The sequence below is a fragment of the Marinobacter psychrophilus genome (assembly GCF_001043175.1).
Lineage (GTDB): Bacteria > Pseudomonadota > Gammaproteobacteria > Pseudomonadales > Oleiphilaceae > Marinobacter > Marinobacter psychrophilus.
Window position 1 is genome coordinate 1,497,642 of record NZ_CP011494.1, and the last position, 461,373, is coordinate 1,959,014.

The 461,373-nt window shown below is 53.1% G+C and carries 416 protein-coding genes, 11 tRNA genes, 9 pseudogenes and 2 riboswitches (2 of these 438 running past the window's edge); of the genes and pseudogenes, 234 read left to right on the forward strand and 202 right to left on the reverse strand.

The window, feature by feature from the left end; all coding sequences use genetic code 11:
* A protein-coding gene (locus ABA45_RS06625) for a DUF3080 domain-containing protein (RefSeq protein ID WP_227506154.1) crosses the window boundary here: on the forward strand, positions 1 to 171 show its 3' portion. The gene continues 957 nt to the left of window position 1, outside the view; only the last 171 of its 1,128 coding nucleotides appear in the window; the start codon falls outside the window, past its left edge; the stop codon is at positions 169 to 171.
* 96 nt (positions 172 to 267) lie between these two features.
* Here ABA45_RS06625 and ABA45_RS06630 read toward each other — a convergent pair.
* The 4 genes and pseudogenes from ABA45_RS06630 to arsC all read right to left on the reverse strand — a co-directional run.
* A pseudogene (locus ABA45_RS06630) lies at positions 268 to 1,397 on the reverse strand (GspE/PulE family protein); the annotation flags it as partial.
* Positions 1,398 to 1,528: 131 nt separating this feature from the next.
* Positions 1,529 to 1,888 carry a DUF2069 domain-containing protein gene (locus ABA45_RS06635; protein ID WP_048384829.1) on the reverse strand — a complete coding sequence of 120 codons (360 nt, stop codon included), beginning with the start codon at positions 1,886 to 1,888 and terminating at the stop codon, positions 1,529 to 1,531.
* A gap of 43 nt (positions 1,889 to 1,931) precedes the next feature.
* A complete protein-coding gene (gene wrbA / locus ABA45_RS06640; RefSeq protein WP_048384830.1) occupies positions 1,932 to 2,537 on the reverse strand; it encodes an NAD(P)H:quinone oxidoreductase in 606 nt (201 codons plus the stop codon).
* Between the two features lie 38 nt (positions 2,538 to 2,575).
* Entirely contained in the window at positions 2,576 to 2,929 is a 354-nt protein-coding gene (gene arsC, locus ABA45_RS06645) for an arsenate reductase (glutaredoxin) (protein ID WP_048384831.1), read from the reverse strand.
* A gap of 102 nt (positions 2,930 to 3,031) precedes the next feature.
* Between arsC and ABA45_RS06650 the strand changes: the two genes are divergently transcribed.
* The 16 genes from ABA45_RS06650 to rpoS all read left to right on the forward strand — a co-directional run bounded on the left by ABA45_RS06650 (position 3,032) and on the right by rpoS (position 20,994).
* The gene (locus tag ABA45_RS06650) at positions 3,032 to 3,508 is read left to right on the forward strand and encodes a TlpA family protein disulfide reductase (RefSeq protein WP_048384832.1); all 477 of its coding nucleotides are present in this window, start codon (positions 3,032 to 3,034) and stop codon (positions 3,506 to 3,508) included.
* Positions 3,509 to 3,576: 68 nt separating this feature from the next.
* Positions 3,577 to 7,062 (forward strand): DNA polymerase III subunit alpha, encoded by a 3,486-nt coding sequence (gene dnaE / locus ABA45_RS06655; RefSeq protein WP_048384833.1) that lies wholly within the window; start codon positions 3,577 to 3,579, stop codon positions 7,060 to 7,062.
* Between the two features lie 181 nt (positions 7,063 to 7,243).
* Positions 7,244 to 8,197 carry an acetyl-CoA carboxylase carboxyl transferase subunit alpha gene (gene accA / locus ABA45_RS06660; RefSeq protein WP_048384834.1) on the forward strand — a complete coding sequence of 318 codons (954 nt, stop codon included), beginning with the start codon at positions 7,244 to 7,246 and terminating at the stop codon, positions 8,195 to 8,197.
* A complete protein-coding gene (tilS, locus tag ABA45_RS06665) occupies positions 8,181 to 9,563 on the forward strand; it encodes a tRNA lysidine(34) synthetase TilS (RefSeq protein WP_048384835.1) in 1,383 nt (460 codons plus the stop codon). The genes accA and tilS overlap by 17 nt, the downstream gene beginning before the upstream one ends.
* 87 nt (positions 9,564 to 9,650) lie before the next feature.
* Positions 9,651 to 11,279, forward strand: a complete 1,629-nt coding sequence (locus tag ABA45_RS06670; RefSeq protein WP_048384836.1) for a CTP synthase — start codon at positions 9,651 to 9,653, stop codon at positions 11,277 to 11,279.
* A 3-nt stretch (positions 11,280 to 11,282) separates the two neighbouring features.
* A complete protein-coding gene (gene kdsA, locus ABA45_RS06675) occupies positions 11,283 to 12,128 on the forward strand; it encodes a 3-deoxy-8-phosphooctulonate synthase (protein WP_048384837.1) in 846 nt (281 codons plus the stop codon).
* A gap of 118 nt (positions 12,129 to 12,246) precedes the next feature.
* Positions 12,247 to 13,542 (forward strand): phosphopyruvate hydratase, encoded by a 1,296-nt coding sequence (gene eno, locus ABA45_RS06680; protein ID WP_048384838.1) that lies wholly within the window; start codon positions 12,247 to 12,249, stop codon positions 13,540 to 13,542.
* 207 nt (positions 13,543 to 13,749) lie between these two features.
* Positions 13,750 to 14,058, forward strand: a complete 309-nt coding sequence (locus ABA45_RS06685; RefSeq protein ID WP_048384839.1) for a septum formation initiator family protein — start codon at positions 13,750 to 13,752, stop codon at positions 14,056 to 14,058.
* A 38-nt stretch (positions 14,059 to 14,096) separates the two neighbouring features.
* The gene (gene ispD / locus ABA45_RS06690; protein ID WP_048384840.1) at positions 14,097 to 14,798 is read left to right on the forward strand and encodes a 2-C-methyl-D-erythritol 4-phosphate cytidylyltransferase; all 702 of its coding nucleotides are present in this window, start codon (positions 14,097 to 14,099) and stop codon (positions 14,796 to 14,798) included.
* Positions 14,799 to 14,822: 24 nt separating this feature from the next.
* Positions 14,823 to 15,302 carry a 2-C-methyl-D-erythritol 2,4-cyclodiphosphate synthase gene (ispF, locus tag ABA45_RS06695; RefSeq protein ID WP_048384841.1) on the forward strand — a complete coding sequence of 160 codons (480 nt, stop codon included), beginning with the start codon at positions 14,823 to 14,825 and terminating at the stop codon, positions 15,300 to 15,302.
* Positions 15,299 to 16,390, forward strand: a complete 1,092-nt coding sequence (truD, locus tag ABA45_RS06700; protein WP_048384842.1) for a tRNA pseudouridine(13) synthase TruD — start codon at positions 15,299 to 15,301, stop codon at positions 16,388 to 16,390. The genes ispF and truD overlap by 4 nt, the downstream gene beginning before the upstream one ends.
* Positions 16,391 to 16,410: 20 nt before the next feature.
* Positions 16,411 to 17,181, forward strand: coding sequence for a 5'/3'-nucleotidase SurE (gene surE / locus ABA45_RS06705; protein WP_048384843.1), 771 nt, complete (start codon positions 16,411 to 16,413; stop codon positions 17,179 to 17,181).
* Positions 17,178 to 17,834 (forward strand): protein-L-isoaspartate(D-aspartate) O-methyltransferase, encoded by a 657-nt coding sequence (locus ABA45_RS06710; RefSeq protein ID WP_048384844.1) that lies wholly within the window; start codon positions 17,178 to 17,180, stop codon positions 17,832 to 17,834. Before surE ends, ABA45_RS06710 begins: the two co-directional genes overlap by 4 nt.
* On the forward strand, positions 17,834 to 18,823 hold the full coding sequence (locus ABA45_RS06715; RefSeq protein WP_048384845.1) for a DUF368 domain-containing protein: 990 nt from the start codon (positions 17,834 to 17,836) through the stop codon (positions 18,821 to 18,823). The genes ABA45_RS06710 and ABA45_RS06715 overlap by 1 nt, the downstream gene beginning before the upstream one ends.
* A gap of 187 nt (positions 18,824 to 19,010) precedes the next feature.
* Complete coding sequence (locus ABA45_RS06720; protein WP_048384846.1) at positions 19,011 to 19,817, forward strand: peptidoglycan DD-metalloendopeptidase family protein; 807 nt, start codon at positions 19,011 to 19,013, stop codon at positions 19,815 to 19,817.
* A gap of 175 nt (positions 19,818 to 19,992) precedes the next feature.
* Positions 19,993 to 20,994, forward strand: a complete 1,002-nt coding sequence (gene rpoS / locus ABA45_RS06725) for an RNA polymerase sigma factor RpoS (protein ID WP_048384847.1) — start codon at positions 19,993 to 19,995, stop codon at positions 20,992 to 20,994.
* Between the two features lie 60 nt (positions 20,995 to 21,054).
* Here rpoS and nth read toward each other — a convergent pair whose 3' ends face one another.
* The 8 genes from nth to metG form a co-directional block, all read right to left on the reverse strand.
* The gene (gene nth, locus ABA45_RS06730; RefSeq protein WP_048384848.1) at positions 21,055 to 21,693 is read right to left on the reverse strand and encodes an endonuclease III; all 639 of its coding nucleotides are present in this window, start codon (positions 21,691 to 21,693) and stop codon (positions 21,055 to 21,057) included.
* Positions 21,694 to 21,774: 81 nt separating this feature from the next.
* Positions 21,775 to 22,491: an electron transport complex subunit E gene (locus ABA45_RS06735; RefSeq protein WP_048384849.1), complete on the reverse strand. Its 717-nt coding sequence runs from the start codon at positions 22,489 to 22,491 to the stop codon at positions 21,775 to 21,777.
* 5 nt (positions 22,492 to 22,496) lie between these two features.
* Positions 22,497 to 23,192, reverse strand: a complete 696-nt coding sequence (gene rsxG / locus ABA45_RS06740; protein WP_048384850.1) for an electron transport complex subunit RsxG — start codon at positions 23,190 to 23,192, stop codon at positions 22,497 to 22,499.
* Positions 23,193 to 23,196: 4 nt separating this feature from the next.
* Positions 23,197 to 24,249: an electron transport complex subunit RsxD gene (gene rsxD, locus ABA45_RS06745; RefSeq protein WP_048384851.1), complete on the reverse strand. Its 1,053-nt coding sequence runs from the start codon at positions 24,247 to 24,249 to the stop codon at positions 23,197 to 23,199.
* Positions 24,250 to 24,335: 86 nt separating this feature from the next.
* On the reverse strand, positions 24,336 to 26,186 hold the full coding sequence (gene rsxC / locus ABA45_RS06750) for an electron transport complex subunit RsxC (RefSeq protein WP_048384852.1): 1,851 nt from the start codon (positions 26,184 to 26,186) through the stop codon (positions 24,336 to 24,338).
* On the reverse strand, positions 26,183 to 26,818 hold the full coding sequence (gene rsxB, locus ABA45_RS06755) for an electron transport complex subunit RsxB (RefSeq protein WP_048384853.1): 636 nt from the start codon (positions 26,816 to 26,818) through the stop codon (positions 26,183 to 26,185). Before rsxB ends, rsxC begins: the two co-directional genes overlap by 4 nt.
* 15 nt (positions 26,819 to 26,833) lie before the next feature.
* Complete coding sequence (gene rsxA / locus ABA45_RS06760) at positions 26,834 to 27,415, reverse strand: electron transport complex subunit RsxA (RefSeq protein WP_048384854.1); 582 nt, start codon at positions 27,413 to 27,415, stop codon at positions 26,834 to 26,836.
* Positions 27,416 to 27,454: 39 nt separating this feature from the next.
* Positions 27,455 to 29,494, reverse strand: coding sequence for a methionine--tRNA ligase (gene metG / locus ABA45_RS06765; protein ID WP_048384855.1), 2,040 nt, complete (start codon positions 29,492 to 29,494; stop codon positions 27,455 to 27,457).
* A gap of 230 nt (positions 29,495 to 29,724) precedes the next feature.
* Here metG and apbC point away from each other — a divergent pair, with 230 nt between their 5' ends.
* The 4 genes from apbC to ABA45_RS06790 are packed head-to-tail and all read left to right on the forward strand — an operon-like array spanning position 29,725 to position 33,389.
* The gene (gene apbC / locus ABA45_RS06775; RefSeq protein WP_048384857.1) at positions 29,725 to 30,837 is read left to right on the forward strand and encodes an iron-sulfur cluster carrier protein ApbC; all 1,113 of its coding nucleotides are present in this window, start codon (positions 29,725 to 29,727) and stop codon (positions 30,835 to 30,837) included.
* 56 nt (positions 30,838 to 30,893) lie between these two features.
* Positions 30,894 to 31,460: a dCTP deaminase gene (dcd, locus tag ABA45_RS06780; RefSeq protein ID WP_048384858.1), complete on the forward strand. Its 567-nt coding sequence runs from the start codon at positions 30,894 to 30,896 to the stop codon at positions 31,458 to 31,460.
* Positions 31,457 to 32,056 (forward strand): YjaG family protein, encoded by a 600-nt coding sequence (locus ABA45_RS06785; protein ID WP_048384859.1) that lies wholly within the window; start codon positions 31,457 to 31,459, stop codon positions 32,054 to 32,056. The genes dcd and ABA45_RS06785 overlap by 4 nt, the downstream gene beginning before the upstream one ends.
* Before the next feature lie 55 nt (positions 32,057 to 32,111).
* The gene (locus ABA45_RS06790) at positions 32,112 to 33,389 is read left to right on the forward strand and encodes a valine--pyruvate transaminase (protein WP_048384860.1); all 1,278 of its coding nucleotides are present in this window, start codon (positions 32,112 to 32,114) and stop codon (positions 33,387 to 33,389) included.
* A gap of 23 nt (positions 33,390 to 33,412) precedes the next feature.
* Here ABA45_RS06790 and ABA45_RS06795 read toward each other — a convergent pair whose 3' ends face one another.
* From ABA45_RS06795 to purM, 3 genes are read right to left on the reverse strand one after another with little or no spacing between them, the layout of a single operon-like run.
* Positions 33,413 to 34,183 (reverse strand): DUF3108 domain-containing protein, encoded by a 771-nt coding sequence (locus ABA45_RS06795; protein ID WP_048384861.1) that lies wholly within the window; start codon positions 34,181 to 34,183, stop codon positions 33,413 to 33,415.
* A 31-nt stretch (positions 34,184 to 34,214) separates the two neighbouring features.
* On the reverse strand, positions 34,215 to 34,877 hold the full coding sequence (gene purN, locus ABA45_RS06800; protein WP_048384862.1) for a phosphoribosylglycinamide formyltransferase: 663 nt from the start codon (positions 34,875 to 34,877) through the stop codon (positions 34,215 to 34,217).
* The gene (purM, locus tag ABA45_RS06805; protein ID WP_048384863.1) at positions 34,874 to 35,938 is read right to left on the reverse strand and encodes a phosphoribosylformylglycinamidine cyclo-ligase; all 1,065 of its coding nucleotides are present in this window, start codon (positions 35,936 to 35,938) and stop codon (positions 34,874 to 34,876) included. Before purM ends, purN begins: the two co-directional genes overlap by 4 nt.
* Before the next feature lie 316 nt (positions 35,939 to 36,254).
* Here purM and ABA45_RS06810 point away from each other — a divergent pair, with 316 nt between their 5' ends.
* The 5 genes from ABA45_RS06810 to ABA45_RS06830 are packed head-to-tail and all read left to right on the forward strand — an operon-like array spanning position 36,255 to position 39,831.
* On the forward strand, positions 36,255 to 37,349 hold the full coding sequence (locus ABA45_RS06810; protein WP_227506157.1) for a DUF2066 domain-containing protein: 1,095 nt from the start codon (positions 36,255 to 36,257) through the stop codon (positions 37,347 to 37,349).
* 21 nt (positions 37,350 to 37,370) lie between these two features.
* Positions 37,371 to 37,931: a CDP-alcohol phosphatidyltransferase family protein gene (locus tag ABA45_RS06815; protein ID WP_048384865.1), complete on the forward strand. Its 561-nt coding sequence runs from the start codon at positions 37,371 to 37,373 to the stop codon at positions 37,929 to 37,931.
* Positions 37,910 to 38,626 carry a DnaA regulatory inactivator Hda gene (gene hda, locus ABA45_RS06820; RefSeq protein WP_048384866.1) on the forward strand — a complete coding sequence of 239 codons (717 nt, stop codon included), beginning with the start codon at positions 37,910 to 37,912 and terminating at the stop codon, positions 38,624 to 38,626. The genes ABA45_RS06815 and hda overlap by 22 nt, the downstream gene beginning before the upstream one ends.
* 48 nt (positions 38,627 to 38,674) lie before the next feature.
* Positions 38,675 to 39,484, forward strand: a complete 810-nt coding sequence (locus tag ABA45_RS06825) for a ParA family protein (protein ID WP_048384867.1) — start codon at positions 38,675 to 38,677, stop codon at positions 39,482 to 39,484.
* Complete coding sequence (locus tag ABA45_RS06830) at positions 39,481 to 39,831, forward strand: YqcC family protein (RefSeq protein ID WP_048384868.1); 351 nt, start codon at positions 39,481 to 39,483, stop codon at positions 39,829 to 39,831. The genes ABA45_RS06825 and ABA45_RS06830 overlap by 4 nt, the downstream gene beginning before the upstream one ends.
* Before the next feature lie 34 nt (positions 39,832 to 39,865).
* Here the strand turns inward: ABA45_RS06830 and nadC are convergent, their stop codons facing one another.
* Complete coding sequence (gene nadC / locus ABA45_RS06835; protein ID WP_048384869.1) at positions 39,866 to 40,708, reverse strand: carboxylating nicotinate-nucleotide diphosphorylase; 843 nt, start codon at positions 40,706 to 40,708, stop codon at positions 39,866 to 39,868.
* Positions 40,709 to 40,966: 258 nt separating this feature from the next.
* Between nadC and ABA45_RS06840 the strand changes: the two genes are divergently transcribed.
* The 4 genes from ABA45_RS06840 (at position 40,967) to ABA45_RS06855 (ending at position 47,010) form a co-directional block, all read left to right on the forward strand.
* Complete coding sequence (locus ABA45_RS06840) at positions 40,967 to 43,279, forward strand: DUF1631 domain-containing protein (protein ID WP_227506159.1); 2,313 nt, start codon at positions 40,967 to 40,969, stop codon at positions 43,277 to 43,279.
* Between the two features lie 80 nt (positions 43,280 to 43,359).
* The gene (gene ampD, locus ABA45_RS06845) at positions 43,360 to 43,974 is read left to right on the forward strand and encodes a 1,6-anhydro-N-acetylmuramyl-L-alanine amidase AmpD (protein ID WP_048384871.1); all 615 of its coding nucleotides are present in this window, start codon (positions 43,360 to 43,362) and stop codon (positions 43,972 to 43,974) included.
* Positions 43,971 to 44,867 carry a regulatory signaling modulator protein AmpE gene (gene ampE / locus ABA45_RS06850; protein ID WP_048384872.1) on the forward strand — a complete coding sequence of 299 codons (897 nt, stop codon included), beginning with the start codon at positions 43,971 to 43,973 and terminating at the stop codon, positions 44,865 to 44,867. The genes ampD and ampE overlap by 4 nt, the downstream gene beginning before the upstream one ends.
* Positions 44,868 to 44,982: 115 nt before the next feature.
* Complete coding sequence (locus ABA45_RS06855; protein ID WP_048388770.1) at positions 44,983 to 47,010, forward strand: methyl-accepting chemotaxis protein; 2,028 nt, start codon at positions 44,983 to 44,985, stop codon at positions 47,008 to 47,010.
* Between the two features lie 7 nt (positions 47,011 to 47,017).
* Here the strand turns inward: ABA45_RS06855 and cysG are convergent, their stop codons facing one another.
* The 4 genes from cysG to ABA45_RS06875 all read right to left on the reverse strand — a co-directional run bounded on the left by cysG (position 47,018) and on the right by ABA45_RS06875 (position 51,350).
* Positions 47,018 to 48,478 carry a siroheme synthase CysG gene (gene cysG, locus ABA45_RS06860; protein ID WP_048384873.1) on the reverse strand — a complete coding sequence of 487 codons (1,461 nt, stop codon included), beginning with the start codon at positions 48,476 to 48,478 and terminating at the stop codon, positions 47,018 to 47,020.
* Between the two features lie 24 nt (positions 48,479 to 48,502).
* On the reverse strand, positions 48,503 to 49,126 hold the full coding sequence (locus ABA45_RS06865; protein WP_048384874.1) for a phosphoadenosine phosphosulfate reductase domain-containing protein: 624 nt from the start codon (positions 49,124 to 49,126) through the stop codon (positions 48,503 to 48,505).
* A gap of 78 nt (positions 49,127 to 49,204) precedes the next feature.
* A complete protein-coding gene (locus ABA45_RS06870; protein WP_048384875.1) occupies positions 49,205 to 49,699 on the reverse strand; it encodes a DUF934 domain-containing protein in 495 nt (164 codons plus the stop codon).
* Positions 49,683 to 51,350 (reverse strand): nitrite/sulfite reductase, encoded by a 1,668-nt coding sequence (locus ABA45_RS06875; RefSeq protein WP_048384876.1) that lies wholly within the window; start codon positions 51,348 to 51,350, stop codon positions 49,683 to 49,685. Before ABA45_RS06875 ends, ABA45_RS06870 begins: the two co-directional genes overlap by 17 nt.
* Positions 51,351 to 51,612: 262 nt before the next feature.
* On the opposite strand from ABA45_RS06875, the gene cysD reads away from it, so the two are divergent.
* Positions 51,613 to 52,530 (forward strand): sulfate adenylyltransferase subunit CysD, encoded by a 918-nt coding sequence (gene cysD / locus ABA45_RS06880; RefSeq protein ID WP_014870767.1) that lies wholly within the window; start codon positions 51,613 to 51,615, stop codon positions 52,528 to 52,530.
* Positions 52,531 to 52,617: 87 nt separating this feature from the next.
* Positions 52,618 to 54,117: pseudogene (gene cysN / locus ABA45_RS06885) on the forward strand (sulfate adenylyltransferase subunit CysN); the annotation flags it as partial.
* 196 nt (positions 54,118 to 54,313) lie between these two features.
* Here cysN and ABA45_RS06890 read toward each other — a convergent pair.
* The 5 genes from ABA45_RS06890 to ABA45_RS06910 all read right to left on the reverse strand — a co-directional run bounded on the left by ABA45_RS06890 (position 54,314) and on the right by ABA45_RS06910 (position 60,945).
* Positions 54,314 to 54,892: a cob(I)yrinic acid a,c-diamide adenosyltransferase gene (locus ABA45_RS06890; protein WP_048384878.1), complete on the reverse strand. Its 579-nt coding sequence runs from the start codon at positions 54,890 to 54,892 to the stop codon at positions 54,314 to 54,316.
* 46 nt (positions 54,893 to 54,938) lie between these two features.
* Entirely contained in the window at positions 54,939 to 55,955 is a 1,017-nt protein-coding gene (locus ABA45_RS06895; protein ID WP_048384879.1) for a ketopantoate reductase family protein, read from the reverse strand.
* A gap of 2 nt (positions 55,956 to 55,957) precedes the next feature.
* Positions 55,958 to 58,810, reverse strand: coding sequence for a valine--tRNA ligase (locus ABA45_RS06900; protein ID WP_048384880.1), 2,853 nt, complete (start codon positions 58,808 to 58,810; stop codon positions 55,958 to 55,960).
* A gap of 130 nt (positions 58,811 to 58,940) precedes the next feature.
* Complete coding sequence (locus ABA45_RS06905; protein WP_048384881.1) at positions 58,941 to 59,465, reverse strand: DNA polymerase III subunit chi; 525 nt, start codon at positions 59,463 to 59,465, stop codon at positions 58,941 to 58,943.
* On the reverse strand, positions 59,452 to 60,945 hold the full coding sequence (locus ABA45_RS06910) for a leucyl aminopeptidase (RefSeq protein WP_048384882.1): 1,494 nt from the start codon (positions 60,943 to 60,945) through the stop codon (positions 59,452 to 59,454). The genes ABA45_RS06905 and ABA45_RS06910 overlap by 14 nt, the downstream gene beginning before the upstream one ends.
* 190 nt (positions 60,946 to 61,135) lie before the next feature.
* On the opposite strand from ABA45_RS06910, the gene lptF reads away from it, so the two are divergent.
* Both lptF and lptG read left to right on the forward strand, forming a co-directional pair.
* Positions 61,136 to 62,284 carry an LPS export ABC transporter permease LptF gene (gene lptF / locus ABA45_RS06915; protein ID WP_048384883.1) on the forward strand — a complete coding sequence of 383 codons (1,149 nt, stop codon included), beginning with the start codon at positions 61,136 to 61,138 and terminating at the stop codon, positions 62,282 to 62,284.
* Positions 62,277 to 63,338, forward strand: coding sequence for an LPS export ABC transporter permease LptG (lptG, locus tag ABA45_RS06920; RefSeq protein WP_048384884.1), 1,062 nt, complete (start codon positions 62,277 to 62,279; stop codon positions 63,336 to 63,338). The genes lptF and lptG overlap by 8 nt, the downstream gene beginning before the upstream one ends.
* Positions 63,339 to 63,405: 67 nt before the next feature.
* On the opposite strand, the gene ABA45_RS06925 is transcribed toward lptG, so the two are convergent.
* Positions 63,406 to 63,939, reverse strand: coding sequence for an RDD family protein (locus ABA45_RS06925; protein ID WP_048384885.1), 534 nt, complete (start codon positions 63,937 to 63,939; stop codon positions 63,406 to 63,408).
* A gap of 141 nt (positions 63,940 to 64,080) precedes the next feature.
* On the opposite strand from ABA45_RS06925, the gene alaS reads away from it, so the two are divergent.
* The 10 genes from alaS to ABA45_RS06975 all read left to right on the forward strand — a co-directional run bounded on the left by alaS (position 64,081) and on the right by ABA45_RS06975 (position 75,709).
* Positions 64,081 to 66,711 (forward strand): alanine--tRNA ligase, encoded by a 2,631-nt coding sequence (alaS, locus tag ABA45_RS06930; RefSeq protein ID WP_048384886.1) that lies wholly within the window; start codon positions 64,081 to 64,083, stop codon positions 66,709 to 66,711.
* 101 nt (positions 66,712 to 66,812) lie between these two features.
* Positions 66,813 to 68,084: an aspartate kinase gene (locus ABA45_RS06935; protein ID WP_048384887.1), complete on the forward strand. Its 1,272-nt coding sequence runs from the start codon at positions 66,813 to 66,815 to the stop codon at positions 68,082 to 68,084.
* A gap of 145 nt (positions 68,085 to 68,229) precedes the next feature.
* Positions 68,230 to 68,427, forward strand: a complete 198-nt coding sequence (csrA, locus tag ABA45_RS06940) for a carbon storage regulator CsrA (RefSeq protein WP_014870780.1) — start codon at positions 68,230 to 68,232, stop codon at positions 68,425 to 68,427.
* Positions 68,428 to 68,554: 127 nt separating this feature from the next.
* Positions 68,555 to 68,644, forward strand: a tRNA-Ser gene (locus ABA45_RS06945).
* 67 nt (positions 68,645 to 68,711) lie between these two features.
* Positions 68,712 to 68,788: transfer RNA gene (locus ABA45_RS06950), tRNA-Arg, on the forward strand.
* Positions 68,789 to 68,824: 36 nt separating this feature from the next.
* A tRNA-Arg gene (locus tag ABA45_RS06955) sits at positions 68,825 to 68,901 on the forward strand.
* 289 nt (positions 68,902 to 69,190) lie between these two features.
* Positions 69,191 to 70,168, forward strand: coding sequence for a TAXI family TRAP transporter solute-binding subunit (locus ABA45_RS06960; RefSeq protein ID WP_048384888.1), 978 nt, complete (start codon positions 69,191 to 69,193; stop codon positions 70,166 to 70,168).
* 82 nt (positions 70,169 to 70,250) lie between these two features.
* On the forward strand, positions 70,251 to 72,431 hold the full coding sequence (locus tag ABA45_RS06965; protein WP_048384889.1) for a TRAP transporter permease: 2,181 nt from the start codon (positions 70,251 to 70,253) through the stop codon (positions 72,429 to 72,431).
* A gap of 114 nt (positions 72,432 to 72,545) precedes the next feature.
* Positions 72,546 to 74,360 (forward strand): sensor histidine kinase, encoded by a 1,815-nt coding sequence (locus tag ABA45_RS06970; RefSeq protein WP_048384890.1) that lies wholly within the window; start codon positions 72,546 to 72,548, stop codon positions 74,358 to 74,360.
* On the forward strand, positions 74,357 to 75,709 hold the full coding sequence (locus ABA45_RS06975) for a sigma-54-dependent transcriptional regulator (RefSeq protein ID WP_048384891.1): 1,353 nt from the start codon (positions 74,357 to 74,359) through the stop codon (positions 75,707 to 75,709). Before ABA45_RS06970 ends, ABA45_RS06975 begins: the two co-directional genes overlap by 4 nt.
* Before the next feature lie 29 nt (positions 75,710 to 75,738).
* Here ABA45_RS06975 and ABA45_RS06980 read toward each other — a convergent pair whose 3' ends face one another.
* The 4 genes from ABA45_RS06980 to ABA45_RS06995 form a co-directional block, all read right to left on the reverse strand.
* Positions 75,739 to 76,296, reverse strand: a complete 558-nt coding sequence (locus ABA45_RS06980; RefSeq protein WP_048384892.1) for a winged helix DNA-binding protein — start codon at positions 76,294 to 76,296, stop codon at positions 75,739 to 75,741.
* Positions 76,297 to 76,347: 51 nt separating this feature from the next.
* Complete coding sequence (locus ABA45_RS06985) at positions 76,348 to 77,652, reverse strand: TRAP transporter large permease (protein ID WP_048384893.1); 1,305 nt, start codon at positions 77,650 to 77,652, stop codon at positions 76,348 to 76,350.
* A gap of 4 nt (positions 77,653 to 77,656) precedes the next feature.
* The gene (locus tag ABA45_RS06990; protein WP_048384894.1) at positions 77,657 to 78,196 is read right to left on the reverse strand and encodes a TRAP transporter small permease; all 540 of its coding nucleotides are present in this window, start codon (positions 78,194 to 78,196) and stop codon (positions 77,657 to 77,659) included.
* 99 nt (positions 78,197 to 78,295) lie between these two features.
* Positions 78,296 to 79,321, reverse strand: a complete 1,026-nt coding sequence (locus ABA45_RS06995; protein WP_048384895.1) for a TRAP transporter substrate-binding protein — start codon at positions 79,319 to 79,321, stop codon at positions 78,296 to 78,298.
* A gap of 310 nt (positions 79,322 to 79,631) precedes the next feature.
* Between ABA45_RS06995 and ABA45_RS07000 the strand changes: the two genes are divergently transcribed.
* The 3 genes from ABA45_RS07000 to ABA45_RS07010 are packed head-to-tail and all read left to right on the forward strand — an operon-like array spanning position 79,632 to position 82,086.
* The gene (locus tag ABA45_RS07000) at positions 79,632 to 80,369 is read left to right on the forward strand and encodes a 5-oxoprolinase subunit PxpA (RefSeq protein WP_048384896.1); all 738 of its coding nucleotides are present in this window, start codon (positions 79,632 to 79,634) and stop codon (positions 80,367 to 80,369) included.
* Positions 80,369 to 81,139, forward strand: a complete 771-nt coding sequence (gene pxpB, locus ABA45_RS07005) for a 5-oxoprolinase subunit PxpB (protein WP_048384897.1) — start codon at positions 80,369 to 80,371, stop codon at positions 81,137 to 81,139. Before ABA45_RS07000 ends, pxpB begins: the two co-directional genes overlap by 1 nt.
* Complete coding sequence (locus tag ABA45_RS07010) at positions 81,136 to 82,086, forward strand: 5-oxoprolinase subunit C family protein (protein WP_048384898.1); 951 nt, start codon at positions 81,136 to 81,138, stop codon at positions 82,084 to 82,086. Before pxpB ends, ABA45_RS07010 begins: the two co-directional genes overlap by 4 nt.
* A 46-nt stretch (positions 82,087 to 82,132) precedes the next feature.
* On the opposite strand, the gene ABA45_RS07015 is transcribed toward ABA45_RS07010, so the two are convergent.
* Entirely contained in the window at positions 82,133 to 82,669 is a 537-nt protein-coding gene (locus ABA45_RS07015) for a DUF2058 domain-containing protein (RefSeq protein ID WP_014870792.1), read from the reverse strand.
* A 111-nt stretch (positions 82,670 to 82,780) separates the two neighbouring features.
* Between ABA45_RS07015 and dbpA the strand changes: the two genes are divergently transcribed.
* The 4 genes from dbpA to ABA45_RS07035 all read left to right on the forward strand — a co-directional run bounded on the left by dbpA (position 82,781) and on the right by ABA45_RS07035 (position 87,792).
* Positions 82,781 to 84,154, forward strand: a complete 1,374-nt coding sequence (gene dbpA / locus ABA45_RS07020; RefSeq protein ID WP_048384899.1) for an ATP-dependent RNA helicase DbpA — start codon at positions 82,781 to 82,783, stop codon at positions 84,152 to 84,154.
* Positions 84,155 to 84,380: 226 nt separating this feature from the next.
* Positions 84,381 to 84,632: an OadG family protein gene (locus tag ABA45_RS07025; protein WP_048384900.1), complete on the forward strand. Its 252-nt coding sequence runs from the start codon at positions 84,381 to 84,383 to the stop codon at positions 84,630 to 84,632.
* Positions 84,633 to 84,674: 42 nt separating this feature from the next.
* Positions 84,675 to 86,456 (forward strand): sodium-extruding oxaloacetate decarboxylase subunit alpha, encoded by a 1,782-nt coding sequence (gene oadA, locus ABA45_RS07030; protein WP_048384901.1) that lies wholly within the window; start codon positions 84,675 to 84,677, stop codon positions 86,454 to 86,456.
* A gap of 13 nt (positions 86,457 to 86,469) precedes the next feature.
* Positions 86,470 to 87,792, forward strand: coding sequence for a sodium ion-translocating decarboxylase subunit beta (locus ABA45_RS07035; protein WP_048384902.1), 1,323 nt, complete (start codon positions 86,470 to 86,472; stop codon positions 87,790 to 87,792).
* 153 nt (positions 87,793 to 87,945) lie between these two features.
* On the opposite strand, the gene hydA is transcribed toward ABA45_RS07035, so the two are convergent.
* The 11 genes from hydA to ABA45_RS07095 form a co-directional block, all read right to left on the reverse strand.
* Positions 87,946 to 89,388, reverse strand: coding sequence for a dihydropyrimidinase (gene hydA / locus ABA45_RS07040; RefSeq protein WP_048384903.1), 1,443 nt, complete (start codon positions 89,386 to 89,388; stop codon positions 87,946 to 87,948).
* A 203-nt stretch (positions 89,389 to 89,591) separates the two neighbouring features.
* Positions 89,592 to 90,488: an allantoinase PuuE gene (locus ABA45_RS07045; RefSeq protein WP_014871180.1), complete on the reverse strand. Its 897-nt coding sequence runs from the start codon at positions 90,486 to 90,488 to the stop codon at positions 89,592 to 89,594.
* A 48-nt stretch (positions 90,489 to 90,536) separates the two neighbouring features.
* Positions 90,537 to 91,409 carry a MurR/RpiR family transcriptional regulator gene (locus tag ABA45_RS07050; RefSeq protein ID WP_048384904.1) on the reverse strand — a complete coding sequence of 291 codons (873 nt, stop codon included), beginning with the start codon at positions 91,407 to 91,409 and terminating at the stop codon, positions 90,537 to 90,539.
* A gap of 16 nt (positions 91,410 to 91,425) precedes the next feature.
* Positions 91,426 to 92,673: a cysteine desulfurase-like protein gene (locus ABA45_RS07055; protein ID WP_048384906.1), complete on the reverse strand. Its 1,248-nt coding sequence runs from the start codon at positions 92,671 to 92,673 to the stop codon at positions 91,426 to 91,428.
* Between the two features lie 21 nt (positions 92,674 to 92,694).
* On the reverse strand, positions 92,695 to 93,429 hold the full coding sequence (locus ABA45_RS07060) for an amino acid ABC transporter ATP-binding protein (protein ID WP_048384908.1): 735 nt from the start codon (positions 93,427 to 93,429) through the stop codon (positions 92,695 to 92,697).
* Positions 93,426 to 94,103 (reverse strand): amino acid ABC transporter permease, encoded by a 678-nt coding sequence (locus ABA45_RS07065; RefSeq protein WP_048384910.1) that lies wholly within the window; start codon positions 94,101 to 94,103, stop codon positions 93,426 to 93,428. Before ABA45_RS07065 ends, ABA45_RS07060 begins: the two co-directional genes overlap by 4 nt.
* A gap of 48 nt (positions 94,104 to 94,151) precedes the next feature.
* Positions 94,152 to 94,928 (reverse strand): transporter substrate-binding domain-containing protein, encoded by a 777-nt coding sequence (locus ABA45_RS07070; protein WP_048384912.1) that lies wholly within the window; start codon positions 94,926 to 94,928, stop codon positions 94,152 to 94,154.
* Positions 94,929 to 95,540: 612 nt separating this feature from the next.
* Complete coding sequence (locus tag ABA45_RS07080; RefSeq protein ID WP_048384914.1) at positions 95,541 to 96,401, reverse strand: pirin family protein; 861 nt, start codon at positions 96,399 to 96,401, stop codon at positions 95,541 to 95,543.
* The gene (locus ABA45_RS07085) at positions 96,398 to 97,366 is read right to left on the reverse strand and encodes a glutathione S-transferase family protein (RefSeq protein WP_048384916.1); all 969 of its coding nucleotides are present in this window, start codon (positions 97,364 to 97,366) and stop codon (positions 96,398 to 96,400) included. The genes ABA45_RS07080 and ABA45_RS07085 overlap by 4 nt, the downstream gene beginning before the upstream one ends.
* A complete protein-coding gene (locus ABA45_RS07090; RefSeq protein WP_048384918.1) occupies positions 97,366 to 97,974 on the reverse strand; it encodes an FMN-dependent NADH-azoreductase in 609 nt (202 codons plus the stop codon). The genes ABA45_RS07085 and ABA45_RS07090 overlap by 1 nt, the downstream gene beginning before the upstream one ends.
* 38 nt (positions 97,975 to 98,012) lie before the next feature.
* Positions 98,013 to 98,459: a DoxX family protein gene (locus tag ABA45_RS07095; RefSeq protein ID WP_048384920.1), complete on the reverse strand. Its 447-nt coding sequence runs from the start codon at positions 98,457 to 98,459 to the stop codon at positions 98,013 to 98,015.
* A 132-nt stretch (positions 98,460 to 98,591) separates the two neighbouring features.
* Here ABA45_RS07095 and ABA45_RS07100 point away from each other — a divergent pair, with 132 nt between their 5' ends.
* A complete protein-coding gene (locus ABA45_RS07100) occupies positions 98,592 to 99,494 on the forward strand; it encodes a LysR family transcriptional regulator (protein WP_048384921.1) in 903 nt (300 codons plus the stop codon).
* A gap of 31 nt (positions 99,495 to 99,525) precedes the next feature.
* Here ABA45_RS07100 and ABA45_RS07105 read toward each other — a convergent pair whose 3' ends face one another.
* The 3 genes from ABA45_RS07105 to imuA are packed head-to-tail and all read right to left on the reverse strand — an operon-like array spanning position 99,526 to position 104,831.
* The gene (locus ABA45_RS07105; RefSeq protein ID WP_048388772.1) at positions 99,526 to 102,717 is read right to left on the reverse strand and encodes an error-prone DNA polymerase; all 3,192 of its coding nucleotides are present in this window, start codon (positions 102,715 to 102,717) and stop codon (positions 99,526 to 99,528) included.
* Entirely contained in the window at positions 102,717 to 104,135 is a 1,419-nt protein-coding gene (locus tag ABA45_RS07110; RefSeq protein ID WP_048384923.1) for a Y-family DNA polymerase, read from the reverse strand. The genes ABA45_RS07105 and ABA45_RS07110 overlap by 1 nt, the downstream gene beginning before the upstream one ends.
* 6 nt (positions 104,136 to 104,141) lie before the next feature.
* Positions 104,142 to 104,831, reverse strand: coding sequence for a translesion DNA synthesis-associated protein ImuA (imuA, locus tag ABA45_RS07115; protein WP_048384925.1), 690 nt, complete (start codon positions 104,829 to 104,831; stop codon positions 104,142 to 104,144).
* 142 nt (positions 104,832 to 104,973) lie between these two features.
* Between imuA and ABA45_RS07120 the strand changes: the two genes are divergently transcribed.
* The 6 genes from ABA45_RS07120 to ABA45_RS07145 all read left to right on the forward strand — a co-directional run bounded on the left by ABA45_RS07120 (position 104,974) and on the right by ABA45_RS07145 (position 109,568).
* Positions 104,974 to 105,705 (forward strand): DUF429 domain-containing protein, encoded by a 732-nt coding sequence (locus tag ABA45_RS07120; RefSeq protein ID WP_048384926.1) that lies wholly within the window; start codon positions 104,974 to 104,976, stop codon positions 105,703 to 105,705.
* 13 nt (positions 105,706 to 105,718) lie between these two features.
* Entirely contained in the window at positions 105,719 to 105,916 is a 198-nt protein-coding gene (locus ABA45_RS07125) for a CPXCG motif-containing cysteine-rich protein (protein WP_048384928.1), read from the forward strand.
* A 113-nt stretch (positions 105,917 to 106,029) separates the two neighbouring features.
* Complete coding sequence (locus ABA45_RS07130) at positions 106,030 to 106,242, forward strand: hypothetical protein (RefSeq protein WP_048384930.1); 213 nt, start codon at positions 106,030 to 106,032, stop codon at positions 106,240 to 106,242.
* Positions 106,243 to 106,438: 196 nt separating this feature from the next.
* Positions 106,439 to 106,639 (forward strand): DUF1656 domain-containing protein, encoded by a 201-nt coding sequence (locus ABA45_RS07135; RefSeq protein ID WP_048384932.1) that lies wholly within the window; start codon positions 106,439 to 106,441, stop codon positions 106,637 to 106,639.
* 9 nt (positions 106,640 to 106,648) lie between these two features.
* Entirely contained in the window at positions 106,649 to 107,509 is an 861-nt protein-coding gene (locus ABA45_RS07140; RefSeq protein ID WP_048384934.1) for an efflux RND transporter periplasmic adaptor subunit, read from the forward strand.
* Between the two features lies 1 nt (position 107,510).
* Positions 107,511 to 109,568, forward strand: coding sequence for an FUSC family protein (locus tag ABA45_RS07145; RefSeq protein ID WP_048384936.1), 2,058 nt, complete (start codon positions 107,511 to 107,513; stop codon positions 109,566 to 109,568).
* Positions 109,569 to 109,582: 14 nt separating this feature from the next.
* Here the strand turns inward: ABA45_RS07145 and ggt are convergent, their stop codons facing one another.
* Entirely contained in the window at positions 109,583 to 111,403 is a 1,821-nt protein-coding gene (ggt, locus tag ABA45_RS07150; protein ID WP_048384938.1) for a gamma-glutamyltransferase, read from the reverse strand.
* A gap of 144 nt (positions 111,404 to 111,547) precedes the next feature.
* Here ggt and purU point away from each other — a divergent pair, with 144 nt between their 5' ends.
* From purU to pyrF, 12 genes are all read left to right on the forward strand, one after another.
* On the forward strand, positions 111,548 to 112,402 hold the full coding sequence (purU, locus tag ABA45_RS07155; RefSeq protein WP_048384940.1) for a formyltetrahydrofolate deformylase: 855 nt from the start codon (positions 111,548 to 111,550) through the stop codon (positions 112,400 to 112,402).
* A gap of 127 nt (positions 112,403 to 112,529) precedes the next feature.
* Positions 112,530 to 115,217, forward strand: a complete 2,688-nt coding sequence (gene gyrA / locus ABA45_RS07160; RefSeq protein WP_048384942.1) for a DNA gyrase subunit A — start codon at positions 112,530 to 112,532, stop codon at positions 115,215 to 115,217.
* Positions 115,218 to 115,268: 51 nt separating this feature from the next.
* Positions 115,269 to 116,351 carry a 3-phosphoserine/phosphohydroxythreonine transaminase gene (serC, locus tag ABA45_RS07165; RefSeq protein ID WP_048384944.1) on the forward strand — a complete coding sequence of 361 codons (1,083 nt, stop codon included), beginning with the start codon at positions 115,269 to 115,271 and terminating at the stop codon, positions 116,349 to 116,351.
* A gap of 2 nt (positions 116,352 to 116,353) precedes the next feature.
* Entirely contained in the window at positions 116,354 to 117,451 is a 1,098-nt protein-coding gene (pheA, locus tag ABA45_RS07170; RefSeq protein ID WP_048384946.1) for a prephenate dehydratase, read from the forward strand.
* Between the two features lie 19 nt (positions 117,452 to 117,470).
* Positions 117,471 to 118,595 carry a histidinol-phosphate transaminase gene (gene hisC, locus ABA45_RS07175; RefSeq protein ID WP_048384948.1) on the forward strand — a complete coding sequence of 375 codons (1,125 nt, stop codon included), beginning with the start codon at positions 117,471 to 117,473 and terminating at the stop codon, positions 118,593 to 118,595.
* Position 118,596: 1 nt separating this feature from the next.
* The gene (locus tag ABA45_RS07180; RefSeq protein WP_048384951.1) at positions 118,597 to 120,825 is read left to right on the forward strand and encodes a bifunctional prephenate dehydrogenase/3-phosphoshikimate 1-carboxyvinyltransferase; all 2,229 of its coding nucleotides are present in this window, start codon (positions 118,597 to 118,599) and stop codon (positions 120,823 to 120,825) included.
* Positions 120,825 to 121,505, forward strand: a complete 681-nt coding sequence (gene cmk, locus ABA45_RS07185) for a (d)CMP kinase (RefSeq protein WP_048384953.1) — start codon at positions 120,825 to 120,827, stop codon at positions 121,503 to 121,505. The genes ABA45_RS07180 and cmk overlap by 1 nt, the downstream gene beginning before the upstream one ends.
* Positions 121,506 to 121,633: 128 nt before the next feature.
* Positions 121,634 to 123,328, forward strand: coding sequence for a 30S ribosomal protein S1 (rpsA, locus tag ABA45_RS07190; RefSeq protein WP_048384955.1), 1,695 nt, complete (start codon positions 121,634 to 121,636; stop codon positions 123,326 to 123,328).
* Positions 123,329 to 123,458: 130 nt separating this feature from the next.
* Complete coding sequence (locus ABA45_RS07195; protein ID WP_014870821.1) at positions 123,459 to 123,755, forward strand: integration host factor subunit beta; 297 nt, start codon at positions 123,459 to 123,461, stop codon at positions 123,753 to 123,755.
* 59 nt (positions 123,756 to 123,814) lie between these two features.
* Positions 123,815 to 124,117 carry a LapA family protein gene (locus ABA45_RS07200; protein WP_048384957.1) on the forward strand — a complete coding sequence of 101 codons (303 nt, stop codon included), beginning with the start codon at positions 123,815 to 123,817 and terminating at the stop codon, positions 124,115 to 124,117.
* Positions 124,117 to 125,283, forward strand: a complete 1,167-nt coding sequence (gene lapB / locus ABA45_RS07205; RefSeq protein WP_048384959.1) for a lipopolysaccharide assembly protein LapB — start codon at positions 124,117 to 124,119, stop codon at positions 125,281 to 125,283. Before ABA45_RS07200 ends, lapB begins: the two co-directional genes overlap by 1 nt.
* A 53-nt stretch (positions 125,284 to 125,336) precedes the next feature.
* Positions 125,337 to 126,047: an orotidine-5'-phosphate decarboxylase gene (pyrF, locus tag ABA45_RS07210; RefSeq protein WP_048384961.1), complete on the forward strand. Its 711-nt coding sequence runs from the start codon at positions 125,337 to 125,339 to the stop codon at positions 126,045 to 126,047.
* An 85-nt stretch (positions 126,048 to 126,132) separates the two neighbouring features.
* On the opposite strand, the gene ABA45_RS07215 is transcribed toward pyrF, so the two are convergent.
* Together ABA45_RS07215 and ABA45_RS07220 are read right to left on the reverse strand one after the other, a co-directional pair.
* Positions 126,133 to 126,208, reverse strand: a tRNA-Asn gene (locus tag ABA45_RS07215).
* Between the two features lie 68 nt (positions 126,209 to 126,276).
* Positions 126,277 to 127,461, reverse strand: a complete 1,185-nt coding sequence (locus tag ABA45_RS07220; protein WP_048384962.1) for a pyridoxal phosphate-dependent aminotransferase — start codon at positions 127,459 to 127,461, stop codon at positions 126,277 to 126,279.
* Between the two features lie 208 nt (positions 127,462 to 127,669).
* On the opposite strand from ABA45_RS07220, the gene uvrB reads away from it, so the two are divergent.
* Positions 127,670 to 129,739 carry an excinuclease ABC subunit UvrB gene (gene uvrB / locus ABA45_RS07225; RefSeq protein WP_048384963.1) on the forward strand — a complete coding sequence of 690 codons (2,070 nt, stop codon included), beginning with the start codon at positions 127,670 to 127,672 and terminating at the stop codon, positions 129,737 to 129,739.
* A gap of 41 nt (positions 129,740 to 129,780) precedes the next feature.
* Here the strand turns inward: uvrB and rimI are convergent, their stop codons facing one another.
* Entirely contained in the window at positions 129,781 to 130,899 is a 1,119-nt protein-coding gene (gene rimI / locus ABA45_RS07230) for a ribosomal protein S18-alanine N-acetyltransferase (protein WP_048384964.1), read from the reverse strand.
* A gap of 214 nt (positions 130,900 to 131,113) precedes the next feature.
* On the opposite strand from rimI, the gene ABA45_RS07235 reads away from it, so the two are divergent.
* Positions 131,114 to 132,604 carry a RimK family protein gene (locus ABA45_RS07235; protein WP_048384965.1) on the forward strand — a complete coding sequence of 497 codons (1,491 nt, stop codon included), beginning with the start codon at positions 131,114 to 131,116 and terminating at the stop codon, positions 132,602 to 132,604.
* 29 nt (positions 132,605 to 132,633) lie between these two features.
* Here ABA45_RS07235 and ABA45_RS07240 read toward each other — a convergent pair whose 3' ends face one another.
* Complete coding sequence (locus ABA45_RS07240; RefSeq protein ID WP_048384966.1) at positions 132,634 to 133,788, reverse strand: cation diffusion facilitator family transporter; 1,155 nt, start codon at positions 133,786 to 133,788, stop codon at positions 132,634 to 132,636.
* A 539-nt stretch (positions 133,789 to 134,327) separates the two neighbouring features.
* Here ABA45_RS07240 and ABA45_RS07245 point away from each other — a divergent pair.
* Complete coding sequence (locus tag ABA45_RS07245; protein WP_048388774.1) at positions 134,328 to 135,347, forward strand: quinone-dependent dihydroorotate dehydrogenase; 1,020 nt, start codon at positions 134,328 to 134,330, stop codon at positions 135,345 to 135,347.
* 222 nt (positions 135,348 to 135,569) lie between these two features.
* Here the strand turns inward: ABA45_RS07245 and rmf are convergent, their stop codons facing one another.
* Positions 135,570 to 135,782 carry a ribosome modulation factor gene (rmf, locus tag ABA45_RS18455; protein ID WP_014870831.1) on the reverse strand — a complete coding sequence of 71 codons (213 nt, stop codon included), beginning with the start codon at positions 135,780 to 135,782 and terminating at the stop codon, positions 135,570 to 135,572.
* 321 nt (positions 135,783 to 136,103) lie between these two features.
* Between rmf and rlmKL the strand changes: the two genes are divergently transcribed.
* Positions 136,104 to 138,311, forward strand: coding sequence for a bifunctional 23S rRNA (guanine(2069)-N(7))-methyltransferase RlmK/23S rRNA (guanine(2445)-N(2))-methyltransferase RlmL (rlmKL, locus tag ABA45_RS07250; protein ID WP_048384967.1), 2,208 nt, complete (start codon positions 136,104 to 136,106; stop codon positions 138,309 to 138,311).
* Between the two features lie 92 nt (positions 138,312 to 138,403).
* On the opposite strand, the gene ABA45_RS07255 is transcribed toward rlmKL, so the two are convergent.
* Positions 138,404 to 138,928 (reverse strand): hypothetical protein, encoded by a 525-nt coding sequence (locus ABA45_RS07255; protein ID WP_014870833.1) that lies wholly within the window; start codon positions 138,926 to 138,928, stop codon positions 138,404 to 138,406.
* A gap of 79 nt (positions 138,929 to 139,007) precedes the next feature.
* Here ABA45_RS07255 and ABA45_RS07260 point away from each other — a divergent pair, with 79 nt between their 5' ends.
* Positions 139,008 to 140,297 (forward strand): M18 family aminopeptidase, encoded by a 1,290-nt coding sequence (locus ABA45_RS07260; protein WP_048384971.1) that lies wholly within the window; start codon positions 139,008 to 139,010, stop codon positions 140,295 to 140,297.
* Positions 140,298 to 140,353: 56 nt separating this feature from the next.
* Here the strand turns inward: ABA45_RS07260 and ABA45_RS07265 are convergent.
* Positions 140,354 to 140,429: transfer RNA gene (locus ABA45_RS07265), tRNA-Asn, on the reverse strand.
* 81 nt (positions 140,430 to 140,510) lie between these two features.
* Positions 140,511 to 141,140, reverse strand: coding sequence for an arylesterase (locus ABA45_RS07270; RefSeq protein ID WP_014870835.1), 630 nt, complete (start codon positions 141,138 to 141,140; stop codon positions 140,511 to 140,513).
* A 48-nt stretch (positions 141,141 to 141,188) separates the two neighbouring features.
* Between ABA45_RS07270 and ABA45_RS07275 the strand changes: the two genes are divergently transcribed.
* Both ABA45_RS07275 and ABA45_RS07280 read left to right on the forward strand, forming a co-directional pair.
* The gene (locus ABA45_RS07275) at positions 141,189 to 141,917 is read left to right on the forward strand and encodes an ABC transporter ATP-binding protein (RefSeq protein ID WP_048384973.1); all 729 of its coding nucleotides are present in this window, start codon (positions 141,189 to 141,191) and stop codon (positions 141,915 to 141,917) included.
* A complete protein-coding gene (locus tag ABA45_RS07280) occupies positions 141,917 to 144,403 on the forward strand; it encodes an ABC transporter permease (protein ID WP_048384975.1) in 2,487 nt (828 codons plus the stop codon). The genes ABA45_RS07275 and ABA45_RS07280 overlap by 1 nt, the downstream gene beginning before the upstream one ends.
* A 57-nt stretch (positions 144,404 to 144,460) precedes the next feature.
* Here the strand turns inward: ABA45_RS07280 and ABA45_RS07285 are convergent, their stop codons facing one another.
* From ABA45_RS07285 to ABA45_RS07295, 3 genes are all read right to left on the reverse strand, one after another.
* The gene (locus ABA45_RS07285) at positions 144,461 to 145,651 is read right to left on the reverse strand and encodes an iron-containing alcohol dehydrogenase (RefSeq protein ID WP_048384977.1); all 1,191 of its coding nucleotides are present in this window, start codon (positions 145,649 to 145,651) and stop codon (positions 144,461 to 144,463) included.
* Positions 145,648 to 146,196: a hypothetical protein gene (locus ABA45_RS07290; protein WP_048384979.1), complete on the reverse strand. Its 549-nt coding sequence runs from the start codon at positions 146,194 to 146,196 to the stop codon at positions 145,648 to 145,650. The genes ABA45_RS07285 and ABA45_RS07290 overlap by 4 nt, the downstream gene beginning before the upstream one ends.
* 167 nt (positions 146,197 to 146,363) lie before the next feature.
* On the reverse strand, positions 146,364 to 147,629 hold the full coding sequence (locus ABA45_RS07295; RefSeq protein WP_048388776.1) for a M48 family metalloprotease: 1,266 nt from the start codon (positions 147,627 to 147,629) through the stop codon (positions 146,364 to 146,366).
* A 224-nt stretch (positions 147,630 to 147,853) separates the two neighbouring features.
* Here ABA45_RS07295 and htpG point away from each other — a divergent pair, with 224 nt between their 5' ends.
* From htpG to ABA45_RS07325, 7 genes are all read left to right on the forward strand, one after another.
* Positions 147,854 to 149,746, forward strand: coding sequence for a molecular chaperone HtpG (htpG, locus tag ABA45_RS07300; protein ID WP_048384981.1), 1,893 nt, complete (start codon positions 147,854 to 147,856; stop codon positions 149,744 to 149,746).
* A 19-nt stretch (positions 149,747 to 149,765) separates the two neighbouring features.
* Complete coding sequence (locus ABA45_RS07305) at positions 149,766 to 149,984, forward strand: DUF2835 domain-containing protein (RefSeq protein WP_014870842.1); 219 nt, start codon at positions 149,766 to 149,768, stop codon at positions 149,982 to 149,984.
* 93 nt (positions 149,985 to 150,077) lie between these two features.
* Entirely contained in the window at positions 150,078 to 151,085 is a 1,008-nt protein-coding gene (locus ABA45_RS07310) for a tRNA dihydrouridine synthase (RefSeq protein WP_048384984.1), read from the forward strand.
* A 54-nt stretch (positions 151,086 to 151,139) separates the two neighbouring features.
* Positions 151,140 to 151,292 carry a hypothetical protein gene (locus tag ABA45_RS18875; RefSeq protein ID WP_157035530.1) on the forward strand — a complete coding sequence of 51 codons (153 nt, stop codon included), beginning with the start codon at positions 151,140 to 151,142 and terminating at the stop codon, positions 151,290 to 151,292.
* Positions 151,293 to 151,545: 253 nt separating this feature from the next.
* Positions 151,546 to 153,714 (forward strand): catalase/peroxidase HPI, encoded by a 2,169-nt coding sequence (gene katG / locus ABA45_RS07315; protein WP_048384986.1) that lies wholly within the window; start codon positions 151,546 to 151,548, stop codon positions 153,712 to 153,714.
* 293 nt (positions 153,715 to 154,007) lie between these two features.
* Positions 154,008 to 155,075, forward strand: coding sequence for an NAD(P)H-dependent flavin oxidoreductase (locus ABA45_RS07320; RefSeq protein WP_048384989.1), 1,068 nt, complete (start codon positions 154,008 to 154,010; stop codon positions 155,073 to 155,075).
* A 140-nt stretch (positions 155,076 to 155,215) separates the two neighbouring features.
* Positions 155,216 to 155,803 carry a LysE family translocator gene (locus ABA45_RS07325; RefSeq protein ID WP_048388778.1) on the forward strand — a complete coding sequence of 196 codons (588 nt, stop codon included), beginning with the start codon at positions 155,216 to 155,218 and terminating at the stop codon, positions 155,801 to 155,803.
* Here ABA45_RS07325 and ABA45_RS07330 read toward each other — a convergent pair.
* The 3 genes from ABA45_RS07330 to ABA45_RS07340 form a co-directional block, all read right to left on the reverse strand.
* Positions 155,765 to 156,625 carry an AraC family transcriptional regulator gene (locus ABA45_RS07330; protein WP_048384992.1) on the reverse strand — a complete coding sequence of 287 codons (861 nt, stop codon included), beginning with the start codon at positions 156,623 to 156,625 and terminating at the stop codon, positions 155,765 to 155,767. The two genes, ABA45_RS07325 and ABA45_RS07330, sit on opposite strands and share 39 nt — an antisense overlap.
* Positions 156,626 to 156,758: 133 nt before the next feature.
* On the reverse strand, positions 156,759 to 157,073 hold the full coding sequence (locus ABA45_RS07335) for a high-potential iron-sulfur protein (RefSeq protein WP_048384994.1): 315 nt from the start codon (positions 157,071 to 157,073) through the stop codon (positions 156,759 to 156,761).
* A gap of 472 nt (positions 157,074 to 157,545) precedes the next feature.
* Positions 157,546 to 158,631 carry an ice-binding family protein gene (locus tag ABA45_RS07340; protein WP_053076133.1) on the reverse strand — a complete coding sequence of 362 codons (1,086 nt, stop codon included), beginning with the start codon at positions 158,629 to 158,631 and terminating at the stop codon, positions 157,546 to 157,548.
* A gap of 734 nt (positions 158,632 to 159,365) precedes the next feature.
* Between ABA45_RS07340 and ABA45_RS07345 the strand changes: the two genes are divergently transcribed.
* Both ABA45_RS07345 and ABA45_RS07350 read left to right on the forward strand, forming a co-directional pair.
* Positions 159,366 to 159,821: a CopD family protein gene (locus tag ABA45_RS07345; protein WP_048384995.1), complete on the forward strand. Its 456-nt coding sequence runs from the start codon at positions 159,366 to 159,368 to the stop codon at positions 159,819 to 159,821.
* A gap of 36 nt (positions 159,822 to 159,857) precedes the next feature.
* On the forward strand, positions 159,858 to 160,061 hold the full coding sequence (locus tag ABA45_RS07350) for a hypothetical protein (protein WP_048384997.1): 204 nt from the start codon (positions 159,858 to 159,860) through the stop codon (positions 160,059 to 160,061).
* A gap of 24 nt (positions 160,062 to 160,085) precedes the next feature.
* Here the strand turns inward: ABA45_RS07350 and ABA45_RS07355 are convergent, their stop codons facing one another.
* From ABA45_RS07355 to ABA45_RS07365, 3 genes are all read right to left on the reverse strand, one after another.
* Positions 160,086 to 160,418, reverse strand: a complete 333-nt coding sequence (locus ABA45_RS07355; RefSeq protein ID WP_048384999.1) for an SMR family transporter — start codon at positions 160,416 to 160,418, stop codon at positions 160,086 to 160,088.
* Between the two features lie 410 nt (positions 160,419 to 160,828).
* Complete coding sequence (locus tag ABA45_RS07360; protein WP_048385001.1) at positions 160,829 to 161,200, reverse strand: YajD family HNH nuclease; 372 nt, start codon at positions 161,198 to 161,200, stop codon at positions 160,829 to 160,831.
* A 59-nt stretch (positions 161,201 to 161,259) separates the two neighbouring features.
* Positions 161,260 to 163,440, reverse strand: coding sequence for an OsmC domain/YcaO domain-containing protein (locus ABA45_RS07365; RefSeq protein ID WP_048385003.1), 2,181 nt, complete (start codon positions 163,438 to 163,440; stop codon positions 161,260 to 161,262).
* 152 nt (positions 163,441 to 163,592) lie between these two features.
* On the opposite strand from ABA45_RS07365, the gene ABA45_RS07370 reads away from it, so the two are divergent.
* Complete coding sequence (locus ABA45_RS07370; protein WP_198147076.1) at positions 163,593 to 164,222, forward strand: DNA-3-methyladenine glycosylase I; 630 nt, start codon at positions 163,593 to 163,595, stop codon at positions 164,220 to 164,222.
* Here ABA45_RS07370 and ABA45_RS07375 read toward each other — a convergent pair.
* From ABA45_RS07375 to phnD (ABA45_RS07400), 6 genes are all read right to left on the reverse strand, one after another.
* On the reverse strand, positions 164,200 to 164,961 hold the full coding sequence (locus ABA45_RS07375) for a DeoR/GlpR family DNA-binding transcription regulator (RefSeq protein WP_048385005.1): 762 nt from the start codon (positions 164,959 to 164,961) through the stop codon (positions 164,200 to 164,202). The genes ABA45_RS07370 and ABA45_RS07375 overlap by 23 nt on opposite strands.
* Before the next feature lie 36 nt (positions 164,962 to 164,997).
* A complete protein-coding gene (locus tag ABA45_RS07380) occupies positions 164,998 to 165,807 on the reverse strand; it encodes an HAD-IIB family hydrolase (RefSeq protein ID WP_048385007.1) in 810 nt (269 codons plus the stop codon).
* Between the two features lie 104 nt (positions 165,808 to 165,911).
* Positions 165,912 to 166,721 carry a phosphonate ABC transporter, permease protein PhnE gene (phnE, locus tag ABA45_RS07385; RefSeq protein WP_014870861.1) on the reverse strand — a complete coding sequence of 270 codons (810 nt, stop codon included), beginning with the start codon at positions 166,719 to 166,721 and terminating at the stop codon, positions 165,912 to 165,914.
* Positions 166,715 to 167,533 carry a phosphonate ABC transporter, permease protein PhnE gene (gene phnE, locus ABA45_RS07390; RefSeq protein ID WP_048385009.1) on the reverse strand — a complete coding sequence of 273 codons (819 nt, stop codon included), beginning with the start codon at positions 167,531 to 167,533 and terminating at the stop codon, positions 166,715 to 166,717. Before phnE (ABA45_RS07390) ends, phnE (ABA45_RS07385) begins: the two co-directional genes overlap by 7 nt.
* Positions 167,530 to 168,333: a phosphonate ABC transporter ATP-binding protein gene (gene phnC / locus ABA45_RS07395; protein ID WP_048385011.1), complete on the reverse strand. Its 804-nt coding sequence runs from the start codon at positions 168,331 to 168,333 to the stop codon at positions 167,530 to 167,532. The genes phnE (ABA45_RS07390) and phnC (ABA45_RS07395) overlap by 4 nt, the downstream gene beginning before the upstream one ends.
* A 53-nt stretch (positions 168,334 to 168,386) precedes the next feature.
* A complete protein-coding gene (gene phnD, locus ABA45_RS07400) occupies positions 168,387 to 169,409 on the reverse strand; it encodes a phosphate/phosphite/phosphonate ABC transporter substrate-binding protein (protein WP_227506162.1) in 1,023 nt (340 codons plus the stop codon).
* A 297-nt stretch (positions 169,410 to 169,706) separates the two neighbouring features.
* On the opposite strand from phnD (ABA45_RS07400), the gene ABA45_RS07405 reads away from it, so the two are divergent.
* Complete coding sequence (locus ABA45_RS07405) at positions 169,707 to 170,414, forward strand: hypothetical protein (RefSeq protein ID WP_048385013.1); 708 nt, start codon at positions 169,707 to 169,709, stop codon at positions 170,412 to 170,414.
* Positions 170,415 to 170,460: 46 nt separating this feature from the next.
* A complete protein-coding gene (locus ABA45_RS07410) occupies positions 170,461 to 171,204 on the forward strand; it encodes a J domain-containing protein (protein ID WP_048385014.1) in 744 nt (247 codons plus the stop codon).
* 274 nt (positions 171,205 to 171,478) lie between these two features.
* Here the strand turns inward: ABA45_RS07410 and ABA45_RS07415 are convergent, their stop codons facing one another.
* Positions 171,479 to 172,405 carry a LysR family transcriptional regulator gene (locus ABA45_RS07415; RefSeq protein ID WP_048385016.1) on the reverse strand — a complete coding sequence of 309 codons (927 nt, stop codon included), beginning with the start codon at positions 172,403 to 172,405 and terminating at the stop codon, positions 171,479 to 171,481.
* A gap of 152 nt (positions 172,406 to 172,557) precedes the next feature.
* Between ABA45_RS07415 and ABA45_RS07420 the strand changes: the two genes are divergently transcribed.
* From ABA45_RS07420 to ABA45_RS07455, 8 genes are all read left to right on the forward strand, one after another.
* Complete coding sequence (locus ABA45_RS07420) at positions 172,558 to 173,898, forward strand: aminotransferase family protein (RefSeq protein WP_048385018.1); 1,341 nt, start codon at positions 172,558 to 172,560, stop codon at positions 173,896 to 173,898.
* Positions 173,895 to 174,590 (forward strand): CoA transferase subunit A, encoded by a 696-nt coding sequence (locus tag ABA45_RS07425; protein WP_048385020.1) that lies wholly within the window; start codon positions 173,895 to 173,897, stop codon positions 174,588 to 174,590. Before ABA45_RS07420 ends, ABA45_RS07425 begins: the two co-directional genes overlap by 4 nt.
* Positions 174,577 to 175,224 (forward strand): 3-oxoacid CoA-transferase subunit B, encoded by a 648-nt coding sequence (locus ABA45_RS07430; protein ID WP_157035531.1) that lies wholly within the window; start codon positions 174,577 to 174,579, stop codon positions 175,222 to 175,224. The genes ABA45_RS07425 and ABA45_RS07430 overlap by 14 nt, the downstream gene beginning before the upstream one ends.
* A complete protein-coding gene (locus tag ABA45_RS07435; protein ID WP_048385022.1) occupies positions 175,221 to 175,640 on the forward strand; it encodes a hypothetical protein in 420 nt (139 codons plus the stop codon). The genes ABA45_RS07430 and ABA45_RS07435 overlap by 4 nt, the downstream gene beginning before the upstream one ends.
* A 197-nt stretch (positions 175,641 to 175,837) precedes the next feature.
* Positions 175,838 to 176,641 (forward strand): transporter substrate-binding domain-containing protein, encoded by an 804-nt coding sequence (locus ABA45_RS07440; protein WP_048385024.1) that lies wholly within the window; start codon positions 175,838 to 175,840, stop codon positions 176,639 to 176,641.
* A 118-nt stretch (positions 176,642 to 176,759) separates the two neighbouring features.
* Positions 176,760 to 177,416 carry an amino acid ABC transporter permease gene (locus ABA45_RS07445; RefSeq protein WP_048385026.1) on the forward strand — a complete coding sequence of 219 codons (657 nt, stop codon included), beginning with the start codon at positions 176,760 to 176,762 and terminating at the stop codon, positions 177,414 to 177,416.
* Between the two features lie 12 nt (positions 177,417 to 177,428).
* A complete protein-coding gene (locus ABA45_RS07450; RefSeq protein WP_048385029.1) occupies positions 177,429 to 178,082 on the forward strand; it encodes an amino acid ABC transporter permease in 654 nt (217 codons plus the stop codon).
* A 67-nt stretch (positions 178,083 to 178,149) separates the two neighbouring features.
* Positions 178,150 to 178,905, forward strand: coding sequence for an amino acid ABC transporter ATP-binding protein (locus ABA45_RS07455; RefSeq protein ID WP_048388788.1), 756 nt, complete (start codon positions 178,150 to 178,152; stop codon positions 178,903 to 178,905).
* Positions 178,906 to 179,058: 153 nt separating this feature from the next.
* On the opposite strand, the gene ABA45_RS07460 is transcribed toward ABA45_RS07455, so the two are convergent.
* Complete coding sequence (locus tag ABA45_RS07460; RefSeq protein WP_048385030.1) at positions 179,059 to 180,189, reverse strand: class II histone deacetylase; 1,131 nt, start codon at positions 180,187 to 180,189, stop codon at positions 179,059 to 179,061.
* 250 nt (positions 180,190 to 180,439) lie between these two features.
* Between ABA45_RS07460 and ABA45_RS07465 the strand changes: the two genes are divergently transcribed.
* From ABA45_RS07465 to corA, 3 genes are all read left to right on the forward strand, one after another.
* The gene (locus tag ABA45_RS07465) at positions 180,440 to 180,793 is read left to right on the forward strand and encodes a RidA family protein (protein ID WP_048385032.1); all 354 of its coding nucleotides are present in this window, start codon (positions 180,440 to 180,442) and stop codon (positions 180,791 to 180,793) included.
* Positions 180,794 to 180,797: 4 nt separating this feature from the next.
* Positions 180,798 to 181,751 carry an ornithine cyclodeaminase family protein gene (locus ABA45_RS07470; RefSeq protein WP_048385034.1) on the forward strand — a complete coding sequence of 318 codons (954 nt, stop codon included), beginning with the start codon at positions 180,798 to 180,800 and terminating at the stop codon, positions 181,749 to 181,751.
* A 304-nt stretch (positions 181,752 to 182,055) separates the two neighbouring features.
* Positions 182,056 to 183,129, forward strand: a complete 1,074-nt coding sequence (corA, locus tag ABA45_RS07475) for a magnesium/cobalt transporter CorA (protein ID WP_048385036.1) — start codon at positions 182,056 to 182,058, stop codon at positions 183,127 to 183,129.
* A gap of 23 nt (positions 183,130 to 183,152) precedes the next feature.
* Here corA and phnN read toward each other — a convergent pair whose 3' ends face one another.
* The 21 genes from phnN to ABA45_RS07575 form a co-directional block, all read right to left on the reverse strand.
* Positions 183,153 to 183,791, reverse strand: a complete 639-nt coding sequence (gene phnN / locus ABA45_RS07480; protein WP_053076134.1) for a ribose 1,5-bisphosphokinase — start codon at positions 183,789 to 183,791, stop codon at positions 183,153 to 183,155.
* A gap of 21 nt (positions 183,792 to 183,812) precedes the next feature.
* Positions 183,813 to 185,000: an alpha-D-ribose 1-methylphosphonate 5-triphosphate diphosphatase gene (locus ABA45_RS07485; protein ID WP_048385038.1), complete on the reverse strand. Its 1,188-nt coding sequence runs from the start codon at positions 184,998 to 185,000 to the stop codon at positions 183,813 to 183,815.
* Positions 184,997 to 185,701 carry a phosphonate C-P lyase system protein PhnL gene (gene phnL, locus ABA45_RS07490; protein WP_048385040.1) on the reverse strand — a complete coding sequence of 235 codons (705 nt, stop codon included), beginning with the start codon at positions 185,699 to 185,701 and terminating at the stop codon, positions 184,997 to 184,999. Before phnL ends, ABA45_RS07485 begins: the two co-directional genes overlap by 4 nt.
* A gap of 31 nt (positions 185,702 to 185,732) precedes the next feature.
* Entirely contained in the window at positions 185,733 to 186,542 is an 810-nt protein-coding gene (gene phnK, locus ABA45_RS07495) for a phosphonate C-P lyase system protein PhnK (RefSeq protein ID WP_157035532.1), read from the reverse strand.
* Positions 186,539 to 187,432: an alpha-D-ribose 1-methylphosphonate 5-phosphate C-P-lyase PhnJ gene (locus ABA45_RS07500; RefSeq protein WP_048385042.1), complete on the reverse strand. Its 894-nt coding sequence runs from the start codon at positions 187,430 to 187,432 to the stop codon at positions 186,539 to 186,541. Before ABA45_RS07500 ends, phnK begins: the two co-directional genes overlap by 4 nt.
* Positions 187,429 to 188,652 carry a carbon-phosphorus lyase complex subunit PhnI gene (locus tag ABA45_RS07505; RefSeq protein WP_048385043.1) on the reverse strand — a complete coding sequence of 408 codons (1,224 nt, stop codon included), beginning with the start codon at positions 188,650 to 188,652 and terminating at the stop codon, positions 187,429 to 187,431. The genes ABA45_RS07500 and ABA45_RS07505 overlap by 4 nt, the downstream gene beginning before the upstream one ends.
* A gap of 1 nt (position 188,653) precedes the next feature.
* A complete protein-coding gene (gene phnH / locus ABA45_RS07510; protein ID WP_053076135.1) occupies positions 188,654 to 189,331 on the reverse strand; it encodes a phosphonate C-P lyase system protein PhnH in 678 nt (225 codons plus the stop codon).
* 3 nt (positions 189,332 to 189,334) lie between these two features.
* On the reverse strand, positions 189,335 to 189,823 hold the full coding sequence (gene phnG / locus ABA45_RS07515; protein WP_048385044.1) for a phosphonate C-P lyase system protein PhnG: 489 nt from the start codon (positions 189,821 to 189,823) through the stop codon (positions 189,335 to 189,337).
* Between the two features lie 32 nt (positions 189,824 to 189,855).
* Entirely contained in the window at positions 189,856 to 190,662 is an 807-nt protein-coding gene (gene phnE, locus ABA45_RS07520) for a phosphonate ABC transporter, permease protein PhnE (protein WP_048385045.1), read from the reverse strand.
* Between the two features lie 98 nt (positions 190,663 to 190,760).
* Entirely contained in the window at positions 190,761 to 191,762 is a 1,002-nt protein-coding gene (phnD, locus tag ABA45_RS07525; RefSeq protein WP_048385046.1) for a phosphonate ABC transporter substrate-binding protein, read from the reverse strand.
* 52 nt (positions 191,763 to 191,814) lie between these two features.
* Complete coding sequence (gene phnC / locus ABA45_RS07530; RefSeq protein ID WP_048385047.1) at positions 191,815 to 192,663, reverse strand: phosphonate ABC transporter ATP-binding protein; 849 nt, start codon at positions 192,661 to 192,663, stop codon at positions 191,815 to 191,817.
* A gap of 96 nt (positions 192,664 to 192,759) precedes the next feature.
* Positions 192,760 to 193,524 carry a phosphonate metabolism protein PhnP gene (gene phnP / locus ABA45_RS07535; protein WP_048385048.1) on the reverse strand — a complete coding sequence of 255 codons (765 nt, stop codon included), beginning with the start codon at positions 193,522 to 193,524 and terminating at the stop codon, positions 192,760 to 192,762.
* 119 nt (positions 193,525 to 193,643) lie between these two features.
* Entirely contained in the window at positions 193,644 to 195,266 is a 1,623-nt protein-coding gene (locus ABA45_RS07540) for a hypothetical protein (RefSeq protein ID WP_048385052.1), read from the reverse strand.
* Between the two features lie 147 nt (positions 195,267 to 195,413).
* Entirely contained in the window at positions 195,414 to 195,623 is a 210-nt protein-coding gene (locus ABA45_RS07545) for a hypothetical protein (RefSeq protein ID WP_048385053.1), read from the reverse strand.
* A gap of 14 nt (positions 195,624 to 195,637) precedes the next feature.
* Positions 195,638 to 196,516 carry a DMT family transporter gene (locus tag ABA45_RS07550; protein WP_048385054.1) on the reverse strand — a complete coding sequence of 293 codons (879 nt, stop codon included), beginning with the start codon at positions 196,514 to 196,516 and terminating at the stop codon, positions 195,638 to 195,640.
* Between the two features lie 145 nt (positions 196,517 to 196,661).
* Entirely contained in the window at positions 196,662 to 196,901 is a 240-nt protein-coding gene (locus tag ABA45_RS18470) for a CDGSH iron-sulfur domain-containing protein (RefSeq protein WP_084708289.1), read from the reverse strand.
* 43 nt (positions 196,902 to 196,944) lie between these two features.
* Positions 196,945 to 197,298 carry a YkgJ family cysteine cluster protein gene (locus ABA45_RS07555; protein WP_048385056.1) on the reverse strand — a complete coding sequence of 118 codons (354 nt, stop codon included), beginning with the start codon at positions 197,296 to 197,298 and terminating at the stop codon, positions 196,945 to 196,947.
* A 48-nt stretch (positions 197,299 to 197,346) separates the two neighbouring features.
* Positions 197,347 to 197,715 carry a VOC family protein gene (locus ABA45_RS07560; protein ID WP_048385059.1) on the reverse strand — a complete coding sequence of 123 codons (369 nt, stop codon included), beginning with the start codon at positions 197,713 to 197,715 and terminating at the stop codon, positions 197,347 to 197,349.
* Between the two features lie 75 nt (positions 197,716 to 197,790).
* Positions 197,791 to 198,147 carry a hypothetical protein gene (locus ABA45_RS07565; RefSeq protein ID WP_227506164.1) on the reverse strand — a complete coding sequence of 119 codons (357 nt, stop codon included), beginning with the start codon at positions 198,145 to 198,147 and terminating at the stop codon, positions 197,791 to 197,793.
* A 19-nt stretch (positions 198,148 to 198,166) separates the two neighbouring features.
* Positions 198,167 to 199,021: a mechanosensitive ion channel domain-containing protein gene (locus tag ABA45_RS07570; protein WP_048385062.1), complete on the reverse strand. Its 855-nt coding sequence runs from the start codon at positions 199,019 to 199,021 to the stop codon at positions 198,167 to 198,169.
* A gap of 305 nt (positions 199,022 to 199,326) precedes the next feature.
* Positions 199,327 to 199,839, reverse strand: coding sequence for a CAP domain-containing protein (locus ABA45_RS07575; RefSeq protein WP_227506205.1), 513 nt, complete (start codon positions 199,837 to 199,839; stop codon positions 199,327 to 199,329).
* A 237-nt stretch (positions 199,840 to 200,076) separates the two neighbouring features.
* Between ABA45_RS07575 and ABA45_RS07580 the strand changes: the two genes are divergently transcribed.
* Positions 200,077 to 200,946, forward strand: coding sequence for a CHAD domain-containing protein (locus ABA45_RS07580; protein ID WP_048385064.1), 870 nt, complete (start codon positions 200,077 to 200,079; stop codon positions 200,944 to 200,946).
* Between the two features lie 113 nt (positions 200,947 to 201,059).
* A complete protein-coding gene (locus ABA45_RS07585) occupies positions 201,060 to 201,245 on the forward strand; it encodes a hypothetical protein (RefSeq protein ID WP_014870894.1) in 186 nt (61 codons plus the stop codon).
* A gap of 110 nt (positions 201,246 to 201,355) precedes the next feature.
* Here the strand turns inward: ABA45_RS07585 and ABA45_RS19675 are convergent, their stop codons facing one another.
* The 5 genes from ABA45_RS19675 to ABA45_RS07610 all read right to left on the reverse strand — a co-directional run bounded on the left by ABA45_RS19675 (position 201,356) and on the right by ABA45_RS07610 (position 206,454).
* Positions 201,356 to 201,724 carry an alkaline phosphatase gene (locus ABA45_RS19675; RefSeq protein ID WP_048385066.1) on the reverse strand — a complete coding sequence of 123 codons (369 nt, stop codon included), beginning with the start codon at positions 201,722 to 201,724 and terminating at the stop codon, positions 201,356 to 201,358.
* 18 nt (positions 201,725 to 201,742) lie between these two features.
* Positions 201,743 to 202,924 carry a choline ABC transporter ATP-binding protein gene (gene choV / locus ABA45_RS07595; RefSeq protein WP_014870895.1) on the reverse strand — a complete coding sequence of 394 codons (1,182 nt, stop codon included), beginning with the start codon at positions 202,922 to 202,924 and terminating at the stop codon, positions 201,743 to 201,745.
* On the reverse strand, positions 202,921 to 203,769 hold the full coding sequence (gene choW / locus ABA45_RS07600; RefSeq protein WP_048385068.1) for a choline ABC transporter permease subunit: 849 nt from the start codon (positions 203,767 to 203,769) through the stop codon (positions 202,921 to 202,923). Before choW ends, choV begins: the two co-directional genes overlap by 4 nt.
* A 167-nt stretch (positions 203,770 to 203,936) precedes the next feature.
* Positions 203,937 to 204,866: a choline ABC transporter substrate-binding protein gene (locus ABA45_RS07605; RefSeq protein ID WP_048385069.1), complete on the reverse strand. Its 930-nt coding sequence runs from the start codon at positions 204,864 to 204,866 to the stop codon at positions 203,937 to 203,939.
* 418 nt (positions 204,867 to 205,284) lie between these two features.
* Entirely contained in the window at positions 205,285 to 206,454 is a 1,170-nt protein-coding gene (locus ABA45_RS07610) for an alkane 1-monooxygenase (RefSeq protein WP_048385071.1), read from the reverse strand.
* Positions 206,455 to 206,591: 137 nt separating this feature from the next.
* Here ABA45_RS07610 and ABA45_RS07615 point away from each other — a divergent pair, with 137 nt between their 5' ends.
* Positions 206,592 to 207,617 carry an AraC family transcriptional regulator gene (locus ABA45_RS07615; RefSeq protein WP_048385073.1) on the forward strand — a complete coding sequence of 342 codons (1,026 nt, stop codon included), beginning with the start codon at positions 206,592 to 206,594 and terminating at the stop codon, positions 207,615 to 207,617.
* Positions 207,618 to 207,627: 10 nt separating this feature from the next.
* On the opposite strand, the gene ABA45_RS07620 is transcribed toward ABA45_RS07615, so the two are convergent.
* The 10 genes from ABA45_RS07620 to ABA45_RS07665 all read right to left on the reverse strand — a co-directional run bounded on the left by ABA45_RS07620 (position 207,628) and on the right by ABA45_RS07665 (position 218,732).
* Positions 207,628 to 208,005 carry a hypothetical protein gene (locus ABA45_RS07620; RefSeq protein ID WP_048385076.1) on the reverse strand — a complete coding sequence of 126 codons (378 nt, stop codon included), beginning with the start codon at positions 208,003 to 208,005 and terminating at the stop codon, positions 207,628 to 207,630.
* Positions 208,006 to 208,195: 190 nt separating this feature from the next.
* The gene (locus ABA45_RS07625; protein WP_048385078.1) at positions 208,196 to 208,639 is read right to left on the reverse strand and encodes a hypothetical protein; all 444 of its coding nucleotides are present in this window, start codon (positions 208,637 to 208,639) and stop codon (positions 208,196 to 208,198) included.
* A gap of 52 nt (positions 208,640 to 208,691) precedes the next feature.
* Positions 208,692 to 209,348: a peroxiredoxin gene (locus tag ABA45_RS07630; RefSeq protein WP_048385080.1), complete on the reverse strand. Its 657-nt coding sequence runs from the start codon at positions 209,346 to 209,348 to the stop codon at positions 208,692 to 208,694.
* A 160-nt stretch (positions 209,349 to 209,508) separates the two neighbouring features.
* Positions 209,509 to 210,135: a hypothetical protein gene (locus tag ABA45_RS07635; RefSeq protein ID WP_048385082.1), complete on the reverse strand. Its 627-nt coding sequence runs from the start codon at positions 210,133 to 210,135 to the stop codon at positions 209,509 to 209,511.
* Positions 210,136 to 210,145: 10 nt separating this feature from the next.
* Complete coding sequence (gene asd, locus ABA45_RS07640; RefSeq protein WP_048385083.1) at positions 210,146 to 211,084, reverse strand: archaetidylserine decarboxylase; 939 nt, start codon at positions 211,082 to 211,084, stop codon at positions 210,146 to 210,148.
* Positions 211,084 to 213,792, reverse strand: coding sequence for a glycosyltransferase (locus ABA45_RS07645; RefSeq protein WP_048385086.1), 2,709 nt, complete (start codon positions 213,790 to 213,792; stop codon positions 211,084 to 211,086). The genes asd and ABA45_RS07645 overlap by 1 nt, the downstream gene beginning before the upstream one ends.
* A 37-nt stretch (positions 213,793 to 213,829) precedes the next feature.
* Positions 213,830 to 215,569 carry an aminotransferase class III-fold pyridoxal phosphate-dependent enzyme gene (locus ABA45_RS07650; protein WP_048385089.1) on the reverse strand — a complete coding sequence of 580 codons (1,740 nt, stop codon included), beginning with the start codon at positions 215,567 to 215,569 and terminating at the stop codon, positions 213,830 to 213,832.
* 153 nt (positions 215,570 to 215,722) lie between these two features.
* Complete coding sequence (locus tag ABA45_RS07655) at positions 215,723 to 217,189, reverse strand: PhnE/PtxC family ABC transporter permease (RefSeq protein ID WP_048385091.1); 1,467 nt, start codon at positions 217,187 to 217,189, stop codon at positions 215,723 to 215,725.
* Positions 217,190 to 217,206: 17 nt separating this feature from the next.
* Positions 217,207 to 217,857 (reverse strand): ATP-binding cassette domain-containing protein, encoded by a 651-nt coding sequence (locus ABA45_RS07660; protein ID WP_048385093.1) that lies wholly within the window; start codon positions 217,855 to 217,857, stop codon positions 217,207 to 217,209.
* The gene (locus tag ABA45_RS07665; RefSeq protein WP_198147078.1) at positions 217,857 to 218,732 is read right to left on the reverse strand and encodes a putative selenate ABC transporter substrate-binding protein; all 876 of its coding nucleotides are present in this window, start codon (positions 218,730 to 218,732) and stop codon (positions 217,857 to 217,859) included. The genes ABA45_RS07660 and ABA45_RS07665 overlap by 1 nt, the downstream gene beginning before the upstream one ends.
* A 288-nt stretch (positions 218,733 to 219,020) precedes the next feature.
* Between ABA45_RS07665 and ABA45_RS07670 the strand changes: the two genes are divergently transcribed.
* The 3 genes from ABA45_RS07670 (at position 219,021) to ABA45_RS07680 (ending at position 221,782) form a co-directional block, all read left to right on the forward strand.
* Positions 219,021 to 219,242 (forward strand): hypothetical protein, encoded by a 222-nt coding sequence (locus tag ABA45_RS07670; protein ID WP_048385097.1) that lies wholly within the window; start codon positions 219,021 to 219,023, stop codon positions 219,240 to 219,242.
* Positions 219,239 to 220,708: a patatin-like phospholipase family protein gene (locus ABA45_RS07675; RefSeq protein WP_048385099.1), complete on the forward strand. Its 1,470-nt coding sequence runs from the start codon at positions 219,239 to 219,241 to the stop codon at positions 220,706 to 220,708. Before ABA45_RS07670 ends, ABA45_RS07675 begins: the two co-directional genes overlap by 4 nt.
* Before the next feature lie 264 nt (positions 220,709 to 220,972).
* The gene (locus ABA45_RS07680; protein ID WP_014870912.1) at positions 220,973 to 221,782 is read left to right on the forward strand and encodes an SDR family oxidoreductase; all 810 of its coding nucleotides are present in this window, start codon (positions 220,973 to 220,975) and stop codon (positions 221,780 to 221,782) included.
* 197 nt (positions 221,783 to 221,979) lie between these two features.
* On the opposite strand, the gene ABA45_RS19300 is transcribed toward ABA45_RS07680, so the two are convergent.
* Positions 221,980 to 222,177 carry a hypothetical protein gene (locus tag ABA45_RS19300; RefSeq protein ID WP_227506165.1) on the reverse strand — a complete coding sequence of 66 codons (198 nt, stop codon included), beginning with the start codon at positions 222,175 to 222,177 and terminating at the stop codon, positions 221,980 to 221,982.
* A 375-nt stretch (positions 222,178 to 222,552) separates the two neighbouring features.
* Here ABA45_RS19300 and ABA45_RS07690 point away from each other — a divergent pair, with 375 nt between their 5' ends.
* Entirely contained in the window at positions 222,553 to 223,503 is a 951-nt protein-coding gene (locus tag ABA45_RS07690) for a pentapeptide repeat-containing protein (RefSeq protein ID WP_053076136.1), read from the forward strand.
* A gap of 156 nt (positions 223,504 to 223,659) precedes the next feature.
* On the opposite strand, the gene ABA45_RS07695 is transcribed toward ABA45_RS07690, so the two are convergent.
* The 17 genes and pseudogenes from ABA45_RS07695 to ABA45_RS07780 all read right to left on the reverse strand — a co-directional run bounded on the left by ABA45_RS07695 (position 223,660) and on the right by ABA45_RS07780 (position 241,059).
* Positions 223,660 to 224,307: a glutathione S-transferase gene (locus ABA45_RS07695; protein ID WP_048385101.1), complete on the reverse strand. Its 648-nt coding sequence runs from the start codon at positions 224,305 to 224,307 to the stop codon at positions 223,660 to 223,662.
* Between the two features lie 334 nt (positions 224,308 to 224,641).
* Positions 224,642 to 225,565, reverse strand: coding sequence for a M14 family metallopeptidase (locus ABA45_RS07705; RefSeq protein WP_048385105.1), 924 nt, complete (start codon positions 225,563 to 225,565; stop codon positions 224,642 to 224,644).
* A gap of 32 nt (positions 225,566 to 225,597) precedes the next feature.
* A pseudogene (locus ABA45_RS19680) lies at positions 225,598 to 226,001 on the reverse strand (transposase); the annotation flags it as partial.
* Positions 226,002 to 226,333: 332 nt separating this feature from the next.
* Entirely contained in the window at positions 226,334 to 226,666 is a 333-nt protein-coding gene (locus ABA45_RS18880) for a hypothetical protein (protein WP_157035533.1), read from the reverse strand.
* A 94-nt stretch (positions 226,667 to 226,760) separates the two neighbouring features.
* A pseudogene (locus ABA45_RS18480) lies at positions 226,761 to 227,471 on the reverse strand (IS3 family transposase).
* Positions 227,472 to 227,548: 77 nt separating this feature from the next.
* On the reverse strand, positions 227,549 to 228,463 hold the full coding sequence (locus ABA45_RS07725; RefSeq protein ID WP_084708290.1) for an FRG domain-containing protein: 915 nt from the start codon (positions 228,461 to 228,463) through the stop codon (positions 227,549 to 227,551).
* A gap of 59 nt (positions 228,464 to 228,522) precedes the next feature.
* Positions 228,523 to 229,071, reverse strand: coding sequence for a hypothetical protein (locus tag ABA45_RS07730; protein ID WP_048385109.1), 549 nt, complete (start codon positions 229,069 to 229,071; stop codon positions 228,523 to 228,525).
* A gap of 121 nt (positions 229,072 to 229,192) precedes the next feature.
* A complete protein-coding gene (locus ABA45_RS07735) occupies positions 229,193 to 229,756 on the reverse strand; it encodes a hypothetical protein (RefSeq protein ID WP_053076138.1) in 564 nt (187 codons plus the stop codon).
* Between the two features lie 132 nt (positions 229,757 to 229,888).
* On the reverse strand, positions 229,889 to 230,755 hold the full coding sequence (locus tag ABA45_RS07740; RefSeq protein WP_048385111.1) for an SIR2 family NAD-dependent protein deacylase: 867 nt from the start codon (positions 230,753 to 230,755) through the stop codon (positions 229,889 to 229,891).
* The gene (locus ABA45_RS07745) at positions 230,752 to 231,744 is read right to left on the reverse strand and encodes a ParA family protein (protein WP_048385113.1); all 993 of its coding nucleotides are present in this window, start codon (positions 231,742 to 231,744) and stop codon (positions 230,752 to 230,754) included. Before ABA45_RS07745 ends, ABA45_RS07740 begins: the two co-directional genes overlap by 4 nt.
* 104 nt (positions 231,745 to 231,848) lie before the next feature.
* A complete protein-coding gene (locus ABA45_RS07750; RefSeq protein WP_048385115.1) occupies positions 231,849 to 233,282 on the reverse strand; it encodes a restriction endonuclease in 1,434 nt (477 codons plus the stop codon).
* A gap of 87 nt (positions 233,283 to 233,369) precedes the next feature.
* Complete coding sequence (locus tag ABA45_RS07755; protein WP_048385117.1) at positions 233,370 to 234,806, reverse strand: SEFIR domain-containing protein; 1,437 nt, start codon at positions 234,804 to 234,806, stop codon at positions 233,370 to 233,372.
* Between the two features lie 287 nt (positions 234,807 to 235,093).
* Positions 235,094 to 235,780 (reverse strand): TSCPD domain-containing protein, encoded by a 687-nt coding sequence (locus ABA45_RS07760; protein WP_048385119.1) that lies wholly within the window; start codon positions 235,778 to 235,780, stop codon positions 235,094 to 235,096.
* Positions 235,781 to 235,807: 27 nt separating this feature from the next.
* A complete protein-coding gene (locus tag ABA45_RS07765; protein WP_048388807.1) occupies positions 235,808 to 237,946 on the reverse strand; it encodes an adenosylcobalamin-dependent ribonucleoside-diphosphate reductase in 2,139 nt (712 codons plus the stop codon).
* Positions 237,947 to 238,308: 362 nt separating this feature from the next.
* A complete protein-coding gene (locus ABA45_RS07770) occupies positions 238,309 to 239,103 on the reverse strand; it encodes an ABC transporter ATP-binding protein (RefSeq protein WP_048385121.1) in 795 nt (264 codons plus the stop codon).
* Positions 239,104 to 239,112: 9 nt separating this feature from the next.
* Positions 239,113 to 240,015, reverse strand: coding sequence for an ABC transporter permease (locus ABA45_RS07775; protein ID WP_048385122.1), 903 nt, complete (start codon positions 240,013 to 240,015; stop codon positions 239,113 to 239,115).
* 69 nt (positions 240,016 to 240,084) lie between these two features.
* Complete coding sequence (locus ABA45_RS07780) at positions 240,085 to 241,059, reverse strand: ABC transporter substrate-binding protein (RefSeq protein ID WP_048385124.1); 975 nt, start codon at positions 241,057 to 241,059, stop codon at positions 240,085 to 240,087.
* A gap of 315 nt (positions 241,060 to 241,374) precedes the next feature.
* On the opposite strand from ABA45_RS07780, the gene ABA45_RS07785 reads away from it, so the two are divergent.
* Positions 241,375 to 243,042, forward strand: a complete 1,668-nt coding sequence (locus ABA45_RS07785) for an AMP-binding protein (RefSeq protein WP_048385126.1) — start codon at positions 241,375 to 241,377, stop codon at positions 243,040 to 243,042.
* Positions 243,043 to 243,172: 130 nt separating this feature from the next.
* Entirely contained in the window at positions 243,173 to 243,655 is a 483-nt protein-coding gene (locus tag ABA45_RS07790) for a thioesterase domain-containing protein (protein WP_048385128.1), read from the forward strand.
* 32 nt (positions 243,656 to 243,687) lie between these two features.
* Here ABA45_RS07790 and ABA45_RS07795 read toward each other — a convergent pair whose 3' ends face one another.
* Both ABA45_RS07795 and ABA45_RS07800 read right to left on the reverse strand, forming a co-directional pair.
* Positions 243,688 to 245,376, reverse strand: coding sequence for an ABC transporter permease (locus tag ABA45_RS07795; protein WP_048385131.1), 1,689 nt, complete (start codon positions 245,374 to 245,376; stop codon positions 243,688 to 243,690).
* A gap of 173 nt (positions 245,377 to 245,549) precedes the next feature.
* A complete protein-coding gene (locus tag ABA45_RS07800) occupies positions 245,550 to 246,569 on the reverse strand; it encodes a Fe(3+) ABC transporter substrate-binding protein (RefSeq protein WP_048385133.1) in 1,020 nt (339 codons plus the stop codon).
* A gap of 174 nt (positions 246,570 to 246,743) precedes the next feature.
* On the opposite strand from ABA45_RS07800, the gene ABA45_RS07805 reads away from it, so the two are divergent.
* From ABA45_RS07805 to queF, 4 genes are all read left to right on the forward strand, one after another.
* Complete coding sequence (locus ABA45_RS07805) at positions 246,744 to 247,022, forward strand: PilZ domain-containing protein (protein WP_048385135.1); 279 nt, start codon at positions 246,744 to 246,746, stop codon at positions 247,020 to 247,022.
* 135 nt (positions 247,023 to 247,157) lie between these two features.
* Positions 247,158 to 248,108, forward strand: coding sequence for an ABC transporter ATP-binding protein (locus ABA45_RS07810; protein ID WP_048385136.1), 951 nt, complete (start codon positions 247,158 to 247,160; stop codon positions 248,106 to 248,108).
* Positions 248,105 to 248,878: an ABC transporter permease gene (locus ABA45_RS07815; RefSeq protein WP_014870940.1), complete on the forward strand. Its 774-nt coding sequence runs from the start codon at positions 248,105 to 248,107 to the stop codon at positions 248,876 to 248,878. The genes ABA45_RS07810 and ABA45_RS07815 overlap by 4 nt, the downstream gene beginning before the upstream one ends.
* A gap of 13 nt (positions 248,879 to 248,891) precedes the next feature.
* Entirely contained in the window at positions 248,892 to 249,710 is an 819-nt protein-coding gene (queF, locus tag ABA45_RS07820) for an NADPH-dependent 7-cyano-7-deazaguanine reductase QueF (protein ID WP_048385138.1), read from the forward strand.
* A gap of 26 nt (positions 249,711 to 249,736) precedes the next feature.
* Here the strand turns inward: queF and ABA45_RS07825 are convergent, their stop codons facing one another.
* Positions 249,737 to 251,170, reverse strand: a complete 1,434-nt coding sequence (locus ABA45_RS07825; protein ID WP_048385143.1) for an adenylate/guanylate cyclase domain-containing protein — start codon at positions 251,168 to 251,170, stop codon at positions 249,737 to 249,739.
* A 1-nt stretch (position 251,171) separates the two neighbouring features.
* Positions 251,172 to 251,495, reverse strand: coding sequence for an Mpo1-like protein (locus tag ABA45_RS07830; RefSeq protein WP_198147082.1), 324 nt, complete (start codon positions 251,493 to 251,495; stop codon positions 251,172 to 251,174).
* 110 nt (positions 251,496 to 251,605) lie between these two features.
* Here ABA45_RS07830 and ABA45_RS07835 point away from each other — a divergent pair, with 110 nt between their 5' ends.
* The gene (locus ABA45_RS07835) at positions 251,606 to 252,160 is read left to right on the forward strand and encodes a nitroreductase family protein (RefSeq protein WP_048385149.1); all 555 of its coding nucleotides are present in this window, start codon (positions 251,606 to 251,608) and stop codon (positions 252,158 to 252,160) included.
* 69 nt (positions 252,161 to 252,229) lie between these two features.
* Here the strand turns inward: ABA45_RS07835 and ABA45_RS07840 are convergent, their stop codons facing one another.
* Complete coding sequence (locus ABA45_RS07840; RefSeq protein ID WP_048385152.1) at positions 252,230 to 252,880, reverse strand: LON peptidase substrate-binding domain-containing protein; 651 nt, start codon at positions 252,878 to 252,880, stop codon at positions 252,230 to 252,232.
* A gap of 376 nt (positions 252,881 to 253,256) precedes the next feature.
* On the opposite strand from ABA45_RS07840, the gene flgB reads away from it, so the two are divergent.
* The 19 genes from flgB to ABA45_RS07950 all read left to right on the forward strand — a co-directional run bounded on the left by flgB (position 253,257) and on the right by ABA45_RS07950 (position 271,836).
* Positions 253,257 to 253,667, forward strand: coding sequence for a flagellar basal body rod protein FlgB (gene flgB / locus ABA45_RS07845; RefSeq protein WP_014870947.1), 411 nt, complete (start codon positions 253,257 to 253,259; stop codon positions 253,665 to 253,667).
* A 34-nt stretch (positions 253,668 to 253,701) separates the two neighbouring features.
* Positions 253,702 to 254,145 (forward strand): flagellar basal body rod protein FlgC, encoded by a 444-nt coding sequence (gene flgC, locus ABA45_RS07850; RefSeq protein WP_007352191.1) that lies wholly within the window; start codon positions 253,702 to 253,704, stop codon positions 254,143 to 254,145.
* A gap of 16 nt (positions 254,146 to 254,161) precedes the next feature.
* The gene (locus ABA45_RS07855) at positions 254,162 to 254,836 is read left to right on the forward strand and encodes a flagellar hook assembly protein FlgD (RefSeq protein WP_048385154.1); all 675 of its coding nucleotides are present in this window, start codon (positions 254,162 to 254,164) and stop codon (positions 254,834 to 254,836) included.
* A 24-nt stretch (positions 254,837 to 254,860) separates the two neighbouring features.
* A complete protein-coding gene (gene flgE / locus ABA45_RS07860; protein WP_048385155.1) occupies positions 254,861 to 256,168 on the forward strand; it encodes a flagellar hook protein FlgE in 1,308 nt (435 codons plus the stop codon).
* A 157-nt stretch (positions 256,169 to 256,325) separates the two neighbouring features.
* On the forward strand, positions 256,326 to 257,078 hold the full coding sequence (locus tag ABA45_RS07865) for a flagellar basal body rod protein FlgF (RefSeq protein ID WP_048385156.1): 753 nt from the start codon (positions 256,326 to 256,328) through the stop codon (positions 257,076 to 257,078).
* Positions 257,079 to 257,177: 99 nt separating this feature from the next.
* Positions 257,178 to 257,966, forward strand: coding sequence for a flagellar basal-body rod protein FlgG (gene flgG, locus ABA45_RS07870; protein ID WP_048385157.1), 789 nt, complete (start codon positions 257,178 to 257,180; stop codon positions 257,964 to 257,966).
* Between the two features lie 30 nt (positions 257,967 to 257,996).
* Positions 257,997 to 258,698: a flagellar basal body L-ring protein FlgH gene (gene flgH, locus ABA45_RS07875; RefSeq protein ID WP_048385158.1), complete on the forward strand. Its 702-nt coding sequence runs from the start codon at positions 257,997 to 257,999 to the stop codon at positions 258,696 to 258,698.
* Complete coding sequence (locus tag ABA45_RS07880) at positions 258,683 to 259,822, forward strand: flagellar basal body P-ring protein FlgI (RefSeq protein ID WP_048385160.1); 1,140 nt, start codon at positions 258,683 to 258,685, stop codon at positions 259,820 to 259,822. Before flgH ends, ABA45_RS07880 begins: the two co-directional genes overlap by 16 nt.
* Positions 259,823 to 259,840: 18 nt before the next feature.
* On the forward strand, positions 259,841 to 260,833 hold the full coding sequence (flgJ, locus tag ABA45_RS07885; RefSeq protein ID WP_048385162.1) for a flagellar assembly peptidoglycan hydrolase FlgJ: 993 nt from the start codon (positions 259,841 to 259,843) through the stop codon (positions 260,831 to 260,833).
* A 5-nt stretch (positions 260,834 to 260,838) separates the two neighbouring features.
* Positions 260,839 to 262,857, forward strand: coding sequence for a flagellar hook-associated protein FlgK (gene flgK / locus ABA45_RS07890; protein WP_048385163.1), 2,019 nt, complete (start codon positions 260,839 to 260,841; stop codon positions 262,855 to 262,857).
* Between the two features lie 30 nt (positions 262,858 to 262,887).
* Entirely contained in the window at positions 262,888 to 264,117 is a 1,230-nt protein-coding gene (gene flgL / locus ABA45_RS07895) for a flagellar hook-associated protein FlgL (protein WP_048385164.1), read from the forward strand.
* Positions 264,118 to 264,198: 81 nt separating this feature from the next.
* Positions 264,199 to 264,285: transfer RNA gene (locus tag ABA45_RS07900), tRNA-Leu, on the forward strand.
* A gap of 163 nt (positions 264,286 to 264,448) precedes the next feature.
* Positions 264,449 to 265,678: a tyrosine-type recombinase/integrase gene (locus tag ABA45_RS07905; RefSeq protein ID WP_048385165.1), complete on the forward strand. Its 1,230-nt coding sequence runs from the start codon at positions 264,449 to 264,451 to the stop codon at positions 265,676 to 265,678.
* A gap of 2,058 nt (positions 265,679 to 267,736) precedes the next feature.
* On the forward strand, positions 267,737 to 268,360 hold the full coding sequence (locus ABA45_RS07925; protein WP_053076139.1) for a HupE/UreJ family protein: 624 nt from the start codon (positions 267,737 to 267,739) through the stop codon (positions 268,358 to 268,360).
* A gap of 59 nt (positions 268,361 to 268,419) precedes the next feature.
* The gene (locus tag ABA45_RS07930) at positions 268,420 to 269,421 is read left to right on the forward strand and encodes a CobW family GTP-binding protein (RefSeq protein ID WP_198147084.1); all 1,002 of its coding nucleotides are present in this window, start codon (positions 268,420 to 268,422) and stop codon (positions 269,419 to 269,421) included.
* Between the two features lie 48 nt (positions 269,422 to 269,469).
* A complete protein-coding gene (locus tag ABA45_RS07935) occupies positions 269,470 to 269,976 on the forward strand; it encodes a DUF1097 domain-containing protein (RefSeq protein ID WP_048385171.1) in 507 nt (168 codons plus the stop codon).
* Positions 269,977 to 270,027: 51 nt separating this feature from the next.
* Positions 270,028 to 270,747, forward strand: a complete 720-nt coding sequence (nthB, locus tag ABA45_RS07940) for a nitrile hydratase subunit beta (protein WP_048385172.1) — start codon at positions 270,028 to 270,030, stop codon at positions 270,745 to 270,747.
* 15 nt (positions 270,748 to 270,762) lie between these two features.
* Positions 270,763 to 271,380 carry a nitrile hydratase subunit alpha gene (gene nthA / locus ABA45_RS07945; protein WP_048385173.1) on the forward strand — a complete coding sequence of 206 codons (618 nt, stop codon included), beginning with the start codon at positions 270,763 to 270,765 and terminating at the stop codon, positions 271,378 to 271,380.
* Between the two features lie 105 nt (positions 271,381 to 271,485).
* Positions 271,486 to 271,836 carry a nitrile hydratase accessory protein gene (locus ABA45_RS07950; RefSeq protein WP_048385174.1) on the forward strand — a complete coding sequence of 117 codons (351 nt, stop codon included), beginning with the start codon at positions 271,486 to 271,488 and terminating at the stop codon, positions 271,834 to 271,836.
* Here the strand turns inward: ABA45_RS07950 and ABA45_RS19575 are convergent.
* Positions 271,831 to 272,043, reverse strand: a pseudogene (locus ABA45_RS19575) (IS5/IS1182 family transposase); the annotation flags it as partial. The gene ABA45_RS07950 and the pseudogene ABA45_RS19575 overlap by 6 nt on opposite strands.
* Before the next feature lie 128 nt (positions 272,044 to 272,171).
* Between ABA45_RS19575 and tnpA the strand changes: the two are divergent.
* The 6 genes from tnpA (at position 272,172) to secF (ending at position 278,333) form a co-directional block, all read left to right on the forward strand.
* Complete coding sequence (gene tnpA / locus ABA45_RS19305; RefSeq protein WP_227506167.1) at positions 272,172 to 272,519, forward strand: IS66 family insertion sequence element accessory protein TnpA; 348 nt, start codon at positions 272,172 to 272,174, stop codon at positions 272,517 to 272,519.
* Positions 272,520 to 272,752: 233 nt separating this feature from the next.
* Positions 272,753 to 273,862 carry a tRNA preQ1(34) S-adenosylmethionine ribosyltransferase-isomerase QueA gene (queA, locus tag ABA45_RS07960; protein WP_048385175.1) on the forward strand — a complete coding sequence of 370 codons (1,110 nt, stop codon included), beginning with the start codon at positions 272,753 to 272,755 and terminating at the stop codon, positions 273,860 to 273,862.
* Positions 273,863 to 273,876: 14 nt separating this feature from the next.
* On the forward strand, positions 273,877 to 274,998 hold the full coding sequence (gene tgt / locus ABA45_RS07965; RefSeq protein ID WP_048388813.1) for a tRNA guanosine(34) transglycosylase Tgt: 1,122 nt from the start codon (positions 273,877 to 273,879) through the stop codon (positions 274,996 to 274,998).
* Between the two features lie 43 nt (positions 274,999 to 275,041).
* Positions 275,042 to 275,404, forward strand: coding sequence for a preprotein translocase subunit YajC (yajC, locus tag ABA45_RS07970; RefSeq protein ID WP_048385177.1), 363 nt, complete (start codon positions 275,042 to 275,044; stop codon positions 275,402 to 275,404).
* A 96-nt stretch (positions 275,405 to 275,500) separates the two neighbouring features.
* Positions 275,501 to 277,387 (forward strand): protein translocase subunit SecD, encoded by a 1,887-nt coding sequence (secD, locus tag ABA45_RS07975; RefSeq protein WP_048385180.1) that lies wholly within the window; start codon positions 275,501 to 275,503, stop codon positions 277,385 to 277,387.
* Positions 277,380 to 278,333, forward strand: a complete 954-nt coding sequence (secF, locus tag ABA45_RS07980; RefSeq protein ID WP_048385182.1) for a protein translocase subunit SecF — start codon at positions 277,380 to 277,382, stop codon at positions 278,331 to 278,333. The genes secD and secF overlap by 8 nt, the downstream gene beginning before the upstream one ends.
* A 138-nt stretch (positions 278,334 to 278,471) precedes the next feature.
* On the opposite strand, the gene ABA45_RS07985 is transcribed toward secF, so the two are convergent.
* Positions 278,472 to 279,272, reverse strand: a complete 801-nt coding sequence (locus tag ABA45_RS07985; protein ID WP_048388815.1) for an inositol monophosphatase family protein — start codon at positions 279,270 to 279,272, stop codon at positions 278,472 to 278,474.
* Between the two features lie 178 nt (positions 279,273 to 279,450).
* Here ABA45_RS07985 and trmJ point away from each other — a divergent pair, with 178 nt between their 5' ends.
* The 13 genes and pseudogenes from trmJ (at position 279,451) to der (ending at position 292,559) form a co-directional block, all read left to right on the forward strand.
* Positions 279,451 to 280,323, forward strand: coding sequence for a tRNA (cytosine(32)/uridine(32)-2'-O)-methyltransferase TrmJ (gene trmJ / locus ABA45_RS07990; RefSeq protein ID WP_048385184.1), 873 nt, complete (start codon positions 279,451 to 279,453; stop codon positions 280,321 to 280,323).
* Positions 280,316 to 281,074: pseudogene (gene cysE / locus ABA45_RS07995) on the forward strand (serine O-acetyltransferase); the annotation flags it as partial. The gene trmJ and the pseudogene cysE, both read left to right, overlap by 8 nt.
* A gap of 284 nt (positions 281,075 to 281,358) precedes the next feature.
* Positions 281,359 to 281,856, forward strand: coding sequence for a Fe-S cluster assembly transcriptional regulator IscR (iscR, locus tag ABA45_RS08000; RefSeq protein WP_048385188.1), 498 nt, complete (start codon positions 281,359 to 281,361; stop codon positions 281,854 to 281,856).
* 16 nt (positions 281,857 to 281,872) lie between these two features.
* The gene (locus ABA45_RS08005) at positions 281,873 to 283,060 is read left to right on the forward strand and encodes an aminotransferase class V-fold PLP-dependent enzyme (RefSeq protein WP_048385191.1); all 1,188 of its coding nucleotides are present in this window, start codon (positions 281,873 to 281,875) and stop codon (positions 283,058 to 283,060) included.
* A 68-nt stretch (positions 283,061 to 283,128) separates the two neighbouring features.
* On the forward strand, positions 283,129 to 283,557 hold the full coding sequence (gene ndk / locus ABA45_RS08010) for a nucleoside-diphosphate kinase (RefSeq protein WP_014870969.1): 429 nt from the start codon (positions 283,129 to 283,131) through the stop codon (positions 283,555 to 283,557).
* Positions 283,558 to 283,617: 60 nt separating this feature from the next.
* Positions 283,618 to 284,730, forward strand: a complete 1,113-nt coding sequence (gene rlmN, locus ABA45_RS08015) for a 23S rRNA (adenine(2503)-C(2))-methyltransferase RlmN (protein ID WP_048385193.1) — start codon at positions 283,618 to 283,620, stop codon at positions 284,728 to 284,730.
* A gap of 61 nt (positions 284,731 to 284,791) precedes the next feature.
* Positions 284,792 to 285,595, forward strand: coding sequence for a type IV pilus biogenesis/stability protein PilW (gene pilW, locus ABA45_RS08020; RefSeq protein ID WP_048385195.1), 804 nt, complete (start codon positions 284,792 to 284,794; stop codon positions 285,593 to 285,595).
* Positions 285,585 to 286,616 (forward strand): RodZ domain-containing protein, encoded by a 1,032-nt coding sequence (locus ABA45_RS08025; protein WP_048385197.1) that lies wholly within the window; start codon positions 285,585 to 285,587, stop codon positions 286,614 to 286,616. Before pilW ends, ABA45_RS08025 begins: the two co-directional genes overlap by 11 nt.
* Positions 286,617 to 286,668: 52 nt before the next feature.
* On the forward strand, positions 286,669 to 287,787 hold the full coding sequence (ispG, locus tag ABA45_RS08030) for a flavodoxin-dependent (E)-4-hydroxy-3-methylbut-2-enyl-diphosphate synthase (RefSeq protein ID WP_048385201.1): 1,119 nt from the start codon (positions 286,669 to 286,671) through the stop codon (positions 287,785 to 287,787).
* Positions 287,788 to 287,907: 120 nt separating this feature from the next.
* Positions 287,908 to 289,188 (forward strand): histidine--tRNA ligase, encoded by a 1,281-nt coding sequence (gene hisS, locus ABA45_RS08035; RefSeq protein ID WP_084708291.1) that lies wholly within the window; start codon positions 287,908 to 287,910, stop codon positions 289,186 to 289,188.
* A gap of 41 nt (positions 289,189 to 289,229) precedes the next feature.
* Positions 289,230 to 289,883, forward strand: coding sequence for a YfgM family protein (locus tag ABA45_RS08040; RefSeq protein WP_048385204.1), 654 nt, complete (start codon positions 289,230 to 289,232; stop codon positions 289,881 to 289,883).
* 47 nt (positions 289,884 to 289,930) lie between these two features.
* Complete coding sequence (bamB, locus tag ABA45_RS08045) at positions 289,931 to 291,052, forward strand: outer membrane protein assembly factor BamB (RefSeq protein WP_048388817.1); 1,122 nt, start codon at positions 289,931 to 289,933, stop codon at positions 291,050 to 291,052.
* A gap of 82 nt (positions 291,053 to 291,134) precedes the next feature.
* Positions 291,135 to 292,559: a ribosome biogenesis GTPase Der gene (der, locus tag ABA45_RS08050; RefSeq protein ID WP_048385208.1), complete on the forward strand. Its 1,425-nt coding sequence runs from the start codon at positions 291,135 to 291,137 to the stop codon at positions 292,557 to 292,559.
* 90 nt (positions 292,560 to 292,649) lie between these two features.
* On the opposite strand, the gene pta is transcribed toward der, so the two are convergent.
* Genes pta through ABA45_RS08065 form a run of 3 tightly spaced genes read right to left on the reverse strand, consistent with a single transcriptional unit; the run spans position 292,650 to position 298,464 of the window.
* A complete protein-coding gene (pta, locus tag ABA45_RS08055) occupies positions 292,650 to 294,800 on the reverse strand; it encodes a phosphate acetyltransferase (protein ID WP_048385210.1) in 2,151 nt (716 codons plus the stop codon).
* Positions 294,801 to 294,835: 35 nt separating this feature from the next.
* Positions 294,836 to 296,023, reverse strand: coding sequence for an acetate/propionate family kinase (locus ABA45_RS08060; RefSeq protein ID WP_048385212.1), 1,188 nt, complete (start codon positions 296,021 to 296,023; stop codon positions 294,836 to 294,838).
* 29 nt (positions 296,024 to 296,052) lie between these two features.
* Positions 296,053 to 298,464: a bifunctional diguanylate cyclase/phosphodiesterase gene (locus ABA45_RS08065; RefSeq protein WP_048385214.1), complete on the reverse strand. Its 2,412-nt coding sequence runs from the start codon at positions 298,462 to 298,464 to the stop codon at positions 296,053 to 296,055.
* Positions 298,465 to 298,706: 242 nt separating this feature from the next.
* Here ABA45_RS08065 and ccoM point away from each other — a divergent pair, with 242 nt between their 5' ends.
* The gene (gene ccoM, locus ABA45_RS19765; protein WP_014870981.1) at positions 298,707 to 298,862 is read left to right on the forward strand and encodes a cytochrome c oxidase subunit CcoM; all 156 of its coding nucleotides are present in this window, start codon (positions 298,707 to 298,709) and stop codon (positions 298,860 to 298,862) included.
* A gap of 120 nt (positions 298,863 to 298,982) precedes the next feature.
* Here the strand turns inward: ccoM and ABA45_RS08070 are convergent.
* Together ABA45_RS08070 and ABA45_RS08075 are read right to left on the reverse strand one after the other, a co-directional pair.
* A tRNA-Glu gene (locus ABA45_RS08070) sits at positions 298,983 to 299,058 on the reverse strand.
* Positions 299,059 to 299,145: 87 nt separating this feature from the next.
* Positions 299,146 to 300,051, reverse strand: coding sequence for a TIGR01777 family oxidoreductase (locus ABA45_RS08075; RefSeq protein WP_048385216.1), 906 nt, complete (start codon positions 300,049 to 300,051; stop codon positions 299,146 to 299,148).
* Positions 300,052 to 300,172: 121 nt separating this feature from the next.
* On the opposite strand from ABA45_RS08075, the gene ABA45_RS08080 reads away from it, so the two are divergent.
* Positions 300,173 to 300,775 carry a DUF924 family protein gene (locus ABA45_RS08080; protein WP_048385217.1) on the forward strand — a complete coding sequence of 201 codons (603 nt, stop codon included), beginning with the start codon at positions 300,173 to 300,175 and terminating at the stop codon, positions 300,773 to 300,775.
* Positions 300,776 to 300,834: 59 nt separating this feature from the next.
* Positions 300,835 to 303,381, forward strand: coding sequence for an EAL domain-containing protein (locus ABA45_RS08085; protein ID WP_048385219.1), 2,547 nt, complete (start codon positions 300,835 to 300,837; stop codon positions 303,379 to 303,381).
* 15 nt (positions 303,382 to 303,396) lie between these two features.
* Here ABA45_RS08085 and ABA45_RS08090 read toward each other — a convergent pair whose 3' ends face one another.
* Positions 303,397 to 303,681: a YebG family protein gene (locus ABA45_RS08090; RefSeq protein WP_048385221.1), complete on the reverse strand. Its 285-nt coding sequence runs from the start codon at positions 303,679 to 303,681 to the stop codon at positions 303,397 to 303,399.
* 195 nt (positions 303,682 to 303,876) lie between these two features.
* On the opposite strand from ABA45_RS08090, the gene ABA45_RS08095 reads away from it, so the two are divergent.
* The 5 genes from ABA45_RS08095 to ABA45_RS08115 all read left to right on the forward strand — a co-directional run bounded on the left by ABA45_RS08095 (position 303,877) and on the right by ABA45_RS08115 (position 310,708).
* Positions 303,877 to 304,998 carry a metallophosphoesterase family protein gene (locus tag ABA45_RS08095; RefSeq protein WP_048385223.1) on the forward strand — a complete coding sequence of 374 codons (1,122 nt, stop codon included), beginning with the start codon at positions 303,877 to 303,879 and terminating at the stop codon, positions 304,996 to 304,998.
* Positions 304,995 to 307,640: an AAA family ATPase gene (locus ABA45_RS08100; protein WP_048385225.1), complete on the forward strand. Its 2,646-nt coding sequence runs from the start codon at positions 304,995 to 304,997 to the stop codon at positions 307,638 to 307,640. The genes ABA45_RS08095 and ABA45_RS08100 overlap by 4 nt, the downstream gene beginning before the upstream one ends.
* Before the next feature lie 120 nt (positions 307,641 to 307,760).
* Positions 307,761 to 307,836: transfer RNA gene (locus ABA45_RS08105), tRNA-Gly, on the forward strand.
* Between the two features lie 137 nt (positions 307,837 to 307,973).
* Entirely contained in the window at positions 307,974 to 308,771 is a 798-nt protein-coding gene (locus tag ABA45_RS08110; protein ID WP_048385226.1) for an MOSC domain-containing protein, read from the forward strand.
* Between the two features lie 8 nt (positions 308,772 to 308,779).
* On the forward strand, positions 308,780 to 310,708 hold the full coding sequence (locus ABA45_RS08115) for an ATP-binding cassette domain-containing protein (protein WP_048385228.1): 1,929 nt from the start codon (positions 308,780 to 308,782) through the stop codon (positions 310,706 to 310,708).
* A gap of 70 nt (positions 310,709 to 310,778) precedes the next feature.
* Here ABA45_RS08115 and ABA45_RS08120 read toward each other — a convergent pair whose 3' ends face one another.
* Positions 310,779 to 311,210: a universal stress protein gene (locus ABA45_RS08120; RefSeq protein WP_048385230.1), complete on the reverse strand. Its 432-nt coding sequence runs from the start codon at positions 311,208 to 311,210 to the stop codon at positions 310,779 to 310,781.
* 393 nt (positions 311,211 to 311,603) lie between these two features.
* Between ABA45_RS08120 and fadB the strand changes: the two genes are divergently transcribed.
* The 3 genes from fadB (at position 311,604) to topA (ending at position 317,848) form a co-directional block, all read left to right on the forward strand.
* Positions 311,604 to 313,751 carry a fatty acid oxidation complex subunit alpha FadB gene (gene fadB, locus ABA45_RS08125; RefSeq protein WP_014870993.1) on the forward strand — a complete coding sequence of 716 codons (2,148 nt, stop codon included), beginning with the start codon at positions 311,604 to 311,606 and terminating at the stop codon, positions 313,749 to 313,751.
* A gap of 33 nt (positions 313,752 to 313,784) precedes the next feature.
* Positions 313,785 to 314,960: an acetyl-CoA C-acyltransferase FadA gene (gene fadA, locus ABA45_RS08130; protein WP_048385232.1), complete on the forward strand. Its 1,176-nt coding sequence runs from the start codon at positions 313,785 to 313,787 to the stop codon at positions 314,958 to 314,960.
* A 248-nt stretch (positions 314,961 to 315,208) separates the two neighbouring features.
* Positions 315,209 to 317,848, forward strand: coding sequence for a type I DNA topoisomerase (gene topA, locus ABA45_RS08135; RefSeq protein WP_048385234.1), 2,640 nt, complete (start codon positions 315,209 to 315,211; stop codon positions 317,846 to 317,848).
* A gap of 94 nt (positions 317,849 to 317,942) precedes the next feature.
* Here topA and ABA45_RS08140 read toward each other — a convergent pair whose 3' ends face one another.
* Both ABA45_RS08140 and gltA read right to left on the reverse strand, forming a co-directional pair.
* On the reverse strand, positions 317,943 to 318,815 hold the full coding sequence (locus ABA45_RS08140; RefSeq protein WP_198147086.1) for an NAD(P)-dependent oxidoreductase: 873 nt from the start codon (positions 318,813 to 318,815) through the stop codon (positions 317,943 to 317,945).
* A gap of 89 nt (positions 318,816 to 318,904) precedes the next feature.
* Positions 318,905 to 320,179, reverse strand: coding sequence for a citrate synthase (gene gltA, locus ABA45_RS08145; protein WP_048385237.1), 1,275 nt, complete (start codon positions 320,177 to 320,179; stop codon positions 318,905 to 318,907).
* A 491-nt stretch (positions 320,180 to 320,670) separates the two neighbouring features.
* Between gltA and sdhC the strand changes: the two genes are divergently transcribed.
* The 13 genes and pseudogenes from sdhC to rluB all read left to right on the forward strand — a co-directional run bounded on the left by sdhC (position 320,671) and on the right by rluB (position 335,963).
* Positions 320,671 to 321,051, forward strand: coding sequence for a succinate dehydrogenase, cytochrome b556 subunit (gene sdhC / locus ABA45_RS08150; protein WP_048385238.1), 381 nt, complete (start codon positions 320,671 to 320,673; stop codon positions 321,049 to 321,051).
* Positions 321,039 to 321,392 (forward strand): succinate dehydrogenase, hydrophobic membrane anchor protein, encoded by a 354-nt coding sequence (sdhD, locus tag ABA45_RS08155; RefSeq protein WP_048385240.1) that lies wholly within the window; start codon positions 321,039 to 321,041, stop codon positions 321,390 to 321,392. Before sdhC ends, sdhD begins: the two co-directional genes overlap by 13 nt.
* Before the next feature lie 3 nt (positions 321,393 to 321,395).
* Complete coding sequence (sdhA, locus tag ABA45_RS08160) at positions 321,396 to 323,168, forward strand: succinate dehydrogenase flavoprotein subunit (protein WP_048385244.1); 1,773 nt, start codon at positions 321,396 to 321,398, stop codon at positions 323,166 to 323,168.
* A gap of 13 nt (positions 323,169 to 323,181) precedes the next feature.
* The gene (locus tag ABA45_RS08165; RefSeq protein ID WP_048385245.1) at positions 323,182 to 323,886 is read left to right on the forward strand and encodes a succinate dehydrogenase iron-sulfur subunit; all 705 of its coding nucleotides are present in this window, start codon (positions 323,182 to 323,184) and stop codon (positions 323,884 to 323,886) included.
* A 312-nt stretch (positions 323,887 to 324,198) separates the two neighbouring features.
* On the forward strand, positions 324,199 to 327,036 hold the full coding sequence (locus ABA45_RS08170) for a 2-oxoglutarate dehydrogenase E1 component (RefSeq protein WP_048385246.1): 2,838 nt from the start codon (positions 324,199 to 324,201) through the stop codon (positions 327,034 to 327,036).
* Positions 327,037 to 327,085: 49 nt separating this feature from the next.
* Entirely contained in the window at positions 327,086 to 328,318 is a 1,233-nt protein-coding gene (gene odhB / locus ABA45_RS08175; RefSeq protein ID WP_048385247.1) for a 2-oxoglutarate dehydrogenase complex dihydrolipoyllysine-residue succinyltransferase, read from the forward strand.
* 36 nt (positions 328,319 to 328,354) lie between these two features.
* Positions 328,355 to 329,794, forward strand: a complete 1,440-nt coding sequence (lpdA, locus tag ABA45_RS08180; protein WP_048385248.1) for a dihydrolipoyl dehydrogenase — start codon at positions 328,355 to 328,357, stop codon at positions 329,792 to 329,794.
* Between the two features lie 200 nt (positions 329,795 to 329,994).
* A pseudogene (gene sucC / locus ABA45_RS08185) lies at positions 329,995 to 331,160 on the forward strand (ADP-forming succinate--CoA ligase subunit beta).
* A complete protein-coding gene (gene sucD / locus ABA45_RS08190; RefSeq protein WP_014871006.1) occupies positions 331,160 to 332,032 on the forward strand; it encodes a succinate--CoA ligase subunit alpha in 873 nt (290 codons plus the stop codon). The pseudogene sucC and the gene sucD overlap by 1 nt, the downstream one beginning before the upstream one ends.
* Positions 332,033 to 332,155: 123 nt before the next feature.
* Positions 332,156 to 333,370: a tryptophan--tRNA ligase gene (locus ABA45_RS08195; protein WP_084708292.1), complete on the forward strand. Its 1,215-nt coding sequence runs from the start codon at positions 332,156 to 332,158 to the stop codon at positions 333,368 to 333,370.
* Position 333,371: 1 nt separating this feature from the next.
* Entirely contained in the window at positions 333,372 to 334,205 is an 834-nt protein-coding gene (locus ABA45_RS08200; RefSeq protein WP_084708293.1) for a segregation and condensation protein A, read from the forward strand.
* A 27-nt stretch (positions 334,206 to 334,232) separates the two neighbouring features.
* Positions 334,233 to 334,820 (forward strand): SMC-Scp complex subunit ScpB, encoded by a 588-nt coding sequence (gene scpB / locus ABA45_RS08205; RefSeq protein ID WP_048385253.1) that lies wholly within the window; start codon positions 334,233 to 334,235, stop codon positions 334,818 to 334,820.
* Between the two features lie 39 nt (positions 334,821 to 334,859).
* A complete protein-coding gene (gene rluB / locus ABA45_RS08210; protein ID WP_048385254.1) occupies positions 334,860 to 335,963 on the forward strand; it encodes a 23S rRNA pseudouridine(2605) synthase RluB in 1,104 nt (367 codons plus the stop codon).
* A 39-nt stretch (positions 335,964 to 336,002) separates the two neighbouring features.
* On the opposite strand, the gene ABA45_RS08215 is transcribed toward rluB, so the two are convergent.
* Positions 336,003 to 336,929 (reverse strand): GGDEF domain-containing protein, encoded by a 927-nt coding sequence (locus ABA45_RS08215; protein WP_048385255.1) that lies wholly within the window; start codon positions 336,927 to 336,929, stop codon positions 336,003 to 336,005.
* A 254-nt stretch (positions 336,930 to 337,183) separates the two neighbouring features.
* On the opposite strand from ABA45_RS08215, the gene smc reads away from it, so the two are divergent.
* From smc to ligA, 3 genes are all read left to right on the forward strand, one after another.
* Positions 337,184 to 340,687: a chromosome segregation protein SMC gene (gene smc, locus ABA45_RS08220; protein WP_048385256.1), complete on the forward strand. Its 3,504-nt coding sequence runs from the start codon at positions 337,184 to 337,186 to the stop codon at positions 340,685 to 340,687.
* Between the two features lie 187 nt (positions 340,688 to 340,874).
* Complete coding sequence (gene zipA, locus ABA45_RS08225) at positions 340,875 to 341,930, forward strand: cell division protein ZipA (protein WP_048385257.1); 1,056 nt, start codon at positions 340,875 to 340,877, stop codon at positions 341,928 to 341,930.
* Position 341,931: 1 nt separating this feature from the next.
* Positions 341,932 to 344,043: an NAD-dependent DNA ligase LigA gene (ligA, locus tag ABA45_RS08230; RefSeq protein ID WP_048385258.1), complete on the forward strand. Its 2,112-nt coding sequence runs from the start codon at positions 341,932 to 341,934 to the stop codon at positions 344,041 to 344,043.
* A 44-nt stretch (positions 344,044 to 344,087) separates the two neighbouring features.
* Here ligA and ABA45_RS08235 read toward each other — a convergent pair whose 3' ends face one another.
* The 6 genes from ABA45_RS08235 to flgA form a co-directional block, all read right to left on the reverse strand.
* Complete coding sequence (locus ABA45_RS08235) at positions 344,088 to 344,720, reverse strand: CBS domain-containing protein (RefSeq protein ID WP_048385260.1); 633 nt, start codon at positions 344,718 to 344,720, stop codon at positions 344,088 to 344,090.
* 11 nt (positions 344,721 to 344,731) lie between these two features.
* Complete coding sequence (gene mnmC / locus ABA45_RS08240; protein WP_048385262.1) at positions 344,732 to 346,402, reverse strand: FAD-dependent 5-carboxymethylaminomethyl-2-thiouridine(34) oxidoreductase MnmC; 1,671 nt, start codon at positions 346,400 to 346,402, stop codon at positions 344,732 to 344,734.
* The gene (locus ABA45_RS08245) at positions 346,399 to 346,941 is read right to left on the reverse strand and encodes a peptidylprolyl isomerase (protein WP_264753025.1); all 543 of its coding nucleotides are present in this window, start codon (positions 346,939 to 346,941) and stop codon (positions 346,399 to 346,401) included. The genes mnmC and ABA45_RS08245 overlap by 4 nt, the downstream gene beginning before the upstream one ends.
* A 143-nt stretch (positions 346,942 to 347,084) precedes the next feature.
* Entirely contained in the window at positions 347,085 to 347,555 is a 471-nt protein-coding gene (locus ABA45_RS08250) for a flagella synthesis protein FlgN (protein ID WP_048385264.1), read from the reverse strand.
* 7 nt (positions 347,556 to 347,562) lie between these two features.
* Positions 347,563 to 347,883 carry a flagellar biosynthesis anti-sigma factor FlgM gene (flgM, locus tag ABA45_RS08255; protein ID WP_007351977.1) on the reverse strand — a complete coding sequence of 107 codons (321 nt, stop codon included), beginning with the start codon at positions 347,881 to 347,883 and terminating at the stop codon, positions 347,563 to 347,565.
* Positions 347,884 to 348,089: 206 nt separating this feature from the next.
* Complete coding sequence (gene flgA / locus ABA45_RS08260; protein WP_048388823.1) at positions 348,090 to 348,791, reverse strand: flagellar basal body P-ring formation chaperone FlgA; 702 nt, start codon at positions 348,789 to 348,791, stop codon at positions 348,090 to 348,092.
* A gap of 210 nt (positions 348,792 to 349,001) precedes the next feature.
* Here flgA and ABA45_RS08265 point away from each other — a divergent pair, with 210 nt between their 5' ends.
* Genes ABA45_RS08265 through ABA45_RS08280 form a run of 4 tightly spaced genes read left to right on the forward strand, consistent with a single transcriptional unit; the run spans position 349,002 to position 352,563 of the window.
* On the forward strand, positions 349,002 to 349,931 hold the full coding sequence (locus ABA45_RS08265) for a chemotaxis protein CheV (protein ID WP_048385268.1): 930 nt from the start codon (positions 349,002 to 349,004) through the stop codon (positions 349,929 to 349,931).
* A gap of 36 nt (positions 349,932 to 349,967) precedes the next feature.
* Positions 349,968 to 350,795 (forward strand): CheR family methyltransferase, encoded by an 828-nt coding sequence (locus ABA45_RS08270; RefSeq protein ID WP_048385270.1) that lies wholly within the window; start codon positions 349,968 to 349,970, stop codon positions 350,793 to 350,795.
* Positions 350,796 to 350,798: 3 nt separating this feature from the next.
* Positions 350,799 to 351,983 (forward strand): MFS transporter, encoded by a 1,185-nt coding sequence (locus tag ABA45_RS08275; RefSeq protein ID WP_048385273.1) that lies wholly within the window; start codon positions 350,799 to 350,801, stop codon positions 351,981 to 351,983.
* A gap of 49 nt (positions 351,984 to 352,032) precedes the next feature.
* Positions 352,033 to 352,563, forward strand: a complete 531-nt coding sequence (locus ABA45_RS08280) for a lipocalin family protein (protein ID WP_227506169.1) — start codon at positions 352,033 to 352,035, stop codon at positions 352,561 to 352,563.
* On the opposite strand, the gene ABA45_RS08285 is transcribed toward ABA45_RS08280, so the two are convergent.
* Both ABA45_RS08285 and ABA45_RS08290 read right to left on the reverse strand, forming a co-directional pair.
* Positions 352,560 to 353,222, reverse strand: a complete 663-nt coding sequence (locus ABA45_RS08285; RefSeq protein WP_048385274.1) for a cupin domain-containing protein — start codon at positions 353,220 to 353,222, stop codon at positions 352,560 to 352,562. The genes ABA45_RS08280 and ABA45_RS08285 overlap by 4 nt on opposite strands.
* 75 nt (positions 353,223 to 353,297) lie before the next feature.
* Positions 353,298 to 353,828, reverse strand: coding sequence for an isochorismatase family protein (locus ABA45_RS08290; protein ID WP_048385275.1), 531 nt, complete (start codon positions 353,826 to 353,828; stop codon positions 353,298 to 353,300).
* A gap of 211 nt (positions 353,829 to 354,039) precedes the next feature.
* Here ABA45_RS08290 and ABA45_RS08295 point away from each other — a divergent pair.
* From ABA45_RS08295 to ABA45_RS08315, 5 genes are all read left to right on the forward strand, one after another.
* Positions 354,040 to 354,130: transfer RNA gene (locus ABA45_RS08295), tRNA-Ser, on the forward strand.
* Positions 354,131 to 354,273: 143 nt separating this feature from the next.
* A complete protein-coding gene (locus tag ABA45_RS19310; RefSeq protein ID WP_053076142.1) occupies positions 354,274 to 354,516 on the forward strand; it encodes a hypothetical protein in 243 nt (80 codons plus the stop codon).
* 379 nt (positions 354,517 to 354,895) lie between these two features.
* Positions 354,896 to 356,782: a choice-of-anchor I family protein gene (locus tag ABA45_RS08305; RefSeq protein ID WP_048385276.1), complete on the forward strand. Its 1,887-nt coding sequence runs from the start codon at positions 354,896 to 354,898 to the stop codon at positions 356,780 to 356,782.
* A gap of 210 nt (positions 356,783 to 356,992) precedes the next feature.
* A complete protein-coding gene (locus ABA45_RS08310; protein WP_048385277.1) occupies positions 356,993 to 357,757 on the forward strand; it encodes a DUF2057 domain-containing protein in 765 nt (254 codons plus the stop codon).
* 37 nt (positions 357,758 to 357,794) lie between these two features.
* Complete coding sequence (locus tag ABA45_RS08315) at positions 357,795 to 358,760, forward strand: porin (RefSeq protein WP_048385280.1); 966 nt, start codon at positions 357,795 to 357,797, stop codon at positions 358,758 to 358,760.
* 214 nt (positions 358,761 to 358,974) lie between these two features.
* Here the strand turns inward: ABA45_RS08315 and ABA45_RS08320 are convergent, their stop codons facing one another.
* Positions 358,975 to 360,309, reverse strand: coding sequence for an ATP-binding protein (locus ABA45_RS08320; RefSeq protein ID WP_048385281.1), 1,335 nt, complete (start codon positions 360,307 to 360,309; stop codon positions 358,975 to 358,977).
* Positions 360,296 to 360,961 carry a response regulator transcription factor gene (locus tag ABA45_RS08325; RefSeq protein ID WP_048385285.1) on the reverse strand — a complete coding sequence of 222 codons (666 nt, stop codon included), beginning with the start codon at positions 360,959 to 360,961 and terminating at the stop codon, positions 360,296 to 360,298. The genes ABA45_RS08320 and ABA45_RS08325 overlap by 14 nt, the downstream gene beginning before the upstream one ends.
* A gap of 229 nt (positions 360,962 to 361,190) precedes the next feature.
* On the opposite strand from ABA45_RS08325, the gene ABA45_RS08330 reads away from it, so the two are divergent.
* The 7 genes and pseudogenes from ABA45_RS08330 (at position 361,191) to ABA45_RS08360 (ending at position 369,746) form a co-directional block, all read left to right on the forward strand.
* Entirely contained in the window at positions 361,191 to 361,790 is a 600-nt protein-coding gene (locus ABA45_RS08330) for a cupredoxin domain-containing protein (protein WP_048385286.1), read from the forward strand.
* Between the two features lie 17 nt (positions 361,791 to 361,807).
* Positions 361,808 to 362,416, forward strand: a pseudogene (locus tag ABA45_RS08335) (multicopper oxidase domain-containing protein); the annotation flags it as partial.
* A gap of 10 nt (positions 362,417 to 362,426) precedes the next feature.
* Positions 362,427 to 363,734: a TolC family protein gene (locus tag ABA45_RS08340; protein ID WP_053076145.1), complete on the forward strand. Its 1,308-nt coding sequence runs from the start codon at positions 362,427 to 362,429 to the stop codon at positions 363,732 to 363,734.
* Entirely contained in the window at positions 363,734 to 365,269 is a 1,536-nt protein-coding gene (locus ABA45_RS08345) for an efflux RND transporter periplasmic adaptor subunit (protein WP_053076146.1), read from the forward strand. Before ABA45_RS08340 ends, ABA45_RS08345 begins: the two co-directional genes overlap by 1 nt.
* A 5-nt stretch (positions 365,270 to 365,274) precedes the next feature.
* Positions 365,275 to 368,433, forward strand: coding sequence for an efflux RND transporter permease subunit (locus ABA45_RS08350; RefSeq protein WP_048385287.1), 3,159 nt, complete (start codon positions 365,275 to 365,277; stop codon positions 368,431 to 368,433).
* A 23-nt stretch (positions 368,434 to 368,456) separates the two neighbouring features.
* Positions 368,457 to 368,804 carry a copper resistance CopC family protein gene (locus ABA45_RS08355; RefSeq protein WP_048385288.1) on the forward strand — a complete coding sequence of 116 codons (348 nt, stop codon included), beginning with the start codon at positions 368,457 to 368,459 and terminating at the stop codon, positions 368,802 to 368,804.
* A 39-nt stretch (positions 368,805 to 368,843) separates the two neighbouring features.
* Positions 368,844 to 369,746 carry a copper resistance D family protein gene (locus ABA45_RS08360; RefSeq protein ID WP_048385290.1) on the forward strand — a complete coding sequence of 301 codons (903 nt, stop codon included), beginning with the start codon at positions 368,844 to 368,846 and terminating at the stop codon, positions 369,744 to 369,746.
* A 100-nt stretch (positions 369,747 to 369,846) separates the two neighbouring features.
* Here ABA45_RS08360 and ABA45_RS08365 read toward each other — a convergent pair whose 3' ends face one another.
* Genes ABA45_RS08365 through ABA45_RS08375 form a run of 3 tightly spaced genes read right to left on the reverse strand, consistent with a single transcriptional unit; the run spans position 369,847 to position 371,698 of the window.
* Positions 369,847 to 370,539: a hypothetical protein gene (locus ABA45_RS08365; RefSeq protein ID WP_048385292.1), complete on the reverse strand. Its 693-nt coding sequence runs from the start codon at positions 370,537 to 370,539 to the stop codon at positions 369,847 to 369,849.
* A gap of 15 nt (positions 370,540 to 370,554) precedes the next feature.
* On the reverse strand, positions 370,555 to 371,289 hold the full coding sequence (locus tag ABA45_RS08370) for a HupE/UreJ family protein (protein ID WP_198147087.1): 735 nt from the start codon (positions 371,287 to 371,289) through the stop codon (positions 370,555 to 370,557).
* A 46-nt stretch (positions 371,290 to 371,335) separates the two neighbouring features.
* Positions 371,336 to 371,698 (reverse strand): hypothetical protein, encoded by a 363-nt coding sequence (locus ABA45_RS08375; RefSeq protein ID WP_048385294.1) that lies wholly within the window; start codon positions 371,696 to 371,698, stop codon positions 371,336 to 371,338.
* An 81-nt stretch (positions 371,699 to 371,779) separates the two neighbouring features.
* On the opposite strand from ABA45_RS08375, the gene ABA45_RS08380 reads away from it, so the two are divergent.
* From ABA45_RS08380 to ABA45_RS08390, 3 genes are all read left to right on the forward strand, one after another.
* Positions 371,780 to 372,058 (forward strand): metal-sensing transcriptional repressor, encoded by a 279-nt coding sequence (locus ABA45_RS08380; RefSeq protein WP_048385296.1) that lies wholly within the window; start codon positions 371,780 to 371,782, stop codon positions 372,056 to 372,058.
* Positions 372,059 to 372,178: 120 nt separating this feature from the next.
* The gene (locus tag ABA45_RS08385) at positions 372,179 to 372,529 is read left to right on the forward strand and encodes a DUF3147 family protein (protein WP_048388837.1); all 351 of its coding nucleotides are present in this window, start codon (positions 372,179 to 372,181) and stop codon (positions 372,527 to 372,529) included.
* An 82-nt stretch (positions 372,530 to 372,611) separates the two neighbouring features.
* Positions 372,612 to 372,774, forward strand: a riboswitch (yybP-ykoY riboswitch).
* Positions 372,775 to 372,787: 13 nt separating this feature from the next.
* Positions 372,788 to 373,345 carry a manganese efflux pump MntP gene (locus ABA45_RS08390; protein WP_048385298.1) on the forward strand — a complete coding sequence of 186 codons (558 nt, stop codon included), beginning with the start codon at positions 372,788 to 372,790 and terminating at the stop codon, positions 373,343 to 373,345.
* Between the two features lie 166 nt (positions 373,346 to 373,511).
* Here the strand turns inward: ABA45_RS08390 and ABA45_RS08395 are convergent, their stop codons facing one another.
* The gene (locus tag ABA45_RS08395) at positions 373,512 to 374,513 is read right to left on the reverse strand and encodes an AraC family transcriptional regulator (protein ID WP_048385300.1); all 1,002 of its coding nucleotides are present in this window, start codon (positions 374,511 to 374,513) and stop codon (positions 373,512 to 373,514) included.
* A 1,606-nt stretch (positions 374,514 to 376,119) separates the two neighbouring features.
* On the opposite strand from ABA45_RS08395, the gene ABA45_RS08400 reads away from it, so the two are divergent.
* Together ABA45_RS08400 and ABA45_RS08405 are read left to right on the forward strand one after the other, a co-directional pair.
* Positions 376,120 to 377,523, forward strand: coding sequence for an aldehyde dehydrogenase family protein (locus ABA45_RS08400; RefSeq protein WP_048385302.1), 1,404 nt, complete (start codon positions 376,120 to 376,122; stop codon positions 377,521 to 377,523).
* A 36-nt stretch (positions 377,524 to 377,559) separates the two neighbouring features.
* Complete coding sequence (locus ABA45_RS08405) at positions 377,560 to 378,663, forward strand: NAD(P)-dependent alcohol dehydrogenase (protein ID WP_048385305.1); 1,104 nt, start codon at positions 377,560 to 377,562, stop codon at positions 378,661 to 378,663.
* Between the two features lie 683 nt (positions 378,664 to 379,346).
* On the opposite strand, the gene ABA45_RS08410 is transcribed toward ABA45_RS08405, so the two are convergent.
* The 8 genes and pseudogenes from ABA45_RS08410 to ABA45_RS08440 all read right to left on the reverse strand — a co-directional run bounded on the left by ABA45_RS08410 (position 379,347) and on the right by ABA45_RS08440 (position 389,691).
* On the reverse strand, positions 379,347 to 381,008 hold the full coding sequence (locus tag ABA45_RS08410; RefSeq protein WP_048385307.1) for a long-chain-fatty-acid--CoA ligase: 1,662 nt from the start codon (positions 381,006 to 381,008) through the stop codon (positions 379,347 to 379,349).
* 10 nt (positions 381,009 to 381,018) lie between these two features.
* Positions 381,019 to 382,470, reverse strand: coding sequence for an OmpP1/FadL family transporter (locus ABA45_RS08415; protein ID WP_048385308.1), 1,452 nt, complete (start codon positions 382,468 to 382,470; stop codon positions 381,019 to 381,021).
* A gap of 25 nt (positions 382,471 to 382,495) precedes the next feature.
* On the reverse strand, positions 382,496 to 384,364 hold the full coding sequence (locus ABA45_RS08420) for a fatty acid desaturase (RefSeq protein ID WP_084708294.1): 1,869 nt from the start codon (positions 384,362 to 384,364) through the stop codon (positions 382,496 to 382,498).
* A gap of 712 nt (positions 384,365 to 385,076) precedes the next feature.
* A pseudogene (locus tag ABA45_RS19770) lies at positions 385,077 to 385,403 on the reverse strand (FAD-dependent oxidoreductase).
* A 105-nt stretch (positions 385,404 to 385,508) separates the two neighbouring features.
* A complete protein-coding gene (locus ABA45_RS08425) occupies positions 385,509 to 386,831 on the reverse strand; it encodes a TRAP transporter large permease (RefSeq protein ID WP_014871066.1) in 1,323 nt (440 codons plus the stop codon).
* Positions 386,832 to 386,834: 3 nt separating this feature from the next.
* Positions 386,835 to 387,392 carry a TRAP transporter small permease subunit gene (locus tag ABA45_RS08430; protein ID WP_014871067.1) on the reverse strand — a complete coding sequence of 186 codons (558 nt, stop codon included), beginning with the start codon at positions 387,390 to 387,392 and terminating at the stop codon, positions 386,835 to 386,837.
* A 64-nt stretch (positions 387,393 to 387,456) separates the two neighbouring features.
* Positions 387,457 to 388,527, reverse strand: a complete 1,071-nt coding sequence (dctP, locus tag ABA45_RS08435) for a TRAP transporter substrate-binding protein DctP (protein ID WP_048385312.1) — start codon at positions 388,525 to 388,527, stop codon at positions 387,457 to 387,459.
* A gap of 411 nt (positions 388,528 to 388,938) precedes the next feature.
* Positions 388,939 to 389,691, reverse strand: a complete 753-nt coding sequence (locus ABA45_RS08440; RefSeq protein WP_053076148.1) for an alpha/beta fold hydrolase — start codon at positions 389,689 to 389,691, stop codon at positions 388,939 to 388,941.
* Between the two features lie 153 nt (positions 389,692 to 389,844).
* On the opposite strand from ABA45_RS08440, the gene ABA45_RS08445 reads away from it, so the two are divergent.
* Complete coding sequence (locus tag ABA45_RS08445; protein ID WP_048385313.1) at positions 389,845 to 391,089, forward strand: iron-containing alcohol dehydrogenase; 1,245 nt, start codon at positions 389,845 to 389,847, stop codon at positions 391,087 to 391,089.
* Positions 391,090 to 391,361: 272 nt separating this feature from the next.
* Here ABA45_RS08445 and ABA45_RS08450 read toward each other — a convergent pair whose 3' ends face one another.
* Positions 391,362 to 392,264, reverse strand: coding sequence for a phytanoyl-CoA dioxygenase family protein (locus ABA45_RS08450; protein ID WP_048385315.1), 903 nt, complete (start codon positions 392,262 to 392,264; stop codon positions 391,362 to 391,364).
* A gap of 282 nt (positions 392,265 to 392,546) precedes the next feature.
* Between ABA45_RS08450 and ABA45_RS08455 the strand changes: the two genes are divergently transcribed.
* From ABA45_RS08455 to ABA45_RS08475, 4 genes are all read left to right on the forward strand, one after another.
* Complete coding sequence (locus ABA45_RS08455; RefSeq protein ID WP_048385316.1) at positions 392,547 to 392,846, forward strand: DUF6166 domain-containing protein; 300 nt, start codon at positions 392,547 to 392,549, stop codon at positions 392,844 to 392,846.
* Positions 392,847 to 392,920: 74 nt separating this feature from the next.
* The gene (locus ABA45_RS08460) at positions 392,921 to 393,733 is read left to right on the forward strand and encodes a sterol desaturase family protein (RefSeq protein ID WP_048385317.1); all 813 of its coding nucleotides are present in this window, start codon (positions 392,921 to 392,923) and stop codon (positions 393,731 to 393,733) included.
* Positions 393,734 to 394,005: 272 nt separating this feature from the next.
* The gene (locus ABA45_RS08470) at positions 394,006 to 394,188 is read left to right on the forward strand and encodes a hypothetical protein (protein ID WP_048385324.1); all 183 of its coding nucleotides are present in this window, start codon (positions 394,006 to 394,008) and stop codon (positions 394,186 to 394,188) included.
* 242 nt (positions 394,189 to 394,430) lie between these two features.
* Positions 394,431 to 395,111, forward strand: a complete 681-nt coding sequence (locus ABA45_RS08475) for a GntR family transcriptional regulator (RefSeq protein WP_084708295.1) — start codon at positions 394,431 to 394,433, stop codon at positions 395,109 to 395,111.
* Between the two features lie 224 nt (positions 395,112 to 395,335).
* On the opposite strand, the gene ABA45_RS08480 is transcribed toward ABA45_RS08475, so the two are convergent.
* Both ABA45_RS08480 and ABA45_RS08485 read right to left on the reverse strand, forming a co-directional pair.
* Entirely contained in the window at positions 395,336 to 396,151 is an 816-nt protein-coding gene (locus ABA45_RS08480) for a substrate-binding periplasmic protein (protein WP_227506170.1), read from the reverse strand.
* On the reverse strand, positions 396,138 to 397,418 hold the full coding sequence (locus ABA45_RS08485) for a diguanylate cyclase (RefSeq protein ID WP_198147090.1): 1,281 nt from the start codon (positions 397,416 to 397,418) through the stop codon (positions 396,138 to 396,140). Before ABA45_RS08485 ends, ABA45_RS08480 begins: the two co-directional genes overlap by 14 nt.
* 489 nt (positions 397,419 to 397,907) lie before the next feature.
* On the opposite strand from ABA45_RS08485, the gene ABA45_RS08490 reads away from it, so the two are divergent.
* Positions 397,908 to 399,386 carry a methyl-accepting chemotaxis protein gene (locus tag ABA45_RS08490; RefSeq protein WP_084708297.1) on the forward strand — a complete coding sequence of 493 codons (1,479 nt, stop codon included), beginning with the start codon at positions 397,908 to 397,910 and terminating at the stop codon, positions 399,384 to 399,386.
* A gap of 6 nt (positions 399,387 to 399,392) precedes the next feature.
* Positions 399,393 to 401,168 carry a bifunctional diguanylate cyclase/phosphodiesterase gene (locus ABA45_RS08495; RefSeq protein WP_048385331.1) on the forward strand — a complete coding sequence of 592 codons (1,776 nt, stop codon included), beginning with the start codon at positions 399,393 to 399,395 and terminating at the stop codon, positions 401,166 to 401,168.
* An 86-nt stretch (positions 401,169 to 401,254) separates the two neighbouring features.
* On the opposite strand, the gene ABA45_RS08500 is transcribed toward ABA45_RS08495, so the two are convergent.
* A complete protein-coding gene (locus ABA45_RS08500) occupies positions 401,255 to 402,124 on the reverse strand; it encodes a LysR family transcriptional regulator (RefSeq protein WP_048385332.1) in 870 nt (289 codons plus the stop codon).
* A 93-nt stretch (positions 402,125 to 402,217) separates the two neighbouring features.
* Here ABA45_RS08500 and ABA45_RS08505 point away from each other — a divergent pair, with 93 nt between their 5' ends.
* Positions 402,218 to 402,718 carry a lactoylglutathione lyase family protein gene (locus ABA45_RS08505; RefSeq protein ID WP_048385333.1) on the forward strand — a complete coding sequence of 167 codons (501 nt, stop codon included), beginning with the start codon at positions 402,218 to 402,220 and terminating at the stop codon, positions 402,716 to 402,718.
* A 62-nt stretch (positions 402,719 to 402,780) separates the two neighbouring features.
* On the opposite strand, the gene ABA45_RS08510 is transcribed toward ABA45_RS08505, so the two are convergent.
* A complete protein-coding gene (locus tag ABA45_RS08510; RefSeq protein WP_048385334.1) occupies positions 402,781 to 403,470 on the reverse strand; it encodes a haloacid dehalogenase type II in 690 nt (229 codons plus the stop codon).
* A gap of 303 nt (positions 403,471 to 403,773) precedes the next feature.
* On the opposite strand from ABA45_RS08510, the gene ABA45_RS08515 reads away from it, so the two are divergent.
* Positions 403,774 to 405,285, forward strand: a complete 1,512-nt coding sequence (locus tag ABA45_RS08515; protein WP_084708298.1) for a diguanylate cyclase — start codon at positions 403,774 to 403,776, stop codon at positions 405,283 to 405,285.
* Between the two features lie 42 nt (positions 405,286 to 405,327).
* On the opposite strand, the gene ABA45_RS08520 is transcribed toward ABA45_RS08515, so the two are convergent.
* The gene (locus ABA45_RS08520) at positions 405,328 to 406,077 is read right to left on the reverse strand and encodes a murein L,D-transpeptidase catalytic domain family protein (RefSeq protein WP_048385335.1); all 750 of its coding nucleotides are present in this window, start codon (positions 406,075 to 406,077) and stop codon (positions 405,328 to 405,330) included.
* A 171-nt stretch (positions 406,078 to 406,248) separates the two neighbouring features.
* On the opposite strand from ABA45_RS08520, the gene ABA45_RS08525 reads away from it, so the two are divergent.
* Positions 406,249 to 407,949: a L,D-transpeptidase family protein gene (locus ABA45_RS08525; RefSeq protein WP_048385336.1), complete on the forward strand. Its 1,701-nt coding sequence runs from the start codon at positions 406,249 to 406,251 to the stop codon at positions 407,947 to 407,949.
* On the opposite strand, the gene ABA45_RS08530 is transcribed toward ABA45_RS08525, so the two are convergent.
* Positions 407,876 to 408,739, reverse strand: a complete 864-nt coding sequence (locus ABA45_RS08530; protein WP_048385337.1) for a LysR substrate-binding domain-containing protein — start codon at positions 408,737 to 408,739, stop codon at positions 407,876 to 407,878. The genes ABA45_RS08525 and ABA45_RS08530 overlap by 74 nt on opposite strands.
* 114 nt (positions 408,740 to 408,853) lie before the next feature.
* Between ABA45_RS08530 and ABA45_RS08535 the strand changes: the two genes are divergently transcribed.
* Complete coding sequence (locus ABA45_RS08535; RefSeq protein WP_048385342.1) at positions 408,854 to 409,786, forward strand: DMT family transporter; 933 nt, start codon at positions 408,854 to 408,856, stop codon at positions 409,784 to 409,786.
* Between the two features lie 2 nt (positions 409,787 to 409,788).
* Here the strand turns inward: ABA45_RS08535 and ABA45_RS08540 are convergent, their stop codons facing one another.
* Together ABA45_RS08540 and ABA45_RS08545 are read right to left on the reverse strand one after the other, a co-directional pair.
* Positions 409,789 to 410,424, reverse strand: a complete 636-nt coding sequence (locus tag ABA45_RS08540) for a YceI family protein (RefSeq protein WP_198147092.1) — start codon at positions 410,422 to 410,424, stop codon at positions 409,789 to 409,791.
* Entirely contained in the window at positions 410,411 to 411,166 is a 756-nt protein-coding gene (locus tag ABA45_RS08545; protein WP_048385344.1) for a CDP-alcohol phosphatidyltransferase family protein, read from the reverse strand. The genes ABA45_RS08540 and ABA45_RS08545 overlap by 14 nt, the downstream gene beginning before the upstream one ends.
* A gap of 64 nt (positions 411,167 to 411,230) precedes the next feature.
* Between ABA45_RS08545 and ABA45_RS08550 the strand changes: the two genes are divergently transcribed.
* The 4 genes from ABA45_RS08550 (at position 411,231) to ABA45_RS08565 (ending at position 415,612) form a co-directional block, all read left to right on the forward strand.
* The gene (locus ABA45_RS08550) at positions 411,231 to 412,244 is read left to right on the forward strand and encodes a zinc-dependent alcohol dehydrogenase (RefSeq protein ID WP_048385346.1); all 1,014 of its coding nucleotides are present in this window, start codon (positions 411,231 to 411,233) and stop codon (positions 412,242 to 412,244) included.
* Between the two features lie 68 nt (positions 412,245 to 412,312).
* A complete protein-coding gene (locus ABA45_RS08555; RefSeq protein WP_048385348.1) occupies positions 412,313 to 412,711 on the forward strand; it encodes a 6-pyruvoyl trahydropterin synthase family protein in 399 nt (132 codons plus the stop codon).
* Positions 412,698 to 414,659, forward strand: a complete 1,962-nt coding sequence (locus ABA45_RS08560) for a glycosyltransferase family 4 protein (protein WP_048385350.1) — start codon at positions 412,698 to 412,700, stop codon at positions 414,657 to 414,659. Before ABA45_RS08555 ends, ABA45_RS08560 begins: the two co-directional genes overlap by 14 nt.
* A 5-nt stretch (positions 414,660 to 414,664) precedes the next feature.
* Positions 414,665 to 415,612, forward strand: coding sequence for a lysylphosphatidylglycerol synthase transmembrane domain-containing protein (locus ABA45_RS08565; RefSeq protein ID WP_048385352.1), 948 nt, complete (start codon positions 414,665 to 414,667; stop codon positions 415,610 to 415,612).
* Here ABA45_RS08565 and ABA45_RS08570 read toward each other — a convergent pair.
* The 6 genes from ABA45_RS08570 to ABA45_RS08595 all read right to left on the reverse strand — a co-directional run bounded on the left by ABA45_RS08570 (position 415,593) and on the right by ABA45_RS08595 (position 420,871).
* Entirely contained in the window at positions 415,593 to 416,498 is a 906-nt protein-coding gene (locus ABA45_RS08570) for a RibD family protein (RefSeq protein WP_198147094.1), read from the reverse strand. The genes ABA45_RS08565 and ABA45_RS08570 overlap by 20 nt on opposite strands.
* A gap of 61 nt (positions 416,499 to 416,559) precedes the next feature.
* Positions 416,560 to 417,507: an AEC family transporter gene (locus tag ABA45_RS08575; RefSeq protein ID WP_048385354.1), complete on the reverse strand. Its 948-nt coding sequence runs from the start codon at positions 417,505 to 417,507 to the stop codon at positions 416,560 to 416,562.
* A gap of 19 nt (positions 417,508 to 417,526) precedes the next feature.
* Positions 417,527 to 417,871: a branched-chain amino acid transporter permease gene (locus ABA45_RS08580; protein WP_048385355.1), complete on the reverse strand. Its 345-nt coding sequence runs from the start codon at positions 417,869 to 417,871 to the stop codon at positions 417,527 to 417,529.
* A complete protein-coding gene (locus tag ABA45_RS08585; protein ID WP_048385356.1) occupies positions 417,864 to 418,577 on the reverse strand; it encodes an AzlC family ABC transporter permease in 714 nt (237 codons plus the stop codon). Before ABA45_RS08585 ends, ABA45_RS08580 begins: the two co-directional genes overlap by 8 nt.
* Before the next feature lie 126 nt (positions 418,578 to 418,703).
* Positions 418,704 to 420,512, reverse strand: a complete 1,809-nt coding sequence (locus ABA45_RS08590; protein ID WP_048385357.1) for a PHA/PHB synthase family protein — start codon at positions 420,510 to 420,512, stop codon at positions 418,704 to 418,706.
* Positions 420,513 to 420,589: 77 nt separating this feature from the next.
* On the reverse strand, positions 420,590 to 420,871 hold the full coding sequence (locus tag ABA45_RS08595) for a phasin family protein (RefSeq protein ID WP_048385358.1): 282 nt from the start codon (positions 420,869 to 420,871) through the stop codon (positions 420,590 to 420,592).
* A 219-nt stretch (positions 420,872 to 421,090) separates the two neighbouring features.
* On the opposite strand from ABA45_RS08595, the gene ABA45_RS08600 reads away from it, so the two are divergent.
* The 4 genes from ABA45_RS08600 to pgsA all read left to right on the forward strand — a co-directional run bounded on the left by ABA45_RS08600 (position 421,091) and on the right by pgsA (position 424,496).
* Complete coding sequence (locus ABA45_RS08600) at positions 421,091 to 421,351, forward strand: YheU family protein (RefSeq protein WP_048385359.1); 261 nt, start codon at positions 421,091 to 421,093, stop codon at positions 421,349 to 421,351.
* A 92-nt stretch (positions 421,352 to 421,443) separates the two neighbouring features.
* Positions 421,444 to 422,094 carry a UvrY/SirA/GacA family response regulator transcription factor gene (gene uvrY, locus ABA45_RS08605; protein ID WP_048388855.1) on the forward strand — a complete coding sequence of 217 codons (651 nt, stop codon included), beginning with the start codon at positions 421,444 to 421,446 and terminating at the stop codon, positions 422,092 to 422,094.
* Positions 422,078 to 423,940 (forward strand): excinuclease ABC subunit UvrC, encoded by a 1,863-nt coding sequence (gene uvrC, locus ABA45_RS08610; RefSeq protein WP_084708299.1) that lies wholly within the window; start codon positions 422,078 to 422,080, stop codon positions 423,938 to 423,940. The genes uvrY and uvrC overlap by 17 nt, the downstream gene beginning before the upstream one ends.
* 7 nt (positions 423,941 to 423,947) lie before the next feature.
* Positions 423,948 to 424,496, forward strand: a complete 549-nt coding sequence (pgsA, locus tag ABA45_RS08615) for a CDP-diacylglycerol--glycerol-3-phosphate 3-phosphatidyltransferase (protein ID WP_048385361.1) — start codon at positions 423,948 to 423,950, stop codon at positions 424,494 to 424,496.
* Between the two features lie 10 nt (positions 424,497 to 424,506).
* Here pgsA and ABA45_RS08620 read toward each other — a convergent pair whose 3' ends face one another.
* From ABA45_RS08620 to thiB, 7 genes are read right to left on the reverse strand one after another with little or no spacing between them, the layout of a single operon-like run.
* Entirely contained in the window at positions 424,507 to 425,145 is a 639-nt protein-coding gene (locus tag ABA45_RS08620) for an ABC-type transport auxiliary lipoprotein family protein (protein WP_048385363.1), read from the reverse strand.
* A complete protein-coding gene (locus ABA45_RS08625) occupies positions 425,142 to 426,080 on the reverse strand; it encodes an MlaD family protein (RefSeq protein WP_048385364.1) in 939 nt (312 codons plus the stop codon). The genes ABA45_RS08620 and ABA45_RS08625 overlap by 4 nt, the downstream gene beginning before the upstream one ends.
* Positions 426,080 to 426,922: an ABC transporter ATP-binding protein gene (locus tag ABA45_RS08630; RefSeq protein WP_048385365.1), complete on the reverse strand. Its 843-nt coding sequence runs from the start codon at positions 426,920 to 426,922 to the stop codon at positions 426,080 to 426,082. The genes ABA45_RS08625 and ABA45_RS08630 overlap by 1 nt, the downstream gene beginning before the upstream one ends.
* Positions 426,923 to 428,086, reverse strand: coding sequence for an MlaE family ABC transporter permease (locus tag ABA45_RS08635; RefSeq protein WP_048385366.1), 1,164 nt, complete (start codon positions 428,084 to 428,086; stop codon positions 426,923 to 426,925).
* 42 nt (positions 428,087 to 428,128) lie between these two features.
* The gene (locus tag ABA45_RS08640) at positions 428,129 to 428,755 is read right to left on the reverse strand and encodes an ATP-binding cassette domain-containing protein (protein ID WP_048385368.1); all 627 of its coding nucleotides are present in this window, start codon (positions 428,753 to 428,755) and stop codon (positions 428,129 to 428,131) included.
* Entirely contained in the window at positions 428,748 to 430,427 is a 1,680-nt protein-coding gene (thiP, locus tag ABA45_RS08645) for a thiamine/thiamine pyrophosphate ABC transporter permease (protein WP_048385370.1), read from the reverse strand. Before thiP ends, ABA45_RS08640 begins: the two co-directional genes overlap by 8 nt.
* Positions 430,428 to 430,438: 11 nt before the next feature.
* Complete coding sequence (gene thiB / locus ABA45_RS08650; protein WP_227506173.1) at positions 430,439 to 431,500, reverse strand: thiamine ABC transporter substrate binding subunit; 1,062 nt, start codon at positions 431,498 to 431,500, stop codon at positions 430,439 to 430,441.
* Between the two features lie 48 nt (positions 431,501 to 431,548).
* Positions 431,549 to 431,641: riboswitch (TPP riboswitch) on the reverse strand.
* 299 nt (positions 431,642 to 431,940) lie between these two features.
* Between thiB and ABA45_RS08655 the strand changes: the two genes are divergently transcribed.
* A complete protein-coding gene (locus tag ABA45_RS08655) occupies positions 431,941 to 432,555 on the forward strand; it encodes a TetR/AcrR family transcriptional regulator (protein ID WP_048385372.1) in 615 nt (204 codons plus the stop codon).
* A gap of 124 nt (positions 432,556 to 432,679) precedes the next feature.
* On the opposite strand, the gene ABA45_RS08660 is transcribed toward ABA45_RS08655, so the two are convergent.
* The 6 genes from ABA45_RS08660 to ABA45_RS08685 all read right to left on the reverse strand — a co-directional run bounded on the left by ABA45_RS08660 (position 432,680) and on the right by ABA45_RS08685 (position 437,214).
* Positions 432,680 to 433,234, reverse strand: a complete 555-nt coding sequence (locus ABA45_RS08660; protein ID WP_048385375.1) for a carboxymuconolactone decarboxylase family protein — start codon at positions 433,232 to 433,234, stop codon at positions 432,680 to 432,682.
* Between the two features lie 232 nt (positions 433,235 to 433,466).
* Positions 433,467 to 434,828: a 2-oxoadipate dioxygenase/decarboxylase HglS gene (gene hglS, locus ABA45_RS08665; protein ID WP_048385378.1), complete on the reverse strand. Its 1,362-nt coding sequence runs from the start codon at positions 434,826 to 434,828 to the stop codon at positions 433,467 to 433,469.
* A gap of 375 nt (positions 434,829 to 435,203) precedes the next feature.
* Positions 435,204 to 435,277, reverse strand: a tRNA-Cys gene (locus ABA45_RS08670).
* 80 nt (positions 435,278 to 435,357) lie between these two features.
* Positions 435,358 to 435,433: transfer RNA gene (locus ABA45_RS08675), tRNA-Gly, on the reverse strand.
* Between the two features lie 390 nt (positions 435,434 to 435,823).
* Positions 435,824 to 436,534 (reverse strand): transglutaminase-like cysteine peptidase, encoded by a 711-nt coding sequence (locus tag ABA45_RS08680; RefSeq protein ID WP_048385380.1) that lies wholly within the window; start codon positions 436,532 to 436,534, stop codon positions 435,824 to 435,826.
* Positions 436,535 to 436,539: 5 nt separating this feature from the next.
* Positions 436,540 to 437,214, reverse strand: coding sequence for a type II secretion system protein N (locus ABA45_RS08685; RefSeq protein ID WP_048385381.1), 675 nt, complete (start codon positions 437,212 to 437,214; stop codon positions 436,540 to 436,542).
* Positions 437,215 to 437,376: 162 nt separating this feature from the next.
* Here ABA45_RS08685 and gspE point away from each other — a divergent pair, with 162 nt between their 5' ends.
* The 10 genes from gspE to gorA all read left to right on the forward strand — a co-directional run bounded on the left by gspE (position 437,377) and on the right by gorA (position 446,525).
* The gene (gspE, locus tag ABA45_RS08690) at positions 437,377 to 438,888 is read left to right on the forward strand and encodes a type II secretion system ATPase GspE (protein ID WP_048385383.1); all 1,512 of its coding nucleotides are present in this window, start codon (positions 437,377 to 437,379) and stop codon (positions 438,886 to 438,888) included.
* Positions 438,889 to 438,891: 3 nt separating this feature from the next.
* Positions 438,892 to 440,103 carry a type II secretion system inner membrane protein GspF gene (gene gspF / locus ABA45_RS08695; RefSeq protein WP_048385385.1) on the forward strand — a complete coding sequence of 404 codons (1,212 nt, stop codon included), beginning with the start codon at positions 438,892 to 438,894 and terminating at the stop codon, positions 440,101 to 440,103.
* A gap of 69 nt (positions 440,104 to 440,172) precedes the next feature.
* On the forward strand, positions 440,173 to 440,625 hold the full coding sequence (gspG, locus tag ABA45_RS08700; protein WP_048385387.1) for a type II secretion system major pseudopilin GspG: 453 nt from the start codon (positions 440,173 to 440,175) through the stop codon (positions 440,623 to 440,625).
* A 6-nt stretch (positions 440,626 to 440,631) separates the two neighbouring features.
* Positions 440,632 to 441,162 (forward strand): type II secretion system minor pseudopilin GspH, encoded by a 531-nt coding sequence (gspH, locus tag ABA45_RS08705; RefSeq protein WP_048385389.1) that lies wholly within the window; start codon positions 440,632 to 440,634, stop codon positions 441,160 to 441,162.
* Positions 441,159 to 441,533, forward strand: a complete 375-nt coding sequence (gspI, locus tag ABA45_RS08710) for a type II secretion system minor pseudopilin GspI (protein ID WP_048385391.1) — start codon at positions 441,159 to 441,161, stop codon at positions 441,531 to 441,533. Before gspH ends, gspI begins: the two co-directional genes overlap by 4 nt.
* Complete coding sequence (gene gspJ / locus ABA45_RS08715; protein ID WP_048385393.1) at positions 441,530 to 442,237, forward strand: type II secretion system minor pseudopilin GspJ; 708 nt, start codon at positions 441,530 to 441,532, stop codon at positions 442,235 to 442,237. Before gspI ends, gspJ begins: the two co-directional genes overlap by 4 nt.
* Positions 442,234 to 443,247 (forward strand): type II secretion system minor pseudopilin GspK, encoded by a 1,014-nt coding sequence (gene gspK / locus ABA45_RS08720; RefSeq protein ID WP_048385395.1) that lies wholly within the window; start codon positions 442,234 to 442,236, stop codon positions 443,245 to 443,247. Before gspJ ends, gspK begins: the two co-directional genes overlap by 4 nt.
* Positions 443,248 to 443,249: 2 nt before the next feature.
* A complete protein-coding gene (gspL, locus tag ABA45_RS08725) occupies positions 443,250 to 444,545 on the forward strand; it encodes a type II secretion system protein GspL (protein ID WP_048385397.1) in 1,296 nt (431 codons plus the stop codon).
* Between the two features lie 3 nt (positions 444,546 to 444,548).
* Positions 444,549 to 445,085: a type II secretion system protein M gene (locus tag ABA45_RS08730; RefSeq protein ID WP_048385399.1), complete on the forward strand. Its 537-nt coding sequence runs from the start codon at positions 444,549 to 444,551 to the stop codon at positions 445,083 to 445,085.
* Positions 445,086 to 445,151: 66 nt separating this feature from the next.
* On the forward strand, positions 445,152 to 446,525 hold the full coding sequence (gorA, locus tag ABA45_RS08735; RefSeq protein WP_048385401.1) for a glutathione-disulfide reductase: 1,374 nt from the start codon (positions 445,152 to 445,154) through the stop codon (positions 446,523 to 446,525).
* Between the two features lie 51 nt (positions 446,526 to 446,576).
* On the opposite strand, the gene ABA45_RS08740 is transcribed toward gorA, so the two are convergent.
* From ABA45_RS08740 to ABA45_RS08750, 3 genes are read right to left on the reverse strand one after another with little or no spacing between them, the layout of a single operon-like run.
* The gene (locus ABA45_RS08740) at positions 446,577 to 448,199 is read right to left on the reverse strand and encodes a sensor histidine kinase (protein WP_048385403.1); all 1,623 of its coding nucleotides are present in this window, start codon (positions 448,197 to 448,199) and stop codon (positions 446,577 to 446,579) included.
* On the reverse strand, positions 448,196 to 449,230 hold the full coding sequence (locus ABA45_RS08745; protein WP_053076150.1) for an ABC transporter substrate-binding protein: 1,035 nt from the start codon (positions 449,228 to 449,230) through the stop codon (positions 448,196 to 448,198). The genes ABA45_RS08740 and ABA45_RS08745 overlap by 4 nt, the downstream gene beginning before the upstream one ends.
* Positions 449,231 to 449,255: 25 nt before the next feature.
* Positions 449,256 to 451,463 (reverse strand): TonB-dependent receptor plug domain-containing protein, encoded by a 2,208-nt coding sequence (locus ABA45_RS08750; protein ID WP_084708300.1) that lies wholly within the window; start codon positions 451,461 to 451,463, stop codon positions 449,256 to 449,258.
* A 208-nt stretch (positions 451,464 to 451,671) separates the two neighbouring features.
* Here ABA45_RS08750 and ABA45_RS08755 point away from each other — a divergent pair, with 208 nt between their 5' ends.
* Positions 451,672 to 452,346 (forward strand): J domain-containing protein, encoded by a 675-nt coding sequence (locus ABA45_RS08755; RefSeq protein ID WP_048385405.1) that lies wholly within the window; start codon positions 451,672 to 451,674, stop codon positions 452,344 to 452,346.
* 8 nt (positions 452,347 to 452,354) lie between these two features.
* On the opposite strand, the gene ABA45_RS08760 is transcribed toward ABA45_RS08755, so the two are convergent.
* The gene (locus ABA45_RS08760) at positions 452,355 to 453,248 is read right to left on the reverse strand and encodes a LysR family transcriptional regulator (RefSeq protein WP_048385407.1); all 894 of its coding nucleotides are present in this window, start codon (positions 453,246 to 453,248) and stop codon (positions 452,355 to 452,357) included.
* Between the two features lie 271 nt (positions 453,249 to 453,519).
* Here ABA45_RS08760 and ABA45_RS19315 point away from each other — a divergent pair, with 271 nt between their 5' ends.
* Together ABA45_RS19315 and ABA45_RS08765 are read left to right on the forward strand one after the other, a co-directional pair.
* Positions 453,520 to 453,711, forward strand: a complete 192-nt coding sequence (locus ABA45_RS19315; protein WP_264753026.1) for a proton-conducting transporter transmembrane domain-containing protein — start codon at positions 453,520 to 453,522, stop codon at positions 453,709 to 453,711.
* Between the two features lie 14 nt (positions 453,712 to 453,725).
* The gene (locus ABA45_RS08765; protein WP_264753036.1) at positions 453,726 to 454,220 is read left to right on the forward strand and encodes a DUF2309 domain-containing protein; all 495 of its coding nucleotides are present in this window, start codon (positions 453,726 to 453,728) and stop codon (positions 454,218 to 454,220) included.
* Here the strand turns inward: ABA45_RS08765 and ABA45_RS19580 are convergent.
* The 5 genes from ABA45_RS19580 to ABA45_RS08790 all read right to left on the reverse strand — a co-directional run bounded on the left by ABA45_RS19580 (position 454,157) and on the right by ABA45_RS08790 (position 459,530).
* Positions 454,157 to 455,293 (reverse strand): sulfate/molybdate ABC transporter ATP-binding protein, encoded by a 1,137-nt coding sequence (locus tag ABA45_RS19580; RefSeq protein ID WP_048385411.1) that lies wholly within the window; start codon positions 455,291 to 455,293, stop codon positions 454,157 to 454,159. The two genes, ABA45_RS08765 and ABA45_RS19580, sit on opposite strands and share 64 nt — an antisense overlap.
* On the reverse strand, positions 455,293 to 456,177 hold the full coding sequence (gene cysW, locus ABA45_RS08775; RefSeq protein WP_048385413.1) for a sulfate ABC transporter permease subunit CysW: 885 nt from the start codon (positions 456,175 to 456,177) through the stop codon (positions 455,293 to 455,295). The genes ABA45_RS19580 and cysW overlap by 1 nt, the downstream gene beginning before the upstream one ends.
* 4 nt (positions 456,178 to 456,181) lie before the next feature.
* Positions 456,182 to 457,063 carry a sulfate/thiosulfate ABC transporter permease CysT gene (gene cysT, locus ABA45_RS08780; RefSeq protein WP_048385415.1) on the reverse strand — a complete coding sequence of 294 codons (882 nt, stop codon included), beginning with the start codon at positions 457,061 to 457,063 and terminating at the stop codon, positions 456,182 to 456,184.
* 3 nt (positions 457,064 to 457,066) lie between these two features.
* The gene (cysP, locus tag ABA45_RS08785) at positions 457,067 to 458,080 is read right to left on the reverse strand and encodes a thiosulfate ABC transporter substrate-binding protein CysP (RefSeq protein WP_048385417.1); all 1,014 of its coding nucleotides are present in this window, start codon (positions 458,078 to 458,080) and stop codon (positions 457,067 to 457,069) included.
* Between the two features lie 481 nt (positions 458,081 to 458,561).
* A complete protein-coding gene (locus tag ABA45_RS08790; RefSeq protein ID WP_048385419.1) occupies positions 458,562 to 459,530 on the reverse strand; it encodes a beta-ketoacyl-ACP synthase III in 969 nt (322 codons plus the stop codon).
* Positions 459,531 to 459,854: 324 nt separating this feature from the next.
* Between ABA45_RS08790 and ABA45_RS08795 the strand changes: the two genes are divergently transcribed.
* Positions 459,855 to 460,601 (forward strand): sulfite exporter TauE/SafE family protein, encoded by a 747-nt coding sequence (locus ABA45_RS08795; RefSeq protein ID WP_048385421.1) that lies wholly within the window; start codon positions 459,855 to 459,857, stop codon positions 460,599 to 460,601.
* A 10-nt stretch (positions 460,602 to 460,611) separates the two neighbouring features.
* Here ABA45_RS08795 and ABA45_RS08800 read toward each other — a convergent pair whose 3' ends face one another.
* Positions 460,612 to 461,373, reverse strand: the 3' end of a protein-coding gene (locus ABA45_RS08800; RefSeq protein WP_048385423.1) for an ABC transporter permease. The gene runs 1,863 nt beyond the window's last position; the window shows 762 of its 2,625 coding nt (coding positions 1,864–2,625); the start codon falls outside the window, past its right edge; the stop codon is at positions 460,612 to 460,614.

The following is a 461,373-nucleotide window of genomic DNA, read 5'->3' on the forward strand; positions in this document are numbered from 1 at the left end:
CGCTGGCAGGCGCTTGCCTTGCCAGCTGACGCCGGTGTTGCGAGTGTTAATGTTGGGAATGCTGGTGTTGAGAGTGAAAACGTGTGGGACAATCTGGATAATGCCGTGGCCGACCACACCCGCGGCTGGCAGAAACTTTTGGAACAGTGCGGCTTGCGCCCGGGTGCGTAGTGCGTGTTGATTAACGAGCAGTACTTAACAAACAGTAATGAGCAGAATGCGCTAAACAAACAGCGCCTAACGCTGGCTTTCAGGCGTTGAGCCACAATGCAACGCCGGCTCCACCATTTCAATGGGGTCTTCAATGGTGCATACGTTCAGCTCTGGTGTGGCAAGTTGTTTGAGTGTGGAATACAGGGTGGTGGTTTTATCCGAGCCAGTAGGGCCGGTGACCAACACAATACCTTGGGGTTGGCCGGTAATGCCGTTCCAGCGTTCACGGCCTTCAAGGCTGAAACCCAGCTGTTCGTAGGATTTCAGCAGTACGTCCGGGTCAAAAATTTGCAGCACCATTTTTTCGCCAAAGGCGGTGGGCAGTCTGGCCAGGCGCAGCTCTACTTCTTGATTGTCCGGCTTGCGGGTTCTTATGCGCCCTTCCTGGGTCGGCGTTTTTCGGCCACGTTCAGCCTGCCCGGTATCTTTAGGCGACTGGTAACGGCTGTGCCTACGTGGCCAGGAAATTCGTACACCGAATGCAACACGCCATCAATGCGAAAGCGCACCCCGGTAATGCTGCGGCGCGGCTCAATGTGAATATCAGACGCGCGCTGGTCAAAGGCGTATTGCAACAGCCAGTCGACAATTTTCACTACGTGTTGATCATTGGCTTCGGGCTTGTCGCTGGCTCCTAGGTCCAGCAACTGCTCGAAGTTCTGGTGGCCCTCCAGTGACCCTTTAGCTTGGCCACCGCTGGCTTCATCTACTGAACTGGCAAACTGATAGAACTCCTGGGTATAACGGCGTAAGTCCTCGGGATTGACGACCACCCGTTTTAGCTCTTTGTGCACGGCCTGACGCAGGTTGTACGCCCACTCCGAACGAGAGGGTTCAGCGCTGGCAATCAACACATCGTCGTTATTAATTTCTACTGTCAAAATACCGTGGCGCTGGGCGAGGGCAAAGGACATCACCCGCGCAATGGCCACGGTATCAATTTTCAACGGGTCAATATGGTAGTAATCCTGCCCGGCTTAGTCAGCTAGCCGTTGAGTCAGCCGCTCCAGATTTAGAGTTTGTCCGGAACGCTGGCTGACCAGAGCGGCAATGGCGACCAGTTCCAGTGGGTGGCGCGGTGCTGTATCGCCTCCGGCAAGGCCAAGGTTGGCCGACAACACACGTTCGCCGTCGGTTTGCAGAATGTCGCCGCTGCTGACCAAAGCTGTGCAAATACCCCGCAGGGTTAAGGTCGCACTTGCCGGCGTCTGCGGTACCTTGGTTTACGGGCGTTTGTCACGGGGCCGCACTGAAGTCATAAGCTGGGCGTCCGTTGCAGTCATCGGAAGGGAGAGCGGTGTGCTACAAGCAACACTCAGGCCGTCTCGGGCCGGTTTACCTTAAGATGAATCATCGCCACAGTAAACAGCAAGAAGGTTAGCACGGTTGTAATAACCGGCCCGATAGCGCCCTCACTGAGCCAGGCTGACACCACGCCTTGGGTGAAATAGAAAATGATAACAAAGGACAGCCAGATATAAGCGCGACTGTTGCCGCGATACACCGGCACAATAAAACCTACCAGAGGTAACAGTTTTACTGCCAGTATCATAATGATGGAGACGCCTTCTTCTGGCCCCGGGGAAAAAGTGGTCACCACCAGAGCAATTATAGTGGCCAGATAGAGCGCCAGAGCAATACGTGCTGTTATGAGTGCTTTCGGGTTACGCAACATGTCAGAAATCCGTAATTGTTTAAGATGATTCCGCTACAGCGGATTAGTCGGCCAGTTTCAACGCCAGACGAGCCAGGCGTTCGCCAAATGCTTGACAAAGGATCTGTTCGTGTTCGCTTAGTGGCAGCTGTTCGCCGGTACCGGCGAAATGGCTAGGGCCATAGGGTGTGCCGCCGGTCGTGGTAGCACCCAGCGCTGGCTCGCTGTAGGGCAGGCCGCACAGCACCATGCCATGGTGGAGCAATGGCAGCATCATCGACAGTAATGTGGTCTCTTGGCCGCCATGAAGGCTGCCGGTTGACGTAAAGGCTCCGGCGGGCTTGCCAACCAAGGCACCGGCGATCCACAAATCGCCGGTAGTATCCAGAAAGTGCTTCAGCGGCGCGGCCATATTGCCAAAGCGGGTAGGGCTGCCAATGGCCAAACCAGAGCAAGCAGCCAAATCGTCCTTACTAACATAGGGTGCGCCTTCATCGGGCACCGGTGGTAATGCGCTATTGGTTTCTGGTGCCACCGGCGGCACACTGCGAATTCGCGCCTGCATACCGTTCACCCGGGCAACACCGCGAGCAATACGATTGGCCATGTCGGCGGTTTGGCCGGTGCGGCTGTAATACAGAATCAGCACGTAGGGAGCCGGTACGGTCATGGCAAAAGTCCTCAAAATGTTAAATTGGTGAAATTTATTTACAGAACAGCCAGTACGTTTTCCGGAGGCCGGCCGATGACCGCTTTGCCATTTGCCTGCACGATAGGGCGTTCAATCAGGCGCGGGTTTGCCACCATTGCCGCAATCAGCTGCTGCCGGCTAAGGTCGGCGTTGTCTAGTGCCAGCTGTTTGTATTCTGGTTCTTTACGGCGCATCAATTGCCGTGGTTCCAGCGCAAGCTGTTGCAAAATAATGTCCAACTCTGGCGCTGTCGGCGGCGTATCCAGATAACGTATAATGTCAGGCTTGATGCCTCGGCCCGTTAGTAGCTCCAGAACCTGGCGGGATTTTGAACAGCGGGGATTGTGGAAAATCCGGGTGGGTTCTGTCATCTTCTCGCCTGATTATGGGTGCGTAGTTGAAGGTTCGTGATAATAGATGCGTGGCGTGCGAATGTGAATTCGTAAGTGTGGAGTTTAACAGGAGGACTTTGCTTGCAATACCCCGTGACCGGTTTTGCCCTTAATACCAGCCGCCTGGCGGCTATTGCATGTTTGTTTGCCTCGATGGTTGCGCTGGCGGGCTGTAGCAAGATTGAGCTGGATCGCAATGAAGGCGCGCCACTTGTGTGGAGCGATCTGCGTGGGCAATGGGTATTGGTGAATTACTGGGCCGAGTGGTGTAAGCCCTGCCTGAAGGAAATTCCCGAACTGAATGCCTTGAACCAGAACCCGGCCATCACTGTGTTAGGCGTTAACTTTGATGGTATCAGCGGCGCCGAGCTGCGCCAGCTGGGAGTGCGCATGGCCATTGGCTTTGATCTGCTAAATCAGGACCCGGGCCCGCAGTTTGGCTGGCAAACGCCGATTGCGTTGCCGGCTACGATGGTTATAAACCCACAGGGTGAGTTACAGCAGGCGCTGTTTGGCGAGCAGACCCAGGCCAGTATTCGCGCTGCCATCGGCCTTTAAATGACCGCTGATAGCGGCCAGATTTATCTGTGTTATCCGTATTTCTGCTTTAATCAGGATTATCTGCAATGACTGCCCAAACCTTTGTACATCTTCGCATTCACTCTGAACATTCCTTGGTGGATGGCCTGGTAAGGGTAAAGCCGTTGATCAAACGTGTGGTGGAGCTGGGTATGCCTGCCGTTGGGCTCACCGAACAGTCCAATATGTTCTCGCTGGTGCGATTTTACAAAGCCGCGCTTGGCGCTGGGGTGAAGCCCATTATTGGTGCCGATTTGTGGTTCGAAAACCTGGACGAGCCAGAGAGTCCGTTTCGCATAACCCTGCTGGCCAGCAATAACGACGGCTACCTGAACCTGACCGAAATTGTTTCGCTGGGTTATACCGAAGGTCAGCGTTTTGGCAAGCCCATTATTAAGCGCGAATGGCTGGAAGCCCGAAGCCAGGGCCTGATTATGCTCTCGGGTGGCAAAATGGGCGATGTCGCCAAGGCCATGCTGGCAGACAAACCCAAACTTGCTCGCGACCGGGCTCGCTATTGGCGTGACCTTTACCCCGGCAGTTTTTATCTGGAACTTCAGCGTACTGGCCGTGCAGGTGATGAAGATTGCCTGCACCTGAATGTGGCGCTGGCGGCTGAATTAGGCTTGCCGGTGGTGGCCACCAACGATGTCCACTTTATTTATGCGGAAGACTTCGAAGCCCACGAAGCGCGGGTATGCATTGGCGAAAGCCGCACTCTGGACGATCCGCGCCGCGACCGGCGCTTTAGTGACCAACAACACCTGCGCAGCGCTGAAGAAATGATTGAGCTGTTTGCCGACATTCCCGAAGCTGTGGAAAACACCCTGGCCATCGCTCGCCGTTGCTCGGTCACCGTGCGCATGGGCGAATACTTTTTGCCCAACTATCCTGTGCCTGAAGGCATGACTATGGACGACTACTTTCGTCGTGTGTCGGAAGACGGGTTGGAAGATCGTCTGGCTAAAACCCTGCCCAAAGACGACCCGGATTATGACAGCAAGCGCCAGGCCTATTACGACCGGCTGAAATTTGAACTGGATATCATCATCCAGATGGGTTTTCCCGGCTACTTTCTGATCGTGATGGACTTTATCAAATGGGCAAAGAACAATGGCGTGCCGGTAGGACCAGGCCGTGGTTCCGGTGCAGGTTCCCTGGTGGCGTACGCTCAATTGATTACCGACCTGGACCCGCTGCAATACGATCTGCTGTTCGAGCGCTTTTTGAACCCCGAACGGGTCTCCATGCCCGACTTCGATGTCGACTTCTGTATGGAAGGCCGTGATCGGGTAATCGCCTATGTGGCCGAAAAATACGGTCGCGAAGCGGTATCGCAGATAATTACGTTCGGTACTATGGCCGCCAAAGCCGTGGTGCGTGACGTAGCGAGGGTACAGGGCAAGTCTTATGGGCTGGCGGACAAACTGTCCAAAATGATTCCGTTTGAAGTGGGTATGACCCTGGCCAAGGCCGTAGAGCAGGAACCGTCACTCAAAGAGTTTCTGGCGCAGGATGAAGAAGCCCAGGAAATCTGGGAAATGGCGATCAAGCTTGAAGGCGTGTGCCGTAACGCTGGCAAGCACGCCGGCGGTGTGGTGATTGCACCAACCAAGATCACCGACTTTTCGCCGCTGTATTGCGACGACGACGGCGGCAGCCTGGTAACCCAGTTCGACAAAAACGATGTGGAAGACGCCGGCCTGGTGAAGTTCGACTTTCTCGGCCTGCGCACCCTGACCATCATCGATTGGGCGCTGAAAATGATCAATCCGCGGCGGGAAAAGCGCGGGTTAAAGCCGTTGGACATCAGCGAAATTCCGCTGGACGACCCGGCGTCGTTCGTGATGCTGAAAAAAGCCGAAACCACCGCCGTGTTCCAGCTGGAATCCCGCGGTATGAAAGACCTGATCCGGCGCCTGCAACCGGATTCCCTGGAAGACATGATCGCCCTGGTGGCGCTGTTCCGCCCAGGCCCCTTGCAGTCGGGCATGGTAGACGACTTTATTGACCGAAAGCATGGCAAGCAGCCGATGTCTTTCCCACACCCGGACTTTCAGTACGAAGGCCTGAGGCCGGTATTGGAGCCCACTTACGGGGTTATCCTGTACCAGGAACAGGTTATGCAGATTGCTCAGGTGATGGGGGGGTATAGTCTGGGTAACGCGGACATGCTGCGCCGCGCAATGGGTAAGAAAAAACCCGAAGAAATGGCCAAGCAGAAGCAGTTTTTTCTGGATGGCTGTGCTGGCAATAATATTGATAAGGCCTTGGCGGAAAATATCTTCGACTTGGTGGAAAAGTTTGCCGGTTACGGCTTCAACAAATCCCACTCCGCCGCCTATGCATTGGTGTCCTACCAAACCCTTTGGCTAAAGTCTCACTACACCGCCGAGTTTATGGCCGCCGTGCTTACCGCCGATATGCAGAACACCGACAAGGTGGTTACGCTGGTGGAAGAGTGCCGTAGCTTGAAACTGGATTTGGTTCTGCCGGATGTAAGTACCTCGGAATACGCCTTCACCGCTAATGATGATGGCCAGGTGGTGTATGGCCTCGGTGCAATCAAAGGCCTTGGCGAAGGCCCCATTGACAGCATTGTGACGGCGCGCAAGGAAAATGGGCCGTTCACCGACTTGTTCGACTTTTGCCGCCGGGTTGATCTGAAAAAGGTCAACAAACGTGCGCTGGAAGCGATGATCCGCGCTGGCGCTATGGACAAGTTAGGCGCCGGCCGCGCTCAGCTGATGGCCAGTATCGAAAAAGCCATACTGCAAGCGGGCCAGCAGTCGCGTAATGAAGCCGCCGGTATGGTGGACATGTTTGGCGATATGTTGGAAACCGCCACTGACGTAGATGCCTACAGCGATGTTGCCGATATTCGTGAGTGGCCGGAAAAGAAACGTCTCAAGGGTGAAAAAGACACGCTTGGTCTATACCTGACAGGCCATCCATTTGATGAATATGAGCGCGAGGTTCGGCGCTTCGTGCGCTCATCCATCGCCGACCTGAAACCCAATAAATCGCCACAACGGGTAGCCGGGCTGGTGGTGGCGCAGCGCACCATGAAAACGCGCACTGGTTCTACCATGTGTTTTGTTACCTTGGATGATCGCAGTGGGCGCATCGAAGCGACGCTTTTTTCCGAGGCGTTTTTTGAAAACCGCGAGCTTTTGCAGTCAGATCAGGTGATTGTAGTGGAAGGTCAGGTCAGCCACGATGACTACTCCGGGCAGATGAAAATGCGGGTCAATTCGGTGATGGACGTAGCCAGCGCCCGCCAGCAATTCAGCCGCGGTTTGCAGCTGAAACTGAATCAAAGCCAGCTTGGCAATGGCCTGCTGGATTCACTGGAACAATTGCTGGCGCCGCATCGCTGCGACGGCAGCCCGGTGTGGATTGAGTACACCAGTCCGGCCGCCAGCACTCGTATTGAGCTGGGTTCATCCTGGCGGGTAGAGCCCAACGACAGCCTGTTGCTGGAGTTGAAATACCTGGTGGGCGACCGCAGCGTGGAACTGGTCTATGATTGAAGGCACTATTTAATTTTTGCTGCACTCGCCGAGGCGGGTGTGGCATCGAAAAGATTACCATTTTGTCAGTTAGGCGCAGTCAGACCAATGTCCGCTTTAGGCTCGGCGACTGCGCTGTTATCTTTGACACAAATTCTGGTCTGGTAGCTGCGGCTGCCACGAATTCAAATAACGGAACATCATGAACCCTAACTATCTCGATTTCGAACAGCCTATTGCCGATCTGGAAGCCAAAATCGAAGAGCTTCGGATGGTGGGCAACGACACCGACATCAACATCACCGATGAAATTGCCCGGCTCAAGAAAAAGAGCGTGAGCCTGACGGAAAGTATTTTTTCTAACCTTGAGCCGTGGGACGTTACGCGTTTGGCACGGCATCCGCGTAGGCCTTACACGCTCGATTACATCGAGATGGTGTTTGACGATTTTGATGAGTTGCACGGTGACCGGCGTTACGCCGACGACTATTCGATGGTGGGTGGCACAGCGCGTATTAATGATAGGCCGGTCATGGTGCTTGGTCACCAGAAAGGCCGTGAAGTGCGCGAGAAAGTGAAGCGTAACTTTGGCATGCCGCGCCCGGAAGGTTACCGTAAAGCCTTGCGGCTGATGGAAATGGCCGAGCGTTTTAAAATGCCGATTCTGACCTTTATTGACACCCCTGGCGCTTATCCTGGTATCGGTGCGGAGGAACGCGGGCAGAGCGAAGCTATTGCGTTCAACCTGGCGGTTATGTCGCGCTTAAAAACGCCAATAATCTCCACCATCATCGGCGAGGGCGGTTCAGGCGGTGCACTGGCTATTGGTGTGTGCGATCAGCTGAACATGCTGCAGTATTCCACCTACGCGGTTATTTCTCCGGAAGGTTGTGCGTCCATTTTGTGGAAAAGCGCAGACTACGCATCGGAAGCCGCTGCAGCCATGGGTGTAACGGCAGATCGCCTGAAAGATCTGGGTCTGGCGGATAACGTGATCAAAGAACCCTTGGGTGGCGCTCACCGTAAGCCTCAAGATATGGCCGATTCGCTAAAGGCGACGCTAACGGAAGGTTTAGCCGAGTTGACTCGCTTGCCTCTGGACGAACTGGTTGCAAGGCGCTATGAGCGCCTGACCCACTATGACAGCGGACGCTAGCCCCAGCGCCACAGCCTGGCCATCCCCGCTGCGTGATCTGGCCAGGCAGCTTCCCCAGCATGACCGTCTGTGTATTGCCTTTAGTGGCGGTCTGGATTCTTCTTTGCTGTTGCATCTGTTCGCGGCGATAACGCCGGCCTCCACTGCTTTATCTGCACTCCATATCAATCACCAGTTACAGCCTAACGCTGCAGAGGTAGACGCCTTTTGCCGCGATGTCTGCGCGCGTTTGAGGGTGCCCCTGCGCGTCGTATCCGTGACGGTGCCAGTCAAAGCAGAAGGTGTCGGGGGTCTAGAGCAGGCTGCGCGCGCAGCCCGCTACGGTGTATTTGAGCGATATTTGCGCGTCGATGAGCTGTTATTGCTGGCCCACCACGGCGACGATCAACTGGAAACCGTGATGTTTCGTCTTTTTCGCGGCAGTGGCGTGGCCGGTCTGGCCGGCATGCCATTTACTCGTGCCCTGGGTGCCGGTGCTTTGGCGCGACCGTTGCTTGAGTTTTCCCGTGCTCAGCTGGAAGCGTGGACCGAGGACGCCGGGCTGCCGTGGATAGAAGACCCCAGCAACAGCGACCAACGTTTTGATCGCAATTATCTGCGCAACAGCGTGATCCCGCCGCTAAAGGCCCGTTGGCCATCGTTCATACGGCGTATAGAGGCATCAGCCCGCGGCTGTGCCGACAGCCATTCGCTAAACCAGAAGTTGGCGCAACTGCAGTGGCATGCCTGCGATGGGGCCTATCAGCATAGCCAGCCACATTCGCTGGACCAGCGTGCGTTTGCTGAACTGTCGCCCCCGGAGCAGGGCAACCTGCTGCGCTGGTGGTGCCAGTCTTGCGGCTTACCTGCGCCTGTGTCCGCAGATTGGCAGCGGACTCTGGCAGGGTTAATGGATGCCGCTGCAGATCGTGAGCCGGAGCTGTTGGGTCAGGGCTATAGCGTTCGACGCTTTCAGCACAGACTGTATCTTGTGGCAGCGCAAAACCCCTTGCCCGAGGGCTCGCAGTCGGTATTACCGCAGCAGACGCTGCGCTGGGGCGAGTGGACATTGGCGTTGGCGTGGCAAAGTAATGACCACAATCAAGGCAACGATCAGCAAATTGGGCCGCCGCCCATACGGGTATCTACCAGGCAGGGTGGTGAACGCATCCGCTTTTACCCTGACGGTCCGGCAAAAGTCGTGAAAAAGTGGCTTCAGGAACAGGCAGTGCCACCTTGGGAAAGAGCTCGTTTGCCCTTGGTTTTTGCGGGCTGCGGCGCTGCCGAGGAGTTAATTGCGGTGGGCTCTTTGTGGTGTTCGGAAAAATACAATGGAAGCGCTTCTTCAAGTGGCTGGCGGCTGACTGTGGGGCGGGATTGTGATTGAGCAGGTTGGGGCTTTCTGGTAGTCTGATCACCCATCTTGAGATGATAATCTCCCTCCTCCACAAAACCTGACAATCATGGAATCTGCATGACGCGTTATATTTTCGTCACCGGCGGTGTTGTGTCCTCACTTGGGAAAGGAATCGCATCGGCCTCTCTGGCTGCGATTCTTGAGGCACGCAGCCTGAAGGTAACCATCATCAAGCTGGACCCTTACATTAACGTAGACCCGGGAACAATGAGCCCGTTCCAACACGGTGAAGTGTTTGTCACCGACGACGGCGCCGAAACCGATCTCGACCTGGGCCACTACGAGCGCTTTATTCGCACCCCGATGACCCGCCGGAACAACTTTACTGCCGGTCGCGTTTACGAAGAAGTAATTCGTAAAGAACGCCGTGGCGATTACCTCGGTGGCACCGTGCAGGTTATTCCCCATATTACCGATGAAATCAAACGCCGTGTCATTGAAGGCGCCGCAGGCGTAGACGTGGCTCTGGTTGAAGTAGGCGGCACCGTAGGCGACATCGAATCTTTGCCATTTTTGGAAGCTTGTCGGCAACTGAAAGTGGAAGTAGGTTCCAGCCGTGCTTTGTTTATGCACCTTACCCTGGTGCCCTACATTGCCACGGCCGGCGAAATAAAAACCAAACCGACCCAACACTCGGTGAAGGAAATGCGCTCTATTGGCCTGCAGCCAGACATTCTGCTGTGCCGCTCCGATCACGAAGTAGATGCCAGTTCGCGACGCAAAATCGCTCTGTTCACCAACGTTGAAGAGCGTGCGGTTATTCCTATGCGCGATGCCAAGTCGATTTATGTCATCCCGCGTATGTTGCACGACCATGGCTTGGATCAGCTAGTAATCGAGCGTTTCAATCTGGATGCTCGCGAAGCCGACCTAAGCGAATGGGATAACGTAGTTGAATCCCTGATGAATCCGCTGCACGAAGTGACCATTGCCATGGTTGGCAAATACATGGAGCTGCTGGAAGCCTACAAGTCGCTGATTGAGTCTTTGTTACACGCCGGAATCAAAACCCGTACCAAGGTTAATATTAACTACATCGACTCGGAAGATATTGAGCGCGACGGCACCGGTGTTCTGGAAAATGTTAATGCTATTTTGGTACCAGGCGGTTTTGGCGAACGCGGTGTTGAAGGCAAAATTCGAACTGTACAGTACGCCCGCGAGAATAAGGTGCCTTACTTGGGTATCTGTTTGGGTATGCAGGTAGCGGTGATTGAATACGCCCGCAATATGGCTGGTTTGAAAGACGCTCACAGCACCGAATTCCGTCCCCACAGCCCCGAGCCGGTCGTTGGCTTGATCACCGAATGGCTGGATGCCAGCGGTGAACGTGAAGAGCGCACCGGCGACTCCGACCTTGGCGGTACAATGCGCCTGGGGGGCCAGGATTGCGTGCTGGCCGAGGGTTCCAATATTGCTAACTGCTACGGACGCAAAACCATTCGCGAGCGTCACCGTCACCGTTACGAAGTGAACAACCACTTTCTGCCGCGCCTGGAAGAAGCCGGCCTGAAAGTGTCTGGTCGTTCTACCGATGGTAAACTGGTAGAAGTGGTAGAGGTGGAAGATCACCCCTGGTTTGTAGCGTGTCAGTTCCACCCGGAATTCACTTCTACACCCCGCGACGGTCATCCGTTGTTCAAGGGTTTCGTGGAAGCTGCCCTGGCACATCGCAAGGAGCATTGATTCATGGCACAAAGTACCGTTACCGTTGCTGATATCGACATTGCTAATCACAAGCCGTTCGTGCTTTTTGCTGGTATGAACGTGCTGGAGTCTCGTGAGTTGGCGTTCGAGGTTGCTGAAACTTACGTAAAGGTGTGCCGTAAACTGGGCATACCCTACGTGTTCAAAGCCTCTTTCGATAAGGCCAACCGCTCTTCGGTAAGCTCGTTCCGCGGGCCGGGGTTAGACAAAGGCCTGCAGATACTGGCGGATATCAAAGCCAAGTTCGGTGTGCCGATTATTTCCGATGTGCACGTGGCCGCCCAGGCCGCGCCTGCAGCGGAGGTGTGTGACATTATTCAGCTGCCTGCGTTCTTGAGCCGCCAGACCGATCTGGTGGTGGCCATGGCAAAAACCGGCGCGGTCATCAATGTCAAGAAAGCCCAGTTTCTGGCACCGCAAGAAATGAGGCACATCATCGCCAAGTTCGATGAAGCCGGCAACGACCGAATAATTCTGTGCGAGCGCGGCAGCAGCTTTGGTTACAACAACCTGGTGGTGGACATGCTGGGCTTTGGCATCATGAAGTCCATGAACGTGCCAGTGATGTTTGACGTAACCCATTCGCTACAAATGCCAGGTGGACGCGCTGATTCCGCCGGTGGCCGCCGTGCACAAGTGACTGAACTGGCGCTGGCGGGTGTGTCTCAGGGCCTGGCCGGTCTTTTCCTGGAAGCCCATCCAAATCCGGACGAAGCGATGTGCGACGGCCCTTGTGCGCTGCGGCTGAGTCAGCTAGAGCCATTTCTCGAAAGAGTGAAAGCTATTGACGACCTGGTAAAAAGTTTCAAACCCATCGACACCGCCTAATTGGCGGTGTTTCAGTCTGTGTACGAACAACGTGAGAGAGCGGGAAGCGTTTTTTGCAAAGCCGCTTTCCGCTCTCTTCGACACCCAATTCTGACGACAAACTCGGAGACCATGAAGAATGACCACAATTGCCAATATTAAAGCCCGGGAAATTCTGGATTCCCGCGGTAACCCCACCGTTGAAGCAGACGTTATTCTTAAAGATGGCACTCTTGGTCGTGCTTGTGCGCCTTCTGGCGCCTCCACAGGTTCCCGCGAAGCATTAGAACTGCGTGACGGCGATGCATCTCGTTACCTGGGTAAAGGCGTGCTCAAGGCCGTCGCTGCTATCAACGGCAAAATCCGCGATGCGCTGATGGGCAAAGATGCTGCCGATCAGCGTGGTCTGGATAACACCATGCTGGCACTGGACGGTACCGAGAATAAAGCCAATCTGGGCGCCAATGCCATTCTAGCGGTGTCACTGGCTGCTGCCAAAGCCGCCGCGGCTTCGTTGGGCAAACCGCTGTACGAGCACATTGCCGATATCAACGGAACCGCCGGAAAGTACAGCATGCCGGTGCCAATGATGAACATTCTTAATGGCGGCGAGCACGCTGATAATAACGTCGACATACAGGAATTCATGGTGCAGCCCGTGGCCGCCAAGAGTTTCGCCGATGCTCTGCGCATTGGTGCCGAGATTTTCCACAGCCTGAAAAAAGTGCTGCAGGCCCAGGGCCTGAACACCGCAGTGGGTGACGAGGGTGGGTTTGCCCCCAACCTGCCGTCTAACGAAGCTGCACTGGCAATGATTCAGGAAGCAGTAGAAATAGCCGGTTATAAGCTGGGCACCGACATTACTCTGGCCTTGGACTGCGCTGCCTCTGAATTCTACAAAAACGGCCAGTATTTGCTGGCTGGCGAAGGCAAGAGCTTTGACTCTGCCGGCTTTGCCGATTACCTGGCAGGCTTGGCTGAGCGCTACCCGATAGTGTCGATTGAAGACGGCATGGACGAAAGCGACTGGGACGGCTGGAAAATACTGACCGACAAAATGGGCGACAAGATACAGCTGGTGGGCGATGACTTGTTTGTCACCAACACTAAAATTCTTAAGCGCGGTATCGACACCGGTGTAGCCAACTCTATTCTGATCAAGCTCAATCAGATTGGCAGTTTGAGCGAAACGCTGGACGCCATCAAGATGGCCCAGGACGCAGGATTTACTGCGGTGATCTCGCACCGTTCGGGTGAAACCGAAGACACCACCATCGCGGATTTGGCAGTTGCTACCTGCGCTGGCCAGATCAAGACTGGCTCTTTGTGCCGTTCTGACCGTGTAGCCAAGTACAATCAGCTGCTGCGCATTGAAGAAGCGCTGGATGGAAAGGCGGCCTACAACGGTTTGCGTGAGATCAAAGGCCAGGGCTAGATCGTTCAGGTTGGCTCTTTTTCTGGTTGTGGAAATACAAAAGCCATAGTGTCAGGCTGAAAATCCAGGCATTATGGCTTTTTTAACAGTTAGTTAGCGGCATTTGTTATCCCGCTTTATAAAGGTCTATACTAGTCTTAATGAGTGTTTTATAAGCATTGGACGCCAACCGTACAATCAACGCTCACTGGCAACCCGGAAACTGTTATGGCTGAGCCGTCTCCAAGCACTTTTTTTTCGCCCATCAAACTTATCTGGGCCTTTATTATTGTGCTGGTTTTGCTACTGCAGGTACGCTTGTGGATCGGTGAGGGTAGTTTTGCCCAAGTTTGGGCGCTGGAACAGGCCATTGCAGAGCAGCAAGAGGACAATGACACGCTGGCGACACGCAACGAACGGTTGTACGCGGAAGTACGTAACCTGCGCAATGAGCAGGGTGCGGTGGAAGAAAGAGCGCGTATCGATCTGGGATTGATTCGTAATGATGAAACCTTCTTTTTGGTGGTCGACCAATAACCTCAGCTTTCTGCTCCTCAACCACGGCGCCATGGCCCATGCCTGAAGCTTCTCTTTGGCTGATTGTTCCTGCTGCAGGCGTTGGTCAGCGCATGGCGGCTGCTTGCCCAAAACAGTATCTGCGCGTTGATAGTGAATACATATTGGATATAACCCTGCGGCGTTTGCTGGCCGCGTTGCCGGCGGCAGGGTGTATAGTGCCGCTAAGCTCCACTGATATTTGGTGGCCCAGCACGAACGCAAGCTCTGACGGCCGAATTGCAACGTGCGCCGGCGGTAACGAGCGTGCCAATTCGGTGCTGAATGCGCTGCAGGCATTGGCGCCAACGGCCAAAAATGAAGACTGGGTGTTGGTGCATGACGCGGCTCGCCCCTGCGTGGCGTCTGACGATCTTAAACGGCTGTTAAAAAAAGTGGGCGCTCACAGTGTGGGTGGCCTGCTAGCTTCACCGGTTACTGACACCCTCAAGATGGCAAGCCCCCAAGCGCCGAATACGGTTTCATCAACCATTGACCGCCGCCATCTGTGGCGCGCGCTAACTCCGCAAGTGTTCCGCTACGGTCTGTTGCGTGATGCCTTACAAGGGGCGTTAAATCAAGGTGTTGCAATAACTGACGAGGCCGCAGCGATGGAACAGGCTGGCCATAGGCCGCTGTTGGTGGAAGGGCGGTCGGATAATATCAAAATCACCGTGCCTGCGGATTTGGCGTTGGCCGGCTTCATTCTTGGCCAGTTGTAATGTGGTCATCTGAACGGAATTAGTATGCGAATTGGTCAGGGCTTTGATGTTCACGCTTTTTGTGAAGGCGACAGGATTATTTTGGGGGGTATCAGTATTCCCTATAGTCGGGGTTTGAAGGCTCATTCTGACGGCGACGTGCTGCTGCACGCGTTGGCGGATGCGCTGCTTGGCGCTCTTGCGCTCGGTGATATTGGCCACCTGTTCCCGGACACCAGCGCCGACTGGGCCGGTGCGGACAGTCGTGATCTGCTGCGTCGCGTCATGCAGCGGGTTCAGGAACTGAATTACAGCGTGGTGAATGTGGATGTCACCATCATCGCCCAGGCGCCTAAAATGGCGCCTCACATCAACGCCATGCGCGTGAATATTGCACAAGACCTGAACATTACCGCCAGTCAGGTCAGTGTGAAAGCCACCACCAGCGAACAGCTGGGTTTTACCGGCCGCGGGGAGGGTATTGCCTGCCAGGCGATTTGCCTGCTGCAAGCGCAAAACTTATGAATGATACTCAAAACACTACTCCAGTCCCGGTGCAGGGCCATAATTGGCGCCTGCAATGGCCATCATCTACCGGCAAGTGCGCGGCCAGTGCCGATGTTAAACACTGTGCAGACGACTTCCAGGTTAGTGAAGTTCTGGACAAGGCCAGCATTCAAGGCGAAAACGGCAGCGGAAACGCCGGCGAGCACTTATGCTTGCGGTTGCAAAAAACCGGCGATAATACCGAATATGTCGCCCGTGAGTTGGCAGCGATGGCAGATTTACGCCCCTTTGACGTGAGTTTTTGCGGACTCAAAGATCGCCATGCCGTGACATGGCAGTGGTTCAGCCTCTATCGCCCTGGCCAGAATGACAGCGATGCAGATTTTATCGCCAGCGTCAGCGAACACTGGCCAGTAACAGACAGTTGTCGCAGTGCGAGCAAATTGCGCCGCGGTGATCACAGCGGTAATAGCTTTCGTATAATTCTGCGCAATGTGGCTGGTGAGCAAAGCGTTATCGATCAGGCACTAGAGCGTTTGACACGGCCCGGCGCGCCCAATTATTTTGGTCCCCAGCGCTTTGGCCATAATGGCACCAATTTGGACAACGCGTTGTTGTTGAATCCGCGCTCGTTGAATCGTCCCGCCAAGGGTCGTGGCAAAGGTCGGGGTCGTGGCGGCCGTAGCAGTCAAGATTCGAAAAATGTATTGTATTTTTCCGCTGCCCGCTCGTGGCTGTTTAATGAAGTGCTGGCCGCGCGCGTCAACAATGGTAGCTGGTGCCAGTCCATGGCTGGCGAGCCGGATGAGCAGAAGGTCACAGGTCCGCTGTGGGGCGATGGTGGTACCCGCGCGACCGGCGAACAGGAACAGCTTGAGCGCTCGGCGGTGGCAGCCAACCCACAGTTAGCCGCGCTTTTTGGCAGCACGCGCATGCAGCCGGAGCGCAGACCCCTGCAACTGGTGCCGCAAAACCTGAATTGGGAATGGCAAGACAGCACCACACTGGCCATCGAATTTACGTTGGGCGCTGGCCAGTATGCAACAACGCTGTTGGCAGACGTTTTTGCGTTGCAGGATCTTGCCCTGAGTCGGCTTAACGAATAACAAATCTATGGAGCACTAAGGTGCGAATACTGTTATCCAATGATGACGGCGTACACTCGCCGGGGCTAATTGCCCTTTACGAAGGTTTACAAGGCCTAGGTGAGCTGCATGTTGTGGCTCCTGATCGAGACCACAGCGGCGCCAGCAATTCGCTGACCCTGAAGCGCCCGTTGACGGTGGAAGAGCATCCAAATGGCTTTTACTCGGTAGATGGCACGCCAACAGACTGTGTCCATCTTGCGGTCAACGGTTTGTTCGACCAACCCTTTGACCGGGTCGTGTCGGGCATCAACACCCACGCCAATCTGGGTGATGACATTATTTATTCTGGTACCGTTGCGGCGGCCACCGAAGGCCGTCATTTGGGACTCCCGGCGATTGCCGTTTCGCTCGTTAATGACGGTCGGTTTCATTACGACACCGCCGCAAGGGTGATTGCTACGCTGCTGAAATTCCATAAGCCCATGGACCTTGGGCCGCGTTCCATTCTGAATGTAAACGTACCGGATTTGCCTTGGATCGAACTGTCCGGATTCCGCGTAACGCGTCTGGGCTCCCGTGAACGGGCCGAGGGTGCGGTACCAATGACCTGCCCCCGCGGCAAAAAGCGTTATTGGATAGGTGCTGCTGGTAACGGCGGTGATGCAGGTCCCGGCACTGATTTTCACGCCATTTCTCAAGGCTACGTGTCTATTACGCCGGTGCATATCGACATGACTCGGCACCAAGTGATGTCTAGCCTGCGTGACTGGGTTGGAGCGCTGGAAGACAGCTCAGGAAAGACACAATGAGCGCGCACATGCAAGGAATAGGCATGACGTCCAGGCGCACCCGCCTGCGCCTGATCCAGCGCCTAAAAGACAAAGGCATCTCGTCACCACAGGTGTTAGACGCCATAGCCGAGGTTCCACGCCATATTTTTCTCGATGAAGCTTTGGCGCACAGAGCCTATGAAGATACCGCTTTGCCGATTGGCCACAACCAGACCTTGTCGCAACCTTATATTGTTGCCCGTATGACCGAATTGTTATACGGCCACCAACCGAAGAAAGTGTTGGAATTGGGTACCGGCTCTGGCTATCAGACTGCGGTGCTGTGTAATTTGTTTGCCGAGGTGTTCAGCGTTGAACGCATAAAATCACTTCAGGACCGAGCAAGGGAGCGCCTACGCGATCTAAAGTGTCGCAACGCTGTGCTGCGCCACGCTGATGGTGGTATGGGCTGGCCCGAACGTGGCCCGTACGACGGCATTATTGTAACCGCCGCACCCACCGAGGTCCCCACCGAGCTGTTGCAACAGCTTGCTGACAATGGTGTTCTGATCTCCCCGGTGGGGGCTGAACGACAGATACTGGTTCAAATTGTGCGCCGTGGCGATCGTTTTGAACGCACGGAATTGGAAGCGGTCAAGTTTGTACCTTTGTTGAGCGGAGTGGTGCGCTGATGCGTCAAACGTCGCCCACTTTGCGGACGAATGAGAAGACCGTAGCGTTGCGTTCCCAGGGTTTGCCGTCGGTTTTTCTGCGGGGGCTGGCCATGGGCGCGGCCGACATAGTGCCTGGCGTTTCTGGTGGCACGATTGCGTTTATTTCCGGTATTTATTTTCGCCTGCTGGCAGCGGTAAATGCAGTGCCAAAAGCACTTTTGACTGACTTGATTCGGGGCCGTGTCGCCGTTTTCTGGCAGGTCTGCGATGGCAGTTTTTTGATGACCCTGCTCGGTGGCATCGTGTTCAGCATTGCCACTTTGGCATCAGCGATCAGCTACCTATTGACCACCTTTCCGATCTTACTGTGGAGTTTTTTCTTCGGACTGATTTTGGCCTCCGTGTGGCACGTCGGGCGTGAAGTTCGCCAGTATCATTGGCGCCTGGTGCTGCCATTATTGGCGGGTATTGCCTTTGCGTGGTGGATAACCAGCTTGCCGGCCATGGCCGCTGAGCCCTCGGTGCCCATGTTTCTGTTTGCAGGCGCCATCGCCATTTGTGCGATGATTCTACCGGGCATTTCCGGCAGTTTTATTTTGGTTATTATGGGTATGTATGTGCCAGTGCTCAGCGCCATAAAGGGCTTTGACGTTGGGTTGCTGTTGCTGTTTGTTGGCGGTTGTGTCGTCGGTCTTTTTTCTATTGCTCGCGTTATTACTTGGGCCTTTGACCGTTTTCACGACACTGTTCTGGCACTGTTGATCGGATTTATGCTGGGTGCGTTGAACAAGGTCTGGCCCTGGAAAGAAACTCTGAGCTGGCGGATTAACAGCGCTGGAGAACAGGTGCCCGTGCACGAAGTCAGCATTAGCCCTGCATTTTATGCCAATCTTAATGGTCTGGATCCACTTGTTTTCCAAGCCTTACTGATGGCCGTGGCGGGCATTCTGCTAGTGCTGGTGGTGGAGTGGTTGGGGCTGCGTTTTGGTGGGTGTAAACGCTCCTAAATGTTACGAAATGTAAAAGACACTGTTCCCCTGGGTAACATGAGTGCCCGTAAAGCCTGTTATGCCAGTTAGAAAATAACCGCAACAATAGTGGCTTACAGCGAATATCCCGAAACTACTTAGACACCGGCGCGGGCTTGCATTATTGTTAAGCCGACTATTTCATAACCGCATCGGTACCTATGTCGTGATTTCCCAGCTTCGCGTTTTTTTCAACTACCCAGTCGCAGCTCTGTTGTGGCTAACGTTGATGCTGGGCGGTTGCAATACGGCGGCGCTGTATCAGGACGACATTTATAACCCCCCGGTGTATTGGGGTCAGCACATGGTCAAGTCCGGGGAAACCCTGTACGGCATTGCCTGGCGCTATGGTCGCAATTATCGGGAGCTGGGTAACGCAAATGGTTTGCGAGCACCTTGGACTATTCTACCGGGTCAGATGTTGCGTCTTGACAAGCGTGGCCGAGCGCCTACTACAGCGGTTGCAGGGTCTGGGGGCAAGCGCAGCGCAGCGGCAGTAACGAGCAGTAGCGCCCAAGATCCCAAGCCGACCGGACAACCTGTGATTAGCCGAAAGCCTAATACAAGCGCGCCTTTGGCGTCGCAGACCCAGACCGTTGCCGATATAAAATGGCGGTGGCCTCACTCTGGCACTGTAATTGCTAACTTCTCAGCATCCGGGAAAGTCAACAAAGGGATTGATATTGCCGGAGAATCCGGCGACTCTGTACGGGCTGCTGCTGGCGGAAGTGTGGTCTACGCAGGCAGTGGTTTGCTGGGTTATGGCAACCTTGTAATCGTTAATCACAGCGAACAGTATCTCAGCGCTTACGGACACAACCGGAAAATATTGGTTAAAGAAGGGGCGAACGTTCAGGCTGGTCAGATAATTGCCGAATTGGGCAGCAGTGGCGCAGGGCGGCCAATGTTGCATTTTGAAATACGAAAAAATGGCAACCCAGTAAATCCAGCATATTATTTACCAGCGCGGTAGACTAGGGAATAATAGGTAAAGAAACGTACACGCACACAAAATAATAATGAAACAACAGCGGCCAAGGTGGCCATGAATTGATGTCCTGAATACGACCACGAATAGAACGGCACGCCCGACCTAATAAACAAAATACGGGCGCTGTCCAGGATCATTTAGAGGCGGGGCAAACAGAATGTCACAATATCAGGAAGACTTGATTGTCGATCGCGTCGAGCAGTCCGAAGACGCTGAAAAGAAGAAACCAAAATCCGGAGATACAGCCTCACCGCGCAAGGTTACCAACAAAACAACCGCGAAACCTGCTGGTCGTCCGGCGAGCAGTCGTTATTACAGCAGCAGCAAGCAGCTGGATGCCACACAGCTTTACCTCAACGAAATAGGCTTTTCGCCGCTGCTTACCCCTGAAGAAGAAGTATACTTTGCACGCCTGGCCCGAAAAGGCGAGGAAGCAGGTCGTAAACGCATGATCGAAAGCAACTTGCGGCTGGTTGTAAAAATCGCCCGGCGCTATGTGAATCGCGGTTTGACTCTGTTGGATCTGATCGAAGAAGGTAACCTTGGTTTGATTCGCGCGGTTGAGAAGTTTGATCCAGAGCGCGGGTTTCGCTTCTCTACCTATGCCACCTGGTGGATTCGCCAAACCATCGAACGCGGTATCATGAACCAGACCCGCACTATTCGCTTGCCCATTCACGTGGTGAAAGAACTCAACCTTTATCTGCGGGCGGCCCGCGAGCTGACCCAGCAACTAGACCACGAACCCACAGCTGAAGAAATTGCTCGTAAGGTCGACAAACCGGTCAAAGATGTTAAACGCATGCTTGGGTTGAACGAGCGCGTTGCTTCCATGGACACGCCGATTGGCGCCGGTGGTGAAAAATCCCTTCTGGATACGGTAGCCGACGAAGGCGCATCAGATCCCGCCGACGTACTGCAGGACAACAACATTTCGGTTTGCCTGCAACAGTGGATTGACCAACTTAGCGAAAAACAGCAGGAAGTGCTGGCGCGCCGTTTTGGTTTGCGTGGCTATCCTATTAGTACGCTAGAAGAAGTTGGGCAAGAAATTGGACTGACCCGAGAACGAGTGCGCCAGATCCAAGTGGAAGCTCTACGTAGGCTGCGCGAGATATTGGAAAAAGAAGGACTAACTGGAAATCTTTTATTTCAGTAGCCGTCAGGGCTGCCAGCACCGCTCAGGTGTCGGTAGCCGGGCCTGATCGAGTATCGTGGATCATATATAGTCGCGTTTGTCCTTGAACTCGCACAAATCTTCAATGAGACAAGCACCGCACCGAGGTTTTCGGGCGATGCAGGTATAGCGCCCGTGCAGAATAAGCCAGTGATGGGCATCCAGCAAAAACTCCTGCGGTACCAGGCGTATCAAACGCTTTTCCACGTCCAGCACGTTCTTGCCTGGAGCAATACCGGTACGGTTAGATACTCGGAATATGTGAGTATCTACGGCCATGGCGATTTGACCGAAGGCGGTGTTCAGCACCACATTGGCGGTTTTGCGGCCAACACCGGGCAATGCTTCCAGTTCTTCCCGGGTTTGCGGTACTTGGCTTTCGTGCCGGTCGATCAGCGCGCGACATGTTTTGATCACGTTTTCGGCTTTGCTGTTAAATAGGCCAATGGTTTTTATGTATTTCTTAAGGCCATCCACGCCCAGGGCAAAAATGGCCTCAGGGGTGTTCGCAATCGGATACAGTTTATTGGTGGCTTTGTTCACGCCTACATCGGTGGCCTGCGCCGAAAGGATGACCGCAATCAGCAATTCAAAATCGGAGCTGTAGCTCAGCTCGGTGACCGGCTTGGGATTTTCTTCCCGCAAACGGCGAAATATTTCTGTGCGTTTCTGTTTGTTCATAACCGTTGTTCGATCAAGTGGGTGTTGTGCCAGGCGAGGTTACACCTGCAATCTATCGTTCGTTGTTTGTCATTATTTTTATTACGAAAGGCTGCCAGTAACTCGCACCCGTTTAGTGCCGGCGCTAACGGTTTTAACTTGCGCGGCTTTGCGTTTTTCTTCAATGCGACTGTCAATCACGTTTTTCAGTGCAATCAGCAGGCCCAGGCCCATAAATGCTCCGGGTGGTAGCATCATAAACAGCATGTTGGGGTAATCCGCAAACGGGCGCAGTGTCCATTCGGCGGCCATGGGCCCCAGCAGAAGGTGCATGTCCGCGAACAGCGTGCCTTGGCCGATCAGTTCGCGCATGGCGCCCAGCATTACCAGCACCAGCAAGAAGCCCAACCCCATCATGGCACCGTCGAGCAGCGCGAGCCCCGGAGGGTTGCGTGATGCAAAGGCGTCGGCGCGGCCCAAAATGGCGCAGTTGGTCACAATCAATGGGATGAAAATGCCCAGAATCTGATACAGCTCGTAAGTGTATGCCTGCATTAGCAGTTCGGCACAGGTTACAAACGAGGCGATGATCATCACAAATGCCGGCAGGCGAACAGATTCGTTTACAAAGTTCCTTATCAGCGATACCGCCAGATTTGAACCCATCAATACCAGCAGTGTGGCCAGCCCCAGCCCCAGTGCGTTCACCACTGTGCTGGTGACTGCCAGCAAAGGGCATAGCCCCAAAACCTGAACTAGCGCGGGGTTATTGCTCCAAAGACCGTCGCGAATAATCTCGCGTGATGTTTTTGTTGCCATGGCAATCAGTGCTCCGGCTCGGGAAAATGACTGGCAACGGCATTGCGTTGCTCGCGGTTGCCACGCTCGACGGGCAAGCCCAGGCTTTGGCGAATTTGGGCTTGGTGTTCGCGCACATACACCAGGGTTTTGTGAACCGCCTTGACCACTGCCCGGGGGGTAATGGTGGCACCGGTGAACTGGTCAAATTCGCCGCCGTTTTTCTTTACATTCCACTGCTTGCCCGACGTATTGGCCAGCGAGTGGCCATTAAACTGGTAAACCCAATCCGATTTTCGGGTGTCTATGCGATCCCCCAGCCCTGGTGTTTCATGGTGGCCGGTCACCCGCACACCCAATAACTCGCCAGACGGAGTAATGCCCACCAACAGGTTGATGTCGCCGGAATAGCCGTCGGTGGCCGTGACCGGAATGATAAAGCCCACCAAGTCGCTCTGCTGACGGGCTACCCAGGCGCTAGGTGTTTCACCGCTGTTAAGAACAGCAGCGTCTGGCAAGCTGATGGTGTCATTCAGCATGTCATTACTATGGGCGCTTTCGGGAATGATTTCGAATAGCGCAGCGGCTTCGGCCCGAGCTGTCTGCTCGGCAATACGCTCCTTGGTGACTGCCTGGGTCAGGGCGATGGTGCCACCGGTTATCACCGCGAAAAGGCCAAGGCCGATGGCGCTGCGGCTTATGGATTGAGCCATGGTTGCCATAAAGTCAGCCCTGCTTCCGGGTGGGTAAACCGCGTCGGGCCTTGTGGTGACCGTAGGTGCGTGGCGGTGTGTAGTAGTCAATAAACGGCACCGCAAAGTTCATTAGCAACACGCTGAACGCTACGGCGTCTGGATAGTTGCCCCAGCTGCGTATCAGGTAAACCAGAGCGCCAATGCCCACCGCATAAATTAGCTTGCCTTGGCGGCTGGTGGCTGCCGACACCGGATCGGTGGCGATAAAGAATGCCCCCAGCATGGTGCCACCGGCCAGCAGGTGTAGAGAAAGCGGTGCATACTGGTCGGCGTTGGTGCCAAACAGCAGGCTCATGGCTACCAGCCCACCCAAAAAACCGACGGGTATGTGCCAGCTGATAATACGCAGCGCCAACAACACTAGGCCGCCTGCCAGGAAAGCTGCGTTCACCCACTCCCAGCCGCGAGCGACAAAGTTGCCAAAGGTGGGGTGAACCGTAATTTCCGCGGCGGTGTGGCTGCCTACCTTGTGTTTGTATTCGTCCAGCGGGGTGGCCATTGTCCAGCCGTCAACAGCGGTTTGCTGGCCCGAAGCAATGGCGCTGAGGGTTTCTCCAAACCCGGGTGCGTCCTGCCCTAGGCCGACCGGTGCGGCCCAATTGGTGGTCATCGCCAGCGGAAATGAAATCAGCACCAGAGCGTAACCCACCATAGCCGGATTGAACGGATTGGAACCCAGGCCGCCGTAAAGCTGTTTGGCCACCACAATGGCGCTGAAAACCGCCACCGCAGACACCCACCAGGGCGCAAATTGCGGCAGTGATAGGCCCAGCAACAGGCCGGTTACAGCCGCCGTGTTGTCTTTCAGAAAAAACCCCACGGGCTTGCTCCGCCATTTTAGAATGGCGGCCTCAGTAGCCAGTGCCAGCGCAATGCACCAGACCACGTTAATCAGATTACCCCAGCCAAAAAACACCGTTTGCGCCAGCAACCCCGGCACCGTGGCGATCATTACCCACAACATTATCCGCGACGTAGGGCGAGCCCGGTGGGCGTGTGGGGAAGACTGTTGCACAAGCGCCATGATATTGCAGCCTGGTTTTTAATAGTTTAATCGTTTGACCGGCTTAGCGCCGGTTCGGCGTTGCCGTTGGCGGGCACGGCCTGCTGTTAGGCATCATCAATCGCCCGCTGTGCGCGCCTGACCCGCTCGATATTCTTGTCAACGGCGCGTTCGAGCTTGTCGACGTTGGGCGCTTGGCCGCTGCGAGCGTCTTCTAGCATGCTCTGCATTTTTTCCAGTTTGATTTGGACCTGGGTCAGCTGCTGTTCCAGTTCTTCCACGCTTGGAACCGTCTCGGCCACAGCAATTTTTCCCGCATGTTCGGGTGTGAATGTTTCAGACGGTGCTGCTTCTTTAGACAGTTGTGTCGCAAACTCGGTGCGCTCAGCGCTAGCCGCCGCGGCTTTGGCTTTTTTACGGGCCAGAGCTTGCTCTACCAGGGCAGATTTGCCTGAACGTTCGTTGGTTACCGTGCCGTCTTGAACCGTCGTCTGGGCGTCGGAGGTTTTCTGTTCCTGAGCTTTGGCAGCGGCCAACGCGCGGTCTTTGCGGCGCTGATCTTTTTCCTGCTGCTCACGGTCAAGGCGCTGCTGGCGGGCTTCAAAGCGGACGCGGGCACGGTCGGACTTTTGCTGTTCGGCGCGTTGCAGGCGGATTTCGCCTTTGGCAAAGCGGTAATACTGCACCAGAGGAATGGAACTCGGACACACATACGAGCAGGCGCCGCATTCGATGCAGTCAAACAGATTCAGATGTTCGGCTTTTTCAAACTCTGTGGCTTTGGCGTGCCAGAACAACTGTTGGGGTAAAAGTTCCATCGGGCAGGCTTCAGCGCACAGGCCGCAGCGAATGCACGGTTGTTCTGGCGCCGGCGCGGGCAGTTCACTGGCGCTGGCGGCAATCACGCAGTTGCTGGTTTTTATCAGCGGGGTATCTGTGTTCTGCAGCGTATAGCCCATCATCGGGCCGCCGAGCACCAGGCGCGACATGTGCTGTTTACTAACACCGGCGCAGGTCAGTAAATGGCTGGCGGGGGTGCCAATCAAGACTTCAAAGTTGCCGGGTTCGGCCAAGGCTTCACCGGTGGCCGTCATCACGCGAGAAATCAGTGGTCTGCCTTGCAAGATAGCATCGGCAACCGCTACCGCGGTACCAATGTTCTGGCATATCACGCCAATATCCGCCGGTATGCCACCGCTGGGCACCTCTTGGCCGGTCAGAATCTGAATCAGCTGTTTTTCACCACCGGACGGATAGATGGTGGGAATGACTGCAATTTCGGTTTTGCTGCCCTCTGCAGCCTGCCGCAAAGCGGCAATGGCTTCGGGTTTGTTTTTTTCGATGCCAATCACCACCCGCGAGGGGCGCAGGAGCCAGGCCATTATGCGCAGACCGGCCATCACCTGGTCCGCCTTCTCGCGCATGGTCATGTCGTCGGCGGTAATGTAGGGCTCGCACTCGGCGCCGTTGAGAATCAAGGTGTCGACTTTGCGGTCTACAGACGGTCGTAGTTTGATGTTGGTTGGAAAACCGGCGCCGCCCAGGCCCACAATGCCGGCCTGACGAATCAGCGCCAGTACCTTGTCGCGCTCTAGCTTGCGATATTCCGGCTGGGGTACCAACTCGCACCAGCGCTCCTCGCCGTCGGGTATCAGCACCACGCAGGTGTCGCTCATACCAGACGGGTGCGGCACAGGTTCGAGGGAAATACGCTGAACGATGCCTGACGTAGGTGCGTGTACCGGCACGCCCATGCCGTTGCCTACCTGAGCGATGACTTCGCCTTTCAGCACCTTTTGCCCAGGCTCGACAATACAGCGTGCAGGCTCGCCAATGTGCTGTTGCAACGGCAGTACCAATCTCGCGGGCAAGCCAGCGGAGCGGATTGGCCGATTGCTGGATTGGCTTTTGTTTTCTGGCGGGTGTATGCCGCCGCCAAAGTTCCACAGTTGGGTCATGACAGGCTCGCTTCGTGGGTTTCAGCCTGGCTGTCGGTGGCAATTACGCGGGCATCGGTAGCGCTGGGCACTTCATTGGGTGCCTTATCCAGTGCGACAGGCGGCGCCCAGGTCCAGCTGTGAATGTTCGGTTCAATAACGATCATGTCGATACAGTCAACCGGGCAGGGTTCCACGCACAAATCACAGCCGGTACATTCGCTTTCTATCACCGTGTGCATGTGTTTGGCAGCGCCTAGAATGGCGTCTACGGGGCAGGCCTGGATGCACTTGGTGCAGCCAATGCATTCGTCTTCGCGAATCACGGCTACCCGCTTGGCTTGGGCAGCGCCGTGTTCGGCGTCCAAAGGTTGGGGCTCTACGTCCAACAGGTCGGCCAGGGCGTTGATGGTGGCTTCGCCGCCCGGTGGGCACTTGTTGATGGCTTCGCCGTTATTGATGGCTTCAGCATAGGGTCGGCAGCCAGGGAAACCACACTGGCCGCACTGGGTTTGCGGCAAAAGTGCGTCTATCTGATCGACCAGCGGGTTGCCTTCTACCTTAAAACGCTCGGCGGCAAAGCCCAGCAGGGCTCCGAACACGGCGGCCAGGCCTAATAAAACGGCAACTGCGATGATGATATTTGTCCACATAAACCAAGGACTCCGTTACACGCTGACCAGGCCGGTAAAACCTAAAAACGCCAGAGCCATGAGCCCTGCGGTCACCATACCGATGGCTGCGCCGCGAAAGGCAACAGGTACATCGGATACCGCGATGCGCTCGCGCATGGCGGCAAAAAAAATCAGTACCAAGGAAAACCCAAGTGCGGCACCAAACCCATAAAGCACTGATTCGACAAAATTGTTGTTGCGGTTCAGGTTCAGCAGGGCCACACCCAATACCGCACAGTTAGTGGTAATCAGTGGCAGAAAAATGCCCAGCACCCGGTACAGCAGAGGGCTGGTTTTGCGCACCACCATTTCGGTGAACTGCACCACCACCGCTATCACCAAAATGAAGGTGATGGTTTTCAAAAACGCCAGATTCAAAGGCTCTAATAAATAGGTGTACGCCAGATAGCTGCACACCGACGACAATGTCAGCACAAAGGTGGTCGCCAGCGACATGCCCATGGCGGTTTCCAGTTTGCTGGACACCCCCATAAACGGGCACAGGCCCAAAAATTGAACCAGCACGAAATTGTTGACCAGTATGGTACTGACCAGTATGAGCAGGTACTCGGTCATGGTTGTTTCGGGCCTCGCTGGCTATTTTCTATTAACGACTTACATTATCCGCATGCCGGGCGTAGCGCCGGAGTCTGGCGACAGAATAAAGATGTCTTTGCCGCCAGGGCCGGCTGCCAGCACCATGCCTTCGGACAGGCCGAATTTCATTTTGCGGGCTTTCAGGTTGGCGACCATGACGGTTAAACGGCCTTCCAGCTCTTCGGGCGCGTAGGCTGACTTAATACCAGCAAACACGTTGCGTTCGCCATGTCCCACGTCAAGTGTCAGGCGTAACAGCTTGTCGGCGCCCTTTACGTGCTCTGCTTTGATGATTTTTACCACCCGCAGGTCCACCTTGGCGAAGTCGTCAAACTCGATTTCCGGGCTGATGGGCTCCAGTGGTGTTTCCGGCGTGGCTTCGGCTGGGGTCTTAGTCGCCGGCAGCTGTTCCTTTGAGGCATCGAGCATTTTTTCGATCTGCGCCATGTCCACCCGGCTCATCAGCGGTTGAAACTTGTTAATGCCGTGATCTTGCAACAGCTCGGCTCGGTTGTTCCAGTCCAGCTTTGCGTTCAGGAAAGATTCCGAGGCGTCGGCGGTTTTTGGCAGTACCGGCGCAAGGTAAGTCATCAACAGGCGAAACATGTTCAGCGCGTTGGTGCAGATGGCCTGAAGTTTTTCGTCTTCGCCCTCCTGCTTGGCCACTACCCAGGGTTGTTCGTCGTTGACGTACTGATTGGCAATATCCGCCAACTCCATGATTCGTCGCATGGCGCGGCCAAACTCGCGGTTTTCGTAGTAGCCGGCCAGCTCTTCGCCGGCGTTGATGAATTCGTTGAGCTTGTCGATCTCGGTGACTTCACCCAGCTTGCCGTCAAAGCGCTTGCTGATAAAGCCGGCGCTGCGGCTGGCTATGTTAACCACCTTGCCCACCAGATCCGAGTTTACCCGGGCGGCAAAATCGTCCAGGTTCAAATCCATGTCATCAACGCCGCCAGTGAGTTTGGCCGCAAAGTAATAACGCAGGTATTCCGGATTCAGAAAGTCCAAGTAGGTGCGGGCCATAATAAAGGTGCCGCGGGATTTGGACATTTTTTTGCCATTAACGGTCACAAAACCGTGCGCCCAAACCGCGGTGGGTGTGCGGAAACCGGTGTCGTGCAGAATAGCCGGCCAGAACAGGGCGTGAAAATTGATGATGTCCTTGCCGATGAAGTGGTAAACCTCGGCGCTGGAGTCGGCTTTCCAGAAGTGTTCGAAATCGATGCCTTCGCGGACGCACAGGTTTTTGAAGCTGGCTAGATAGCCGATGGGTGCGTCCAGCCACACATAAAAATATTTGCCCGGCGCGTCGGGCACTTCAAAGCCGAAGTAGGGCGCGTCACGGCTGATGTCCCAGTCGTGCAAGCCAGCATCCAGCCATTCAGCCAGCTTATTGGCTACCTGCGGCTGCAGGGTACCGCTGCGAGTCCATTTGGCCAGGAAGTCGGCAAAATCCGGCAGTTTGAAGAAAAAGTGCTCGGATTCTTTTTCGATGGGCGTGGCTCCGGACACTGCCGAACGAGGGTTGATCAGCTCGGTCGGTGAGTAGGTGGCACCACAGACTTCGCAGTTATCGCCGTATTGATCGTCGGTTTTACACTTGGGGCAAGTGCCCTTGATAAACCGGTCGGCCAGAAACATGTTTTTTTCAGGGTCGAACGATTGGGTAATCGTGCGAGTCGCAATGTGATCGTTCTGCTGCAGTTGACGGTAGATAAACTCTGAAAACTGACGGTTCTCTTCAGAATGGGTGGTGTAGTAATTGTCAAAGCGGATCAGGAAGTCGCCAAAGTCTTGCTGATGTTCCTGGCGGATGCGGTCAATCAACTGCTCGGGGGTAATACCTTCCCGCTCGGCGCGGAGCATAATGGCGGTGCCGTGAGCATCGTCGGCGCAAACGTAATAACAAGTATGGCCGCGGAGTTTCTGGTAACGCGTCCATATATCGGTCTGGATGTATTCCAGCAAATGGCCCAAGTGGATGGGGCCGTTGGCATAGGGCAGGGCGCTGGTGACCAGAATGTCCCGTTTTTGCTTCGCACTCGCTTGCGTCATGGTTGAGCTTGAACCTTTGCTGGAATTGAATGTGGGCCGCGAATCGACAAAACACCCCCGCGCGGATTTGCGCACGGAACGCGGGTATCCTGTATGGCCAGAATTGGGCACAAATGATACCTTCCACGCAGAATTTTTTCATCCGAAACCCCGTTTAAGTGCCGCATTACCGGCCTGAACTCTTTCTGAACTCTTTCTGTGCTGTCCCTAAACTCTCCCGGAGTGATGTTATGACCACGATTCCCCACCAGGCTCTGGAAGCAGCCATTCGCGAATACCGCGATCCGTACCTTGAAAAAGACCTGTACGAGCTGGATGCGATAAAAAAGCTGGACGTGGACAAACGCGGCAAAGTGACCTTGATGGTGGAATTGCCCTATCCGTCCAAAGGCATTGCCGGAGCTTTGAAACAGCTGGTGGGGAATGCGCTGGAATCGGTTGAAGGTGTGGAAAGCTCGGACATTCACGTGGCCCAAAAAATTCACGCCTACAGAGCCCAGAAAGAATTACCATCAATTCCTGGAGTTAAAAACATTATTGCTGTGGCTTCTGGTAAAGGCGGCGTGGGCAAGTCCACCACTGCGGTGAATCTGGCTCTGGCGCTGCAGCACGAAGGCGCCCGGGTGGGCGTGCTGGATGCCGATATTTACGGCCCCAGCGTAGGTATGATGCTGGGCGTGCCGGACGGCCAAAAGCCAAGGGTACAAGAGCAAAAGTACTTTATTCCAATTGAAGCCCACGGTTTGAAAACGAATTCCATGGCGTATCTGGCTAACGACAAAACCCCGATGATCTGGCGTGGTCCAGTGGTCACAGGTGTTCTTATGCAGCTGCTGCAGCATACCCTTTGGGGCGAGTTGGACTATCTAATCGTGGATATGCCGCCGGGCACCGGTGATATCCAGCTGACGCTGGCGCAAAAAGTGCCGGTAACCGGCGCGGTGATTGTTACTACGCCGCAGAATATTGCTGTGATGGACGCCCAGCGCGGCATTGAAATGTTCCGCAAAATGGAAATACCGGTGTTGGGTGTGGTGGAAAATATGAGCGTGCACATCTGCAGTAACTGCGGCCATCAAGAAGCGTTGTTTGGCACCGATGGCGGAGCGCGTATTGCCGATGACTACGACACCGTACTGTTGGGCCAGTTGCCACTGCACAAAACCGTGCGCGAGCAAACCGACGGTGGCAAGCCCACGGTGGCCGCAGAGCCGGATTCGGAGGTGGCGCGGCGCTATCTGGACATTGCCCGCCGAGTGGGGGCAGAGTTGTCAAAGCGTGAACGCCACTTAAGCGGTGCTATTTCCAGCGTGACGGTCACCGACCATTGGAATTCGCACTAAAACCGGCCAACAGTTAAACTGTCGCCCTTTATAACTCCGGGATATGAGAAACCAGCATGAGCATTAAACCCGACAAGTGGATTCGCCGCATGGCGCAGCAGCACAACATGATCGAGCCCTTCGAGCCCGGCCAAGTGCGTGAATCGGAAAAGGGCCGGGTAATTTCCTACGGTACCTCCAGTTATGGCTACGACGTGCGGTGCAGCACCGAGTTCAAAATCTTCACCAATGTGCATTCCGCGACGGTAGACCCGAAGAATTTTGACGAAAACAGCTTTGTTAACATCACCAGCGACGTTTGTATTATCCCGCCCAACTCGTTTGCGCTGGCGCGTACTGTGGAATATTTTCGCATTCCCCGCAATGTGCTGACCATCTGCCTGGGCAAGTCCACGTATGCCCGATGCGGCATTATTGTCAACGTCACTCCGCTTGAGCCAGAGTGGGAAGGTCAAGTGACATTGGAATTTTCCAACACCACCAACTTGCCAGCAAAAATTTACGCCAACGAAGGCGTGGCGCAGATGCTGTTTTTCGAGGCTGACGAAGTCTGTGAGATCAGTTATAAAGACCGGGGCGGCAAGTATTTGGGCCAAACCGGCGTAACGCTGCCTCGCGCATGAACGCCAATCAGTTTTTGAAAGCAGTACAGCAGCTACAGGGCTGGCGCGAATGCGCGTTTGTGCTATCGCTGGCCGAGCGGGCGTTTCCCAATTACGCCCTGTTTGCGGATGCCATGGAACTGAAAACCGGCGCTAAAATGCGCCAAATTCTGGATGCGGGTTGGAATCTGTTAAAACCAGATGCCATCGAGGCTGCCATTCCTCAGTGGCTGCGCAAGCTAGAAGCGCTGTCGCCAGACGTTGAGGAATACGACGCCTACGGCGTGTACCCCGCATATGACTTCTGCCAGTTGCTGGAGCAAGCGCTGTTGAACAGGCTGAACCCGGGCAAGCATAGGGCGACAGAAGCTTCACAGCTTGCCACGGCAACAGTGATGAGTTTCGTTGAGGTTTCGGAGGCCGAAGAACTAAGCGAAGACGAACTGGTGCGCCTGCTGGACCAGCATCCCTTGATGAAAGAGGACAAGTTGTTTCAGCGCGACCTGGTGCTGGAATTAAAGCGCCAGCGTGTTCCGCGCCAAGAGTTTATAGATACCCTGCGTCAGCAGGCGGAAAACGATGGTGTTAGTAATCTGGGCATTTCGCTGTCCGATTGACACTGACTGAATAACACGGCTCGACCAACGCTGTTCAATTAACGGACTGGATCTGATGAAACTCTCTGCCTTCGGTCAGAAATTTACGGCGGATGCCGGTATTACCTCGTTGATGGACGATTTGGGTAATGCCATGGCCTCGGGCGATGACCTGATCATGATGGGCGGCGGCAACCCTGGCCATATTCCTGAAATACAGCAGCGGGTTCGGGAGATTCTTGTTCAGCTCAGCCAGAGTGACGCCGATATGCGTCGCCTGGTGGGCGTTTACGATCCCCCTCAGGGTGAAAAGCAGTTTATTTCCGCGCTGGCGGAACTGTTGCGACGTGAGTACGGCTGGGACCTGACGAGCGAGAACATTGCGCTCACCAACGGCAGTCAGGCAGCATTTTTTATGCTGTTCAACATGTTCGGTGGTGACTACGGTAATGGCGTGCACAAACACATTCTGTTGCCGCTGGCACCAGAGTACATCGGTTATGCCGACGCAGGCATAGACGCGGATCTGTTTCATGCGGTGCAGCCTGATATTTCCTTTACTGATGCTCACGAGTTCAAATACCGAATCGACTTTGACGCGGTAGAGGTGACCGGCGAAACCGGCGCTATTTGTGTGTCCAGACCAACGAATCCCACCGGCAACGTGATCACTGATGATGAGCTGGCGCAATTGGAGACCCTGGCGCGGCGCCAAAATATCCCGCTGATTGTGGATGGCGCCTACGGCACACCGTTTCCCAGCCTGTTGTTTACCGACGCCAAACCGACCTGGAACGAGCAGATCATTCTGTGCTTGAGCCTGTCCAAGCTAGGGTTGCCTGCGGCCCGAACCGGTATCGTGATTGCTGCGGCGCCGACCATCAAGGCGCTGGCGAGCATTAATGCGATTATGAATCTTGCCACTGGAAGCTTTGGCGCCATGCTGGCGGAGCCGCTGGTGCGCTCGGGGGAGATCTTGACCCTAAGCCGTGATTTGGTATGCCCGTTCTATAAGGCTAAAATGCAGCGCGCCGTGGCAGTGTTCAGCGGCGCCATGGCGGACGCGCCTTGCCACTGGTATATCCACAAACCCGAGGGTGCGATGTTCCTGTGGCTGTGGTTTCCGGATTTACCGATTACCAGCCTGGAACTTTATCAGCGCTTGAAGCTTCGCGGTGTACTGGTGGTGTCTGGCCATTACTTTTTCCCGGGGCTGCCCGAAGATGGCTGGAATCACCGTGACGAGTGCCTGCGGGTGACCTATTCGCAGGACGACGAGCGAGTTGCCGAAGGGCTGAGGATTATTGCTGAAGAAGTTAAAGCCGTTTGGGTTGAGGCTGAAACGGCGGACTGATGCCTCCGCAGTCCAGGCGCAGATTAGAGCTTTTTTATGCTTTTCAGGAGGAGCTCGTAGCGGCTGCCATCAGGCTCGGTTTGTAGCAATTGCACCAGCATGTGGTCGAATTTCGGGGCGAACCACATCAGTGTCTCCCGCTTGGCGCCTTCGCCACGCAGTTTTTCCACTGTCAGAGCGTTCATCTCGCCTTGGAGTGTTTCAATCAACCCCTCGTCAATGACAGCAAATCGTTCCTTGGCCACCCGGCCGTGGCTCACGTAACGGTACTCCATTTCCCGTTTACCGGCCTTGATGTCTTGGTGCAACTGCAGTTGGTAGCCCAGTGGGTCCAGCAGACCGGGGCTGAGGGCGACTTCGAATGCTTTATCTTTATAGCGGCCGGTCGCAAGATTTTGCTTCCAGTCAAAATCGATGGTTTCTTCGCGGTCTCGGATCAGCAAACCTGAAAGCTTATAGCGATAGCGCAAAGGAATGACCTGGCCGTCCTGCCACTTCAGTACCACCGATTCTTCAATATCGGCTATAAACGATTTTACCGAGGTGCGATAAAGCCAAACGCCGTTATTCTGGTCACGAAGAATGCGCCTGGCGCTACCGCTCAAGGTAATGCCCTGCTCGATAGAGGCAGAAAAAGAGGCTTCGAAAGGCGCTAGTCTGGGCGTATCCGAAGGCTCGCCACCCACTTCAGCCAGCACAGGTGTCATAAAGACAATCAGGCACAACCGTAAGGCCACGCTGAGCAGCAGGGGTAAGCCCGGGAAAGCGGATCTAACCAGGGCTTTTTTCTGCATGACAGCCTCCTCAAGCACAACGTTCGGGCGATTAGTTTGCCGGCAACACCAATGGTTGGTGAAGCGCTTGGCCATCAAACAACACCTGTTCAGCCCCCAGTTGCACGCGGCCTTCACAGCACCAACGCACCACAATCGGATAAAGCACATGCTCTTGGGCCTGCACCTTCTGCGCCAGGGTTTCGGCGCTATCGTCCGCGCCCACTGCAATCTGGGCCTGGGCAACAATCGGCCCGCCATCCAGTTCCTCGGTGACAAAGTGCACAGATACACCGTGCAACTTATCACCGGCGTTCAATGCGCGCTGGTGGGTGTTCAGGCCAGTGTATTTTGGCAGCAGCGAGGGGTGAATGTTCAGTAATTGGCCGCGGAGCGCGCGGACAAAACCCTCGGTCAGGATGCGCATAAAACCGGCTAGCACAATCAAGTCCGGGTTATGGCGGCGGATTTCCTGCATCAGAGCGCCGTCGAATTCATCGCGACTGCCATAGCGACCGTGTTCAATCACAAAGGTCGGAATGTTTGCATGGGCAGCCTTCGCCAGTGCTGGGGCCTTGGCCTGATTACTGCCAACCGCCACGATGTCGGCGGGGTAGTCGCGCTCACGGCTGGCTTCAATCAGCGCCTGCAAGTTGCTGCCCTCGCCTGACACTAGAATCAGAATCTTGGGGCGCGGTGACGGATCCGCTTTCATATGGCCAGCAGTCCCGGCTGGTAGCGTACAACGCTGTCGGCCTGGCGATCCGCGCCGGCTTCAATAGTACCAAGATGCCAGGCTGTTTCGCCCATGGCATTGAGTGTGTCCAGCGTCAGCGACAGTTGGTCCTGTGGGATGCATAACACCATGCCAATGCCGCAGTTAAACGTACGGTACATTTCTTCAGTGGCCACGCCGCCGGTGTCTTTTAGCCACTGAAATACAGGCGGTAGCTGCCAGCTGGCGGTATCAATTGCGGCCACGGTGCCCTTGGGCAATACGCGGGGTATGTTCTCGGGCAGGCCGCCACCGGTAATGTGTGACAGAGCACGTACGTCTATGTCGCGAATCAGCTTTAGCAGGTTTTTAACATAGATGCGTGTCGGGGCCATCAGGGCCTCGGCCAACGTGGTATCGCCTATTGGCTGGTTCAGATCGGCGTTGCTGACTTCCAAAATTTTACGGATCAGCGAATAACCGTTGGAGTGGGGGCCGGAAGAGCCCATGGCCAGCAGGGCGTCACCCGGGCGCACGCGGCTGCCGTCAATAATATCAGCGCGCTCGGCTATGCCAACGCAGAATCCGGCAAGATCGTAGTCATCACCTTCGTACATGCCCGGCATCTCGGCAGTTTCACCACCCACCAGCGCGCATCCGGCCAGCTCACAGCCTTCGCCTATGCCATCAACCACGCTGGCAGCAACGTCTACATTCAGTTTGCCAGTGGCGTAGTAGTCCAAAAAGAACAGGGGCTCGGCGCCACCCACAATCAGGTCGTTCACGCACATGGCAACCAGGTCGATGCCGATGGTGTCGTGTTTTTGTAACTGCATGGCCAGGCGTAATTTCGTGCCTACGCCGTCGGTGCCGGATACCAGCACCGGCTCTTTATAGCCAGCAGGAATGGCAACCATGGCACCAAACCCACCCAGGCCGCCCAACACTTCCGGGCGACGGGTGCGTGCTGCTGTCGCTTTAATGCGGTTGACGAGTTCATTGCCAGCGTCAATATCAACGCCTGCGTCGCGGTAAGTCAAAGAGGGCTTGTGTTCGCTCATGGAGGTGTAAACCGTTGGCCAGTGGGTCAAGGGGCGGATTTTAGCAGGTGCAGTGAAGGGTACCAACCGTAATTGCCACGATTCCGCCTCAAGGCTGCTGGGGCGCAGCGCTACTCAGGCCCGGGGGCTTGGTGTATCCTGTTCGTTATCCATGCAATTGCCGGGTTTTTACATGCGTGCATTTCAAAAGAGCGACAGGCCTGAATTTCAAAAAATCGATAGGACTGACTTTCAAAGATCAATCGAATTCAAGTCATTGTCCGAGTCTTGCTGCGGTCTCGTAGTCAGCACCCTGGCCCGTGTCAGGCAGTCTGTTGTGCGCTGGACATTGGCGGTGGTGTTGCTGTTGGCGGCTCAGGCTCAGGCAGTAACAGTCAACAATCTGTATTCTGCCAACGTGGCTCTGCAAGGCTCCGGGCTAGAGGCGTTATCGGCGTCTTATGGCGCAGGGTTGCGTGAGGTGCTGGTGCGTGTTGCGGGCAGCCGTGGAGTATTAGAGCGCGAAGGTGTCGATGGTGTGCTTGGCACGGCCGAGTCTATGCTGACGTCTTACCAGATTTTAAATGCAGGTGCTGAAAGCCGGGTACAGATGAGCTTTGGCGCGGTAGCAGTCACTCAGGCGCTGGCCTCAATTCAGGCGCCGGTGTGGGGTGCCAACCGGCCACTGACATTGGCCTGGGTTGCGCTTGAAGAAAATGGTCGGAGGGCATTGATTACTGATATCGGTCCTCTTGACGGTGCCAGCGCCGATTTTCGCTCCGGTCTTGAAATCGCATCGCGGGCTCGCGGCTTGCCGCTGGTGTTACCGGTTGCGGGGGCGGCAGGTAATCGCGAGTTACTGTCGGATATCTGGGGCCAGTTTGTTAGCCGGGTACGCAGCGCTTCCAATGATGTTGGTCGTGATGTGATGGCGCTGGTGCGGGTTAGTCGCAGCGGTGATCAGTGGCGCGCGGGTTGGGTGATGGACGGCTTCAGTTCTGATAGCCCTGGCGAGCAGGCGGTGAACGCAGACTCGCCGGCGGCTCTCGCACAGGCGCTCATTGATCGCTGGACCGAACTTTATGTTAGCCGTTACGGGGCAAGCGGAGGCGAGGCGGGTAAACAACCTACGGTGGATTTAGTACTGCAGGGCGTGACTAAATTGGCTGACTACGCCAAAATAACCCAAGCTCTGGCGCTGATTAATGCTGTTGAAAATGTGGTCCCCGTTGAAGTGAAGGGCAGTGAGTTGACCATGCGCCTGACATTTTCTGGTGAGTTGGATCAACTGCGTGACCACATCACGCTGGATTCCCGCTTGGTGTCTCAGCCAGCAGCGGCCGGACCGTCAGAGGAACAGGCTTTGCAGGCGCTGTATCCGGTTCTGATTTACCGTTGGCAGCCTTCACCGGTCCCGGCGGTGGTGCGTTAAGGCCGATGTGAGGAGGGCGCTTTGAGCTTGCATTATTGGCGCTGGATTCCGAATGCCCTGACCTTTTTGCGTATTGTGTTGATTGTTCCGTTTGCTATGGAGTTGCACGCAGGCAGTTATCCCATGGCATTGATTATTTTTACGTTGGCAGCGGTGACTGATGGCGTGGATGGGTATCTGGCCCGCCGCTTTGGCTGGCGCTCCCGCTTTGGCGCCATTGTCGATCCGCTAGCGGACAAAGCTTTGCTTATTACCGCCTATCTGATGTTGGCACTGGGCGGGGTGTTTCCTTTGTGGCTGTTTTTGCTGGTGCTGGGGCGCGATCTGTTGATTGTTTGTGGCGCACTGATATTTCATTATGGAATCGGCAGATTCGAAATGGCTCCGAGCCTACTGGGCAAACTCAACACTGCGATTCAGATTTTTGCAGTGCTGGTGGCTATGCTATTGCAGGTCATCACCATGGTGCCGCCATGGATAAATTCGGCGCTCGTCTGGGTGGTTGCTGTACTGACACTGCTTAGCGGCGCGCACTATTTGCTCGCTTGGAGCTTACGGGCATGGAGGGCCAGGTTGTCGTGACAAGTTCACAGCTCATTCTGGGTGTTAAATTGCGTGACGACGCCCGCTTCGACAACTTCCACGGCGAGCGCAATGCGGCCGTGGCTGAGCGTTTGAAACAGGCTTGTCAGCCTCCGGTAACGATGCCAGTGGTGGTGTTGTGTGGCGATTCCGATACCGGCAAAAGCCACCTGCTACAGGCCCTGTGTCATTACGCGGAAAGTCAGTCGTTATCAGCGGTTTGCATCAGCATTACCGAGCTGGGGCCGTTTGGGCCAGATGCGCTGACCGGGCTCGAGCAATTTAACCTGGTGTGCCTGGACGATCTGGACAGCGTCGTTGGTCAGACTGGCTGGGAAGAAGCCGTTTTTCATCTTTACAACCGCATGCTGGATGCCGGCCACCAGCTCGTTGTGAGCTTGTCGGACGTGCCCGCGTCTTTACCATTCATTTTGCCCGATTTGTCTTCCCGTCTTAGCCACGGTTTGACTCTGCAGCTGGGTATTTACCGCGATTCAGATCGCAAACGTATTCTGATGGCCCGCGTAGAACAGCGAGGCCTGGTCATGGCTGTCGACGTTGCCGGATTTATTCTGCGCCGCGCACCGCGAGGTCTAGGGGAGTTGCTGGCCATTCTGGACTCGCTCGACGAAAATTCACTGAAAGCCCAGCGCCGGCTGACTATTCCGTTTGTGAAAACCGTAATGAACTGGTAACTGCTGTCGCTATGAGCGAACGCTAATACACAAGTAAGGAGACGAGCGATGAGACGGGTGGTATTCAATCAGAAAGGCGGTGTCGGCAAGTCCAGTATTACCTGCAATCTGGCCGCGATCAGTGCGGCCCGCGGCAAACGCACTTTAGTGGTTGATCTTGACCCGCAGGGCAATTCAACCCATTACCTGATGGGTCGGCCTGCCGCCGAGCTCGATAATAACGCGGCCGATTTGCTGGAGCAGACCTTGTCGTTCACGGTGTTCAACCGGCGCCCGGAAGAATCGTTTGTGCACGCAACGCCTTTTAAAAACCTTTGGGTGCTGCCTTCCAGCCCGGAGTTGGAGTTTTTGGAACGCAAGCTTGAAGCCAAGCACAAAATCTACAAACTGCGCGAAGCCCTGAAAAAGCTGGATCAACATTTCGACGACATTTACATCGATACTGCGCCGGCACTGAATTTTTACACCCGCTCGGCGTTGATTGGAGCCCAGCGCTGCCTGATCCCTTTTGATTGTGATGACTTCGCGCGCCAAGCGCTTTACAGCATCATTCACGAAATTCAAGAGCTGCAGGAGGACCACAACCCGGAGCTGAGTATTGAAGGTATTGTTGCCAATCAGTTTCAGGCCCGCGCTAGTCTGCCGGCCAAGCTATTGGCTGAACTGGAGCAGGAAGGTTTGCCGGTACTGTCGGTGCGCTTGTCTAGTTCGGTGAAAATGAAAGAGTCTCACCAGTGTCACCAACCGCTGATTCATATGGCACCGCGACACCCGCTAACCCAGCAGTTTGAAGACCTTTACCGACTTCTTCATGGCGAACCACTGGCTGCCGAAGCGGCGCCAACGGCGCAAGAATGAAAGACGGACACGATACCCTTGGCCATACTTACCAAGTTGCTGACCGTCTGCTGGCTATTGAAATTCAGCTGCGTCAGATGAATTGTTGGCAAAGCGAGCCTTTGGCCGCTGAAAAGTACCTCAGCCGCGAGCCGTTTTGCCTGGATACCATGAGCTTTGAGCAGTGGCTGCAGTTTGTGCTTTTAGCGCGGTTGAAACAGCTGGTTGAAGATGATCAGCCGTTACCCATGGTCAGCGGCGTGGCGCCTATGGCAGAAGAGCACTATCGCAGCGGTTCCGGCCCCGGGCAGGCGTTGATTCGCGAATTGGCAGCCCTGGACGAACTGCTGGGCGCAAAGCCCGGCTGAGCGCTATCGCCAGGCCACGAAATGTGATGGCCGCTCAGGCGTCCAGGCGCATGGACAGGTCTACGGCCCGCAGGTTTTTTGTCAGCGTACCTAAAGAGATAAAGTCCACACCGGTTTCGGCGATGGCCACCAAGGTGCTGTCGTCAATGCCGCCAGACGCTTCAAGGCGGGCTTTGCCTGCAGCTTGTGCCACTGCTGCGCGCATATCCGCCAAGGAAAACTCGTCAAGCATGATGATGTCGGCGCCAGCATCCAGCGCCTGCTGCAGTTCGTTCAGATCCTCGGTTTCCACTTCTACCGGTTTGCCTGGCGCCAGTTCCCGCGCTGCACGCACAGCGGCCGCAATAGAACCGCAGGCCGCAATGTGGTTTTCTTTGATCAGAAAAGCGTCCCACAACCCCAAACGATGATTACTGCAGCCGCCACAGGTGATCGCGTATTTTTGCGCCAGGCGTAAGCCAGGCAGGGTTTTGCGGGTATCCAGCAGCTGCGTACGAGTGTGGCTGATCAGCGCCGCGTAATGGGCGGCGTTGGTGGCTACCGCAGACAGGGTTTGAAGCCAGTTTAAGGCTGCACGCTCGGCGGTCAGCAGGCTGCGGGCCAGACCATTCATGCGGTACAGTAGTTGACCGGGTTCGACGCGTTGGCCGTCTGCCACCTGCCAGTCCAGAACAACGTCGCAATCAACTTGGCGAAATACTTCATCTACCCATTCGCGGCCGGCAATAACGGCGTGTTCGCGGGTAATCACGCGGCCGCTAGCGCGGGTGTCGGCGGCGATGAGTTGTGCAGTAATGTCACAGTCGCCAATGTCTTCGCGCAGACTGTGGGCGACCGTTTCAATTCTGGACTGGCGCAGAAGTTCGACACTGATCATGGTGTGGTGTCCGTAACGGCAGAGAAGTTAGGTGCACGTGGCACAAATAGGCAGAAACGGAGTTTATCGCGCCTGCCGGCGTTCGCCAACCGTCGCGCACACGTTGCCGAGTGTGATCTAGTTCAAGACTCTACAAATCCTGACAAATCCTGACAAATCCTGACACATGCTGACGCATCAAGGCTTTATGATACTATTGCAAGTATATTTAGACAGGCAAAGGAAAAAGCAGTTCGGCATAAGCAGGAGGTAGATATAGTGCGGGACAAAAAAGTTGTCAACATCACTGGACAGGGTTCGACGTCCCGCTTTTTTTTGCCGACTGCGTTAATTCGGCTACGGGATGCGTCTGCCCAGAGTATCCGTACTGTGCTGAATCAATTTTTTGATCGCGCTGACGATGCTCTGTTCGAACTCGCCGATCGCGCCGGCACTGATCAGGAACAAACCCGCTATTTTGACGCCATGCGTGAGCTTCGTCTGCGTCGAAAGTCGATGACAGTCGCGGTGTTGCATCACGTTGGTCAGGCCTTCAACGATATTGGCAAGTTCCGCCCGCAGAGCACCGTTCCGAGCTTCGACAGTGTCGACGAAGGTTCCCTTAGCCTGCTGGATCACGCCGAACTTGAACAGCAGGTGGCCATCGATAATATGGTCACAAAACTGCGTTACCAATACAGCGAAGCGTTACGTCACCTGAGCTTGCGCGTGCGCCATTTATTACCCGGTGTGACTCTGGAAGACGACCAGATGCCCTTGTGCCCGGAAGTTCTGTGCGGTGGACTGGCCGCGGCCAGCAAAAATCTTGACGTTGACATAAAAGCACGACTGATAGTGCTGAAATTGTTTGATCAACTGCTGGTGACTAGCCTCGGCGAGGTTTATCACGAGGCCAATGTGACCCTGATCAAAGAAGGTGTTCTGCCTGACAGCAAAGCTGTCAGGCCGGTGCAAACGACTCGCAGCCGCCAGGATGCGCCTGTGCCGCCGCCATCAGCAGTGTATCGAGAGGCAGATGGATACGGGGTGGGGCAGCCTCAGGCAGAGGTCTCTGCCGCTATTTTTTCGCAATTAAGCGCGCTTCTGCGGCAGGCTCAGCCTGCTTATGGTGACGGTCAGGCTCCTGCCAGTGGTGGTCAGTGGCTGCAAACCGATGCGCTGCTGGCGCGGCTGAGCCAGGTTCAGACAGCATTTGGTAACGATCCCGGTGCGCCGCTGGTACCCCTGAACCAGCAGCTGCAAACGGTGTTACAGAATTCGTCTGGCCAGTCACTGCGGCCCGGCCAAGTGGACAACGACGTCATTAATCTGGTGGCTATGTTGTTCGAGTTTATTCTGGACGACCGCCATTTGCATTCGGTGATGAAAAGCCTGTTGGGGCGGCTGCAGATACCGATACTGAAAGTAGCGCTAACAGACAAGAATTTCTTCAACCGCGGTGGCCACCCTGCACGCAAGTTGCTTAACGAAATGGCACTGGCCGCCACTGGCTGGACTGAAAAACGCCCCGGCCAGCGCGACCCCTTACTGGATAAAATCAGCGCGGTGGTCAACCGAATACTGGCGGAGTTTTCCACAGACGTCTCGCTGTTCAACGAGTTGTTGGACAATTTCAACCAGTTCTCTGATCTGGACCAACGCCGCAGTGACTTGGTAGAGCAACGCCTGCGTGATGCAGAAGATGGCCGTGCACGCCATGAGCAGGCAACCGCAGACGCCAAAGAACTGCTGAGCAAAGCAATGGATGGCCGGTTATTACCCGAGCCGGTGCAAGAGATGCTGAATGGTCCCTGGAGCCACTACCTGCATTGGCTGGCGCTTCATGAAAGCATCGATAGCAAAGCCTGGCAACGAGCCAAGACGCTAACCGAGCAGTTGATCTGGACTATTGACCCAGTACCCCTGACGGCAACGACCCATGAGTTGTTGCAACAAGCCATACCGCAAGTGATTGAGCAGTTGCGTGGGGCTCTGGAAGGTGTGGCCTGGGATGGTTTGTCGGTAGAAATGGTGATCCGTGATCTGGAACTGGTGCATCTGGATGTGTTTCAGCGCCTGGTGATTACGCCCAGTGAAACCGCCGACAATGATCATGCTCAGATTGACGACAGCCAGGAATCGCCGGCTGTCAGAGCGGGTGCTGTGGCTTCAGTCACGACAGACACTTCAGTAGGCGCCAGTTGCCTGGCGCCTGCCTTGCCAGTTGCCGCAGATGACCCAGAAGAAGCGGTGTTTGCCCGGGTGCCAGAGCCGGAGGTTTCAGAGCCCACAAGAGCTCAGCCGGTCGTTGCCGAGGAATGGCTGGCCAAAGCCGATGGTTTGCGAGTTGGTTGCTGGCTCGAGCTGCATCGCGATGGCAGTCAGATTCGCTGTAAGCTTGCGGCGTTTATTCGAGCGGTCGATAAGTACATATTTGTAAATCGCAGTGGTGCCAAAGTCGCCGAATATCGGCGCAACGAGTTGGCGGAAATGATGGCCCAAGGCCATATTCAAATACTGGACGACGGTTTGATTTTTGACCGGGCTCTGGAGTCGATTATTGATAACCTGCGCACCAGTCGCCGCTTTTGAAGATTGCAGCGTGCCGTGGCACACGGTGACGCTTTGTGATTCAATCGGAGCTATCCCACTTCGTTGAATCAGGATTCGCCTTGCCTCAAACTCCCCACTCTGCGTTTACCCTAGCTGCTAAGACGGCAGCCACACTGCGTGCAAACGGCAGAATAGATGGTGCCCTCTGGCGACCGTCTCCTAACTTTGGTGCGCGGCCCGCGACTAGCCAGGTAAGCCTGATTGTTGTGCACTGCATCAGCTTGCCGCCGGGCCAGTTCGGGGGCCCTGAAATTGAAGATTTCTTCTGCAACCGGCTAGACATCAAGGCTCACCCGTATTTTCAGACCATCGCCACAATGACTGTTTCAGCCCACCTGCTGATACGCCGTGATGGCACGCTTATTCAGTTTGTCAGCCTGCTGGATCGTGCCTGGCACGCTGGCCGTTCACGTTTTTGCGACCAGGACGAGTGCAACGATTTTTCCATCGGCATTGAGCTTGAGGGCAGTGACGATGTGCCTTATACCGAGGATCAATACCAGGCATTGTCCGCTGTTTGTCATCAAATTATGGCGACTTGGCCAGAAATTGGTGTTGACGAGATTACCGGCCACAGCGACATTGCGCCGGGGCGAAAAACCGATCCCGGGCCAGCGTTTGACTGGTCGCGGCTGCATCAAAGCCTGGCAAAATCGACAAAGGACAGATTATGACGCTGTTTATATTTGTGCTGGCCTACCTGCTGCGGCGACGGCTGGATAGTCGCGATCAGCTTGATGGCCATCAGCTATGGCGCAGTTGGTTTGAAAGCTTGAGGCAACGCCTGCCGCAAAGCCTTCCCGAAAGAACGAGTGCTTTGGCGCCGTTATTGGCGGTGGCTATTCCGACCGCCGTGGTTTGGCTGGCGCAGAGTTACTGGCAACACCACCACTGGCTCTTGGTGGGATGGTCACTGGAATTGCTATTGCTTCTGCTGTTGCTGGGTATGCCTGGCTGGCGTCAGCATCTGGCAAATTACGCCCGGGCATGGCGCCGGGGTGACATGCAGGCAGCCTGGCGCTATATCCAGCATCTGCTACCGGCGCATCAGCGCGGCGCAGCGCTATCGCCTGAAACCATGCAGCTGGCAATCTCTGAGGCGTTAATGGCGCAAGTATTCTGGCGTTATTTTATGGTGCTGTTCTGGTATGCGGCAGGCGGAATTTCTGCCGCGGTGCTGGCAAGCGGCCTGGTTGCATTGGGGCAGAGCTGGCCGCAATCTGGCAAATGTGGCCAGTGTGAGCGTTGGCGCGAATGGGGCGGTTGGTTGCCGGCGCAGTTGCTCGCGCTGACCTTTGGCCTGGCTGGTGACTTGGCCGGCTGGCTGCGGCAACGTCGCCAAGGCCGGGGCCACTGGCAATTGCCAGTAGCAAGGCTGCTGATAGCCGCTGCCGATGGTGCTTTGAGCGGTTACGCGCTGGACCCAGGCCGATTTGCCTTATTACACCCGCAAGACTGGCAGAGCTATGGTGAACGTAGCTTGACCGCCATTCGCGATCTGCTTAACCGCAGTATGCTGGTATGGCTGTGCCTACTGGCATTGATGGTGATCGCCGGCGTGGCCTAGCCGAGTGCAGGGCATGCTGTTACATTTTCTAACAAAAAAAGCTCTGGTTTTAAGGTCTTGGGCGACACTCAAGTTGAATAATAAAAATGCAGAATTTAATAAAGCGGCGAAACATGTGAAAAAATTGATTGCTCCAGCCATTGCGTTGATGAATCGGCTACCGATGATTTTTAAATTCAGCCTCATTAGCTTCCTCTTTTTGCTGCCCATTGCAGGGCTGTCCTGGCTGGTCATTACTCAGCTTAACCATTCCTTGGCAATTACGACCAACAGCAAGGCTGGCTTGACACAGCTAGAGCAAGCGGATGAAATCCTACGCCGCGCTATTGATTATCGCGATTATCAATCGGTAGCGGCATTCAGCGACGACAAGGAACTGCATGCCCGTGCAGACCAAGCGGCTGCGGCTGTTGATGCCGCAATTGCTCGTTTGAACAGTGCTGCTCCCGAGTTTGATCGCGGTGGAGTATGGGCCGCCCAAGCCAACCAATTGCGCGAAGCCTGGAATACTCTGCGTTCCACGCAGGTAATTAATAACCGGTTTGACGCCCAGTTCACCTATAACCAGGAGTTTGTGCAGAAAGCGTCAACCCTGTTACCCGCTACCGTGGAGTTGTCGGGCCTTGCGCAAACCGATTCGCGGGAAAACCTGGTGTTGTTGAAGTTATTGGGCGACTCTTTGCCCGAGGCGCGCAGTGCGATCGGCCAGGCTCGATCCTATGGCATTTACGCGTTGCTGGAAGGGCAATTAAGTTACGATCTGGGCGATCAGCTGAACCGGATTTACGATCACTTGACTAATCAGGCTTCTTTGCTCGGTCCTGCGTTGACGGTGGCGCAGGAGGCGTCGCCTTTACTTGCAGGCCACGCTGCCGGTGTAAAGAAAGTCAGCGCCAGCCTGCTGCAAACCCAAGCTTTTGTGGACGCCAACGTACTGACGCCAGTGCGGCTTGAAATGAGCTGGGAAACCTATGACAGTACCGTGAGCGAGTATTTGCTGGACCATCAGCGCCTCGGCGCTGTGGCATTTAATGGTTTGTTGCAAAATCTGGGCAACCGTCTTCATTTCGAAACCACTCAACGCACGTTGATTATCGTTTCGCTGCTGTGCGTGCTAATTCTAGTGGTGTATCTGTACATTGGATTTTTCATATCAGTACGCACCGCTATTAACCGTTTTGCCGATTCTGCGAGGCAAGTGGCATCGGGTGATATGACAGCTCGCATCGAACTTAGTAATCGTGATGAACTGGGTGAACTGACTGGCGAATTTAACAGCATGACTGACCGCATTGCCAGCCTGATCCGCTCGGTGGGTAACACCACCGCAGAGGTAGATCAGCAGGCGAGTCGGGTAAATGTTACGGCGGTAGCGACCAGCGATGCGGTGAGTCGGCAGATGCACGAAAGTGAGCAAATTCAGGAGGCTATGAGTCAGATGACGGATGCGGTCAATGAAGTGACCGAGAGCGCCCATCGGGTAGCTGATAGCGCCGGAGCTGCCGAAAAAGATACCGAGACCGGGCGCCAGACTGTAGCCGACTCGGTGGCGACGATTCACCAGTTGGCGACGGAAATTTCCAGCGCTGTAGACGCGATTCACCGGGTCAGTTCTGACAGCAGCGACATCAGTAAGGTGCTGGTGGAAATCAAGGCCATCGCCGGACAAACCAACCTGCTGGCGCTGAATGCGGCCATTGAAGCGGCTCGGGCCGGAGATCAAGGCCGTGGTTTTGCGGTGGTAGCTGACGAGGTGCGGTCCTTGTCTCAGCGCACTCACAAATCCACTGAAGAAATTGAAAAGATGATCTCGCGTTTGCAGAGTGGCGTTAAAGGGGCGGTTACTGCGATGACAAACAGCCATCAGGTGACTGAAGCGACCGTGCAGAAGTCTGCGCTGGTGACCGATGCGCTGAACCGCATTGCTGCCGGTATTTCGACCATTGTCGATATGAGTCAACAGATCGCCCAGGCAGCAGAGGAACAATCGGCTGTCAGCCGCGACGTTAATGCCAGCGTGGCACAAATTGGCGAACTGGGCTTGGCAACGGCGCAGAACGCCCGGGGCACATTGGACTCGTCCCAGGAAATGTCACGGCTAACGGCGTCGTTGCAGCAACTGGTAGAGACGTTTCGGGTCTAGAAGCGGCTCAGGCCACGTTTGCCTCAGTGAACCTGGCCTCGCTGCGCACCATGCCCAAGGCGTGGGTAATGTTGTCGCTGGGCGCAGTCTCACCAAACCAAGCCAGCTTTTCGTAAAGGCGAACTACGTTTCCCACAATAATCAACGCGGGCGCCGGCAGCTGAGCCTGCTCCTGTTTGGTGGCGATATCGGCCAAAGTGCCAATCAGCACTTTCTGATCGACTGAGGTACCGTGGGAGACAATGGCAATCGGTGTATCTGGCGCCCGGCCATGAGCCATCAGGCCGGCACTGATTTGCGGCAGTGTGTGCAGCCCCATATAGAACACGACTGTTTGATTGGGCTGTATCAGTTCTTTGAAATCGAGGGCTTGTTGTCGATTTTTTAACTGGCCGGTTACAAACTTGACTGATTGGGCATAGCCACGGTGGGTCAGTGGAATGCCGGCGTAGGTCGAACACGCGCTGGCGGCGGTAATGCCCGGTACCACCTGGAATGGTATGCCATGGGCTTTGAGCTCTTCCAGTTCTTCACCGCCGCGTCCGAAAATAAACGGATCACCGCCTTTAAGCCGCACCACCCGCCGCCCCAGTTTGGCGTGTTTTACCAGCAGAGCATTAATGTCGTCTTGCGGCACCGTGTGATGATCTCGACGCTTGCCGACGTAAATCAGGTCGGCGTCGCGCCGGCACAAATCCAGCACTCCTGGCGATACCAGATTGTCGTAAAACACCACGTCAGCCTGCTGCATCAGACGCAGCGCCTTAAACGTCAGCAGCTCTGGATCACCCGGGCCAGCACCGACCAGATACACCTCGCCGGTTTTATGACCAGCGTCGCCCCGGTTGATGGCCGACACCAGCATGGATTCGGCTTCGTCATGGCGACCGGAAAACACCTTTTCGGCAATTTGTCCTTCCAGCACGTTTTCCCAAAATTGACGCCGGTCATTGAGCGAATTGAAACGCGCCTTAACCCGATCGCGAAAGCGCCCTACCAAACCACCGAGGCTGCTATAGCCTTTGGGGATAAGGGTCTCCAGGCGAGCCCTTAATAGCCGCGCCAGCACCGGTGACTGCCCCCCGGAGGTAATGCCAATCACAATGGGCGAGCGGTCGACGATGGCCGGAAATATGAAGCTGCACAGCTTGGGCGTATCCACCACATTGATGGGGATATTTCGCGCTACCGCCTCGGCGTGAACCTGACGGTGTAACTCGGCGTCGTCGGTGGCGGCGACCACCAAGGTTTTCCCCTCCAGCAGGTCGCTGTGATAATCCCCCAAAATGATCTCGTCTCGGTCATCGGTCAGTAGAGCCCGAAGTTCCTCATCGACGGCATGGGAAATCACAGTCAGGCCAACACCTGCGCGTTTGAGCAGGCGAGCCTTGCGCAGGGCGATATCACCACCGCCCACCAGTAACACCTGGCGATCGTTCAAATTGAAAAACAGTGGTAAAAAATCCATGGCAGCCTCCTGGAGTGGGCAGTATCAGAGCTTAGTGTGTAACCCGCACTCGCGGGTTTCCAGAGCTTTGGTGGGATCGAAATAATCGTGTTCGTCGGGCAATTGGTGTGCGGCCAGGTAGGCATTCAGGTCGGCGCTGGTCAGGTTAAATAAAGGTGCCACTTTCACAATGCCGCTTTTGCTGGTGGAGACGATGTCCAGCGATTGGCGAAAGTCGGTTTGGTCTTTGCGGATGGCGTTAAACCACACATCCGGTTGAATTTCTGCCAGGGCCCTAGCGAAGGGTTCCAACTTCACTTGGCGGGTAAATTCCTCGTGCAGCGGCTGGTCAATCTCTGGTATGCCCTGCATCAGCACGTTGCGCCGGGCAGCGGTCTGCTGCGGTATAAACGTGCTCACATTCAGCTTCAGTTGGGCAATCAGTTTTTCTGCAAAACGATAAGTGGCAGAGGTGTTGTAACCCGAATCGATCCATATCACCTGGATGTCCGGCCGGGCTTGAACCGCCATGTGCAGGATCACGGCTTCGTAAGGACCGAAGTTGGTCGTGACGACGGGATTGAGCGCCTGCGTTAAGGCCCACGCTATGATTTCTTGGGGCCGGTTGTTGGCAAGCTGTTGGTTGGCCGTAGCCACATCAAGCTTCATGGTGTCGATGTCCTTTGACTAAAAATCAGCGCTGTAAGCAGCGACGAATAAAATGTTTGAAGGCGATCAAACCCGTGTTTAGCGACGAAAAATCGGCCGCGGATCCGCTGTCGTACCCTGATAATTTACGCTAATCTCGGAAAATGCCTGAAGATGATCGGTTTGGAAACGCTCGTCATTGATGGCAAAGGCGTTAAATCCGGAGCTTTGCATTAGCGCCAGGCGATCGCGGGTAACATGGCCCAGAGCTCGAATTTGCCGATTAAAACCGCTACGCACCAACTGGCGGGCGATGCTGAATCCGCGGCCATCGCGAAACGTCGGGAACTCGATGGCAATCAGGTCGAGTTGGCTGTGGTCGGCGTATAACGCCGCCAGATCATCATCACCATTCACGATCACGCCCAGCGGGCTGTTGCGCTGTTGCAGTGCTTCCCGGTGTTGCCGATACCAAATGATGGGTACAGCAATAGGCCCATTTTCGGGTATTGGTGATCCCTCGTCGAGAGCCGCCTGATCAAGTAACTGCCAGGGGTCTTCGGTCACAATGCGCTGGTCAATGAGCAGTGGCATACACACGTTCCTTAAAAGGTTTGATGCCCACACGTAGCACTACCTGCGCAAACGATTCGTTTTCGCGGCGCTGGTCAACGTACACGGCCAGAATTTTTTCCACGGTGAGAGCAACGTCGCTCGCCGGTACCGACCTTCCTAGAATCTTGCCCAGGCGTGCGTCTTCTTTAGACGACCCGCCGAGTGAAATCTGATACCAGTCTTCGCCCTTTTTATCCACGCCCAGAATGCCGATGTCGGCGACGTGGTGATGGGCACAGGCGTTGATGCAACCAGACATGTTTAGTCGGATTTCGCCTAGATCGTACAGATGATCCATATCGTCAAAATGCTCATTGATCTGGTCCGAAATGTTCAACGTGCGGGCGTTGGCCAGCGAGCAAAAATCAAACCCCGGGCACACAATCATGTCGGTCAGCGTGCCAATGTTGGAACGCGCCAGATTGTTCGCCGCCAGCGCCTGCCATACTGCATAAAGGTCGCCCTCGCGCACATCGGTCAGCACCAAATTCTGATGGTGGGTGGCGCGAGTTTCGCCAAAGCTGTAACGATCAGCCAGGTCTGCAACCGCATCCATCTGGCTATCGGTGATGTCGCCAGGGGCTTCCAAATACGGTTTCAGCGAAACAATGGCAATGCGGTAACCGTCAACCCGGTGAGCCAGAGTGTTGTGGCGGTACCAGGCGTTAAACTCGATGTCGGTTGCCAGTGAATCGCCTAAAGACGCATGGGCGTCGGCATTGGCGGCGTTGGCATCGTAATCAGGTAGAGTGAAAAACGATTTGGCTCGGGCAATTTCGGCATCGGTGAGTGTCAACTCGCCATCGCGGATGTGGGCCCATTCCTCCTCGACCAGGCGGCGGAATTCGTCAGGGCCCAGAGCCTCCACCAGAATCTTGATGCGCGCCTTATACTTGTTGTCGCGGCGGCCTTTGAGGTTGTACACCCGCAAGATGGCGTCCAGATACGACAACAGATGCTGTTTGGGCAGGAACTTACGAATGCTCTTGCCGATGATGGGCGTCCGGCCCAGCCCCCCGCCGACCAGTACTTCAAAGCCTATTTCGCCATCGGCGTTTTGCACCATTTGCAGGCCAATATCGTGCACCTGAGACGCTGCGCGGTCTTCTGTTGCGCCGGTGACGGCAATTTTGAATTTCCGCGGCAAGTAAGCAAATTCTGGATGCAGGGTGGACCACTGGCGGATAATTTCGCAGTAAGGGCGCGGATCTTCAAGTTCGTTTTCCGCTACACCGGCGTAGGGGTCGGTGGTGGTGTTACGAATGCAATTGCCCGAGGTTTGAATGGCGTGCATCTGCACCTGAGCCAGTTCCGCCAGAATATCTGGTACCGCTGCTAACTCTGGCCAGTTGAACTGAATGTTGGTGCGAGTGGTGAAGTGGCCATAGCCGCGGTCGTAAGTGCGGGCAACGTGGGCCAACTTGCGCATCTGGGTTGATGATAACAGTCCGTAAGGGACAGCCACACGCAGCATGGGAGCCTGGCGCTGAATGTAAAGGCCGTTCATCAGCCGCAGCGCAGAAAATTCATCCTCCGGCAGTTCGCCCTTCAGAAACCGGCGGGTTTGGTCACGAAATTGCTCCACCCGTTCGTCGACCAGTGTCTGGTCAATCTGATTGTACTGATACATGACTGTTTCACCGCCTTATGTAAATTTCTACAACAATCATACGCAATGCTCTTTATTCTTTATAATGATATTTATTGATTTTGATATTCAAATATCGAATATTGAGATCCACGTCGTCGAGACTTTCATTATTCTAAAAAAGAATAAATAAACGTTTATTTATTCTTTTAAAATCTTATTTTCCTTTGTGATACTGCGTAGCACATTCAGCCGGTGGCATCTGCCGGCCTTTTAAACCGTCGATTTACGCAGGCCGCCGTTAATGACTTCTTTGCCAGAACGCCGTCTTACCCACCTCAAACAGCTGGAAGCTGAAAGCATCCAGATTATTCGTGAAGTCGCTGCGGAGTTTGACAATCCGGTGATGCTGTACTCAGTGGGAAAAGACTCGGCGGTCATGCTTCACCTTGCCCGCAAGGCGTTTTTCCCGGGCACCCCGCCGTTTCCTCTGTTGCACGTAGACACCACCTGGAAATTCCGTGAAATGATCGAATTTCGCGACCGTATGGCCGCGCAGTCGGGCATGGAGCTGCTGGTGCACATCAACCAGGAGGGCGTAGACATGGGGGTCGGGCCTTTTTCCCACGGCTCGGCCACGCATACCGACATAATGAAAACCCAGAGCCTGAAACAGGCGTTGAACAAGTATGGCTTTGACGCCGCTTTCGGCGGTGCCCGCCGTGATGAGGAAAAATCCCGCGCCAAAGAGCGAGTGTTCTCATTCCGCGACAAGCATCACCGCTGGGACCCGAAAAATCAGCGGCCGGAGTTGTGGAATCTGTTCAATACCCGCATCAACAAGGGCGAAAGTATTCGCGTATTTCCGCTGTCTAATTGGACCGAACTGGATATCTGGCAATATATCTTTCTGGAAAGTATTCCGATTGTACCTTTGTACTTCGCAGCCCTGCGGCCGGTGGTTACCCGCGATGGCATGATGATCATGGTGGACGACGAGCGCCTGCCTCTGAACCCGGGCGAAGAGCCGGAACTGCGTAAGGTCAGGTTCCGCACCCTGGGCTGTTACCCGTTAACCGGAGCGGTGGATTCCGAGGCTGATACGTTGCAGGACATTATTCAGGAAATGCTTTTAACACGAACCTCCGAGCGCCAGGGGCGGGCGATAGATCGCGATGGAGCGGGCTCTATGGAAAAGAAAAAAATGGAAGGATACTTTTGATGGAAGTGTACGTCTGATGGCGACCTGTAAAACATTTGTCGCACCACTGAATTCAATCTTTGAATTGCGCCCTTTTGGAGTGCCGCTATGAGCCACCAGTCTGACCTGATTGCCGATGATATCGACGCCTACCTGCACCAGCACGAAAACAAGGAATTGCTGCGCTTTCTGACGTGCGGCAGCGTAGACGACGGCAAATCTACCCTGATTGGACGGCTGCTGCACGACTCCAAAATGATTTATGAAGACCAACTGGAGGCGATTCACAACGACAGCGCACGAATGGGCAATGCCGGCGACGAGCTGGATTTGGCGTTGCTGGTGGACGGCTTACAGGCCGAGCGCGAGCAGGGCATTACCATTGATGTGGCCTACCGTTACTTCTCGACCGCACGGCGGAAATTCATCATCGCCGACACCCCGGGGCACGAACAGTACACTCGCAATATGGCCACCGGCGCTTCCACCTGCGACCTGGCTATCATTTTGATCGACGCCCGCTACGGCGTGCAGGTACAAACCCGCCGCCACAGTTTCATTGTGTCGCTGCTGGGGCTGAAACATACGGTAGTGGCCATCAACAAAATGGATCTGGTGGATTACAGCGAGGAACGCTATGAGCAGATCAAGGCTGATTATTCGGCGTTTGCCAATCAGCTGGACTTGCCAGACATCCAGTTCGTGCCTTTGTCGGCGTTAAAAGGCGACAACGTGGTTAATCGCTCAGAGTTCATGCCTTGGTATCGGGGGCAAGCGTTGATGGAAACTCTGGAAAGTGTGGAGATTGTCCGCGACCAGAATTTCGACACGCTGCGTTTTCCGGTGCAATACGTGAACCGCCCCAACCGAGACTTCCGCGGCTACTGCGGCACTCTGACCGCTGGCGTGGTTCGCCCGGGTGATGACATAACGGTGTTGCCGTCTGGTAAATCATCAAGGGTGAAATCCATCGTGACCTACGACGGCGAGCTGAGCGAAGCCTTCCCGCCTATGTCGGTGACGCTAACGCTGGAAGATCAGATTGATATTTCCCGTGGCGACATTCTGGTGCACAGCAAACAGATACCTCAAACGACGGATCGTTTTGATGCCACGTTGGTGTGGATGGCCGAGCAGCCGCTGGTGCAGGGAAAAACGTACGACATAAAACTGTTGACCGGCCGCGTGGCTGGAGCCGTGACCGCCGTTCGCCATCGAGTGGATGTGAACTCGTTACACAAGACCGAGGCCAATACTCTGGCGCTGAACGAAATCGGTCTTTGCGAACTAACGCTGGAACAGCCTGTGTTGGCGGACAACTACAAAGAATTCCGCAGTACCGGGTCGTTTATTGTGGTGGATCGCTTAACCCACACCACCGTGGCAGCGGGTATGATTTTGCCCAGCTCGCAGCAACAAGGCTTCGCGCTGCATCACAGCGCACAGGTGACCACATCGCAAAAAGCCCGACGCTTTGGTCAGCAAGCCGCGGTAATATATATAAAAGGCGAGGCGAACGCCGCCCGTACGCTGGTTCATTCCTTGGAAAAAGTGCTGTTTGACGACGGCCGTGCCGTGGCGACGCTGCAGCACGACGATCTGCAATACAGTGAAGGCTTCAAAGCACCGCTGGCTCTGGCACTTAAAGCCAACGGTCTGCTGGTGCTGACGGATACCGACACCGGCCACAGCGATTTGACTCTAATCCTGGCGGATTTGCCAGATCAGGGTGGGCAAGTGGCCGCTGCATTGGAGCAGCTGCGCGAGCACAAAATCCTGTAAAGGCGTTGCTGTTTCTAGGGTGCTATTTGTGCGGGGGCAGTTCATCGCTGCTGGCTTTCTTCTGCTCCCACAGAATTTCTTCCGCGCCCTCGCGCCGTGCCAGCACCCGTGAGGCGACAAACAAAAGGTCAGACAAGCGATTCAGGTACTGTCGCGCCAGCGGGTTGATAGAGTCCTCATGGCTGAGTGCCACTACAACACGCTCGGCACGGCGGCACACGGCGCGGGCCATGTGGCACTGAGCTGCGGCCGGGCTGCCACCGGGCAAAATAAAGTTCTTCAACGGTGGCAATGATTCGTTCCACTCATCCAACAAGCCTTCCAACCAGCTGATGTGCTGCTCGCTGATGACGATGCTACCCGGAATCGCAAATTCACCACCCAGGTCAAACAGGTGATGCTGAATGCGGCGCATGGGCTCAAACAGCGCATCATCGCTGTCCAGCATCTCAACCAGTAAGCCCATGTGACAGTTCAATTCATCCGCCGTACCCATGGCCTCAACGCGCTGGGCGCTCTTGGCAATGCGGTTACCATCGGCCAGACCGGTAGAACCATCGTCTCCGGTACGGGTGTAGATTTTTGACAGGCGGTTGCCCATGGAATTCTCCTAATTGGTTAAAATGCTAGCCTGATTGGTTGAAAGGCTAAAGAGCTTGTACTCGCTGAACCAGCATTTGGTTTACCGGTGTGGCAATCCCGTGGCGCTGCCCGCACTGCACAAGGTAACCATTGATAAAATCGATCTCGGTTTTACGCCCGGCGTTTACATCCGCACGCATCGACGACGTGTTATTGGTCGTACTTTTAGCGACCGCCTCAATCCGCTTCCGCAGCGCTTGTGGGGCAGTACGTTCACCGGTATTGGCCTGCAGTAAAGCAGCGATTTCGGTGCATAGCCCGTCAATCGTCTGCCGATACAGCGGCGCGTCCACTATGGCACCATTCGGGCAGTCCAGCAGTGCGGTAAACGCATTAATTCCGGCGTTGACAACCAGCTTTTGCCACAGCCGCTGCACAATACTGTTTTCGGTATGCACCTGTAATCCAGATTGTGCCAGCTGCTGGACCACCGATTCAGTATAGTCATAAGCAGAGTCGGTAAGCGGGCCCACCCAGGTATCCCCGGCGCCGGCATGCACCAACACATCCGGCTCTGGTCGATTCGCCCCCTCTGTGGTGCTAGCCGCTAAAATCGGCCGGCCCGGCCAGCGCTCGGTCACTGCCTGCTGACTGCCCAAACCGTTTTGAAAAAGAACAACGGGTGTGTCTTTAGCAATATACGGCAGCCAGCTCTCCAGAGCCGAAAGCGTATCTCCAGCTTTCGTAGTCACCAATAGCAAACTGATATCAGCAGCCGAACAAAGCCACGGTAGGTTAACAAGTGTACGAGCAACACCAGTGTCCGGCGAAGCAGAGATTACAAGGACGTATTCACAGCGTGTTTCGGGAGTGCCCTCCAGACGGCTGAAGCTCCCCCGATGACCGGTGCCGTCTTCAGGTGCAATGTTAGAGCGCTCAGCGGTCTGGCCAAGACTATCCAGTCGCGGCAAAAACCCACAACGAGAAGATGGCAAAAGGGCGGCCCATAGCCGCCCCATTGAACCCGCTCCAAGAATGGCGATCTGCCCGCCATCCCCGAAACGCTTAACGCCTGCAGTCATGCTTACATGGCCTCAATGTCAGCACGCTGCTGCTGCAAACGCGCCAGATTGCGCTGAAACTCGGTCAGCTTCTCCTGCTCCTTGGCAACAACCTCCGCCGGTGCCTTGGCGGTAAACTTCTCATTGCCCAGCTTGCCTTCCAGCCGACCAATTTCCTTACTTAGACGCTCCAGCTCTTTATCAAGTCGCTTAAGCTCTGCATTCTTGTCAATCAGGCCGGCCATGGGCACCAGCACTTCCATATCGCCTACCAGTTGCGTGGCGCTCATCGGTGCATTGTCGCCTTCAAACCACTCCAGACTTTCCAGCTTCGCCAACGAGCTCAAAAACTGGCGGTTCTCATTCATCCGGCGCTGGCCTTCTGCGCTGTCACCACGGAACAGCAGCGGAATCTTCTTCGCCGGGGAAATATTCATCTCACCGCGAATATTACGCACCGCCACAATCACGCCCTTCAACCATTCAATGTCCGCAACCGCCTGATTGTCTTGGCGGCTGTTATCGGCCTGCGGGTACGGCTGAAGCATAATGCTGTCACCGGATTTGCCGGCCAGCGGCGCGATGCGCTGCCAGATTTCCTCGGTGATGAATGGCATGATCGGGTGTGCCAGGCGCAAAACGGTTTCCAGTACGCGCACCAGTGTACGGCGGGTGCCACGCTTGGCTTCAGCACTGGCGCTGTCGTCACTCAGTGAAGGCTTGGACAACTCTAGATACCAGTCGCAGTATTCGTTCCAGATAAACTCGTACAGCGCCTGTGAGGCCAGATCAAAGCGGTACTGGTCCAAATGGCGGGCCACATCCTGCTCGCACTGCTGCAAAGCGCTAATAATCCAGCGGTCGGCTAGCGACAGTTCTACTGGCTCGCCGTTCACGCCGCAGTCTTCACCCTCGACGTTCATCAATACGTAACGGGCGGCGTTCCACAGTTTGTTGCAGAAATTGCGGTAGCCTTCCAGGCGCTTCATGTCCCAGTTGATGTCACGGCCGGTGGTGGCCATGGCCGCCAGGGTGAAACGCAGGGCGTCTGTGCCGTGGGCCGAGATACCTTCGGGGAATTCTCTTTCGGTCTGTTTGGCAATTTTCTTGGCCAGCTTCGGCTGCATCAGGTTGCCGGTGCGCTTTTCCAGCAGCGGCGCCAGGTCAATGCCGTCGATCATGTCCAGCGGGTCAATCACGTTGCCCTTGGATTTGGACATTTTTTCGCCGTTTTCGTCGCGGATCAGACCGGTAACGTAAACGGTTTTGAATGGAACCTGGGGTGTGCCGTCTTCATTTTTCATGAAGTGTGTTGTCATCATGATCATCCGCGCAACCCAGAAGAAAATGATGTCAAAGCCTGTCACTAGAACGTCTGTCGGATGAAAGGTCTTTAGCCGCTCGGTGATCTCCGGCCAGCCCAGAGTGCCAAATGTCCAAAGAGCAGAACTGAACCAGGTGTCCAGAACGTCATCGTCCTGTTTTAGCGAAAAATCGGCCGCCAGACCGTGCTTCTGGCGTACCTCGTCTTCACTGCGGCCCACGTAGATATTGCCCTCGGCGTCGTACCAGGCCGGAATCCGGTGGCCCCACCACAGTTGGCGGGAAATACACCAATCTTGAATGTCGCGCATCCAGGAGAAGTACATGTTCTCGTATTGCTTGGGCACAAACTGGATGCGGCCTTGTTCAACGGCTTCAATGGCTGGTTTGGCCAGAGTTTTGGCATCGGCAAACCATTGATCCGTCAGCATCGGCTCGATGATCAGGCCGGAACGGTCCCCACGGGGCACGCTCAATACGTGGTCTTCCACCAGCTGAACCAGGCCAGCAGCATTCATATCGGCCACAATCTGCTTGCGCGCGTCTTCCCGGGTCAGCCCGCTGTAAGCGGCGGGCAGGGAAGCGTCCAGATCGGTATTTTCAGTGCCGTCGCTGTTGAATACTTCGGCTTGCTGGCGGATTTTGGCGTCTTGGGTTAGCACGTTCATCATTGGCAAATTATTGCGCTTGCCTACGGCGTAGTCGTTAAAATCGTGAGCCGGGGTAATCTTCACGCAGCCAGAGCCCTTTTCCGGGTCAGCGTGGTGGTCGGCAATCACTGGAATACGGCGATTCACCAGCGGTAGCATCACGAACGTACCAATCAGATGCTGATAGCGCTCGTCGTCGGGGTGAACGGCTACGGCAGTGTCGCCCAGCATGGTTTCCGGGCGGGTAGTGGCAACAACCAGGTAATCTTTACCGTCTTGCGTGGTGGCACTGTCAGCCAGCGGATAGCGCAGGTGCCAGAAAAAACCTTTCTCTTCTTTGTTTTCCACTTCCAGATCGGAAATGGCGGTGTGCAGCTTCGGATCCCAGTTCACCAGGCGCTTGCCACGATAGACCAGGCCGTCTTCGTACAGGCGGATAAACACTTCCTGCACGGCCTTGTAGAAACCGTCGTCCATCGTAAAGCGCTCGGTGTCCCAATCCACCGAGTTACCCAGCCTGCGCATCTGGTCGGTAATGGTGCCGCCAGATTCTTCCTTCCATTCCCAGATACGCTTAATGAACTCTTCACGGCCCAGATCGTGGCGGGTTTTGCCTTCTTCCCCAGCCAGTTTGCGCTCAACGACCATCTGCGTGGCTATGCCTGCGTGGTCACTGCCTACCTGCCACAGGGTGTTGTGGCCTTGCATGCGCTTGTAGCGGGTGAGGGTGTCCATAATGGTGTGCTGGAAGGCATGCCCCATGTGCAGGCTGCCGGTCACATTCGGTGGCGGAATAGCGATGCTGTAAGACTCGCCCTCGCCGCTGGGGCGGAAGTAGCCTTTAGATTCCCAGTTGTCGTACCACTGGCGCTCGATGTTTTCTGGCTGGTAGGTTTTTTCCATGGGTTTTTGCTGGTGACCGTATTGGTGAATTCGAGAGGAGATTTTAGACGCATGATTATACATGGTCGCCCGCGGTCGGGCCATGAAGTGGGGGTTTTCGCTTTGGTTTGAACGACCGATTAGATTGTTGCTACCGCTGATCGTGAACCCGAGCCTCAATACCCAGAGCACGTAATTGCTTGAAATGCGTGCGGGCCTGATCCAACACCACCGGATCATTCTGAGCTATCAGTGCCAAGCGCTTAAATTGATCGGCGTGAGCCGGCAATTCGGTGCAGAGGATAATTACGGTATCCCAGTCTTCGGCGGCCGGCGGATGCAGTAGGATGCCGACGGGGTCTTTGCAGGGCGTGTTGGCTTCGGACATTACTCTGTGAGGAATGAAGGCATCCGGGCTGAAGTTCCACAGCAGGTCGTCCAGTTCTTGAGCGTGTTCGAGGGTGTCGCACACAATGCCCACGCGATCCCCTTGCTGCCAGGCTTTGTTGACCAGTTTGGCGGCGTGTAGATTGCGTGCGGCGGGGGTGTCTTGGAGCAGGATATGGAACCAGTAGCGCTGGTTTTTAGCTTCCTGCCCAGCCTCCGGTGTGGGAGCACCGGCAGCAGAGCTGCCGGTTTCCGCAGTATGCACAGCAGGCGGCTTAGTTGCCGGCATGGGACATCAGGTATTCGACCAGCAGAGGTACCGGGCGGCCTGAAGAGCCTTTGGCTTTGCCGGAATGCCACGCAGTACCGGCGATGTCCAAGTGGGCCCAACGGTAATCTTTGGCGTAACGGGCCAGGAAGCAAGCCGCGGTGATGGTTCCAGCGGCACGTCCGCCGATGTTTGCCATATCCGCAAAGTTGCTGTCGAGCAAGCTCTGATACTCTTCCCAAAGCGGCAGGCGCCAGGCTCGGTCGTTGGCGCGGTCGCCGGCGGCCAGCAGTTCGTTGGCCAAGTCATCGTTGTTGGCCAGCAAACCAGTGGCGTGGTGGCCCAGGGCGACGATGCAGGCGCCAGTGAGGGTGGCCAGGTCAATAACGGCCGCAGGGTCGAACCTTTTTACGTAGGTCAGGGCGTCGCACAGTACCAGACGGCCTTCGGCGTCGGTGTTGAGGATTTCAACGGTCTGGCCAGACATAGTGGTGACAATGTCGCCGGGGCGGCTGGCGCTGCCGTCGGGCATGTTTTCAGCCGCTGCGATGACGGCCACAATGTTAATTTTTGGTTTGACTTCAGCGATTACCTGCATTGCACCGAACACTGCGGCCGAGCCGCCCATGTCGTATTTCATCTCGTCCATGCCTTCGCCGGACTTCAGGCTGATGCCGCCGCTGTCGAAGGTGATGCCTTTACCCACCAACACGTGGGGCTTGTCTTTGGCATCGCCGCCACGGTATTCCATTATAATGAAGCGCGACGGCTGGCTGCTGCCTTTGCCTACGGCCAGAATGGTGTTCATGCCCAGTTCGGCCATCTGCTTTTCGTCAAGAATTTCGGTCTTGATGCAGTCGTGGTCTTTGGCAAGTTTTTCGGCCTGTTCCGCCAGCCAGATCGGGTGGCAGATGTTGGGCGGGGTATTACCTAGGTCGCGGGTAAAGTTCATGCCGCGGCCGGTGGCCAGACCAAGGTTAAAGGCGTCTTTTTCAGCTTTGTCGCTGACAGAGGCGGTTACGGTGACTTTATTCAACTTACGCGCAGCAGGCTGCTCGCTCTTATACTGGTTAAACGTGTACAGGTGCTCTTCCAGACTGCGGCCGATCAGGCTCAGGCGAGCTCCTTCAGAGGTCGTTGCGCTGTCGCCGGTTAGCTGGGTGTCAGTCAGAGCCACAATGGCATGTTTTGAGGGGCCGTCTTTGAGAACGTTTATCGCAGCAATTAGAGCCTTGCGATAGTTGGTTGGTGTGCGGCTCTCGTCATCACCGGTACCGACGATACACAGGCGCTGCCAATGGCTGTCGATCAGCGGAACAGTCTGTACCGATGCGTTTTTGCCACTTATGTCACCGGCGCTTTGCAGCTTGCCAATCAGGCCATCCAGAGCTTTGTCTGCCGCGCTGGTGCTGGCGGGCCATTCGCCTTTCTGCGGTAACGCCAGCACAAGGCAGTCAGCGCTGATGGTGTCCAGGGCTTTGCTGCTTAAGGTAAAATTCATGGCAACTCCTGTTAGTGATTCTGGTAGTAATTCTATTATACGAATTGGATGTGTGTATTAACATTGGGGCAATGCGATGAATTATCAAGCATTGGCACGGACTTGTGGCTGACCTGCTGGGCGCAGCGTGGCCCTGTCAATCGCCTGCAAGGTTACTTAGAATAGCCGCTGCTGGCGTTTTCCTTCATCAATGGGCGCCGTTACCGGCTCGGCCAGAGAGACCGTTTTGACTATTATTTTTCGCTATCTTATTCGTCAGATCATGATCAGCATGATTGCTGTGTCCACCATTCTGCTGATGGTGTTCATGAGCGGGCGCTTTTTAAAGTATCTGGGTAATGCGGCAGAAGGTGAGATTTCTGCGGGTGTGCTGTTTTCAGTGATGGCCTACCGTTTTCCCGGTTTTCTCGAGCTGATTTTGCCTTTGGGTCTGTTCATCGGCATTTTGCTGGCTTATGGCCGAATGTATTTGGAAAGCGAGATGACCGTGTTGCTTGCCTGCGGTGTCAGTGAGGGCGATATTTTGCGCCAAACCCTGATTGGCAGTTTGCCGGTGATGCTGGTGGTAGCGGCCATGAGCTTGTATGTATCGCCCTGGGGCATGAAACAGGTCGAGGAGATATTCAACGAACAGCGCAAAGCCACCGAATTCGAGCTATTGGCGCCGGGGCGCTTTCAGGACTTTACCTCTGGCGGGCGAGTGACTTACACCGAAGGGCTGAGCGACGACAAGCGTGAGCTGCAGGGTGTATTTATTGCCGAGTTCGGCAAAAATGGCGAAGGTTTAACCATTATCACGGCCGAAACGGGTACTCAATTAATAGATGCCCAGACAGGAAGCCGTTTTCTGATTTTGAAAGACGGCGGGCGCTATGCCGGGAACGCCGGCCAGCTGGATTACAACACCACCGAATTTGAAGCTTACGGTCTAAAAATTGTCAGCGGCAAGAGTGGTACAAAAGAACTGGAAGAAGGCCTCAGCACCGGGCAATTGATGAAGTCTGACGACCCGCGACAGCGAGCGCTGCTGCATTGGCGTTTTTCGTTGCCTTTCATTGTGCCAGTGGTGACCTTGCTGGCGGTTCGGTTGAGCCGGGTAAACCCGCGTCAGGGCCGGTTCTTTCACCTGTTGCCTGCGATGTTGGTGTATATCACCTATCTCGGTTTATTGATTGTGGCTCGTGATGCGCTGGCCGATGGCACGGTGCCAGAGTGGATTGGCATGTTCTGGGTGCACGGATTGTTTCTGGCTCTGGGGCTTTGGCTGCAGTTCGGCCCGGCCTGGTTGCGCAGGCGCCGCTTGCAGCGTGCAGAGCTCACGGGGCCTACCCATGCGTAAGATTGACCGCTATGTGATGAAAACTGTTGGCGGTGCCATGTTTTTGGTGATGGTGGTGGTGCTGTCGTTGGATTTGATTTTCGCGTTTATTGCCGAGTTGGACGACACGGCCAATAACTACCAGACCCTCGATGCTCTGTGGTATGTATTTCTGACGTTGCCGCGGCGGATTTACGATTATTTGCCGTTGGGCGCGTTCATGGGCTGCCTGGTGGGATTAGGCTCGATGGCCAGCTCTTCCGAGCTGACGGTTATCCGCGCCGCCGGCGTTTCCATAAAGCGCATTGTCTGGTCTGCCATGAAACCAGCGCTGCTTGTGGTGCTACTGGGCGTGGGAATTGGCGAATACCTGGCGCCGCCGGCGGAGCGCATAGCGCAAAGCGAAAAAGCCGTGGCGTTGGGTGCAGGAAGCAACGTAGCCGCGGCGTCGGGTTTGTGGCATCGCGAAGGTAATGTATTTATTCACATGAATGCCGTGCAGCCCAGTGGCGTGCTTTTTGGCATTTCCCTGTTTCGCTTTAACGAGCAGCGCCAGTTGTTAGCCGCCAGTTTTGCCGAGCGGGCGATTTACCAAGGCGATCACTGGATTCTTGAAAACGTACAAACCACCAAGCTGGCAGAGCAGGGCACCACCCGGGTGACTCATAACCAACTGCGTTGGGAGTCTGGTTTGTCGCCCAGCGTATTGAGTGTATTGATTGTAAAGCCGGAGAACCTGGCGATGACAGGCCTGCTGACCTACGCCCGCTATCTGGACGAGCAGGGTTTGAGCGCGTCGCGCTACTGGTTAGCGTTTTGGAAGAAGACGTTAATGCCACTGGGAACCGCGGTGATGGTGTTAGTGGCAATTTCGTTCATCTTTGGCCCGCTGCGCTCGGTCACCATGGGCTTTCGGGTGTTTACCGGCCTGTTGGTAGGCCTGTCGTTTAAATACATGCAAGACTTGCTGGGGCCGATGAGCGTGGTCTACGGTTTCGACCCCATTCTGGCGGTACTGGTGCCTATCGCGGTGAACGCTGGTATTGGTATTTTGCTAATGCGCCGGGCAGGTTAGTGTTGGTAGGGGGCAGATTTGAAATTTGTCCCTGGTTCTAGGTGTGAAGTTTGTCCTCAGTTTGCCGTCACAGCTTTTTCTTTTCGACTTCAACAACAACGCTGTCTGACATTCGGTCGGTCAGCGACACTCCGTTAATGGGTAAAAACAGCGCGATTATGGCCGGAATGGAAAATAACAGGCTGACAGCACCCAGATAGTAGCCTGCCAGTAATGCCAGAAATACAGCAGCGGCTGCCGTCACATAACGGCGTAAAGCCTGACTCCAGCTCACCGACACGCCGTCCAGATTCTGAATGCGCACCCGCCATACCTGCATTCCAAGTGTTTGGCCCACCCGGGTCCAAAAGTAGCCAAAAAACAGGTACAGCACCAGAAACAGGGTAAACGTCAGGCCTGGGCCGCCTTTAACCTGCCCAGCTTCCGCCATTTGTTCGTATTTTTCCCAACCGGTCAGCTGGCCGGCAATTATGGTGTATATCCAGGTGGCAACCAGCAGCACAGCAATGCTGATAAGTGCATCGTAAGTAATGGCCAGGCCACGTTTTAGTCCGGTTGCTGGCGGCAAAAGCACGTCTGCATTGTGAAAGCGTTTGGGCATGCGGTCTCCGGTGATGTTTCACGTTTTTCAGGATGTCGGCGTGTGCTAGAGTAGCCGATTTGTACAATCATGTAAGTATCCGAATTCAATCGCGGACCTGGCGCAATTTTCGTCGGGTTTATGGAAAGGTATCAAAGGGCTATGAAAACGGCAGAGTTGCGACAGGCGTTTCTTAAATACTTCAAACAGCAGGGCCATGCCATTGTTCCCAGTAGTTCACTGGTGCCGGCAGATGATCCCACTTTGTTGTTTACGAACGCGGGCATGAACCAGTTCAAGGACCTGTTCCTGGGCCGTGAACAACGTGACTACACTCGCGCCACCAGTTCGCAAAAATGTGTGCGCGCCGGCGGCAAGCACAACGATCTGGAAAACGTCGGTTACACGGCTCGCCACCATACGTTTTTTGAAATGCTGGGCAACTTCAGTTTTGGCGACTATTTCAAGCGCGAAGCCATCAATTTCGCCTGGAATTTTTTGACCTCTGAGCAGTGGTTGAACCTGCCAAAAGCGAAGCTGTGGATCACGGTGTACGCCGACGACGACGAAGCCTTTGCTATCTGGAACGAGGAAATTGGCGTGCCTGCCGAGCGCATTGTCCGTATTGGCGACAACGCTGGCGGCCGCTACTCTTCAGATAATTTCTGGCAGATGGGCGATACAGGGCCCTGCGGCCCTTGCTCCGAGATCTTTTTTGATCACGGCCCCGATGTAGCCGGCGGCCCTCCGGGAAGCCCGAACGAAGACGGTGACCGCTACATAGAAATCTGGAACGTGGTGTTCATGCAGTATAACCGCACCGCTGACGGCGAGATGCTTAACCTGCCCAAACCGTCGGTAGACACTGGCATGGGTCTGGAGCGAGTGACCGCGGTATTGCAGGGCGTGCACAGTAACTATGAAATTGACCTGTTTCAGGATCTGCTGAAAGCCGCTTCTGACGTGCTCGGCGGCGTTGCCACCACCGAAGCTTCGTTGCGTGTTGTGGCAGACCATATCCGCTCCTGCTGCTTTTTGATTAGTGATGGCGTTATGCCGTCAAACGAAGGCCGTGGCTTTGTATTGCGCCGGATCATCCGCCGCGCCGCCCGTCACGGTAACAAGCTTGGTGCTAACGGCCCCTTCTTTTACAAGTTGGTAGGTGCGTTGGTTGAGTTGATGGGCGAAGCCTTCCCGCAGCTTGTCAGCAGCCACAAACAGATCGAAAAAGTACTGTTGCAAGAGGAAGAGCAGTTTGTAAAAACCCTGGATAACGGCCTGCGCCTTTTAGAGCAGGACATTGCCGAACTTCAAGGTGATGTAATTCCCGGCGAAACCGTGTTCGCTCTATACGACACTTACGGCTTCCCGATAGACCTGACCAACGACATCGCCCGTGAACGCGGTTTGACTCTGGATTACCAAGGCTACGAAAAGGCGATGGAAGCCCAACGTGAACGTGCCCGGGCGGCCAGCAAATTTGGTGTTGATTATAACGCGGAAAGCCTAAAGCTTGAGGGCGTGACCGAATTTAGCGGTTACCAAAATATTGATGGCCACGAGTGCATTCGCTCAGTGATTGTCGGCAGTGAACATAAAAACGCCGAAGCCGGCGACGAAGCCATCATTGTGCTGGAGCGCACGCCCTTTTACGCGGAGTCTGGTGGCCAGGTCGGTGACACCGGGCTGTTGACCTGGAGTGGCGGCCGCTTTCAAGTAACCGACACCCGCAAAGAGGGCAGTAATCACCTTCATATCGGCACGGTGGTTGAAGGTGAACTGTTCCCGGGCATGGAAGTGGATGCGCGCATTGATCATGAGCGCCGTGAACGCACCAAACGTAATCACTCCGCCACCCACCTGCTACATGCGGCTTTGCGTAAAGTTCTGGGTGAGCACGTTAGCCAGAAAGGTTCGCTGGTAGACCCGGACAAACTGCGCTTTGACTTCTCGCATCTCGAGGCCATCAGTGCCGCAGATCTGCAGGAAATCGAACGCCAAGTTAACCAGCAGATCCTGCAAAACACCTCGGTAGTCACAGAAGTGACCGACATGGAACAGGCCCTGGCCAAGGGTGCGCTGGCGCTGTTTGATGAAAAGTACGGCGACTCCGTCAGGGTTCTGAGCATGGGCTCGGATGGCTACTCGGTTGAGTTGTGCGGTGGTACCCATGTTAATCGCACCGGTGACATTGGTCTATTGCGTATTACCTCTGAAAGCGGTGTCGCTTCCGGCGTTCGCCGCATTGAAGCGGTCACCGGTTTTGGCGCTCTGGAATGGGTAGACAGCGCGGAACGCACCTTGCGAGAAGCGGCCAGGCTGGTGAAGGGCTCTCGTGAGTCGCTGGTCGAGAAAGTGCAGCAGACATTGGACCGCAATCGTCAGTTAGAGAAAGAAATCGACGGTTTGAAGGCTCAGTTGGCCAGCTTGGCCGGCAGCGATTTAGCGTCGTCTGCGGTCGATGTGGCGGGCTTAAAGGTGGTTGCTGCTGAAATGCCAGGAGCGGATCGCCAGGCGCTGATGGAAACGGCCGACCAGCTGAAAAACAAGTTGGGTGAGGGCGTCGTGGTTTTGGCCAGCGTTGAAGATGGCAAAGTCACACTGGTATCTGGCGTGACCAAATCAGCGACCGGCAGAGTCAAGGCCGGAGACATTATGAAGTACCTGTGCGCGCAGCTGGATGGTAAGGGCGGCGGTCGTCCTGATATGGCCCAGGGCGGGGGTAACGATGCCTCCAGGCTTACCGAGGTTCTGGCGGGTGTTGCGGGCTGGGTTGAAAAAAATAGTCAGTAATGCATGTTTTAGCTGCGGGTGAGGGTTTATACTCTCGCCCAAATGATTTGACGGGCGGATCAACCTCGGCCCTGAGTCCCGGTCTAGACAGTGGAAATACTATGGCCTTGTATGTACAAAAATTTGGTGGCACTTCGGTAGGTACTACCGAACGTATCGAGGCGATTGCAGAGAAGGTTTTTGGTTTTCGTAAGGCCGGACACGACATCGTCGTCGTGGTGTCAGCCATGAGCGGTGAAACTAATCGCTTGATTGGCCTGGCCAGCAACATTACCGATGAGCCCGGTCAGCGTGAAATGGACGTGCTTCTGTCTACCGGCGAACAGGTGACCATTGCACTGTTGTCGATGGCTTTACAGAAGCTGGGTTGCGAGGCTCGTTCTTACACAGGCTCACAGGTGCGTATCCTAACCGACCGTGCCCATACAAAAGCTCGTATTCAGCACATTGATGAACAGCATGTGCGTGAAGATCTGAATGCCGGCCGCGTGGTAGTGGTGGCAGGTTTTCAGGGAGTAAACGATCTGGGTGATATTACTACCCTTGGTCGCGGTGGTTCAGACACGACTGCGGTGGCCTTGGCAGCGGCGTTGAAAGCCGATGAATGCCAGATTTATACCGATGTCGACGGGGTTTATACCACCGACCCGCGAGTGGTGGATTCTGCTCGCAGGCTGAATCACATTACTTTTGAAGAAATGTTGGAAATGGCCAGTCTGGGATCCAAAGTGCTGCAAATTCGCGCTGTGGAATTCGCGGGTAAATACAACGTTCCGTTGCGGGTGCTGTCCAGCTTTCAGGAAGGCGAGGGCACCCTGATTACCATGGAGGATGATAGCACTATGGAACAACCAGTCGTTTCGGGCATTGCATTCAATCGTGACGAAGCCAAGCTGACCATATCCGGTGTGCCGGATACGCCTGGCAGTGCACTGCGTATTCTGAAGCCGATTAGTGATGCCAATATTGAAGTGGACATGATTGTCCAGAACGTGGGTGAAGACGACAGAACCGCCTTTACGTTTACGGTTCTGCGTCACGACTTCAAACGCGCAGGCGATGTGCTTCGCTCGGTAGCAGCCGAGTTAGGCGCACGTGAGGTCATCGGAAACGAAAAGATTGCCAAAGTCAGCATTGTCGGTGTTGGTATGCGTTCTCACGCGGGTGTTGCCACCAAGATGTTCGAGGCACTGTCTAACGAAGGTATTAACATTCAGATGATCTCTACGTCGGAAATCAAAATTTCCGTGGTGATTGATGAAAAGTACCTTGAACTTGCGGTACGGGCGCTTCATTCGGCTTTTGAGCTGGATAAGCCCCTGGTAGAAGTTGAAGCTCGACGCAATGGGCTTATGCCCGCTGCATCATCCTGATAGGACGTTCATTCGCTGAACCGGCTAACGCACATACCCGTATAAGGGAATGTGCGGTTTCGGGAGGGCGCGTAATTCCGTTATAAATGTGCGCGTACGAAGCACCTATTTAAGAACGGGTTGCTTTTTCAGAGGGAGTAGGGATATGTTGATTTTAACGCGCCGCGTAGGCGAGACCTTGATGGTCGGTGACGAGATAACCGTTACTGTGCTTGGGGTAAAGGGAAACCAAGTACGGATCGGTGTGAATGCACCGAAAGAAGTCGCTGTTCACCGCGAAGAGATCTACCAGCGCATTCAGGCGGAGAAAAGTTCCGATGAGGCTGAGCCGGGTAATCACTAGTCGGTCAAAAAAAAGCCGCTCGCGAATTTTCGGAGCGGCTTTTTGTTTTAAAGAAAATCTGGTGTAAAAAAATTCGTTCAACCCTATGAAAACATAAAAAACGTGGTAGTATACGCCCCGTCCTCAAGGAGAGGTGGGTGAGTGGCTGAAACCAGTTCCCTGCTAAGGAACCGTACGCGCAAGTGTACCGAGGGTTCGAATCCCTCCCTCTCCGCCATTTCCTGTTAGAGGAAAGAGGGCAGGTTGATATTGCAGTCAACTAAAGCAATGAAAGTGATCAATGTGCGGCTGTAGCTCAGCTGGATAGAGTACTCGGCTACGAACCGAGCGGTCGGAGGTTCGAATCCTCCCAGCCGCACCACTTTTTAAGCTAAGATGTATGAATACCCAAGTTTTAGCGGCTGTAGCTCAGCTGGATAGAGTACCTGGCTACGAACCAGGCGGTCGGAGGTTCGAATCCTCCCAGCCGCACCAAATTACGACCAAAACGCCCCGATGTGTGAAACGCAGATCGGGGCGTTTTGCATTGGGTCCTTGTATCTCACCGTACGTGTCATTACTTACCCTTATTCCTTCCTCGCTCCTCTCGAATGTGTCTTTTTTCACCCATTTTCTATCCCAAAAAGACCTCTATAGAAAATAAATCATTGTTTTATATGGTTAATATTTATTTGGCCCGGTCATTGCTTAATCCGATGTCACGCGGGGCCGCACGGGCTTCGTTGAATACTAAAACAACACAATGAATTGGAGAGCCTTCTTTATGAAAACCCAAGTCGTTATGGCAGTGGCATTCGCCTCCACGCTGGCCGTTGCAAATCCGGTCGTCGCCCAAGATCGGGCAGGCTGGCCTGACAACTTCACAGTAGGCACCGCCAGTCAAGGTGGCACCTACTTCGCGTACGGTGCTGGATGGGCCAACTTTGTAGCAGAAAGCCTGGGCGTGTCAGGCGGCGCTGAAATCACCGGCGGCCCGATGCAGAATATGGCTCTGGTACACACCGGCGATCTAAAGTTTGGTCTGACCACCATGGGGCCTGCACGGGAGTCCATGGAGGGCAACAGCCCAATAGCGCCAGGCATGAAAATGGACAACGTGTGCGCCATGTTTCCCATGTACGAAACGCCGTTTTCCGTAACGGCCCTGACCAGCTCGGGCATCACCTCCATTTCTGACATTCCGGATGGCGCAACCATCGGATTTGGCCCGGCCGGCTCCACCTCAGACACCTACTTTCCGCGCATGATGGAAACGCTGGGTGTGAACTTCGAGCGCCGCAATGGCAGTTGGTCAGACTTGGGTACCCAGTTGCAGGACGGCCTGATTGATGTTGTTGCCTTTGCCGCCGGTATCCCGATTCCTGCGGTCAGTCAGCTGGAAGTGCAGACCGATGTGAATATCATTGGCATGACCGACGCTGAAGCAAAAAAAGTGGTTGATAACTTCCCAGTATCCGAATTTATCATTCCGGCCAACACCTACCAATCGCTGGAAAAGGAATCTCGCGTAGTGTCTATGTGGAACTTCGCAATGGCCAATTGCGACGTGCCGGAGAGCTTGGTGTATGAAATTACCAAGCTGACTATGGAAAACAACGAGAGAATGGTGTCGATCCATAAGGCAGCTCAATTCTCCATTCCTGAAAATTACACCAAGAACAAAGTATTGCCGTGGCACAAAGGCGCGGCGCGTTGGTTCAACGAAAACGGTTACACCATCGAACAAAGCAACATCAAGTAACGCTACCACCGGAGGCGCCTGCGCCTCCGGTTAATTTGCCGGCTGCTTGCCGGCTCCGATTTGCCCGCTGGCAGGATATCCCATGACCCTCGAACAAAAACCCAAAGACTTTTCTGACATAGAGGAGAGCACAGATCATGTGCTTGCCCATGATGTGGACGAAGAGCCCATAGAAAATAATCGCCGCCTGTTTGAAGGTAACCTGCTGAAGTTTGTAACGCTGTTGGCCATTGGTTACTCGTCGTTTCATCTTTATGCCCTGAATATTGCGCCTTTGGAAACCTGGTCTTTCCGGATTGTGCACATCGCTGGCGCCCTGATACTGGGCTTCATACTCTTCGCCGGTGCCCGTTTTGTGTCCGCTGAAGAGGGCGGCGCCCGCCATCGCTGGACCACCTGGGTAAGCGCTGTTGCGATGCTGCCAGCGCTCTATGTGTGCTACCAGGTATTTACGTTTTCGCAAATGGTGCAAGACGGCGCTTTGCGCATTCCCGTCAACCTGGAAACCTGGCATTTCGGTTGGCCGCTGCTCGCTGCAACGGGCGTGACGATTGTTATGAGCTGGTTTCACCAACGTGAACGCTCGCGTTTCAGTCTGCCGGACTTGGTACTTGTGGTGTGTTCAATAGCGGTAGCTGCTTACTTTCTGGTGGCTTATAACACCTCTATGCGGATGGCGACGGGTACATCGTTTGCACCAATTGGTATCTCCTTTGCTGCAGTTGCCGGTGTTGCGCTAATAATGGAGCTGACTCGTCGTATGGCTGGCCTAGCCTTGGTTATTATCGGCTTGGTGTTCCTGGTTTATGTGTTTGCCGGGCCGTATCTGCCGGGCTTTCTGGGCTACCCGGGTTTGTCGGTACAGCGCTTTTTTAGCCAGGTTTATACCGACGCCGGTATTCTTGGGCCCACCACCGCTGTGTCATCTACCTACATTATTCTATTCATCATTTTCGCGGCGTTTTTACAGGCTTCGAAAGTGGGTGACTACTTCGTAAACTTTGCTTTTTCCATCGCTGGCCGCTCCCGCGGGGGCCCCGCCAAGGTGTCCATTTTTGCTTCTGGCCTGATGGGCATGATCAACGGCACCAGTGCCGGCAATGTTGTGTCAACCGGTTCTTTAACCATACCGTTGATGAAAAAAGTCGGCTACAGCAAGAAGTCCGCGGGTGCGGTTGAGGCAGCTGCGTCTACCGGCGGCCAGATCATGCCACCGATCATGGGCGCAGGCGCCTTTATCATGGCGGAAATTACCGGTATTCCATACACCGAAATTGCGATTGCGGCGATTATTCCGGCGATTTTGTATTTCGCCTCGGTGTACTTCATGGTGGATTTTGAAGCCGCTAAAACCGGTATGCGTGGCATGCGCGAAGATGAATTGCCAAAATTGCGCAAACTGATCAAGCAGTGCTATTTGTTCGTGCCGATTATTATTCTGATCGTGGCGTTGTTTATGGGCTATTCGGTGATTCGTGCCGGTACCCTGGCCACCGTTTCCGCTGCGGTGGTGAGTTGGTTTTCGCCCAACAAGATGGGCATAGGCCTTATTTTGAAGGCATTGGAAATGGCATCTTACATGGCCATCCAGATTATCGTGGTATGTGCCGCAGCTGGCGTGATTGTGGGCGTTATCTCGCTGACTGGCGTGGGCGCGCGATTCTCGGTGTTACTGCTGGACGTGGCCGCGACCAGCCAATTACTGGCACTGATCTTTGCCATGTTCATTTCCATTTTGCTGGGCATGGGAATGCCTACCACGGCCGCGTATGCGGTGGCCGCGTCGGTGGTAGCTCCGGGGCTGGTACAACTGGGTATCGAACCTCTAACGGCGCACTTCTTCGTATTCTACTTTGCCGTCGTTTCCGCGATTACTCCGCCGGTGGCTCTGGCATCTTATGCCGCAGCCGGTATTTCCGGGGCCAACGCCATGGAAACCTCGGTGGCATCGTTCCGAATTGGTATTGCTGCCTTCATTGTTCCGTTTATGTTCTTCTATAATGGGGCTTTGCTGATGAACGCCGAATGGTTTGAAATTGTCCGTTCGCTGATCACCGCGCTGTTTGGGGTTTATATCCTGTCAGGCGGTGTGCTGGGCTGGTTTGCCGAGGTTTCAGCGCCTTGGGTCATACGCATAGTGCTGATTACAGCGGCTTTGCTAATGATTGAGGGCGGCTGGCTAACGGATCTGACGGGTATCGGTATGGCGGTCGCAGCTTATATCATTCAGCGCCAGCGTCGTGAACGCTCGGCAATAGCCTGATTTTCGGCGCCAAGCCGGTGCAGAATAACCCATAAGTGGTGTTGTATTGTGCCGGCTTGGCGCTCGCCTTGAGGGTTTTAACGGTGTTTTTAATGGTGTTTTAGAGGCCAGTGTATGTTCTTCCGTTTTGGCGCTGTGCTGGTGTTTGTGGTGGTGCTTGCAGCGGCCTGGATTCTTGGCGGTTGGGTAGGCTACCGCCAGGTAGAGCAGGAAAGCCTGGTGGAATCTTTCCGCTATCGCCAGTTAGTGGCCAATGAGCTCAATCGTTACCTGCCCATTCCCGAATTGATGGCCGAGCATCCGCTGCTGGCGACCGCGTTGAGCGCGCCAGACAATATGGATGTTATTCTGCAGGCCAATGAGGAAATGCAACGCATGGCCACCATTGTAGGCGGCTCAGATGTGTATCTGATGGATATGTCTGGGTTGACCATCGCGGCCAATAATTATAAGCAAGCCGGCAGCTTTGTCGGTCGCAACTTCAGTTTCCGGCCGTATTTTTTCGAAGCGATTGAAAGAGGCGGTTCTGCTATTTATTTCGCTTTGGGCTCCACCTCAGGGGTGCGTGGCCTGTATTTTTCCCATCCGGTTCGTGACGAACAGGGGCAGGTGCTGGGAGTCGTGGCGGTAAAAGTGCTGGTGGATGAACTGGAATCTCAGTGGGTACGGCCGTCCTTAAGGCGCGAAGCAGAAATGCTGGTGTTGGACACCGCTGGAGTCAGTTTTCTGTCCAGCCAGCCCCGTTGGTTGTTCCGTGACTTTACTGGCAGCGATCGTCCTGCACCTGGCGAGGCCTCGCGCCGACGCTACCCAGAGCGGGACCTGGAACCGGTTCAACTCGATTATCTGGATAAACCTTGGGGTTTGTCAGGTCAGTCTGGCACCGTTCGCGTTCGTGAAAATGGCGGTGGTCATGAATACCTCAGTGTTCACACGCCGCTGCCACGAATGGACTGGACGCTGCAGATAATGGTGAGTACCCAGTCGGTTATCTGGATGCGCCTGGGTTCAGTGCTTGCAGGTATGGCGCTTTACTTTGGGGTGTTGTTGACCTGGCTGTACATGCGTGAACGCTATCGCCGCGAAGCCGAACTGGCCCTGCGAGGCCAGCAGTTGGAGTTGAATGTGGCTGAGCGCACCGCGGACCTTGAGCGTTCTAACCAGATGTTGGTTGAAGAGATACAGCAGCGAGAGCAAGCCCAGACTGACCTGCGGGAAACCCAGCAGGAGCTGATACAGGCCGCAAAGCTAGCGGTATTGGGGCAGATGTCGGCGGGCTTGAACCATGAAATGAGCCAGCCGCTGACCGCGATTCAGACCTACGCCCGCAACAGCCGGCGCTTTCTGCAAAAAGGCGCCGGCGATATGGTAGACGCCAACTTGGCAGAGATTGTACTGCTGTGTGACAAAATGGCAGAACTGACTCGTCAGTTCAAAGTGTTCGCACGCAAATCCGAAGGGCCACCCAGTATTGTCGATTTACGCCCGGCGGTGGACGCTTCTTTGAAAATCATCGCGGCGCAGAAAAGCAGCGGCAATATTGATATTCAGTGGCAGCGGCCGGTGCAGCCAGTGTGGTGCCATGGTGACCAAATCCGCATCGAGCAGGTGCTGGTGAATCTTCTGGCCAACGCAGTGCATGCGTTAGAGGGTTGTGCGCAGCCGGCTATCACCATAGACGTGGCGGGGCATAAGGGTTATTGGCTGTGCCGGGTGCGCGACAATGGCGGGGGCCTGCCGGCTAATACCGAGCAGCTGTTCGAACCGTTTTACACCACTAAACCTGTTAAGCAGGGCCTTGGGCTGGGGCTATCCATCTCGCGCCAGATTGTTGATGCGCTTGGCGGCCGCTTAAGCGGCCGCAATCGCAGCGATGGCGATGGCGCAGAATTTGAATTCACACTGAAAAAACGAGACACCCCGGTATGAGTCAAACTGACGTAATCTTCGTGGATGACGAGCCGGATATACGTAAAGCCATTGCTCAGGCCCTGACTCTGGATGATCTGGCAGTGAGCTGCTTTGACAATGCCTCCGATGCACTGGCGCAAATTGGTCGCGACTATAGCGGCGTTGTTTTGTGCGATTATAATATGCCGAAAATGGATGGCTTGCAGCTGCTCAGCCGCTTGCAGCAGCTTGACGACACCATACCCGTCATCATTCTCACCGGGCAGGGCGATATCAGCACTGCGGTGAGTGCCATGCAGCAAGGCGCCTATGATTTCATCGAAAAGCCGTTCAATCAGGAAGAACTGGTGGAACTGCTGCGCCACGCTTTGGAAAAGCGTCAGTTGGCGTTGGAAAATCGGCGTCTGAAGGCCCAGTTAAAGCAGCTGGCAAAACCCGGCCCGCGAATTCTGGGTGGTTCGCCCACTATGCAAAAAGTGATGGCCACGATTGACCCGATTCTGGACATTTCTGCGAACATTTTGCTGTATGGCGAAACCGGTTCGGGAAAAGACGCACTGGCGCGCTACATTCACGAAAACAGCCGCCGCAGCAGTCACAATTTTGTTGCGATTAACTGCGGCGCGGTGCCGGAAAATCTGATTGAAAGTGAGCTGTTCGGTCACGAAGCGGGGGCCTTTACCGGTGCGGATAAACGCCGTATTGGCAAAATAGAGCACGCCCACCAAGGCACGCTGTTTCTGGATGAAGTGGAAAGCATGCCGATGCCGCTGCAGATTAAATTGCTGCGGGTGCTTGAAGAGCAGAAAGTTGAGCGTCTGGGTAGCAACCAGGTGCAGCAGGTGGATGTACGCATTATTGCAGCCACCAAATCCAATCTGAAAACCCTCAGCGACCAGGGTGTGTTCCGTGCAGACTTATACTATCGCCTGAATGTGGTGAAAGTGGATATCCCGCCACTGCGCGAGCGCAAGGAAGACATTCCCACGCTGTTTCACCACTTTGTGCTGATTGCAGCGGCCCGCTATGACCGCGAAAGCATCCCGCTGAACGCGGGCCAGGCAACTAAACTGACGCATCACGACTGGCCCGGCAACGTGCGTGAGCTGCGAAATCTGGCCGAACGCTATGTTTTGCTGGGCCCGGCGGCTCTGGACGAGACAGACACGGCGCAAGATACCAACGTGAATGGCCGCCGCACACTTGCAGAACTAATGGACGGCTTTGAACGCCTGGCATTAATCAGTGCTTTGAATGCCTGCCATGGCAGCATCAAAGACACCATGGTTGAACTCGGCATTGCACGCAAAACCTTGTACGACAAGATGAAAAAACACGGTCTGGACAAGGCCGAATTCAAAGAGTGAAGATTTTCATCTTGCCGCTCTGCAGGCTTTTACAGCGAGGCCGCCGAGCGCGCGGCCTGATCGTATAGGCCGGAAATTCCGCGCAAAAAACTAGCCACTTCGCCTAGATCGCTGTTGGCAAATCCCAGCGTTCGCAGTGAATCCACCAGACAGTTTTCACGGATTTCGGCGTAGCGTTTGCACACATCGTCACCTTTTTCAGTCACCGAATAATAGGTTTCTTTGCCGCGCCTTTCGGACGTCACTACGCCGTGTTTAAGCAGTTTTTTTAGGGAGTAGGTGACGGTGTGGCTGTCTTCCACATTGAGCACCAAGCAGATGTCGGCGGATTTTTTTGCGCGATCGCGGTGGTTCACGCTGTGGAGCACCAGCACGTCTAGTTGGCTTAAGTCATGCAGCCCGGCTGCATTCATACAGCGCACCATCCAGCGATTAAAGGCATTGCCGGCCACAATAAGGCCAAACTCCAACTCTGAAAGCTCCACTGCACGGCCAGAGGCCAGGTGGGCAGAGGACACAATGGGCCCAACATTGCGCCGTGCTTTTGCGCTCTCGTCAGAGCCGTTCGCCGATTTTTTTGTTTTCATAACGTGATGTCACCGTTGTTAACAATCATGATTAGTCAGTACTGCGTTGTCTTATCTGCCCATTTGGCTGGGCAGATACGTGACGATGGCAGGGAACAGCGTTATGAGTACCACTGCGCTCAGGATCAGCAGGAAATAGGGCAAAGCGGCCCAGGCAATGCGCAAAATATTGTCCCCGGTCAGGCCCTGAATCACGAACAGATTGAAGCCAACCGGCGGCGTAATCTGGCTCATTTCCACCACAATCACCAGATAGATACCAAACCAGAGCGGGTCAATGCCAGCGGCTTCCACCATCGGCAGAATCACAGAGGTCGTCAGTACCACTACGGAAATACCGTCCAGAAAGCAGCCCAGCAAAATGAAGAACAGGGTCAATGCTATCAGCAGCATATTGGGTGAAAGGTCCAGGGTGTTGATCCAGGTAGCCAGTTCACGAGGGATACCGGTAAAGGCCATTGAGGTGGTCAGAAAATGCGCACCCATCAGTATGAAGGCAATCATGGACGACGTTTTTACCGTACCCATCAGCGCGCTGGTAAAGGTATCACGGCTCATGGAGCCGCCTTTCCATGACAATAGGTGAGCCAGTGCTACGCCAACGGCAGCGGATTCGGTGGGCGAGGCCAGGCCGCCATAGATAGAGCCGATCACACCAACTATCAGCAGCATCACCGGAATCAGCGGGCGGCTACGACGAAGTTTGGCGCGAAAAGACAGGTGCTCGGCTTCGCCCGTCGGGATGCCCTCCGGGTTCAGCAGCGACCAGATCATGACATAGCCGCCAAACAGCAGCATCAGCATGATGCCGGGCAGAATACCGGCCACAAACAAACGAGCAATGGACTGTTCGGTAGCCACGCCATAAACAATCAGGATGATCGAGGGTGGAATTAATAGCCCCAAGGTAGCAGAACCGGCTAGAGTGCCCAGTATCTGGTTTTTGTTATAGCCGCGACGGGTAAGCTCCGGTATCGACATTTTGCCAATGGTGGCTGCTGTAGCGGCGGACGAGCCCGATATTGCCGCGAAAATGCCACAACCCAGAATGTTGGTGTGCAGCAATTTTCCCGGAACTTTGCCCACCCACGGCGCAATGCCGCTGAACATTTCTTCGGACAGGCGCGAGCGGAATAGCACCTCACCCATCCAGATAAACATCGGTAACGCGGCCAGTTCCCACGACACGCTGGCGCTGTAGAAAGCGGTCGACAGGCTGTCACCCACGGGAACGTTGCTGAAAAAATACAGCGATATACAACCGATGGCCGTTAACGAAAACGCCACCCATAAACCCGCACCTAGCAATGCCAGCAGCAACACCAGAAGCAGTAGGCTCATCCAAATCATTTCCACGGGCTTACTCCTGGGGTACTTCGTCGTGAAGTTGTGCTATGCGGCCGCTAAGCAGCGACACAAGGGCGTCTAACAGGGCTACTAATAGCCATAAAAGGCCCATGACCATGGCCGCCTGTGGAATCCACAGCGGCACCGGCACCATGCCAATGGATAGATCGCCGAAATCGTAGCTGTCCCACGTCAGCCAAGCGCTGTGCCAGGCTGCAAAGGCAGTAATGGCTGCAGCGGATAGCAGAGCCAGAATGTCCATGACGCGGTGGGCAGATTGAGGCAGACGTTGTAACAGCAGAGTCACGCGAATGTGTCCGCCTTGCCAAAAGGTGTAGGCCAGGCCAAAAAATGTGGCGCCCAGCAGCATAAACGCCGCCAGCTCAGCCAGCCCCGGCACGTTCAGTCCCAGCGGGTTGAAACCCAGCCAGGCCAGTAATTCGTCAAGTACACGGCTGAGTACCTGTACCACAATCATAACCATGATCAGTGTCAGGTTGATTGCGGAAAGGGCGCCCCCCAACCGATAGAATGCGTCCAGAGCCCTGCGCATGGTGGTGTTCCTGTGTTTTGCCCACACGTGCACCTTTGCTGCAGGGCCGGCATGAATAAATGCGTGATGGCACGAAAGCTTCGTGCCATCACGGGGGTGTTACTTCCGCTGGCGGTAAGCGTCTAGCAGTGCTTGGCCGTCGCTACCAGCGCGCTCAAGCCATTCTTCGGTCATGGTTTCGCCGATTTTTTGCAGGTGTTCTACCAGCTGCGCAGAAGGCTCCGACACGACGATGCCGTTATCTCGCATGATCTCGATTTTGGTATCGGTTTCTTCTTTGCTGGCGTCCCACCCGCGCTTTTCAGCGACTGCTGCGGCGTCTTCCAGCGCTTTTTGGGTTGCTTCAGGCAGGCTGCGGAAAGCCTTGGCGTTCACCACAACCATGTTCTTTGGCAGCCATAGCTGGGCGTGGTTAAAGTGGCTGAGGTAATCCCAGGCGCGGGTGTTGGCCCCTGTCGACGGCGACGTAATCATGGCGTCAACACGGCCGGTGCCAAAGGCGGTGGGAATGTCCGGCACTTCTACTTGAGTAGGGATCGCACCCAGCAAGTCGGCCAGCTGCTCGCTGGACTTGTTATAGGCGCGCATTTTCACACCTTTCAGTTTTTCGCCGTTTTCAATTGCAAACTGGGTATAAATGCCCTGTGGTGGCCAGGGCACCGCAAACAGCAGCTTCAAACGCTGACTTTCCAAGCGCTCCGCCAGCACGTCTTTAGAGGCTAGCCATAACTTCCAGGCTTGGTCGTAATCACTGGCGAGATACGGCACCGAATCGACTTCAAACAGCGGGTCTTCGTTGGCCAGGCGCGACATGATCAACTCGCCAATAGGCACCAGTCCGCGGCGTACTGAGTTCTTGATTTCAGGGTGTTTGATCAGCGAGCCACTGCTGTGCACCGTGATGTTCAGCTCGCCGTTGGTGGCGTCGCGCACATCATCAGCAAATTGGCGGATGTTCGCGGTGTGGAAGTTGGAATCGCCATAGGGCGTGGGCATGTCCCATTCGGTGGCTTGTACTCCGCTTACCATAAAGCTGAGCGTGGCGGCTGCCACGGTGGCACTAACGCGTTTTAGGCTGAAGCCTTTTTTGACGGGTAAGTGAATGGTTTGTATGGCGTGTTGCATAGGTGTTGCCTCCCAGAGCTGACGCTGGAGCCGTCAGCCGATGTTGTTGTTTTCAGTGAGTCGTAAAGCGCGGCGATAAAGCCGTCTTGATATTCCTAGTGAGCTAAAATTAGCTATGGGCTGGCGATGTGTCAAACTATTTATAAAAATAATATACGTAAATTCACTTTGTAATGCTGATAATTTATCTATAAATTGGTTGTATAGAAGATGGGTAACGGGTGAATTTGTTCCCATGCTTGTCGCCACTCATGACAGCGATCACTCGCTACAGCCACAACTTATAACAGCCATAAGCCCGGAGGCTCACATGCTATTGAATTGCGATATCGGTGAAAGCTACGGCGCTTGGTCCATGGGTCTGGATGATCAGGTCATGCCGTTGATTGACCAGGCCAACATCGCCTGCGGGTTTCACGCTGGCGACCCGCGAGTGATGTTCAATACCGTGCGCCTGGCGTTGCAACACGGGGTCACCCTGGGGGCGCATCCGGCGTATCCGGATCTTCAGGGGTTTGGTCGTCGGTCTATGGTGTGTGCAGCAGATGAAATTCACACCATGGTGTTGTATCAGGTGGGCGCTCTGGCGCAGATCGCCGCGGCCCAAGGTGGCCAATTAAACTATGTAAAGCCCCACGGCGCGCTGTATAACGACATGATGCGCGACGAGGTCATACTGCGCGCAATCCTCGAGGCGCTGGCGCAATCGCCGCAAACCTTGGCGTTGATGGCCATGACCACAGCGGACAACCAGCGCCTGAAACAGCTATGCGCGGAATACGGCGTAACGTTGCTGCTGGAAGCTTTCGCCGATCGCGCCTATGACAGCGCCGGATATTTGGTTTCGCGCAGCCAAACGGGTGCTGTGTACCACGACTCCAGCATAATTGTGCAGCAGGCACTGGCCTTTGCCCGTGGTCAGAGCATTCAGTCGATAGAAGGCAAAGCCTTGCATCTGGAAGCAGACACGCTGTGTGTGCACGGTGACAACCCTGAGTCTGTGGCCGCAGTGTGGGCGATTCGTGACGCGTTCAGGAAGCTGGTGTGATGCAGTGGCGCTATGACATCAGCGGTATAGATACCGTTACCCTACATTTTGGCCAGCGTATCGATGCGGCTCTGGTGACCCCGATTCACCGTGCTGCAATCGCTTTAAAATCAAGCCTGGGCCCGCGATTACTGGACGCGGTGCCGTCTTACACGACGCTGCTGTTGCGTTATGATGTGTTGCAGGACGATCTGGCCAGTTTGATGGGGCAGGTAAGTGAGGTGCTGAACCAGCTGCCCGATGCCATCGGGGAAGTTGATGCTGAGTCAGAGATTATTGAGGTTCCGGTGTTTTATCACCCCAGCGTCGGGCCGGATCTGAAGCGCTTGGCGCAGCGCTCCGGTTTCAGTGTAGAAGAGTTTATTCGCCGCCACAGCGAGCGCCTTTATCAGGTATTCGCCATTGGCTTTGCCCCGGGTTTTGCCTACCTGGGCGAGGTGGCCGAAGAGTTGAGTGTGCCTCGGCTTGCCAACCCGCGGGCAAAAGTGCCGGCGGGTACTCTGGGTATCGCCGACACCCAAACCGCGCTTTATCCCATAGTGTCGCCTGGCGGCTGGAATCTGATTGGCCGTACTCCTTTGGTCCTGTTTGATCAGTCCCGGGCACAGCCCAGCCTGCTGGAAGCCGGCCAGACAGTGCGCTTCCGCCCAATAGCACAAGACGAATACCTTGAGCTTGGAGGTCGCCTTGACGATTTGCCCTGGGGCGTGGAGCCAGGTTTAGACATACAGCAAGGCGCGCCTGCTAAAAAACAGGGGGAAAAGTTATGACGCACTCCAAGCCCGGTTTGTTGATTGAAAAACCTGGGTTTCTGAGCCTGATTCAGGACGCCGGGCGTCGTGGCGTGATGCACTTGGGGCTGGCCACGGGCGGCGCTATGGATCGCCATGCCTGGGCCTGGGCAAACTACCTGTTGGGTAATTGTTTCGGGGCGGCGGCGTTAGAAATCACCTTTGGCCAAGTGGAGTTTGTGAGTCAGTTGAACGCCAGTATTGCCATTACCGGAGCAAAGGTGACGGTCACGGTGAACGGAGCTTCGCAGCCGTTGTGGGCAACGCTGTCGCTGAAAGCCGGGGACAGGGTGACATTGGGTGCGCCCCGTGCCGGACTGCGCAGTTATTTGGCTGTTGCCGGTGGTTTTAGCGTTGCCGCAGGTTTGGGTAACAGCTGCGCCACCCTGTACAGGGAAAAAACCGGAGGCCTGCATCGCGATGGGCAACCGTTAAAAGCCGGCGATCTGCTGCCTTGTGAGCCCCAGTCCCAAAATCCGCCGCTGCAGCGTCAAGTGCCTGTTGACTGGATACCCGATTACCGCGAGGCACTCATTCTGGATGTCATTATAGGGGCACAGATAGAGCGTTTTCCCTCCCGTTCTCTGGAGTGCTTTTTCACCCAGCCTTATACCTTGAGCCCGCAGAGCGATCGTATGGGCGCAAGATTAAACGGCCCGGCGTTAGAGGTGTTTGGCGAGCGCCTGATTTCTGAAGGCATCAGCCTGGGTGCGGTTCAGGTGCCGGCCAATGGTTTACCAATCATACTTCTAAACGATCGCCAGACCATCGGCGGCTACCCGAAGCTTGGGGCTGTGACGCCCCGCAGCCTAGATGCGCTGGCCCAGCGCCAGCCGGGCAGTCAGCTTCAGTTCCGCCCAGTGGCCCTGTATGAGGCCCAAAGGCGTGAAAAGGCCTTTCTGAATTTTTTTAACAAGACTCTTTAGTTCATTGTTGAATATAAAAATCCACTGGCTCTTTTAACGTTCCTTATTACCACATGAGATCGTCCGGGATCTCATAGCCGGCGTAAGGATCATCGTCGCCGAGGTCGTCTTTCGTACGCTCGTGCAATACCACAACGGCCTGTGCGTCCCGTTCCTGGATTTTGCGTGCTACGCCCTCGGCGACAATCTCGTATTCGCCACTGACGCAGATAATCGCCAGTCGGCCGCGGGCTAGCTGGTCGACCATTAGGTCGTCCACATACATTTTCTTGATTTTCTTGTCGTGAACAAATTGGTAAGAGGATTCGCCGTGACTGCGGTTCAGTCGGTTGGTTCCCACTAATTGGCGGATTTGGGCCTGTATGGCCTTTTTTTGGGCCTCGGCCTGGTGCTGTTGATTCAACTGACGGTCGCGCTCGGTTTTTTCTTCCCGTGCTTGCTGTACTCGCTGTTCGGCTTCATTTACCTGCACTGCGCCTTTGGGCTGCTGTTTGCGCTGTTTGTGCTTTTCATTGCGAATCGCTTTGGCCTTTTTTTTGTCGGCCAGGCCGGCTTTCAGTAACTGGTCCTGCAGGGACGCCATGGGGTAACTCCGTTAATTGGTAAGATAATCTGCTATTATTGAACTAACCTCAGTATACGCCCTCGCGTTTACCTTCTTAACCAGCAACTGCTGATTCCGGGATTTTCTTGTATGCCATCCTTTAAAGACCTTGAACTGTCTGCCGCCATGCAGGCCAATCTTGCGCGCCTGGGCTTTACCGAACCCACGGACATTCAGACGCGGGCCTTGCCCCATTGCCTGGCGGGTCAAGACGTTATCGCCTTGGCGCACACCGGCAGCGGCAAAACCGCGGCCTTCGGCATTGGTCTGATTGAACATGTCAAACCCAAGCAGTTCTCGGTACAAAGCTTGGTACTGTGCCCCACTCGGGAGTTGGCTGATCAGGTCGCCAAGGCTTTGCGGGAATTGGCCCGTGCCCGCGACAATATAAAAATACTCACCCTGTGCGGTGGTGTGTCGATTGGCCCTCAGATCGGCTCGCTGGCCCACGGTGCTCATATCGTTGTGGGTACCCCAGGGCGGATAGCGGATCACCTGCAAAAAGGCACACTGAAACTGGATCGGGTGCACACCGTGGTGCTGGACGAAGCCGACCGCATGTTGGATATGGGGTTTCAGGAAGCAGTGGAAAACATTCTTTCACACGCGCCGGCACAGCGCCAGACTCTACTGTTCTCAGCCACTTGGCCCGAATCGATTCGTAAACTCAGCGCTGGTTTTCAGCGCGAACCGGTGGATGTGCGGGCGCAAACCGAGAAAATGAACAGTGATATTGCCGAAGTGTTCTATGAGATTTCTGGCACCCAGCGTACTCGCGCCATCGTGGCCCTGCTGTCGCAGCATCAACCCACATCCTGCCTAGTGTTCTGCGCTATGAAACATCAGTGTGACGAGCTGGCGGTTGAGCTCTCACAGCAGGGCTTTTCGGCGCTGGCGTTGCACGGCGACCTGGAACAGCGCGACCGCGACAGCGTTCTGGTGCGCTTTGCCAATCAAAGTTGCCAGGTATTAGTGGCCACCGACGTGGCGGCCCGGGGGCTGGACATAAAATCATTGCCACTGGTTGTTAACGCCGAGCCGGCGGGCGACCCGGAGATACACACGCACCGCATCGGTCGCACCGGCCGCGCTGGAGAGCAGGGGCTGGCAGTCACTCTGTGCAGCCCATCCCAGGGCCATAAAATCAATCGCCTGGAAAGTGAGCGCGGTGCAACGGTTATCTGGGGTGATAGCGGCCCATTGCTGGGCACTGTACCAAAACCGATGAAGCCGCTGATGAAAACCCTGTGCATAGCGTCCGGTCGCAAAGAAAAACTGCGCCCAGGTGATGTGATGGGCGCTCTGACCGGCGATGGCGGCTTGCCTGGTAGCGCTGTTGGTAAAATAAATGTGTTTGAATTTCAGTGTTTTGTAGCAGTGGAGAGCCGCCATGCTGGACGTGCGTTGGAACAGTTGGAGCGCGGCAAGGTAAAAGGTCGCAATTTGCGGGCACGCTTAGTCTAGATTGGCTTGAGTGTGGGACTTTCGGCGGGGAGATGGGTGGAGAAACACCCAAAAATATTCGGAAAGTCCGTATAGCAATTTGCATTCTGGTTGCCGATCGCTCATTAAACCGTTAAATTACGCAGGATTTTGTATCCCGGTTTCCTTGAATAAAGCGCCGAACCTATGGCTTGTCGGTAAGGATTCCTTGGGGAAAGTCACTAACCAAGACAGGTAGCTATTCGTTATGAATGAGCTGATGACCCAAGCTGTTGATTTGATGATTGCGGGTATGGGTTTTGTATTTGCGTTTCTGATCGTGCTGGTACTCGCAACGATGATCATGTCTAAGCTGCTGAATCGGTTTACTGCGCCTGAGCCGGCAACTCCGGCTAGGGCGTCCCGCGCCAAACCCAAGGCGCAATCGTCAGTTGATCCTGACACCGCAGAGGCGATCAAACAGGCGGTTGCCCAATTCCGGTTGCGTCACAAAAAATGACCCGGAAAGCGATTTAAAACCTTTAAACAGAAGGCTGACACGATGACAGACATTAAAAAACCGCTGGGGATTACGGACGTTGTACTGCGTGACGCCCACCAGTCCTTGCTGGCCACCCGCATGCGGCTTGACGACATGCTGCCAATCGCCGAGAAACTCGACAAAGTCGGCTTCTGGTCACTGGAATCTTGGGGTGGAGCCACGTTTGATTCCTGTATACGGTACTTGGGCGAAGACCCCTGGGAGCGTATTCGTGAATTGAAGAAAGTCATGCCCAATACGCCCCAACAGATGTTGTTGCGTGGCCAGAACCTTCTGGGCTACCGCCACTATGCGGATGACGTGGTAGAGCGGTTTGTTGATCGTGCCGCTGAAAATGGCGTGGACGTATTCCGCATTTTTGATGCGATGAACGATCCCCGCAACTTGCTCACGGCCATCAAGGCCGTGCGTAAAACCGGCAAGCATGCCCAAGGCACCATTGCCTACACCACCAGCCCGGTGCACACCATCGAAATGTGGGTTGAGCTGGCGAAGGAGGTCGCGGATATGGGCGCGGATTCCATCGCGATCAAGGATATGGCAGGAATTCTCAAGCCCTATGTCGCCTTTGATCTGGTTAGTCGTTTGAAGAAAGAATTGGATATTCCGATTCACATGCAGTGCCATGCGACCACCGGCATGTCGACCGCCACAGCTATTAAAGCAGCGGAAGCTGGTATTGATAATGTGGACACAGCTATATCCTCAATGAGTATGACTTACGGCCATTCGCCAACGGAAGCTGTAGTCGCCATTTTAGAAGGTACGGAGCGTGACACCGGTTTGGATCTGGTGTTGCTGGAAGAAATTGCCAGTTATTTCCGCGAAGTCCGTAAGAAGTACGCCAGGTTTGAAGGCAGCCTTCGGGGCACCGATTCCCGCATTCTAATTGCTCAGGTGCCGGGTGGCATGCTGACCAATATGGAAGGCCAGCTCAAAGAGCAGAACGCCGCTCATAGATTTGATGAAGTACTGGCTGAAATTCCCAAAGTGCGTGAAGACTTGGGCTTTATTCCGCTGGTAACGCCGACCTCGCAGATTGTCGGCACACAGGCGGTACTGAACATACTGACCGGTGAGCGTTATAAATCTATTTCCAAAGAAACGGCGGCTATCCTCAAAGGCGAGTACGGCGCCGCGCCTGCGCCGTTCAATAAAGAGCTTCAGGAGCGGGTTCTGGATGGCAAGGAAGTCGTTACATGCCGCCCAGCCGACCTGATTGACTCGGAAATGGACAAACTGACCGACGAGCTGAAAAAGCTGGCGGAAGAGAAAAACTTCAAGCTGGCTGATAACGTCATCGACGATGTGCTGACTTACGCCCTGTTCCCGCAGATTGGCCTGAAGTTCCTTGAAAACCGCAACAATCCGGATGCGTTTGAGCCGATTCCGTCGGCGGACGACGTAGCCCCAGCGAAAAAAGTCTCTGGTCCCGAAACGTACACCGTTGAAGTAAACAGTAAAAAATACGTGGTAGCGGTGTCTGAGGGTGGCGAAATTAGCCAGATTCAGGCAGAAGGCGGGGCTGCTTCGGCACCTGCGGCCGCTGCATCGGCGCCGGTTGGTGATGGCGATCCGGTTAACGCGCCCCTGGGCGGTAACATCTTCAAGGTTCTGGTTTCTCCCGGCGATGCCGTGGAAGAAGGCGATGTGTTGATCATTCTGGAAGCCATGAAAATGGAAACCGAGATCCGCGCACCGAAAGCCGGTACCGTCGGTGAAGTCTTCATCAAGGTCGGTGATGCCGTCGCTGTTGATGATGAAATGCTGACAATCGCATAAGGGCCAGCATTCCATGGATAAATTAATGACGTTATGGACAGGCAGTGGCCTGTTTAACATCGAAATCGGGCAAGCGATCATGATCGTGGTTTGCCTGGGTCTTCTGTACCTTGCGATCCGTAAGGGCTTCGAGCCACTGCTGCTAGTGCCGATTGGTTTTGGCGGCATTCTGGCGAACATTCCAGAGGCAGGGTTGGCCCTGTCGGCGGCGGAAAATGCCATACATGTGGCCAAACCGGAAGTGCTAGCCGCGTTGGCTGGTGCTTTGGATGTGGCCTACCAGGTAGGTCAGGCGATAACGCCAGACGTACTGGGTGCGTTTAAATCGGCTTACCACACCGGTAGCTCGGCAGAAGTGGCTATGGCCAATAACCTGGCCTCTGACTTCGGTTATGGCAACGGCATGTTGCACAACTTCTACCTGGTGATTATCGGCAGTACCGTTGGGCCTCTGCTGATTTTCATGGGCGTGGGTGCAATGACCGATTTTGGTCCGTTGCTGGCCAACCCGAAAACTCTATTGCTGGGTGCGGCAGCGCAGTTCGGTATTTTCGGTACGGTTCTGGGTGCGGCACTGCTGGACTGGATGGGCATTCTGGACTTCACCATTCTGGAAGCGGCGGCGATTGGTATCATCGGCGGTGCCGATGGCCCAACGTCTATCTACGTGTCTAGCGTACTGGCTCCGCACCTGTTGGGTGCGATTGCGGTTTCGGCCTACGCTTATATGGCACTGGTTCCGCTGATTCAGCCGCCCATTATGAAGGCGCTGACCACGAAAAAAGAACGTGCGATCAAGATGTCCCAGCTGCGCCCGGTGAGCAAGCGCGAGAAAATCGTGTTCCCGCTGGTTGTGTTGATTGCGGTGGTTCTGTTCTTGCCGGATGCAGCTCCGCTGCTGGGTATGTTTTGTTTTGGTAACCTGATGCGCGAATGTGGTGTTGTGGAGCGTTTGAGCGACACGGCACAGAACGCGTTAATCAACATTGTGACCATTTTTCTGGGCCTATCCGTTGGCTCCAAGCTGATGGCTGAAAAATTTCTGGATGGCCAGACTCTGGGTATTCTGGCACTGGGTATTGTTGCCTTCGGTGTGGGCACAGCCGCAGGCGTGTTGATGGCGAAGTTGATGAACAAGTTCACCAAGGATCCCATCAACCCATTGATTGGTTCCGCTGGCGTATCGGCGGTGCCGATGGCAGCGCGGGTATCCAACAAGGTGGGCCTGGAAGCCAACCCGCAAAACTTCCTGCTGATGCACGCCATGGGCCCGAATGTGGCCGGTGTTATCGGTTCGGCGGTTGCAGCTGGCGTAATGATCAAGTTGCTTAGCTGATCGTTCTGTTGCTGTTCCGAAAACCCCGCCCGGCCTAAGCCCGGCGGGGTTTTTCGTTTTTGGCGGTTCACTTGGAGGTACGAGTCGGTATTGACTCGAGTCACTGACTTTCACTACAGGCTTCTCGATGGGGCGATCGCTTGCGAACCGCATTCAAAGTGGCAATTCGGTCTTGCGGCGGCGCACCTGCGCAGGAGCCGGACTATCGCACGGCAGGAATTGGCCGCGCCCGACCGCGCCGCGTGGCTCGCCATCCCACACCACTTCTCCACGCGACAACGTTATAGCGGGCCAAGCGCTCAGTTGCATACCCGCGTAAGGCGTATAGTCAACATTATGGTGGAGCATCTCGTTGCTTATATGCACCGCCCGACCTTCATCCCAGATCACAAGGTCGGCATCAGCGCCAATCGCGATGCTACCTTTGCGCGGATACAGTCCGTAAATCTTGGCGGCATTGGTGGACGTCAGGGCAACGAATTGTTGCGGAGTGATGCGTCCGCCTCGCACGCCTTCGGACCAAAGCAACGCCATGCGGGTTTCAACACCGGGAATGCCATTGGCTATCTTGTCGAAAGAAACATCTTCGCCATGGGCCTTCTTGCCGTCAGGGCCATCGAAGCGAAATGGCGCGTGATCGGAGGAAAAAACCTCAAACAAACCGTTTTCCAGACCATTCCAGATTACTTGCTGATTGGCAGCGTCGCGCGGCGGCGGGCTGCAGATGCACTTGGCGCCGTCGAAACTGTTATCACTCCCCAGCGAGTCTGCGGTCAGGAACAGATACTGTGGGCAGGTCTCGGCATATACCTTCAAGCCTTGACTTTGGGCCCAGCGGATCTGCTCCATAGCTTCGCGGCCCGACACATGCACGATCAGTATTGGCACATCTACAAGTTCGGCCATGGCGATGGCGCGATGAGTCGCCTCACGCTCGACCAGCATCGGTCGTGAACTGGCGTGATATCGCGGTGCTTTATGGCCGGCTGCCAGCAGGCGTTCAGTCAACCAGGCAATGCAGTCACTGCTCTCAGCATGCAGCATCACCATCGCACCTTCTGCCCGTGCTACGGAGAGCGTTTCCAGTATCTGTCGATCGTCGAGCTTAAGTGCGTCGTAGGTCATGTAGATTTTGAACGAGGTATAGCCCTCAGCAATCAGCTCCGGAAGTTCACGGTACAAAACGTCTTCCGTGGGATCCGTAATAATAAGATGAATAGCGAAGTCTATCAGCGCCTTTTCGTAGGCGCGACGCTGATAATCGTCTACCGCAGCGCGAAGGCTTTGACCCTTTAGCTGGCAGGCAAACGGGATCACCGTGGTGCTTCCACCGCATGCTGCAGAGCGAGTACCACTTTCAAAATCATCGGCCATAATCGAGCCGTCGCCGGTAGCCTGATCGAGATGCACATGACTGTCGATGCCACCCGGTGTGACCGTTCGACCGGCTGCATCAATCTCATGCCGTGCGCTCTTCAACTCCAGTGCCAGTGCCAGCGTTGCGATCCGGCCATCACGTACCCCGATATCACATGGAAAGGAGTCCGACGCCGTGACGACGTTTGCGTTACGAATGATCAGATCGAAAGGCTGCATGGCTGATCTCTTTAAATTATTGATAGAATCCGAACCTGCACACTGATTTCGACAGGGAGGATGCGTCCAAAAGTGCTTCGGCCCAGATGAGGTATATCTTTTGATATTAACTAACGTCTCTATGAATAAGCGGGCTTGTATAGACAGCGTCCATCAGGTTAGCGCAAGTCAAAACTGTCTGAAAAACGAGAGCTCCAGACCCTTCAGCTCCGGTCCAGCCAAGCCTTAGCAATTTCTTCGCGGGTGGTAAACCATATGCCTTCGTGCCTTTGTGCATATTCAATAAATCGCTTGATTGATCTAACTCGTCCCGGTCGCCCGACCATCCGTGGGTGGAGTCCAATGGACATCATGCGCAGGCCTTCAGAGGATTCGTCATACAACACATCGAAGCTCTCCTTCATGTACTCCAGGAAGTCTGACGCCTGAGATAACCCCGGCGAGTTCCAGTAGCGAAAATCGTTCACATCACTGGTGTAGGGCACAACGAGATGTTGCCGACCCTCAACATTAACGAAGTACGGAACATCGTCGTTATAGGCATCGGAGTCATACAGAAATCCTCCTTCCTCAGCCACAAGGCGACGAGTGTGCACGCTGGCACCGTAACGGCAATACCAGCCGACCGGTCGCTTACCGCAGGTGCGCTGGAAAGACTCTACCGCCAGGCGAATGTGTTCGCGCTCTTCGGCTTCGGTCAACCTAAACACTTCTTCCCAGCGATAACCATGACTGCAAATTTCATGACCCAACTCAACAGCTGCTTTGGCAACATCCGGGTTCTGCTCGAAGGCGACGGCGCAGGCGTGGAAGGTTGCTGGTACATTAGCCTGCTGCAAAATGTCGAGGATCCTCCAGATACCGACGCGCGCACCATATTCGTACATTGATTCCATTGCTAGGTTGCGCACACCCTCAGGAAATTGGTAGCTCCCCCATTCGGTCATACTTTCTTGATCAGAGTCGCCCATCGCTAGCGATCGTTCCGAACCCTCTTCGTAGTTGATGACGAAATTGATCGCTAGCCGCGCGCCATTTGGCCAAGCGCCCTGCGGGCGTTGTCGTCCGTAACCGACGAGATCGCGAAGGGGTAGATTCATAGAGCCAATCTCCTAGTAGTCAGTAACGTTCTAACTATCGAGCCAAGCTCAACTGTCAATATTGTTTAACGCGTCGTAATCCAGGCCGTTGAGCGTTTGTCCATCACGAAAGGCCAGTCCCATCGCCAGGGTCTGTGCAATACAGAAGGCAGCAGTCAACGAACGAAAGCCCAGCAGTTCAGCATCGTTGACCTCAATCAACACCGAGGCTTTTGGACCTATAGGGCTGATGATGCTATCGGTGATCGCAATAATCGGCGCGCCGATTGTTACGACCTGCTCATAGGCACCCACCGTTTCCTGCGCATAAGGCGGGAAGCTAACGGCTATTAAAACATCGTCGCTATGCAACGCGCTGACCTGCTCGCGCAAGCTGCCACCCAGACCACTGATATGAACAGCGCTGCGTCCGACACGGCTTAATGCATAGCTAAGATACGCCGCCATGGGAAACGATCGACGCATGCCGACCACAAAAATAGTTCGTGCCTCCTGCAATAAGGCAATCGACTTTTCCAGCGCTTCGACCTGCTGCCCTTCGGCTAAGTGCTCCAGTGAAACGATATTTGCGCGACTGAATGCCGCCAGCATCGCGCCTACGTCTGTCGGATCATCCAGCAATTGTTCGCCCTGATAGTGACGGATGCGTTCTTTAAAACTGGTCTTACCGGCCTGCTGTAAGGGTTGTTTGAACAGCTTCTGTAACGCACTGAAGCCGGTAAAACCTAACGCCTGCGCTAAACGAATAAAAGCTGAGGATGGAATCCCCGACTGCTTGGCCATTGCCGCCAGAGTGTTGAGCGCCATTGCATGAGGGTGCTCAATCAGATAGTAAGCAGCATCTCGTTGACGTGTGGTCAGGCGGTCCTGATCTTCGACAACGACCGAACGCAACTCGGAGAGGGTTTGAGGTACAGGCATAGGGTCGCTCGAAAAATCAGTGCGGGCGTAGATAGGCGATAGTCTGAGCCAAGTGCTCGACTAAACGATTCAGTTCATCCACGCTGTTATAGTGGGCAATGGACACACGAACGACACCGCCATAATGCATGAGTCCCAACTGTTCGATCAAGCGACGGGCGTAGAAGTCACCAAAACGGATGCCTATGCGATGCTTATCGATACACCTCACAATGGCCTCGGACTGGACGCCTTCGACCACAAAACTGATGGTCGGCACGCGATCGCCGAGGGTTACTCGCGATTTGCCGATGATGCGCACTCCGGGAGTTTGTCGCAAAAAACCCAGAAGAATTTCGGCCAAAAGGTCTTCATGTGCTTCGAAGGCGTCGAAGGCTGACTGCATAATCTGGCGAGAACTACCGCTGGCACCAAGACGCTGGCCGATGTCGATCAGGTAGTCGCTGATGCCGATGCAGCCGAACGACAACTCGTAGTTGAGGTTGCCCGGTTGTAGTTTGTATGGAATGGCGTCTTGACCAACGAAAAAATGATTCAGGCTCGGCAGTTCCAGTAGTGCTTCGAGTTTGCCCCACATCACGGCGAAGTGTGGGCCGAAGGTTTTGTAAAAACTGAAGACGTAGTAATCGGCGCCACTGGTTTGCACGTCGACCAGTCTGTGAGGTGCATAGGCGACGGCATCAACGCACAATTTCGCCCCCACAGCGTGGACCTTGCGTGCGACCTCGGCTACTGGATTGATACTGCCCAAAATATTCGAGGCATGGGTCATGGCCACATACCGGGTTTTCGGGCCGAGTAGGGCATCAAGGTCGCTCAGGTTCAAGTCCATACTTTGTGGATTGACGGCCCATACCTTGAGCGTAGCGCCGCGTTCTTCACACAAACGTGTCCAGGGTCCAATGTTGGCTTCATGATCGCAGTTGGTGACGATGATCTCGTCACCGCGGTGGATCGATGATGCGATTGCCCGACAGAGGATTTGAAGTAAAGCGGTGGTTGAACTGCCCATCACGCATTCTTCTGGATAGCGCGCGTTAATCAACTGTGCCACAGACTCCCGAGCCTGTATAACGCGGGCACCAGCTGCTGCTGACTCGCTGTAGGAGGCGCCGAGCTGAACCGCGCTGTTGAGCAGGTAATCGCTGACGCGTTCAGCAACTGGACGCAACACGGCAGAGCCGCCGGCGTTGTCCAGGTAAGTAAAGCCGCTGCCAAGTGCAGGGAATTGGCGGCGAACGTAATCGATCTCCAAGGTACTCATGAGGTGGCACTCCAATCGTGATCAGTGATGCAGGACAGCCTGCAAAAAGGCGTGAGTTCTCGGCTCTTGCGGAGCCGTAAAAAAATCGTGTGGATTATTTTGTTCGATGATTCGGCCGTTCTCCATGAAGACCACCCGATCAGCAACCTTGCGGGCAAAACCCATTTCGTGAGTCACCACGACCATGGTTACCCCCGAGCGGACGAGGCTCTGCATAACGTCTAAAACCTCACCGACCATTTCTGGGTCCAGCGCCGACGTCGGCTCATCAAACAGGATTACCCGTGGTTCCATGGCCATGGTCCGGGCAATCGCTACGCGCTGTTGCTGGCCGCCAGACAACTGACTGGGATACTTCTGGGCATGGCCTCCCATGCCCACCTTTTCTAGGAGTAAGTGCGCACGTTCGTTGGCGTCACGACGGGCCATGCCACGCACCCGTATTGGTGCCAATGCAATATTGGTCAGCACGCTGAGGTGAGGGTAGAGGTTGAAGTTCTGAAAAACCATGCCGACTTCGCAGCGAATGCTCGCCAGTTTATCGCCGGTTTCTACTCGTTGATCACCAACTCGGATATCACCCTGCTGGTATTGCTCCAACATATTGATGCAGCGGATCAGGGTGGATTTGCCTGACCCCGATGGCCCGATGATAACTACGACCTCTCCTTGACTGACGGTCAGGTTGATGTCGTCGAGTGCTTGGAACGCACCATAGAATTTCGACATGTGCTCAATTTCAATAACGTTGCTCATGTTTTTTTACTTCCGGAGCCATTGCGTCGTTCAATCCAGCCGACCAAATGTACGAACGGAAGCAACAGCAACAGATACATAACTGCAGCGCCTACGAGTGGCGTCGGGTTGGCGGACAGCGCCTGAGCTTGGGTTGCTTGTTTGAGCAGATCGGGCATGGCTACTACCGATGCCAGCGCCGTGTCTTTCATTACGTTGATGCAGTTGCTGGTCATCGGCGGCATAACGATTCGCATGGCCTGCGGCAGGATGACATCGCGCATGGTGTTGAAAAAACTCATGCCTTGCGACGCCGCTGCTTCGAACTGCCCGCGCGGAATAGCCTCTATTCCAGAGCGAAATATTTCTGCGGAGTAAGCACTTGATACCAGCGACAACGCCGCCACCGCCGCCGCAAAAGACGATAGGCGAATGCCAACGAACGGTAGCGCGTAGTAAATCAATACCAGTAATACCAGCAATGGGATCGAGCGCAAAACGTCAATGAAAGCCCTCGATAGCAAGCGAATCGGCGCATAGGCATACAACCGCAGCATTGCAAGCAGTAAGCCGCCAATAAGGCCAAGCACAATGCTCACAATGCCCAACATCACCGTCACCTCGAGGCCGCGCAGCATCATCGGTAATGCGTCTACAAACACACCCCAGTTGAAGAAAGTCTGTAGCAACTCCATTGCGTTTCCTCTTGGCTAACGGCGACGTGGAGGATCAGGGCGGGGTGATTACTTCAGAACGTCGACTACTTTCACAGTGCTCGAGTCTGGGTCAGCTTCAGCACCAAACCACTTTTTGTGTAGGTCGGCGATCACGCCTTCTTTTTTCATTGCAGTGATGATGTCGTTGACGAGTGCTGCCGATTCCCAGTCTTTGGCGTGCATCAACGAATACTTCTCGCCTGTTGCAATCCGTGCCACAACTTTATACTGCGGCTTGTCCCTTATGTAATAAAGTACCGCCGGGATATCACTGATGTAGCCGTCTAGCCGGCCCGAAGCCAAGTCAAGCATGGCGGGCGAGAGCCCTTCATAACGTGACACGCTGCTGAACTTGTATTCAGCTTGATGAGCGCCTACCCACATATCACCCGTAGAGCCAGTATCCACCCCAACGACCTTACCCAACATGTCCTCAACGCCTTTTATTTTCGAATCACTTAGCGTGGCGAGGGACTGGTCACTGTCGTAGTAAGGCTGTGCGAAGCCCACTGACTCCAGGCGTTTGGGGGTGATAGTGATGGATGAGATCGCGATGTCCGCACGCTTGGATTGTACGGCACTGAACAAACCATTGAAGGGAATGTTGACGAACTCGACTGTCTTATCGGCGCGCTTAGCGACCTCATTCACCAAATCGACTTCGAAGCCGACGATCTCGCCCGTCGCGTCCTGGAATTCCCAGGGCACGTTGCCGGCATTGGCACCGACGGTCCAGTCAGCGGCCCAAGTAGAAGCAGAGAAAGCGGTTGCCACGGTTATGCTCAAAAGTACTTTTAAGTTCATGTCTTGCTCTCCTATCAATCAGTCAGATAATCAATCAATCCAGAAGACCGCCTAGTCGTTGAAGCAGTCGTCTTGTAAGCAAGAATAGAACCTTGAATTAAATAATTCAATGATAAAGACAAATGAATTAAATGCTCCATTGAGGTGCGCGGACTTTCCACGTTGGTGCAAACCGTTGAATCCCGTAAACCGCCGGAGATGGTATAGATACTTGAAATTCAGTGCGTGCAACGCACTGAATAAGGGCGACAAACCCTCGCCAGTTTGTGAATCTGATGATGTGGCTAACCGGACTTTCCTCATGATCAGGGAAAATAGAGTCGACTTGTATGCAGATAACAAGCCTGTTATCCAGCCTGCTTTAAATCGGTTTAAACCGAATGATCAATTTAAAAGTGTTCGTCTCGGATTAGAAAAGAAGTTGGTTAAAAAACTGATTTTTCGAAAGAAATGCCCGCAGCAGAAAGACAGAAACTTATAAAAATTTGGAATGAGTGGCTCTTGTCGATAAAAGGGGATAATGCTTTCCTAGAAAAACAGCGCAATATTTGAGGAATGGCGCCATGCAGAAGCTGTACCGGCTTGCGAGCGCCCTTCTTATTCCTCGCCTTTTTACTGATTGGACTTTCTACCAGACGTTAACCGGTTTAGAAATTGCGGGTTGCCAAAATCCTTCAATGCCCGTTCGATTTCCTCGGGCGTGTTCATCACAAAAGGTCCGTATTGCACCACGGGCTCTTCGATAGGGCAGCCGCTGAGTACTAACATGCCTGCGCCTGAGGCGCCGGCATGCAGTTGCAAAGTGTTGCCTTTGGTGTAAATGCCCAGTTGCCGTGCGTCAATCGAATCTGTCGCACCTTGATAGACATACACCAGCGCAGGGTTATCGGCATTGAAAGACAATTCAACGGTTTCATTGCCAGCCAGGTGCACATCGACAAAAATAGGCTGGGTTGAAATCTCTGGCAGCGGGCCTTGCTGCAATTGTCGATTGATTGTTACGGAACCTGCGATAACGCGAGCCATCCCGCCGTTAGATAGCGACTGCTCGGAAACATCCGCGCTAGCAATTTCCTGATAAGCCGCGGGCTTCATTTTTTCAGCGCCGGGCAAATTCAGCCAAATTTGAAAGCCGTGCAACAGGCCGTGCTCCTGCTCAGGCATTTCCGAGTGAAGCACGCCTGCGCCCGCTGTCATCCATTGCACATCACCGGCGCTGATAACGCCCTCATTGCCCATGTGGTCGCGGTGGCGCATGCGCCCGGCTTTCATATAAGTAATGGTTTCAAAACCGCGGTGGGGGTGTTCAGGAAAGCCGCCAATATAGTCGGTAGCATCGTCGGAGTTGATTTCATCAATCATCAAAAAAGGATTCAGTGCCTGATGCAGGCGCTGACCCGCAAGTCGATGAATTTTGACCCCGTCACCATCTTGGGCAGGGCGGGCTGTTATAACTTGAAGTAATTCTCTCATGAGTTTTCTCCAATCCCTTCCCGGCCATGGGCGGCGGTAAAATCTTGCGCTGGACCCACGGGGATAATTCCCGTGGGGTTAATCATCACATGGCTCGCATAATAATGGGTCTTGATATGCTCAAAGCTGACGGTGTCAGACACCCCAGGTATCTGGTATAGCTCGCGCACATAACCACTGATGGCTGGATAATCGGCCAGTAACTGACGGTTGGTTTTAAAGTGACCAAAATACACGGCATCGAAACGAATCAAGGTGGTAAACAAACGCCAATCGGCTTCCGTCAACTGGCCGCCCCCCAGATAACGCTGCCGGGCTAACAAACCCTCGACCCAGTCCAACGAATTGAACAGGCTATGGTATGCGTTTTCATAGGCCTCTTGGGTGGTGGCGAAACCGGCGCGATAGACGCCGTTGTTGATGGTGTCGTAGACACGCTCATTCAGGGCATTGATCCGCTCGTGTAACGTATCAGGGTAGTAATCTATGGTGTTGCCCGTTAAAGCATTAAATGCCGTATTGAACATACGGATAATCTCTGAGGACTCGTTGCTGACAATGGTCTGTGTTTGCTTGTCCCACAAGACCGGCACTGTAACGCGGCCCTCATAGCTGGAATCCGCCTTTAAATACAATTGATACAGAAAGTCCAGACCGTAAAGAGGGTCCTTCATTTCCCATCCATTTTTAAGCATCACCGGGTCGACCACGGTGACATCAATATAATTCTGCAATTGCTTTATTCGGCGAAAAATCAGTGCGCGGTGTGCCCAAGGGCAGGCCAGTGACACATACAAATGGTAGCGGCCTTTCTCTGCTTTGAAGCCGGGCTCCCCGTTTGGGCCGGCGTTGCCATCGGGTGTCAGCCAACTTCTGAAGCGACTATCCTGACGGCGAAACTCACCACCGCTGTTGCCGGTGTCATACCACTGGTCAACCCATTGACCCTTTTGTAACAGACCCATTATGTGGCTCCTTTAGATTCATTGGCTGAATAGGTCGACATTAAAGCGTCAACTTGTTGTTTGCCCTGCGCGATTACTTGGTCTGGCGTTCTTTTGGACCCGCTGGCATCAATATGAAATACCTCACTAACACCAATGAATTTGCAAATATGCTCCAGATAGCGGCTGGCGAAATCGATATCGCTACCGACAGGGGTGCCTCCAGAGGCGGTAATAATGAATGCCCGCTTTACACCGAGTAAGCCAACTGGCCCCTGTTCGGTGTACTTAAAGCTAACACCAGCACGACAAATGCTATCGATCCATTGCTTCAATGTGGCCGGAATTCCGAAGTTGTATATCGGCGCAGCCAGCACCAGGGTATCGGCGTTTTTCAACTCGTCAATCAATTGATCTGACAAGATAAATTGAGCCTGTAAACTGGCCCGATCACTATTGGATGAACTGTGAAGGTCCACCAGATCCTCGGCATTAATTGGCGGCAGAGGGTGTTGCGCCAGGTCACGGCTAATGGTCGGTTCCCCTAATGCGTCCAAAAGGTATTGCCCAATAATGCGAGTATTTGAATTGCTGAATCGTACACTGCTATTAATATGTAATACGGTCATGTGATGGCTCCGGTCATGCTGATTAATGGGTGTATCGTTTACTGAGTCAGTTGCCTTTGCAGTAAACGGTCCGCACTTAGGCTGCCAGCGCCTCTGAACACCAGGGCGACACTGATCGCCAGCAATGCCAAGCCAAATTCGTAACCGTTATTCGACATAAACAGCCCATTTTCCAGGTGAACAATGACGATCGCGACGAGCATTGTGAGCGCCAGTATTAAAGCGGCTGGACGAACCATTAAACCTGTAACCAGCAACAAGCCCCCAAAGAATTCTGCACTACCGGCCATTGCTGCCATAAGCATGCCTGGTTCAAGTCCGATGGATGCCATCCAGCCAGCTGTGCCTTCCAAACCATAGCCGCCATACCAGCCAAATAATTTTTGCGCGCCGTGGGCGGTAAATATGAGGCCTGCGCCGAGGCGAAGGGGGAGGGTGTCCAAGCCAGTATTGGTGGCGGTTAACTTGCTAATGAGTGCTTTCATGTTATTTCTCCAAATTTAAAATTGCTGGTTTGTGTAGGTGATGGAACCATTGTAAGGGTTGTGAAATTTCTAATAAGAGCTAATATTTGTTTAAAACGTTCTAAATACTAGAACATTTATTTTGGAGGCATAATGGCAAAGAACCCAATTTCAATTGAGGTTCTGGAAACACTGGATGCCATAGATCGGCGTGGAAGTTTCGCGAAAGCGGCTGAAGAGCTGAACAAAGCGACGTCGGCGGTTTCCTATGCGGTACAGAAGCTGGAGGATCAGCTAGGTATTGCTCTATTCCAGCGTCAGGGGCGCCGTTCGGTGCTAACGTCAGCCGGGCGACTGATATTGGTCGAGGGCAGGGAAATACTTCAAGCTACCGCGCGACTGGCGAACAAGGCAAAAGAAGTGGCCACGGGCTGGGAGCCGCGCATTAACATCGCTGTAGAGTGTCATCAATCCTATCCGGCCTTTTTCAGCGTTTTGGGCGAATTTCTCAAGGCGCACTCCACGGTTGAAATCGATGTCTGTGAGTCGGTGCTGAATGGCGGGTGGGAAGCTCTTGAGCAAGGCTGGGTAGATTTGATTGTTGGGTCACCTGGGCCAGTCCCGTTGCAAAAAGGGTATCGAGCATTACCCTTGGCCCATGCCGACCTGGTGCCAGTCGTGGCCTATCACCATGAGCTGGCAAACATAGCGGCTAATGCTGAAGCTTTGCAGGGGCGCTTAGCGGAAGTCCGGAGGGTTATTACGCATGATACGTCTGTCGTTGACATCACTCGAAGCGCAGGTTTAGGCAGCGACGGCAAACATTTCTACGTGCAAAACATAGATCAGAAAGTCGAGGCGATAGTGGCAGGAATAGGCGTAGGCCATCTACCGCGGCAGCGCATTGAAAACCAACTCAATAGTGGCGAGCTTGTAGAGCTTGCGTTATATGAGCACTCCACTTTCGGGCATTATCTGGCGTGGAAAGTCAGTCACAAGGGCCAGGGATTGCGATTGCTGACTCAACGATTGGCAGCCGTATTTGGTGAGATGTGAGGACCAAGCGCATCCTTTATTATTTGAGTTTTTAGTGAAAATTCCGCGAACTCACCGGAAGAGCTTTAATCAGGTGGCTAAGGTCAGACAGTTTGCCGGCCATGATGTGCACAATATCGCCCTCCCGTTCCAGAACGCCTTTTACGTGCAGCAGCCTCGCGGTGAGTAGGGGCTTTCGCTGTTGGCGGGCGGTGGCCAGCCAGACCACCACGTTGATGTTGCCGGTTTCGTCTTCCAGGGTAACGAAAGTGACACCCGAGGCGGTGCCGGGGCGTTGGCGGCCGGTTACCAAGCCGGCTACCTGTACCGGGCGGCCAGGTTCTATGGTGTTGAGTTCGCTGGCGCTCAGGCAGAAACGCAGGTGGCCCTGTTCCCGCAGCAGTGCCAGGGGGTGGCGCTGAAGGGTCAGGCCTTGGCTGCTGTAATCTGCCACTATATTCTGGCCCTCATTAGGTGTTGGTAGATGTTCGCAGGTCGGTTCGGGTGCACTATTGTCTTCGCCGATAAATAACTCAGCCGGTTGTTCGTGGCCCAGCAACTGCCAGTAGGCCTGGTGGCGGTTGCTGGTAAAACCGGGCATGGCGTTGGCACCGGCCAGCAGTTCCATATCGCGCTGGTTCAGACCGGTCAGCTGCCGTAGGTGGCTGGAAGACGTGTAGCCGGTTTCTGGCCTTTTGGCGGAAATGGACGTGCCAGCTTGCTGTGATAGACCGCGGATTTGGCTCAGCCCCAGGCGCAGCGATAGAGGATTATTGGTTTGGGTTTGCAGGGGTTGAGATCGTGGCGCTTGAGATTGGAGCGTGTGGTCCCACTGGCTGTGGTTTACATCCAGTGGTTGTATGTCCACGCCGTGGCGGTGAGCGTCTTGCACCAGTTGAGACGCCGAATAAAACCCCATGGGCTGGCTGTTGAGCAAAGCGCAATAAAACGCAGCCGGGTAGTGACGCTTTATCCAAGCGGATACATACACCAATAAGGCAAAGCTGGCGGCGTGGGATTCGGGGAAGCCGTAGCCGCCAAAACCGCAGATTTGCTGGTACAAGCGTTCGGCGAAATCGTCGGTGTGTCCACGTTCTTTCATGCCGCTCAGCAATTTATCGCGAAATGGAGTCAGGTCGCCGTGGGATTTCCACGCCGCCATGGCACGGCGCAACTGGTCGGCTTCGCCACCGCTGAAACCAGCGGCGACCATGGCCAGCCTGATCACCTGCTCCTGAAATATGGGTACACCCAGAGTCCGTTCCAGCACGCGCTGTATGGCCTGGTTGGGGTAATTTACAGGTTCTAAACCATGCCTGCGCTTCAGGTAAGGGTGCACCATATCGCCTTGAATCGGCCCCGGGCGCACAATGGCTACCTGTACCACCAGATCGTAATAGGTGGCGGGTTTCAGCCGTGGCAGCATGTTGATCTGGGCCCGGGATTCCACCTGAAATACGCCCACGCTGTCGCCCGTTTGCAGCATGGCGTAAGTGTCCGGGTCTTCTTGGGGAATGTCTTGCATATGAAAAGCACGCCCTAACTGGGCGCTGATCATCTCCAGGGCTTTGCGAATGGCGGTGAGTATGCCCAACGCCAGCACATCTACCTTCATTAACCCCAGGCTTTCCAGATCGTTTTTGTCCCACTGAATCACCGTGCGGTCGGCCATGGCGGCGTTTTCTATGGGCACCAATTCCGCCAGAGGGCCGGCGCTGATGACAAAACCGCCCACATGCTGCGACAGGTGGCGTGGAAAGCCCAACAGGGTATTTACCAAGGAAAAAAACTGGTCAGCGACGTTTGGATTGCGGGTTAAATTTTTGTCGAGTATCTGCTGGCGCCAGGGTGTGGCTTTGTCGCGCCAGTCGATGCCGTCTAGCAATTGTTCTACCAGAATTGGGTCGAACCCCAAGACTTTGCCCACGTCGCGGATAGTGCTGCGCGGGCGGTATCGGACAACAGTGGCGGCGATGGCCGCGCGGTCGCGGCTGTAGCGCTGGTAAATGTATTGAATCACTTCTTCGCGCCGCTGGTGTTCGAAGTCGACGTCGATATCCGGTGGCTCGTTGCGGTCTTTGGAAATAAAACGCTCAAACAGCAGGTCGACTTTTGCCGGGTCTACTTCGGTAATGCCCAGGCAATAACACACCGCAGAGTTAGCCGCTGAACCACGGCCCTGGCACAGAATGCCGCGGCCGCGGGCAAATGCGACTATGTCCTCAATGGTCAGGAAATAGTGCTCGTACTGCATCTCCGAAATCAGCCCCAGCTCTTTGTGAATCAGTGCCTGAACCTGCAGCGGCGTACCCTCCGGGTAGCGCCGGCGTTCGCCTTCGCGGGTCAGCTTCAGCAGATAACCGGCGGCGTTGGTGCCACTTGGCACCAGATCGGGCGGGTATTCATAGCGCAGACTGCCGGGTTCAAACGTACATTGCTGGGCGATTACTTGCGTCTGCCGCAGCCAGGCGGCGGGGAACAGGCGCTGTAACACCGCAATGGGGCGCAGGTAACGCTCACCGTTTTGAAACAGACAATGGCCGGCGTTCTCCAGATTGGTGTGGTTGCGCAGGGCGGTGAGTACATCCTGCAGAGGCTGCCGCTTGCGGCAATGCATATGCACGTCACCACTGGCCGTAATGGGGCAGTGTAGCTCTGTGGCCAGCCAGCGAATGCGGGCCAGCTGTTGTTCTTCACCGGATTCCAGAGTGCGAGAGGCCGCTAGCCACAGCCGTCGGTCAAACAATCGTAGCAGCCATTCACCCGCCGCTAGCGCTTGCTGGCTGTTGGCGCTGGCCAATGTTGGCGGTAACCATAAGCACAGGCAATCGTCCAGAGAATGTACTTCCAGGTCTCGGTAATACAGCTGGTACTGGCCCTTTTCTGCTCGCCGTCGGGCGCTGGTGATCAGCTGGCACAGTTGACCATAGCCTTTGCGGGTTCGGGCCAGAAGTATAAAGTGCGGGGTGCAGGCCCCGGGTGGTGCGTCGCTCAATTCAAACCAGCTGCCGGTAATGAGTTTCACAGGGCTGTTTTTAAGCGCCGCCCAGGCGCGGGGAATGCCAGCCACCGAGCAGGCATCGGTAATGGCGAGGGCGCTATAACCCAGACCTGCGGCTTGTTCTGCCAGTTCATGGGGATGCGAGGCGCCGGTCAGAAAACTGAAGTTGCTGAAGCAGTGCAGCTCGGCGTAGCTTTCAGGGTTCTCGTGATTTTCATCACTTTTACAGCTTTCAGACTGCATCAGCCAAACCACCCGTGTATGTGCCAGGCTTGACTAGCATCCCGAAATACCCAAGCCAACTGGCCGCTGGGTAATTGGGCGATGTAATAATCCCGCTGTATCCTTTGGCCATCCCACCAGCCGCCACTGATGCGTTCCGGGCCGGAAAACCAGGCCTGCGGCTTAGTGTGTAACGGCTGAGGTTTATGCATTAGCCACAGCGGGCGGCAAGGTAACGGGTTCTCTGCGGTGCTGGCTTTGCGCTGTTTGCGTTGTACATCGGCACTGGCCCAGGCCTGTTCAGGGCGGTGATCAGCGTGTGGCGCCAGCTGTTGCAACGCGCCGTCGCCCAGCCGGGCCTGCAGGCGGCTGATCAGCGTGTGCCAGGCTTCGTTCATATCTTGGGTTTCGCCCAACAAATCCTGTCCGCTGGCGGCTTCACGCCCAATAAAGCGTTTTACCAGCAATACCAGTGACACCACCGGAGCTTGCAAAGGCTGTTGTTCAAAGCGTAGGCGAATCAAATCCAGAAAAGCCTCCGCCCGATGCTCCGGGCTTGATGTGCGTATGTGCAGGTGGGTGGGTTCTGTGTAGCGATAGCACAACAACACATTCAGACTGTCGGTTTCTTGCTGGCGCCAGCACAGGTCTTCTTCCAGCTCGCTCAATATGCGTTGCAGTGGAAATAGCAGCCCTTGGGAATGTTCGATGTCTTCGACAAAATCCGCTTGCTGGCGAAATCGGTGCGGAGGCTGCCAAGGCATTTGTGGGTCTGGCCTTGTACCTTGTATTTTTTGGCTATGAGCCAGAATTTTTGGGCCCAACCGCCGCGCCAATTCGGCTGCGGGCAGGGCGAATAGGTTGCCCAGTGTGTTCAGGCCCAATCGCTGCAAGCGGGAGCAGGCCTGAGTATCAAATTCTGCCTCTGCCAGCGGTAACTGTTCCAGCAGGCGAAGCATGTGGCCCCGGTCGGCGCTGCATTCACCTTTGCCGGTGCGGGCAATCAGGCGTGCCGCCAGTGGGGTGAGGCCAATGCCCAGCCAGGCCGTTAGGTGGCGTTCATTCAGGCCTTGCTCCACGGTTTCCCACACCGCCGGTAAACCGCCGTACAGTTTTTGCAGGCTGCCGATTTCAGCCAGCAGGCCATCTGGCGGCACCAGGGTAACGTGTGCGGCACAGCGGTATAGCCAGCGAGCCTGATCTTGCAGCACCCGGGCTTCTTGCTGCGGATCGGTACGAACCATCGTCAGACCTGCCACCAGACTAAGGGCGGTTTTCAGCCGCATACCCGGCTGCACGCCTTGGCTGCTGGCCTGTGTACAGGCCTGGAGCACCTTTTGACCAGAGGCGTCAACAATCACCAACGCAGCGTCCTGTTTTCGGGACCGGCGTATATGGTCCAGCAATAATTGAGGAAAATGCAGGTGTAACCACAGCATAAAGGGTTACCGGGCCGACTTGGGCCAGGGGCCCTTAACCACGCGGCTGGTTTCGGCTGTAGCCAGGCCAGCTCGCTGTGGCAACGGCAGTTCACAGTGCTGGCCCGGCCAGCTGCCGCGACGTTTGAGTATTTGCACGTGCAGGCATTGATTAGCGTCTGGCTGCAACTTAAGGCGCAGAGCCGCAGGCGAATTTTGCGCGGCATGGCAGCGTTCACGAAACAATACGCACACGTTGCTGCCGGCTTCAGCGGCCAGTTGCAAGCGCCGCACGTCGCGTAACGCCAGCTTGCCGGGCCAGGCCATAACCAGCCCTGTGACCGGTGAACGCAGGCAGTTTTCCAAGGTCCATAAAAAATCGCCGCTGTTTTTTGTGTGAATGATCACCACTTGGTCAAGGTTAACACCTTCACGCACCAGCGCCGGGGCATAGGGAATGTGCGGCGGGTTCAGCCAGAATACGGTTTTTCCGCTGTGTGTCAGGCGCTGCATCAGTGGCAGCAGTAAATGCAGCTCGCCAATACCGGGTGTGTCCAGCAAGCATTCACTGAGTGCCCCCCGCGGCCAGCCCAGCCCACCTAGCTGGTTATCCAGTGCTTGGTAACCAGTAGATTCTGCCGGTTGACGAGTGTGCGCAGGCTGATGGCCCTGCCAGATACGTGCGCTTTGCTTCAGAGCGGATAGAAGTTCATTCATGGCTAAATCTCAAAGTACTGTTTAAATATACAGTATTCCGAACAGGTCCGGATTTCAACCGTCAGGATTAAGAATTCGAATGACGGGGTCTTCGTTTACAGTGGTAGTCTTAGCGTAAAACGCAAACTGGAAAGGAAATTTTATGGCAGTGATTGCAGGTGTCGACCTTGCCTGGCAGGGCAATCGCAACCCTACGGCTATTGCGGTAGGGAACGTTGCCGATGGCGCTATAGCCGTGACTGGCGTGTTTGAAAACCTTCACGGTTTTGATGCCGTTGCCAGTGCCCTGGACTCTATCGACAGTCTTCACGGCGTGGCGATAGACGGCCCACTCATCATTCGTAACCAGAGCGGACAGCGGCCCTGTGAGCGCGGTGTCGCGGTGGCTTATGGTGCGCGAAAGGCATCCTGCCACGCGTGTAATCTGACGCTGTTTCCCGCTTCCAACGGCGTGTTGCTAGGAGACCATTTGCACGCAGCCGGCTTCGGCCATGTAGCTGCACCCGGTCAAAAGTGGCAGCTGGAGTGTTATCCCCACCCTGCATTGATCGAAATATTTCAGCTTCCTGAGCGGCTGTTTTATAAAAAAGGCCAGGTAGCGGATAAGCGCCAGGGCCAGGCCCGGCTTGCACGTTTACTGCTTAGCCTGGCGCAGTCCGAAAGAATGACGTTGATCATAGGCCCATTATTTTTACCCTATTTGGATCCGCAGCGTATTCAGTCTTTGCGTGGTGCAGGTCTGAAGCACAACGAAGACGTATTGGATGCGATTGTTTGCCTGTATATTGCGGCTTTGTACCAGGCTGGGAACAGTGAACGGGTATTCGGCTGCACGGAACAGGGCTATATCTACGTGCCCCAGGGCGCATGCTGAATAAAGAGGCTTTATGAACGAATTGACCGAAACCATAATTGAATGCCCCTACTGTGGTGAATCTGTTGAGGTGTTGATTAACCCCGAAGACGCGCAGCAGTCATACATCGAAGATTGTCAGGTGTGCTGTAAGCCGATCACCTTTGTGGTGACAGAGGCAAACAACGGTGACTTGTCGGTGGCCGTGTACAGCGAGAACGACACTTATTAAGCTCTAAGGTGTGCGGTCAGTCATGCTAAACGGAGGCCGGCAATGATTGACGTTGGGTGCGTCCTCGCCGATAGTCGGTTTCGAAAGTCATTCACGTTAACCGGTACCTGCTGATGATAGACGACGATACATTGACCGCACTGAAAACCGCTTTTACCTTTATGCCACAGCCGGTAGAAGTAAACCGCTACGATTACGGTGACGATGCCGAGCGGGTGCTGGCGCAGGTCAATTTTGTGCGTGAAGTGCTGGCTCATCACGGTATAGACCCGGAAGAAGTGGCTGGTGACATCAATCCTGAATCGTCGCCAAATTCCTGCTACTAGGTTGGCTGGGGCTTAATCGACGCAAGCTTGGCGGCCGGTGATTTGTCACTGGCAATACCCGTATATAAGCGCCGAGTCGAATTAGCTGCGAATGTACTGGCAAATGGCTATTGGTTTTTGTACCCGATAGTTGTCCAATACATTCTTTGCTGGCAATACACACAGACTGCGCAATAACCGGGTGATATAAACACGCATGTTTCATGAGCTGAGTTTGGGCGGAATGCTGTTCAGCCCTTTGGTTGTGCTGGGGCCATTGGCATTTTTGATGACCATGGTCACTCGCTGGGTGCTGCATCGGCTGCACTGGCGGCGCTATATCTGGAAAGATGCCTGGTTCGATGTGGGCATTTTTGTGTGTTATCTGGCGCTGACTATTTACTGGATGGGAGACTGAAGCCGGCTCATGGGAAAATTATTGCGTGTTGGGGTTACTTTGCTGGTGGTTGTTGCGGCCATATTGGCCGGCAACTGGATATGGAATCACTATTTGCATTCGCCCTGGACCCGCGATGGCCGTATTCGCGCAGATGTCATTACCGTAGCGCCCGACGTATCCGGCTGGGTAACTCGCCTTGAAGTAAGCAACAACCAACCGGTTAACAAAGGTGACTTGCTGTTTGTGATTGATGAATCCCGCTATCAGGCAAAAATTGCCGAAGCTGGCGCTTACCTGGCGCAAAAACTCAGTGCTTGGGAGTTGGCCCAGCATCAGTATCAGCGCCACGAAGGCTTGAATGGCCGCCAGACTATTAGTGGCGAGAATCTGGAAACCTACCGCATTCAAACCGAGTCTGCCAAAGCCAGTTACGAGTTGGCTCAGGCTCAGCTGGCAACGGCTCGTATTGACCTTCAACGCACTCGGGTAACGGCGCCTGAAACCGGCACCGTCAGCAATCTCATCCTGAACGAAGGCAACTACGTGAACCAGGGCCAGTCGGTGGTGTCTCTGGTGCAGAAAAGCTCGTTTTACGTGACCGGTTACTTTGAAGAAACCAAGCTGCAGAAAATTCACGTTGGCCAAAATGCCCGGGTAACACTGATGAGTGGCGGTGAAATGCAAGGCAAGGTCACCAGTATTGCCCAAGGCATTGCCGACACCAGCGTTAGCAGTAACAGCCAGTTGTTGCCACAGGTGCAGCAGGCGGTGAACTGGGTACGCTTGGCCCAGCGCATACCGGTGGATATCGCTCTGGACTCCTTGCCGCCAGATCTCAATCTTAGCGCCGGCATGACGGTTTCAATTTATCTCGAAACCGATCAGTAATATGCAGCTACACCCTTGGCTTGCACAGTTGCTGATGCCCGACAGGCACGCGGTGATTTTCGCCATCAAGGGCCTCATCGCCATGGCCATGGCGCTGTTCACCTCTATGTATTTAGGGTTGGAGCGGCCTTACTGGGCCTTGGTCGCCGCTATTTTTCTACAGATCCGCCCGGAAAGCGGTATGGTAATTGAAAAAGCCCTGTGCCTGATTCTGGGATCACTGCTGGGGGGTGCCGTCGGCATCCTGATACTGGCGCTGCTGATACCTTATCCGCTGCTGGCACTGGCCAGCCTGGTTTTATGGGTGAGCTTGAACTCTGCGGCTGCGGCCATGGTGCACAGCAAAAACTTTATTTATGCCTTTGCCATGGCCGGCATGACCGCTGCTCTGGTGGTGATTCTGGTGATGGCCAATGCCGAAGCCGCCAGTAGCAAAGCCGTGTTTGATATTGCCCAGGCTCGTATCAGTGAAATCACCGTGGGCGCGGTGTGCGCCATGTTAGTTAGCAAGCTGCTGTGGCCAATGATGGTGAAAGACCAGATGCGCGACGACGCCCGCAAGGTTATTAATAGAACTTTGGAAAATTTGACCTTCGAGCTGGACCCGCAAAGCTCCCACGATCAGCGCCACCAAAGCGCTGAGCAGATTCTGGAAACCTTGGTTGCGCTGGCAGACGACTCCAGCGCCGTGGTGTATGAAAGCCCGGAGGGTCCTGGGCGCAGCCGGGCTGCCAATCTGCTCAGCAACAAGGTGCTGTCGCTGTTGGCGCTGACCCAAATTCTTGGCCGTTTCCATCGTAATCACGACGACCTGCTGTCGCCAGCGTTTCGCCAAATGCTGGATACCATGCGCACCCATTTTCGCCTGGTCGTCGCGACCGACAACTACGAAGAAGCCTACCGCCTGGCGCAGGCATTGCGACGACAGCTGCTGGAGCAGCGTTCTGCGTTTGTAGATGAGTCTGCGATTGTTACCCGCTTGGCAGGCACGGCCTTAGAGCTGGCATCAGACCTGGCAGTGGTGTTGCGGGCCTACAAAGCTCTGGAGAATCCCGACAGTACGCTGCTGAAAGCCCCCAAGCTGTCCACTCATCGGGACCCTCTGTTTGGCGCCATCAACGGTTTCCGTACCGGCATGGTGTTTCTGTTTGGTGCCACCGTCTGGGTGACCACTGCCAGCCCCTCGGCTATTTTGATGATGATTATGCCGGTGGTTTTTTCGGTCACTTTTGCACGTTTTTCTCTAGCCTTTCTGAAGGTATTTCTTCGCCGCCTGCTATTGGGCGTGGTGGTCGCGGTACCGGCGGCGTTGGTGTTCGGGCTGGCACTGCTGTCACAAAGCAGTGGGGATTTTGAAGTTCTGATACTGGTATTGGCCGGGCCTTATTACATTGGCCTGGTGGCGTTGGCCAGCCGCGAAACCTTGCCTTACGGCCTGGGTTTTTGCATTCCCTTCGCGCTGATTATCCAGCCTGGTAACGATATGACATTTAACGCCGCAGACGCCGCCAACAACGCGCTCGGCCTGCTGGTCGGTATTGGTGCGCTTTATTGGATATTTCAACTGATTGCGCCGCCTGATAGCCATTTGATGAAGCGGCGGCTATTGCACGCAACAGCGCGAGATCTGGTGGATATAAGCAACCATCCCACGCCGGAACGCTGGTACAACGGCCGCATGGGTGAGCGCCTGCTGAGGCTGGCCAATTACGATCAGGAAAATAAACGCAGCGAACGATTTATGACGGACCTGGGTTTTACCGGCCTTAACCTGGGGCACACGTCTATACGCCTGCGTAAACTCGTTCATAAGCGGCGTGGGCCGCTGGTAGATGCCGAGTTGTTTAACTGGCAGCAGGTGCTGGCAGATACCTATCTAATGAGTTCCCGTGGCGAGTTCAACCCCGGGTTTCGCGAAGCCAGTGACCGTTTGTTGCAGGCTGTACATTCAGTGGACTTGCCAGATCAACAAACGGTTATTATTGAGGGTATGTTTGAGCGCATTGCGCTCACATTTGAACGCACGGCGCGCACTGTTTCGAGCCTGACCAAAACCTGAGAGCTACGGACGCCTTAAAAACCCATTGCCGATGACGTACTGCGCCTAGGGTCTGCGCCACCGTAAAGCGTGCCATCTTCGCCAATCATAATGCTCTGAATAGCGCCCATCGCCGAGTCAGTGACCACCGTGTGACCTTTGCTCTCAAGCAGCTTCACTGTGTCTGCACTAATGCCTTGCTCTATACGAATCTGGTCTGGCAGCCATTGGTGATGAATACGCGGCACACTGACCGCGCTTTGTATGTTCATGCCGTGGTCAATCACATTCATGATTACCTGCAGAGTCGTGGTTATGATGCGCGAGCCGCCAGGGCTGCCGGTTACCAGAAAGTTGCGACCGTCTTTGCGAACCACGGTAGGCGACATGGAACTGAGCATGCGTTTGCCGGGTTCGATCTTATTGGCTGCGCCGCCGATTAAACCGTAAGCGTTGGGTACGCCTGGCTTGGCGCTGAAATCGTCCATTTCGTTATTCAATAAAAAACCGGCGCCGGCCACGGTAATGCCTGAACCGTAACTGAAGTTGATGGTGTAAGTATTTGATACCGCATTACCCCAACGGTCTACCACTGAAAAATGCGTTGTTTCAGGGCTTTCATAAGCCGCAGGCTGCCCCGGTTTTATCTCGCTGGCCGGGCGGGCTTTTTCCGCTCTAATCGTGCCGCGTAATTCTTCTGCATAGCCCTTGCTGATTAATCCCGCCACAGGCACATCCACAAAGTCGGTGTCGCCCAGATATTGTGTGCGGTCGGCGTAGGCCAGTTTCATGGCTTCGGCCATGAAGTGAATGGCGCTGGCGGAGTTGTGGCCGAATTTCGCGATGGGGAACCCTTCCATAATGTTCAGAATCTGCACGATGTGAACGCCGCCGGATGAGGGCGGCGACATAGAATAAATGTCGTATCCGCGATAAGTGCCGTGTACCGGTGTGCGAACGACAGGCTTGTAGCCGGCCAGATCAGTCTCGGTAATCAGGCCGTCGTGCCGGGCCATTTCTTCAGCAATCAGGCGTGCAGTTTCGCCTCTGTAAAAGCCATCGGTGCCTTGGTCTGCGATGCGTTGCAAAGTTGCTGCTAGTTCCGGTTGGCGAAAGCGCTCGCCGGGCTGCCAGGCTGAGCCGTCTTCTTTATAAAAGGTTTTCAGGGTGGCCGGCCACAGGGTCATGCGCTCGCGGGCCTGCTCCAGCCCTTCGTTGAAGCGCCGCGGCACTATAAAGCCGTCACTGGCCAGCTTGATTGCCGGCGCCAAAGCCTGCTTTAGGCTGATGCTGCCATGGCGTTCCAGAGCTAGAGCCAGCCCGGCCACCGTGCCGGGCACGCCTGCGGCTTTGTGGGTAAAGCGACTGCGGTTTTGTACCACGTTGCCATCGTCGTCCAGGAACAGATCTTCGGTGGCTGCTGCCGGCGCGGTTTCGCGGTAGTCAATGGCTTCCGGCGCGGCGCCATCACCCGGCGCTATCAACATAAAACCGCCGCCGCCAATATTGCCTGAGCGGGGTTGGGTAACGGCCAGGGCGAAGCCAGCTGTAACCGCGGCATCCACGGCATTACCGCCGTCTTTTAATATTTGCAGCGCGACTTCGGTGGCCAGGGCGTGGCTGGTAGACACCATGCCCTGCGTAGCAGTGACCGGATTAAAGCGTTCGCCCTCTAGAATGGCATCGGCGTGGGCGCCGTAACTGACAGCCAGACTGGTGCTGATCACTATTAAACGGGCACTAACAGCCACCAACTTGGTGCTAACAGCAAAAGCACCCAGCACGGTGGCTTTTAATCGCCCTGAGCGGGAGTTTGAGCCTGTTTTTGAATCGGGTGCCTGTAGATGGCTGTGCATGCGTTAGCTCCTCGTTTCCAGCGTTCAGATACGCTATCATAACGCGTTATTTTCATTGGTGCGTAACGCCGTCAGCTTGATTTCAGGTTGTGGCTTTCCCCCGACGTATCCGCTTTCCCGCGTTTGAGTTAAGGAAAGGCTTTCATGGAGCATACCTACCGTCTTGTGATTTCCTGCCCGGACGGGGTTGGAATTGTCGCTAAGGTGAGTAATTTTTTGTCCACCTACAACGGCTGGATAACCGAAGCAAGCCACCATTCCGATACCCACAGTGGTTGGTTTTTTATGCGTCACGAAATCAAGGCCAACTCGATTCCCTTTGGCCTGGAACAGTTTCGCGCAGCGTTTGCACCCATCGCCCGCGAGTTCAACATGAACTGGCGTATCACCGATTCGGCGCAGCCGAAAAAAGTGGTGTTGATGTGCAGCAAAGAATCCCACTGCGTGGCTGATCTGCTGCACCGCTGGCAGAGCAAAGAACTGAACGTCGAAATTGTCGCGGTAGTGTCCAACCACGACGATCTGCGCCGCATGGTGGAATGGCACGACATCCCTTACCACCACGTGCCGGTCAGTAAAGACAATCGCGAAGAAGCCTTTGCCCACATTGAAGACCTGTTCGAGCAGTACCAGGTCGATGTGGTGGTGCTGGCGCGCTACATGCAGGTTCTGCCGCCGGAACTGTGCGCCAAATACGCGGGCAAGGTGATCAATATTCACCACAGCTTTTTGCCTTCGTTCGCCGGCGCCCGCCCTTATCACCAGGCCTACAGCCGTGGTGTGAAGCTTATCGGGGCTACTTGTCACTATGTGACTCAGGACCTCGACGAAGGCCCGATCATCGAACAGTCGGTGATTCGCATCACCCACCGCGATACCACTGACGACATGGTGCGCCTGGGTAAAGATGTGGAAAAAAGTGTGTTGGCACGCGGTCTGCGGTCGCATATCGAAGACCGCGTGATCACTCACGAAAACAAGACCGTGGTGTTTGATTAACAGTAGCCCTCAAGGCCCCGTGGAGGGTGCCTGTGTGGTATACTGCTCGGCTTGTCACAGAACTCATTAACGGGGTCAGAATCGGGCCCTGATACGATTTTCAGTTAACGCAAAGGAACCTTTCTCGATGGGTGAGTTAGCCAAAGAGATCCTGCCGGTAAATATTGAAGACGAGTTGAAGCAGTCCTACCTGGATTACGCTATGAGCGTGATTGTGGGCCGGGCACTTCCGGATGTGCGCGACGGCCTTAAGCCGGTACATCGTCGCGTACTGTTCGCCATGTCGGTGTTGAACAACGACTGGAACAAAGCCTATAAAAAGTCCGCCCGCGTGGTGGGTGACGTTATTGGTAAATACCACCCGCACGGTGACTCTGCGGTTTACGACACCATCGTACGTATGGCCCAGCCGTTTTCGCTGCGTTATCCGCTGGTAGACGGCCAAGGTAACTTTGGCTCCATCGACGGCGACAACGCCGCGGCCATGCGTTACACCGAAATCCGCATGAAGAAGATCGCCCATTCTCTGCTGGCCGATCTGGACAAAGAAACGGTCGATTTCGTGCCCAACTACGATGGCACAGAGCAGATTCCGGTGGTTATGCCTACCCGCGTGCCTAACTTGCTGGTCAACGGTTCGTCTGGTATCGCCGTGGGTATGGCCACTAATATTCCGCCCCACAACCTCACTGAGGTGGTGAAAGGCTGTTTGGCACTAATTGATGACCCAGACTTAAGCATTGATCAATTGATGGAGTTCATCCCCGGTCCGGATTTCCCCACCGAGGGCATTATCAACGGTCGTGCGGGCATTGTTGAGGCGTATCGCACCGGCCGTGGCCGCGTGTACATTCGCGCCCGTCACGAAGTAGAGCACGACGCCAAGACCAAGCGCGACGCGGTGATCATCACCGAGCTGCCGTATCAGCTGAACAAATCGCGGTTGATCGAGAAAATCGCCGAGCTGGTGAAAGAGAAGCGCCTGGAAGGCATCACCGAGCTGCGTGACGAGTCCAATAAGGAAGGCATTCGCGTTGTTATCGAATTGCGCCGCGGTGAAAACCCGGACGTAATCATTAACAACCTGTTTAAACAGACCCAGCTTGAAACCGTTTTCGGTATCAACATGGTGGCGCTGATTGACGGCGAACCGCGCATCCTCAATCTGAAGGAAATGCTGGACGCCTTCATACGTCACCGTCGCGAAGTGGTTACTCGTCGGACGATTTTTGAGCTACGTAAAGCCCGCGAACGTGGTCATATTCTTGAAGGTCTGGCGGTTGCGCTGGCCAACATTGACGAGATCATCGCACTGATTAAAGCCTCACCTTCGGCCGCCGAAGCCAAGGAAAAGCTGATTGCCCAAGGCTGGGGATCCGAAGACGTGATGGCCATGCTGGAGCATGCTGGTGAAGATGCCTGCCGTCCGGACGATTTGCCGGAAATTTACGGCTTACGCAATGGCAAATATCATCTGTCTCCGGAACAGGCCCAGGCGATTCTGGACCTGCGTTTGCACCGCTTGACGGGTCTCGAAACCGAAAAGCTGCAAAACGAATACCGCGAAATTCTGGAGCGTATTGCCGACTTGTTGGACATTCTGGGTAATCCGGAGCGCCTGATGCAGGTCATTCGCGATGAATTGCAAGCTATTGTGGAAGAGTTTGGTGACGAGCGTCGCACTGAAATCACCAGCTCTCGCCGCGATTTGACCGTGGCCGATCTGATTGATGAAGAAGAACTGGTCGTCACCATTTCCCACAGTGGCTATGCCAAGACTCAAGCGGTGGAAGATTATCAGGCCCAGCGCCGTGGCGGTCGTGGTAAAGCGGCGACCTCTATGAAAGACGAAGATTTCGTAGAAAAACTGCTGGTGGCTAACTCTCACGACACTATTTTGTGTTTCTCTAACCGTGGCAAGGTCTACTGGTTGAGGGTGTTTGAAATTCCGCGCGCCAGCCGTGCTTCACGCGGCCGCCCGATGGTGAACATTCTGCCGCTGGACGAGGGTGAACGTATCACCACATTCCTGCCGGTTAGAGACTACCCGGAAGATCAGTTTGTATTGATGGCAACATCAGCCGGCGTGGTCAAAAAGACCCCGCTGCCGAACTTCTCCCGCCCACGCAGCAGTGGCCTGATTGCGCTGTCGCTGGACGAAGGTGACACCCTGATTGGCGCGGCGATCACCGACGGCAGCGCCGAAATCATGTTGTTCTCCACCGCCGGTAAAGCGGTGCGCTTTAAAGAAGAAGCGGTGCGCCCGATGAGTCGCACAGCACGGGGTGTACGCGGTATCCGTATGGCCGAAGGCCATCACGTGGTGTCATTGATCATTCCACAGGATAACGCCGTACTACTAATGGCGAGCGAACACGGCTACGGCAAACGCACCAACCTGGATGAATTCCCCACGTACGGTCGCGGCAGCCAAGGCGTTATCGCCATGCAGTGTTCTGATCGTAACGGCAACCTGGTGACTGCATTGCAACTGTTCGACGGCGACGAAATGATGCTGATCTCGGACAAGGGCACGCTGGTTCGTACCCGTACAGATGAAGTGTCTGTGCTCAGTCGCAACACCCAGGGTGTGCGCCTGATCAAACTCAGCCAGGAAGACGAACGCCTGGTGGGTGTAGAGCGCATTGCAGAAACCGACGCTGAAGAGATCATCGGGGAAGACACCGAGGTTGAAAGTGTCACGGGTGAAGATGCATCAAGTGAGCAAAGTAATCTGCAAGCAGGCGGTGAAACGCTTGACGGTAACAGTACCGATGCAGACGATAATGGCGACGCGGATGCCGGCGACGAATAAGTCGCCGCAGCCGGCACACTGAATCAGCAAGACGCGAGAGACCACAGCAACATGAGCAGGGCGTATAATTTTTGTGCAGGCCCGGCAACTTTGCCGGAACAAGTGCTGCTACAGGCACGGGACGAAATGCTCGACTGGCGCGGTACCGGCATGTCGGTGATGGAAATGAGCCATCGCAGCGACGAGTTTGTTGAAATCGCCGAAACTGCCGAGCAGGATGTGCGTGATTTGGCTGGAATATCAGACGATTACGCCGTTCTTTTCATGCAGGGCGGCGCCTCTAGCCAGTTTGCTACTGTGCCCCTGAATCTGCTGGGTAACTCAGCCTCCGCTGATTACGTGAACACCGGTATCTGGTCCGAAAAAGCCATCGCTGAAGCCCGTCGTTACGGCGACGTGAATGTGGTGGCCAGCTCTGCCGGGTGCGGTTTTACCACCGTGCCCGATCAGACCGGCTGGAAAACCCGTGCTGATGCGGCTTATTTGCATTACACGCCCAATGAAACCATCGGTGGTCTGGAGTTTGATTTTGTTCCCGACAGCGGCAAGGTGCCTTTGGTTGCGGACATGTCATCCAGCATGCTGTCGTGCCCCGTAGACGTCTCGAAATTCGGTCTGATTTACGCCGGCGCGCAGAAAAATATCGGTCCTTCTGGCCTCGTGGTTGTCATCGTTCGCAAAGATTTGCTGGGTAAAGCCCACGTGAAGATCCCGACCATGATGAACTATCAGGTGATGGCCGATAACGCCTCGATGTTCAACACGCCGGCGACTTACTCTTGGTACCTTACGGGTCTGGTTTTCAAGTGGCTGAAAGATCAGGGCGGCGTAAGCGCCATAGGCGAGCTCAACGCCCGCAAAGCGAAAAAGCTGTACCATTTTATTGATACCAACCCGTTGTACTCCAACCCCATTGACCCGCGCTTCCGCTCCCGGATGAACGTGCCCTTCATTCTTGCTGACGAGGCTCTAAACAGCGCTTTTTTAAAAGGTGCTGATGAGCGCCAGTTGCTGAACCTGAAAGGTCACCGGTCAGTAGGCGGCATGCGAGCCAGCATCTACAACGCTATGCCGGAAGCCGGCGTAGACGCACTGATCTTCTATATGGCGGAATTTGCCAAGGAGCGCGGTTAACCATGAGCGATGAGCAAGCTCGATTGGCGGAACTGCGCGACGAAATAGACAGTATTGATCAGCAGATTATGAAGCTGATCAGTGCCCGCGCCCGCTGCGCCCAAGAAGTTGCCCATGTAAAAATGGCCGCCAATCCGGGGCAAGATGTGGTTTTCTACCGCCCCGAACGCGAAGCCCAGGTACTGCGCCGTATTATGGAACAAAACCCGGGGCCGTTGCCCGGCGAGGAAATGGCGCGCTTGTTCCGCGAAATTATGTCGGTGTGCCTGGCCCTTGAAAAACCCATGCACATTGCCTTTTTGGGGCCGTTGGGCACCTTTACCCAGGCCGCTGCGCTCAAGCACTTTGGCCACTCGGTGGTGAGCGTGCCCATGCCTGCCATTGATGCGGTGTTCCGCGAAGTGGAATCTGGAGCTGCGCACTACGGCGTAGTGCCCGTTGAGAATTCTACCGAAGGCATGATCAACCACACTCTGGATATGTTCATGTCGTCGCCGTTGAAAATCTGCGGCGAAGTGCAACTTCGCATTCACCACCACCTGATGGTGGCGCCGCAGCACGACGGCCAGGAAATCACCCGAATTTACTCGCACCAGCAGTCGTTCGCCCAGTGCCGCCAGTGGCTGGATACCCACCGCTACGGCATCGAACGCATCAGCGTTTCCAGCAACGCTGAGGCGGCGCGCCGTGCGGCGGCAGAGCCAGGCGCCGCAGCCATTGCCGGCGATATGGCGGCAGAGCTCTACGGTTTGGTCAAGCTGGCAAACAGCATTGAAGATCGGCCCGACAACACCACCCGTTTTCTGATTATTGGCCGCGAAGCGGTTACCCCCAGCGGTCACGATAAGTCGTCAGTGCTGGTGTCTATGCGCAATAAGCCGGGCGCTTTGTATCAGTTGTTAGAACCGTTCCACAGCCACGGCATCAGCCTGACTCGCATTGAAACCCGGCCTTCGCAAACGGGCACCTGGGCCTATGTGTTCTACATCGATTTTGAAGGCCATATGGACGACGAGCCCGCTCGTAAAGTGTTGGCCGAAGTGGATGTAGAAGCGGTAGAACTCAAGCGTTTGGGGTCTTACCCTATTGGTGTGCTTTAACCCGCTTTAAGGACAAATCATGGCGATTGATTACCAGAGTCTTGCAGTATCCGGTGTTCAGGCGTTATCGCCGTATCAACCGGGTAAACCAATTGCAGAGTTGGCGCGCGAGCTGGGCCTGAATCCGGCCGACATCATAAAGCTGGCCAGCAACGAAAATCCACTGGGCCCCAGTCCGAAAGCCGTGCAAGCTGCGCAAAAAGCGATGGGCGAGTTGTGCTTGTATCCAGACGGTAACGGCTTTAATTTGAAGCAGGCCTTGGCTAAGCGTTTTACTGTAGAAACGTCACAACTGACTCTGGGCAACGGTTCTAATGACTTGCTGGAAGTGATCGCCCGTTGCTTTGCCAGTGCTGATGACGAAGTGATCTATTCCCAGTATGCCTTTGCCGTTTACCCGATTGTTACCCAAGCGATTGGCGCGCGGGGCGTGTGTGTTCCAGCGCAACACTGGGGACATGATCTGAATGCGATGGCTGAGGCGATTACCGATCGCACAAAACTTATTTTTGTGGCCAACCCCAACAACCCCACAGGCACGGTGCACGGCGCTAAAGCCTTGAAGGCGTTTATGGACAAAGTGCCCGCGCGGGTGCTGGTGGTGTTAGACGAAGCTTACTGCGAATACATGCAAGGCGAGGACGACGCCGACGGCCTGGTGCTGTTGCCCGATTATCCCAATCTGATTGTGTGCCGCACTTTTTCCAAAGCCTGGGGCCTGGCGGCGCTGCGCATTGGTTACAGTATCAGCTCTGCGGCCATTGCCAACATTCTTAACCGGGTGCGCCAGCCGTTTAACGTGGGCAGCGTTTCTTTAGCCGCGGCTACTGCGGTGTTGGGCGACGAAGCTTATCTGAATGAAGCGCGCAGGGTGAACAGTGATGGCCTGGCTCAGCTTGGTGCTGCGTTTGAGGCCATGGGATTGTCGTATATTCCGTCTACGGCCAACTTTATTGCGGTAGATGTGGGTGAACATGCCATGGATGTTTATCAGGCGCTTTTGGCACACGGTGTGATTGTGCGCCCCGTCGCCGGTTACGGCATGCCGCGACACCTGCGGGTGTCGGTGGGTCTGGCGAAAGAAAACGCGCGCTTTATAGAGGCCCTTTCCCAGACGCTGGTTGCGTCCGGGCAGGGCGCTTAACATGCCCGTAGCTCAGCCTCTGTTTCAGCGCGTTGCGATAATTGGTCTGGGGCTGATCGGTGGTTCGTTGGCTGCGGCTCTGCGCGAAAACAAGCTGGCGGAAGAAGTGGTGGGTTTTGACACCCGCGCCGACGAGCTGGCCCTGGGCGTTGAGTTGGGCGTGATCGACAGCGCTGCAGAGTCTGCTGCGCAGGCGGTCAGCGGAGCTGATCTGGTGGTGTTGGCAGTGCCAGTAAAAGCCACCCAGTCGGTGTTGCGGGAAATACAACCGGCGCTGAACGGCGATGCCATTATTACTGATGTGGGTAGTACGAAAAGTGGATTTGTAAACGATGTGCGCGCGGTTTTGGGGCATTTACCAGCAACGGTGATACCTGGCCACCCCATTGCCGGCTCGGAGAAAAGCGGCATTCGGGCGGCGAATTCGCAACTGTTCGCCAAACACAAAGTCATTTTGACGCCTGCGGATGATGCTTGCCCGCAGGCCTTGGGCAAAGTAACCGCTATGTGGCGTGCCTGCGATGCTAACGTGCTGACTATGGCTGCAGAGCATCATGACGAGGTGCTGGCCGCCACTAGCCATTTGCCTCATCTTATTGCGTTTTCCCTGGTAGATACTCTCGCCGGCGACGACCAGAATATGGATATATTCCGTTACGCGGCCGGCGGATTCCGTGATTTTACTCGCATTGCTGCCAGCGATCCGGTTATGTGGCGTGATATCTTTCTGTCAAACCGCGACGCTGTGCTGCATACGATTGACCGGTTTACCCAAGATCTCGACCAACTGCGTTCGGCCATTGCCGGCCAGGATGGGGACACTTTGTTACGGGTTTTTACTCGTGCCAGAGCTGCTCGCGAACACTTTTCAAAAATGCTCTCAGGACAGGCCTACGTGACTAACAATACAGAACATCAGGTGACCTTCCGGGCCCAGCCCGCTGGCCCAATTGTGGGAGATATTCGGGTGCCGGGCGACAAATCCATGTCGCACCGCTCTATTATGTTGGGCGCTTTGGCCGAGGGCATTACCGAAGTGAGCGGCTTTCTGGAAGGCGAAGACAGCCTGGCCACGGTGCAGGCTTTTCGCGATATGGGTGTGACCATTGAAGGCCCTAACAATGGCTTCGTGCGCATTCACGGTGTTGGCATGAACGGTTTGCAGGCGCCGCGCGGGCCCATTTATTTGGGCAACTCCGGCACAGGAATGCGGCTGTTTTCTGGTTTGCTGGCGGCTCAGACGTTTGACTCTGAACTGGTGGGTGACGCCAGCCTTACCAAGCGGCCGATGAGCCGGGTGGCCGATCCGCTGCGCGCCATGGGTGCGGTGATTGACACGGCCGAAGGTGGACGGCCACCGCTGAAAATTCGCGGCAGCCAGCCACTGACCGGAATTCACTACGACATGCCGGTGGCGAGTGCTCAGGTAAAATCTTGCCTGTTACTGGCCGGATTATATGCCGAAGGCATTACCTCAGTTACTGAGCCTGCGCCCACGCGTGACCATACCGAGCGCATGCTGGAAGGTTTTGGTTACCATGTGTATCGCAATGACGCGACCTCCAGCGTCAGCGGCGGCGGCAAGCTGCTCGCTTGCAACATTGACGTGCCGGCCGACATTTCGTCCGCGGCGTTTTTTTTGGTAGCCGGCAGCATTGCGCCAGGCTCTGACCTGACATTGCGCCACGTCGGTATGAATCCCACGCGTGTCGGTGTAATTAATATACTGCGGCTAATGGGAGCAAGCATTGACGTTAGTAACGAGCGCGCGATTGGCGGCGAGCCGGTAGCGGATATTCGCGTGCGTTACGCCCCACTTAAAGGCATCGACATTCCTGAAAGGGACGTGCCGCTGGCCATCGACGAGTTTCCGGTCTTGTTTATCGCTGCTACTTTCGCCGAAGGCCGAACCACACTGCGTGGCGCGGAAGAACTGCGGGTTAAAGAAAGTGACCGTATTCAGGCAATGGCCGACGGTTTGGCGGCCGTAGGCGTTAAAACCACGGTCATTCCCGACGGCATCATCATCGACGGAGGCCAGGCCATGACCGGCGGGATTGTTAACAGCCACGGCGACCATCGCATTGCCATGTCGTTTGCTGTGGCCTCACTGCGAGCACAAGGCGAGATTGTCATCAACGACTGTGCCAACGTTGCAACGTCGTTCCCCGGCTTTGTTGAACTGGCGCAGCAGGTGGGTATGAATATCCAAAGCCAGGGAGACGTCTGATGGGTGCGCAGCTAGCAGCGGTTATTACGGTCGATGGCCCGGGTGGTTCGGGTAAGGGGACTATTACCCAAATGCTGGCGCGCAAGTTGGGCTGGCATCTGTTGGACAGCGGCGCTCTTTACCGTTTGACCGCATTGGCGGCCGAGCGCCAGGGCGTGGCGCTAGACAACGAGCCTGCTTTGGTCGTGGTGGCTGCCGGCCTGGATGTCACCTTTGAACCCACAGCCCCTGGTGAGCCCACAAAAGTACTGCTGGCCGGAGAAGATGTAAACGCGGCGATTCGCACCGAACAATGTGGCAATAACGCGTCTAAAGTGGCGGTGATGCAGTCCGTGCGAGATGCTCTTTTGCAGCGCCAGCGCGATTTTCGTAAGGCGCCAGGCCTGGTAGCCGACGGTCGCGATATGGGCACAGTGGTGTTCCCGGACGCACCGGTAAAAATCTTTTTGACGGCCAGTGCTGAAGAGCGGGCACAACGCCGTTTTAGCCAGTTGCTGCAAGCTGGCGTCGATGTTAGTATTGCGAACGTTTTAGAAGAGATTCGGGTACGTGATGAACGGGACATGAATCGTTCAGCTGCCCCGCTTAAGCCCGCGGATGATGCGCAAGTCATTGATTCCACAGGTTTAAGCATAGAAGAGGTGTTAGGCAGGTGTATGGCAGCAGCAGGCCAGGCCTGACGGCACCTTTTTGCCATTGGAAATCCGGGAACAGCACAATCTGCCAGCCCCAGGCTGATTCCGGACTTAATTAACAGACCGTGTTGCTGGCGGCACGAGATACTTGCGTTGAACATATAGGACTCATAATGAGCGAGAGCTTTGCGGATCTTTTTGAAGAAAGCCTAAAAGAAATTGATATGCAGCCAGGTTCCATCGTCCAGGGAACCGTTGTTGATATCGATAGCGACTGGGTCACCGTTAACGCCGGACTGAAGTCCGAAGGCGTTATCCCCGCCTCCCAGTTCCTGAATGAAAAAGGCGAGATGGAAGTAGTCATAGGCGACGTTGTAGACGTGGCCCTTGAAGCAGTTGAAGATGGTTTTGGCGAAACCCGCCTATCCCGCGAAAAGGCCAAGCGTGCAGAAGCCTGGACAGTGCTTGAAAAGTCCTTCGCAGCGGAAGAAGTAGTTAAAGGTATTATTAACGGCAAGGTTAAGGGTGGTTTCACCGTTGATCTGGCTGGCATTCGTGCGTTCCTGCCGGGCTCCCTGGTAGACGTTCGTCCGGTTCGCGACACCGCGCACCTCGAGAATAAAGAACTGGAATTCAAGGTTATCAAGCTCGACCAGAAGCGCAACAACGTGGTTGTTTCACGTCGTGCCGTTCTGGAAGCTGAAAACAGCGCCGAGCGCGAAGCTCTGCTGGAAACCCTGACCGAAGGTCTGACAATTAAGGGTATCGTCAAGAACCTGACCGACTACGGCGCGTTCGTAGATCTGGGCGGTGTTGACGGCCTGCTGCACATTACCGATATGGCCTGGAAGCGCATCAAGCATCCGAGCGAAATCGTGAACGTTGGCGATGAAATCAATGTCAAGGTTCTGAAATTTGACCGTGAGCGCAACCGCGTATCACTGGGTCTGAAGCAGCTGGGTGAAGATCCCTGGGTTGAAATCAAGGCTCGCTACCCAGAAGGTAGCAGGGTCACAGCACGCGTTACCAACCTGACCGATTACGGCTGTTTTGCTGAGCTGGAAGAAGGCGTTGAAGGTCTGGTTCACGTGTCTGAAATGGATTGGACCAACAAAAACATCCATCCTTCTAAAGTTGTCCAGGTTGGCGACGAAGTGGGTGTGATGATTCTGGATATCGATGAAGAGCGTCGTCGTATTTCCTTGGGTATCAAGCAGTGTGTATCCAACCCATGGGAAGACTTCTCTGGCAACTTCAACAAGGGCGACAAAATCTCCGGTAAGATCAAGTCAATCACTGACTTTGGTATCTTCATCGGTTTGGATGGTGGCATCGACGGTCTGGTTCACTTGTCTGACATCAGCTGGAACGAGACTGGCGAAGAAGCCGTACGTGAATACAAGAAGGGCGACGAAGTTGACACCGTTATCCTGTCTGTAGATCCCGAGCGCGAGCGTATCTCTCTGGGTATCAAACAGCTGGAAAGCGATCCGTTTGCGGAGTTCGTTCAGTTGAATGACAAAGGCTCTATCGTTAAAGGTATTGTTTCTGCCGTCGATGCCAAGGCAGCTACTATTACCCTGAGCGATGAAGTTGAAGCAATTCTAAAGGCTTCCGAAATCAGCCGTGATCGTGTTGAAGATGCACGCAACGCGTTGAAGGAAGGCGAAGAAGTTGAAGCTAAGATCATCAGCATTGATCGCAAAAACCGCATTATCAACCTGTCCGTCAAGTCGAAAGACGTTGAAGACGACAAGCAGGCTCTGGATACAGTGCGTACCAAGACTGTAGAAAGCGCCTCCGGTGCGACCACCATTGGTGATCTCATCAAGGAACAGATGCAGCAGCAGAACGCCAACAAGGATTAATTTCTGAGTTGTGTTAAAAAAAACGGGCTCTAAGAGCCCGTTTTTTTTGTGTTTTTTTTCGGTGTGGCTAAACTATAGTCATGGTAAGGTAGTTTATTAACCGAATAAAAACGCAAGAGGGCAATGCCTCATGACAAAGTCGGAACTGGTTGAGTTAATTGCTTCAAAGCAGACGCAGTTGTCGGTAAAAGACGTGGAACTGGCGGTAAAAACCATCATCGAACACATGTCTCGATCTCTGGCAGATGGCCAGCGCATCGAAATTCGCGGTTTTGGCAGTTTTTCCCTCCACCATCGTGCCGCGCGAGTAGGGCGTAACCCGAAATCCGGTGAAGCAGTACAGTTACCGGCAAAATTTGTGCCCCACTTCAAACCCGGCAAAGAACTGCGCGAACAGGTCAACGAGAGCTTGAAACAGGGTTTCTGATTTTGCGTTGGGTGCCGTTTCTCAATCGGGCTTGAATGGCCTTCAGGAGTTCTATTGTTATGGCGGGATTACAGAAAATCCTGATCGTTCTGTTGGTACTAGTGCTGGTTCTGTTAGCACTGGTGTTCTCATTGAACAATCAGATGGCCGTTCCGCTGAATTTTCTGATTTTTGAAACCCGCCCCCATGGCGTAGCGATGTGGATAATCCTGGCCTTTGTGATTGGCGCTGTGGTGGGTGTTCTGATGGCCACACTGGCTACGGTAAAGGCCAAGGTGTCGCGGCGATCCCTGCAGAAAAAGCTTGAACGTACTGAACAAACACTGGAAAAAGAGCGGGCCCAGAACGACCGGACGGTTTAATGGATATGATTTTTCAGTGGCTGCTGGTTAGCACAGCAGTTGCGGTTGGTTGGGCTGTTGGCCGCTTCGGGGGTTCGCGCAACCGCAATGAGGTAATAGCAGATGAAGAAATGGTGCGTGACCGTTTGCAATTTCTGTTCACCAACTACTCCGACCAAGCCGTTGATAATTTTGTTCAGTCACTGGCGGTCAACCGCGACACCGTCAGCCTGCATTTATCCATTGGCAGCCATTTCCGCAACAAAGGCGAAACAGACCGCGCTATTCTGATTCATCAGAATTTGCTCGACCGCCCTGAGCTTCCTGCCCGTTATTCTCCTCAAGTGACCCTCGAGCTGGCTCTGGACTACCTCAATGCCGGTTTGCTCGATCGTGCAGAGACGTTATTGCAGCAGCTAATGGGCGATCGTGAATACGGCCGTAGTGCCGCAATCCAGCTGATTGATCTGTACGAACGCGAGCGTGAATGGGGTAAAGCTTCTCAGGTAGCTCACACGCTCACCCGTGGTGACGCAGACCCTGCGATGTTTAAAATTCTGGCTTATCTGACCTGCGAAAAATCTGAACAAGCATTGCGCAAAGATGACCGTTGGAGCGCTCAGCGCTTGGCCAAAGAAGCGTTGGAATTCGACCGCTCTTGCGTGCGTGGCACTTTGATACTGATGAAATTGCTGACTCGTCAGGGTAGCTTCCGCGAAGCCGGCACCATGGCACTCAAAGTGTTCGAGCAGAACCCTGACTTCGGCCCGGAAGCCATCGACCAGCTGATGAAGCTGGAACGCGAACATGGCGATGTTGGCAAGCTCGGTCGCAAGTTGCGCAAACTTTATGAAAGCTACCCCAGCACCAGCTTGTTGCTGGCGCTGGTAGAATCGGTAGAGCGCCGCTCCGGCCGCCAGGCAGCTATTGCTCTGCTTCGTGGCGAATTGGAAGTCCGCCCTAGCGTACGCGGCCTATTGCAGCTGGTTGAAATGGCCGGATACGAAAAGGGCATGACCACCGATGAAGGCCGTTTGGTCAGCCGTATTGGCGAATTGATACTGCACAACCGCTCTGTCTACCGCTGCGTAAACTGCGGTTTTGACGGCCAGCAGTTGCACTGGCTGTGCCCAAGCTGTCGTCAATGGGAAACCGTTCGCCCAATTCAGGGCGTAGACGCAGAATAAACCAGCGATCCCCCATAGACTACATCCATTCACTTTACGTCAGGAACCCTAGCGTGCAAGGCTCCCAAGCATCCCCCATCATCGTTGCCCTCGATTTCCCCTCTGATCAACCGGCACTAGCTTTGGCCGGTCAGCTGAATCCAGAAAAATGTCGCCTGAAAGTGGGTAAAGAGTTGTTCACCAGCAGCGGCCCAGCTTTAGTTCGCAAGCTTCAGCAGCGTGGCTTCGAGGTGTTTCTGGATTTGAAATTTCATGACATTCCCAACACTGCCGCGGGTGCGGTTGCCGCTGCGGCGGACTTGGGTGTGTGGATGGTGAACGTGCACGCCTCCGGTGGCGAAAAAATGATGACCGCCTGCCGCGAACGCCTGGAACGCTTTGGCACCGACAAGCCGCTGCTGATTGCAGTCACCGTACTGACCAGCATGACGGAACACGACCTCAGCGGCATTGGCATCAGTGTTTCTGCCGAAGAGCATGTGTCGCGCCTGGCCACTCTGACCAAAAACTGCGGCCTGGACGGCGTAGTCTGCTCAGCGCAAGAAGCCCCCAAGCTAAAAGTAGAGCAGGGTACAGCCTTTCAGTTAATTACCCCTGGTATCCGCCCGGCCAGCGCCGACAAAGGCGACCAGCAACGCATCATGACCCCCGCGGCGGCCTTAAAAGCTGGCTCCGACTATTTGGTAATCGGCCGCCCCATCACCCAGGCTGCTGATCCTCTGGCTGCTTTGGAAGCGATCTATGCTGAGGTGGTGGGCTTGTAGTTCGCGGTTTTTTCTGGCGCTACCACGGCAAACACCAGAACAAAAAAAACCCGCTAATCCAAAGAATTAGCGGGTTTTTAAATAGTGGCTCCCCGAGCTGGGCTCGAACCAGCGACAAACGGATTAACAGTCCGTTGCTCTACCAACTGAGCTATCAGGGAACATCGTCGTAAGACGAAGCGCGTATACTAGTCATGCCGCCTCGCCTCGTCAACCCCCTCTGGGGAAATTATCCCAGAGCTTTCTTCAGCCGTTCAATCGCGTTCGTCAGAATTTCCTGACTGGTGGCAAAACTCAATCGCATGTGCCCTGGCATTCCAAATGCTGAGCCAGGAACAAGCGCTACGCCTGCTTCTTTTAAAAGCTTTTCCGCGAACTCCACATCATTGCTTACGCTGCTATCGGCATCAATCGCGCCCTGAAAGCTCGGGAATGCGTAAAAAGTACCGTCGCCCCTCAGGCACTCAACGCCGGGCAAGGTGTTCAGGGCTTCCACCAGGTAATCGTGACGCTTATGGAATGCCGTCACCATGGTCTGCACGCAGTCCTGACTACCATCGAGTGCCGCTTGCGCAGCTGCCTGTGAGATAGACGCCGGGTTAGACGTGCTTTGCGACTGAATCTTCTTCATCGCGCCAATAACTTTGGCCGGGCCTGCGGCATAACCGATGCGCCAGCCGGTCATGGCATACGCTTTAGACACGCCGTTCAAGACAAAGGTACGGTCGTACAATTCCGGGGTGGCGTTTAGAATGTTACAAAAAGGCTTACCCGTCCAAATAATTGGCTCGTACATATCGTCGGTGGCAATCATTACGTGCGGGTACTTTTTCAGTACATCGCCCAACGCTTGCAATTCCTCGAGGGTGTACGCCATGCCGCTGGGATTAGACGGGCTATTGATGACGAAAAGTCGGGTGCGATCAGTGATCGCGCCTTCCAGTTGCTGTGGGGTGATCTTGAAGCGGGTTTCCGCGGTGCTTTTCAAAATGACCGGCTTGCCTTCGGCTACCAGCACCATGTCCGGGTAAGATACCCAGTAAGGCGCAGGAATAATGGCTTCGTCGCCGGCGTTCAGAACGGCCAGGGCAAGGTTGAAAAAGCTTTGTTTGCCACCACTTGATACCAGTATCTGGTTCGCTTCGTAATTTAGACCGTTGTCGCGTTTGAATTTGGCAATAATTGCCTTTTTCAACGCTGGAGTACCGTCGACCGCGGTGTATTTTGTCTGGCCGTTATGAATAGCCTCAATTGCAGCCGCCTTGATGTGATCTGGCGTATCGAAGTCTGGCTCACCAGCGCCAAGGCCAATAATGTCTTGGCCTGCAGCACGAAGTTCTGCTGCTATGTTAGTGACTGCTAGAGTGGGTGAGGGCTTGATTGACTGCACACGGCTAGAAAGTTGAAGGTCCAAACTTGCGCTCCTTAAAGCTGCATCTGAAAAGGGCTGTGATCGGCCGGAGTCAGCTGCGCTGGCTGAACCTCCTCCAGCCGTCGATCAGGGAGATATTAGCACGAAGCCGGCGTAACACTAAATTTCTATGTACTATCTACGCACTATATTTCGGTAAGATAGTTCCAATTTCCACGGCTTACAGAGCCATCGAGGATTTTCTCAGGTTATGGTCAACAGCTTTGAAAACGTTGAACAACCCAATGTGGGTGAGGGCGCTTTTCAGGTGCACTCACCCTACCTTCCGGCCGGTGATCAGCCTAAAGCCATAGCCGCCTTGGTAGATGGTATCGAATCCGGGCTGGCCCACCAGACCCTGCTGGGGGTGACCGGTTCCGGTAAAACCTTCACCATTGCCAATGTCATCCAGCAGATTCAGCGGCCCACCATCGTGATGGCCCACAACAAGACTCTGGCAGCCCAGCTGTATGGCGAATTCCGCGAATTTTTCCCGAATAACGCGGTCGAGTATTTCGTGTCTTATTACGATTATTACCAGCCAGAGGCTTACGTGCCGTCATCCGACACGTTTATTGAAAAAGACGCCTCCATCAACGAACACATCGAGCAGATGCGGCTGTCGGCGACAAAAGCTCTGCTAGAGCGCCCGGATGCAATCATTGTGGCGACAGTATCGGCCATTTACGGTCTGGGCGATCCGCAGTCGTACAAAAAGATGATGTTGCATCTGGATCGCGGTGATCAGATGGATCAACGCCTTATTTTGAAACGTTTGGCTGAATTGCAGTACACCCGTAACGATATCGAATTCCATCGGGCGAATTACCGTGTGCGCGGCGATGTGATCGACGTGTTTCCGGCAGAATCGGAAAAAGAAGCCATCCGCATCGAACTGTTTGACGACGTGGTAGAAAATTTGAGCTTTTTCGATCCGCTGACCGGCGAGATGCTACGGCGTGTGCCACGAGTGACGGTGTATCCAAAGTCGCACTATGTAACGCCGCGACAAAACGTGTTGGACGCTATCGAGCATATTCGGGTGGAGCTAGACCAGCGTCTGACGCAGTTGCGCGACAACAATCGCTTGGTCGAAGCCCAGCGCCTGGAAGAACGCACTCGTTATGACATGGAGATGATGCAGGAACTGGGTTACTGCAACGGCATCGAAAACTACTCTCGCTATCTGTCGGGCCGGCCCCCTGGTGAGCCGCCGCCCACATTATTTGACTACCTGCCGGCGAACGCTTTACTGGTGGTGGACGAGTCCCACGCCAGTATTCCGCAGATCGGCGCCATGTATAAAGGCGATCGCTCGCGCAAGGAAACTCTTGTGGAATACGGTTTTCGCTTGCCGTCGGCTCTGGACAACCGCCCCATGCGCTTTGAAGAGTGGGAGCGCATTGCGCCGCAGATGATTTTTGTGTCGGCTACCCCCGGTAACTACGAAGCCGAGCATCAGGGTCAAGTTGTTGAGCAAGTTGTTCGTCCGACTGGCCTGCTTGATCCAGAAATTGAAGTACGGCCAGCGTCAACACAGGTTGACGATCTGATATCACAAATTCACGCGAGGGTGGCGGTCAACGAGCGGGTGCTGGTAACCACACTCACCAAGCGTATGTCAGAAGATCTCACCGATTTTTTGATGGAGCATGATATCCGCGTGCGCTATTTGCACTCGGATATCGACACGGTCGAGCGTGTGGAGATAATCCGTGATTTACGCCGTGGCGAATTTGATGTGCTGGTGGGCATTAACCTGCTGCGTGAAGGACTGGATATGCCGGAGGTGTCGTTGGTGACCATTCTGGATGCAGATAAGGAAGGCTTCTTGCGTTCCGAGCGTTCGCTAATTCAGACCATTGGCCGCGCCGCTCGTAACATCAATGGCAAGGCGATTTTGTACGGCGACCGCATTACTGGCTCCATGCAACGGGCGATTGATGAAACGGCGCGCCGGCGCGCTAAACAGGCTGAGCACAACGAAATAAACGGCATTACGCCCCAAGGCTTGACCAAAAAAATTGCCGACGTCATGGAGGGCGCCAGCAGTGGTGGCCGTGGCCGCAACAAATCGAAGCGCCCGGGTCAGCAGGCCGCAGATGAAGCCGAACATTACCGTGCTCTGGTGGGCAATAAGTCGCCGCAGGCAGTGCTCAAGGAAATGTCGCGATTGGAAGACGAAATGTACAAGGCCGCGGCCGATCTGGATTTTGAGACGGCAGCGCGATTGCGTGATGATATTTCCGAATTAAAAGAAGCGTCGCTGCGTACCGGATAACCGCAGCAGCAGGCGGATGTTTTCGTTAGCTGACGCTTTCGTTAAACAGCGCGTTTTGGCCCCACAATCACCGCGGCTTGCAACGGCTGATTGCTGCCATAACGAGAAATCTTGCTGAACACCCGGCGGTCGATGGGCAGGTATTGCTTGTCGGCCACGGTTTCCCCCTCATCTACATCAATCTCTGGATCGTGCAGATACACAAACTGGTCGTCCATGGCGCACACGGTTACCCAGTGAGGTACACGGCTGCGGTTTAGCTGCCAGGTGCTGATCAGAATCAGTGGAATGCGCCCGTCCAGCAGCGCTTGCTCTAGCCCCGTCAGGGTCAGCGGGTCGTGATGGAGTTCAATGCCGGTTTGGCTGAGGTCGTGCATAAAGCCTTCGTGTACCAGCTCCAGCACCCGTTTTTTATCGTCGTTACGCACCGTGTCTTTAAACAGTGCGCCTTCATTGCTGATCCATGCGCTGGCCTCAAAGCCTCTTTGCCAAGCCGCTAGTGCCAAGCCGTGGGGGCCGCAGCCGCCGTGGCCAGAGAGCATGAAAATGGTGGTGGCTTCACGCCAGATTTTGAGTTCTTCCAGGGTCGTTAGTGACTGTTGTTGGTTCAGCGCCGCCATCGCCATAATCAACGCTGCGGGGCCACAGGTAAATTCGGTGGTTTGCGGGTAATAGGGTATCGGCGGGAATTGTGCGTGCGGCTTGTAAAACAGAATTCGGCGTTCAAAGCGGAGGGCGTTACCGTGATCTTCGTAATAATCGCGATAGCTGCCAAATTGGCGATAGCCCAAACGTTTATAAAGCGCAATGGCGCCGGGGTTGTCTTCTCTTACTTCCAGGCGCATTACAATGCGCCCCGCGTCCGCCGCCTCGGTCTCAGCCATTTGAACCAGCTTTTCACCGATACCTTTACCACGAGATCCAGGGTTGACGGCAATGGAATAAATGCGCGCCAGACGAGTTGCCGCGCTCATCAATACCAGGCAATAACCCAACAGGGTGTCGCCGTCGCTGGCCAGTAGTAACCGGTCCCGCGGCATTTCCAGAAAACGGCGAAAGCTGCGGCGAGAAATCCGGTCTTCATTGAAACAGCGATGCTCCAAGGCAAAAAGGGCGTCAAGATCGTCACTGACGGCCTGGCGAAGCACAATTGAAGACATAAATCAGTGGCCTGAACAGACGTACACAAGGGCATGCGCATACGCTTCCCGTATTGGCGTATTATGGGCTTGCGCGGCGCGGGCGCAAGCATTGTAGGTATGCGTAAAAGCACCGATCATATGATGATTGTAGCGTACTGAATTGCCGCGTATTGTTGCGAAAATTTACCGATGCCATCCGCTGGATGCCGTCTTTTAAAAGTAGCGCCTAAATATGTCTCGATTGTTGATTGTGGTAGATCGTGCCAAAGACTGGGCGCCGTATTACCCGAGTACCGACGTACTGACTTTTGATCAGTACCTGCAATTCGCTGCGCCAGCTTCGAGCCGGGTGCGAGTGATTAACCTGTGCCAGAGTGCCCGCTACCTCAGTCGTGGCTATTATTGTTCTCTGCTTGCAGAAGCCCGTGGCCACAACGTGGTGCCTTCGGTGATTACGCTGAACGACCTGAGCCGCAAAGGCCTGTTTTCGTTGCAGCTGGAACAACTGGACGCCAGCGTGATTCAATGGTTGGATGCGGCCATTGTGCCTACAGCGGAGAATTCTCATTCAGCGAAGGAAGTGCGCATACGCACGTATTTTGGCGAGTCGTCCCAGCCGGAATTAAAACCGGTCGCGCGTGCGCTGTTTGATCGCCTCCCGTGTCCGATTCTGGAAGTGGTGTTCAAGCGCCGTAAAACCTGGCAAATCGAATCCATGAAGCCGGCTGCGCCGGTAGATTTGCAGGAACAGGAGCAAGACGTGTTTGCCAGCTCGCTGGATCGTTTCAGCGGTATGGTGTGGCGCAAGCCCCGTGCCCGCCGAAACTATCGTTTTGATCTGGCCATTCTGGTGAACCCGGATGAGGAAATGCCTCCCAGTGACAAAGAAGCCCTCAAACGCTTTGAAAAAGCCGGTCGCAAGCTGGGCATTAACGTAGAGCAGATCACCCGTCGCGATTACATGCGCATCCCAGAGTACGACGGTCTGTTTATTCGCGAAACCACCGCTATTGACCATCACACCTACCGCTTTGCCCGCAAAGCCGAAGCGGAAGGGCTGGTCGTTATTGATGATCCGGTGTCGATTCTGCGTTGCACCAATAAGGTGTATTTGGCCGACCTGTTAAAAAACAACAAAGTGCCCACGCCAAAAACTCTGATTCTGTCGAAAGATCAGAAAGACGCGGTAGAGCAGGTGATCAATGAGTTGGGCTTCCCGGTGGTCATCAAAATACCCGACGGTGCCTTTTCTCGCGGCGTTAACAAGGCCGAAGATGAGAAATCTCTGCGCGAAGGCTTGAGGGAACTGTTCAAGCAGTCGGCGCTGGTACTGGCTCAGGAATATTTTTACACAGATTACGATTGGCGCATTGGCGTATTGGGTGGGCGTGCCATTTACGCCTGCAAATACCTGATGGTGAAGGGGCACTGGCAGATCTACCAACACACGGAATTCAGCAGCAACAGCGGCGGTTTTGAAACCATGCCCACCTACGAGGTGCCGCGTAATGTGATTCAGGCGGCGCTGAATGCAACCCGTCTGATTGGTAACGGCTTGTACGGTGTAGACATCAAGCAGTCTGGTAACCGGGTAGCGGTGATTGAGGTGAACGACAACCCCAGCATCGACGCCGGGGTGGAAGATCTGTTCCTGGGCGGTGAGCTTTACACCCTGATCATGCAGGAATTCCTGTCGCGGATGGAAGCCAACCGCCGCCGCTAAGCCGTTAAAGAGCGTTTACAGGCTGCTGCTCAGTCGGCAGTCTGCCATACCCTCAGGCTACCAAACCAAGGGAACTCGCTTAGCTGTGTGCGTAACTCGGCGCTATCGAAATCGCCCTCGCTGCCGTCTAGAAATAGCTCCAGATGCACCTTGTTTTTTAGGTAGTGCAGGCGCATCCGATTGCCAGTAGGCGCTTCAGGCGTGATCTGGTTTATGGCCTCTTGAATGATTTTGCGAGAGGGCATCAATGCCGACGTTGGGTGGTAGCTTTCATCGTCTTCCGCATCAATATGGAAGTTGATGTCACGAATGTTGCCCAGTTCTTTGCGCATAGCGCCTACCACGCGCATACCTACTTGGTGCCCTTCGGACACGCTCACGTCCGGGCGTACCACTAAATGCACATCCAATAGGATATCGTCGCCCATGCGCCTGCTGCGCAGTTCGTGCACATCACGAACGCCGTCGATATCACTGGCAATGGCAAGCAATCGCTCGGTGTCTTCAACAGAAAGGCCTGTGTCGACCAGTTCTTTCATAGAACTCCAGCCAAAGCTCCAACCCACATGGATGATAATACCTGCCACAACAACCGCTGCCAGGGTATCCAGCCACAAATAGCCCAGCATGGCGCCAATAGTAGACAGCACCACAATACCTGATGAGAAAGCATCAGTACGGCTATGCCAGGCGTTGGCAATGATCAGATCTGAACGTATCTCCTCGCCCACCTTACGGGTGTAGCGAAAAATCCATTCTTTGCCCACCACCGACAGCAGCGCCACAACCAGCACCGGCCAGCCAGGCGTGAAGGTTAGGTCGTCTGTGAATAGCCGTTGCACGTTTTCCCAGGCCAGGGCGGCGCCAACTGCAATTAGCAGGCTGCCCATTAACAAAGTGCCAAACGTCTCAATGCGTTGGTGGCCGTAGGGATGATCTTCATCCGGTGCCTGTCGAGATATCCGCATCACACCCAATACCATCAGGTCAGAGGCCACGTCCGTGAACGAGTGAATGCCATCCACTACCAGCGCGTGAGAATGGAACAAGGTGCCTACCACCATCTTGAACAGCCCCAAGATCGCGTCCAGCACCATGCCAATCACGGTAACCCGGCTGGCGGCTTGTTTTTCCTTGTCCAGATTGGCGTATCTGTCAGCGGGTGCCGGTGTCGTGTGTTCCATAGCAAATGCTCCAGAGCGCGTTTAACAATGCAAATCAAGCCTTGTCGGTCAGCCGGAATAAACCAGCGAAGGGTAGCGAGGTCTTTCAGATGTGGGCAAAGAGTTGTCGTGTTATTACGTATATAGATCAGGAAAAGTGTTTTTTCTGCTGATTTTATGTACAAGAGTGTAAGCCGATTGACAGCCAATATGGCTTGTTATTTTAAAAACCGGTCGATTACTAAGTATATAGGTTTCTGAAAATAAAGGAAATTTTAACTGATCAAAAAGTGAGCAATTAGTAGCCGAGCACTGCTTGCAAGGCGTGGAACGCGTTAAACCGGCATTTTCAACAGAGTTATCCACAGATTCCGTGGACAAGCCTGAGTGGAGCCAACCAGACAATGAGTTACGACGAAACTCGAACCGCGCCCTAACCGCGCAGGATGCTGTGGAAAACTTCCGGTATACTCCCCACACGGATTTTAGCGTGTATCTTGGCGCGTGTGTTTGAGATTATTTTTGAGCGTATTTGTAAGGGTATCCTTGAGGGTGTTTTGATGTACGGGATGATTCGCAACCTGCTGTTCAAATTGCCGCCAGAGCGGGCGCACAATCTTAGCTTGAAAGGGCTGGATGTGGCCCACCGCCTGGGCGTGCTGAAGTATTTGGCGCCGAATGTGCCTGCACACCCGGTAACGGTGATGGGTCTGGAGTTTCCCAATCCGGTGGGATTGGCGGCGGGGCTGGATAAAAACGCCGATCATATGGACGCTTTGGGCGATCTCGGCTTTGGTTTTATTGAAGTGGGCACGGTCACGCCCCTGGCTCAGCCCGGCAACCCCGAACCCCGTATGTTTCGCTTGTCCGAACATCAGGCCATTATTAACCGCATGGGTTTTAATAACCAAGGCCTGGAGCGTTTACTGGCCCAGGTAGACCGCCGAAAATTTCGCGGGGTACTGGGTGTCAATGTAGGTAAGAATAAAAATACTCCAGACCAAGACTCGGCGCTGGATTACCGCAAGTGCATCACCGCCGTGTATAGCCGCGCTGACTATATTGCGGTCAACGTTTCATCGCCCAATACACCAGGCCTGCGGGATCTGCAATTTGGTGACTCGCTGAAGCAGTTGTTGACCGCTGTAAAAGATGAACAACTCAGTTGCCAAAAAGAGCATGGACGTTATGTGCCCATCGCGGTGAAAATTGCGCCTGATATGGACGACGCTGACATTAGGTTTGTCGCAACGGCGCTGTTGGAAAGTGGACTGGATGGGGTAATTGCGACCAACACAACGATTAATCGTGACGTCGTGGTTGGCCACAAGCACTGTAACGAAGCCGGTGGCTTAAGCGGTGCGCCGGTACGCGAACCCTCATTGCGCGTCATTCGCGGACTGTACGCCGAGTTGGGTGAACGGCTGCCGATTATCGGTGTGGGCGGAATTACTGATGGTGCCAGCGCGGCGGAGAAAATTCAGGCGGGTGCCAAATTGGTGCAAATCTATACCGGCTTTATATATAGGGGTCCTGGGCTGATTGGCGAAGCGGCAGCGGCGATAAAAGCGCTGGGTTGAGGAAATGCCCACATGTTATTCATAAAAAAGGGCCCGCTAAGCGAGCCCTTTATGGGGAACTACAGTCCCCGGCGGTTTACCGCGATTTTACGGGGCGGGTGGCCCCGTTCGGTTTTATCGACTACTCATCCAGTTTTCAGATTGCTCCGATTAGTGGGTTGCGTACAACCACCGAGCTTAATTTAGTAATGTCGTTAATGATAAACTTCACCACTACGTCCATCACGCAGTGGTGACGGTGGCTAATCGATGGATGCCAGAGACACCGGTCAAACCATCCCATTGATCTGTGCGGCCTTCTCGCCACCCATTCAGCCATTCTTGACGGACTTCAGCTTGTTCAATGGGACAGCTATCTTTCGATTTACCGGACACTCCTGCGAGATAACCCCGCTTGAATGCTCGAGCGACCATGTCTCTTTTCTGTCTTTTCATGCCGTTCCTCACTGATGGATTAACAGAAACAAGCGTGTACACATTCTGCCGAGGCAGTGACAAACATAGTGGCGAAATGATTTTCGCTACAACCCACTATTGCCAGCTCACACCAGAGCAGTCAGGATCCTGTTACTGGGGGCAATTGCCCCGAAACGACGCGTCAAGTACAAGGTATGCCGAACTGACTGTTAAAGTACAACACTATTTCGAGCTAAAAAGTCTATTTTTTAGACGCTATACGCATAAAAATTAGCCCTAAAGTGGTTAATGAGCCCAATTCCAGAAACTTAGCCGTCCCGATAAAACCAGGAGTTCAACTTGTCCCTACCTCTCTTTTTTGTAACCTGCCCGAAAGGCGTTGAATATTTGCTGGCGGACGAGCTGGACGGCTTCGGTCTAAGCCTGGTTCGCCACGCGCCTGCTGGTGTGTGGGTGGAGGGCACGTTGGAAGGGGGGTACCGTACTTGCATGTGGTCACGCCTGGCGAACCGAGTCATCTTGCATGTGGCGGAAGTCGCCGCAACCAGCGACGACGAGTTGTATGACGGCGTGGTGCATCTGGATTGGCAGCAACACATTGCGGCTAGCGGCAGCTTCAAAGTGAATTTTATTGGCGAGAACGAAGCTATTCGCAATACCCAGTATGGCGCACAACGGGTGAAAGACGGCATTGTCGATCGCTTCACGGCCAACGGAGGTAAGCGCCCGGCGGTGGAGGGCAAAACGCCCGATGTGATTGTGTCGGCGCGCTTGCACCGCGGCCTGTTAACGTTGGGTATTGATTTGAGTGGGCACAGCCTTCATCAGCGCGGCTATCGCGAAGAGCAGGGCCGGGCGCCGCTGAAGGAAAATTTGGCAGCTGCGCTGCTGATTCGGTCTGGCTGGCCCGAAACAGTCGCCGCCGGCGGTGATTTTATTGACCCAATGTGCGGCTCCGGCACGCTGTTGATTGAAGCTGCGCTGATGGCTCTGGACATTGCGCCGGGCCGCCGTCAGGACGGTTTTGGTTTCGAAAAATGGCTCGGCCACGATGCTGAGCTGTGGATGTCGCTACGCCAGGAAGTGGAACGCCGTGCCCATGCTGGCAAACAAGGTCGCATACCCCGCATTGCCGGCTTTGACGAAGATCGCCGGGTCTTGTCAACGGCACGCAACAACCTGCAGAGGGCAGGGCTAGATAGCATTATTGAGCTCACAGAAATACCGCTGCAAGAGCTTGAACTCAACGGTGACTGGGCCGAACAGGGCTTGGTAGTGACTAACCCTCCTTACGGTGAGCGTCTGAGTGAGCGCAAGTCACTGGCAGAAATTTATCAGGCCTTGGGCGCGGCGGTAAAACGGGTAACGCCGAACTGGCGCCTGGGAGTGTTTACCGGAGCGCCGGAATTCGGCAAATCCATTGGCCTGCGCAGTTTCAAACAGTACAAGCTGTTCAACGGTAAGCTGCCGGCCCAGCTGCTGCTGTTCACGGTAGATGAGGCCAGCGCGCGTATTCCGAAAGATCCGGCAGCGCCGGGTGAAATTCTACCGCGCATTGCCAACGAAGAACGCGCCGCCATGCTGGCGAACCGCTTGAAAAAGAACGTTAAAAGCATTGGTCAGTGGGCACGCAAACAGAACATCAGCTGTTACCGCCTGTATGACGCCGACATGCCGGAATACGCATTGGCGATTGATATCTACAATGACTGGGTGCACGTGCAGGAATACATGGCGCCCAAGACCATCGACGAGCGTGCTGCTCGTGAGCGTCTGTCAGAAGCCCTGGCGGTGATCCCCGAAGCGCTGGGTATTCCGCGTGATCGCTTGGTGTGCAAGCAGCGCTTGCGTCAAACCGGCACCAATCAGTATGAAAAGCAGGCGGCCAGCGGCGAGTTTTCCCAGATACAGGAACACGGCTGTACGTTAAAAGTGAATTTGAAAGACTACCTGGATACCGGTTTGTTTCTAGACCACCGCCCGCTGCGCCAGTGGATTCAGCAGAATGCCCGTGGCAAACGCTTTCTGAATCTGTTCTGTTACACCGGCGCGGCCACGGTACACGCGATTGCTGGTGGTGCCAGCCGCTCTCTGAGCCTGGATATGTCACACACCTACGTCAGCTGGGCTAAAGATAACCTGGAACTGAACCACGCTGATCCGCAAAAGCATCAGGTGGACGCGGTAGATTGTCTGGCCTGGCTGGCAAGCAAGCCCAAGCCTGACCAGCGTTTTGATTTGATTTTTATGGACCCACCCACTTTCTCCAACTCGGCGAAAATGATTGGGGTTCTGGATATTCAGAAAGATCACGCCAAGCTGATTCGCCAGGCCATGCAGCGTTTGACCAATGATGGCTTGCTGGTATTTTCCAACAACTTCCGCCGTTTTAAGCTAGACGACGAAGTCAGCGCGGAGTTTGCGGTTGAGGAGATCAGCAAAAGCACCATCGACAAGGATTTTCAGCGCAACCCGCGTATTCACCGCTGCTGGAACATACGTCACCCGCTGCAAGCGCGAGATAAGAGCGCCTTCTACGTTGGCTAAGGCTGAGGGGGCAGGGCCAGACAAGGGATAGATTTGAAATCTGTCCCTTGAGGATCAAGATCAGGATAGGGGACGGATTTCAAATCCGTCCCCTAAGAATCTTCTCCCTCAGAATCGGTCTCTTCGACGAATCCGTCGTCGCCCAGTACGCCGTAGTGTTGGGCCAACATTAGCAGCGCATACACGCCGTTTTCCGGCAGTTGCGGTTCCAGACCTTCCTCGATCAGCAGGGCGCGGCGTTCGTCTTCCAGGGTTTCGCTGTCTACGCCGGTGATCAGGTCGGTGATCGGTGCGATTTCAAAAGGCGCATCTTGGCCGATCGCCGTGAAAATCCGGTCGATCAGAATTTCGTCCGGATCCAAACCGTCTACGTAAACCGTCTGGTCAGGCAAGTCCTGGTGCAGTTCGCGGGTCAGTTCTATCAGTGGCACGCCCTGTTCTTCAAGGTAGTTCAGGTCGATATCGCCGGTATCGCCGTCTTCTGGCAGCCAGTCGTCTTCTGGTGCAATAACCACGGTTTTCATGGTGCCATCCACCAGTGACCAAGCCATGGCAGTGGGGAATAGGGTGTCGTCATTCTGATAGTATTCAATATCGAGAAAACACGGTTTGGCCAAGGGCTGGGCTCCTGTAGGATTGGGGATCTGGGTCTGCATGGCACACTATTGCCACTATTATTATTGAATTAAGGACACCATGGAACATATTGATTTCAACAACGATCTGCTTTCGTTTCTGAACCAGTCACCAACGCCCTGGCACGCTGTCGCTACCATGAAAAAACAGCTGGACAGCTCGGGTTTTCATCCTTTGGATGAAAAAGACGACTGGTCGCTGCAAGCCGGCAACGGTTATTACGTCATTCGCAACGGCTCGTCGATTGTGGCTTTTCGTACTGGTAATACGGACACAACCAAAGCCGGCGTGCGCATGGTTGGCGCACACACTGACAGCCCGTGCCTGAAAGTAAAGCCCAATCCGGTACTCCGTCGCAAAGGCTTCTTGCAACTGGGCGTTGAAGTCTATGGCGGTGCCTTGCTGAACCCGTGGTTTGATCGTGATCTTTCTCTGGCCGGGCGAGTCACATACGGTGACTGCAATGGGCAAGTGCAAGATGCACTGATCGACTTCCGCAAGCCGGTGGCGTTTATACCCAGCCTGGCCATTCATCTGGATCGCGAAGCAAACAGCAACCGCACGGTGAACCCTCAAACCGATTTGCCTCCGGTCCTGATGCAGGTGCCTGAAGATGACACCACCGATTTTGCCAGCCTGCTGATCACTCAGCTGAAAGCCGAGAACGGCGTTACCGCCGAGCGTATTCTGGGCTACGAACTGAGCTTTTACGACGTGCAGCAAGCGGGCTTTGTAGGTCTGCGCAATAACTTTATTGCGTCAGCGCGGCTGGATAATTTGTTGAGCTGTTACATCGGCTTGCAAGCATTGCTGGAAACAAGCGGTGAACAGCCGGCGTTACTTGTGTGCAACGACCACGAAGAAGTGGGCAGTATGTCGGCTGAAGGTGCCCAGGGGCCTTTTTTAAGCTCGGTGCTGGAGCGCTGGTGTGGCGCAGGAAAAAGCCGTGCGATTGCCCATTCAATGATGATTTCGGCGGACAACGCCCACGGCATTCATCCGAATTTTATGGACAAGCACGACGAGAATCACGGCCCTCAGCTAAACGCTGGCCCGGTAATCAAAGTAAATCACAATCAGCGTTATGCAACCAACAGCCGGTCGGCGGCTGTGTATCGTCACCTGAGTGACCAGTTGGGCCTGCCCCACCAGACCTTCGTGGTGCGCAGTGATATGGGCTGTGGCAGCACCATAGGACCGCTGACAGCCGCGAATCTGGGCGTGACCACCCTAGACATTGGCGTGCCCCAGCTTGGTATGCATTCCATTCGCGAGATGATTGGTTCCGACGACGCCTATACGTTGTTCAAAGTATTGACCGGTTTTTATCAAAGCCCCCAGGTTTTTTGACGGCCAGAATAAAAAATGCCGCTGATTCTTTCGAATCAGCGGCATTCTAAAATAATTGGCTCCCCGAGCTGGGCTCGAACCAGCGACAAACGGATTAACAGTCCGTTGCTCTACCAACTGAGCTATCAGGGAACAGCATCAAGTCGGCGCGGATGTTATTCGCTTTGAACGCCGGAGTCAACACCCTGAAATAAAAGGTTTGTTAGCGGTGGCTCAAAGCAAAGGCACCAGGTGGGGCCACACATTGTCCAACAGAATGCTTTGCGCCGGTTCTGTGGGGTGAATGCCATCGCTTTGCATTAAGCTGTCAACGTTGTAAATGTCGTCCAGGAAGAAAGGCACCAGTGCGGAGTTGAAGCGCTGTGCAAGATCTCCGAAAATAGCGGCAAAAGCCTGGGTGTAACGGTCGCCGTAATTGGGTGGTATTTGCATACCCACCAGTAGGGTTTGGGCGCCAGCCTGTTGGCTGTTCTTAAGCATCAAAGCCAGGTTTTTTTCGATCACCTGCGGTGGAAAACCGCGCAGACCATCGTTGCCACCCAGCTCCACGATCACCAGTTGCGGCTGGTGCTTGTTCAGTAAACCCGGCAGCCGGCGGGCTCCGCCGTCGGCTGTTTCGCCGCTGATGCTGGCATTTACCACGCTCCAGTCGTTGTGGCCCTTGTCGGCCAGGCGTTGGCGCAGCAAATTTACCCAGGCGGTTTCTTCCGGCACGCCATAGGCCGCGCTCAGGCTGTCGCCCATTACCAGCAGGGTGTTGGCACTGATCAAACCTGGCGTCATAACCAGCACAAGCAGCAGTGCAAATGATCTGACCGCCGGTAAAACCGTATTCTTGAACACTGCGTAGTCTCCCAAATTTTTCGCCACAGGACAGGATTAACCAGAGCCGTGAATCAATCTAATGACCAAACGCTACCAAACCCCCACGTGATATTGCGGGTCAGCAAGCTGACACACAAGGTGGACCTTGAGTCCAATACGCTAACGATTTTGCAAGGAGTCAACCTGGAAATCAATCAAGGCGACTCCGTCGCTATTGTCGGGCGCTCCGGCTCCGGAAAAACCACCTTGCTGGGCTTGCTGGCTGGGCTGGACACGCCGAGCGAAGGCAGTATTGAACTGGATGGTGCAAACATCAGCGCTCTGGGCGAAGACGAGCGTGCCGCGCTGCGAGCCCAACGAGTTGGCTTTGTGTTTCAGTCATTTCAATTATTGCCGGCTCTGACCGCTCTTGAAAACGTGATGTTGCCGCTGGAACTGGCCAGTCGCCAAAATGCCGAAGCGCGAGCGCGAGAGCTTTTGCAACGGGTAGGCTTGGGAGAGCGTCTGACCCATACCCCGCGGCAATTATCCGGTGGCGAGCAGCAGCGGGTGGCCATCGCCCGCGCCTTTGCCTGCGAACCTGCAATCCTATTCGCCGATGAACCCACCGGCAATCTTGATAACCGTACCGGCAAAGACGTATCGGATTTGCTGATGGCACTGAACCGCGAGCAGGGCACCACGTTGGTAATGGTTACTCATGACGAACAGCTGGCGGTCCGCTGTGGCCGACAGTTCCACATTGAGGGTGGCGTGTTGAGCGAGCCGGAAACCCGCCAGGAGGCAGTAACCTGATGGCGGCCACCGGTAAATTGCAGTCGGTGCGCCGCGAATGGCGCGAGCGGGATGTTCGGGTGGTGTTGGCGGCACTGATCATTGCCGTGGCCACGGTGGCCACCATCGCGTTGTTTGCCAGCCAGTTGCAACGCACCTTGGTGTCATCGGCCAGCTCGTTTCTAGCCGCTGACCGCCAGCTGGAATCGGAAAACGGTCAACCGCTGCCGCCGGCCTGGCTCGTTGAGGCACAACAGCGTGGATTGGAAACGGCGGAAATGACCGAGTTTTCGACCATGGTGTTTGGCGGTGGCAACTTCCAATTGGTTTCGGTAAAAGCGGTCAGCGATGGTTATCCGCTGCGTGGCGAAGTCGAAATTCGCACGAGCTTCGATGAGCCACGGCAAACCCTGAAATCTGGCCCAGCTCCCGGCGAGATTTGGATAAACCCGCGCTTGCTGCGCTTGCTGGAACTGAATGTGGGCGATGAGCTTGAGTTGGGTACGCGCACGTTAGTGATCGGCAGTCTTCTGGAACGCGAGCCTGACGGTGGCTTTAACATGGCCGCGTTGGCGCCACGGGTGATGATGCATCAAGCTGATGTCGCATCGACCAGCGTTCTGCAAGAAGGCAGCCGGGTCAGCTTTGTGTATCTGTTCGCTGGCGGTGCGGCTGAGCTATCGGGTTTTGAGCAGTGGCTAAGACCCCAGCTGCAACCCAGTCAGGAATGGCGCAGTGTGCGTGACGGTGAAACTCTGTCGGCATCACTGGAGCGAGCTGAAAGCTTCCTGCTGCTGGGCGGCAGCCTGGCCGTCCTGCTGGCCGCGGTGGCGGTTGCAGTGGCCAGTCGTCAATACGCCGTGTCGCAGCGCGATACGGTTGCGCTGCTGAAAACCCTGGGTGTTGGCAGCCCTCGCATCGGCCGTTTGTACCTGCGCCGACTGGCCGTTTGGGGCGTTGTCGGCATGGTCGGTGGTTTGCTGGTGGCCTTGCCGCTGTTCTGGGGCCTGAGTCAGATTTTAGGTGATGTGCTGGATCAGCCAGTTGACGTTTACCTCGACCCGAAGGCGCTAACGCCGGCGCTTTTGACGGCCCTTGTGTCGCTGTTCGCTTTTGCTTACCCGCCCATACGCCGCCTGCGCAAAGTGCCCGCTATGCGGGTGCTGCGCAGCCAGCCGGGGGAATCCCGGCGCGAGCTGGTACCCGACTTCATCATCGGTATCGTGGGTGTGTTTGGTTTGGTCTGGGCTTACGCCGGCGATGTGCAGCTGGTGTTGGCGTTATTAGTGGGCCTGGGCCTACTTCTGTCGACTTTGGTGTTGCTGGGCTGGATGATGGTATTGGGTTTGCGCACAGTGCGTGGTGGCGGCAACGCCTGGCGCCTGGCGTTATTGGGTCTTTACCGACACCGCCAGGCGAGCTTGTCACAAATTGCTGTATTCGCCATGACGCTGATGCTGGCCACCACACTGATTTTGGTGCGCACCTCTTTGCTGGACGACTGGCGTGCGCAGCTGCCTGAAGGCGCGCCCAATCACTTTATGGTCAATATCAGCCCCCAGGCTGTGAACGATATCGACGAGTTCTGGAACAGTCGCGGCCAGCCTCTGGACGCCATGTACCCCATGGTGCGTGGCCGCCTGACGTTGCTCAACGGCGAACCGGTGAAAGAGGCGGTGAGTAAAGACGAGCGGGTGAATGCGTTGAACCGCGAGCTGAACCTGACCTGGATGGATACGCTGCCAGAAAACAACCGTATTGTGGATGGTGAATGGTTTGCCCCAGGCAAAACTGACGGCGTATCGGTGGAATCTGAGCTGGCTGAAAAGCTTGGTATTACGCCGGGTGACAGTCTGACCTTCACCATTGGTTCCGAGCAGATCACTGAAATCGTGACCAGTATCCGCAGCGTGCAGTGGGACAGTATGACACCTAACTTCTACGTGGCTTTTTCGCCAGACAGCAGTCTGCGCCAGTTGCCGGCAACCTGGATCACCAGTTTCTTTTTGCCAAAAACGGCGAAAAACGAACTGAACGCGTTTTCCCGTCAGTTCCCCACAGTGTCGGTGCTCGAAGTTGACAATATTATCGAGCGCATTCAGCTGATTGTGGTGCAAATTACCCAAGCCATCGAGGCTATCTTGGGGTTGATTTTGGCCGCTGCGCTGGTGGTGATGGCGGCGGTGGTCAGTGCCACTTTGCAGGATCGCCAGCGCGAAGGGGCGCTGCTGCGTACCTTGGGCGGTCGTCAGAGTTTGCTGGTGCGGGCAACCATGCTGGAATTCGCGTTGCTGGGAGGTTTTGCCGGTATTCTCGGGGTTGTTGCGGCTGAAGCCGCGGTCTTCGCGCTTCAGATGAAAATGTTCGAAGGGGCTTTCCGCGTTCATTGGCAGATAGTGTTACCGATTCCGTTTATCAGTGCTGTGGTACTGGCGCTGTTCGGGCGCTGGCAGTTGCGCCCGGTGTTAACCGTGTCGCCGATGCTGCTGTTGCGGCGACTGGAGTAGTTTTTCAGCTTCGCAGTCTTTTGGCTGCGAAGCTGCTGCTTAATACAGCGCTCGGGCTTATCCGGCCCAGGCGTTTTCCAATACGGCACGCACGTCTTTCAAATCGGCTTCTTTCGGGTTGAACATGATAGCGCCGTCGTCCAGCGCCATCTGGGCAATGGCTTCCAGCTGGTCATAGGTCACCTTGCCGCTCTCTTTCAGAGAACGCGGCAATTTACATTGCTGATACAGGGCGTTACGCATCTTGCGAAGGGCGGCAATGCTGGCTTCGGCGCGGCGACTGGAAGGCGTGGCGGAATACACTTCCGGGCCATCCAAATAAAGCAAAAGCTCACCCAGAGGCTGGCGGATGGTTTCCAGGTTGTATTCCAGCACGTAGGGCAGGTACAGGCTCATGCACAGGCCGTGGGGCAGGTGGCAGATAGCGCCCGTGGCGTGGCCAAGCGCATGTACCAGGCCCACCATGGAATTGGAGAACGCGATGCCTGCCATAGTCGATGCCTGCGCCAATTCCAGGCGGCCGTCGACGTCTTTGGGGTTGTCCATCACCTTGGGCAGAAACTGGCTGACCTTTTTGATGGCCGCTGTGGCATAAGCGTCGCTGAGCGGGTTTTTCGCCATGCAGGTGAAGGCTTCTACCGAATGGGTCATGGCGTCCATGGCTGTGGCCGCAGTGATGTGCGGTGGCAGGGTAATGGTCATTCGCGGGTCAATGATCGCTGCGTTGGGCAGCAAAAATGCAGACGTAAAGGGCAGTTTTACGCCTTTTACCTCGTCGGTAATCACCGCTACAGACGTCACTTCCGAGCCGGTACCTGCAGTGGTAGGCACCACAAAAAACGGATTCAACGGCTTCTTGATCACACCAGCACCGCTGTACTTGGCCAGGTCATCACCGCCCTCAGACACCAGAATGTTCACCGCTTTACCGGTATCAATGGCTGAGCCACCGCCTACGGCGATGATCGAGTCGCACTTTTCTTTGCGGTAGAGCGCTGCAATGGTGCGCACCACGCTGATGGACGAATCGGGTGGCACGTCATCAAAAATGCTGACAATCTCTAAACCGCTGTCTTCGCAGGCGGCAATCACCGGGTCTAGCAGGCCGGCTGCGCGCACGCCCTTGTCGGTCACAATCATCGGGCGTTTGGCCCCGATGCTGGTCAGTTCGTAGGGGATGTGTTCCAGAGCGGCTTTGCCGGCAATAACCTTCACCGGACAGAAGAACTCGTAATATTGGCGGCTCATGATGCTCTCGCTGTTTTAATAAAATGGGTCGCAACTTTCAGATAAATTCGGGCGGCGCTGATGAGTTTTTCAAGTAACTGCAGATTGGGGGGGTATTCTTTCACCGCCCGTTTGGCCACCAATTTTGGCAAAATAAAGGCCTCCAAGCGGTTCAGGATACGGGTCATACGCACCGCGTAACTGATGTCGCCATCCACCAACATGCGATCGTTGGCGAAGGCCACCGAGGTTTTTTCCTGAAATGAAAGCACCAAAAATGCGTGTTCCAAGTGTTTGAATTTTATTGCTAAGTCGATCGGCCGGGGCGCTTCTCCGCTGTGGTATTTAAAGCGCCCGTCGCCGACGTGCTCAATCAGCAGGCTGGCGCCCCTGGGCATCACCATCATCTGAAATAGAAAACCTGTGGGCAGTGGGTACGCTTCATTGCACACCTCGTCGTCCACTTCGCTGACCGCCTGCAAGGCTCGGCCCATTACCTGAAACATAATTTTTACATATAGCCGCTTGGCTTTTGAGCCCAGTGGCTGAAGGTGCTTTGTTGCCATGGTTATTACCCACTGTGAATGTCACTGTTCGTATTTTTAGAGTGATTACTCTATAAAGTCAATCGGCCTTAGTGGGCTGTGGCTCAAAGCCGTGACAATGATCATTTTTTGCCAAAAAAAAGCCGCAGGCTTTTAGGCCTGCAGCTTTAGATACTGCGATTAATGGGTTATTGACTCAGGCGCGCTAACTTGGCTTGAGCTTCCTGGCCGATGTCGCCACCGGCCTGCGCAGCCGTGCGGTAGTTGGTAATGGCCTCGCCACGGTCGTTTTGTTTCACCGCAATGTCTCCGAGGCGCAGAAACGCGATGGACGTAGGCATCGACTGGTTGGCCTGGGTCAGATTGTCTTTGGCTTTGGCCAGGTTATTCTGTTCCAGCGCGTTCAGGCCGTTGTTGATACGGTAAACGTACATTTCCGGGTAAAGCTCAACCGCCTTGTCAAAATCCTTAGCGGCTTTGTCCAGATTTTCCTGCTGCTGGTACAAACGCCCGCGCAGGTTGTAAAACATCGCTTCTCGCGGGGCCAGCTTGATCGCCTGGTTTACCTTGTCGATGGCCGCCGCGTATTCTTTCTTGCCAGCCAATTCCACCGCCTTGTCGTGGGCGTCGTAAGCAGGCTGCAGCTTTCGCAGCAGGGCGGTTTTCTTCTGGTATACGTCTTCACCGCGATAGCCGCCGCCACCGATTTCGCTCACCAGCTTACGGTTCGCGGCCACTCGTTTGGCGGATGGCGGGTGAGTGGCAAACAGTCCGTCGATGAATCCAGCGCTGCGGCCCTTGGACATTTCCAGAAAAATCTGCTGCAGTTCTACAGCGGCCTGGGGGTCATAGCCGGCTGCTTTCATATAGCGGATACCAAAATAGTCGGACTCCAGTTCGTGGTCCTGGCTGTATTGCGCCAGCGCCAGTTGTGCGCCAACGGCTGCGCCGCCCATCACCATGCCCGCCCATTCGTTATCCGTCAGCGCCAGGCCCAGAGCACCCACTCCCAAGCCTATAATCTGCGCCTGCTGCATACGCTGCACACTGTGGCGGGCAGCGGCGTGCACAATCTCGTGGCCCAGCACCGAGGCCAGCTGGGCTTCATCGCTGAACGCTGTCAGCAGGCCGCGATTGATGGCAATCTTGCCGCCGGGCAGGGCCCAGGCGTTGGGCACGCTGCTGTTCAACACCACAAAATCGTAGGGTAGGTCAGGCCGGTCGCTCACCGCCGCCAGTTTCATGCCCACTTCGCGTACGTAAACGGTCAGCTCAGGGTCGAGATAAAACAGGCCTCCCTGGGTTTGCTGAGTCGGTTTGTATTGCTCGGCACCCATAGTCAATTCCTGACTTTCCGGAATGATGGACAGCTGGCGTTCCCCGGTGACAGGGTTGACTGAACAGCCGGCCAACGTAAAAGCCAGCGTTAACGCGGTAAGTAGGGCTTTCAACATCTGGGATTTGATGCTTGTGTTCACTGCGAGCTCCTGCTAATTCACAAGTTATGGGGCTTTATAGCATAGGTGGCGTTCCGTCTTGCTACTCACTGACGTTAAATCCGCTGACTCGTTAGCCTTGAAATGCTTCCGGGTGGCCCCATTTCTGCTCCCATGATCCACGGCGTAGCACAAATCGCCACTTATTTTATGTTCCACAGTAGTCAGGAGAGATACGCACCATGACGGTTGAATCGCAAAAAGAAACTCTGGGTTTTCAGACCGAAGTAAAGCAGCTGCTACAGCTGATGATTCACTCCTTGTATTCCAACAAGGAAATTTTCCTTCGTGAGCTGGTTTCCAACGCTTCTGACGCAGAAGACAAGCTGCGCTTCGCCGCTCTGAAAGACGACGGCTTGTACGAAGGCGATTCCGAGCTCAAAATTCGCCTGGCATACGATGCCGAAGCCAATACCGTCACCTTGAGTGACAACGGTATTGGTATGGCCCGCGAAGACGTGGTCAGCAATCTGGGTACTATTGCCCGTTCCGGCACCGCGGATTTCCTGAAGCAGCTGTCTGGTGATGAGAAAAATGACAGCAAGCTGATTGGCCAGTTTGGTGTCGGTTTTTACTCGTCATTCATTGTGGCTGACCAGGTTGACGTATTTACCCGCCGCGCCGGTGCACCCGCATCCGAAGGCGTACATTGGGCGTCTAAAGGCGACGGTGAATTCACCATCGAAACCGTTGAACGCGCTCAGCGTGGCACCGAAATTGTGTTGCAGTTGAAGCCGGAAGCCAAAGAATTTGCCGATGGCATGCGCCTGCGTAACCTAGTAAAGAAGTACTCTGACCACATTTCGTTTCCGGTGGTCATGGCGTCTGAATCCGAGGAAGAAGAGCAAAAGGGCAAAGACGAAACTGTCAACGATGCCACTGCACTCTGGACACTGCCGCGCACGGAAATTAAAGACGAGGAATACAAAGAGTTCTATAAGCACATCTCCCACGATTTCGAAGATCCTTTGAGCTGGTCTCACAATAAAGTGGAAGGCAAACTGGACTACACCAGCCTGCTGTACCTTCCGGCTCGCGCGCCGTTTGACCTGTACAACCGCGAAACACCCCGTGGCTTGAAACTCTACGTTCAGCGCGTATTCGTTATGGACGACGCCGAACAGTTCCTGCCGCTGTATCTGCGCTTCACCAAGGGTGTGATTGATTCCAGCGACCTGTCGCTGAACGTGTCCCGTGAAATTCTGCAGAGCGATAGCATCGTCGACAGCATTCGCACCGCGGTCACCAAGCGAGTTCTGGACATGCTGTCGAAGCTGTCTAAGAAAGAAGGCGACGCATACCAGAAATTCTGGAACGAATTTGGCGCGGTATTAAAAGAAGGCCCGGCGGAAGACTTCGGCAACCGCGAAAAAATTGCCGGTCTGCTGCGTTTTGCCTCTACCCACACCGGTGAAGAAGCCCAGAATGTATCTTTGGAGCACTACATCGGTCGCATGAAAGAAGGCCAGAAAAAGATTTACTACATCACTGCTGACAACTTCATGGCCGCCAAGAGCAGCCCGCACCTGGAAGTGTTCCGCAAGAAAGGCATTGAAGTGCTGATTCTATCTGACCGCATTGACGAGTGGATGATGGGTTACCTCAATGACTTCGACAGCAAGCAGTTTCAGGATGTGGCTCGCGGCGAGCTGGATCTGGGTGATGTAGAAACCGAAGAAGACAAAAAGCATCAGGAAGAAGCTACCAAAGAACATCAAGGCCTGCTCGAGCGCATAAAAAAGGCTTTGGAAGAACGGGTTCAAGAAGTGCGCGTAACCAACCGGTTGACCGATTCACCAGCCTGCCTGGTGGTGGCGGATTTCGACATGGGCGCCCAGATGAAGAAGATTATGGAAGCCGCTGGCCAGAGCGTGCCAGACAGCAAGCCGATCTTCGAAATCAACGTGGACCACCCGCTGGTGCAGCGCTTGGAGCGTGAGCAGAGTGAAGATCGCTTTGGCGAGCTGTCTGCGGTTTTGCTGGATCAGGCTACCCTGGCCAGTGGCGAACAGCTGAAAGACCCGGGCGCCTACGTAACACGCCTGAACCGTTTACTGTTGGAACTGGCTGGCTAAGCCAGACCGGATACGAGCCATGCAACGCATTGTGGTGGACATTAGCATTGGCCCTGACGAGTGGATAAAACTCTACCAGGGCCTTGCACAGGATGTGACCGCACGGGCCCGGGACGGACGCTCTGTCCGTTTCCCGGCTCGAATTCTTTCCCGCTTTTATCTGAACGATGGCATTCGTGGCAGTTTTTGCATTAGCTTCAACGACCAAGGAAAGTTTGAAACCATAGAACGCGTATAATCCCTTCTTCTCTATTTGCGGATTTTTTGGCATCCTCAGTGCCACTTTTGTTATCACTTTTTCACCGCTGTTTTGACCTGCTCTGGAGCGCTCATGCGAATTATTCTGGCCCCGATGGAAGGGCTGGTGGATGCACCTATCCGTGAAACTCTCACCAAAGTGGGCGGTATTGACCGGTGCGTAACCGAATTTATTCGCGTAACCCACGGCATGCTGCCGCCGCGAATTTTCTATAAATACGCGCCCGAACTTCATAACAACTCGCTGACCCGGGTGGGCGTGCCAGTGGCGGTTCAGCTGCTGGGCTCCGACCCGCATATGATGGCCCGCCACGGTGCCAAAGCCGCAGAACTGGGCGCCACCCAGGTGGACATCAACTTTGGCTGCCCGGCCAAAACCGTGAACAAGCACAAAGGCGGTTGTGTACTGATGCGTGAGCCCGAGCTAATGCACGAAATTGTTGCCGCCGTGCGCCAGGCGGTGCCTGCGACGGTTTTGGTGACAGCGAAAATGCGTCTGGGTTATGACGACCGCTCGATGGGTGTGGCCTGTGCGCAAGCATTGGAGGCAGCCGGTGCCGGCGAAATCGTGATTCACGCCCGCAGTAAAAAAGACGGTTATAAGCCGCCTGCCTACTGGGAAGAAATTGCCAAGGCGCGGGAAGCGGTAAAGGCCAAGGTAATCGCCAACGGTGATATTTTCACGGTGGCTGACTACTGGCGCTGTCGTGAAGTGTCTGGCTGTGACGACGTAATGATTGGCCGTGGCCTGGTGGCGCGGCCGGATTTGGCACGCCAAATTCGCGCCAGCCAGCGCGGTGAAAGCATCGAAATGATGACCTGGCTGGAAGCACTGGCTTTGGTGCAGGAATACGGCTGCGCGCTTCAGGGCTGGCTGGAGGACAAATACGTAACCGGGCGCATTAAACAATGGATGAATTATTTGCGCCAGGGTTTTAGCGAAGCCGAGGCCCTTTGGCCCCAAGCACGAAAAATTCGTGAAGTAGCACCTATGTTCGAGTTCCTTAACCAGGCCACAGCCGTCGATCAACGTCTAATTGATTGCTGCGGACAGCAGGATGTCGCGAACAGTCTAAACTAGTGTGGTGATATCTGGCATTTAGGTCATAACCCACCAAGGACCGCCCAAGAAGCGGTGAAGAAGATTGGCCGCGCGAAAATAGGCGATAACGGCGAAATGCAGGGCAAGGCCATTGTGGTTGGAGCCTCCGGGGCCATTGGCTCTGTGCGCGCCCGGCTTCGCTTGCATGGTGGAAACTATGGTGCTGGCGTTGGAAGCACAGCATGACTTTAGCGGCTATTTCCGGGGTGAACGGCGTGTTCACCGAAGACGACTTTTCGCGGGTGCGAGTGCTGGTAGAACAAGAAGACGTGTCTACATAGTCATAGTTAAAAGCTAACCGAAGCGGTAGTAAAAGAAAATTATATTAATAATAGCCTGTTGGCCTATAGTCAATTCAGGCCACATCAGAGAAGAAAACATAATTGTCACGCAGTCTTTGAGTGAAGCCAACATCCCCCAAGAATAGTGGAGAAAGAACATGGCTGATAGCAACCCAACGGCGGGCAAATGCCCGGTCATGCACGGCGGCAATACCAGCGTCGGTAGCACCAACATGAAATGGTGGCCCAGCGCCTTGAACCTGGCCATCCTTAATCAGCACGACAGCAAAACCAAGCCGCTGGGTGCCGATTTCAATTACCGCGAAGAGTTGAAAAAACTCGACGTAGGCGCACTGAAAAAAGATCTGAATGACCTGATGACCGACAGCCAGGATTGGTGGCCGGCGGATTGGGGCCATTACGGCGGTCTGATGATTCGTCTGGCGTGGCACGCAGCCGGTTCCTACCGCGTTAGCGATGGCCGTGGTGGCGCAGGTACCGGCAACCAGCGTTTCGCTCCGCTAAACTCCTGGCCCGATAACGGCAACCTAGACAAAGCCCGCCGCCTGCTGTGGCCGGTCAAGCGCAAGTACGGCAACAAGCTGAGCTGGGCCGACCTGATTGTGCTGGCGGGTAACGTGGCTTATGAATCCATGGGCTTCAAAACCTTCGGCTTCGCCTTTGGCCGCGAGGACATCTGGCACCCGGAAGAAGACATCTACTGGGGTGCAGAAGACGAGTGGCTGGCTACCAGCGACAACGAAAAGAGCCGTTACAGTGGTGATCGCGATCTGGAAGACCCGCTGGCCGCGGTGATGATGGGCTTGATCTACGTGAACCCCCAAGGCGTTGACGGCAACCCGGACCCGCTTGCAACGGCCCGCGACGTGCGCGAAACGTTCAAGCGTATGGCCATGAACGACGAAGAAACGGTCGCGTTGACCGCAGGTGGCCACACCGTGGGTAAATGCCACGGTAATGGTGATCCGGCAAATCTAGGCGATGCACCGGAAGGCGCTGAAGTAAACGAGCAGGGCCTGGGCTGGAATAAAAAGACAGGTACAGTGGGTAATCACACGGTCACCAGCGGTCTTGAAGGTGCCTGGACCAGCAACCCTATCCAATGGGACGACGGTTACTTTAAGTCGCTGATGAACCACGACTGGGAACTGACCAAGAGCCCGGCCGACGCTTGGCAGTGGGAACCGGTGGACATGAAAGAAGAAGACAAGCCGGTGGATGCAGAGAACCCGTCTGTGCGTCGCAACCCGATCATGACTGACGCTGACATGGCCATGAAAATGGACCCGGAGTACCGCAAAATCTCCGAGAAGTTCGCCAAAGATCAAGCCTACTTTGAAGACGTGTTTGCTCGCGCCTGGTTCAAATTGACTCACCGCGATCTTGGTCCAAAAGTACGCTATGTCGGCCCGGAAGTACCTCAAGAAGATCTGATCTGGCAAGACCCGACGCCTGCCGGCAACACCGGTTATAACGTCGATGCCGTCAAAGCGAAGATTGTCGCCAGTGGCCTGAACGCAACCGACATGATCAACACCGCTTGGGACAGCGCCCGTACCTACCGTGGTTCGGATATGCGCGGTGGCGCCAACGGTGCGCGAATTCGTCTGGCCCCCCAGAAAGACTGGGAAGGTAACGAATCTGAGCGCCTGGGCCGTGTATTAAGCGTGCTGGAAGCTATTGCTGCAGACGCCGGTGCCAGTGTGGCCGACGTGATTGTACTGGCGGGTAATATTGGCGTAGAGCAGGCAGCCAGAGCCGCGGGTGTCAGCGTAAACGTGCCATTCTCGGCCGGTCGTGGCGATGCTACTGACGAGATGACGGATGTGGAATCTTTCGAGCCGCTGGAGCCCATTCACGATGGTTTCCGCAACTGGGTGAAAAAAGATTACACGACTACCCCGGAAAAACTGTTGCTGGACCGTGCTCAGCTGATGGGCCTGACTGCACCGGAGATGACGGTGCTGTTAGGCGGAATGCGTGTGCTTGGCACCAACCACGGTGGCAGCAAGCACGGCGTATTCACCAATAGGGAAGGGCAACTGACCAACGATTTTTTTGTCAACCTGACCGACATGGGCAACAGCTGGAAGCCGACGGGTAAAAACTCCTACGAGATTCGCGATCGTAAAACTGACGCAGTAAAGTGGACCGCCACCCGAGTAGATTTGGTGTTTGGCTCTAACTCGATCTTGCGTTCTTACGCGGAATTGTATGCTCAGGACGATAACAAAGAGCGCTTTGCGCATGACTTTGTGACCGCCTGGACCAAAGTTATGAATGCCGACCGGTTTGATCTCGCGTAAGTGTAAAGGGTACTTAAAAAGGCGCTTCAGCGAGAGTTGAAGCGCCTTTTTTTATTAAAAACAACGCCTTCTAAACCAACGTGCTTCATGTAAACATGGACATATTATAAATTAATTGCAACGCCATCATCATTGTTAACTATTGGGAACAACTCAAAGGCACGATGTGTGAATGCCAGGACAAACTGACTGACGATGAGGTAGGTAAGATGGGTGGCCGCAAAGATCACTTCTCGGGCAAAGTTCAAGAAAATACGGCACAACACACGGGCATTGGTTTTTAAGGATTATTAATGCACACGACTTCGAATTTTATTGAAAAACTGAGCATTCGTTTCCCAATTATTCAGGCACCAATGGCTGGTGTGTCTACGCCGGAGTTGGCCGCCGCGGTGTCGAACGCGGGCGGGCTCGGTTCACTGGGGATTGGCGCCAGCACAATTGACCAAGCTCGAAACATGATTGAACAGACGCGCCGGCTAACCGGACAGCCGTTCAATGTGAACGTTTTTTGCCACGCTCCCGCAAAGCGTGACCCTGTCAGAGAAAAAGCGTGGCTTGCGTATCTTGCTCCACTGTTCAGCGAAGCCGGGCTGGATACGCCCGATCAACTCGATGAAATTTATACATCATTCCTTGTCGACGACGAACAATTCGAGATGCTGCTTGAGCTGCGTCCAGCTGTCGTCAGTTTTCATTTCGGCATACCTTCTGCTGACTGTATTGCCTGTTTGCGTGAGGCCGGTATTTACACTTTGGCAACGGCGACCAATCTTTACGAGGCAACACTGATCGAGCAAGCGGGAATAGATGCCATTGTTGCCCAGGGCACAGAAGCTGGCGGGCACAGAGGTATGTTCAACCCGGAGATAACGGATGAGTGTTTGAGTACGATGGTGCTCGTGAGGCTACTTGCGGCAAAAACGACACGCCCCATCATAGCGGCGGGCGGCATTATGGATGGCTATGCCATCCGCTCGATGTTGAGCCTTGGAGCAGTAGCTGCGCAGATGGGAACGGCGTTTGTTTTGTGCCCCGAATCTGCGGCCAATACCGCCTATCGCAAAAATCTGAAAGGCCAACGTGCAACGCAGACACGATTGACGGATGTCCTATCCGGCCGGCCGGCACGGGGAATGGTTAATCGATTGGTTACCTTTGGCGAAGCAGACGGCAGCCCGTTTCCCGCGGATTACCCGCTGGCTTATGACGCGGCTAAACGACTTAATGGGGCAGCATCCAAACTGGGAAACAACGAATTTGCGGCGCAATGGGCGGGGCAGGGAGCACCGTTGGCGCGTGAGCTACCGGCGTCGGATTTGATGAGAGTGCTGATGGCTGAAACTCGAATCGAAGAGTAGGCCTATCTCGATTTTGATCGGGCTCTTAAGCCCGAGTTTAATTGAAACTCAATAAGCTACAACACCTCAATTTTGTTCAATATACGATGTTGCCGAGCGTGTCAGAATCTACTCCTGAATTGACCGGAGAGTGTATGACTATGTCTTTGATTCTACCCATGTGCGCGTTTGCCTTAGCGGCATCCATTTCACCTGGGCCGGTAAATCTTGTGTGCCTGAGCAGTGGTACCCGCTACCCGGTTGCCACCGGCTTAACGTTTGTCACCGGTGCCACGCTGGGTTTTATCGTGCTCTTCATTGCGGTAGGACTGGGTCTTTATTCACTGCTGACGATGGTGCCGGGGCTACAAAGTCTGTTGCGCTGGGCGGGTGTCGTATTTTTGCTTTATCTAAGCATCAAGTTAGCCTTAGACAGCGGTCAGTTGCCAAAGGCTGGCAGCAAAAAAGCACCGGGCTTCGCCGCGGGCGCCTTGATGCAGTGGCTGAACCCCAAGGCTTGGCTTGCTTCCGCTTCTGGGATTGGGGCATTTACCAACGCAAACGACCTGAGTCAAATTTTGCTATTTGCCGCCCTTTACCTGCCAATTTGTTGGTTGTCACTGGCTAGCTGGGTTTACGCTGGTGCATTCCTGCGCCGATATGTTCAAAAGCCCGTCATCTTGATGACCATCAACCGCACACTGGCGTTATTACTTGCTGTCAGCTGCGTGTATCTTCTCGTTAGCTGAACCTAGACGGTACTGGTTTGGCGTTGCGGCCACTCTTCGCTTGAAGGCACGCTGAAAGTGAGGCTGATCAGAAAAACCTGCATTCAGGGCTACCTCGGCAATGGGCGTGCCTTTTTTTAGCTGACTCTGGCCAAGTTGCACGCGTCGATTCACCAGATAGGCATGGGGCGTGAAACCGAATGCCTGTTTAAAGGAGCGAATCAAATGGCCCTCGCTAAAACCTGAAAGGGCGCATAGGGTCTCCAGCGAAACATCTTCTGTCGCATACTGATCTATATAGCGAGACAGCTGTGTTAAAACATCTGCGGTAGCCGGCTGCTGATTGATTGGCTGAGTGGCCAGCTCGTGCATGAGACCTGACAGAAACGCCTCTAATTCTCCCTGTTTGTTCGTAACAGCAGACCGAGTATTCAAAAGGCAATCTGCGAGATGGCAGTAACGATCGAACCAGCGGTTATCGGATAGCACAGCCGTGTGCAGATCCAGCCAGACTGGGGTAGGGAGTAAACCCGCCTGGAATCGCAGATTTGTTAACCACTGAGTATCGACATACATCATCAGATACGACCATGAATGGTTATCTATCGGATTACACGCGTGTGCCCACTCTGGGTTCATTACAACCAGGTCTCCGGCACCGACCGCAAAGTTGTCGTTGCGATAACGAAACGTACTTTTGCCGTTAATAATTGCGCCAAGGGACCAATGCGGGTGGCTGTGGAGGGCATAACAGACATGGCGACCATCGGCGACCTTACGCAGTTCTACGAAGGGTATGCGTTTGTCACGCCAGAAAACGGGAGAGAACGGCGGCGTTGTCATTGCTAGTCATCCTGATGAAGTCACAGACAACTTATTTTACGCTTACGCTTTTTAAAAGAAAAACGGGGTCAATCTATTTTCCTGAGAAAACAATCGGCCCCGGCTTTTAAGGCTATTCACTGAACATTGACGGTTAGGCCTTCTGGACCCACGTCTGACACCAGCCGTTAACTTCTACGCTGTTTGCTGGGAACAAAGAGCAGCCGTTATTAGCTTCCAGGAAGAACATGCAGCTTGCGCAATGTTCACCTGCCGTATAAGCCGGGTGGCCGGCAGCCTCTTCGGCCACTTTAACGTAGTTCAATCCCTTGGCTTGGGGAGTTGTTGGGTCGAGCGGTGGGAGGCTTTGGGCGAAAGCACGCTGAGACAGAATGCCCATACCAAGAGGGAGGGCAGCCATACCAAGCAAACTGTGACGCATAAATTTACGACGACTTTGATTAGCCATAATAGTTCCTTATGTGTGTATATCTTAAGTATATTAAGTGGTTAGTAATAGTTACGGATAAGAATACGTTTCGAACGTAGAATAGATCGAAATGAACCAATGTTCAATATGCACAACATTAAGGCGATACTCATCATGCCAAAGATAAATGATATTGATAATTAAAACGTTTATCAAATAACAATCATTATCAAAAATTCGAAATGGTTATCATTATGTTCTAACGTTTCGCCTGCGTATCTTTAACGGCGCGCTGATAGTCAGGATGATTTCAGTAAAGGGTACTAAAAAACAAATCGCCGTTGCACCAACCTTTAGTAAAACAACATGCTGAGTTGCAACTAAGATGATATACATCGTATACATTATATAGTACCTAGGGAGGAGACTGCACTGCGGCTGACCGAGTCTGCTACTCGTAAAGAGTCTGGACAAACAGACAAAGACAGCCGCTACTAGTGCAACACTTGGTTCAATGAATGCGCGCTTTCTTTCGTCTAGCGATGGCAAGCAAAACCAAACTTAAACTCAACAATAGGGGTGTTAGAGGCTCGGATACGCGGACCAAATTGTTGAAAGCGGTGGCTGCGCCATTTTTGCATCCGTCCACTCCCAATGTGGCATTTGCGCCTAAAGTGACATAATTTGTTGCTGAAAAAGCGCCGCCACAATAGTCACCTACGCCCAACATTACAGCACTGTCCCCGGCTGAAATGTAGCTCTTCGATAGAACAAGACCTCTGAATTCCGCTCCTGCGCCTAGTGTTGTGTAACCTTCGCCGGCCCCGACAGTTTTGTCGCCTAAAATATTCCAGATAATACTGCTCTCATCCGTTACGTTCAAAAGCCTTATATTTGCGAGCGCACCAAAGGTCATGTAGTTCGGGATGTTGAAAACCCAGGAGGAATCTACACCGTTACCATCAAGCGTGATGGTTGTGCTGGCAGCAACCGTTAGATAATCTGCGACACTGTAAATTCCAGCTCCGAGCAGTTCGTCGTTTGTCCCAAAACCGACTGCTAATTGCGTTCCTTTTCCCAAATCCTTGAGCGTTTGTTGGGCAGACGTAATATTTTCCGTCTGACTGATTACTTCGGGAGCGCGATACCCAGGTTCCGACGTTCGGTCTTGCGTCACCGACACTACAGTAGCGGTAAGATCTATTCTTGTATCCGTTCCGCTCTCAACACTTCCCGCAACAACAGCCGAATTGCCAAAACTGGCGTAGGTTCCTGTTTTAATGTCGCCGCTGAGCCCGGCACCTGCGCCGGCACTTGTGTATGTTTCACTTTTAATATTGCCTTTGACTGCTCCCGAAGCGCCGACAGATGCGAAGGTTCCAGCCTCAATATTACCGCCAGCAATTGAACCCGCACCTGTTGATATCGCGCCGGCGCTCTGCATATTGCCACCGACGGCCGCCAGTGCACCTACGATTATGTAAATGTTGGCATAAATCGACTGATTATTTAGCTCAGCATTTAACAAGGGCATTGCTTGTGCGCTAGACGCTGAAGCGATGATCGAGACAAAGAGAAGTGATTTAGTGTGTTTCATTAAAATCCTTTTTCGTAATATCCATTAAAAAAATCGGACTGCAAGTTAAATCCATTTAGAACGAACATGAGCAACCGCTACGTTATAAGCAGTATTACCATCATTAGAGCCTTCGTTTGAGCTATTGCGCAAACAGAAGTACCAGCGCTTTTTCTTATGCTCTCTCGCTTGTCTGAGCCTGATCGGCGACCAACAATTGAGGCAGGCTGTTACTAAACCTATTCCAGATCAGTAATCATTAACATTAACTTCAGCAACGGTAGAGTCAAAAAATCTGAGAGGAAAAATAAGTGCATTTATGAACTTAATAGAGCTATCGCCTGCTTGGCTCCAAAAAATATTGTCGTTCAGCTTGCCATTATATGTTGTGTCACTAAAAATCAATAATATAAGTTTTATGTAAAAGTCATCGACAATGAATGTGTAAAATAAACTGACGTTATGTTGGTGTATCTGATTACGGTACGTCAGTATAGCTACTCCATCAAAAGTTGCTTCAGGCCGCCGGTTTCGGTGCGCTTGCTTTGAGAGGATTGGGGGCGAGGGTTGTCAGCAGGCATACGATTCTCTTCTTCTATTTATTTTATGCTCAAAAGTATAGAAGGAAATTCAGCAAATGAGTTGGTAAATAGACGTCGGTTGCGTACTTAAAGCCGAGAAATATGGGGTTGCTGATCGTGTTTTTTGAGCTGTTCGTGTAAATTTGACGACGAATTACATCAAAGGGAAATTTTATGGGTTTGGCTATTGCGTTGCATGCGTTATCCGCCGCTATTTGGGTTGGCGGTATGTTTTTTGCCTATATGGCGATGCGCCCGGCTGTGGGTGAGGTGATCGCAGCTGAACAACGTGGTGAACTTTGGTGTCAAACGCTCACCCGGTTTTTCCGCTGGGTTTGGTTGGCGATTGTACTTTTGCTCATCACCGGTTATTGGATGATTTTCAAAGGATTTGGTGGTATGGCTGGGGCCGGGTGGCACATTCATGCCATGCAGACGCTTGGCTTAATCATGATGTTGTTGTTTTTTCACCTCTACTTTGCCCCGTTCCGCCGTTTGAAACTGGCCGTTGCTGCTAACGATCCCCAGGAAGGTGGGCGTCAAGTCGGTAAAATTCGCCGACTCGTTGGCATTAACTTGATTATCGGGCTGGTCGTCGTGGCTGTTGGTTCTGCCGGGCGCTATCTGTAAACACAGACAAAAAAGGCTGAAAACAGTGACATTGTGATGGACACCACACATCTAATTCTGGGGCTGATTTTTAGCTCCATTGGCGTCGGCTATTTCATTTACGGCCGCAAGCAATCGAATATCGTAACGCGATATTGTGGTATCGCGTTGGTTCTATACCCCTATCTGGTGACGAACACGCTTGCGCTGGTGGCGGTTGGTGTGGGGTTGATGCTGGTTCCAAGATTTTTTGAGATTTGATCGAGGCTCACATATTGGTAAAATTTAATGCGCAGTTGCGTTGGAAAACACATTAATAATAACCACCCCAGCCACAATAAGCCCCATCCCGAACGCGCTTGCCATGTCTAATTTCTGACCAAGCGCCAACCAGCCGATCAGTGATATCAGAACGATTCCCGAACCAGACCAGATGGCATAGGCTATGCCGACTGGAATCGTTTTCAGGGTCAGCGACAGAAAATAGAAAGCGACGCCGTATCCGATAACCACCATCATACTGGGAAGTACTTTGGTAAAGCCTTCGCTCGACTTCAGGCTTGAGGTCGCAATCACTTCCGCAATAATAGCGATGCTTAGAAATAGCCAGTTTTTCATTTAAATACTCTTTTCGAATACAGTGGATTAGAAAACCACTTGCAGGAGGCTGAAAAAACCAATTATTGTTTCAATTACCAGCGTTTTCTCAAAATAGCGGTCATCGCGTTTTACGTTATATTCATATTATCCAGGCGGTATTTTATTCCATTAAAAAATGAATTTATCACGGTTTCTTTATCTCTGAATCCAAGTAACAGCCCTTTGCGAATGCTCTTACAGGAGACGACATCCAAAGCGTTACAGCCTATTACCAGGGCCTTAAACCAATGGTTTTCGCCATTACCCAGCAAGCGCCGGGGTGATCATGACAATTGAGGTGAAAACCTTGGGGTTACCAGCCGGTAAATATAAAACGCCGTCAATCACAACCGTTGACGGCGTTTTGCATTGGGCTTCAGCTATGGCTCTTAGCTTTTCTTTTCAAATGCTTCTTTCAGCCCAGCAAACGGATTGTGCGTAGCCGCCTCCCGCCTTTTTTCACCGCCGCCGCCGTAGCGCACGAAATCTTCGAATTTACTGTGTTCGTTGTCGTGGCAGTAAACGCACAATAATTCCCAGTTACTGCCATCGGGGGGATTGTTGTCGTGGTCATGGTCGCGGTGGTGCACCGTCAGTTCTCGCAAATTGGCGCGGGTAAACTCACGGGTGCAGCGTCCGCATATCCACGGGTACATTTTTAACGATTTTTCGCGATAGCCGCCTTCGCGCTTCGCGATGTACTCACGCTGTTCAGCGAGAATCTTATCCAGTTTGCTTGTATCGCCAACGTTCTGACTCATCAGTGCTTCCCTCGGAAAGTAAATCTGCCCCGGTGTTCAGTTCCGGTTCTTTATGTCATTCAAACTCTGGCAGCACGCGCTGCATGCAGCTTCTTATAGCTTTCAATAAGCCGCAGGTGTTTGTCCAGGCCTGCCAACTGCATGTTGGTTGGGGTAAGACCGTAAAAGCGCACATCGCCATTCACGGACCCCACCACTGCGTCCATAGTTTGTTCACCGTACAGTCGCTTGAGATTAAACAGGTAATCACTCAGCTCAAGTTCGTCATCGATAACAATTTCCAGTACCGCACTCACCGCCCGATAAAACAACCCGCGTTCCACGGTATTGTCATTGAACTGGATAAAGGTTTCGACTCGGTCAAGGGCGTCTTCGTACTGTTCCAGAGCCAGGTTAATAAGAAGCTTTAACTCCAGAATGGTGAGCTGGCCCCAGACCGTGTTCTCGTCGAATTCAATACCGATCAAGGTGATGATGTCTGTGTAATCGTCTATCTGGCTTTCTTCCAGGCGCTCTACCAGGGCATTCAGCTGGTCGTCATTCAACGAGTGGAGGTTGAGAATGTCTTCGCGATAATCCAGGGCCCGATTGGTGTTGTCCCAGATCAGATCTTCTATCTGGTAAACCTCGGAATAGTCAGGCACCAGCATGCGGCAGACAGGGGCGCCCAAGTCGTCATAAACCGCTGTATACACTTCTTTGCCCAGGTCTTTGAGGATGTTGAACAGGCAAGCGACTTCTTCTTCGTTGGTGCCCGAGAAATCCCACTCGCTAAATTCGAAATCCGCCTTGGCACTGAAGAAGCGCCAAGAGATCACACCGCTGGAATCAATGAAGTGTTCTACATAATTGTTGGGCTCGGTGATCGCAAGGCTGTTGAACGTCGGGGGCGGAAAATCGTTCAGGCCTTCAAAGCTGCGGCCCTGCATCAACTCGGTGAGACTGCGTTCCAGCGCCACTTCCAGAGTCGGATGCGCGCCGAAAGAGGCAAAAACGCCGGAGGTTTTCGGGTTCATCAACGCGACACAAGCCACCGGAAACTGGCCCCCAAGCGAGGCGTCTTTGACCAACACAGGATATCCCTGTGCTTCCAACGCCCGAATGCCTTCCAAAATGTTGGGGTATTTTTCCAATACGTGCAGGGGAACGTCTGGCAGCGTAAGTTCTTCCTGAATGATTTGCTTTTTGACCGCCCGCTCAAAGATTTCTGACAGGCACTGAACTTGCGCCTCAAACAACGTGTTACCCGCACTCATGCCGTTGCTCAGGAACAGGTTTTCAATCAGATTGCTGGGGAAGTACACTGTTTCGCCGTCTGAATGCCGTACAAAGGGCAAAGCGCAGATTCCGCGCTCTGCATTGCCAGAGTTGGTGTCGATCAGGTTAGAACCAGCCAGTTCATCCTCCGGGTTGTAGATCTCCAGGCAGTGGCTATCCAGAATACCCTGGGGCAGTTCGTCGTTGGGCCCTGGCTTAAACCAGCGTTCATTGGGGTAATGAACAAACTCGCTGTTGGCAATGTCTTCACCAAAAAACTGATCGTTATAGAAGAAGTTGCAGTTCAGGCGCTCAATAAACTCGCCCAGCGCCGAGCACAGGGCGCTTTCCTTTGTCGAACCTTTACCATTGGTGAAGCACATGGGCGAGGCCGCGTCGCGAATGTGCAGTGACCAAACGTGAGGCACGATATTGCGCCAGGATGCGATCTCGATCTTCATGCCCAAATTCGCCAGAATGGCGGTCATGTTGGCGATGGTCTGCTCCACCGGCAGGTCTTTACCCAAAATATAGGTGCTGGCGTCGCTTTCTGGCTTGGCCATCAGCAGGGCCTGGGCGTCTTCATCCAAGCTGTCTACGATTTCAATCTGGAATTCCGGGCCGGTTTGAACCACCTTCTTGACCGTACAGCGGTCGATGGAGCGCACAATGCCTTGTCTGTCTTTATCAGAAATGTCTTCTGGCAGCTCGACCTGAATTTTAAAAATCTGGTTATAGCGGTTCTCGGGATCAACAATGTTGTTTTGCGACAGGCGGATATTATCGGTTGGAATGTTCCGCGCTATGCAATAAACCCGGACAAAATAGGCCGCACACAACGCCGATGACGCCAAAAAATAGTCAAAAGGGCCGGGTGCTGAACCGTCACCTTTGTAGCGTATAGGTTGGTCGGAAATCACCGAGAAGTCGTCAAACTTGGCTTCAATTCGGAGGTTGTCGAGAAAATTGACGTTGATTTCCATTACGAGGGTACCGATTTGTAGAATTTGGCGCTTTGCGGCCTTAGATTGACGCTATTATCCAGTTTTTGACGCCAAACGTCTTTCAATTCGGTGAAATTTAACCATAGCTAACAGAGAATGGGAGGACACAAGATCATAGGGTGGACTAAAAAATGGCGCATGACCGTATAAGTGCGACGATAGAAGGGCCTGACGGAAAACCCCGTTGCCGTTGGTGCGGCAGCGTAGCGGAGTTGCGTGTTTATCACGACACCGAGTGGGGATTTCCGGTGGGTGATGACTTTCGCTTGTTTGAGAAGCTGAGTCTTGAAGGCTTTCAGTCCGGATTGAGTTGGCGCACCATTTTGGCGAAGCGCGAGAACTTCCGTACCGCCTTTCATCATTTTGATTTCAACAAAATCGCGGGCTTCGATGAGTGCAGTGTCGAACGTTTAATGATGGATGAGGGCATTATCCGGCATCGAGGCAAGATTGAGGCGGTGATCAACAATGCGCGACTGGCTAAAAATCTCGTCGAGCAGGGGAGTTCCCTGGCAGCTTTCGTATGGCGCTATGAGCCCGATGCAAAGCCGCCCGCGGACCTTCAGACAGTATCAACTTCCGCGGAATCCATTGCCTTGTCGAAGGCGCTTAGGAAGCTGGGATGGCGGTTCATCGGGCCAACCACGGCTTACGCTTTTATGCAGTCGATGGGATTGATCAACGACCACGCCGCGGGTTGCGTCATTCGGGCCAGCGTAGAGCAAGCGCGCCAATGTTTTACCCTTCGCCACACTCAATGATGCTTACCGAGTCCGGTAGGCCTTTTCGTTGCTGATTAGGTATGACGTCGGTGTACAGGCGATCAACATACTTGAACGAGGCGACTTTACAGTATGAACTCAGAGTCCATTTGCTGTGATCAGCCACCAACAGACGCCCCCGGGTATTGCCTATAATGGCCCGGCTGACTTCGGCTTCGCGGATATCGTGATCCATCAGGCCATGTTGAAGATCCATGCTGCCAGTACTGATGATGCCAAAGTCGGTGATGAAAGAGCTAAAGAAATGGGTGACTTCCGGCCCAACAACGTCTTGGTCTTTGTGCCGGTACTGCCCGCCCGACACAATCACGTCGATACTGGGATTCACTGAAAGCGCAGCGGCCACGCGTAGGTTGTTGGTTAAAATCTTGAGTGACTGGTGATGAATCAGAGCGTGTGCAACACATTCAATGGTGCTGCCTACTCCAAGGCTGACGGTGGCCCCTTCCGGAATATCCGCTGCGACACGCTCGGCCATGCGCTGTTTGGCCCGTAAATTACGCACCTGCAGTTCGTCAATGAGATTAGGGGCAGCACTGGCGGGTAAACTGACGCCACCGTAACGACGGCGCAACAAGCCTTGCTCGCAAAGCTTGTTGATGTCGCGACGAATGGTCTGAGTGGTAACGCCAAAGCGCTTTGCAATGTCGTCAACTTCGACATGCTCCTGCTCGTGCACCCATTCAATTATGCTGTGTTGCCGCTCTTTGGCGCCCATCAGTTTACAATCACGGTCAGTTGATTCATGTTGTGGCTATGCGCGGCGAGTGTCAGCCTGGCTTAGCCCAGACGCAGTGCGTTGCTGCAGCCAGGCATCTGCCATTTCAGCAAATCCCAGCCCGGAAGGCTGGCTGGCGATCGCGACTGGCTGGTGGGTCATGACTGGCAGGTGCTTGCGAATGTTTGCCACACCGATACTCAGCGGGAAGTTGCCGAACATACATTCGTCATTGGGCGCATCTCCAATAAACACAGAGCGCTGCCGCAATGCCTGCGGATTCAGGCCCAGTAAATCACGGCCTACCCGCATCGCCATGGTGGATTTATCGAAGTCTCCCTGCCAGATGTTGATATGAATTGAGCTTTCCCGAACATTAAATCCCTGTGCTTTAAGCGCGTCGTGAATTTGTGCCACCTGCTGCACATTTAAAGACTCTTGCTGGTTATAATCCACCGCCACATCAACAGTGCGAAAGGCCTGGTCGCCGGCCAGTTTCGGTTCAAAGTCTAGCTTCAACGAGGCAACAGCCGCCAATATGCGAGCCTGGTCTTCACGGTGTGATGATTCATTATCCCAGTAGTGCCAGCGAACGGTCATGGGTGCGGTGCGTTCTGCGTAAAAGGCACCGCCTTCACCAATCACGGCTGTTACCGGCCAGGTTCGAATGATCTGGTCACACCAGCCGGCACAGCCTCCGGTGACTGGAATCACTCGAATGCCTGCCGCCGCGAGGCGACAAATCGCAAGATAGGTCTCGGGCAGCAGTTGGCCGGCAGTGGTCAGCGTATCGTCCACATCGGTAAACAGAATATCCGCGTTACCAAACTCAAAATCATTCAACATAGTGTCTGCTTTCCCGTTCATCGCAGAGGTAGGTGCCGCCGGCCAAAGCCGGGCGGCATGTTATTTAGCGTTGGATCGTACTTAGCGTTAGAGAGAACTCAGCATCAGATTACTTTTTTGCGTAGGACACTGGTAATGGCTTCGCCCAGAATAACAAGAACAATGATGGCCAACAGGATTGTGGCAACTGTCTGCCAGGCAAACAGGTCGATCGACCCCTGCAGCAACACTCCGATACCGCCGGCGCCCACCAGGCCCAAAACGGTAGATTCACGGATATTGATGTCCCAGCGCAGAATAATGATGGCAAAAAATGCCGGCATTACCTGAGGCACAATCGCGTAAAGCACCACCTTCATTTTACTGGCGCCCGTTGCCTGCATGGCTTCTACCGGGTTGCGATCAATCTCTTCAATGGCTTCGCCCATCAGCTTGCCAATGAACCCGATGGACCGGAACATAACCGCCAGAATGCCGGCCAGCACGCCGGGGCCAAAAATCGCCACAAACAGCAGTGCCCATATAATGGTGTTTACTGAACGGCTGGATACCAGAATAAACCGGCCAAGCCACAGCGTTGCCTTGTTCGGCGTTGTATTCTGCGCTGCAATATAGGACACCGGTAAGGCGATGAATATCGTCAGCATGGTCGACAGCGTAGCAATATGAACGGTTTCCAACATGGCATTGAAAATCGCATCCCACCGACTGAATTCCGGCGGCCACATGCGTGACCCCAGGCTTTGTATCTGATTAGGAGCGTCCCACACCCAGGGCCAGAAAATATCGATGTCTTTTATCGCCCAGACAACGGCCACCAAAGTCGCCAGGTAGATCCCGTAGCGGATCAACTGCTCTTTTCGGTCATAGCGTGACCAGACGTGGTCTTTCAGTTTTGCAGCATGATCTACCATACTTTTTTCCTCACCCATCCGCTGAACCCTTCACTGATCAAAATGATCGCGATGATCATCAGCAGAATGGCAAATGCGAAATCGTAGTCGTAGCGTCCAAAGGCGTTCATCAGCGTGCCACCAATACCGCCTGCACCTACAATACCGACCACCGCCGAAGCGCGAAGGTTGCTGTCCAGCTGGTACATAGACAGACCTATCTGGCGTGGCATAATCTGTGGAAAAACCCCAAAGACCAGTATTTTAAAATAACCGGCACCCACCGAGCGCATAGCTTCAACCTGACCCCAGTCGATCTCTTCGATTTCCTCAGCCAATAACTTGGCCACAAAGCCGATGGAATACAGGGTTAGGGTGAGAATGCCTGCCAGCGGGCCAAAACCGACCGCGGCGACAAAAAGAATGGCCACGATAACCGGATGAAAGCTGCGGGATATAACAATCAGCGCACGTCCCAACAGATAAATAGGCAAGGGCGCCACATTTTTAGCGGCCATCACCGCGATGGGCAGCGACAGACCAACACCCATCAGGGTTGCCAGAAAGGCAATCTGGAAACTTTCCTTGAACCCGGTCCATAACAAACTTCCACGCTCGAAACTGGGCGGAAAAGCGCCACCGAAAATTCGAGCGGCACGGGGCAACCCCTCGGAAACCCGCTCCCAATTGAACGGCAAGGTTGAAAATGCCCAGTATAGGTAGGTCAGGGCTATGGCGATCAAACCATAGCGAACCCAGGGGTTTGCTATGAACGGTGGCTTTTTCCAGACCCTGCCTGACGGGGTGTCGGCTCCGGTTTTGACGCGTGTCATGCCGAAGCCTCCTGATCCTGAGATGCTTTCTTTCCTGAGTCCTCACCATCTTCTTCCGGTGATTCGATACCACCGTATATGGCGTCTAGCGCATCCTGGTTGAAATCTTTGGGCTCACCGTCAAAAATCATCTGGCCGTGGCGCATACCCACAATGCGGTCTGTATACATTCGCGCCTGGGTCACGTTGTGAATGTTGATCAACACCGGCAGTGACATTTCACTCGCCAGGCTTTGCAACAAACTCATGATTTGCTGCGACGTTTTTGGGTCTAGCGAGGCGGTTGGCTCGTCGGCCAGCAAAATCTCCGGCTCCTGCATCAGCGCACGAACCACTGCAACACGCTGCCGCTCGCCACCCGATAGCTGGTCTGCGCGTTTGTCGGCGTATTGGGCAATACCCACACGCTCCATCAAGCTGAAGGCACGATCGATGTCAGTTTGCGGAAAGCGGCGGGTTAACGCCTGGAAAAAAGACACGTAACCCAAGCGCCCGGACAGCACGTTCTCCATAACCGTTAAACGATCAATCAGGTTAAAACCCTGAAAGACCATACCGATGCGTCGGCGAGAATGACGCAATGCACTTCCGCGAAGATTGACCAACTCGTGGCCGTTTAGCTTGATCGAACCCGATGTCGGTTCGACCAACCGGTTGATGCAGCGCAACAGGGTGCTTTTCCCGGCACCTGAAGCGCCAACAATGGAAACAACACTGCTGCCATCGACCGTCAAATCAAGACCTTTGAGCACGGGGTCGTTCTGCCCGTATCGCTTGACGAGGTTGGTAATCTCTAACATGTGATTAACTCCGGATAGAGCCTCTGACGGATTAGCCAGAGGCTCCGGTTTTCTTATTGAAGATTATCGGGGGTGTACTGAACGCCATTGGACGCCTGAATGGTGCGAATGACGCGCCAGTTGTCCTTATAGGTGATCGGAATGAACGTTTCGACGCCTTCAAACTCGTCACCCAGCTCGGTGCCGGCGAATTTAAAGGTGTAGAAAGCCTCGCGAACTTTTTCAACCAGGTCAGGGTGTAAGTTGTGAGCATGGTTATAAGACGTTGTCGGGAAACGATCTGATTCCCACACCAAGCGCACATCTTCTACGTCATACAGCCCACGAGCGGCCATACGTTCTACCACTTCTGAGGCAACTGGAGCAGCATCGTAGTCGCGAGCGACCACACCCAGCATGGATTGATCGTGGCTGCCCGAAAAAGAAATTTCGTAGTCTTCACCCGGTACTATTCCAAGCTCCGGAAACAGTGCTCTGGGTGCCTGGTTGCCGGAATTAGAGGTGGGTGATGTGTGCGCAACCCGCTTGCCTTTGAGGTCTTTCATTTCAAAAATGTCAGAACTGCTGTGGGTGAAAACCTGCAAGGTATAGCCAAATTGACCCGTGTCTGAACCCATCAGCGCAAAGGGAACTGCACCGGCAAGGTTAACGGCGAAAGGTGTTGGGCCCGTGGAAAAGCCGGCAATGTGCAGGCGCCCACTGCGCATGGCTTCTACTTGGGCAGAATTAGATTGTACTGCGAAGAAACGAACTTCTTTACCGGTCACTTTTGCCAGGTGATCAATGAATGGCTGCCAGATATCCGAATAAATGGCCGGATCTTCAACAGGCGTGTAGGCAAAAATCAAGGTATCGGGATTAACCCACTCTGACTCATCCGCTGGCAAGTCGGCGACCATGTCGCCGTTTGCATCGCAGTACATGGCGTCGAGTGCGCCTCGTTCACAGTCCGCCAGAGCCGGGCTGCTGAAAGCAAACAGTAAAGCCGAGGCCGCCAGGGTGACGGACGGCAAGGTGCTGGAAAACAACTTTTTCTGCATATTCATCGAGATGCTCCACTGGAAACGGTCCTGCATGAGAGCCTCATGCCTTGAATTGAACATCCTGAAAGGACCCGTTCCGCTAGATTGTTGTTATAAGATGTTCAATTGAACCCTCATAGTAGCAGTAAAGCACCATTAGGCAAGGTACGTATGTCTGCAATGAGACTATTTGGCGGAGAAACCGTGGCGAAAGGTGTTCAATTGAATGTTGAGGTGCATTTTGAACGCGTGAGCATTAGGCAATGTGGTCCGCCAGGCCTGTGAATTGCGTATTCTTTACCCTAAGCTTTCACCAATACATTGGCAGAACAAGGCGGTTTGCAAAAGCGTATGTCTGACAAAGAGCTCCGGAAAAAATCCGATAAACAGTCGATCGACCAGTTTATCCACCAAATCCGTAAGTTGCCCAAGCAAGATGGAGGGCCGAGTGGTCAGCAGGGCCGGCTGATTTTTGCTCTGGATGCTACCGCTAGCAGAGAGGCTACCTGGGATCAGGCTTGCCACTTGCAGAGCGAGCTTTTTCTGGCGACCCGTGATTTGGGAGGCCTGGCCATTCAGCTGTGTTACTACCGCGGTTATGGGGAATTTAAGGCCACGAGGTTTGTTAACCAGACCAGCCAACTACTCAAGCTGATGAACGGCGTGTCCTGCTTGGGTGGCCGTACTCAGATTCATCGGGTTTTGGCACACGCCAGGGAAGAAACCCGGGCAAAGGCCGTAAAAGTGGTGGTGTTTATCGGAGATTGTTGTGAGGAGCCGGTAGACGAGCTTTGCCACATCGCTGGCGAGCTGGGCATGCTGCGTACCCCGGTGTTCATGTTCCTTGAGGGTGCCGATGCAAACGCCAAGGCGGTGTTTCAGCAGGTTGCCAAACTATCGGGTGGCGCCTACGCACCCTTTAACAGCAACAGTCCGCAAATGCTGAAGGATCTTATGGCTGCTGTGGCGGTCTATGCTTCCGGGGGAGTGAAAGCGCTGCAGGACTATTCCAGCCGCAGCTCGCCAGAAGTTAAGCGCTTGACTCAACAAATTCGTTAGCGCTTGTTTCAATTAACCGGTGGGTCAATCGGCCCGAGGTATCCGAGTGCTATTAGTGCTTTTGATTACTGTGATGACCGTTGTTGCCTGGGCCTGGCTGCGTAACCAGCCGCCTAGCCAGCAGAAACCGGCTATTGTCAAGCTGGTGGTAATTGCCGCTGTTGTGACGGTGGTCCTAATGGCTATTACCGGTCGCCTACCCATTTTGTTTGCGATGATGGCTTTTCTTTTCCCCCTGCTACGCCGGGTGCTACCTTCGCTGTTGATGGGGCGTCTGTCGGGCTTGATGGGAAGCAGCCAGGCAAAGGCACAGCCGGGCAACCAATCCCACGTTTCCAGCGATATCTTCAAAATGACTCTGGACCACGACTCCGGAGATATGACCGGTGAAATATTGAAAGGCGCCATGGCCGGGCGCGTGCTGGCGGATTTGGCCGAGAGTGAGTTCATCGGGTTGCTGCAGTACTGCCGGGATCAAGATGAGGATTCTGCCCGACTTTTAGAAACCTATTTAGACCGCCGCTTCGGAGACTCCTGGCGCACTGACGATCCGGCTGGCGATGACAGTGCCCAAAACGGTGAACAAGACAGCGAACGCGAGAGGTCGACCAGCAACGGCACCCTGACCGACAGTGAGGCTTTGGACATTCTGGGATTGGTGGCCGGTGCCAACCGGGACGAGATTGTGCAGGCTCATCGTAGAATGATGCAGAAAATGCACCCGGACCGTGGCGGAAGTAACTACCTTGCTGCTCGTGTTAACGAAGCCAAAGAGCGTCTTTTGAGTTGAGGAAAACTAATTGAAAACAAAGAAATTCTCACCAGAGAGCTTCATTGCCCCGGTGAATTCCAAAAATGTTTCTGGGCATTAAAATAGTGCAGTGCTAATAAGGCAAGCAAAGCGAAGACAATGGGATATAGCGTAATGTCTTTTAATTGTTGAAGTTTGTCACTTCGGCCAGAGACCGGGGCGGAATGGGTTTGACGGTTGTTGAAATGTAAGTTGCATGAGAAAAATAAATCTGTCTTTGTTTAGCGCTGTTGCGGATATTCACTCGTGTTACTCAGGAGTCGGTGCATTTAGCCAAGAGGTGATCCGGCAACTCCGGGAGCATTTCTTTGAGCAAACCGATTAATCGGTTGTTCGTCCATTTTTGTTTATACGCCAGTCCAAAATGATAGTTAAAGGCGGGCTTGAACGGCTTGATCAGTAGGTCATCGCGGGTTACCTGGTGGTCGTAGGCTGTGATGGGGTTGATCAGGGTGATGCCGACACCGTTGGCGACCAGCGAGTAAATGGCAGCGATGTTGGCTTCGGTTTTGCCAGCAATGTGAATGTTTTTCTGCGACAGTTCCAGTAGGAGCTGGTCGGCTGCCAGGTTGGGCTGGTTGGGAATGACCAGATGCTGGCCTTTCAGATCTTCTATTGTGATCACACTGGCTTTGGCCAGACTGTGGTTTTTAGGCATCAGACACACGGCTTCGGTTGAGATCAACTCATCAACCACCAGTGCCTGGCTGTTCACCGGCAGAGTCACGAATCCGACATCGAAATAACCCGCTTCAACCGCACGAACCACTTCCGGGCTGGGCATGATGTCCAGGTAGACGTTGTACTTGGGGTTGTCACGCAGAATGCGGGCGATGATTTTGGGGACATAGGCAAAACCCAAAGCCGGTGCTGAGGCAATGCGTATGCGCGAAGCGCCAAATTCACGCAGTGCCACAATGCTGTGCTTCATGTTCTCCAGGTTGCTCAGCAAACCAAGAATCTCACTATAGAGCTCATCGGCCTCAGGCAGAACGATCAGCCGCTTTTTGTGCCGCATGAACAGCGGAATTCCAATATTTTCTTCCAACTGTGCCAGAGATCGACTGACGCCAGACTGGGTAATGCCCAAATCCTTGGCGGTCTTTGTGGCGGTGCCAGTCTCATACAGCGTTTTAAAAATGAGCAAAGACTTCAGAGAGTTAAGATTTATATCGCTCATATTTTCTGGTCTCGAAGGGTGATGATTGAACTAAAACATGAGTGTAAGTCATCAAGTAATGAATAAACATTATGCATTGAAATTAATTTGTAGCTGTTCTTTAATGAAAACAGATCTAAAAAACCGATTTGTTTTCAAGGATGGTTAGTGCCATGTCCAACAATGCTTTGTTTTACCTGACCAGTAATGACATGCCACTTGTCAGCCATGCCGATGGTATCTATATCTGGGACACCACAGGTCAGCGTTACATCGATGCCTGCTCTGGTGCCATCACCTGTAATGTTGGTCACAACCACCCCACCGTAAAACGCGCCATGGTTGAGCAACTTGATAAGGTCGCTTTCAGCTATCGCACCCAGTTCGAAAGCCAGGTCGCGCTGGACCTGGCAAACCGCCTGGTCGGTCTGACTGACGGTGAGCTGGATAAAGTCTTCTTTGTCGGCAGTGGTTCAGAAGCGGTCGAGAGCGCGATCAAACTGGCGGTCCAGTATTTTGTTGCTCAAGGGCAGTCAGAGCGTTGCAAGTTTGTGTCGCTGCGCCCTTCGTATCATGGCAGTACCATGGGCGCACTGGGGTTAACGGGATACGAACCCCTGGAGGCACCGTATCGCTCGATCACTATTAGCTCGGTCAAGGTGCCCTCGCCAGACTTGTACCGTTTCCAGGAAACCAGTGTTGAAGAACACATTGCATCGGTTCTGGAACAGACCGAAAACGCCATTCTGGCCGCAGGCCCGGAGACAATTGCGGCCCTTGCGCTGGAGCCGGTTGGCGGTGCCAGCACCGGAGGGCGCATGGTCACCAAAGCGTATATGGAAGGGTTGCGGGCTTTGTGTGATCGCTATGGTTTTCTGTTCATCATGGACGAAGTGCTCAGCGGCATGGGTCGCACCGGCGCCTGGTTTGCCTACCAGCACTTTGGTGTGGTGCCTGACATTCTGGCGCTGGCCAAAGGGCTCGGTTCTGGTTACTACCCCATAGCGGCCATGATGGCGCGTCAGGAGCTGGTTAACGAGGTGAATCGCAGTGGCGGTTTCATGCACGGTCATACCTACGCCGGCAACCCTTTGGCTTGTGCCACGGGCCTTGCTGTCATTGGTGTAATGGACTCGGAGCAACTGGTCAACAATGCGGTAGAGCAGGGTGCCTATCTTCGTCAGCAGCTCGACCAACTGGCTCTCAAGTATGACTGTATTGGCAATGTGCGAGGCATCGGCTTGTTGCAGGGAGTGGAACTTGTGCAGGACAAGGCCAGCCAGCAGCCATTTCCGGCATCGTTCAATGCCTTCGAAAAGCTTACCGCCTTGGCTAAAGCCCGTGGCTTGCTTATTTATCCCAGGCGTTGCCTGAATGGTCTAGAGGGGGATCATGTGTTGATTACGCCGCCGCTGACCGTTACCGCTGCGGACATTGACGACATAATCGCCTTGCTGGATGACAGCTTGGCCGCCTTCGAGCAGGTGTCGCTGAGGCAGGAAGTCTGTTCATGAAAAAAAACCAGACCCTGGAAAACGCCATCGCCGCCATACCCTCCGGGGCTGTGGTCATGGTGGGTGGCTTTGGCAATCCGGGCACGCCTTTCAGCCTGATCAACGAGCTGGTGCGTCAGGGACAGAGCGACCTGACGCTTATCAAGAACGATGCCAATGAACCCGGCCATGGCTTGAGCCGGTTGATGGAGAACGGCCAGGTGCGCAAGCTGATTACCACGCACATCGGCCTGAACAAACGCGTGATTGATCTGATGAACAAGGGCGTACTCGAGGTCGAGTTTCATCCCCAGGGCATGCTGGCCGAAAAGATTCGTACCGCCGGTGCCGGCAGCTTTGGTTTTCTCACCGACATTGGCATCGATTCTGAAATTACCCGGTCTGAAGATCTGCTCGACTGGCAAGGTCAGACCTACAAGGTCGAGATGGCGTTGTCGGCTGACTATGCGCTCATCCATGCCGCACAGGCTGACTGGCTCGGCAATCTGCTTTATCGGGGCTCGGCTATCAACTTCAGCCCGCTGATGGCCATGGCTGCGAACCACGTCATTGTCGAGACGCCGGATCTCGGGGCGCCGGGCCGATTCAAGCCTGAGCAGGTGCATACGCCGGGTGCTTTTGTCGACAGCGTTGTACCGCTTGAATCACTCACCTCTGACTACGGAATTCTGGAACATCATGTCCGCCGCTGAACGCATTTTGAGTCGGGCGGTGAGTGAAATCATCCCGGGTAGCCTTGTCAATCTGGGCATTGGTTTGCCAACGCAGGTTATCCATTACCTGCCGGATGACTTCGATGTACAGATTCATTCGGAGAATGGCATTCTCGGCGCCTGGAAGCAGAGTGCTCCCGAGGTAATGGACCCCTTCCTCATTGACGCCGCCGGCGCTTATGTTTCCGTTCGGAAAGGCGCCAGCCTGTTCGACAGCGCTGTCTCTTTCGCAATCATTCGTCGCGCCCGGCTAGATCTAACCATGATTGGTGCCTTCGAAGTCGACGCGCTCGGCAACCTGGCCAACTGGAAAATTCCGGGCAAGTTTTCGCCCGGAATTGGGGGTGCCATGGAACTGGCCCAAAAGACGAAACGCATCGTTGTGTTGACGACCCATACCGACAAACAGGGGCGACCCAAGATCCTTAAAAATTGCCGGCTGCCGCTGACGGCCAAAACCTGTGTCAACCGCATAATTTCCGACCTGGCGGTAATGGACGTCACTGCGCAAGGCTTGGTGGTGCGTGAAAAGCTGGTCCAGATAAGTGACGCTGATTTGCAGGCCCAAACGGAAGCGGAGCTGACGTTTGCTACAAGGAAGGCCGAGTCATGACGTTGAAAGTCGGTGTTGACGCGTTCGCGGATTTGCCAGCAGATCGACTGTCACAGATATCCGGTATGAACCGGGAGCAGATGGATGCTTTTGCTTGCCGTTCGCACCAGCGAGCACACGAAGCGCAGCAACGGGGTTCTTTATTGATGAAATACTGCCCACAACCGTGGCAGAGGGTGAGTCATGTGCACAAGATGCGTGCATCCGACCAGGCAGCGAGCCTCAGGTACTGGCCCAGCTGTCATCGGCTTTCACTGCAAAATGGCGGTGTTCTGGCTATCGGACACCTGCTGGGTGCAATTGGTGTTCGTCTGGCCGGTACCTTGGCACGGTCGCTGCAGGTAGCGCAAAGTCTTTACGGCGCCGCCGCTGCCTGCATTGGCGGCAATCAGGGCATTGCCATGTTGATTGAGTGAGTTTGAGGATAAAACTTAAGGAGAAACGAATAGGAGGTAACCACAGCAACAAGAAAAGTAGTCTAAATTATAAGCAATCTGAAAGAGTTAAAGCGATCAGTCCTGGCTTAACAGGTGCGGTCATTAACCAGTGTGAAGAGGTGTGATGCACCGATGTGTGCATTGCTTTATAGAAAGGTCTGAACAGGAAGAAGAATATGAAGGCTCTTACTAGAAAGTTTTCTCAATCTCTGGCTGTCGTAGCAATAGTGGCAGGTGCAGCGGCCATGGTGGCCATGCCGACGCAGGCGCGTGATCTGGATGAAATTCGTAACGACGTATTTCAGGTGGTCAACTCCGGTGCTTACCCTCCCTTCAGTTACGTCGACACCCAGGGCAATCTGGTTGGCCTTGATGTCGACATGGCCGAGGCTCTGGCGGCAAAGATGGGTGTCGAGGTTAATGTGCAGTCATCCCCCTGGAGCGGCATTATCGCCGCCATGGTCGGTGGCCGCTTCGATGCCTGCATCTGCAGCATGAGCGACACAGAAGAGCGTAGGAAGGCAATTGACTTTTCCGACTCCTACTACAGCGCCGGTCTGTCAGTTTGGGTGCAAGGCGGCACCGACGATATTAGCAGCATCGACGACTTTGCCGGCAAGACTGTCGGTTCCACTCTGGGCGAAACCGGTAACCAGTGGGCGGTGGAAAATGGTGAAGGCAAATGGCGTAACCAGACCTTTCAGGGTCTGCCCAGCATGATGACTGGCCTGACCACAGGCCGTATCGATCTCATGATTGCCGATGACGTGCCCGTGCTGGTTGCCATGCAGGAAAATGCGCCTGACATCAAGATGGTAGACGTTGGTGAATTGCCACGCTGGCCTGCCGCTATTTCGGTTCAGAAAAACAAGCCTGAACTGCTTGCGGCGCTGAACGTTGCGCTGGCAGAAATCAAGGCTGATGGAACTTACCAGACCATTGTCGACAAGTGGATTGGCAAGGGCGCTAACATCGAGTAACGGCTCGGCAAGGGGGTGATCCAGACGCAACCAATGCATCAGGGTTCACCCTTCACCTCGTCCCCCGAGTCAACACGGCGGATGTTGTATCACCGACAACAGCAAAAAAGGTAAGACCATGGATTTCAATTTGATGGTCGAGGTTACGCCCTTGTTGATCGAGGCGGCCTGGGTCACGATCGATGTTTCTGCTCGTTCAATGTTCTTTGGATTCTTTGTCGCCTGCGGCCTCGTGTTCTTGCAATCTTTTCGCTTTGCACCTATCCGCTGGTTTGCCAGAGGTTATATCAGCGTGGTTCGCGGGACACCCTATTTCGTCCAGTTGTTGCTGGTATTTTATGGCGGCCCCAGTATTGGCTTCAGGCTTGACCCCATTATGTGTGGTGTCTTCGTAGGCGCTTTCAATATTGGCGCCTATATGAGCGAAGCGATTCGCGGCTCCATCGAGTCCGTGGATAGTGGTCAGACCGAAGCCGCCAGATCCGTGGGATTTGGCAAGGTACAAACGATGGTGTCTATCGTGTTGCCGCAAGCCGCCCCACTGATGATTCGTTCAGTCGGGGTGTTGGCCATTGTACTGGTGAAAAACTCCTCTCTGGTTTCCATCATCTCCGTGGTTGAATTGACGTATCAGGCTCAGCGGTTGATTGGTTCGACCTACAAACCGCTGGAGATTTTCACTCTCAGTGCACTGATGTACATCGTCATTGTCTACGCGGTGATGGGCATCATCGAACTGGCCTATCGTCGCGCAACGCGTTACACAACCCAATAAAAGGACGCAGAGATGGAATTTGATTTCGGTCCGGTAATGACTTACTTCCCAACCTTGTTGAAAGGCCTCGGTGTTGGTTCTTTGGTGGCCGTCGCTGTTGCCTTTCTGTCGGTTGTGGGTGGCCTGGTGGTGGCCGTGATCTCCATTTATATCAATAAGGTCGTGAGCTGGCCATTGCGCTTCTTTATCTGGCTGTTCATGACGACGCCATTGCTGTTACAACTTTACTTTTTGTATTTTGGCCTCGGTGAATGGATTCTGATTCCCGCCATCCTGGTTGGCATACTTGGGCTGGGTTTTCACTACATGGCTTACAACGCCGATATTTTTATTGCCACCATCAAGACAGTTTCCGATGGTCAGTACGAAGCTTCACGGTCGATAGGCTTTGGCCATATCGCCACCATTTTCTACATCATTGTTCCCCAGGCCTTTATTCGCGCGATCCCGCAACTGGGCAACAATATGATTTTAATGGTGAAAGATACGTCGGTCTTATCCGCTATCGGTGTGGCTGAGCTGGTGCATGCCTCCCAGTATGCAATCAGCGTAACGTTCCGGCCGTTCGAGTTTTTCATCGTTATCGCTCTGTTGTATTACGTAATCAATATCTTTATGGAGCTAGGCCAGGCCTGGCTGGAGCGGCAGACGGCCTATCGTCGCTAAACCCTAATCTTTGACAGCATAAAAGGCGGTAGAGCCCGTGAAAACTGAGCATCAAACCGACACTCCGATGGTCGAGATCCGCAATGTACACAAGCGTTTTGGCGATCTGGAAGTTTTAAAAGGTATCGACCTGACGGTCAACCGCGGAAAGATCGTATCCATCATTGGCCCTTCCGGTTCTGGCAAGAGCACTTTGTTACGTTCGGTGAACCAACTGGAGGTGATTGACCAGGGTGAGATTCTTCTCGACGGCGTTCAAGTGAATCGGCCCGATATGAACGGCCTCGCATTTGAACGGCACATCAACCACATTCGCCAGAATATGGGCATGGTGTTTCAACACTTCAATCTGTTTCCTCATCTGTCTACGATTGACAATGTCACCTTGGGGCCACGCAAGCTGAAAGGCATGGATAAAAAAATGGCTCGAGAATTCGGTATGGAGTTGCTTGACCGGGTTGGCCTTGCCGAGAAAGCCGAGGTGTTTCCCAACCATTTGTCGGGCGGTCAAAAGCAACGGGTGGCGATTGCCCGGGCGCTGGCGATGCAGCCCAAGGTGATGTTGTTTGACGAGGCGACCTCAGCCCTGGATCCGGAGCTGGTCGAGGAAGTTAACCGGGTAATGCGCGGCCTGGCAGAAGAACATATGACCATGTTGATCGTGACACACGAGATGACATTTGCGCGCGATGTGTCGGACTGGGCCATGTTTATGGACGGAGGGGTTGTTGTTGAAGAATGCGCCCCGGAGAAGCTGTTCAGCAATCCGGATCAGGAGCGCACGTGCAACTTCCTGCGCAAACACCTCGGCAATAATCACTAGGCGCTGCGCTGTGAAATATGTTTGCCATAAGGCGCAATCTCTTCACGCGCCCAAGCATTTTTTTCTTCGCGGTCAATCTGCGCCTGCCCATAAAGATGACCCGCTGGCCGGGATGACGCTGGAAACCAAGGATTTTTACCGAATTGGCCAGCGTTATGCCGGTGTCGCGAGTGATTTGCTCCAGGCATCAATCAACTCGCGTTGATGCGGCTGCAGCGCCTGATAGCCCCAGACCGCAATTTCCTCATTTTGCGGGTCTGGCACCCGGGTATCGCTGTCCGCCAGCGCTGCGATCGCCGCATGACCACATAACGGAGCATAGCCTTCCGAATAGCCACCCTCATGAACCATCACCAGGCGCCCATCGCAGACGTGCTCTGCCAGTTTTCGGATTTGTTCCGTCATTTGTGAAAACGCGCCACTGTTCAGCATCATTTTGCCCAGCGGATCCTTGGCGCAGGCATCGTAGCCGCAGGCAACAACAATCAGTTCAGGGCGAAAATCAGTCAGCGCAGGCAAGATCAACTGACTCATGGCATAGCGATACGCGCCAATGCCGCAACCGGGTGGCATTGGCGCATTAAGGTTATAGCCTAGCCCAGCTCCTTCACCCTGCTCTTCAAACGCTCCGGTATCTAACGGATAGTTACCGGCCTGATGGATCGACAGCGTGAACACATCGGGGTCATCGTAAAACGCACTCTGGGTGCCGTTGCCATGATGCACATCCCAGTCAAGCACCGCGACGCGCCCAATCTGACCCAGTGCCCGTGCACGCTTTATCGCGACGGGAATATTGCCCAGCAGGCAAAAACCCCGCCCGCGATCAGGCTCGGCATGATGCCCCGGCGGCCGGCAAAGCGCGTAGGCGCGGCGTCTTATACCCAGAGCTACATCCTCTACTGCGGCAATGGCCAGCCCCGCCGACTGTTTAGCCGCCGCCAGGCTGCCAGCGGTATAAGGTGCGCAATCGCCTCCGTCCCCACCACCCTGAAGATCGCCTTTTTCAAGTTCGTCCAGATAACGCCCGGTATGGAAATACTCGAGATCCCGGCGAGTAGCAGGCGGCGGTTTGACAACCACCAGCTCATCGATCAGCCCCGACACTTCCAAAAGGTTCTTGAGCCGACGTTTACTCTCCGGGCTTTCCGACGCAGGTTGAGGCTGTAGGAAAGCGCCCGCGGACGAAAACACACCAATGGCCCCGGGATCGTGCCAGAAACAGCGCTCATGCCAGTAAAATCCCGTTGTGTGAATCGCATCACTAGTAGCGGTTCGAGTCATTTCGCATCCTGTTGCTGATAGGTGAGCGCACGTTTTCCGCAGGATCACTTTTCGGTTCGAAAAAAAGCCATGTCACCGCGATTTAGGCCCAGTCGGCGGGCACGGTGTCCTGAGTATCTCACTGCCATGGCCCTTTTGCGGAACGCAGAATGGTATGGTACCTGTCGGCCAAAAAACAATCGACGAACTTTTTTAACGGGCTTTATCAACGGGTTTACCCAAAACCGTCCACTTTCAACTGGAGAATACTATGACGATTAATTACCTGGAGTCCGGCGCTCGGATGAGCCAAGTCACTGTCCATTTGGGCACCGTTTATACTGCCGGGCAGGTTGCCAGCGATGCCACCGCTGATGCCGCTGGCCAGACGCAGCAGATACTGGAAGGACTTGATCGCCTGCTGGCAGAAGCAGGCACTGATAAGTCCCACTTGCTATCCGCCTCTATCTGGGTGGCCGATATGGCTGACTTTGCTGGCATGAATAGCGCATGGGACAACTGGGTGACACCAGGCCGCACTCCAGTCAGAGTCTGTGTAGAGGCGCGTCTCGCCAAGCCTGAATGGAAAGTGGAAATCATGGTTATCGCGGCGCTACCGGAGTAATTCTATGCACGTTATCTCTGCAGAGGAAGTCGCGAGATCACTGCCGTGGCTACCTTTAATTGACAGGATTGGACAGGCCTTCCGGGAAGGTGTCGAGGCGCCGCCTCGCCATCACCATACGATCCAGCGAGATGATGGCGAGGCAACCATGCTGCTGATGCCCGCATGGGAACCGGACGGCTACATCGGGATGAAAATGGTGAACGTTTTCCCCCAGAATGCCGACAAGGGGCTGCCCGCTATTTCAGGGATTTACATGCTTTGTGACGGCGCCAATGGTCAACCGTTGGCCTGTTTCGATGGCAGCGAGCTGACTCGCCGGCGCACGGCTGCCGCCTCGGCACTGGCCAGCCGCGCGCTTTCTCGCGAGGCCTCCGAAACCCTATTGGTGATTGGCACGGGTAAACTGGCGCCGATGCTGATCGAGGCCCATGCCAGCGTGCGCCCCATCCGCAAGGTGATGGTGTGGGGCCGCAATCCTGATAAGGCGCAGGCCCTGGCAAACGAATACGCCCATTACAAAGGCGGAATGGTTCCCTTTGATAGCGTGTCAGCGATCACGGATCTACCGGCCAGTGCAGCCACTGCAGATATCATCAGCTGTGCCACCTTGTCGGATCAGCCCATCGTGCTGGGTACGTGGCTTTCACCCGGTTGCCACCTTGATCTGGTGGGCGCCTTCCGACGCACGATGCGAGAAACCGACAGCCACTGTATTGCCCGCGGTGAAGTCTATGTGGACACCTACGCAGGGGCCGAAGGTGAAGCTGGGGATCTCCATTTCGCCGCTGGGGAAGGCGTCTTCCGTTTCACTGATATTGCAGCCGATTTGGCGGAAGTCCTGCAAGGTCGTCATCCGGGCCGCTCCAGTGGCGACGCCATCACCGTTTTTAAATCGGTCGGTGCATCGTTGGAAGATCTGGCCGCCGCCATTGAAGTCTGGCAACGTGTTAAATAGTTCGACCTCTGGCGACAGGCGAATGGGCATTGATTGGCCCTATCGATGCTGTCGCTGAGCACACCACTCTGCCTTTTCTCTTTCCGCATTCAGAGCACACGTTGCAAGCGGGAATTGTTAAGGTGAGCTAGCCGTGATCCTTCTCGTTTTATGACTTTAGCATGGCTTGAACTAGCGTCTATAATTCTGGTTTCAGAGTGCAAAAACCTATGAAATGCATCACTAAAAAATAATTAGGGTGGGGGTATTTCGAGAAAATACGTTGACCCATGAAACCGTCAAACAGCGCCCGGGCGAATGATTTATGGCCTATTTTAACAAACACTACCACAGCCCGGGTACAGCACCCGGAACCCTGGTGGCCATTCAGAAACCGGTAACGCCGGTCACCATAAAGCTGATTGATTACACGGAGTCTTCGGTTGAGGAACTCCAACCTGCCTCTGCACGCGATTGTCGGCCATTTCTGGATCGGCAGAGCAAAACCTGGATTCAAGTAAACGGGCATATCGATCCAGATACCCTTCGAGATTTTGGCGAATTGTTTGACCTTCATGACCTGGCGCTGGAGGACATTATCAACAGTGGCCAACGCCCCAAAATCGAACTTTATGACGATCAGATTTTCATCATCGCGACATTGCCTGTTTACGATGGCCAGAATTTAGAGATGGTTCAGGTTAGCCTGTTTGTTGGAAAAAACTATTTGATCTGCTTTTGCCCTCTGGCGAACGACCCTTTTGAGCCGGTACGCAAGCGCATGCGACAACCCAACAACCGCCGCTTCGCTGACCGCGGGATTGATTATCTGCTGTACGCGCTGATGGATTTTATTATTGATGCCGGTTTTCCGGTACTGGAACAATTCGGCGGCCAGCTTGAAGCGCTTGAGGAGGAGTTGCTGGAGCGCCCGAGTCAGAAAACGCTGGCGTCATTGCATGAGCTTAAGCGCGAACTGCTGACCTTACGCCGGGTGCTCTGGCCCCAGCGGGAACTGATCACGACGCTCATGCGGGGTGAGGACGAGCTGATTCTGGCAAACACCCTGGTGTATTTCCGGGACTGTTACGACCACAGCATTCAGATTATCGAATTATTGGAAAGCTTTCGCGATATGGCGACCAGTATGCTGGATATCTACCTGTCCAGTATCAGCCAGCGCACCAATGAGACGATGCGGGTGTTGACGATTATCGCAACCATCTTCATTCCGCTGACGTTTGTGGTGGGTGTTTACGGCATGAATTTTGACCATCCGGGCAGCCCCTGGTCTATGCCGGAACTGGGCTGGTATTACGGCTACCCGATGGTCTGGGGCGCCATGATTTTAATCGTTCTGGGGTTGCTCTGGTTCTTCAAACGTAGGCACTGGATATAACCGACTGGGTCGGTTCTAACTTACTATAAATGCTTCCCACAGAGCCCTGAATGTAGCCCGCGTCGGTGACTGTTCTGTTGTTCTGCGATCGCAGCCAACAGGTTGGATACAGCGTCTTCCACGTTCCCATTGTTCTCGATCACAAGGCAGTTTGAAGGGAGTTGTTGTTCCAGCTCCCGGGCACGGCGAATACGCGCGTCGATCTGCTCAGCGCATTCCCGGCCGCGCATTACCAGGCGCTGTTGCAGCCGGTCGGGGTCGACACGGATCAGCACTGGAACAAGTGTGTCGCCATAATGCGACTGAGCCTCATCAAGATAGGCGCGGGATCCATTCACCAGTACCTGGCCACCGTGAGCAAGCCACTGGTCGATCTCGCGGCCGATTCCGTAGCGGAAACCATTGGCTGACCAGTGCATGGCAAAGGCATCTATGGCTACCCGTTGCTCGAACTCGGTGTCTGAAAGCCAGACATGGCGCTCTGTGCCGCCATCCGCCTTTCGGGTTATATAGCGGTGGGCCACAAGTGGCCTCATGTCATCGGTAGAGTCTCTCCGACAGCCTCGTAGTAGCGTATCCTTGCCCGCGCCTGACGCCCCCATAATGTAAAACAGGCGTCCTAACCCGGCCGCAAGCGGCTGTCTATTGTTTGATTCTGGCACCTTTCGCTCCTCAGTAGCGTCTCAATACACCCGTTTTCCGCCTCGCCAGACGTTTTGAATCACCGGCAACTGATTTCTGGGTTCTACTAGCACCAGGTCTGCCCGTTTGCCGCGTTCGATCACGCCGCGGTCATGGAGGTTGGCGCAGCGCGCAGGGGTGGAAGTGACGGTGGCGATGGCCCGAGCCATGTCATAGTCGTTGTCTTCCATGCTGGCCAGGCGAAATGCCGCGTGCAGCATGCTGGCGGGATAATAGTCCGACGACAGTATATCGAGCACGCCGGCGGAGGCTAGCTCGGCTGCTGCAATGTTGCCTGAGTGAGAGCCTCCCCGCACAATATTGGGCGCACCCATCAATACACGCAACCCTTTGTCATGGGAGGCTTTAGCCGCTTCCCAGGTGGTGGGAAATTCCGCAATACGCATACCCAATGCTGCCGACTCTGCAACATGGTCGAGGGTCGCGTCATCATGGCTGGCCAGCGGGATGCCTCTGGCCTGGCAAATGGCGACGACGGCTAGGCGGTTTCGGTCGCTGTGCAGTAGAGCGGATTCCTTGCGTTTGTGCGTGAAGGCGTCCATTTCAGCATTGTTGAGGTTGTGCTTGCCCTGGTAATACTGCCGGTACTTGTCCTCCCGAACGAATTGACGCTGTCCTGGTGTGTGGTCCATGACCGAGACAAGCTGGAGCAGGGGATGATCAACCAGCTCTTCGAACAGTTGCAGAGTTTCGCCAAAACTGACTTCGCAGCGCAGGTGCAGCAGGTGATCGGCCCGCAAGATGCCCGCATCACGTGTCTCCGACAGAGCGTCGATGAGGGTCCTGAGGTGGCTCAGGCGATTGCTGCCATCAACAATATCACCGATGGACAACGCGTCGAATACCGTGGTTATGCCAGACGATACAATATGGGCGTCGTGGGTGAGCACGGCCGGATGGCTGGGCCAGATAACACCCGGCCGTGGCGAAAAGTGCTTTTCAAGGTTGTCTGTATGCAGTTCCACCAGTCCCGGAATCAGATAGGCTCCCTGGCAATCCTGGGCTTTGGCTGCTCGGGTATTGCCCCGATCTATAGCGTTGATCAGACCATTCCGGACTTTGAGTGTGCCGGTAAATACCTCGGTTTCAGTCACAATACGGGCGTTGGTGAGCAGTAACTCACTGTTTTCAAGCTGCGGTCGTTCCAATGTCAGGTCCATGGCGCTCATGCTGCTTCCTCTTTCGCGAGGCTGGTCAGGGGTATTCGGCGGTCGGCTAGCTGGTCGCGTAACCCGGCGTCGTGGAAAATACCGACAATAGCCGCGCCGCGTTCCCGCGCCTGCTGGATAAGCGACACCACAACAGCGCAGTTATCTGCGTCCAGAGAAGCCGTGGGTTCGTCCAGCAAAAGGATCGGGTAATCAACCACAAAGCCCCGGGCGATATTGACTCGCTGCTGCTCGCCGCCGGAAAAGGTCGAGGGAGCCAGGTGCCAGAGCGTCTTGGGTATGTTCAGCTGGCGTAGCAATTCGGAGGCTTTTTTGCGACAGCTCTCCCGGTCTACGCCCAGGGCCCTTAGCGGTTCCATCACCACTTCGAGGGTAGATACCCGGGGAATAACCCGCAGGAACTGGCTAACATAGCCCAGGGTTTGGCGCCGGATGTTCAGAATCTGCCTGGGTGTTGCTGTAACCAGGTCGGTAAGCTCGCCTTGGTGCCGAACATGAAGCTGACCGGACTGGGGCTTATAGTTGGCATAAAGCGAACGCAAAAGGGTACTTTTCCCGGATCCCGAGCGCCCGTCCAGCACGACGCATTCGCCAGCGTTCACGTCAAAGGACACATCTGTGAGGACAGAGTAGGAAACACCACCCTGATTGTGCAGGGTGAATCGTTTGTTCAGGTCGGTAACCTGGATCATGACCGTCATTGCAGTTCTCCAGTTCGATCACAGTGCGGTGTCACGGGGTCAACACCGAAGACACAAGCAATTGACTGTATGGGTGTTGTGGGTCATCCAGAATCTGGTCGGTAAGGCCTTGCTCAACTACTTTGCCGCCACGCATCACCATAAGCCTGTGGGATAACAGTCGGGCGACAGCAAGGTCGTGTGTTACCAGCACAACAGACAGGCCCAGGTCTACTACCAGGTTACGCAGCATATCCAGCAGGCGAGCCTGAACCGAGACATCCAGCCCGCCGGTGGGCTCATCCATGAAAACCACTCGCGGCTGGGTGACCAGATTGCGGGCAATCTGAAGGCGCTGCTGCATGCCTCCGGAAAAGGTGCGCGGCAGGTCATCAATACGGGCGGTATCGATTTCCACTTCTCGCAGCCAGGCTTCCCCTGTTGAACGCAGGGTGCCGTAATGACGTTCGCCGATGGCCATCAAGCGCTCACCAATATTGGCGCCAGCGCTCACGCCCATCCTCAGGCCATCCCGTGGATGCTGGTGGACAATTCCCCAGTCAGTGCGCAGCAAAAGCCGGCGCTGGCTTTCGGTAATGTCGTAGATGTCGAGTTTGTCGCCCTGTTTGCCGGTGTACTCAATCTGTCCGGAGTCTGGCGTCAGCATTCCAGACAGGCATTGCAGCAGCGTGGTTTTGCCGGAGCCCGACTCGCCCACTATTCCCAGCACTTCGCCGGGCCAGAGTTCAAAGTCGACGCCATCCACACCTTTGCCAGGGGCGTAAAGTTTGCGCAGATTGTTCACCTTCAGCAGAGGCTCGGCCAAGCCCTCTTCTGCCATAGCCATTGCCGTGTTCGTCATACAGCCTCCTGACGGGCGCCGGTCTCGAAGCGCTGGTTGCAATAGTCGGTGTCAGAACAGATGAAAATACGCCCGCCCTCATCGTCGGTCACAACTTCATCGAGGAAGGAATGGTCCGACCCGCAAAACTCGCAGGTCTGGTCCCAGCCTTGGATCTCGAAGGGGTGATCCTCGAAATCGAGACTTTCAACCCGGGTGAATGGCGGGATAGCGTAGATGCGTTTCTCCCGGCCAGCGCCGAACAGTTGCAGCGCCGGGTTGCCGTGCATCTTTGGGTTGTCAAATTTGGGTATAGGTGACGGGTCCATCACATAGTGGCCGTTGACCTTGACCGGATAGGCATAGGTAGTAGCGATGTGCCCGAAGCGGGCAATGTCCTCATACAGCTTGACGTGCATCACACCGTATTCCTGCAGCGCATGCATTTTCCGGGTCTCGGTTTCCCGTGGTTCGATGAACCGCAGCGGCTCGGGAATCGGTACCTGATAGACCAGTATCTGGCCGTGGCTGAGCGGCGTCTCCGGTATCCGGTGACGGGTCTGGATAACGCTCGCTTCACAGGTGGATTCTGTGGTGGCAACGCCGGCGGTGCGGGCAAAAAAGCGCCTGATGCTGACCGCATTGGTGGTGTCGTCTGCGCCCTGGTCGATGACTTTGAGAACGTCATCCTGACCGATAATAGTGGCCGTAACCTGCATGCCACCGGTGCCCCAGCCATAGGGTAGCGGCATTTCGCGTCCGCCGAATGGTACCTGATAGCCGGGCACCGCCACGGCTTTCAGCAGGCATCGGCGAATCATCCGTTTGGTCTGCTCGTCCAGATAAGCGAAGTTATAGCCGTTGCTGTCACTCTCGGTGTCAGAATTGTGGTTAGAAGCTGCGCTAGTCATGCCTGTTTCACCTCACGGTGTTGTTCGTTGTCCATGCTCGGCTCATCTTGGTTGCCGGGTTTGGACGTGGTGTTCATTTTTGGGTTCTGGTGGCCTGATTTGCGTTGTTCAAACTCTTTACGGAGTCGTCGCAGCAGTACCAGCTCAGACTGAAAATCAACGTAGTGCGGTAGCTTCAGATGAGACACGAAACCCGAGGAGTCGAGGTTGTCGCAGTGGGCGAGAACAAACTCCTCGTCTTGCGCCGGCGAAACCACGTCCTCACCCAACTCCCGCGCCCGCAGCGCGCGATCCACCAGCGCCATCGCCAGTGCCTTGCGCTCGGAATTGCCAAACGCCAGACCGTAGCCACGGGTAAAACGTGGTGCCTCGGTGGCGGTGCCGATAAACTGGTTGATCATGTCGCATTCGCTAACCTGAATGTCACCGACAATAACGGGAAAGCCCAGTTCTTCCGGTGCGATTTCCACCGCCACTTCGCCCTGGCGGATTTCCCCTGCAAACGGGTGATTACGACCGTAACCGCGCTGGGTAGAGTAGGCGAGTGCCAGCAGGAATCCTTCGTCGCCGCGGGCCAGGGCTTGAAGGCGCAGGTCGCGGCTAGCGGGATAGTCCAGTGGTTGGCGGGTAAGATCGGCCGGCGCCGAATCGTCGGGTTGAAGGTCACCGCTATTGGCCAGTGGGCTTTCAATCAGTCCCTCGCTGTTGAGGAAATCCAGTACCCGTGGGCAGTCTTCTACCATTTCGTCAGAGGGCTGCGTGGAAGGAATCGTAGAGGGTGATGGAGAAGGTGACGAAGAGCCCCGCTCACCATTGGCCAACAACGTAAAATCCAGCAATCGATGGGTGTAATCGTAGGTGGGGCCTAACACTTGGCCCCCAGGCAGATCCTTGTAGGCAGCGGAAATCCTGCGCTGGATAGCCATGGTGTTGGTTTCCATCGGCAGAGACGCGAGGAAACGCGGCAGGGTCGTGCGATAGGCCCGCAGAAGAAAAATAGCCTCAATAGAATCGCCGCTGGCCTGCTTGAGCGCCAGTGCTGCAAGTTCCGGGTCGTAAAGAGAACCTTCGGCCATGACCCGGTCTACGGCGAGTCCCATCTGTTGGCGAATCTGGGCAACGCTCAGTTCCGGTATCGAGGTGTCACCGCGGCGGGTTTCGTCGAGCCAGCTGTGGGCCTGATCGATGGCTTTTTCGCCGCCTTTGACAGCTACGTACATGCTATATCTCCACTCGAGTGGTGCGTGGCAGACCCATCAGGGCCGTTCCGGCGGTGAACAGAAGGTCAACGCCACAAGGAAATTGACGGCAATTATCGGCCAGCATGCCAGGCCAGCGCCGGTCCAGACCGGCGATGCCGACCGTGCGTACGCCATCAATCCCCGGTCCACGCAGAGCCCAAGTGCTGTCGGCATCCAGGCTTTCCACCTGCACGATCACGGTGGTGGAGCGATCTGGGTATTCATGGCTGCCTTGGGCAAAATAGGTCAGATCGCCGTCGAAATCTGGCGGTATCAGGGCAAACTCTGCCTGGCCCGGTTCGTCCACAAGGCGACAACCACAATGAAAGCGCAGCGCGCTCACCAGGGCGTCGGTTCTTAAGGCCGGCGCAATCCACAAGGGTGTTTCCGCGTCCAGAAGTGTCAGGCAAAGCTGGTATGACGCAATGTGCACGCCTTCAGGCGCTGGGATCTCTGGCACATTTTGCACGGTTCCGGGCTCAGAGAGCGCGGTGAGCGCGCGCCGAAACACCTGTTGTGACTGATGCACCGGATCGTCGAATCCGGCACAAAGCCCGGCCAGTGAGAATGCCGGTGAGAATGCCGGTGAGAGCGCCGGCGAAAATGTTGTGGACAGCGCCGGCATGGCGAATGGGTGACTCTCGTTGGTCGCGGTCATCGACTAGCTCCCCCTTACCATGGTCATGAAGTTAACTTTGGTTGTGGCAGCTTTGCGGGAGACCTTTTCACGACGAGCCAGCCACTGCTCGTGCAGTGGCTGTATCAATGCAGGGCCGTGTATGCGGCTGTTTTCGCACATCAGGCCGTCGAACAGTGCCGCCAGTTCAGCGTGGCGCCGGCTGCGGCCACTGACATAGCCAAAGCCCTGTGTACTGCCATCCAGTTCCACCACACACCGGGTAAGCGTTATTTCGCCGAGATTAAAGGGCGAGCCTGTGCCTCCGGTGCGGCCACGCACCATGGCCATGCCAATTTCCGGTTTACGGAGGTGGCGGAAAGTCGGTTGGAGTGGCAGGTTTTGCCAGTAAGTCTCCAAGTCACTCAGGTCGGCTCTTGCCAATACCGACATCCAATATTGACGATCGGCGACCTCCGACGTGGAATCCTTAGTTTGTGAAAAGCTCTGCGAAAAGGCCTGCGCGTGGGTCATGGGCCGTTTTCTCCTGTAAGTGGGCCAGTTATCTAGATGAAGCGTTTGCGGACCCACTGAGACGTGATATCCAGTGAGGTCACGACCAGAATAATGATGATCATCACCGCGCAGGTTTGAGCAAACTGGAAGCCGCGCATGCTTTCCCATAGAATCACGCCGATGCCCCCGGCGCCCACCATGCCCACAACCGTAGCGGAGCGGACATTGGATTCGAATCGGTACAGTGAATAGGAAATCCACAACGGCAAAACCTGCGGGATAACGCCATAAATAATTTCCTGCAGACCACTGGCTCCGGTGGCTCGCACACCTTCTACCGGCCCTGGGTCAATGGCCTCTACGGCTTCGGAAAACAGTTTTGCCAGCACCCCGGTGGTATGGATGAACAACGCCATGACCCCGGCGAACGGTCCCAGCCCTACCGCGACCACAAACAGCATGGCAAAGACCATCTCGTTGATGGCGCGGAACGAGTCCATCAAGCGGCGAACTGGCTGGCAGACCCACCAGGGCACGAGATTTTCCGAGGACATGATTCCGAAAGGGATGGCTAGAATAACGGCCATTACGGTGCCCCAGATCGCAATCTGTACGGTGGTGACCATCTCGCTGACATAGAGCGGCCAATGGTGAAAATCGGGTGGGAAAAAATCGGCTGCGAACACAGCCATGTTGTTACCGTCGGCAATCAGAGCCGCCGGATTCATCTCGGCTCCCTCCCAGGCCCAGATTAGGACAGCGCCGGTGATGCCCCAGCCCAGCAAGGCCGCCCAGCTCCGTGAAAGCAAGTTGCTTTGGCCTTCGGGAAGATGTGAGTGTGTTGATGCGCTTTGCATGAGAGCTGCCTGTCGCTTTTACGTCTGGAGTTACCGGGGTTGTCTCCGGCGCGAAAAGGGCTGGCGTTATAAGCCAGCCCCGGGGTCGATCAGTTGGACTATTCGCGGGCAGCGTCCAGTGCTGCAAGTCGACGATCCAGGCCGGCCAGTTGGGCTGCGATGTCAGCCAGCTTTTCGGTCTTTTCCTCTGCTGAGTAACGGCTGTCGTTCTCGATGGCCGCTTTTTGCTTGAACATTTCGAGCTGACGAATGGGAATCAACTGGTCATTGCTCGAAGCACGGAAGGGTGCCCATTGGAGATCAGCCAGGATTTTCAATTCTTTTTCGTCGCCGGTAGTGCCGTAGCCCATCAGGAAGTCGTAGACTTTCTGTTTGGTTTCCGCAGACAGATTTTTGCGCCAGACCAGTGGGTCAGACGGAATCAACGGTGATTTCCAGATTACTTTGAGGTTGTCTGCTTTTTCCGGAAAAGTGAGTTGCAACCGTGCCATGCTCTCGGTATTGAAGGTGGCCACGTCTACCTGTTTGTTAGCCACAGCCATGGCGTTGGTTTCATGGCCGGAATTTAGTGTGCGCTTGAAGGCTTTTTTGGGATCGATGCCGTTTTTGGCGAAAATGTAGTAGCTGGGCACCAGGAAACCGGAGGTGGAGTTGGGATCGCCATTACCAAACGTAAGGTCTTTAGCGTTGGCGAGCACATCCTCGACTGTATTCAGGTTGGTACTGTCTTTGTGAACAATCATCAGGCTCCAGTAGCCTGGTGAGCCGTCCGCTGCCACAGTCTGCACCACAATTTCGCCGCCGGCACGGTCGACAGCTTCCATCGCCGACTTGTTGCCGTACCAGGCAATGTCAACCTTGTCGAAGCGCATACCCTGAATGATGCCGGCATAATCCGGGGCGAAGAAACCTTTCACCTCCATGTCCAATTTTGCCGACATGTCCTCAAGGAAAGGTTCCCAGACGTTTTTTAGATTGCTGGAAGATTCGGTTGAAATGATGCCGAAGTTAAGAGTCTTCTGTTCTTCTGCCTGCAAGCCGGCTGCGCCTACTGTGACTGCGGCCGCCAGGGTCATGCGGCCTATCCATTGTTTCAACATAATGTTTTCCTGTGATTTTGAGTGTAAGTAAAAATACGGGACAGTTTTCCGGTCAGCCGGTGGCTGCCAGGGCAAACGCTTTGGTGGGTGTGGGGGTTGTTCTGCTCTTGACAGGTTCGCCGTCAATGTCGAAAGACGTGGTGCCGTAAATACTGGCCAGCACCGCGGGAGTCAGATTCGCGGATGGGCCGTCATACACTATTTCGCCAGCCTTAAGTGCTACCGCTCGGTGACAAAATTCGCGGGCATATTCGACTTGATGCAGCGTGACCACAACGGTGCGACCGTCTTGATCATTAATATCGGCGAGAATTTCCATGACACGGCGGGCCGATTCAGGATCCAGCGAAGCGATGGGCTCGTCAGCAAGAATCACTTCGGCCTTCTGGGTGAGTGTGCGGGCGATGGCAACCCGTTGCTGCTGGCCGCCTGACAGACAGGATGCGCGCTGGGTTGCCCAGAGATCCATTCCGACGCGATTTAGGCATTTTAGGGCCAGGGCTCTTTCTTCGGTGTTAAACAAGCCGAGGCATCCACGCCAACCGGGCACGCGGCCTAAAGTGCCGGTGAGCACATTGGTTATGACCTTCATGCGGCCGACAAGGTTGAACTGCTGAAAGATGTAGCCTATTCGTGCTCGCGTTTTTCGGATGTCCGGTGATAGCCGACCTTGGCATTGCACGAGTTGTCCCAGTACGCGAATTTCGCCGCTGTCTACATCGCCGCAGCTCAGCCCGGCGAGGTGGCGAAGGAGGGTGGATTTGCCAGAACCGGAGGGGCCGATAAGGGCTACCATCTCGCCGGATTCAATGGAAAGATTGATGTTCTTGAGGGCTTTATCCTCGCGTTTGCTGTTGCCAAACGTCTTTGATAAACCTTGAACCTGAATTTCGGGACCCATAGATCGCCTACCCTGTCGCGTTTTTAACGTGTGCAGGTAGTTTCTCTGGCGGCTGTGACGATTCGATGTCGTTTAGATGACAGTTTGTTGAAGGTTTTAAGACGGGAGTGTGAAATCTACCCAATCCCCGTCCCGGGCAACGTTTATACGATTCGGCAAGGCCGGGTTCGTACTCTGGCGCCAGTTATCCAGCTCGTGGCTGATGTGGATGAGCCACGCCTGGGCCGGATCTACGGCTTGAATACAATCCAGAGCCAGGGTCCAGTCGTTATGGCCTTTCGGCTGACCAGACGGCGGGAATGTGCAGTCTATTGCCAGTCCATCAGGCTTTATTGTTTGTAAAAAGTGTTGGGTGTCATTGGGTAAGCCACGAGTATCGGTCAGATAGGCAAACGTGGGGCCACCGGTAACTTCGAAGACGTAGCCGAAGGTCGGCTTCGAGTGGATCAATGGCACAGGTGTGACCTTTAACCCTCCGATTTCAAATGCAGAGAATGCTTTTTGAGGGTTGAAATCCAATATGCCAGGATGGCGGAACAGATCGGCGCAGCCGTCAGGGTCAGGCGGAATAAAGACGGGGATACTCGGCCCCTTGCCCCAGCGCAGGTGAAACAGCCCCTGAACATGATCAGGGTGAAAATGCGTCAGCACAATGGCATCCAGATCGCCGGGAGCGAAGCGTTTGTGCAGGTCCATCAGACCGCCATCAATCAAAATGCGTGTGGTTCCTGATTCGATCAGGGCAGAGCAGGGCTCGCGCGCAAAGACCGCGTTTGTTTTGGCGACGGAACAGGCCGCGCAACTACAACCGTAAAGTGGCACACCACCGGCAGCGCCCGTTCCTAGAAAGGTTATCCGCATCGGGCGCTCCCAGAAGGGGTTGTGTCCAGACCGGCCTTAGAGTTGGCCTGATACTGGAAAGAGCGTCAAGGATAACCCTTTAAAGTTAAACAGATGTGACAGTCAGAAATCGGCGTTTTTTACGGTTGCTCAACACCCTTCACAGAGGCCACTTCGGTGCTCAACGGCGCTCGACGGAACGCCTTGAGCATGAAAGGGCGGACGCTTGCCATGCTAGGGCCTTCTTGATTCACGTCTGGTTTTGCACCCAGTTGAAAGCTGGGCAACCCACCGCCGTTGCTTCCGGTCGCCAAGAACGGCGCAAGTAATTCCGGATTGCCGCTGATCACGTGAACAATAACGTCACGGCTGGCGCCTTCGCCGGTCACCAGGGGTGCCGGCTGGTGATCGCCTAACAGCACCAGCAGGGTATTCTCATCCACGTGGCGCGTTGCATAGCCTGTCGCCACGTTCAGCGCGTAATCGATAGCAAGAGCGAAGTGTTCACGAACTCGCTCAGGCTCCCGCCACAGGCTGGCAGGTGTTTCGCCGGCGCCTTCCCACTGCTTGAATGCGGTGCCGTCGCCAACACTGTCCCAATCGTCCAGCACCGGCAAAATAGGGACCCAGGGAGCATGGCTGCTAATCAGAGCTACTTCTGCAAACATCGGCCCAACCGTTTGTTCACGAACGCTGCGCTGAAACCAGGACCAAGTGTACTGATCCGGCATGGTCACCCAGTTAAACGGAGGCCCTTGGTAATCCATGGTGGTGGATTGGTAAATACGGTTGTAGCCAAAGGCCTGGCCTTCTGGCCAGTCTTGGGTAATAGCCGGCATCACTGCGATTGTATCGTGTCCGGTTAACGCCATATCGTCTATCAGTGTGGGGTAATCGCTGGCTAGCAAAATCTCGTAGTCCAGCTGGGTATCAATCCACTGGCCGCTTAACATCGTGGCGTGTGCCAGCCAGGATTGCCCGCCTTGCACCGGTGAACCCAAGCGTCCAGACACCATGTACAGGCCCGCTGCGCTAACGGCGGCTTCCATTTTGTCGAGGCGGGAGCCGATAAGGTCCGTAAAGCGGTCGTCGGTGAGGCTGGAGATGCCGTAGGATTCGATAAACCCAAAAATCACATCGGTGTTGGCCAGGCCGGCCAGTGCCACAGGCTCTCCGGCCGCCGGATCGTTCGCCAAACTCTGGCTGAACTCTGCCGTTGACCGACGGGTGTCGATAGCGAGCAGTATCTGGTTCGATGTTAGCTGCGCAGCGCTCAGGCTTACCACTGATTGGGGCGTAAACGACACCGCCACCAGCATTACCCCTGTGGCTAAAGCTGCTTTACCAAAACCGGAGTGCAAGCCTCCGGCAAGGTGGCTTAGCAGCTTGCTTATCCACAATGCCAAGCCACAAAACGCCAGCAGTAAAGCCAGCAGTATCAGCAGTGAAAGGCCAGTACCGAGGTTACTCAGCATCAGGTCGACCACCGAGCCGACCACCCCCAGCTCCAGATAAAGATTGAGTCCCCGCCCGAGACTTTGGCGAACCAGCAGATCGCTCAGTGTAAATAACGCCAACACGGCGTACAGCGTACCGACCACGCTGGCCAGCACCCGGGTAAATACAGACGGCGATAATAGACTAAACATGGCACAAACTATCAGCGCCTCGGCGGCAATCCAAGGAATCCAAGGGTAACGCGGTAACAGTAACGCCAACAACAGAGCATTAAACAGCAACAACGTGAGCGCGAAACGCTTCAAAAGGGGACGTCCTTTAAGAGAGGGCTCCCGCCGACGGGATACCCTATGTTGATACCGATAAGAAAACAGATACGCATGGGGCGGGGTTTTCGGATTGCTAGGCGTGTAACATATTGCTCAAGTATTTAGCAGCATAGCGGGTAACCATTAGCCGGCTGTACGATACTGTAAAATAAGGCTTACAATTTCATGGTCGCTTTTTGTCGATGCTAGAGAATCATTCAGAGAAGTTCTCTGCGGTAAGTGGATGTTGAATTTAGAACGTAAAATACTTTGTACTTCGCCATCAACGGCTGGGTCAAAATCTTTTCCAACATAAACACGGATGCGCTGATAAATAAATTCTTTATTGGCCATTAAAATCATTTCTGTTATTTAGCATTAAAGTGTTTTCCAATATTTTGTCGGGTAACCTGAGCAGATGGTTTTCGAACAATGACAAGTGCGATTCCTCCGAGAATGGCGGCGGATGCCAGCACTAATCGCAAGGTTATGAATTCGCCCAGAAAAACAACGCCACCTACGGCTGCAATCACCGGAACACTGAGCTGTATGACAGCGGCGTTCGTGGCTTTTAGCATGGGCAATACCATGTACCATACAACATATCCTAGCCCGGATGTGAGCGCACCTGAGATAATTGCGTACCAGATGCCCGCAACATCCAGAGAAAGCCGGCTCAGCATGAAAAAGCTTAAAACGACGGCAAAGGCAACGGCGCGCGTGAAGTTCCCGGCGCTTGTGTGAACAGGGTTGCCGGCACTTCTCCCGCGCAAAGAATAAACACCCCAGCAAATCCCGGCTCCTAGCATCAACAGGGAACTGGCCACTGGCGGTGTGGTTGACAAACCAGGCAGAAACAACAGCAATAGCCCGCCGAAAGCGAGCGCAAGGCCGGCTAATTGCAGCTTGAGCAGGCGCTCTCCCGCCCAAAAACCGTAAACAATCATAGTGACTTGAACCGCGCCGAACAGCAGCAGTGCGCCCGTGGCCGTGGGCAAACTCACATAGGCAAATGAAAAACCCGCCGCGTAGGCGAACAAGGCCGCAGCAGACCACCAGCTTCCACTGCCGCTGCTGGGCCGGTTGCTGATCCGCACAACCAGCAAAAGTACAATCGCACCCGAAATCAAACGGATCGCCGTAAAGCTAGCAGCATCAATATCCGTGTGTTTCAGGGCCATTCTGGCCAGCACCGAATTACTCGCGAAGGCAATCATGGCAAGAGTTGTCAGAATGATTATTCGCATAAGAAACTCTCTATCTGACGACTCGTTGCCACCACGCCAGCCTGCCCATTACTCCCGTAAGGAGCATGTGTTTGTTGTCGAAAGTGCGGAACGCGCCAACGGGTCTGTACTCCGGCGAGCGCCGCAAATGGGTTTAACGGGCTTGTTATATTTGCTTGTGGCTGCCATCACACAGTGGCTGTGATGCTGTTGATTTACAGCCGCAAAAAAAGACTTTTTTCGTTTCTGGTGCCGCGTATTTCACGGGCCTAAAAGCTGAGCCACTATGAGAACCGTCGCAAAAAGGCTGTTTCGCACTTTTACCACAAGCGCACCAAAAGTAACTTTTTCCAGATTCTACTTCCACTGCGTAGGGCGTATCAGATGCTCGAATGGCTTCTGTCATTATTATTCTCTCTCAATGATCGAATGAACATACCGCACAGAGTCTACACCAATACTTGCCGCGTATTCGCAATGTAGTGATGGACCTGGCGCTCAACTTTGGCGCCAATCATAACGTCGGGGCGTCGACCGTTAGGGCAGGGCAAACTGGGTGTTGTGCCAAATAATCGGCAGATTAAAGGACGCTCCCCGTAAACTGTGCAACCATCGGGGCCCAGGTGCACACAGCTAAGGTCACCCAGTGCGGCCTCATGTTCGGCGTCAGTTTTTACAGGCAGGCGCGACATTTCTTCCGAAGACGTCGTTACCGGCCCGCAACAATCGTGACAACCCGCCACACACTCGAACGAAGGAATCTGCTCGCGTAGACGCGCGATAATATTTCGATTTTTGTACATATATAGCCGCCATTTACCAAAACATAAACTGTGTTTCAAAAACCAACTCTACCGATATAACGCGCAGATTTTATTGCCTGAGGGGTCTCTTAAATAGGCAATGTATAAGTTGGCTCCGCCGCGAAGCCCGGGTGGGTTCTCGCATGACGTGCCACCATTGGCAATGCCGGCAGAGTGCCAGGCATCAACGGTTGCGGAATTTTCTGCAGAAAAGCCGATGGTGGTGCCGTTACCATGATAAGCGGGTTCGCCATCAATTGGCTTTCCAATCGCAAAAGTGCCGCTGTTTGTTCTGTAAAAGCAGCGCCCTTTGTCATCCACCAGACCAGACTCGTGCCCTAGAGAGCCAAGAATAGCATCGTAAAAGATCTTTGATTGTTGAACATCGTTTGCACCAACCATAATGTGACTGAACATGCCTGCTCTCCGTAAGAAATATAAATACGCCCGAGACATCAATGCCGTATCTCGCTTTGACGCATGAGCATTGCGTCAACCGTCAAAAATATCAGATTGTAAGTTCGCACGGTCTACCTGCGGCTTTGTGTCGTCGTTGCTCTGCGCGGACATACTGAAAAAAAGAAAAACCAATAAGCAAAAGCCCGTGCCCCATACAAAAATTACTTTTAAATAGACGGCTATTTTTTTCTTAGCCGTCGGGTTAGGCTTTTTAGAGAAGCCGAAGTAATCCGCACCGAACAGGCCAACCCCGCAACTCTCACAATAGTTTTTCGAATACGAAATTCTTAATGCTGAAGGCTCAAATACTTCCCGACAACTATAGCAGCTAGGCATAGTGATTACTGATTCCTTGAAGTCATAACGTCGCCAGTATGTGCGTATGCTCATTACGAATCCCGAACTTGCGTCAGGGCTTTTCGGTGGAATAATCGGTGTCTGCGAAAACCTCTGAGAGAATCGCTTGCTCTATATAACTGCGTTGCCTGGGTTTGGCTGGCAGCCTGACGGTGAGGTGAATCTCGCTGGCTACCGGAACCTGAATGGTCACCCTTGGGTCTACAGAAGGCACTTCCAGGCCCCGCGAAACGCCAACCTTAGTCATGTACGTACGCACAGATTCCAGATAGGGCTTGCAATGGCGATTGGCTGCCGCCAGCAGTGCTTTTTGGGCGGTATGCCAGTCATCTTCTCGTTTGAAAGGCACGGTAAAAACATGAAAATCCCAGTGGTCAGTAAAACTCTCGTTGATAACCGGCTCAGACAAAAACAATGCATTGGGTATCACAATCATCCGCCCGGTGCGCTGGTGGGATGTTTTTCCAGGGCCTACTTCAAGCACCGTCGTTGCCAGCAGGGTCTGATCGATGACATCGCCCCGGAAATCCTTAACCTGAATACGATCGCCCAGATTGAACGAGCCGGCACCACTCTTTAATATTGCGCCGGAAACACAAAGAATCAATTCTTTGGTGGCGACTACAAAAGCGACAGCGATAGCGACGATGGACAAAGCCAGAGATCGAATCTGGTCGCCCCAGATTAGCGCCAGACCCAGTAATCCCAATAACAGGAAACCGTTGCGAAAGTTCATCAGTAACCGGCCCCGCAACTCTGACGACGTGACGTGCCGACGAATAAAGCGGGCGGTCAGCGTCCGCAGAATAACGATGGCCAGCAACAGCAACCCAGTGCTGATCAGCAGTCGCCAAATCGCGTCTGGCAACGAAAAATTCTGAGGCATCAGCGCCATGGTTTCGAACATATTTCAGTCTCATGACAGTTAATTCGAGGGGGTATTGTCGGGGGAAAGCGAAGGCGTAACAAGCCGACATTCAGCTCATTCTCTCACGGTTGCCCGCGGAACAGGCCCTCACTACAGCGTCCCACCTAGGCGGAGCAGCGGCTCCGAACAACGCGGCTACTCGTGCAGTGCTCTCCCCGGTATGAAAGAAACCATCGACCTCCATTCCCTTGTGAATTCGGCAGGCTGGCACGTTTCGGCGGTCACACAAATTAAACTACAAACACGCGAAACACGGTGCTCTTGAGTTGGTTAACAGATCCGTATTAACGCGGCCGGGCAAAAACCTGGGTCCAGAGAGGGGAGTATTGCGAGCCTGGCGACTCAATTCTCACCGCGCCCATTTCGGTGAATTTGGCACTCATTATATTGGCGCAGTGTCCCGGGCTCGAGAGCCACGCATCAACCACCTCCTCAACAGAGTTCTGGCCTGCTGCAATGTTTTCGCCCACCGCTGACCAGCGGTAATCTCTGTCATTCACTCGCTCGCCGATCTCAGCGCCGTCAGGGCTGGTATGACTAAAGAATTCCAGCTCCGCCATGGCCTCCGAGTGGGCTCGCGCGGCATCCTCAAGTTTGCAGTTCCAGGACAGCGGATCGACGGCGTTAAAGTCGTGGCTGCCGCATTGCCGGGGCTGACTGCGAGCTTCATTGACTCGATTCAGCAAAGACTGATCTGCTTCGTCCATCTGGCAGTTACCGGCCATAAGAAAACCGGAAAACCCGAGAATAAACAGCAAGGTAAGAGTGCACAATGAACGGGTAAATAAGAAAGTCATCACTTAGTGAGAACCGGACATGATTACCGTAGCCTGTTTAGCCATCTGACTTTCCTCGATTTTAGCAAAATCGATCCCTGCGCAGCTGAGTATTAAATTCTCTACGTACGCTACGCTGAATACGAATAATTCTATCAGAGGATCGACGATATACTAAAGTCACACCATTATTTTGTGATTTCGATAAGGCTTAGATAACGTCGGCAGTACCTTCTGAATAAAGAGTGGAGAGAAGTAATGCGCTTTCGTCTCAATTCTACCGGTAACTTTGGCAAGCAGCTCAAGCGGCTGATGCAGTCAATTAACGAAGATATTGCTCTAGCGCTTTTGCACGCATGCAGGGTTCCGGAAACGGGTGTCCATGAGGCTCGAAAAAGCTGTAAAGAAGCGCGTGCTCTACTACGGCTGATTGGATCCCAGATTGGCAAAGCCGAGTGCAGCCGCCAGCAAGAACATTACAAAGCGATTTCCGGGAAGCTTTCCGGCAGCCGAGACGCAGCGGTTCGTGTGAAAACCTGGCGGCAACTGGTAAACGAAAAAGCCGCGTTGCAGGAACAACGATACGACGCCATTGACTGTTTCCTTTCTGGACAGCAAAAACTCAATCCACTCGAGGCTAAAGGTCGTGAATTTTTCATCGAGCTGGCTTTAGAAGCAGAAGCTCAGAGCGCCGCACCGGAAGAATGGGATCTTCCAAAGTCACTGTCGACACTTATGCCCAACCTCAAACTCATATACCAAAAAGCTCTTAACGCCGAGAAGAAGGCAAATAGCTCTGACGAAATCGAAGCTTTTCACCAATTTCGAAAACGATCAAAAGACCTGTTCTACTGTTTACGTGTATTGCGTCCGATGTTTGGCAAGGGCTCAAAGTCAAAGGTAAATAAGCTTGAAGTAATGACAGAACTTCAAGGCTTGGCCAATGACCAAGCCGTATTACTCGAATACTTGGCAGATCATCGCCACGAGATTGACCTGGATGATGAACAATGGGACTTAGCCGAGGCATGTATCGTTGCGAAGCTTCAGGCGCTTCAAAAGCAGACCCACAAACGGGCGAAAAGCCTTATTTCAGTTTCAGCAGCTTCCTTTATCAAGTCGTTATAGTTTTCAGTGCATGGAACGGCTCACTCAGAAGTGGGAAACGCTTGCGATCTGGCACCATGGGCCTAGGATAAAGGTGATCAGAGAAGGTATCTCATTGCGTGGAGGAAAGGGGTATGAAGTGGGTCATTTTGATCATTATTGGCGCTGTTGTGGCCTTTTGGCTTTTTCGGGGCCGCGGTAGCAACAGCATTGAAGATCCCGAGGTGAAAATATTTGAGGGAAAGGATTACTACCTCACATCCGATGACACCTCATCCGATGACAAGCCATCCTCTGGCGACAGTAACCCGCGTCATTGAGTTGCTGCTGGAGTGCACCGCCAATGAGGATGAGGTTGGATCCCTTTTACACATCCAAAAAAGCTAGGCGAGCACTGAAACAGATACGCAAACAGGTTGTCAGGCGAGTGTCAGTTTCCTAGCGCTTCAATTGCGCGCTGACCCACTTCTGTGTGGTGCAGCAACTTACCAAAGGGCGCGCTGGTGTCTCCCGACCCCTGTGTAAATACCAGTACCGGGGTGTGGGTGCCGGTGTGAGTGCTGGTGTGGGTGCCGGTGTCGTTGTAATGCGCGGCCCAGTCGATTTGCCCGGCTTCGATCATCAGGAAGGATCCTTTGTCGTTCTGGGATAGCGAGTTTTTCGCTTTTTCCAGAATGCTTTCTGTGCTGTTACCGTCTTTATTTACGCCAACCATCTCGGCGCCACGCAACTGACCGGTTGCCAGTTGCGTGGCGGAAGCGGCGGAATCCACCACAAGATTGTTGTTGGCGTGAGTCATGGAGAGGCCTATGCGGCCTTAGCTATCGTCTAAATGTTTGCCCAGCATCGCGTGATACAGTTCCCGATCGCCGATGGCGCCGGTGATTTGACCGTTCTCTTCCACCAGCAGGCTATGACCGGTGAAGTACCGAATCTCCACGGCATCCCGCAAGGGGGTGTCTGGCGCGATGCGGGTGGGCTGCTGGGCCAGGCTTTCGATAGCCTGACCTTCTTGCCACAGTTGGGTCTGGAAGGTTTGGCCACCGCTGGTGACCACCGCTTTTTCGGCTACATCCGGTGTGTGCAGCCAAATACCGTAGCGTTTATTGATGCAACGATTACCGCTGGCGTCTTCCTGTATCTCCCCGATAGGCAACGCCAGGGAACGTGCGGCCAGAACATTGAGCGGATTGGTGCTGGCAACAAAGCTTTTGACGTAATCGTTCGCGGGTTCCAGCACAATTGCTTCCGGCTTGCCATGTTGAACGATCTGACCGTCCTTCATAATCGCAATGTGCGAGCCCAGCTTTAGTGCTTCATCCAAATCATGACTGACGAACACAATCGTTTTCTGCAGTTCTTCCTGCAAGGTCAGCAGTTCGTCTTGCAACTGGTTACGAATCAGCGGGTCAAGGGCGGAAAATGGCTCGTCCATCAGCAGAATTTCCGATTCCGTTGCCAATGCCCGGGCCAGCCCCACCCGCTGCAGCATACCGCCGGACAGCTCAGCCGGTCTGGACTTGGCCCAACTGGAGAGACCAACCAACTCCAATTGACGCGCGACCTTCTTGCGGCGCTCGGCCTTGCCCAGACCTTGCAACTCCAGACCAAAAGCAACGTTGTCTTCCACCGTCAGCCAGGGCATCAGGGCGAAGTTTTGAAACACCATGGAGATGCGACGGGTGCGGATGTCCCGCTGAACTTTATCGCTGGCCTGGGTAAAATCCACCATCTCACCGTCGTGCCGAATGCGAATGGCACCACTGGTGACATCGTTCAAGCCGTTAACACAGCGCAGCAGGCTGGATTTTCCGGAACCGGACAGCCCCATCAGAACGCAAATCTCACCTTTCTTGACACTCAGGCTGGCATTTTGGACACCGACCACTAATCCGGTCTGGTCACGGATTTCAGCCCGGTCCATGCCCTGTTCAATCAACGGCAGCGCGCGTTTGGGGTTTTTGCCGAAGACGACGTTTACATTCTCAAATTCGATCATGATGACGTCTCCTTAGCATCACTTTGGCGGAAGAACCGGTCCATCCAGATGGCCAACAGCACAATCGCTAGACCGGCTTCAAAGCCCTTGCCAATATCGACCGTATTCAAAGCTCGAACCACCGGTACACCCAATCCATCGGCGCCTACCAAAGCGGCAATAACAACCATTGAGAGCGATAACATGATGCATTGGGTAATACCGGCACCAATGGAACTCATGGCAGCGGGTAGCTCAACCTTGAACAACAGTTGCCGATTGGTGCAGCCGAAGGCCTTGCCCGCTTCGACCAATTCTTTCGGCACCTGGGAGATGCCCAGGTGCGTTAGCCGTACCGGGGCGGCGATGGCAAAGATCACGGTTGAGATCACGCCAGGTACCACTCCCAGGCCGAACAAGGTCAGCGTCGGGATCAGGTAAACAAAAGGTGGGATGGTCTGCATCAGATCCAGCATCGGCTGCAGGAATTTGTACAGCCAACGGCTATGAGCCGCATAAATGCCCAAAGGAATGCCGATCACTACACACAACAGGGTGGCGTACAACACCAGCGACAGCGTCGCCATGGTGTCTTCCCAGTAACCAATATTCCAAATCAGCAAAAAGCTGAAGGCGGTAAAAGCGGCCAATCCCCAACGGCGATGACGAAGATACGCCGCCACCGTCAGAAGCAATATCAGAGCGCTAGGCGGTACCCACAACAGGGCCCCGGTCAGGCCGTGGATCATGCTACTCAGAGTATCGGAAACAGCGTCAAAAAAGCCGCTGAAATTGACGACCAAAAAATCAACAATGCCTTCGACGAAGTCGCCGAAAGGCAGTTGGTGCTCAGTTATCCAGCTCATGGCGTTCAGTCTTGTTGGGTGCAGGCCTTGGCCGACACCGGAAATGGGAGGTGTTCGTTATAGAATCGGGCGCTCTGAACCTGTCAGTTCAGAGCGCGACCAAAGTGCTTTCTATAATATTCTCTGAAGTATTCTCTACAAAATGCTCATCAGTGCTTTCTTCAGTACTACTTCAGGGATGCCTTAACGGCAGGCAGTGCTGCATCGCCGTTCAAGGTTGTGACACCTTTGAGCCAGACATCCAATACGGCCGGGTTGTTGGCCAGCCAAGTGTGAGCAGCATCCCGTGGTTCTTCGCCGTCGTTCAGAATAGCGCCCATCACTTCGTTTTCCATGGACAGTGAAAACGTCATGTTAGTCAGTAGCTTGCCCACGTTCGGGCATTCGTTCAGGTAATTCTTACGCACGTTGGTGTGAACGGTTGCGCCGCCGTAGTTGGGGCCAAAAAAGTCGTCACCACCGTCCAGGTAGGCCATGTCATGATTGGCGTTCATGGGGTGCGGTTCCCACCCTAGGAATACCACCCATTCATTACGACGAACTGAACGGCCAACCTGGGACAGCATGCCAGCTTCGCTGGACTCCACGAGCCGGAACTCACCAAGATCGAACGCATCCTGGCCGATCATGTCTTGAATCAGACGGTTGCCATCGTTGCCGGGCTCAATGCCATAAATCCGGTCGTCAAATTGGTCGGCGTGCTTGGCAATGTCGGCAAATTGGGTCACACCGGCATCGTAAACGTACTGCGGTACCGCCAAGGTGTATTTGGCGCCTTCCAGGTTAGTGACAACGGTTTCAACATCACCGCTTTCCAGGTAAGGACGCACGTCTGCTTCCATGGTGGGCATCCAGTTGCCCAGAAACACGTCAATGTCTTTGTTCTGGAGCGCCCGGTAAGCCACGGGCACTGACAGCACTTTTGCTTTTGGCTCGTAGCCCATGCCTTCCAGTACTTCGGAGGCCAGCGCGGTGGTGGCCGTGATGTCGGTCCAGCCAACATCGGCAAAACGGACGGTTTGACATTCGGTATTTGGAGCCGCTACTGCAGCGCCACTAATAGCAAGGCCAGCAAAGGCCAAAACAAGCTTTTTCATTTGTCGTTCTCTTTTTATGGATTGTCGGTCACAGCGTTAGCGCTGTGCATTTTTCCAATCAGGGTGCCCGCACAGGGTGGGTCTAGGCCACGGGTGTAATCCGCGCATTGAAAGGCAGTAGACGCTGTGCGTAGCTCTTCGCCGCCGAAGCGGATCGAAGGTCAAAAGCGCTCGATTTGAACGAATACCCAAAAAGTTGAACAAGCGTTCAATGAATATAGGTTAATGGTATGAAGCCTAAATATCAAATGCGGGGAAAAAGCCCGAACAATAGGGACTCAGCTTTAAAAGCAGTCAAAAGCGGCAGGACAGTAAAAAAATTATTTAGAAGACATAGAAAAGATGCCTCTAAAAATCGCTTCAACGCGAGAAAAAGAGACATCAGCACTCGTTTTTCAAACCCCCTGACGGAAAATTTCTAGTGCAAAAAGTATCGTTTAATCATTTTCCGTTTTGCCGGTTTATGGAAGTTGATTTTTGTAATGTCGCCGTCCACATGTTTGACCAATCTCGGGTTCATCACCGCAAACCACAGTGGCGGGATGTAGGCGAGAACGAACATGCCGAGGTAACCGTTCGGCAGCGTCGGCAGATTGTCGAAATGGCGTAACGACTGATAGCGACGTGTTGGATTTGCGTGGTGATCCGAGTGACGCTGCAAATGGAACGTCGCCCAGTTTGAAAAAATATGATTACTGTTCCAGCTGTGGTGAGGCTGAGTTGGCTCGTAACGACCGTTTTCACGTTTTTTCCGCAGCAGACCGTAATGCTCAATGTAATTTGCCGAAGTGAGTTGGAACATACCCCAAACGGCGATGGCGAGAATAAAGGGCAGAACCGCAACGCCCAGCAAGATGACGGCGGTTCCCCACGCGAACGCAGTGATTAACGCCGGTTGCAAGATCTCATTATTAAGCGACCAAACCGGCTTGTCGGCCTTGTTTAATCGCGTTTTTTCAATGTCCCATGCGCGCAAGAACGCGCCAGGAATTTCGCGCAACGCAAACCCCCAAAGTGTTTCGCCCATGCGTGACGACGCCGGATCGTCCGGTGTTGCAACGTCGCGATGGTGGCCTTTGTTGTGCTCGACAAAAAAGTGACCATAGGCGCAAGGCGCAAGAACGATCTTTGCCAGCCAGCGTTCCATTCGGGCTTTTTTATGGCCTAATTCATGGCCTAGGTTAATGGCGGTGCCCTGCAGCGTGCCGATAACAAGCACGGTGGCGATCATGCCGTGCAGTGGGGCATCCTGGGTACCAATAAACCAAACGCCGAGCGCCCATATTGCCCAAAGCACAGGAACCAGTAAGTAGGTGACATAGCGGTAGTAGCGATCTTGTTCAAGCTGCGCCACAACCTCTTCTGGTGGGTTGTTGGTGTCTTCGCCGAGCACCATGTCCAGAACCGGAATTACCACAAAGTAAAACGCCAGCGGAGCCCACAGCCAGAGCGCATTGCCGGTGACGAAGAACAGGCCGGGGCCGACAAGGGCCAGCATCGGTACGAGAACAGACAAGGCCCATAAATAGCGCTTACGATCGCGGTAGATCTGGCCTGATGGAGTGACAAAGACACCAGCTTGGTTCATGTTATTGTCCTTATAGGGATGGGGGGTACGTTGCCATATTGGCCTTTTCCGCCGGCGTCGGTCACCGCTATAAGTGGCAATTAGTCGTCAAATAGTGCCATCATAATGACTAAAAATGAGCGTAGTACAGGAGACGTATGGCGCTATTGGCAACGGAAAGACTTCGCCCCGCGATACACCCAACCTATGCGCGGTTGGTGTGCGCGCATTTGCGTCAAGAGGGCTTTGATAACGAGACAATTCTGCAGGGTACGCGGTTGCAGTGGGAGCAATTACTGAGCGGGAATCGTTATCTCAGTCTTGAGCAGCTTGCGCGTTTATTGCGGCGCGCCACAGCGCTAACTCGAACGCCGTGGCTGGGCCTGGACATCGGTGGCATTACCTCGGTTTCTGCCCATGGTGCGCTCGGTTACGCCATTGTGTCGGCGCCGAATCTTCGTGTGGTGTTACACACTCTGGCGCGTTTCACCCGCTTGCGTTTTCAGTTGGTGAACGTTGTTATTTCTGAAACGGACGAACATTTTACCGTGAGCATGGAAGAACTGTCAGAGCTTGGCGATGTGCGCGAGTTTATCTACAGCGCGCTGTTGGTCACCTATCTTCAATTGGTCGACACCGTGACCTCTCAGCGCTTACGCAATATTCAGATTGAATTGCCAATATCGCGCCCGCAATGGGCAGACGTTTACCAACAGCGTTGCGGTTGCCCGGTGATGTTTGATGCACCGGCGTTTCGTTTGCAAATGCCGGTGAGCGTACTTGATACGCCTTGCCTCACCGCCGATGCCGGCACCTTTCGCACCGCATTGCGTGATTGCGAAAATCAGTTGCGCCAGCTTGATAACGGTGGCGCGTTGAGTCAGCAGGTGAGTAATTGTTTGCTCAATAGCTCGGATGGCTATCCGGGCCTTGACGAGGTGGCGTCCAGCTTAGCCATGTCGCGACGTACATTGATCCGTAGATTAAAAATCGAAGGCACCAGTTACCAAGAGCTGCTTGACGGAGTGCGGCAAGAATTGGCTGCCTGGTATTTGTTGGAAACCACTGTTGCGGTTGAGCAGATTGCGGAACGACTGGGTTATCAAGACACCTCTAACTTTAGCCGCACCTTTCGGCGCTGGTTTGGTATGACCCCGCACGCTATGCGTAACGGGGACATATAGCGCTGCCCGGTTAGGGGGTTTGGAGCACCGCTTTACTCGAACGCAGGAGTTGGATAATCGAGGCGGCCGAGCCAATCAACATCACAGTAATCAGGCTCGCAGCAAAAAGTTTAGGTTCGCCATCGGCATAAGCCTGCCAGCTCATAGTCGAACGCCAGCTAAACGTTGCGCACAGCAGCAGCGTAGTCAATCCGGCGGCTATCAATGCCGGCCAACGACCGCCCTTCAGCAACCAGAATCCCCACACTGCACTCAGTATTCCAAAGGTAGCACCCGACATTAAAGCCGTTTTGGCTGCAGCCGGATTGGACGCAAATCCAACCAAACCACACACGATCAAAAAAAGTCCGTACCCGATATACCAGCGGCCAATGCTTGTTCTGCTCATGTTTATCCGCTACCGATTAGTGTTGTAAGAAATTGAAGACCGTCTCGTTCGCCAGTCAGTCCGGGATCAGAGAGAGGCCTTACATGTCCCGACTGATGAACGCACACTCCGATCAGGCGAGTGCCATTTCGACAACATGCGCAGCCAATAGTTTCGTATCGATCTTCAATTTTTAGCTCAATGCGAAACGCTACGGCCGTGTGGACGTGGTTTGGCCTGCTAATAGCTTTTCAAGAAGCTCATCTATTTCTTTTTTTAATTCTTTATCGTCAATCCTGTCAGCGCTGATTTTCGCATTTTCAAGACTTTTGATGGCTACGTCAGTTTGGCCTAATTCGATTTGCAATGTCGCCATGGAAAATGCGATGGACGACATATGGTCCTTCAAATCCATATCGACGGCTTTCCCCAGAGCTTTTTCATAGCCAGGCAAAGCGTCTTCTATCTCTTCTTCAAAGTCAGCCAGTGTTTCCCATTGCTCTGGATGATCTTTATCGGTGTTTTCGTTATCTGTACAAACCGCCTTCAACTCTGCATAGAGCGAATTGAAGGCCTCTCTATCATCTTTGTCGGCAGCCTTCATTAGCTTTTCAGCTAACTCATAAACGGACTTGTGTATTTTGGTATTAATCATTACGAACCACCTGCTGCCGATGCTTATTGCCATCAATATCTAGCTGAATTGCTTACTTCTTCAGTGCTTTTGCAAAGCGCAGGTAAGGCAATTTAATGTCGATCTCGCCGAATTTCTCTTTTGCCTGCTCATCGTTTAGAGCCAGCCCTACAATCACGTCCTGACCTGGAACCCAGTTAGCAGGCGTTGCGATACCGGCACCGTCTGTGATCTGGACAGCGTCCAGGGCACGCAAAATTTCCGCAAAGTTGCGACCTACAGCCATGGGGTACGACATGGTCAGACGAACCTTTTTGTCCGGACCAATAATGAACACCGTCCGCACGGTAGCACTGTTGGCAGGCGTGCGATTCTCGGGCAGATAGGCACCGGCTGGCAGCATGTCGTAAAGTTTAGATACCAGCAAAGACGTGTCATCAATAATCGGGAAGTCGGCAGCGGCACCGGAAAACGCTTCGATATCGCGCTTCCATTTCAGGTGTTCTTCAACGTTGTCTACCGATACGCCCATCACCTTGGTATTGCGGCTGGCGAATTCAGGTACCAGCTGAGCAACAGCACCAAATTCGGTGGTGCATACCGGTGTAAAATCCTTTGGGTGTGAAAACAGGATGGCATAGCTGTCACCAATCCACTCGTGAAACGTGATTTTGCCGTCTGTGGAATCCACAGTGAAATCTGGAGCTACATCGTCGATACGAATAGACATAATTGCATTCCTTGGTTGTTGTGACGAAGCAGAGCGACTAAATCGTCGCTCTGCCTGCTTTGGTTAAGCTGCGTCAAATTCAGCGGATGAATACCGCTCGGGTTGATCGTACTGCGAGCCATCCAAAGATGATACCTAGTTTGCATCGCCACGCGGCTTTCTAGGTGTGCTGTTCAAGCGGCACATCGTCGTGCCAGTCCTCCATCGAGTCGTACATCTCGCCTTTGAGGATGTAGTAGGGCGCTTTCTGGTAGATCTTGATGTCGTGAAACGGGTCGGTGAAAATCTTGGCCATCCACACCAGACCTGACTGCACGCCCATCAGTTTGAAAAGATGTACGGTTCTGAACACCACGGCACCCAGACCGACAAACAACCATATCAGTGCGGTGTTGCTGATGAATTCAACCAGATTGGTTGCCGGGGAGAGCAGGCCGAGCAGGTCGGGGTTCAGCAGCAGTGCCACCGGGGTCAGCGCCCAGATCGATAGCAGCACCACCTTGCGGTTGAGGTTGTAGCCCACTTTTACACGTTCCTTGAAATCGTGGCTGGCCTTGTTCACCTCATCGTAAGTCTTCGGCTCAAAGAAGAAGTGACCCGTTTGGCGCAGTGTCATCGCCAGCAGCCAACCAACAAGCGCCGCCGCCGCCGGATGAAAAAACACCAGGCCATAGCTGATCAGAAAACAGCTGGCGCTGAGTAGATGCAAAAACTGGTTGATCCGATTGTGATGATAGTAGCGGTGATCGTCCCACCGTTGTTTTTGTAATTCCTCACGAAATGTCATGGCAGCGTCCTTATACATCAAGTGTTGTAGTGGGTTCTTCGGATCGACTGGAATCGTGCAAGGGCAAAGCTGGCAGCGGGTGGCCTGACAACAGCGCTTCACCCATCCTGACCGGCTGGCCTTCGACGATTCCGGGGCAGAGTTGGTATTGCTCTGAGGCAAAAACAAGGATGGTAGAGCCGTGCTGGAAATAGCCCATTTCCTGGCCTTTGCGCAGCATTGCATTGCACGGAATCACGTTGGCACCCCGGTATTTCAGATCCAGCGGCTCGGCCAGAAAATGAAATTTCATGCTGGCCACCAGAATGGCGGCAACCGGCACCAGCGTCAGGCTGTAATCTGGATGGCCAAACTCCAGTTCCAGAACCGCCCTTTCGTTTTTGCAAAACAGTTTTTCGACTTTTTTCAGGGCGATGGGGTTTACGTTCCAGGTGTCCCCGGACACGTAGTTCACCCGGCGAACCTGGCAGTCTACTGGCGCATGAAACCGGTGATACATGCTGGATTTAAGCCGCAGGGTGACAAATTGGCCGTTTTGGTAGCGCGCTGCCAGCCTAGTATCCGGGATCAGTTGCTCCAGGGTGTAAGGAAAACCCTTGGCCTGAAACAGCCGGTTGTCCTGAATACGGCCGCAGGCGCCAACGATGGCGTCGCACGGGCTGCTGACAGTGCCCAGCCGGTTGTCTAGCGGGCGCAGGCCAGGCTTGAGCTGCCGTGTGAAGCACTCTTGGAGGCTTTTAAAACGCGGGTTTTTAGCATCCTGTAACCGCAGGTCGTCACAGAAGCACTGCCAGATGGCAATGGATAGCCGAGTCAGGGCGGGGCTTTCAATACGGCTGAACCAACCCATAAACAAGGTGAGCCAGAGCCGAGGCAGGCGGTTGGTCAGCAGAAAATTCAGTTGTTCGCCGGTGGTTAAACCAGGCGTTGCCTTTTTAACCGAACTCACTAGGCTACCGTCACTTCAGCGTGAACCTGTTCCGGGTAGTCCAGGCCCAAATCCTCAAGAAACTTCCGCATGATGGGTTCCGCCTGGAACCGGGCTGCGCGTTTGCGAGCATTCTCGGCCATCACATTGCGGTCGTTCGAGGCGCTGAAGAACTCCACAACCGCTTCGGCCATCGTGCTTACATCCTCGGTCAGGTAACCGCTAACCCTGTGCTCAAGGATGTCTTTCGGGCCCTTGCAGTTGTAGGCTACTGCGGGCATGCCGTGGGTAAAGGCTTCAAGCAGCACGTTGCCGAAAGTGTCAAAACGCGAGGGAAATACAAACAGATCCAGCCCTAGATACAGTGACGCCAGTTGCTCCCGGGTTTGCCAGCCTAAAAATACGGCGTCCGGCAGGGCTCGCTGAAGGTCTTCGCTGGCAGGGCCGGAACCGGCCACAACGATTTGCAGGTTGGGCAGTGACAGGCGCGCTTCCTGAACGATTTCGGGCAAATCGAAAATGCCTTTTTCGCGGCTTAGCCGGCAGGCGATAAACAGCACCGGTGTTTTTTCGTTGGCGCCGGGAATCAGATCCGACTTGCGGGCAGGTTGCACCTGAAGGTCCCGCGGGGCGGTGTGGTGGGCGGTCAGAAATACCCGATCCTCTGGCAACTGCATTTCATGACCGATCAGCCAATCTCTGTGTTCACGGTTGAGCACGAACACACCGTCAAACCGATTGTAGAGCGCCCGCATCAGGCGGCGAACCCGGTCTCTTTCGTGCTGATTCAGATGGGTGGTGTGAGCGATAAAATCAATCCAGTCTGTGTGCATGAAGAAGTAGCAGGGCACGTTGAACATCTGTTGCAGAAACAGCGCAACCAGCGCCATGGGGCCTTCGGTGGAGCAGACAATCCGGTCGTAGCCGCCTTGGTAGAATATTCGGGCAATTTCCATCACATCCGGCACCCGCAGGGTTTGATCGCCGAAGGGGTGCAGGTCAATGTCCGCAATAGGCCGAACCACACTCAGGTGGGGCTCGGACACGGCGTCGGAATGGCAGATCAGAAAATCAAGCGGCAGATTGGTACGTTTGATCTCTTTCAGCTTCCCGCTCAGCGAGGTGGAGACCCCGTTTTTATCCAGCAGCGTGTCGGTCAAACACAACGCCCGCCGGGAGTGCTCGTTTTTGCCCAGTTGCCGGGCAAACTGGTTGAGCAGGTCGCGGTTCTGATACAGCACGCGGGTTGAGGCAAGAGTAGACCCGGCCAGTATGGTGCTGATCAACACCGGGAACGAGAGGCTGTCCAGAATTTCGGCCAGGTTAATATTGCTCATGTTGTCCTGGCGCTTGCTGTCGCCCAGAAACAGGGCCGTGAGCTGGCTGGGTATTTCCAGTTTGCGGGTTAGCTCCTCGGTGGAAAAATCTTTCAGGCTGAGGCCGTTGTGCTTGTCCACCGCTTTGCGAATGCGCTTGGCGATCAGATGGTTCAGGTGGTTGAACAGCTCGCCGATGATCTGGTTGACGGTGTCCACAAACGCTTCGGGATGGTTGCGCTTGCTGTCGGCGATTTTATCCAGCTGGGTAATGCAGAACGCGTAGTCTTTTGACGCCTGCCATTTCAGAAACCGCTTGGGCTTCTTGCCCTGAAGTGCATCGTGTATGAGGGCGAAAAACACAGCGGTTTTCTTGTGCTTTTGCATTTCCAGAAACAGGTTGGCGACTATAAAGCAGCCCATCTTGTCCCAGGTAGACCCGCGATGAAGAAGAATTCGAAGCAGGCCCGGGTCTTTCAGTTTGGTGGCCGCCTGGGCGAAGTAATCCAGCAGGGCAATGTTGAGTTTCTGGTTCTCGCCAACGTTGCCGAAAGGCGCTATCTGGCCGTTGCGCAGCGCTTCCAGGGCCAGATCGGATGCGGGTTGGGTTTTCAGGCGTTTTTGCAAATCGGGCAAGTAAAGCTGTGAGCCGCAAAGGCCGGCAAAAATACCGGTGTGGTCGTCAGAGCCGCCCGTCATCACTTTGGGCTTATCGGGGTCAACACCAAATTCTGCGGGGTCCAGTTTGTGCTTGCTGGCATAGGCTCGAATGCTTTCTGGCGTCAGGCTTTGCACCCAGTTCAGAGTGAGTACGCTTTGCCACAGGTCCCGCTGGCCGTTCAGCACCTCAAAGCGCCAGAACATCACCGCCAGTTTTTCGAACAGGCACAAATCAATACGCTCGTTGCGGCTGTAGAAGTAGAGCGGGTGGGGCAGAATCACCGGGATGTCATAACTGGCGGCGTAGCGCAGAAAATCGTAGATATTCTGGCGCTTCTCGTTGAGGAGCACTTCCTGTTCGCGGGTGAAGCCGTAAGTGAGCACGTGAATAAACAGATCGTACTCGGGGAAGAAACAGGTGAACTCGCAGCCCACCAGCACATCCACGCCTTTGTCTTGAAGCGCCCAGCAAGAGCGAGCGTTGTTGTGGTTGGTGACAGTTACCACGGAACTGCCGTTCTGCCCGAGAACCTCCACCAGTTTCTTGGTTTTAATCCAGGTTTCAGGCAGGCGCAGTATTCGGCCCCAGAGTTCATCGGGCACGTCGCTGTTATGGTCGTGGCAGTGAAAGTCGATCTGCAGGCAGTTTTCGGGGTCGAAACGCCCGGCCTGCTGACTGAGAAAATGGTCAAATTCTGCTCTAAGCCCATTACGGAACTGTGGTTCGCCGTTGCTTTGCGCTTGCATCGTCATACTCAACCCACCTTTCTGGAGTATTGGTCCTGGTTCGTCATCGGGCCGGAACCGGGCCTTTCACCCGATCTTTGGCCGACTTTTCACGAGATGTTGCCAGCGGGCCAGACAGCCTGCCGGCAAGAAACGGGAATCGGGCTGTCAGCACGTCAACCAGAAACTGTCGCTTGATCGCCTTATTGGTCAGCTCCGGGCTTTGCCACCACCAGCCATCTGACTGCATTTGATGGGCGGCGCTGACAAACCGTTCAACCACTTGGTTGAAGTCGTCATCGGTAAAGCGGTAAGTCATGATCAGCCGCCCGGTACCGGTCCAGCTCAGCTCAAGGCCGGCCTGTCTCAGGTAGAATTGAAACATCCAGTTGTAGCGGCCAGGCAGGGTGTAAAGCACCGATAAAATTGAATGGATGTTGGTGATTTGCAGAGGCAACCCCTCGCTTTCAAGCCGCTGATTGAATTGGGCCACTCGGGTGTTCCACAGGCTTTCGGACTCCAGGTATTGCTGCTGGATATCGGACTGCCCGATACGGTTCAGGAACACATTCATCGCACCCATCACATAGGGGTGGGAGTTGAACGTGCCGCGGGCAAAGGAGACATTGACCGGCTGGTTGTCTTTGAAGCGCTGCATCAGCTTCTGAGTTCCTGCCAGCACGCCGACAGGGAGACCGCCGCCCAGGGTTTTGCCGTACGTCACCAGGTCCGCCTGTACGCCGTAAAACTCCTGGGCGCCGCGATAGGCCAGTCGGAAGCCGGTAAAAACTTCGTCAAAAATCAGCACAATGCCGCGTTCAGTGCACACATTCCGAATTCGGGTGAGCCATTCGCTATAGCGCTGTTTGTCGAAGCCGTTGCTGCGGTCGCTGGCGATAAGCGCGGTGTCAGAGGGTGCGTCACAGTTGGGGTGGAAAGCCTGCAGCGGGTTTATCAGCACACAGGCGATGTCGCTGCGGGTGCGCAGTACGTGTAGGGTTTTTTCGCTCAGGTCTGCCAGAGTGTAAACATCCCGGGCTTTGCGGGTGTTACCGATGCCCGGCTGAACGCCGTCCCACCAGCCGTGGTAGGCGCCGCAGAAACGCACAAGATGGGTCTTGCCGGTGTGGTAGCGCGCCAGCCGCACCGCCTGCATGACGGCTTCAGTGCCGGACATGTGAAACGACACCTCGTCCAGCCCGGACACCTGACGGATGATATTCACGTTTTCAGCAATCAGAGGGTGATACAGGCCCAGCACCGGCCCGAGGGCTTTGGTTTGCGCGATGCCCTCATCCATGCACTGTTTGTAGAAGTCGTAGCCGAAGACGTTGACGCCGTAAGAACCGGACAGGTCATAGCGCCAGTTGCCGTCTAGATCCCGAACCTGGGAGCCACGGGTTTCATCGGCCATGGAGCCAAGCAGGAAGCAGTCTGGAAGTTGCCGGCTGTAGGGAAAGGGCACCCGGTAGCGGCTGGTAAAACGCACATCCGAAACGCTGTTCTGAATGGCGCGACAGTGCGCCAGGGTTTCGGCGCACTGTTGCTCGGCATTGGCCTGAAGCCCCCGCATGGCCTTTCGGCGCTGTTGCTGCACCGCTGGCGGCGCACCGTCACTGGCGAAAAAGTCGTGCTCGCTGTAGCTGAAAAATGGAATCAGACGGGCAATGCGCCGAGACAGGTTACTGTGCCCCCGGAGCGAGGGATGTTTCGCCCGTGAAAGTTGAAACCTGGCCGCAAGCCTGTAAATAAGGTAAGGACTGGCCATGGCCGCGACGGCGTAAAAAACAAAGGTAGACGTCATACACTCTATTCCTGCTGAATTACGCTAAAACTAGCAGGGCAAGGTGAACGCTTTGTGTCAGTTTTCCGACAGTTATATGACAGGGCTGAATATCGCGGAGATAGTTTGGATCAGAAATCAATGTGGTAGTTGATGACCTCCATCGAATATCGTTCAGCAGGTCGGCATGGTTTGCAGGGCAAGTTTACGGCGAATATAACGCCCGAGAGTATCAATGCCAATGTTGAGCAGCGCCGTTATCAGAATCAGCACCATGGCACGATCAAAGCGGATGTTCTGAATAGCGCTGTCTACATAGAAGCCAAGGGTGTAAATGCCAAGAATCCCCAGTATGGCTGTCTCCCGCATGATGATTTCCCAGCGATAGAACAGAAACGCGAGAAATGAGCGATATACGCGGGGTACCAGCTCCCAGCTATAACGGTTGAAGCCCTTTGCCGCGTCTGGGCGGAGTTTGATGGCATTGGTTTGCCGGCCAATCAGGTGGCCAATAATCCCGCCGTTGTGCAGCGCTAACGCAACCACCGCAGGCAGCATGGAAGGCCCCCAGAGTTGCAGCAGAATGTACGCCAGAATGTACTCAGGCGTAGATCGCACGATCACCAGAACCACATGCCCGGCAGTGCGCCGTACTGGCCCGCCAAAGTGGTTTGATATCAAGGGAAATGCCAGTAACGAGAGAATCCCTGTCGCTACAAGCGCGATCTGAGTGAGCACAAGGGTGTTCCAGATGCCTGGCATCGCCTCGTTGATCATCAAATCACTTAGCCAAGGCGTTAGCCCCGTTAAACCTTCTCCGTTGCGCAATGGCGCGGGTACGATGTCTTCGGTGAAAAAGCGCTGCACATTGCCCCAGACAATGGGCAACCCCTCACCCAGAAAAAAGGGAGCGCCAAGAACGTAGACCGGCAGAAGCTTTGGCCTTACCCAGAGTGGCATGGTGGCAATTAACACATAGAACAGAATCAGCATCGCGCCAGCGTCGGAATAAAGCCCTTGGGAGAACGATGCTTCAAGGTAAAAGCCAAGCGTGGGCAATCCAACGAAGCCAAGAATGGCACTGGAGCGAAGGCCGCATTCAAGTCTGTAGGCGGTGTAGGTGCGCATTTTTGCCCAGCAATCGGGAATGCGGGCATAAAGGAACGCCGAAATATTACCAGTGCCGGGCGGCAGTACGCGGCCGGATTCCGGGTTGGCCTCTTCCAGGATTTCTGAATAGACCTTGGCGAAAATCCCCGCGTAGGGAATGGCGATGGCCAACACGCCCGTGAGTGGGTGAAAACCAAAGAACTGCAGAAAAATCAACGCCCAGAAAAGCTCGTGAATGGCGCGGATGAAGGCGCAAAAAATCCGCACCGGCAGGGATCGGTAAGCCAATGCCATCAGGAAGCCAGCGACACTGCCAAGCGCAACCCCGACAAAGGCAAAAGCGACCGTTCTCAACAGTGCGGTCTTCAACCCTTCAGTGCTGAAAAAGTTGGGCGTTGCGATGCCAAACAGGAAATTACCAAGATCCCGCCAGGGGTTGGAGGAGGTCACCGCGATGTCTGCAAACAGCAACCCAACCAACGCGATGGCAAGGAAAATCAGGCTGACACGCACCGTTGGAGAAGAGGGCATAGAACGGGCCGCGTTACCTAGTAAAGAGATACAATGTCTGCCGCTGCAAGGTGTTCGCTGGGTTGGTCCAAGGCGACCTGGCCATCCTGAATGCCAACGATTCGGGTACAGTAATTCAGTGCCAGGTCCACATCGTGCAGCGCAATAATACTGGTGGTGAAGCGATCACGCAGTTGCATCATGACCGAGTTCGCCATGGGGCCATCGAGTGCAGAAACCGGCTCGTCGGCCAACAGCACGGCTGCGTTACGGTACAGCGATCGCGCAATAGCAACACGCTGGCGCTGCCCACCGGACAGAGAGGCTGCCGGTGTCCATAGCTTTTCGGTGATACCCAGTGACTGCAATAAGGACAGCACGTCAGCCTTGTCTTTGGCGAACGGGCGGGCAAGCGTGAGGGTGTTGTACCACGTGGGGTGTTTATCGAGCTGGCCCATAAAGACGTTATGAAACACCGAAAGAGCGTTTACCAGGCCAAGATCCTGAGGGATCAGAGACGAATCCCGGTTTATCCGTTCGTAAATCAGGCGAATCAAGGTGGATTTTCCCGCACCACTTTTACCCACCAGCGCGATTTTATCGCCCGGATTAACCGTCAGCGACAACGGGCCTATAACCCGTTTGCCGTTGAATGATGCGGTAAGGTCCGTAAGGTCAAAACCTGTCATTAATCGAGAATCCCGATCTCTTGAGCTGTTTTACGAATCGGCTCATAGTCGGCGTTAGAAGCAGGAATAAACCCTGAGCGCGGGAAGCTTGCCAGCAGTTCCGGGTTATCAAGGTTCAGCAGCGCCTCGGTAACGCGCTGCTTGAAGCCATCACCAAAACGCTCGTCCACATCGCCACGAATCGTCCACTGATAATCCGGGTAGTGGGGCGTTTTCCAGATCACCTGAACGGCATCGGTGTCTATGTTTCCATCACTCAGTTCTTTCTCCCAAACCTGAAAGTTCAGCGCGCCTACATCGTAAGTGCCGGCTTCAACCAGGCGAAGGGTGCGCGTATGGTTGCCGCTGAAGCCAACGCGCGAAAAAAAGTCATCAGGCTTTGCACCAAAGGTGTCGCGCACATAGAACTCAGGCATGAGTCGGCCAGATGTCGAGCCTTTGGAACCGAAGGTAAAGGTTTTACCTTGCAACGAATCTTTGAGTGCTGAAAGCTCCGCGGCGGGTTCTATACCCGTGTTGGTATTGGCAATAAAATAAGTCTCGAAGGCTTCGTCTTCCACCCCTTGGGCGATGGCTTCAGAGCCAGGAACCAACCGGCGCGCCTGCACACCAGAAAGACCGCCAAACCACGCCAGTTGAACCTGATTGTTACGGAACGCTGAAACGGCAGCCGCGTAGGACTTCACGGGAATATAGCGTACATCAACATTCAGTTGCTCAGAGAGGTAGTCCGCCACACCGCGAAAACGCTCAACCAGTTTGGTTTCGTCTTCATCCGGAATTGCCGTGAATACCAAGGTCTCAGCCGATGCAGCAGCAGCGGTGAAACAGAAAAAACAGGAAAGCATCAACTTCCGTATTACATGCGTAGCCATGTGAAATCCTTGATCGTCTAACGAATTGATAAATCAGAAAGGCCGTGCGGGCGCATCAGTGGGCTGCAGGATACTCTGATTCCTATCAATCTTGAACTCTACCAACGCAAAGACGGGATGATGTGGTCTTCTCGTTTTCTTGTGCTGCTCTATTGAAGGAACTATAAACATAATAGCGTTGCACGCCGATAGAAGGCGGGCTGAGTTCTACGTTTATGCTCAGCTTAGCTTTAGACCACTTGTCATCGGTCAACCGCTAGCGGCATATGCAAGAAAGGGGGCGGGTTTATGTCAAAAGAATATTTGGTCGCATTATTCCCACGCAGGCGTCGCGTGCTGATCAACGGTCAGTTTATGGGGACCACCAACACCAAACTTGAACTTGAAAGCGGCGTGTATGAGGTGACCCTTGGCCCTCCACTCAATTTCTCTCCTGAAAAATTCGAAATTGATTTGCGCAACACATCGTCCCTTATGCCGTTGATGATCGAGCTCACAGAGGCCAAATGATGAGTCAGCATGCCATACGACTGGCCATCGCCATCTTGGCTTTTATCCTACTCCCGGGCTGCGCTCACTACATCGTCAACGATCGAAGCCAAAACTTTGATGCAGAGTCAGGCTATCGGTTTGATGCCCTTGATCGCAGTGAACTTAATAGCGATTCCCTTTTTGTCTGCCTCATGTTCTCCGGCGGCGGTACGCGTGCGGCCGCTTTATCCTACGGCATTATGGAATCTCTGAGCGATACGGTTATTCGTGTCGATGGCCAGGATAAGCGCCTTTTGGATGAAGTGGACTGTATTTCTTCGGTATCGGGAGGTTCTTTTACGGCCGCTTATTACGGGTTGTTTCGGGAACGGCTGTTTGAAGACTTCGAGGGCCGTTTTCTGGAGCGCGATGTTCAGGGCGCATTGGCCGGCCGGCTGTTTAATCCTGTGAACTGGGCGCGACTGGCGTCGCCGTATTTCAGCAGGATAGACATGGCCGCAGAGTTGTACGATAGAGACCTCTTCGATTCGGCGACATTTGAACAACTGCAACGTAACGGGCGACCCTTTGTTATTCTCAACGCCACCAATTTGGGAGTTGACCGGCGCTTTGACTTTACCCAAGAGTATTTCGACGCCCTTGGTTCGCGGCTGGATTCATACCCGGTCTCTAGCGCTGTGGCGGCCTCATCCGCTTTTCCCTTTCTTTTGACCCCCATCAGCCTGAAAAATTATCCGTTGGCCGAAGGCTACAACGCCCCCTGGTGGTACAAGGGCGCAATCAGGCCCGCTAGCTGGACCAGTGAACGTTACAATGCTGCGAAAAACCTGAGCGTTTATCTGGATAAGGAGAATCGCTATATCCACCTGATGGATGGCGGTTTATCGGATAACATCGGCGCAAGATCTGTTTTGAATGCCTTTGATCGCGGCTTCATTCGAACTCGCATTAACGAGGGCGCCATCAGGCAGCTGGTGTTGATCGTGGTTAACGCGCGCACCCAAAGTGAAGATCAGCTCAGCCGCAGCGAGAAACCGCCGGGATTCTTCACCGTGGCAGCGAAAGCCGGCACGGTGGCTATGGATAATTACAGTTATGACAGCGTGACCAAACTACGCGAGGCCCTTTATACCCGCGTGCAGACCCAAATGAACGACCAGGCCTGCGCGGCGTTGCTGTCTACACAGTGTCCTAATGCCCCCGAACCTATTGCGTTTGCAGCCGATATCGATCCGTATGTGATCGAGATTAATTTCGAGCAGGCCAGTCAAATCCCTGGCGAGAAACCTCGCTATTATCTGGATATGCCGACTTCTTTCACACTGAGCAAGGAGCAGGTCAAAAAGCTCGTCGCCATCGGACCGAAGCTGCTGAAGGCAGCGCCTCAATACCAATGCATGATCAAAGTGCTGGCGGCCGAAGCAGAGAGCAAGCCCCGCCCGGAGGAATGCCCGGTGGGCGCGGGAATTTACACTAATGACTGAGGCGAACCCTAAAATACTTCACATTTGAGGATCGGATTGCTACCTCCGGAATCCGCTTGCTGGCCCGATTTTCAAGTTGCTTCATCCAATTTTCAGGGAAGACACACCCTCCAGTCGGCCTCTATATATTCTGCTTGAACTCCACACAAAAGGATGGATACTCGATCGAGTAATCTTTTGCCACTGCTTGGCCTGACTTACATGAAAGTGTCTCTACCGCCAGTCAGTGTGCAGTTTAAAAGCCGCACAAAGGAGCAAGCCGATATGTTTGACCCGACAACGTTAAAAGATAAGGTGGTATTTATTGCTGGCGGAACAAGCGGCATCAATCTGGGTATAGCCAAAGGCATGGCGGCCGTTGGTGCGAAGGTGGCCGTACTTGGCCGAAACGCAGATAAAGCCGCAGCGGCAGCTCAAGAGATTTCTGAAAGTGTTAAAAGCAGCAACGGACACAGTGCGATTGCGCTAACGGCTGACGTTAGAGACCCCGAACAGGTGGCGAGCGCTTTGCAGGCCTGTGTTGCGCAACTTGGCAAGATTGACTGTTTAATTTCCGGTGCGGCCGGTAACTTCCCGGCACCTGCCTTGGGGATCTCGCCGAAAGGCTTTAAGACCGTTATCGATATTGACCTGATTGGCACATACAACGTGTTCCATTTAGGCTTTCAGCACCTTAACAAAGGCGCCTCTTTAATCGCGATCAGTGCTCCACAAGCCGTGTCTGCAATGCCTTTCCAGGTTCATGTTTGCGCAGCCAAAGCGGGCATCAATATGATGATTAAATGCCTGGCAGTGGAATGGGGCGCGTCTGGCATTACGGTCAACGGCATTTCACCAGGGCCAATCAGCGGCACCGAAGGCGCCGAGCGTTTAGCGCCCACCCCCGAAACGAAAGCAATAATGGCCAAGAAAATTGCCAGTAAACGATTTGGTGAAGCCAAAGAAATAGCCGACGCCGCGATTTTTCTTGCCAGTGATATGGGCCACTATATGAACGGGACGATTATGACGGTAGACGGTGGCACCGAACTGGGCGATGCCAGCATGGATTGCCTTAGCGTTCCATCGCGCTAGCGCAACGTTGTACGACGCTTCGTGATTCGGCGGGGCAAAATGCAAGACCAGACTCCGATGTTCTGGTCAGTCAGCTAACGCTGACGGCCTTGAGTCGGCCTTGCCAGGCTCAAGGCCGACAGCCGTTAGCGTTTGCCGAGCTTGCCCAGTTCACGTCCCAGCAGGCTAACCATCTTATGGGCGGTACCGGTTACCGCTTACTCAACCGTGAGTGCCAAGTTACTCACCGACACCGGGTCACGACCCGCAAGCCGAGCCTCTAGCAAACATCGCTTGTCAGTCATGCCGGACTTCGAGGCGCTGTTCTCGTCGCTAAGGTGTACTTCCAGCCTGGTGATTTGACCCGCGAAGCGCGCGAGAACGTGGTCAAGAATTTTTTTGACACTCTGAGTCATAGCCTCGTTTCCGGAAATATTCTTGTCTGTATTTATTTGGATATGCATATAGATTTTCTCCAGTAATGTTGGGTGTTTCAGGCATGACGCGAGTCACAAAAAGCGGCGACTATAGAATGGGACCAAAGGGGCCTTGGAAAGTTCGCCTAGCGGCCACCGGCGTGCTGGCTGAAAGACTTGGGTAAGGTGGTGAAGAGCGGGACGGGATCGCACGACAATGCTTGAAACGAGGCATACCGACGGTTCCCTGTCTGTTTGCTCAATACTCCAAAACTGGCCTGGTTTGGGGTTTACTTCGGCTATAGTCAACGTGTCCCCAACACAAACATCAAAAAATTGGCGACTCGAGTCAGTTAACCTAAAGGCACCGCTTCTATGATATTTACTGCAGGCGTCAAACGCACCAGTCTACTTGCAGCAGCATTGATGCTCTCACTCGCCGCAACAACAACTGCAAACGCAGCCTGCTCAGACCCAGCCGCACTGGGCGTTGACTGGGAAGGGTGCGAACTGAAGAGCGCTTATCTGATCGGCGTGAACCTGACCGGTGCGAATTTGACCAGCGTGAACCTGACCAGCGCAGAACTGGGTGGAGCCAATCTGCTCGACGTAGACCTGACAAATGCGAATCTGACCAGTGCGAACCTGAGAGCGGCGAATCTGAGCAATGCGGACCTGACCAACGCGAACCTGACCAACACGCAGCTGGGCGGGGCGTACCTGACACAAGTGAACCTGAGCGGTGCGAACCTGACTGGCGCGAACCTGAACCGCACGACCATGCAAAAGTCGAGCCTGAGAGACGCGGAGCTGAGAGGCGCGAACCTGAGATTCGCCGACTTGGAAGGTGCGAACCTGATTTCTGCGGACATGAGTTACGCGGACATGACCAGCGTGAACCTGATCAAAGCAAACCTGCACAACGCGAACCTGAGTAACGCGTACCTGAGCGGCGCGAAAATGCAATACGTTGGCATGGGCAGCGCAAACCTGGTTCGCGCAGACATGAGAGACGTTAATCTGAACTTGGCTAGCCTGTCCCACTCGGACATGGACAGCGTGAACCTGACCAACTCTAAACTGAGAGGCACGAACCTGACCGAAGTGAACCTGCAAAACGCGATCCTGAGCGGCGCGGACCTGAGTGGCGCGAACCTGAGCGGCGCATATCTGTTTGGCGCTGACCTGACCGGCGCGAACCTGACCGGCGTGGACTTGAGAGGCGCAGACCTGGCGACCGCGAACCTGAACGGTACGAACCTGGGCGGTGCACTCTGGGTTAACGGTATGCAATGCGCCAAGGTGTCCATCGGTGGATGTAAGTAGTCTTGATTTGGCTCAGGGCAGGGCGGAAAGAACGATAGCCTCGTTCCGCAAGGAAGTCATATCATAGTAGCCTTTTAAGGGATTTGTTGAGGGTCGGCGTGGACTGGTCGATATGTCGCTCAGCCGATCCGGCCCTAAATTCGCCTCTTTGCCGTGTTAAGAAGGGAAAACCACAACGTCATCTCCCTCTTGCCATGGCGGAAACTTGGTCATGGCTTGCAGAAAGAATGAGTGCTCCAGCCAGTGTTGTAACCACAGATGCAGGTTCGGGTAAGGTAGGCGGTAAAAAACATCGCGATCCACATGGGCGAATTGGCGAACAAAAGGCACGATACTAATATCGGCAATGGTCGCGTTATCCCCCAGTAGGTAAACGTTTTTAGTCAGCAACTCTTCTAAAACCTGTAAAAAAGCCTCGCCCCGTTGCCGATACTCTGACTGGGTCATTTCGAGATATCGGTCGGCGTATTTATAGCGATCCAACCAATGTTTAAAGTCGTTGTCGTTTTGCTCAATCAGAGCATTAGCCTGATCCAAAACCGTTGCATTTAAAAGCCCTTGTGGGTCTTGCTGCCGAAGCGCCCACACCATTATTTCCCGGCTCTCTTCAACCACGGTACCATCCAAAAGCTGTAAAACAGGCACCGTGCCTTTCGGGCTAATCGCCAGCATCTGGTCCGGTTTTTTTTTCAACATTATCTCCCGCAGCTCCACCTGCAAATCAGCAAACAAGAGGCCGAGACGGGCGCGCATGGCATAGGGACAGCGACGAAAAGAGTACAGGCGGTGAAGTGAGGACGTCATGGGTCTTTCTTCGCAGTTGAATCGAAATCAGCGGACTTGGCTCTTTTAATCAACGCAACCAAGTCTGGCGCGATTGGCATTTTCCTAATCGGACGGATATTAATTGCCCTTACGTCTAGAGCTTGGTTTAAAAAGTTTAAACCAAGCGATTAAGCCCGCTATAGACCCGAGTCCCAGAAAAACGAAAAATTCTTCGACGTTAAAGTCGCCAACTTCATACATTAGCCCCAGGAAAACGAGAAGAAATGTCCCAATGGTGCCGAAAATCCTTAAAATCATATGTTAATCCTCGAATTTTTTATCGCCTCCGCTCTCTGCCTGAGCATGTGCCTGATTACTGGTGCGCCAGCGCGTAGTCGATAGCCGCACACACTGCGGTAGCCTGTGCAGTATTGCATTGCTCGGGCGTTGTACGGGGGCTGTCGGGATAGACCTCAGTGGTGGTTTTGTATGGGGCGCTGGTGATACTGGCACACAGGCCCAGCTGCTTGAGCGGATACTGTATAACGCCCCGAGCGACCACCGGTGAGCCGATGAGCTCGCCGCTGTCATCGGCCGGAGCGATATGAGTGACTTGCTCCACCGCCTTGATCACCGCCTGTTGAAACTCAGGCTGCGGGTTCTCGCTGTCATCGACCAGATAGAAGCCATTGGGAATCCCAGCCGGCTCGAACGGCTTGCCGTCGCGGGCCGCCAGCGCGGGACGAAACTCGGTTTCGTCGGTATCGGTGGTTTCGTGCAGGTCGATATGCATCAGTACTTTATCGCGAACGGGCGCCACCAGTCGCATCAGCGCCGCCGACTCCTCAGCCGGACTGCCATGGCAGAACGAGCGGTTCGGGTCGACCGCGTTCGGGTTCCAACGATGAATGCGCTCGTAAGCCCAAGGGCTAACACAGGGCACAACCAGCAAGTTGACGCGGCCCGCGTAATCCGCCGCATGCTGATCGACAAACTGCAGCGCACCTTGTACACCGCTGGTTTCATAGCCGTGTACTCCGCCCGTTATCAGCACGACGGGCAGATTGTCACGCCAGTCGCGACTCCGGATCGCCATCAGCGGATAGCTTTCGGAGCCATAGTCCAGACGGCCATACTGTTCCACGTCGAAGCGCGGGCGCAGGCGCTCGGTCACACTCAACACCTCGGACTCGTAGCTGCGTTGCCGGGGCCGTCGTGACAACCACTCTGCGCGTTCCACGTCGCCCCAAGGAGCGTCGGGCGTACCGATCGGATAAGGTGCGGTCGTTGTGCTCATATCGTTCTTCTCCAGTGATGGCGAATGCTTGGGCTTTGCGTCTCCGCCTCATCCCGCTTGTGATGCCTATGCAGGTGGTGGCGAATCAATCGTTTCAGCTTATCCCGTTTTTCGCTCAGTTTTTTAAAAGGGCCAGACCATTCCTTCGCGGCTTCTGACGACATTTTGCAGCCATCGATGGCAAACAGCTCGTTGCTCAGAAGGCCCTGTTCATGGAATACCAGCAGTACTTGCTAAAACAGCTCTTCGATCTCATCGGCGTGCTGGCTGACGAACCTGGCCAGGGTGGTGAAATGCGAGACGGTATCGCAGGACAGCGCTTTGAAGATTATGTTGGTCTCAAAAGCACCACTGGATCTCGCGGCTGGAGCTGCTCTTAGTGGTTGATGACCACCATCGAATCTTGATCGTAGTTGTAGTGCTTGAAACGAGGCACTCCGACGCCTCTTTATCAGTTTGCTCAATGCTACCAAAATCAGTCTGACTTGGGTTTTTTCTACAGCCTCAACGTTTAGGTTAAGGGACTGGCTTTAGCCAGTTCCAGTGAGCGAAGCGAACAATTTGAACCATTTTTAGGCTTCGCTGGGATGGCTTTGAATTTTTCCTTTCTCTCCATAGCTCGATTCCCACTCCACTACAACACCGAGCCTTTTCGATAGCTGGCTGGAAAAACCTTTAATGTCATCCTTTATTCGTTTTCTTGTTTCTTTATTCGCTGGCAATTCGTATTTGAGACCATCCCACTTGATTTCTATAATTGAGCATTTCTCATCTTTTGAAATGGCGCTTCCTGGCTTGAGCTTGGTTATATATACCGAATTCCGAAGGAAGCTTTTCAATAACATTAAGAAGTTCTTTAAATTCGACTGCAACCCCATCTAAATAGTACGTTGTTGATTTTATCAGTGCAGGGCCTAGCCCTTTGTTTGTAATATAAAATCCGCATATAAAATTTACTGAGTCTATCTCTATTAACTCATATAGGTGCGGCCTAACGGTTAGCTTATTGTGTTTTCTGCTACTAGTAATCGACCATAAGGCAACAAATAAAGCGAGTATTGCAATAGTCGATTTTGGATCAAATAGTTCTGTAAAGGTCATACGCTATCTTCCTTGTAGGCATAACGCCCAAAGCAGCAGAACGAAAAGCCGTAGGTTTTTGTGTGGACTTCCCCAATAAAATGCACACGCCCCATCAGTTAATTCCTTCGAACTTAATCGGATTCCGGTAACCAAGGCCATTGTGCAGCCGTTGGGTATTATAAAAGCCCTCAATATAGGCTTTTATATGTTTTCGTAATTGCCGCATTGTCACGAAGCTGGTTGCATGCAGCAATTCTCCCTTGAGGGTCTTGAAGAACGACTCCACCTCCGCATTATCAGTGCACTGGCCGGGGCGATTCATGCTGTGCCGTACCCGGTGTTGATTCAGCAAAGCCTGTGTTTTGTGAGCGCGGTATTCGATGCCACGATCCGTATGGAGCAACAGGTCTGACACTGGTTTCCGGCTAGTGAAAGCCTCGCGGAGTGTGGCTCGGGCAAAGTCTGCACTCAGATTCTCTCCCAGCCGCCAACTGATGACGCGTCGTGAATACAGATCCAGCACTACGGCCAGGAACACATATTTTTCATCCAGCTTTATGTAGGTGACATCACTGCTTCACTGCTGGTTCGTTTGTTCCTGTATCTTCTTTTTGGCGTCTACTGGCGCTTTCTTGACCCGTTTCATGGCGAATTTTCCCTCTCGGTACTCCTTACGCCAGCGTGACAGCATGAAAGGGTGAATATCCAGCGCTTCGGCAACGCTTTTCACACTGCGATGGGCCTGGTGGCTCCATTCCACCGCTTTGACTTTGAACTCAGTGCTGTACCGCTGAGTTTTCTTCCCCGTGATCATCTCCGGCATCGCTTTGCTCCTCTTGCAGAGTTATCGATGCGTGTCCACTAAACCGGGGGAAGTCCAAGGTCGATTTGATGGCTTTGTTAGCATTTATTATTGTGCTGGCTCTTTAAATGCTTTTTTAGGTTCTTGGGGTTTAATTTAATATTGCACTCTGGGCAATTTATATACGCTCTAGTATTTTCAACTCTCTCAGCTTCCACTAAGAAGTCATTGCTACCCGAACCACCACCCTGATTAACACTCCGGTCTAAAGGCGTTTCCCCCACAGGAAACTTATTACAAATAGATTCAAATGCTTTTTTACAAACCGACTCAATACCAGGAGCCAACTGCATTGCTGTTACACCCATCAATTCTAGATCGAGCATAACGTTGCTCCTTTCTTTAACCGATAAAGTATATTTCTTTAAAAACGTTCTTTCTTTTGTCTCGTTTAATCTAACGTGAGCCTCTGGGTCTGCACAATTTGTAAACCAAAATATTCCTTGTTGTAACATTTGCTTGTGATTATTTCTAAACGTTGGCCTAAGAATAGTAACGTGACCTTCATTTTCATCATCGTATTGATATATCTGTTTAAAGGTATTCATCCATTGATTCTGATCGAAACTATAAAGTGCTACTTCTTCAGATACGGGCTCAAAGTGGTTCACACCTTCAAATGCGAAATAAGCTGCAACATATGGAGAAAATGACCAATCGAGTAAAGGCGTAGGAAAACCATTGTGTTGTAAAAATGCAATAAACTGCGCCATTTCAATTGGATCTGATAAGTCTCTATTTTTCCCATCCCATGCTTCGACTTGTTCTTGAATTTGAGGAATCACAAAGACGAAGTAGGCTTTAAAATCTTCAAACGTTCGAACTTGCTTTGTCCTATGGATTGACGTTTGTAGCATCCAGGATGAGTTCGACTGCCCTCGATAAATGTATTGACTGCGAGATTTTATATCCTCAGTGACAAGATTTTTATATTCTTCCCAGGTTACTTTCATCGCTACTCCTTTTAGATGCTAACGCATTAATCAGCCGCTGCGTCAGCAGTCAGCTGCATTTAATTGTCATGTTCTGGGGAGACCAAAGACTCAATCATCTGATCATAGGCACGTTGGCGTAGCTGAACAGCCAGCATTACCGAGCTAAAGATCACGAGCAAAAATCCCGCTACTGAAGAGGCCCCCTCACTCATTCCCATTACAGTTAATGACACGAGCAGTAAGCCGCCATAAACGAAAATAGAAAAATGCGTGAACCAACAATCTATATAGCGAAATACCTTATTCCGACCTACGTTGGTGTATTGAAACGTACCATTCTTAAAGGAGATAATCCCAGGAGTTTTTTTAAGCGCGTATATTATTTTTGAACAACCATCATGTTTGACTAATTCGGCCACATCACTGTAGTTCATCTTAAGGCCATGTATAAGTCTGAAAAGCTCGGTGGTGGAGTGTTTTCTCTCCCTACTGATCGCTTCTTCAAACTTCTCGAGGAGTTCGGCCTTCACCTTCCTAGCTTGGCCCATGTTGTAAAAAATGAGAGCCATAGTTCCAAACGAAGAAATGGCGCCAAATACACGTTTTGTTGCAATATTAAAGTCCATTTTTTAAATCTCAGTGAAAATAACACCTGCATAAACGGCGGCTTTTACGCAGCAAAGCGGAGAAAAAGCCGTCCGGTGGAGCCTCTTCGGGCCGGAACGAATTTAATGCATTTGTCAGGCATTATCTCCATCTAGGGAATACAAGCTTTCCGTGCCTGGCTCTAGGAAAACCATACTTTGGTGCGAAATTTCTATACCAGAGTACTTGTCCCCGACAATGTTCGATAAATTTGGAGTCATTCCAAAGCATTTTCATATCTTTTTTGTCTAGCCGTTTTCCAGTTTCTTCCTTATGCATATCAGAAAAAACCCGACCTGTGTAAGGATTCAGTTTAGGCCACTCTCTAGTTTTGGATTTGTAATGACCATGCGGTACCGACGGGTAGCAATCCCTATCACCAATGGTGAACATCCACTGATTCATCATCAGTAATTCAAACCACGGTGGTTCATTGCTTTCAGATTTACTAGTGCCGTCCACTTCATCCTTGTTAGCGTTCTCGTTTGAATAATCCGATTCTGGATTAGCCGGTTTGCCCTCAGGATTTGATATTCTTGGATCAGCGTCGCGATCATCGGTATCTATTAACCAATCAGCAACTTTACACCGCTCACAGTATTCGGAATAGCCAATTATTCCTGTCATAAAGCTTATGTCTGATAGTAGTTTTATATATTGAGACATATAACTCTCTGATTTAATTGGGCCGCCTAACGCCTCAATCACCGGATTGGTAAAGTTAGCGGATTTTTTGGAGCAAAAAATGTGACTACTTTGGCAAGTCCGAGTGCATTGACTTGTTATATTCTTTTACACTTACCATTGCCCATTTCTAGTAAGCTCAAATCGAACTCCTTCAACGTCTGTAACGAGGTCAGCTAAGGACAAGGAAAGCTCTTCATGTCCATTATCTGAAGAGTATTCAACAAATTTAATACGCATAGAAGCTGAAGCAACCTCTAACACATCATTATGAACTTCCCCTTTAGGTAATGTCATATAATGATATGGCATACGTCCATGTGTAAATTGAAGGTCTTCAAAAAGCTGCCTAATATCAGGGTCATCTGTCCCACAGCCTAGAAATAGAAAAGTGTGTGTTAATGCTAGTGATTTTAAAATCTCATAAAATAAAACATACTTAGTCCTAGCTTCGGCATAATCGTTTCTTGTGAAAATAATTTCTGTTGGGTTATTCGCTGAACCATGTGTCTTGATAATTAGACGCTTATCCCCACCCAATAAATAGTTAGCTATGTCACTACTTGTATGATCTTTGATAACCACAGAGCTAGCTGATTCAGAAGAGGCATATGTATCATAAATATTGTCGAAATTTGGGCTTGCTACAATCGATGAATCTAATTTGTAAATTTGCTCATGAATAGAAGCATGGCGGTAGCCTGAGCGTTGATATTCTTGTTGTACTTTCTCTGTAAAGTCATCAGCTCCCATTCTTTCTTTAATCAACTCACAAGCAGTTAAGAAGTCTTTTTGGGAAATCAAAGTATTAATATGATCTACATCGGTTAAGTTGCTTACGCAATTCTTTAAAAAGTCTTCCCATGTATCTGGCCTTTTCCCTTTTGCATTAGTGGAGTTTCTAGAAACACCAGCACCTAAAACTATTACACAACGTCTACGAGCAATTGCATTAATAATCGAGTTATCCCAACTAATCATTCAAACAACCTCGCATATAACACTTCTGAAATACTATGAAAATATTCACCAGCTTCAGATACCCGTGTATATTGAGAGCCAACTATTCCATCTTGCGCGCCTAACGAAAAAACTGGGGCATGGGCTTGCTGTGAGAGAGGCACTACACTACTAAGCGTTGGTATTACACCTAAATCTACATCGCTTTGATTTACATTAAATGCAGAGCACAGGTTAGCTATTTCATCTTTCTGCTTCTCAATTATTCGCTCAAATGCTTGAACTGGCTGTCTTATACCTCCTTTTGTTTTTGCTTTATACTGTTGCATCACATAGCCTAGGAATTTTAAGTCCCACGTAATATCTTTATTTTCAATTTGAAAATTGTAACCCTCATCACGGTGGTGTTTAGCTATTGCATCTTCTAAACTTTGACGCCAGTTATCAAACGAGCTTATTATGTTCCCTACAGCCATTAAGCTAAATATATCCACTGACAATGGCATTAAAAAATAATCTACAGCTAATAATACCGAGCGATTTAATGCTCCTAAAGATGGCCCCATATCCACTAATACTAAATCATAATTATTTAAACGAGAGAGCAACTCTTTTATAGCATATGTCGTTTGAAACCCTCTAGACTCTCCATTTCTTGTTGAAGCCCAATCTGTCGCTAATAAATCCTCCCTAATAGATAATTTAGGGTCTCCTACAATTAGGTCAACTTTAAACCTTTCACTACGAACTATTGTAGGCATCTCAATTGGATAGCCTTGCCCTCTTCGGATAGGCTCATAAAATGAGTCCAAACTATTGTGTTTATTATCTAATAATATTTTTTCAAGTTCCTCCTCAGGAAGGAGGTAGGCTGAGGCGTTACATTGTGGATCAGCATCAACAATCAACACTTTCAGTTTTTTATTTACAGCCAAGGATGAGGCTAAATTACATATTAATGTTGTTTTACCTACGCCGCCCTTGTTATTAAAAAAACCGATACTTTTCATTTTTACCCTTTAAAAATTGAATTATAATAAAAAACATAACGTCTGCGTCATGGATGACGAAAAGTGCAGCTTTTTGGCATCCCATGCACGCACTTGTTAGGCTCTTATTCAATTAAACGTGACCATAGATTTTTTAAAATAGTGTAGCTTCGATCTTCTGAATCTTTCTTATATGCTTCGACCATTTCAAAAATGTCATCATCGCCTAGCGCGAGCATGTAACCACGTCGATCTTTAGCTGTATCAATGCAGCGCTGGTATAGCCTTTCTTTGTTATCAATAGATCGGCATATCAATATCCCTACCTGTCCTCTGCTTGGTGAAAACCGACCCGCGAGCTGATCAATTTCTGGATTACCTACTTCTTTACCATAATTCTTGCACTCTATGAAAATTAAGGCACATGGATAGTGTAAAGATAGCCAATAAAAGAAACCGCTCTTAGCTTCATTCGTGTAAGTTATATCAATACGTTTCCTTCCATCGTGAATGTTATGCTGCTTTTTCGGATTGCAAAGTGAAGGATAAAGTATGACTGAAAGGATTTTTTCAACAAGATCTTCATAACGCCCTGCGGTTTCCTTTCCGGTAGCGAGTGCTTTTAATTCTTCAACTATAGGGTCTAAATCGGGAAGATCTATTCCTTCGACTTCTGAAAACTGCTTTTGTGTAAGAGGTGTAGATGGACTGCCTGCTTTCTGATCTTTATATTCTTGTAGTATTTGCGGCCTAACCTTAGTCTGTTCAACAACTGAGAGTTTATCGTTGCCATACTTTTCCATTAGAGCTTTTTTAGTTACTCGCTCACTTCCATCTTTAAGAACTTCAACTAAGGAAGAGTGTGCAGCAAGGTGTTCGTGTTGCATTTCAGGAAGTATATAGTGACGGTAATATTCATCATATTGGTAAGTTAATCGGTGGCGAACCAATATTTTTGGGACCAAAATAACTTTGCCATATTCAGTCATGGGAAGTGGAATTAGTGATTCTTCCCATGCTTCATTCTGTGGGTTCCAGATAGGCCCAGAAGCGACATCTGGGGTTAGTGTAATTCCATAGTAAATACACATATCTTGAGTGTACTTTATTAATGGCCCCCGAATGATGTTACTTACTGCATCAGAAATCATATCTGTTCCGATACCAGGAATAAGTAATGCAGCGTCCTCTAAATCTTTGAGGAGCCCAGTTACCGCTGCATTACTCTTGCTTAAAGCTCCCCACACGGTCTCTGCCGAACCAGATCCAAACCCATGACCTCTAGATCTCCCTGATGAATATCCAAGGTGAAACTCGTTTCGCTCACTGAGAGAAGTAAGTAGTTGCTGAGCTTTTGTATGATTGCCAGAATTAATTAATCGTAAAACAGTATCAAAAAAAGTTTGTAGCATTGACGATAGTTCTGATCCCCACGGTGATCGTAAAGCTTTTATTGCACAAGGCTCCAGAAATACAGGGAGGTCTGTATCGAGAGGAATATCCACGAAATCCAAATATGGTTGTGTTCTATTTAATTTAAAATGCTCTGAAAATTTCATTGTTCCCTCAATCTCCGTGGAGCCTAACGCCTTGCTCACCGGAAAATTGGGAGCGCAGCGAGTGATTTTTCCGCGTGCAGCAACTTGTTATGCCTTTGTTGCTAATTGTTCATAGCCTAGCAATACCGATGGGCTAAATGAATCAAACTGCCACCTTGGCAACCTATTTCGATCGGTTTTATAAGCCTCCATCAACTCATTGAGGTCTGTTGGTTTATCTATGCCGAGAAGGCATTTTGATTTTTCAAAGTATGACTTAGATGAAGATCTCGCGAACACCTCAAGTGCGCTGTGAAACCGACCAATATAAACTAAGGTGTCTGGAAACCAGCGGGAGTAAAAATCAGACTGTTGTACTTCGGCTCTCATGAACAATATAAAATCAGCTTGCATAAGGTGTCTAAACTCAATCCCTGAATGTTTGCTACGTTGCTCCAGTAGATCAGCATGCAGTGATAGTCGATTCAATTTTAACCGAGTATTCCTATGCTCCAACGACCTTAAGTGTGCTCGAAAAGCATCGTAACCCACCATCACATCTTTGCCGTAATCGGATTGACCCGGTACATAATATTCTTGATTCAATAGAAGGTTAACTTCTGAGAACTTTTCATGCTTTATAAGAATGGCTACTAAGTAGAGAAAAAGTTCGTGTGCAATAAACTTGAAGTTGTCGAAGTCCCATTTACTCCAACTATTCACGCTTTCAGGCTTATTCATATAAGGTATTAATGCCTCGAAAAAACGATGCAATTTCGAAATATTTTCTTCCGTTGGCGCGTATTGCGCTAACGCTACAAACAAAGAAATAGCTTCATTTCGATACGGGATAAATTTCTCAAGGCTATCTATTACTTGATCGTCAAACTCACCATCTTTATCTGTAATTCTAAATTTCTCTAGATTACTCACAAATGTCGTCAAATATTCATCTAGAACACCTGATAAAAATGGCTTATTTTCTTTAATTGCTGATAGCGCTCTTTTGTGGGTTGCAGTAGTCCCTAATGAAATACCTTCTGATTCCTCTAAAAATGACGGTCGCTTTCCTACTTCTGGCCTTGTATAAAGAGGCTTGTCATATATCCATCGCAATAATTTTTCGAAGTTGTCTGCGTAATTATCAGGCTCACTCAGATCTATATATATCCTAGATTTATAGTATGTTGGTAAAAATGCTTTACCTTGATCATCTTTTTCAGGAATGATTGCTACAAATTTTCCTTGCTCCTGATTTTCATATACCTCACGTGAGATGATCTGCGTTTCAGTTCCCACACCTCCCGACCGACCATCTGCTTTTGATGCATAAACTTCATCGCATACAATTGCCACTTTTGATATTTCAGGGTCAGTAACCATCTTTTCCATGAAAGCTACAGAATCATGGCCTTCCTTAAGATCCCACTTATCTAGAATGACATGAATGCCAGATTCGGTTAACTCGTTTGCTAGCTCAATAACCCATTGCTCATGTGTTGGATTAGACCAACTATAAGATATAAATAATTTTGGGGTTTCCATCAGAGTTTAATCCCTTAGTGGGCATAACAGCGTATTGGACAGCGTCCTTTATGATTGAATCATCTGACATCTTCGTTTTCGCCCATCACGATTACGCAGTTTCCAGGCAACTCATCCATAAAACTATTCTAAAAACAGAAAATTATTACCCTTACATCGTCAAACTTTGTAATATCACAACGCAATAACGAAGCTGCCACGCGATTACTCAAAATACAAGCTGCTATCCAAAAAAAAGGCCCGAAGCAAAACCCCGGGCCTTTTTCTCACTTCATTGCGCTATCAACCTAACCACACTTACTATCACCACAATTCAAGCAAGTTGCACAGCCATCCATCACAATTACGGCTTTGGTGCTGCACTTGCCACACGTGGTGGCGTTGGGTGGGAAGTCACCGGACGTGTCGTCGTTGGTGGCTTTGCTCTGGTTGGCTTCAAAATCAGCCCGCTTTTCAGCCAGTATGCGCTTGGTGTTGTCGCTCATTTCTTCGCTTTCCATCAGGCCAACGGCCTTCAGGTGCTTTTCAATCACGGCACCAATTTCGGCGACCAGTGAGGGCATGAACACGCCGCCTTTTTTGAAGTAGCCGCCGTTGGGGTCGTATACCGAGCGCAGTTCTTCCACCAGGAAGGTCAGGTCGCCGCCTTTGCGGAATACCGCAGAGATGACGCGAGTGAGGGCGATAACCCACTGGAAGTGTTCCATCGACTTGGAGTTGATGAACACTTCGTAGGGCTGGCGGCTTTCGTGGTCGGTGTCTTCGTTCAGCAGAATGTCATTAATCGTAATGTACATTGCGTGCTCCGCCACCGGCGGTTTGATTTTGTAGGTGGTGCCCAACAAAAACTCTGGCCGCTCGATGTATTCGTTCATCTTAACGAGCGTGCTTTCTACAGCCGGCGCGGGCTGATTGTTTTCGTCGGCTTTGGTTACCCGATAACCGACGATTTTGTTGCTAATTTTTACTGTCATGTCTGTGTTCCTGTGTCGGTTTTCGGATCAATACTTTCCGTAAGTGCCTTCTTTCAAAGCATCAAACAGGTTAGCGGCGGAGTGAATTTCGCCGTCGTAATCGACCTGTTCGTTACCCTTCAGTTTTACTTTGGTGCCATCGTCCAGGGTGAATTCGTAGACGGTGTTTTCCAAATCGGACTCTTTGACCAGTACGCCCTGGAAGGCTTCTGCGTTGAAGCGGAAGGTGGTGCAACCTTTCAGGCCTTTGTCAAAGGCGTACAGGTAAATGTCTTTGAAGTTCTTGTAAGGGAAGTCTGTAGGCACGTTGGCGGTTTTGGAGATAGACGAATCTATCCACAACTGGGCTGCGGCCTGGATGTCTACGTGCTGGGCCGGGGTTACGTCATCTGAGGTGGTGAAGTAATCCGGCAGTTTTTTATCAGCGTCGTCTGAGAACGGCATGGCGCCCGGGTTGCTCAGGTGGCGGTAGGCCAGCAACTCGAAGGAGAACACGTCGACTTTCTCTTTGGTTTTACGGCCTTCGCGAATGATGTTGCGGGCGTAATGGTGCGAGAAGCTTGGCTCTATGCCGTTACTGGCGTTGTTGGCCAGTGACAAGCTGATCGTGCCGGTAGGCGCGATGGAGGTGTGGTGGGTAAAGCGGCCACCTTTTTCGGCCAGTTGTGCCACCAGCTCCGGTTCTACTTCAGCGATGCGCTGCATGTAGCGGCTGTATTTGGCGTGCAACACGCGGCCTTTAAGCTTGTCGCCCAGGTTGTAGCCGTCGGCTGTCAGCTGCGGGCATTTGCCCAGCAATTTCGGGGTAATTTCGAATTCGTCGTCCATGATCGGCGCCGCGCCTTTTTCTTTGCCCAGGGCCAGGGACTGGCGCCAGCCTTCTACGGCCATTTCACGTACGACGTCTTCGGTGAACACCACGGATTCTTCAGAACCGTAAGGCATACGCAGCATGGCAAGGGTAGAGCCCAGGCCCAGAATGCCCATGCCGTGGCGGCGCTTGTAGGTAATTTCGTGGCGTTGTTGCGCCAGCGGAAGGCCGTTGATTTCCACAACGTTGTCTAGCATGCGGGTGAAGATGCCAACGACTTTTTTGTACTTTTCATAGTTAAAGCTGGCTTTGTCTGTGAACGGGTAGTCCACGAACATGGTCAGGTTTACCGAGCCCAGCAGGCAGCTGCCGTAAGGGGGCAGGGGCTGTTCGCCGCATGGGTTGGTGGCGCGAATGTCCTCGCAGAACCAGTTGTTGTTCATCTGGTTTACTTTGTCGATCAGGATGAAACCTGGCTCGGCGTAGTCGTAGGTGGAGGTCATGATGGTGTCCCAGATGAACTGGGCTTTCAGGGTGCGGTAAATGCGGCAGGCTACTTTGCCTTCGGCGTTCATCATGTAGTCTTTTACGACCGGGAAGTCACGGTATACAAACTTGGTCGGGTCGGTCAGGTCCAGGCCTTCTTCTTCTACTTCTTTATCGGTCACCGGGAAGGACAGGTTCCAGTCGGCGTCGTCACGTACGGCGTTGATGAAGTCTTCGGTGATCAGCAGCGACAGGTTGAACTGGCGCAGGCGGCCATCTTCACGCTTGGCTTGAATGAAGTCGATGATGTCTGGGTGGTGAATGTCAAACGTAGCCATTTGAGCGCCGCGGCGGCCACCGGCTGATGACACGGTGAAGCACATACGGTCGAAGATATCCATGAACGACAGCGGGCCGGATGTGGTGGCACCGGCGCCGGCGACGTAGGCACCGCGGGGGCGCAGGGTAGAGAATTCATAACCAATTCCACAGCCGGCTTTGAGCGTCAGGCCTGCTTCGTGGTTTTTCCCCAGAATGTCGTTCATAGAGTCGTTAATGTTGCCACTAACGGTGCAGTTAATCGTAGAGGTGGCAGGCTTGTGCGACCGTGCACCGGCGTTGGAAATAATGCGGCCGGCAGGAATGGCGCCGTGTTTCAGGGCCCAGGCGAAATCTTTGTAGTGTTTGGCGCGCAGGTCTTTGTTTTCGACTTCTGACAGGGCACGGGCTACGCGCTCATAGGTGGCTAGAATGTCTTTGTCGACGGCGTCGCCAGTTTTGGTTTTCAGCTGGTACTTGCTGTTCCAGATGTCGAGTGATGCGTCTTGCATCGGAATGGTTGTGACTAATGCTTGTGCTTTAGCGTTCATTGCCGCCCTCGAACTGTGTGTGTCGGGAAAAAAAGCGTCGCCGCGTACAGCGCGCCATGTCATTACTTTATCAGTGCTTTCGCCAGACGATCGTGCTGAGCGCCGGGCTGGAAACGTGTGTCTACCTACGACGGGTTTTCTACAACAGATTGCTGTGTAGTCCTACATATAGGTCAGATTGAACGCCAGTATAACAGGATGTAGTGTTTTTAAAAGAAAAGCCCGGCTATGGCCCGGGCTAATATGAAGGTTAAAATCAATGGAAAAGCACTTGCAAAATCGCAACAAACTGAAAACCGAAGAGCTTCAATATGTTGGGGGCGGCTGTGTGTTTTCAGATTAGCGCCGTGTAACGGGGGGAGTTAGCTCAGTAGGAGGCTGTCGTCGTCCACGGTTAGGCCGCGCTGTTGTTCGAACAGGTTGAGCAGGTCTTTTACTTGCAGCCCTTCGCGGTCTTTGCCGGCAATGTCGAACACCACTTCGCCCTGGTGCAGCATCACGGTGCGGGTGCCTACTTCCAGCGCCTGCTTCATGCTGTGAGTGACCATCAGGGCGGTGAGTTTCTGTTCAGCGATAATATTCTGGGTCAGTTCCAGTACGAAAGACGCGGTTTTTGGGTCCAGTGCAGCGGTGTGTTCGTCTAGCAGCAGAATGCTGGACGGTGTCAGGCTTGCCATCAACAGGCTAACGGCTTGGCGCTGGCCGCCAGAGAGAAGGCCCATTTTATCGGTCAGACGGTTTTCCAGGCCCAAACCCAGAGTGGCCAGGCTGGCGCGAAAGTGTTCCCGATACTGTTTTTTCACCGCGGTGCCCAGGCTGCGGTGTTTGCCGCGTTTGGTGGCCAAGGCCAGGTTTTCTTCAATCGACAGGCCTTCACACGTGCCGGCCAGCGGGTCTTGGAATACCCGCGCCACGCGCCCGGTGCGTTTGTGGGTGGGCAGCTTGGTGACGTCGATGTTATCGACAAGAATTTTGCCACTGTCGACCAGTACTTCGCCGGCCAGGGCGTTCAAAAAAGTGGATTTTCCGGCGCCGTTACTGCCAATAACGGTGACAAATTCGCCTTGGTTGACGGTCAGGCTCATGCCACGCAGAGCCGGGTTTTCCAGGGGGGTGCCTTCGCCGAAGGTCAGCCGGAGGTCTGTTGCGGTAATCATGGTGCCTCCTCAGGCCTTTCTGCGTTTGAATTTGTTCATCAGTGACACGCGGGCACCGGGCAGAACAATGGCCAGGGTGACCAGAACGGCGGTAATCAGGTTCAGGTCTTGCGCTTTCAGGCCCAGTACATCGGCGTTCAGTGCGAAGGCGATGGCCAAGCGGTAAATGATGGCGCCGACCACGCAGGCCAGCAACGCACGAAATACGCTGGTGGGCGTTATAACCGCTTCACCGCCAATCAGCGATGCCAGGCCGATCACAATAACGCCTACGCCCATGGTGACATCGGCTGCGCCCTGGCTTTGGGCGAACAGTGCTCCGGCCAGGCCTACCAGGCCGTTGGATACAGCCACACCCAGAATAATCATGCCACCCGTTGCGATGCCCTGGGCCCTGGCCATACGAGCGTTAGCACCGGTGGCGCGCATGGCCAGCCCGATTTCAGATTTCATGAAACGCCAAAGCAGAAACAGCGTGGCACCGATAACGAGGGTGAACAGCAACACCGATACCTGATGATATTCAAGCCCCAAGTTGTACCAGGGGGTCAGCACGGTGTCTTCCATTAACAGTGCCACGTTGGGGCGGCCCATAATGCGCAGATTTATGGAATAGAGCGCGATCATGGTCAGAATAGACGCCAGCAGGTTCAGAATTTTCAGTTTTACGTTGAGCAGGGCGGTTACCGCACCAGCGGCCATGCCGGCCAGTATCGCAGCTCCGGTTGCCAGCCAAGGGTTCCAGCCGGCAATAATCAGCATGGCGGCCACGGCAGCGCCAAGGGGGAAGCTGCCGTCTACGGTCAAGTCGGGGAAGTCCAGAACACGGAATGACAGGTAGATTCCGAAGGCAACCAGGCCGTATATCAAGCCGGTTTCTAATGCGCCGTAAAAGGCAATGTTACTGAGCATGGATAAGGTTCGCTGTTAAAGAAAACGGACAGGTCGGTGTGGTTGCCGCCTGCCCGTGTAAGTCAGGCTTTACTTGGCGTTGGAAACCACTTCTTTGGCTTCCGCAATAATGTCATCGGCAATGGTCATGCCCATGCGTGCGGCGGCTTCAGGATTAACAAACAGGTCTAGGGTGTCCATGGTTTCTACCGGCATATCGGCGGTGCCAGCACCTTCCATGATGCGTACGACCATGGCGCCGGTCTGGCGGCCGTGATTGTAGTAATTGAAGCCCAGTGCAGCAACTGCTCCGCGGGAAACCGTGGCGGTGTCGGCGGCAAATACCGGAATTTTCGAGCGTTCACCGACAGAAATCACGGCTTCTGCTGCGCTGATGACGGTGTTGTCAGTGGTCAGGTAGATAGCATCTACTTTGTCTACCAGCGAACGGGATGCGCCCAGCACTTCGGAGGTTTTGGTAGCCGCGGCTTTAACCAGCACCATGTCGCGCGCTTTCATGCTTTCTTCAATCATGCCCACCAAGGCCACGGCGTTGGCTTCACCCGGGTTGTAAACCGTGCCAATACGCTTGGCGTTTGGTACCAGGCGCTGTAGCAAATCCAGATGTTTCTCGATAGGCAGCATGTCAGATACGCCGGTGATGTTGGCGCCGGGTGCGTCCAGCGATATCACCAACTTCGCGCCAACCGGATCGGTGACCGCGGAAAATACAACCGGAATGTTACGGGCTGCAGCGGCAACGGTTTGCGCAGACGGCGTGGCGATGGCAACGATAACAGCCGGGCTTTCACCTATAAACTTACGTGCAATCTGGGCGGCGATGCCGGTGTTGCCCTGAGCGCTTTCGTGGATGATGCGAATGTTGTCGCCGTCTACATAGCCACGCTCTGCCAGTTCATCTTTTATGCCTTCATAGACCGAGTCCAGAGCGGGATGTTCTACAATCTGGGTAATAGCAACCACAGGAAGCTCTGCAGCCTGAGTAAAACTAGCAGCGGCAAGCACGGATGCACCAATCAGGGTGCGCAACATTCTATTGGCCATACAACCATCTCCGAGTCGGTTAACTGATTTTACGTGGGTTATTTTTGCTGTGCGTGTACAAAGAGCGGAAGTTTACCACAGGATTTGCGCTTGCGGGGTAAGCAGCGGAGCGTGATTCTGCATCGGTCTGGCGGGAGTTACAAGGCCAGCAGACGATTGCCGATGTTGACAGCATTTAATGTTTGGCCCACTTATTTCAAGACATCATACGTTGGTGTAATGTGTAATGTGTCATCGTGATATACAGACCAATAAGCGCTTATTTCTGGGTTTAAAAGGCTGTTTTCCAATCGGACTGAATGAGCAGGGTATCAAATGATAACAACGAACAAGCTACCTCTCGACCTGATTTACCATTGGGAGTCTACCATCGGGGACTCTTTATACCTGACCCAGCCGATAGGAAACGGCCAGGTTGACGAGTTTACCTGGCGCCGTGCAGCCGACGAGGCCCGGCGCATGGCGGCGTATCTGAAATCGATGGACCTACCCGCTGGCAGCAGTATTGGGCTAATTTCGAAAAATTGTGCTCACTGGGTGATGGCAGACTGGGCAATCTGGATGTCGGGCTATGTGTCTGTGCCCATTTACCCGACCCTGAACGCGACCACGGTTGCCTACATTCTTGAACACTCCGAGTGCAAGGCTCTGTTTGTTGGCAAGCTGGACGATTGGGACATGATGAAACCCGGTGTGCCAGAGACCATGCACTGCATTTCGTTTCCTTCCAGCCCGCCCACAGACTTTGTGACCTGGAACGACATTATTCGCGACACGGCGCCACTGGAAGGCGAGGTGAAGCGCGAGGCCGGTGAGTTGGCCACGTTGGTGTACACGTCTGGCAGCACCGGTCAGCCCAAAGGCGTTATGTTGAGCTTTGCTAACCTGGCATTTGCTGCTGAAGGTGCCACTCAAACTCTGGGGCTTTCACCCAACGAGCGTATGCTGTCTTATTTGCCGCTGGCACACGTGTTTGAGCGCGCTTTTGTGGAGTTTGGCTCGCTGTATAACGGCTTTCAATTGTTCTTTGCGGAATCGCTGGATACGTTCGTGGCCGATGTGCAACGTGCGCAGCCTACGCTGTTCTTGTCTGTGCCCAGGCTGTGGGTGAAGTTCCAGCACGGCGTACTGCAGAAAATGCCGCAGAAAAAGCTCAACGTGTTGTTGAAAATCCCAATCGTTAGCGGTGTCATCAAGAAAAAAATTCTCAACGGCCTGGGGCTTGGCAAGGTGAAATTGGCGGGCAGTGGGTCTGCGCCGCTTTCTAATGATGTGCTGAGCTGGTATCGCAGCCTTGGGTTGGAATTGCTGGAAGGTTATGGCATGTCCGAGAACGTGGCCTATTCCCACATGAACAAACGGGGCCGCTCGCGCATCGGTTATGTTGGCGAGGCCTTGCCCGGTGTGGAAGTGCGCATCAGTGACAACGGTGAAGTTTTGATAAAAAGCCCGGCGACTATGATGGGCTACTTCAAGGATGAAGAACGCACCCGCGAAACCATGAGCGAAGACGGCTTTTTGAAAACCGGTGATAAAGGCGAACTGGACGAGATGGGGCGCCTGAAACTAACTGGCCGTACCAAAGAGATGTTCAAAACCAGTAAAGGCAAGTACATTGCTCCGGCGGCTTTGGAAAACCGACTGATGGCAAATCAAAGTATTGAGATGGTTTGTGTTTCCGGCGCCAATCAGACCAACCCGTTTGCACTGGTGCTGCTCAATGAAAATTTGCGGCCGCAGATGGCAGATCCAGTGGTGCGCAAAACCGTTGAGGCAGAGCTGAACGCCCTGCGCGATGAGGTGAATCGTGCGGTAGACCCGCATGAAAAACTGGCGTTCATTGCGGTGGTTACGGATGAGTGGTCAATCGAAAACAGTTTTCTGACGCCTACTCTCAAGCTTAAACGTAACGTGGTTGAAGCGGCTTACGAAAGTGAGGTTGAAGGCTGGTATGCCGAGCGTAAGTCGGTGGTTTGGCACTAAACACCCGTGACTCGGTGAAAAGCCCGGCAATGACCGGGCTTTTCTATAAAAAAACCAAAGTTTATTTGTGGGTATGCCGTTATAGGGGTGTCCCTGTTTTTTTTCAGGACTATGTTGTCAGGAGCATGGCATGTCGCGCCTCGCGCAGTTTCAAAAGCGTATCAACCAGCAGATTCCATTAACCACGGCCTTGGGCCTTAAATTGCTGGAATGGGACGGCACGGCATTGTTGTTGAGCGCTCCGCTTGCACCCAACAGTAATCACCAGGGCACGGGCTTTGGTGGCAGCCTCTACAGCGTTGGCGTATCGGCCGCCTGGAGTGTTGCTGAGTTGGCGCTGGCTGATCTTCAGTTGAAAGGCACGGTTGTGGTGCAAACGGGCACGATTGAATACAAGTCGCCGGTGGATGGGGATTTCTTTAGTGTGTGCCGTTTACCCGACGGCGAGATGCCAGACCACTTTCGGAAAAGTCTGGCTCGCCATGGCCGTGCGCGGTTGGAGTTAACGGCCGAGATTTTTTGCGGCGTACCCACGATGCAACCGCAGCAAGAGCCGGCGGCTGTTTTCAGGGGGCGCTTTGTGGTCTCTGACGTGCGCTCGCGATCTCGTTAACGCGCTGAAAACCTTTTCGCGTAGAAAGGGCGTCAGTTCATGGCTCGCGAGTTGGAAATGGAGCGGCTCATCAGAATGATGGGGATAATGCCGGCCACCACGATAATCAGCGCCGGCAATGCGCTGTGGAACAGTTTTTCGTCAGATGCAAACTGGTACACGTAAGTGGCCAGGGTTTCAAAGTTGAACGGCCGCAGAATCAGCGTGGCTGGCAACTCCTTCATACAGTCTACAAATACCACCAGCGCTGCGGTTATCAGGGTGCCCCGCAACATGGGCAGGTGAACTTTCACCAGAGTTTTGCCCGGTGTATGCCCCAAAGAGCGTGAAGCCATGTCCATGCTTGGGGTGATTTTCTGCAGGGCGCTTTCCACGCTGCCGGCAGACACCGCCAAAAAACGCACGGTGTAGGCGAATATCAGTGCAAACGCTGACCCGCTGAGCAGCAGACCGCTGCTGAAACCAAAGTAATCGCGCATCAGACTGTCTAGCCAATTATCAAACCCTGCCAATGGCACAATCACCCCCACCGCAAGCACTGCGCCGGGCATGGCGTAGCCCAAGCTTGAAAGCCGCATAAGCACCTGCATGCCACGGGTGTTATGCAGCCGGCGGCTGTAGGCCAGAGTTACGCCAATAGCCAGAGTGGTGAGCGCTGCAGCGCTGGACAGGAAGAGGCTGTTTAGGGTGTTTTGAATAAAATCCGGGTTCCAGCTTTCGCTGAAATACTCGATGGCGTAGGTGGCCAGAGTGGCGCCTGGAATGGCAAAGCCCAACAAAACCGGAATGCCACACACTGCCACACAGACCATCTGGCGTGGAAAGGACATGGTAAAGCGGCGGATGGGGTCGCGGTTGTCTCGGGCGGCAAACTGCTGCTGGCGGCGGCGTGAATAACGTTCCAGGGTGACCAGTACCAGCACAAACACCAACATAACGCTGGCAATCTGGGCGGCGCCGCCAAGGTTGCCCAGGTTCATCCAGGTATCAAACAGGCCGGCCGTGAGGGTTTGCACAGCGAAGAAGTCGACGGTGCCGAAATCGTTGAGGGTTTCCATCATCACCAGTGACAAGCCAACGGCAATCGCCGGGCGGGCGATGGGCAGCACGATACGAAAAAACGTACTGATTGCGGAGTGGCCCAGGCTGCGGCTAACCTCGAACAGCGAGGGTGACTGCTCCAAAAACGCCGCGCGGGCCAGCAGGTACACATAAGGGTAGAGCACCAAACCGATCATCAGGATGGCGCCTTCCAGGCTGCGAATTTCGGGAAACCAGTAATCCGCTGCACTGGTCCAGCCAAACACAGCGCGCAGGGCACTTTGCACCGGCCCGGCATAGTCCAACAGGCTGGTGTACACATACGCAATAACGTAAGCCGGCACCGCGAAGGGCAGCAGCATGGCCCACTCAAAGTACTTGCGGCCGGGAAACTCGCACATGGTGACGGCCCAGGCGCTGGACAGGCCAATGCCCAAGGCAAGTATGCCTACGCCCAGCATCAGTTTAAGGGTTGTTAGCAGGTAGCGCGGCAGGGTGGTGCTCATCAGGTGCGGCCAGATGTTCTCGTCCGGGGAAAATGCCAGGTAAATAACGGCAAGCACGGGTAGAGCGACAATAGCGGTAATCAGTGCTGCGGCGATCAGCCAGCGTTTAGAGGTGCGCTTGATGTACAGAGGTTGAGCCGGAGCAATGTTGGCACCGGTGGTAGCTTCAGGCATGTGGATCCTTCTGATTCAGCCCGACACAGAGGCTGAAAAGCGATGAACCGTTGAACAAGACGGGCTCAAAATGATGATGAAAAGAATTCAGATTTTAGACAGCTGAAGGCTTGCCTGCAAGCAAACCGGCGGCAGGAAGTGACTGCCGCCGGTTGTTTTTCGATTAAACGGACTTATTCGCCGTCAAAATCTACACGGTCGACCAGTTTTACAGCGGCGTTGCGATTGTCAGCAATTTCCTGCAATGAAATGGAGTCTGGATTGATTTCGCCCCACTCGGCAACCATACCCACAGGCTTAACATTCGGGTTAGCCGGGTATTCTGCGTTCGCTTCGGCGTAAATGCGCTGGGCTTCTGCTGAAGACAGGAACTCCATTAATTTAATGGCGTTGTCTTTGTTTGGTGCGCTTTTGGTCAGGGCAATGCTGCTGATATTGATATGGGTGCCGCGGCCGTCGGCGTTGGGGAATACCAGACGCACAGCTTCGGCGGCTTCGCGTTCGTTTTCATCTTGCAGCATGTTGCCGTAGTAGTAGCTGTTACCAATGGCAACGTCACACACGCCGGCTGCAATGGCCTTAATCTGATCGCGATCGCCGCCTTGGGGTTTGCGTGCCAGATTGTCTTTTACGCCTGCCAGCCACGTTTCGGTGTCTGCTTCACCGTGGTGAGCAATCATCGATGAGATCAGTGCGATGTTGTAAGGGTGTTTGCCGCTGCGGGTACAAATGCGGTTGTCCCACTTGCTGTCTGCCAGGTCTTCGTAAGTGGTGATTGCACCTTCTTCAACACGGTCTTTGGAGGTGTAGATCAAACGGCCACGGGTTGTCAGTGCGAACCACTGGCCATCTGGATGGCGCAGGTTTTCCGGGATGTTCTTGTTCAGAATCTCGTTGTCCGTGATGCCTTGCAGCAGATTACGTTCTACTAGTTCGTCGATGCGGGAAATGTCGACCGTCATCACCACGTCGGCAGGGCTATTACGACCTTCGCGGTCCAGGCGCTCGGCCAGGCCTTGCTTGGCGAATACCACGTTGGATTCAATGCCGGTCTCTTTTTCAAACGCGTTCAGCAGAGGTTCCAGCAAGTAAGCCTGGCGGTAAGAGTAAATGTTCACTTCGCCGTCAGCAAACGCGGCCATGGGCATGGCAGTCAGGGCAATGGCAGCTGTGGCAGCCAGTTTCAATCGCATAATGTAAACCTTGGTTAATGGAGTATCGTTTTGTCAGGCTTGGTGAATCAATGTTAACAACACAAACCATTATCATTTGTATTAACTGGATAGTCAATCTTGCTTGTTTATACTTTGAGAAATTTGGTGGTATTCTTCATGTAAACAATATTCGTCAGCCTTGGTGCAAAATTTATGAACCCAGATGACCGCCGCGAGCACTTGCGTACATCCATGAGTGCGACTGTAAAAGTTGAGCATGAAACTCTGGGAAAATTTGTGTTTGGTACCCGCGACATATCCGACGGCGGCGTGTTTATTGCGATTGAGGGTCAGCAATTTGCCCCTCAACTCGGTGATAAAGTGACCGTTCAAGTGCAGGGCTTGCCGATAGAAGCTCCTATTTTGCACATGATGGTGCGACGTGAAACGCCTGAGGGTTACGGTTTACAGTTTGCCGACAGCAACCCATAACGGTTAATATTCCCGCCCGATTAAGTCTGTCGTGCGCTTTAACAAGCGATGCGGCACGCAGTCTATGAAAAGTGACGCAGTATCCAGTCACGCAGTTCCCGCATTCAGTCTCATGTTTTTCTGTCAGGAATGTCTATGGCGTACGCTCTGGAAATTCAGGGCCTGACCAAAACCTATGGCAATGGTTTTCAGGCTCTTAAAAGTATTGACCTCAAAGTGGCCGAAGGCGACTTTTTTGCGTTGTTAGGCCCCAACGGTGCCGGCAAATCTACCACCCTGGGGGTGGTGTCGTCGCTGGTGAATAAATCTGCCGGGCAGGTGCGAGTGTTTGGCCATGATTTGGATACCGAACTGTCGGCGGCCAAGCTTAACCTGGGCGTGGTGCCCCAGGAGTTCAATTTTAACCAGTTTGAAAAAGTGCTGGATATTGTGACCACTCAGGCTGGCTATTACGGTATTCCGCTGAAGCAGGCTTTGATCTCTGCCGAGAAATACCTGAAACAGCTTGGGCTATGGGATAAGCGCAAGGCTTCGGCACGCACGCTGTCTGGCGGCATGAAGCGGCGCCTTATGATTGCCCGTGCGCTGGTGCACGAACCGCGGCTATTGATTCTGGACGAACCCACCGCGGGCGTGGATATTGAACTGCGCCGTTCTATGTGGACGTTTCTGCAAGAAATGAACCGTAATGGCACCACCATTATTCTGACAACCCACTACCTGGAAGAAGCCGAAGCCCTGTGCCGTAACATCGCCATTATTGATCACGGCCAGATCCTGCGAAACACCAGCAAGCGCGAGTTACTGCAGCAACTGAGCGTGGAAACGTTTGTCCTGGATCTTGCCGGCGGCTACCAACATTTACCCGAGCTTGAGGGCTATATTCACCGCTTTGATAAAGACGGTGCGTTGGAAGTGGATGTGCAAAAAGGCACCGGGTTGAATCAGGTTTTTGTGCAGCTGCAACAACAGGGCATCGAGGTAGAGAGCATGCGCACCAAAGCGAATCGCCTGGAAGAGCTTTTTGTACGTATGGTTGAAGCCAATGCCGACAACAGTGACAACGATCCAAAGGCGCAGTTATGACATCGCACGCTCTGTGGACTGCATTTTATACAATTCTGAGTCGTGAAATTCGCCGCTTCACTCGCATCTGGCCACAAACCCTGTTGCCACCGGCGGTCACCATGACCCTGTATTTTATTATTTTTGGCAATCTGATTGGTTCTCGTATCGGTAAAATGGACGGCTTCGACTACATGCAGTTCATTGTGCCGGGCCTGATTATGCTGGCGGTTATTACCAGTTCCTACGGCAACGTGGTGTCGTCGTTCTTCTCGATGAAGTTTCAGCACAGTATTGAAGAGCTGCTGGTAGCGCCGGTGCCAAACTGGGTCATTCTGGCCGGCTACGTGTGTGGGGGTATGGCTCGCGGTCTGGGCATTGGAGTGATTGTGACGTTTGTATCGTTGGCGTTCACCCACTTGCAAATTCACAACTTGCTGATGGTTGTGGTTACGGTGATTCTGACCTCGGCGCTATTTTCCCTGGGCGGTTTTATCAACGCCATGCTGGCGACAAAATTCGATGATATTTCGATTGTGCCTACCTTTATTCTGACACCGCTGACCTACCTGGGCGGCGTTTTTTATAGCATTAATCTGCTGCCGGACATTTGGCGCATGGTGTCTATGGCCAACCCGATTCTGTACATGGTGAATGGCTTTCGCTATGGCATTCTGGGTGTGTCCGACGTAAATCCGTTTGTGTCTTTGGGTATGATTCTGCTGTTTATTGTGGTGTTGGCGGCGGTTGCATTGAACTTGTTGCGCCGTGGCAAAGGCATTCGTAACTGATTCAGGAAAATTTATGGCACTTGATAATGCGCCGCTGGGTAAAATCAGCGAATACCCGGACACCTACGATCCCGGCCAACTGTTTCCGATTCCGCGGCTGCACAACCGCCAGCGTATCGGCCTGGAAGACGGTCTCTGGCCCTGGTTTGGCGGGGACTTATGGCAGGCTTGGGAAGTGTCTTGGCTGCGTTCTGGCGGTGTGCCAGTGGTGGCCTGGGCGGAAATCGAGTTTGCGGCAGAATCGCCGCAGCTGGTTGAGTCCAAATCGCTGAAGCTGTATCTGAATTCACTGAACCAGACCGTATACGCCAGTGCTGAGCGGGTTTGCGAGGTGATCGTTGCAGATTTGTCGTCAGCCTCTGGCGCCGCGGTTCGGGTGACCCTGCACAGCGTTGATGAAGGCGCTCTGGCCCAGGGACGGCCACATGAATATCAGTTAATTGATGACGAACCTTTGACGGATGTGGTTTACAGCTATGCGCCGGAGTCCCTCGTAACCGGTACAAAGATCGTTAGCGAAAAGCTGTGTTCACATCTGTTGAAGAGCAATTGCCCGGTAACCGGGCAGCCAGATTGGGGTTCGGTATTAATTGACTATACCGGCCCGAAGCTGAACCGGGTTGGCCTGTTGCGTTATATAGTTAGTTTTCGCCAGAAGCAGGATTTTCACGAGCATTGTGTAGAGACTCTATTCACGGATCTGATGCGCCATTGTAAGCCGCAAGCGTTGACGGTAACCGCCCGCTATACCCGCCGCGGCGGCCTGGATATTAATCCGTGGCGCAGCACTCGTGCTGATGCCAATTCCGGCCCCCGCCTGATACGGCAGTAGTTTTTTATGAGTCGCGTTCGCGCTGGTCAGTCCCGCTGATGGCGCAAACGGCTAGCGGCTTCGTCTAGCGCCTGCAATATGGCAACCCGGTCGTTTTCGTTCACTTTTTCCGAATCCAGATACAGTGTAAAGCCGCTGTGCTCGTGTTCCATAAAGCTGCGGTTGCGGCCCAGGTCGCAGCGGTGATCGATTACCTGATACACCGCAATAGGCCTACTGAAGCCCTTAACCGTTACCTCGCCCTTATCGCGGCACATAATGCTGTCTTTAATCAGCGAAAAGGCTTCATGGGTGACCAAAATTTCACCGGGCTGTGCCAGATGCTCCATCCGGCTGGCGAGGTTCACTTCCTTGCCAATGATGGTGTAATCCATGCGATTTTCGGCGCCAAAGTTGCCAACGGTGGTATAGCCAGTGCTGATGCCCATACGAATCTGTAGCGGTGTCTTGATACCTTGACTGCGCCATTTCTGGCGCAGTATTTTCATGTGTTTGCGCATGTCGATGGCCATTGATACGCAAGCCAGCGTATCTGCTCGTTGACCACGGCTGGTGGGGTCGCCGAAAAAGATCATGATGGAGTCGCCCACAAACTTGTCGATGGTGCCGCCGTGCTTGAGGGCAATTTGCGACATTTCATTGAGGTAGTGATTCAACACATCGGTCAAGGCCTCCGGTTCCATTTCTTCCGATAGGTCGGTAAATCCTTGAATATCTGAGAAAAACACCGCTAGCTTTTTCCGCTGGGTTTCCAGGCGTGCATCCCGCTGGCCGGTAAAAATGGTTTGCCATACCTGCGGTGACATGTACTTCGACAGTTTTTGCGACAGTGCGATGGACTGCTCGCGCTGGGCTTGAATCAATAAGGTTGCGTGGCGCAGGGCTTTGGCTTGCTGGTGGGAAAACAGAGCAGTTGCGCAAATGTAAACACCGGCGACGATCACCGCCAGTAAATCTGCAACCGGCGGCAGGGTGATGGCATAGCCAGGGTTGAATAGAAAGAACACGGTCAGCGCCGCCGCAGAAAGTATAAGGCTGCCTGAGGCCCACTGCTTTAAACCACCCACCACAAAGCAGGTGACCATCATCATTAAGGCAATGGCCGCGGCAGAAATGCTGATCAGTCCCAGGCTTCCGATAAACGCCCCGGAAATGGCAGAATCTATCAGTAACAGGTGCTGGCGAATGGTGGATGAGTTGCGTTTGCGCGCATCCAGTGAAAACAGTTGGGCCAGGTGGGGCCAGACTATTGCAAACCCGGCCATACCAAAGAGCCACACTGAGTGGACCCCGTCGGCGATACCGGCGATCATAATGGCGGCCATGGCGGCGTAACCGAGCGTACGGCCAAGATAGTCGGGCATGATATGCACGGTTGTTGACGGTGTTCCTTCAGCAGAGTCAATGGCGTTAGCGGGAATTTTTCCAGTATCGCGAATGTTGGCAGGTGCTCTGATCATTTCAGAATCGAATCCTTCCTGTCAGCATGTCTTTGAACATAACCCAGTCGCCCATCAAGCTGTATAGGGGGTGGCGGAATGTAGCAGGGCGATTTTTCTCATAGCCAAAATGGCCCACCCAGGCGAAGCCATACCCAATCACTGGAAGCGCCAGCAGCCAAAGCAGGTTGCCAGACACAGCCACCCAGACTATGACGGCAAGTACCAGTGAGCTGCCAATAAAGTGCAATCGCCTACAGGTTCGGTTACGGTGCTCATTTAAGTAAAAGGGATAGAATTCAGCAAAGCTATGAAAGATTTTTGGTGCGCTCACAGTAGCCTCCATGTCGCTTTTAATTGTTGGTTTTACACGAGGGCACTCAGCCCGACATTCATGTTTGATTGTCACCATTGAGTGCTATAACAAGGCTTTACTCTAACACTTGACAGGACTTTATGACCGCTATCAGCGATTTTATTCTTGGCCGAAGTTCCGAGCCGCGTCTGCAAGCACCGGCACCGGGGCCGGGCGTTCTGGCGCGGGCTTTTGCTTGCGCGGCGCGAGCGCCAGATCACGGTCTTTTACGGCCCTGGCGTTACTTGGTGGTGGAAGGAGAAGGCCTTGAGCGCTTGGGCGATTTGTTTGCAGACACCTACGGTCCGGAAGCCGATGAAAAAATCCTGGCCAAGCTTCGCAAATCGCCACTGCGGGCACCCATGGTGATTATTGCGATTGCGTCACCGGTTGAACATCCGAAAATTCCGGCCCACGAGCAAGTTTTGTCCGCTGCCGCGAGCACCACCTTGCTTGAGTTGGCGCTTCAGGATGCGGGCTTTGGTGTTATGTGGCGAACCGGGTCTCCGGCTTATAATCCGGCGGTCACAGAGGCGTTGGGTTTGAGCAAGCAGGAATCGGTGATTGGCTTTATTTACACCGGCAGCGTTATTTCTGCCAAGCCTGCGGTGCCGCGTCTGGAACCGACGGTGTTTGTGTCGCGCTGGCCGCAGTAGCCAGCGCTTATGTGCTCTTTGGGGCATTCTTTAAAGCAATCTTCTTAGCGTACTCGTCAACGTACCCTTTTAGAGGTCGTTCAGTAGCTCCAGCGTGTAAGCCAGGCGCTGGGGCGCTGACTCCATTTCCAGAATTTCCTGCATGAGCTCAGGCTCAAAGTGCACTACGCCAAACAACGCCAGGCTGAATTGACCGTCGGTTTTTTTCAACCATTCTTCTGATTCCGCCAGTTGTTTCACCGATTTCCGAATCGTCGGGTCGCCGTGGCCCAGAGCGACCAGTCGGTGCAGAATTTTATCCCGCAATTCGGCGCAATCGCGGGTTTCACTGTCGCTTAGCGGTTGGTCACTAAACTCTGTGCATTCATAGATCTGGTACGGCAACTGCTGAAGCTGCTTGTCGAGCCGGTAGCGCTGCAGTATGTGCACGTTCAGCAGCAGGCGCCCGTCTTCCATGGTTTCCAAAAGCTCGCAGCGGCCTGCGCTGAATACGTCGTAGGGCCGATAAGTGGCCTGGTTAGAGCTTAGCGCCTGTTCCAGAGACCCTGCTTGCTTGCCCGGGCTTAACTGTTTTTCGGTGTGGCAGATAGCCAATAGGGTTTCGGTTTCCAGGCAGTGTTGAATCATCGCGCGGTAGCGCGGCTCAAACACGTGCAGCGGGAACACAGTGCCGGGGAAGGTGACGCACCCGGGAATAGGGAAGATGCAGATTTTGGCCACGGGCTTGCTCCAAGATGGTTGGCGGAAAATGGTCAGCTAAAGGTGGTCGACGAAAGTGGCGTCTACGTATTTTACGCTGCCGTTGCGCTAACTGCTCACATCCGGGCGGCAAAAACGTTGTGATTGGCGAGTGCCTGGAGGGCAGTTGCTTGCCGTTTTTTTGCAGTGGCCTCGGTGTGCCATTGTTCGAGCGGCTCAATGCCGACGTTATTGAGAGATTTTTAGCCTTTTAAAGCCTAAAAACAACGCTGCAATCCTGTTAAGACAAAAATTTCCACAGTTTTCACCATTCTGGCATTGCACTTGCTTTTAACTCTTCATACACCTGAAACCGGCAATCTTTCGTTAACCGCCGGCACAGAATTGCGGAGGCAGTATGGCAATCAACTTTGACAGTGCACTGGGTATTCACCAATACGCCCTTCAGGCGCGGGTTCAGCGCGCAGAAATTCTGGCCAATAATCTCGCCAACGCCGACACCCCGGGCTTCAAGGCCCGTGATATCGACTTCCAGGCGATCATGAAGCGAGCGCAGAGCAGCGCCAGCGGCTTCGACATGAACACTACCAACAGTGGCCATATGAACGAAGGTGGCGGTGCGCCCGGCTCTGCAAGCGACAATGATTTGTTGTATCGCACACCGCATCAGCCTTCGGTAGACGGCAATACGGTAGACGCTCAGCAAGAACAGAGCCGCTTTATGCGCAACGCCATGGACTACCAGGCCAGCTTCCAGTTTCTTAGCAGCAAATTCAGCGGGATTAGCAAAGCGCTGACAGGCCAGTAAGCCGCAGGCAATACAGTGAACACAGGAGATTTTTATGTCACTGGGTAACATTTTCGACATCGCCGGTTCCGGTATGACTGCGCAATCGCTGCGACTAAACACCACAGCGTCTAACATTGCCAACGCCGAAACCGCCAGTTCCAGCACCGGTGAAACCTACCGCGCCCGTAAGCCAGTGTTTGCGGCGGTCCAGCAGTCGCTGTTAAACGGCAACCAGCCGGCGTTCGGCTCTGGGGCAGAAGGTGGTGCCGGCGTTCGGGTGGAAGGCATAGTCGAAAGCGATGCCGATCTGCAGATGCGCTATGAGCCCAACCACCCTGCTGCTAGTGAAGACGGCTATGTGTACTACCCCAATGTGAATGTGGCAGAAGAAATGGCCGATATGATGTCCTCTTCGCGCAGCTTCCAGATGAATGTAGACATCATGAACACTGCCAAGTCGATGATGCAGCGCATTTTAACTCTGGGCCAGAACTAACAGGCGGTAATCAATCATGAGTGCAGTAAACGCAAGCCAGGCAACGGATGTCCTAAGCCAATACCAGCTGAAACAGCAATCGGCAAGCAGCAAAGGCGATCTGGGCAAAAATGAATTCATGGAGTTGATGCTGGCCCAGTTGAAGAATCAGGACCCGCTGGATCCGCAAGACAACGGCGAATTTATTTCCCAGTTGGCGCAGTTCAGTTCGCTGGAAGAAATGCAGAAGTTGTCGGGCAACGTGGACAGCGTGATCGGTGAATTCCGTTCTACCCAGGCTCTGCAGGCCTCCGCCATGGTTGGCAAAACCGTGTTGGTGGCGTCGGATTTGGCGATGCTTGGTGCCAGCGGCGAGGTTAATGGAACCGTTGATGTGCCTGCCTCAACCGGTGGCGTACAGGTGTCGATATTGAACGGTTCGGGTGAGTTGGTGCGGCAGATGGAATTGGGTAGCAAGCCCGCCGGTTCTGCCAAGTTCACGTGGGACGGTAAAGACGGCAACGGCAGTGCTGTGCCGCAAGGATCTTATTATACAGTGGCTTCCGGGGCCTATCCCGGTGGTTCGCAGCAGCTGGGTACCATGATGAGCGCAAATGTCGACAGCGTGTCTTTGGGTAAAGGCGGCTCTATTTCTCTGAATCTTGCGGGCATGGGTTCGATTGACCTGTCGCAAGTTCAACAAATTAATTAATACCGGCGTCAGCAGGGGTGAATCATGGCATTTAACACAGGATTAAGCGGCCTCAGGGCAGCGGCGGTAGACTTGGACGTAACCGGCAATAACATTGCAAACGCCAGTACAGTGGGCTTCAAAGGCAGCCGCGTGCAGTTTGGAGACTTATACGCCAACGGCTTTCTAAGTTCTGGCAGCGCTCCGGTTGGCGACGGGGTTAATGTGCAAAGCGTTAAACAGTCGTTTGGCCAGGGTAACATCAGCTTTACGGATAGCGGGCTAGACCTTGCTATCGACGGCGACGGCTTTTTCGTGCTGAACAATGGCGGTGAACTGCGATATTCCCGCGCTGGCCAGTTCGGTACCGACAAAGACGGTTTTGTGGTGAATAGCCAGAATATGCGGGTGCAAGGCTTTGTTGCAGACGCCGCCGGTAACTTGTCTGGCATTCGTGACGATTTGCAAATAGCGAGCGATAACCTGGCGCCGCAGCGCACCACCAACCTGCGTACAGACCTCAATCTGGATGCGCGGGAGCAAGTGCTCTCGACAACTCCGCCTTCTCCGTTCGATCCGTTAGATCCGACGACCTACAATCACGTTACGGCAACCAACATCTTCGACAGCTTGGGAAATCCCCACGAGGTCACGCAGTTTTATACTAAACAAGATCCAGCAGGGGGTTCGCAGAGCAATTGGTTGTTACACCTGCAGATAGATGGCGAAGCAGTGGGTGGTGCAACTGGGTCTACAACGACACCGCCTAACTACGTGCCGTATGAATTGGTGTTTGACCAAAATGGAAATCTGGCCACTGCTAATAACAATGCAAATGGCGTAATTTCAGTCGATAACTGGGTGCCGAAAGATGGGGATTTAAACGCGAATGGAGCTGCGTCTGGAGTCGGAGCGACGTTTGATCTGAATTTGGGTAGCGCCACTCAATATGGCAACAACTTCGGTGTCAATGATCAACGCCAAGATGGCTACACCACTGGCCGGCTGTCGGGGCTGGACGTTTCGCAGCAAGGCGTCATTTTTGCCCGTTACACCAATGGCCAGTCGAAATCCCTGGGGCAGGTAGCGTTGGCCAGCTTTTCGAATGCCAACGGCCTGTCACCTTCCGGTGACACCAGCTGGGTGGAAACCTTCGAATCTGGCCAGGCGGTTATTGGCCGGCCTGACACCGGAACCTTGGGCGCGATTCAGGCTAGCTCAGTTGAAGAATCTAACGTAGACCTGTCTGCGGAACTGGTGAACCTGATTATTGCCCAGCGTAATTATCAGGCAAATGCCAAAACCATTGAAACCTCGGATGCGGTCACCCAGACCATCATCAATCTGAGGTAAGCAATCAAGCGCCCGCTAGGGTGCTTTTAACAGAACCGGGCCAGATAAGGCCCGGTTCTGTTTACTCCTGAGCTTTTCTTATTTCGTTGCCAATAAAACTGGCACGACTCCTGCTTTAAGACTGGTAACAGTCAAATATCCGGCAGGAGTCTTCCCCATGGACAAAGCCCTTTATATCGGAATGTCCGGTGCCAAGCAGAACATGCTGGCCCAGCGCGCCCACGCTAACAACTTGGCTAACGTGACCACCACCGGTTTCAAAAAAGACTTCGCTCAGGCGCGCAGTATGCCGGTGTATGGCGGGCATCACCCTACACGCGCCTACGCCATGACTGAGCGCCCGGGTACCGATTTGTCTTCGGGCGCACTGATGGAAACCGGGCGAAAACTGGATGTGGCGATTGAAGGCGACAGCTGGCTGGCGGTGCAAAACAACCTGGGTGAAGAAGTGTTCACTCGCAGTGGCTCGTTGCAGATAGATGTGAATGGCCTGCTGCGATTGGCTAACGGTGAAATGGTGCTGGGCAATGGTGGCCCGGTGGCTTTGCCGCCTTTTGATAACGTTGAGATTGGTGCCGACGGCACCGTGTCTATTGTTCCGGTGGGTGGCCCCCCCGATCAGTTGGTGGAGGTGGATCGGCTTAAGCTGGTAACGCCGCCGACACAGGCCCTGGAAAAAGGCCCGGATGGCTTTATACGTCGCAAGCCCGATCAGGCGCTTGGTGGTGGTGAACCGGCTGATGCGAACGCTCGGGTTTCCGGTGGCTTTCTGGAAAGCTCCAACGTAAACGCGGTGGCCGAAATGATTTCCAATCTGCAGCTTTCGCGGCAATACGAAATGCAGGTGAAAGTAATGAGCACCGCGAAAGAAAATTCTGAAGCAGCGGCACGGCTATTGCAGAACCTTTAATAGCACGGGTATCAAAACTTGAAACAACACGCCGGCGGGCGGGAAAGCGGCAAGATTTCGCCGCCATCCACAACCGCCTGACGGTAGGGAGCGATAAAAATGCATCCAGCATTATGGGTCAGTAAAACCGGGTTAAGCGCGCAGGACACTAATATGTCCACTATCTCTAACAACCTGGCGAACGTGAACACCACCGGTTTCAAACGCGACCGCGCGGTGTTTCAGGATCTGCTGTATCAGGTGAAACGCCAACCCGGTGGTTTGAACACGCAGAATACCGAACTGCCATCCGGGTTGCAGTTGGGTACCGGTGTGCGGGTTGTGGGCACCGCCAAACAGTTTACCCAAGGCAATTTGCAGATAACCGAGCAGCCCCTGGATATGGCGGTTAACGGTCGCGGCTTCTTGCAGGTGCAATTGCCAGACGGACAAACCGCCTATACCCGCGACGGTCAGTTTCAGCTGAATTCCGATGGTGATGTTGTAAACCCTGAGGGCAACGCGTTGCAGCCCAACATCAACATTCCAGCAAACGCCACGAAAGTGACCATTGGTCGCGACGGCACTGTAACCGCTATCACCGATGATCAGGCCGCTCCCATCAACCTTGGCCAGATAACCCTGGTGGACTTTATTAACCCGCAGGGTCTACAGGCGATTGGTAACAACCTGTTCAAGCAGACCAACGCCAGTGGCGACCCAGCCGAAGGTGAACCTGGCTTAGCCGGGCTGGGCTCGCTGGAGCAGGGCTCTATTGAGTCTTCTAACGTGGAAGTGGTGGAAGAGCTGGTGAACATGATTACCACCCAGCGCGCCTATGAAATGAACTCGAAAGTCGTGTCGACTGTTGACCAGATGCTGCAGTTCATCACCAACAATATTGGTTAATGCCGGTGGTTGCCGGTCAGAGGTTTCGCTATGACAGCTAACGCCATTTTTTCACAGTTCCGCCGTAGCGCCAGTGTCGCGTTGGTTCTGGTGCTGGCGGCGCTTCAGGGTTGCACCGCCATGAGCCGGCACCGCGCCATGCCAGATGACCCGGAATACGCTCCGGTGCGTGCTCAGGCGATGATGCAGCGCGATCTCGAAACCGGTTCTATTTACCAGATTAGCCGCAATTACAATTTTTACGGCGATACAGTGGCTCTCAACGTGGGCGATGTGCTGACGGTTACCCTGAACGAGTCTACCCGCGCCAGTAAAAACGCGGAAACCAGTATCTCGAAAGACAGTGACATCAGTCTGACCGAACCCAACATATTCGGTAGAAACCAGCTGGGGCTGGCAACATCTATTGAGCAAGAGCGAGATTTTAAGGGTGCTGCAGAAGCCGATCAAAGCAACAGCCTTGCCGGCAGTATCACCGTAACGGTCACCGAAGTATTGCCTAATGGCGTGTTGCGCATTCGTGGCGAGAAGTGGCTGTCGCTGACCAATGGCGAAGAATACATTCGCCTGACAGGATTGGTGCGGCCTCAGGATATCAAGCCGGACAATACTCTGGCGTCTAATCGCATTGCCGATGCCCGCATTGCTTACGGTGGCACCGGTGATTTTGACCAAGCCAACCAGATGGGCTGGATGGGGCGTTTCTTCAACAGCGAATGGTGGCCTCTGTGAACCTTTCCAAAGTGATTCTGTGTAAAACGACTGTGCGCAAATGTTTGGCAATAGCATTAATGACGTTAATGGTGGCTTCGCCGGTGTTGGCTGACAGGCTTAAAGACTTGGCCCGCATCAAAGGCGTGCGTGACAACCAGCTGGTGGGTTATGGCCTGGTGGTTGGATTGGCCGGCACCGGCGACAAAGCGCCATTTACCAACCAGACCTTCCGCAACATGATGAACCAGTTTGGCGTTACTCTGCCAGAAGGTGTTGATCCAAAGCTGGCAAACGTCGCTGCGGTTACGGTGAACGCCACCATCCCACCGTTTTCCAAGCCCGGTCAGCAAATTGACATTACCGTGTCGTCTATCGGCAACGCCAAAAGCTTGCGCGGCGGCACCCTGCTGATGACCACACTGAAAGGCGCTGACGGCAACGTGTATGCGCTTGCTCAAGGCAGCCTGATTGTCGGTGGCTTTGGCGCTGAAGGGCTGGATGGCTCGCGTATTACCGTCAATATTCCCAGCGCAGGTCGAATCCCCAACGGCGCCACCGTTGAGCGCGAAGTGGATTCGCCGTTTAACCGTGGCGATACCGTTACGTTTAATCTGTTGCGCGCAGACTTCACTACCGCCCGTCGGGTTGTTGACGCCATCAACGGCAATTTGGGCCCGGATATGGCCTACGCCCACGACGCCACGTCTGTTTCTGTGCGCGCTCCGCGGGATGCGTCCCAGCGAGTCAGCTTTCTTTCGATTCTGGAAAACATTGAAGTGAATCCGGCTGAAGCCGCCGCCAAGGTGGTGATCAACAGCCGCACTGGCACCATTGTGGTGGGCCAGAATGTGAAGGTCAGCGCGGCTGCGGTCACCCACGGCAATCTGACGGTGATGATTCAGGAAAACCCCAATGCGGTGCAGCCTAATCCGTTAGCGGCAGGCAACACCGAAGTGGTGCAAGACTCTCAGATTGCGGTGACCGAAGACCCGGCTCGCATGTTCAAGTTTGGCCCTGCGGTTACCTTGAACGAAATCGTTCAGGCGGTAAACCAGGTGGGTGCGGCTCCGGGCGACGTAATGGCGGTACTGGAAGCGTTAAAACAAGCCGGTGCACTGCGCGCCGAGCTGATTGTTATTTAGAGTAGCAGGGGCAGAACGATGCAGGACTACCGGATTCAACAGGCCAATGTCTACACCGACTTTGAAGGCTTGAACGCGCTGAAAACCCAGGCCCGTACCGACAAAGAGTCGGCACTGCGGGAAGTGGCGCGGCAATTTGAAAGCCTGTTTCTGGCGGAAATGCTCAAGTCTATGCGCAAAGCCGGTGATGTGATGGCGGAGGGCAACTACCTGAACACCAACGAGAGCCAGGCTTACCGGGATATGTTCGACAATCAGATAAGCCTGTCGATGTCTGGCAACCAGGGTACCGGTCTGGCGGACGCTTTGGTGCGCCAGCTTAGCCCGAAAGTACCCGGTATGAGGTCTGACGGTAGCCCGCTGGCTGGCCAAAAAGCGACGTTGGCCGATTACGATCGCAGCGTGCCGCCTTTGTCACCACGGTTGCCAGCGGAAGTTAAGAGTGTGCAACAGCTGGCTGAAGCCTTGCCGGTTATGGCTGATGGCTCCGAAGACGATGCGCCATTGCTCGCGCGCTTTGACTCTCCGGAACAGTTCGTACAAACCCTGCTGCCCATGGCGCAACGCATCGCCAAAGACAGCGGCATTAACCCACGGTTTATGGTGGCTCAGGCCGCGCTTGAAACCGGTTGGGGCAAACACATGATTGAAGGTGAGAGTGACAGTCCCAGCTATAACCTGTTTGGCATAAAGGCAGATCAGCGTTGGCAGGGTGATTCGGTTTCTATTACCACCACGGAGTTCCGCGAAGGCGTGCCGATGAAAGAGCAGGCAGAGTTCCGTGTTTACGCCGATTACGAAGCCAGTATGCGGGACTACGTAGATTTTCTGGAATCTAATCCACGTTATCGGGACGTGTTGGCCGTGGCGGACAAACCCGCCCAGTTTGCTGAAAAACTGCAGCAGGCCGGTTACGCCACCGATCCGAATTACGCTGAGAAAATTCGCAGCATCATGAACCGTGATTCTCTGATGACGGTTTCCATGGGCCGAGCTGAGGCCGGGGAGTAAACGCAATGGCAGGATTACTGGGCATTGGTTTAAGCGGCATACTCGGGCACCAGGCTGCGCTGAACACCACCGCTAATAACATTACCAACGCCAACACACCGGGTTATAGTCGCCAGGAGGTCCAGTTTGGCGCTCAGACACCGCAGCGCACCGGCGCCGGTAGTATTGGCACCGGCGTCAATGTGGAAAACATTCACCGCCTGGCAAACGAATACCTGACGCAGCAAATCCGTGAAGACTCAAGCCTTGAGGGCGAGCAAAGAACTCTGAACAACGAGTTAAGTCGCTTGGATAACCTGCTGGGTGGCGAGTCTACGGGCCTCAACACATCCTTGAATAACTTTTTTGCCAGTCTGCAGAATGCCGCTGAAGACCCTACCTCATTGCCCCAGCGTCAGCTTGTCATAAGTGAAGGCGAGCAAGTGGTAAAACGCTTTTCTGCGCTCAATGAAAAGTTCATTCAGCAGCGCGAATCGGTCAAAACCCAGATGCAGCAGGGCGCCAAAGACGCCAACGCGCTGATTGCCAGTATTGCCGATCTTAACTCGGCAATAGCCCAATCCCCCGGCCTTGCCCAGGGCAGAATGCCCAACGATCTTCTGGACCAGCGTGATGAAAAATTGCGCCAGCTGTCAGAGCTGGTCAGCATAAAAGTCAGCCCAACCGAAGGCGCTCAGGTGAATGTCACCCTGAACAACGGCCAGGGCCTGGTTATAGGCAACATTGCTGCAGAGCTGGGCACCCGGCCCAGTACCTCTGACCCCTTAATGCTGGAGTTTACGCTGAACACCAGTGGCCGGGTTGTAAACGTCGACGGCCAGATTGACGGTGGAAAGCTAGGCGGCCTGCGTCATTTTCAGCAGCAGGCCTTAGCGCCGGCGTTTGACGAGCTTGGCCGTATTGCCATCGCGCTGGCCGATACCATGAACAGCCAGCATCAGATTGGTATGGATTTAGAAGGCGAACTGGGGGGGCTGTTTTTTAAGGACTTCAATAGCGCGGCTTTGCAGGCTAGCCGGGTGATTCCGAGCGGCAATAATCAGTCCGCGAGTAACGCCCAGTTGGCCGTCGAAATAACCGACAGCTCTGCGCTTGCCGCCGGCACCTGGAGTTTACAATTTGGCGCTACCAGCAGTTACCAGCTGACTAATGATCGCACTGGCGAAGTAGTAAGCGGCAGTTTGCCCGCGGTTGGCGACGAAATCATTATGCCCGGATTCAGTATCCGTTATGACGGCGGTACGTTAACGGATGGCCACAGCTTCCAGATTCAGCCCACGCGCAATGGCGCCGCTGATATTGCGATGCAGGTTCGACGTGAAGAAGACCTGGCGTTTGCTAGCCCGATTCGAGCTGAAGGCGGTCAAGGTAACAAAGGCACTGGAGCCATTAGCCAAGGCACTATGCAGGCGGTAACGTATCCGGACGGCACATCCTTACCCGGGTTTACGTCTAGCACCGGATTGGCAAACGGGCCGTTGCAAGTGAGTTTTGTCGACGACGGTAGTGGTGGGCTTAACTATATAATTACCGACGGTGACACCGTTCCCAATACCGTCGTTAGCGCGACGCCATACACTGAGGGTCAGGGGCTATTCAGTGATAATCCGGCACTCATACCGAACTACCAGGGCTATCAGTTCAGCGTGACAGGTCAACCCAAAGCGGGTGATGTCTTTACCATTGAATCCAACGAAAACGGCGTATCTGACAACCGCAACGTCGAGGCTCTGGCGTCGTTTGGCATAAAAAACACGCTGAACAACGGCAGCCAGAGCTTTGCCGAGGGCTACGCCGGGTTGGTGGAAAATGTCGGTGTACAAACCCGCCAGAGTCAGCTGGATTTGCAGGCAGGAAAAACCTTGCTGGAGCAGTCGTTCAATCAGCGAGAAGCTGTTTCCGGGGTGAATCTGGATCAGGAAGCCGGCAAATTGATTCAGTACCAGGCCGCTTACAACGCGTCGGCCAAAGTGATTACTGTTGCACAGGACCTGTTCAACACATTGCTGCAAACCTTCCGCTAAAGCGGGCAAGGTTCAAAAAGGTAATGCGAGATGATTAGAATATCTTCACAACAAATCTTTTCCGGCGGTATCAACCGGCTGCAGGATCTGAGCGCGCAGCTGAACAAAACCGATGAGCAGATTGCCACCGGTAAGCGCGTGAACCGACCGTCAGACGACCCGGTCGCGGCGGCGCGTATTCTGAAGCTGGATCAGGAAGTGAAACGCATCGAAACCTACGAGCGCAACGCGCAACTGGCCAACAACCGGCTGGGTCAGGAAGAAAGCGCCATTTCCAGTTCCCTGGACATTCTGCAGCGCGTGCGTGAGTTGACGGTGCAGGCCGGTAACGGCTCGCTGTCGGCCAGCGATCGCTTGTCTATCAGCTCGGAAATGAAAGAGCGTCTGCAGCAGTTGGCACAAACGGCCAATACCCAGGACGCCTCTGGTGAGTACATTTTTAGTGGTTTTCAGGGCGGCTCACCGGCTTACGCTAAAGAAGCCGGTGAATGGACGTATCAGGGCGACGAAGGGCAACGGATGCTGGAAATTGATGACGGCGTTACTGTCGCCATCAGCGATAATGGTAAAGGCATCTTTGACCGTATTCCTGCGACGGCGAGTGGGGCGCTAACCGGCCCCCTCCCTCTTCCTGTGCCGGCTCCCGATGGTCGCATTAACAGTATCAGTGTGATTAATCGTTCGGATTTACAGGCTGGCGGTTTTTCAACGCTCGAGGTGCGAGCGTCGGCTTCGATTTTGGGCGGCGAGTTGGATGGGCTGGACGTGCTGAATACAGATGGCACGATTAACAAAACAGTGCCTTTTGTCGCTGGCGAGCCGGTCACGGTGAACGGCGTGCAATTTACCCTAACAGATGCGGTGGTAAACGATGTATTTACCATCGAAACCGGCGAAAAACAGTCAGTATTCAGAACCATAGAAAATCTGATTAGCGGCCTGGATAACCTGAGCAAAAGCGGTAGCGCAGGGTCAGACGCCTACAACGATCTGATTGCCGGCTCTCTAGCAAACATCGATAATGCTCAGGAAAGTTTTATTTTAAAGCAGACCGAACTGGGTGGGCGGATGAATTCGGTGGAATCCACCCAGGCGTTTCTGGAAGATTCCGCACTCTACAGCAAAGAGATTCGCTCCCAGCTGCAAGACATAGATTACGCGGAGGCTATCAGCACGTTGAGCTTTCAGAGCTTTGTATTGCAGGCGGCACAACAATCGTTTGCACGCGTTTCTCAGCTTTCGCTGTTTGACCGTTTGTAAATTATTGCCGGGGCAGGGCAATTGTTCTGCTTTTGTCATTGATTTCAGGCTCAACGTCAGTATACTTGCCCCTCTTCCGATGGCGGCGTGGTGGAATTGGTAGACACGACGGATTCAAAATCCGTTGCTAGTAATAGTGTGGCGGTTCGAGTCCGCCCGCCGCTACCACGGGGAGATTTTTACACCTCCTCATACCTCGGAAATACCCCTATAAATCAATCTTTTAGGCCAAAATCAAGCCCCCAAGCCTCTTGGTGCTTACCCACACCAGTACTAATTTTCTTGTACACAGCCTTGTACACTGGCGGTTCGTGTGTACAAGGATAGTGCCGTGAAACGATCAGCTATTAAGCGTAGACCCCTCGCAGACAGTGTTCTCAGTGCCTTAGATCTAGATGCCAAGGATTACAGGGAGCGTGACAGCGCTGGGCTGTATTTCCGTGTACAGAAGAATGGCAGCAAATCCTGGTTGCTACGGTACAAACGCCCTTGCGATACGTGGGCCTGGAAAGGTCTGGGCGGATACCCAGGTGTGTCGGGTAAATTGGCACGTGAGAAGGCCAGAGACTTATTAAATCATTCCTCAGGCGGTAAAGACCTTGTACACATGAGTTCGTGTGTACAAGAAAAGATGACTTTTAAAGAAGCCGCTGAAGACTGGTATGACCGTAAGGTGAAGGCAGGCCGCGTAGCGGGTAGCCTGAAACAATACGGTCTGTATCTGAATAAAGACATCTATCCGGCCATTGGCCACAAAGCGTTGGATGCAGTCACACGATTAGACTGTGCGGCGATCCAATCCAAGATGGAAGCCCGTGGTGCCGGTGCCATTGCCGGTAAAGTGAGAATCTGGATCAATCAAATATTTTCACTGGCGATGGCTCAAGGCCATTGCACTGTAAACCCCGCAAGTGAATTACGGTATCTGGCTCAGCAAGGTCATCAGGAAACGCCGCACCCTCATCTATTAGAAGACGAGTTACCGGCTTTCCTTATGGCCCTTAGAAAATCTACGAGTAAACAGATCACCTTAATCATGACACGCCTGGTGCTGCGTACAGCTTGTCGCCCAGGCATGGCACGTTTCAGTGAATGGGTTGATATGGATTTGGATAACTCTTTATGGACGATACCCGCTGCAAAAATGAAGATGCGTCGAGATCACATTATTCCGTTGTCACCTCAAACAGTGGCTGAACTGCGAACCATGCACGAAACGTCAGGCGTAGGTAGGTATGTGTTCCCAGGCTTTGGTCCTAAGAACCCAACGATGAGCGAGAACACAATTAATAAGTGTCTGCGGTTGGTTGGGTACAAAGGCAAGCTCGTAGGTCACGGTGCCAGGCACACAGCCAGTACGTTGTTGCGTGAACATCGTTGGGACAAAGACTACGTAGAGATGCAGTTAGCACACGTTGAGGGCGGTGACGCTGGTGTGTACAACCAGGCCCAGTACTTGGATAAGCGTAGGGAAATGATGTGTTGGTATTCGGACTACCTGGATTACCTTGAAACGGGTAAGGGTAAGGGTAAGAGGCCGATGCACCTTTTAACTGAGTAGTCTGAATAGCACTGTTCATGATGGCTTCGGAATACGTGTAGATGCCCGAGAGTCGGAACTTCACCGGAGCCATCTTATCATCACGTTCTTTGAAACCATTCGGGCAGCGGTCATTACTGATTCTACGGCGATCCAGGATTCCAGTATGTTCGGACGGGTAGGGAACAACCCGTTTGAGACAGGTGCTCTGGATTTGCCAGGGGCTTTGGATGAGACACTTGTGATGCAGGGTGCTCTGGGACCGTTCAACTAAAATAGGAGTAGACACAAAAAAGCCTCATGATTCATGGGGCTTTTTTCTATTTACCGACAGTAAAAATGCAGTGCGTATGCTCGTTTCGCAGAGGCAAAACCTACGCTACGAGCGCCTCTCGTACCCTTAATGATGTGAGTGATCAAGCCTTGTTCTGAGCACTTAACATCTGCTTGCCCATACATACTGTTCACCATGTCTGCAAACCCAAATTCAGATTCATCCATGATCATGTACTGGTTTTCGTCTGTGCTGTGCATTTGTGGGGCCGATGAACAGCCCACGAGAAAAAGTGACATAAGGGTTAGTGTCAGGATAAATTTCATACAGATCCTATTCGGGGAAGTAAAAAACCCCAAGGAGTTCCCTAGGGTTTTACAGGTCAGTCACGCTTGTCTTCATCTCCGCTATTTGCTGCGGCAACACAAATAAAGGCGATAAAAAATATTCCGCCTACTGAGATGGCCACGGAGACTGCCACTGATATGACAGAGAATACGAACCCTCCAAAAAATGCGAGGGCCGTAATCAACGCAGCGCACAAACCTTTACCTATTGCTCGTATAAGTGTCATAGCATCCGCCTATTAACAAAACAGCTTCTTACTCTTTGCTGGTTCGTCTTCAACGCTGTCGTTTTCGGCGGGTTCGTCTACGTCAAACGGTGGGGTCTCTTCAGGTTCAACCACTTCAACCACTTTAGGTACTTGAGTAGTTTAAGGCTTGGATTCTGGTACAGACTCCTTCACTGGCTCTGTGGGTGTTTTGGCAGCAGCAGGGGTACGTTTAACTAGTACTTTAGGAATGTCTACCTGGTCGTCCTGACTTCCTAGCACCACTTCGGCACTGACACTCTGACCGCCTTTACGTGTGACGAGAAATTCCACATCCTTTAAAGGACTGGTCATACCATTCTTTAAACTCTTTTGGGCGGCCTGGATCGTTAGTACGTTTGCGATTCAGTTCAGCAACACTGATACCAAGAATAGCCGCAGCTTATTTTGTGCCAATCTGCACGTATGCAGGGTTAATAATTTTCTGGTTCAAATTATTCATTTATACATACCTTTTCTGGTCGATGTAGGCCGTAACCCGATCGACAATGATTTGTTTAATGGTTTGGGTGGGTATCCACTTGCTGGGTACGGTGTTTGGCTTTATGGGTTCCGATATAAGAAGCCACTAGATAAGCGGAGTTTGCTAAGAAATTACCGCACTAGGAAAGACCACATATGAGAAAGTCTAGAATGAAATTCAGATTAAGTTAGCACTTAAGCCTGAAAGCTACGCTCTATAAATCTTTGAATGGCTCTCAGAAAAGCATTTTAGCCAATAAAAAAATAGTTGAGTCAGAACTCTCTTGCGACGAATTAACGAATGAAGATTAAGCGACCAAAGCTATCAGATTAAAATGACGCAGCTAATAAACAGTTAACCACACTGCGATCCTGTTGAGACAATCTGGCGATGATTTTAATTTTTTACGAAGACAATACGAATATATCCGACGAAAATGCACCTTCATGGATGCTGCGCGGAATCTGCCGTTGTTTGAAGCAACACTTTCACAGTAAATGAAAACAGTCCTTTGTACGCACTAAGATAAGGCGAGGTTCCCCACGTTGGTGCGATTTATGGTTGTAGTAATTGACTTTTTATTATTGAGTAAACAAAAATACAACAGCAAAAAAAACCTGCAATCAATACGTTATATGATTTATGCAATTAAAAAATATTTATGGCATAAGTTTTGCTGTATAAATTATTGCAATTTCGCACATACCATCACATGGAAGCGCTGCAATCATGCACCCACGATATAAAAAAATTGCCATGTCAGTTTCTGTTTTACTATTTTTTGTCAGTACAGCGGCATTCGCACACCATCCTATGCAAGGTGAAATGCCAACTTCTTATATTCAAGGACTTCTTTCTGGATTGGCACACCCCATAATTGGCGCCGATCACCTTGCCTTCGTTATTGGTGTCGGTATCGTGTTTGGACTCGGCGTTACGCGCCCCATTATCTCCTCAACAGCGATGCTAATAGCGCTTGCTGTAGGCACTCTTCTAAGTTGGTACGGCATAATCCTACCTTTTATTGAAACTATTGTTGCGCTTACGGTAATTGCGATCGCCGCAACTGTTGTCTTCAAGCTTCAAATTATGGGTTTTGTTACGTGGGCTATTGCTGCCGCTGCTTTTTGTCATGGGCAGGCGTTCGGGGTCGCCATTATTGGAGCCGAGCCTACTCCGTTAGTTACTTACCTGATTGGTCTAAGTATTGTACAGATTGCGATGGCTTCCATTATTTACTATCTCACTAAGAAGATTGCGGCTCGCAGCGCCACACAATTGCGTATTCTTACTGCCGGTGGGGGTGTAGCACTAGGAATCGCAGGAGTCTTATTCATGACATTAAGCGTGTAATTGTAGCACTTGCGAAGAAATATCGATGATCTAGATTACAATTCATGGCTGGAGGTCGTATGAAAAAACTCCCTGTAACTCTTATTACTGGTTATCTCGGGTCCGGGAAAACGACACTTTTGAATCGTATTTTAACTGAGGACCACGGGGAAAAGATTTGCGTCATCGTCAATGAATTTGGCGAAGTGGGTATAGACAATGAGCTGATTGTTCATTCTGACGAAGAAATTATCGAAATGAACAATGGATGCATCTGTTGCACCGTTCGTTCTGATCTTATCGATACTTTCGAACGACTTTTGGGTGAAAACGGCCATTCATTTGATCGGATCATAATAGAGACAACGGGTCTGGCCGACCCGGGACCAGTGATTCAGACTTTCTTCTTAGACGAGCGCTCGATGTCAGCATTACAGCTGGACGCTGTAATCACAGTAGTCGACTCGGCCAATATCGAGCGCCATTGGGATAGTGATGAGCTTCAAGAGCAAATTGCGTTCGCCAATGTATTACTTCTGAATAAATCAGACCTCTGTTCTCTTGAAGCCCTTCGAAACATTCGTGATCGGGTACGTCGATTTAATCCCTTGGCGTCCATACACGAAACTTCTAATTGTAACGTTCAGCTTGAGAAAATCATGGACATTGGGGCTTTTGACCTTCGAGCTGCCCTTGTTATTGACCCTGAGTTGCTTTCGGATACAGATCACGAGCACGAAAACGCAGTTTCGTCAGTCAGCATTCGGCTGAAAGGGACCCTGGATAGCGACCGATTTAATCGTTGGATCAATGAGTTCGTGCAGCTCCACGGTCCGGACCTGTATCGAATAAAAGGCATACTGGATATGGACGACTCTCCCCGTCGATTTGTTTTCCAAGGCGTTCACATGGTTCTTGATGGTCGTCCTGGTCTACCTTGGCAGCCTCAAGATAATCGCATTAGCCAAATCGTCTTCATAGGTCGAAATCTTAACGAGGATGAAATTTCGCGGAGCTTTAAAGGCTGTCTAGCCTGCTGCGATTTGCCGGATAAGGTTTCTTTAGTCGTTGAATCCGCTTAATGGAATAAGTCCTCTGTCCCGCCGTCTAACAGAATAATGAGGTAAGCCATGCAAAATATAACTGCAATGAGTATAGGAATTGGTCTTCTCGGCGCTCTCGCCACATATCTCACCGCTACAGTGCTATTACTTCCTGTGTGGGTAATATTTATAGCCTGGGCATCATTCTTCGCTGCTGGGGGCGGGATTGGGGGATTAACGAAGTCCATTGCGTCAAACTTGACAGGCGTTGCTATCGCAAGCCTGAGCCTCTTAGCGGCTACCAGTTTGGGAGGTACTCCTATCGCTGCCGCAATTTGTGTAGGTCTTGGAAGTGCGGCGATGGTGCAATTCGGTCGTATTGCGATCCTCTCATTTACACCATGTATTGTCTTCGGTTTTGCTTCCCTAGTGGGCACCTCTGCTGCGCTCGGACTTCCGATAACTCATTCTGGCATCGATAACCCAGCATTTGTAGCAGCTGCGGCAGTTGTGGTGGGGGGAATTTTCGGTATAGCGCACGAAAGCTTGTCTTCTTTTTTAATGAAAAAGAGAGTTGCTTCAGTAACAGAATAGCACTGAATAGGCGTTCCTTATATCGCACCGCAAGACCCTGTGGAGGTTGCAATGAAATTACAACATAGTTTGGGGGGCCTGGAAAATGTTGGGCCCGTTAGTACAGAACGTAATGTATTTGTCTGCGAATGGGAAAAACGGATCTTCGGAATACATATGGCGATGATGTCATTGAGTAATCATTTACCAGACCGTCCGGATAACCTCGAGTTTGATAGTGAATGGACTTGGGCAGATCTGCGGAAGGGCGCAGAGGCGATGAATCCGTTCGAGTATTTCAAATACCGCTACTACGAAAAGTGGCTTGGTGGAATTTCAGGGTTCATTATTTCAGAAGGTTATATTACGGCTGAGGAGCTCGAAGATCGCGCGAGCAAATATTTAGAAGGAGGACCACCTGCTGTGGCTGGTCAAGCTGGGCCGGAGGTCGATGGCCAAATATTGAAATATATGCAGTTTGGTGATTCCCCAAAAAGTGATGTGGAAAAAACGCCTCGTTTTGCCGAGAAGGATCGAGTGCGTATTCGTGATAATCATGTCACTGACCATACGAAGCTCCCAGGCCATCTTCGAAACAAGATAGGAACTGTGGTAGATGTAAGTGATGGTACGTACTCATATTTCCAACATACAGGCCCGGATGGCATCGGTGACGCAATGCCTGTCTACACCGTGATGTTTGAGCAAGATGAGCTGTGGGGTGAGTTGGGCGAACCTAATACACGGGTTTACGCCGATTTGTTTGAAGCTTATCTCGATGTCGCTGAGTGAAAAAAGGGGTTTGAAATGCAAAGTTTATTCAAGTATGTAGATGATCGTGAGCAAAAAAATGCCGCTCGAGCGATGGCGCTTGAGGACTTACTTATAAAAAAAGGGCTTATTACACAAGACTCTATTGATACTATTCTTGAATATTTTGAAACAAAGATGGGTCCGTTCAATGGTGCTCGAATCGTGGCTCGCGCCTGGACTGACGAGTCTTTCAAGCAGTATCTGTTGCAAGACACGCCAGGTGCGATTGCATCCATGGACTTCCCTACCGGAATGGCTGGAGCTGAAGGGGAGCATATGAAGGCTGTTGCGAATGCTCCAAGCGACCACAATATGATCATCTGCACGCTGTGCTCATGCTACCCATTTCCTGTTCTCGGTCTTCCGCCATACTGGTATAAAGATCCGTCCTTCAGATCTCGCGCAGTTCGTGAACCGAGAGCAGTATTAAAAGAATTCGGAGTAAACTTACCGTCTGATGTCCAGGTCCATCTCTGGGATAGCAGTGCTCAGATTCGTTGGTTTGTAATTCCAGAGCAGCCTCTAGGTACTGAGGATTGGACTGAAGAAGAGTTGGTGAAGTTGGTTACCCCGGAGTCGATGATGGGTGTAGCTATGGTTGAGAAACCATGATGCATTGAAAAAAATTCGTTTTGGAGACGCGTCGTCCCTCGGCCAGAATATAGGCCGAGAATTTACTCCTCAGTAAAACAGCTACTCTTGGTAGGTTGACCAGCTATGCAAACAAAATTTGAACACTATGCTGTGACAAATCTCTTAGGAGGCACTCAGTCTCCCCCAAGATATAACGGAAAACTTCAATTTGAATCAGAGTGGGAGAGTCGCGCGTTTGGACTGGCGCTCGTGTTATCCAAAGCAGGCTATTTTGAATGGGAGGCTTTTCAGCAACAACTGATTCGGGCCATCGCAGAGTGGGAGCAGGCTAATGATCTACGTGATCCATCATGGAACTATTACGAAAGATGGTTGCTTGCTCTGGAGCGCGTGGTTCGATCTTCAGGGTTGATTGACTCCCTAGAGACAGCTGATGATGTGGCAGGGATTCGCCAAGGCGTACTCCAGTCATAGAAATGCACAAACCAAGGACGCGTTACTCTCATAATTAAGAATCAGTTTGTAATATCGGGCTGCGGTCGCCCGATAAATCTTGAGTCAGGCAAACGCGTTTTCTGCCAGATGTCTGAGCTTGTACAACGGCCAGTCGAGTCCCCTGTTGCTCTTACTCGAATTTATCTTTTTGAGCATAATAGCGCTCTCTCCGAGCGGTTCCTCCTTCACCACATATTGTATAGCCAACATAATTTTTGTGCGCTATTAGCGGTAGGTGCCAATAAATCAGCACCTACATCTTGGCTCGCCAATTGCTGACACTGAACTCCTCACCCATTCCATGAGGAATCAGCATGACGCTGACCGAACGAGCACAGGTCTGGCAGCGGCATATCACTGACTGGCAAGTCTCCGGCGTGTCCGGCAGCGCTTACTGCAAGCAACAGTCACTGGTTTATCATCAATTTGTTTATTGGCGCCAGAAGCTAACCCAGACTGAAGACTGTCCAAAGCAGGCGCAGGCGTCCACCAGCTTCGTTGAGCCTGTGCATGGGGTGGGGCAGATGAGTGAAGCAGCCAGAATTATAGGTCAGTTAAACAATGCGACACTCGGTACACCGGTGGCCCTTGTGGCTGTGTTCTACTTTGGTGGCGGTGCCCTGGAAGGCGTGGTGAGCAGGATGAAGACCAAGCCAAGTTGACGGGGAGAGTAGGCCCACGTAGTCTTCTCGAACAGAAAGCCCCCTCCATTGGGGGTTTTTTCTACAGGCCAACAGTAATATCAGGATCTTAGGAGAGAAAAGCGTGTATACCCTCCTGTATACCTAAATGTTATTGACCTGTAAGTTGTTGTTTTACAAGCGCGGTTTGGGTTAGCCCGCCGCTACCATATACTTATAAGCCGCACCCTGCGGTTTCGTGCATAGTTCTTCCCATGAATGTCTCAGATTTTCGTTTTGACTTACCGGATGAGCTGATTGCCCGCTATCCGTTGAGTGAACGCTCTGCTTCCCGTCTATTTTGCCTTGATGGTCTGTCTGGCGATATAAATCATCGCCGCTTCACAGATCTACCCGATTTCCTGCAGCCTGGTGATTTGCTGGTGTTCAACAACACCAAGGTGATTCCTGCGCGCCTGTTCGGAAAAAAACAAAGCGGCGGCGCGGTAGAAATTCTGGTGGAGCGCATCACCGGCGATCAGCAGATGCTGGCGCACGTGCGCGCGTCAAAATCTCCCAAGCCTGGACAGCAGGTATTGTTGGAAGACGGAACTGCGCTGAACGTTATCGCCCGCGCCGATGCATTGTTCGAATTGCAGGCCGATGGCAGCGAGTCATTGCTGGATATTCTTGATCGACTGGGCCATATGCCCCTACCACCTTATATTGACCGCGCGGATGAGGCGTCTGACCGAGAGCGCTATCAAACCGTTTATGCCCGTGAGGCAGGCGCGGTTGCCGCGCCAACCGCGGGCCTTCATTTTGATGAAGCGCTGCTGCAGAAGCTCGCAGCGATGGGCGTAGACTCTACCTTTGTGACCCTTCATATTGGTGCCGGAACCTTTCAGCCGGTGCGGGTAGACAAACTGGAAGATCACGTAATGCATCATGAACTGATGCATGTGCGTCAGGACACGGTAGATGCAGTGGCCCGTACCCGCGCCCGTGGCGGCCGAGTGATTGCCGTGGGCACCACTTCAGTGCGCTCGTTGGAATCGGCCAGTCGTCACGGTGACCTGCGCCCGTTTACCGGCGACACGGACATATTTATTTACCCCGGTTACAACTTCCAAGCCGTAGACGCACTGATTACTAATTTCCATTTACCCGAATCTACGCTGATCATGCTGGTCAGTGCCTTTGCCGGTTACGAACACGTGATGGGCGCTTACAAAGAAGCCGTGCGCGAAGGCTATCGCTTTTTCAGCTATGGCGACGCCATGTTTATTACCGGGCAAGTGCCCAGCCGTGGCATGCTGCAGCATTCTGCAACGGAGCCGCAGGGCGGCCCCGAAACACAAGAATTTCGCGGAGAAACCCGGTGACTGACACCTGTTTTATGAGATTTGAAAAACTGGGTGAAGACGGCCGTGCGCGTCTTGGTCGCCTGACCTTTCCCCGCGGTGTGGTGGAAACGCCGGCATTTATGCCCGTTGGCACTTATGGCACAGTGAAAGGCATGTTGCCCCGTGACATCAAGGAAATTGGTGCCCACATCATTTTGGGTAATACCTTTCACCTGATGCTGCGCCCGGGTACTGAAGTGATCAAAGCCCACGGCGACCTACACGATTTTACCCAGTGGCAAGGGCCGATTTTGACTGACTCTGGCGGATTTCAGGTGTTTAGTTTGGGCGAAACCAGTAAAATTACTGAGCAAGGCGTGATTTTCCGCTCGCCGGTGGATGGCTCGCAGGTGGAGTTGAACCCAGAAATTGCGATGCAGGTGCAGCGCGACTTGGGTTCTGACATCGTGATGATCTTTGACGAATGCACGCCTTATCCAGCTACCGAGAAAGAAGCCAAAGATTCGATGGAGTTGTCGTTGCGCTGGGCAGCCCGCAGTAAGAATGCCCATGAGGGGAATCCGGCAGCGTTGTTTGGCATTGTGCAGGGCGGGATGTACGAAGGCCTGCGCCAGCAGTCGCTGGACGGTCTGACCAACATCGGTTTTGACGGTTATGCCATTGGTGGGCTGTCGGTGGGCGAGCCTAAAGAGGACATGATTCGCATTCTGGACGACTTGCCGCCAAAAATGCCGGCGGATAAGCCCCGTTACCTGATGGGTGTAGGCCGCCCTGAGGATATAGTAGAAGCAGTGCGTCGCGGTGTGGATATGTTTGACTGCGTAATGCCTACCCGCAACGCCCGTAACGGGTATCTCTTTACCGCTACCGGCACTGTTAAGATTCGCAACGCCAAAAACCGCCACGACACGGCGCCGCTGGATGACAGTTGTGATTGTTATACCTGCCAGAACTTTTCCAGAAGTTATCTGCATCATCTCGATAAGTGTGGAGAAATGCTCGCGTCGCAGCTGAACACCATTCACAATTTACGCTATTATCAGAACCTGATGAGTGGATTGCGTGGGGCCATTGAAGCAGGTACATTGTGCGACTTTGTAACCGGATTCTACGCCTTGCGCGGTGCAACGGCGCCCGAGCTTAGCGGCGCCTGAACCTATTATTCACACCTTTTTATTCAATTAACGGAGAAAATACATGAAATCGATCAAATTACTTGTTGCCGCACTGCTGGCACTGGCTCCCACGCTTGCAATGGCGCAGGACGCGGCTGGCGGTAGTATGGGTGTTATAGGGCAAGTTATCTTTTTTGCCGGCTTTATTCTGATTTTTTACTTCCTAATCTGGCGTCCGCAGTCTAAACGCGCCAAAGAGCACAAGTCACTGATGTCTGGCCTGAACAAAGGCGACGAAGTGGTTACTTCTGGCGGTATGGTTGGCAAGATCACCAAAGTGTCTGATGACTTTATTGTTCTGGAAGTGGCCGACAATGTCTCAGTTCGTATCCAAAAAGTAGCGGTTTCCGGTGCTTTGCCAAAAGGCTCGTTGAAAGACATCTGAGCCTCGCCAACGGACGTTCAGCCGGGCTTTTTAGCCAGGCTGGTTCTATCTGGCTGAAACACCACGGTCGGCGCCAGCCCGGCTTATAGGAACCCCATGCTTAACAAGTATCCACTCTGGAAAAACCTCATTATTCTGGTTGCCCTCGCAATCGGTTTTGTCTATGCACTCCCCAACCTGTTCCCAGATGATTTTGCCGTTCAGGTTACCGGTGCTCGCAGCAGTACCGAAGTTGACGCACTCGTTCTGGAACGTGCAGTGCAGGCTCTGGAGTCCCAGGGTATTGAGGTAAAAAGTAGCAGTTTGCAGGATCGTGATGCGCTTATTCGGGTAACCAGCGGCGAAGATCAGCTTCAGGCCCGCCCTGCAGTGCAAGCGGTATTGGGTAACGACTATTTGGTCGCGCTGAATATGGCCGCTTCTACTCCGGGCTGGTTGCGCAGTCTGGGTGCCGGTCCAATGAAGTTGGGCCTGGATTTGCGCGGCGGCGTCCACTTTCTGTTGGAAGTGGATATGGAAACTGCGGTTAGTCAGCGTCTGGAAGCTTTAGCCGGGCAGATTAAACGTGAACTGCGTGAAGAGCGCATTCGCTACCGTGGCGGTGAGTTAGAGGGGGCCCTGGAAGACGGGCAGGAAATTATTCTCAGCTTTCGCGATGACGAATCCCGCGCCGAGGCCTTCACCCTGATTCGCCGTCAGTACCTTCAGTTTTTGATGGATGAGCGCACCCGTGGCGACGAGCGCCTTATTGCGTTGACCCTGTCCGAAGCCGAAGTACGATCCATTCAGGAATACGCCCTTGAGCAGAACCTGACCACCATCCGTAACCGTGTGAACGAACTGGGTGTGGCAGAGCCGCTGGTTCAGCGCCAGGGCACCAGTCGTATCATCGTTGAATTGCCGGGTGTTCAAGATACCGCGCAAGCCAAACGCGTTCTGGGTGCAACCGCAAATCTGGAATTCCGGATGGAAGCGCGGCCAGACACGCCAGCCAGCAGCATAGAAAACTTCGGTTTTCGCGATACGCCCCAACGTACTGCACGCCTGGAGCGTGAGCTCATTGCCACGGGTAATAACGTGGCCAACGCCCAGCAACAATTCGATGAAAATGGCCAGCCACAAGTCAGCATTACTATGGATTCTGTAGGCGGCGATTTGATGAACCGCGCCACTCGCAACGCTGTTGGCCGGCGTATGGCGGTTCTGTTTATTGAGTTCCGCACCGAAACCGAAGACCGTATGGTTGACGGCGAAGTGGTCACCGAAGAAAAACGGGTAGTGGATAAAGGCATCATTAGCCTGGCTACGGTGCAGTCTGCACTGGGTGCAAGTTTCCGTATAACCGGTCTGGACTCGATTCCGGAAGCGTCGGAGCTGGCACTGCTGCTGCGCGCCGGTGCGCTGGCTGCGCCCATGTACTTTGTACAGGAACGAACCATTGGCCCTAGCCTGGGTCAGAAAAATATCGACGCCGGTATGATGTCGGTATTGTTGGGCTTTGTGCTGGTGCTGATTTATATGGCGCTTTACTACCGCGGTTTCGGGCTTATTGCCAACGTATCGCTAACCTTGAACCTGATGCTACTTATTGCCTGCATGTCGATTCTGTCGGCCACGCTGACACTGCCGGGTATCGCTGGCATCGTTTTAACGGTGGGTATGGCAGTAGACGCCAACGTCCTCATATTTGAACGCATAAGGGAAGAGCTTAAAGCCGGCACCGCGCCGCAGCTGGCTATAAATGCCGGTTACTCGCGGGCTTTTGTCTCCATTTTTGATGCTAACATCACAACCTTATTGGTGGCGCTCATTTTGTTTGCCATGGGTTCCGGTCCGGTGAAGGGTTTTGCGATTACCTTAAGCTTGGGCATTATGACATCGATGTTCTCTGGCCTGGTGGTCAGCCGCAGTATCGTCAATGTGGTTTATGGTGGCCGCAGGGTCGAAAAACTTTCGATCGGAGGGAAGCAGGCTAATGCATGACGCTCAGGAAAAACCGTTTGATTTTATGGGTTTTCGGAAGATTGCTACGATACTCTCGATTACTCTATTGGTGCTCGCTATCGGTCTGTTGGCGATTCGCGGGCTGAACTTCGGCATGGATTTCACCGGCGGCACGTCGGTGGAATTTGAATACGAGCAAGCGCCAGCGCTTGCTGGGATACGCACAGCGTTGAGTGATGCCGGCTATGACCAATTTGTAGTGCAGAATTTCGGTTCTGATAAAACGGTCTTGGTGCGGTTGTCTGAGTCTGCTAACGACATGCTGGCCCAAGAGATCACCAGCACCTTAACCGCCGGCGGAGCGGAGCTGAAGCTGATCAGTTCGGAGTTTATAGGCTCCCAGGTAGGCGAAGAGCTGAAAGAAGACAGCGGTTTGGGCATGCTGATTGCCTTGCTGGTGGTGCTGGTTTACGTCGGCATGCGCTTTCAGTTCAAATTCGGTATTGCTGCCGTGCTGCCTCTGGCTCACGACGTTATCATTGTACTGGGTGTTTTTTCGCTATTTCAGTGGACCTTTGATCTTACAGTTCTGGCCGCCCTGTTAGCCATCATCGGCTACTCTCTAAACGACACTATTGTGGTGGCGGACCGTATCCGGGAAAACTTCCGCACCATGCGGGTAGGGGACTCATGGGAGGTGATCAACACCTCCATTCACCAGACCATCAGCCGTACCATTAATACCTCCGGTACCACGCTGGTGGTGCTGATTGCGCTTTACGTGTTCGGCGGTGAGGCGATTAATAAATTCGCCCTGGCGTTGATCATCGGCGTAGTGGTGGGTACCTATTCCTCTATTTACGTATCGGCGAACTTGCTGATTGCGCTCGGCGTGTGCCGTGAAGATCTGATCCTGCCGGTGAAGGAAGGTGTGGTCGGCCAGGATGAAGACGAGCAGCCGCCGGAATGGTTGAACCGTATGTAGCTCTTTTGAAAGGGCCCTGTTGGGAAGCCCTGCTATTTTATTGGCAGCGGTTTCGTAACCACAAAAAAACCGCCAGTCTCTCGGGATTGGCGGTTTTTTTGTGCCTGCCTTGCTAGTTGCTAGTAGGGCAAGTGTGCTTTAGCGGGGCAAGCGGCCACGGAACGGATGCAGTTCCTTCAGCAATTCACGAAACAGCTTGGGGTTAGCCACAATCAGCTGCTTTGCGTTACTGGCTGATGGGTTGCCAGAGAAGTCCCCGGTCAGGGCGCCCGATTCCATGGCCAAGGCAACGCCCAGGTCTAGGTCGGCGCCTTCAGGACGAAAGGCAATCACTGCGTCAAGATGGCCGGCCGATACCCGTGCGATGTCCAGTACCACACATCCGGATGTACGGAAAATGCGTGAGTTGGTCGCCAGAACGGTGGCTATTTCGCCCCAAAGCTGAGGGTTGTCGTCTTTGCGGGCCTGATCCAGAACGTTAGTAGCCAGAGCCGCGCTGGTTAGCTGGCGCACTTCTGATACTCGCACCCGGCGGCTGTTCAGTGCGGCACCGTGGCCGCGGCTGGCCGCGTATTCTTCGCCAGTGATTGGGTTAACAATCAGTAGACTCTCTATTCGGTTGTTTTTTTTCTGGGCCAGTGCTAGAACAAATTCCGGAATACCTCGCAGAAAATTGTCGCGACCCAGAACCGGAAAGATGTGCCAGCTTTTGTCATAGGTGCCAGCATCCGCTGCGTTCAGGGGAGCAATGTTGTGGTCTTTATAAGCTTTTTCGAGCTGCTCTACGAAATTATCGTAAATGGCCTTTTCGACGCGATCCAGCTGACGCTCACGCTCGCTGTTGTCTTTGTCGCTGGGTTCCTGGCGCTCGAAATGTGCTTTCAGGTAGTCCGATCCCTGGCGCGCAACGCGCAGGGCCATTTTAATCGCTGGTTGCATCTGAGTAATCATTATCCGGGTGTATGAAGGCCGCGTATCATAGCAGTCGATGCGCGCTTTGTCTGTTTTTAGACTCCGCACAAGCACGGATAATAGCCATTTGACTCGCGGGTTGCCCGCCGGCTTTCGTGATTTATCTGTTATTATTGCCGCCTAATTTTGCTGACAGGCCGTTACCATGCACAAACCGTCGCGCCCGCTGGGCTCACCCGACACCTACAATGACCGAATTCGTATTGTTCTGGTGGAAACCTCCCACTCTGGCAACATTGGTGCGGTAGCGCGAGCCATGAAAAATATGGGGTTGGGAAATTTGTGGATGGTAAACCCGCGATCGTTCCCTGACGAAACTTCGTACGCTCGAGCCGCCGGAGCATCGGATGTTCTGGACACTGCAACCGTGGTGGGTAGCCTTGATGAAGCACTGGCAGATTGCGTGTTGGTGATGGGCACCAGCGCCCGCGGGCGCAAGGTACCCTGGCCAGTGATGCCGCCAGATCAGGCCGCAACTGCGGCAGCCAGTCATTGCGGCCAAGGCACAGTGGCGCTGGTGTTCGGCCGAGAGAATCATGGGCTGAGCAACGATGAACTGCAACGTTGCCACTATCATATTCATATTCCGTCCAATCCGGATTACAGCTCATTGAATCTGGCGATGGCGGTTCAAGTGATGTGTTATGAGCTGCGTATGAATTATCTGAAGGGCCTTGAAACAGATGCCAGGCGGCCCTACTTAGAACCGATTGCGCAGCCTGGTGACGCCGGGTGGGATGTTGCTCCTGCCAGCGTTGGCGATGTCGAAGGCTTTTTTGGCCATTTACAGCAAGTACTCGAAGAAATCGATTTTCATCGTCGGGACAAGCCACGCCAACTGATGGCGCGTCTGCGCAGGTTGTTCCAGCGGGCGAAATTGGACCAGATGGAAGTTAATATCCTAAGAGGTGTTTTGTCGGCTGTTCAAAAAACAGCAGGCGCCTCGGGTGTCGAGCAATCAACCTCCGATACCGGGCCGCAAGCGCCGGAGCAGGATCAAGGCAAAAGTCATGTTTAGACGTCTAAGAGAAGATATCAGCAGTGTGTTCCACCGCGACCCCGCTGCGCGTAATACTTTTGAAGTTCTGACCAACTATCCCGGCCTGCACGCACTTTTGCTGCATCGGGTGGCACACTGGTTATGGGGGGTGGGCTTGAAGTGGCTGGGTCGTACCCTTTCTACGCTTACGCGTTGGTTCACGGGTATTGAGATTCATCCCGGTGCCACCATTGGTCGGCGCTTTTTTATCGACCACGGTATGGGCGTGGTTATTGGTGAAACCACGATTATTGGTGACGATGTTACGCTGTATCAGGGCGTTACCTTGGGCGGCACCAGTTGGAACAAGGGCAAGCGCCATCCCACCATTGGTGACGGGGTGGTTGTAGGCGCCGGAGCCAAAATATTAGGGCCCTTTGAAGTAGGCGCTGGTGCCAAAGTGGGTTCCAACTCCGTGGTCACAAAAGCGGTGCCAGCTGGCGCAACCGTTGTTGGAATACCGGGCCGCGTGATTGAAAAAGATAAAGACGAGCGAAGCTCGCGGCGGCGGGAAATGGAAGAACGCATGGGCTTTGACGCTTATGGCGTTACCGAAGAAATGCCAGACCCACTGGCGCGGGCAATGCGTTCGCTGCTTGATCACATGCACGCGGTAGATGATCGCATGGAAATAATGTGCAAAGCCCTGCGCAAGGTAAGCGTTGATTATCCGAACGGAGACTTGCCGGTGTTGTCAGAGGATGATTTTGATTGCCTACGCGATGCAGACAGCGACGCCTCGCGCAAAAAAACCTTCGAAGACACAAAAGCGGTTGCAGCGGCGGCGGTCGAATCGAACGTCAAAGCCGATAGTATAGTCAGCGCACACGAGAGCGCTAAAAAGAGTGCCGAAGAGAGCGCCGAAGAGAGTGCCGAAGAGAGTGCCGAAGAGGGCACCAAAAAAAACGCAAGCGAGCCCACCAAGGATAGCGGCTGAATACTTGACTGAATTAGTAGGTCAATTCATACTCGTGTTTGCGAATCGAGGTCAATTCCCATCGCGGGGCGGAGTTTATGAAGTTGACTACAAAGGGTCGGTATGCGGTAACCGCTATGCTAGACCTTGCACTGCACGGTGATCATGGGCCGGTTACACTTGCGGAGATATCAACCCGCCAGGAAATCTCCCTGTCGTACCTGGAACAGTTATTTTCGCGGCTGCGGCGCAGGCACTTGGTGGCCAGTATTCGCGGCCCGGGTGGTGGTTATCGCTTGAGTCGCGGCGCCGATGCCATTTTTATATCAGAAGTGGTAGAAGCGGTCAGCGAGTCTCTTGATACCACACGCTGTGGCAACAAGGGCGATTGTCAGAGTGGCGAGAAATGCCTGACTCATCACCTTTGGTCTGACCTCAGCGAGCAGATTCATCAGTTTCTGGATAACATTAGCTTGAACGACCTGATGAAAAAACGTGAAATCCGCCAAGTAGCGGACCGCCAAAATCTGCGTCAGAGCGCTGCGGGTTTTGAAACGATCAACACCCGGCTGCTAAGCGAACAGGCGCCGGTTTAAGTCTGGTTTTAGCACCATGAAGAAACCCGTTTACCTCGATTATGCGGCCACTACGCCCGCAGATTTTGCCGTAGCCGCAGAAATGATGCGCTACCTGACACTGGATGGCGCCTTTGGTAACCCTGCCTCGCGTACCCATGGTTATGGCTGGCAGGCCGAAGCGGCGGTGGAAACTGCACGCCGCCAGGTGGCAACGTTGATTAACGCCGACCCCCGCGAGATCGTGTGGACATCTGGCGCGACCGAGTCTGACAATCTGGCGATTCAAGGCGCAGTGGCCGGACACGATGCTGCCCACATTATTACTTCCATGATCGAACACAAAGCCGTTCTGGATACCTGTAGCTGGCTGCAGGAGCAGGGCGTAAAGGTTACTTGGCTAAAGCCTGATGCCTGTGGCCGCATTCACGTCGGACAAGTGGTTGAGGCGCTGACGCCACAGACCGTGCTTGTGAGCCTGATGTTGGTGAACAACGAATTGGGCGTTATTAGTGACATTGCTGCCATCGGCGCCCAACTGCGCGGCCGCGGCGTGCTTTTTCATGTTGATGCAGCCCAGGCCCCCGGGAAAATACCGGTGGATGTAAAGGCCTTGAACGCCGACTTGCTGTCACTGTCGGCGCATAAGGTTTATGGCCCCAAAGGGATAGGCGCGCTTTACGTGCGACGCTCTCCGGACGTGCGTATTCAAGCGCAGATTCACGGTGGCGGTCATGAGCGCGGCATGCGCTCTGGCACCCTGCCGACGCATCAGATTGTGGGTATGGGTAAAGCGTTTGAGTTGGCAGCAGACAGCCTTTCTGCCGACAGTGCCAGGCTGGAACAGCTGCGTGGACGTTTTCTTGGGGCGCTGGCAGAGCTTGCAGGGGTTTCTCTAAACGGGAGTCTCGATACCGGTTTCAACGGCCGTGAAACCAATGATGACACCAAACTGCGAGTGCCCGGCATTATCAATTTGTCGTTCTCGGGCGTTGACGCAGAAACCCTGATGCTGGGCCTGCGTGAATTGGCAGTGTCTTCCGGTTCAGCCTGTTCATCGGCGACACTCGATCCGTCTTATGTCTTGCGGGGGATCGGGCTAGACGACAAGCAGGCTCATCGTGCGCTGCGGTTTTCATTTGGCCGTTACACCAGCGGCGAAGAAGTCGACTTTGCGGCGGCACAAATTATTGATGTTGTTGGCCGGCTGCGGTCTGCGCGGTAGGCACCGGCCCCGGGACTGCGTATAATCGCAGGCTCGTTTTTTTATCTAACCTCTAATGGAGAATCACCATGGCAAATGAACGCACGCTGTCGATCATCAAGCCTGATGCCGTTGCAAAAAATGTAATCGGCAAAATCATCAGCCGTTTTGAAAAAGCGGAACTGCATGTTGTTGCAGCAAAAATGATGCACCTGAGCCAGGACCAGGCTGAAGGCTTTTATGCCGAGCACAAAGAGCGTCCGTTCTTTAACGATCTAGTTGCATTTATGACGTCTGGTCCAGTGGTTGTTCAGGCTTTGGAAGGTGAAGGCGCCATTTTGACAAACCGTGATCTGATGGGTGCTACTAATCCGAAAGAAGCGGAAGCTGGCACCATTCGCGCCGACTTTGCATCGTCTATTGATGCTAACGCGGTCCATGGCTCGGACTCGGCGGCTTCCGCAGAGCGCGAAATTGCTTATTTTTTCAATGATAACGAGATCTGCCCGCGCGGCTGATTTTGTTCACCGGGGGCAGCGTTGCTGCACCCGGAATGGTTATTTGATTGAGGTTATATAATGACAGCACCCGCTGAAAAAACAAATCTTCTGGGAATGCCCAAAGCCAAGCTTGAGGCTTATTTTGAGTCCCTGGGGGAAAAACGTTTTCGCGCTACTCAGGTGCTGCAGTGGATTCACCAGCGTGGTGTGGGTGACTTCGATGAAATGACCAATATGAGCAAGCCCCTGCGGGACAAGCTCAAGCTGATTGCCGAAGTACGTGGCCCGGAGGTGGTCTACGACGAATTGGCCAAAGACGGCACCCGTAAATGGGTGATGCGCATGGACAACGGCAACAACATAGAAACCGTGCTGATACCTGACGGTGAACGTGGCACCCTGTGCGTGTCATCACAGATTGGTTGCAGTCTGGATTGCAGTTTTTGTTCAACGGGTAAGAGAGGCTTTAACCGTAACCTGACCTCTGCCGAGATTATTGGGCAGGTGTGGGCTGCGCGTAAAACGTTCATGCCATATGCTCCGGGCCCAGATCGTCCGATTACCAACGTGGTAATGATGGGTATGGGCGAGCCTTTGTTGAACTTCGACAACGTCGTAGACGCCATGAATCTGATGATGGAAGACTTGGCCTACGGCATTTCCAAACGCCGGGTAACATTAAGCACGTCGGGTGTGGTTCCAGCGATCGACAAACTGGGTGAGGTTACCGATGTTTCATTGGCTATTTCTTTGCACGCCGCAAATGATGAACTCCGTAACCAGTTAGTTCCTATAAATAAAAAGTATCCAATAGCAGAGTTGCTGGCCGCTACCCGCCGCTACTTAAGCCGTCTGCCAGACAAGCGTAAGGCTACGATTGAATACACTTTGATGGCTGGTGTGAACGATCATGTCGATCAAGCGCGAGAACTGGCTGAGGTTCTGCGTGGCTTGCCATGTAAGATCAATTTGATACCATTCAATCCGTTCCCGGAAAGTGGCTATGAACGCCCGAGCATGAATGCCACCCGACGGTTCCAGACGGTGTTGAACGAGGCAGGGTACATTGCGACCGTACGTATGCCCCGTGGCGATGACATAGACGCTGCTTGTGGGCAACTGGTGGGTAAGGTAGAAGACCGAACTCGCCGCAGCGCTCGCTATATTGCGGTGCAGCAGGTTTCAGCGTAAATACCCGGCTGTGGATGCGGCGGGCTTTCTCCAGTAGCAGCTTCAGGATGAGTTCACAGCGATGGTAAATCAGTTTGTCAGTGCCCGTTTTATGATGTTGCTGATGCTGGTGGCAGCGATGTTATCGGGCTGTGTGACGACCACAGACAGCCGCTTTGCCCGCGAAGCAGATCGCCAAAAAGCGTTGGCAGATTACGTTCAGTTAGCATCAGCGTACATCGGTCAAGGAAATTTTGAGCGAGCCCGTCATCATTTGGAACGGGCTCTGGAAATTGATTCGAAGAATTCGCCGGCGTTAGCCGCAAAAGGCCTTGTTTTTGCCAGCGAGGGTGAACCCGAACTGGCTGAAAGCAATTTCAGGCGCTCGATCTCTGCCGATTCAAAAAATACCCGCGCCAACGTTTATTATGGCGCGTTTTTGTATGGCCAAGGCAGAATGGAAGAGGCCCGTGATCAGTTTGCCAAGGCCTCTGGCGACACCGGTTATCAGGATCGAGGCTCCGTTTTTTTTAACCTGGGAATGACTCAGGAGCAGTTGGGTGATTTGTCATCTGCGGTTAGCAGCTATCGCCGTGCGACCGAGTTGACACGCAGCGATCCCAAAACGTTGCTGGCGTTGTCCCGAGTGCTGCTAGAAACCGGTGATGTGAAATCAGCCGACTTCTATTACAGTCGGCTGCTAACTATAATGCAGCGCAGCGATCGCTTGCAGCACTCATCTGAAAGCCTGTTGGTGGGAGTTCGCATTGCCCGCCTACTGGACAAACGCGACCAAGAGGCCAGTTTGGCGTTAATGTTGCGGAACAATTTCCCCGAATCAGCAGAACTCCGGCAATACAAGGTACTGATGTCTAATGGTCAATGAAGAGAATCAAGCTGCTCCTGGCAATCGGCCGGTGGGCCCGCAGTTAAAAAAAGCCCGCGAGGCAAAAGGGCTGAGTGTGGTTGAAGTGGCCGAAGCCCAGTATCTTCGCCCGGCCATTATCCAGGCCATCGAAAATGGCAAATATGAGCTGATTGATACAGAGCTCTTTCTGAAAGGCTACATACGTGCCTATGCTCGCCAAATAGGCTTGGATGGTAACGCCCTGATTGCCGACCTTGACCGAGAGCTGGAGCCAATGCGCGAGGAGCAGGCACAGGCCAAAGCTGCAAATCCGTTGATTGATATAGAACGCCGGCGGTGCAAAAAACGCCGTGTAGCCAAAACCGCATTTTGGCTGGTCGCGCTGGCAGTATTGGGCTTTTTGATATTTGCGTTTATTTACAGTCCTTCGCAGTTGGCGAATTTGCCGGGTGCCGGCGCATTCACCGGTGACACAGCACAACAGAATGTTTTAGAAAGTGGTTTAAACGGTGCCGTAAGTAGCATCGATGATGACTCAACAACACAATCTACGCCAGATGATTTTCTGCCAAACGAAACGAATGATGGCGATGTGTCGGCTTCGCCCGCGAACGCAGAGGGTGCGCTAGAACCGCTTATAGGGGCAGGCACAGGAACTTTTTCTGACGGCGAGGCTCCAGCTGACGGCTTGGGGTCTTCGCCAGCGCAAACAGTAGGAAATTTGGCTGCTATCGTCGACAATGATATTTTGACGTTAGATGCAGAAGAGGCACCCCAAGTTGCCGATAACCGGGGCCGGTTGGAAATTGAATTTATTGATGATTGCTGGGTTCAGATTCGAGATTCTTACGGCAGAAGCCTGGCCAGCGGTCTGAAACGCCAGAGCGACCGCATTGATTTGCGCAGCGAAACTGACATTCGCCTGGTGATTGGTGCCGCTAATGCGATAGGGATCATGCGCTTTGAAGGCGCCTCGGTCGATCTTGGCAGTAAAGGTATTATTGGTAATCGCGCCGAGTTTGTTTTGGCTTTGAATTAATAGCTCAACGTAAACGCCGATACTTTTGGTTTTCACAGATGGGTTCTCCCAAATGAAGCACGAATCTCCGATTAAAAGACGTAAATCCCGCCAGATTATGGTGGGCAACGTGCCAGTGGGTGGCGACGCACCGATTGCCGTCCAGAGTATGACCAACACTGAAACCTGCGACGTGGAAGCAACGCTGGGGCAGATACAGGCCCTTCAAGACGCCGGTGCCGATATTGTCCGCGTGTCTGTGCCGTCAATGGAAGCCGCAGAAGCGTTTGGCCGTATTCGTGCCCGCGCGGGTGTTCCGCTGGTTGCCGATATTCATTTCGATTACAAGATCGCGTTACGGGTGGCAGAACTGGGCGTTGACTGCATACGCATCAACCCGGGTAACATTGGTCGGGAAGACCGCATCAGTGCGGTCATCAGTGCCTGCCGCGACCGCAATATTCCAATTCGGATCGGCGTTAACGCAGGCTCGCTAAGTAAAGACCTGCAGCGTAAGTACGGCGAGCCTAATGCAGACGCACTGGTGGAATCTGCCATGCGCAATGTCGATATTCTTGACCGCCACGACTTCCAAAATTTTAAGGTCAGCCTCAAAGCGTCTGAAGTGTTTATGACGGTAGAAGCCTATCGCAAGATTGCCACGCAGATTGACCAGCCTTTGCACCTAGGCATCACCGAAGCCGGCGGTTTCCGTTCCGGTACTGTGAAGTCGTCTATCGGGCTTGGTCTATTGTTGATGGATGGTATTGGCGACACTATCCGTGTATCGCTAGCAGCAGATCCTGTGCAGGAAATTAAGGTTGGCTACGACATACTCAAAAGTTTGCGCTTGCGCTCCCGCGGCATTAACTTTATTGCCTGCCCCAGTTGTTCGCGGCAGAATTTCGATGTTATCAAGACCATGAACGATCTGGAAGTGCGTTTGGAAGACGTGAAGGAGGCTCTGGATGTGGCCGTTATTGGTTGTATCGTGAACGGCCCAGGCGAAGCCAAAGAGGCCGATATTGGTTTGACCGGTGGCAGCCCGAAAAACCTGTTTTATATGAATGGTAAGCCTCATCAGAAATTGGACAACGCAAATTTAACCGACGATCTTGAGCGTCTGATTCGCAAAGAAATCGCTCGCCGTCAAGAAGCCGAAAAAGCTATTTTTGCCCGTTCCTCTGAATGATAGGCAACGAAGACCGTTACAGCGATCGACAACACGTATCGATGACAACAGCCACAACAGGTAGACAATGCATTGGCGCAGCGCCATTGCACAAACCACAGAGACGTTTAAGGGTTCAACTTGGCTAAGATTCAGGCAATTCGCGGGATGAACGATATCCTGCCCGAACAGACTCCAGTCTGGCAATATGTCGAAGCAACGGTGCGCAAGGTGTTGGGGCAATACGGGTACCAGGAAATCCGTATGCCGATTGTGGAACAGACCGACCTGTTCAAGCGCTCTATCGGTGAAGTGACCGACATTGTTGAAAAAGAAATGTACACCTTTGACGACCGTAACGGCGACAGCCTGACTCTGCGGCCTGAAGGTACTGCTGGTTGCGTGCGTGCGGCCGAACAGCACGGCCTGCTGTTCAACCAAACTCGGCGGATGTGGTACACCGGCCAGATGTTTCGTTACGAGCGCCCGCAGAAAGGGCGTTACCGCCAGTTTCACCAGGTAGGTGTTGAATGTTTCGGTATGGCTGGGCCAGACATAGACGCAGAACTTCTTATTCTGACAGCGCGCTTATGGAAAACGTTTGGTTTGGCTGACCATGCGCGTCTCGAAATCAACTCGATTGGCACCGCTGAAGCTCGCCGAAACTATCGTGAGGCGTTGGTTGCCTACCTGCAGCAATTCAAAGCCGAGCTCGATGAAGACAGTCAGCGCCGGCTTGAAAGCAACCCTTTACGGATTCTGGACAGCAAAAGCGTGGCTACCCGTAAGGTTCTGGAGCAGGCACCAAAACTAGACGCCTGGCTTGACGACGAATCTCGCGACCATTTTGAACGCTTGAAGCAGTTGTTGGATGCCGCCGGGATCGAGTACACGGTGAATCCGGCGCTGGTTCGCGGCCTGGACTACTACGGTAAGACAGTATTTGAGTGGATCACAGAGAGCCTGGGCGCCCAAGGCACAATTTGCGCCGGTGGCCGCTATGATGGGCTGGTAGAGCAGTTGGGCGGCAAACCCACGGTCGCCGTTGGTTTTGCCATGGGCGTGGAGCGTCTTATCCTACTGTTAGAAACCCTTAATTTGATACCCGAGTCGGTCAACAATCAGGCCGATGTGTACGTTACCGCCATGGGCGATCAGGCGGTTTCGCCAGCGCTGCTTCTTGCTGAAGAACTGCGGGACCAGCTGCCGGGCTACATCATTATTAGCCATTGCGGTGCGGGCAGCTTTAAAAGCCAAATGAAAAAAGCCGATCGAAGCGGCGCCCGTTATGCACTCATTCTTGGTGATAACGAGCTTCAGAATCAGAGTGTCGGCCTTAAATCTTTGCGTACAGACGACCCCCAGCAAGAATTCCCTCGGCAGCAGATTGCCGAGGCTCTGGCGCAGGCGTTGTCGCACTAATTCTTTAAAAGCGCCGTTTCTAATTTATAACAGGAGTTATCATGGCCGAATTGCGTACAGATGAAGAACAGGTTGAAGCGATCAAGCAGTGGTGGAAAAACAACGGTAGTTCGCTGATGATTGGTATTGGTGCGGCCCTGGCGATTGTGTTCGGCTGGCAGGCGTGGCAAAACCAGCAGGCCGAGCAGCGTACCGAGGCCGCCAGCCAGTTTGTCACTCTGATGAACGCCTTTGGCACCGAAGATGAAACCAGCGCCGACACCATCGCTTTCGTGGCTAAGACGCTGCGTGATGATCATGCCGACAGCGCTTACGCGGTTTACGCCAATTTAATGCTGGCTCGGGTTCAGCTCATGCAGAACAATGACGCCGAAGGCGCTGTTGAATCCTTGCAGTGGGCACTGGATAAAGCGGTGGAGACTCAGCCTCTGGCATTGGTTGTGCGCAGCCGGCTGGCGCAAGCTCAAATGGCTCTCGAAGATTATGATTCTGCGTTGGCCACCATTGACGGTGCCAAAGACAGTGACGCTTTTGGTGCCAGGTTTGCCGAATTGCGCGGCGATATTTTGCTCGCGAAAGGCGATCAGGCAGGGGCACGTGATGCCTACCTGGCGGCCCGCGAACAGGGCGAAGAAAATCGCAATGGCGTTCTGCAACTCAAACTGGCGGATCTGGGTGTCGGGGGTGATGCGTGACGGTAAGCGCATGTTTCCGGCAACTGCGCGCCAATGCTGTAGTGCTTATGACAGCCACTCTTATGATTGGTTGCAGCGCCAACGATACGTTTGAACAGCCCGCCCAATTGCCTGATGTTGATCAGCAGGTTTCATTTGAGCGGGTTTGGAACGTTACGGTGGGTGACGGCCATGACGACGAATTTTTGTACCTGGCACCGCTGAACGCCGGCGACGTTGTGTACGCCGCATCGGCTGACGGAGAGTTGCTCGCCCTAAACGCAGAAACCGGCAAACAGATTTGGGAAAATTCGGTGAAAGACCGGATTTTTGCCGGTGTTGGCGGCGATGCCAGTCAATTGTATCTGGTGAGCCGTGATGCCGATTTGCTGGCGCTGTCGCGGGAAGACGGCAGCGAGCTTTGGCGCGCGTCACTACCGACTGAAGTTCTGTCGGCACCGCAGTCTAATGGCAGTCTGGTGGTTGTGCAAACCACCGACGGCCGCGTGCTGGCATTCAATGCCTCTGACGGTGAAAAACGTTGGCAATATGACAGTGTTGTGCCGGCCTTGTCGGTTCGTGCCGCAGCAGCGCCGCTGGTAGGTGCTGACGTTATAATAAGCGGCTTTGCCAACGGCAAACTGTTGGCTCTGTCTACAGAATCTGGCCAGCCGCTGTGGCAGTACGAGGTAGGTGCGCCCCAGGGCCGTACCGAGCTTGAGCGCTTGGTCGATATCACCAGCCAGCCTCTGGTGCTGGAAAACACGATTCTGGCGGTGGGCTATCAGGGCAAGCTGGCACTGATTGATTTGCGCACCGGCAATGACATCTGGAGTAAGGCAGCCTCTAGCCTGTATTCGCCAATGGTCAGTAATGGCAACATTTTTCTGGCGTCTGCTAACGGCGACCTGGTTGCTATGCGTGGGTCCGATCGCCGTGGCCTGTGGACCCAAGATAAACTGGCCTGGCGCCAGCTGACCCAGCCAGTGCCCTTCGACGATTACCTGGTGGTGGGTGACTTTGATGGTTACCTGCACGTGGTGTCCCAGGAAAGTGGTGAGCTAGTAGGGCAGATGAAATTTGATGGTGACGGTATCCGCGTACCGGCCCAGCGCCTGAGTAATGGTAATCTGCTGATCTTCGGCAACGGCGGCAAACTCGCCGCTTACAGGTTGCAATCGAAAAACTGACGTGACACGCGGCCCGGCTTTTAAACCGGGCCGACTTCTTTTGTGAGTAGCGAATGACATTTTTTTTGAGTAGTGAAACACTATGAACCTAGTAATTGCCCTAGTGGGCCGCCCCAACGTGGGCAAGTCCACACTGTTTAACCAGATGACCCGTTCGCGGGATGCACTGGTCGCCGATTTTCCGGGACTGACCCGCGACCGTAAATACGGTGAAGGCAATTACGAAAATCAGCGCTTTATTGTTATTGATACCGGTGGCTTGATGGGCGACGAGCTCGGACTTGACGCCGCAATGGCCAAGCAGTCTTTGCAGGCGGTTGAAGAAGCCGACATTGTTCTGTTTATTGTGGATGGTCGCGCTGGTGTAATGCCGGGTGATCAGGTACTTGCTGATCAGCTGCGCCGATCGGGTACGCAGGCTCACCTGGTGATTAACAAAACCGATGGCCAGGATCCAAACCTGGTAGCATCCGATTTTTATGCACTGGGTTTTCAATCCCAATTTCGCATTGCCGCATCTCACAATCGCGGCGTTCGATCTATGTTGGAAATTTTGTTGCCGACGCCGGAGGAAGATGCAGATATAGACGGAGCGCATAATCACCCCGGCATTCGCATCGGTATCGTGGGCCGCCCCAACGTGGGCAAATCGACACTTGTAAACCGTATGCTCGGTGAAGAGCGCGTTGTAGTTTATGATTTGCCAGGTACCACCCGCGACAGCATTTATATTCCCTACGAGCGCTTGGGGCAGGAATATACCCTGATTGATACGGCTGGGGTGCGGCGGCGCAAAAATGTGCGAGAGGTGGTAGAGAAGTTCTCGATCATCAAAACCTTGCAGGCCATAGACGACGCCCACGTTGTGATTTTGGTGATTGACGCCCGCGAGGGGTTGGTCGACCAAGACATGCATCTTATGGGCTTCGTGCTGAGTGCCGGCCGTTCGTTGGTGATTGCTATCAATAAATGGGATGGCATGAACGGCGAAGACCGTGACAAAGTAAAGGAACAGATTCGCCGGCGTTTGGATTTTTTGGACTACGCCGACAAGCATTACATTTCGGCGTTGCACGGTTCCGGAGTGGGTGTGATGTACCAGTCGGTCAACGCCTGCTACGAATCGGCTATGGCAAAATGGCCTACCAATCGTCTGACTACGATTTTGGAAGATGCGATTGCCCAGCACCAGCCACCCATGGTTCATGGCCGTCGTATTAAGCTGCGCTACGCTCACCAGGGTGGCTCCAATCCGCCGACGGTTGTAGTACACGGCAATCAGACAGACTCTTTGCCCGGTGCTTACAAACGCTACCTGGAGAATAGCTTCCGCAAGGTGTTAGCGGTAACCGGCACCCCAATCCGTTTCGAATTTCGCTCCAGTGAAAACCCGTTTGCCCATAAAGTGGACCGGATGACGCCGCGGCAAAAAGTTAAAAAAGACAACGATGAAAAGAAGGGCGGGGGTAAGCCCAAAAAAGCGCGTCAGAAGAGTTTGAAGCGATGAGCGCTAGAATAGTATAAAGCGCTAGCAAAAAAACCGGCCCGTTATGAACAATAACAGGCCGGTTTTTTTATGGGCGTTGACCCGGCGAGGTCAGGTTTTGCTGGCGTCTTCCACCTGCTTGGCCTGAACAGCGGTTATGGCGATGGTGAATACGATGTCCTCCACCAGTGCGCCCCGCGATAGGTCATTCACCGGTTTATTTAGGCCCTGCAGCATAGGACCAATGCTGACCACGTTGGCGCTTCGCTGCACTGCTTTGTACGTCGTGTTGCCAGTATTCAGGTCAGGGAACACAAACACGGTTGCGCGGCCGGCTACCTGGCTATTGGGTGCTTTGCTAAGGCCCACGCTTGCAATGGCGGCGGCGTCGTACTGCAGAGGGCCGTCAATCAGCAGGTCCGGGCGCCTTTCGCGCGCCAGCCGGGTAGCTTCGCGTACCTTATCGACATCCCGACCGCTGCCAGACTCGCCGGTGCTGTAACTGATCATCGCCACGCGCGGCTCAATGCCGAATGCTTCGGCTGATTGGGCGCTCTGGATGGCAATGTCTGCCAGCTGCTCCGGGTTGGGGTCCGGATTTATGGCGCAGTCTCCGTAAACCACAACCTGCTGCGGTAACAGCATGAAAAATACCGACGACACCACTTTGGCGTTGTTGTGAGTCTTGATTAGCTGTAGGGCAGGGCGCACGGTGTTGGCGGTGGTGTGGATAGCACCGGACACCAGACCGTCGGCTTCGTCTAACGCGACCATCATGGTACCTAAAACCACATTGTCTTCGAGCATGCTTTCCGCCATTTCGGCTGAAGTACCTTTGTGTTTTCGCAATTCCACCATAGGCGCCACGTAGCGCTTGCGCACCTCAGACGGCTCGATAATTTCCAGATCGGGTGGTAACTCCATGCCCAGAGAAGCCGCTACGGCGCGTATCTCGGCGGCACTGCCGATCAGCGCGCAGCGCGCAAGCTGGCGCTGATGGCAGATGATCGCTGCCTGCACTGTGCGCGGCTCGTGGCCTTCCGGTAAAACAATGCGCTTGTTGGCGGCACGGGCGCGCTCAGAAAGCTGGTGGCGAAACGCCGGTGGCGACATACGGGTCTGGCGCGGCACCTTAAGGTGTTCCTGTAGCCAGTCGGTATCAATACGAGGCGCGATCAGGTTCATGGCAGTGTCAATCCGCTCCGGGTCGTCGATAGGGATAGACCTCGACAGGCCGGCCAGCATGTGAGCAGTTTCGTAGGTGTTGGTGGTGGTGCTAAGAACCGGCATGCCGGTTTCCATGGCCCGGCGACACAATTCGATAACCCTTTGGTCTGGTAATAGACCGCCAGTGAGCAGAATCCCGGCCATGGGCACGCCATTCAGGGCCGCTACGGCGGCGGCCACAACGATATCTTCGCGGTCTCCGGGAGTCACCAAAAGGGTGCCAGACTTGAGGATTTCGGTCATATTGCTGATGGTGCGTGCGCAAACAGAAACACGGTGCACCCTGCGGGTCTGCATCTGGCCCTCGTGCAGCACGTCTACCTTCAGTTCGCGCGCTATGTCTGAAACCCTTGGCGCCAACAGGCTTGGTTCCCAAGGTATTTCGGCTAACAACCGATACTGCCCGCTACTAAACACGTTGCATTTGTTGCGGTAATCTTCAGGCGGTATCGCGGTGAGGGTTGTCATACCGGGTATTTTTCGTTCTTTTGGCGCACCGATCTTGTTAAGAATGACGCCTAAAACGTCGGCTTCATTATGCCCCGAAAGCAGTCGTGCAGAAAAACCAAGTTGTTCGTCCAGCTCGATGGGGTTACAGCCTTTGGGTGACGTTAGCAAAATGATTTCAGAACCCAGGTTCCGCGCGACCTCGGCGTTCAGGCGGGTAATGTAGGTGCCATCCTGATCGGGTTCCAGGCCCTCTATAATCACCACGTCGACCGTGCACGCCACTTTCTGGTACTCGCCCACGACACGTTCAAGCAACAAGTCCGATTTGTTGTGATTGAGCGCGTGCTGGGCTTCTTTCAGGGTAATCGGTGTCGGCGGTCGAAGATGGCTGTGGGAGCGCACAAACTCGACGGAAGAGTCTTTGCCTTTATTGTGGGTTGCATCGGCTTGGTGCACCACCTGGCAAAACGGCTTATAAAAACCAACGCTGACACCTACCCGCTCCAGTGCCCTCAGCAGGCCCAGACACACAGACGTCAGGCCGGAATCTGAAGAGGTTGGTGCAATAAAAAGACTTTTTGCCATAGTTAAAATTCCGCCGCTAGCGTCGTACAAATCGGTTAGTTGAGTTCAGCCAGGCGTGCTGCTTCGCCAGCGATAACCCTTTCTTCGTCGGTAGCAATCACCAGTATTGGGAATCGCGACTCTTTACAGTCAATTCGGCCACCACGATTGAGGCCATTATCATCATTATTGTGCTGATCAATGGCGAAGCCAAGCAGCCCCAGCTGATTGACGGTCTGCTGGCGTACACGAGCGCTGTTTTGGCCAATGCCACCGGTGAACACCAAGGCGTCAAGCCGGTTCAGCGATACCATCATGGCTGCGACATATTTGGCCAGGCGGAAGCAGAACACATCGATGGCCAGTTGCGCTGACGGATCACCTTGGTCCGCCAGGTCGCTCAGGGTGCGCATGTCGTTGGTTTGCCCTGACAGCCCCAGAAGACCGCTGCTGTGGTTGAGTTCGTTGTGCAGTTGCTCGGCGCTCACGCCTTTGCTCTGCAAGTAATCAAACAGTCCGGGATCTACGTCCCCACTTCGGGTACCCATTACCAGACCCTCTAGAGGTGTCAGGCCCATGCTGGTATCAACGCTTTTGCCATCGCGTATGGCGGTAATGCTGCAGCCGTTGCCCAGATGCGCGGAAATAATGGAGGTCACAGCGGTGGATTGCTCCAGGCGGAGAGCTGCCTGTTGCAGCATGTAAGCGTGGCTTGTGCCGTGGAAGCCGTAGCGGCGAACGCCCCAGTCACGGTAGTAGTTCTGTGGCAGCGCGTAATGGAATGCGTGTTCCGGCAGGGTCTGGTGGAAAGCTGTATCAAACACCGCCACCTGTGGCACCAACGGAAACAGCTCGCGGGTTGCCATAATGCCTTCAACGTTAACCGGGTTGTGCAGTGGAGCTAGCAAATTACAGGCCTGTATAGCGGCCAGCACCTCGTCGTTGATCAGTACCGCTTCGCGAAAGGTTTCGCCACCATGAACAATCCGGTGGCCAATAGCCGCTGGTTGTTTCGGCATCAGGCCCTTTTTCTGCGCTGTATCCATCAGTACGGCCAGGGCTTCCTTGTGCGTGGTGTTGGGGGGCAGCTTGGTGGCGTCGCGTTGCTTTCCAATGCGAAAGCGGGCATTAGGAGTGTTCAGTCGTCCTGCCAGCATCGAGGCAATCTTTTGTCGATCTTTGTCAAAAAGCGCAATTTTTAGCGAGGAGCTACCGCAGTTCACCACTAATAATGTGTTTTCCATAATTCTGGATTTCCAGTTTTTCAGATTTTTTAATGGCTTGTGTACGAATCCAACCACTGACTGAATTCAATAGCGGGTAGTGGTCGACTGTAAAAGTAGCCTTGGGCGCAATCGCAACCTGCCTCTTGCAGAAATTGGACCTGTTCTTCCTCTTCAACGCCTTCTGCAATCAGTCTGAGCCCCATGCTGTGTGCCATATTGATGATTGCACTGACAAGAACTGCGTCATCCGGGTCTTTCAGAACGTCTTGTACAAACGATTTATCAATTTTGAGTGTGTCAAACGGGAATCTTTTCAAGAAACTGAGGGCGGAATAGCCGGTGCCAAAGTCGTCTACAGACAGGCGTACGCCGTGCTCGTCGAGCTCTTGTAAAATCTGGGCGGTTTCAATCGAGTTGTCCAGAATGAGGCGCTCGGTAATTTCCAGTTCCAGAAACTCGGCCGCCAGGCCGCTGGTAGACAATGCGTTCATCACAGAGGTAACAAAGCCTGCGGCGCGGAACTGTCGAGGTGAAACGTTCACCGAAATTCCAATATCGCGACCCAGTTGGTTTTTCCAAGTCACAGCATTTTGGCAGGCCTGCTGAATGACCCATTCACCAATAGCCGTTATAAGCCCGGTCTCTTCGGCCAACGGAATGAAGCGGTCAGGCATGACCTGGCCAATTTCCGGATTGTTCCAGCGCAGTAAGGCCTCTGCTGCCAGCAGGTTGCCGTTAGAGGTGTTTACAATGGGTTGGTAAAATAACTCGAATTCTTCTTGTTGCAGTGCGCGCCTTAGGCGGGATTCAAGCTGAAGGCGTTCGTGGGATATTTCGCTCATCTCTGGCGAAAAGTGCACGTAGTCGCTTTTGCCTTTTCGTTTGGCTTGGTACATAGCCGCATCGGCGTGCTGCATCAGCTCGCCGCTGTTGTCAGAATCTGCTGGGAACGCCGCAATACCGATGCTGGTGGTGACGTATACCTCGTGACTGTTTAACTGATAGGGCATTGAGAAAGTTTTGAGTATGCGTTCGGCTACTTGAGACGACACCTCGGCGCTTTGCAGCCCCGGCAGAATCACCAAAAATTCATCGCCGCCCAGGCGAGCGACTGTGCTGCTGCCCCGCAGGCAGCTAGAAATGCGCCTGGCGGCTTCGATCAGCAGGGTGTCACCGGCATCGTGGCCGAGGGTATCGTTAACATGCTTGAAGTTGTCGAGGTCAAGAAACATCACTCCAACTTCGGTGCTTTCGCGCCGGGCTTGCGCCAGCGCGAGCTTTAGGCGATCGAGTGCGAGCATGCGATTTGGCAGTCCGGTCAGGATATCGTAATTGGCCTGGCGCAGCAGTTGGCGCTCATAGCGTTTCCGAATACTGATGTCTTCACCCAGAATGAGAAATCCGGTGGTATCTGCTTTTGCATCCTTGATGGGCGTTACGATTAGCTGCTCCCAGAAGCGCTCGCCGTTGCGCCGGGCGCTGGTCACTTCGCCCTGCCAGACGCCCACTCGCTGCACCTGCAGGCGAATGGACTTCCACAGTTTTTCGGCCTCCCGATTATCCGAGTTATCGCTGCCCAGTGACCCCGGGTGTTTGCCGATGATGGAGAGGGGACTGTGACCTGTTAGTTGGCTGAATTTTTGATTAACAAATTCAATGTGCCATTGACGGTCGCAAATGATGACGGATGACGGGCTTTGCTCAATGGCCTGAGAAAATTTCTGGATTTCCAGAGCATCTTGCTCTTGGCGGGCGATGTCCTGATTCAGGCGCTCGCGCATTTGGTTAATCGCGTCAGTTACCTGGCCTAATTCGTCTTGACGTCGGCCGGGCGTATCAGGTCGATTCAGCGTTAGCGGGCGTTTCAGATTATGAATTGAAAATTCCCTGGCGTAATCCGCCATAGTGGTCAGATGTCGGGTAACAAAAAACCGGAAAATCCAGATAATAAGAATGGAAATAAACAGCGTTTGTAAAAATTGAGTGGCGAGAATAATGCCCACACGCCTTTTCATGTCTTGATTTACTCGCGCAAGGTCAGCGGTAATGGTAAGTCGCCCTAGCTTGAACTCGTCGCCCTCAACATGAACTAGCTCAAAGCTGTGAACAATGGTGGCGACGTCGCGGGGGATTTCACCAATCACTAATTCAGAACTGGGCTCAATCGCAAGCCGTAAGTGGACAATGTCCGGGAGGCTGAGAATGCCTTCCAGCTGAATTTGCAAAAGCTTCTGGTCCAGTGCCCACAGGCTTCGTGCCAGCCCTGAGCTGTCGCTGGATTCAACGGCCTGCATGCGTGCTGTGATTTGCGTAAGCTCTTTGCGGTAGTCTGAGTAAAGTTGAATGGCAGAAGAGATGAATGTAAATGCCAGGCTGAATATCAAGACCCAGGCCAGTAAACGCAAAGACAGCAGCGAGCGCTGACGAAGCAGGTTCAGGCGCCTAAAAAATGTTGTCATATCAGGGATAAGTTGCCCGCAAGTTGTCAGAATCTAGCGAAAGGTCTTAATGAACTATAGCAGCCAAAGTTTCGCGTTGTCTTGTATTGGTCGGGGTTAAAAGGAAGAAAAATAAAAGTTGGAATACATGCAACGGCTTATTTTTTTAAGCCACTATAGGGCTTGATGTAGATCAACACGAGGATATGCGGCAAGTCGTAACCTGAGTTCAGATCGAAACACGAGAATTTAGGAGATTTGCCATGTATCTGGACACTGTTGTTATCGCTGGCATCGTAACTGTGCTGCTGGTGGTGGCATTTTTTGTAGGGTTTGGCGTCTTTATTATGCGCGATCAAAAAGCCCATGGCCCTGACGCTAATGAAATCGCGGGTAAGAAGATAGATAAGCCATCTTAATTGAGGTCACGAGACCTGACAGGAAAAAATTGAGACGAGTAATATAAAAAATCTCCGGAGACTTTGACAGTTTGCGGAGATTTTTTGTATTCCAAAATAAGGCAAATAGGTTGAGCGAATTGGCGTCCCCTAGGGGGTTCGAACCCCTGTTGCCGCCGTGAAAGGGCGGAGTCCTAGGCCGCTAGACGAAGGGGACGCAACATATTCAACTACTTGCCTCATTGAGGAGGCGCACATAATATGAGCCGACCTTGCCTGTGTCAACACTTTTTGCCGCTATTATTCAGTTTGCGATCGCATCCTTTAGCGCAAGCTCCAACTCCGTGAAGCGGAATTCGAAACCCTCAGCCTGAAGCCTGGCGGGAATTGCGCGCTGCCCGGTCAGCAGCAGTCCGGACATTTCGCCCAACGCCAGCTTTAAGGCCACGGCGGGTGCCGGCAAAATCGTAGGGCGATGGAGCACACTACCCAAGGTTTTTGTAAATGTTGCATTGGTCACTGGAGACGGACTAACAACGTTGTATGCCCCCACTGCGGTCTCGGTAGTCAACATCCACAGCAAAGCCCCTACAACATCCTGTCGGTGCACCCAAGGCATGTACTGCTCGCCACTGCCAAGCTTGCCACCGACACCGAGTTTGAACGGCAGAATCATGCGTTGTAAAAAGCCGCCGTTGGGGCCCACCACGATTCCGGTTCGCGACAGGCAAACGCGCACACCCATATCAGCGAGCTCCATAGCGGTTTGTTCCCAGTCACTGCAGAGGCGATGGGTGAATTCGTTATGTGGAGGCGTCGCCTCGGTTACTTCAAGGCCACCCTGGGCGCCGTAAAAACCAACAGCGGATCCAGACACCATAGCCTGCGGCGGCTGCAGCCAGGTTTTTGCCACATCAACCAGCTGTTGCGTCAGTTCAATACGGCTGTCGCGAATTGCTTGTTTGCGCGTCTCGCTCCAGCGCTTATCAGCAATGCCTTCGCCTGCCAGGTTGATAATGGCGTCAAAGCCTTTATGGCCCCGCAATTTGGCCAAATCCGGCAGCGCCTCAACTCGACCGCATATAGCGCGCACATCTGCTGCACTCTGTCGGCTCAAAACCGTAATTTGGTCTCCGTTTGCGAGTAATTCGCGGCATAGAATCCGTCCGATAAAACCGGTGCCACCGGTCAGCAATATGTGTCTGCTCATGATGTTTCCATTCCTTGCGTAGAAGGCCCCTTAGTGCTGAAGGGTGTCTGTTGCCTTGTTTCCCGCGTACACTGTCGCATAAACAATTACTATGGCAACAACCTTAACAGGGTAATGGTGAATGTTCGATTGGAAAGACATTCTGGATTTCTGGTTTGGTGAGTTAGACAAAAATGGGCTGCCTGACCCGGCTCATAGCAATCGCTGGTTTCTGAGTAACCGAAAGTTCGATCAGGAAATCCGTAGGCGTTTTTTGTCGTTGGTATTGTTTGCCTCTGAGCAGGGTCTTGACCATTGGCAGAAAAAGGCTGGCGGCGTGCTCGCTGAAATTCTGTTGCTTGACCAGTTTTCGCGCAACATTTTTCGCGGCGGTGCTTTGGCATTTGAGCAGGATATTCTGGCTCGAAAGTTATGTAAGCAGGGTATGAGCAAAGGTTTTGACGTGTCGTTACCGGCCATTCAGCGGGGATTTTTTTATATGCCCTTGCAGCACTCCGAACGCCAAGAAGATCAGTCACTTGCGATAGAGTGTTTTGAACAGCTCACAGCATCCACTAGCGGCTTGTTGAAGGAGTTTATGGGCAGTTTTTTGCAATCTGCCCTTGAACACCAGGCAATAATCACGCGCTTCCGCCGTTTTCCGCATCGGAATAAAGCACTGGGGCGAACTAACACAAAAGAAGAGAGCGACTATTTGCTCAATGGAACACGTTTTGGCCAGTAAGTTTATGATGTTCCTGTCACCGGATTGGCCAGTAATGGATTTTCCTCACTAGGGACGCTATGCACCAAACAATAACCACTGCGCAATTTATTTATGATCTGATCGGGCGTAGAAGCCCGCTCGATGTCATTTTGTCGGCGATAAGTACAATGGTTGAAGAGCAGTTTCCCGATGCCATGGTGTCGGTGATGCTCTATTCCGCGCAAACCCGAACGCTGACCTTGGTCGCCGGTGATGCTTTCAGCCAGAACTATCGGCAAGCAATGCGCGACATACCGATTGGTCCGGAGGTGGGTTCTTGCGGAGCCGCCGCCTATCGTCGCGAGATTGTGGTGTGTGAAGACCTATTAACCGATAGCTGCTGGGTAAGTTTTATCGACCTGGTGAAGTCGGAGAAAATCGCAGCTTGCTGGTCAGCACCGATCATTTCCCCCTCAGGTGAACTACTGGGAACCTTCGCCACCTATTACCGTCACTGTAAATCGCCAGAATTGTCCGAAATCACCCTTATCCGCAAAGCGGCCGGCCTTGCCGCCCTTGCGATAGAGCACCATGCGGAAAGGGATCGCAGAGTGTCGAGTGAGCAGCGTTACCGGTCTTTGTTCAGCCAGCACCCTGATTGTGTCTTTGAGATTGGCCTTGATGGCCGCTTTGTGGACTGTAATCCGACAGCGGAAGTCATCTCCGGTTATAGTCGCGACCAGTTGGTCGGAGAGCATTTTAGTAAGGTGTTGTTACCCGAGTTTTACGACGTTGCTAATGAAGCGTTGATTTTGATGGCTGGAGGTGAGTCCCATAGTTACGAAATCGCTGGTTTGAACGCGTCGGGCGAAGCCATATTCGTAGACGTCATTAACCTGCCTATCGTCGTTGATGGCGACGTTAGGGGCGGTTATGGCATCGCCCGGGACATCAGCGAACGTAAAAAAGCTGAAGATCGTATGCGGTTGCTTGAACGCGGCATTGAGGCAAGTCCAAACGGCGTTGTGATGCTAGACGCGAGCGTGCAGGACTATCCAATGGTTTATGTGAACCCGGCATTCACTGAAATGTCAGGCTATCAGCCCGAGGAAGCTATCGGGAAGGGTTATTTGGTGCTCTTTGGCAAAGACACTGCGCCGGAAGCGTTGCGCTTGATCCGGTCAGCGTTGGAGCATCAGGAAGAGTGTGATATCACGCTTCTGTCCTATCGGAAAAATGGTTTCACCTTCTGGAAAAAACTGACAATAACCCCGGTCTACGATGGCCGTGGAGAGTGCACTCACTACATTGCGGCCCAGCAGGACGTTACGCGTCAACTGAAAAGTGAAGAGCTTCTTGACTATCAGGCTCGCCACGACCCCGTTACCGGATTGCCAAACCATCGGCTGTTCGAGGCGCACCTCAGTCAGGTATTTGTCCGCGCGCGCGGCAGGACCAGCGACATGGTGCTGTTGTATGTCGACCTTGACGATTTCAAGTCGCTGAACGAAAGTCTTGGCCGCCAGGTGGGGGATTTGTTGTTGGCGGTAGTCGCCGATCGCCTGCGCAATTTGTTAGCCAATGATGATGTGCTCACCCGTTTGGCAGCAGACGAATTTGTTATCATGCGGCCGGCCTTGCAAGCTGAGGCTGAAGTGAAGATGCTTGCCAGCCAAATGTTGACTTGCCTTGCGGAAGCCTATGACATAAAAGGCCAGCGCTTGAGTATCAGCGCCAGTATTGGCATTGCGTCAGATGACGGTTCAGTTGAGCAGCCAAAAGAACTCTTGGACAACGCCGCTCTGGCAGTGCGCGAAGCCAAACGCCAGGGCGGCAATACCTTTTGTTGGAACCATGGTGCAGCTTCTACCGCCGGCACCGAACAGGTGATGATGCGGTGTGAATTGATGGAAGCCATCGAAGCCCGGCAGTTTGTGGTGTATTACCAGCCCCTGGTGGAAGCTAAAACCGGCCGTTTGCGCAGCGCGGAAGCGTTGGTGCGTTGGAATCATCCGGTTCGCGGACTGTTGCTGCCCGGGGCCTTTATTTCGTTGGCGGAACAGACCGGGCAAATTGTTGCTATCGGCCGCTGGGTATTGCATCAGGCATGCATGGATATGGCTCAGCGCTGGCGCCAAACGGGCCAGGCGGTGTCGATTGCGGTCAATATTTCGCCCTTACAGTTTCGTCGGCCAGAGTTCATCGATGACGTGCTCGCCGTGCTTGAAGCCAGCGGATTACCGCCGGAATTGTTGGAGCTGGAAGTGACGGAGGGCGTGCTGCTTTCCGGTATCGATAAGGCGATCTCCATGCTAGAGAGTCTTCGTGACCTGGGAGTTCAGGTGGCTATTGACGATTTTGGCACTGGCTTTTCCAGCCTGAGCTACTTGCGCCAGCTACCCATTACCAAGGTAAAGCTGGACCGCAGTTTTATCATTGATGTCACAACCGATCGCGGCAGTGCTGCGATTGTACAAGGGGTGATTACAATGGCGCACCATCTTGGCCTTTTGGTAGTGGCCGAAGGCATAGAAACGGTTGAGCAGCAAAACTACTTGGCGGCCAGTGATTGCGATTTGCTACAGGGTTTTTTGTATTCCAGACCCGTGCCGTTGGGCCAGTTTGCTCTGGGGCTGGAATACTGATTCGCTAAAAGTACGTTACTGGTCGGGGGTGTCTGCCGTCTGGTTTAGCAGCTCGGGTTTTTTCAGCGCCCGCGCCAGCAGCTCCCGCTCTTGCGCCAATACCAGCGCACATTGCTCAGCCATCTGCTCGCCGATGCCTTCTACCCTGCGCTCCAGAAATACCCGTAATTCGTCCGACAACTCCAGCATTCTATCGCGTTCATCTGCTTCCTTTTTAGAAGTGAATAGCAGATTGTTGGGATCAGCCATTGCTTTCTCCTTGCCATCACGGTCGCTGAAGTAAAGCGCTTGTACGCCCATATACGTCTCCTTGCCGGGTGTTTAAGCCGGTATCGACTGTTTTTAAATGAAAAAACCTGACCAACGCAAATACACCGATCAGTGCGCGAAGCAGCTTAGCACTGTTTATATATACAGTTCTAGTGGCACAGGCTGCGTCAGACAGTATATTGGTGGTAATGTTTCGCCCTTAATTTCACCAATCAGGCCATCACTATGCCAAGGTTCCTTCATACCGCCGACTGGCAAATAGGGCGCTATTTCAATCGTTTTGATACCGATAACAGCAGTGCACTGGCTGATGCGCGCTATGGCGCTATCGAACGCTTGGCGCAACTGGCGGTGGAGCATAACTGCGATGCTGTGTTGGTGGCCGGCGACGTTTTTGATGCGCAAGCCGTGTCTGACCGCTGCATCCGCCGCACATTTAATGCGACTTCGGGTTTTAAAGGGCCTTGGGTAATGCTGCCGGGCAACCACGACGCAGCGCTGGCCGAAAGCGTGTGGACCCGCGCCCGGCGAATCAACGCGGTGCCAAACAATGTGCACCTTGCACTACAAAGCGGTGTTATAGAGTTACCACAGCAGAAAATTGCGGTATTGGCGGCGCCTTTGACCCAGCGCCACACCTACGATGATTTGACCGCGCCCTTTGATTCAATCAGCACCCCGCCGCAATGGCTGCGGGTGGGCCTGGCCCACGGCAGTGTGCAAGGTGTGTTGGCGGAAGACATTGATGCCACCAATCCGATTGCGGCCGATCGCAGCGCAAGCGCCGCGCTGGATTACTTGGCGTTGGGTGATTGGCACGGCCTGAAACAGATTAATGAGAGAACTTGGTACAGCGGTACCCCGGAGCCTGAGCGCTTCCGTAATAATCAGCCGGGTTTTGCACTGTTGGTGACCGTGTCCGAACCTGGCGCTCTGCCTGAGGTGGAAGCACTCGAAACGGCACGCTATCACTGGCATCAATGGCAAGAAAAGTTGGTGGTAGAGACCGATATTGATGAGTTGCTGAAGCGTCTTGACGAGCTACCGGAAAGTTCTGTTTTGGATCTTAAGCTGGAAGGTAGCATCACCCTGGCGGATGAGCAGCGTCTGGCGGATGCTTTGTCCCGCGCTGAGGCGCGTTATCGCAGCGTTACCTATGATCGCTCCCGTTTGTTGCTGGCGCCCACGGAGGAAGATCTGGCAGGGTTGCAGGCCAGCGGCTACGTTGGTGATGTGCTTGAACAGCTGCAAACCCGGCAGAGTGGTGCCGAAGCGCAGACTGCCCGCGATGCCCTGGCCATACTCGCTAACCTGTTACTTGAAGCCCGCGAGGAGAAGCATCCATGAAACTTGAAAGTGTGCGGGTGGAACAGTTTAAACAGTTTAGAAAACCGTTTTTATTAAATGGTTTGAGTAACGGTATTAATGTTATTTCCGGGCCAAATGAGGCGGGTAAAAGCACGCTGGTGCGGGCAATCCGGGCGGCATTTTTTGAGCGCCATCGCTCCAAGTCGGCCGAAGATTTGCGGCCTTGGGGTGATTCATCTGCAGCACCCGCCATCGAATTGGTGTTTCATCATAATGGTCAGAACTGGCAGTTGAACAAGAGCTTTCTGCAGCGTAAACGCTGTGACCTGTCGATACAGGGCACCACTTATAGTGGTGAGGAGGCAGAAGAAAAGCTGGCGCAGTTGTTGGGTTATCAGTTCCCTAAAAAAGGCGCGAGTAAAGAAGAGCACTGGGGTATCCCGGGGCTACTCTGGGTAGAACAGGGCAGTGGGCAGAATATTGAACAGGCCGTTGTGCATGCGGGTGATCATTTGCAATCGGCGCTGAACAGCCTGGTATCGGAAGTTGCCAGTGAGGGTGGTGATGGGTTGATTCACACCGTACGCCAGCAGCTTGGCGAACTGTTGACCGCAGGCGGCGCACCCAGGGGTGAATACAAGCAATTGCTGGCCGACGAGCTACCCGGGCAGCAAGAGCTTGACGTGTTAAAAGGCCGCATAGATCAGTATCAAAATCAGGTAGACCGGCTCGCCAAGGTGGCGCGGGAATTTCACAAGATTGACCGTGAGCAACCCTGGATAAAGGTGCGTCAGGCTCTTGCCGAGGCCCAAGAGTGTTACCGACATATTGAGTCGTTACAGGGCCAGCAGCAAACGTTGAACCAGGCTTTGATCTCGGTACAACAACGAGCGGCACTTTTACAGCGCAACAAACAGCAGGTACAGGCAGATGGCAAACAGTTACAGCAGCGCGAGCAAGAGCACAACACGGCGCAGCAGGCACTGAATGACGTACAAGCGTCCGCAGCCGGTTTGCATGCTGCTTTAGAACAGTGCCAGAGCCAGTATCGCGATGCGCTGGAGGTAGAGCGTCAGGCCGGGCTGCTGGAAACTCGGCAGCGACTGGATCATAGCAGTGTCAGAGCAAAAACGCAGTTGCAGCAGTTGTCTGAGCGCAAATCACGGGCGGTAGAGTTACAGCAGGCCCTGGGCGAGAGCCGTATGCTGACGGCACGGCATCAAATCAGCATAGCCGCCGTCGATCAGTTGCGCACAACTCAACGCCAGCTGGACGATACACGCCTGCGTTCCCAGGCAATTGCCACGCGAATTGAATGGCAACTGGAGGCTGGCCAACAGATCGAGTTGGGCCAGGATACGTTGCCGCATCAGGGCGAGCAATTGTTACTGAGCAGCACGCGCCTGCGCATTGCGGGTGTTGGCGAGTTTACAATTACCCCGGGTGGCGATGATTTGGCCCGCTGTCAGCGTCAGCTGGAACAGTTGCAGTTGGGCTTGGGTGAGCAGTTAATGACACTGGGTGTTGCAGACCTGGCGGCGGCAGAACAGACGCTGGTTGCTCAGGAGCGTGCGCAAGCAGACGTGCATCGATTGCTGGAATTATTGCAGTCGTTGGTTCCCGGGGGTCTGGCAAGTCTGGACAGCGACTCTCAGGCCTTGAACGCGGAGCTTGAGCGTAACTACGCAGAAAAAAAGGCTTTGGCACCCGCTACGACATTGGCTCAAGGCTTGCCGGCTCAGGCTCAGGCGCAAGATCTGCGCAGTAACGCTGAAAATCGGTTATCAGCAGCAGAGAAGCGCTCCAGCGAACACGAAAAAGCGCTTTTGGCCGCATCCCATCGTTACCAGAACGCCGATCACGAGTGGCGCACGTTACGCACCAGTCTGAACAGCGAGCAACGCCAGCAGGAAGTGATACAGTTGGATAGCGATTTGACCGCAGTTGAGCAGGAGCAGGCGCGGCAACAGGAGCGTTTGACGGAGATGCTGGCGCAAATCGCCGCGGCGCGGCCGGAATTAGTGCAGCAGGATATTCAGCGCCTGGGAGCCAGCGCGGATCAGCTTGAGCAGGCTCAGCGAGGGCGCGAGCTTGAGTTGAAGGAGCTGCGGGCACGATTGGAGATCTGGGGTGCCGAAGGTCTAGAGGGGCAGCGTGGTCGTTGCCAAGCCGAACTGGAGCAAAACCGGCGCCGTTGCCAGCAACTGCAGCGCCGGGCAGAAGCGCTGGAGTTGCTGCTCGAGCTATTAACGGAAAAGCGCCAGGCGTTGACTCAGCGCTTGCAAGCGCCTTTACAAAGGCACTTGAATCATTACGTTACGGTGTTGTTTCCCGACGCTCAGCTTGAGGTAGACAGCCAATTGCTCCCGGGCCGTTTCACCCGCAACGGGGAAACCGGTCAGATGGCCGAACTCAGTTTTGGTGCCCGAGAGCAGATGGGGCTTATTAGCCGTTTGGCCTACGCCGATTTATTGAAAGAAGCCGGTAAGCCGACGTTAATCATTCTGGATGATTCGCTGGTACACAGCGATAGCGGTCGCTTGGACAGCATGAAACGAATTCTGTTTGACGCGGCGCAGCGCCATCAAATCTTGTTGTTTACCTGCCACCCGGATAACTGGCTTGACATGGGTTCAGAGACAATTAATCTGGAAGCGCTAAAGGCCAGGGCATTGCTTTAAAGATCCAAACGCGGGGGTCCTGATGGTTATGTTGAAAAATTTCGCGTACGGCTGTTGACCCTGGATAAAACATCCGTATAATGCGGATCCGTTGTCAGGCAACAACTTACGACAACATTAGCGGGAATAGCTCAGTTGGTAGAGCGCAACCTTGCCAAGGTTGAGGTCGCGAGTTCGAATCTCGTTTCCCGCTCCAAATTTGAAAACCCGGTCTTGTAAAAGACCGGGTTTTTTTATGTTCGTTTTAACCACAGGGGCAAACACAAGGGTAATAGCGTTAGCGCTCGGCTATACTCTTGCGTCTTCTTTCATGCTGTCGGCCCGGAGACTTTTATGCGCGTGCATTCGCTGTTTCTGTATCCGGTCAAATCCCTTGCGGGTATTGCCGTGGACTCTTTTGAGCTGGACCAATTTGGCCCGGCCGGCGACCGGCGCTGGATGCTGGTTGACGACGAATGTCAGTTTGTAACCCAGCGTACAGTGCCACAGCTGGCATTGGTTCAGCCGTCGCTGGGTGCCGATGGCGGGGTTTCTATTACCCTACCAGGGCAACCGCCTATTGCGCTGCAAGCCAGTGGTGAGAACCTGTCTGTGCGAGTATGGCGCGATTGGGTTCAGGGCCAGGTGGGTTGTGATGCGGCAAATGGTGCCGTCAGTCGCTTTTGTGGGCTGTCTTTGCGCTTCGTATTCATGCCTGATAGCAGTTTTCGCCAAGTGCAGACCAATCTGGCAACAGAACGCCGGCGTGTTAGTTTTGCTGATGGCTATCCGTTGCTGGTTACCAATACGGCGTCACTGGTGGAGCTGAATGAACGCTTGGCGGTTTCGGTGGATATGCGTCATTTTCGCCCTAATATTGTGGTTGATGGCGCCGCTGCCTGGTCGGAAGACAGCTGGCAGGCCGTTACCATAGGCGAGGGCAGTTACCGGGTGCTTAAACCCTGTTCCCGTTGTGTGATGACCACTGTTAACCCAGATACCGGGGAAAAAGCCGCCTCGGTCCAACCATTGCGGACGCTTGCGACCTATCGCCGCACCGCTGACGGCATCATGTTCGGAATGAACGCGATTCACGACTCGCCTTGCCGGCTGAGCGTGGGTGACTGCGTTATCGTGAATCAATCGGAGTAATAAACTACGTGCCTTTGTTAACGCTGGACGGGGTTTCCCTGTCGTTTGGAATGCAGCCGCTGTTAGATAATGCCTCATTGGTGATGGAGGCCGGTGAGCGGGTGTGCCTGTTGGGTCGCAACGGCGAGGGTAAGTCTACCCTGCTGAAAATCGTCAACGATGAAGTAACGCCAGACGGCGGCATCGTCCGCTTGGAAGACGGTGCGGTGTTGGCGGTGTTGCCACAGAATTTGCCCTCTGGCGATACCCGCACCGCCTACGATGTGGTTGCTGGCGCTTTTCCTGAAACTGGGGCATTGCTCATTGAGTTCCACCATCTGACCCAACAGACAGACGAAAAGAGCCTGAACCAAATGATGAAGGTGCAGGAGCGTCTGGAGGCTTTGGACGGCTGGCGCCTGGATCAAAAAGTCACCAGCATGCTGGCGCAGTACGGGGTAGATCCTGATCGCACACTGGATACTCTGTCGGGTGGCTGGCAGCGCCGGGTTCTGCTGGCGCGGTCGCTGGTGGCCGAGCCGGATATTCTGCTTTTGGACGAGCCTACCAACCACCTGGACGTGCCCGCTATTGCCTGGCTGGAAGACGCTCTGACCCAGTTCCGTGGTGCCATCCTGTTTGTGAGCCACGACCGTGCGTTTATTCGCCGAATGGCCACTCGGGTGGTGGAGCTGGATCGCGGTCAGTTGGTCAGCTTTGCCGCCACTTACGACCACTATCTGGATTTGAAAGAAAAAGCGTTGGAAGAAGAGGAGCGTCACGCAGCCTTGTTTGATAAGCGCCTGAAGCAGGAAGAAACCTGGATTCGCCAGGGCATCAAAGCTCGTCGTACGCGCAATATGGGCCGGGTGAGGGCACTTAAAGCGATGCGGGAAGAGCATCGCCAGCGCCGAGTGCGAGGTGGCACGGCCACTTTTGCGGTGGAAGACGCCGCTCGCTCCGGTAAACTGGTGGCTGAAGCCTTGGGCGCCGGTTTTGCTTACCCGGGCCATCCTGCGGTTATGCGTGACATGGACCTGACCATTCTGCGCGGTGACAAAATTGGCCTGGTGGGTGAAAACGGCACCGGCAAAACCACGTTGGTGCGCCTGCTGCTGGGCGACCTGAAAGCCACTGAAGGCAGCATTCGCCGCGGCACAAACCTGGAAGTGGCCTATTTCGACCAACTGCGGGGCGAACTGGATTTAACTCGAAACGCGATTGACAATCTGTCGGAAGGTCGTGAATTTATTGACATTAATGGTCAAAGCAAACATGTTATGGGGTATCTGCAGGACTTCCTGTTTACCCCGGAGCGGGCACGGTCGCCTGTCAGTGTGTTCTCCGGTGGCGAACGCGCCCGCTTACTGCTTGCCAAACTGTTCAGTAAGCCAGCCAACGTGCTGGTGCTGGACGAGCCCACTAACGATCTGGATGTTGAAACCCTGGAACTGTTGGAAGAGCAACTGTCGGAGTTTCGCGGCACGGTGATTGTGATTAGCCACGATAGGGAATTCCTGGACAACGTGGTCACCGAAACGCTGTTTCTGGACGGTACTGGGCAGGTGCACGAGTTTGTTGGGGGCTATACCGACTGGCGCCGCCAGGGTGGCCAATTTCCAGCCGAAAAAACCGGCAGCCGGCCCGATCGGCAGCGCGACAAGCAGCAAAAGCCGGAAAGTAAGAGCAAGAGCAAGCCAGCTGCGCAGTCCGGGACAAAGCCGACAGCGGCCAAAATCAGTTATAAGTTGAAACTGGAGTTGGAGCAGCTGCCGAAGACCATTGAGCGCCTGGAGCAGGAGCAAAAGCAGCTGCAAGGCTTCATCGGTTCAGCGGACTTCTACGTTAATTCTGCGCACAAAGTTGATGAGACTCTGGCTCGGCTGACGACGGTGGGAGCAGAGCTGGAGACCGCAATGGAGCGTTGGATGGAACTGGAGGAAATGACTGGGAAATGAGTCCGGCGATTTTCTAGCTGATGGCTCGCCGGCGTTTCGCCGGCAAGCCATCAGCAAATCACGGCCAGTCTTAAAAAATACGTACGGCCAACACATCGCACTCAGTGCCGTGCAGTACTCCGTTTGCGGTAGAGCCGAGCAATAATTGAAAGCCTTTACGGCCATGACTGCCGACAATCACCAAGTCAATGGCGTGTTCTTTGACCAAGCGGTGTACTTCAGACTCAGGGCGGCCAACGGTCACCACCTGATTTTCCTCGGTAATGCCGTATTCTTCACCGTACTTGGTCAGCTGCTCGCGGGCAGCCTTGTCGAGCTGGTCCTGTAATTCGGTCAAGTCCATCGGAATATCGCCACCATAGGCGTAACCCACAGGCTCGACCACGTGTGCCAAGATAAGTTCAGCGCCTTGGCTAGTAGCCATCTCTTTTGCTTTGTTCAGGACTTGTGGCGCTTCTTCAGTTAAATCAATGGCAACCAGCAACTTCTTGTAAACAGGCATGGCTCTATTACTCCGTGTGTTGCGAATGTCAGAACTCTTGATTACAGGATAGTATGGTTAAGCTCGGCGGAAAAGGGGCTAGGCTACGTTAGGTTTTGTTTAGCAGAGTTCTTGGCTGCATTGAAGCCTTGCCATATTTTGTTCAGAGTAAGCCTGCGCAGTAACAATCGACGTTGCTTGCGATAGGTCACGTTCAGAAAGAAATTGACAAACGGACAGTTTTTTCTCATCGTGTGGCCTCGATATTCAAACAGATGTATGAATTTGAATTGAAGATCGGGTAGCGGCCGCAGTGGTTAAAGGTTCGCTGCATCTGCAGTCGGAATCTTGCAAGTGAATGTGCAAGCACTCCGGCGCACAAAACAGTTCCAATCACAGACTGGAGATCAGTTGATGATTTACGAAGGTAAAGCCATCACGGTTAAAGAGATCGAAGGCGGAATCGCCCAGTTGAACTTTGACTTGCAAGGCGAGTCTGTCAACAAATTCAACCGTCTTACCCTAGAAGAACTCCGTAATGCGACAAACATACTGACGTCACGGACGGATCTGAAGGGTCTTGTTGTTACCAGTTCCAAAGACAGCTTTATTGTTGGCGCAGACATCACTGAATTTAAAGATTTGTTTTCCGGCCCGGAAGACGAACTGGTGGCCAACAATTTAGGCGCCAATGAAATTTTTAGTGCCATTGAAGACCTGCCATTTCCCACGGTTACCGCCATAAACGGTATTGCGTTGGGCGGCGGTTTTGAAATGTGCCTCGCCACCGATTACCGGGTTATGGCACCAAAAGCCAAAGTGGGCCTACCGGAAACCAAGTTGGGCATCTTTCCGGGCTTTGGCGGCACCGTACGCCTGTCACGTCTGGTTGGCGTCGATAACGCGGTTGAGTGGATCTGCGGTGCGACCGAAAATCGCGCAGACGTTGCTCTCAAGGTGGGTGCGGTTGATGCGATTGTTGAACCGGATAAGCTGGTTGACGCTGCGCTGAGCATTATTCACCAGGTGAACAACGGCAAGCTCGACAATTTGGCGCGCCGTGAAGAAAAGAAAGGCAAAATAAAGTTGAATGTCATGGAAAGCATGATGGCATTCGAGATTTCAAAAGCTTTTGTAGGCGCCAAGGCCGGGAAAAACTACCCGGCGCCGGTTGAAGCGATCAAGGTGATGCAGAAGCACGCCGGTATGACTCGCGACAAGGCTATTGAGGTAGAAGCCAAGGGCTTCGCCAAAATGGCGAAAACGGAGGTTTCTGCAAGTCTGATCGGTCTTTTTCTGAATGACCAAGAACTCAAGCACAAGGCGAAACGCTGGGCCAAAGACGCTGCCGATGTAAAACTGGCAGCGGTCCTGGGTGCAGGCATTATGGGTGGCGGCGTGGCGTATCAGTCCGCGCTCAAAGGCACGCCTATCATCATGAAAGACATCAATCCCGAAGGCATCGCCCTGGGCCTGAAAGAAGCCAAGAAGCTTCTGCTCAAGCGCATTGACAAGGGACGCATGAAACCGGATCAGATGGCGGACGTGCTGAACAGCATCACCCCGGCGTTAAACTATGGCGATTTCAAGAACGTAGATTTGGTTGTTGAAGCAGTTGTTGAGAATCCGAAAGTAAAAGATGCTGTTCTGCGCGAAGTTGAAGGTCAGGTTCGTGAAGACGCCATTCTGACGTCTAACACCTCGACCATCTCCATTGACTTGTTGGCAAAGAATCTCAAACGCCCGGAAAATTTCTGTGGCATGCACTTCTTTAATCCAGTGCACATGATGCCTCTGGTCGAGGTTATCCGCGGTAAGAAAACCAGCGATCGTGCCATTGCGACTGCCGTGGCTTATGCCACTGCCATGGGTAAAACGCCCATAGTGGTTAACGATTGCCCGGGCTTTCTGGTCAACCGGGTGCTGTTCCCGTACTTCGGTGGCTTTATTGGACTGGTCCGTGACGGCGCCGACTTTCAGAAAGTCGACAAGGTGATGGAAAAGTTTGGCTGGCCCATGGGCCCGGCGTATCTGCTCGATGTGGTTGGCATGGACACTGGCAAACACGCTGGCGCAGTGATGGCTGAAGGCTTTCCTGATCGTATGAAGCACGAAGGCACCACCGCCATCGACGTGATGTTTGATAACAAGCGTTACGGCCAAAAAAATGAGAAGGGCTTCTACCGCTACGAGCTGGACCGCAAGGGCAAGCAGCAAAAAGTAGTCGACGAAGAATCCTATAAACTGCTGAAGCCGGTTGTTCAGGGTGATAAAGAGTTTGAAGACGATGAAATCATCGCACGGATGATGATCCCGCTGTGTCTGGAAACCGTTCGTTGTCTGGAAGACGGCATTGTAGAAAGCCCGGCTGACGCCGATATGGGCTTGATCTACGGTATTGGCTTCCCTCCGTTCCGCGGTGGCGCACTGCGCTATATCGACCAGATTGGCTTGGACAAATTTGTGGAGCTGGCTGACAAATACGCAGATCTTGGGCCGCTGTATCAGCCTACTGACAAGCTGCGTGAAATGGCAAAAAACGGCCAGACCTTCTTTGCTTAACCCTGAACGAGATTTCCGAACGGAGAAAGATCTATGAGCCTTAATCCGAGAGACGTTGTCGTCATCGATTGCGTGCGGACTCCGATGGGCCGCGCCAAAAACGGCTGTTTCCGCAATGTACGTGCAGAAACCCTGTCGGCAACCCTGATCGACGCGCTATTCGAGCGCAATCCGAAGCTCGACCCAAAAGAAGTAGAAGATGTAATCTGGGGTTGTGTTAACCAGACCCGCGAGCAGGGCTTTAATGTTGCACGCAACATTTCCCTGTTGACAAAAGTGCCCCACGAAGCCGGTGCCCAGACGGTTAACCGTCTGTGTGGTTCGGCCATGAGTGCGATTCACACCGCGGCTCAAGCGATCATGACTGGCAACGGTGATATGTTCTTGGTGGGTGGTGTAGAGCACATGGGTCACATTAGTATGACCGATGGGTTTGATCACAACCCGGCGGCGTCTAAGTACACGGCCAAAGCCTCCAACATGATGGGTCTGACGGCAGAAATGTTGGCCAAGATGCATGGCATCACCCGTCAGCAACAGGACGAATTCGGAGCGCGTTCTCATCGCTTGGCGCAGGAAGCCACCGATGAGGGCCGTTTCAAGAACGAAATCGTCCCTATAGAAGGGCACGATGAGAACGGTTTTAAAGTGTTGATTGAGCACGACGAAACCATTCGTCCGGAAACTACCGCTGAGTCATTGGGCCAATTGCGCCCGGCATTTGACCCGAAAAACGGCACAGTAACCGCCGGTACGTCATCACAGCTTACCGACGGTGCAGCGGCGATGGTGTTGATGTCAGCTGAACGTGCCCAAGCCCTTGGCCTTAAGCCTATGGCGCGGATAGTGAGTATGGCGGTAGCGGGCGTTGACCCGGCTATTATGGGCTATGGTCCGGTACCAGCGACCAAGAAAGCGCTCAAGCGTGCCGGCCTGAAAATCGAAGACATCGATTTTTGGGAGCTGAACGAGGCCTTTGCCGGGCAGTCATTGCCGGTGTTGAAAGATCTTAAGCTGATGGGTGTCGTGGATCAGAAAGTGAATCTTAACGGCGGTGCTATTGCACTTGGCCATCCGCTAGGCTGCTCTGGTGCGCGCATTTCAACCACGCTGTTGAATATTATGCAGGCCAACGGCGGTAAATATGGTGTATCCACCATGTGTATCGGCTTAGGCCAGGGTATAACGACGGTGTGGGAGCGGCTGTGATTCCCTGCGGAATCTAGCTGACGTTTAACAACAAGGCCCGGCATCTAGCCGGGCCTTGTTGTTTCTCCGAATGAAAAAAAGCTGGATGGAAAACAAAGAATGGGTTGTCTTGCTATTCTTGACCCTGTAAAACAGTGAACTTATTCATGTCAGCGGCAGGGTCTTATTTATAGCCGACTGATTTTACAGCGAGTTTGCGGTTTGCTGCACAACTGACCGATTTATCGCCAAGGATACAGATCTCCGATATGGGTAAAAGTCTCGTAATTGTCGAGTCGCCAGCGAAGGCGAAGACCATCAATAAGTATCTGGGGGACGACTTCATTGTTAAGTCGTCCGTCGGGCACATTCGTGATCTTCCGGTTAGCGGCAGCGGGTCCACCAGTGACCCCAAAGAGCGTGCCCGTCAAGCCGCTGTCACGCGTAAATTGAGCCCTGAAGACAAGGTGGTGCACAAGAAGCGTAAAGCCCGTGAACAGTTGGTCGCCCGCATGGGTATAGACCCGGATCAAGACTGGAGCGCACGCTATGAAATTTTGCCAGGTAAAGAAAAAGTCGTTAATGAGCTAAAACGCCTGGCCAAGTCTGCCGATCACATTTATCTGGCAACGGATTTGGACCGCGAAGGTGAGGCCATTGCCTGGCATCTTCAGCAGACCATTGGCGGCGAGCCGGAAAAATACCGGCGCGTTGTTTTTAACGAAATTACTAAACGTGCTATTCAGGGCGCCTTCGAAAACCCGGGCAAGCTGGACACCGATATGGTGCATGCCCAGCAGGCACGGCGTTTCCTGGACCGGGTAGTCGGTTACATGGTGTCGCCGCTGCTTTGGGCCAAGTTGGCCCGAGGCTTGTCCGCCGGCCGTGTGCAATCGGTTGCGGTAAAGCTGATTGTTGAACGTGAACGGGAAATTCGTAAGTTTGTGCCGGAAGAGTACTGGCAGCTGTTTGCAGGCCTCGCAACCCTAAGCGCCAAGCAGCCGGTACGTTTTGAAGTGACCCGCTACAACGACAAACCCTATCGCCCGGTTAACGAAAGCCAGAGCAAAGACCACGTCACGCGGTTAAACGCGGGCAAGTTCGCGGTGACCAAGCGGGAAGACAAGCCTACCCGTTCGCGCCCGGGTGCTCCTTTCATAACGTCGACGTTGCAGCAGGCTGCCAGCAACCGCTTGGGCTTTAGTGTTAAGAAAACCATGATGCTGGCCCAGCGTTTGTACGAAGCCGGGTTTATCACCTACATGCGTACAGACTCCACCAACCTGAGCCAAGATGCCGTTAACAGCAGCCGTGATTACGTAGAGTCGACCTTTGGCAAAGAATACCTGCCGGAAAGCCCGCGCATCTATGGCAGCAAGCAAGGCGCTCAGGAGGCTCACGAGGCTATTCGCCCGACTGAAGCTACTCGTAAGGCGGTTGCTATTACCGGTATCGAAAAAGATGCTGAGAAGCTTTACGACATCATTTGGCGCCAGTTTATCGCTTGCCAAATGGCCGACGCCGAATTTCTCAGCACGTCTATCGTCGTCTCCAACGGCGATTACGAGCTGCGCACCCGTGGCCGCATCAGCAAGTTTGAAGGCTTTTTGAAAGTGGCGCCCCAGGCGTCGAAAAAAGATGAAGATTTAGCACTGCCAGATATCCGTGTTGGCGAGAGCCTCGGCTTGGACAAGCTCGAACCTACCCAGCATTTTACCAAGCCGTCACCGCGCTTCACTGAAGCGAGCCTGGTTAAAGAGCTCGAAAAGCAGGGTATTGGCCGGCCGTCTACCTACGCCTCAATCATTTCGACCATTCAAGATCGTGGTTACGTGCGCCTGCAGAACCGTCGCTTTTACGCTGAAAAAATGGGCGAAATTGTGACTGAAAGGCTGTGTGAATCCTTCGGTAACCTGATGGATTACAATTTTACTGCACAGATGGAAGGTGATCTGGACCATGTTGCGGAAGGCAATGTGGAATGGAAAAAAGTATTGAATGATTTTTACGGCCGTTTCCGGCAACAACTGGAGGTGGCTGAAGCGGATGACGATGACGGCGGTATGCGGCCTAACGAGCCTACGGAAACAGATATTCCGTGTCCTACGTGTGGTCGAAATATGCAAATTCGCGTGGCCAGCACCGGTGTTTTTCTGGGCTGCTCGGGTTACTCGCTACCGCCGAAAGAGCGCTGTAAAACCACCATTAACCTGGTGACCGGTGACGAAGTGGTCAGTGCTGAAGAAGACGTGGAAGGTGAGGGCGAAAGCCGCTTGCTGCGGATGAAGCGCCGCTGCCCAAAGTGCAGCACGGCTATGGACAGCTACCTGGTAGACGAAACCCGCAAACTACACGTGTGTGGCAACAATCCGGACTGCTCCGGGTATGAAGTCGAACAAGGCAGTTTTCGTATTAAGGGTTACGATGGCCCAACGCTGGACTGCGATAAGTGCAGCAGCGAAATGCAGCTGAAAACCGGTCGTTTCGGTAAGTACTTCGGCTGCACCAACGATGAGTGTAAAAACACCCGTAAGCTGCTGAAAAGTGGCGAGCCTGCACCGCCCAAGATGGATCCGGTGGCGATGCCGGAGTTGCAGTGTCAGAAAGTGGATGACACCTATGTGTTGCGAGATGGCGCGTCCGGCATGTTTCTGGCAGCCAGTAAATTTCCCAAGAATCGGGAAACCCGTCCGCCGCTGGTACTGGAAATTAAACCTCATCGCGACGAAATTGATCCCAAGCACAACTACTTGATGGAGGCACCAGAGCACGATTCTGAGGGTAATCCGTCGGTGATCCGCTACAGCCGGAAAACCAAAGAGCAGTATGTAATGTCAGAAAAAGACGGCAAAGCGACTGGTTGGTCGGCTTGGTACGTGAGCGGCAAGTGGCAGCCTAAACAGAAATGAGTGCGGCGGACTGAGTCTGAAGTGATGGGCGGGTGGAAACCCGCCCATTATCGTTTATAACGACGAAAAAGCTCGGCTACTGAACGTCGGCGCTTTACTTTTTCGGGCGCAAACGCTTGATCAGCGACGACGTATCCCAGCGCTCGCCACCCATCTGCTGCACATCTCCGTAGAACTGATCCACCAGTGCTGCTACTGGCAGACGGGCGCCGTTTTTGCGCGCCTCTTCCAGGCAGATGGCCAGATCTTTACGCATCCAGTTCACCGCAAAACCGTGTTCGAATTCACCAGCAATCATGGTGGCGGACCGGTTTTCCATTTGCCAGGACTGGGCTGCTCCCTTAGAGATCACTTCAACAACTTTACTGGCATCCAGGCCAGCCTGCTCGGCAAAGTGCAGTGCTTCTGACAACCCCTGAACCAAACCTGCAATGGCAATCTGATTGACCATTTTTGTCTTTTGACCTGCGCCAGCTGGCCCCATAAGATTCAGAGCTTTAGCGTAGGTGCTTAACACCGGTTCTGCCGTTGTAAAGTCGCTGCTGCTGCCACCGCACATGATAGTCAGTTGGCCCTTTTCGGCGCCTTGTTGTCCACCAGACACGGGCGCATCCATAAAGCCGAGTTGGCGCTGTGCGGCTAATACTGCCAAGCGTTCGGCAGCCATGGCCGAGGCGGTAGTGTGGTCAATCAGCAGTGTTTCCTGGGCGGCGTTAGCGAGAATACCAGCGTCGCCTTCATACACCGCCCGCAAATCATCGTCGTTGCCCACGCAGGTAAGAACGATGGTGCTGCCTTGCACTGCTTCTGCGATGCTGGCGCAGGCTTTACCGTTATAGTCTTTTGCCCACTGCTGACTTTTGCTGCTGGTACGATTCCACACTTGGACATCGTAGCCGGCTGCTGCCAAATGTCCGGCCATGGGATAACCCATAACGCCAAGACCAATAAAGCTCACGGTTGTCATGATTTGCTCCTCAGGGTTGGTACAAAACAAAAAAACCGCTAAAACTAGCGGTTTTTCTGATATTTGATCAGGATGTTTGCATCACTGAATCACTCTTTCGGGTAATCGCGCTTGGGCGAACCCGTGTAAAGCTGGCGCGGACGACCAATTCGGTAATTACCGCTAACCATTTCGTTCCAATGAGAGAACCAGCCAATGGTGCGTGACATGGCAAAAACAACGGTGAACATGGATGTCGGAATGCCGATTGCCTTGAGGATCAGGCCAGAGTAAAAATCTACGTTCGGGTAAAGCTTTCGCTCAACGAAGTACTCGTCTTCGAGGGCGATTTTTTCCAGGCGCCGCGCAATGCGCAGCAGTGGATCGTTTTCGAGGCCCAGTTCGCTGAGTACTTCATGAGCAGTTTCGGCCATGACTTTGGCCCGGGGATCAAAGTTTTTGTAGACCCGGTGGCCAAAACCCATCAGGCGGAACGGGTCGTTTTTGTCTTTGGCTCTTGCAATGAAGGCTTCGATGTTCGCTTCTTCGCCAATTTCGGCCAGCATAGCCAACACCGCTTCGTTGGCGCCGCCGTGAGCAGGTCCCCAGAGTGCTGCAATGCCAGAAGCCATACATGCGTAAGGGTTGGCGCCAGTAGAGCCTGCCAGACGCACGGTAGACGTGGATGCGTTCTGTTCGTGGTCAGCGTGCAGGATGAAGATTTTGTCCATTGCGTTGGCCAGGACTGGATTTGGCTTATATTCCTCACATGGGGTGGCAAACATCATCTGCAAAAAATTTTCGGCGTAAGACAAGTCGTTGCGTGGGTAAATAAAGGGTTGGCCCATGCTGTACTTGTAACACCAAGCTGCAATGGTGGGCATTTTCGCGATCAGGCGGTGGCCGGTAATTTCGCGCTGGTGTTCATCGGTTACGTCCATTTGGTCGTGATAGAACGCCGATAAAGCGCCCACGACGCCACACATAATGGCCATTGGGTGCGCGTCACGACGAAAGCCGTTAAAGAAATTGCGCATTTGGTCATGCAGCATGGTGTGGTTTTTGATGGTTTCGTGAAAAGCTTTGTTTTCTTCGGCAGTGGGAAGTTCCCCGTGCAGCAGCAGCCAACAGAGCTCCAGGTAGTCAGAGTGTTCTGCCAACTGCTCGATCGGATAGCCGCGGTGCAAGAGTACGCCCTTGTCGCCATCAATAAAGGTGATGGCGGACTCGCAAGCCGCTGTAGATACAAAGCCGGGATCGTAAGTGAACACGCCTTGCTGAACCAGGCTCCGTACATCAATAACGTCTGGGCCGACGGTGCCGGAGTAAACCGGTAGCTCAAGGGACTTGTTGCCCACTGTTAGCGTGGCTTTCCTGTCGGTCATGGTGCTCTCCTGTTTAAAAGCGTGTCAGATTTTAAGAATGCGCGAGTGAGAAGCGTATTATCGCAAAACTGGCGGCAAAATATAGGCTGATCACTTTCTTTGTCAACAAAAGGCTACGCAAAAATGAAAAATGTTCCATAACGTCAATGAGTAAATGCCAGTATTAGTGATGATGTGAGCAGGGCTTTGCTGTCAATAAGCCTTTTGTCTTCATATACATTCGTTTACTGGCAGTGATTTACGTCAATTGCAGGTTTGTAATTAATTAGCGTACTCCTTATAATCTGTATCCCGTAATTAGGGGGTTTAGTCGACCGTGGCGCCGTTCCCCAAAGCAACTTTGCCAGCGCGCAACGAGCTGCCGGGAAAAATCCCTTCATACCCTGAGCCAATCGTGTGCCAGTCTCGTATGTGCACACTGATCCGTACAAATCAATCATCTGCGTCCGGCTAGCCGGCTCCGCGGCAACAATAGAGAGTGTGAGAGCGCTGTGAATAGTAAACGACCAGTAAATCTCGATCTCGGCAAATTTCATTTTCCTCTGCCAGCCATTGTTTCCATATTGCACCGCATCAGCGGCATCATCATTTTTGTCGGTGTAGCGTTCATGCTTTATGGTCTGGATCTTTCCCTGTCTGGGGAAGAAGGGTATGGCCATGTTAGTGAATTGCTGAGCGGCTTCTTCGCCAAGCTGATTATCTGGGGCATTTTATCGGCCCTGCTATATCACCTAGTGGCAGGTACCAAGCACTTGCTGATGGACATGGGTATTGGTGAAGAGTTGGCAAGTGGCCTTTTGGCTGCCAAAGCGGCTCTGGCCATCGCCATAATTCTGATTTTACTGGCAGGAGTTTGGATATGGGCAATGTAAGTAGTGTAACCAATCTCGGCCGAAGCGGTGTTGCAGACTGGCTAATGCAGCGAGTTTCAGCGTATGTCCTTGCACTGTATACAGTGGTTCTTCTTGTATTCATTATCGCCAATCCTGGCTTGGGCTACGATGCCTGGGCAGGCCTGTTTGGCCAGACTTGGATGCGTATTTTTACGCTGATGGCTCTATTTTCGATTGGCGCACACGCTTGGGTTGGCTTGTGGACAGTAACAACTGACTATATGAAATCAGCCTTGCCGCGTTTTCTGGTGCAGGCCGCGTGCGGTCTGACCATGTTCGTGTATGTGGTTTGGGGTATTCAGATCCTGTGGGGGTTTTAATTAATGTCTAACATCAAGACCATGTCCTATGACGCCATCGTGATTGGCGGCGGCGGTGCCGGTATGCGCGCAGCGCTGCAGTTGACTGAAAGCGGCGTTAAAACCGCGTGTATTACCAAGGTATTTCCAACCCGCTCGCACACTGTGTCTGCCCAAGGTGGCATTACCTGTGCGATTGCCAGCGCGGATCCCAACGACGACTGGCGCTGGCATATGTATGACACCGTTAAGGGGTCAGATTACATTGCTGATCAGGACGCGGTTGAATATATGTGTTCTGTAGGTCCGCAAGCTGTATTCGAACTTGAGCACATGGGTCTGCCATTCTCACGCACCGAGCAGGGCCGGATTTACCAGCGTCCATTTGGTGGTCAGTCCAAAGGGCCGAATGATTCTACTCAGGCAGCTCGCACCTGTGCGGCGGCCGACCGCACAGGTCACGCACTCCTGCATACGCTGTATCAGGCCAATCTGAAGCGTGGCACTACCTTCTTGAGTGAATGGTATGCGGTCGATCTGGTCAAAAATGCGAAAAATGAAGTTGTTGGTGTTGTTGCGATCGAAATCGAAACGGGTGAAGTAGCTTATATCAAAGCCAAGGCAACGGTTCTTGCGACCGGCGGCGCTGGCCGTATTTATGCCTCTACCACCAACGCCCTGATTAATACCGGCGACGGTATCGGCATGGCCCTGCGTGCTGGCTTCCCGATGCAAGACATGGAAATGTGGCAGTTCCACCCTACCGGCATTTACGGTGCGGGCACGCTTGTGACCGAAGGCTGTCGGGGTGAGGGCGGTTACTTGATCAACTCCGAAGGCGAGCGATTCATGGAGCGCTACGCGCCCAATTCCAAAGATCTTGCAGGCCGGGACGTTGTTGCACGCTCCATGGTTATCGAGATTCTTGAAGGTCGTGGCTGTGGTCCTGAAAAGGATCATGTTCTACTGAAGCTTGACCACTTGGGCGAAGAGACCCTGAATTTGCGTCTACCGGGTATTTGTGAGCTATCGAAGACCTTTGCCCACGTAGATCCGGTGAAAGAGCCTGTCCCTGTTGTTCCAACCTGTCATTACATGATGGGTGGCATTCCGACGAACGTTGGCGGTCAGGCGCTGACTCAAGACGATGACGGCAAAGATCAGCCAATTCGTGGTTTGTTTGCCTGCGGTGAAGCGGCTTGTGTTTCAGTTCACGGTGCCAACCGTCTTGGCGGCAACTCGCTTCTGGACCTGGTCGTGTTTGGTCGTGCAGCTGGCCTGCACATTGAAGAGCAGTTGCGCAACGGCTTTGAAGTAGACGGCGCCAGTGAAGCTGACATCAAGCGCGCTATGGCGCGGCTAGATCGTCTGGCTAACGCCAGCGAAGGCGAGCACGTGGCGGCGGTTCGTAAAGATCTGCAAACCTGTATGCAGCTGTATTTCGGTGTATTCCGCGACGGTGAAAGCATGGATAAAGGCCTGCAGCTGCTGAATGAAATCGGTGAGCGTGTTCGCAACACCCGCCTGACCGATACCAGCAACGCATTCAATACCGCGCGTATTGAGGCGTTGGAGCTGGACAACCTGTTTGAAGTTGCTTACGCCACTGCCGTATCAGCGGTAGAGCGAAAAGAAAGTCGCGGTGCTCATGCCCGCAACGACTTTACTGAGCGTGACGACGAGAACTGGCTAAAGCACTCGCTTTATTTCCCGCTGGACAAGCGGGTTGGCAAGCGCGATGTTAACTTCTCGCCGAAGACTGTCGACACATTCCAGCCGATGATTCGGTCGTATTAAGGGGACGAAGACTATGTTGGTAAGCCTTTATCGTTACAACCCGGAAGCAGACAACGCCCCGTTCATGCAGGATGTCGAGGTTGAACTTCCGAAGGGTAAAGACCTGATGGTGCTGGACGTGCTCAATCTGCTGAAAGAAAGAGACGTCACTCTGTCGTATCGTCGGTCATGCCGCGAAGGCGTGTGTGGCTCTGACGGCATGAACATGAACGGCAAAAATGGCCTGGCGTGCATCACGCCGGTGTCTCAGGTGATCAAAAAAGACAAGCTGGTATTGCGCCCGCTGCCTGGTTTGCCGGTCATCCGTGATCTGGTCGTGGATATGAGCCTGTTTTACAAACAGTATGAAAAGGTCATGCCGTACTTGGTCAACGATCAGCCAGCGCCCGCTATTGAGCGTCTGCAGACGCCGGAAGACCGTGAAAAGCTCGATGGTCTTTATGAGTGTATACTGTGCGCCTGTTGTTCCACGGCTTGCCCGTCGTTCTGGTGGAACCCGGAGAAGTTTATTGGCCCCGCAGGCTTGTTGCAGGCGTACCGCTTCCTGGCGGATAGCCGTGATACTGCCCAGGCCGAACGTTTGGCTGATTTGGACGATCCGTTCAGCGTGTTCCGTTGCCGCGGTATTATGAACTGTGTCAGCGTGTGTCCGAAGGGCCTTAACCCAACTCGGGCTATTGGCCATATTCGGAATCTGTTGTTGCAGCGGGCAACTTGAGCAGCAAAATGTAATACAGACGTTATACTGTGTCTGCTGAGTAAGACCCTTGAAGGCCTCGCCAATTTGGCGGGGCCTTCAACCAAAGGCGTATAGCCAATAGTCTGGTAGCGGTTCAAACTTCGTGCATCGTGATTGTTAGCCGTTAGATAGCTTGCACTGCGTCGCTAAGTATAAAAAATTTCGGGGAAAGCAGGCATCCGTCCCGGATGTGGCGGCCAAAGTCGACAGCGTGAAAACCCGTATTGACTGGAATGAGGCACTGGCCGACCATTACGGCTTCCCGTACCAGCCCAAGGTGAGCTATTCAAAATGCACGAAAGCATCATGGAGCAGTTGTGGCAAACTTCCCATCTACAGGGGGGTAATCTTGCCTACGTTGAACAGCTTTTTGAAACTTATATTTCAGATCCTAACGCTGTTCCTGAAGAGTGGCGTAGTTACTTCGACAAACTTCCCAGTGTCGATGGCTATCAGGGCAAAGATATAGCCCACTCCGCAATCCGCGAACAATTTAAGCATATTTCCAGCAATCAGCGTTTTCTGGCTAGCAATACTGCTCCAGCAGGTGCCGTACCCGATGCTGACAAAAAGCAGACACGCGTACTGCAATTGATTAACGCATATCGCTTTCGGGGTCACCAGCACGCAAAGCTGGACCCGCTGAATGTGAAGCCTCGTGAACTGGTGGAAGACCTTGACCCGGCTTTTCACGAACTTTACAACGCCGATAACGATATCGAGTTCCAGACTGGCTCGCTGAGTTTCGGTTCTGAAACGATGAAGCTAGGCGACATCATAGAAGGCCTGCAACAGACGTATTGCGAGAGTATTGGTGCAGAATACATGCACATTGTCGACACTCGCATCAAGCGTTGGTTCCAACAACGCATGGAGCCGATCCGCTCCAACCCAGGTTTTGACGCCGACACCCGTATTCATTTGCTCGAACGCTTGACCGCCGCTGAGGGCCTGGAAAAATATTTGGGTTCACGCTATCCCGGCGTTAAGCGTTTCGGACTGGAAGGTGCCGAAAGCCTGATTCCTTGTCTTGATGAAATTATTCAGCGCGCAGGCTCTGGTGGCACCAAAGAAATCGTTCTGGGAATGGCCCACCGTGGACGTTTGAACGTGTTGGTCAATATTTTGGGCAAAAACCCGAAAGAACTGTTTGACGAGTTCGAAGGCAAGAATAAGGCGGGCTCAGGTTCTGGTGATGTTAAGTATCACCAAGGTTTCTCGTCCAACGTGATGACTCCGGGTGGTGAGATTCATCTGGCCCTGGCTTTTAATCCCTCGCACCTGGAAATCGTGTCCCCAGTGGTCGTGGGCTCTGTTCGCGCTCGCCAAACCCGCCGCGAAGACAAAGATGGCAGGCAGGTTTTGCCGGTGATCATGCACGGCGATGCTGCGTTTGCAGGCCAGGGCGTTGTGATGGAAACGTTCCAGATGTCACAGACCCGCGGTTTTGGTACTGGCGGCACTGTACATATTGTGATCAACAATCAAGTTGGCTTTACCACCAGCAAACAGGCAGACGCCCGTTCTACCGAATACTGCACAGATATTGCCAAAATGGTACAGGCTCCGATTCTGCACGTGAACGCAGACGACCCGGAAGCGGTGCTGTTCGTCACTCGGATGGCAATGGACTACCGCAACGAATTTAAAGGCGACGTTGTTATTGATCTGGTGTGCTACCGCCGCCGTGGTCACAACGAAGCCGACGAGCCTGCCGCGACTCAGCCGATGATGTACGAGAAAATTCGTAAGCTGAAAACCACGCGTAACATCTATGTGGACAGTCTGACTGATGCTGGCGTCGTGAGCGAAGACCTCGCCAAGCAGATGGAAAATGATTACCGCACGGTTCTAGATAAGGGAGAGCACGTTGTAAAAGCATTGGTTAAAGAACCAAACGCCAAGTTGCACGTTGACTGGACCCCGTATTTGGGCCATGAGTGGACAGCCAAGTGCAAGTCTAGCGTGCCACTGAAGACGATTCAGAAGCTGGGTAAAAAGCTGAGTGAAGTACCAGAAGGTTTTATTATTCAGCGTCAGGTGTCTAAAATCGTTAAGGATCGTGACAAGATGACGGCCGGCGCTTTACCTCTTAACTGGGGTTACGGTGAGATCATGGCCTACGCAACTTTGTTAGACGAAGGTTATCCGATTCGCATAACAGGGCAGGACGTTGGTCGCGGTACTTTCTCCCACCGTCACGCCGTTCTGCATAACCAGAAAGATGGCGCTACGCACATTGCGCTGACTCATCTGTCTGACGATCAGCCCAAGTTCGAGCTTTACGATTCTCTGCTATCCGAAGAGGCCGCACTGGCTTTCGAATACGGCTATGCGACAACATCGCCTAGCTCGCTGGTTGTCTGGGAAGCGCAGTTTGGCGACTTTGCCAACGGTGCTCAGGTTGTGATTGATCAGTTCCTGACCAGTGGTGAGCACAAGTGGGGCCGTTTGTGCGGCCTTACTATGTTATTGCCGCACGGTTATGAAGGGCAGGGTCCAGAGCATAGCTCGGCGCGTATTGAACGCTTTTTACAGCTGAGCGCGGAACAGAACATTCAGGTGTGTGTACCCACAACGCCCTCGCAGGTATTCCACATGCTTCGCCGACAGGTGAAGCGCCCGGTTCGTAAGCCATTGATTGCCATTACGCCAAAGAGCCTGCTGCGCCATAAAGAAGCTATTTCCAGTCTGGACGATCTGACTTCAGGTACCTTCCAGACCGTGCTGCCGGAAAAAGAGCCGTCTGATGCAAAAAAAATCACTCGGGTTATTCTTTGCAGCGGTAAGGTTTACTATGAATTGCTCGAGAAGAAGAAAACCGGTGAGCGTAACGACACGGCTATTATTCGTATCGAGCAGCTGTATCCGTTCCCGGGTGAAGATCTGGATGAATTATTGGCGGGATTTAGCAAGCTCAAGCACGCTGTCTGGTGCCAGGAAGAACCTATGAATCAGGGCGCCTGGTATAGCAGTCAACACCATATGCGCAACGCGCTGCAGCGGCTGAATCCTAAACTGCACCTCGAATATGCGGGTCGTGATGCCTCGGCTGCACCTGCTGCCGGACACATGTCTGTGCACATCGAACAGCAGAAAAAACTGGTTAACGACGCATTTGAAGTCTGACAAGCTACCGAGCTATCAAACTTCCGAGCTATCGAACAAAGGAACCGTAATGTCTACAGAGATTAAAGCCCCCGTATTCCCGGAGTCGGTCGCAGAGGGTACTGTCGCGACCTGGCACAAGCAGCCGGGTGAAGCCTGCGCGCGCGATGAGCTGATCGTCGACATTGAAACCGACAAAGTGGTGCTGGAAATTGTTGCACCGGCTGACGGTGTTATCGAAGAAATCCTGAAAAACGACGGCGACACCGTAGAAAGCGGTGAAGTGATCGGAAGATTCAAAGCAGGCGCTGCTAGCGAGTCTAAGGGCTCCGGCAGTAAAGACACGGTTGAAAGCAAAGACCAAGGCGCCGACGCGGCGTCCTCCTCAGATGCGATTCTGAGCCCGGCTGCGCGTAAGCTGGCTGACGAGAACAACGTTGAACCCAGCGCATTGAAAGGCACAGGGAAAGACGGTCGGATTTCTAAAGAAGATGTTCAAAGTCACATTGATAACGCCAAGGCTTCTATTGAATCGCCTGCTGCAAAGGCAGCTGCTGAGCCTGCGCATGCCGCTGCGCCGGTAGCCGAGATCAGCGCCGGTGAGCGTATTGAAAAACGTGTTCCCATGACCCGCCTGCGCGCCAGTATCGCGAAGCGTCTGGTCAATGCACAGCAGAGCGCTGCCATGTTGACCACCTTTAACGAGGTGAACATGGGGCCGATCATGGAACTGCGCAAGCAATACAAAGAAAGCTTCGAAAAGCGTCACGGAATTAAGTTGGGCTTTATGTCTTTCTTTACCAAAGCCGCTACCGAAGCTCTGAAACGCTTCCCTGCAGTGAATGCGTCCATCGACGGAAATGACATGGTTTACCATGGCTACCAGGATATCGGTGTGGCGGTATCCACGGAGCGCGGCTTGGTGGTTCCAGTAATACGTGACGTTGACGCACTTAGCCTCGCTGACATCGAGAAGAAAATTGTCGAGTACGGTACCAAGGCCAAAACGGGCAAACTGGGCATCGATGAAATGACCGGTGGTACCTTCACCATAACCAACGGAGGCACCTTTGGTTCCCTGTTGTCGACGCCTATTCTGAACCCGCCACAAACGGCGATTCTGGGTATGCATAAGATCCAGCCACGCCCGATGGCGGTGAATGGTCAGGTGGTGATACAGCCCATGATGTACTTGGCACTGTCTTATGACCACCGCATGATTGACGGCAAGGAAGCAGTGCAGTTCCTGGTTGCCATCAAGGATATGCTGGAAGATCCTGCGCGTATCCTGCTGGACGTATAGGCACTTCACTTACCGAATCGGAATACAGGATTAACTATGGCTGACAAGTTTGATGTAATCGTAATTGGCGCCGGCCCCGGTGGTTATGTAGCTGCAATCAAAGCCGCGCAACTGGGCCTGAATGTCGCCTGTGTAGAAAGCTGGTCTTCGGATGAAGGCAAACAGGTGTTGGGTGGAACCTGCCTGAACGTAGGTTGTATCCCGTCCAAGGCACTGCTGGAGATTTCTCACAAGTACGAGGAAGCCCAGCACGGCTTTGCCGAGCAGGGCATTATTGCCAATGACATCTCCATTGACATCGCTAAAATGATGGAGCGTAAGACCGGCATTGTTAAACAGCTGACCGGAGGCATTGCGGGGCTGTTCAAGTCAAACGGTGTTACCTCGATTTATGGTCACGGCAAGCTATTGGCAAATCGCCAGGTGGAAGTGACTGACAACGATGGCAAGACCAAGACTTATGAAGCCGATAACATTATTTTGGCAACAGGCTCGCGTCCGATTGAGATTCCGCCGGCGCCAAAAACCGAAGGTTATATCACTGATTCGGAAGGCGCTCTGGAATTTACTGAAGTGCCCAAGCGATTGGGTGTGATTGGCGCCGGTATTATCGGTTTGGAGCTGGGCAGCGTTTGGGCCCGCCTGGGTGCTGAAGTCACTCTGTTGGAAGCGCAGGATACGTTCTTGCCAGGGGTAGACCAACAGATTGCCAAGGCCACGTTGAAAGAGTTCCAGAAACAGGGCCTGAACATTGTCATGGGCGGCCGTGTAACGGGTGCAGAGGTCAAGCGTAAGTTGGTCTACGTAAGTTACGAAGACAGCAAAGGCAAACAAGAGCTGATGGTCGATAAGCTGATTGTGGCTGTTGGCCGTCGCCCCTATACAGACAACCTGCTGGCAGCAGACTCCGGTGTGAACATGGACGAGCGCGGGTTTGTATTCGTAGACGACCACTGTAAAACCGATGCGCCCGGCGTTTGGGCGGTTGGTGACGTGGTGCGCGGCCAAATGCTAGCCCACAAAGCCTCTGAAGAAGGTGTTATGGTTGCCGAGCGCATTGCGGGCCATAAACCACAGGTCAACTACGACTGTATTCCCAATGTTATTTACACGGCACCGGAAGTAGCGTGGGTTGGGAAGTCCGAAGAGCAGCTGAAAGCTGACGGTGTGGCTTATAAAGTGGGTACCTTCCCGTTTGCGGCAAACGGTCGCGCTATGGCCGCCAATTCGGCGGTGGGCATGGTGAAGATTATTGCGGACGAGAAAACTGACCGCATTTTGGGCTTCCACGTGTTGGGCCCATCGGCGTCTGAAATCGTTGCTCAGGGTGTAATCGCCATGGAGTTCGGTTCCAGTGCAGAAGATCTTGCGTTGACCTGTTTTGCTCACCCGACTCTGTCTGAGTCAGTGCACGAGGCAGCTCTTGCAGTTAACGGTGGGGCCATTCACATGGCCAATCGTCGCAAGAAGAAATAATAAGCCAGAAAGTCATGGGGCGCCGCAGGGCGCCCCATGACTTTTAGAGACTCTTGTTTTAGAGGCTCTTGTTTTAAAGACTCTGGTTTCTCTAGATGCAATCTTTGGGCCGGTGTCATCAGGGTCTATCAAGATGGGTTTGCCGCCAGCGGGTTCATCCCACAGGTGTCTATCCTTCATTAAAAAGCAGGACATAAACTATGAATTTGCACGAATATCAGGGCAAGCAGCTTTTTGCTGAGTATGGCTTGCCGGTATCACAGGGCATTGCCTGTAGTACCCCGGATGAGGCAGTAGCAGCTGCAGAAAAGATTGGTGGCGATAGCTGGGTTGTTAAAGCTCAGGTTCACGCTGGTGGCCGCGGTAAAGCCGGCGGTGTAAAGCTGGTTAAAAATACCGACGACATCCGTGCCTTTGCCGAGCAATGGCTGGGCAAGAAGCTGGTGACTTTCCAGACTGACGAGCACGGTCAGCCGGTTAGTAAAATTTTGGTTGAATCCCTGACTGACATCGACCAAGAGCTTTACCTGGGCGCGGTTGTAGACCGTGGTACCCGCCGTATCGTCTTCATGGCCTCCACCGAAGGTGGTGTTGAAATTGAAACGGTTGCGGAAGAAACCCCGGAAAAATTCTGAAGGCCGAAATCGATCCGCTGGTAGGCGCCCAGCCTTACCAAGGACGCGAGCTGGCGTTCAAGTTGGGTCTTGAAGGCAAGCAGATCGGCCAATTTACCAAGATCTTTATGGGTCTGGCGAAGTTGTTTGAAGACTACGACCTGGCGCTGTTGGAAATTAACCCTCTGGTTATCACCCCGGCCGGTGATCTTCACTGCCTGGACGCCAAAATCGGCGTTGATGGCAACGCTCTGTATCGTCAGAAGAAACTTCAGGCCATGCGCGATCCTTCACAGGAAGATTCTCGCGAAGCCGAAGCGGCAGCCTGGGAACTGAACTACGTAGCGCTGGATGGCAACATCGGTTGCATGGTTAACGGCGCTGGTTTGGCCATGGGCACCATGGACATCATCAAGTTGGCTGGCGGACGCCCGGCTAACTTCCTGGACGTTGGTGGCGGAGCTACCAAAGAGCGCGTAACGGAAGCGTTCAAAATCATCCTGTCTGACGACGCAGTGCAAGCCGTACTGGTAAATATCTTCGGCGGCATTGTACGTTGTGACATGATCGCTGAAGGCATCATTGGCGCGGTTAAAGAAGTAGGCGTAAAAGTGCCTGTGGTTGTTCGTCTTGAGGGCAACAACGCTGAACTGGGTTCCAAGGTGCTGGCAGAAAGCGGTTTGAACATCATCGCCGCCAGCAGCCTGGCCGATGCCGCAGAGCAAGTTGTTAAAGTCGCGGGAGGCAAATAATGAGTATTCTGATCAATAAAGACACCAAAGTGATCTGCCAGGGCTTTACCGGTTCCCAGGGTACATTCCACTCCCAGCAGGCTATTGAATACGGCACCAGAATGGTCGGTGGCGTAAGCCCCGGCAAAGGCGGCACCGAGCACTTGGGCCTACCGGTGTTTAACACCGTTCGTGAGGCTGTAGAAAAGACCGGTGCACACGCGACCGTGATCTACGTTCCGGCTCCGTTTTGTAAAGATGCCATCATCGAAGCCGCAGATGCCGGACTCGAGCTGATTGTGTGCATCACCGAAGGCATTCCTACCATCGATATGCTGTACGCCAAAGAGTACGTTGATCGCAAAGGCGTGCGTATGATCGGGCCCAACTGCCCGGGCGTTATCACACCGGGTGAGTGCAAGATCGGCATCATGCCGGGCCACATTCACAAGCCGGGTAAAGTCGGTATTGTGTCGCGTTCTGGCACGTTGACCTACGAAGCCGTCAAGCAGACCACAGATTTTGGCTATGGCCAGTCTACCTGCGTTGGCATCGGTGGCGATCCGATTCCGGGTTCCAACTTCATCGACATCCTCAAGCTGCTGCAAGAAGACCCGCAGACTGAAGCTATTGTGATGATCGGCGAAATTGGTGGCACTGCGGAAGAAGAAGCTGCAGCGTACATCAAAGAGCACGTCACCAAACCGGTGGTCTCTTACATTGCCGGTGTAACGGCGCCTCCTGGCAAGCGTATGGGCCACGCCGGTGCCATCATTTCCGGTGGTAAGGGTACCGCAGACGAGAAGTTTGCTGCTCTGAACGACGCCGGTGTGAAAACTGTGCGCAGTCTGGCTGACATTGGCAAGGCTCTAAAAGAAGTGACTGGCTGGTAAAACCCGCGGTCATTTTCAAAAACCCCCGTTTCTGTTCTGCAGAGCGGGGGTTTTTTGATTATAATGCCGGGTCGCCTGTCGTAATATGGCGCCTCTTGCATTCCATTAGAAGGAGTTCTTGCTTTGAGTTCTGTAGATTCCCAGCAACGGATATTGTCGGGCATGCGTCCGACCGGCAAGCTTCACCTTGGCCACTACCACGGTGTGCTTAAAAACTGGGTGAAACTCCAGCATGAATTCGAGTGCTTTTTCTTTGTCGCCGACTGGCATGCTCTGACCACGCAGTACGACGACCCCTCTAATATTGAGCAAAGCGTGTCGGACATGGTTATTGACTGGTTGGCTGCGGGCGTTAACCCGGGTTCATCCACGATGTTTATTCAGTCTCAGGTGCCTGAGCACGCCGAGTTGCACCTGCTGTTGTCGATGATCACGCCTTTGGGTTGGCTTGAGCGTATTCCGACCTACAAAGATCAGCAGGAAAAGCTGCGCGAAAAAGATCTCGCTACTTACGGGTTCCTGGGGTATCCACTACTCCAGTCGGCTGACATTCTGATGTATCGGGCAGGGCGTGTTCCGGTGGGCGCCGATCAGGTTTCCCACGTTGAAATCACTCGTGAAATCGCACGGCGTTTCAATCATCTTTATGGGCGTGAGCCAGGCTTCGAAGACCAAGCCGAGGCGGCCATTGTGAAAATGGGCAAGAAAAACGCCAAACTCTATCGCAATCTGAAGAAACGTTACCAGGAAGAAGGCGATCTGGATTCGCTGGAAACGGCCCGTGCTCTTCTGAAAGAACAGCAAAATATATCCTTAGGCGATCGCGAACGCCTTTACGGCTTCATTGAGGGCGGTGGCAAAGTGATTTTGCCAGAGCCTCAACCATTGTTGACGCCTGAATCAAAACTGTCAGGGTTGGACGGGCAGAAAATGTCAAAATCCTACAACAATTACATTGGCCTTCGGGAAGTACCGGACACCGTAGCGGTGAAAATACGCACCATGCAGACCGACCCGGCGCGAGTACGTCGAATTGACCCGGGCGAGCCGGAAAAATGCCCGGTGTATGCCCTGCACAAGGTTTATTCCGATGCGGACACTCGCAGTTGGGTGGAAATTGGTTGTCGCAGCGCCGGCATCGGCTGTCTGGACTGCAAAAAACCGCTGATTGACTCCATTGTGGAAGAGCAGCGACCTCTGCGCGAACGTGCAGCCGAGTATGAAGGCAATCCGGATCTGATTCGTTCCATTCTGGAGGAAGGGCGTGAACGCGCTCGCGATGCAGCCCGCGATACCTTGGATGAAGTGCGCTCTGCCATGGGCCTGAGCTATCGTTGAAGTGCTGACTGATCCAGCAGCTCCAGCCGGTGCGGCGGCAAAGCCACAAGGGGTGGGTCAGCCGCCCCTGGCTTTAATAGCAGGCAAGCCCCTGGCGCAGTTGCCGCTTGATCTTTATATTCCGCCAGACGCTCTGGCGGTGTTTTTGGATGCGTTTGAAGGCCCTCTGGATTTGTTGTTGTACCTGATTCGGCGTCAGAATATGAACATTCTGGAAGTCGACGTCAGTGCTATTACTCGCCAGTATATGGAATACATCGCCGTTTTAGGGGCTATGCGGTTTGAGCTTGCGGCGGAGTATCTGGTGATGGCGGCCACGCTGGCCGAAATCAAGTCGCGGATGCTGTTACCGCGGCAGCAGATTGAAGACGAAGAAGAAGACGACCCACGGGCAGAACTGATTCGCCGTTTGCAGCAGTACGAGCGTTTTAAAAAAGCGGCAGAAGACATAGATAAGATGTCGCGCCAGGAGCGGGATATTTTTGTTGCCGATGCCGGTATGCCAAAGCTTCCCTCGGTACGCAGCCATCCTGAGGTGGCCATGACAGAAATTTTACGGGCATTGGAAACCGTGCTTAAACGTGCAGATATGTTTAGCAGTCATCACGTTGAGCGAGAGAAGCTGTCGACTCGTGAACGCATGTCGGCGATTCTGGTTCGGCTGCAAGAAGGCGGTTTTATTCGTTTCGAAAGTCTGTTCCTGCCGGATGAAGGGCGTCTGGGGGTTGTTGTCAGTTTTTTGGCAATGTTAGAGCTGGTAAAAGAGCAGCTGGTTGAGTTTGTTCAGGCTGACCCGTTTGGCCCTATTCATTTGCGGGCGCGGGCTGCGGTCTGAAAACCCTGAATACTGGTGCAACGAATTATGATGAGTGACGCTGCCTTACCCATTACAGGGATTATCGAAGCGGTCCTGCTGACAGCGGGCAAGCCGCTAACGGTGCAGCAGCTCAGAGAAGTGTTTGATGAAACCGAGCGGCCAACCCATAAGGCAGTGGAGCAGGCGCTGGTGGAATTAGAGCAACTTTGCAGCGGTCGCGGTATTGAGCTGAAAAAAGTTGCCAGCGGTTACCGCCTTCAGGTGCGTGAATCTTTCGCTCCTTGGGTGGCTCGGTTGTTTGAAGAAAAACCACCGCGTTATTCGCGGGCGTTATTGGAAACACTCGCATTGATCGGCTATCGGCAGCCTATTACCCGTGGTGAAATTGAAGATATTCGCGGCGTTGCGGTAAGCAGCAATATCATTCGTACCTTGGTTGAGCGAGAGTGGGTTCGAATTGTGGGTCATCGGGAAGTACCGGGCCGGCCGGCCATGTATGCAACCACTCGGCAATTTCTTGACTACTTTAATCTAATAAGCCTGGATCAGCTGCCGCCCTTGTCTGTTAGTCGGGACCTGGATGCGATCGGGCGCGAAATTAAGCAGAAAATCGAACAAACACCATTCCACTGATGCAGGCTCTGCATCGGTCCGTTATTTAAGGATTAACCCATGGCGTCTGAACGCCCCTGGACTACCGGCAAGCCGGCAGCCAAATCAGCATCGAATGCGAACAAGCCGAGCGCTAATCGCCGTAACCCTGCGAAATCATCGGCAAAAACGGCGAAGCCAGGAAAACCTGCGCCAGAGGTGCTGGCGACTTTGCAGGTAGACGGTCCTGAGCGAATCCAGAAACTGCTGGCACGTGCCGGGGTTGGATCGCGGCGTGAAATTGAAGGCTGGATGGAGGCGGGTCGCCTGTTGGTAAATAGCAAGCCCGTTACTCCAGGCCAGAAAGCCACGGTGAGCGATGTTTTTGAACTCGACGGCAAGCGCTTGGACGTTGCTGCCGCTGCCGAGGTTTTGCGCCGGGTGCTGATTTACAACAAGCCGGAAGGTGAAGTAACCACTCGCAAAGACCCGGAAGGGCGTCCAACCGTGTTCGACCGGCTGCCGCGATTGCGTGAACATCGCTGGATTTCTATTGGCCGGCTGGATTTGAACACCACCGGGCTAGTGATGTTTACTACCGATGGCGAGCTGGCTAATCGGCTTATGCATCCTTCTAGCCAGATTGATCGGGAATACGCGGTGCGTATTTTTGGTGAAGTAGACGACGCCATGGTTGAGCGCCTGCGTACCGGCGTCACCCTAGAAGATGGCGAGGCTAAATTTAGCGATATTTCCGCCGCCGGCGGTACCGGTATGAACCGTTGGTTCCACGTGACTTTGTTGGAAGGACGCAACCGTGAAGTGAGGCGGCTTTGGGAATCCCAAGGCGTGCGTGTCAGCCGTTTGAAACGGGTTCGTTACGGCTCAATATTTTTGCCCAGCAGACTAACCGTGGGGAAATGGGAAGAGTTGGATCAAAAAGCTGTGGATTTACTGAGTCGCACGGTTGGCTTGGCTAAAATGGCGGTTCCGCAACAGACACCGGATGAAGTGGCGGCTCAGGCGCGTCAGCAAAGAAAGGCAGCTCCGGTAACCAATCGCAGCAATCGTGCGGCAGGCTCCCCTGGTTCAAAAGCGGGACAAGGCGCTCGCAAGTGGGCGGTTGCAGACTCTAAACCTCAGCGCAGTGGCGGCAAAGCCCGCACCGATAAAACCCGCGGTTAATAGCCGGTTAAGGCTGGCGTTAAACAACGGAGGGTGCCATCAGCTGATGGTGGCAAATACGCGCGTGCAATTGCGGCCTTGATCTTTAGCGCGATAAAGAGCTTCGTCTGCGCGTGCTAGCCACTGCCCTGAGCCTTCGCCAGCGCGGTGAAGTGCAACGCCACAGCTGGTAGTCACCGCCACTGAATGCTCTTCGCAATCAATTCGTAAAGCTTCAATAGCTGAGCGAACGCGCTCGGCGACATCTACCGCATCATTCTGATCGGTATGCGGCAATAGCACCGCAAATTCTTCGCCGCCAAACCGGTACACGCTGTCGGAGCTGCGCACCGCGGATTCCAGCGCTTCTGTTACGCGCTTTAGTACAAGGTCGCCTACCACATGGCCGCAGGTGTCGTTTACCGCTTTGAAGTGATCGAGGTCGCACAGGATCAGCGAGTAAGTCTCGTTGTGACGGCCGGTTAGCATCTGAGCTTTTTGCAAGGCTTCTTCCATGGCGCGTTTGTTGCCAATCCCGGTCAGTGCGTCGGTCAACGATGCCTGCTCCATAGCACTGAAGTGACAAGCGTTGCGCAGCGCGCATATTGCCGCGCCAATCAGCATCTCAACGGCTTGCAACTCATCGTTGCTGAAGCGCTTACGCCGATGCAGCGTTAAGGTGCCAAAATTCTCGCCCTCCAGATTCAGACGGAACTCGCAGCGGTGGGGGCCACCCATGCCAGTGGTAAACATAAATTCTTGGCGCCCCAACTGGTGGCGGTATTGAAAGGCATCAAAAGGAATAACCTGCACCATTTCTTCTGCCAGCATGGTTAGCTGTGCGTCCAGCTTCAGGGTGGCTGAAAGTCGGCGTACCAAGCGGTTGAGAATACCCGGTTCACTGTTCCATTCCTCAAAACTTTGGCGCAGCTCTGCCAGTTTTTGCGGCTGTGGCGCTGTAAGTGGGAAAGGCGATATGTGTTTCACGGTGGCTCAACTCACTCTGTCGTTAGGTGGCAGTTTGCACACTTGGTAGCTGACAAGGTGAATGCAGGTATTGTGCCTGTTTAATAAAATGCACATAAATCAATATTTTGAGAATTATTTTTGGAGTTCACTTTTCGTTTTAAGGCTATTATTGGATTTTTGTCAAAAAATCGGCAGGCGCACCTTAGTGGGTTCTGGTGTGTTAAGCTAAAAGATTGACCAACGATGTCATCATAATTCGAGCTTCATAGTCTATGCGGTTGAAATCCATAAAGTTGTCAGGGTTCAAGTCGTTTGTGGACGCGACCACAGTAGCATTTCCGTCAAATATGACAGCGGTTGTGGGGCCAAACGGCTGTGGCAAATCCAACATTATAGATGCTGTGCGATGGGTCTTGGGTGAAAGTTCAGCCAAGTATCTGCGCGGCGAGTCCATGACTGATGTGATATTCAACGGCTCGAGCGCGCGCAAACCGGTGGGTCAGGCCGCGATTGAGCTGGTGTTCGACAATCACAAGGGTTCGGCACCGGGTGAATTCGCCCAATACAGTGAAATCGCGGTGCGCCGCCGGGTTTCCCGCCAGGGCCAATCTGATTACTTCCTTAATGGCACCAAGTGCCGCCGCCGCGATATTACCGATCTGTTTCTTGGTACAGGCCTTGGGCCGCGTAGCTACGCTATCATTGAACAGGGCATGATTTCCCGGTTAATTGAAGCCAAGCCCGAAGAACTCCGGACTTATATAGAAGAAGCGGCGGGCATCTCGAAGTACAAGGAACGCCGCCGTGAAACCGAAAATCGCATTCGCCGTACCCAAGAAAATCTTGAGCGCCTGAGCGATGTGCGCGCCGAGCTCGGCCGGCAACTTCAGCACCTGGAGCGGCAAGCGGTTGCCGCTGAAAAGTATAAAACCTTCAAGCAAAACGAGCGTCGCAAAAAAGCCGAGCTTACCGTGTTGCGCTGGCAACACTTAAACACTGAGCTGCATTCTTGGCATGGGCGTATTCGTGATACCGAATTGCAACTGGAAAAGCACCTGACCGGGCGTATTCGACTGGATACCGAGCTCGAAAATTTGCGCGCAGAACATCAGCAGCGTAATGAGCAGTTTAACCGTACCCAGGCGCGCTACTACGAAGCCGGGGCTGATATCGCGCGGCTTGAACAAAGCTTGCAGAACAGCCGCGACCGTAGCCGTCAGGCCAGCCTGGAAGTTGATCAGGCCCTGGCCAGCGAACGCGAGCTGGCTCGTGAACTGGAGCAAGACAACGACAAACTTGCAGCGTTTGACGAAGAACTGGCAATGCTTGAGCCAGAGCAGGAAGAGTTAAGCCTGCGGACAGAAACCTCTGGTGAGCAGCTCCATAATGCCGAACACGACATGGCCGACTGGCAGCAACGCTGGGACGATTTCAGCGCTCGTTCAGCAGACGCGCGCCGCCAGGCCGATTTGGCACAATCGAGCATTCGCGCCCTGGAAAATGCCATTGAGCAGCTGCGGCTAAGGGATCAACGGTTGCAGCAGGAGCGCCATACTCTGCAGCAGCAGCTCGATCACGAAACCCTGAATGAACAGCGTGAACTGCAGGCTATGGTCAGCCTGAAGCGCGAAGGCGCGCAGAAAATCATTGAAGACAGCCAGCAGCATTTGCAACAGCTTCGTTTGGAGCAGCAGCAAGCCGAGCAGCATAGAAATCAACAGCGTGAGCAGGTTCAACGCCTGGAAGGCACTCTTGAGTCACAACAGCAACTGCTGGGAGAACAGCTGGGCGACGCCAACGGTGCACTTCAAGACTGGCTGAATCTGCATCAGTTGGCGCAAGCACCACGCCTTGCAGCCGCTCTGGATATTGATGACGGCTGGGAATTTGCAACCGAACAGGTGCTTGGTCGCCTTTGCCAAGGCGTGGTGTTACCGCAGCTCGCAGCGCAACTGACGTTGCTTGACGATGCCCCCGCCGGTGCTGCGCTGCTGTCAGCCGATACCGGTGCGCCAGTGGAGTTGCCAAGGGCCACGAGCCTGGCTGCCAGAGTGCGCGGCAATGTGGCTATTGTTGATGCATTGGCGAATATTTTGGTGGCAGACAGTCTCAAGCAAGCACAGCAGCAGCAGCGGCAGTTGCAACACGGACAGAGTGTGATAACGCCGCAAGGGGTATGGATGGGGCGTCACTGGGTATTGATGCCTGCAGCTGATGTCAGCCAGACTGGGGTGATCGAGCGTCAAAAAACCGTATTGAGTTTGAACACACAATTGGCGCAGGCGCAGAGGAGGCTTAAGCTGGCAGAAACGACTGGCGCAGATGCAAGCCGGGCGCTGGAATGGACAGAACAGAAACGTGACCAAGCTCGCCGCGAACTTACCGAAGCAGACCAGCAGCTGGGCACCATTGCCGCTCAGCTTGGCGCTCTTCAAGCTCGTAACGAGCAGATTACCCGGCGTTTGACTCAGATTGATGCTGACGCCGCGGAGCTAGAGTTCGAGCGTGAGCACCAGCATCAGGAACTGGAGTGCGCACGGGAAGAATGGCAGCAGGGGCTAGAGACAACAGAGGAGCATGACGAGGACAAAGAACAGTTACTGGCGCAACGTGACGGACTGCGCGAGAACCTCAATCAGCTGCGCCAGCAGGCCCTCCATGAACGCGACCTGGCTCACCAACTGCAACTTACGCTGCAGAGCTTGAACAGCCAGCGCGAAGGCTTGCGCCAGACCCTCAGCCGCTCACGTCTGCAACAGCAGCGGGTGGAAGAACGCTTGGAGCTGTTGCGGCAGTCCCGCGAACAGGCGGAAGAGCCTCTAGAAGACCTTCAGCTGGAGCTGGAAGGATTGCTGGAACGCCGGCTTGCCGAAGAAGACAAATTGACTGAGTCCCGCGAGGGGCTGGAAGATCTTGACCGGCGGGTGCGCGAGGCCGATCAGGGCCGCAGCGGAACCGAGCAACAGATCCAGGAGGTTCGCGCCACGCTGGAAACACTGAAAATGGAATGTCAGGCGCTGGAGATTCGTGCGGGTAACCATTTGGAGCTGCTGAGCGGGTTGAACATCACTTTGCACGCCGTGCTTGAACAGCTGGACGATTCTGCCAGTGAGCCGGAACGGTCTGAGGAACTGGAAAAGATCGCCAGTCAGATACAACGTTTGGGCGCCATTAACCTGGCGGCTATTGACGAGTTCCAGGTGCAGAACGAGCGTAAAACCTATCTGGACAGCCAGCACGAAGACCTGACCGAAGCGCTGGAAATCCTGGATGGTGCCATTCGCAAGATTGACCGTGAAACCCGTCAGCGTTTTAAAGAGACCTTTGATCGGGTTAACGAAGGTCTGCAGGGCTTGTTTCCCAAAGTTTTTGGCGGCGGGCACGCCAGCCTGGAACTGACAGGCGAGGATTTTCTGGAAACCGGTGTTACCATCATGGCGCGGCCACCGGGCAAGAAAAACAGCACCATTCACCTGTTATCCGGGGGTGAAAAAGCGTTGACCGCCATAGCCTTGGTGTTTGCAATATTTCAGCTCAATCCGGCGCCTTTTTGCATGCTGGACGAAGTGGATGCTCCACTTGATGATGCCAATGTTGGCCGTTACGCGAATTTGGTGAAAGAGATGTCAAAGCAGGTACAGTTTATTTACATTACGCACAATAAGATTGCCATGGAGCAGGCTGATCAGTTGATGGGTGTGACCATGTACGAGCCGGGTTGTTCGCGACTGGTTACAGTAGACGTGGAAGCCGCCGCGGCGCTGGCCGAGGCCTGATTGGGCCGCGAGTGTGACAATCCAGCCATAAGCCGTGTTTGTGCGTTGTATTACGCGAGTTCAATTTTTATAGTACTCACGTTGATAGTTCTAAAGTTGCTAGTACCGACTTTCATAGTACTGACTTTCATAGTACTGACGTTGACGGTAACAATATTCTTCGATCCGCAAACAGGACAGCAGCACTATGTCACCACTTAGGGAATGGCTAATTGCCATCGGTACCCTGGTCATTATTGGTATTGTCGTTGACGGCATTCGGCGCATGCGCCGCGCGCGCAGAGAGTCCTCGGCTATTTCTTCTGGCATGGGCGTTGATAATCTGCAGGATTCGCCGCTGGACGAGCATTTCAACCCGGAACTGCCATCAGGCGGTGCTCGAACCCTTTCCCGTAACGAGCTGGACCAGGATCGCAAGTCCAAGAAAAAATCACGGACTGCGCCCCACGTGCAAAAACCGACTCGGCCGGTGATCGCAGCAGGCCGAAACAAAAGCTCCGAACCTGCAACAGTGGCAGCTGCATCCAAATCTCATTCGGCGTTTGTTACCCCTGCTGATAGCGCCAAAGCAGATCACGACAGAAGCGAATTTACCAAAGCGCCGCTGAGTGGCACCCAAGATCATTGGGAACCCGAGCCTTTCAGCGCAGACGTAGGCGACACCAGTAGCTTTGAAAGCGATTACCTTGAAAGCCGCTATGCTGGTGAAGACGAAGATTTACCCGTCATTGTGGAGCCTGCGCCCAAACCCAAGGCAGCACATCCGCCCCGCGACCCTTCTCAGCCTTTGCCAGGTGCGAACCGCCCGCCAGCCAAAGAAGTGATTGTCATCAACGTACTGGCCCGTGCTGGTGAGGAGTTTCAGGGTCCGGCTCTGCAGCGGCTGCTGGAAGCTTGTGGCCTGCTATACGGTGATCTGGACATCTACCACCGCCACGAAACCACCGATACTGCAAGCCCTGTGCAATTCAGCGTAGCCAGTGCAGTTGAGCCGGGCACTTTCAGACCCGCAGAAATAGCGACTCTGAGCACCCCCGGCATCAGCTTTTTTATGAGCCTGCCCGGACCGGGTAATGCCCTGCAGGCTTTTAACTTTATGTACGAAACAGCTCAGGCCGTGGTGCGTAATCTCGGAGGTGAACTAAAAGACGAACGCCGCAGTGTGATGACATCACAGACCGCTGAGCACTGCCGCCAGCGGATCCGCGAATTCGAGCGCAAGCAACGTTCAAAACGGGATTAACATGAGCTCAGTCAGTACCAGCGTGCGTGACCGGGTTGAGCAGCTGCGCACAACCATTACCGATCACAACCACCATTATTACGTGCTCGATGATCCGCAAGTTCCCGACGCCGAGTACGATCGGCTATTCCGTGAATTGCAGGCGCGAGAAGCCGAGTATCCGGAATTGGCGACGACAACGTCGCCGACCCAGCGTGTAGGCTCCGCGGTAGAAACCAACTTTGCGCAAGTGATCCACCGTATCCCCATGTTGTCTTTGGATAATGCCTTCAGCGCCGACGAGTTACGGGATTTCGATCGCCGCGTGCGTGAGCGCCTGAACCGGGGTAAAACCGCGGGCGAAAGCAGCACTAAGGAACACAGCACGGAGGATCACAGCACGGAGGGAGAGGGCTCGAAGGAAGAGAGAACTATAGAATACGTGTGCGAACCCAAGCTCGACGGCCTGGCGGTCAGTCTGCATTACCAGAACGGAGAGCTAGTTCGCGCTGCCACCCGCGGCGATGGTTACACCGGTGAAGATATTACCGCCAATATACGGACCATTGCGTCTGTGCCTCTCACCCTGCGCGGTGGTGATTTTCCGCAAACCGTAGAGGTGCGAGGCGAGGTGTATATGCCTCGCGCCGGTTTTGACCGGCTTAACCAGAGACTGGGGGGGCGTGGTGAGAAAACCTTTGTAAATCCCCGCAACGCCGCTGCCGGAAGTCTGCGCCAGAAAAAATCCAGCGTGACCGCCAGGCGCCCACTGGAAATGTGCGCCTACAGTGTAGCGGTTTCTGACGAATCAGCGCTGCCGCCCACACACTGGAAAGGTTTGCAGCAGGTCAGTGAGTGGGGCTTTCGCATCAACCCTGAAATGTCTCTCGCCAATGGGGCCGATCAGTGCCTTGAGGCCTACGAAGCATTGATGGCCAAACGCGACAGACTGCCTTATGAAATCGACGGTATTGTGTTCAAGGTAAACCGTCTGGATCTTCAGCAGCAGTTAGGCTTTGTGAGCCGCGCGCCGCGCTGGGCGATCGCACAAAAATTCCCGGCTGAGGAAGAGCTGACGGTGGTTGAAAGCGTGGAGTTTCAGGTCGGCCGTACCGGCGCTATTACGCCCGTGGCACGCTTAAAACCAGTATTTGTCGGTGGGGCTACGGTATCCAACGCAACTTTGCACAATATGGACGAAGTGCGACGGCTGGATTTGCACATCGGCGACACCGTGTTTATTCGCCGCGCCGGTGATGTTATTCCAAAAGTCGTCAAAGTGGTGCAAGACAAACGGCCCGCCGATGCCGGGGTAATAGAGCTTCCGGCGCAATGCCCGGCGTGCGGCTCAGACGTTGTACAGATTGAAGGCGAAGTGATTGCCCGTTGTTCTGGTGGCCTTTTTTGTCCGGCTCAGCGCAAAGAAGCCATCCGCCATTACGCATCACGTAAAGCACTCGACATAGAAGGTCTGGGTGACAAGTGGGTGGATATTCTGGTGGACAGTGAAAAGGTTGAAACTATTGCCGATCTGTATCGGCTGCGCAAAGCAGACCTGATCGGGCTGGAGCGCATGGGCGACAAGTCTGCGAGTAATTTGATTGCTGCTATTGATGCCTCTCGTCAGCCCTTATTGTGGCGGTTTCTCTACGCGCTGGGTATTCGTGAAGTGGGCGAGGCCACTGCCAAAGGCCTTGCCGGCTACTTTGGCAGTCTGGAGGCTATTGCCGAAGCCGATGGAAATGCCCTACAAGCAGTGTCTGACGTTGGGCCCATTGTGGCTGGGCACCTGCGCAGTTTTTTTGAGCAGCCCCATAACCAGGAAATTCTGCAGAGTTTGAAACAGGCCGGTGTGATCTGGCAAACCCAGGAAATTACCGCGGCCAGTATGCCTCTGCATGGGCAAACCTGGGTACTGACCGGAACTATGGAGCAGATGACCCGCGACCAGGCAAAACAAAAGCTAGAAGGTTTGGGCGCTAAAGTGGCAGGCAGCGTGTCGAAAAAGACGTCGTGCGTGGTGGCCGGTGAAGCGGCGGGTTCCAAACTGACCAAAGCGCAGCAGTTAGGCGTTGAGGTTTTGAGTGAGCAGGGTCTATTAGACCTGCTGCGTGGGCATGACGTGGAGGTCTGATTGCGCTTGTTGGCATGAAATGACAAGGTTGGTGTTATTGGCCGTCAGACGTCAGCTCGATAACTGCCTGAATCGGCATAAAGACGCAGATAGTCGATGCTCGTAACGATACCCATTGGCTCGCCAGCGTTATCAATAATCAGTGCTGCATCCAGCTGGTGCGCCAGCATCAGTCGTGCAAGCTGATGTGCGTCGGTTTCTGGAAACGCGGTCAGAAACGCTGGCAACTCGATAGTTGCCAAGCTTTGATCTGCAGCATTGCCCGGGAACCCGTTGGCCCAAGCCAACAACCAGAGTTCGTTGACCATGCCTGCAATGATGTTGTTGCCCACCGTAACCGCTAAGTGGCGAGTCTGGTTCTCCCCCATGGCGGTTAATGCCTCCGCTAGAGTGGCTGTTGCCGGTATCGACGCTACGCCCGATACACACATAGTCGATACCGGCAAGTAGGCGCGATGCTCCATAGGTTCGCCGGCGGTACTGCGGCCATACTGCTGGGCTTTTCGTTTCCCAGCCTGCACCCCCGCCTGGAATTCTGCGTCTGTTGTTTCGCTGTACTCCGGCTTTATTTTTGCGCTTTCGCGCACCTCGCTCACGTCTCCCACCCGGCGGTTGCGAAATATCTCTGGCAGGCGCGTTCCTATTGGCCGGCCTGGCTCACTAACGTGGATAGACATGGGCGCTTCCCTTATTCCTGCTGTAAAACGCGCTCGACACGGAGTCTTTGTGCCAATGCATCGGGTAGGGCAGATGGTTGGTTACACATGCGATCAGCTAGGTATTCTGCCAACAGCGGCGCGTATGTCAGGCCCTTACTGCCGAGACCGGTAAACATCCAGGCACCGGCATTCGTGTTCATGCTTTGCGTGCCGACGGCGCCTGCCACTGGTTGATAATCGTGCGTGGTGCAGCGAAAAGCCACTCGCCCCTGCAAAATGCCATCCGCCAATGCCGGATGATCAATATTTACGACGCCCGGTAGCAAGTGGTCCAGTTCCGTCAAATTTTCCTGATGACTGGCAGTGGTCGGCAGCGGGTTTTCATCGCGTAGGTCGAATGTGGCTCCGGTTACTGCTATGCCGTCGTGCTGTGGGTTTAAATAGCGCGAACCACAAATAACGGCGTTGGGCGAGGTGATTGCAGCCGCTGGTAAATGACTGACTTGCCCGCGAATTGGCTTTAGACGCAGGCGCTCGCCAGGTGCCAGCCATGCCTGGGGGAACAGTTCGAGGGTTTGAGCACCCGCGCAGATAACCAATTGATCTGATTCTAGATTAAAGAGTTTATCGGACCCTGTCGCCGCATTGTTCTGTCGCGCACTAATTTGCCATAAGCCGTCGCTTTGGACCAAGCCGGTTACTTTGCAATGTGGGTGTATTGTGATCAGCGGATGTTGCACCAAGGTTTGGCACAATTGCGACGGCGCCAGCCATCCGCCCTGGGGGAACCAGAGCCCGCTGCGATGAACTGTCACACCCACCAAGTCGGTGGCCTGTTGCGCCGTCACTGGATACAGCACGCCGGCTGGGTAGTGATTGCGGGCCAAAAATTTATGCTGGCGTTGTTGTTCGTGGTCGTTAAAGGCCAGTTGTAAAAGGCCCGTGGCGTGAAAAAAGGGCGCGTGACCGGTGCTGCTTTGGTGCGCCTGAAACTGCTGATAAAAACGCTCTGCGAACAGCAGTGCAGATAGCGCTAGCGCCGTTTGCGGCGAATAATCCACCCCTAACTTGGCGTAAAGCGCACCCTGCTTGTTGCCCGAAGCGGCTTGGCCTGGCGCCAGTGAGTCCAGTATTTGTACTGGCACTCCGCGTTCTGCCAGGTTGCGCGCCAGGCAGGCACCGGCAATGCCAGCGCCGATAATGACCACGGAATCTGGACGGCAGGCTGGCTGTGGATCGGGCTTGCTGAGGTCGTGCCAGGCGTCGCCTTGCGGGCCGAAGTGCAGTGTCAGTCGTACTTGCCCATCCGCAAATACTAAACGGTGTAGGCCCGCCACGGCGGGTGGCCAAGCTTGTACCAGCTGTTCGCTGAATTCGGCCAGTTCGGGCCAGAGTGACACTGCACGCTTGAGATCGTCACGGCTGAGGGGGTGTTGCTGGTGGGAAATAAAATGCAGAACATTGCCGGGTTCAGGGCTTTGAGCCATCCAGTTCTGCCAACGGGTAAGAAAATCCAGCCCGAGGTCAAATTCGGCCTCAGTAAAGACTGTCTGCTGAGAGTTCGTGATTCGCTCAACATGCTGAATCTGGATTGTCTCTAGACTGAGCTTGTCATAAATTCGGTTACTGAAGCCATTTAAGTAAAACCGGCCATTCTCCAACCAGGTTATTTTAGCGTGATCCAGCGCCGGCCCTGTCATGGGGCCATAGTTTTAACAAGCGACATGCTTTCAATCGTAATGGCCTGAAGCGGAACATCACTCATGCCTTTGCGCGATCCTGTTTCTGTATTGGCAATGGCGTCAATGACGTCCATGCCTGAAACAACTTTGCCAAACACCGCGTAACCAGCACCGCGCGAGTTTGGGTTAAGAAAGTCGTTATCGGTCAGATTGACAAAGAATTGGGCGGTAGCAGAGTCTGGTGCGTTGGTTCGCGCCATTGCCACCGTGCCACGCAGGTTTGGTAATGAAGGCGTGGCTTCGTTGCGAATGGGGGCGCGGGTTTCTTGGGACTGCAGCTCGGAGCTAAATCCGCCGCCTTGAACCATGAAACCTGGAATAACCCGGTGAAATACGGTGCCTTGGTAAAAGCCCGAGCGCACGTATTCCAGAAAATTAGCCACGGTATCCGGCGCCACATCGGGCCTCAATTGAAGTGTAAATTGGCCTTCGGAGGTTATGACGTCGACGTTAACCAGGTCCTGAATGGCGCTATCATCAGCGTTGACGGTGTCCACTAGAGCGCAACTTGCGGCTATGACTGAAAAGAAAAATGCGGACAAAAACGTTTTACAGCGGGCATGCTCTGGCTACCTTGGCAGATTGCGATTAAAAAAAGTGGTCAAAGCACGGCAGCGACGCATGTCAGACTAATAATGCGTCAGGCGCTGGCCAGAATAGTACTGGATGACACCGCCGTATGCTGGCCCCCAGCGCCGTAAAGTTTCTGTCGGCTACTGGCTCCGCGCACTATATCACTTAATCTAGCAAGGCGTTTTTGCATGTGGGCCATGACCCGGCCGTTGTTTTGGTTCAGCTGCTGACACTGGGTCAGCGCCTGATCGGCTTGGCGCCAGAGTTGGTGGAGTTCGGTCAAGCCAGCGGCGGCAATGAAGCGGGAAGGATTGCCGCTCTCGGGACGAAAGCCCATCGCTACCAAAGCGTGAATCTTAAGTTTGGCGCGTTCGCGAATTTGCTCCAGCTGGGCGTTCTTTTCGTCGGTCAGTGCCTGTAGCTGTTTGATGTCAGAGGTAGACAGTAGCTCTTTCTCATCGCGCAGAAGGTCCGCCATAGCAGACAACTGATGGACATCTTGTGCAAGAAGGTGTTTTAGATCATCAATAGCGGCCATAATTTATTTACCCGAATATGCTTTTATCCATATCAAGCATTTTCTGGGCCAATTGTTGGGCGTCTACTTTGTAACTGCCATCTTCCAGAGCGCTGCGAATCTTAGAAATCTGCTCATCGTTCATTTCCGGGAAGTCGCCCAGTTTTTGCTCTAGCTGTTTAAGGTCGCGGGCCTGGCTGCTCAAATTAACACTCTCACCGCGGGCCTGCGTGCTTTGGGCTGTGGCCTGATCCGCAGTTGCGTTTTTGGCCGCGCTGCCGGCTTTATCGGCGGTGGGGCGCTGCGTGTTGATTTGGCTTTGGTTGATTCCATTGAAGTCAACGGACATGTTGTTACCTGCTGTATTGGTTGCTGCGCCGATTGGGGCGCAAAATATGGTCTATAACTGCGTAACGGCGGCGTCGCGGAAAGCTTTAATATGTTTCTATAAAAAGTAGCCGGCTCGTTTTTGCCGCTTGTGCTTTGGCGGCGAGGGCTTGTGCGATGTAACGGCAAGAAAGTGCCGGGTAGCGTCGTCTTGTTTTCGTTTGTTTCTTACATCGGAATCAGCACCTGGCCAGGTGCAGTCACCCGACCTTTGATGGTCCGTGAAGACTGCAAGTTTTCTACCAGCACCTGCTCACCAATAGCTGCATTGGCCAAGGCCTTTCCGCGCGAACTCACGGTGAAAGAACCGCTGCTGGCGGTGATCATCACATGGTCGCCACGTTCCACGGCATCAGGGGCCGCAAGCAGATCCGGGGTGATCAACGAGCCACTGTTAATTGGCCGGCGAACCTCCATACCAATGATTGACTGCGCTTTGGCGATGGTCCCACGGCGGCTGGCATTCACCACAACGGTCTGTAGGCTCACCATATCGGCGCGGAGGCGCTCGCCACGGGCGAGTGGGCGGCTAGCCACCAAAGCCGGTCCGTGAATGTCTACGGTAGCGCTCAGGTACATGCGCCATGGCCGCTCCCCGCTGCACTCGATCAACATAGAGGGCTGGCCGGACTTCCAAGGATCACCGCTGAAATTGACATCCAGTGCACCATTGCATTTAGCCAATGACAATCTGGGGTCGGGTTTTGCACTTTCATAGCTGACTTCATAGCCTGCGGCGGCCTGTTCTGTGGCAAACTGTTGCAAAAACAGATTAGCTGCAGCGTGAATATCGTGTGCGGTAGAGTTTGCTAGCGCAAATGAGCTTAGGCATAGGCCGAGCAGGGCGATGACAAGAGTGTGGTTGCGCATAATGTGAAAGCATCCTGTTTTGCCGGTGTGTTGGTAAAGTCGGCCGTGCTGCGCAAAAATAATTCCGGTGGCATCACGATTCGCGGGCACTGGCCGTTAAACTTGACATGAAGTCGCCATATTTTGGCGCATGTCAGAAAAATTGCTCTTTCAAGACTCTTAAGCGAGCAAAAACTGTGCCGGTTAGCCCGGCCGTCGGGAGAAAGAACTATGGCAGGTGTATTGGACAGTGTTAACCAGCGTACGCAGATGGTCGGTAAAAACCGGCTGGAGTTGTTATTGTTCCGGCTCCGCGGGCGCCAGATTTATGGCATTAATGTGTTCAAGGTAAAAGAGGTGTTGCAGTGCCCTAAGCTGTTCAGCATTCCCAGCAGCCTACCGGTGGTTCGCGGCGTGGCCTACACACGCGGCGCGACTATCCCGATTATTGATCTGGCGATGGCGATTGGCATGCCGGCCATCCCTCAAGAAGATCTGGCCACCAGTTTTGTGATTATTACCGAGTACAATCGCAAAACCCAAGGCTTTTTGGTGAGTGGTGTGGAAGGCATTGTGAACATGAACTGGGAAGATATTCTGCCACCGCCCAAAGGCGCAGGCCGTGATGTATACCTGACAGCCGTCACCAAAATTGACGACAAACTCATTGAGGTCATTGATGTAGAGAAGGTTCTTTCGGAAGTGGCTCCGTTAAAAGAAGACGTTGGTGAAGACATCCTTAGCCGCAATGCATCGCGGATTCAAGGTCATCTTCCGGTGCTGGTGGTGGATGATTCCAGTGTGGCCCGGCGGCAGATCGAGCGTTGCCTGAAAGCCATAGGCATGGATGTTGTCACCCATAATGACGGCAAGCAGGCGTTGGACTATCTGGGAGAGATCACCGCCGACGGTTCGAAGGCGACGGATCATCATTCGATGATGATTTCCGACGTTGAAATGCCTGAAATGGACGGCTACACACTGGTTGCGCGCTGCAAAGAGAATCCGCTGATTAGCGAACTGTTTATTATGCTGCACACGTCCCTGAGCGGTGTATTTAATAAAGCAATGGTTCAGAAAGTGGGGGCAGACGATTTTATGGCGAAATTCAGCCCAGACGAATTGGCCGAGCGGGTTATGGATATTATTGATGAAAAATAAACGTGTTACCTCACAGGCAGTCAGAATCGAGAACGCATGAAAACTGAAATCACTCCTCAGGAATACACGGCGTTTAAAACCTTTTTACAGGACGCATCCGGCATTCTGCTGGGAGATAATAAACAGTATCTGGTGAAGAGTCGGCTACGCCGGATTCTGGAAGACAATCAGCTCGGCTCTCTTGGCGAGTTACTCGATCGCCTGAAGCGTCCGGGCCGCCATAATTTGAGCGAGGTGGTTATTGATGCCATGACCACTAACGAAACGCTGTGGTTTCGGGACAATCATCCGTTCCGCATTTTACAGGATATTTTGCTGCCTGATTTTGCTGATCGTAAAATGTCACAGCCGTTACGCATCTGGTCGGCCGCCTGCTCTACCGGGCAGGAACCTTATTCCACGGCAATCGTAATCGAAGAGTATCGTCGCTTGCGCCCTGGGCGCCTGCGTGACGTGAAGATCGTTGCCACCGACATTTCCAAAACGGTTCTGGATGCGGCGCGGCGCGGCGAATATGAAGCCATTGCTATGGGTCGGGGCTTGTCGCCGGAGCGGCAAAAACAGTTTTTTACCGCTGCTACCAACGGCCGTTGGCAGATTAAGCCACAGATAAAAGCGATGGTAGAGTATAAGGAAATCAACTTACTAGAGCGGTATCTTCTAGGCAATTTTGATATTGCCATGTGCCGCAATGTGTTGATTTATTTCTCCGCCGAGCGCAAGCGCGACATTCTTACCCGTATTCATGCGTCCTTGAACCCGGGCGGCTATCTCATACTGGGCGCATCGGAATCTCTTACAGGGTTAACTAACCTGTACGAAATGGTCCAGTGCAGTCCGGGTATTATCTACCGAAAAAAATAAACTATGCCATTGAATGTTTGGGTGTTAATTGCGGCGCAGGCGATGGCCATGTGCACAGCGCCATTTATTGTGTTTATTGGCAGTATTCAGGGCCGGGCGCTGGCCAGTAGCCCTGAATACGCGACCTTGCCGGTTGCGTTCGTGGTGGTGGGTACGGTGTTGTCCATCAAACCCGCTACTTGGCTTATGGCTCGCGTCGGGCGAAAGCCGGTTATGATGCTGGGCACGGTTATGGGCACGGTCGCGGCTGGGGTGGGTGCCTTGGCCTCCTGGCAAGGTGCTTTTGCCCTTTTGTGTCTAGCGGCGGTGCTTGGCGGCAGCGGGCTTGCAGTGGTGCATCAATACCGCTTTGCCGCTATGGAATCTGTCCCTTCCAAGCTAGCCGGTACCGCAGCAGCCCGCGTTCTGTTAGGTGGATTGGTTGCGGCCTGGGTCGGTCCGGAAATTGCCTCGATTGGAGGTGACGATCCGCTACACCCGTTTTTGACTAGCTGGCTGGGACTGGCAGCGGTTCAGCTTGCTGCGATGATCATATTGATGCTTGGTTACCGCAGTAGCAGTGAATTACCGCGACCGGTGCATGAAGGCGGTGGTCGGCCGATGCGTGAAATCCTTGCAAATCCAGTGATATGGGTCGCCATCAGCGCCGCTGCGGTGGGTTACGCGATCATGAGTTTCATTATGACGGCAACGCCCCTTAGCATGACCGAAATGGCAGGGCACCCGCTAGACGATGCCAAACGAGTCATTCAGTTGCACATCATGGCCATGTATTTGCCATCGCTTATAAGCGGCTGGTTAATTCGGGTGGTGGGCATAAGGCGTATGATGCTAGTGGGTATGATCGCCTATCTTATTTGCATTGCACTGGCAGCCAGCGGCGTCAGCTTTCATCACTACCTGAGCGCTCTCATTCTGCTGGGTATTGGTTGGAATTTTTTGTTTGTCGGTGGCACCAGTTTGCTGCCGCAGGGCTATAGCGATTCCGAGCGCTTTCGCGTGCAGGGCTTGAATGACATGATGGTTTTCGGCTTCCAGGCCGTTGCGTCTATGTCAGCCGGTCTGGCCTTAAGCTCCCTTGGCTGGGCAGGCCTGCTGTTGCTTGCGATCCCACTTTTACTGTTGCACTCCGGGCTTATGCTTTTTTGGTACCTGCGCCGCGATTCCGCCGTCACGCAGTCGCACTGATACTCTTCGCTGACTATCCTCCCACCATCCGCAAGGAGTGACGATTACCGTGTATGACTTACGTAAACTCATCATCGCACCGCTGTTATTGATGGTGGGTGCCTGCACCGGCCTGCCTGAGGGTATACAGCCGGTTAAGAGCCTGGATACCGATCGTTATCTGGGCACCTGGTACGAAATTGCCCGGCTTGATCATTCTTTCGAGCAGGGTTTAAGCCGAGTGACGGCTAAGTATGAATTGCAGGACGACGGCAGTCTAAAAGTGATCAACCGCGGTTACAATGTCGATAAAAGCGAATGGAAAGAAGCTGAGGGGCGGGCAGTCTTTGTAAATGAAGACACTAACGGCCATCTGAAAGTGTCTTTCTTCGGCCCATTCTATGCGTCGTACGTTATTTTTGAGCTGGATGACCAGTACCAGCAGGCCTACATTACCGGCTACAATCGGAATTATTTGTGGTTTCTGTCACGCAGCCCGAAGGTTAGCGATGAGGCCGTGGCCGAGTTCAAAAAAACAGCTCTAGACGCAGGGTTTGACCTGCAAGAGCTGATCGTGGTGGATCACAGCACCGTTAATTAGCTTGTTTGTTCAACAGGCAAGTGGCCGGTTTTTACCCAGATAACAGTCTCCTGCTCTACAAAAGGATGATGTTGGCTTAAATGGGGGCTTCTTATCCAGGTACCTTGCGGATAACGCCCGTTCTCGTCACAAAACTCCCCTGAAAGAACATAGATTTCTTCCCCGCCAAAATGCCGGTGGGGCTGAAAACGTTCATTGGCTGGCCATTTCACCAGTGCTACATGTTCGTGCTCGAATTCGTGCAGGGGCATGACTTCCAGCCCACCGATTCCGGGAAGCCAGCGAGTTTTATGGGTATTGATTCGCACCGGAGTGCGGTCGCGCTTGTCGAACTGGTGCAGCTTTACCAGCAGGGTACAGCCAGGTTTGCTAAAAGGCGCGTGACCCGTGCCCGGTGGGTTGCGAAGATAGGTACCTGCCGGGTAATCACCAGTTTCATCCGAAAACACGCCTTCAAGCACCAGTATTTCTTCACCCAGTGGGTGCTCATGGCGGCTGAACGAGGCACCGGGCTTATAGCGTACGATACTGGTCGCGTGGCCGCGCTCCGCCTCTTCTCGGACCAATGGTTTTCTGTCCACACCACCTGAAGGGCTGGCAATCCATTCCTGTTCACCGGTGTGAATTACAACCCTGCGGGCAAAATCCATATTCAGCATTGTTGACCTCTTTACGGGTGAAACGGGAGTAATGACTACGCCGCCTGTCTACGAACAGATGATTGGGTTTTCTGGCTACTTAATCAACCGCTGAAGCTCTTTGAAGGCCGTTTTTTTGCAGTGGCGCAGCCACTCAAACGCGACCATTTCAACAGTAACGATTTGCGCACCGCCTGCTCTGAGACGGTCGAGGGCGACATCCCGATCGAATTCTTTACGCGACCCTGTAGCATCTGCTACCACCCAGAGCGAATAGCCGCCATCAATCAGGCTAAGTGCCGTTTGCATCACGCAGACATGGGTTTCGCAGCCGGCAATAACAATATGTGGCCGGCCCTCGGGTAGAACCTCGATCAGGCCGTCCGAGCAGGCATCAAAGTAATGTTTGGTCAGGGTACGGTGGCAAAGCTCCTTGACCGCTTCCAGATTGGGTCCGAGCTTTTCTGGCATCTGTTCAGTGGCTAAAACCGGTACGTTCAATAGGGCTGCAATCGTTCCCAGCGTGACACATTGGCTGACCACATCCTGTCCATGAGCAATTGCTGGTATCAGTTTTTCTTGAATATCGATTAGCAGCAGGGTTGAGTATTCAGATCGCATCAACATTTATTATCAGCCTTTAAGTTCTGCTTATATTCTGAAACGAAACGCGCTGCTTGATAGACATACAAAGAATGACGTTTATCGTACAGACAATTAACGGCGCAAGCTGGAAGTTTTGTGGATTTCGGTTTCAAGGTGGTTGCCAAACGCCGTCAAAACGATTAAAGTTTGCGCCCTCGAATCGACGATCATTTTTTGATTCGATACAGTTGTAGGAGAGGTGGCCGAGTGGCTGAAGGCGCACGCCTGGAAAGTGTGTAAACGTTAATAGCGTTTCGAGGGTTCGAATCCCTCTTTCTCCGCCAATATAAAACCCTGATTTTCTTCGAGAAGATCAGGGTTTTTTCGTTTCGGGAATAAAATTGGCAATCGGCGGATGCCGGTCAATAGCATTAGGAAAGATGGCCATCAGTTCTTTAGCTAAACCCGGACCACTGATCGGGATGGCTTGCAAAGTGCCAACCCTGACTTCCTCGCTAACGGCCGCTACCAGAACCAGTTAAATGCCAAGACCTGCCTGAACGGCCTGTTTTACCGCTTCCGTGCTGCCCAGTTACACGGACACTTCGGGGAAATGGCCGTTGTCGCCAAAAAGGTTGTTAAGAACCGACCGGTGCCGGACTCTGCGACGAGTAGCGTCATGCCTGCGAGGGTTTCCGAGCCTATCTCGCTAAGCCTGGCGCAGGGATGATCCAGCGGAACGATCACCACCACCAACTCCTGTTACCAGTCACGCGCCTCGAAACCGGGTTTGGGGTTCCACCATTCCATAACCGCTATATCCAGTTCGCCGCGGGTCAGTTGGCTGACGATTCCCGGGTTTGTGGCGGCTGTTTGGAAGTTTCGGTTTTGGACGAGGGTGATAAAACTTTAAGCCAGACCAGATCCAGCATTCCGCCCAATTCTGTGTGACGGGTGAATTGACCGTGCCCCGGAGCCTACGGTAATTGCTATTCAACTATTTGTAACCAGATTGTAGTTAAACTGTCTTCTCTCTGACGCCTCTTTGTCACACTGAATAACTAGCGTTGTCGAAAGGTGAAATCCGATCGCAAATCAGAGAGGCGTACATGGAAATCCGCAAATCCATTCTTGCAGCAGCCATTCTTTCAGCCACCATGGGGCTGTCAGCCTGTGCTGGTAACGTTAGCAATACGGCCAATAGTGCTAAGCCCATTACCGGTAAACAGATTTTCCTGACCGAAATAGGACGCTTTACCAGTACCGATAATAAATTTGATGAGAGTGCTGCTGAAATTGTCGCTTATGATCCGGATACCACCCAAGTATTTGTGGTCAATGCCCAGCAAGGCGCGGTGGATGTTTTGGACCTGAGTGATCCTGTTCATCCTGAGAAAGTGGGAACGATCTTTGCCAGTGCGCATTGGCTTGAAGCTGGGGCTATTAATAGCGTCAGCGTTTCTGACGGTCGGGTGGCCGTTGCTGTTCAACACAGCACAAAGACATCTGCCGGTCGGGTGCAAATATATGGCTCCGATGACCTGCGTTTTCTCGGGGAAGTGGTCGTGGGCTCGCTTCCCGATATGTTGACGTTTACGCCCGACGGTCGGCACATACTGGTAGCCAATGAAGGCGAACCCAATCCTGATTATAGCCAGGATCCTGAAGGTTCAGTGACGATTATCGATGTCCAGAATCCGGCTCAAGCTCAGGCAGTAACGGTAGATTTCAAAGATTTTAACCGGAATGGTCCCCGGGCCTCCGAACTGCCGGAGCAGGTGCGGATTTTTGGCAACTACGGCAGAACTGAATTGCAGGTGACCGGGTTTGAAAACAGCGAGCCCGCGACACTGACGGTTAAGGATGCCTCTGCTGTTGATGTTGGCATGTGGATGACCGTCGCTAGTAGTGAAGGTGATCCCTTGCCCTATCGAGTTGCCTCGATTGCTGGCAATACCATCACCTTGACCACCGAGTTTGACGGTGACACTGAAGCTGGTGACGAAGACACAACACTCAGAGCGTATCTACATGACGGTCAGTCGTCGGTAGCTCAGGATCTTGAGCCGGAATACATCGCGGTATCGCCAGACGGGACGGAAGCCTGGGTGACTCTGCAAGAAAACAACGCCATTGCGGTGATCGATATTCAACAGGCGAAAGTGACGCGAATAATCGCCCTGGGTACAAAAAACCATGCCATTCCCGGTAATGAGCTTGATGTGTCAGACAAGGATGATGCAGTCAATATCGCCAACTGGCCGGTTCACGGCATGTACATGCCCGATACCATCAAATCTGTGGAAATCAACGGCAAGGTCTACTACCTGACCGCCAATGAAGGCGATGCCCGTGAATACGATGGCTTCGTAGAGGAAATCCGGTTTGCGGATGCGCCTTTGGCCAATAAGAATGTGTTTCGGCAGGCGGATTTCACTAACGCAGCCGGCATTGGCCGATTACTGACGACTCTGACTGCAGACACTGATGGCGACGGCGAGCTGGACGAATCGCTGGCCTATGGCGCGCGGAGTTTTAGCATCTGGAGTCGTTCTGGGGATTTGATTGCCGACAGCGGCAACGAATTCGAAGTGATTACCGCCAACCTGCTGGGTCCCAATTTTAATAATGACAATGATGAAAACAGTGGCGATAGCCGCAGTGATGCCAAAGGGCCTGAACCCGAAGCGATTGAAGCTGCGCAGATCAACGGGCACACCTATGCGTTCATCGGGTTGGAGCGTACGGGTGGGGTGATGATTTATGACATCAGCAACCCCGCCAGCCCAGAATACATTCAATACGTCAATAACCGGAACTTCGATTATCCGATTGAAGACAGTATTGACGATGGCAATGCCCCTGCCTGGGCCGCCGGAGACCTTGGCCCCGAAAGTATTCTCTTTATCTCTGCTGAAGAGGCTCCGGACGGTCGACCGTTGCTGCTTGTGGCCAACGAAGTGAGTGGCACAACGACCATTTACGAAATTCGTTAACGCCTGTTCCTGAAGAAAGACAAATCCAGAGTGGCGGTTTTGCCGCCACTCTGGGCTTTTTCCCGTTTATCTCCTTCCTCGCACTTTCCGTCATAAAACTTTCATAAATACTTAATTTCATTGAAATAAGTCACCTGTAGATTAGGGACTCAAAGCTGGAGAGGAATTCCAGCTTTGAGTTGACGCTTACTTTTAGGTGAAGAAACTTTGATGCCGGGGTTGCTCCCGGCTTTTTTAAAAATTTTGACCTTTCGGTTGTCGCTCAGTGCAAAGCGCGCGCCGGAAAGTTACGAATCTGAACTTCTGGAGTATCCGTTGAAAGCCATTGTTGCCCCGTATTTTTTATTGGCCCTGTTTTTTTCTGCCCAGGCTCCTGCCGAAGTAACGCTGGCATTTGGCCCGTGTTTGCAGGCCTACGTGGTCAACGGCGAAGAAAAAATAGTTCTGCCGGAGAGCTCGCTGACGCTGACCAATGGCACCCAGCAGTTGGTTGTGGATTGCACAGCAATGCTTGGCCGTTCCAACGATGATGCGTTCCCCGAGACCGGCGAGGCTTTTATTCTGCTTTTTGAAGCGGCTGATACCGAGCTGACGCTGTCAGCTCCCCACATTCAAACCCGCCAACAGATGAAAGCCTTTAATCGCCAGAGGAATTTCCGGCTGACCACTGCCGCAGGAACATCTGTGAATTACCACGTGGAGGTGTTGGAAAAAGAGGGATTTCAGGTGTTCCGGGATTATCCGAAAGAGCTTGAAGCCTTCAACCGCACTTCGTCACCCGCGGCTATCCGCATGCAACTGCCGGGCCTGGCTGATGCCGATACCGATACCGATACAGCGGGGCACTCGCCAAAGGCAGGCGGTCAGGGCGCTCAGGATCAGGAAACGGTTCGCCAAATGCTGCGCTACTGGTATGTGCAGGCGGACAAGCAAACTCGAAAAGAGTGGAAGAACTGGATCCAATCCAGCAATTAAAAGCCCATAAAACCAATCGAAACTGGAGTAAAAACCCATGAAGAAGCTTCTTCTGGCTGTTGCTGTGTCCTCTGTAGTGGCAGGTTCTGCCAGCGCTGCAACCATTTATGAAAAAGACGGATTTACCTACAAACTGAATGGCGATTTCCAGGTACAGATGCGTCAGGCCATTGGCAACGATGAGCGTGCCGAAGTGGAGTACGATGACTTGGAGCTGAAAAACTATGTCAGCTATGACCTGGGCAACAACCTTACGGCTTTTGGTCGCCTGGATTTTGGCTTCAAGGATGCTGCGGAAGATGATAAAAATGGCAGTAACCTGGAAGAAGCCTACGTAGGACTGAAGTACAATCTTGTGTCTTTCTCCTTCGGTAAGCAGAACTTCGCCTCCGATGAATTTGGCATCGAAGAAGCCTATGAAATTAAAACCATCGATGACGACCGCTTTGATGATACCGGTACTGATGGCGATGACACCTTGCGCGTTGATGTTGAGCTAGACAATGTGTACATCGCGGTGTCTCACGAGATGGACGCGCGAGACGATGATGATGGCATTGATGGTGAGTACTACGATGTGTTCGTGGCGACCGACATTGCGGATCTGACTCTGGCAGCGGCCTATCAGGTGAACAATCCAGCCGGTTCTGCGGATTCACGGGACACCTATGGTGTCAGCGCATCCTACGATTTCGGTTTCATGAATCTGGCCGCGGATTACAGCGTGACCGATGACAACAACACCGACTTTGAGACCAAGCATTACAACATTGCGGCAGTCTTTGGCGTTGCCAGCACCACCGATGTGGCTGTGGGCATGGGCAACAAAGACTCCGATGAAAATGGCTTCAAAGATATCACCGAATGGTACGCCAACGTCACCTACAAGTTCCCGCAGGCCAAGAACGTCAGTGTCTTTGCCGAGGTTGCTAACAGTGACTTGGAGAAAAATGGCAAAGAAGTGGATATGGGTATGCTGGCCGGTTTGCGCGTGAAGTTCTAAGTTTTACTGAAAGCGCATCGCCTGTTCAGGGCGAGTGGGTGGCAAAGTGAATACAAAAAGCCGGGCAATTGCCCGGCTTTTCTGCGTTTATGCTTTTGCATGTCCCTCGGTTTTCATCAGGTGACAGGGCATCCGAGTAAGATGTCAGGATTTGAACCTGCGCCTCCAGATCTGAATGCAGCTCGAGTACGGAGTCTAGTCTTTGAGAATGGCATTAAATAGAGATTACGATCAGTACTTTCAAGCCTCCTTTTGACCCATTTGAAAAAGAGGTCTCACCTTCATATCGAGCGACTATCTCGCGAACGATAGCAAGCCCAAGCCCATGTCCTGGAGTTTGTTCATCGAGCCGTCGCCCTCTTTGACCCAAGTGAACCTGATCATCTTCTAATACGCCAGCCCCATCATCTGTTACGACAATCAGCGCTAAACCATCGCGCTGTTCTAAAGAGAGCTCAACGCATTCTGCAGACCACTTCCCGGCATTATCGAGCAAATTTCCCAATATTTCGTTTAGATCATGCTCTTCAATCGGCCAGCGAAATTCCTCGGTGAGCGAAGTGGACAGTTCAAATGACTTTTCGGGGTAAAGTCGGCCCAGCATCCACAAAAGATCACGGGCTTGCTTGACGGGGAAGGCACTTTTACCAACCTGGGGTCCGGCAAACCGACTGCGCCTCATTTCTGCTTCTAGTTGCCTGTCAATGTCGCCCAGGCGCGATCCCATTTCATGTCTCAGGCTGTGATCCAGAGGTCGGCTGGTATCTTCAAGAACCTGTCTAACCGCCGCAATGGGCGTTTTAACGCTGTGAGACAGGTTCGCCAGCGCTTCCCGGGAGCGCTCAAGCCGTTGATCCAGCGAATCAAGCAGTTGATTGAGCTGTTGCACCAGTGGTTGGAACTCTTCCGGGGCCTCCGCATCGATCCGCGATATTTCGCTGCTCTGTAATCGTTTGAGAGCGGCCTGAAGCGAGACAACGGGGCGCATTGACAGGTTAATACCAAACCAGATAATTCCCACAAGCAAAATGATCAGCAAGATCGACACGATCGCCGTCCACGCATGCAGTTCTGCCTGACTGTTTTTCAGTGCTCCCATGTCTTCTGAAACGATAACCTTGATAGCAACACCGTTCACAAAAAATGATTTCCGATAAGCGAGAATGTCGGAAGGTGCATTGGCTATTGTCGCATTGTGCACTCTGATGCTTTCGTCGCCATCAAATTGCAGCAAGGGATTTAACAGCGGTTGCCAGGCTTGCGGCGATATGACCGTTTGATCTGGGGATTGGATGGCAAAGGCATGATGAAATACCTTTTCAAAATAGTCACCGGTTTTCAGCATATCTATCTTGCCTTCGGCTTGCCGGATATGGAGCTCCAGGAACGCGACTTCGTCTTTCAGTCGACTTTCGACGAATTCCCGGGACATTCTCTCCAGAAGTAATCCGTGTACAAACCAGGCGATAGCCATGAGAGCAATGCCCGCGGGTAACAACAGGGTCAGAAGCGCTCCTTTTACGGACACCGGCTTTTTAAACAGCGTCATCGAACACGTATCCCTGACCACGCCGTGTTGCGATGGTCTCCGTGCCCACTAATTTTCGCAGGCGCCGGATATAAGCTTCGATGACGTTTTCATTGGGGCTCTCATTAAGATTGTAGAGCTGCTCCATGAGTTGTTCTTTGGAAAAAATGTGCCCGGGGCGGCTCATCAGACACCGAAGCAGTCGGAATTCTGTGCCGGTTAAACTGTGTTCCGCACCACCGTCGATTTTCAGGCATTGCCGGTTTTCATCAAGCTCAAAGTGACCCACTTTCAATAAGGAGAGAACCCGCCCTTCGCTGCGGCGCACGATGGCGTTCAGCCTGGCAATCAGTTCTTCAGCCTGAAAGGGTTTGCCAAGATAATCGTCGGCGCCGGCTTTCAGGCCGCCAACTTTGTCTTGCCAGTCGCCTCGCGCCGTTAGAATCAATACCGCAAAGTTTGCGTTGTCCTGTCGCCATTTCCGTAACACGTCTAAACCATTTCCGTCGGGCAGCCCGAGATCCAACACAGCTGCCCGGTAGTTTTCCTGCACGCCCAAAAGCATCGCTTCTTTGGCCGTGCTGGTGACATCGACACTGAAGCCGGCCTTCTCAAGTTGGCTGGCGAGCCCTTCGGCCAACAAACGGTCATCCTCTACTAGCAGCAATCTCATTTGTCGTTCCTTTCTATGTGTCACGCCCACTGATGCTTTAAACCAAACCGGCTGATGCAGTGTCCGCTATTAACCTGAATTCAGCCTGAACTAAAAACATTTCAGCATTTTCAGAAAGAATTCAGGTTGATAAGCGATGGTATCAAGCGCTTTAGCCGAATGCTCACGTTGCCGGATGAACCCAGTGGGTTTTGTACGCACGCCATGACATATGACAGGAGAAAGTTTGATGAGCGTATCAAAGTTCGTAGTCGCAGCATTAGCCGTGTCGGTTTCAGCAGTAGCTCTTGGGGCTGGCGCTCACGGAGACGGGCACGGGCATGGTCAAGGTGCAAAGAGCGGTGAACCGGGTAAAGCCTCGGACGCTGGGCGTAGCTTTACTGTGCAGATGTACGATAACTATTACGAACCTGAATCTATCGAGGTTAAGCCAGGGGAGACGGTGCGCTTTGTCGTTGAAAACAAAGGCAGCCTGGTGCACGAATTCAATATTGGTACGCCTGCCATGCATGAATCCCATCAGAAAGAAATGATGATGATGGTCGAGCACGGGGCTATTCAGGGTGGCAAGCTGAATCGCGACATGATGGAAATGGACATGGGAAATGGCATGTCCATGAAACATGACGACCCCAACAGCGTGCTGTTAGAGCCGGGCGAGAGCCAAGAGGTTGTTTGGAAATTCTCGGAAAAGAGCGGCATTGAATTTGCCTGCAACGTTCCGGGGCACTATCAGGCTGGTATGTATGGCGAAGTGAACTTTAACTCCGGCGACTCTCGCGTTCGCTCACTCGCTGACGCATCGAAATCTTTGAATCCTGCAAAATAATTCTGGAGTAGTTGACCATGAAGGCAACCCTTCTCGCAGGCGCTTTAGGCTTGCTTCTACCGGTTATTGGCCTGGCGAGTGAATACAACCTGACGGTCGACCGGGTTCGGATCGACACCGGCGACTTTATCAAAAAGGGTAATGGCTACAATGGCGAGTCCCCCGGGCCGGTTCTTCGGTTTAAGGAAGGCGAAGAGGTCTTGATTAACGTGACCAACAACCTCAACGAAATGACATCCATTCACAGCCACTCCGGCTTTCAGGAGCCTGATGGCGCCTACGGTGCCATTGTGATTGAACCCGAAGGCCGCGAGTCGTTTCGTTTCGATCGCGATTATGTGGTTCAGTTGGCCGACAAGCACTCCCATTCTGGCGATCGCATCATGCGCAACCTCAAAATAATGCCGGATTATTACAATCGTGAGCAACAAACCGTCGGAGATTTCTTTTCGGACGCTTCTGAAAACGGTCTGGCGGCCACAGTGAAGGATCGGATGGCCTGGGGCGACATGCGCATGATGAAAGCCGGTGTTGAAGACCTCCAGGGTTTTACCGGCCTGATCAACGGCAAAGGTCCCGAGCAGAACTGGACCGGCATTTTCGAGCCCGGCGAGCGGATTCGGCTGGTAATGTCTCATGTTTGAACTGCGCAATTTTTTTATTGTTTGCATCGCTCTGCTGCTGTCTGTAACAACGGACAGGGCGCTTGCCGCTGCCGGTCCTTTAACCCTGGACGAGGCTGTGCAGCAGGCCATCGCTAATGATCCTTGGTTGATCGCGAATCAGCAGAATGAAGCCGCTATCCTGGCAAGGAGTGTGGCTGCTGAGGTTTTGCCAGATCCGAAGTTTAATGTCGGGTTAATGAACTTCCCGACAGACACCTTTAACTACGCACAAGAGCCAATGACTCAGATATCTGTTGGGGTGTCGCAAATGTTGCCAAGGGGAGACACCTTGGCTCTGAACAGTCAGAGACTGCGCTTACAGAGTCATCAAATGCCTTTGCTCCGAGAAGACAGGAAAGCCAGGGTAGGCCTGATGGTCACGCAACTCTGGCTAGACGCTTTGAAAGCCAGTCACAGCATAATGTTAATTGAAGAAAATCGAATATTATTCGAGCAGCTCTCAGACATTGTCAGCAGCGGTTATAGCAGCACCTTTGGCCAGGCCCGTCAGCTCGATTTAGTCAGGGCACAGGTGGAACTGGACCAGCTAGATGAACGCCTAATGGAAGTGCAGCAACAGCAAACACGTGCTGTACAGCAGTTAGGCGAGTGGCTTGTAGGCACGTCGTCCGATGTCTCGATGCTGCCCTCAACACCAGGCCAATCCATGCCTGAATGGCCTACACCTATGGTTCTATCGCAAGATGATTTGACGCAACGACTCCTGCAGCACCCCAGCCTCCGCTTGATTGATCAAATGACAAAAGTGGCGCAGTCCGAAATCTATATTGCCGAGCAGCAATATGAACCTGAATGGGGGCTCAATGTCAGTTACGGCTTCCGTGGTGACGACGCCAGAGGTACTGACCGTCCCGATTTATTGAGCTTTGGTGTCAGCGTTGACATGCCGATTTTCTCCAGCAAGCGTCAAGACAGCCAAGTGCAGGCAGAAACGTATGAAAAAGAGTCTATGCGCACAGAGCGACTCTTGAAACTCCGCAGTTTATTGACGAATTACCGCACCTTAGAAGCAGAGTTGCAACGCCTTGATCAACGGCGAGAACTGTATCGAGAAAAGTTACTGCCTGGACTCCAGCAAAGTGCTGAAGCGGCGATCAATGCGTACGCCGTCGATGATGGTAATTTTGCAGACGTGGTACAGGCTCGGATTGGTGAACTCAATGCCAAATTGTCGCTGTTATCTATTGAACTTGAACATTCCAGGAAGATCGCTGAAATGCACTATTTACTAGTTGGCAATCAACGGGGGATGAAATAGTGAACCTGTTTAAAAACTTTGCATTATTACTGTCTGGCGCTCTGCTTATGCTCGCCGCTTTGTCTATTTGGCAACCAGACTTGTTCAGGCACGTAACAGATATGCAAGCGACATCAGCCACGAATGATGCCGACAAACCTTTGTACTGGGTCGCTCCTATGGACCCAAACTACCGCCGTGATGCGGCAGGCAAATCGCCCATGGGCATGGACTTGGTCCCCGTCTTTGCGAAGGGTAAAAATGGCGACGAGGATAGCCCGGGCACAATCGAAATATCGCCAGAGGTCGTTAACAGTCTGGGTGTCAGAACTGGCAAGGTTGTTCTGGATCACCTTCAGCCAGAGATAAGAACGGTTGGATACCTGCAATATAACCAAGACAGCATTGTTCATATTCATCCCCGCGTAGAAGGCTGGGTGGAAAATAGCTTCGTTAACACTGTAGGTGCGCCAGTTGAGCAAGGTCAGCGTTTGTATACTCTGTACTCGCCCGCATTGGTTAACGCACAGGAAGAGCTGCTGTTTGGTTTAAAGCGTGATGATCAGCGTTTGATTCAAGCGGCAGAACAACGTCTGCTTGCTCTTCAAATAAGCGATGCGGTTATCCGTCAACTTAAAAGAGACCGCCAAGTATCGCAAACAGTCACTTTCTACGCTCCCGCATCGGGAGTGGTAGAAGAACTCAATATCCGTGAAGGTCTCTATGTAAAGCCCGGCATGACGTTGATGTCGATCGCTAATCTTGACGAGATCTGGATTGAAGCTGAAGTTTTTGAACGTCAGGCCAGCCTAGTCAAAGTCGGTTTACCGGTGGAGGTTGATCTCGATTTCCTGCCCGGTGATGTACGCCAGGGTAAGGTCGACTATATCTACCCGAGTTTGAATGTCCAGACACGCACCTTGAGGGTAAGGGTGCGATTGGACAATTCCGACTCCGCTCTTAAACCCAACATGTTTGCCGAGCTTCGTATTCTTGCCAGCGATCAAAATGAACGGTTGCTGATTCCTAAAGAGGCGTTAATTCGCGGTGGGCAGCAGAACCGCGTCGTGCTTGCACTGGGTGAGGGGCGGTTTAAATCCCTTGCCGTTAAAACGGGACAGAGTGATAACCAGAGAGTCGAGATCCTTGATGGTTTGATCGAAGGCGAAAAAATTGTGACCTCCGCTCAGTTCCTGCTCGATTCAGAGTCCAGTAAATCATCCGACTTCACTCGTATTGATGCGACCGATGGCCAGCAATTGGAGAAGCCTTCGGTCAGCCAGGATGTGCAAAAAGCCACCGCTGAAATTCCTGGCAAAGTATGGGTTGAAGCCATTGTTAACAGTGTTGATATCAATGCCATGAAACTGAATGCTCAGCATGGTCCAATTCCGGAGTGGAGTTGGCCGCTGATGCAGATGGATTTCAAACTGACCGAATGGATGAACGCTGGCGACATCCCTACCGGTCAGTCGTTGCAATTGGAGATAACCCGCACGGAATCGGGCAAATATGAAGTCACTGACTTCTACCTACCCGCAGCGGAACAGGAGTAGCGATTATGATAGAAGCTATTATTCGCTGGTCTATCCGCAACCGCGGCATGGTGTTGCTGGCCACCTCCATACTGATTGGTATAGGGCTTTATTCCCTGAAAAATACGCCGGTAGATGCCATTCCTGATCTGTCTGACGTACAGGTCATCATCAAAACCAGTTATCCCGGTCAAGCGCCGCAGGTGGTGGAGGATCAGGTGACCTATCCGCTCACCACTGCCATGTTGTCGGTACCCGGGTCCAAGACGGTGCGAGGTTATTCCTTCTTTGGGGATTCCTACGTTTACGTTATTTTCGACGACAAGACGGATATCTACTGGGCCCGCAGCCGCGTGCTGGAATACCTGAGCCAGGTGGCTCCTTCGTTGCCTGAAAACGCTCGTCCGCAATTAGGGCCGGATGCAACCGGCGTAGGCTGGGTGTACCTCTATGCATTGGTTGACCGCACCGGAAAGAATGATTTGAGCCAGTTGCGTTCCTTGCAGGATTGGTTCCTGAAATACGAATTACAAACCGTTCCGGGCGTGTCTGAAGTTGCGGCGATAGGTGGGATGGTCAAGCAATATCAAGTGCAGGTGAATCCGGAAAAATTACGTGCATTCAACATACCCCTCAGCCACATACAAAATGCCATTCGCCGTGGCAACCAGGAAGTTGGGGCGTCAGTTGTGGAAATGGCGGAGGCTGAATACATGGTCCGGGCTACAGGCTACATTCAAAGCATAGAGGATCTTGAAGTGATTCCGTTGGGTGTTAACCAAAACGGCACTCCGCTGCTGCTCAAAGATGTTGCTGATATTGGTATTGGTCCACAAATGCGTCGGGGTGTTGCGGAGCTCGATGGCGAAGGTGAAGTTGTGGGTGGCTTGGTTGTCATGCGCTTTGGCGAAAACGCCCAAACAACCATTAATGGAGTCAAAGCTAAGCTGGAGTCGTTAAAGAAAAGCTTGCCTGAGGGAGTGGAGGTTGTCACCGTTTACGATCGCTCAGGTCTGATTGATAGAGCGGTTGAAAATCTCTGGAAAAAATTGCTTGAAGAATTTCTCGTTGTAGCGCTGGTCTGTGTCGTATTTTTGTTTCATGTCCGCTCATCTCTGGTGGCTGTTATCAGTTTGCCTGTCGGTATCCTAACGGCATTTATTATCATGCATTGGCAAGGTATTAACGCCAATATCATGTCTCTTGCAGGAATAGCGATTGCCATAGGTGCCATGGTTGATGGCGCGATCGTTATGATTGAGAACATGCACAAGCATATGGAAAGGACGCCTTTAACGGACGAAAATCGCTGGCAGGTCGTTGCAACTGCAGCTTCAGAAGTTGGCCCCGCGCTTTTCTTTAGTCTGCTGATTATAACGGTAAGTTTTTTGCCGGTGTTCGCGTTAGAGGCACAAGAGGGTCGAATGTTCTCGCCCTTAGCCTTCACCAAAACCTATGCCATGGCTGCCTCCGCGATATTGGCTGTAACCCTGGTGCCAGTTCTGATGGGCTACTTCATCCGTGGCAAGGTGATACCGGAACACAAGAACCCGCTTAATCGATTGCTGGCTGCTATCTATATGCCTGCGCTGCGGAGTGTACTGCGTTTCCCAAAAGCAACCCTGGTTGGTGCTGTTGTGGTGTTAGCGATAGGCGCATGGCCGCTGGATAAAATCGGTAGTGAGTTCATTCCGGATCTGGATGAAGGCGACTTGATGTACATGCCTACCACCTACCCGGGCGTATCTATTGGTGAAGCACGCCAAATTTTGCAACAAACCAACAAGCTGATTCGCACAGTACCTGAAGTTGTCACCGTGTTCGGTAAAGTCGGTAGAGCAGAAACGGCAACGGACCCAGCACCACTGAGTATGATTGAAACCTTTATCCAGCTGAAGCCCAAGAGCGAATGGCGTGAGGGCATGACCACGGCCAAGCTCAAGCAGGAACTGGATCAATTAGTGACGTTACCCGGCGTAACCAATGCTTGGGTGATGCCAATCAAAACGCGTATCGACATGCTCGCAACGGGTATTAAAACGCCCGTGGGAATTAAAGTTGCGGGGCCGGATCTGAATATCATTCAGGGGATCGGCCAACAGTTAGAGAAGGTGCTGAAGGATGTTGAGGGTACCGCATCGGTATATTCCGAACGCGTTGCGGGTGGTCGTTATATCAAAGTTGATATTCAGCGAGAAAAAGCAGCCCGTTATGGTCTCAATATCGCTGATATTCAGGAAATTATAGCGTCAGCTGTCGGTGGAATGAATGTTTCGAGCACGATTGAAGGGTTAGAGCGATATCCCATCAATGTCCGCTATCCGCAGAACTATCGGGATTCCCCCGAACAATTGGAGTTATTGCCCATTGTGACCCCTGCGGGCCTAAGGATTGCTCTCGGTGATGTGGCCAATATTTTCGTCGAAAACGGTCCCCCCATGCTGAAAAGTGAAAATGCGCGGCTCAATGGCTGGACTTATATTGATATTGAAGGTGTAGATCTCGGCCGCTATGTCGAAAATGCTCAACAAGTGGTTGCTGAACAGGTAGAACTTCCCGCTGGCTATTCATTGAACTGGTCTGGCCAGTACGAATACATGCTGCGGGCCAAAGAAAAACTTACTTATGTAGTCCCTTTAACCCTTGCGATTATTATTGTGCTGCTATTCCTCAACTTTCGTAATTTTGTCGAGGTGGCCATGATCGTGGGTACCTTGCCACTGGCGTTGGTGGGCAGTATTTGGCTGATGTATTGGGAAGGCTTTAACTTTTCGGTGGCCGTGGGAGTTGGGTTTATTGCCTTAGCCGGAGTAGCGGTCGAAATCGGCGTCATCATGCTGGTTTATCTCAACCAATCCTGGCAACAGACGATCGACCGTTGTCATGCTCAAGGACTTGAGCTTCGCGAAGAAACCTTACGCCATGCGGTGCTTCATGGCGCGGGAATGCGGGTACGCCCTGTGCTTATGACAGCTGCGACCATTATTTTTGGTCTGTTACCTATTTTGTACGGTACAGGCACTGGCTCTGAAGTAATGAGCCGGATAGCTGCGCCGATGGTGGGCGGTATGGTGAGTGCTGTGGTGCTTACACTGTTGGTGCTACCGGCCATTTATTTCATGTGGAAGCGAAGTTCGCTTGTAAAAAATACCAAGCTTGAAATAGAAAAATCGTTAAATTTTTAAACTAAAATGAAAGGTGAATTGTTATGAAAAAAATCCAAATATTAATAGCCATTGGGGCTCTAACCGCATCGTCTTCAGTCTTTGCACATTCAATGATGGAAAGCACATTCCCGCAGGATGGAGCAATGGTGATGGAGCCAACCAGGCATGTCGAAGTAAATTTCGACATGCCTATGAAATTGATTAATCTAAAGGTGATCGGTGCTGATGGAAGGCCAATTGCTGTTGACTACGAACGCGCTAAAGAAGCGGGTACCCATTTTAAGGGAATGACACCCGTATTAGTGCCTGGCAACTACACCGTGCACTGGAAAGCGTTGGGCGACGATGGCCACATGATGGACGGTACGTTTGGTTTTATGCAGCATTAGTAGAGTTTGTATTTTTAACTCGGGCCAACGGTGTTTAGGATGGAACTGGAACTAACTTCCTGGGAATTTTCGACGCTGATAACCCGTTGGCTTTTGTATGTCGGTGTGGCCGGGTCTGTTGGCGGGGTTTGCAGCCTCTATCTTTTAAAAGCGCACAGAGGACTGCAAGGCGCCTTGCTGAAGTACGCGTTCTGTGCGGTTTTATTAGCAGTTACAAGTGCTTTTGCGTACTTTTTTGTGAGAGTGGGCGCTGTCCTTGAAGAAGGCATTTCTGGCATGTTTGAGCCAGATATCGTTCTGATTATATGGAACTCTGCGGTTGGAGAGGCGCTTCTGTTAAGGGTTCTCGGGCTGTTTCTGCTGCTAGTTGCGCTGGTTTTTTTGTGGCGCAAAAGAAGATTGCCCGCTATCTGGGTTGAACCGGGTGCGAGGGTTGCATGGCTAGGGTTTTCTGGGTTACTACTCACGGCAACCTCTTTTACCGAGGCCGGTCATGCGGTTTCACAGTCGTGGGTTTTTCAACTTGTGCTTGTTGTACATCTATCGTTAGCCGCTTGGTGGGTGGGTACCTTGTATCCCTTGTGGTTAGCGTGCCACCGTCTAGCTTTTGCTGAAGCACATGCGGTGCTGCATCGCTTTGGACAGTTTGCGGTTGCTGCTGTTTTGTTAATTGTTTTGGCAGGTCTCTATCTATCTTATCAACTGACGGCCTGGAACAATTTGTTTACAAGCAGTTATGGTCTGTTTTTAATCACTAAATTGGTCTTGGTTCTACTTCTGTTAGGGCTGGCGGCTTTACACAAATTCGTTCTTGTACCGCAGTTGTTATCTTCGCAAGATGCTAGTCGGTTAAAAAAATCGCTGCTTATCGAAAAATTTACCGGTGCCGGAATATATTTCATCACGACAGTGCTGACGACACTCGTGGGTCCGATGATGTGATGTAATCCCGTCAGAGCAGGTCATATGTGAGTCGTGCCCTACTGAGCCCATCTAAAGTCGACAGGCCCGGCCGTGACAGCGATCATTCAGATTACTGTTATCACATCGCCCTTTTTAGCTCACCGTAGTCACCATCAGTGCGAAGCATCAGTGTGACGTCATTGTCGTTGCGATTACGGAAGAACCAGCCGTGGTTGCCGTTAAACGCAGCTTTCAGCTCGCCTTCGTCTTCAAGGACACCCCGGCCTTTTTCGTAGGAAATGGACTGCCCGCCGCCATCACCGTGGGTGTCGAAGTTGAGAGGGCCGCCTTCAGATACCCAAGCAAACCGGGCGACGGCTCCTTCTTGCATAGTGAGTTTGAACTCTGTGCCTTCACCCGGGGTGAGGACAACACGGACCTCGTCCTGCCATTCGGGTTCAGCTGCCATTGTCGGGGCAGGTTGCTCCACTTTCGGCGCGACCTCAGGCTCAACTTCAACTTCAACGTCAACAACCGCTGCCTCAAAAACAGGCTCAACGGGTTCTGAAACAGCCTCTTTGATGGAGGGTTGCACCGCCACCATCTGCGCGGCCTCGTCGGCGGCTGCTTCTTCCAGCAGTTGTATCTTGATTTCACCCATCTCCGTCAAACCTAGCAGACGACCAGCGCCGGTAGGGTCCAGAGCGAACTCGGAAGGCATTACCACGGTTACCAGTAGAACCAGCGCTACGATGGCGGCAATGATGGTGGATCGAGTCAGCTGCGCGGAGCTGGGTAGTTCACTACGTAGGGGCATATCGGTGTTATACATAAAAGATCTCCAGAATTAAGCGACGAAATAACCGGTGAGCTGAAAGCCGAAGAGCAGGAAGCCGGCGCTCATCATGGCCACGTTGGCGTTATAGGCATGGCGGAAAAAGCCATCGGTTTTACGCCAGTAGCTCATAACGATGAGAATCATCGCCAAAGCCAGAAGCTGGCCGATTTCCACGCCCACATTGAACGCGAGAAGATTCGGTATCAGCCCATCCGGGGAGATGTCGTACTCAATGATTTTCGTGGACAGGCCAAAGCCATGGAAAAAGCCGAAGATCAGGGTGGCGGCTTTGATGTTGGGTTGGACTCCGAACCAGCGCTGATACGCGCCCACGTTATCCAGTGCTTTGTACACCACTGAGAGCCCGATGATGGCGTCAATAATGTAGCTGTTTATGCCGACATTGAAGTACACGCCCAATAGCATGGTGGTGGAATGTCCCAAGGCAAAGAGGCTTACGTAGATTGCGATGTGCTGCATGCGGTAAAGGAAGAAGATGACTCCCAGAAGAAACAGCAGATGGTCATAACCGGTGACCATGTGTTTGGCGCCGAGATAGATGAATGCAATGAGGTTTACCCCGGATATTTCCTGGATGTACCCCTTGTCGCCTTGGGCAATGGCATGGGCCAGCACCTCGGCGCTCATTCCGAGTAACCCCATTGTGAGAAATACCCAGATCAGACGACGACCGCCTGCGGCTGTGCGCGCACGCCAATGGCCGTCAAACAACGTTGATAACATAACAACTCCAATAATTTCGTTTTAAAAAGCTGCAGTGCAGCGAGGCTTAAACAACCAGAGAAGTTTTTGGCGGGCGATCTAGCCGGAAACGAAAGGTGCGGGGAGAATCTCCGGCGTAGGATATAGGCAGTCGGAGCGAGATTGAGTAACCAGTGAGGATGCGGGTCGTCAGGCGATCTGCGGATTCATGGCTGTGATTGCTCGCGTCGTGGTGAGGGTGACTGTTTGACGTTTCGTCAACATCGTCATGATTGTGAGACTGGCCATCGTGACCCTCGGAAACAAGAGCACTTAGCTCTGCGACACCGTGAGACGACACCCCGCCAACGACCGAGAGCGTCATCCCATCCAGCGCAAGCAGCAGGGCAAGAAGCGGAATCAAATTTTTACGGTGGGTGGCCGTCACCATAGGTGTCAGTTCTTTAGTCAGGCTATTGGATTAATTCAGTGAGAGAGGATAGCATCCTCCCTAGGGGGATAGGAATTAAATATGGCGAATGATCAAACGCACCACTCGCATCTGCAAATCGTCAAGCGCCTGAAGCGGGCTCAAGGTCATTTGGGCAGCGTGATAGGGATGATTGAGGCAGGGCGATCCTGCCTGGAACTGGCGCAGCAGCTTCATGCCGTTGAAAAAGCCATTCAACAGGCAAAACGGGTGTTGGTACAGGACCATATCGAGCACTGCCTGGATGATGCGATTGGCCCGCTGGAACCGGAACAGAAAAGCCGTGTTGATGAGTTCAAAGCCATTGCTCGTTATCTTTGAACGTTGTTGAATCATGCTTGATAGTCTGGAATACCGAACGCGTTGGTACCTGTTCTTCGCTTGTTAGTTGTTTTGCGGAGCATCGGGGACTGGAGAGGTTTGAGTTCAGAGGATTTTCAATTGGCCTGGATAATCACAAAATACGCCATCACAGCTCTGCTTGTGGTTTTGATCTCAGAAGTGGTCAAACGCAGTGATAAGTTGGGCGCACTGATTGCGGCGTTGCCGATGGTAACGGTCTTAGCCATGATCTGGCTTTACCTGGAGGGCCAGCCAGCCGAAAAGATCAGCAACCACGCCTGGTATACCTTCTGGTATGTTTTGCCTACGTTACCAATGTTCCTGGTTTTTTCGATCCTTCTGTCTCGGCTCGGCTTTTGGGGGGCTCTTGCGGCAAGTGCCATTATCGCTGTGGTGTGTTTTAGCGTCTTGGCTCTGGTAGTTAAGCGATTTGGCATTATCTTGCTATAGCCATAAAGCTTCAGGTGATTGTGAGGTCGCGGAAGTGGGTTCATTTCTTTGCCACTTGATTTAAAAGTCGGTTGTGTTAAATTTGGCGCTCTTTGGGGAGTAGCCTGCTTCCGGCATTCGGAAGAGTTCGTGTCAACATACCTGGCCAAATGCCATGGTGCGAACACCTCTCGGTTGGCGAGACCATCGATATATCCATGCCTGATGGTCGGGCGTGTGGATATGTCGTGGACTCAACGCCCGGCCGGAGAACATCGAATGAACCCCATAGCCCTTCCGTTATTGGCTCTTTCAATGTCTACTGATGCGTTTGCAGTGGCCATATGTAAGGGCGCAAGCCTTAAAAACCCCCGGTTCTTCGAAGCGTTAAGAATGGGTCTCATTTTTGGATTAATTGAGGCCATTACTCCCCTTATCGGTTGGTTAATCGGCAATATAGCCGCGCCTTATGTGGATGTTTGGGGTCACTGGATAGCGTTCGCGTTATTGGTGGTTCTTGGCTTACACATGTTTTATGAAGGCCTGAATCCATGTAGGGAAGAGATAGAACAACCCTCCAGACATTCTTTTTTTAAGATTGCTTTGACCGCATTTGGCACCAGTATTGATGCGATGGCAGTGGGTGCAAGCCTGGCATTTTCAGAGGTAAACATATTTCTCGCCGCTGGCCTCATTGGCTTGGCCACAACGGTAATGGTTACGTTAGGCGTCATGTTGGGACGAGTCGTGGGTTCACTGTTCGGCCAGAAGGCTGAATGTATAGGCGGCCTGACATTGATTGCCGTTGGTGTATGGATATTGTCAGGCAAGTTTTAACTCTCAGTAATTGATCTATTCCGGGCCAATAAAAATGCAACGGGCAGGTTTCACCTCTCACTGTCACCAAGATCACTTGGCATTTACGCCTCTTTATGCGATAAATTTGAAGGCAAAATTTTTCTGGCGCAAGTAAAGAGAGTTAAACTAGTTTTTTAAAAAGTCTTTACCGGCGATAGTTTCCGACCGTTTTACCCGTCCATTTTTTAAAAGCATGACGAAAATTTGTAGCATCACTATAACCTAACCTATCGGCAATTTCGTCGATGCTCAAATTTGTACCCCTAAGATACTCAATCGATAATTTTTTGCGCACATCAGATAGAATATTTTGGAAGCTGGTTCCCTGATTAGTAAGTTTTCGACGAAGGGTACGTGAGGACATATTGAAGTGCTTTGCTAAGGTTTCAATATTACTCGCACTATGAATGTCTTGCGTCATAACGACAAAAACTTCATGTGCAATGCCACCGGTTGTCGACATTATTAATATAATGTCATCACATAGTTCTTTTATGGATTGAGAAGTAATGGAATTTGCTTTCTGCAAGGGACTATCTAGCCAGCCACTGTGAAAGCGCAGTTCGTTAAATTCCTGATCGAATCTAACAGGACAATCAAGAGTTTCCAGATAAACGTCTGCGTATTCTGTTTTTGGATATTGCGCCCAGATTTCAATGAAACGGAAATCAACACCAACCATGTCTTTGAATAATGAATATACGAGAGTAAATTGAACCTCTAAGTTGAATTTATGCAATTCCGAGATTTTAATTAGATCTTCCATTCGAAAAGACGCGACCAAGTTTTCTTCATCTATTATTAGTGACATTTTTACGGTTGGCGTTGCCATCTGGTGGTAATTAATTGAAAAAAGTAATGCCTCTCGCAATGTTGCAGATGAAATTAGGGCATAACCGTAAAGTCCGTAATCAGTAACACACAATAGGCGACCTGTACGTAGACCAATAGCGGGATCCGTGGATAGACGGGTAGCATTTTTATACGCGAGGATGACCTGACGGTGAGAAATACGGGTGCTGTTAGAATTGATATCATCTTCTGACAAGTTGGTACCTTGAAGAAGTTGTTCAGCACTGGTTCCTTGTTTTTGTAAAATTGAGAGAATCTTGGCAATTTTGTAAGTTGGATATATCTTCGCGTCCATCTTGATCACCTTCAAAAATCGTTGCAATTTAATACGAATTGATTTTGCACTTAAGCTGGAAGAAGCCTAAATTCTTTTAAAGAACACAAACTTCATCTTTTAACGGTGATGGGTAGTATCATTCAATATTATCAGGTTTAAAATTTTATCTATAATTATCATATATTTATAGGTCAACTACTAACGAGAAGGTTCATTGGTAGGCACAATATAAAAACAATGATTGACAAGACAACCAACATTATAACCGAAAATTGTGCACAAACTAATCAATTTATGGGTCTACCCAGATTATTATCCACCACGGAATACACTCAAAACAGGTTACCCGCCAAGGCCATCTGACCTTCCGCAATCTGACCTTGTTTGATCGGAACTCCTCAGCATTGAGATTGACTAACTTCTTAGTGCCTTTGATCGTGAACACGTGAGTAGGAGCCTCATGCTGCCACTACAGAAGACTTATTCACCATTCCTATAAAGTGAATTGAGCAACTGCGCAATAGATTTCTTACGCGGGGCACACAACAGCGATTCTTGCTGCACCAGATTTCAACAGCGTGATTGTGTGATTTTGGCACCGCATTATCTTACTAGAAGCTGTGTATCTGCGTTGACCGAAGTACGCTTGAACGATCTGGAGCTTGGTCCCAGTGCTCGGCTGCGCTTCTGCGGAAAGAGATGTTAAGAGCGTGTGACTCCGTTGTGGTCTGGGACGGCCATGAAGCTTTAAAGCTGGCGGCAAGCTTGAAATCGAGTTAGCTATTGCGCACTAGCCAAATTTGGTCAAGCAACGGGTATTGCGACATCTAGTTCAAAACTCAAATGCTAGGCAATTGCTGTAAGTTAACGTAGATATAACCGTCACTGTCCTTTGGCTAAATTATGAAAGCCAAGTGACAATCCGCGAACGTGTCGACGCGGATCTGGCGACTAAGGAGCATGTATTAAAAAGCCTTCGCACTCCGCCAAACGCATCGGTGCGATACCTCCTGAAGGATTGCACTTTATAATTTCTGATAAAGCTTTTATAGGTATATAAATTAAGATGATGGACTAACTTGTTGTCTTTTGTAAGAAAACTGATTCCTGTTGGTGTCTAATGTACGGCGTGGCTAAAAAAAGGCTAAGAAAAGTTCATTAGCCCTAGTAACCCAGCGACGGACATCGATAGGCTAATTTTTCTGTCTTAGCTCGAAGGGCTAATAGTAAAGGTACCAAAGTCGTATATATTTTTAAGCTGCTCTTTACAGTAAAAATGCGCCGTAGAAATTGCAGACTCATCGTAGATGCAGATTTTGTGCTTAAAAATAGTTTTTGATAAAAACCGGTCAACCTAAGAAAATGTTTCTAATATCAAAAAATTTAACTATGTTTCATTTGAAGTCATAATACTCTGTTTAGGCTGTTCGTTTTAAAACATACTTTATACACATAGAATATATAGTGAAAGCCTTAAGATTAACAAAGCAAAAATGCTATATGTCCGAGATTCACACAACAATGACCCACTTGGACCTAGATATTTATTGTAGTCAAAGTGATAGTATAATTGGCGTTAAATGCGTAACGCGTGAAAAAATTTAGTTAAATAGCGGAGGCATGTATGCGAACAGTAAAATTACTGATCAATGGGCAGTTAGTTAATGGCCATAAAAATATAGATGTAATCAACCCTGCGACTGGCAAAGCTTTTATGCAGATCCCAGTAGCTTCCGAAGCTCAAGCACTTGAAGCTGTAGTTGCGGCTAAAGCGGCATTCCCCGGCTGGGCAGCAACTAAGATCGAAGATCGCCAAGCAATGCTCCGTAAGCTAGCCGATCGCTTGCAAGAGAACGCGGAAGAATTTGCGAAGGTACTTGTACTAGAGCAGGGCAAGCCGCTTGCGGAAGCCACTGCAGAAGTTCTTTATGCGGAGACCTTTTTACGATATTTTGCAGCCTTTAATTCAAGCATGGAAACAATTCAAGACGATGATGAAATGCAAGTTGAAGTTTATCGCAAACCTCTTGGTGTTGTAGTAGGTATTGCACCCTGGAATCTACCGCTTCTAATAGGTGCCAATAAACTTGGGCCTGCTCTCGTTACTGGTAATACCATTATTTTAAAACCAGCTCCAACAACAAGTGTTACATCACTTATGCTGGGTGAGTTAGCTAAAAATATTTTCCCGGCGGGCGTCATCAATATCATTGCCGACGAAAATGATTTGGGTCCGATTTTGAGCAGTCATCCCGATGTTGCAAAAGTCAGTTTTACAGGGTCTACCGTTACGGGGCGAAAAGTTGCACAAACAGCAGCATCTTCACTAAAAAGACTTACGTTAGAACTTGGCGGTAACGACGCAGGTATTGTTTTAGATGATGTCGACGTTTCAAAAATAGCGGAACGGATATTCGCAGGTGCATTTATGAACTGTGGACAAGTCTGCATCGCCTTAAAACGTTTATACGTACACGAAAACCAATATGATGAAATGTGTGATGCATTGGCAAATATTGCAAATAATACTAAGGTCGGAGACGGACTCGACAACGGAGTAAAAATTGGTCCACTACAAAATTTCATGCAATTTGAAAAGGCCCAAAAATATCTAGGCATCGCTGCCCGTGACGGAAAAGTTATTGCAGGCGGCGCGGTTCTAGATCGGCAAGGTTATTTTATTCAACCGACTATCGTACGCGACATTGATGATAGTTCACCACTAGTATCAGAAGAACAATTCGCGCCAATTTTACCAATTATAAAGTACAGGGATGTGAATGACGTTATTAAACGTGCCAACAACTCTGAATATGGTCTTGGTGGTTCTGTGTGGTCATCTGACGTTATTCGAGCAAAGGAAGTTGCATCTCAAATTTCCACCGGTACCGTTTGGATCAATCACCACTTGCATTTTGGTCCACACATACCGTTCGCAGGAGCTAAACAATCTGGATTGGGAGTTGAATTCAGCAAAGAAGGTATTTCAGAATTTACTCAATGCAGCGTCATTAGTGTTGCAAAATAGAAAAGCGATTAATAATAAATACAATAGGAACGCATTATGGATATAATTGCTGCAGTAACTCGCGGAAAATCAGAAGATTTTTTAGTGGAAACCATTCAAATTGATGACCCACGGCCTGGTGAAGTTCGAGTAAAAGTTATAGCAACAGGTATGTGCCACACAGACCTGGTAGTTAGAGATCAATATTTGCCTGTTCCTTTGCCAGCAGTGTTAGGTCACGAGGCTGCAGGAATTGTTGATGCAGTTGGTGAGGGAGTTAAAAAGTTAAAGCCTGGAGACCACGTTGTAATGACCTTCGATTCATGTCATCAGTGCCCAAGCTGTTACGAAGGCGACACAGTTTACTGCGAAAATTTTCTTGGTATCAACTTACTAAGCGCAGCTCGCCCTGATGGTTCTACCACACTAAGCCGTAATAACGAAGTGATACATAGCAATTTTTTTCAACAATCTTCATTCGCAAGTTATGCAATGGGTACAGAGGATAGTGTCGTTAAGGTGACAAAAGATGTTGAACTGGAAATTCTTGGTCCCTTAGGTTGTGGTATACAAACTGGTGCTGGTGCCGTTATGAACAGTCTTGCACCGGAAGCAGGTTCCACAATTGCGATATTTGGTGCAGGCTCCGTTGGTTTGTCTGCAATCATGGCTGCACGCATTGTAGGTTGCACTATTATTATAGCTGTAGACATTATGCCAAGTCGCCTTAAAATAGCTCTGGAACTAGGCGCTACACATACATTAAATCCTCAAGATGGTGATATAGTTGAAGCTATTCATGCCATTACGGGCGGCGGCGTAAATTATTCCCTGGAAGCAACTGCTATTCCGGCTGTATTCTGTCAAGCTGTTGATAGTTTGGCTGTACGGGGTGTTTGTGGCTTAATCGGTCTTCCACCGGCAGGTACAAAGGTAAGTCTCGATATGGTAAATTTACTTCTGGGTCGAACGGTTCGGGGTATTATAGAAGGAGACAGCAAGCCTGATACTTTTATTCCTAAACTAATTGAATTATACCGGCAAGGTCGCTTTCCATTTGACAAACTTATAAAGTTCTATGATTTAAAGGATATCAATCAAGCAGCGCACGACAGTGAAACCGGATTGGTTATCAAACCTATTATAAGGATGCCTCATTAATAGTTAATTATAAATCTGATTACGCAACCGTCACAATAGTAGATGCTATGTCAATAAAATGATGGTTAACTTTTTTAAACGGCAAGGTTGCAAGCCAACTAGTCGATTGTGCATAATGCCGTTAATGTCACTATATTTGAGTGTTTTACGTAAAAAATGCTCTTCAACCGGTTATCATTTTACTGATAAACTATTTGAAGAGCATTAACTTGATATTCCATTAGTAAGTGAAGCTTATAGTTGCAGAAAAACCCACAGTTGTTTCTTTATGTTCAGAAAATTTGCTGTAGATATTATATTTTTGAATGTTAAGATTTTAAGTCCTATTGTCGTATGTAGAATTAATTGATTCATTACCCGTAGGTTCTTTTAAGGAAGGTGAGGTATAAAAAAAATGAGTAAGTCACTCGGTGCATAGCGACAACAAACTGGTTTCAACAAAGGAAATGCAGGAATCATTATTTGTGCATGATACCGGTATTTCTAATATAGAAATTTTGCAATTGTTAGATTACGGAATATTAAAATCACCAACAATAGTATAAGTTTCTTTGTTTTTGTACGACCGTATAATTTATTTTTTCCTTTAAATGACGGGTGTTTTATTTAAAAATAAAAAATTAAGAAACACATAATACTTTAACTAAAATCAGCTAAAGATCCTCGAAACATATCTGCAGTCATTATTTTTGTTCGCTTAAAATACGTTCTTCTCCATAATAAATATCTGGGAATTGATAGTCTAAAACCAACTTTCGCAGGCACTTTTTTGAAATTTTACCAGTAGCCGTGTGAGGAATCTTATCAATTAAAATAAGCCCGTTGGGAAGCCACCATTTTGCTACTAAAGGTTTAAGGTGCTCATTCATATCTTCAAGATTTAGAGTCTTGCCTTCTTTTAAGAACACAAATATCAGTGGACGCTCTTCCCATTTAGGATGAAAGTGACTGATCACGGCTGCTTCTTGAACTGCTGGGTGAGAAAGTGCTGCATTTTCGATGTCTATAGAGCTGATCCACTCACCTCCTGATTTGATAACATCTTTCGAACGATCGGTGATTTGCATATACCCGCTTCTATTAATCGTCGCTACATCTCCTGTTTCAAACCACATATCATCGTCAAGTGCAGTTGTATCAGACTTAAAGTACTGTTTCAGAACCCAAGGACCACGTGACATTAAATTACCCTGAGTCCTACCATCCCAAGGTAAGAAATCACCGGTATCAGATTTAATTGACATTTCAATACCCATAACACCGCGTCCCTGCATACATTGCAGGTTATTAAGCTCATCTCCACTTAAATTTGAGTTCAGACTATTCGGTTTACAAACTGTTCCGAGTGGACTAAGTTCAGTCATACCCCAAACGTGACTTACCCACACTCCGTACTTATCTTTAAATGTTTTAATCATAGATCGAGGAGCAGATGAGCCCCCGATGATGATATTTTCTATTTTACCTAAGCCTTTTCCGGTTTTCTCAAGGTAGGTCAGTAATCCAGACCAAATGGTGGGTACCGCGGCACTAATTGTTACTCCCTCATCAACAATGAGATTGTGAAGAGTTTCAGCGTCGTGATGTGGTCCAATCAGAACTAATTTGGCACCGAGGCCTGCGGTGCCATAGGGAATCCCCCATGCATTGGCGTGAAACATGGGTACGACGGGCATCACTACGTCGAGTGATCCTATGTTAAAGGCATCTTTGCCCATAGCTGACATGGTGTGAAGGTAATTTGAACGGTGACTATAAAGCACGCCTTTTGGGTCGCCAGTGGTTCCAGATGTATAGCAGAGAGAGCTGGCAGTATTTTCGTTAAATTCAGGCCATGAGTATTGACCATTTTCACCGTTGAGTAATTCCTCATAACATAAAAAATGCACTGAGCTTTGGGCAGGCATGTGCTCTGGGCCTACCATGATTACAAAATGTTTGACTGTTTCTAATTGGCTAGCAATGTCTTGCACGATTGAGACAAAAGATAGATCAACAAACAATACAATATCTTCGGCGTGATTAATTATGTAAATCAGTTGTTCCGGGAATAAACGGGGGTTGACTGTATGTGTCACTGCTCCCATGCCTGAAGTACCAAACCAAATTTCTAAGTGGCGGTGCGTATTCCAGGCCAGTGTACCGACGCGGTCTCCTGATTTTATACCTAAACGGCTAAGTGTTTGCGCTATTTTTTTCGAACGCTGCGAAACGGCGCCGTAATTTGTTCTAAGCATGCCGCCTTCCGGCAGCATGCTAATAATTTCAACCTCAGTATGATTTTTTTCTGAAAACTGTATAAACCTAGAAATTAAAAGAGGCCAGTCTTGCATCAATCCGTTCATTTTTTTATCTCTAGTTACCAAAGTTATATTGGGCTGATAAACCAAAGGCTAATATTGTACCGCCATACTTAAAGGAATCTCTGTTAGATGTGAAACTCAGCGTATCAGCGTCGATGAGGTTAGGTAGAGAAAATCCACCTAGGTTTTGACTTTTACCGACTGCAATTTCACGATCTTTATAATTTGTGACTTGTATTGCGGTTGATAAAATCCATCCGGATTTATTTTCATTGGCCCTTTGATCATAGCTCACGCCAAAACTAAAGATATTGCGGTCGGAATCATAAACAAGAATATCAACATACTGATCATCAAAGATAGACTCGTCGAACGCATAGCCAGCCATTAATGTTGTGTGGTTCGTTATCTTATATTCTAAGCCGGTTCGCAAAGTCCAGGCATTGTTGGCTTTGTAATCTACTTGTAAGTCATTTATAAAGCCAATAAGCGGAGCATCAAATTTAAATTTTGTAGTTGAACCAATGCCATCAGCACTTGCCCAATTGGTCCATTGAGTATCAACAGACCAAGCAAGTTTGTTGGGAATCAACTGGTATTCTGCGCCAACTTGTATATGGCCCGGCATATCCAACTCTAGATCGTACCGCACGGTCTGCTTGCCTAAGCCAGCTGGGTCCAGATCTAGTGTTAAATCGCCGGAAAAACTCATGTCAGTTTTGCTTCGGTAAACCGCTCCAAGTCGCAGACGAGGTGTTGCCTGATACTGCATGCCCAAGGTGAAAGAAAATTCGTTGAAAGAGGATTCAAAGCTGTCTGGTGGGATACCCAAGCCAACAGAATTATCGGTGTTTGTGGTAATTGAGCCTATCACTGGAGAGTTAAATGTTGTCGGTATTATGGTTCCGGCTCCACCGAGGGCGGGTGGTAAGGCTGCACCAAAACTTTGTGGAAGAAGGGACTCTGTGCGCAATTGTTTTAGGGCTATAATGTTTGATGATATTCCGACGGAAAATTTTTCATTTACTTTGTAAGCCAAAGTTGGAGATAGTTCTATGACAAACAACGACTGATCCGACATGTTAAAGCGATGAATCCCTTCATTATTTTCCCAATCGGCGGTAATTGCAAAAGGTGCCCCAAGGCCTAACCCAAGTGTTAGGTCCTTGGAAACAGGAGTATAGAAGGCCAAAGTCGGTGCAATAGCGACTTGACCTTCGGTGTTGGTTCTGTCAATCGAATGTCTTCCACCACTGTCTTGTAGATCGACCCCTGTGGTGTCTAACAGCCTGAGATTACCGCCAATAATCGTGTTTTCGAAGGCTGAAGCAGCAGCTGGGTTGTGATAAAACGCAGCGAAATCACCTTCTTTTGCAACACAGGCTCCCCCGACAGCGATACACTGTTCACTCATGCCAAGTGATTGAGTCCAACCAGCTGTAACGGGCCCTGCGGCTAAAAACACAATGGTACTAAACGCTATTTTTTTGTAATTTAGTTTCATATTCACGTCCAGTTATAATTTATGCTTAAATGTCGAGAACTATACGACCACCCTTGGCTCGGCCAACACAAACGCACATTTGGTCACCCGCTGCGCGCTCGGTATCGGTGAGGATTGCATCGCGATGCTCAATCTCTCCTGAAGCTACGGGCGTAATGCAAGAACCGCAAATACCTTGAGTACATGAACACGGAACTCCGCAATGATTTCTATTAAGTACATCGATCAGGAATTCGTCTGCAGCAACTTGGAATACTTTGCCTGAACTTGCTATTTTTACTTCAAATGGAAGATTTTCTAATTGTCCAAGATTACGTGAGACAAAGGTTTCTGAATGGATGAATGTGTCTGGCCAACTGTTTTCGCGAGCGGCAGAAACAATGGAACTCATAAACCCGCTGGGTCCACACATATAGAGTTCTTTGCCTTCAAACCATTTTCCAACGACTGCGTCTGCACTAAAGCGTTCATCAGTAGATTCATTATCAAAAAAATATGTAATTCGATCTGCAAAGGGTGATGAGGCCAAGGTACTTGCAAAGGCAAGCATTTTTTCGGATCGCGCTGCGATGGTCAGGCTAAATTTCTTTCCGAGTTGATGAAGTTTGTATGCCATGCTTAAAATCGGTGTAATTCCAATGCCACCGGCAATTAAGACATATTCTTGCGCTTCAGTGTTAAGTGGAAAATTGTTGCGAGGTTTGCTTATTTTTAAAGTCTTACCAGGAAACACTGTTTCGTGCAGTGCCAGTGATCCACCGCGTCCATTGACATCGCACTTAACGGCAATTCTATAGCTATCGCCATTGGTAGAGGGATCGCACAATGAGTATTGTCGGATTATTTTGTCAGAAATATACACGTCAATATGCGAACCTACAGAATAGGGAGGTAAGGTATTACCTTCCAGGAGAGGCACGAATTCGTAGCTTTTTATCCCTTGCGCAATATCGATGACTGATTGAACGGATACATCAATCCAATGAGCATTTTCCGCCATTGGTAGAATGATGTTTTTGGCGGGTGTGAAAAAGCTGCGTTGTGGAATGTTTTGTTGTTCAAACAGTATTTTGCCTGCTGCCCAAGCTTTGTGATATCGGTAAAAAGGAACGGAAGGCAGCAAATGGTGTATGAAGTGGATGGTTTGACCAAGCATTAGTAGATGACTGATTTTGTTGGTTTTGATATGAACCGTTGTTTGAAAAGGAGCTTTTTCCCAAGTGACGTTTTCTGGGTGCTGAATCCGAGCAAAGAAGTAGAGAACAAGCCACACACCAATGCGTTGTGGGATTACCCACAATAGAACGAATTCCATCGCGTAGGGTGAAAGTAGCCATGCCGCATGCCACCCGACGTAAACTGCAATACCGAGAGAGAACTCAAGTCTTTCGCCGATCGGTCGACTGGCCCAATGTCTTAGATACCAAACCGACCAGACTATATCTGGAAAAAATAGTACGAAAGGAGATAGCAGTGCAGGAGTTGCAACATATATTTCATCAGGATCTTTATCTTTGTTGCCTGTGAATCTATGATGTTCGAGGTGCAGGTAGCGGTAAATTCTTGTTGTTATGCCGGGCAACAACATAAAGCAGGATATTGTGCCGAGAATATCATTTATTACTCTATTACCCGATACTGTTCTGTGAGTCGCATCGTGTAATGGCGTAAACGCTAAGTAAATAGAAAACCCATTAATCGCAATTGTCAACGCTGTGGGCAGCTGACCTTGCAAATAATAGTAACTGCTTGTTAAAAATATCATGTATGCGATAGCGATAGTGCTGATTGGAATCCAAGAAAAAACCGGAATGGTTGTTATGGCCCGGAAACGGGGTTCTCTGATGACTTGTTCTAAAATTTCTTTAGTAGATACTGAAAATGCAAAAGCCATTTTATGACTCCTCAAACCGGCAAATAAAAGTATTGTTTTAAAGTCAACTTTTTTCGTGCCTTTTTGTTGTTTGGATTTTTCTACTTTAATTGTGTAACAAACCGTCTGGCGTCCTTTGACCTCAATTGCGTTTTAAATGTATCCTCTAGCGAATATTACTCTGGTATCAATCTGTGCCTAGGTTTATTTGGGCCAAGGGTATGTGAATTTCGGACAGAATTGTCTGTCTGTTTGTTCGTAACCGTTCGATTAACTTGCGGAATAATAAAAGCTCTATTTTCTTTAACATTCCGATGTAACAAGGCTGTGTTTGCCAAGCTGAGTCCGAACCAACTGGTTTAGAGTTAACACAGACATCGGGGTGCTTTAAGATACCGTTAGGCCAAAACGAATACCTGCAAGCGCGGGGAGCTCGGTCCCCTGTGAAGCCGTGAGAAGGCTTACTTAAATCAGCTTTTCAGTGGCGTCGAGAGTTTGCCGAATAGGACGTTGCGGATTCTATTAAGTTTCAAACCGATTGGTCTGCAAGTCCTTGCCGCAACTTTGTTTGGTTAGTTCGCCAGTGATTGAGCTTCATTATTCCCAAAACGATCTTCACGCTGCAGAAAAGACGCCAGGCAATTTAAAGCCTTGCATTCGACGGAGCTGCGGCGATCAGATAACCGAAAGGAAGCTGGAGAATAGGGTAGGTACTAAGTCGAGCTGGGCGCCATCACGATTGAGTTGATCCCGAATGGCCCGGCCGTCGATTTCCCACTGCGCAACCCCCATCGAGGGCCGATATGGCCGACGCCACGGCTTCGTGCTCGTCCGAAAGGCAGCGACCAGCCGCAAGCAGCCCTTCACCGCGTTTTGGTACGAAGCACTCGTACGCCACTTAGTAGTTGTCCTTGAGTAACCCATGAAGCTGGGGCCGATCTCCGCTGTGCAACTCAATTGGCCAGGGGGAACGGGCAATACTGGTCGGGGTCTTGGCGCCGCTGCGTACGGACGCGTCGGTAAGCTGCGCTACTCCCTGAATTTGCCGGCTCTGGCGAATCGCCGGCTACTCGTTCATTACCGACCATCAACGCGTCCGGTACAGATGAGAGCAATACTGTCGTCTTGACCCCAAATAGGACCTAGTGATTCTTCAGATTTCCCGTCACGAGAAACCTAAAAGTTTATCCGGCAGCCAGAGCACCAGGTTCGGAAAATACATGACAAGAATCAGAGTCAGTACCTGTAGGCCAATAAAAGGCAGCACGCCCTTGTACATCTGTACCGTAGTAACTGACTTAGGTGTTATACCGCGAAGATAGAAGATCGCCGGCGCCATAGGGGGGGTAAGGTAGCTGGTCTGGATCACGATAAGGAACAGGATGCAGAACCAGACCGGGTCAAAGCCCATACTCACCATGATAGGCGTGAACATGGGGATCATGATCAGTATCACCGAGATCCAGTCCAGGAATGCTCCACCCACGAATGCCATTAGCAGCACAACTCCCAATAGACCCCAGGGGCTCAGGTTGGAGGCGCCAACAAGTTCTTCTGTAAGAATTACACCGCCCGAACCGATAAATATCCCGGTGAGCATGCTTCCAGCCAGCAGAATAGTCATGATCATTGCAGTGATCCGCAAGGTCTTCAGAAACGCTTGGTGGAGAACAGTTAGGCTGAACTGGCCGTAGAAAATAGTTAGCAGCACCGCACCTGCCGCACCTAGGGCTGCAGCCTCGGTCGGGGAGGCCAAACCGAGCATTATGGAACCCAGTACTGCGAAAACCATTAGCATGGGGGGCACTAAAGCGGTGGCAGTGATTCGGAGCTTCTCGGACAGGGGGAGCTCAGGTTCGTCACCAGCGTGAATAACGGGGCCTGCTGACGGCTGTATGATGCAGCGTATGACTATGTATGCCATGTATAAACTAGCCATAATCAGACCAGGAAAAATCATTCCTAGCAGCAAGTCACCCACTGACACTTGGGCCAATGGCCCCATGATGACCACGACCACAGAGGGCGGAATCATGGTGCCAAGGCTACCGCCAGCGCAAATAGTGCCGGCCATTAATCCGTTGTCGTACTTGTACTTCATCATGATAGGAACTGCCAACAGCCCCACCACTACTTCGGTCGCGCCTATGACGCCGGTTGAGGCCGCGAAAACGATGCACATCAGAATAGTGCCGAGAGCCAGGCCGCCTGGAACACGGCGAGTCCATAAATGCATGGCTTCGAACAGGCGCTTGGCGATGCCTGCGCGCTCTAGCATGCAGCCCATGAAAACAAACAGTGTTACCGCGGCGAGTACGTAGTTTGAAGCCACGTCGCTAATCTTCTCGATAAACTGGTGGATTAACGCCTGGTCGAACACCATGTAACCGAAGACGGTTGCAGTGAACATCATCGCGAAAGCCACCGGTACACCGACCAGAAGCAGTGCAAAGAGTAGGGGGAACATATATAAGGGAAACAGCGACATGGGCTAGGGGGTCTCCGCTTGATGAGTGAAAATATCATCGGCCACGTCGGGGGAATCGTGTTCGACGCCGTTTCGCAGAATCTGGATGGCTCTGATTAACTCGGCCAGTGCCTGCAGCGCGAGGGCCAGAAAGCCTAGGGCGAAGGACACTCTGAAAGGCCAGATAGGTGGATTCCAGGCGGACATTCCGGTTGTCTCGCGGCTTAGAAATGCGTTAATGGCGTACTCATAAAGACCATAAGTCAGCCAGGCGCAGATCGGTATGACGATCACCACATAAGTAAGGATGTCTACAATGGCTCGGACTCTTGGCGTGAAATGCTGGTAGAAAATCTCTATGCGAATATGTGAACGCTCGCGCAAAGCATAAGCCATGCCAAGCAAAAAATTTGCGCCGGTTAGCATATACCCTAGCTCGAAAGCCCAGATAGTAGGCGTATTAAAGACATAGCGTGCGATGACTTCGTAGCAGCTTGCCAGCACTAGCGGAGCTACAAGCCAAGCGCCAACAACTCCCGTCGAGCCGATAATCCGATCGATCAGATTAAGGATGGCTTGCATAAGAACCTCGTGTTTCGGGCAAAAAAAAGGCTGCTGGGGGGTGCGACACAGCGGCCTTCGTTACTTATTTGCGAGTCAGGACCTTGCGGTAAGAGTCAGCGTCTTCCCAGAGTGCCAGGAACTCCTGCTGATTTTTGTAGACTCGGGCAAACCATTCGTTGTCGGTAGCCTGTTTTTCTGCCCAGGTCTTGGCGATTTCCTGGGCTTTAAACTGGACTTCAGGGTCCAGTTCGATAATTTCGTTGCCCTCTGCCACGTAGAATTTCATCGCTTTTGCATCTTCCTGCCCGATACGTAGCCAGCTGTTAAGAGTGGTCAGCTTTGCTGCAGTTTCGACGGCTTGCTTATCCTGGTCTGAAAGCGTGCCCCAGGCAGTCTTGTTTATGACCAGCTCAAAAGGAGCCACAGGCTGATGAATGCCGGGAATGATCACGTACTTGGCCACTTTGTGGAAACCCGGTGAGATATTCTCCCAAGGTGTTCCCCATTCAGTTGCATCAATGGCTCCTCGCTCAAGCATGGGGTAAACATCTCCGCCAGGCGTTGTTACCGGGGCAGCGCCCAAGCTTGCTGACATCTCTAGCCAGGCTCCGGCAGTACGTAGCTTAAGGCCCTGGAGGTCTTCGAGAGTTTTGACGGGTTTGCGGGAGTGTAGGAATACCTCTGCCGTCCTGATGAATAGTGGAAAGGAGATAACCTCAAATTTCTCTTCCCGGAACTCACGCTGCAGTTCCACACCACCACCCTGATAAAGCCAATGCAGCATTCGCTCTGAATCAGGACTACCTGCATAACCCCCAAACAGGACTGTTGTGCTGTCTTTACCCCAGTCGTAGCCCATCCAGGTGTGGCCCATCTCTGCAACCCCGTTTTTCACGGTTTCGGAGACCTTCAGGGCATTGCCTAGTGCGCCGCCTGTGAATACCTGGACCTTGATGCGGCCGTTGGAGATCTGTTCGACGTTGTCGGCAAAAGCCTGGGCTCCGATCGTGGAGAGCGGGCCGCCGGCCCAGCCTGTTGCCATCTTGAAGTTATGAACCGGCTCCTCGGCTTGAGCGGTGTGTATGGCCGAGAACAAAGTGACTACCATCGCGATGATGGTAAATTTCTTCAGAGTGAGTTGGAGTGATGCCATCTGCTCATGTCCTCTTCTGCCGTATATCGCGCGCACGCAACTTGGGCAGTATTGTTTTTGTTTAGACCAGTAGATCGGTTGGAACCAATGGCCTGATGCTTGTTACGAGGTTGAAGGCAGAACGTCTGCCGGACTCCCCAGTTCAACGAATGCAATATTGCGTCGCTGGCAAATTGTCGCCCGCAGCCTAAAATCCGTGATAACGACCATTAACCAATAGCATCGAATCTCGATATATACAAAAAATATATCTGTTGCCGTCATTTGGTTTTTTTTCGCTAATACACAGCAATTAGGGCTGGTGGCTACAAACGCGGATGAGGGTTGAACAAGCGGTCATGGCGACAACGCGGGAATAGCGCAAGCACAACGGCTCGCAGGTGGGTCCTTAGACTGGGTGAGTTAAGCGGATTAGGGAAGCCGCGTGACAGAGTCATAAAGATGAACCAAATGCCCCGCCACCCAAGCGGGGTTCTGGGCCAGGATGTTGTGTAAGCCACCATCGAGCAGAACAAGCTCCGCACCCGGTATCGTGTCGGCGATTAGCTGCCCGTGGCCGAGGGGGCATTGGTCATCGGCACTGCCATGTATTACCAGAGTCGGCAATTCAATGCCCGGCAGGACTGAGCGAAAATCAGTGCTAATAACAGACAACCAGGCCCCGGCGGCGGCCACTGGGGAGGCGCTTTCTTTCAGTGCCATACGATTGGCCCGAAGTTCGGCCTCTTTTGCTATCTCTTCGGCATTTTCGCCACTGAACCAATGGCATTTGTTGCCTTGAGAGGTTCCGCTCATCAGTACTAACGCGTTGAGCCGGCTCGGGCCATAGCGCCTCAGGTACGCCAAGCTCACCAGCACCCCCATGCTCCAGCCCACCAGCAAGCATGGTCTTTCCAGCACGTTTAACACGGCCGCCAGGTCGTCTGCGAAACAATCCACTGTGTAGGCCATAGGGTCGGTTGGCGCAACTGAGCCGCCGCGTCCGCGCAGATTGGGAGCGAGGGCGGGAATCCGATTGGGGAGATGCTTGAGTACCTCGTCCCAGGCTCGGGCTGAGCCTTGGATACCGTGCAAAAGAACCATGGGCATGGCGTCTATGTCCGCGTCAGCAGAGCTCAGGCCAGTGAGTTGGCCAGCGGGTCCAGCAATGGGGAAAAAGGTCATGGGCGTTCCTTGAAAGTCAGGCCAAAGATGAAATTTCGGGGCAGGTAAACATTCGTTTTCAGTGGCGCTTTGGAATTGTGTTGACGAAGTTGCGCTCGCTTTAAAATGATAATATTCTTAATACACTACTGATATATCAATGGGGAAGCAAACATGCTTGATCGGCTTTTTTTGTCTGTACCATCTCGGATTATTGGAGGCTGGGGTTCGCGGAAAGAACTGGCTCCGCTGCTGCAGCGAATGGGCCACAAGGCGGCTCTTATTGTCACAGACCGGTTTTTCAGCCAACAGACGGCCCTTGTCAGCGAATTGCAGGCGTCGCTAACAGCTTCGGGCATCGAGAGCCTCGTTTTTGACGGAGGTATTCCGGATCCCACCGTCGAGGTATGCCTCGAAGCGCAGAAGGAGATCGAACAGAAAGGCTGGCGCGAACGCATCGACCATGTAATCGCCCTGGGCGGAGGGAGCAACATTGATTTGGCCAAGGTGCTGTCAATTTTGGTTAAGTATGGTGGAACGCCTCAGGACTACGTTGGCGAAGGTCGCATTCCAGGACAGCCCCTACCTCTAATTGCGATTCCCACAACAGCCGGGACTGGCTCCGAAATCACCGCGGGCGCGATTATTGTGGACAGCGCAAGCGCCACCAAGGTGGCGGTGATGTCTAATGACCTGCGCCCGGCCATAGCGCTCATCGACCCAGAATTGACTCTGAGCTGCCCACCGAACGTCACTGCAGATGCCGGGCTGGATGCCTTGACCCATGCTCTGGAATCCTATCTCACACAGGACTCAACAGAGTTCGACCGAGGCAGTGACCCGGACCCGGTTTACGCGGGTTGTAACGAACTGACGCGGATGTTCGCTGCGGAATCCATACAGCTCTGCTTTGCCCATCTCAATACGGCTTATGTCAGGGGTACGGATCGTCCGGCCCGTGAAGCGATGGCGGCGGCAAGTCTTTACGCGGCGCTGTCTTACGGCAGCGCCGGATTGAACGCAGTGCATGCCCTGGCGTATGCGCTTGCGGGCTTGACTCATGCTTCTCATGGGCGCACAAACGCAGTCTATCTACCCTACGTGTTGGATGCGCTGCGCGACATTCGGCGTGATGACCTCGCACACATAGCGCGCTCCATCGGCGAAACGGCGACAGACCCGGACGAGCTAGCTCGGCGGCTGGTGATCCGCACACGAAATCTGGTAGCCGAGTGTGGGGTTCCGGTTAGTCTGGCTGAGTTTGGCGTCAAGGAATCCCAGCTTCCAGACCTCATCAAAAACGGTTTGGCTGTCACGCGCTTGACCAAAGCCTTTCCCATTCAACCAGCAGAAGTCGTTTATGAGCGCATCGTCAGAAATGCCTTTGCAGGAACGCTGGACGCGGAGCGAAAGATTTAATTTCCGTGTGGAAGCGAGCCTAAAGCGATATTTTATTACACGAGAGGTCTGGCCCCGGTCGCAGTTGCGGTTCCAGAGCTGCGTTAACGAGCCAAAGGACGACAGTCCACTACTCTTGGTACCCTGAGATTCAACAGAGTTATCGAGAGAGCGGGCCGGCCTGTGATCTCCTCATCCTTTGTCCCACATTTTGTTCTTCAGACAATATTCCAGTGGCTGTTGCAACTGAAAATCTTCGAAACCTGCTTCAACAAGCCACCTGCTTCTTTACATCACATCTTGCCGGTAGATCCCGACTTTTGCTGCAGGTCGAAGATCGACGTGTAGCCGCCCGACCAATCTGGTGGCATTTGACAGGGGCGCGGGTCGTGATGAGCCCAGCGTGCCTGTTTTCCACGGAGAATGGCCTGATTGTAATTGGGTGTGGATATCGGGTTGCGAGTGTAGGGAAGGGCATCTGCCGATGACAAGGTTGTTAGGAATAGCGGTCGACCGCTATTGCTCTTGTTTACTGCTGAGCCGTGGATGGTGCGGCAGTTATGAATAGTCACCGAACCTGCCGGCCCCGACAGGTACTGGGCATTTTCGGTGCCCAGTGTAGCCAGATCGGCTTTGTTCAAGTGACCCGTCCAATTCCCATGGTCGTCGTAAAGATCGAACAGAGGGAGCTTGTGGCTGCCAGGAATGACTCCTAACGGGCCCTGCTCAGGTGAGCAATCGTACAAATAGGTGCCTATGGTGAGAGGTGAGTAATTAGTGTGCGGCCAGAATTGGATATCCTGGTGCCACTTAACGTCCATTCCCCCAGAGGGCGCTTTGAAGTTGAGCTTGGTGTGGTGATACATCACATCGGGGCCCAGCAAGTCCGCGGCGATATCGCCCAGGAGCGACTCGGAAACATAACGCCAGTATGTGGCGTGGTGGTCCACCGGGCTGCTCAGGCGCCTCAATCGAGGTTGTTCGCTTGAGTGCCCCTTTTCCAGATCCCATATGGCGTCAGAGAGAGTCATTTGTCGGGTTTGCTCTACCACCTCATCCGTGGCATGGCGCAGCTTTTTTATCCATTCTTCGGGAATAATGCGCTCAAGCAGCAGGTAGCCATTCTCGAAGTAAAACTCTCGTTGTGCCTGTGTCAGTAAGCGTGGCGTTAGAGCCAGAATGTCTTCGGGAGCCATACGCTGTTCTCCTTCTTCTATTTTTATGGATATGAGACGCCGATCTGAATTCACTATGCGCCATGCGCCATGCGCCATGCGTGATCCGAGATTAATATATCAGACTGATGCCTCTTATGTGAAGATTCGTTCCCATCACTTTTCTTAGGGCTTTGAAGCTCTTTCAAAGGCACTACGCAGTAAAAATCAGGTCTACCGAAGCGCGATTTAAAAGGGCTTGCCATGACTTTACTTTTTATCTAATATATCAGTTGAATACAAAATATTGTCTGGGGTGCACGCATGAAGACATATAGAGGTGATCGAACTATTGACGGGCTTGAAGTGACTGTCGATGGAATTTCACTGGACCAGAACTTTGACTTGAAAGTGGTCTCTGAGGATGGTTTTGAGTGGGGATATGAGGGCGCGTCGCCGGCACAGCTCGCCCTGGCCATACTCGCGGACGTAAGGGGAAACGAGCATGCTCTGGCCAACTACGAGCTGTTTATGCGTGAGATTGTGTCTAACTTCAATAATGAGTGGGAGATGACCGCCGCAGATATTGATGAAGCACTTGAAAATATCGGAGCCAGGGCCTGAGTGGCAGGCAGTATACGCAACCGCGAAAAGCCAAGCGGGGCGATCAACGGCAGTACCTTCCAAATGAGGTATAAATGATGGAATTTCCAAATTCACAGATGAAAGATCGACAGCGGAACTATCGTGAGCTTTTTCGGAGCCGCTTGGCAGGTTGGTACAACGGTTGGCTGCACGTTGCCGTCATTTACATAATCGGCTTTACGGCCATCTATATCTATGTTGAAAACCTGAACGCGGTTCAGTGGTGGGAATGGCTAGCCATTCCTGTGGTCCTCCTCATATGTAACATCTTCGAATGGTATCTGCATGCTCAGGTCATGCACCGGCCGCGCCGGTCCCCTGGCCTCAAAGCGGTTTATACCCGACATACGCTGATGCACCACCAATTCTTTACGGAACACGAAATGCGGTTTTCCGATCATCGTGATTGGCGGGTGACGTTCTTTCCACCCTTCGCTTTGATCATCTTTATTCTAATCTCTATTCCCGGTGCCTTAATCGCGGCTTGGATACTGACACCGAACGTGGGGTGGCTCGTCATGGTGAGTACAACGAGCATGTATTTGTTGTATGAGTTCATGCACTTTTGCTGTCACGTGGAGGAGAACTGGTTCGTGCGTAATACGCCGTTTGTCAACACGATTCGCCGCCATCATACGGCACATCATGACCAGTCCATTATGATGGAACGCAACATGAACCTGACCTTTCCGATTGGGGACTGGCTGTTCGGGACGTCTGACCTTGACAGGGGGCTGCTGGGCCACCTTTTTAACGGCTATAGCACAAAATACGTTAAACAGAACATGCGCAAGACCTCGCGCACACCTCGGGGCAATCGCGCTGCGGCGGCGAAGGGCGGCTCTGCAGATGTCCAGACAATGTGAGCCTCGTTTGAACTGGAAGGGCAAGAGCTGCTTCTGTTACACCTACCAAGTCGCTTACAAAGTTGACTTGGTAGGTGACGCAATTTTAAAGGAGTGCCAGAGGCGGGTATTGGCCAGGAACAAGGCACCCTATCTGCTGATGGGTCTTTATGCTCTGCCTACCTTCAGTGTGAGTGCCGCTTTGGTGGCGTTTGCAGGGTCGCCCAAATCGTGGGTTTTTAGAACCGAAGCGTCTTTTGGCTTTCCTTTTACTTCTATGAAGGAGAAGAACTATGCCTAACCGTATGAAGGCTATCCTCACCGTTCTGGTGATCATTGTCGCAGTCGTTTTTCATATCTATCAAGCGTCTGCAGCTCAGGAAGTGACACAATGGCTAGTACTGGGGCTGGGCGCTTTTATGATCGCAACCCTGTGGTTATTTCCAGAGGCGGGAAATAAAGACAGTAAGCGCTAATGTCAATTGTGTTCAGTTCGATCACCTGCCAAGCCCCAGAGCAAAGAGCAGGCCGTTAAAAGTCACTGAAGCAATCGCACGGGGTACCAGGATCGCAGTTAACGTCTGGGCGATCTACAATGGTGTCCTCTGACGTACCGCTAATTTCATGTCGACGAAATATATGTCAGTGTCGGCGGTGGCAATGTAAAACGAGCTATGTCGCCCACTGCACTGCGCCACATTCTTTTGGAGGGAACTAGGTGCTAGAAAAGACGTTACACACGCCTGTGAGGACCACAGCAAGAAAGCATACTGGTACACTGACCGAGCAAGCTTATAAGGAAATGGAAGAGTTGATTGTGACCCTGCAACTCTCGCCTGGTGAAGTGCTGTCAGAAGCCTCGTTGACCGAACTGCTTGGCATTGGGCGTACACCCATTCGTGAGGCACTCCAGCGGCTTGCTCTCGAAGGTCTGGTGGTCATTCTGCCCCGGCGCGGTATTTTTGTCTCAGAAGTCAATGTCCGAAGCCAACTTGAACTGCTGCGTGTGCGTCGGGAAGTCGAGCGGCTCATGGTTAGGTTAGCGGCAGGTCGCGCCACTGCACTGGAGCACGAGCAATTCATAGAGATAGCCGATGCTATGGTAAAGACCTCCTATAGCAACGACGACGCGGAGTTTATGCGTCTCGACCAAGAATTCAATTCCCTCATTTCCAGTACCTGTCGTAACGACTACGCCCGGAAAACAATGGGGCTACTGCAAGGGCTCGCCCGGCGGTTCTGGTATCAACATTATAAAGAGGCTCTCGATCTGCCGCTGTGCGCGAGTCTGCATGCCAATCTTGCCCGCGCGATCGGTCGCGGCGATGGTGATGGCGCCGCCGAGGCCTCGGACAAACTCATTGACTATATTGAGCAGTTTGCACGAGCCACGGTGTAGCTAACCTTAAACCGCGAACTTCACTACATTCACCCTCCAGCCTGACAGGCAGTTCAGCAATACGGATCATTTGTAATGAGCACGCCCGAGGAAATTGAGCGGGCATTGGAAGACTTTGATGGCCCGCCGTTTCTAAACCGATTAACGTCCGAAAGAAAATCAGGGCAGTAAAAAGACTTGGGATTGGATGCAGGGTCGCAACCGGTCATAGCGTCCGAGTCGCGCTAATCTTCGAATGTCACGTTATACTTCTGAAGCAGCATTTTTACTCTTTCGCCCTTCATCGATCGGCGTCCCTCATTCCAGATTTTTATGAGCTTCTGTCTTTTTGAGGCTGGCATTTGTCTTGAAAAGATTGGAATTTCAATCAGTTTCTTTTCGAAACCGGGGCGCACAATCTTAAGCTCATCATTCAGGTTCAGCCGATTTAAAGCATACTGAAGGACAAGGTCGTTATCTGCGTATAAGTCCACTCTGTTTTCTTTGATCATGTGAAAGACTCGATCAACCACATCATCGTAACCCGCAATTACCTCAACGAAGTTCAAGTTTTTTGGGTCATCGATATAGTTTTGATAGTCAGCACTGATTGAGCTGTAGTCCCAGCCTGGCCCAGTTGCGATGCGCTTGTCTTTTATGGACTCAATCCCATTGTAGCGCCACGAATCATCGCGTCTGATCACAAAGGCTGTTGTGTACGCAAACGTTTCTTCACTAGCATACACGAAGTAATGTTCTGAACTTTTTGAAAACAGGTACTCTGGCAACATATCGCAAAAACCCTCTGCCACCATATCCAGCCCCCTTGCCAGAGGAACTTCATAATATTCAAGGCTATAGCCTTTTTCTGTATATATTTGCTCTAGCATATCTATTACAACACCACGGTCAGAAGATTCTTCTGACGGAAATATTGTCATTGGAGCCCATTTGTCATAGCAAACTTTTAGTGTTTCAGCTTGACTAGAATTGGCCGCACTGGTTCCTGCTAACAACAACACTAGGAATAAATAACGGTGCATTTTTTCACTTTTCAACACGGTCACGGCCTTTATTTTTCGCACCATAAAGTTTCGTATCGGCGCGTTTGAATAATTCGTCAATTGAATGGTCTTCTGGTCCGGATGACTCAACGCCGAGGCTTACAGTGTAATTAACTGTTTTACCGTCAATTTCCAAAGTTGAATTACTGATAGCTGTTCGCATTTTATCAGCAAGTTGGAACGCGCCATCGATTCCCGTATCTGGAAGAAAGATTGCAAACTCTTCTCCGCCGAGTCTCCCGATAAGGTCCGAGTTTCTCAAAAAATCATAAATTGTTTGTGCGAAATGAATGAGTACTTTGTCACCGATAAAATGACCGTACGTATCGTTAATGACTTTAAAATGATCTAAATCCATCAATATAAAGGATGCGGGCGACGTTTGGCGCTGAGAAAGAACGAGCAGATGTTGCGCAGTTTCAAAGAAACTTCCCCGGTTTAATGTGCCTGTCAAAGAATCCCTTCTAGCTAGATTCTCAAGTTTCTTGTTTAGTATCTGTAGTTCTTTTGTGCGCTTCGCAACGGCATTTTCTAGCCAGTTTCGCTTGGCTTGCTCGTCTTCTAATAGTCGTTCCCGATCCCGTTCCATGACAGATAGCATGTTATTTATATGGTTTTGTAGCTGACCGAGTTCGTTATTTTCGATATTTGACAGGTGAATTCGTTTATTCACGTTTTGTTTCAGTTGCACTTCATCCACTTGCGACATCAATTCTTTTAAGGGGATGGCCAGATAGCGATCTACAGCCCACACAAACAGCCAAAACAAAAAAGATAACTTTATGATCGCCGTAATTGCAATCAAAGAAAAACCGAACAAAACTCGATCTAAAACGACTTGTGACGATGAATAAAGTGTAAGCGACCCAAGAAATATCTCTTCCTCGTTAAGCGACCAATACAAGTCTGATTTTGTATCGAAAACTGACAGGGGGGCGGTGGCAGGAGTGTAGGATCTTTTGGAAAGCATATTCTTTGCGTACTTATCTAAAATATCGACACCCTCAATGACTGGCATTTTGACCAGACCGACGACGAGTGCATCCAGTTGATTCTGATTGTATTGCCACAGACTCGTAGCAATAGGACCGCGGACGGTATCTTCCAACTGCTTCAATTCATTTATTATTGAATCTTGCGTTTTTAAATATTCAGTCAAGAACTGCATGCCTGTGATGAGGCAAGCGACGCCAAAATAGATGGAAAAAATAATGCGCATCAATTTTTGGGATAAATTTTTTGGACGAAGAAAACGTGCAAACACTAAATTACCCCTTCCCAAAAAATGGCACATAATTTTTAACCGTAGGTGAGTCTGACACTTAATGAAATAGACTTCAGAATCTTCTAAACAACGGATAATTTTGCCGAGAACTCCTTCTTTGGTAGGAACTCATCGTGGGAGCAATCTGTATCGAGGTTGAACCTTGATCTGAAGCGGGCCGCTACCAAAAAAACGACGAACGTGCCCTTCAACAGTTCCTTTGAATTGTGCATACAACGTATTGAAAAAATTCGAGTATATTTAAAAATTCTTCTGGCCGGCTAACCATTGAAACAAAATTGTCATAATTTTGACTTATGCTCACCGTGAACGTTTCGAGAGGTAGTTCACGTTATGCGTCTTACCGTCCATCAGCGCTTAATAATGTTTTCTGGGTTTTGTTTAATAGCTCTTACCGGTCTGACATGGCTTTCTACGTCAGTGGTGCGGGAGGCTGAGGAGGCAACGGATCGATTGGTACGAGAGCAGATGTCGGATGTCTGGCTGCTTACGGATCTGGATCGCAGCCATCGCCAACTTAAGGACTTGTCCTACAAAATTAAAGCTCAGCTGCTGCTTTGGGATGAGATCGATGCGCAGTTTGAAGAAACCTCGGCGGCGATCAACGCGCAATGGCAGTCAGCTCTCGGCAATCCGCGCCTGCAAGGCTGGGCTGAGGAGAACATGGAGGCCCACCAGGCCGTTTTGAACCTGCTTGGGGCTCTGAAAGAACCTATCGATGAAGCCAGTTATTATTCGGCCGGTAAAGTGGTGGACTTTCAGCTTTATCAAGCCCTTGATCCTATGCTTGAAGACATCGATGCCCGGCGCTTGGTTGGCCGCCAACAGGCGGAAGCTGGGTCTGCCGCGCTGGTCGAATTCCTCGAACAGCAACAACACTTGTTGGTTTGGGGATCCCTTTTTGTCTTGTTTGGCATCCTGCTATTAACCTACTGGCTTCGCCGCACAGTAACCACGAGGCTTCAGTTGATCGCGGAACGCCTCCGGTCCATGGAAGCCGCTTCAGACCTTTCCACACCGCTGCCGATTTCAGGACGTGATGAAGTAACGGCTGTGGCGTTAGCAATCAACGGTCTGATTGAAAAATTCAAACTGTTCGTGGGGGATGTCACAGACGCTGCAGCTGCCTTGCAGCAGCGTTCAGCCAATCTGGATGAGCAGGCCGATGCGGTTCAGGCTTCGTCGTTACACAACACTCGCCAGATTCACGATGTGGTTTCATCAATGAACGCCATTACCAAGAGCGCAAGCCAGATTGAACAATCAGCGCAGCATTCCCGAACGCAGGTCACTGGTGCTGTGGCAGGCAACGATAATGTTCAGAACCAGCTGCGCGAGAGTGAGCGTGCCGCTGAACATGCGATTGAGGTCATTAATCGCGTGGCAGGAGCGATTGAGGTCCTTCACGGTTCCAGTAAAAAAATCGAACAGGTGATTGGCGTGATTGCGGACATCGCTGAGCAGACCAACCTGCTGGCCCTGAACGCAGCGATTGAGGCGGCCCGCGCCGGAGAGCAGGGCCGGGGTTTCGCCGTTGTGGCCGATGAAGTACGAAGCCTGTCCCGTCGCACGGGTGAATCCACCCATCAGGTGCGTCAGTGGGTTAGCGAGCTTGTCACCCAGGTTAATCGCGCCAACGGCTTACTGGATGAGACCCGGGCAGCCGGTGACACTAACCGGGAGACGTTGGGAACACTCAAGACCCACCTGGCAGCACTTAAACAAACCTTTGACGATCTCAGCCATTTTACCACTGAGGTAGACGAGGCAGTGCACGTTCAAAGGGACGAGATTGGTCGGGTGGGGCGGCGCGCGGATGCGCTGGGAGAAAGCTCTCAGGGTCTGGAGCAGCATATCAGTCACACTAAAACGGTGAGCGATCAGTTGCGTGGGCAGTCAGAATCGCTGCGAGCCCTGATTTCTCGTTTCCAGATTCAGGGGGTATAACACAGAATGACAGCCTGTGATCAAGCGAGAGAGCTACAGCGCATTATTGATCAGCAGCTTATTTCAACAATGTTTCAGCCCATTGTTGACTGCCAGAAAGGAACTGTTCTTGGCTATGAGGTGCTCAGCCGGGGACCTTCGGACAGCCCGTTGCACGGGGCTCCTGCATTGTTTCAGGCAGGAGAGCAATGCAAACAGGTGATCAGCCTGGAGCAGGCGTGTCTGCTGGAAGCCGGGCAAAGCTGCATTCGCCACGGAGTCAGCCATTTGGTTTTCGTGAATGTTTCACCGGGGCTGCTGTTACCGAAAGCGTTTGCGGAGGATCGCTTACAGTCTTTGTTGGCGACCAACGGCCTCAAGCCGGAAAACGTCGTTATTGAATTATCCGAGCGTTATCCGGCAGATAACCCGGAGGCGCTAAAGGCTCGATTGACTGCGTTGAAGAAACGTGGTTTCCGGATTGCGATAGACGACCTGGGAACGGGTTACTCCGGGTTAAAACTCTGGTCTGAAATTCAGCCGGATTTTGTCAAAATTGACCGGCATTTTATTCGTGATGTTGATCGAGACCTGGTAAAAAAAGAATTCGTTCGGTCTGTTATTAACCTCTGTGAGCGGCTGGGGTGCCGGCTTATTGCAGAAGGCGTTGAGACGGTTGCTGAGCTGACGCTGCTGCGCTCAATGGGAATCCATCTGATTCAGGGCTTTCTGCTGGGTCGCCCCAATCCGTTTCCTACCGCCGAATTGTCAGCGCTGGACAATCCGGATCCCATCGGCGGGGGGCAGGCGACCTCCGATGCGGGATATCTAGGGCGCTACATCGTGCCGCTTGCTCCAACGGCGTCACTGGGCGAGGCCTGGCAGGTCCTGCAATCTTCGCCCTCAATTTTTGCGTTGCCCGTGGTGGATAATGATCGGCCTCTCGGTCTGCTACATAAATGGCGCGTGATGGAAGTTTTCAGCTCTACCTATGGTCGTGCACTCAATGAGACAAAGCCGGTGTCTAGTTTAACAGCCTACGATGCGCTTGTTGTCGAACACGACGAATCTCTGGAAGCGGTCAGTCAGTCGCTTTTAGAGGACGACCTTCATTACCTCAAACAGCACTTCATTGTGACTAGGAATGGCCATTACATAGGGCTGGGTTCAACCCGGTCTCTGCTTCGCATGATGACCCGGAGCCGGGTGGAGCAGGCGAGACACGCCAATCCCCTTACTCAGTTGCCGGGAAATGTTCTGATTCAGCAGGAAGCCGTTCACCGGCTTCAGCAAAACAATCCGTTCACCTGCATTTATTTCGATATTGACCACTTCAAGCCCTTTAACGATCTGTTGGGCTATAGCAAAGGTGATGAGGTCATCTTGTCGTTGGCACGACAACTGTGCACGGTTTTTAATGGGGATAGTGAGTGGGTTGGCCACATTGGCGGGGATGATTTTGTGGTGTTCAGCGACCGGCTTGAAATCCGAAAACGCTGCGAAGAAGTGCAACAGCTTTTTGCCTTAGAAGCGGCGACGCGGTATCCGGAAGCGATACGTCAGGCGGGCTTCATAACGGGTGAAGATCGTGATGGCCTGCCAAGGCAGTTCCCCCTCGTGGCTCTCTCGGCAGGAATCGTTGTTGCAGATAGCCGGGCATTTGGTTCTGCAGCAGATCTGGCAGCGACGGCAGCGGTTGCGAAGTCCAAGGCCAAGAAGGCAGTGAGCGGGATCCAGATTGTGAGTAATATTGCGGCTCTAAACGAGATGTCTGATGATCATAAAACGACTCTTTTAGCCTGATGCAGTATCAAAAAAGACACAGAACACGTTGAATGATGTCCAGCGCTTGATCGCTCGGTTGGTTAGGCTGAACGACCTCTCTGAACTCACAGCCATTTGCGTGCTTCTGTGATCACTGTGTTCATCCTGTTGTGCATCGGTATCTCACGCCTTAGCGCAAGGTAAAGGGTTTCGCTAACCGGATTGGGAAGCTGGTGAGTTCTGACAAGCTGACGCTCCTGGAAGGCCTCAACCGCATGAGCCGGCAATACGGTAAAGCCCAAACCCAAGCTCACGGGCTCCAGAATCAGGCCGATCTGATTTGAGAACCCCTTTTTTTCAAATAAATTGCTGTGTTGAAACTCGGGGTAATTAGCCCCTAGCAGCATTTCAGCATGATGAGCGCCATCCGGATGATCTATAAACCCGAGTTCCATTAACACTTCCCAGTTCGGCTTTGAAATGCGGGCAGGCGTTACCAGCAACAGTGATTCCGTCGCAATCGGCTGGCAGCTCACTTCTGCCAGAGCCGACGTGCTGGTCATAAAACCAATGTCGACGGCGTAGTCAGCGATCGCATTTTCGACATCGGCGTTCGGTGCAAACCGGTAGTCAATAACAAGCTTTGGGTGTTGGTGCTGCAAGGCAAGAAGGTGACGATAGAGTTTTAAACCCACGCTCCCGGGGGACATCACCCGAACCAAGCCTTCATACGCCGGATCTTCACGTATGCGCAGCTCCAGGCTTGATAGGGCCATGATGATATTTTTTGCCTCCGAATAAAGCCGTTCGCCGGCATCCGTCAGTGCAAACCGCTTGCCTTGTCGAACGAGCAGCGCTAGTCCAAGTTGCTCCTCCAGTTTTCGTACCTGTTGACTAACCCCTGATTGCGTCATGTGCAGGCGTTCGGCCGTACGTGTGAAATGGCCAACTTCAACAAGGGTGCAAAAACTGCGTAACCATGTGGTGTTAATCATTACAATCCGTTTTCATAATCATCATGAATGATAATTTCACGTAATCAAAAAAAGATTGTAGCCTTTCTCCACGTTAAAAAAGGAGGAAAAGCCATGAGTAATGTGTATCCCAGAAATTTTTCGCACATCGGTATTTCGGTTCCCGACCTTGAAGGTGCGGTCAAATTTTATACCGAGGTTATGGGTTGGTATCTCATCATGGAGCCGACTGAAATCGTTGAAGATGACAGTGCGATCGGCGAAATGTGCACCGAGGTGTTTGGCAAGGGCTGGGGAAGTTTCCGTATCGCCCACATGTCCACCGGTGACCGGATCGGCGTGGAAGTGTTCCAGTTCAAAAATCAGGTGAACCCGGAGAATAACTTTGAGTACTGGAAAACCGGCATTTTTCACTTCTGCGTGCAAGATCCAAATCTTGAAGAGTTGGCTGATCGCATTGTCGATGCTGGTGGTAAAAAGCGCATGAAAGAGCCGCGCTACTACTATCCCGGTGAGAAGCCGTATCGCATGATTTATATGGAAGACCCGTTTGGAAACATTGTGGAAATCTACAGCCACAGCTACGAGCTGATCTACAGCGACGGCGCCTACTGACGCGTTCCGATTGAAACGGCCCGACTGGCTTTAGGGCGACAGTCGGACGTTTCTACAACGTGTTACCGGCAGCCAATAATCTGATCGACGAGGTCGGTTAGTTCGGCTGCAACCAGGTCTGGAAGGGGTACGCCAGGGGCCGTGAGAATTGCGTTGTTGGGGCGGGTGACAAATGCACCGCGGCAACCGGCGGCCTGAGCGCCTATGGTGTCCCAAAGGTGACAGGCGACCAGGCACAAGTCTGATGTCTCGACAGACAACGCCTTCGCGACCAGGCGATAGGTTTCAGGGGCGGGTTTGAATTTACCGGTCTCCTCGATGCTGAAGGTTCGCTCAAAAAAGTGATTCAACCCCGCCTTTTCCAACGGGGTGGGTGAAGCGCCGCTGGCCGAGTTGGTCAGGGTTACCAATCTGAAACCTGCATCGATCAACCGCGTAAGAGCTGGAATAGCGTCCGGATGCGCCGGCATTGTACTCATCCGCTTTTTCAACTCCGCGATATCGTCATCCCCAATGTCCACCTTGTGAATGTCGGCGGTCATCCGCAGTGCGCCCACGCCAAGCTCCCCAAAGGGTGTATAAAGACCGGACAATGTCATTGTCTGTGAATACAGAACCAATGCTGAAAACCATTCCCTTAACACTTGACGGTCGCCAAATACGCGATTGAATAAAGGCTCCAGGGTTGTTATGTCGAGAAGTGTTTCATTCACATCAAACACGATAATGGATGGGGGTTTTGGGTCAGACATGAGCACCCTTTTTGGTTACAGGAAATGTGTGTGCACCGAGACCACTGAGTCTGACTGAGTCTGACGGATTATAAAATACCGCATTTCTTAGAATGCGTTCTGCTAGTGAGCTTGAGAATCAATGTGACGCGAAACTGTGCCAATGATATGGCTTGATCACATACGCGAAACTTTGCGATTTCGGAGTACGCAGCTAAAGTGAGGAATGAACCTTGTGGATGATAAGGCGTCACTTTTCAGTTTGTAAAGTGGTAGGCTGATAACAGGATTTGAACCACGCAGGTGTCAGCGAGGGGCGTATGAATGAATCTTGAAAAGCAACGTTGTCCTTATTGCGGTGAGCAACTTCTGTGTGTTCAATGCTCTGATTCGGCGGAGTATTTTATACACTGCAACGGTTGTGGTGCCCGCGGCCCTCGCTGTCTCTCCAAAGAAAACCTCTCTATATTACCTCGCTTGTTGGAAGAAAGTCTGCTTCGGACGGTGATTGACGAATCGCCAGACATTGTATGTCTGAAGAATTGGCGCGGTGAATTTTTGCTTTGCAATCAGTCGTTGGCGCGTCTTTATAATTCCACACCAGAGCAAATGGTTGGCAAAACCGACGCCGATTTCAATGATGACCAAAGTCAGGTCCTTTTTTTTCAGAAAAGCACCCAAGAAGTTATAAGTGGCGGCCAAGTTCAGGTGGTGGAAGAGGCATCAACGAACAAGGCAACCGGCGAAGTCCGCTATTTTCAGTCGATTAAAAAGCCACTGAAGGGCCCCGACGGCAGTGATCGTGTTCTGGTGATCGCTCATGATATTACCGAGCTCAAACTGGCGTATCAGATAATTGAAGAAAAGGAAAAGCGGTATTCTTACGCGATGGATGCTGCTGGCGAAGGCATTTGGGACTGGGATATAGAGCATAACGTGGTGCGGCACAACATGAAGTGGTGCCAGTTGTTGCAACTTGACGATACCTTGTTAACTCACGATATGGCGGTTCTCGGGAAATTAATTCATGCGGATGACATCGCCAGCATGATGAGTGCGTTGAATACGGCGCTTGAGGGTACTGGCTATTACAGCTCTGAGCACAGAATGGTACGCCCGGATGATAGTGAAATCTGGGTTCACGATCGCGGTCGGGTTGTTGAACAAAACGCGGAGGGCAAGCCGCTTCGTATGGTGGGGAGCATCAACGATATAACGAGCCGCAAAGTGTTCGAGCGGCGTCTTGCTGAAACCAATCGCCGTATTGAGCGCAGCAAAGAGCAGCTGGAGGGGCAAGTCGTTGAGCGCACCGCGGCGCTGGCGCGTTTGAATCAGGAGCTTGAGGAGCTGGCCAAGCGCGACATGCTGACCGGTGTTGGTAATCGACTGCGGTTAGATGATTGGCTTGTCGCACAACCTGAGGGCAATGCTTGCGTATTAGTGATGCTGGATGTTGACCACTTTAAGCAGGTCAACGATCGTTACGGTCACAAAGTGGGCGACGAGGTGCTGCAGAATATTGCTCAGAGTCTTGTGCTGAGTGTGCGACGCGATGATTTGGTGATTCGCTGGGGTGGTGAAGAGTTTCTGATCGTGCTAAGTCCGACTGATATAAATCAGGCGGTCTTGATTGCGGAAAATTTACGGTTAACAGTCAGTGGTCTGAACGCACTGCCGGATGGCAGTAAGGTAACCGCCAGTTTAGGCGTGGCCGGGGGGTTGTGTCGCGAGTTTGATCGCGTATTGGTAGAGGCGGATAGCGCTATGTATGTGGCCAAGCAAGCAGGTCGCAACCGGGTAATTGCAGCTCCACAAGCCCCAAAAGCGATTCCTTAAGCACTAATCATAATCGCTGGTTAATGCCGCTTTTGCTCTGTATCAATTCATGGCCAGTCGAGCATCTGTGCGTTTACAGCTTAAGAATTCAGACGTTGCCAACCACTCGGGATCCGGATAATAGGTAAACAGATACTGGTTTTCTTTCAGACTATCGATCAGTTTAATGGCGACCTCCTGGCGAACCGCCGGGCAACCGTGGCTGCGCCCCAAACGCCCGGTCTGTTCTATAAAGTTCTCGCTGACGTAATCGGCACCGTGAATCACGATGGCCCGCTGGTAGGCCAGATCGTTTACGCCTGCCTCCAATCCTTTCAGGCGCAATGAGTAGCCGTTGCGGCCGTAATAACTGTTGAGCGTGCGAAACAGGCCAATACTGGATTGATAGCTTTCCGGGATGTTGGAGAATGACTCGGCCTCGGCATTGCCCGAGCCCCGGCCATGGGACACAAGCTCTTTAAACAGCAGTTTTTGGCGTTTCAGGTCAAACACCCAGAGTCGCTGCTCAGTGGATGGCAATGAAAAATCGATGACGGCAAGCCTCTCGGCATCGGGTTGGGCGCAGCCCAGTGCACGCGCCGCCAGGCGCAAGACTTGTGGGTTGGCTTTTGGTGCCAGCTTCGCCAGTGTGTTGTTGAGGCGAGTTTGCTGGGATGTAGACGTTGCGCTATCAGAGGTTGCTTTATTGACGGGTTTGTCGGAATTGGCGGCCATCGCATTGTGGCCCCCCAGAATTATTTGACTACACAAAGCCGCACCGAGCAGCCATCGGTTTAAACGTATCATCGGCATCCAGAAAATCCGTGTTAAAGGCAGGACTTTACCTGACGTTAAACTGTCTTATTGGTAGAGGCGGATCATGCTGTCACTATGAAAGCGGATCATCCGGTTTTCCGCAAGGTGCGTAATTATACGGTTAGAGTTTGAAATAGCCAGGTTTTCTCTGGCACATGGAGGTACTGTATGATAGGGCGTCATGCGCTAAGCCGCGTTTTGCTGATGCTTGTATTGTCGCTGGGAGTTGCCTGTCACAGCGTGGCGGTGCAGGAAAACAGCGAGCCAGATCAAGATTTAGCGGCTTACCTAACGGTTGAAACTGAAGATTTGCGTGCTTTTTACGCGGCTAGAGACGGTCGGTTTGTGTGGCAGCACAGTGAATCGGTTGCAGCTTTTGCTGCCGCACTCAATACCCTGCAAAGTGATGGCCTGAATGTAGCCGACTATCAACCCGGCGCCATTATGGCGCGTTATCGTCAACTGCAGACACCTTACACAACAGCCAGTGATCGCTTGCGCTTTGAACTGTCGGTGAGCAGAATCCTGCTGACCGCGTTGACTCACCTGCAGCGCGGCAAGGTGGACCCGTATCAGATTGATTCTGAGTGGGAAATACCGGTTATGGCGCGCGCTCTGGATTATCAGGGGATTTCCGACGCGGTAGATGCACAGCGTTTTGAGCAGGCATTTTCTCTGGCACGGCCGTACGTTGCGCCCTACCAGCGTTTGCGTGCAGGGCTGGCGTACTATCGCAATATCCAGATGGAGGGCGGCTGGCTCCAGTTACCGCAACGGAGTCAGTTACTAAGGCCAGGCGATGTCGATGCCGATGTCCCTTTGCTGCGCCAGCGATTGGCGATGACAGGAGGCCTGGGCCTACAAAACGCTCAGCCCGCTGGTCAGCTCGAAGAACAGACTGCGATTCTTCTTGAATACGATGAAGCGATGGTAGAGGCCGTGCGTCTTTTTCAGCGACACCACTTGCTGGAGGCGGATGGTATAGTGGGTCAACAAACACGAAACGCGTTTAATGTGTCTGTTGACGAGCGCATTGACCAGATTCGAGCCAATCTGGAGCGCGCTCGTTGGTTGTTACACGGCGAAGCCAGCGCCTTTATCCTGGTGGATATTGCCGGTTATCGCATCAGCTATTTTCGCCCCAACGGTGAAATCTGGCGTTCGCGAATTGTGGTGGGCCAGCCCTACCGCAGCACGCCGTCGCTGCGCTCCGAGATCACACACTTGACCGTTAATCCGACGTGGACAGTGCCACCGACCATTTATCGGGAGGACTCGCTGCCAAAAATTCGAGACGACATCGGCTATTTGTATCGGCAGAACATGAGCGTGCTTAATCTTCGGGGGCAGCGCCTCGATCCGCAACAGATCGACTGGCGGAATCCCGGTGGCATTATGCTGCGCCAGGGCCCGGGCCCGATGAACGCACTCGGGAATTTGGTTCTGCGTTTTCCCAACAACCACCTGGTGTATTTGCACGATACGCCGGCGCAGGCGTTGTTCGGGCGCCAACAGCGGGCGTTCAGTTCGGGTTGCATCCGGGTACAAGGCATAACGGAGTTGGCACAACTGCTGTTTGACGACACCGATACGGCCGCGGATGTGAACGCGTTAATAGCGACTGGAGACACTCGCAATATTAACCTGCGGCGCACGATGCCGGTCATACTGCATTATTGGACGGTACACCCGGGCGAAGACGGCGAGCTGGTGTTCCGCCCGGATATTTATCAAAAAGATGCCAGACTGCAGAAAGCGCTCGACCAACCTTTGGAATCGCAGGGTTGGTTCGAGTTTAATCATTGGACGCCAGATGAGTCCGAATCAGGTCCGCCAGCTGACTTGCCGGTTCCGATGGCCGGCCAATAGAGCGATGCAGGGCGATTTCAACGGATTGTAATGCCGGCATGCCGCTGCGCTCGTCAATCACCCGCAGTTGGTCAGTTAGCATATTGCGGGTTACCACAACCACCGCCAAACCAGCCACGACAACCGGTAAAAGGCCGGTCATGGATTGGCTGGAGTAGGCCATGCGCCAGCTCCGGCCTGCAGAGGCCAGCGACGCTTCAGCAACATCACGAAACACGTCTGCGCCCGGGGAATAAAGCGCCAGCGGTATCGGGTCGGCTAATGAGGGCTGCGCAGTGGCGCCAACGGCCCATACCAGCGGTTCGCGGCGAATCACTTCACCGCCCGGTGAACGCACCTGGCGCGTTACCACCGCCATATCAAGATCGCCATCCTGTACCTGCTTCACCAGATCAACGCTGGAGCGGCAAATAACCTGTAACTGAATCGCCGGATACCGCTGACTGAAGTGCGATAACACAGACGTCAGCAGAAAGGCGTAATCCTCCGGAATACCCAAGCTCAGCTCGCCGGAGACCTGTCGGCGTTGAACGTCGTCCACCGCTTCGCTGTTTAGCACCAGCATTTTTCGCGCGTACCCCACCAGTTTTTGCCCCTCGGCCGTTAGGCGAATTTTACGACCCGCGGGTTCATGTAGGGCAACGTCCAATGATGCTTCCAGCCGGCGCAGCTGCATGCTCACAGCCGATTGTGTGTAAGCCAGGCGTTCAGCAGCCGCGGTTACGCTGCCAGCGTCGGCAATCGCGACCAGCGTGTGCAACATGTTCAAATCCAGAATGCGCCGTCTCAAATCATCAATTCCTGTTAGGTTATCAATCAATAAATGTCGATTTTTTGATGTGTTGAAAGTGTATAGGGTTAGACCCTGTCTTGCTAATTCAGCAGCGTTGAGGGAGTACTAACGGTGAGTCGCTATACCATTGTCTTACACCAACCGCTTTATCTCAGCGTTTTTGCAGCGCTTGTTGCTGTTGTTCTGTGGGCGATCGCGCCGCTGCTGGTGGATATCGCAAGTGCGGTGCCGCCGTTTCGGCTGGCAACAATTGCTCTGCTAAGTGGTGCTGTAGCAGCTTTGCCCATGACGTTGCGCAAACGCACAAAAGCGCGAACGGATGTCAGGCAGGTAACGCTGCCGCTCAAGTGGAAATTGGTGATTTACGGACTGGTGCCGGCGCTGATTTTTGGCGCTGTGGTCGGTTATCTGGCGGGCATGGGCAAGGCGCCCGCTGCCGAGGCCGCATTGATTACTTACACCTGGCCGATACTGTTTATTGTGCTTAGCCAGTGGCTGTTTCACCGACGCATTCCATTGCCGGTCATCGTCGGGGCCGGTATTGCATTTTGTGGCGCAGCGGTTTTGATATCACCCGAGTCGCTGGGGGTAGGCGCTAGCGACCACTATGCCGGCTATGCACTGGCACTGCTGGCCGCTTGTTGCTGGGCATTGTATTCGTGGATTTGTCAGGCGGCGCCGGTAGCGGTTGCACCTTTGATGCCATTGCTGTTTTTGGTTGCAGGCGCAGGCGCGGCAACCGCTGACACCTTGGCTGGAAGCACACCGGGAATGCCTTCCGGTAGCGCTTTGCTGGCCGGTATTGCTCTTGGCTTTGGGCCTTATGGGCTTGCTATGGTGGCTTGGGACCTGGCTTTGCGCACCGGGCCTACGGCGTTGATTGGCAGCCTGGCTTATGCGGTGCCGGTATTAGCTGCGGTGCTTTTGGTCGTTGCGGGTATTGCCGCCCCAGATTGGCGTTTACCGGTGGCGGCGTTACTGGTAGTGGCCGGCTCGGTGGTGGCGTCTATGAAATCTGGCCGCCAACAACCGGCTTCGAATTAACCCTATTGTTTGATGGCTTCAAAACCAAAGCGCAGGGTGACGTCGTCCCCCACCATGTCGCCATCAAGCCCGTAGGTCATACCCCATTCGCTGCGTTTCAGGTTGGTTTCGGCGCTGATGCCTAAGGTATATTCCTCGTGCCCAAACGGATAAACCGCAGATTTGTTGAGCGTTACGTCTAATACAACCGGATTGGTTTGCCCGAGCATAGCCAAGTCCCCGGTGACCTGGCCGGTGTTATCGCCGGTGGTGTTGAAATCGGTCACGGTAAAAACGATGTCGGAGTGCTTGGAACTGTCGAGGAAGTCTTTGCTGGTGACATGCTCGTCGCGCTTTTTGTGATTGGTGAATACGCTGTTGCTTTTGAATATCAGCTTGCCGGAACTGAGCTCACGGGTTTCCTCGTCGTACACAAATTCTCCCTCTATCTCGCGGAACATACCCATCACCGGGGCGTAGCCGATGTGCATGATTTCAAACACCATCGAAAAGTGCTCGTCATCGACCTTGAAGTTGGTCGGCTCGGCGTGAACAAGCGGGGCTGAAGCCAAACAAACAGGCACTAGAACAGCGGTAGCAATTCGGCGCAAGGATAGGACAGCGATTCCGGAAGTACGGTTTTTCTCAGTGTGTGTCATGTTGTTCTCTCCGTTGATAGAGCCAATATACGTCTAGGAAAAACGACCAGGTTAACAGTAACAGCGCCGTTGCCAGCGACACGCTGACGAGCAGGGAAGGCGCTGGCGGCACAATCGCCACCATTAGCGTGACAATCTGCCATACGCAGACTGTCTTGCGGCGGAAGCTCGGCGGCAGCGGCTGGTTAATCCAGGGCAGAATCCAGGCAGCCACTACAAATCCATAGCGCATCAGGCCCAGTGCCATTACCCAGGCGCCAGCTTTGCCAATGGCGAAAACCATCAGGCACAGGCCGAGAATTAATAGCGCGTCCAGTTCCATATCGAATCTGGCGCCGAACTCACTGGTGCTGTGGGTGCGCCGCGCTAACTGACCGTCTACGCCGTCCAGTATCAGTGCCAACAATGCCGCAACGGCATACCACCAAAGGCGGTTAACCGACAGTTCAGCACCTGCGGCCACAGCGCAGGCAATGGCCACCAATACAATGATCACGCAACCGCGTAGCAGAGTTGTCCGGTTGGCCCATCCAAAATTTTGGTGTCGCGGCCAGCGTGTTAGCACACTCGTCATAATGGCGGCATAAAGAATGATGGTTACCGTAGTGGCCAGTGTGGCTGCGCCAACCTGGGTTGAGGCAACAGGCGAAATCACCAGTGCACACAAAGCCACCAGCACAACGGCACTCCACAACAGGTCCATCCATGGCGCAAGGCCTTGCACCCGAGGTGCTGAATTCATCAGTGAACTCCGTTAATAATTCTGTAGACTGTTTGGCATTTAGTATAGACACAAGGAGTATTGGATGAGTTCCACAAATGATGGCTCATCGCACGCTGCGACACGGGCATTCTGGACGACCGCCGCTGGCGAAGGGAAAATACTGGACACGGCTTTGAGTGACCCGGCAGGCACGAGTGCGGCCACGACCGACACTGAGGTAACCGTGCAATCGTTGTACTCAGGTGTCAGCCGTGGCACTGAATCTCTGGTATTTCATGGCCGAGTGCCTGCCAGCGAGCACCAGAGTATGCGCGCACCTTTTCAGCAGGGAGATTTCCCTTGGCCCGTTAAATACGGCTACGCCAATGTTGGCCGAGTTGTCAGTGGCCCCGAGGGACTAGCCGGCAAGACGGTATTTTGTCTGTACCCTCATCAACAACGTTATAAAGTGCCTGCTTCGGCTGTAACGCCTTTGCCGCCGGGGTTACCGGCCGCTCGTGCAATATTGGCAGCCAATATGGAGACCGCTGTAAATGGCCTTTGGGATGCCATGCCCGGCGTGGGCGACCGCATTGCGGTGGTGGGTTTGGGTGTTGTTGGCTTGCTGGTAGCCTGGTTAGCCAGCCGCATACCCGGAACCCACGTCGTCGCTCTGGATATCAACTCTGGTCGCGAGGCGGTGGCGCGTAAGCTGGGCTTGAACTTCGCCAGCCAAAGCAGCTTTGATGATTTTGACCTGGTGATTCACGCCAGCGGCCAAAGTGCCGGCTTGGCGACAGCCCTTGGCCTGGCTGGTCCTGAAGCAACGGTGGTGGAAATGAGCTGGTACGGCGATCAGCCCGTCATCGCACCCCTGGGCGCGGCCTTTCATCCCCGCCGCCTGACCCTGAAATCCAGCCAGGTGGGCGGGATTAGCCCGCTCCGCCAGCCGCGCTGGGATTATCGTCGGCGCCTGATACTCGCTCTGGACTTGCTGCAAGATCCGGTGTTAGACGCTCTGATCAGCGCAGAAACCCCGTTCGAGCAAATGCCGCAAACCATGGCGCAAATTCTTGCCCCGGGTGATGATACTTTATGCCATCGAATTCGTTATTAGTCATAGCCCTTTATAGGCAGCTCTGCACAGATGCTTACTCACATTATGTTTTGCCAAAGGAGATTTAAATGTACAGCCTGACCGTTCGTGATCACATCATGATTGCCCACAGTTTTAATGGCGAAATTTTTGGGCCGGCCCAGAAAACCCACGGCGCCACTTATATTGTTGACGTTAGTTTTGAGCGTAAGACGCTCGACCACGACGACTTGATTGTGGACATTGGCCTGGCTTCAGAGCAGTTGAAAGCACTGCTGGCGGAGTTCAACATGAAAAATCTGGACGACGTGGAGGAATTCAAGGGCCGCAACACCACCACCGAATTTATGGCAAAGGTTATATTTGAACGACTTGCAGCGGCGATTCGAGCCGGCCAACTGGGTGAGTCAGGCAGGGGTGTTGAACGCCTGAAGGTAACCTTGGCGGAATCCCATATTGCCTGGGCCAGCTACCATGGCGACATTTGAGTCCAGCCACGAACTGCTGTTTGTCGTACCGGGTGATCCGCAACAGAACACCGGTGGTTATCGCTACGTACGCGAGTTAGTAGCCGCGCTCAACCAAGCCGTCGTGTTAAATCAGCCAGGTATAAGCGCACGGATAGCGGGGTTGCCAGGCCAGTTTCCGCAGCCCGACACGGTGGCACTAACGGCCATGAACGAGTTGCTTGCGAGTGCGGCAGAACAGTCTTGGGTGGTGCTCGATGGACTTGCCATGAGCGCCATGCCAGAAATACTGGAAGCTCACCGGTCCCGGCTCAATCTGGTCGCGTTGATTCACCATCCGTTGGCTGATGAAACTGACCTGAGCTCGCAGCAGCAAGCGAGGTTTTTTGCCGCTGAAAAGCGGGCGCTGGCGGCGGTGCCCCACGTTGTGACCACCAGCCGCTTTACCGCAGAACGCCTTCGGGACTTTGGCGTAGCGTCAGACCGAATCCATATTGCTGAACCGGGTGTTGAAAAGCGTGCGTCTGGTGCGCCGGAACATTCTGCCAATGGCACGGCTGACGTTGCAAAAACGATACGGCTGTTATGCGTGGCACAATTGTCACCGCGTAAGGCCCAGCATCAGTTGGTAGAGGCTCTTTCCGGGTTGAAAGAGTTGCCATGGCAGTGTGTTCTGGTAGGCGCCTGTGATCGCAATCCGCACTACGCCGAGCAGGTGCGCCAGCAGATTCAGCGGGCCGGTTTGTGTTCGCGTATTTCGCTAACCGGTGAAGTGGACGGCGATGCGCTGGCAACGCTGTACAACAATGCCGATGTCTTTGTATTGCCGTCGCTGTATGAAGGTTATGGCATGGTGATTGATGAAGCACTGGGTGTCGGTTTACCGATTATTTCCTCCAACGGTGGCGCGTTATTACACACCGCCGATCGCCCCGGCGTTGCGATGTACAACGCGGGGGATGTGGCAGCGTTGCGTGAACGTTTGGGTGGTTGGATAACCAACCCTGACGTTCTGGCGCAAGCCCGCCTAAGGGCTGAGTCCGAGTCGCTGCGTGTGCGCACTTGGGCTGATACAGCCGCCGCTTTTAAGGCCGCGCTAACCGACTTTCAGAGCCGTCACCCGCATACCGAGTTCAGCGCTGACTGGCTCAGCCTGCGACAGCCGGCGGACTATAAGGCGCGGTCGCAAAATCTCAACGCCATGCTGCGTGATTGGCTACAACAGAAATCGGGAGACCAAATAAGGCCTCAGCCGCCAACGCTGGTCGACCTGGGTACCGGGCTGGGGTCTAATGTCGGGTATTTGGTTAAGGTACTTGATAAACCGCAGAAGTGGCTTTTGATCGACCAAGACACGGGTCTGTTGGCCGCCGCCGTGGCACGACTAGAGCCGTTGGGCCTGAGCGTTGAGCCTCGGGCTTTACAGCTGTTACCACAAACGTTTGCCGGGCTACTCCCCGCGGACACGCGCCTGGTGACCGCATCGGCGCTGATTGACCTTGTGTCGGCTCAATGGTTGCAGGCGTTGGTAGAAGAAGTCGCGGACAAACGCGCGGCCCTATTGGTCGTGTTGAGCTACGCTGGACGCTTCGATCTTAGCCCTCGGCACCCTGATGACGATCTGCTGCGCGTACTGGTGAATCAACACCAGCACGGCGATAAAGGCCTGGGAGCGGCGCTGGGGCCAAGCGCCACTGCAGCATTGACCGCAGAACTGCAAAGCTGTGGTTATGAGGTGCACATTGCCGCCAGTGACTGGCAGCTGGGTGAAGGTGAGGGTGAAAAGCATGCTGAGCTGGCGCGTCAACTGATGCACGGCTGGGTTAATGCCGCCATCCAGCAGGACTTGGATCAGAGCACACGTTTAAAGGTCTGGCTTGACGCCAGAGAACGGCAGCTGGCCGCAGGGGCGTTGCGCATTACTGTGTGTCATGAAGATCTGCTCGCGTTGCCGTCAAGGGCTGGGTAGCCAATATGTCTGCTACGGCAAAAACGGGCGTATGGGGTACCGCGGCTTGGCGCTGGCTGGCGAGTGCAATTTTGCTTGGCGCACTTTTCTTGTTGGTGGATACCACGGCTTTGTGGCGTGAGCTGCAACGAATTCCACTCTGGGTGGTGCTACCGGCCGTTGTACTTAGTGCGGTTCAGGTTGTCCTTTCTTCCTGGCGCTGGCGTTACACCGGTAAACGCCTCGGTTTGAGCATCGGCGTAGGTGATGCGGTGCAGGAGTATTACCTGGCCACGTTTATAAACCAGGTTTTGCCCGGTGGCGTTCTGGGGGATGTGAACCGTGCGTTTCGCCACGGTGTCAAAGCCGGCAAGCGACAAAAAGCGGCCCACGCGGTGGTGATTGAAAGGCTGTCTGGGCAACTGGTTTTAGCGCTGGTGGTTGGGCTGGGCCTGATCGTGCTTTGGCAGGCAAACGTGTTCAAACCATCGCTGGCGGGCTCTTCCGCAGCAATCGGCTGGCTGCCCATGGTTTTGCTGCTGGCAGTAGCAGGTGGTTTGCTGTTGTTGCGGTTTTACAACGCCCGGTTCAAGGCTTATCTGCTGGCCTTGCGTGATGATGTACACCAAGCTTTGTTCCGTTGGCCAGCTTTGCCGTTGCAGCTGATGTCGTCGTTGTTGGTTGTGGCCAGCTATCTTGCGGTTTTTTTATTGCTGGCGGTGGCTGCGGATTACGTCAACACAGCCGCTGCAGCGGCTGTGCTTCTGGCGCTGTGTACTGTGTTATTACTGAGTATGATCGTTCCACTGACCGTGGCGGGTTGGGGTATACGCGAAGGCGCCGCGGCTTTGCTGTGGCCGCTGGCGGGGTTGCCGGCAGAGCAGGGCGTGGCGCTCAGTGTCGGCTACGGTGCGTTGATGTTTATCGGCAGTTGCCCAGGCGTTCTGGTGCTGTTTAAGGGCCGCCGTGGTTAACGTTGAATTCCAGAGCAAACAGCATGTCAGAACCCAGGTTGACCATGGTTGCCCGCGGCCGCAGCGCGTCGTCAAGTTGATCAATCTCGGGCAGTGTAAACGCTGGCCGACCGCTACCGATGATCATGGGCGCCACCATCACGTGCAATCGGTCTAGCAATTGCGCGTGCAGAAATGCGGACACAGTCACTCCGCCACCTTCTATGAATATTTTGTGCAAACCAAAGTCTGCCAGCACCGCTAGTATCTGTGCGGGGCAAACGGGTTGCTGGTTATGACCCAGGCACGGAACTTCTAGAACACTCGTTAACTCTTGCAGCCTTGGTTTCGGGCCGGGTTGGTAATCACCGGCGATCAGCCGAAGTGTTGGCGCTGCGTTATCGGTAAACAGATGGTGGCTGGCGGGCACACGGCGGCGACGGTCGATAACCACCCGTACCGGATTGTCACCAGAGGTGCGTCTGACCGTAAGCTGGGGGTTGTCGGCCACGGCCGTCCCTGCGCCCACCACAACCGCATCTGATAACGCCCTTATGCGGTGTAAGTGGACAATGCCATCATCACCATTAATGAATCGTGAATGGCCGCTCACCGTGGCGATACGGCCGTCCAGGCTCTGTCCTAATTGGCCGATAACCGATGTGGTCTGGCCGTCTGCCAGTGGGCTTACCAAAGGTAAAAATAAATCAAACAGCTGTTGTGCCTGTTCGTTGGCAGGGCGTAACAAACGCCAGTTTCCGTCGTCTTCAGACAAAGCGAGCGCGGGTTCTGTGCTGTTCGGAACCGACAAAATAATGTTGGCACAATCCCGTGCCTGCAAAATAAGTTGCCAGGCTGAGTGGGTGTCCAGAAGTGGAGATTCTATAGCCAGTCTATCCATAGCCATTCGGTCCGGTTGCGTTGGCTGTATCTAAACAGGGAAAGCGTGCAAGGTACACCCGCCCCGGTTAAATAATGCCGGAACTGCGCAAAACAAATACCCCGAGTGTCACGGTCACACTGGCAAGCAAAGTGGTCAGCCCGATAATGTTCGCAGCTAGGCGGTCGTTCCCTCCTAACGCTTTAACCATTACAAAACTGGCTGCCGCCGTTGGGCTGGCGAAAAACACGAACAGTAAGCCCAGTTCTGCGCCGCGAAAACCCCAAAGCCATGCCGCCGTTGTGGCCAGTGCAGGAAGCGTTACCATTTTCATCAGGCTGGCGCCCATCGCCGTGCGGCTGTCGGTGCGAATAGAGCGCAGTGATACGGTAGCGCCAATGCACATAAGTGCCAGAGGTAACGTGAGAGACGCAAAGTAATCCCCAGATGTCATTACCCAAGCGGGCAGTTGCAGATTCAACGCGGCGACTGGAATGGCAATAACCACCGAAATGATCAGTGGATTGTGCAGAATATCATGGAGGATTTTTCTTGGGCTGGCGCTTTGGCCGTGCTGATAGGCCAACAGCACCACTACCGACAAAATGTTGTAGGAAATAATCACCAGGCCCAACAGAATGCCGCCGGCAGACAAACCATAATCGCCGTAAAGATTGGCCGCCAGCGCCAGTCCCACGATGCCACAGTTGCCGCGGAATGCCCCCTGCACAAACACGCCGCGGTCTTCCCGACGAACGCGGAAGTGCGCCCAAATCCACGCTAACCCGAAGCTGCCAAGGGTCGCCAACAAAAAGAACACAAGCAAACTGGGGTTTAAGGCGGTGCTCAGATCTGCCCGGGTAATGCTTAGAAAGATCAGCGTTGGCAATGTTGCTTTGAACACCAGGGCGGAAGCGGTATTGACGAACGCGTCGTCTATCCAGTTAACGCGGCGCAGCCCCATGCCAATAAAAACCATGATGAAGACAGGCAGTGTGGTTTCGAGGGTTTGGGCAAAGGTGTTCAGCAACTCCATAACGGTGCTTTCCTATTATTCAGAACAGGCCGGCCTGTTGAATGGCCATATACGGAAGTGTGCCCGCAGCAATAGACAGCAGAGCGTTGCGGCGCCAAAAGTGAACCAGAACCACCAGGGCGCCGGGGATTAGCGCATCCAGACCAATCACTGGTAAAGACCATGTTGCCGAGCGTTGTAAAAAAACGATAGCCAGCAACGCCATAACAGCGGCGGGTAGATAGCGCCCCAAGTGTTTGATGAGAGGGTGCTCAGTATGGCGCTCGAAAAAAACAAACGGAATGATGCGGGTGGCAAAGGTTGCCAGCACCGTCACCGCTATAAAGCTGGACAGATAGTAGTTTTGAAACAGGTTCTCAACCATGGGTTGTGTCTCCGCTGCGATTGCGGGCCAGAGCGTCTCTGTGCCGGCGGTACTGCAGTAACAACACCAGTGACACAATCATAATGGCTCCGATAAGTTGATTCGGCGCTGGCAGAACGGCCATAGCCACCGCGGCGGCCAGAGCACCCAGCCAAAGCGGAAATGTTTCACCCAGTGCTTTGAACTGCTCAATGGTCAGCACAATGAATAGCGCGATCAGCGCAAACTCAATGCCGGTGCTGTTGAATGTAACGCTGTGCCCCAAAAACCCACCGGCCGCGCAGCCGACCACCCAATACAACTGGTTCAGTGCGGTAATGCGAAAATCCGTATGCAACTCCTGCTCGCGGCTCTGGGTGCGTTGGCGGCTAGTGAGCAGCGAGTATGTTTCATCGGTCAGGCCGAATATTAAATACAGTTTGCGCCAGCCGGCGCCGCGAAATTGGCCCAGCAGAGACAGGCCATAAAACAGATGCCGGGCGTTCAGCACAAACATCGCAATAAACACCTCCAGTAATCCGGCATGAGCGGCCAGCAAACTGACAGCCAGTATCTGACCGGCACCGGCGTACACCAGCACTCCCATCAGTGGGGCTATCCACCAGGGGTAATCAAGCTGTGTGGCAAACAGCACGCCAAACGCCATGCCCAGCGGCAAATAGCCGAACAGGATCGGCAAAGTGAGTCGAAAAGCAGAGGGAGTCATTAGCATCCAAACTATTTTCAGAGGCGGCAATGATAATCAATTTAAAGCGCAGATTGAAGAACCAAAAAACCGCGACAAAGCATAAGCTTCGCCGCGTTTTTTGGTGGACCATTTTACACTCTGATATTAGCTTTGCGCTGCATCCGCTGCGCGGACTTTGACGTAGCTGCCAGGAGCATCTTCCAATGCCTTCAGCTTGCCTTCGCCCGGGACGCGGGCAGGAACCTGGTCGCCTTGATACTGCGCCAGCCACTCAACCCAGTGCGGCCACCATGAGCCAGGGTGCTGCTCGGCTTCTGCCAGCCAGTCGTCCGGATTTTCTGGCAATGTATCTACATTATTGGTCCAAAAACCGTACTTTTCTTTGTACGGCGGGTTAATAATGCCGGCAATGTGGCCGGAGCCTCCCAGTAAGAACGTCACTTTTCCGCCGTGAGCCTGAGCGCCGGTGTAGCAGGATTTCCACTTGGCAATGTGATCCTGGCGAGCGGCTATGAACATAGACGGCACGTCAATCTCCTGCAGATTATTGGTCTCACCACAAAATGTCAGCGAATCCGGTTGCACCAGACGGTTGTTCAGGTACATCTCCCGCAGGTACGGGCCGTGCAGCGCCGCGGGCAGGTTGGTGCCATCGGTGTTCCAGTACAGGAGGTCAAAGGCCGCTGGCTTTTCACCTTTCAGGTAGTTCTTGGTCCAGAAAGACCAGAACAACTCGTTTTCACGCAGCAGGTTGAAGGTGAAGGCCATGGCGCGCCCGTCCAAGTAACCTTTCTTGTTCATCATCTTCTCGATGCCCGCAAGCGAACGATCGTTGATGTATATGCTAATACCGCCTGGATCAGTGAAGTCCAGAAGCGTAGTAAAGTAGGTGACACTGAGGGTTGGTTTGCGGCCTTTTTTCTTCAACCACGAAAGGGTTGATGCCACCAAGGTGCCACCGATGCAGTAGCCAATCAGATTAATTTTCGCTTCGCCGGTCGCTTTAGTGACGTTGTCCATCGCCGCTACCACGCCTTTCTGCATGTAATCGTCCCACACCAAGTCTCTTTGGCTGGGTCCCGGGTTGAGCCAGGAAACAATAAATACCGTTTGACCCTGATTAACCAGCCACTGAATAAACGAGTTGCGGGCGGTCAGATCCAGAATGTAGAATTTATTGATCCAAGGCGGAACGATCAACATCGGGCGTTTTGCTACAGTTTCAGTGGTCGGAGCGTACTGAATCAGCTGGATCAGCTCGTTCTGGAATACAACTTTGCCCGGTGTTGTTGCCAGGTTGCCACCGACCTCAAACGCAGAGCGGTCGGTCATGCCGACGTTAAAGAGCTTTGGGTTCTGGCGATAGTCGTCAATAAATTGCTTGCCACCCGTCAGCAGGTTCTTGCCTTTGCTTTCCCATGTAATGCGAAGGGCTTCCGGGTTGGTGACCAAAAAGTTAGCAGGGGACAGTGCACTGGTGACCTGGCGTGCGTAAAAAAGCATTTGGTCGCGGGTGTCTTTGGGCAGGTTGTCCATACCCTCTAACCAATCTTGAAATGCTTGGGAGTTGATCAGATAAGCCTGTAACAGCAAATCAAAGGGCAAGTGCTTGGACCAGTCTTCTGCTTGAAAACGACGGTCGTCTGCTTCCGGGCTAGCGACTGAATCCTGATCTTTACCCATTGCGCGGCTAAACGTGTAGGAGCCTAGCGCTAGATATTTGCGCAGCAAGTCACTTTCTGCCGAAATCGTACGCAACGGATTTTTAGCAACATCGGCGGCCATGGCCTTATAAATATCCGACATTTCCCCCATCATTGACAGGGTGGTTGGGCTGATCAAGCCTTTATCGCCTAACATTTTTGCCAATCGCTCTTGACCACGACGTACATTAGTGTCGACAACACCGGCCACTAATTTTTTGGTTTTACTCAGCTTTTCAATTCCCAACATGCAGAACTCCTCAAGCGAAACAAGAGCACTCGGTTAGGCATCGACGCCTGATCGACCGCAAAATTTTAGTTTTCAGGCTAGGCGCAACTAATTTTATTGCGCGCTTCGCTGGAGTAATCCTGCCATGCCTTCATGTCGGCAGTAAACTGATCGTTCAACGCTTTCAGAGTTTCGCTCTGTTCAGAAGCGAGACTCTGAAAGCCATCCAGGTCACGAACTTCAGAGGCTTTTTTGGCTTGGCCCAGTGCCATTTCGGAGTAACGTTGAAATGCATTCATTTGCATCTCAGCGGCTTTTCCCAGCTGTTCCAACAAGATTTCGTTCAGCCGGCTCGCTTTTTTGAATATATCGTTAGACATATCTAAAAATCCTTTGTGGTTGGAATCATTAAAGAAACACACTTTGCATTACGGTATAATGAACTTACGCAAAAAGTGAGTGCTGGAAATTTATCCTTTTATTATTTTTCTTAGTATACAGGCAACTAATTCGTTGGGCGTTATAACAATGTATGGTTTTTTCGAGTGAATGCCAATTAGACCGTCAATATTTATGATTTAACGACTGAGGTTTAAGTAATGAACGAGTCACTTACTACGGTATCTGAACAGGACCCGCGAGAAGAATTGTTTATTGTACCGGCCGATTTGCTGGCCGACGATCAGATACTGGGTCTTGTTGAGGAATACTGCACCCGTTATCACGGCCTGAACGATCAGGAAAATCCTCTGGTGGAAGCCGGCAGGGTTAAGACCGCGGTTGACAAGGGAGAGCTGGTGGTGTGGTTTGATCCAGTCACCAACACCGCCAGTTTGGACAGGCCGCAGGCCCAGCTCTGACGGTACTTTGTCATGGTGTGTCGCCTATCGTGATTCGGCGTTAACCGTTATAATTGTGGCATAAATGTTATTGGCTTTGTGTGAGGTGCATGTTGATCAGAGTGTTACTGGTAGACGACCATGACCTGGTTAGATCCGGGATTTCACGCATGCTGTCTGACAACCCGGACATCGAGGTAATTGGCGAGGCTAAAAATGGTGAAGATGCCATTGAACAGGTACGCCGCAACCCTCCCGATGTGGTGTTGATGGACATCTGCATGCCAGGTATTGGTGGCCTTGAAGCAACCCGTAAAATTTTGCGATTGAATGACGCCGTGCGGGTAGTCGTGGTAACCGGTTGTGCCGATAGCCCCTATCCGGTAAGGGTTATGCAGACAGGTGCTTCAGGCTATATTACCAAGGGTGCCGATATTCGCGAGATCATTCGTGCTGTGCGTAAAGCTCACGCCGGACAACGCTACATCAGCCCGGAAATTGCCCAGCAAATGGCGTTAGGGCAGGGCAATGAAGATCAACCGGAACTGACGTTGTTCCAACGTCTTTCCGAGCGTGAGCGTGAAATAGCGTTGATGGTGGTGAATTGCAGAAAGGTTCAGGACATATCTGACGCACTCTGCTTGAGCCCGAAAACTGTCAATACCTACCGCTACCGTGTGTTTGAAAAACTCGGAATTTCCAGTGATGTTGAGCTGGCCCTTATGGTCGTTCGCCTCGGGTTTCACGATGCCAGTAACGTCTGATTCGGCCGCCCCTCCGGCGGAGACCTTTGACAGCCGGCACTTCCTTAAACAGCTTACTGAAAGGCCGGGCGTATACCGGATGTACGACGCCGCCAGTAAGGTGCTGTATGTGGGTAAAGCGCGCAATCTGAAAAACCGGGTTAGCAGTTACTTTCGTAACACCGGCCTGGCGCCGAAAACCCAGGCCCTGGTGGCAAAAATCTGTTCCATTGAAGTCACCATAACCGGCAGCGAAACCGAAGCTTTATTGCTGGAACAGAATTTGATCAAGTCGTTGCGGCCGCCTTACAACATACTGCTGCGCGATGATAAATCCTACCCCTACATATATGTATCCGCGCATCAGGATTATCCCTCACTGACCTTTCGCCGGGGGCGTACAAAAAAAGGTGGCGGCACCTGGTTCGGGCCTTTCCCCAGCTCGGGTGCGGTTAAAGAAAGCCTTAATGTGTTGCAAAAAGTTTTCCGCATAAGATCATGTAATGAAAGCTATTTTAGAAACAGAAACAGACCTTGTTTGCAGTATCAGATCAATCGCTGCACCGCGCCCTGTGTGGGCTATATATCTCCAGAGGACTATCAGCAGGATATACGCCGTGCGGCAATGTTTCTTGAAGGCAAGAACCCGGTGGTGATTGAAGATCTGATGCAGGCTATGGAAGCAGCCGCGGCAGAGCTGAATTTTGAAAAGGCCGCTGCTTACCGCGATCAGATGAATCATCTGAGACATGTACAGGAGCAGCAGTCTGTTGATGGTGAAGGCGGCGATGCCGATGTGATCGCCATAACCCAAGACGCCGGCATAGTGTGTGTGGTTGTCGTCATCGTGCGCGGTGGCAGAGTGCTGGGTACCAAAGACTACTTTCCGCGATTTCTCATTGAGCAGTCTGACGGTGAATTGCTGGCGGCGTTTTTGGGCCAGTATTATTTTGCTGGAGACACTCGCCGCGAGATTCCTCAAGATATTTTGGTGAGCTCTGAACCCGAGGGCATGGCGCTATTAGCGGAAGCTTTGTCAGAGGCAGCCAAGCGAGACACTCGCATTCGTGTTAATGTGCGCGGCGAGCGGAGGCGCTGGATTGAGCTGGCGCAAACCAACGCCCGCCAGACGTTACTGACGCACATGGCCAGCAAGGAAACCGTGTACCGCCGCTTATTGGCATTAAAAGACCTGTTGGACCTGGCTGAAACGCCAGCGCGCATGGAGTGTTTTGATGTCAGCCACAGCCATGGCGAAAATACCGTGGCTTCTTGTGTGGTGTTTGATGAAAACGGTCCATTGAAAAGCGATTACCGGCTCTACAATATTGAAGGTATTACCGGCGGCGATGACTATGCAGCAATGCGCCAAGTTCTAACCCGTCGTTATAAGCGATTGGTAGCTGGAGAAGGCAAACGGCCCTCATTGGTATTTATTGATGGTGGTATGGGCCAGCTTAATATTGCCCGTGAAGTCTTTGAATTGTTAGAACTTACGGACATTCCGCTTATTGGCGTTGCAAAAGGTGCTGCCCGGCGGGTGGGAATGGAGCAGCTGATCGATGCGGTTACCGGACGGGTGTTTCGGGTGCCAGCAGATTCACCCGGGCTGCACCTGATTCAGCATATCCGTGACGAATCACACCGCTTTGCGATTACCGGTCATCGCGCTCGCCGTGATAAAAAGCGCCGTCAGTCCACCCTTGAGGGTATCGAAGGGGTAGGTCCAAAGCGCCGGCGCGATTTGATACGTTACTTTGGCGGCATACAAGAGCTGCTCAAAGCCGGCATTGACGAAATGATCAAGATTCCTGGCATCAGCAAGACTCTGGCTGAAACCATTTACGCAGCATTGCACGACGAATAGGCAACGAATGAACATACCGAATATTCTCACTCTTTCCCGCATCGTGATGATTCCGGTGTTTGTGTTTATCTTTTATATGCCTGTGCAATGGAGCTACTTGGTGAGCGCGACTATTTTCACACTGGCTGCGGTGACCGATTGGCTGGACGGCTATCTGGCGCGCAAACTTAATCAGAGCACGCCTTTTGGGGCGTTTCTGGACCCAGTCGCCGACAAACTTATGGTGGCTGTGGCTCTGGCGGTGCTGATTGAAGAGCATGCGGCGTTGATTCTGACGTTGCCGGCAACCGTCATTATTGGCCGCGAGATTGTGATTTCCGCACTGCGTGAGTGGATGGCGGAAATTGGCAGCCGCGCCAGCGTAGCGGTGTCTTATATTGGTAAAATTAAGACCGTTGCCCAAATGGCGGCTATTATCGGGCTACTGGCCTTTCCACCCGGTGTGGTTCAAGCCGACATCGCAATCGGTTTGCTGTATCTCGCAGCCGGGTTGACATTATGGTCTATGGGATTATATTTGCAGGCTGCCTGGCCGGACCTGTTTCCGCGAAAGTAAGCGTTTAAGGTCACTGGCCTTCCGCTTTTGAGTCGGCCGATAGCCCGTCGCAGGCGCTCGCCCAGAGCGCAAGCTGACTCATCAGGCGTTGGCCGGCGACATCAAATGCAATAATGACATCGTCTAAACGATTACTGGCGGCGCTTGTTTTAATATCGAAGAGTTGTGAACACGCCGTTCTGCGACTTCGATTTACCATGATTTCGCTGTATAGCTGAATGACCACATCGCTGTGATCAGAGCCGGGTTGGCTTTGAAAAGCCAGCAACTCGGTGACCATGGTCAGATCGGCTTCGGCCGGGCTAGCATCCGTAATTACCCGCTTAAAACCCTGACTTTTGCGCAATGCCGCTGTCATCGTATCGCGCATGACAACCGGTGCTGTGTCGCGCCAACGAACGCCACCGTATATGCGGAATTCTGTAGCCTCGGGTTTTGCCAGAATACGAGTGCTGTTGATGGGCTCTGATGCCACCGGTGTATCTACACGAAGACTGAACGGCTGCTGGTCACCAGCGCGGTTCAGGGTTAAAGGTGCGGGCGCGAAATCCATTACCCGTGGTGTTTCAGGAACCGGAAAAATGGTGCAACCGGTCATCACCAGTGCGCAGAGGGTGCCTGGCACAAAACTCTTCGAGTAACGAATCATTGTGGCAATTCCTTGATAGTGTCTACGCCCCAGAGTGTCCCTGCAGGGTTTTCATCCAGCCGGCGGGTAAAGCGGTTCAGGTTATTAAGTGTGTTATGCAATTGCCGCAGAACCGGTGCCAGCTCGCCCATGCCCTGCAGCCCTGCATCGAGTGCGCCGGCGTTGTCGGAGGTGAGGGTATCCAGCCGCTGCATGACGGCGTCAAAATTACCCAGGGCACGGTCCATCGAGCGCAGCGCCGAGCGGCCCTCGTTACGCAACAGCGCATCGGCAGTGCCGGACACGTCGGCTATTTGGGCGGCGGCCTGGCTCGCATTCGCGCTGGCCTGATTCAGATTTGCAAACAGCTCGTCCAGAGCGGCACTCTTGCGCACCAGCGTTTCACTGGCCTCACGGGTATTGCTCAGAATGGCAGACACCTGTTCGATATTGTCGTTAGAAAATAACTGATTGGCGTTACTAAGCAGTTGGTCGGCTTTATCCATCAGTATCTGACTGTTGTCCAGCAGGCCGCTGAGAGCGGAGCGCTGGGCGTGAATAATCGGGGGGTTCTCACGGCTACCCATTAATAATGGGCTGTTCTGGCTGCCGCCGCTGAACTCGATGCTCATACTGCCGGTGATGTTCGCCAGTACCAGGCTGGCCCGGGTGTTTTCATGCATCGGAATGGTCTCATCGACGCGCACCAGCACTCGAACCTCCCCAGGATTTTCCCGCATCAAACGTAAAGAGACCACGTCGCCCACATCGACGCCGTTGTAAAGAACCGGATTGCCTTCAGAAAGGCCACTGACTGTGTAATCAAACGCTACCTCATACCAGGCCCATTCCCGCTCATTACTGGTTTTGCCAAGCCACAAAGCGAACACTAAAGCCGAGGCCGCCGTAATAATCGTAAACATCCCAATCAGGAAGTGATGGGCTCTGGGTTCCATTATGATGACTCCTGCTGGGAATAGGGTGCTTGCAATGCCTTGTTAGTTTGAACTGCGTAGCTGGCGGCCCGGCCCCGTGGCCCAAGGAAATACTCCTGAATCCACGGGTCGGGATTTTTGACAACTTTCTGCAAACGATCGGCCACCAGAACTTTTTTCTGCGACAGTACCGCCACCCGGTCACAACTGTTGTAGAGCGTATCCAGATCATGGGTCACCAGAAACACGGTTAAACCCAGTGCATTACGCAGGGTAACAATCAGTTGGTCGAAGGCGCCTGCGCCGATTGGGTCTAGCCCGGCGGTGGGCTCGTCCAGAAACAGGACTTCCGGATCCAGAGCCAGCGCTCTTGCCAGTGCCGCGCGCTTGATCATGCCGCCGGATAACTCCGACGGATACTGGGTAGCCGCTTTTACCGATAAACCGGTCAGTGCCAGTTTCATGCGTGCAAGATGCTCGGCTTCGGGTCGCGGCAATTTGCGATGCTCGATCAGCGGCAGGGCAATGTTTTCCTGAAGATTAAGCGAGGTAAACAGCGCGCCTTTCTGAAACAGTACGCCAAAGCGCTGTTCAGTAAGCGAGCGTTGACGAGCAGACAGTGCGAGCAAATCTTTGCCAAATACCCGAATGTCGCCGCCTGACGGCTTGACTAAACCAACGATGCTGCGCAGCAAAACCGACTTGCCGGTACCAGATCCGCCGACCACTCCCAGAATTTCACCGCGAAACAGGTCCAAATCAAGTTGTTGGTGAACAACGTGACTGCCAAAGCGGTTTTCCAGGTTTCGCACCTGAATAATCGACGTTTGGGATCCGTTTTCTCCATTCGTTGTTTGTGTCATTTACCAGCCCATCTCCATAAAAAACAGTGCCGCGATGGAGTCGAACAGAATAACCATAAAAATCGACTGCACTACGCTGGATGTGGTGTGTACGCCTACTGACTGGGCGCTGCCGCTGACTTTGAAACCCTCAAGGCAAGCCACGGCTGCAATTAGAAAAGCGAATATGGGTGCCTTCGACAAACCCACCAAAAAGTGCTTCAACGCGACATCCTGGGACACAATCGATACGAATTGTGTCGGAGTGATGTCCAGCGTCATCGCACACACTAGGGCGCCACCCACCATGCCAGATATCATCCCTACAAATGTCAGCAACGGCAGGCTGACCATCATTGCAAGCACCCGCGGCAACACCAGCATTTCGATGGGGCTAAGGCCCAGCGTGCGCAGCGCGTCCAATTCCTCATTTACTTTCATAGCGCCGATCTGGGCGGTGAAAGAACTGGCTGTGCGGCCAGCCAACAGGATAGCCGCCAATAAAACGCCAAACTCCCGCAGGAATGAAAAAGCCACCAAGTTAACGGTATAAATGGTGGCGCCAAAATCTGCCAATACAGTGGCCCCGAGGAAAGCGATAACAGCACCGACCAGAAAGGTGAGCAGGGCTACAATGGGTACCGCATTCAGCCCGGTGTCCTGAACTGCAGCCACAAAAGCCGTCATGCGCCAGCGCCGTGGGTGCAGTGTTGTCCACGCCAGGGCCGCAATAATCTGGCCAATAAAGCCAACAAGGGTAACAACGAGCTGGTACAACTCAGTTACCCAAGCGCCGATATCGCGTACCAAACCAGACAGCGTAGAGCCGGGTGGGGCTGGCAGTGGCTGTTGATCGGTCATGGCGGTTGCGACTGCACTCAAAAGCGCGGCGGTTTCACGACTAACCGCTTGCGGGTTATCCGCTAGCCACTGCTCCAGGTTATGGGGCCCAACAAGTTCAGCCAGCAGTGCAGCACCGGCGGTGTCTATACGCCCCAACGTTTGAAGGTTAAGTGTTCGTTTGCGGTCGGAGTCTTGGCCAACTGCGGTAACGGATGAGTAGAGGGCGTGGTAGTAGGGAAGCGTCCAGTCGCCACAGGCGCTTATTTGGTCGCCGTCAATCAGCAACTCGCCAGCGGCGCTCTGATCAGGTTGTGAGTAATCCGACATGTCAGCACGGGTCACGTTGTTGCCAAACTCCCAGGATAATAACCAATGAATAGCAGCTTAAAGACTCCACACCTTATCCGCCAGGACATGGCGGTCTTCCGCATCGTGGCTGGCCAATATCATCGCCACACCGTCGCGTTTTTGTTCCAGCAACAGGCTGTGCAAAATATGACGGGCGTCTGGATCAAGCCCGGTCAGGGGTTCGTCCAATAGTAACAGGGGCTGACCGCGCAGCAGTGCTCGCAGCAAGGCCACCCTCTGACGCTGACCGCCGGACAGTTCCGCCGGGCGGCGTTTGCCCATGCCGGCCAGGCCCACGCGCTCCAGAGCAGCGGCAATTTTTATCTTTTGTGCGCCCGACAGCTTTAGTCCCGGATGAAGGCCAAGGCCAATGTTATCTGCAACGTTCAGGTGCTCAAACAGATTGTGCTCCTGAAACACGCTGGTGATCGGGCGTTCCCAAGGTGGCAATGGCGTCAATTCCTGCCGACGCCAGCGAATAGAGCCGCCACTTGCTTGCAGGAACCCGGCAAGCAGATTGAGCAGGGTGGATTTGCCAGAACCACTGACGCCATGAATAGCGAGGCATTCGCCGGGTGCCAGCGTAAAATCAAACTGCCACTTCGGCCCATGTTGGTCGGGTGAAGTCGGGTAGTGAAAACCTAGACCGGAAACATCAAGCATGGTGAATGTCCATAACGGATACGTTCTGCGGTCGGGCAAATGGGCGTAAGCGGGCAGCGCGGGTAAGAATATGAGCGAGGCTAAATATCATCAACAACAGTAGAATAAGCCAAAGCCCGGTAGCCGCTGCTGCAACCAGTTGATAGCTGCCGAGCTGCTGGTACAGCAGCACCGGAAGTGTGGGTGCACCAGGCGAGCCAAACAGTGCAATCACCCCAAAATCTCCCAGAGAAAGGCCAACTCCGTAGGCCAACGCCAACGCTAACGGGCGCTTGAGCCGCGGCCAGTGCAGCGAGCGCCAGCGATACCAACCTAGAATACCCAGCTGGTCAGCCAGCTGTCGGCTTGGCTGGTCCAGGCTTGCCAGCGGCCCACGAACAAGCTGAAGAATGAAGGGCAGTGCCATCATGGCGTTAATCAGTGCTACCAGAAGCATTCCCTGGCCGGCTGAACCGAGGCTAGGGCGAAACAGCAGAAACAGACCGGTTCCCAATACCAGCGGTGGCACTATCAACGGCAAGTAGCCGGCGCTGTGAGTGACCATTTTTGCCTTGGGGAATTGCCCGGCTGCAACAATGGCCAGAGTGGCGATGACCGCTAACAGGCCAGCGGGCAGGGCAATCGCCAGGCTTTTCACGGTGGCCCGGAACAGCGGTGTTTGTGGGTCAAGCATGGGCAGCGTGGCCAGCCCAGGATAGCCGCGGGTGACAATGGCCAGCAGTGGCAGCAGAAGGAAAATGGCGAAGGCCAGTACCAGTGCGCCATCGCAAAATCGTGCTAGTCCGCGATTATCGCGCCGCGGCGGCGGTTGGCTGAAGCGTCGTTCTGATAACACTCTGGTGGGCTCACCCAGGCGCATAACCAGCCACCACAGGCCCCCACAAATACTTAGCTGCACCAGCGCAAGCAAGGCAGCGCGGCCAAAATCGAATTCAAAGCGCAGGGCCTGGTAAATAGCCACTTCCAATGTGGTTGCATTTGGTCCGCCGCCCAGAGTCATTACGATGGCAAAACTGGTAAAACACAGGGTAAACACCAGCGCCAGCAACCCGGGCAACACCGGTTTCATGGCCGGCCAGTCTAGAACCCGCCACACTATAAAACCGCGCAGCCCCATCTGGCTAGCCAGGCGCTTTTGGCTCTGCGGTGTGGCCTCCAGCGCTTGAAGTAGGATGCGTGCAATCAGCGGGGCGTTAAAAAATACATGGGCCAGTACAATGCCGTTCAAACCGTACAGATTCCACTGCAGCGCCGGTATAAAGTCACTCACAACCACAGTCAACCAACCCTGGCGGCCGTAAACGTTGACCAGACCAGAAACCACCACAATGGAGGGCATTACCAGGCTGAGCTCCATCAGCCGGAGTAGAAGGCCGCGGCCGGGAAACTGCGGTTGCCGCGCCAGCGCCCGGGCAACGGGAATGGCAAGCAGCGTGCTGATAAGCACAGACAGCAGCGCCTGCCAGACGGTAAAAACAACCACGTTGCGCAGATAACGGCTGTGCCAGAGCTCTTCCGGGTTCAGCGCCGGTGCCTGCCACAGTAGGGCGCCCACGCCTGTGGCCGTCAGTGTGATAATAGTTAGAGCAATCAGCACCCCGGGTGCCAACTGCCAGCCGGGGTGGCTCAGCGGCGCGCGATGGGCGTTACAAAAGCTCAGCGGATTTTGCATTAGCCAGTCCGCTAGCGCGTCATGGCTTCCAGCCACTCATCGACCCATTCGCGCCGGTGCTGTGCTACTTCGGCCGGATTAAAAAACAGGGTGCGGGACGGTTGTATCAGGCGGTTAAAAACATCGGGCAGTTCGGCGCCCAAATCAATGGCCGGGTACATAACGTTCTTCAGCGGAATATGGCGCTGAAAGTCGGCGCTTAGCATGAAATCCAAAAATTCTCTTGCCAGCGTTTGATGTGGCGAACTGGCGACCACTGCCGCCACTTCCACTTGCAGGTAGTGACCTTCACTGAACTCTGCTGCCTGGTAGCGTTCGGTCTTGTCGACGGCCATGTGGTAGGCCGGTGAGGTGCTGTAAGACAGAATCATTGGCGCTTCACCGTTCATAAACAATGAAAAATAGCCGTCACTCCAGCTTTTTGTGGTGGTCAGGATTTTTTTCTGCAGCTGCTCCCACTTGGCCCCGGCATCGTCGCCGTAAACGTGGCGCATCCAAAGCAAAAGGCCTAGGCCGGGGGTGCTGGTGCGCGGGTCTTGAATGATGATCTTCAAATCGTCTGGTGCTGCAATCAGCTCAGCCAGGCTTTTTGGCGGGTTGGCCAACTGCTCGGTGTCGTAAACAAACGCGAAGTGGCCCCAGTCGTAGGGTACGAACACTGGGTCTTGCCAGAGGATGGGTAAATCGAGAGCGTCCAGATTTACATTGTGCGGCGCCAATAGCCCAGTGGAGCGAGCCAGTTCCATGGTGCCGGTGTCCAGGCCCAACACCAGGTCGGCTGAGCTGCTGGCGCCTTCTAACCTCAGTCGCTGCAAAATGTCCCCGCCGCTGTCGAGCACCACATAATTAAGTTGGCAGTCACAGCGCTGTTCAAACGCCGTTTTTACCGCCGGTCCTGGCCCCCATTCCGCTGCGAACGAGGGGTGAGTGTATACCGTTAAGTTGGGGTTTTCGGTAGCGCTGGATAAATTGGTAAAAATGAGGATAAATAATCCTAAAACAGTCCGAGTTTTAGCAGGGAGTAGGGCAGTGTGACTATTTTGAGCAATGCGTTGTAGCAGCGAATACGCCATGGTGGTTAAACCTCAAAACTCGGTTTTAGGGCACCACACGCGGTTTTCGGCCGGTTAAAGCTCAATTCCTTCGCCAGCATTATCTGGGGCAGGTTCCGCGGGTATGGTCTCAGCCTGTTGGAGGCACCCCGTTGAGAAAGGCGAGTATAGCAGGCTAAGCCTCATAAGGACGATACCGGAATCCAAAAACTATACCAACATGCAATAAAATATTCCTACTTTACAGCTACATCGGCGACATCCTCAAAATCAGTGGCACATTGACCAATAACAACGACGCCTAAATACTTCCAATGTGCAAACGCCTAAAACTGACACTGCGTACTATTGCGAATTTAATGGGATGCAGCTGTACCTGAGTGAGTGTTCAATATAAGGTTGAGCGATTACTCAAAATATTTACTGATGCCCTATGTTGGCCTCAAAATCTGGAATTAATCATGGCTCGTGCAACGATTCACAACCGCCAAGACTCTCTGGAGCGGGCTCTTCAGCTGTTCTGGCAAAAAGGCTTTCATGCAACCTCACTGAAGGACCTGGAGAAAGCGCTCGACATGCGGCCGGGTAGTATCTATGCCACCTTTGGCAGCAAGGATGGGCTATTTCAGGAGTCTCTGGAACGCTATGCTCGCTTGGGGCTGGCCGAGTTCGAACGCACCTTACACGCTTACCCATCACCATTAGCGGGGCTTGCCGCTTATTTGCGCGGGCTAGGTAGCCTTCGCGATCGGGAATTACCAAGTCGAGCCTGCATGCTGGTCAAAAGCCTGTTGGAGCTGGGCGAGCGAGAGAAAACAGCCTGGCGCAAGGCCGAAGATCTGTTAGCAAGTATGGAAAAACGCTTTATTGACCGTTTCGATGTGGCACAGGAGATCGGGGAACTGGATGCCCAGCTCGACCCCGTTCGCCTTGGACGGCGCTTGCAGGCAGAAGTAATGGGATTACGCGCTTTTGCCCATCGTGACGTCGACAGTGCGGCGGTTCACGCTCTCGCTGAGGATATGGCCTTGTCCCTGGAAGCACTGCGAATGAGCAGTTTTGTACACGAAAGTTAGTTTTTGAGTAATTTATGGTTGCTCGACATGATCCTGGCCATCTTTCAAAAATAGATAATGCGTTCAATACACTAGCGACAAGTCAGGACGGGCAATGAGAACCGCCTCCGACTTGCTAGGCATGTTAGTCAGCCTTATGCCACTCAAACTTCTGGAACGGCTTGTCTATTGGCGTCTCGGCAAGGTGATTTGTGTAGTTGCTCATCACCTTCTGTGCGGTGCCAAGAACGACCTCAAGAATCTGGCGCTTAGTGAAACCAGCCTCTAGAAATGCTGCCACGGCACTGTCATCCGCGTTGCCGCGGCCGCGCACAACGGCGAGGGTGAAGTCGCGAAGGGTTTCCAGCCGGTCTGTCGGTAACGGTGTTTCGTTTCGCAGAGCTTCAGTGATGGCGTCATCAACGTTCATGCTTTTGGCAATACCGGTGTGAGCGGGCACGCAGTAATGGCAAGCATGCTCGACGTTGATGGTTTGCCAAACCACGGTAGTTTCTTCGTCGTCGAAGCTGCTATCCAGAAAAAGCTGGTGAAGCCGCTGATAACCTTCAAGTAAGCCTGGTGCTTCTGCCATAACCGCGTGAAGGCCTGGAACCATACCGAAAGCTTTGATGGAGTTGTCGAGTAAATTTTGGCTTGCTTGTGGGGCGCTTTCTTTGTCGTGAAGAGTAAAGTTGGTCATGGAATGACTCCTTGCGGTAAAGGTAAACGTGAGATTACTCACATCGAGCAAAACGTTGCCGTCAAATTTGAGTGATCACTCAAATTGAAGCGTGAGTTTACCTAGTGGGTGTAACGGAATAACAGTAACTCAACTTGAGCAATCGTTCAAACTTAATTTGAGCGATTACTCAAGTTACATGAACGTAGCACCATCGCAGTATTTATAAAGCAAAAAATCTTCAACCAAATTCTTAGCCTTGTAAGCTTGTTATCACCTTAGCTTTCGAAGCCCTTTCTCGTTCGGCGTAAAGAGATAGCTCATCGGTTACCTGAGCACCAAGAGCCTCTTCAAATGATTTACGATTCGCGCTACCTGCATAGGCCTCACTTTGCGCGCTCCCAAGGTTTGACTGGAAAATACCCGCCGCGCTCACTGGCAAAAAGTCTTCATAGGTAATCGGCTGCACTTCAATCAGCCCTTGTGCAATCAAGGCCTCCATATCTTCTTCGGTACAGTCCTTGGCGGTTTGCCCAGTGGTAGTCAGAAAATAGTGGAAATAGGCCAACCCCTCACGACGCATCGCCTGATCGCTGTCGGGAAACGCGGCAAATACGCCATTCATAACCGCTTGGTGCGCATCGTTATCGAGTCCTGCCGCTTGCTTGCGGCCGTCATTGAGGAGCTGGTCATACAGTGCGCGCCCTTTTGGCGTGAGAGCCACCCCTCGCTGTTCAACTTCACCGAAGCGGGCGGTGTGGGTACCCTGCGCTTCACCGGCAAAGCGGATCGACTCCTCCAACGCTTTAAAGCTGGTTTGGCGAAGCAAAATAGGCCGTTCACGACGTGGAGGCCCTTCGATGACTGCTTTTGGATTCATACCCACATCAGGCATGCGGCGCTGAACTTCATCGATATCTAATGTGCGCGGTGTGAGGTGATTGATGTGCGGCCCACGGAAGCAGACGACGTCAGCAATCAAGCGGTGTTCGTCGCATAGCGCGTGATAGGTATCTAAATCGACAGTGGCATTTTGATGCCAGCGGAATGTTTCAAGGGCTTCTTTTACAAATTGATCCGTTTCCTTGTCGGATAGCCCACCCTGAGACTCATAGCACTCGATCAGTTCCCGTACTTTGGATGTAAAAATGTCGCGCGTTGCTAAAATGGCCTCTGTACGCTTGCGAAGTACTTCATTTGCAATTAACTCCATGCGCAGTAGAGAGGTAAAAATACGGAACGGATTTTTGGATAGCGCATCATCGTTGATGGGTCTGAAAGCGGTTGAATGAACCGGTACACCCGCTTCAGAAAGATCGTAATAACCGACAGGATACATCCCCATAACGGCAAACAAGCGTCGCAACATAGACAGCTCAGCCGCTGTGCCCACACGAATTGCTCCGTGGCGTTCGACGCTAAGGCGTGCAAGTTCATTCTGCGCTTCCAAACGACGGTAAAGCTCAGGTTGTTGGTTAAGTGTTTCTTGATTTACGCATTCCACGAGTTCAAGTAGGGTGCCGTACTGAGGTACCTCTGCTTGATACATCGCCGACATAGCCTTTGAAAAACGGTTGCGAACGTCATCGGTTGAAACAAGCGTCTTTTGAATCATTTCGTGGCTCTTTATTGCCTATTGTTGAGATAGAGATATTACACCTGCGCTCGTTGAGCTAACAGCCTGCCTGTTTTGTCAACTCGCGCTCAAGTGGGCCGATTTTACCTTCGCAAAGAGGACTCTCCGAAGAAAACGTTATCCAGGGCAAAAACAAGAAGGGTTGTTAGGAGACAAAAATGGTGGCAAACGACTATCGATTGATTAGGCAAAAAAGATGCAGCGCTTCATTGCAGATACACGATAAGAATTTTGCAAAAAGAGGTTAAAATGATTTGAGTAAGTCGAGGAGATGCTCCGAAACCAAGCGCACAGATACTTTTCTGACATTTTAGCCGACTTTTAAACACTTGCACAACATATTGTTAACGAAAATGGAGGCGCGGGTCGGAATCGAACCGGCGTTAACGGAGTTGCAGTCCGCTGCATGACCACTCTGCCACCGCGCCTAAGAAAACTTTTTGACACTTTGCTCTCTAGTGGGGTGAGAGACTTTTGAAGTATTTTCTCTGATCCATCCAGAAAAAATTGGAGCGGGAAACGAGATTCGAACTCGCGACCTCAACCTTGGCAAGGTTGCGCTCTACCAACTGAGCTATTCCCGCAGATGCTGTTGTAATTTGTTGCCCAACAACGGATGCGAATTATACGGATCTTTCCTCGATCGTCAACAGCCTGGTGAAAAAATATTGGTAAGTAGTGAAGGAGAGAAGAACTTGCTGTTTAGCCATAAAAATACTAGTGCGCCTACCCGAGTTATCTTGGCAACTGGTTCGCCATCATACTAACGGCGATAACGGGATGACCAAGTTTCAGTAAATTGACGTATCCCGCTTCGCTGGTGCCGCCACCATAAGGAACAAGGTACAGCGAGTTTGTGCTAGCGAATGCCAGTAATCCGGGTACTCCAGAAGATGACCGTGGAAACGCCACTGCATCGTGGAAGCAATCAACCATTCCAACGCCGCATCTGGTGGGTTCCTTGTTGTCGAGTTTCAGGGTTGCTCGGACTGTTGCATACGCTGGTTTAACTCGCGCCAGCGAGACAGTTTGTCTGCCTCGCCAATACGCTTGTTTTTGCCAGCTTTGCTGGACCATAGACCACTACCGTTAAAGCTATAAACTGGCTTAAGATCAGTACGTTGTGATGCATATTTTATGTCGTTTATAAGGTTGTCAAGAATCAGTGGGTCGGCATCCGGGCGTGAATACCAGGCCAGAACCATGTGCGCCTGATTCAGCTCCAGAGCTTTGACATACACAATGCGTAGCTGCTCGTCGGGCACACCCATGGAGCGCAGGGTCTGGTATTTAGCAATGGAAAAATCCTCGCAATCACCGGCGTTGGTGGTCAGCAGTTCTACTGGAGTGGCCCAATAATCTTCTTCACCCCAGTGTTCAATGTCGCTGACAAAGCGCGACTGATTGAAAAACGAATTCACCAAGCGTAACTGTCGGTCTATCGGGGCTCTGCTGGCTAGCAGTTGTAGGCGCTGATAATTCTGCAGGCGCTGGTAGGCTTCGTCACCAAACTCGGCGCGCACATAGCTCATCAATGTATCGGTGAGCTCAAACGCGTTCCCAACCGAGCCTAGAGTGGCCGTCAGTAAAATTGCGCACAACCAAGAGCGGCCATTAAGCAGCAGGCGCAGCGCCGATGTCGTGGCTGCGGGTAACGAAGCGCGGTCTTGGGACGCTAGAATCAATCTTATCAACCTCCATTGCGCAAACTGTGGCGTAGCTGCTCAAGCCTTTCGCGTATTTCGTCTCGTCGTTGTTTGTCTGTAGGAGCATTGGCAGCGCTGGGAGGTTCTGATAAGTCAGGTTGTGAAAGTGCCGGCTGCGGACCTGCCGGTGGCGTGTAAGCAGGCTCTGGGCTTTGCGCTTCATTGGCAACAACGCTGAAACCACTGCGGCTGTCGATTTCTGGAAAATATAAATTTTCCAGCTTGCCAGAGCGCTCGATAATGATTCGTTCAGGGTAAACCGAGCGCAGTGTCGCGTTGCCGGGTAGGGTGTCGCCCACCAGGAAGGCGTCGGTGTTGTTGCGATCGTCTTCAATTAGCGCGCTGCCAGCAAAGTCGCCGGCGGCGGCTAAAACGCCCCGTAACGTAAGCTGTAAATTTGTTTCAGGCAGATTCTCTGTGTTTTGCTGAACGCCCGGGTTGTTGGCTTGTGTACTGCCAAACAGCTGAAGGCTAAACAGCGCAATCTGTGGAACTGGCCTTTGCGCCGGAGCAGAACCCATGCTGACAGCTGCGATAACGCCGCCCTCGGCAGACTCCTGCTGCCACACGCCCCAAGCTTGCCAGACGGTGGAAGCCAGCATTATGGCTGCCAGCGCAAGGGCGGCAGCCGTTATAAGATGTTTCGAATCCAGGCGCATGTGTTGTTCCGGCTAAGACAGGTTTGGCAGATAACACTAACAGGTTACCAGAGAGCCACCGTTTAATGGCAGTATAGAACATTGGGTTATTCAGCCGGCCTGCCCGCTGTGGTAGCCTTTAGACTTGTTTTGTCAGCACGCCGACCAGCAGCGAGAAACGTCGTGAATTCAGAAACCCAACAACTGCCGCACAATAATAAAACGACCAGCAGGCTTCCGTTTTCGTTTGCCAAACGCAACGGCGTTATTGTGACCCGTGCAGGTAACGGTGAAACGGTTATTCTGGTTCGCCCTGGCTCTTCCCATATTGCGTTGGCCGAGGCCAACCGCCTATGCGGAGGGCGTGCCCGCTTTGCCACCGTTGAGGCGGATAAGTTCGATCAGGCCTTGAACGATGCTTACCAGAATGACTCTACTGCTGCCATGCAAATGGTAGAGGGTATTGGTGACGATATGGACCTGGCGTTGTTGGCGGATTCGGTGCCAGAAACCGAAGACCTGTTGGAGCAAGAAGACGACGCCCCCATTATACGCCTGATTAACGCGATACTGACCGAAGCGTTGAAAACCGGCGCTTCGGACATTCATATTGAAACTTATGAAACACGATTGATTATACGTTTCCGGGTAGACGGCGTTCTGCGCGAGATTGTACAGCCCAAGCGGGCGCTGGCGCCTTTGTTGGTGTCACGAATCAAGGTTATGGCCAAACTCGATATTGCCGAAAAGCGCATTCCTCAGGATGGCCGCATTGCTCTGCGGGTTGCTGGTAGGGAGGTGGATATTCGCGTGTCGACCATGCCTTCGTCGGTCGGTGAAAGGGTGGTGCTCCGATTGCTCGATAAGCAAGCTGGCGCTATACGCCTGGAATCTCTGGGCATGGGCGGTTACGACCTGGAAAAAGTGCGCAAGTTAATCTATCGACCCTACGGAATTTTGCTGGTAACAGGCCCAACCGGCTCCGGTAAATCCACCACTTTGTACGCGGCGTTGCAGGAAATAAATGACCGCAGCCGCAATATTCTGACGGTGGAAGATCCCATTGAGTACAACCTGCCGGGTATTGGCCAGACCCAGGTTAATACCAAAGCGGATATGACCTTCGCCCGCGGCCTGCGTGCAATTCTGCGGCAAGACCCTGACGTAGTGATGATTGGTGAAGTGCGAGACCTTGAAACGGCGGAAATTGCGGTTCAGGCGAGTTTGACTGGCCACCTGGTGTTGTCCACCTTGCACACCAACTCTGCGGTGGGTGCGATAACGCGGTTGATGGACATGGGCATCGAACCTTTTCTAATTTCATCGAGTATTGTGGGCATTGTGGCCCAGCGCTTGGTGCGACTGTTGTGCCCCGATTGTCGTGAAGCTTATGAGCCCACGCCTGAACAGTGTGAGTTTCTGCAGCAGGACCCAGCCAACCCGCCTCGAATATTTCGTGCCAGAGGCTGCGCACACTGTCACGATTTGGGCTATCGCGGCCGTATTGGTATTTACGAAACGGTGGAGATCAGCGAAAGCCTCAGTGCGCTGATTCATAAACGTGCCGGCGAGCTGGCCTTGGAACGGGAAGCCCGTTTGCACAGTCCCAGCATTCACGCCGACGGCGTAGCCAAGATTTTGGCGGGCATCACCAGCGTGGAAGAAGTACTTCGCGTTACCCACCGGAACCAATAAATCATGCCGGCTTTTGAATATAAGGCACTGGACGCTCGCGGAAAACAGATACAAGGCGTACTTGAAGCCGATGCACCGCGGGCGGTACGCCAGCAGCTGCGCGAAAAAGGGTTGACGCCACTGGCAGTAGAGCCAGCTGTGGAAAAATCGGGGCGGGGCCCATCATTGAGTGCGCGAGGTACACTGAGCGCAGCAGATTTGGCTTTGGTTACGCGCCAGATGGCGACCTTGATCCAGTCCGGGATTCCCATCGAGCAGACCCTGAGTGTGACCTCAAAACAGTCGAATAATCCGCGTATTCGCAGTATGTTAATTGCCATTCGCGCCAAAGTGATGGAGGGTTATAGCTTCGCCGATAGCCTAGGTGAGTTCCCGCGGGCTTTTCCGCGGCTGTTCTGTTCAACCGTGGCCGCTGGCGAGCACGCAGGCCACCTTGACCTGGTATTGAACCGGCTCGCGGACTACACCGAAAGCCGCCAGGAATCCCGCCAAAAAATTCAGTTGGCGGCTATTTATCCGATTATTCTGAGCGTAGTCGCCATCTCCATCGTGGTGTTTTTGCTCACCTATGTAGTGCCAGACATCATTGCTGTGTTTGTGCGCCAGGGACAACAGTTGCCATTGCTGACGCGGGTCATGCTGTCCATGTCGGATTTTTTGCTGAGCTACGGTATCTATCTGCTCATTGCTTTGGGCGCTGGGCTGGTGGCGTTTCGTTTTGCGATGGGTAAACCAGCGTTTCGCTTGCGCATGCATAAGCGCCTGCTGCACTTACCACTACTGGCAGGCATGGTGCGGGGCGTTAACACGGCCCGCTATGCGAGTACCTTGAGTATACTGACCACCAGTGGTGTGCCGCTGGTGGACGCCATGCGCATTGCTGGGGAGGTTCTCGGTAACGATTATCTGCGCCAGGAGCTAAAAGATGCTGCGCGTAAAGTCAGTGAGGGCGGAGCATTACACAGAGCGCTGGATCAGAGCGGTTACTTTCCACCGATGATGCTGCACATGATTGCCAGTGGCGAAGCCAGTGGCGAGCTAGACAGCATGTTGGAGCGCACAGCCAGAATGCAGGAAAACACTCTGCAGGCGAAAATTACGGCGATCGTTGGCCTGTTTGAGCCATTGATGCTGTTGTTGATGGGTGGAGTGGTGCTGATTATCGTGATGGCTATTATGCTGCCGATTCTGAATATGAGTAATCTAGTGGGCTAAAGTGTAAATGCTCTTGAAGCGCAATTCGGACAGACCAATAGACCCATAACCAAGGATACGTGCCTTATTATGAAGCGTTCGAACTCTCCCGATATTTGCCACAACCAAGGCTTCACCCTTATTGAAATTATGGTGGTGATGGTCATTCTTGGTTTATTGGTCGCCATTGTGGCGCCCAACATCATGGGCCGTAGTGACCAAGCCAAGGTCACAGTAGCGCAAACCCAGCTCAGCAATATTGGCAATGCCCTGGATTTGTATCGCCTTGACAACAGCCATTACCCGTCAACCCAGCAAGGGCTGGAAGCGTTGGTTAACAAGCCAGCGGGTAGCCCGGATCCGAAAAACTGGAACGCCGATGGCTACCTGAAAAATGCCCCGAAAGACCCCTGGGGCGCGCCTTACCAATACGTCAGCCCGGGCACGGAAGGCGCCTATGACCTTTATTCGTTGGGTTCAGATGGCCAGGAAGGCGGTGAAGACGACGCCGCCGACCTCAGTATTTGGAACACCAAAGGCTAATAAACAGTGCCACGTAACGCCACCCAAAATGGTTTCACCCTAATCGAGATATTGGTGGTGCTGGTCATTATCGGACTGGTGGCTGCGCTAGCTGTGTTCACTATGGGCGGCAGCTCGCAGCAGCGCGAGCTGGAAGCTGAAGTTCAGGATCTGTATCTGCGCATGCAGGTGATGTCCGAGCAAGCCGTTTTAAACAATCTGGAAGCGGGCTTGGTGATAGATACTGACAACTATCAGTTTGTGGTGTTCAACGATGAAACCCAAGCTTGGGAAGCCAGTCCGGAGCGGCTGTTTCAGGCCCACGCTCTGCCACCCTGGCTGTCAGTGGATGCAATCGTGGCCTCTGGCGCCCCGCGCTTAACCAATAACAACAAGACGTTACGGCCCAGTGTTGTATTTTTTTCTAGTGGTGAAAACACAGCTTTTGAAATTGAGTTAATGGTGAAGGGCCAGGCATTGGCCCCTCACCGTTTGTATTCTGACGGCATTGCGCTCATACACTGGCAAAAGCCCGGCGCTGAGGCGGATGGTCTATGAAGCGGTCAGCGGGCTTCACTTTGATCGAAGTGCTTGTGGCCTTGCTGATCTTTGGCTTGATTGCAACGGCGGCTGCACAAGTGAGCAGCCAGTATATTGCCAGTTACGAACGTATTCGCGACAAAACCCTGGCAGCGTGGCTAGCGGAAAACCGGATCAACGAAATACGGCTGCAAAGTAGTTTGCCGGCCACCAGTAGCGCCGCCAGCGACCAGGAGTTTGGACCTTACCGCTGGCAAGTGATTACTCGCGTAACAGCCACCGCAGACGCCAACATCCGGCGGGTTGAGGTGAGTGTCGGCCGCTACCGAGACGAATCCTCAGACCCCGATTCAGTGCACAGCCTGGCCGCTTTTGTGGGTGCAAAATGATGGCCGGCCAACGCGGCTTCACGTTAATGGAAATGCTGATAGCCATTGCCATTACCGCAATGATTGGCTTGGGCGTTTGGCAGGTCTTAAATGGCGTGATTAACGCCCGCGATCGAGTTAACGACGTTGCCGATGAGTTTGCAGCGCTTCAGCGCACTATGCTGTTGTTTGAACGAGACATGAACCAGGTTATTAATCGCCCTGCGCGGGATATTTATGGTGACGTTCAGCCTGCACTGACCAATCGTAGCAAACCTTTCAACCTGCTTTTTACCCGTCAAGGCTGGCGTAACCCTTTAGGTCAGCGCCGCAGCGAACTGCAGCGCGTGGCATGGGAATACAATGGCAATGCACTGGTGCGCAGTTACTGGCCAGCGCTGGACCAAGGCCAGGAAGACAATCGCAGGCAAGCGCAGGTGCTGGACGGGTTAAAAACGTTCAAACTGCGTTTTCTGGACAGTAACCGGCAGTGGCAGGACAACTGGCCGGTGCAGGAACCATCTGCCGGCGCCAAAGCGCCCGCGCTGCCTGCGGGCCTGGAGTTGACCATAGAACACGACCGTTTTGGCACGCTGGAGCGCCTCTTCGTACTAACAGATTTCGATGCCGGCAAGGCGCAGGCCAGCCTGAGTCGCAGGGTTGAAAGCGGCTCCAACGACAGCACCGCCGTGAATGAAACGTCAGTTCCGGCGAGTGACCAATGATGCGTTACAGTGAAGCTTCTTCGACGTATTGGCACCAACAGGGTGTGGCACTAATCATGGTGCTGCTGGCGATGGCATTGGTGGTTATACTGGCAACCGGAATGACACATCAGCAAAGCCTTAGGGTGTTTAAGGCAGGGCATTACCTGGCTCAGCAGCAAGGGCTGAGTGTGGCGTTGGGTGCAGAAGCGTTTGCCCACCAGATACTGATGACAGATTACGAGGAAGATAAAGAATCTGGAGCACCGATCGACAGTCTGGACGAATTCTGGGCGGCTAACTCCGTTGTGCTGCCGTTAGATGACGGCGGCGTGGCCGAAATACAGTTGGACGATTTGGGTGGCAGGCTGAATCTGAATGACCTTATTGGCGCCGATAACGAGCCAGAGCCGGTGAGCCGTGGACGCTTGGGCCAATTACTGCAGAACCTTCAGATAACCGACCTGAAAACCGATGTGTTTATTGATTGGGTGGATGCAAACGACCAGACAATCAGTGCTTATAGTGCCGAAGACGGCCAATATTTGTTGGCGCAGCCGGGTTATCGGGCGGGCAATCAAAAGTTTGCCAGCGTAACCGAACTGCGACTGCTGGAGGGCATGACCGAGGAAGACTACCAGGCGCTTCGACCCTTTGTGGCGGCGCTGCCGGTCAGTGGCCTGGGCATCAATGTAAATACCGCCAGCGCGGAAGTGTTACAAACCCTGCATCCGGACTTGAGTGCGACCCAAGTAAATGCGGTGATTGAACTGCGAAAAGAAAAACGCTTTGAGAATATCAAAGATTTTCTAGCGCTGCCGCAATTTTCCGGTCTAGGCTTGAGGCCAGAGGGCCTTACTTTGCAGACCCGTTTTTTTGAGGTTGTGGCAAGAATTACCTACGACAAGCGGGTTGTGCACATGGTTAGCACCGTTTACCGCGACCCGGAGGGTAAGGTGTCCACATTACACCGGGACACAGGGCAAAAAAACCGAATTACCAAAGCGCCGTTTACCATTGTGGAAGGATAACCATGTCTTATCGCCTATACGTCCGGTCGGTTTCAGGCTTTGCCGCTGTGGAGCAACAGCCAGGCGAACGGCGTTACAGTTGGGCGCTATTGGACAGTGCCGGCCATTGCCAGGCCAAAGGCGAAGCCGATAGCCAGGATGAAATCGAGCAGACGTTAGCGCAGAACGCTATTGAACACACCCTGCTAGTTGGGCTAATTCCCGGCGACGAAGCCGCATTCTGCTTGGCCAATATACCCGCGAAACAGCGGCGTTTTATTGTTCAGGCACTGCCTTATGCGGTTGAAGAACAGCTAGCGCAAGATATAGAAACCCTGCACCTGGCGCTCGGCAACGGCGGTAACCAGGGCTACCGGGTAGCCGCGATTGACCGTGAGCGCATGGCCAACTGGTTTAGCGTGTTCAGCGGTTGGCGCGACCTTACCTTGATTGGCATATACACCGACGCATCGCTGCTCCCGCCCGGGGCTGACGGTTGGAGTGCCTGCGTAGATGGCGAGGTGACCATGTTGCTGGGCCCGGCCGGTGAGTGGTTAAGTGTGCAAACCAGAAATTTAACCATGTTTCTGCAAACACTTGCAGTACCCGGCAGTGGCGAGGCTGTGCCTTTGACGTTGTATGTTGAGGGGAAGGTGGGCGACGAACTGGCTTTACTTATGGCGGATAGCGTCGCGCAAGATAAAATAGAGATGACGACTGAACATTCCAAGCGGTTGCCAGTGGAGTTGTTGGCGCTGTCTCACCAGCGCCAGAGTGCAGGCGCCATCAATCTGTGCCAAGGTAACTTTGCTGCTGGCCCGGCGAAAAAAAGCGCCTTAGCGCCCTGGCGATCCTTAATTCTGGTAGCCGCGGCTTGGCTGGTGCTCCAACTGTCTTTGGAAACAGGGTTAGGCTGGTACTATCAACATCAGGCTGACAACCTGACGGCGCAGGCCATGAGTGTTTACCAACAGGCATTTCCTGACGACCGGCGCACCCACCCCGGCAATGTGCGCAGAGTGGTTGAAGGTCAGCTCAGACAAAACGCTGACGGTGGCCCAAGTCTCAACTTTATAACCCTGATGAAATTTACCGGCGAACAGTATGCGGCGGTTTCTGGCGGCAGTGGTATTCGCTTCAATTCGCTGAATTACAACCAGGCCCGCGGCGAACTGGTGGTGGATTTACGCGCAGACAGTTACGACATTATGAGCCAGTTGCGCAATGGGCTTTTGGCCCAGGGGCTGGACGCGCAAATTGGCTCAGTGGTGAACGAAGCCGGTGAAATTCGTGGGCGTTTAACGGTTTCAGGAGGTTAAACGATGCTTGAAAAATTGAAAAAACAGGCCGGCGTTCGCAAACTTCAGGTTCAGTATCTGCTACTCCCCCCGCGTGATCAAAAAGCCCTGCGATGGCTTGTTGTTGCTCTACTGGCGGGTTTTTTGTATTTCGCACTCTGGCTGCCGGCCACCCGTTATCACGATCACGCGGAGATATCGCGGCTCAATGCCACGCAGCTTCTGACCTGGATGAACAGCAACGCTGCTAGCATAAGTACGCTTGCGGGAGCGAGTCGCGTTGACGCTGGCGCTGGCGCTGCTATCAACAAACCCGCAGATAGCCGCGCGTTGATGGGGTTGGTAACCGGCTCGGCACGGGAGTTCGGGCTGGTGTTGCAGCGCTTTGAACCTAGCGGTGATAACTCGGTTCGTATATGGATAGATAACGTACCCTTTTCCGATGTAGCCTCCTGGCTGGAAACCCTGAGTGTCGAAAATGGCGTTGTAATAGATCAGGCAGCGCTGGAAAAGACCGCCGAAGAGGGCAACGTAACAGCGCGTTTGACTCTTGGCCTTTAATCGCCCGGCCAGCGTAAAACTGAATGCAATGAAACAGCTTTAAATCAATTAATAACGGGAGACCTTGTGTCTGACTCAGTAGATTATGACTTGATTGTGATAGGCGCCGGCTCTGGTGGCGTTCGATTGGCCCGTATGTCTGCCCAGCGCGGCGCGCGAGTAGCGGTGGTGGAATCGCGTTACCTGGGTGGCACCTGTGTGAATGTGGGTTGCGTGCCAAAAAAACTGTTTGTTTACGGCGCCCACGTTCACGACGAACTGGAAGACGCCGCCGGTTACGGCTGGCAAGTGCCGCTTGCCGACGTCAAATTCAACTGGCCCACATTGCTCGCAAATAAAAACACCGAGATCGAGCGCTTGAAGGGCATTTATGGGCGCCTGTTAGAAAGTGCTGGGGTAACCGTTATTAATGGCAGCGCCCGCTTAAGCGGTCCAAATACCGTGGTTGTAGGCGATAAAAGCTACAGCGCCAAACACATTACTATTGCTACTGGCAGCTGGCCCGTGGTGCCTGACATTCCGGGCAAACAACACCTGCTGACGTCTAACGAGATGTTTTTCTTGCCGGAACTTCCGCAACATGCAGTGGTTTGGGGAGGTGGTTACATAGCCGTGGAGTTTGCCGGTATTCTGGCTGGGCTTGGCGTTAAAACCACACTGCTGTACCGCGGTGATCTGTTTCTTCGTGGCTTTGACGACGATATCCGCACCTTTACAGCCCAAGAAATGATGAAGAAGGGCGTAGATTTGCAGTTTAACGTCACCATCGAATCGGTAACCGGCGCAAGCGGCGATTATTCCGTGCTTTTGAACAATGGTGAAACACTTAAAACCGGGCTCGTTCTGGCAGCAACCGGACGCCGCGCGCTGGTTGACGGCCTTGGGTTGGCTGAGCTTGGCGTAGCTCTGAATGACTCTGGCCACGTGGTGGTAAACGACTATTTTCAGACCAAAGTACCCTCAATCTCCGCGCTGGGTGACGTGATTGGAACCCCCCAGCTGACCCCGGTCGCGTTGGCCCAGGCAATGGTGCTATCACGCAGATTGTTTGGCGACGGTGAAGGCGAAATGGACTATGCGGCGATTCCTACTGCGGTTTTTTGCCAACCGAACATCGGCACCGTTGGTCTGACTGAGCAGGAGGCGCGCTTGGCCGGGCATAGCCTGCGGGTTTACCGCTCGGAATTCAGACCCATGAAGTACATCTTAAGTGGGCGGGATGAGCGCTGCATGATGAAATTGGTGGTCGATAAACGCACAGACAAAGTGCTGGGCGCTCACATGGTGGGGCCAGACTCCGGTGAAATCACCCAAGGCCTGGCAGTGGCGATCAAGGCCGGGGCTACCAAAGCACAATTTGACGCAACGATGGGCATTCACCCAACGTCAGCGGAAGAGTTTGTAACCATGCGTGAGCCGACGCTAGTCGATCCCGACTGACGATTAAGGCGAAATCAAAACGCCAACTCTGGCGACCAGAGCTGGCGTTTTTTATTGTTCAAAGGGAATTTCGAAGCGTAACAGCGAATGCCCATCGGCGTTAGCCTCTACTTTCAGCTGGCCACCCATCAGTTCGATAAGGCGTTGTACCAACGGCAGACTCAGGCCCATAAACCCGGTGTTTCCACTCAGGTTACCCTGGCCTACATTGTCGAAGTCATCAAAGTTGTCAAAGCTAGCGCCTAGGCTGTGCGATAAAGCCTGAGCAGCGGTACTAAACACTGCAATGCTCAATAATACCGCTGGAGGAAGTTGATCGGCATCGTTCCAATGATCCGGCATCTCTGCGGAATCAAGGGATTTCAGGCAGGCTTCAATCTGTACATTGCCATCGTGACTACTTTTAATCGAGTTATCCAGAAGGCCTGCTATTATCTGGCGCAATTTTGGAGCATCACCATGCACCATCGCTACGTCTGGAAAGCCCGATTGAAAGCTGAGATCCAGGGTTAATCCGGCTTCCACTGCGATGTGTCTGTGGGACGCCACGCAGTTGTGAATTAACTGGTGCAAATCAAATGGATAAGACCGCAGCACCGCAGTACCACGATCGAGGCGTGAATACTCCAAAATATCGTTTATCACCAGTGAAAGGTCCTGCGCAGCGCGACTGGCGGTTGTTAGGTATTCACTCTGGCTTTTACTCAGGCTTACGCGCTCGATCAGTTCGACAGTGCTCAGCACGGCCCGCAGAGGAGTCTGTAACTCATGACTCGCAATATCCATAAAATCGGATTTGGCTTGGCTGTTGCGCTCGGCCTGCTCCAGGGCAGAGCGGGTTTGAGTCAAGGTGTGTTCCTGCAACTCTCGTTGCTCTTCAAGATGCTGAGCTAGCTCGTTTAGGCGTATTTCTATGGTGATCAGTTCTTTAGAATTACGGTATTGATTTACCGGTTTCACACTGTAGTCGTGGTGGCTGAGGGCTTTAATTCGTAGCCCGATGCTACGAATGGGGCGCAGGATATCGGTGAGAAAGTAATTAACCAGAAACATAGTCAGCAGCAGCAGGGCAGTACTCAAAGCCAGTGACGTCCAAAGAATGCCACGGCGCTTGCTGGCCAGAAGGTCTGGATCAGCACCTACCTTCACGCTGCCTACCCGCAAGGCTCCACCGACGAAGCTCAAACCCGGATCGAACCACTCAGGGGTATCTAAGCCGTTCATGTTCAGGGGTTTTTGAAGAATCTCAGCCGTATAAATGTTGTTGTCCAAAGCGGGTGCTGCGAACGTCGTTATTCGCGCTTCCACATCGGCCCGCTTGCGATCACTGGCGTCGGCGTTGGCGTGACTGACAAAGCCGAGGACATCGCCGCGAACGTTTGTCACGCGTATCCAGTCAGCATGGCTGCGGCGTAAAGATTCGGAAATAATGTCGTTAAGCACACTCGTGTTGCCGGATACAACCGCATATTCCAATACGGATGCCAGGCTGTCAGCGACAATTTGGCTGTGTTTCGCCACCCGTTCGTTGGCGTCTTGCAAACGCACATAAGTAAAAAACAGCATCAGTGCGGCGAACATCAGAACAGCGGGCAACGCGCCAAGAATAAGCAACTTTCGAGCAAGTTTGGCAGGTGGACGGTGCGCCTCCGAGGACCGCGGCCGAGATGTCATGGCAACATTCCTCTATTTTCAGCATTCGCGGCCGCATCTTTAGCGGCGGGCATTGCATGTTCACGCAACTGCTCTATTACCTGTTCCTTTACGCTGGTCTCTGACGGCAGAGGAATGTTTAGGGAGCGTCCGACTTGCTTGTTTATTTGAACATTAAAATCGGTCGGGTACGCCGGTTTCGGCAAGAAGCCCTCTTGAAACCACTGTTCCAGAGCACTAACCAAGGCTTGCGCTACCGCAGAGTAGGGCGCGTAGCTTGAGGCCAGCGAACCGGCTTTGACATAGGCTTGGCTAGGACCAATCACCATAATGTTGCGCCGATAGGCGGTCAGTAGAATGTGTTTAATGGTGTTTGGATTGTAAATACTGGGGTCTTGAGCCGCCAACACGAAGTCACCGTAATAGAGTGCGCGCACCAAAGCAGGTATGAGCTCGCTACTATTGTTTACAACAAACATCTTCGCTTCCAGATTGTGCTTTGGCAACTGCGACAGCAATTCGCTGTACAGGTGAGTGCTCTTTGGCGTAGCCAATAAGGCAATCCGGCGCGATTGAGGAAGTATGGCTTTGCCGGTAAGCGCTTGGTTGAGCAGAGGCACGTCGTAGTAAATGGCAGACACAGAGCGCTCCGATTCCTTATCCGAACGCGCACTGGCTATAGCGCGATAGTATTCTTGTGAAATCAGTGTTGCCAGTATCGGCGACTGCGGATATCTGCCCAGCGTCGTGGTAAAGGCTCTACGGCCAATGGTCACTATGGGTATGCCCGGATTTAATGCCGATTCAGACTCGTTAACCGGCACAACAGCTACTTCTTGACCAACCAACTGACGAACTTGATCCAGCAAATAGTTGTCCAAGACATCGTTGCCCGAACCCACCACATAGATCAGCGGAATCGTCATGTCTGAGCGAGCAGCGCCGGCGCCCAGCATAAGGATAAAACAAAAAAACGCAGCAACCACAAATCGTCTGAGGGCGATAAAATATGTTGTCCGGAACAGACGCACCTTGCTGAGCGATCGATACATGGGAGCCATTACCTATTAACGTCCATTAAAAACGTAGCCCTGCTTCGACAAAAAACTGGTTTTGGTTTGCAATATTGTTATCAGAGCTCAGCTCAAACTCCCGGTTCAGGTAGTGCTGCATAACAAACGCAAGTTCCGCAGTGTAGCGTGGCTGAATAATCTGCTTTGCCAGGCGTATATCAAAGCGTTCAAATTGGGAGTTGCGGAACTCATCTGCCCAATAGAATACACTGGCGGCGGTCACATTCCAGGGTAAGGTTTGAATAGCAGCAATGCTTCCAGAATGTCTGACTGACAGCCGCTCAAGGAGTTTCAGCTTAATCGATGCTTCCTCTTCGCGCAGGCTCTGGCCATTGTAGCTTAGCGGACCGCTGTAGCGGGTGTCCTGATCCAAATACCCATAACTGGCTCGCAAGGTTGTTAACGGAAAAACCAGCGTACTTTCTACTTCAAAACCTTTCTGGTCGATGTCTACGCTGTTATCAATGTTCCACTCTTCAAACTGGATAACACCGCTGATCATATCCCGCATTTCGTCTTTGAAGCCTCGCACCTCCAGAGTGAGCAAAGCGGGTGACAAAGGAAACTGGCCAAAGTAGCTGATTTCATGAGATCGAATTTTCTCTTCGTGTAATTCAACGCCCAGGGTATCGGAAAATTTCTCGCGCGCTATGTCTCCAGTGGTCAACCGATAACCTTCCAGTTCGCTGGCATACGCGGCATTCACATTGCGCAGCACAAAACCATAATTCGGGTTCTGTTCAAAGCTGTCTGGCGTACGCACGGCCTCAGAGTAAACAAAACGCAGCGCATGTTGATTATTGAAAATCAGGTTGGCCGCCAAGCGCGGGGAAAAGTAACCCTGGCCGGTGGTGTCTGTATGTTCCCAGTTGGCACCGCCGTTAAAGGTCAGCCAGTTTGTAGGGCTATATTCCAAATTGCCGAAAACTCGGTACTGTTCACTGGTGCCGCGGCCATTGAAAAAGGTTTCCGAACGATAGGTATCGTGACGATAACCCAGTCCAGAGACCAGTTTGGTCGTGTCAGACAGAACCAACGTGTCCTGCAGCTCCAGCTCCAAACGGGAATCTTCTGAATCGGCGTTAAGATTAGCTGATAATGATTCAGGCGCGGTGGTCAAGTTTGAGCAGTTCACGGAACTACCCGCTGGGTTTGAACAGATACCGTTTACAAAAGGCAAAACGGCTTCTTTCGGCACGCTAACGGGCCAGCGTTGGCGCCGTTTAAAGTTCTCGAAACTGATCTGAACGTGGAAAAAATGATCGGCCGAGGGGATGATATTAAAGCGGCTATCTAGATAAAAATCCTGTACGTCGATATCCGGATTGGCTTGCGCTCCAAGACTGCCACTTTTAACTTGATCTTCTTCGTTAACACCATCTGTGACACCGGCTCGCAATTCTATATTGAAGTCTGGTTTTAATTTTAAGCGTGAGTCAAATGTCAGAAAGTTCAGATTCTGGCCATCATGAAATGGTATAAATTCACCCTGTTCTTGTTGGTAATCGAACCCTCCGAACTCGCGTTTTTCAAACGCCAAGCGCCAGTCTATGTCTTTGGTGGCATCGCCAATGCTGGCAAAAGTGCGTTGATAATCACGCGAGCCAGACATAATGCGCAGCTCCGTGCCAGCGGTATCGCCGGGATCACGAGCGATAAAGTTAATAGTGCCCAAGAACGCATTGATCCCGTACGCGGCCGAGTTGGGCCCGCGGCTTACTTCAATTCGTTCAATCAGCTCCAGCGCAATCGGCATGCTTTGCCAGTCCATATCCGACAGCGTGGCGCGGTGGGCCGTGCGCCCGTTGATCAGCACCTGCATGCGCCTTTGTTCGTAGTGCACGGTACCATGGTAGGTTGTTACTGGTGTACCGCTGCCCACCTCACCTACGACCATGCCGGGCACCAAGCGAAAAATCTCAACCAGGCTGTTAATGCCCAGCTGCCGTATTAAATCGCCTTCAATAACAGTAGTAGTGCCCGGCACCCGGGTTTTGGGCTGCCGCAAACGGGTTGTGGTCAGCACTTCAGGGATGTCATCGCTGAAACCGTAAAAGCCGGGCAATGGCTCAACTTTACCGGGAATGTCATTACCGACAGCCAAGGCGGGTGCTACGGCTATTGTGACTCCCAGCAAGATTGCCGAAAAATATAACCGAAAGCTGCTGAAAGCCTGGGTTGCACGGCATACAACGGTCGTCCGCGGGGCCATTTGCAAAGGCGTTATTGCATAACGCGAGCACGTACCATCACTGTTCGGGCAACAGAAGCAATTCGTAACGTCCATGATAGTCACTCTATACTTGTGATTTAGTGCGGTTTAAGTAATCGATTTATATAGCGTAAAGCGTATGCTATTGCAGTAAGGCTTGATTGTCTTGTGTAAATGTACATTCGTTAATAATTGGAGACCTGTAGCAATGAATTGCTGGGACCTACTTGGAATAGAACCGACATCCGATCGCCAGCGCGTAGAACAGGCTTACCAACAACAACTGAAATTTGCCAACAGCGATGAAGCGCAGCATTTGGAGCAAGCCTTTCGCGAAGCCACCGATGCAGCATCAGAGGCCCCCAACATCGAGGCGAAAAAGCCGCCAAACGCGATAGACACGCAGCTGGAGCAAGGGCCGGATCAATCTAAAGAGTTGGACGCACATTCAGCGCAAGTAGCGCGCGAAGTGGTTATTCAGATCAAAGCGCTTCTGAACGATAGTATTCGGGCGGAAAATGTAGACGTGTGGAAGGCTATCTTGTGTGAGCCTCCTGCCGATCAGCCTGTTTTGCGTGCTGACATTGCCGGTCGGCTTGAGTCACAATTGCGGCCGATGGCCGAAAATGGTGTGTTTCCGGCGTCGGTAACGGCATTTTTGGGTGACTGGTTTGAGTGGCCGAGCTTGCGCAAAGCGGAGAGCAACCATGGAAAAGAGCGGCAGCGGGACGAACGTAATTATCCCGAGCCAGAGATGATGGGCGAGGAAGACGAGCAGAACGAGCAGCCACCGCAATCCGTTAACTTCTGGCCGGCGGTGATTGGTTGGATTATTGGACTGGCTATTTTGACCAGCCTGTTCGGCGGTATGGGCGGGGGCTGATGAGCACTCTAAATCTGGTTTAGGAAATCGCCTGCCGGCTGGGCCAGCAGCCGAGCCAGAATGACAGGCTCGAATCGGCGGCGAATGCTGATGGCGTAGAATTCTTCGAAAACGCCGGGCAAGGCACCGTAATCCACGAGGTTTCCGGCTTTTAGTTCGTCACGGACGACCACCGGGGGTAGTACAGAAAAGTACCGGGTGTCTCTTGCCAGTAGCCGCATCATGGCCATGTCGTCCACCTCTGCTATCAGCCTTGGCCGTACTTTGTGGTAGTCGCAGAATTGATCAAAAGCGTGGCGTATATTGTTTTCGGCCCCGGGGACAATCAGCCGCAAACCCTGGAGAAAGTCAGGGAATATGACATTGGTGGCCGCGTTCGGAGGCCCGATAATGCTAACCGGCTGACGTGCAATGCGGCGAGAGCGAAATGGGTTCTGTTGGTCGCCCTGAACCGGCTGGTTTGACAGAACCAGGTCTAGCCGATGTGCCGACAGGCGCCGCAGTAAATCGTCAAGCCCTCCGCTTTGTAGGCTGAGCTCCAGATCATCCTGTTCTAACAGTGGAGCCAGAAACCCCTCCTGAAAGTTTCGCGACAGCGTCGCAACAGCACCGACCCTTAATGTTTCTCGCGCCGGTTGGTGCCCGCTTTCAAACAAAGCGGACAACTCCGCGCCCTGGCGAAATATTTCTTCTGCGTAGCTGAATGCCACGCGACCGGCCTCTGAAAGCTTCAGGCGGCGCCCTTCACGAATAAACAGAGCTTCACCAAAACTACCCTCTAGTTTTCGTATTTGCCCAGACAGTGCCGATTGGGAGATGTGCAAAGCCTCCGCAGCGCGGGTCAGGTGTCCGGTGCGAGCTACTTCCCAGAAGTAGTAAAGATGATGGTAATTAAGTTTCATTTATTCGTTCTTAAAAACTGAATGTTACGTTCTTTATAAACTATTTTTTAAATGTATGCACGATTGGCTAACTAGCTCGGTTGCCTAATTTGCTGTTCAAGGAGTTGCTGAATGAACCTGTTGCCACTCTCGTTGCAGAGCTTGCCCTGTTAGGCTGGCTGCTAGTCCCGTTGTCGCTGCTGTTGCTCGCAGCTTACGCCAACGGGACCAGTAACCCACACAAACTTGCCCATTGCTGCACCACCAGTATGGAACCTTTCATCTTGCACGAATGCTGACCGCCGCGAGCTACGGGGCATGCCAATCGTTGGCGTTGCAGTTTGCATCTGTGATGTTGGTTATAGAGGCGTTGCTAAAATGCGATCAGCTGCCCATTCACGGCTGGTTTTTGCGGTTTATGGAAGCGCCAACGCCGATTTCGGCATGGTTGCACGCGAGTGTTGTCAACCGAAGTGGGGTTTGACCAATAACGCCGCGATGCGGATTGGCAATCGTGCATTGTCACGCGGATGCGACCTGCGTGGCCGGGTATTTATCCACGATTATGACCCCGAGGCAGACGAGGATGGAAATGTACTGACCATCATATTTGGTGGCCCGGTGGTGGTTGCCAGCTGGATTAATTTACATTATTTCGCATCAGTAACTGCACTGGACACCTACGGTGCGGGCAATAAGCTGCTGCATTCGGTGATCGGCGGCAATGTGGGCGTGATTGAAGGTGATGGCAGCGATCTGCGGATTGGTTTGCCGTGGCAGTCGGTGCACGAAGGCACGAACTGGCGGCACGAGCCCATGAGTTTGACGGTTCTGATTGATGCGCCTCAAGAGCGGATTAATTTGGCTTTGGAGCGCACCCCGGCGCTCGCCACACTGGTTAAAAACCAATGGCTGAGTATGACTAGCCTTCAGCTAATCAAGCGAACCCGGGGTGCCAGTTCTGCTTCGGCCCAGTTGACCGTTGCGGGCTGAGCGTCGTTACCGGTAAACAGATGCCCAACCTCCGGGACTGCATAACGCAGATCGCCGCGAGTCGGGCGCTGGCTGTTGAATTCAGCATGGCTGATACCCACTTCCCAGATGTTATTCGAGCCTTCGCTTTGCCAGCCCTCGGGGCGCAACTCAACTCGTACTTCCGAGCCAATCAGGCTGACCGCTTCAATGCGCAGCGGCAAATTGGCATGCGCCACCGGCGCTGTTGCAAGCCGGACTTCATGTGGCCTTAGATAGAGCTGGGCGTCTCCCTTGTGTTGCACCCCGGGCACCGTTACCCAAGCATTACCTTGGCTGAGGCTGCCTCGCTTTACTTGGCCAGAAATCACATTTACCTGGCCTAAAAAATCGAACACAAAGCGGCTCTCTGGCCGAGCGTAAAGCTCTATGGGCTCATTCACCTGCTCTACACGGCCCTGGCTCATAACCACCACCTGATCAGACAGTTCCAACGCTTCTTCTTGGTCGTGGGTCACAAAAATGCTGGTGAAGTGGAATTCATCGTGTAGATTGCGCAGCCAACGGCGCAAGTCTTTACGTACTTTGGCGTCTAACGCGCCAAAGGGTTCATCCAGGAGTAGAATTTTCGGTTGGGTTGCAATCGAGCGGGCCAATGCCACCCGCTGTTTCTGACCACCGGACAATTGCGCCGGGTAGCGTTGGGCCAGGTGGGGTAACTGAATCATTTCCAGCAGCTCACTAACGCGCTTCTGAATACCCGCTTTTGTCGGGCGCTGTTTGCGCGGCAGAGAATCCAGGCCGAAAGCAATGTTCTGTGCCACGGTCATGTGGCGGAACAGAGCATAGTGCTGAAACACAAAACCGATGTTGCGATCGCGCACGTGAAGCCCGGTAACATCCTTGCCTGAAAACGAGATTTGCCCGCTGTCTGCAGACTCCAGCCCGGCAATAATGCGCAGCAGGGTCGTTTTGCCCGAACCGGAAGGGCCCAGCAAAGCGGTGAGTTTGCCCTCGGGAATATCCAGAGAGACGTTATTCAGCGCCTGAAACTTGCCAAAGCGCTTGTTGATGCCATCAACGGTAATACTCATTAAACAGTCTCCTGTGCTTGCAGGCGGATCAGGGTACGAGCCTGCCGCCATTCCACAAAACCTTTAGCGGCCAACGTAAACACGGCAATGCCGGCCAATAGTGAAGCGCTGGTGAACGCGCCAACAACGTTATAATCCTGGTACAACAATTCCACGTGTAGGGGCAGGGTGTTGGTTTGCCCGCGAATATTACCCGCAACCACTGACACCGCACCGAACTCGCCTACTGCCCGAGCGTTGGTCAGCACAACGCCGTAGATAAGCGCCCATTTGATATTGGGCAGTGTAATGGTACGAAATATTCTCCAACCCGATGCGCCAAGTACCACGCCGGCCTCTTCTTCCTCGCTGCCTTGCTGTTGCATAAGCGGAATCAACTCGCGGGCAACAAACGGGCAGGTCACAAACACCGTTACCATCACAATGCCGGGCCAAGAGAACATCAGCTGAATGTCATAGTCCGCCAGCCAACTGCCAATCCAGCCATTACGGCCGTACAGAAGCAGATACAGCAAACCAGCCACAACTGGCGACACCGCAAACGGGATATCAATCAGGGTGATCAGAAGTTTACGGCCGGGAAAACGAAACCGGGTGACCAGCCAGGCCAGCGCCACACCAAACACCAGGTTTAGCGGCACTGTCAATGCGGCCACAAACAAAGTCAGTCCGATGGCGTGGAGGGTGTACTCGTCCAGCAGGTTGTCAGCGAACGTACTCCATCCGGAGCTCAGGGCTTCGGTAAAAATAACCACCAGAGGCATAATTAAAAGGCCAAAAGTGACCGCGATGGCGATGCCAATTAGCAACCACTTTATGGCCGGGCTGTCGCCAACACGGCGGTGTTGTAAGGAACGTGTGGAACGGGCTCGGGTGCTTGCCATGGCGCTAGCGTCCTTCCAGACGTTTGAGATAACGCGCTTGCCATACCGTAATGGCAAACAGCAGCAGCAGTGATGCCAGCAGGATAACCGAGGCGATCGCGCTGGCCGCGGCGTAGTCATACTCCTGCAGGCGGATAAAAATCATCAGGCTGGTGACTTCACTGAGGTAGGGCATGTTGCCGGCAATGAAGATAACCGCGCCAAACTCACCAAGGCTGCGGGTAAACGACAATGCCACACCGGTGACCAATGCCGGCCATAGCGCGGGAAAAATGACTCGGCGAAATACATGGGCGTCGCTGGCGCCAAGACTTACAGCGGCTTCTTCATCTTCGGGTGCCAGCTCTTCCAGAACCGGCTGCACAGTGCGCACCACAAACGGAAGACTGGTAAACGCCATGGCCACTACAATGCCCACGGGCGTGAAGGCGACTTCTATACCCAGTTTGGTCAAAAATTGCCCATACCAGCCGTTTGCGGCGAACAGTGTTGCGAGAGTAATACCGGCCACGGCAGTGGGTAGAGCAAAGGGTAGATCTACCACTGCATCAATCAGGCGTTTTCCGGGAAATTCATAGCGCACCAGAACCCACGCCAACAGTAAGCCAAAGGCACCGTTAAACAGTGACGCCGCTAATGCGGCCAGCGCGGTTACTTTATAGGAGGCCACAACCCGCGGATCAGTGATTACAAACCAGAATTCACTAAGGCTCATGGCCGACACTTCAATAACCAGTCCTGTCAGCGGTAATAGCAGAACCAGGCTGATAAAAAACAGCGAAATGCCGAGGCTCAAACCGAACCCCGGCAATACCCGCTTACTGCGGCCCTTAGTCAGCAGCCAGCGCTGTGATTTCGCAACGCTGGCCTGATTGGCAGAGGACATTGATTACTTACGACGCTGCAGTTGGTCAAGTTTTCCGCCACTGGCAAAGTGCTCTTTGGTGGCGTTTTCCCAGCTGCCGGCAATGGCGTCAATGGGCAGTAATTTCACGTCCGGGAAGCGGTCAGCCGTTTCTTTTTTGACGGTTTCATTGTGCACACGATAGTTGAATCCGGCCAGCAGGCGCTGGGCGTCTTCACTGTAAAGGTGCTCAAGGTAGGCTTTGGCGAGGTCTTCAGTGCCGTTCTGCTTAACGTAATCGTCGATCCAGGTAACCGGGAACTCGGCCAGAAAGCTGACCTTGGGAGTAACCACTTCGTATTCGCCGTTGTCGTAGCGATCAACCAGGTTCAGCACTTCCGATTCGAACGTCAGCAGAACGTCGCCAATTTCGCGTTCAATAAAGGTTGTAGTGGCACCGCGACCACCGCTGTCAAATACTTTTACCTGGCCCAGAAAATCCCGAAGAAATCCATCAATTTTCTGCTGGTCGTCGCCAAAGGTGTCTTGGGCGTAGCCCAGCGCGGCCAGATAAGTGTAACGACCATTACCGGAGGTTTTCGGATTGGGCATAACTAGAGCGACGTCTTCTTTTACCAGGTCGTCCCAGTTTTGAATGTTTTTCGGATTACCCTTGCGTACCAGGAACGCCATGGTGGAGTAGTAGGGGGAGCTATTGTTTGGCAAACGCTCGGCCCAATTTTCCGGGATCAAGCCGCCACGGGTGTGCAGAATGTCGATGTCGGTGACTTGGTTGAAGGTAACCACGTCTGCTTTTAATCCTTCAATAATCGCTTGCGCCTGCTTGGAAGAGCCAGCGTGTGACTGGCTGACTTCAACGTTGTCGCCGGTCTTCTCATTCCAATATTCATTGAAATGCACGTTATAAGCGGCGAACAGTTCACGGGCGATGTCATAGGATGAGTTCAGCAGTTCACGCTCGGCCGACACAGCCGCGGGTGCAAAAAGTGAGGCACTGAGCGCAAGGCCGGTAACCAGGCCTTTGAGTTTACGTTGCATGACATTCCCCTAAAACAGATGATGTGTTGAGGGGTAAGTTACCAAAGCTCAGTTAAAACTGGAAAGAATAAAGGATAACTTAAATATAAACTTTTGGAATAAGCAAGAGAGGAGGAAGAGGTACATCCGATTAAATAGGGACAAAAAACCCCGGAGCCGGCGATAAGTGCGGGCTCCGAGTTTGGCCGTTACTGCTTAGAACCGGATTCAGAGCTCGGACGGGCACAGACCTTCCATATATCAAGATTTTCGGGTCTAAACCCTTAGCCAGAGTTTCGCCAACCGTGGCGGTTATGTAACGGGTGTTTTCGCTCAGGCCATGGCGCCTGCGCTGCCAACCAGTAAACGTCTGCGGCTGAGGCTCGCAGGTTGGGTTGTCATAGATTGGGCATCCCGAGGTGACATTCTCATCATTTCTTCCTTTTGTTTTTCTTGATGCACATCGGGTATAAGCTTAAGCCAGCTTTTTAAATGCTGCCACTCAAAACCGTAATAACGCAGACCCCCAGGTAAAACCGCCGCCAAAAGCTTCCAGCAAAACAACCTCGTTACGCTTGATCCGGCCATCACGTACAGCTTCATCAAGGGCCAGCGGGATAGACGCTGCTGAGGTATTACCATGTTTGTTAACGGTCACTACAACCTGATCCATTGGCATGTTCAGTTTTTTAGCGGTCGCGGCGATAATGCGCATATTGGCTTGGTGAGGCACTAGCCAATCAATATCCGATTTTTTCATGTTGTTGTGAGCAAGGGTTTCATCAACAATTTTACCCAGTGTATTCACCGCCATCCTGAAGACTTCGTTACCCTTCATTTCCACATAGCCAAGGCCGGCCTTAAACTTTTCAGGGTCTTCAGCGACACCACATGGCACGTGAAGAAGCTTTTCATAGCTGCCATCGGCGTGCAGGTGGGTGGACAAAATCCCAGTTTCATCGCTGGCTTCAAGAATAACCGCACCGGCACCATCGCCGAACAACACGCAGGTACCGCGATCGCTCCAATCGATAATACGAGAGAATACCTCGGCACCAATGACAAGCACTTTTTTGCTGGTTCCCGTTTTGATGAATTTATCCGCGGTGGCCAGTGCGTACACAAAACCGCTGCACACAGCCTGAATGTCAAAAGCGGGACAACCTCGAATGCCCAAGCGTGCCTGTAAAATACAGGCGGAGCTTGGGAATATTTTATTAGGCGTAGAAGTAGCGAACACGATCAGATCAATATCCGCAGCGTCTATTCCGGCGGCTTCGATGGCTCTTAAGGCAGCCTGTTCGGCCAGGTCAACCGTGGTTTGACCTTTCACTGCAATATGGCGCTGTTCAATGCCTGTTCGTTCACGGATCCACTGATCCGTGGTGTCCACGGTTTTTTCTAGATCCTTATTGGTCACAATCTGGTCCGGCAAGTACGAGCCAGTGCCGGTAATACGTGCGAAGGTCATTCGTAATATCCTGCAGCATCAATTTTTTGTCATTTAGCCATGTTATACCGGTCTTTGCCGGCGGTGTTATTAGCGATTCGTCGGTTAAACGTGAGTTTGCTCTCCCTTAGCATGGCAGCGACGGCTTTTGGGGTCTAGATTTAATCTTCAACGGTATCGCAATGCACCTAGATTATAACCAACAGGCGTTTTATATAATCGACAATTAGCTTTGCTGTCTCAGCCTCGGTTATGCTTTCGTCAAACGCTCAAGCCAAGAGCAGTTACAAATCCTGTGCGACGTTAGCTTGCACACCTTTGGTTCAATCCTGATACGGTTATCGAATGACACTCATTGAAATGGTTTTGCTGGCTGCCTTGGGCGGGTTCGCCGGCTTTATTAACGTACTCTCCGCCGGCGGCTCAATGCTCACCTTGCCTTTGCTAATATTTCTGGGCCTGCCGCCTCAGGTTGCTAATGGCACCAATCGAGTCGCTATAACGTTGCAGAGCATGACCGCCGTTGGCAGTTTTTTCCGTAACGGGCATGGCCAGCTGGGTATTGGTTTGCGGCTAGCGGTGCCTGCCGTGCTGGGGTCATTGCTTGGAGCTTGGCTGGCAACAGACGTTTCTGCAGCCGTTTTTGAATTCGTTCTGGTTGCTGCCATGATCGCCACTTCGACATTTTTGCTGCTCCCCGCTCCCAAGCTGGACACTCGTCCGTTAACCCCCGAGCGACTAGGCCCGGTGATTTATGCCGCGATGTTTGTGGTGGGTCTTTACGGTGGATTTATTCAGGTGGGGGTCGGGGCGCTGTTTATCGTCGCGCTGCACCGTATGCTAAAAATAGATCTACTTCAGGTGAACGTGCTCAAAGTCTTTATTATTCTTCTCTATACCATCCCTGCTCTGGCGATATTCGCAGGCAGCGGACAAGTACGCTGGGCGATGGGCTTGACCCTGGCCGCAGGTAATATTGTCGGAGCGATCATTGCGGTGAAGGTCAATGTTGGGCCACGGGGTGCACAGTGGGTGAAATGGCTGACTCTGATTATGGTAGGCGCCATTATTGTTCGCTTGATTGCTAGTTGAGGGTATCTTCTCAACCTTCCCGCAGCAGCAGGGCCGGGTTCAGCCTCAGCGCCCGCAGTGTCGGTAGCAGGCCGGCCAGCAAGGCAATCGAACTAACGGCGCCCGCCACTAGCGCGCCAAGCCACCACAGATCGCCTGCTGGAAGTTTTAACAACAGGCTCGCCAGTGGAATAGCAATCAGCGCTCCGAGTACAGTTGCGAAAAAGGTAGAGAGCAAGGTAAGTAACCCGGTTTCCATTAGCATTGACTGCCAGATAGCTTGGTGTCTGGCGCCAAGGCAGTAAAGCAGGTTGGCCTCGTAAAGCTGTCGCCTGCGGCTGACACTGACAACGCTGGACAGCACAAGAAGGCTTGCCGTCAGGCTTACTAAAGCAACGGTGGCGAGCCCGGCTGTCGCTTTGTTCAGCAGGTTACCGGCGGTCTCGAGCCAGTCGGCCGTGCGCAGGGTAATTACATTCGGGATGTTTCTGGCGAGCCACTGCTGTGACGTTTTTGCAGCCGAGTCGGTTTGGTAGACCACGCCCACGTACCTGCCAACCAATTCGTCCAGCGCGCCATCCTGTAGAACGCCTTCGAACCAGAATCGGGTTTGAAGGCCTTTTTGCTGGTATATGGCTTTGATTTCAGCAGCAATTGTCTGGCCCTCAGCCTGAAATTCGACTGTATCTCCTACTGTCAGCCCGAGCTGATGGGCTTCTCGATCTTCCATCGCCATGAAGGCGGGTTCACCCTCTGGTGCCGGTGACGACCACCAGTTACCACTGACCAACTC

Bases quoted from the DNA above. Each gene is read 5' to 3' on its own strand.
- ABA45_RS06635 (WP_048384829.1), bottom strand. From the start codon at position 1,888: ATGTTGCGTAACCCGAAAGCACTCATAACAGCACGTATTGCTCTGGCG.
- wrbA (WP_048384830.1), bottom strand. From the start codon at position 2,537: ATGACCGTACCGGCTCCCTACGTGCTGATTCTGTATTACAGCCGCACC.
- arsC (WP_048384831.1), bottom strand. From the start codon at position 2,929: ATGACAGAACCCACCCGGATTTTCCACAATCCCCGCTGTTCAAAATCC.
- dnaE (WP_048384833.1), top strand. From the start codon at position 3,577: ATGACTGCCCAAACCTTTGTACATCTTCGCATTCACTCTGAACATTCC.
- accA (WP_048384834.1), top strand. From the start codon at position 7,244: ATGAACCCTAACTATCTCGATTTCGAACAGCCTATTGCCGATCTGGAA.
- tilS (WP_048384835.1), top strand. From the start codon at position 8,181: ATGACAGCGGACGCTAGCCCCAGCGCCACAGCCTGGCCATCCCCGCTG.
- ABA45_RS06670 (WP_048384836.1), top strand. From the start codon at position 9,651: ATGACGCGTTATATTTTCGTCACCGGCGGTGTTGTGTCCTCACTTGGG.
- kdsA (WP_048384837.1), top strand. From the start codon at position 11,283: ATGGCACAAAGTACCGTTACCGTTGCTGATATCGACATTGCTAATCAC.
- eno (WP_048384838.1), top strand. From the start codon at position 12,247: ATGACCACAATTGCCAATATTAAAGCCCGGGAAATTCTGGATTCCCGC.
- ABA45_RS06685 (WP_048384839.1), top strand. From the start codon at position 13,750: ATGGCTGAGCCGTCTCCAAGCACTTTTTTTTCGCCCATCAAACTTATC.
- ispD (WP_048384840.1), top strand. From the start codon at position 14,097: ATGCCTGAAGCTTCTCTTTGGCTGATTGTTCCTGCTGCAGGCGTTGGT.
- ispF (WP_048384841.1), top strand. From the start codon at position 14,823: ATGCGAATTGGTCAGGGCTTTGATGTTCACGCTTTTTGTGAAGGCGAC.
- truD (WP_048384842.1), top strand. From the start codon at position 15,299: ATGAATGATACTCAAAACACTACTCCAGTCCCGGTGCAGGGCCATAAT.
- ABA45_RS06710 (WP_048384844.1), top strand. From the start codon at position 17,178: ATGAGCGCGCACATGCAAGGAATAGGCATGACGTCCAGGCGCACCCGC.
- ABA45_RS06715 (WP_048384845.1), top strand. From the start codon at position 17,834: ATGCGTCAAACGTCGCCCACTTTGCGGACGAATGAGAAGACCGTAGCG.
- rpoS (WP_048384847.1), top strand. From the start codon at position 19,993: ATGTCACAATATCAGGAAGACTTGATTGTCGATCGCGTCGAGCAGTCC.
- nth (WP_048384848.1), bottom strand. From the start codon at position 21,693: ATGAACAAACAGAAACGCACAGAAATATTTCGCCGTTTGCGGGAAGAA.
- ABA45_RS06735 (WP_048384849.1), bottom strand. From the start codon at position 22,491: ATGGCAACAAAAACATCACGCGAGATTATTCGCGACGGTCTTTGGAGC.
- rsxG (WP_048384850.1), bottom strand. From the start codon at position 23,192: ATGGCAACCATGGCTCAATCCATAAGCCGCAGCGCCATCGGCCTTGGC.
- rsxD (WP_048384851.1), bottom strand. From the start codon at position 24,249: ATGGCGCTTGTGCAACAGTCTTCCCCACACGCCCACCGGGCTCGCCCT.
- rsxC (WP_048384852.1), bottom strand. From the start codon at position 26,186: ATGACCCAACTGTGGAACTTTGGCGGCGGCATACACCCGCCAGAAAAC.
- rsxB (WP_048384853.1), bottom strand. From the start codon at position 26,818: ATGTGGACAAATATCATCATCGCAGTTGCCGTTTTATTAGGCCTGGCC.
- rsxA (WP_048384854.1), bottom strand. From the start codon at position 27,415: ATGACCGAGTACCTGCTCATACTGGTCAGTACCATACTGGTCAACAAT.
- metG (WP_048384855.1), bottom strand. From the start codon at position 29,494: ATGACGCAAGCGAGTGCGAAGCAAAAACGGGACATTCTGGTCACCAGC.
- apbC (WP_048384857.1), top strand. From the start codon at position 29,725: ATGACCACGATTCCCCACCAGGCTCTGGAAGCAGCCATTCGCGAATAC.
- dcd (WP_048384858.1), top strand. From the start codon at position 30,894: ATGAGCATTAAACCCGACAAGTGGATTCGCCGCATGGCGCAGCAGCAC.
- ABA45_RS06785 (WP_048384859.1), top strand. From the start codon at position 31,457: ATGAACGCCAATCAGTTTTTGAAAGCAGTACAGCAGCTACAGGGCTGG.
- ABA45_RS06790 (WP_048384860.1), top strand. From the start codon at position 32,112: ATGAAACTCTCTGCCTTCGGTCAGAAATTTACGGCGGATGCCGGTATT.
- ABA45_RS06795 (WP_048384861.1), bottom strand. From the start codon at position 34,183: ATGCAGAAAAAAGCCCTGGTTAGATCCGCTTTCCCGGGCTTACCCCTG.
- purN (WP_048384862.1), bottom strand. From the start codon at position 34,877: ATGAAAGCGGATCCGTCACCGCGCCCCAAGATTCTGATTCTAGTGTCA.
- purM (WP_048384863.1), bottom strand. From the start codon at position 35,938: ATGAGCGAACACAAGCCCTCTTTGACTTACCGCGACGCAGGCGTTGAT.
- hda (WP_048384866.1), top strand. From the start codon at position 37,910: ATGGAGGGCCAGGTTGTCGTGACAAGTTCACAGCTCATTCTGGGTGTT.
- ABA45_RS06825 (WP_048384867.1), top strand. From the start codon at position 38,675: ATGAGACGGGTGGTATTCAATCAGAAAGGCGGTGTCGGCAAGTCCAGT.
- ABA45_RS06830 (WP_048384868.1), top strand. From the start codon at position 39,481: ATGAAAGACGGACACGATACCCTTGGCCATACTTACCAAGTTGCTGAC.
- nadC (WP_048384869.1), bottom strand. From the start codon at position 40,708: ATGATCAGTGTCGAACTTCTGCGCCAGTCCAGAATTGAAACGGTCGCC.
- ampE (WP_048384872.1), top strand. From the start codon at position 43,971: ATGACGCTGTTTATATTTGTGCTGGCCTACCTGCTGCGGCGACGGCTG.
- cysG (WP_048384873.1), bottom strand. From the start codon at position 48,478: ATGGATTTTTTACCACTGTTTTTCAATTTGAACGATCGCCAGGTGTTA.
- ABA45_RS06865 (WP_048384874.1), bottom strand. From the start codon at position 49,126: ATGAAGCTTGATGTGGCTACGGCCAACCAACAGCTTGCCAACAACCGG.
- ABA45_RS06870 (WP_048384875.1), bottom strand. From the start codon at position 49,699: ATGCCACTGCTCATTGACCAGCGCATTGTGACCGAAGACCCCTGGCAG.
- ABA45_RS06875 (WP_048384876.1), bottom strand. From the start codon at position 51,350: ATGTATCAGTACAATCAGATTGACCAGACACTGGTCGACGAACGGGTG.
- cysD (WP_014870767.1), top strand. From the start codon at position 51,613: ATGACTTCTTTGCCAGAACGCCGTCTTACCCACCTCAAACAGCTGGAA.
- ABA45_RS06890 (WP_048384878.1), bottom strand. From the start codon at position 54,892: ATGGGCAACCGCCTGTCAAAAATCTACACCCGTACCGGAGACGATGGT.
- ABA45_RS06895 (WP_048384879.1), bottom strand. From the start codon at position 55,955: ATGACTGCAGGCGTTAAGCGTTTCGGGGATGGCGGGCAGATCGCCATT.
- ABA45_RS06900 (WP_048384880.1), bottom strand. From the start codon at position 58,810: ATGGAAAAAACCTACCAGCCAGAAAACATCGAGCGCCAGTGGTACGAC.
- ABA45_RS06905 (WP_048384881.1), bottom strand. From the start codon at position 59,465: ATGCCGGCAACTAAGCCGCCTGCTGTGCATACTGCGGAAACCGGCAGC.
- ABA45_RS06910 (WP_048384882.1), bottom strand. From the start codon at position 60,945: ATGAATTTTACCTTAAGCAGCAAAGCCCTGGACACCATCAGCGCTGAC.
- lptF (WP_048384883.1), top strand. From the start codon at position 61,136: ATGGGCGCCGTTACCGGCTCGGCCAGAGAGACCGTTTTGACTATTATT.
- lptG (WP_048384884.1), top strand. From the start codon at position 62,277: ATGCGTAAGATTGACCGCTATGTGATGAAAACTGTTGGCGGTGCCATG.
- ABA45_RS06925 (WP_048384885.1), bottom strand. From the start codon at position 63,939: ATGCCCAAACGCTTTCACAATGCAGACGTGCTTTTGCCGCCAGCAACC.
- alaS (WP_048384886.1), top strand. From the start codon at position 64,081: ATGAAAACGGCAGAGTTGCGACAGGCGTTTCTTAAATACTTCAAACAG.
- ABA45_RS06935 (WP_048384887.1), top strand. From the start codon at position 66,813: ATGGCCTTGTATGTACAAAAATTTGGTGGCACTTCGGTAGGTACTACC.
- csrA (WP_014870780.1), top strand. From the start codon at position 68,230: ATGTTGATTTTAACGCGCCGCGTAGGCGAGACCTTGATGGTCGGTGAC.
- ABA45_RS06960 (WP_048384888.1), top strand. From the start codon at position 69,191: ATGAAAACCCAAGTCGTTATGGCAGTGGCATTCGCCTCCACGCTGGCC.
- ABA45_RS06965 (WP_048384889.1), top strand. From the start codon at position 70,251: ATGACCCTCGAACAAAAACCCAAAGACTTTTCTGACATAGAGGAGAGC.
- ABA45_RS06970 (WP_048384890.1), top strand. From the start codon at position 72,546: ATGTTCTTCCGTTTTGGCGCTGTGCTGGTGTTTGTGGTGGTGCTTGCA.
- ABA45_RS06975 (WP_048384891.1), top strand. From the start codon at position 74,357: ATGAGTCAAACTGACGTAATCTTCGTGGATGACGAGCCGGATATACGT.
- ABA45_RS06980 (WP_048384892.1), bottom strand. From the start codon at position 76,296: ATGAAAACAAAAAAATCGGCGAACGGCTCTGACGAGAGCGCAAAAGCA.
- ABA45_RS06990 (WP_048384894.1), bottom strand. From the start codon at position 78,196: ATGCGCAGGGCTCTGGACGCATTCTATCGGTTGGGGGGCGCCCTTTCC.
- ABA45_RS06995 (WP_048384895.1), bottom strand. From the start codon at position 79,321: ATGCAACACGCCATACAAACCATTCACTTACCCGTCAAAAAAGGCTTC.
- ABA45_RS07000 (WP_048384896.1), top strand. From the start codon at position 79,632: ATGCTATTGAATTGCGATATCGGTGAAAGCTACGGCGCTTGGTCCATG.
- pxpB (WP_048384897.1), top strand. From the start codon at position 80,369: ATGCAGTGGCGCTATGACATCAGCGGTATAGATACCGTTACCCTACAT.
- ABA45_RS07010 (WP_048384898.1), top strand. From the start codon at position 81,136: ATGACGCACTCCAAGCCCGGTTTGTTGATTGAAAAACCTGGGTTTCTG.
- ABA45_RS07015 (WP_014870792.1), bottom strand. From the start codon at position 82,669: ATGGCGTCCCTGCAGGACCAGTTACTGAAAGCCGGCCTGGCCGACAAA.
- dbpA (WP_048384899.1), top strand. From the start codon at position 82,781: ATGCCATCCTTTAAAGACCTTGAACTGTCTGCCGCCATGCAGGCCAAT.
- ABA45_RS07025 (WP_048384900.1), top strand. From the start codon at position 84,381: ATGAATGAGCTGATGACCCAAGCTGTTGATTTGATGATTGCGGGTATG.
- oadA (WP_048384901.1), top strand. From the start codon at position 84,675: ATGACAGACATTAAAAAACCGCTGGGGATTACGGACGTTGTACTGCGT.
- ABA45_RS07035 (WP_048384902.1), top strand. From the start codon at position 86,470: ATGGATAAATTAATGACGTTATGGACAGGCAGTGGCCTGTTTAACATC.
- hydA (WP_048384903.1), bottom strand. From the start codon at position 89,388: ATGCAGCCTTTCGATCTGATCATTCGTAACGCAAACGTCGTCACGGCG.
- ABA45_RS07045 (WP_014871180.1), bottom strand. From the start codon at position 90,488: ATGAATCTACCCCTTCGCGATCTCGTCGGTTACGGACGACAACGCCCG.
- ABA45_RS07050 (WP_048384904.1), bottom strand. From the start codon at position 91,409: ATGCCTGTACCTCAAACCCTCTCCGAGTTGCGTTCGGTCGTTGTCGAA.
- ABA45_RS07055 (WP_048384906.1), bottom strand. From the start codon at position 92,673: ATGAGTACCTTGGAGATCGATTACGTTCGCCGCCAATTCCCTGCACTT.
- ABA45_RS07060 (WP_048384908.1), bottom strand. From the start codon at position 93,429: ATGAGCAACGTTATTGAAATTGAGCACATGTCGAAATTCTATGGTGCG.
- ABA45_RS07065 (WP_048384910.1), bottom strand. From the start codon at position 94,103: ATGGAGTTGCTACAGACTTTCTTCAACTGGGGTGTGTTTGTAGACGCA.
- ABA45_RS07070 (WP_048384912.1), bottom strand. From the start codon at position 94,928: ATGAACTTAAAAGTACTTTTGAGCATAACCGTGGCAACCGCTTTCTCT.
- ABA45_RS07080 (WP_048384914.1), bottom strand. From the start codon at position 96,401: ATGAGAGAATTACTTCAAGTTATAACAGCCCGCCCTGCCCAAGATGGT.
- ABA45_RS07085 (WP_048384916.1), bottom strand. From the start codon at position 97,366: ATGGGTCTGTTACAAAAGGGTCAATGGGTTGACCAGTGGTATGACACC.
- ABA45_RS07090 (WP_048384918.1), bottom strand. From the start codon at position 97,974: ATGACCGTATTACATATTAATAGCAGTGTACGATTCAGCAATTCAAAT.
- ABA45_RS07095 (WP_048384920.1), bottom strand. From the start codon at position 98,459: ATGAAAGCACTCATTAGCAAGTTAACCGCCACCAATACTGGCTTGGAC.
- ABA45_RS07100 (WP_048384921.1), top strand. From the start codon at position 98,592: ATGGCAAAGAACCCAATTTCAATTGAGGTTCTGGAAACACTGGATGCC.
- ABA45_RS07105 (WP_048388772.1), bottom strand. From the start codon at position 102,717: ATGCAGTCTGAAAGCTGTAAAAGTGATGAAAATCACGAGAACCCTGAA.
- ABA45_RS07110 (WP_048384923.1), bottom strand. From the start codon at position 104,135: ATGCTGTGGTTACACCTGCATTTTCCTCAATTATTGCTGGACCATATA.
- imuA (WP_048384925.1), bottom strand. From the start codon at position 104,831: ATGAATGAACTTCTATCCGCTCTGAAGCAAAGCGCACGTATCTGGCAG.
- ABA45_RS07120 (WP_048384926.1), top strand. From the start codon at position 104,974: ATGGCAGTGATTGCAGGTGTCGACCTTGCCTGGCAGGGCAATCGCAAC.
- ABA45_RS07125 (WP_048384928.1), top strand. From the start codon at position 105,719: ATGAACGAATTGACCGAAACCATAATTGAATGCCCCTACTGTGGTGAA.
- ABA45_RS07130 (WP_048384930.1), top strand. From the start codon at position 106,030: ATGATAGACGACGATACATTGACCGCACTGAAAACCGCTTTTACCTTT.
- ABA45_RS07135 (WP_048384932.1), top strand. From the start codon at position 106,439: ATGTTTCATGAGCTGAGTTTGGGCGGAATGCTGTTCAGCCCTTTGGTT.
- ABA45_RS07140 (WP_048384934.1), top strand. From the start codon at position 106,649: ATGGGAAAATTATTGCGTGTTGGGGTTACTTTGCTGGTGGTTGTTGCG.
- ABA45_RS07145 (WP_048384936.1), top strand. From the start codon at position 107,511: ATGCAGCTACACCCTTGGCTTGCACAGTTGCTGATGCCCGACAGGCAC.
- ggt (WP_048384938.1), bottom strand. From the start codon at position 111,403: ATGCACAGCCATCTACAGGCACCCGATTCAAAAACAGGCTCAAACTCC.
- purU (WP_048384940.1), top strand. From the start codon at position 111,548: ATGGAGCATACCTACCGTCTTGTGATTTCCTGCCCGGACGGGGTTGGA.
- gyrA (WP_048384942.1), top strand. From the start codon at position 112,530: ATGGGTGAGTTAGCCAAAGAGATCCTGCCGGTAAATATTGAAGACGAG.
- serC (WP_048384944.1), top strand. From the start codon at position 115,269: ATGAGCAGGGCGTATAATTTTTGTGCAGGCCCGGCAACTTTGCCGGAA.
- pheA (WP_048384946.1), top strand. From the start codon at position 116,354: ATGAGCGATGAGCAAGCTCGATTGGCGGAACTGCGCGACGAAATAGAC.
- hisC (WP_048384948.1), top strand. From the start codon at position 117,471: ATGGCGATTGATTACCAGAGTCTTGCAGTATCCGGTGTTCAGGCGTTA.
- ABA45_RS07180 (WP_048384951.1), top strand. From the start codon at position 118,597: ATGCCCGTAGCTCAGCCTCTGTTTCAGCGCGTTGCGATAATTGGTCTG.
- cmk (WP_048384953.1), top strand. From the start codon at position 120,825: ATGGGTGCGCAGCTAGCAGCGGTTATTACGGTCGATGGCCCGGGTGGT.
- rpsA (WP_048384955.1), top strand. From the start codon at position 121,634: ATGAGCGAGAGCTTTGCGGATCTTTTTGAAGAAAGCCTAAAAGAAATT.
- ABA45_RS07195 (WP_014870821.1), top strand. From the start codon at position 123,459: ATGACAAAGTCGGAACTGGTTGAGTTAATTGCTTCAAAGCAGACGCAG.
- ABA45_RS07200 (WP_048384957.1), top strand. From the start codon at position 123,815: ATGGCGGGATTACAGAAAATCCTGATCGTTCTGTTGGTACTAGTGCTG.
- lapB (WP_048384959.1), top strand. From the start codon at position 124,117: ATGGATATGATTTTTCAGTGGCTGCTGGTTAGCACAGCAGTTGCGGTT.
- uvrB (WP_048384963.1), top strand. From the start codon at position 127,670: ATGGTCAACAGCTTTGAAAACGTTGAACAACCCAATGTGGGTGAGGGC.
- rimI (WP_048384964.1), bottom strand. From the start codon at position 130,899: ATGTCTTCAATTGTGCTTCGCCAGGCCGTCAGTGACGATCTTGACGCC.
- ABA45_RS07235 (WP_048384965.1), top strand. From the start codon at position 131,114: ATGTCTCGATTGTTGATTGTGGTAGATCGTGCCAAAGACTGGGCGCCG.
- ABA45_RS07240 (WP_048384966.1), bottom strand. From the start codon at position 133,788: ATGGAACACACGACACCGGCACCCGCTGACAGATACGCCAATCTGGAC.
- ABA45_RS07245 (WP_048388774.1), top strand. From the start codon at position 134,328: ATGTACGGGATGATTCGCAACCTGCTGTTCAAATTGCCGCCAGAGCGG.
- rmf (WP_014870831.1), bottom strand. From the start codon at position 135,782: ATGAAAAGACAGAAAAGAGACATGGTCGCTCGAGCATTCAAGCGGGGT.
- ABA45_RS07260 (WP_048384971.1), top strand. From the start codon at position 139,008: ATGGAACATATTGATTTCAACAACGATCTGCTTTCGTTTCTGAACCAG.
- ABA45_RS07280 (WP_048384975.1), top strand. From the start codon at position 141,917: ATGGCGGCCACCGGTAAATTGCAGTCGGTGCGCCGCGAATGGCGCGAG.
- ABA45_RS07285 (WP_048384977.1), bottom strand. From the start codon at position 145,651: ATGAGCCGCCAATATTACGAGTTCTTCTGTCCGGTGAAGGTTATTGCC.
- ABA45_RS07290 (WP_048384979.1), bottom strand. From the start codon at position 146,196: ATGGCAACAAAGCACCTTCAGCCACTGGGCTCAAAAGCCAAGCGGCTA.
- ABA45_RS07295 (WP_048388776.1), bottom strand. From the start codon at position 147,629: ATGTTGAAAGCCCTACTTACCGCGTTAACGCTGGCTTTTACGTTGGCC.
- htpG (WP_048384981.1), top strand. From the start codon at position 147,854: ATGACGGTTGAATCGCAAAAAGAAACTCTGGGTTTTCAGACCGAAGTA.
- ABA45_RS07305 (WP_014870842.1), top strand. From the start codon at position 149,766: ATGCAACGCATTGTGGTGGACATTAGCATTGGCCCTGACGAGTGGATA.
- ABA45_RS07310 (WP_048384984.1), top strand. From the start codon at position 150,078: ATGCGAATTATTCTGGCCCCGATGGAAGGGCTGGTGGATGCACCTATC.
- katG (WP_048384986.1), top strand. From the start codon at position 151,546: ATGGCTGATAGCAACCCAACGGCGGGCAAATGCCCGGTCATGCACGGC.
- ABA45_RS07320 (WP_048384989.1), top strand. From the start codon at position 154,008: ATGCACACGACTTCGAATTTTATTGAAAAACTGAGCATTCGTTTCCCA.
- ABA45_RS07325 (WP_048388778.1), top strand. From the start codon at position 155,216: ATGTCTTTGATTCTACCCATGTGCGCGTTTGCCTTAGCGGCATCCATT.
- ABA45_RS07330 (WP_048384992.1), bottom strand. From the start codon at position 156,625: ATGACAACGCCGCCGTTCTCTCCCGTTTTCTGGCGTGACAAACGCATA.
- ABA45_RS07335 (WP_048384994.1), bottom strand. From the start codon at position 157,073: ATGGCTAATCAAAGTCGTCGTAAATTTATGCGTCACAGTTTGCTTGGT.
- ABA45_RS07340 (WP_053076133.1), bottom strand. From the start codon at position 158,631: ATGAAACACACTAAATCACTTCTCTTTGTCTCGATCATCGCTTCAGCG.
- ABA45_RS07345 (WP_048384995.1), top strand. From the start codon at position 159,366: ATGGGTTTGGCTATTGCGTTGCATGCGTTATCCGCCGCTATTTGGGTT.
- ABA45_RS07350 (WP_048384997.1), top strand. From the start codon at position 159,858: ATGGACACCACACATCTAATTCTGGGGCTGATTTTTAGCTCCATTGGC.
- ABA45_RS07355 (WP_048384999.1), bottom strand. From the start codon at position 160,418: ATGAAAAACTGGCTATTTCTAAGCATCGCTATTATTGCGGAAGTGATT.
- ABA45_RS07360 (WP_048385001.1), bottom strand. From the start codon at position 161,200: ATGAGTCAGAACGTTGGCGATACAAGCAAACTGGATAAGATTCTCGCT.
- ABA45_RS07365 (WP_048385003.1), bottom strand. From the start codon at position 163,440: ATGGAAATCAACGTCAATTTTCTCGACAACCTCCGAATTGAAGCCAAG.
- ABA45_RS07370 (WP_198147076.1), top strand. From the start codon at position 163,593: ATGGCGCATGACCGTATAAGTGCGACGATAGAAGGGCCTGACGGAAAA.
- ABA45_RS07375 (WP_048385005.1), bottom strand. From the start codon at position 164,961: ATGGGCGCCAAAGAGCGGCAACACAGCATAATTGAATGGGTGCACGAG.
- ABA45_RS07380 (WP_048385007.1), bottom strand. From the start codon at position 165,807: ATGTTGAATGATTTTGAGTTTGGTAACGCGGATATTCTGTTTACCGAT.
- phnE (WP_014870861.1), bottom strand. From the start codon at position 166,721: ATGGTAGATCATGCTGCAAAACTGAAAGACCACGTCTGGTCACGCTAT.
- phnE (WP_048385009.1), bottom strand. From the start codon at position 167,533: ATGACACGCGTCAAAACCGGAGCCGACACCCCGTCAGGCAGGGTCTGG.
- phnC (WP_048385011.1), bottom strand. From the start codon at position 168,333: ATGTTAGAGATTACCAACCTCGTCAAGCGATACGGGCAGAACGACCCC.
- phnD (WP_227506162.1), bottom strand. From the start codon at position 169,409: ATGCAGGACCGTTTCCAGTGGAGCATCTCGATGAATATGCAGAAAAAG.
- ABA45_RS07405 (WP_048385013.1), top strand. From the start codon at position 169,707: ATGTCTGACAAAGAGCTCCGGAAAAAATCCGATAAACAGTCGATCGAC.
- ABA45_RS07415 (WP_048385016.1), bottom strand. From the start codon at position 172,405: ATGAGCGATATAAATCTTAACTCTCTGAAGTCTTTGCTCATTTTTAAA.
- ABA45_RS07420 (WP_048385018.1), top strand. From the start codon at position 172,558: ATGTCCAACAATGCTTTGTTTTACCTGACCAGTAATGACATGCCACTT.
- ABA45_RS07425 (WP_048385020.1), top strand. From the start codon at position 173,895: ATGAAAAAAAACCAGACCCTGGAAAACGCCATCGCCGCCATACCCTCC.
- ABA45_RS07430 (WP_157035531.1), top strand. From the start codon at position 174,577: ATGTCCGCCGCTGAACGCATTTTGAGTCGGGCGGTGAGTGAAATCATC.
- ABA45_RS07435 (WP_048385022.1), top strand. From the start codon at position 175,221: ATGACGTTGAAAGTCGGTGTTGACGCGTTCGCGGATTTGCCAGCAGAT.
- ABA45_RS07440 (WP_048385024.1), top strand. From the start codon at position 175,838: ATGAAGGCTCTTACTAGAAAGTTTTCTCAATCTCTGGCTGTCGTAGCA.
- ABA45_RS07445 (WP_048385026.1), top strand. From the start codon at position 176,760: ATGGATTTCAATTTGATGGTCGAGGTTACGCCCTTGTTGATCGAGGCG.
- ABA45_RS07450 (WP_048385029.1), top strand. From the start codon at position 177,429: ATGGAATTTGATTTCGGTCCGGTAATGACTTACTTCCCAACCTTGTTG.
- ABA45_RS07455 (WP_048388788.1), top strand. From the start codon at position 178,150: ATGGTCGAGATCCGCAATGTACACAAGCGTTTTGGCGATCTGGAAGTT.
- ABA45_RS07460 (WP_048385030.1), bottom strand. From the start codon at position 180,189: ATGACTCGAACCGCTACTAGTGATGCGATTCACACAACGGGATTTTAC.
- ABA45_RS07465 (WP_048385032.1), top strand. From the start codon at position 180,440: ATGACGATTAATTACCTGGAGTCCGGCGCTCGGATGAGCCAAGTCACT.
- ABA45_RS07470 (WP_048385034.1), top strand. From the start codon at position 180,798: ATGCACGTTATCTCTGCAGAGGAAGTCGCGAGATCACTGCCGTGGCTA.
- corA (WP_048385036.1), top strand. From the start codon at position 182,056: ATGGCCTATTTTAACAAACACTACCACAGCCCGGGTACAGCACCCGGA.
- ABA45_RS07485 (WP_048385038.1), bottom strand. From the start codon at position 185,000: ATGAGCGCCATGGACCTGACATTGGAACGACCGCAGCTTGAAAACAGT.
- phnL (WP_048385040.1), bottom strand. From the start codon at position 185,701: ATGACGGTCATGATCCAGGTTACCGACCTGAACAAACGATTCACCCTG.
- phnK (WP_157035532.1), bottom strand. From the start codon at position 186,542: ATGACGAACACGGCAATGGCTATGGCAGAAGAGGGCTTGGCCGAGCCT.
- ABA45_RS07500 (WP_048385042.1), bottom strand. From the start codon at position 187,432: ATGACTAGCGCAGCTTCTAACCACAATTCTGACACCGAGAGTGACAGC.
- ABA45_RS07505 (WP_048385043.1), bottom strand. From the start codon at position 188,652: ATGTACGTAGCTGTCAAAGGCGGCGAAAAAGCCATCGATCAGGCCCAC.
- phnH (WP_053076135.1), bottom strand. From the start codon at position 189,331: ATGACCGCGACCAACGAGAGTCACCCATTCGCCATGCCGGCGCTGTCC.
- phnG (WP_048385044.1), bottom strand. From the start codon at position 189,823: ATGACCCACGCGCAGGCCTTTTCGCAGAGCTTTTCACAAACTAAGGAT.
- phnE (WP_048385045.1), bottom strand. From the start codon at position 190,662: ATGCAAAGCGCATCAACACACTCACATCTTCCCGAAGGCCAAAGCAAC.
- phnD (WP_048385046.1), bottom strand. From the start codon at position 191,762: ATGTTGAAACAATGGATAGGCCGCATGACCCTGGCGGCCGCAGTCACA.
- phnC (WP_048385047.1), bottom strand. From the start codon at position 192,663: ATGGGTCCCGAAATTCAGGTTCAAGGTTTATCAAAGACGTTTGGCAAC.
- phnP (WP_048385048.1), bottom strand. From the start codon at position 193,524: ATGCGGATAACCTTTCTAGGAACGGGCGCTGCCGGTGGTGTGCCACTT.
- ABA45_RS07545 (WP_048385053.1), bottom strand. From the start codon at position 195,623: ATGGCCAATAAAGAATTTATTTATCAGCGCATCCGTGTTTATGTTGGA.
- ABA45_RS07550 (WP_048385054.1), bottom strand. From the start codon at position 196,516: ATGCGAATAATCATTCTGACAACTCTTGCCATGATTGCCTTCGCGAGT.
- ABA45_RS18470 (WP_084708289.1), bottom strand. From the start codon at position 196,901: ATGACAGAAGCCATTCGAGCATCTGATACGCCCTACGCAGTGGAAGTA.
- ABA45_RS07555 (WP_048385056.1), bottom strand. From the start codon at position 197,298: ATGTACAAAAATCGAAATATTATCGCGCGTCTACGCGAGCAGATTCCT.
- ABA45_RS07560 (WP_048385059.1), bottom strand. From the start codon at position 197,715: ATGTTCAGTCACATTATGGTTGGTGCAAACGATGTTCAACAATCAAAG.
- ABA45_RS07565 (WP_227506164.1), bottom strand. From the start codon at position 198,147: ATGAGCATACGCACATACTGGCGACGTTATGACTTCAAGGAATCAGTA.
- ABA45_RS07570 (WP_048385062.1), bottom strand. From the start codon at position 199,021: ATGTTCGAAACCATGGCGCTGATGCCTCAGAATTTTTCGTTGCCAGAC.
- ABA45_RS07575 (WP_227506205.1), bottom strand. From the start codon at position 199,839: ATGACTTTCTTATTTACCCGTTCATTGTGCACTCTTACCTTGCTGTTT.
- ABA45_RS07580 (WP_048385064.1), top strand. From the start codon at position 200,077: ATGCGCTTTCGTCTCAATTCTACCGGTAACTTTGGCAAGCAGCTCAAG.
- ABA45_RS07585 (WP_014870894.1), top strand. From the start codon at position 201,060: ATGAAGTGGGTCATTTTGATCATTATTGGCGCTGTTGTGGCCTTTTGG.
- ABA45_RS19675 (WP_048385066.1), bottom strand. From the start codon at position 201,724: ATGACTCACGCCAACAACAATCTTGTGGTGGATTCCGCCGCTTCCGCC.
- choV (WP_014870895.1), bottom strand. From the start codon at position 202,924: ATGATCGAATTTGAGAATGTAAACGTCGTCTTCGGCAAAAACCCCAAA.
- choW (WP_048385068.1), bottom strand. From the start codon at position 203,769: ATGAGCTGGATAACTGAGCACCAACTGCCTTTCGGCGACTTCGTCGAA.
- ABA45_RS07605 (WP_048385069.1), bottom strand. From the start codon at position 204,866: ATGAAAAAGCTTGTTTTGGCCTTTGCTGGCCTTGCTATTAGTGGCGCT.
- ABA45_RS07610 (WP_048385071.1), bottom strand. From the start codon at position 206,454: ATGAACCAAGCTGGTGTCTTTGTCACTCCATCAGGCCAGATCTACCGC.
- ABA45_RS07615 (WP_048385073.1), top strand. From the start codon at position 206,592: ATGGCGCTATTGGCAACGGAAAGACTTCGCCCCGCGATACACCCAACC.
- ABA45_RS07620 (WP_048385076.1), bottom strand. From the start codon at position 208,005: ATGAGCAGAACAAGCATTGGCCGCTGGTATATCGGGTACGGACTTTTT.
- ABA45_RS07625 (WP_048385078.1), bottom strand. From the start codon at position 208,639: ATGATTAATACCAAAATACACAAGTCCGTTTATGAGTTAGCTGAAAAG.
- ABA45_RS07630 (WP_048385080.1), bottom strand. From the start codon at position 209,348: ATGTCTATTCGTATCGACGATGTAGCTCCAGATTTCACTGTGGATTCC.
- ABA45_RS07635 (WP_048385082.1), bottom strand. From the start codon at position 210,135: ATGACATTTCGTGAGGAATTACAAAAACAACGGTGGGACGATCACCGC.
- ABA45_RS07645 (WP_048385086.1), bottom strand. From the start codon at position 213,792: ATGACGATGCAAGCGCAAAGCAACGGCGAACCACAGTTCCGTAATGGG.
- ABA45_RS07650 (WP_048385089.1), bottom strand. From the start codon at position 215,569: ATGACGTCTACCTTTGTTTTTTACGCCGTCGCGGCCATGGCCAGTCCT.
- ABA45_RS07655 (WP_048385091.1), bottom strand. From the start codon at position 217,189: ATGCCCTCTTCTCCAACGGTGCGTGTCAGCCTGATTTTCCTTGCCATC.
- ABA45_RS07660 (WP_048385093.1), bottom strand. From the start codon at position 217,857: ATGACAGGTTTTGACCTTACGGACCTTACCGCATCATTCAACGGCAAA.
- ABA45_RS07665 (WP_198147078.1), bottom strand. From the start codon at position 218,732: ATGGCTACGCATGTAATACGGAAGTTGATGCTTTCCTGTTTTTTCTGT.
- ABA45_RS07670 (WP_048385097.1), top strand. From the start codon at position 219,021: ATGTCAAAAGAATATTTGGTCGCATTATTCCCACGCAGGCGTCGCGTG.
- ABA45_RS07675 (WP_048385099.1), top strand. From the start codon at position 219,239: ATGATGAGTCAGCATGCCATACGACTGGCCATCGCCATCTTGGCTTTT.
- ABA45_RS07680 (WP_014870912.1), top strand. From the start codon at position 220,973: ATGTTTGACCCGACAACGTTAAAAGATAAGGTGGTATTTATTGCTGGC.
- ABA45_RS19300 (WP_227506165.1), bottom strand. From the start codon at position 222,177: ATGACTCAGAGTGTCAAAAAAATTCTTGACCACGTTCTCGCGCGCTTC.
- ABA45_RS07690 (WP_053076136.1), top strand. From the start codon at position 222,553: ATGATATTTACTGCAGGCGTCAAACGCACCAGTCTACTTGCAGCAGCA.
- ABA45_RS07695 (WP_048385101.1), bottom strand. From the start codon at position 224,307: ATGACGTCCTCACTTCACCGCCTGTACTCTTTTCGTCGCTGTCCCTAT.
- ABA45_RS07705 (WP_048385105.1), bottom strand. From the start codon at position 225,565: ATGAGCACAACGACCGCACCTTATCCGATCGGTACGCCCGACGCTCCT.
- ABA45_RS18880 (WP_157035533.1), bottom strand. From the start codon at position 226,666: ATGACCTTTACAGAACTATTTGATCCAAAATCGACTATTGCAATACTC.
- ABA45_RS07725 (WP_084708290.1), bottom strand. From the start codon at position 228,463: ATGAAAGTAACCTGGGAAGAATATAAAAATCTTGTCACTGAGGATATA.
- ABA45_RS07730 (WP_048385109.1), bottom strand. From the start codon at position 229,071: ATGGACTTTAATATTGCAACAAAACGTGTATTTGGCGCCATTTCTTCG.
- ABA45_RS07735 (WP_053076138.1), bottom strand. From the start codon at position 229,756: ATGTCTCAATATATAAAACTACTATCAGACATAAGCTTTATGACAGGA.
- ABA45_RS07740 (WP_048385111.1), bottom strand. From the start codon at position 230,755: ATGATTAGTTGGGATAACTCGATTATTAATGCAATTGCTCGTAGACGT.
- ABA45_RS07745 (WP_048385113.1), bottom strand. From the start codon at position 231,744: ATGAAAAGTATCGGTTTTTTTAATAACAAGGGCGGCGTAGGTAAAACA.
- ABA45_RS07750 (WP_048385115.1), bottom strand. From the start codon at position 233,282: ATGAAATTTTCAGAGCATTTTAAATTAAATAGAACACAACCATATTTG.
- ABA45_RS07755 (WP_048385117.1), bottom strand. From the start codon at position 234,806: ATGGAAACCCCAAAATTATTTATATCTTATAGTTGGTCTAATCCAACA.
- ABA45_RS07760 (WP_048385119.1), bottom strand. From the start codon at position 235,780: ATGACAGTAAAAATTAGCAACAAAATCGTCGGTTATCGGGTAACCAAA.
- ABA45_RS07765 (WP_048388807.1), bottom strand. From the start codon at position 237,946: ATGAACGCTAAAGCACAAGCATTAGTCACAACCATTCCGATGCAAGAC.
- ABA45_RS07770 (WP_048385121.1), bottom strand. From the start codon at position 239,103: ATGATTACCGCAACAGACCTCCGGCTGACCTTCGGCGAAGGCACCCCC.
- ABA45_RS07775 (WP_048385122.1), bottom strand. From the start codon at position 240,015: ATGCTCAGTAACATTGCCTTTTACGGCGCATTAGAAACCGGCTTGATA.
- ABA45_RS07780 (WP_048385124.1), bottom strand. From the start codon at position 241,059: ATGGCCAATAGAATGTTGCGCACCCTGATTGGTGCATCCGTGCTTGCC.
- ABA45_RS07785 (WP_048385126.1), top strand. From the start codon at position 241,375: ATGATAACAACGAACAAGCTACCTCTCGACCTGATTTACCATTGGGAG.
- ABA45_RS07790 (WP_048385128.1), top strand. From the start codon at position 243,173: ATGTCGCGCCTCGCGCAGTTTCAAAAGCGTATCAACCAGCAGATTCCA.
- ABA45_RS07795 (WP_048385131.1), bottom strand. From the start codon at position 245,376: ATGCCTGAAGCTACCACCGGTGCCAACATTGCTCCGGCTCAACCTCTG.
- ABA45_RS07800 (WP_048385133.1), bottom strand. From the start codon at position 246,569: ATGCGATTGAAACTGGCTGCCACAGCTGCCATTGCCCTGACTGCCATG.
- ABA45_RS07805 (WP_048385135.1), top strand. From the start codon at position 246,744: ATGAACCCAGATGACCGCCGCGAGCACTTGCGTACATCCATGAGTGCG.
- ABA45_RS07810 (WP_048385136.1), top strand. From the start codon at position 247,158: ATGGCGTACGCTCTGGAAATTCAGGGCCTGACCAAAACCTATGGCAAT.
- ABA45_RS07815 (WP_014870940.1), top strand. From the start codon at position 248,105: ATGACATCGCACGCTCTGTGGACTGCATTTTATACAATTCTGAGTCGT.
- queF (WP_048385138.1), top strand. From the start codon at position 248,892: ATGGCACTTGATAATGCGCCGCTGGGTAAAATCAGCGAATACCCGGAC.
- ABA45_RS07825 (WP_048385143.1), bottom strand. From the start codon at position 251,170: ATGATCAGAGCACCTGCCAACATTCGCGATACTGGAAAAATTCCCGCT.
- ABA45_RS07830 (WP_198147082.1), bottom strand. From the start codon at position 251,495: ATGGAGGCTACTGTGAGCGCACCAAAAATCTTTCATAGCTTTGCTGAA.
- ABA45_RS07835 (WP_048385149.1), top strand. From the start codon at position 251,606: ATGACCGCTATCAGCGATTTTATTCTTGGCCGAAGTTCCGAGCCGCGT.
- flgB (WP_014870947.1), top strand. From the start codon at position 253,257: ATGGCAATCAACTTTGACAGTGCACTGGGTATTCACCAATACGCCCTT.
- flgC (WP_007352191.1), top strand. From the start codon at position 253,702: ATGTCACTGGGTAACATTTTCGACATCGCCGGTTCCGGTATGACTGCG.
- ABA45_RS07855 (WP_048385154.1), top strand. From the start codon at position 254,162: ATGAGTGCAGTAAACGCAAGCCAGGCAACGGATGTCCTAAGCCAATAC.
- flgE (WP_048385155.1), top strand. From the start codon at position 254,861: ATGGCATTTAACACAGGATTAAGCGGCCTCAGGGCAGCGGCGGTAGAC.
- ABA45_RS07865 (WP_048385156.1), top strand. From the start codon at position 256,326: ATGGACAAAGCCCTTTATATCGGAATGTCCGGTGCCAAGCAGAACATG.
- flgG (WP_048385157.1), top strand. From the start codon at position 257,178: ATGCATCCAGCATTATGGGTCAGTAAAACCGGGTTAAGCGCGCAGGAC.
- flgH (WP_048385158.1), top strand. From the start codon at position 257,997: ATGACAGCTAACGCCATTTTTTCACAGTTCCGCCGTAGCGCCAGTGTC.
- ABA45_RS07880 (WP_048385160.1), top strand. From the start codon at position 258,683: ATGGTGGCCTCTGTGAACCTTTCCAAAGTGATTCTGTGTAAAACGACT.
- flgJ (WP_048385162.1), top strand. From the start codon at position 259,841: ATGCAGGACTACCGGATTCAACAGGCCAATGTCTACACCGACTTTGAA.
- flgK (WP_048385163.1), top strand. From the start codon at position 260,839: ATGGCAGGATTACTGGGCATTGGTTTAAGCGGCATACTCGGGCACCAG.
- flgL (WP_048385164.1), top strand. From the start codon at position 262,888: ATGATTAGAATATCTTCACAACAAATCTTTTCCGGCGGTATCAACCGG.
- ABA45_RS07925 (WP_053076139.1), top strand. From the start codon at position 267,737: ATGCACCCACGATATAAAAAAATTGCCATGTCAGTTTCTGTTTTACTA.
- ABA45_RS07930 (WP_198147084.1), top strand. From the start codon at position 268,420: ATGAAAAAACTCCCTGTAACTCTTATTACTGGTTATCTCGGGTCCGGG.
- ABA45_RS07935 (WP_048385171.1), top strand. From the start codon at position 269,470: ATGCAAAATATAACTGCAATGAGTATAGGAATTGGTCTTCTCGGCGCT.
- nthB (WP_048385172.1), top strand. From the start codon at position 270,028: ATGAAATTACAACATAGTTTGGGGGGCCTGGAAAATGTTGGGCCCGTT.
- nthA (WP_048385173.1), top strand. From the start codon at position 270,763: ATGCAAAGTTTATTCAAGTATGTAGATGATCGTGAGCAAAAAAATGCC.
- ABA45_RS07950 (WP_048385174.1), top strand. From the start codon at position 271,486: ATGCAAACAAAATTTGAACACTATGCTGTGACAAATCTCTTAGGAGGC.
- tnpA (WP_227506167.1), top strand. From the start codon at position 272,172: ATGACGCTGACCGAACGAGCACAGGTCTGGCAGCGGCATATCACTGAC.
- queA (WP_048385175.1), top strand. From the start codon at position 272,753: ATGAATGTCTCAGATTTTCGTTTTGACTTACCGGATGAGCTGATTGCC.
- tgt (WP_048388813.1), top strand. From the start codon at position 273,877: ATGAGATTTGAAAAACTGGGTGAAGACGGCCGTGCGCGTCTTGGTCGC.
- yajC (WP_048385177.1), top strand. From the start codon at position 275,042: ATGAAATCGATCAAATTACTTGTTGCCGCACTGCTGGCACTGGCTCCC.
- secD (WP_048385180.1), top strand. From the start codon at position 275,501: ATGCTTAACAAGTATCCACTCTGGAAAAACCTCATTATTCTGGTTGCC.
- secF (WP_048385182.1), top strand. From the start codon at position 277,380: ATGCATGACGCTCAGGAAAAACCGTTTGATTTTATGGGTTTTCGGAAG.
- ABA45_RS07985 (WP_048388815.1), bottom strand. From the start codon at position 279,272: ATGCAACCAGCGATTAAAATGGCCCTGCGCGTTGCGCGCCAGGGATCG.
- trmJ (WP_048385184.1), top strand. From the start codon at position 279,451: ATGCACAAACCGTCGCGCCCGCTGGGCTCACCCGACACCTACAATGAC.
- iscR (WP_048385188.1), top strand. From the start codon at position 281,359: ATGAAGTTGACTACAAAGGGTCGGTATGCGGTAACCGCTATGCTAGAC.
- ABA45_RS08005 (WP_048385191.1), top strand. From the start codon at position 281,873: ATGAAGAAACCCGTTTACCTCGATTATGCGGCCACTACGCCCGCAGAT.
- ndk (WP_014870969.1), top strand. From the start codon at position 283,129: ATGGCAAATGAACGCACGCTGTCGATCATCAAGCCTGATGCCGTTGCA.
- rlmN (WP_048385193.1), top strand. From the start codon at position 283,618: ATGACAGCACCCGCTGAAAAAACAAATCTTCTGGGAATGCCCAAAGCC.
- pilW (WP_048385195.1), top strand. From the start codon at position 284,792: ATGGTAAATCAGTTTGTCAGTGCCCGTTTTATGATGTTGCTGATGCTG.
- ABA45_RS08025 (WP_048385197.1), top strand. From the start codon at position 285,585: ATGGTCAATGAAGAGAATCAAGCTGCTCCTGGCAATCGGCCGGTGGGC.
- ispG (WP_048385201.1), top strand. From the start codon at position 286,669: ATGAAGCACGAATCTCCGATTAAAAGACGTAAATCCCGCCAGATTATG.
- ABA45_RS08040 (WP_048385204.1), top strand. From the start codon at position 289,230: ATGGCCGAATTGCGTACAGATGAAGAACAGGTTGAAGCGATCAAGCAG.
- bamB (WP_048388817.1), top strand. From the start codon at position 289,931: ATGACAGCCACTCTTATGATTGGTTGCAGCGCCAACGATACGTTTGAA.
- der (WP_048385208.1), top strand. From the start codon at position 291,135: ATGAACCTAGTAATTGCCCTAGTGGGCCGCCCCAACGTGGGCAAGTCC.
- pta (WP_048385210.1), bottom strand. From the start codon at position 294,800: ATGGCAAAAAGTCTTTTTATTGCACCAACCTCTTCAGATTCCGGCCTG.
- ABA45_RS08060 (WP_048385212.1), bottom strand. From the start codon at position 296,023: ATGGAAAACACATTATTAGTGGTGAACTGCGGTAGCTCCTCGCTAAAA.
- ABA45_RS08065 (WP_048385214.1), bottom strand. From the start codon at position 298,464: ATGACAACATTTTTTAGGCGCCTGAACCTGCTTCGTCAGCGCTCGCTG.
- ccoM (WP_014870981.1), top strand. From the start codon at position 298,707: ATGTATCTGGACACTGTTGTTATCGCTGGCATCGTAACTGTGCTGCTG.
- ABA45_RS08075 (WP_048385216.1), bottom strand. From the start codon at position 300,051: ATGAGCAGACACATATTGCTGACCGGTGGCACCGGTTTTATCGGACGG.
- ABA45_RS08080 (WP_048385217.1), top strand. From the start codon at position 300,173: ATGTTCGATTGGAAAGACATTCTGGATTTCTGGTTTGGTGAGTTAGAC.
- ABA45_RS08085 (WP_048385219.1), top strand. From the start codon at position 300,835: ATGCACCAAACAATAACCACTGCGCAATTTATTTATGATCTGATCGGG.
- ABA45_RS08090 (WP_048385221.1), bottom strand. From the start codon at position 303,681: ATGGGCGTACAAGCGCTTTACTTCAGCGACCGTGATGGCAAGGAGAAA.
- ABA45_RS08095 (WP_048385223.1), top strand. From the start codon at position 303,877: ATGCCAAGGTTCCTTCATACCGCCGACTGGCAAATAGGGCGCTATTTC.
- ABA45_RS08100 (WP_048385225.1), top strand. From the start codon at position 304,995: ATGAAACTTGAAAGTGTGCGGGTGGAACAGTTTAAACAGTTTAGAAAA.
- ABA45_RS08110 (WP_048385226.1), top strand. From the start codon at position 307,974: ATGCGCGTGCATTCGCTGTTTCTGTATCCGGTCAAATCCCTTGCGGGT.
- ABA45_RS08120 (WP_048385230.1), bottom strand. From the start codon at position 311,210: ATGCCTGTTTACAAGAAGTTGCTGGTTGCCATTGATTTAACTGAAGAA.
- fadB (WP_014870993.1), top strand. From the start codon at position 311,604: ATGATTTACGAAGGTAAAGCCATCACGGTTAAAGAGATCGAAGGCGGA.
- fadA (WP_048385232.1), top strand. From the start codon at position 313,785: ATGAGCCTTAATCCGAGAGACGTTGTCGTCATCGATTGCGTGCGGACT.
- topA (WP_048385234.1), top strand. From the start codon at position 315,209: ATGGGTAAAAGTCTCGTAATTGTCGAGTCGCCAGCGAAGGCGAAGACC.
- ABA45_RS08140 (WP_198147086.1), bottom strand. From the start codon at position 318,815: ATGACAACCGTGAGCTTTATTGGTCTTGGCGTTATGGGTTATCCCATG.
- gltA (WP_048385237.1), bottom strand. From the start codon at position 320,179: ATGACCGACAGGAAAGCCACGCTAACAGTGGGCAACAAGTCCCTTGAG.
- sdhD (WP_048385240.1), top strand. From the start codon at position 321,039: ATGGGCAATGTAAGTAGTGTAACCAATCTCGGCCGAAGCGGTGTTGCA.
- sdhA (WP_048385244.1), top strand. From the start codon at position 321,396: ATGTCTAACATCAAGACCATGTCCTATGACGCCATCGTGATTGGCGGC.
- ABA45_RS08165 (WP_048385245.1), top strand. From the start codon at position 323,182: ATGTTGGTAAGCCTTTATCGTTACAACCCGGAAGCAGACAACGCCCCG.
- ABA45_RS08170 (WP_048385246.1), top strand. From the start codon at position 324,199: ATGCACGAAAGCATCATGGAGCAGTTGTGGCAAACTTCCCATCTACAG.
- odhB (WP_048385247.1), top strand. From the start codon at position 327,086: ATGTCTACAGAGATTAAAGCCCCCGTATTCCCGGAGTCGGTCGCAGAG.
- lpdA (WP_048385248.1), top strand. From the start codon at position 328,355: ATGGCTGACAAGTTTGATGTAATCGTAATTGGCGCCGGCCCCGGTGGT.
- sucD (WP_014871006.1), top strand. From the start codon at position 331,160: ATGAGTATTCTGATCAATAAAGACACCAAAGTGATCTGCCAGGGCTTT.
- scpB (WP_048385253.1), top strand. From the start codon at position 334,233: ATGATGAGTGACGCTGCCTTACCCATTACAGGGATTATCGAAGCGGTC.
- rluB (WP_048385254.1), top strand. From the start codon at position 334,860: ATGGCGTCTGAACGCCCCTGGACTACCGGCAAGCCGGCAGCCAAATCA.
- smc (WP_048385256.1), top strand. From the start codon at position 337,184: ATGCGGTTGAAATCCATAAAGTTGTCAGGGTTCAAGTCGTTTGTGGAC.
- zipA (WP_048385257.1), top strand. From the start codon at position 340,875: ATGTCACCACTTAGGGAATGGCTAATTGCCATCGGTACCCTGGTCATT.
- ligA (WP_048385258.1), top strand. From the start codon at position 341,932: ATGAGCTCAGTCAGTACCAGCGTGCGTGACCGGGTTGAGCAGCTGCGC.
- ABA45_RS08235 (WP_048385260.1), bottom strand. From the start codon at position 344,720: ATGTCTATCCACGTTAGTGAGCCAGGCCGGCCAATAGGAACGCGCCTG.
- mnmC (WP_048385262.1), bottom strand. From the start codon at position 346,402: ATGACAGGGCCGGCGCTGGATCACGCTAAAATAACCTGGTTGGAGAAT.
- ABA45_RS08250 (WP_048385264.1), bottom strand. From the start codon at position 347,555: ATGGCCGCTATTGATGATCTAAAACACCTTCTTGCACAAGATGTCCAT.
- flgM (WP_007351977.1), bottom strand. From the start codon at position 347,883: ATGTCCGTTGACTTCAATGGAATCAACCAAAGCCAAATCAACACGCAG.
- flgA (WP_048388823.1), bottom strand. From the start codon at position 348,791: ATGCGCAACCACACTCTTGTCATCGCCCTGCTCGGCCTATGCCTAAGC.
- ABA45_RS08265 (WP_048385268.1), top strand. From the start codon at position 349,002: ATGGCAGGTGTATTGGACAGTGTTAACCAGCGTACGCAGATGGTCGGT.
- ABA45_RS08270 (WP_048385270.1), top strand. From the start codon at position 349,968: ATGAAAACTGAAATCACTCCTCAGGAATACACGGCGTTTAAAACCTTT.
- ABA45_RS08275 (WP_048385273.1), top strand. From the start codon at position 350,799: ATGCCATTGAATGTTTGGGTGTTAATTGCGGCGCAGGCGATGGCCATG.
- ABA45_RS08285 (WP_048385274.1), bottom strand. From the start codon at position 353,222: ATGCTGAATATGGATTTTGCCCGCAGGGTTGTAATTCACACCGGTGAA.
- ABA45_RS08290 (WP_048385275.1), bottom strand. From the start codon at position 353,828: ATGTTGATGCGATCTGAATACTCAACCCTGCTGCTAATCGATATTCAA.
- ABA45_RS08305 (WP_048385276.1), top strand. From the start codon at position 354,896: ATGGAAATCCGCAAATCCATTCTTGCAGCAGCCATTCTTTCAGCCACC.
- ABA45_RS08310 (WP_048385277.1), top strand. From the start codon at position 356,993: ATGCCGGGGTTGCTCCCGGCTTTTTTAAAAATTTTGACCTTTCGGTTG.
- ABA45_RS08315 (WP_048385280.1), top strand. From the start codon at position 357,795: ATGAAGAAGCTTCTTCTGGCTGTTGCTGTGTCCTCTGTAGTGGCAGGT.
- ABA45_RS08320 (WP_048385281.1), bottom strand. From the start codon at position 360,309: ATGACGCTGTTTAAAAAGCCGGTGTCCGTAAAAGGAGCGCTTCTGACC.
- ABA45_RS08325 (WP_048385285.1), bottom strand. From the start codon at position 360,961: ATGAGATTGCTGCTAGTAGAGGATGACCGTTTGTTGGCCGAAGGGCTC.
- ABA45_RS08330 (WP_048385286.1), top strand. From the start codon at position 361,191: ATGAGCGTATCAAAGTTCGTAGTCGCAGCATTAGCCGTGTCGGTTTCA.
- ABA45_RS08340 (WP_053076145.1), top strand. From the start codon at position 362,427: ATGTTTGAACTGCGCAATTTTTTTATTGTTTGCATCGCTCTGCTGCTG.
- ABA45_RS08350 (WP_048385287.1), top strand. From the start codon at position 365,275: ATGATAGAAGCTATTATTCGCTGGTCTATCCGCAACCGCGGCATGGTG.
- ABA45_RS08355 (WP_048385288.1), top strand. From the start codon at position 368,457: ATGAAAAAAATCCAAATATTAATAGCCATTGGGGCTCTAACCGCATCG.
- ABA45_RS08360 (WP_048385290.1), top strand. From the start codon at position 368,844: ATGGAACTGGAACTAACTTCCTGGGAATTTTCGACGCTGATAACCCGT.
- ABA45_RS08365 (WP_048385292.1), bottom strand. From the start codon at position 370,539: ATGTATAACACCGATATGCCCCTACGTAGTGAACTACCCAGCTCCGCG.
- ABA45_RS08370 (WP_198147087.1), bottom strand. From the start codon at position 371,289: ATGTTATCAACGTTGTTTGACGGCCATTGGCGTGCGCGCACAGCCGCA.
- ABA45_RS08375 (WP_048385294.1), bottom strand. From the start codon at position 371,698: ATGGTGACGGCCACCCACCGTAAAAATTTGATTCCGCTTCTTGCCCTG.
- ABA45_RS08380 (WP_048385296.1), top strand. From the start codon at position 371,780: ATGGCGAATGATCAAACGCACCACTCGCATCTGCAAATCGTCAAGCGC.
- ABA45_RS08390 (WP_048385298.1), top strand. From the start codon at position 372,788: ATGAACCCCATAGCCCTTCCGTTATTGGCTCTTTCAATGTCTACTGAT.
- ABA45_RS08395 (WP_048385300.1), bottom strand. From the start codon at position 374,513: ATGGACGCGAAGATATATCCAACTTACAAAATTGCCAAGATTCTCTCA.
- ABA45_RS08400 (WP_048385302.1), top strand. From the start codon at position 376,120: ATGCGAACAGTAAAATTACTGATCAATGGGCAGTTAGTTAATGGCCAT.
- ABA45_RS08405 (WP_048385305.1), top strand. From the start codon at position 377,560: ATGGATATAATTGCTGCAGTAACTCGCGGAAAATCAGAAGATTTTTTA.
- ABA45_RS08410 (WP_048385307.1), bottom strand. From the start codon at position 381,008: ATGAACGGATTGATGCAAGACTGGCCTCTTTTAATTTCTAGGTTTATA.
- ABA45_RS08415 (WP_048385308.1), bottom strand. From the start codon at position 382,470: ATGAAACTAAATTACAAAAAAATAGCGTTTAGTACCATTGTGTTTTTA.
- ABA45_RS08420 (WP_084708294.1), bottom strand. From the start codon at position 384,364: ATGGCTTTTGCATTTTCAGTATCTACTAAAGAAATTTTAGAACAAGTC.
- ABA45_RS08425 (WP_014871066.1), bottom strand. From the start codon at position 386,831: ATGTCGCTGTTTCCCTTATATATGTTCCCCCTACTCTTTGCACTGCTT.
- ABA45_RS08430 (WP_014871067.1), bottom strand. From the start codon at position 387,392: ATGCAAGCCATCCTTAATCTGATCGATCGGATTATCGGCTCGACGGGA.
- dctP (WP_048385312.1), bottom strand. From the start codon at position 388,527: ATGGCATCACTCCAACTCACTCTGAAGAAATTTACCATCATCGCGATG.
- ABA45_RS08440 (WP_053076148.1), bottom strand. From the start codon at position 389,691: ATGACCTTTTTCCCCATTGCTGGACCCGCTGGCCAACTCACTGGCCTG.
- ABA45_RS08445 (WP_048385313.1), top strand. From the start codon at position 389,845: ATGCTTGATCGGCTTTTTTTGTCTGTACCATCTCGGATTATTGGAGGC.
- ABA45_RS08450 (WP_048385315.1), bottom strand. From the start codon at position 392,264: ATGGCTCCCGAAGACATTCTGGCTCTAACGCCACGCTTACTGACACAG.
- ABA45_RS08455 (WP_048385316.1), top strand. From the start codon at position 392,547: ATGAAGACATATAGAGGTGATCGAACTATTGACGGGCTTGAAGTGACT.
- ABA45_RS08460 (WP_048385317.1), top strand. From the start codon at position 392,921: ATGATGGAATTTCCAAATTCACAGATGAAAGATCGACAGCGGAACTAT.
- ABA45_RS08470 (WP_048385324.1), top strand. From the start codon at position 394,006: ATGCCTAACCGTATGAAGGCTATCCTCACCGTTCTGGTGATCATTGTC.
- ABA45_RS08490 (WP_084708297.1), top strand. From the start codon at position 397,908: ATGTCGGATGTCTGGCTGCTTACGGATCTGGATCGCAGCCATCGCCAA.
- ABA45_RS08495 (WP_048385331.1), top strand. From the start codon at position 399,393: ATGACAGCCTGTGATCAAGCGAGAGAGCTACAGCGCATTATTGATCAG.
- ABA45_RS08500 (WP_048385332.1), bottom strand. From the start codon at position 402,124: ATGATTAACACCACATGGTTACGCAGTTTTTGCACCCTTGTTGAAGTT.
- ABA45_RS08505 (WP_048385333.1), top strand. From the start codon at position 402,218: ATGAGTAATGTGTATCCCAGAAATTTTTCGCACATCGGTATTTCGGTT.
- ABA45_RS08510 (WP_048385334.1), bottom strand. From the start codon at position 403,470: ATGTCTGACCCAAAACCCCCATCCATTATCGTGTTTGATGTGAATGAA.
- ABA45_RS08515 (WP_084708298.1), top strand. From the start codon at position 403,774: ATGAATCTTGAAAAGCAACGTTGTCCTTATTGCGGTGAGCAACTTCTG.
- ABA45_RS08520 (WP_048385335.1), bottom strand. From the start codon at position 406,077: ATGCCGATGATACGTTTAAACCGATGGCTGCTCGGTGCGGCTTTGTGT.
- ABA45_RS08525 (WP_048385336.1), top strand. From the start codon at position 406,249: ATGATAGGGCGTCATGCGCTAAGCCGCGTTTTGCTGATGCTTGTATTG.
- ABA45_RS08540 (WP_198147092.1), bottom strand. From the start codon at position 410,424: ATGACACACACTGAGAAAAACCGTACTTCCGGAATCGCTGTCCTATCC.
- ABA45_RS08545 (WP_048385344.1), bottom strand. From the start codon at position 411,166: ATGAATTCAGCACCTCGGGTGCAAGGCCTTGCGCCATGGATGGACCTG.
- ABA45_RS08550 (WP_048385346.1), top strand. From the start codon at position 411,231: ATGAGTTCCACAAATGATGGCTCATCGCACGCTGCGACACGGGCATTC.
- ABA45_RS08555 (WP_048385348.1), top strand. From the start codon at position 412,313: ATGTACAGCCTGACCGTTCGTGATCACATCATGATTGCCCACAGTTTT.
- ABA45_RS08560 (WP_048385350.1), top strand. From the start codon at position 412,698: ATGGCGACATTTGAGTCCAGCCACGAACTGCTGTTTGTCGTACCGGGT.
- ABA45_RS08565 (WP_048385352.1), top strand. From the start codon at position 414,665: ATGTCTGCTACGGCAAAAACGGGCGTATGGGGTACCGCGGCTTGGCGC.
- ABA45_RS08570 (WP_198147094.1), bottom strand. From the start codon at position 416,498: ATGGCTATGGATAGACTGGCTATAGAATCTCCACTTCTGGACACCCAC.
- ABA45_RS08575 (WP_048385354.1), bottom strand. From the start codon at position 417,507: ATGGAGTTGCTGAACACCTTTGCCCAAACCCTCGAAACCACACTGCCT.
- ABA45_RS08580 (WP_048385355.1), bottom strand. From the start codon at position 417,871: ATGGTTGAGAACCTGTTTCAAAACTACTATCTGTCCAGCTTTATAGCG.
- ABA45_RS08585 (WP_048385356.1), bottom strand. From the start codon at position 418,577: ATGACTCCCTCTGCTTTTCGACTCACTTTGCCGATCCTGTTCGGCTAT.
- ABA45_RS08590 (WP_048385357.1), bottom strand. From the start codon at position 420,512: ATGTTGGGAATTGAAAAGCTGAGTAAAACCAAAAAATTAGTGGCCGGT.
- ABA45_RS08595 (WP_048385358.1), bottom strand. From the start codon at position 420,871: ATGTCTAACGATATATTCAAAAAAGCGAGCCGGCTGAACGAAATCTTG.
- ABA45_RS08600 (WP_048385359.1), top strand. From the start codon at position 421,091: ATGAACGAGTCACTTACTACGGTATCTGAACAGGACCCGCGAGAAGAA.
- uvrC (WP_084708299.1), top strand. From the start codon at position 422,078: ATGCCAGTAACGTCTGATTCGGCCGCCCCTCCGGCGGAGACCTTTGAC.
- pgsA (WP_048385361.1), top strand. From the start codon at position 423,948: ATGAACATACCGAATATTCTCACTCTTTCCCGCATCGTGATGATTCCG.
- ABA45_RS08620 (WP_048385363.1), bottom strand. From the start codon at position 425,145: ATGATTCGTTACTCGAAGAGTTTTGTGCCAGGCACCCTCTGCGCACTG.
- ABA45_RS08625 (WP_048385364.1), bottom strand. From the start codon at position 426,080: ATGGAACCCAGAGCCCATCACTTCCTGATTGGGATGTTTACGATTATT.
- ABA45_RS08630 (WP_048385365.1), bottom strand. From the start codon at position 426,922: ATGACACAAACAACGAATGGAGAAAACGGATCCCAAACGTCGATTATT.
- ABA45_RS08640 (WP_048385368.1), bottom strand. From the start codon at position 428,755: ATGCTTGATGTTTCCGGTCTAGGTTTTCACTACCCGACTTCACCCGAC.
- thiP (WP_048385370.1), bottom strand. From the start codon at position 430,427: ATGCAAAATCCGCTGAGCTTTTGTAACGCCCATCGCGCGCCGCTGAGC.
- thiB (WP_227506173.1), bottom strand. From the start codon at position 431,500: ATGGCGTATTCGCTGCTACAACGCATTGCTCAAAATAGTCACACTGCC.
- ABA45_RS08655 (WP_048385372.1), top strand. From the start codon at position 431,941: ATGGCTCGTGCAACGATTCACAACCGCCAAGACTCTCTGGAGCGGGCT.
- ABA45_RS08660 (WP_048385375.1), bottom strand. From the start codon at position 433,234: ATGACCAACTTTACTCTTCACGACAAAGAAAGCGCCCCACAAGCAAGC.
- hglS (WP_048385378.1), bottom strand. From the start codon at position 434,828: ATGATTCAAAAGACGCTTGTTTCAACCGATGACGTTCGCAACCGTTTT.
- ABA45_RS08685 (WP_048385381.1), bottom strand. From the start codon at position 437,214: ATGCGCCTGGATTCGAAACATCTTATAACGGCTGCCGCCCTTGCGCTG.
- gspF (WP_048385385.1), top strand. From the start codon at position 438,892: ATGCCGGCTTTTGAATATAAGGCACTGGACGCTCGCGGAAAACAGATA.
- gspG (WP_048385387.1), top strand. From the start codon at position 440,173: ATGAAGCGTTCGAACTCTCCCGATATTTGCCACAACCAAGGCTTCACC.
- gspI (WP_048385391.1), top strand. From the start codon at position 441,159: ATGAAGCGGTCAGCGGGCTTCACTTTGATCGAAGTGCTTGTGGCCTTG.
- gspJ (WP_048385393.1), top strand. From the start codon at position 441,530: ATGATGGCCGGCCAACGCGGCTTCACGTTAATGGAAATGCTGATAGCC.
- gspK (WP_048385395.1), top strand. From the start codon at position 442,234: ATGATGCGTTACAGTGAAGCTTCTTCGACGTATTGGCACCAACAGGGT.
- gspL (WP_048385397.1), top strand. From the start codon at position 443,250: ATGTCTTATCGCCTATACGTCCGGTCGGTTTCAGGCTTTGCCGCTGTG.
- ABA45_RS08730 (WP_048385399.1), top strand. From the start codon at position 444,549: ATGCTTGAAAAATTGAAAAAACAGGCCGGCGTTCGCAAACTTCAGGTT.
- ABA45_RS08740 (WP_048385403.1), bottom strand. From the start codon at position 448,199: ATGACATCTCGGCCGCGGTCCTCGGAGGCGCACCGTCCACCTGCCAAA.
- ABA45_RS08745 (WP_053076150.1), bottom strand. From the start codon at position 449,230: ATGTATCGATCGCTCAGCAAGGTGCGTCTGTTCCGGACAACATATTTT.
- ABA45_RS08750 (WP_084708300.1), bottom strand. From the start codon at position 451,463: ATGGCCCCGCGGACGACCGTTGTATGCCGTGCAACCCAGGCTTTCAGC.
- ABA45_RS08755 (WP_048385405.1), top strand. From the start codon at position 451,672: ATGAATTGCTGGGACCTACTTGGAATAGAACCGACATCCGATCGCCAG.
- ABA45_RS08760 (WP_048385407.1), bottom strand. From the start codon at position 453,248: ATGAAACTTAATTACCATCATCTTTACTACTTCTGGGAAGTAGCTCGC.
- ABA45_RS19315 (WP_264753026.1), top strand. From the start codon at position 453,520: ATGCTGACCGCCGCGAGCTACGGGGCATGCCAATCGTTGGCGTTGCAG.
- ABA45_RS08765 (WP_264753036.1), top strand. From the start codon at position 453,726: ATGCGGATTGGCAATCGTGCATTGTCACGCGGATGCGACCTGCGTGGC.
- ABA45_RS19580 (WP_048385411.1), bottom strand. From the start codon at position 455,293: ATGAGTATTACCGTTGATGGCATCAACAAGCGCTTTGGCAAGTTTCAG.
- cysW (WP_048385413.1), bottom strand. From the start codon at position 456,177: ATGGCAAGCACCCGAGCCCGTTCCACACGTTCCTTACAACACCGCCGT.
- cysT (WP_048385415.1), bottom strand. From the start codon at position 457,063: ATGTCCTCTGCCAATCAGGCCAGCGTTGCGAAATCACAGCGCTGGCTG.
- cysP (WP_048385417.1), bottom strand. From the start codon at position 458,080: ATGCAACGTAAACTCAAAGGCCTGGTTACCGGCCTTGCGCTCAGTGCC.
- ABA45_RS08790 (WP_048385419.1), bottom strand. From the start codon at position 459,530: ATGACCTTCGCACGTATTACCGGCACTGGCTCGTACTTGCCGGACCAG.
- ABA45_RS08795 (WP_048385421.1), top strand. From the start codon at position 459,855: ATGACACTCATTGAAATGGTTTTGCTGGCTGCCTTGGGCGGGTTCGCC.